The sequence below is a fragment of the Bradyrhizobium sp. AUGA SZCCT0105 genome (genome assembly GCF_018129565.1).
Classification (GTDB): Bacteria; Pseudomonadota; Alphaproteobacteria; order Rhizobiales; family Xanthobacteraceae; genus Bradyrhizobium.
In genome coordinates this window covers 57672-504663 of record NZ_JAFCMK010000003.1, presented here as the reverse complement: position 1 = coordinate 504663, position 446992 = coordinate 57672, and the positions used below count along the sequence as shown (strand labels likewise).

The following is a 446992-nucleotide window of genomic DNA, read 5'->3' as shown; positions in this document are numbered from 1 at the left end:
CGCGGCATAGGCGATCAGATTGCGCATCTCCGGCTGCTCGCCGGACCATGACAGCGCCAGGATCGCGTCGTCGGCGGTGATCATGCCGAGATCGCCGTGGCTGGCTTCGGCGGTGTGCACGAAGAACGCCGGCGTGCCGGTGGAGGCGAAGGTCGCGGCGATCTTGCGGCCGATATGGCCCGACTTGCCGAGCCCGGTCACGATCAGCCGCCCCTTGGCCTTGCGGATCAGCTCGGCCGCCGCCGTGAACGCCGCGCCGAGGTCGGACTTGAGTGCCGCAGAGAGCGCAGCGACGCCGCTTGCTTCGGCATCGAGGGTGCGGAGCGCCGACTGAATGGCGCCGTCATCGGGGCCGGATGATTTGGTCATCAGCGGTTTCGGTTTGGCCATTTCGTATTCCAGGGGAGGGGTTTTGCACCCGGGCGTCTCCCTTAGCACGTTCGATTCCGCGATGCGACGCGCGGCGTCGGATCCTCAACGGCTCATTAACCATAATTGTTTTAACTCCATTAACGACGTTTTTCGCCGCCAGGCGGGATGCGTACGTCAAGTGCATGGATTCGTTGGAGTATTTCCATCGTGTGGCGGCGGCCAGCAAGCGGCCCAAATCGGCGTGGACACTTCGTTCGCGTGGTTTTGCCATGCCTTTTGCTGACTTCTGCGCTGACAGCGACCACCGGGCTTGCCAACGCCCAGACCGTGACGCCGGATCTGTTCAGCCCGAACCGGCAGAGCCAGGTGATCACCCAGGATTCGCCGCTGCGCAGGACCGCGGCCGATGCCACGGATCCGCTCAACGGCTTGCGGCTGCCCGACGCCGATCCCGGCCGACGTGCCTCGTCGTCGTCGACATCAACCTCGGACCGTGTCGGACAGGTCCCGACCTACGGTCTTCCTGCCGCCAACGGCGCCGCGACATCGGGCTATGACTCGCTCAATCGGAAGCGCCTGAAGCCGAAATATTATCCGGGCCAGGCCAAGCCGAAGCCGCCGCCTGGACCCGGCTCGCCGGCGCCGACGCCTCAGCCGTTGACCGCGGCCGGGCAGTTGCGGCTGTCGATCCCGCCGTCGGAGACCGCCAGCAAGCCGCCGCTGCCGCCGGCGATGGCCGGCACCATCGTCGGCCAGCCGGCGCGCAGGCGGCTCAAGATCGACGACGATCCGTTCGGCGCGGTCGGCGACTACGCCGGCTCGTTCATGGTCAAGACCGCGGTCGAGGTGATGGCCGGCTACGACACCAATCCGGGCCGTTTGAATTCGCCGCAGGGCAAGGCGTTCTACATGGTCGCGCCGGAATTCGTCGCGATGTCGGACTGGGAGCGCCACGCCGTCGTCGCCGATTTGCGCGGCTCGTTCACCGGCTACGGCTCCCAGCTCACGCCGATTGACGGCACGCCGCTGTCGGCGCCGCTCGACGTCGACCGTCCGAGCTTCACCGGCCATATCGACGGCCGTCTCGATGTGTCGAGGGACACGCACCTGACGGCGCAGGCCCGCTTGCTGGTTTCGACCGACAATCCCGGCAGCCCGAACGTGCAGGCCGGCCTCGCCAAATATCCGCTCTACTCTACGGTCGGCGGCACCTTCGGCATCGACCAGCATTTCAACCGCATGCAGGTCTCGCTCGGCGCCACCGTCGACCGCACCGACTACCAATGGTCGAAGCTGACCGACGGCACCTCGTCGTCGAACGACGACCGCAACTTCTCCCAATACGGCGGCATCGGCCGCGTCAGCTATGAGCTCAATCCGGCGGTGAAGCCCTTCATCGAGGTGCAGGGCGACAGCCGCGTCCACGATCTCTTCCTCGACCGCGCCGGTTACGCGCGCGATTCATCCGGCGGCTATGCAAAGGCCGGCACCTCGTTCGAGTTCACGCGGCTGTTGTTCGGCGAGGTCTCGATCGGCTACGCGATGCGCGATTACGCCGACACGCGGCTCAACCGGCTCGAAGGGCTGCTCACCACGGCTTCGCTGACCTGGACCGCGACGCCGCTGACCACGGCGAAATTCTATTCCGACACCCAGCTCGGCGAGACCACGCTGCCCGGCACCTCCGGCGTGCTGTCGCGCACCTACACCGTCGAGGTCGATCACGACTTCCGCCGCTGGCTGACCGCGATCGGCAAATTCACCTACGGCACGCTCGAGTACAAGGGCGACAACCGCAACGACACCATCTACTCGGTGTCCGCCGACCTGATCTACAAGATGACCCGCAGCCTCTGGATAAAGGGCACGGTACGCCGCGACTGGCTGGATTCGAACCTCGCGGGACAGAACTCGGCATCGACGGTGGTGATGCTGGGCGTGCGGGTGCAGAACTAGCTGATTTCGCTTCCGGTGCAGTGTCACATCCAGCCGGCAGCGCGCAGCAGCTCGGGCACGTTATCGAGCGCGCTGGCCGTTGCGTTCGGCACATAGTCCGGCAGGGGCTGGCGCCCCGTGCCACGATCGATCCAGATGGTCCGAAAGCCGAGTTCGCGAGCTGCCGCGAGGTCGAGATGCGGGCTGGCGCAGATATGCAGGATCCCGTCCTTGCCGACACCGATGGCGTTCCAGGCGTGTTGGAAGATCCGTGCGGACGGCTTGTAGGCTTCGGCCTGCTCGGCGGTGATGACGCGATCGATATGGCCGCCGAGTTGCGCGACGTTGCCGGCGATGATCGCATCATCGGTGTTGGAGATGATCGCAAGCTTCAAGCCCGCTGCCTTGAGGCGGCCCAGCGTCTCGACCACCTCCGGGAAAGGAGGCATCGCACTGATCGACGATGTCAAAATCTCCGCGTGATTCGTTTCGAAGGGGAGCGCCAGCTCCGCCATCGTCAGGCGCAACGCTTCGGCACTGACGTCCTTGAAAGACATGTGCGGGCGCTGCTGCTCCAGCCGATGCTCATGGCGGTCGTGGATCGCGATGAGCTCATTCGGATCGACCGATCCTCCGCTGCGGGAAAGGATGCCGCGAACCGCAGCAGCCAGGCCTTCGTCCCATTGGATCAGCGTCCCGTAGCAATCGAAGGTCAGCCATTCCGGCCGCGGTCCTGCCAGCATCGTCCCAATTCCTCGCCATGCGCGGCGATCCTGACAGGTGGGACGGGCATGGTGAAATTAATTCAACCAATGATCTCGATTAAGAATGCAAATGGTATATCCAGCAGACGTCTCTGGGAATACTGGATCGCCCGCTTTCGCGGGCGATGACAGCTGAATTTGGTGAGATGCAGTCCGGCGTGACGGCCGAAACGCTTACCCCGGCAGGTCGGTCTTCCCCATCAGGAAGCTGTCGATCGAGCGCGCGCACTGGCGGCCTTCGCGGATCGCCCAGACCACGAGCGACTGGCCGCGGCGCATGTCGCCGGCGGAGAAGATTTTCGCGCGCGAGGTTTTATAGTCCTGCAGGGAGGCGCGGACGTTGCCGCGCTGGTCGAGCTCGATGCCGAGCGTCTTGAGCAGGCCCTCGTGCACCGGATGCACGAAGCCCATCGCCAGCAGCACCAGCTCGGCGTCGAGCGTGAACTCGGTGCCGGGTAGCGGCTTGAACTTGTCGTCGACCTTGACGCAATGCAGCTTGGTGACCTTGCCGTCCTTGCCCTCGAACTTCGTGGTCAGCACGGCGTATTCGCGCACTGCGCCTTCGGCCTGGCTCGACGAGGTCCGCATCTTCAGCGGCCAGTTCGGCCAGGTCACGCCCTTGTTCTCGTGCTCGGGCGGCGCCGGCATGATCTCGAGCTGGGTCACGGACTTCGCGCCTTGCCGGAACGAGGTGCCGATGCAGTCCGAACCGGTGTCGCCGCCGCCGATCACGACGACATGCTTGCCGCCGGCCAGGATGTCGGCGGTGCCGTTCAGCGGCTCGCCGGAAACGCGGCGGTTCTGCTGCGGCAGGAAATCCATCGCGAAGTGGATGCCGGCGAGGTCGCGGCCCGGGATCGGCAGGTCGCGCGGGGCTTCCGCGCCGCCGGTCAGCGCCACCGCGTCATACTGCTTGGCGAGCTCCTGCGGATCGATCGCGCCGGGCGTCGAGCCGCCCACCGCCTTGCCGTAGTGGAAGGTGACGCCCTCGGCTTCCATCTGCGCCACGCGGCGGTCGATGACGTCCTTCTCCATCTTGAAGTCGGGAATGCCGTAGCGCAGCAGGCCGCCGGCCTTGGCGAACTTCTCGTAGACATGCACCTCGTGGCCGGCGCGCGCGAGCTGCTGCGCGGCGGCCATGCCGGCGGGGCCCGAGCCGATCACGGCGACCTTCTTGCCGGTCTTCTGCGCAGCTATCTCCGGCTTCAGCCAGCCATTGTCCCAGGCGCGGTCGACGATCGCGCATTCGATGGTCTTGATGGTGACCGGGTTGTCGTCGATGTTGAGCGTGCAGGACGCCTCGCACGGCGCCGGGCAGATGCGGCCGGTGAACTCGGGGAAATTGTTGGTCGAGTGCAGGTTGCGCGAGGCCTCTTCCCAGTTGCCCTGATAGACGAGGTCGTTGAAATCGGGGATCTGGTTGTTGACCGGGCAGCCCGGCGTGCCCGGCGCGGTCGAGCCGGTGCCGTGGCAATAGGGGATGCCGCAATTCATGCAGCGCGCGGCCTGGTCGCGCGTGTCCTTCTCGCTCAGCGGAATGACGAACTCGTTGAAGTTCTTGAGCCGCTCGGCGACCGGCTCGTACTTGCGGTCATGCCGCTCGATCTCGAGAAAACCTGTAATCTTACCCATTGAAACCCGATGCCCCTGCATCTCAGTTGTCCGTCATTCCGGGCTGCGCCGCGAGGCGCAGACCCGGAGGCCTCGAAGCGGTCTGGCGAGATTCCGGGCCGTGCCAATGGCGCGCCCCGGAATGACGCCCGGTGATACTACGCGCCGATCGCGATCTTCGGCTCGGCGTCGGCGTTGGCCTTCATTTCCTTCAGCGCGCGGCGGTACTCCACCGGCATCACCTTGCGGAATTTCGGCAGCCAGCTCTTCCAGTCGGCGAGGATCTCGGCCGCTTTCTTCGAAGAGGTCAGCTTGGCGTGACGCGTGATCAGGACGTGCAGCCGCTCCACGTCGGAGTCGAGCAGGTTCTGGAACACGTCGACCCGGCCATGCGCCTCGAGATCGCCGGAGTGGTGGTAGGTGTCGGCGTTGATCATCTCCTCCGACAGCACCGGCTCCAGCTCGACCATCGAAAGATTGCAGAGCTTGTTGAAGTCGCCGCTCTCGTCCAGCACATAGGCGATGCCGCCGGACATGCCGGCCGCGAAGTTGCGCCCGGTCTTGCCGAGCACCACCACGATGCCGCCGGTCATGTATTCGCAGCAGTGATCGCCGGCGCCTTCGACGACCGCGACCGCGCCGGAGTTACGCACCGCGAAGCGCTCGCCGGCGATGCCGCGGAAGTAGCACTCGCCCGCGATCGCGCCGTACATCACGGTGTTGCCGACGATGATCGATTCCTCCGGCACGATGCCGGAGTTCTTCGGCGGCTTGACGATGATGCAGCCGCCCGAGAGGCCCTTGCCGACATAGTCGTTGCCTTCACCCTCGAGCTCGAAGGTGACGCCCTTAGCGAGCCAGGCGCCGAACGCCTGTCCAGCCGTGCCCTTCAGGCCGACATGGATGGTGTCGAGCGGCAGGCCGGCATGGCCGTAGATCTTGGCCACCGCGCCAGACAGCATCGCGCCGGCGGAGCGGTCGGTGTTGTTGATCTCTTCCTCGATCTTGACCGGCGCGCCGCGATCGAGCGCGGCCTGCGCCTGCTCGATCAGCCGGCGGTCGAGCACGGCTTCCAGATGGTGGTTCTGGCTTTCCGAGTGATAGATCGTCTGGCCCTTCTCCTCCTTCTGCCGCACGAACAGCTTGGAGAAATCGAGACCCTTGGCCTTCCAGTGCGAGACCAGCGCGGTCTGGTCCAGCATCTGGACCTGGCCGACCATCTCGTCGAACGTCTTGTAGCCGAGCTGCGCCATGATCTCGCGCACTTCCTCGGCGACGAAGAAGAAGTAGTTGATGACGTGCTCGGGTTGGCCGGTGAAGCGCTTGCGAAGCACCGGATCCTGGGTCGCAACGCCGACCGGGCAGGTGTTGAGATGGCACTTGCGCATCATGATGCAGCCCGCCGCGATCAACGGCGCGGTGGCGAAGCCGAACTCGTCGGACCCGAGCAGCGCGCCGATCACGACGTCACGGCCGGTGCGGAAACCGCCGTCGACCTGGACCGCGATACGGCTGCGCAGGCGCTGGCGCACCAGCGTCTGATGGGTTTCGGCAAGGCCGATCTCCCAGGGCGAGCCGGCATGCTTGATCGAGGTCAGGGGTGAGGCACCGGTGCCGCCCTCGAAGCCCGCGATGGTCACATGGTCGGCGCGCGCCTTGGCGACGCCGGCGGCAACCGTGCCGACACCGACCTCGGACACCAGCTTCACCGAGACATGGCCGTCGGGATTGACGTTCTTGAGATCGTAGATCAGCTGGGCGAGATCTTCGATCGAGTAGATGTCGTGGTGCGGCGGCGGCGAGATCAGGCCGACGCCCGGCGTCGAATGCCGCACGCGGGCGATCGTCGCGTCGACCTTGTGGCCGGGCAACTGGCCGCCTTCGCCGGGCTTGGCACCCTGCGCCATCTTGATCTGCATCATGTCGGAGTTGACGAGGTATTCCGTCGTCACGCCGAACCGGCCCGAGGCGACCTGCTTGATCGCCGAGCGCATTGAATCGCCATTGGGCAGCGGCTTGAAGCGGTCGGACTCCTCGCCGCCTTCGCCGGTGTTCGACTTGCCGCCGATCCGGTTCATCGCGATCGCCAGCGTGGTGTGCGCCTCGCGCGAGATCGAGCCGAACGACATCGCGCCGGTCGAGAACCGCTTGACGATGTCCTTGGCGGGCTCGACGTCCTCGAGCTTGATCGGCTTGCGCTTGTCGTCCTCGGCGCTCTTGATCCGGAACAGGCCGCGCAGCGTCAACAGACGCTCCGACTGCTCGTTGAGGATCTTGGCGAACGCCCGGTAGCGCTCCAGCGAGTTGCCGCGCACGGCATGCTGCAGCGTCGAGACCGATTCAGCGGTCCAGGCATGGTCCTCGCCGCGGGTGCGGTAGGCATACTCGCCGCCGACGTCGAGCGCGCTCTTGTAGATCTGGCCGTCACCGAACGCATCGGTGTGGCGCCGCACGGTCTCCTCGGCGATCTCGCCGAGGCCGACGCCCTCGATCCTTGTGTGCGTGCCGGCGAAATACTTGGCGACGAAGTCCGCCTTGAGGCCGACCGCGTCGAAGATCTGCGCGCCGCAATAGGACTGATAGGTCGAGATGCCCATCTTGGACATCACCTTGAGCAGGCCCTTGCCGATCGACTTGATGTAGCGCTTGACGATCTCGTAGTCGTCGAGCGCGCCGGGCAGCCGGTCCTTCATCGCGAGGATGGTTTCGAACGCGAGATAGGGGTTGATCGCTTCGGCGCCATAGCCGGCGAGGCAGGCGAAGTGATGCACTTCGCGCGGCTCACCGGATTCCACGACGAGGCCGACCGAGGTGCGCAGGCCGGTGCGGATCAGATGATGATGCACGGCTGCGCAGGCCAAGAGCGACGGGATCGGAATCCGGTCGGTGCCGGTCATGCGGTCCGACAGGATGATGATGTTGATGCCCTCGCGCACCGCGCCCTCGGCGCGGGCGCAGAGCTCGTCGAGCACCTGCTCCATGCCCGCCGCGCCGAAGCCGGCGTGGAAGGTGGTGTCGAGCGTGCGCGACTTGAAGTGGGTCTCGGGAACGTCGGAGATCGAGCGGATCTTCTCGAGATCGGCATCGGTCAGGATCGGCTGCCGCACTTCGAGGCGCTGGGTCGAGGCGACGCCCTGGAGGTCGAACAGGTTCGGCCGCGGCCCGATGATCGAGACGAGGCTCATCACGATCTCTTCGCGGATCGGGTCGATCGGCGGGTTGGTGACCTGCGCGAAGTTCTGCTTGAAGTAGGTGAACAGCTGCTTCGGCTTGTCCGACAGCGCCGAAATCGGCGTGTCGTTGCCCATCGAGCCGGCTGCCTCCTCACCGGTGGCCGCCATCGGCGTCATCAGGATCGTGATGTCTTCCTGGCTGTAGCCGAACGCCTGCTGGCGATCGAGCAGCGGCAGGTTGGAGCGCACGCCCTTGGCCGGCGCATCCGGCAGCTCCTCGAGCTGGATCTGGGTGCGGTGCAGCCAGTCATTGTAGGGATGGCTCTTGGCGAGGTCGGCCTTGATCTCGTCGTCGGGAATCAGGCGGCCCTGCTCGAGGTCGACGAGCAGCATCTTGCCGGGCTGCAGCCGCCACTTGGTGACGATCTGGTCCTCCGGAATCTTCAGCACGCCCATTTCGGACGCCATCACGATGCGGTCGTCCTTGGTGACGAGATAGCGCGCCGGGCGCAGGCCGTTGCGGTCGAGCGTGGCGCCGATCTTGCGGCCGTCGGTGAAGGCGATCGCGGCCGGGCCGTCCCACGGCTCCATCAGCGCGGCGTGATATTCGTAGAAGGCGCGGCGCTGCTCATCCATCAAGGGATTGCCGGCCCACGCTTCCGGAATCATCATCATCACGGCGTGCGGCAACGAGTAACCGCCCTGCACCAGGAATTCGAGCGCGTTGTCGAAGCAGGCGGTGTCGCTCTGGCCTTCATAGGAGATCGGCCACAGACGGCTGATGTCCTTGCCGTAGAGCTCCGAATGCACGGAGGCCTGCCGCGCCGCCATCCAGTTGACGTTGCCGCGCAGCGTGTTGATTTCGCCGTTATGGGCGATCATCCGGTAGGGATGCGCCAGCGACCAGGTCGGGAAGGTGTTGGTCGAGAAGCGCTGATGCACCAGCGCCAGCGCGCTGTCGAAATCCGCTTCATGCAGGTCGGGATAGTACTTGCCGAGCTGGTCGGCGAGGAACATGCCCTTGTAGATCACGGTGCGGCACGACAGCGAGCACGGATAATAGCCCGCCATGCCGCGGTCGCGGCGCTGATAGATCGCCTGCGAGATCGACTTGCGCAGGATGTAGAGCCGACGCTCGAAATCGTCCTCGGTCTTGACCGCATTGTTGCGGCCGATGAAGACCTGCATGTGATAGGGCTCGGTCGGCTTCACCGTGACGCCGAGCGACGAGTTGTCCGACGGCACGTCGCGCCAGCCGAGCAGCTTGAAGCCCTCGTTCTTGATCTCGTCGGCGATGATGCTCTTGATCACGTTCCGCCACGCGGCATCGCGCGGCATGAACAGCGCGCCGATGGCGTATTCGCCGGGCTTCGGCAGCTTGAAGCCGAGCTCGGAGGTCTTGCGCGCGAAGAAGGCGTGCGGAATCTGCACCAGGATGCCGGCGCCGTCACCGGCGCGCGGGTCGGCGCCGACGGCGCCGCGATGCTCGAGGTTGCACAGAATGCTCAGCGCATCGGAGACGATCTGATGCGACTTCTGGCCCTTGATGTTGGCGATGAAGCCGACGCCGCAGGAGTCCTTTTCCAGGCTCAGGTCGTACAGGCCTTCGGCCTGTGGGCGCCAGGTGTGAAGCTCGGGGGTGTGCGGTCCATAGGACGCATCATGCGCGGCATCGACGGCTTTCGAGTCCGCGGTCGCCGACAGCATGCCTGTCACGATGGTTTCGCGCTCGAATTCCGACCCGCTCATGTGTCCTCTCCCTCTCGTAAGGGGCCTCACCGTATTTGGCGCACCTTGGACGTTGCGGCACCCACCGGGCCACCGCTCGTCCGCCGCGAGCCGCATTTTCCTAAATTCAGGCGACGGGCGTTTCAACGTCCCCTAGAGGACGGCCCTGCCTGCAGCATTCTCGGAGCCCGGGGCGCCGAGGTTTCGTTGCAATCCCTATGCCGGAATGGCCTCGAAATTGAGACAGCTTTGCTGTCCTAACCTCGACCTTGCCAAATTTTTGTCTATCACACAAGCGCGAGGAAGTCCTCGCCCGCATGCTTGGATCGGAGAGCTCGGTGGGCCCGCCGCGCCCCTGATTCGAAGCAAACACGCCGTGATCTGGCCCAAGGAGGGACCAAGGACCGCCGGAATTCAAACCGAAATTTTGCCCGGCAAGCCGGCAAGAGAGCGGGAAGCTCCTCAAGGCGGGCCAGACAGGAGTTACGGCGATGAAGTTGTTCACAGGTTCGATTGCAGCCGCCGCGCTCGCATTCAGCGCAGCCTCGGCCCAGGCGCAGCTGGTGACGTCCGTCCGGATTGGCAGCCCGTCTTTCGTCAGGGTATCCGACATGGGCGGTCCCTACGCCGCCATGCCCGAGGTTCCGCCGCCGCCGCGCTTCGGCCGCGTCCCGAGCCTGCTGCCGCCGGTCGAAGTCTACACCGTGCTGCGCGAAAACGGCTACCTGCCGCTCGGCGCGCCCCAGCAGCGCGGCTTCGTCTACACGATCTCGGTGATCGACCAGGGCGGCGACGACGGCCGGCTGGTGATCGACGCCCGCGACGGGCACATCGTCCGCTTCACCCCGGCCTACCGGCTCGGCGACAACTTCGAGGAGGAGATGAGCGAGACCTACGGCCCGGTCGGTCCAATGCCGCGGGCGATCCAGGCGAGGGTGCCGCGGCCGCCGCTCCCGATCCCGCATGTCGCCAGCCGTGTGCCGGTGCCGAAGCGGAGCCCGCTCGCGGCCAGGGCAGCGCCCGGTCCGGCGCCGGCTTCTGCCCCGGCGGCGGCCCAGGCTCCCGCGCCGGCGGCTCAGGCGGCCGTCGCCCCGACGGCTGCGCCACAGCCTGCGCCGACCCAGGCAGCTGCACCCGAGCCGGCCGCTGCGGCGCCCAAGCCGGCCGAAGCCCAGGCGGCCGCGCCGCAGGCCGTTCAGCAAGCCGAAGCTCCGACCGTCGGTCAGGCCGCTCCACCGCCGCCGGCGCCCGCGATCCTGCCGACCCAGGCGATGCCGAAGGTGCAGGGTCTGGAGTGACGGCGTAGCCCGGATGGAGCGCAGCGTAATCCGGGAAGGTCCCGCCGCGGCGAACAACCCCGGATTTCGCTGCGCTTCATCCGGGCTACGGCTTATCCGGGTTACGGCACCGACAGAAAAAACGCCCCGGTTTCCCGGGGCGTTTTCGCGTTCAGCCAATATCTGCCGACGCGGGATCTGTCGCTTAGGCCGCGACCTTGCTGGCCGAGCCGTCAACCACCTGCGGGGCCTTCTCGCTGCCGCCGATCGGAATGCTGCGGGGCTTCTTGGCCTCGGGAATCTCGCGGACGAGATCGACGTGGAGCAGGCCGTTCTCGAGCGAAGCGTTCTTCACCTGCACGAAGTCGGCAAGTTGGAAGACGCGCTCGAAGGCGCGGGAGGCGATGCCGCGATAGAGCACTTCGGCGCTGTTGCCGGAATTCTCGTTGGCGGATTTTTCGCCCTTGATCGTCAGCGTGTTTTCCTTCGCGACGATCGAAAGCTCGGCCTGCGAGAAGCCGGAGACCGCAACGCTGATCCGGTAAGCATTCTCGCCGGTGCGCTCGATGTTGTAGGGGGGATAGCCGGGGCTGCCGTCCGAGGTCACCTGATCGAGCAGGCTGAAGAGGCGGTCGAAGCCGACGGTGGAACGATAGAACGGAGTGAGGTCGTAGCTACGCATAGGGTAGTCCTCCAATGAGCGACTGTTTCAGTTACCCGCCCGCCATCGGGCCGGGCTTAGATGTGTGCAGCCTGATGTTCCGGTTCCGAAACACTGGTAGCGGCCTGCACTGAGGTGATATGGGAGGGGTCACGTCGCGTTCAAGAGGCGGAAACCGCGTCGCTTTTCGGCGCTGGCGTCCTTGATCTCCACCCTGTCCCTCCACTCCGGTCTCCTGCATGACGCTCGTCTCGATCCCCGCCAATCCGGTTCCGGACGACGTTGTCAGTGGCACCATCAAGACACCTGACGGGGCCGAGCTGCGCTTTGCGCGCTGGGCGCCGCCGCCCGGCCGCAAGGGCACGGTCTGCGTGTTCGGCGGGCGCGGCGAGATGATCGAGAAATATTTCGAGACCGTGCGCGACCTGCGCGACCGCGGCTTTGCGGTGGCGATGATCGACTGGCGCGGGCAAGGGCATTCGTCGCGGCGGCTGCGTGATCCGCGCAAGGGTTACGTGCGCGACTTCGCCGACTACGAGGTCGACGTCGAGGCTTTCGTGCAGCAGGTGGTGCTGCCGGATTGCCCGCCGCCCTATTTCGCGCTGGCGCATTCGATGGGCGGCGCGGTCATGCTGCGGGTCGCGCATGCCGGCAAGCGCTGGTTCGACCGCATGGTGCTGTCGGCGCCGATGATCGACCTGCCGCGCCGGCGCGTGTCGTTGTTTCCGAGCGCGCTGCTCCGGATCATGCGGCTGGCCGGGCAGGGCGGCCGCTACATTCCGGGCGGGAGCGACGAACTGGTCGGCCTCGCGCCCTTCATTGGTAATCCCGTCACCAGCGACCCGGTGCGCCATGCCCGCAACGCGGCGATCCTGGAAGAAGACCCGACGCTCGGCATCGCGGCACCGACGATCGCCTGGGCCGACACTGCGTTCACCGCGATGCGCACCTTCCGCGGCATGTCGTACCCGACCGAAATCCGCCAGCCGATCCTGATGCTGGCGGCGAGCAATGACGAGGTGGTGTCGACGGCGGCGATCGAGGAGTTCGCCTACCATCTGCGCGCCGGCTCGCATCTCGTGATCGCCGGCTCCAAGCACGAGATCCTGCAGGAGCAGGATCGCTACCGCGGGCAATTCTGGGCGGCGTTCGACGCTTTCGTGCCCGGCACGCCGCTGTTCAAGTGAACCATAGCGTTTTCGAGCGAAGTGGATACCGGTTCGCGTGAAGAAAACGCGTCAAAAAGAAATCTAGCCCTGCAGCAGCGCGACGATCCGGTCGGGAAAGCGCTTTTCCACGAACAAGGTCCTGACCTCGGCGACGCTGAGATAGCGGTCCTTGCCTTCGCCCTTGCCCATGATGTCGAGCAGCACCGGCCACTCGCCGAGCATCAGCAGCGGATAGTAGCAGTGCAGGATCGCGTAGGACGGCGGATGCTCGTCCTTGGCGCGCTGGAAGTTTGCCGCCATGAAGGTCTTGATCTCGGAGGCCGACAGCCCGCGTTCGACGCTGCCGTCGGGGGCCTTGTGGTCCGTGCCGAAGGTGGCGAGCCGCGCGATCTCGTCCTCATGCACGACGGCATGCTGGTCGAGGATGCGCGAGCCGGCGCCGTGCTTGTCGAGCGGGCCATTGCGCAATTCGTCGAGGATGGCGCCCTGCAGCAGGCTGCGAATCTGGCTGAAGGGGCCGATGCCGTTGGCCATCTGCGCGACCATGAAGATCTTGGCGCCGGCGCTGAGCGCCGGAAGGCCGGTCTTGCCGGTGGCGCGGTCGATGGTTTCGGTCAGCTTCGGCAGCGGCACGATATGGCCGCCGACATAGTCGCCGGCGACCAGCGCACGCAGGAACGGGCAGGGATTGTCAGGAGAAACCTGCGGGGCGGGTGCCGCGCTTGCAGCCGTATCGGACATCAAACCACATCCTGAAAAGATTCAGCTTAAAAAGCATCCATTACCGGTGGATGAATTCGCTCAGGAATCAGCGGCGAATTTCGAATTGGATGCAACCAGAGCGAGTTTGCCGAACGGGAGCCCGGCTTTCAAGAGCCCATCGCGATAGAGCGCGATGTCGGCCGGGTTCTTCCAGTGGAAATTGCGCAAATGACGTTCGACCGTGAGATCGGGATGGCTGGCGAGCAGCGCCTCGGCCGCCTGCGCGGCTTCGTCGGCGCGGCCGAGCTGGGCGAGCGCGGCGCTGCGTACCGCGAGGCACTGCAGATGGTTCGGGTTGAGATACAGCCCTTCGCGCGACCATGACAGCGAGGCGTCATATTGCCCGAGCAGATAATGACTGAACGCGTTCAGCGCGGCCCATTGGTAGCGCGGGTCGCTGTTGCCGCGCTGAACCGCCGTCGAGAACAGATCGACCGCCTTGCGATGATCGCCGATCACCATATGGCAGATTCCAAGCACGCCGCGGGCGCCCATGTCGTAGGGATTGAGCTCGATCGCCCGCTTGATGGCGTCCATCGCGGCTTCGTAGTGGCCCTGCATCGCATGCAGATAGGCCAGCAGCGAAAATGCGAACGAGGAGCGCGGGTCGAGCCGGACGCTGCTCTCGGCCAGGCTGACCGACGAGGCCCACAATTCGCGCGTGCTCGGAATCCAGCCGAACTGGATACTCTGGATCTGGATCAGCGCGAGATAGGCGCGCGCGATCGACAGCGCGGGGTCGAGCTCGATCGCCTCCTTGAACAGCGCGATCGCGGTTTCGCAATCGTCCTTGGTCTGGTGATAGTAGTGCGAAAGACCTTTCAGGAAGCGGTCCCACGCGGTCAGCTCGGCGTTCGGCGAGCGCGCCGGCGCCGAGGCCTCGGCACGGTAGATCTCCTGGGCCACCGCGGCGGAGAGGTTCGCGGTGATCTCGTCCTGCATCGCGAACAGGTCGCCCATGTCGCGGTCGTAGCGGCCGGTCCACAGCTGCTCGCCCTTCTCGGGCGCGATCAGCTCGGCGGAAACGCGGATCTTGTTGCCGGCGCGGCGCACCGAGCCCTGGATCAGATAGGTCGCGTCGATTTCGCGCGCGATCAGGCGGGTCGAGACGTTCTTGCCCTTGTAGGCGAAGGTCGAGTTGCGGCTCAGCACGCGGTAGAAGGATTGCAGCGACAGCGCGTGGATCAGATCCTCGGTCAGGCCGTCAGAGAAATATTCGTCGGCGCCGCCGCTCAGATTGTCGAACGGCAGCACACCGACGATCGCGGTCCGGTATTGCCCCGGCAGATGCGGGCCGTCGTCGGGAACCTGCTCCTGCTTGTCGGAGCCGGCCGGCGCCCAGGTCCAGACATGGACCGGCTCGGTGATGTTCTTGAAGCGGTGCGGGCCGGCATCGACCAGGCTGACGGCAAGCCGCCGCCCTGACTCGGTGCGGGCCTTGTCCGACACCGCAATGCCGCCCGGCACGGCGACGGTCTCGAGGCGGACGGCGATGTTGACGTCGTCACCGAACACCTCGTCCTCGTCGGCCATGACGTCGCCCATGTGGACACCCATCCGGAAGTGCATGGCGCGGTCGGCCGGCAGATGTTCGTTGCGCTCGGCCATCAGGGTCTGCATCGCGACGGCAGCCTCGATCGCGCCGATGATGCTCGGAAATTCCAGCAGGAAGCCGTCGCCGGTGTTTTTGACGATTCGGCCGCCATGGTTGAGGATGATCGGGTAAATCGCGCTGCGGTGCGCCTTGAACGAGGCATGCGTCCCCGCCTCGTCGACACCCATCATGCGGGAATAGCCGGCGATATCAGCGCAAAGAATGGCAGCGAGCCGTCTTTCCATATCTCCTGTGCCCTGGAATTGGCCACTTAGCCGAGGTGACCGAATCCGATACTTACAAGACAGGCCGGGTCCGGCGGAAGCGCGGTTTACGGGCACCTATAATGCATCGTAGCAGGAATTGGCATGCGACCAACGGATCGTACAGTCCGTTTCTCTACTGAATTCGTGTGTCGCTGGGATGGCGCAGGTTGGCTGACTGTCCTTTCGGGTTCGTTACTTACAGAGGTTAATGTGGCCGAGATGCTGGGAATTCACGAGCTTTGGCTGTTTGTCCTGTCCGGGCTGCTGCTCAACGTCACGCCGGGGCCGGATACCGCTTATATCATAGGGCGCACGATTCAGCACGGATGGCGCGGCGGAGCCGCTGCGGCGATCGGTATCAGCTGCGGCTGCCTTGTCCATGTGCTGGGCGCGGCGATCGGGCTGTCGGCGCTGCTGATGGCGTCGTCGACCGCGTTCCTGGCCGTCAAGCTGATCGGCGCGGCCTATCTGGTGCTGACCGGCCTGCAGATGCTGCTGTCGCGCGCCAAGCCGATCGCTGACATCGCTGGACAGGGCGGCGAGACATCGATCTCGCGCGTGTTCTGGCAGGGGGCGCTGACCAACATCCTCAACCCCAAGGTGGCGCTGTTCTTCCTGGCATTCCTGCCGCAATTCGTGGCGGCGGACTCAGCCCACAAGACGCTCGCCTTCCTGGTGCTCGGGCTGATCTTCATCACCGGCGGCACGCTGTGGTGTCTTGGCCTCGCGGCCTTTGCGGCACGGGCTGCCAGCCGCATCCGGCAATCGACCGGCGTGATCGCCTGGATCAACCGCTCGCTCGGCGCGCTCTTCATCTATCTCGGCGTCCGCGTCGCCATGCTGGAGGCGCGCTAGCCGTCACTTGAGCGTTTTCGAGCGAAGTGGCTGCCGGTTCGCGTGAAGAAAACGCGTCAAACAAGAATCTCTAGCCGTGGATCTTGAGCAGCGCGCTGCCGGCCAGATAGATGCCGAGCAGGATCATCGAGATCAGGAACCAGCGGCGAAAGACGTCCGGCTGCATCCGTGTGCGGACCGCCTGGCCGATGAACATGCCGGTGAACGACGCCACCATCGCCACCGCGCCCGGCAGCGCGGTGGCCGCGGTCAGCAGGCCCGAAGCGGTGAGATTGAAGGCGAGTGCGATGGTCGCGGTGGTGAAGAAGACGCCGAGCGCCTGCACCAGCTCGTCCTTGTCCATGCCGATCGCCTGCATGAACGGCATCGAGGGAATGACCTGGACGCCGGTTGCCGCCGAGATCAGCCCGGTGATGACGCCGACGATGCCACCGACCCATTTCTCGTGGCGCCGCGCGACCTTGAAGTTGAATCTGCTCAGGCCGACGATCGCGTAGATCACCAGCAGTGCGCCGAGCACGACGGTGCCGTAGGCTGCGTACGGCCCGGTCAACAGTCCGGCATTGATCCAGATTCCAACGACGGTGCCGAGCATCAGCGGCCACAGCCGCTTGAGGATGTCGCGTAGATAGGGGCCGACGAAGGTCTGCCAGATGTTGGTGACGATCGCCGGCACGATCACGATCGCAATCGCCTGACCTGGTGCCATCGTGGTTGCCAGCAGTCCCATCGCGACCGTCGGCAGACCGAGGCCGAGTGTGCCCTTGACGAAGCCGGCGAGCAGGAAGGCGAAAGCGATGAAGATCAGGAGATGGTCGACCATGGCTGCACATTGACCGATCGACGCGACCGGCACAATCTGGAGGTTACGGAGTTAGCCTTCGGATCACCCGAAGGGCGGGGCGGGAAACGTCATGCGGTTCGACCTGATCGACTTGCAATTGTTCATCGCGGTTTCGGATGCACGCAGCATCACCCAGGGCGCGGCGCGAGCAAACCTTGCGCTAGCCTCGGCCAGCGAGCGGATCAAGGGGCTCGAGGAGGCGCTCGGCGTTGCGCTGCTCAAGCGCGGCCGCCGCGGCGTCGAACTGACGGCGGCGGGCGAGAGCCTGCTCGGTCACGCGCGGATCGTGATGCATAATGTCGAGGCCTTGCAGAGTGATCTCGCCGCCTATGCCAGCGGCGTCCGCGCCAACGTGCTGCTGCTCGCCAACACCTCGGGCCTGTCGGAGCATCTGCCGCGGGCGCTGGCAGCGTTCCTGCACGAACATCCCGATATCAGCGTCGACGTCGAGGAGCGCGAGAGCACCGACATCGCGACTGCGATCGCCAGCGGCGCCGCCGATCTCGGTTTCGCCGCCGAACACGCGCTGCCTGACAGCGTCGAGCGTTTCCTGTTCAGCGAGGACCGCCTGATGCTGGTTGCATCGCGCCGCAGTGATCTCGGCGGCCGCCGCCAGATCGACTTCCAGGAGGTGGTCGGCCGCGATTTCGTCGGCCTCACGGCGACGTCCGCGCTGCAGGTCCATATTTCGCGGCACGCGGCAAAACTTGGTGCGCGGCTGCGCTTCCGCGCCCGCCTGCGCGGCTTCGACGCCATCTGCCAGATGGTTGCCGCCGATGTCGGCATCGCGGTGATTCCGGAAACCGCGGCGCGGCGCTGCGCGGCGGCGATGCCGATCACAACGATCAGGATCCGCGACGCCTGGGCCAACCGCCGGCTGACGATCTGCGCACGCAGCTTCAAGGCGCTGCCGCGCGCGGCCAAGCAGCTGGTGGAATATTTGCGGGCCGAAGCGCAACGCTGACGAAGCCGAGGAGAGTGCAATGCTCAGGGTCTGGGGACGGCGCAGTTCGTTCAACGTGCAGAAGGTGATGTGGCTGATCGGCGAGCTCGATCTGGCGCACGAGCACATCGATGCCGGCGGCGCATTCGGCGGGCTCGATGCGCCGGCGTTCCGCGCGATGAACCCGCATGGCCGCGTGCCCGTCGTCCGGGATGACGACGCGATCGTCTGGGAGTCCCACGCCATCCTGCGCTACCTCGCCGCGCGCTATGGCAACGGCCGCTTCTGGTCCGACGATCCAATTGTCCGGGCGCGGGTCGATGGCTGGATGGACTGGTCGCAAACCGCGCTGCAGCCGGATTTTCTCGGCGGCGTGTTCTGGGGATTTTTCCGCACACCCGACAGCCAGCGCGACTGGTCAGCGATTCACAAGGCGCTCGCCCGCTGCGAGCAGCATTTTGCCAAGCTCGAACGCCTGCTCGAAGCCACGCCGTTCCTGCTCGGAGAGACGCTGTCGCTCGCGGACATCACCTCGGGAACCTCGCTCTATCGCTATTTCGAACTCGAGATCGCCCGCCCGCCGCTGCCAGCAGTCGAGCGCTGGTATCAGAGGCTGCAGCAGCGCCCGCCGTTTCGTAAGCACGTCATGCTTCCGTTCGAGGAACTGCGCGGCCGGCTCGACTATTAATCTACTTCGTCGTCACCACGCCGGCGTCCTGGATCACCTTTGCCCATCTCTTGATGTCGGCGGCGATGAAGTCGCGGAAATGCTCCGGCGTGTCGCCGACCAGCGTCAGGCCTTGCTCGGCGAGTTTTGCTTTGACCGTCGGATCGGCCATCGCTTCGGTGGCGATCTGGTTCAGCCTGATGACGATCGCCGGCGGCGTTCCGGCGGGGGCGACCATGCCGTACCAGTTCTCGATGATCAGGTCGGGCATGCCGGCTTCCGCCGTGGTCGGCACGTCCGGCGCGGTCGGGGCGCGCTCGCGGCCGCCGAGCGCGATCGGCCGCAGCGTGCCCGCCTTGATCTGCGGCAGGATCACCGGCAGGTCGAGGAAGGTCATCTGCACCTGCTGACCCAACAGATCGTTCACCGCCGGCGCCGCGCCGCGATAGGGCACGTGCACGATGTCGATCTTCGCCGTCAGCTTGAACAATTCGCACGCCAGATGCGGCAGGCTGCCGGGGCCGGAGGAGGCGAAGTTGAGCTTGCCCGGCTGCGTCTTGGCGAGCGCGACCAGTTCGCTCATGTTCTTTGCCGGTACGTCGGTGGCGACAACCAGCATCTCCGGCACGGTCGCGACCAGCGTGATTGGCGCAAGATCCGTCAGCGTGTCGTAGGCGACCTTCTCCATGCTCGGGCTGATCGCCAGCGCGCCGGCGCTCGCGATCGCAACCGTGTAGCCGTCGGGGGCGGCCTTCGCGACCGCATCGGTACCGAGCACGCCGCCCTGGCCGGCGCGGTTGTCGACGATGATCGGCTGCTTCGCCAGTTCCGAGATCTTCTGCCCGATCACCCGAGCGATGATGTCGTTCGGCCCGCCGGGCGGGAACGGCACGATCAGCCGGATCGGCTTGGTCGGGAATTGCAGGGCGCTGGCGGTGACGGGCGCGAGAAGCAGGAGAATGGCTGCCAGCAGCCTGCCGCACATCGTCATGTCGCCCGTCCCTGACTTTTCTCGTTGCCGTCAGGATGGGCGTAGATCAATCGCCCGGCAACTCAAGAAATCAGGCGGAGCAAGGATCAGGCGTTGAGCAGCTTCATCGCGGCTTCGTGCACGCGCGGGTCACCGGCTGCGATGATGCGGCCGCCGCCTTGTGCCGGCTTGCCGTCCCAGGTGGTGACGACGCCACCGGCGCCGGTGACGATCGGGATCAGGCCAGCAATGTCGTAGGGTTTCAGCTCGGTCTCGACCACGAGGTCGAGATGGCCGGCCGCGAGCATGCAATAGGAGTAACAGTCGCCGCCGTAGCGCGACAGGCGCGCCGCGTGCTCGACGCGGCCGAAGCGGGCGCGGTCATCCGGATTCATCAGCAGCGGGCTCGTGGTGAAGACGGTCGCTTCCTTCAGCGAGGCGCAGCGCCGCACCGAGAGCCGCCGCGCGCCCGACGGACCGGCGTAATTCGCCGAGCCGTTGTCGCCAGAGAAGCGCTCGCCGATATAGGGCTGGTGCATCATGCCGAATACCGGCGTACCTTTGTGCAGCAGCGCGATCAGCGTGCCCCAGATCGGAAAGCCGGCGATGAACGACTTGGTGCCGTCGATCGGATCGAGCACCCAGACATAGTCGGCGTCCTGGCGCTCATTGCCGAACTCCTCGCCGACGATGCCGTGCTGGGGGAAGTTCGCCTTGATCAGCCGCCGCATCACGGCTTCCGCGGCCCGGTCGGCCTCGGTGACCGGATCGAAATCGCTCGAGCTCTTGTTGTCGACCGAGAGCGAGGTGCGGAAGAAGGGCAGGATGGTTTCGCCGGATGCGGTCGCAAGGCGGCCGATGAAGGCGGTAAAGTCGATGACCGTCACGGCATGTCCCTGAAATGCGCAAACGACGCGATAGATACCGGATGTGCTCTTGCCTAGCTCAATCCCAGGCGGCGCGCACGATTAACGGAGTGTTATCCCAGCCTGGATGACCCGGTTCCGGACTTTCGATTTGGCTTCGATTCGAAAGTCTCCCTGGCTTTGGGCCGGATCACGAAGTTGCGAGTTCTGGTATACAAGCTATGCGCTGAACGCTGTCCGAACGCGATTTCTCGTGTAAACTATTGATATTCAACATCTTAATTTGGCCACCTGGTCGTGTTGCAGTTTCGCCAGACTTACCAACATTACAGAAGAAATGTTTCGAAAGTTCTTGCGTTTTGTGCAGCGCGGTCGCATATTGTTGCGGTGCGGTAGCGCCTCGCGCTATCGCTGCCCTCCTTGGGCGTTTCCTCCCTAGACTTGGGCCGCTTGTTCATTCAAGCGGCCCTTTTTTCTTTGGGCCGTCATTTCCGCGAGCGAACTGGGAATCCAATTCGGCGCCTACCGCGTCGCCAATTTGAATTCTTGGTTCATGACTTCATCGGTACCACGGGTGGCCGACGAAGGATTTACTCCGCTGCCGCCTGGAACGGGCCGAGATCCCCGAACGGAATTTTCGCGAGCGCATCCGCGAGCGACGCAAAGTCGGCCGTCACCTGGGCGAAGCGCGGTCCGCGCTCGCGTTGGCGCTCATCCATATAGACCGCGCGGTTGAGCTCGATCTGCACGGTGTGCAGGCCGCTCGCCGGGTTGCCGTAATGCTCGGTGATGAAGCCGCCGGCATAGGGCTTGTTGCGGCCGACCGAATAGCCGAGCGAGCCCATCATCTCCTCGACCAGGTCGGGCAGCAGCGGCGCGCAGCTCGTGCCGTAGCGGTCGCCGATCACGACGTCGGGCCGGCGCGGCTCGTCGCGCGATACCCCGACCGACGGCATCGAATGGCAATCGACCAAAATCACGGCACCGAACGCCTGGTGCGCCTTGTTGATCAGCCGGCGCAGTGCGCGGTGATAGGGCTTGTAGAGCACCTCGATCCGCCGCAGCGCCTCGTCGACGTCGAGCCGCTCGCGGTAGATCTCCTGCCCGTCGCCGACCACGCGCGGGATGGTGCCGAGGCCGCCGGCCACCCGCATCGAGCGCGTGTTGGCAAAGCTCGGCAGCCGCCCGGTGAACATGCGCGGGTCGAGCTCATAGGGCTCGCGGTTCACGTCGACATAGGAACGCGGGAAGTTGACCCGGATGATCGGAAAGCCGCGATCGCTCAATCCGGCGATCAACTCGTCCATGAAGGAGTCTTCAGAGCGGCGCAGCGACGCCACATCGATTCGCGACGCCTCGAGGAACTCGGCCGGGTAGACCGAGCCCGAATGTGGGGAATTGAAGATGATCGGCGCGCGCCAGGCCTGCGGCTCAACGATCTCGAACGGGGGCGACAACTCGCCAGCAAATTCGGTCATTCCCTTGGCGCCGTCCCTTGCGTCCGCCTCGCCCCGCAAGAACTGATTCTGCCGGAAAAGCGGAGATTTATGGGCGGGCATTGTCGGTAATCGCGATCATTCTGCCAAGTGAAAAGAGTGTGGCGCGGGCTGGAACGCGTCTTAAAGGCGGGAAATGCCACACGAGGTTGATTCGATGCGTGGTTCGGTCCACAAATGGCTGGCGCGCATTTGCCGCTGGCTTGACGCAAATTTCACCCGAAATTTACCGTCTGTCGGGCTTACTGTTCGGACTGCTCCTCAAGCCGGATTCGACGATCCCTGCCATGCCGAAAATTCTTCTCGCCGAAGACGACACCGATATGCGCCGCTTTCTGGTCAAGGCACTGGAAAATGCGGGTTTCAAGGTCTCGCCGCACGACAACGGCATGTCGGCCTATCAGCGGCTGCGTGAGGAGCCGTTCGAAATGCTGCTCACCGACATCGTGATGCCCGAGATGGACGGCATCGAGCTGGCGCGCCGTGCCTCGGAACTCGATCCCGATATCAAGATCATGTTCATCACCGGCTTTGCCGCGGTGGCCCTCAATTCCGATTCGGAGGCGCCGAAAAACGCCAAGGTGCTGTCCAAGCCCGTGCACCTCAGGGAATTGGTTAGCGAAGTGAATAAGTTGCTGGCGGCCTGATTCGCCAAAAAACCTTCACTTTGTATCCTTGCCTGCCCCGCCGCCGTCCGTTATAGGGACCCGATCCAAACACGGCTTTGGGTGCGTAGCTCAGCGGGAGAGCACTACCTTGACATGGTAGGGGTCACAGGTTCGATCCCTGTCGCACCCACCACGCTTCGCCCTGACGGGCTTCGCGTGGCACAGCCACGCGGAGACCTTCAGGTCGAAGCGTGTCCGGCGTAGCTTGAACGAAGTGAAAGCGAAGTCGGACTGTCACCGCGAGCAAGCTTATTCTATCGATGCGTAGCGAGAGAAGGATGCCGCGCCGAAGCCCAAAGGGCGAAGGCGGGCCTTTGGCCGCGAGCTACGGCTCGGCAAGCCACGCCATGATGGCGGGCTTCTGATTCAACCTGTCAAACAGCTCGTTCAGTGTCATGCCCGCGCATGCGCCGCCGTTAGGTCCGTCATCCTGAGGAGCCGCGAAGCGGCGTCTCGAAGGATCGACGGCCACCAGTGGGGCCGTGCATCCTTCGAGGCTCGCTGCGCTCGCACCTCAGGATGACGGGATAAGCGTCACGCGCAACAGCGTTTAGAATATGAGAACGCATTCTCGCGACATGATTTGCCCGAGCTTTGCATCTCGTCTCGCCATCTCTCTTGAAGAGGGCCTAGGGAAAGCCGGCTGCCGATCGCACCCACAAGACCGGTCAGTGCTGCAGGTTCCTGCCGCTCCAGGGTGAGGGCCGCGCCGGCGCGGCCGCGGCACCGACCAGCGGACGTCGATTCCAGTCCAGCACGGAGTCGCTGTGCAACTGCTCGACGACCCAGAGGAAATAAACCGAGGCGGGAATGCCGATCAGGTCGAACACGAGCATCGATCCGCTGCCGTGAGTCGTCGCGTCAATGAGATGGATCAGCGCGCAGGAGAAGAAGACGCCCGCCAATGCGGCCCCCGACAGCGACCACACACCGGTCGCCAGATAGCGGCGCACCTGATGGTCAGCCAGATACCAGCCGACCAGGCCGTAGGTCACGGTGACGAACACATTGGCGTAGAACGTCGCGGAGGCGACGTCGATCCAGGTGCTCGGCATCGTCGCGCGCGCGGCGAGATCGGCCGACGTGCAAAGGAACGGGATGTTTGCGCCGGGCTGGGCCATCGCCCAGGCCGCCAGCCAGCCTGCCGTGATGGCGAAGCCGCCGACCAGCAACATCGCGCGATGCGGCGAGAGGGCGATCAATCGCTCGCCCTGGCCACCCAATATCGTCTCGAACCGCAGGAACACAAATGTCAAACCTGCCGGCAGCCCGAGCAGGGTGACGGCGAGCATCGACCAGGACACGCTTTCGCCCTGCAGCACCTGGAAGCCATGCACCAGATGATGCGGGCCGCAGCTTGCCGCCATCATCGAAAATCCGATGCCGAAGCGGGACCAGCCCCGGTAACGATGCAGGCTGACCGTTTCCCAGGCCGACAATACGCCGAGGCCCGCGTAAGCCAGCCCGATCGCCAGATTGCTGAGACCGATGACGAGATACATCATCGCGAGACCGTCGCCTTGGTGCCCATGGGAGCCCCGATGTGATCAAGGAATTCGTCGATGAAATAATGATGGCCGCGCCGTACCGGTCCTTCCACGGGCTGCGCGGCGTGCAGCGCGCGTCCCGAACTTGGATGCCAGAGTGCCCTGGTCAGCATCGGCGCGATCTGTTCGGCGGCAACCGGCCGCGAAAAGAAATAGCCCTGGGCAACGTCGCAACCCATGCGGAGCAGCATTGCGGCCTGCTCACTCCGTTCGACGCCCTCGGCGATGGTGTGCTTGCCCATCGCGTAGGCCAGGCTCAGGATCGACGATACGATCGCCGTATCGCCGGGCTCGCTGCTGAGACCGTCGATGAAGCTGCGGTCGATCTTCAGGACCTCGGCCGGCATGTCGCGCAGGCGCGACAGCGACGAGTGCTCAGTGCCGAAATCGTCGATCGCGACGAACACGCCGAGCTGCCGGATCTGGTCGAGTACCTGGACGACCTCCTCCGGGGCGCTCATCATGACGCTTTCGGTGATTTCGAGACACAGGGCGGTCGGATCGACATTGGTGCTGGCGAGAACCTGGCGGAGCTCCTGGATGAAGGTCGGCTCCGCGATCTCGCGCGGCGACACGTTCACGGTCATGGCGAGCGGGCAGCCCGGCATCAGCCTCGTCCACTCGGCGAGCTGGCGACAGGATTCCTGCAACACCTGCCGTCCGATCTTGACGATGAGCCCGCATTCCTCGGCCACAGGGATGAAGTCGGCGGGCGAGATGATGCCACGCTCGGGATGTCGCCAGCGCACCAGCGCCTCGACGCCGACGACGCGTCCATCTTTCAGGCGGACCTGCGGCTGATACTCCACGAACAGCTGCGATTCCCGCAGCGCCGCCCGCAAATCGGATTCGATTTGAACACGCTTCTCGGCGCGGGCATGCAGCTCGTCGTTGAACTCGGCCAATCGCGCACGGCCACGGACCTTTGCCGCGTAGAGCGCGGTGTCCGCCTCGCCAAGCAATTGTTCGGCGGACTTCGTGCCGGGCTTGCAGTGCGCGAGCCCCACGCTTGCCGATACCACGACTTCCTTGCCAGAGAGCAGGATCGGCTCCGCCAGCGCTGCAAGAATCCGCCTGCCGAGTTCAGCTCCGGAAGAGGCCGAGGCGCGCGGATGGAGAACGACCATCTCGTCGCCGCCGAACCGGCTCGCAGTATCTTCCGGTCCGAGACAGCTTAGGATGCGCCGGGCCATTTCGGACAACACCTCGTCGCCGCTGCTATGGCCGAGTGAATCGTTGACGAGCTTGAAGTTGTCGAGATCGACGAACAGAACCGCGATCCGCGCGCCGTCATCGGCCTCGCGCGCCAGTTCAAGATCCAGCCGCTCGAGCAGCAGACTGCGCGTCGGAAGTCCGGTCAGCTGGTCATGCGCGGCCGTGTGCATCAGGCGTGCAATGACGCCGCGCAGGCGCTCGACTTCCGGGTTTGTTCCAACCGATGGAACGGCGGGATCACGCTCAACGCCCGAATGCTGTTCCCTGAATGCAGTCCCGAGTCGTATTGGGATATTCGGCCGCAGCCCAGCCATTCCCGTCCCCACTATCACTATAATATCCGGTGACGGTAGGCAGTTTGGAGTTTGCAAAAGGTTGCGTGAAGGCTGCCCGCGACTTTTGCCCGATAACGATTTGCAAGATGGTTACAAATCTACGACAGGCGCGCCGCCCATTTGTTGCGACTTTCGTCGAGGGCCAAATTACCGCCGTGCCGACCCATGGCTATTCGGAACGGGCGCCGGGGCGCGGCACGCCTCCCGGTGAGAACCCCTGTGCTGCCGCGGGCCATCGAAGGCGGCTTGGACGATAGACTTGTGCGGTCGGGCAAATCGGTGATCGGCATCTCGACGATCACGGCGCCCCGGGGCAATAAAGGGCGCGGAACACAGGTTGCACAGGGCTCCTGGCGCGATCACGGAAGGTCGAAGGAGGCATCGCAGTGCTCGATCATATCCTGAAGTTCATGACGCTCGGGACCATCATCGTCGGCATCACCGCGATCTACACGGCGCTGCACACCAACAACCGGCGGCTGGGAGCCGACATCTTCCTGAGATATTCCGAGCGCATATCCGATTTGCGGCGTCGCCTGCCGACGGCGGCGTTCCATGACGAGGGCGCCGGCGGCACCATTGAGATGACGCCGGACGAGCGCCGAATTGTGCACGAAGTCATCTTCTCGATCTTTGAGCTCTACGAGCTCAAGGTGCATGGCTTCGTTCCGCCGGGAATCTGGAAGATCAGGGAGCCCGACATCGAACGGGTGCTCTCGCTACCGGTCTTCCAGCAGGAGTTGGCGGTCGTGCAAGGCAGGTTTGCGAAGCATCCGCGCTTTGCGGCATGGCTCGACCGGATCGGGCAAGGCAACGCATAGCGGGGCGGCGCGCGATCGAGGAACGCAGGCTGCGTCGCTGGTGTTGCAGGTGCCGGCGATCAGGTTCGCTCCGCCGGCATCGCGGGCGTGTTCACCGACGAATATGATGAGCCATTGTTACTTTCGTCATCTCGACGTTCGTATGAAAATGCCGCAGCGTGCCGCAACATGTGCGCCTCGTGCGGCGCGCGTGTTCCGTTCCCATCGATCGCATTCGCGTCGCACGTGGTGGAATGCCGCATGATTAGGCAAGCGTCTTCAGGCGCGGTCGACGCGAATCCCGCGCGCGGCATTCGCGATGTGTCATGTACCGTGCTTAAGTTGCTGCGCTCTCGCGACGTTCATTTCGTCTCAGCGCGAAGATCGAGAATACTTTCTGAAGTCCCTGCGATGATGCGTTGCCCGATCGCATCGCACGAACGCAATTTTGGATTTCTTCAAGGCGCGCGTTGTCGCCGCTCTGGTTCTCGCACAAATTGTTCTTTAGACCAGTCAGGCCGAGTCGGTGACGGAGCTTCCGGGCCGGAATCCGGCAGCGAAGCGACAATGATGAACGCCATGTGTGAGCACGACTGCTGCAGGACCCATCGGCCCTATCAGGAGCGGCCGGTGTAAGCGGGTGATGTCCGCATCCAAAGATGCTGCTTCCTTGTCCGCCAGAAATTCGCCTGCCCGCCAGAGGCCGGCGACGCAACCTTGGGAATGCGCCCCCGTTGAGACGACGTTCGTCGTTTGCGACAACGGGGCACGGAATGACATGCCAGAAGACGACAATGCGCCGGCGAGTGCCGCCAAGCTCCTCGAACAAGTTCCCCTGCCACGCGAGCCCCGGAACATCAGGGACATAATCCCGTCGGTACCGCGGTTCTTCACGACACGGCTCTATCCGCCGTCGGAGCAGTTCGAGGTCTGGAAGACGCGCATGGCCTCGCTGGTCGATGTGGCGCCGTCGGAAGGCCATAGCCCTGCGCAGGGATTCGAGGTGGAGTATCTGACCTGCAACATGGCCGACGTCATCTTCACGTCAGGACGCGTTGCCGCTCAAACATTCGCGCGTGCCGTCGAGCCGTCGCAGGGCGCGCCGGTCGATATCTGGTGGCTGTTCCGGGTGCGCTCCGGCGAGGCCCGCTTCGAAACCGCAGAGCGGCGGGTTCACGCCGGGCCAGGCGCGATGTTCCTGATCTCGCTCGACGACGATTTCCGCGGCAGCATCACCGACTATGATGGCCTGGTGCTGGCTTTGCCGCGCCGGTCATTCGCGGATGTGGCCGATCAGCTTAACGACGCCTGCAACATTCTCCTCTCGGGCAATCTGATCGAACTGCTGTCCGACTATCTCGACAGACTCGAAACGCGCCTGGTCCTGATGTCGCCGGAGGAACTGCGGCAGGCCGGGCGAGCGACCGCGCAGATGATCGCCGCATGCATTCAGCTGTCTTCGGACCGGCTGGAGCAGGCACGCGGCGCAATCGAATCGGTGCTGTTCGAGCGTGCACGTCTTTATATAGAGACGCATCTCGGCGACTTCGATCTGACGCCGGATCGCATTGCGCAGCAATTGCGGATCTCGCGCTCTGCCCTCTACCGTGCATTCGAGAGCGTCGGCGGCGTCGCCGGATATATCCTGCGCAAGCGGCTGCGTGCAGCACACGCCGAACTGGTCGCATCGACCGACAGGCAGGTGCAGGAGATCGCCTATCGTCACGGCTTCAAGCTGGCATCGGATTTCACGCGCGCGTTTCGCCGCGAGTTCGGCGCCAGTCCGCGCGAGATGCGTGAACGCGTGCGCCGCAGATCAACTGCCGGTTGAAGATTTGCAGATTACCCCACGGTGCATCGAGCAAATCATTCAACTTGTGAGACGATCTGCGCGCTATTTGGACGGACTGCTGAGTGACGTTGTCAAATATGTGTCTATCATTTTTGATATGACGACTCGGGGCACATTGATGGGGCAGTCGAGCGGGCGCTGGGTGGCAAGATGCGCTCGTTGAGTTCGACACATCGTTGGCCAGGACGGGAAGGCAGGCGTGCGTTGCGCTGTCTTCATTTCGTCACATGCGGTCCCAAAGGACGCGCATGTCGGCACAGTCCGCGGCATGGCACCCCCGACGTCTGGACAAGATGTCACGAAGGGGTCGCACCATGGTTGTCGCACACAACTCGTCCGAATCGCTGAAGCGTCAAGGCCGCACCGGTTTCGTCCGGAGCTGGGTCGCATCGGGCGATGCGGGTAGCCGTTCGTTGCGGCGGCGGCTGTTGGCGGTGCTGCGTCAGGCGCATCGCAAGCTCGGCGTGAAGCGTGATCGGCTGGGGCTTGGTTCGCTCGGCGCTGGCGGGCTTACGTCAAGGATGGCAACAACGCTCGGTGCACTCGCGATCGCAATCGCCGCGACCTCGACCGCGAGCGCCCAGAACTACAACGCCGGCAGCGGCAGCGTCGCGACGGGCACCCAGGCGACGGCGATCGGCACGAACGCCTCTGCGGCTGCGGGGGCAGGGAATCCCACGGCCGTTGGGGCGGGCGCGAAGGCAAATGTTACGGGAGGGGGGTCTCCCATTGCCATCGGCACGAACGCGAATGCGAGCGGAACCGGGGGCGTCACGGCGCTTCCCGGTGGCGGCACGAGTTTTGAGGCGGTTGCCATCGGCAACGCGGCCGTTGCCACGGGGCAGGGTAGTTCGAGCCTTGGCCCCAGTGCGAGCGCGACTGGGAACTGGGCCACCTCCATCGGCTTGCTCGCCAATGCATCAGGGTATCAGGCGACGGCGGTCGGTGTTCAGGCTGCTGCGTCAGGACAATACACGGTCGCGCTCGGGCGGAGTGCGCAGGCGTCGGGCACTGGCGGCGCGATGGCGCTGGGCGCCGGCACGATCTCGAGCGGCGTCAATTCGGTCGCGCTCGGCGTCAACGCCAATGCCACCGCAGCCGGCTCAAGCGCCTTGGGCACCTTCGCCAGTGCCACCGGAGGCAACGCCAGTGCGGTCGGCGTCAGCTCCACGGCGAGCGGCAACTTTTCATGGGCCGGAGGCTGGTCGGCCGTTGCCTCGGCGGACAGCGCGACTGCCGTCGGCAAGCAGGCGGTCGCGTCGGGAATCAACTCATTCGCCGGAGGTAGCTCCGCCAACGCAGCCGGGGATTTCGCCGTGGCTGTGGGCAATCAGGCGCAGGCGCTGAGCACCGGGGGCTCGGTCGCAATTGGATCGGGCGCAATCGTCAACAGTGCAGCGACGGGCGGCATCGCGCTCGGCAACAATGCGGCATCCGCCGGCATCAGTTCGATCGCGACCGGCGTTGGGGCCAGTGCCGCCGGCACAAGTTCGCTGGCGATCGGCACTACCTCAAATGCGAGTGCCGCCGCCAGCACTGCGGTTGGCAACACAGCCGTTGCCAGCGGCCAAAACTCCTCCTCATTCGGATCTGCAGCGAACGCGACAGGAGACAATTCTCTCGCGGCCGGCGTCAGCGCCAGCGCCAGCGGAGTAACCAGTACCGCGCTCGGCATCGGCGCCAAGGCATCGGCCACGAGCGCCATCGCTGTCGGTAACAATGCCGCGGCCAGTTCCGCCAACGCGGTGGCCGTGGGCACCAATGCGGTGGCGACCGGCGGCCAGGCCGTCTCGATCGGCGCGAACAATACCGCCTTTGGCAACGGTGCGGTGGCGATCGGCGATCCCAGCTATGCGAGCGGCACCGGCGCCTTCACCGGCGGCGCGAACAACATCGCCAACAGTGACGGCACGGCGAGCGCCACCGCCGCCAACCAGGCCAACGGCGCGGTTGCGATCGGCAACAACAACAAGGCGATCGGGCAGGGCTCCGTGGCGCTCGGCAATGGCTCCACCGCGGGCGCCGCCGGTCTTGTCGGCAATGTCGCACTGGGCAACGGCGCAACCGCAGCGGCAAAATCCGGCGATGTCGCGCTCGGCTCCGGCAGCGTCACGGCTGCCGCGGTCGGCACCGCCAACACCGTGATCAACGGCACCACCTACAGCTTTGCCGGCACCACGCCGGCCTCGACGGTCAGCGTCGGCGCGGTCGGCGCGGAGCGCACCATCACCAATGTCGCGGCGGGGCGGCTCAGTAACTCTTCGACGGACGCGGTCAACGGCTCGCAGCTGTTTGCCACCAACCAGGCGATCGAAAGCATCAACACCGGCGGCGGCATCAAGTATTTCCACGCCAATTCGACGCTGGCCGATTCCTCCGCGGTGGGGACCAACTCGGTTGCGGTCGGCCCGGTGTCGACCGCGACCGGCACCAACGCGATCTCGGTTGGTAACGCCTCGGCCGCCAGCGCCGACAATGCGATCGCCGCCGGCTACCAATCTACTGCATCGGCGCTCGACTCAGTGGCGTTGGGATACATCTCCAAGGCGACAGGCCAGTTCAGCACCGCGATCGGACCCAATGCCCAGGCCTCGGCCACGTCCAGCACCGCGATCGGCCAGAACTCGGCGGCCGCCGGTGTTCAGGCATCCGCGCTCGGTGTCAATGCGAATGCCGGCGTCGCGAATGCCCTCGCGCTCGGCGCCAATGCCAATGCCTCGAACGCAAATGCGGTCGCGCTCGGCTCCGGCAGCGTCACGACCGCAGCAGTCGGTACACCCAACACCGTGATCAACGGCACCACCTACAGCTTCGCCGGCACGACGCCGGGCTCGACCGTCAGCGTCGGCGCGGTCGGCGCCGAGCGCACCATCACCAATGTCGCCGCCGGGCGGCTCAACAATGGGTCGACGGATGCGGTCAATGGGTCGCAGCTGTTTGCGACCAACCAGGCCGTCGACGGCCTCGCCAGCACCGTCAACAACATCAACACCGGCGGCGGCATCAAGTATTTCCATGCCAATTCGACATTGGCCGATTCGTCTCCGGTCGGGACCAATTCGGTTGCGATCGGCCCGGTGTCGACTGCCACCGGCGCCGGCTCGGTGTCGATCGGCAATGGCGCGACCGCCGCGAATGCCAACGATATCGCGCTCGGCTCGGGCAGCCAGACCACCACGGCTGTCGGTACGCCCAACACGGTGATCAACGGCACCACCTACAGCTTTGCCGGCACGACGCCGCTCTCAACCGTCAGCGTCGGCGCGGTTGGCGCCGAGCGCACCATCACCAATGTCGCCGCCGGGCGGCTCAACAACGGGTCGACGGATGCGGTCAATGGGTCGCAGCTGTTTGCGACCAACCAGGCCGTCGACGGCCTCGCCACCACCGTCAACAACATCAACACCGGCGGCGGCATCAAGTATTTCCACGCCAATTCGACGCTGGCCGACTCGTCGGCCGCCGGAACGAATTCGGTCGCGATCGGACCGGTGTCGACTGCGACCGGCAGCGGCTCGGTGTCGATCGGCAACGGCGCGACCGCTGCGAATGCCAACGATATCGCGCTCGGCTCGGGCAGCCAGACCACTACGGCGGTCGGCACGTCAGGCATCACCATCGGCACCACCGCCTACAGCTTCGCCGGCACGACGCCGCTCTCGACTGTCAGCGTCGGCTCGGTCGGCAGCGAACGCACCATCACCAACGTCGCGGCGGGACGGATCAGCAACGGATCGACCGATGCGATCAACGGTTCGCAGCTGTTTGCCGCCACCTCGGCGATCGACAGCCTGTCGACCATCGTCAGCAACGGCCTGACGCATTATTACAGCGTCAACGACGGTGGCACCCAGCTGGCGAACTACACCAACAACGGTGCGACCGGTGCGAATTCGATGGCCGCCGGCATCGCCGCGTCGGCAACCGCCGCCAATTCCACCGCGCTCGGCTTCAACACCCAGGCCACGGTCGCCGGCGGCGTCGCGATCGGCTCGGGTTCGATCTCCAACCGCGCGCTCGCGCCGGCTTCCGGCACGATCGGCGGCACCATCATCCCCTACAACACAACCGATCTCGCGCTGCTCGGCGCGGTGTCGGTCGGCAATGCGACGAGCTATCGCCAGATCACCAATGTGGCCGACGGCACCCAGTCGAGCGACGCCGTCACCGTGCGGCAGCTGACCGGTGCACTGTCGTCGTTCGCGACCACGACGACGAAATACTTCCACGCCAATTCGACGCTCGCCGACTCGCTCGCGGTCGGTAACAACTCGGTCGCGGTGGGGCCGCAGACCGTGGTCAATGGCGACAACGGCATCGGCATGGGGTTTGGCGCGACCGTGCAGCAGACTGCGCCCGGCGGCATCGCGATCGGCCAGAATTCGGTATCCAACTTCGCCGACTCGATCGCGTTCGGAACCAATGCGCAGGCCAGCGGCATCCAGTCCGTCTCGATCGGCGCCGGGTCCCAGACGACCAACCCGACCAGCGTCGCGCTCGGCCCGAATGCCAAGGCGACGGCACAGGCCGGCGACGTCGCGCTCGGCGCCAATTCGACCACACAGACGGTGGTCGCGACCAAGAACACCACGATCGGCGGTACGACCTACGCCTTCGCCGGCACGGCGCCGACCTCGACCGTCAGCGTCGGCAGCGCCGGGGCGGAACGCACCGTCACCAACGTCGCCGCGGGTCAGATCAGCGCGACCTCGACGGACGCGATCAACGGCTCGCAGCTCTGGGCCACCAACACCTCGCTCGACGCTCTCTATACGACGGTCAACAACATCTCGACCGGCAGCGGCGGCATCAAGTATTTCCACGCCAACTCCACCGCGGCGGATTCGTCCGCCACCGGCGCGGAGAGCGTCGCGATCGGACCGCAATCGGTCGCAAGCGGCGCGAACGCAGTGTCGATGGGCAACGGCTCGGCCGCATCGGGCGCTAACTCGGTGGCGATCGGCGCCGGCGCCAAGGCGACTTCGGCCAATTCGCTGGCGCTCGGCGCGAACTCGACCACAACGGCCAATCTGAGCGATGCGGCCTATACGCCCGTCGTCGGCAAGAGCGTCGCGGGGGTTGCGACCGGCGAAGTGTCGGTCGGCTCGGCCGGGGCTGAACGCCGCGTCACCAATGTTGCCGCGGGCTCGGCTGCGACCGATGCGGTCAATGTCAGCCAGTTGCAGGCGGTTTCCAGCGGCTCGATCCGCTACGACACCGATGCCTCCGGCAACACCACCAACAAGGTGACGCTGAACAGCGGCAGCAGCGGGCCGGTCACCATCAGCAACGTGGCGGCAGGTGTCGCCGGCACCGACGCGGTCAACGTCAACCAGCTCAACAGCGCATTCCAGCAGCTGAACGGCCAGATCGGCGAGGTGCGGCAGGACGCCTGGCGTGCGGCCGCGATCGGCATGGCCGCAGCATCGCTGCGCTATGACGACCGGCCCGGCAAGATCAGCGCATCGGCCGGCGGCGGCGTCTGGCGCAGCCAGGGCGCGCTCGCCTTCGGCATCGGCTACACCAGCGAGAACGGCCGGCTGCGCACCAACGCGGCGGCGACCACCGCCGGCAGCGAGTGGGGCGTCAGCGCCGGCGTGAGCCTGACGCTCAATTGACCCTGGCGTCGACGAGGCGGCTGGCGTGGCTGGCTTTGGCCATCTGGCTCGGCGCGGCGGCGGGCGCAAGCGCGCAGGGCGCGCCGCCACCCGCCTATGCCGTGAAGCCATCGGACGTCGTGGTGCCGGAAGGCGAGACGCTCGGCGAGTTCAGGCGGATGATCCAGCCGTTCAAGAACTGGACCTTGATCTGCGACGAGAGCCTGAAATCGAAGCGCCGCGTCTGCAACGTCACGCAATCGATCGTCAACGCGCAGGGCGCGGTTGCCTTCAACTGGTCGCTGATTGCGACCGCCGACGGCAAGCCGCTGATGGCGATGCGGATTCCCGCGGTCGCCGGGGTCGGCGCGCAGATCGAGCTCGCGATGGGCGACAGTCCGGACCGCATCGTTGCGCAGACCGATCGCTGCGACGCCAATTTCTGCTTTGCCACGATCGCTATCGGCAATGTGCTGAGGCGGCACATCCGCGCGGCGACGCCGTGCCTGGTGTCGTATCCGCTGCCGCAAGGCGGGCCGGTCGTGCTGGAGGCGCCGCTCGACGGCCTGTCCGGTGTGCTGGCGAAGCTGAAATGACCCGAGAGCGTTTTCGAGCGAAGTGGATGCCGGTTCGCGCGAGGAAAACGCGTCAAAACCAAAATCCGGAGCCCTGTTCCGATTCAATCGGAACGGAAGAGGCTCCCGGAGAGGCATGCGGACCCGGCATTCGGAGATCCGCATCGAGCTGCAGGACGAGAAGATGAAAACGCCGATGCGACTGAAGACCCCCATCCTGATTTCCGCGGCGGTCGTCGTGGCGGCGCTCAGTGCGGCCGGCGTCGTGGGATATGCCCAGCAGCCTACTCAGGCGCAGCCGATGCCGCTGCAGCAAGGGACATCAGCGCCGGCCAAGAAGCCTGCTGCCGCTGCGAAGCCGCAGCCGCACAAACAGCGTCCGCAGGAGGCGCAGACGCCATCGGCGGCGGCGGCATCCGTTCCGCCGCAGCAGGCGGGGCAGCAGCCGACGGTGTTCGACGAGCATGCGCGGCAGGGCAACGTCGCGACCTGCGCCAATCTGTTCGGGTTGCTCGGCCGCGGTCTCGCGACGAACTCCAACTACACCGCGCAGTCGCAGTGGGACGCCAAGGCCGGCAATTCGCATTCGGTGCAGTCGCTGGTTGCGCTCGCGCCAATCCAGGCGCCCCAGGGCAGCGCTGCCCAGCGTGCCGCCGGCATCGTGTTTGCCGCGCCGGTCGGGTCGTCCTGCGAAGGCAATCTGGTGCGGGTGACGCCAAGCGCGGAGAGCTGCCCGACGGTTGCCGCGGAGCTCGCCAAGCTCAACGGGCAGAACGGCACGCTTGGAGACCTCGCGACGATCGCGCTGCCGAACGGCGCGCAGGTGGTGCTGATTCCGTTCGGCAACGCCTGCGTCGCGGTAACTGCGCTCCGGGTCGCCGGATAACGCACCGCTCTCGCATACGCGGCCCGATCAGAGAACGTAGCCGCCGTCGATGGTGATGCTGGTGCCCGTGATCAGGCTGGCGCCGTTGCCTGCCAGAAAGCTGACCGCCGATGCGATGTCATCCGGACTGTTCAGGCGGCGCAACGGAATCCTCTCCTTCAGCCAATCGGCCATGCCGGCGGTCATGTCCGTGGCCGTCGGTCCCGGCTGCAGATTGTTGACCGTGATTTGCCGCGGGGCCAGGTCGAGTGCTGCGGTCTTCACGAGTGAAGCGACCGCCGCCTTCGTCATCGCATAGGCGCTGCCGCCGGCGGCGCCGGTCCTGATGGCCGTGTTGCTTCCGATCGTGATGATCCGCCCGCCGTCACGCATGGCGGCAGTGGAGGCCTGCATCGCCAGGAACACGCCACGAATGTTCACATTGAGCAGCAGATCGAGATCGTCGGGATTGAATGACTCGAGCGATCCGAGACGAAGCACGCCCGCATTGATGACCACGACATCAAGCAGTCCGAGTTGATCGGTGGCCTCCGCCACGGCGCGCCGGATCGCGGCGGGATCGCCGCTGTCGGCGTGGATCGCGACTGCCTTGCCTCCGGCCCCGGAAATCCCATCGCACACCTCGCGTGCCTTGTCGGGCCTGCTCACATAGGTGAGGGCGACCGAGAACCTCTCCTCTGCAAGGCGCTTGGCAATCGCGGCGCCGATCCCCCGCGAGCCACCGAATATGAGTGCGGTACGTGGTCTCTCCGATGCTGTGTAGGTCATTTCGGTATCTCCTGGTTATTGGAATGTTCATTCCAGAATAGGCCACAAAAATCATTCGAGTGCGCGCAGCGCCAACTGTCCGAGTGATCGCAATCGCCGGTGGCCGGCGCCGCCGCGGGCGGCGACCCTGATCCCCGCAAAGGATGCGTAGAGGAATTCGGTCGCGCTGGACGGGTCGATTTCGGCCGCCACGTCGCCCTGCGCCTGAGCCTCACGGATTCGCGCCACGATGGCCTTGGTCAGCGCGCGTCCAGAGCTCTCTCGAACCGCAGCAAGCTCCGGCTTACCGGTACCGAATTCGCAGATTGAATTGACGCCCAGACACGCCTCCGCCGCGGCATCCACCACGCGCTCGACCATGGCGCGAAGACCATCGAGCGCGCGCTGCTCGCTTGCCAGGGCTGACAAATGGGCCTCCGTCTCCCGGGCGGCATAGCGCTGCACCGCGGCGAGATACAGCTGCCACTTGTCGCCGAACGTGTCGTAAAGGCTTTGCCGGCCGATGCCGAGTGTCCGTACCAGCATCTCCGCCGACGTGCCCTCATAGCCGTGCTCGCGGAATACGCCGATCGCGGCATCAAGCGCCTGTTCCGCAATGAATTCCTTCGGTCTTGCCATTGCTTCGAAATGACGGATTTGGAATGATCAGTCAAGAATGGCTGACATCACGGTCGCGTGCGCCATCCTCCGGAGCTGCCCGCTAACATCTTGGCGATCAGCCATCAAAGGGCTGGATTTCCGGCTCCGGATCGTCAATTCTGATTTGGAACTTACCATCCGTGCCAAACGCGGAGGAGATGTCCCATGGAGGAAGCGCGTCCGGAGCGGTTTGTCCGCAAGGTCGGCGGTGAGCTGGTGTCGTCCGTCATCGCGCGGTCGGAGCCGATCAGGGTCGAGCTACTCAGCCGGACCTCGCGGCCCCGCATGAACTGGCACTTCCGCCAGCCCGAGCTGACGTTGTTCTGGTTCCGCAATGGCTGCTCGCGGTTGCAGGCCACGATCAACGGCCGTCCGGTCGAATATGAGTTCTCCAGGGCAGCCAATCTCGCGCTGTTTCCCGCCGGTACCGAGATCGAGGGGGAGTGGTCGGTCGGGCCGGCGTTCGACTATGTCGTCGTCTTCGTCGACCCGAAATTCGTGCAGAGCCGTCTCAATGGCCTGATCGAAACGCCGGCGATCGCGTTCGGCCATGACCAGCTCTGTCGCGGTCTCGCCGAACTTTGCCAGGAAGCGACCACGCCGGACAATCTGTTCGATCTGTTCGCCGAAGGCTGGGCCAGCCAGGCGCTGGCCCACATGGCGCGGCTGTCGCGCGGCGCGGAACCGGCGAAGGCGTTAAGCCGTGGCGGACTGCCGGCGCTCAAGCTGCGGAGGATCGAGGAATTCGTCCGGGCCAATCTTGGCGAGACGATCTCGTTGTCGGCACTGTCAGATGTTGCCGGCCTGAGCAAGCGGCATTTCCTGCGCGCGTTCCAGGAGAGCATGGGCACCAGCCCGCACCGCTATGTGCTCGGCCTGCGCATCGAGGTGGCCAAACGTCGCCTCAGCGACACCGATGAGAGCCTGACCAGCATCGCGCTGGCCTCGGGGTTCAGCCACGCCCAGCATTTCTCGTCGACGTTCAGGCAAGTCACGGGTGTCAGTCCGTCTGTGTTCCGGCAGCAGGGCCGGGCGTGAGTTTCGGCGCTTTTTTGCAAGTCGAGGCGCTTTCCCGCAAGCGCCGGCGCACGGTCCATCGTATGCCGAGGTTGCGCTCGGGATTTGGTCGCGTCCGCGCATTGGAGAAGGAAGCAAAGCATGCCAGGGCCATTGGCGGGAGTTCGCGTACTTGATCTGACCGGTGTCGTTTCGGGCCCGTTCGCGACGATGTTTCTGGCCGATCAGGGCGCGGACGTTCTGAAGGTTGAGCCGATCGGCGGCGACATCACCCGCCGCAGCCGAGCCAATGTCGACAAGACCGGCGAGTTCTCGGCGCTGTTCATCTCGTCGAACCGCGGCAAGCGTTCGCTCTCGATCGACATGAAGACCGATGCCGGCCGGGACGTGCTGGGCAAGCTGGTCCTGCAGTCCGACGTGCTGGTGCAGAATTTCAGGCCCGGCACGATGGAACGTCTCGGGCTCGGTCCGGACGAGGTGCGCAGGAAGAATCCGCGGCTGATCTATGTCTCGATCAGCGGCGTCGGCGAAGACGGGCCTTACGCCAAGAAGCGCGTCTATGATCCCATCGTGCAGGCCCTGTCGGGCTTCTGCGATATTCAGGCGCAGCCGGTGACCAACCGTCCGCAGATGATCCGGACCATCGTGGCCGACAAGACGACGGCGGTCTATGCCGCGCAGGCGATCACGGCGGCGCTCTACGCGCGGGAAAAATCCGGCAGCGGCCAGCATATCCAGGTGGCGATGCTCGACGCGATGATCGCCTATCTCTGGCCGGAAGGCATGATGCAATACACGGTGGTCGGCCGCGAGCAGGCGACGGCCGATCCGAACGATCGTCCCGATCTCGTGTTCCAGACCTCGGACGGCTACCTCACTTGCGGGACGATCTCCGACTCCGAGTGGCAGGGCTTCTGCAAGGCGACCGGCGATCCGGAGCTCGCCAACGATGCGCGCTTCGCCACGCCGGCTTCACGCTCGGTCAACGCGACGGCGCGCATCAACAAGATGCAGGACTATATCGGCAGGCACACCACCGCCGAATGGCTCGCCCGGCTCGATGCGGCCGATGTGCCCTGTGCGCCGATCCTCCGGCGCGGTGAAATCATTGCCAACGAGCAGGTGGTTGCCCGCGGGCTGATCGCCGAGCTCGAGCAGCCCGGGGTCGGCACGGTGCGGCAGCCCAAGCCCGCTGCGCGCTTCGAGGTCGATGCCGCCGCGATCGGCGGTCCTGCGCCGCGCATCGGCCAGCACACAAGGCAGGTGCTGTCCGACCTCGGCTACGGCGAGGCCGCCATCGCAGAGATGATCGAGCAGAAGGCCGTGCGCGCGGTCTGAGCGGCCGCGCCGCGCAACGTCACCATTGCTGAACCGAACAACCGCCGTCGGTGGGAGATGTCCTATGGCCGAGACAAACAAGACTGCCTTGCTGGTTGGCGCGGGCGATGCGATCGGCGCCGCGGTGGCGCGGCGCTTCGCCGCCGGCGGCTACACCGTCTGCATCGCGCGGCGCGATGCGGCGAAATCGAGTGCCCTGGTGGAGGAACTGACCGGCGCCGGAAGCCAGGTGCATGCGTTCAGCGTCGACGCGCGGCGCGAGACCGAGGTTCAGGAGCTGTGCGAGCGGGTCGAACGCGAGTTCGGGCCGATCGAGGTCTGCCTGTTCAATGCCGGATCGAACGTCAAGAAGGAGCTGCATGAGACCAGCGAAAAGCTGTTCTTCAAGGCCTGGGAACTCGCCTGCTTCGCCGGCTTCCTGGTCGGACGCGAGGCGACCCGGCACATGCTGCGGCATGGCCGCGGCACCATGCTGTTCACCGGCGCGACCGCGAGCGTGCGCGGCAGCAGCGGCTTTGCCGCATTCGCATCCGCCAAGTTCGGCCTGCGCGCGGTCGCCCAGGCGATGGCGCGCGAGCTCTCACCGAAGAACATCCATGTCGCACATCTGTTGATCGATGCCGGTGTCGACAGCCCAGCCATACACCAGCGGATGAAGGCCGCCACCGGCGTCGACGCATCAGAGATTCCGCCTGACACGTTGACGCGGACGTCCTCGATCGCGGAGGCCTACTGGTTCGTGCACCAGCAGAGCCGCGACGGATGGACCCATGAGCTGGATCTGCGTCCCTCCGTCGAAAAATGGTGACGTCATGCCTGAGATGCTGACGCTATGGGGGGTGGGGACATCGCGGACGATCCGGGCCCATTGGGCGTTGCACGAACTGGGGCTCGACTACCATTGCAAGCCGATCCTGCCGCGCTCCGGCGAGACCAAGACGCCGGAATACACGCTGCTCAATCCACGGCAGAAGATCCCGCTGCTGCAGGACGGCGACTTCACGATCGGGGAGAGCGCGGCGATCGTCGCCTATCTGGCGCGCCATTACTCCAACCCGAACATCTCGCTCGTTCCCGTCGAGGAGCACGATTTTGCGCGATGGCTGGAATGGTGCTTCTTCATCGTGGCCGAGCTCGACTCGACCAGCCTCTATGTGATGCGTCGCCATGACGTCCAGGGCCTTGCCCACATCTACGGCCATGCTCCTGACGTCGTCGTGAAAGCGGCCGAATATTTTCGCCAGCAGCTCCGCCATGTCGAAGTCGCCCTGTCGGACGGCCGGCAATATCTGATGGGCGATCAGTTCACCAGCGCGGATATCCTGCTGACGACCTGCCTGGTCTGGGCGATCGATTACGGTGTCGGGGTCTGCGAGGTCGCAACGCCCTATCTCGATCGCGTCACGGCACGGCCGGCCTACAAGGAAAGTGTCGCGATCAATACCGTGAAGAGCTGACCGGCCTCGCCATTCAGGGTTGGCGCTGCCGGGGATCGCCGATCTCGCATCCTGGCATCAGACCAAACCGGCCGTGCAGCCCGCGCCAGAGGCCGCCGCACAGTACGCTCAGAAGCTTGCGCATCGACTTCCCCTTCGACATCCGCCAGTTGCGATCCTGCTGCCGTCGTCGGCGGAATGACAGAGTCAATTCTGGGCAGGCCTGCGTAGTTTTTAAGCAGGGTGCGCTCGCGGCCGCGCGGCGCGCGCCGAAAAATCTCATCAGATTCAAACGCCCGTGGTGTGGCACGCCTCGTGCATCAATGGCGCTGAGTTGGCCGCTAGGGTTCCGATCTTGCGAAGCAAGGTGCTGGTCCGAGAGCAGCCGCTTGCGGGGGAGACATCCCCGCAGGTGCACGGCGGGATAAAAGCCCGGGAGACCTCGTTAGCCAAGGGATTGGCGGAGCGATGGTCTTTTCGCCAGTCCCTTTTTGTGAAGTTTCGCAAGAGGGATCGGCAATGAACAAGTTCTCTTTCTTCCTCCGCTCTGTTGTCACCGGCTGCGCGATCGTGCTCGCGGCCGCATCCGTCGCTGACGCCGCACCGAAGAAAAGCTTCAAGGTCGCCTGGTCGATCTATGTCGGGTGGATGCCGTGGGGCTATGCGGCCGACACTGGCATCGTCAAGAAGTGGGCCGACAAATACGGCATCACGATCGAGGTCAAGCAGTTCAACGATTACGTCGAATCGATCAACCAGTACACCGCCGGCGGCTATGATGCCGTCACCATCACCAACATGGACGCGCTTTCGATTCCGGCAGCAGGCGGTGTCGACACCACCGCGGTCGTGATGGGCGATTTCTCCAACGGCAACGACGCCGTGATCCTCAAGAACAAGTCGGATCTCGCCGCGATCAAGGGGCAGACGGTCAACCTGGTCGAGTTCTCGGTGTCGCATTATCTGCTGGCACGCGCGCTCGAGACCAGCAAGCTGAGCGAGAAGGACGTCAAGGTCGTCAATACCTCCGATGCCGATATCGCCGCCGCCTACAAGACATCAGACGTCAACGCGGTCGTGACCTGGAATCCGATCGTGACGGAAATCCTCGGCTCGCCCGACGCCAAGAAGGTGTTCGACTCTTCGCAGATTCCAGGCGAGATCATGGACCTGATGGTGGTCAACACCGCGGTCGCCAATGACAATCCGGATTTTGCCAAGGCGCTGGTCGGCATCTGGTATGAGACGCTGTCCAAGATGACGGCGAACGATCCCGCCGCGAAAGCCGCCAAGGAAGCGATGGCCAAGGCCTCCGGCACCGACCTCGCAGGTTTCGACAGCCAGCTCTCGACCACAAAACTGTTCGACAAGGCAACCGACGCCGAAGCGTTTACGCGCAGCCAGACCATCGGCGTGACCATGGACCGCGTCCGCAAGTTCCTGTTCGACAAAGATCTGCTCGGCAAGGGCGCGAAATCCGCCGATGCCGTCGGGATCGAGCTCGCCGACAAGTCGGTGCTGGGCGACAAGTCGAACGTCAAGCTGCGCTTCGACCCGACCTACATGGACGAAGCCGCCAAAGGCAAGCTTTGACGTCAAGCTCTGATGCGCATCGCGTCGCCTCAAGCAGGAGCCGGACATGCGACTTGTGAACATACGGCCGGGACGGCAGACGCGATTCTATCTGCTCGCGCTGCCGTTCGTATTGGTCGCAATCGCCTACTTCGCCGGCTCCAGCGCGCGGCTCACGCAAAACCCGAACGACAAGCTGCTGCCGGCGCTGCCCAGCATGGTGCAGGCCGTCAAGCAGATGGCGTTCGAGGTCGATCCGCGCACCGGCGGCTATCTGATGGCCTCCGACACCGTCGCCAGCCTGGGGCGACTGGGGTCGGCGCTGGCGATCTCGACGGTGGCGGCGCTCGTCCTCGGCATCGTGATCGGGCTGTTGCCGGGCGCCAATGCCCTGCTCGGGCCGTTCGTGTCGGTGACTTCGATGGTGCCGCCACTGGCATTGTTGCCGATCCTGTTCATCGTGATGGGGTTGGGTGAGAACTCGAAGATCGCGCTGATCGTGATCGGGACGCTGCCCTGCATGATCCGCGACCTCGCCATGAAGGTGCAGGAGCTGCCGCGCGAGCAGATCGTCAAGGCGCAGACGCTCGGCGCCTCGACCTGGCAGATCGCGCTGCGCGTCGCGATGCCGCAAACGCTGCCGCGGCTGATCGACGTGCTGCGGCTGCAACTTGGACCGGCGTGGCTGTTCCTGATCGCAGCAGAGGCGATCGCCTCGGATTCCGGGCTCGGCTACCGGATCTTCCTGGTGCGCCGCTATCTCGCGATGGACGTCATCATCCCCTACGTCGCCTGGATCACGCTGCTGGCGTTCCTGATCGATGTCGGCCTGCGCGTCACGCAGCGCAGGCTGTTTCCCTGGTTTGCCTCGGTGAGGGCGGAATGAGCGCGATCCGGTTCGACGACGTCTGGAAGGAATATGGCGATCACATTGTGCTCGAGCGCATCACGATGGAGGTCGAGCCGCGCGCCTTCATTGCGCTAGTCGGCCCGTCCGGCTGCGGCAAGACCACGCTGCTCCGGATGCTGCTCGGTGAGGAGCAGCCGAGCCGCGGCCAGATCATGGTCGACGGCAAGCCGTTGCGCGCCGAGCCGGATGCCGACCGCGGCGTGGTGTTCCAGCGCTACTCGGTGTTTCCGCATCTGACCGTGCTGCAAAACGTCATGCTGGGCCGCGAACTGCGCGACGCCAAATTCACCGCCCGGCTGTTCGGCGCCGCGCGCCGCGCCGCCACCGACGAGGCCGTGGCGTTGCTTGCCGAGGTCGGGCTCGCCGGTCAGGAGGGCAAATATCCGTCGGCGCTGTCGGGCGGCATGCAGCAGCGCCTCGCCCTCGCGCAGGCGATCATGCGCGGTCCAAAAATCCTGCTGCTCGACGAGCCGTTCGGCGCGCTCGATCCGGGGATTCGCGCCGACATCCATGTGTTGATGAAGCGGCTCTGGAACGAGACCCATCTGACTATCGTGATGGTGACGCATGACCTCAGCGAGGCGTTCGGGCTCGCGACGCGCGTGATCGCGCTGGAGCGGCAGCGCAACCGGCCGGAGGAGCGCGAGCGCTACGGCGCCACGGTGTCACGCGACCTCGAGATCTTCCCACGCCGCAGCGCGGAGCCGCGGTCATCCGTTCAACCAGCTCCGATCGGGACGGCCCGGTCAGACAAGGAGCATCAGCCGGGACGGCCCGGCGCTCTCGTCTTGAAGGAGCAACCATGATCCTCACAGAGGAACAGAAGGCCGAGATCGCGGCGCATACCCGACGTTACAACGAGCTGAAGGCGGCGGGGCAGGAGCACGCGCCGCGGGCGCTGCCGGCGCCAACCGCGCGCGACGCTGCGCCGATCGCCACCGATGCGATCATCCATCGCGAGACGATTCCGGCCGGCTGGTACTGGACCACACGGCTGAACCGCGGCGACACGCTGCGTATCGTCAACAGTTCGGGGACATCGACCGTCAGCCTTCTTGCCTGGAACAGCGCCGACACCACCGAGCGGCTCAACCACGCCGACACCATCAAGGTGCAGTGGGCGGCGCGGCTGCAGAAGGGCCGCGTGCTGCTCTCGGACATGGGGCGTGCGCTGCTCGGCATCACCGAGGACAGCAGCGCCGCGCATGATGCCGTGGTCGGCGGCTCGACCGCGGCGACCAACCTGCCGAAATACGGCGAAGGGAGTTTCCGCAACACGCGCGACAATTTCATCCTGGCCGCGGCCAAGCTCGGGCTCGATCGCCGCGACGTTCATCCCTGCGTCAGCTTCTTTGCACCGGTTGCGATCGACGCGGAAGGCGGGTTTGTCTGGTCCGACGCGCGCCGGCAAAAGGGCGATTTCGTCGATCTGCGTGCGGAGGTGGACCTGCTGATTGCGCTGTCGAACTGTCCGCATCCGCTCGATCCCGCGGAAAGCTATCCGCAGGCGAGCGTGGAGATCGTGCGCTACCGCTCGGCCAAGCCCGCCGCCGACGATTTGTGCCGCACCGCGACGGCCGAGGCGATCCGCGCCTATCAGAACAACGCGCTGTATCTCGGCGAGACGAGCGAAGGAGCCGTGCGATGACCACGCAATCCGCTCAGACCCGTGGCCGCGTCGTTCTCGACGTCGAAATTCCCGCGCGCAAGCCATGGTCGGCCATCATCCGCAAAGGGCAGACGCTGCGGATCACGGATACCCATGGCCAGCAGGCGGTCGATACGCTGTTCTATCGCGCCGACGATTTCGGCGAGCGCTACAGCGGTCAGGATACGCTGCGCGCGCAGGGCTCGGCCTATGTCGGGCTCGGCACCAGGATCATGTCCAATGAAGGCCGGGTGATGCTGCGCGTCACCGCTGATAGTTGCGGCCTGCACGATACCTCCGCCGGCGCCTGCTCCTGCGAAAGCAACACCGTGCGGTTCGGGCACCAGACCCGGTACCAGCACGCCTGCCGCGAGAATTTCGTGATCGAAGCCGCAAAGCACGGCATGTCGAAGCGCGACATCGTGCCGAACCTGAACTTCTTCATGAACGTACCGATCGATCCCGCCGGCAATTTCACCGTGGTCGACGGCGTCTCCAAACCCGGCGACGCCATCGAGCTGGTGGCGGAGATGGACGTGCTGTGCCTGATCTCGAACTGCCCGCAGATCAACAATCCCTGCAACGGCTTCTTCCCGACGCCGGTGCAGGTCACGATCTTCGAGCCGGAGGCGTGAGGCATGTTCAGCAAGGTCCTGATTGCCAACCGCGGCGAGATCGCCGGGCGGATCGGAAAGACATTGCACCGCATGGGCATCGGCTCGGTCGCGGTCTATTCCGACGCCGACCGCTTCACGCGGCCGGTGCTCGAGGCCGACGAGGCGGTGCGCATTGGTCCGGCACCGGCGGCCGAGAGCTATCTCAACGTCGATGCGATCATGGCTGCGTGTCTTGCGACCGGCGCGCAGGCGGTGCATCCCGGCTACGGCTTCCTGTCGGAGAACCGCCGCTTTGCCGAGCGGCTCGCCGAACACGGCATCAAATTCATCGGGCCGCGGCCGGAGCATCTTGACGCCTTCGGCCTCAAGCACCGTGCGCGCGAGATCGCCGAGCGCAGCGGCGTGCCGCTGCTGCCGGGCTCCGGCCTGCTGGAGACCATCGAGGAGGCGGTGCGCGAGGCTGACAGAATCGGCTTTCCGGTGATGCTGAAGAGTACGGCGGGCGGCGGCGGCATCGGCATGCAGCTCTGCCACGACATGGCAACGCTGCGCGAGCGGTTTGAATCGGTGCAGCGCACGGCGCGGGCGAGCTTCGGTGATGCCCGGGTCTATCTCGAGCGGTTCGTCGCCCAAGCCCGCCACATCGAGGTGCAGATCTTCGGTAACGGCAAGGGCGATGTGGTCGCGCTCGGCGAACGCGATTGCTCGCTGCAGCGGCGCAACCAGAAGGTCTTTGAGGAGACCCCCGCGCCCGGTCTCTCCGCCGAGATCAGGCAACGGCTGCACGCGGCCGCGGTGTCGCTCGGCAAGGCGGTCGCTTACGAATCCGCCGGTACGGTGGAGTTCATCTATGACGTCGCGCGCGAGGATTTCTACTTTCTCGAGGTGAACACCCGCCTGCAGGTCGAGCATCCCGTCACCGAGCAGGTCACTGGCGTCGACCTCGTGGAATGGATGATCCGGCAGGCGGCCGGCGAGGATGTGCTGGGCGAGGCCGGCGCGCTCGCACCGAGGGGCGCGGCGATCGAGGTGCGGCTCTACGCCGAGAACCCGGGCGCAGGCTTTCGCCCGAGCGCGGGCAGGCTGACGCAGGTCGCGTTTTCGCCGGATGCGCGGATCGACGGATGGATCGAGACCGGCACCGAGGTCTCGCCGTTCTACGATCCGATGCTGGCCAAGATCATCGTGTCGGCCGAGACGCGCGAGGCCGCGATCGCAAAGCTGGCGAAAGCGCTGGATGACACGGTCGTTGCCGGCATCGAGACCAATCTCGATTATCTCCGCGCGATCGCGGCGTCTGACGTGTTCCGCGGCGGCAAGGTGGCGACCAGCGTGCTCGGCGCATTCGCCTATCGCCCGCGCACCATCGACGTCGTCGCACCGGGTGCGCAGAGTGGGGTGCAGGAATTGCCCGGCCGGCTGCATCTCTGGCATGTCGGCGTGCCGCCGAGCGGGCCGATGGATGAGCGGTCGTTTCGTCTTGCCAACCGCGTGGTCGGCAATCCGGAGACCACGACCGCGCTGGAGCTGACGGTCAACGGGCCGACCCTGCGCTTCAATACCGATGCGATCGTCGCGCTCGCGGGTGCACGCATGAAGGCATCGCTCGACGGTACCGAGGTCGCTCATGACGAGCCGGTCGCGGTGTGCGCGGGCCAGACGCTTGTCATCGGCAGCATCAAGGGCCCGGGCCAGCGCAGCTATCTCGCCGTGCGCGGCGGCATCGCCGTGCCCGAGATTCTCGGCTCGCGGGCGGTGTTTGCGCTCGGCGCCTTCGGCGGCCATGCGACCGGCTCGCTGAAGGCCGGCGAGGTGCTGCACATCGGTGCCGAGCGATCTGGCCTTGCCTTGCCGCGCCGCGCAACCGAGGACGAACGGCCGCAGCTGACCTCGGCGTGGCAGATCGGCGTGGTCTACGGCCCGCATGGTGCGCCGGATTTCTTCCTCGACGAGGACATCGAGACGCTGTTCGCGGCGAGCTACGAGGTGCACTTCAACAGCGCCCGCACCGGCGTGCGGCTGATCGGGCCGAAGCCGCGCTGGGCCCGCGCCGACGGCGGCGAGGCCGGACTGCATCCGTCGAACATTCACGACAACGCCTATGCGGTCGGCTCGATCGATTTCACCGGCGACATGCCGATCATTCTGGGACCGGACGGACCGAGTCTCGGCGGCTTCGTCTGTCCGGCGGTCGTCGCGCGCGACGAGCTGTGGAAGGTCGGCCAGCTCAGGCCCGGCGACACCGTCCGCTTCGTTCCGGTGAAACGCGACGATCCCGTCGCCGGCCCCACGGTGCTCCAAGCGCCCGAGCTCGGCGCGGCCATCGTTGGCCGCAACGATGATGGTCCGATTCCGGTGGTGTACCGGCGCGCCGGCGACGACAATCTCCTGGTCGAATATGGCCCGATGGAGCTCGACATCGCGCTGCGGCTGCGCGTGCATGTGCTGGCGCAGGCGCTGGAAGAAGCAAAACTCGGCGGCCTGATCGACCTCACGCCCGGCATCCGCTCGCTGCAGATCCATTATGACGGCACGGCGCTGTCGCGAACGAAGCTGCTCGACGTACTGCGAAAGATCGAGCGCGAACTGCCGCCGGTCGATGCGATGCGGGTGCCGAGCCGCACCGTGCATCTGCCGTTGTCATGGCGGGATCCAGAGGCCGAGCTTGCGATGCGCAAATATCAGGAGCTGGTGCGCGCGGATGCGCCGTGGTGTCCGTCGAATGTCGAGTTCATCCGGCGCATCAACGGCCTCGGCAGCGAGGATGATGTTCGCCGCGTCGTGTTCGACGCCGATTATTTCGTGCTCGGCCTCGGCGACGTCTATCTCGGCGCGCCGGTGGCGACCCCGCTCGACCCGCGGCATCGGCTGGTGACCACCAAGTACAATCCGGCGCGGACCTGGACGCCGGAGAACGCGGTCGGCATCGGCGGCGCCTATATGTGCATCTACGGCATGGAAGGGCCGGGCGGCTACCAGCTGTTCGGCCGCACCATCCAGGTCTGGAACAGCTGGCGTACCACGCGGGTGTTCGAGCCGGGTCATCCCTGGCTGCTGCGGTTCTTCGACAAGATCCGCTTCTTCCCGGTCGACGCCGACGAACTGCTCGACGCCCGCGCCGCGTTCCCGCACGGGCAATACGACATCAGGATCGAGCAGGGCGAATTCTCCTACGCCGACTATGCGAAGTCGCTGGCCGATGCGCGGCCATCGATTGCCGCGTTCAAAGCGACGCAACAAGCGGCGTTCGATGCCGAGCGCCAGCGCTGGCGCGAGATGAAGCTCGACGAGGCGCCGGCGGAATCGATCGATGCGAGTGCCGTCGCAACCGGCATTCCCGACGGCCAGGTCGGCGCGTTCTCGGAGGTGCCCGGCAACATCTGGAAGATCCTGGTCGAGGAGGGCGCCGTGGTTGCCGCCGGCGACACACTCGCTATCATCGAGTCCATGAAGATGGAGATATCAGTGCATTCGCCGAGCGCGGGCCGCATTGCGTCGGTGCCGGTCAAGCCCGGCCAGACGTTGCGCGCCGGCGATGTCGTGGCGTTGATCCGGCCGGAGTAGATCGGCCGCGTCGATCTGCTGCGGTCCTGTCCCCATCATGGCGCTATGGGGGACGATCGGACGGAAGCCGACAGCGCCACGCCTCGTTGGCAAGGAGCCGGCGCTGTCGGTCGGCGATGGCAGGCCATCCGGAGCGTACCGCGCTGAGGACCGCAGCGTCGGCGGATGGACCTTCATCGCAGGCAAAATAGGCGCGAAGCCGTCCTTCGCAGTGGAAGCCGAGGCCGGTGTAGAGCTCGAGCGTACGCCGCAGGCGCCAATCCAGATGCACCTCGGCCCGCTCGACGGCGAGCACCTCGAAGGCATACCGCGTCATGAGATGCGCGACATGGCTGATGAGCAGGACCTCGTCCAATCGTCCGCTGCTCCAGATCGGCGCAAGCGTCGCCCGCTTCTCCTCCGGCTCGAGCGCCGCGAAAGCGGTAAGGCCGATGATGTCGCCTGACCCGGCGTCCTCGATCGCGAAGGTGGCCGTGACGTTCGCGCAGCTCAGCGTGGTTGCCATGCGCGCGGCCGCCGCCTGGCCGGAGCCGCCGCGATCGAGCTGCCGAAGCATGCCGGCGTCCCCGAGCGGCATTACCCGCGAGATCTCAGGACCGTAGATCCTGGTCAGCAGGATGCGGTCGGTGGCCAAGGCGGCATGGCTGTCTACGAATTGCATGCCCTATTGACGCATCGAACCAACATGCCGTCAAATGACCGGAATGGCAGTTCATATGCGGATTGGTCATGTCCCTGAATCCGAGACACGTTGACCTGTTTCGCGAGGTCGTGCGTCACAACGGAATCACCAAGGCGGCCCTGAGCCTGCGGATCGGGCAGCCTTTCGTCAGTCGCGCTATCGCGCGGCTGGAGCGCGAGATCGGCTTCGCGCTGTTCGAACGCGGGCGCGGCGGCGTCACGTTGACGCCGGAAGGCGAGATATTCCTGCATGAGGTGGAGCGCAACCAGGCCGGGCTGGAGTATCTGGCGCGTGCGGCGCGCGGCATTCGCGCGCGGGGCAGCGGGACGCTGAGGATCGCCTGCCTTCCAGCATTCACCTATTCGTTGATGCCGCGGATCGTCAGCAAGTTCTCCAGGAAGAACCCCGGCATCATGCTGTCGGTCGCCGTGCACAGCCCTGAACGGGTCTGGAGCCTGGTTGCTGCGGGCCAGTGCGATGTCGGGCTGGCGCGACCCCAGTCGGGTTTTGCAGCGGTCGACGACGAACTGCTGATGACCACCGACGCCATCTGCGTGCTGCCGCGTCAGCACCGGCTGCGGTCGAAGCGATTGATCATGCCAAAAGACCTGCACGGCGAGGCGATGATTGCGCCAGCCCCGGGCGCGCTGCATCGAACGCGCCTCGAACGCGCCTTCGAAGACGCCGGGGCCGAGGTCAGAACGGTAGCGGAGATTCAGTACAGCATGCAGCGCTGCGCTCTGGTTGCGCAAGGGCTGGGCTTCTCGATCGTCGATCCCGTCGTGGCGCGGGATTTTGCCAGCGCCCGGATCGTGCTCAAGCCGTTCACGCCGCGGCTGGAGATCACCACCGTGCTGCTGTTTCCGTCGCAACGGCCGCGCAGCCGTCTCGCGCTGGAATTCTGCGACCTGCTTCGCGCCGAGACCGCGGAATACAGGAAGCCCGCCCGCGCTCCGGCCTGACCCGATCCGTGCCGTTTTGCCCGGATGTGGTGTTGTCCCGTGATCCGCCGCCGTCGGTCACGAGCGGGGAACCCCCTCACACCTCGAGCCATTCCTCCCGAATGGCGGCATTCGCCTTGAGCTGGTCGGGGGTGCCTTCGAACACGACGCGGCCGTGGCCCATGATGTAGACCCGGTTCGAGATCTTCATCGCGATCGAGAGCTTCTGCTCGACCAGGAGGATGGCGACGCCGGCCTTGGCGATCCGCGCGATCAGCTCGCCGACCTGCTGCACGATCAGCGGTGCCAGCCCTTCGGTCGGTTCGTCGATCATCATCAATTCGGGATCGCCGAGCAGGGTGCGGCAGGTGGTCAGCATCTGCTTCTCGCCGCCCGACAGCACGCCGGCCGGCGTGTCGGCGCGGCGGGCGAGGTTGGGGAACATGTCGAGCATCTCCTGCAGCCGCCACTTGCCGGGGCGGCGCGGGTCCTTGATGCCGAGGATCAGGTTCTGACGCACCGTCAGGCTCGGGAAGATGTCGCGATGCTCCGGCACATAGCCGAGGCCGAGGCGGGCGATCTTGTGGCTCGGCAGGCCCGCGATGTCCTTGCCCTTGAAGCGGATGGTGCCTTGCGGCGGCACCTCGCCCATGATCGCCTTGACGGTGGTCGAGCGGCCGACGCCGTTGCGACCGAGCAGGCTCACCACCTCGCCGGCGGCGATGTCGAGATCGACGCCCTGAAGGATGTGGCTCTTGCCGTAATAGGCGTGGAGATTCCTGACTTCGAGCATCAGTCGACCTCCTCGCCGAGATAGGCTTCCTTGACCTTCGGATTGCCGCGGATCTCTTCCGGGGTGCCGGAGGCGATGATGTGGCCGTAGACCAGCACCGAGATGCGGTCGGCGAGGCCGAACACCACGCTCATGTCGTGCTCAACGATCACGAGCGTGCGTCCTTCGGTGAGGCGGCGGATCAGCGCGACGGCGCGCTCGGTCTCGGCATGGCTCATGCCCGCAGTCGGCTCGTCCAGCATGATGACGCTGGCGCCGCCGGCGATCGTGATGCCGATCTCGAGCTCGCGCTGCTCGGCATAGGTGAGCAAGCCCGCCGGCACGTCGCGGCGATGGCTGAGATGGATGTCGTCGAGGATCTGCGCGGTGCGCTGCTTCACCTCGGGGAGGTTGTCGACATTCTTCCAGAACGCGTAGCGGTGGCCGGTCGCCCACAGCACGGCGCAGCGGACGTTCTCCCACACCGTCATACGGGCGAACACGTTGGTGACCTGGAACGAGCGCGACAGCCCGCGCCGGTTGATCTCGAACGGCCGCAGGCCCGAGGTGACCTCGCCGTTGAGACGGATCTCGCCCGAGGTCGGCTTGATGTAGCCACTGATCAGGTTGAACGTCGTCGACTTGCCGGCGCCGTTCGGGCCGATGATGGCGTGACGCTCGCCCTTGGCGACGTTCAGGTTGAGGTCGCGGATGATCTGGACGTTGCCGAAGCTCTTCTCGACGGCGTTGACTTCGATGGCTGCGGTCATGCCAGATACCCCCGATCACGGGCCACCGTCGCGGCGCGATCCCAGGCTTCCGCAATGCGTCGCCAGGTGATGCGCGCGACCAGGAAGCCGCCGACCACCAGAACCGCGGCGGCCGCCCAGGTCGTCGGCGCCGTGGCGGCGAAGGGAATGCCGAGCAGATTGATGGCGTCGCCGCCCGAGAAGCGCGCGACCGTCTCGATGCTCAGGATGATGCCGAGCGCCAGCGCCAGCGTCGGGATCGCCGCGACCAGATAGGACGGGATCACGGCACCAAGCGTGCCGGCGCGGATCAGCGGACGGTGCTTCATCAAGATGCCGGCGATGCCGCCCGGCGCGAACATCACGATGGCGATGAAGATGATGCCGAAATAGAGCTGCCAGACCGAGGTGACGTTGGTCAGCCCGAGCTGCAGATAGGTCACCAGGATGGCGCCGAGGATCGGACCGAAGAAATAGGCGGTGCCGCCAATGAACGCCGAAAACAGCACGAGGCCCGATTGCGTCGCGCCGAGATAGGCGGAGTTGGCGATCTCGAAATTGATCGCGGCGAGGCCGCCGGCGATGCCGGCGAAGAAGCCGGCGAACATGTAGGCGAGATAGCGCACCACATGCGGATCGTAGCCGATGAACTCGACCCGTTCCGGATTGTCGCGCACCGCGTTGCAGATGCGCCCGAGCGGCGTGCGGGTCAGCGCGTACATCGCGATCGCGGAGATCAGCACCCAGAACGCGATCAAATAGTAGACCTGGATCTGCGGCCCGAAGGTCCAGCCGAACAGCGGCATCAGCGAGGTGCGGTCGGTGGTGATACCGGATTCGCCGCCGAACACGCTGCGCAGGATCAGCGACGACGAGGCGACCAATTCGCCGATGCCGAGCGAGATCATCGCGAACACCGTGCCGGCGCGCTTGGTCATGACCCAGCCGACCAGCAATGCGAAGGTCATGCCGCCGATGCCGCCCATCAGCGGGATCACCGGCAGCGGGATCGGCCAGTTGTGGCTCGCGACCGCATTCATGGCGTGCACGGCGAGGAAGCCGCCGAGGCCGTACTGCACGGCGTGGCCGAACGACAATAGCCCGGTCTGGCCGAGCAGGATGTTGTAGGACAGCGCGAAGATGATCGCGATGCCGATCAGGCTGAACGAGGTCAGCGAGCCGCCGGAGGAGAAGATCAGCGGCAGCACGACGAGTGCTACGGCTGCGATCAGCCAGATGCCATAGAAGCTCAGGGCGCTGGCGGACTCTTCTTTGGCCGCGGCGGAGGTGGGGATAGCGGCGTTGCTCATGACTCGCGCGTCCCCAGCAGGCCCATGGGGCGGAAGATCAGCACCAGCACCAGCAGCAGATAGGGCAGGATCGGCGCGATCTGCGCGATCGTGACGTTCCAGATGTCGGTCAGCGGCGAGGCACCGAGGCTCGGATCGAGCGGCCCGAACACGCTGGCGAGCGAACCGTTGAGCGCGACCGCAAAGGTCTGGATCAGCCCGATCAGGAGCGAGGCGATGAAGGCGCCGGGCAACGAACCGAGGCCACCGAACACGATGACGACGAACAGGATCGGCCCGAGCAGCGCGGCCATGTCGGACTGCGTCACCAGCGAGGGACCGGCGATCACGCCGGCAAGACCCGCCAGCGCGCTGCCGACGCCGAACACCAGCATGAACACGCGGCCGACATTGTGACCGAGATGGCCGACCATGCTCGGATGGGTCAGCGCGGCCTGCACGATGAGGCCGACCCGCGTCCGCTTCAGCGTGACCAGGAGCGCGATGAAGATCACGACCGAGACCACCAGCATGAAGATCTTGTAGGCGGGGTAGTTGGTGGAGAACACCGTGAAGGCCGGAAAGTCGAGCGCCGCCGGAACCCGATAGTCGACCGGGCTCTTGCCCCAGATCATCGAGACGATTTCCTCGATGGCGAAGGCCAGACCGAAGGTCAGCAGCAGCTCGGCGACGTGGCCGTGCTTGTGGGTGTTGCGCAGGCCGTAGCGCTCGACGCCCATGCCGACCACGCCGACCAGGAGCGGTGCGATCACCAGCGCCGGCCAGAAGCCGATCCAGCGGGTGAGCTGAAAGCCGAAGAACGCGCCCAGCATGTAGAAGCTCGCATGCGCGAAGTTGAGCACGCCCATCATGCTGAAGATGACGGTGAGTCCGCTGGACAGCAGAAACAACAGCATGCCGAACAGCACGCCGTTGAGTGTCGAGATGACGATGAGCTCAGCCACGGCGCACCCGCTTGAGACTGGAACGGTTCACGTGATCAATAACCTGTCGGTGAAATGAGCTACGGCACCACGACGCTGCCGGAAGGCGAACGCCTCCGCAACCCTGTGGTCGCGGAGGCGCCTTGCAGCGGCCGATCAGGGCCGCTTCATGTTGCAGGTGGTCGGAAGCACCGTCTGATCGGTGTCGATCCTGGAGACGATGTGCCAGCCCCAGCCGGTGTTCTCTTCGTCGAACGGCTCCTTGGCCTTGTCGGCCAGCGAGCCGAACGAGGAGATGATGATCGGCTGGAAGAACTGGTGGTCGTCCTTGCGCATGAAGCCGTCGCCGCCGTCGAATACGTCGAACTTCATGCCCTCGAGCGCGGCCGCGACTTTCACCGGATCGATCGAATTGGCTTTCTCGGCGGCGGCCTTGAACATCCGCATCTCATTGACGGCGCGCGGATACCACACGGAAATGCCGGTCTTGGCGCGGAAGTCCTTCTCGAAATCCATCGCCGCCTTGTTGCCGGAGTTCGGGACGCCTTCGCTGATCTGGAACACCTGGTTCTCGAGACCGGTCTGCTTGATCGCGGTCGGTCCACCGGCGCCGCCGGCATAATAGGTGTACCAGTTGACCTTGAGGCCGGCATCGGCCGCGGCCTTGAGCAGCAGCGCGAAGTCCTGTCCCCAGTTGCCGGTCACGACGGTGTCGGCGCCGGACGCCTTGATCTTGGCGATGTAGGGCGAGAAGTCGGTGACCTTGAGCATCGGGTGCAGCTCGTCGCCGACGATCTGGATGTCCGGACGCTTTTCGCCCAGCATCTTGCGCGCTTCCGATCGCACCGACTGGCCGAACGAGTAGTCCATGTTGATCAGATAGACCTTCTTGATCGACGGCTGGCCCTTCATGTAGTTGGTCAGCGCGGCCATCTTGATGTCCGAGTTCGCATCCCAGCGGAAATGCCAGTAGCTGCACTTCTCATTGGTCATGCTCGGATCGACCGCGGCGTAGTTGAAGTACAGCACTTCCTTGCCGGGGTTGCGCGAATTGTTCTTGGTGACGAAATCTTCCAGCGCCGCGCCGACCGACGAGCCGTTGCCCTGGGTGATGTAGTGGATGCCGGCGTCGACCGCCTTCTGCGCCTGCACCAGGCTTTCCTGCGGATTGGTCTTGTTGTCGAGCGGGACGATCTCGACCTTGTGGCCGAGGATGCCGCCCTTGGCGTTCAATTCGTCGGCGAGGTACTGAAACGTCTTCAGGCCGCCTTCGCCAACGCTGGCGCCGCCGCCGGAAAGCGGATCGATATAGCCGATCTTGATGGTTTCCTGCGCGGACGCCGCGCCTCCCAATACCGTCAGCGCTGCCGCGGCGGCAACGATCAGCCTATGCATCCTGCGTTCCTCCCTTGCTCATGTTCTGATTGATCTTAAGCGATCGAGGCCGTCTCATAACCCCAATTGCCGCGCCTTCGCAACTTTCGCCTTGAATATGGCGTCAAGTTTTAGCGGAAGGTAGTATGATGTTATAGGCTATATGTCCTCAGAATTGGTCGCTGTTTTGAATTAGCAGTAAACTTTCGGATGAGACCTGCGCCCGCCCGCCCGCCCAGCATTTTGGAACCGATGCTCAAGCCGGATGTCGCCGCGGCTTGAGTCCCGAGAGAAACAACCGCGCGAAATGATCGGCGATCTCGACTGGAGACCGGTCACGCCTGGTCTTGAACCAGATCGGATACCAGTGGCCCATTCCGGTCAGAATACGCTCGGCGAAGTAGGTATCGATGCGGCGGAAGCGGCCCTCGTCGATCCAGCGCTGATAGCTGTCCTGGTCCTGCCGGATCGTCGCCAGCACCTGGCCGACATAGGCTTTCCGGTCAATTTCGTTGAGATAGTTGATGTTGTGGTAGGTCGCCTTCGGGCCGCAGGGCGTGTCGTGCAGCATCAACAGCAAGCGGATTCTCTGCACGATGTGATCGAATGCCCCGAGGCGCTGGTCCTGCAGGTGCTCGCGAACGCTGATCTCGCCGGCGAGCCCGCGTCGCAGGCAGGCCAGCAGCAGGCTCTCCTTTTCGCTGAAGTGATAGTAGATGCCGGCGCGGGTCATGCCTGCATCCACGGCGATGCTCTCGAGCGACGTGCCTGACGCGCCCCTGCGGTTGAAGCTGTCGGAGGCAATCGAAAGCATCCTGTCGAACTTCGCGGCCCGCTTGTTCAACGCCGCGCGCGACTCCAGGAATGGGGCAAGGCTGAGCGGTTCGGGCATCTCGGGAACCGCGATCTCGCGCCGGTAAACCCCGTGCGTGATGATGTCATCGATGGCATCGATCGCCTGCTGGCGCGTGTAGTAGTCGCGTTCGGACAGCCAGAACGGAACCCAGTCCAGGATGGAGATGAGCGCCACCGCCGTGAGCAGCGGTTCGTCGCAGGCGATCGAGCCGTCCGCTACGCCCCGATCCAGAATCTCCGCAAGCCAGGCGGCATTCTGCCAGCGCTTGGCATGGACTTCGCTGCTGTAGGGCGCAGCCAGCGCATCGATATCGGTGAACAGGATCATGCGCTGGGCTTCGGACCGCAGCCGGCCGCGCACAAAGCGCCTGACGATCTCGAGCCCGTCGATACCGGGCTCGGCCGCCGCCTCCATCTCGCGCCTGTAGATCGCGAGGCCGCGCAGGTAGCAATGAAAGATCAGGTCTTCCTTGTCGCGGAAGTGATGATACAGCGCGCCCGGCACGGCCTGTACCGCCGCCGCAACCTGCTCCATCGTGACATTGGCATAGGAATGGCGGGCAAACAGCCGGGATGCAGCGACCAGAATCTCTTCAGCTCGACCTGTCAGCGCAGCGACTTGCAAGCTCCGATGCCCTTTCCGGTTGCCGGATGCCAATCCTGACGGGAGATAATCCTCTCGGCATGGGACTTTCAATCGCCGATTTGGTCCGACGAACCTCCTATCGCGTGATCCGAGCACGAGATCATGACGCGGCGGCGCGCATCATGATCCCGTCTCGTTGCGTGAGTCCGATCCCGGCACGGTCAGCTGCGTCGCCATCTACTCCTGCGCAAATGCCTTGTCGAAGAAGGCGGGCAGATCGTTGCGCAACTGCGTGAGCAGCACCTCGCGATCGAAGCCGGGCGGATCTGCCGCGGCGTCGCCATCCAGGGTCTGGATCGGTGTGCCTGGGCGATCCATGAAGGCGAAGTGCCACGCGTTGGGGATCATGTGAAATTCGGCGTGCGGCAGATTCTGTGCGATCCATTCGGCGTGGAAGCGCGGCACCAGCCAGCGGTCACGTTCGGCTGCGTAAACCGCGGTCGGTATCTTGATCGCGGCGAGCGATGCGGCGGTGAAGACCACGCCGGCCGGCGCCATCGCCACCACCGCGCGCACCCGCGGATCGGTCGCCGTCGGCAGCAATGTCACGGCGGGCGGTGACTTGGAGTCGCCCCCCATGCTGCAGAACAAGGGATCGTCCTTGCTATCGGTCTTGCAGTGCGCGCCGATGCGCGACAGCTCGACCTGGCCGCCGGCCAGCGCGATCACGGTGTAGCCGCCGGCGGAGTGTCCGGCCGCCCCGATGCGCGGACCCTGGGCATCGGTCGCGATCCTGTCCTTCCATTCGGGGTCGGCCAGCAGCGCATCGATCACCCGCGACGCTTGCCGCGGTCGTTCAGTGAAGAATGTCCCCGGCGGCTGCTGCCAGATCGAATGATCCTCCCAATTGTCGCCGGGATGCCGCAAGGCCGCGACCAAATAGCCGTGCCGGGCCAGCGCCTCCGCCAGGCTGGTATGCCCGAGCTCGGAGCCGCCCGTTCCGTGGCTGAGGATGATCAGGCCCTTGAATTTTGCATCGGGCGGCGCCCCGATCGCGACCCGGACCGTGAACGCGCCCATCGGGATGGCACGGGCCGGCGTTTGGGTCGGGTAATAAAGTGCGACGGGGATAGCCGCCGGATTGGTGGCGGAGACCGGGATCGTGATCTGGCGCCAGCCCGCCTCGGTCGCCTCGGCCGCGGTGGGCGGCACCAGGACCGGGAGGGCCAGCAAGCCAAGACAGGACCAGAGACAGGTGCAGAGCAGCCGGAGCCGAGCCGCCGGAACCATCGAAAATTTCATGAGCGCGTCCTCGAATGATCGACCGTCCGGCTGCTATAGGAAGGTGCGGTCTCGGGTCCACGTCCACTTCGCGAACGGCAATTCTTATTCGCCAATGACCATCACCGAACTCTTACGCCAGGATTCGATGGCCTTGCCGCGGCGCCACGCCGCGCTGGTGCTGCCGGTGGTGACCGGTGTCGGGCTCGCGATCGTGGGCGCGTTCGGCACCTATGTCGGGATGGGATTGCTGACGCGGCTGGTCCATTTCGTGGTCGGCGCGCTGCTGATCACCACCCTGGTCATTGGCGTGACGGCGCTGGTGCGGCGCTATCTGTTCTCCGGCGCCGAGCCGTTCTGGGCTGCGATCGGCGTCGCGGTGGCGGTTGCGCCGGTCGGCGGCTGGATCGTTCAACAATTGTTGTGGCTGCTGGCGCCCCAGGTGCTGCCCTATGTGACTTACCGCGACCTCGCCCTGCAGGTGCTGTCCATCAATCTGTTCCTCGGCCCGCTGATCTGGGCCCTCCGGCGGGTACCCGCTGAAGCTGCCGATCTCGCCATCGACCCGGCACAGCCGACGTCCCCGCCGGATGCATGCTGCTCGTTTCGTTCGAAATTGCCGTTTGCACTCCGCAGCGCGGCCATCCTGTCCCTGAGCGCGGAGGACCATTATGTCCGCGTGCGCACCGATCGCGGTGAGGCCCTGATCCTGATCAAGCTGGCCGATGCCGTTGCAGCCTTGGGACCGGAGACCGGGGTGCGGATCCATCGGTCACACTGGGTCGCCCACACCGCCGTCCGGGGGTTGACGCGTCAGTCCGGCCGGCTCGGCGTCCGGCTCGACGACAATCTCGTGCTGCCGGTGAGTCGCGCCGGACAGAAACTGCTGTGTAATCAGCAGGATAGGATGCCGCTCGGCGCCTGAGCCGACCAAGCCGCAGCAGCGCGCCAAGGCGCTTGGCCGGATCGCTGGAACATCGTAAGACAAGTATCTGGTATACCACGGACCGCCGGCACGAGGTCCGGGATTGGTCTTTGAGAGAGGAAACATGGCGCGCAACATTCTGATCCTTGGGGCTTCCTACGGCTCCCTGCTGGGGACCAAGCTTCTGATGGCGGGGCACAACGTGTCCCTGGTGTGCCGGAAGAACACTGCGGACCTGATCAACCGCGACGGCACCGAGGTGCGCGTCAAGCTGCGTGACGAGAAGGAGCACCGCTCGATCTTCTCGCGCGACCTGCCGGGCAAGCTCGACGCCGTCACGCCCGCCGATGTTGACGTGTCGCGCTACGACATGGTCGGCCTTGCGATGCAGGAGCCGCAATACACCAACCACACGGTTCGCGTCCTGATGATCAAGATCGCGGCGGCGAAGCTGCCCTGCCTGTCGATCATGAACATGCCGCCGCTGCCGTATCTGAAGCGGATCCCCGCGCTCGCCGGCATGGACCTCGAGGAGGCCTACACCAACGCCCAGGTGTGGGAGCGCTTCGAGCCGGGACTCGTGACGCTGTGCTCGCCGGATCCGCAGGCCTTCCGCCCGCCGGAGGAGAAGGCCAACGTCCTGCATGTCGGCCTGCCAACCAACTTCAAGGCCTCCGTCTTCGCCGACGACAAGCACAACAAGGTGCTGCGCGAGCTCGAAGCCGACATCGACGCGGTGACGCTCGACGGCCAGGACGTTCCGGTGAAGCTGAAGGTGTTCGATTCGTTGTTCGTGCCGCTGGCGAAGTGGTCGATGCTATTGACCGGCAATTATCGCTGCATCACGCCGACCGAACCGCAATCGATCCGCGACGCCGTCCACGGCGACCTCACGCGCTCACAGGCGATCTATGACCATGTCGACGGCATCGCGCGCAAGCTCGGCGCCGATCCTGCCGATCAGGTGCCGTTCGCGAAATACGCCAAGGCGGCGGAGAGCCTGCTCAAGCCGTCCTCGGCGGCCCGCGCGGTCGCCGCCGGCGCGCCGTTCATCGAGCGCGTTGATCTGCTGGTGAAGCTGATCTCGCATCAGCTCGGCACGCCGAGCGCCGAGATCGACCGCACCGTCGAGACCGTCGATCAGAAGCTGAACGAAAAGATCGTGCAGGGCGGCTCGGGCGCCGAGTAACCCAACGACGTGTTGGCGGGGGCGGCAAGCGCCCTCGCCATGCATCGGCGCTCGGCAAAGCGTGCAATCGCGGCTGCCGAACGCATGGCTCGACCTGTTCAGCTGAGGTAGGCTCGCACGAGATTTGCGGTTGGGAGCCACCGACATGCCGATCAAATCGCTTCCTCTTCTTGCCATCTACGGCGACCTCGATCGCGCGCGCGACATCATGCGCGCCTGGCAGCCGCTCGACCATCTTTCCCCCGACGATGCCGAGATCGTCGTGAAGGCGATCGCCGAGGGCATCGCGCGCGGGCGCCGGCACGGGCTGGAGATGGGGCAGTGCCATCTGGCGGCGTAGGCCGCTAGCTCTGCTGCTTCACGGCCAGAATCGTCACCGAGCGTGTCTGGTGGCTCGGCGTCTGGAAATCGATGGTCTGGCCGACCGACAATCCGATCAGCGCGGCGCCGACCGGCGTCAGCACCGAGATGCGCCGGAGCGCGATGTCGGCTTCGTGCGGGTACACCAGCACGACTTCCCTGACGTCGCCGGTTTCGTCGTCGCGGTAGCGCACGCGCGCGCCCATGCGGACCACGTCAGGCAGTTCGGAATCGTCGGCGACGACTTGGGCGCGGTCGGTCTCGCGGGCGAGGAACTGGGCCACGCGGGGAAACACCGCCATGCTGGAATCGGCCAGCGCGCTGAGGCGATGCGCCTCGCTCGCGGTGATCACGATCGGCGGCAATGCAGGAGCGGTAAAGTCGTTTTGAATGGTTCGGGTCATGTCGGATGATCTTTGCGGTTGATCGCAGGCGCGGCGCTGCCGGCGCGCAGATGTCTCGCGCGACGCGACAGGCCGAATGATTTGATGGTGTTATGAATTGACGACGACGAGAATCCGGACGGCGCGCGATCGCCGGCCGGCTAAGTGCCTGCGTGCAGACGTCCGGCGCGCAAACCAAGGCGCGCAATGCGGGTGTCGATGCTCAACATGTCGATCATGGCACCATCAACATAGCCGCTCATGACGTTGCATCCATTGCGGCGAAAGCGCGCACGCGCCACGCCATCGCCGTAACAGCATGGTGTCAGGGCTGGCCGATGCCGGTGAGGCCGAGCACCGCGCCGGCGGCGAGCGCGAGCAGCGGATGGATCCGGGTCGTGGTGGTGGCGATCGCGACCATGGCCGCGATCAGGATGGTGCCCCAGCTCGAGGTCGACGAATGGGTGATGACGATGGCGCTGGCGGTGACGAGGCCGGCGGTGACCGGAACCAGCCCGGCCTGCACCGTGCGGCGCCACGGCCGGTCCTTGAAGCGTTCCCAGAGCCGCAGCGCGAAGCCGGTGACGAGCGACGACGGCCCGAACTTGGCGAGCGAGGTCACCAATACGCCCGGGAAGCCGGCCACATGCCAGCCGACCAGCGGCACCACCATCATGTTCGGTCCCGGTGCGGCCTGGGCCAGCGCGAACAGCGCGCCGAACTCCTGCGCCGTCATCCAGTGATGGATGTCGACCACCTGACGCTGCATCTCCGGCAGGATGGTGTTGCCGCCGCCGAACGCGAGCAGCGACAGCTCGGCGAAAATCAGGGCGAGCGTAACGAGGGTTGCGGTCATGACGCCTGCCTCGATCGGAGGAATATGCTGAGCGGCGCGAGCGTCAATAGCGTCGGCAGCAGCGGCAATCTGAACACCGCGATCGCGAGCACGCAGAGCGCGCCGATGACAAGCCCGAGCACATCGCGCCGCAACGGCCAGGTGATCTTGATCGCGGTGGAGATCAGCAGCCCGGCCGCCGCTGCGGCGAGACCGCCGAACAGATGACGCACCACCGGGTGGTCGGCGAAGCGGCCATAGATCACGCCGAGGCCGATCACGACCGCGGTCGGCACCGCGATCAGGCCGAGGATCGAAGCAAGGGCGCCGGGAATGCCGCGAAACTTCAGCCCGACCGCCACCGACATGTTGATGATGTTGCCGCCGGGCAGGAACTGGCAGAGCCCGAGCAGGTCGGTGAACTCGGCGCCGGTCAGCCAGCCGCGTTTCTCCACCATCATGTGCCGTGCCAGCGGCAGCACGCCGCCGAAACCGGTCAGCCCGAGAATGAAGAAGCCCGTGAACAACTCGCCGACATCAGGTGCGTCATGCTTGGCGGTCTGTGCGGCGGGAATGGCGTCCATCGGCGGGGCGGCTCCGGTTCGTTCGTTGTTGAGCTCACTTTAGTTGGCCGCGTGCCAAATATCCAATATATGGATACGGGAATTTGCATATCTATTGCATATGGATCGCTCTGATGATCGAACTGCGCCATCTCCGCTATGCCGTCGCGGTCGCCGAGGAAGGCCATATCACCCGTGCCGCCGCGCGGCTCGGCATCCAGCAGCCGCCGCTGAGCCAGCAGATCCGCGCGCTGGAAACCGCGATCGGCGCGCCGCTGTTTCGCCGGCAGCCGCGCGGGGTGGAGCTGACCGCCGCCGGCCGGGCCTTCGTCGGCAAGGCGCGCGCGATCCTGCGCGACACCGAGCTTGCCGTGGAAGCCGCGCGCCGCGCGAGCCGCGGCCAGGAGGGGCAGCTTGCGATCGGCTTCACCTCGTCGGCCGCCTTCCATCCCTTCGTCACCGGCGTGATGCGCGAAATGCGCGAGCGCGCGCCGGCGATCACGCTGTCGCTCGAGGAGGCCTCGACCGGCGATCTGATCGAAGCCGTCGAGGCCGACCGGCTCGATGCCGCATTCGTGCGCTCGCCGAGCGAGCGGCTGGAGAACCTGACGATCACGCATCTGCTCGACGAGGAGATGCTGGTGGCGTTGCCCGATCATCATCCGCGCGCCCGCAAGGACACGCGCCGGCGGATCTCGCTGGCCTCGCTCGCCGACGAGCCGCTGATCCTCTACCGCCGTCCGACCGGACCGGGCCTCTACGACAGCATCATCGCCGCCTGCCGCGCGGCAGGCTTCAGCCCGAAAGTGGCGCAGGAGGCGACGCGGATGGTATCGACGCTGAGCCTGGTCGCGGCCGGGCTCGGGATTTCGATCGTGCCGGAATCGATGGCGCGGCTGGAGACCGCAGGCGTGTCCTATCTCCGCCTCGACCGCGCCACCGGCCTGGTCGCGCCGCTCGCACTGGCGCGCAAGAAGGGCCCCGCCGCCGGCACGCTCGGCCGCCTGCTCGGCATCGTGACGCGACGGGTGAAGGATCGGGCCGCCGTTTGACGGAGTGTCGCGCGACGTGGCTTCACGTCGACGCAGGCCCCGCGGATGGCGTGGAATGTGGGGAGTTTGGCGAACGCTCACGCCACCGCGCGGCTAGATAGCTCCCATCGAACCCTGATGCCGGCGCGTCGATCGCAACAGCTCGGTTGCGTCCGGCGGCCTCGGGTTCAATCACCACAGTGAAAGGCAGTTCAATGGCACGTTTTGCTGTCCATACGATCGACTCCGCCCCGGAAGCCTCGAAGGCGGCCCTGCGTGACGTCGAGGCGCGGTTTGGCATGATCCCGAACCTTGCGGCGACGATGGCGACGTCACCGGTGCTGATCCAGAGCTTCATCGGCATCTTCGACAAGGTTCACGGCGGCAGCTTCACCGAGCAGCAGATCCAGACCGTGCTGCTCACCGATGCGGTGACCAACGGCTGCACCTGGGCGGTCGCGCTGCATTCCGCGCTCGGTTTGCAGGCCGGGCTCGATCCTGAAGATGTCGACGCGATGCGTGCCGGCCGCTCGCCTGCCGACAAGACCCTCGGCGCGCTCTCGACGCTGGCGCGGTCGCTGATCGAAAAGCGCGGTCGGCTCGACGACGAGGAGATCGAACGATTCCTGGCGGCCGGGTTCTACAAGGACCTCGTGCTCGAAGTGATCACCATCGTGGCGGCATCGACCATCACGAATTACACGGGCAGCATCACCAATCCGCCGCTGGAGCCGGGATTGCAGGACCATGCCTGGAATGGTTGAGCCGATCTCAGCCGGCCGGTTGATCACAAGCGAGGCGCTCCACTTTACCTCGCCCCGCGTGCGGGGAGAGGTCGGAACGTATCGTTAGATGCGTTCCGGGTGAGGGGGAGCCTCCGCAAACGCAGCTATTGCGGTATATGCGGAGACAGCCCCTCACCCCAACCCTCTCCCCGTAAGAACGGGGTGAGGGAGCGCAGCAGCCGTCGCAATCGCCTTCGACCCAATCTCATCACGCTCTAGCTAACGCGCAAATCTGGCGCGGTAATCCTGCGGTGTGGTCGACAGCACGCGCAGGAAGCTGCGGCGCATCGTCTCCTCGGACCCGAAGCCGCAGCGCTGCGAGATTCGCTTGACCGGCAGGCGCGTCTCCGAGAGCAAATGCCGGGCGCCCTCGACCCGCAATCGCTCGATCGCGCGCGCCGGCGTCAGCCCGGTTGCATCGGCATAGTGCCGGCTGAAGCTGCGCTCGCTCATGCCGGCCTGCTTCGCCAGCGTCGAAAGCGAGAGGTCGTCGGCGAGATGGCCGCTGATCCAGTCATGCAGCGCGCCGAACCTGTCGTCAGTCGTTTGCAGCGACAGGATTTCGCTGAACTGCGCCTGGCCGCCCGGCCGCTTGAAGAACACCACGAGATAGCGGGCGACGGCAAGCGCCGCCGCGCGGCCGAGGTCTTCCTCCAACAGGGCCAGCGCGAGATCGATGCCGGACGTGACGCCGGCCGACGTCCAGAACGATCCGTCGCGGACGAAGATCGGATCGGACTCGACGCGAACATCGGGAAATCGCTCGGCGAGTTCCGAACAGAATTGCCAATGGGTCGCGGCACGACGGCCATCGAGAACGCCCGATGCGGCGAGCAGGAACGCGCCGGTGCAGACCGATGCGGTGCGGCGCGCTTGCGCGGCGCGTCCGCGTACCCAGTCCAGTAGGATGCTATCGGCCGCCGCTGCGTTGACGCCGTCGCCGCCCGGAATCACCAGCGTGTCGACTGCCGTGCTGACGGCGGGCAGCGGGTACACCGCGAGCCCGACGCCGGCCGATGCTTCGATCGTGGGCCCATCCTTGGCGACGACGCGGACCTCATAAGGCTCGGCGTTGCCTGCCCTGGCCGCCAGCGCGTTGGCGGATGCGAACACCTGCAATGGTCCGGTGACATCGAGCAATTGCACCGCCGGGTAAGCCAGCACTTCGATCAGGCGGCGGCCTTTTGGCGGGAAACGTGGGCTGGTTGGCGTCATCGCCGAAACGTGCCGCGCTAGATTCGCTTTGTCCATAGTGCAGGGAAAGTTCACGCGAAGTTTGAGGGAAGTTCGATGATTGCTCAAGATGTCCACTTGCGGATCGGATCACTGCTGTTCGAAGGCGTCGATCAAATCGATTTGACCGGGCCGTTCGAGGTGTTGTCGCGGATTCCGAATTCGACCTACCGCATCTACGGCAAGACCGCCGAGCCGGTCCGCGACATCAAGGGATTGCGGCTGACACCGGATGCGACGCTGACCGAGGCGCCGCCGCTCGATGTGCTGCATGTTCCGGGCGGCTTCGGTCAGCAGGCCCTGATGGAGGACGCGGAAGTGCTCGGCTGGATCAGCCGGCAGGCGGCGGGGGCATGCCGCATCTTCTCGGTCTGCACGGGCGCGCTGATCTGCGGAGCGGCGGGCCTTCTGAAGGGGCGCAGGGCGACGACGCATTGGGCCTCGTTTCATCTCCTGCCGTTCTTCGGCGCGACGCCGGTGAACGAACGCGTGGTGGTGGACGGAAGCTTTGTCTTTACCGCCGGAGTCACGGCCGGCATCGATGGCGCATTGCGGCTCGCGGCTGAATTGCGCGGCGACGACGCCGCGCGCGCGATCCAGCTCTATATGGTGTATGCGCCGGAGCCGCCGTTCGACAGCGGCACGCCGGAGACCGCGCCACCCGAGATCCTGCAGCAGTCGCGCCAGGCCGTACGCGCGATCACGGCGCAGCGGGAAGAAACCGCACGCCGCGTGGCCGCGAGGCTGGGCGTCGTGGTGGGAGATTGAACGCGGCGGCTAATTGCCCGGCTCGAAGCTGCAGTCGGCACCGCCGCCGGCCTTGTCCTTGATCACCGTGGGATCGAGCGTGCAGGACAGTTTCGACAGCGCCTCGTAGATCGTGCCTGCGGCGCCGTCGGGCGGCACGCCGGCGAGCGCCACGGTCGCGTAGATCGCGTTGGCCTCGCGGCCCTTTACGGTGCGGGTCCTGCTGCCGAAGGTCAGCGCGCAGGAGCGCGAGGTGATGTCGACATTGCTGGCGCGGCAGACGACCTTGTCGGCCGTGACGGTGATCTTCCCGGTGACGTGAACATTGCTGTTGCCGCCAAAGAATGCGGCGACCGCTTTCTTCTTCTTGGCCGGTAGCGACGAGTACGGCGCCACCACGCCTGCGAGCGCCAGCGCAACCGAGCCGGACGTGGTCGCAGGCGCGGCCGATGCGGCGGACGAGGCCAGCGACAATGAACATGCGAGGATCGTCAATCGGCCAAGCCTCATTCCAAGTCTCATTCTCGTCTCCTGTATCTGCGCTTTCCGTGGCGCGGAATCGCTAGCACGCCTAGTGACCTGAATGGGTGATGCCGTTCACATGCCATCCCGCAACTTCGCGTGAGGGCGGTGCGCGCACAGGGCAGGGCGGCCCCGCGTGGACCCGCTTGCACGATCGCGCCATCGGCGTCACAGTCCGCTCTGCGGCAGCGATGTCGCCAACAACCAAGACAAGAAGTTCAGTCCGAGGAACGGAACATCTAGGGAGCATCATGGCGGCCACGCGCATCGACTGCGACATCCATCCCGCGGTGGGGGGAACGCGCACTACGCTGCTGCCTTATCTGAGCGATCACTGGAAGGAACAGGTGGTCAGCCGCGCCATCGACGGGCTGGATCTCAACTCCTATCCGCCGTCGATGCCGCTGTCGGGCCGCGCCGACTGGCGGCCGGCCGACGGCCGCAAGCCCGGTAGCGATCTTGCCATGGTGCAGCGCGGCGCGTTCGACCAGCTCGGCGCCAGCCACGCCATCTGCAACGTCGTCTATGGCGCGCAGGCGGTGTTCGATCCCTACATGGCGGCGGACTTCTGCAAGGCGATCAACGACTGGATCGCGGCGGAGTGGCTTGCCAGGGACACGCGGCTGCGCGCCTCGATCGTGGTGCCGATCCAGGCACCGGATCTTGCAGTCGAGGAGATCGAGCGCCGCGCCGGCGATCATCGCTTTGTCTCCGTGCTGGTGCCCTCGCAGGGCGAGATGCTGCTCGGGCGGCGGCACTACTGGCCGATCTATCAGGCCGCGGAGAAACACAGACTGCCGATCGCGATCCACGCCGGCAGCGCCTACCGCGGCGCGCCGAGCTCGATCGGCTGGCCGTCCTATCGTTACGAATATTATCTGGCCGAAGCGCAGGCGTTCCAGGCGCAGACATTGAGCCTGATCTATGAGGGCGTGTTCGGGAAGTATCCGGGATTGACTGTCGTGTTGATGGAGTCGGGCGTCAGCTGGCTGCCGGCCTTCATGTGGCGCGCCAACAAGACCTGGCGCGGCGTCCGCGTCGAGGTGCCGTGGGTGCAGCGCGAACCGGGTGCGATCATCCGCGATCATTTCCGCGTGACGATGCAGCCGTTCGACGCGCCGATGGATGCAACCGGCGTCGCCGACATCATCGACCAGATCGGCTCCGACAAGATGTTCCTGTTCGCATCCGACTATCCGCACTGGCAGTTCGACGGCGACGATCCGATCCCGCCGCATCTGCCTGATAGCCTCGTCAAGCGGATGTGCGAAGACAACCCGATTGAAACGTTCCCGCGCCTGAAGCTCGACTCGTAATTCGCGCGCATGATCCGGAAAAGTGGGAACCGGTTTTCCGAACAGATCATGCGCCAAGCCAAATGGAGGATCGCATGAGTGACGTCATCGACCGCCCGATGCTCGACCAGGAGATCACCGCCGCGACGCGGCTCAAGATCATCGATTGTGACATCCATCCGAGCATTCATGCACACAGCGACCTCAACGAGTTCCTGCCAAAACGCTGGCAGCAGCATCTGAAGGAATATGGCAGCCATCTGCGCACGCCCTATATCGGCACCACGCCGTATCCGCGCTCCTCGCCGCTGATCGCGCGGCGCGACGCATGGCCTCCGACCGGCGGCGTGCCCGGCTCCGACCTCGATTTCATGCGCAAGCAGCATCTCGATCCGTTCAATGTCGAGTTCGGTATCCTGCAGGTGCTCGACCTCTTCATCTTCTCGCAGCAGAATCTGGAATTCGGCGCCGCGATCCAGCGCGCCATCAACGACTGGCAGCTCGCCTTCTGGGCGCACCGCGATCCCAGGCTGAAGGCCTCGATCCTGGTCGGGCAGGACGGCTCCGACCTCGGCCTCGCCGAGATCGACCGTTGCGCCAAAACCGGTGAGTACATCCAGATCAACGTCTCGCCGCGCGCCAACGAGCCGCTCGGCCGCCGCCGCTACTGGCCGATCTACGAGCGCGCGCAAGAGCTCGATCTTCCGCTCGGCATCCATGTCGGCGGCTATGGCGGGCATGCGCCGACCGGCGGCGGCTGGCCGTCCTATTATTGCGAGGAGCATCAGTCGAATGCGCATACGGTGGCCTCGAACCTCACCAGCCTCGTGCTGGAAGGCGTTCCCGAGCGCTTCCCGAAACTGAAGATCGTGTTCATCGAGGGCGGCTTCGGCTGGATCCCCGCCACGATGTGGCGGATGGACCAGCATTTCGAGCGCTTCCGCAGCGAGGTGCCGCATCTGAAGCGCAAGCCCAGCGAATATGTGAAGCAGCATTTCTGGTTCACGACCCAGCCGATCGACGAGCCGGATGAAGCGAAGCACCTGCGCCAGCTGATCGAATGGGTCGGGATCGACCGGCTGCTGTTCTCGTCGGACTATCCGCACTGGGACTATGACGACGCGCGCTTCGCCTTCAAGACGCCGCTGACGGACGCCGAGCGGCGCAAGATCTTCAACAGCAATGCCCGCGCGGTTTACAAGTTCTAGGACACCGATGGCCCGTCACATCGTCGCGCGCACCACTGAGATTCCTGCCGGCGGCAACAAGGTGTTCGGCCTCGAGGGCCGCGACATCGTCGTGTTCCACGTCAATGGCGAGTTCTTCGCGCTGCTCAATCGCTGTCCGCATGAGGGCGCGCCGTTGGAGAAGGCGGCCTGCGTGGCGCGCCTGACTTCGCCGGAGCCCGGCATCTATCAGCGCGACCGTGTCGGCGAGATGCTGCGTTGTCCGTGGCACGGCTGGGAATTCGACATGCGCAACGGCCAGTCCTGGTTCGATCCCAAGCGGTTCAGGATTCGCTCCTATCCGGTCGCGGTCGAGAGCGGCGCCGAATTACAGAAGGGGCCGTATGTCGCCGAGACGTTTCCGGTGCACATCGAGGACAATTACGTGATCGTCGAGGTGTAATGGGCTGCCCCGGATTTCGCCGTCATGCCCGGGCTTGTCCCGGGCATCCACGTCTTGCTTTGCTGCAGAAAAGACGTGGATGGCCGGGACAAGCCTGGCCATGACCGGAGAGTATTTATTGCGTAATATGCAATAATGAAGTGCTGCTGTCAGTGATTATAATGTGAGATGCAATGGGCCACCTTGAGGTCGCGGCCGGGATGAACCCGTCCACGACATCAGGAACGGCACCATGAAGCTCTATCACTTTGCTCTCTCCGGTCACGCGCATCGCGCGCGCCTGTTCATTTCCCTGCTCGGAATTCCGCACGAACTGGTCGACGTCGACCTCAAATCCGCGGCGCAGAAGACGCCGGAATTCCTCGCGCTCAATCCGTTCGGTCAGGTGCCGGTGCTCGACGATGACGGCACCATCATTGCCGATTCCAACGCGATCCTGGTCTATCTCGCGACCAAGCTCGGCCGCACCGACTGGCTATCACAGGATGCGAAGGGCGCCGCCATGGTGCAGCGCTGGCTGTCGGTTGCCGCCGGCGATCTCGCGTTCGGGCCTGCCGCGGCGCGGCTCATCACGGTGTTCGGCGCGAAGCACAATCCGGACGACGTGATCGCGCGCGCCCATGTGCTGCTGAAGCGGCTCGAAGCCCATCTCGCCGATCGTGACTGGCTGGTCGGCGCGCAGCCGACGATCGCTGATGTGGCGCTCTACAGCTATCTGTCGAGCGCGCCCGAAGGCAATGTCGATCTCTCTGCCTATGCGCGCGTTAACGCGTTCCTGCGCCGGATCGAGGCGCTGCCGGGCTTCGTGCCCTTTGCCAAGACGCGCGCCGGTTTGGCGGCGGCTGCGTGATATGTCGATCGGGCGTGCCCGCGGGCGCGTCCGTCCAACCCCGCAAGGGAGGGCGATGCGATGAGCGACAGGCGAACCAAGAGCAAGCTCGCGACCTGGCATGCCGGCGAAATCGCGATCCAGCAGAAGGTCGGCGTCGCCGAGAAGATGGCGGGTGTCGGCCAGCGCGCGGTGCGGGACTTCATGCCCGACCAGCATCGCGATTTCTTCGCGCAGATTCCCTTCATCGTGGTCGGCAGCGTGGACCGCAGCGGCGACGTCTGGGCCTCGCTGCTGGCCGGCCGGCCCGGCTTTATCTCGTCGCCGACGCCGCGCAGCCTCGAGATCGATGCGCGGCCTGAGCCCAGCGATCCCGCAAGCGAGGGCATGCTTGACGGCGATGCGATCGGACTGTTGGGGATCGAATTGCACACGCGGCGCCGCAACCGTGCCAACGGGCTGCTCCGTGCATCGTCGGGCAAGGTGCTCAGCTTCGAACTCGACCAGAGTTTTGGCAATTGTCCGCAATACATCCAGCTCCGCGATTTTGCCTTCGTGCGCGAGCCGGACGCAGCTTTCACCGGAGACGTCGAGCAAGGCACGACGCTCGATCAGGCGGCGCGCGACACGATCGCGGCGGCGGATACGTTCTTCGTGGCGTCCTATGCCGAGCGCGAGGACCGTCGCCAGGTCGATGTCTCGCATCGCGGCGGCAGAGCGGGTTTCGTTCGAGTTGGCGATGACGGCACGCTGACTGTCCCCGATTTCGCCGGCAATTTGTTCTTCAACACGCTCGGCAACATCCTCGTCAACGGCAAGGCCGGGCTGGTGTTCGTCGATTTCGAAACCGGCGACATGCTGCAACTGACGGGCGATGCGAAGGTGATCCTGGACTCGCCCGAGATCGCGGCGTTCCAGGGCGCCGAACGGCTCTGGAGTTTTCGCACCCGCCGCGTGGTGCGCAGGCGCGGCGCGCTGCCGCTGCGCTGGGCGTTCCAGAACGCGGGCTGGTCGCCGAATGCACTGATGACCGGCGACTGGGCGCAGGCCGCTGACCGGCTCCGCGCGTCCGAGCGCGCGACGCAGTGGCGCCCGTTCAAGGTCACCGGGATCGTCGACGAGAGCCGTTCGATCCGCTCGTTTCATCTGCAGCCGGACGATGGCGCGGGGCTGCTGCCGCATCAGGCCGGACAGCATCTGCCGATCCGCCTCACATTGCCCGGCTCCGGCAAGCCGGTCATTCGCACCTACACGCTGTCGGTCGCGCCGTCGGACGGCATGTACCGCATCAGCGTGAAGCGCGACGGCCTGGCGTCGCGACATCTCCACGACACGATCCATGTCGACGATATCATCGAGGCAAGGGCGCCGAGCGGCGGCTTCACGATCGATGCGCGCGAGAAGCGGCCCGCGGTGCTGCTTGCCGGCGGCGTCGGTATCACGCCGATGCTCGCGATGCTGCGCCATGTGGTCTATGAAGGGCTGCGGACCCGCGGCATCCGGCCGACCTTCCTGTTCCAGGCCGCGCATGCCAGGGCCGAGCGCGCGTTCGGCGACGAGTTGCAGCAATTGGCCGATGCCGCCGGCGGCGCAGTCCGGATCGTCCGCGTCCTCAGTGACGTCGATGGCGCCGAGCAGGGCACGGACTACGACGCCGCGGGACGGATCGACATGGCACTGCTGTCGCGCGTCCTGCCGTTCAACGATTACGATTTCTATCTGTGCGGACCGCCGCAGTTCACCCAATCACTCTATGACGCCCTGCGCGGCTACAACATCGCCGACGGCAGGATTCACGCCGAGGCGTTTGGTCCATCGTCGCTGGTACGGAAGCCGGACGTGGTCACAACAGTGCCGCCGCGCCGGCCGGCTGCGACCTCGCCAGTCGCGGTCGCCTTCACCGCATCGATGAAGGAAGCGCGCTGGACGCCGGAATCCGGAACGCTGCTCGAACTGGCGGAGGCGCGCGGTCTCAGCCCGGCCTTCAGTTGCCGGGAAGGTAATTGCGGAAGCTGTCGAACCCGATTGCTGGCAGGCGCCGTGACCTATCTGAAGGAGCCGACCGCCGAGGTGGCTGACGACGAGGTGCTGATCTGCTGCGCGGTCCCGGCGAAGCCGGATGGCGACGGCGTGGATCGGGTCCAGCTGGATCTTTGATCAGCCGAGTTTGCCGACGCGCGCGGCGTCTTCGGTGACATTCAGCCCATGCTGCCCGGCATGAAGCAGCGCGGCCGCGGGTGGCCATCGAGGTAATACGGCCAGACCATGGTGCGGCCGGCGCGGTTCGGTCCGGCGACGACGGCGTCCTCGGGAACGTCGACCCACTCACCCTCGAGGCGGACGCGATAGTGGCCGTCCTTGGTGTCCCAATCGGCATCGTCGACGCGCTGCGCGTCGCTGCCGTCGCAGCAGGGTCCCTTGCCGCTGTGCAGGCTCTCATACCAGCCGTTCAACTCGGGATGCTGGTGATCATGGGCTTGCACCGGGCCGATCGCCGGCAGCGCCAGCAGGCCGGTGATGGCAAAAAGCGTCGCACGCCAAAACGGTTTGTTCATCTGATCCCCAGATCCGGAAAGGCCCAGCAGCCAATCCGGACATGGTCATCACGCGCGCGACATCAATAACATGACGATCGTCATATATTTACATTCATGCGAGGCACTGTGTGCCGTCGGGCCAGGGCCGGGTGCCGGCAAAATCAGGCGAGCAGGCCCATCACCTGGTCGATCACGGCTTTCACCCGCTTCGAATCCGGCCTTTGGTGCGCGAGCGCCAGCAGTCCGGCATGCACCACCATGATGGTGTGCGCGGTGACGTCGGGATCAAAACCCTTCCTGAACTCGGCGCGGTCGGCGCGCAGCCGCGCGCGCAACAGCTCTTCGAGCCGCCGGTTGTAGCGTTCGATGCTCTTGCGAAGCTCGGCCTGATCGAGCGAGCCGTCGGTCGCGGAATTGATCGACAGGCAGCCGCGCTGTCCCTTCTCGCCCGAGCAGTAGGGGATGAAGCCGGTGAGCCACTGCCTGATCGCCTCACGGGCCGGCCCCGGCTGCGCCAGCACGCGCTCGGCCCAGCCCAGGATGCCGTCGTGATAGCGGTCCAGCACCTTGAGGAACAACGCGTTCTTGTCGCCGAACGCCGCATAGAGGCTGGGCTTCGCGACGCCGCTCGCCGCCGTGATCTCGTCGAGCGAGGTCGCCTGAAAACCCTTCTGCCAGAACACCTGACGGGCGATTTCCAGGACGTCGTCCGGATCGAAGCTGCGCGGCCTTGCCATACCGCCCTTTTATGTACTCCCGCGTCGGATGTGAAGCCTTCACCTTGCTGTGAAGGCGATCGGGGCCATTGACGTCATCCACATTCTGTACTTACTGGTACATAACGAAACCGGGAGATCGTGCCATGAAGGCTGTTCAGGTCGTTGCGTTCGGACGTGCTCAGGATGTGGTCAAGCTCAATGAGGTGCCCGACGTGGGCAGCCCCGGCCCCGACGAGGTCGTGGTCGCCGTCGAGGCTGCGCCGATCAACAACTCGGATTTCATGATCATCGCCGGGCGTTACGGCTATCTGCCGACGCCGCCGGCGACGCTCGGGATCGAGGGTGTCGGGCGGGTGGTCGCCGCGGGATCGCAGGTCAAGAACCTGAAGGTCGACGATCGCACGCTGATTCCGTTCACGGTCCCGACCTGGACCGAACGCGTCAAGTTCACGGCGTCGTGGCAGCGGCCGTTGCCTGAGAAAGCGGACGTCCAGCAACTCTCGATGATCGGGGTCAACCCGGCGACCGCCTATCTGCTGCTGACCGATTTCGTGAAGATCCCGCACGGCGGCTGGGTGATCCAGAACGGCGCCAATTCAGCGACGGCGCGGGCGGTGATCGCCGTCGCCAAATCGCTCGGACTCAAGACGGTCAACGTCGTCCGGCGCGAGGAGGTCGTCGACGAGGTCAAGTCGGTCGGCGGCGATGTCGTGCTGGTCGACGGACCGGATCTCGCCAAGCGTGTCGCCAAGGAGACCGGCGGGGCGCCGATCCTGCTGGCGCTCGACGTCGTCGGCGGCGCGTCCACGTTGAACCTGATGAACTGCCTGGCGCCGAAGGCGGTGCTCGTCATCTACAGCGCGATGAGCGGACAGCCGTTCTCCGGCTCGGCCTTGAGCGTGATTTTCAATGAGGTGTCCGTGCGCGGCTTCTGGCTCGGCCATTGGGGCAAGACTGCAACCGACGAAGCCCTGGCCAGGATGTACGATCATCTCGTGCCGATGGTCGCATCCGGCGCGATCAGCGCACCGGTGGTCGGGAGCTATGGCCTGGCGGATTTCTCGCAGGCGATCGCGCAGGCGTCGGCGTTCAAGGGCAAGGTCATCTTCACGCCAAGCTAGGCCGTGTGCCTGGGCAGCTCGTGGCGTGACACGGCAATGCCATGTCCGCCGCCGGATCGCGGCAGGTAGCTAGACGATGGTCGTGAGCACGAATGCGTGCCACGCGCCCCAATCGATGCCGTCGAACGCACGCACATACATCGGCTCGGCGCCGGTGGCGGCGCCACCGCGGACCCAGACGTCATCGACGGCCGCGGCGCTGACGTCGATGACGGTGCTGGCAGCCCAATGGGAATTCGCGGAGGTCCAGAAGTAGCCGCTGTTGGCGGTGTTGCCGCCGTCGAAGAACTGATACTCGGTCGCGGGATTTCCGTCGACATCAGAGTAGGACAACAGGTTGCTGACCTGGCTCCACTCATTGACGTGCAAGGTCTGATCGTTGATCGAGGCGACGGGCGCGTGGTTGGGCAGCGAGGTCAGGGTAAAGCTGTCCCAATTGCTCCAGGCGGTACCGTCGAAGGCCCGCACATACATGGTCTCGGAACCGCCGGCGGTGCCGCCTTGCACCCAGACACTGGCCAGATCGGACGCGGCAACGTCGATCACCGTGTTGGCTGCCCAATGTGAATTGGCGGGCGTCCAGAAATAGGCGCTGTTGGCGGCCGAGCCGCCGTCCCAGAACTGGTATTTGGTGATCGCATCGCCGTCGGCGTCGGATGCCGTCGTCCAGTTGACGAGCTGTGCCCACTGCGCGGCGTTCAGCGAATGATCGCTGATCGCAACCGTCGGGGCCGTGTTCGTCGACGTCAGGTTAAAGCTGTCCCAATTGCCCCAGGCGGTACCGTCGAACGCCCTGACCCACATGGTCTCGGAGCTGGTCGCCGAGCCGCCCTGAATCCAGAGATTGTCCAGATCGGACGCCGAAACGTCGATCACGGTGTTGGCATCCCAGTGCGAATTGGTCGGAGTCCAGAAGTAGGCGCTGGTCGCGGCCGTGCCGCTGTCCCAGAACTGATATTTCGTGATCGTATCGCCCTCGGCATCGCTGGTGCTGAGCCAGCCCTCGGGCTTGACCCATTGATTGACGTGAACCGACTGGTCGTTGATGGTCGCGACCGGCGGCGTGTTGACCGTCGACGTCAGCGTGAAAGTATCCCAATTGCTCCACGTGGTGCCGTCGAAGCCCCTGACCCACATCGTCTCCGAACCGGTCGCCGAGCCGCCCTGGATCCAGACATTGGCGAGATCAGCGGCCGAAACGTCGATCACGGTGTTGGCGTCCCAGTGGGAATTGGTCGGCGTCCAGAAATAGGCGCTGGTCGCGGCCGTGCCGCTGTCCCAGAACTGGTACTTCGTGATCGCATCGTTGTCGGCATCCGACGCCGTCAACCAGTTGCCGACGGTCACCCACTGGCCCACGTGGATGGAATGATCACCGGTCGTCACGACGGGGGCCGAATTCGTCGACGTCAACGTGAAGGTATCCCAGTTGCTCCAGTCCGTTCCGTCGAACGCCCTGACCCACATGGTCTCGGAGCCGGTCGTGGAGCCGCCCTGGACCCAGACATTGGCGAGATCAGCGGCCGAAACGTCGATCACGGTGTTGGCAGCCCAGTGGGAATTGGTGGGAGTCCAGAAATACGCGCTGGTGGCGGCTGTTCCGCTGTCCCAGAACTGGTACTTGGTCGCGGCATCGCCGTTGGCGTCGGAGTAGTTCAGCCAGTTCGTGACCTGCGCCCATGTGTTGGTGTGCAGCTGCTGGTCGTTGATCGTCGCGACGGGAGGCGTGTTTGGAATCGTCGTGAAGGTGAACGAGGTCCAGGTGCTCCAGTCCGTCCCGTCGAAGGCACGTGCCCAGAGTGTCTCGGAGCCGCCGACCGAACCGGCACGCAGCCAAACATCGGAGAGATCAGACGCTGCAACATCGATGGCGGTGCCGGCATCCCAATGGCTATTGCTGGGAGTCCAGAAATAGCCGCTGGTCGCGGCGGTGCCACCGTCGAAGAACTGAAAGCTCTGCGCGGGATTGCCGTCGGCGTCGAAATAAGTCAGCCATGGCTGCATCTTCTGCCACTGATTGTACAACAGGCTGTGGTTGCCAATCGTGACGACCGGTGCGGTATTGGCCATGGTTTGCGTCCTCGTGGTGCGCCGGTCGAAGCCGGCTAATGTCCAAGGTGCAAGGCAATCAATTTGTGCTCGCGAAACGGGCTGGTGCTGAACCAGCGTCATTGGGCCGAGAGCAGCGCGTCAAGAAAGCAGACAGTATCAAGATCAGGTTCGCAGAATATGCGCGCGGCATCTATGACGGGCGTCACACCCGCTGGCCAAACGAACTGCGGCAAAACGTCCTAGACCTCGCTTTGAACCACCTCACATCGAGGGGCTCCGTTCATGCAGTTCGCGACGGACTATCGACCGCGAACCGATCAATCGCGAGACGACGATCGCGACGCGCCAACCTGCCCGCACTCAGAGAACGATGTCCGGTGCGGGCAGAGGCTTGACGTTCACGCGTGCTCCCCCGCCCGCTGCGGCAGGATGAAGACCAGGGCGGCGATCGCAACGGCGAGAGCGATCGATGCCGTGTAGCGGCTGAGCGCAAGGCCGCCGTGATCCAGCGGCTTGTCAAGGAAATCGCCGACAGTCGCGCCGAGCGGCCTGGTCAGGACGAAAGCGATCCAGAACAGCACCGTGCGCGACACCCTGGTCCAGAGATAGGCGGCGGCAACGATGGCGATGCCGGCGGCGAACACGATGGCGCCGCCGCGATAGCCGAGCCCGGTGGAATCGGCCATCCAGTCGCCGAGCGCGGTGCCCAGCGTCTGCGAGAACAGGATCGTGATCCAGTAGAAGGTTTCGGCCGCCTTGTTGTCGATCGACGCGATCGAGACCGTTCCCATGGTACGATGCCACGCGGCAAGGGACACAACGAGCAGCCCGGCGAGCAGCGATGAGCCGCCGAGATATCCGATTCCGAGCGAGCGGTCGACGAAGTCGGCAAAGGTCGTGCCGACGGTCGTGGTCGCGATGATCACCGTCCAGTAGAGCAGCGGATGAAAGCGCTTCGCCGCCATCTGCGCCGCGACGGCAACAGCGAAGATGACCGCGAAGATCGCGGTGCCGACGAGATAGCCGAGATTCATCGACATCGTGACGGCGTCGCCGCCGGTCTCGCCGAGCGTCGTGGCGAGAATCTTGATGACCCAGAAGCCGAGCGTGACGGCGGGGACCTTTCCCGCGCGCTCGTCCGCGGCGGTGTCGTGCAACAATAATTCCATGGGTTCTTCGCTCCGGGAGGCCGGTCGCCGGCGGACGATGCCGCCGGCGGTGGTCGAAATGATGGATGGCGAGATCAGGCCTTCATCGAGTCCATGATCGACAGCAGTTCGGCGAGCGCCTTCTTGCATTTGGCGGCATCCGGATTGGTCTCACGCACCGCCTCGAGCGCGCGATCGATCGCCTTGTCGACCGTGTGCCAGTCCGCGGCCGCGCGTGGCTTCAATCCGGCTTCCGCTTCGTCCCATTTGGTCTCGAGATCCTTGATCCGCGTCTTGGCGCCGGCCAGGTCGCCCTTGTCGACCAGTGCCGCGACATCGGCGGCGATGCTGCGAAATGGCATCAGGTCGCCGAGCCTGGCGGCGGCCGTCTGCGTGTGCGGCAGCAGCTTGAGGCCTGCGTTGGCATCGGGGAGCGGCTGGATGACTGCGAGCGCAACGATCGCCGTCGCAAGGCCGAGTGTCGTCTTGTTCATGGGTGGTTCTCCTGTGTGAGGGGCTTCGATGGGTGTCCGTTGGGGCGCGTGTCGCATTCACGCGCCGGGCGACGCCTCGGGCTTTCCGCCGGCGTCGCCTTCGAACGACAGCCAGGCGACCAGCGCGACGATCACCGTCAGGAAGGCGAGGCTGGTGTAGATCGTGCCGAAGCCGAGGCCGCCATACTCGCGGGCCTGGGACAGCAGGTCGCCGAACGATGCTCCGAGCGGACGCGTCAGGATGTAGGCGAGCCAGAAGGTCAGCACCGCATTGGCGCCGAGTGCGTAAGCTGCGGCGATGACCGCGATCAGTGCCGTGAACGCGACCACCCCGACGTTGAAGCCAAGGCCCAGCGCTTCGGTCGCAAGATCGCCCGCAGCCGTGCCGAGCGCGAATGTGAAGAGGATCGCGGCCCAGTAGAACAATTCGCGCCGTTGGGTCACGATGCTGTGGATCGACAGCGTCCGCTCGACCGAAAACCAGATCGCAAAGGTCGCGGCCAGGGCGATCGCGAAGGCGGCCGTGCTGACGTAGAGGCTGATCTCGAGCTTGTCGGTCAGTGCATCGGTGATCTGCGTCCCGACGATGCTGACGAGTACGACCGTCAGCCAGTAGACCCACGGCACGTAACGGTCCATCCGCAGCTGGATGGCCAGCACTGCGGCAAGCAGCGTGATCATCAGCAGCCCGGTCACGCTGGTGCCAAGGCCGACATGGACGGCAAGGTAATCGGCGCCGGTCTCGCCGACCGTGGTCGACATGATCTTGATCAGCCAGAAGACGAGGGTGACTTCGGGGACCTTGTTCAGCATGCTGCGGCCGATGGGTCTGATATCCAGCACGGTGTGAAGCTCCGCTTTGACAGGGTCGGCGGTTCCGCCGAGTTCGAAACGGAGCGTGCCCTGCGAGACTTAGCCCCGGCTTAGGTGGGCGGAGCGGCCGCCATCTGGGCGCCGAAAGCCCCTAAGCCGCGGCTAAGTCGAAACTGATATGATCGCGCAGGCGTCGCGGGTTGTTCGGTGCGACGCAGTTTCGCCGGGCCTACTCCCGGCGCGGATCGGGATGGATTGCCAGGCGATGCGGGTGCTCGTGGTGGAGGACGACAGGATGATCGGCGCCGCCGTCGTCGAGGCGCTGAGGGATGCCGCCTATGCGGTCGACTGGGTGCGCAACGGTGATCTCGCCATCGAAGCCAGCCGCAGCGAGACCTACGACATTGCGCTGCTCGATCTCGGCCTGCCGTTGACTGACGGTCTCGACGTTCTCAAGGCGATCCGGGAGCGCGCCTCGCGGCTTCCCGTGATCATTCTCACCGCACGCGATGCGCTGAATGATCGCATCCGGGGGCTCGATCTCGGCGCCGACGATTACCTGGTCAAGCCGTTCGAGATCGCCGAGTTGCTGGCGCGCATGCGCGCGGTGCTGCGGCGCGAGGGCAGCGGAGCGCCGCCGGTGCTGACGAACGGTGAGCTTCATCTCGACCCGGCCACGCGGGAAGCCACCTTCTGCGGAGAAAAAGCCGTGCTCAGCGCACGCGAGTTCGCCCTGCTGCAGGCGCTGCTGGCGCGGCCGGGGACGATCCTGTCCCGTGCCGAGCTCGAACGCCAGATCTATGGCTGGCGCGAGGAGGTCGAGAGCAACGCGGTCGAGTTCCTGATCCACGCCGTGCGCAGAAAACTCGGCGCCGCGGCGATCAGGAACGTGCGCGGCGTCGGATGGATGGTGGATCGTTCGAGATGATGAGATCGCTGCGCGGACGCCTGTTCGTCGGCCTCACCGCGATCATCCTGTTGACGGGTGCCGTCGGCGGACTCCTGGCGTACAAATGGGCCTATAGCGAAGCGATCGAGATGCAGGACTCCGTCCTGATCCAGATCGGCAGCTTCGCGCTCAGCGCTCCGATCCGGCAAAGCCGCCCGGTCACCGGCGTCGACGCGGAAGCCGAGGTTGCCGTCGTCGAGCTCGGCGAGGTGCCGCGCGGCTCCGCCGACGATCGCCGGCTTTGGGGCCTGAAGGACGGGCTGCATAATGATGTCTATCACGGGCAGCCGGTCCGCGTGCTGCTTCGGACCCGGCCGGACGGCAGCCGCTTCGCGGTGACGCAGCAGACCGAGATCCGCACCGAGATCGCCGGCGATATGGCCGTGCGCACGCTGTTGCCGATTGCCGCGCTGGTGCCGTGTCTGCTGCTGATGACGGCATTCGTGATCGCCCGATCGTTCCGGCCGATGTTGCGCCTCGCCGGCGATCTCGATGCGAGCAGGGTGGATGACGTCGGTGCCTTGCCGGCGACGGGCGCGCCGAGCGAGCTGCAGCCGTTCCTTGGCTCGATCAACGGGTTGCTGCGACGGGTGCGCGTCATGATGGATCAGCAGCGGCGTTTCATCGCCGACGCGGCCCATGAACTTCGAACGCCGGTCACCGCGCTCAGCCTGCAGGCGGAAAATCTCGCCTCCCTCGACATGCCGGCGGAGACGCGCGACCGGCTCGATGCGCTGAAGAGCGGCATGCGGCGCACCAAGCATCTGCTCGAGCAACTCCTCGCGCTGGCGCGTCAGGACGCTGCGCCGGCCATCGCGCGTGGACCAGTGGAGCTGGACAAGATCGCAAAAGGCGTCGTCGCCGATCTGCTGCCTGAGGCGGCAGCGCGCAACATCGATCTCGGTTTCACGACGGTCGAGGAGGTCGCGGTGAACGCCGACGAGCTGTCCCTGATCTCGGCGGTCCGGAACCTGGTCGAGAACGCAATCAAGTTCACGCCCAACGGAGGGGCTGTCGATCTTGCCGTCGGTCGGGAGGACGGAATGGCCGTCATCCAGATCGAGGACACCGGGCCGGGGATTCCGCCGCAGGATTTGGCGCGGATCGGCGAGCCGTTCTTTCGCGGCGGTCAGCCGAGCGGCGAGGGCGCCGGGCTCGGGCTCTCGATCGTGAAGCGCATCGTCGATCATGCCGCCGGTTCGGTTCTGTTCGAAAATGTGACCGGTGCCGGACGTTCAGGCCTGCGCGTGACCGTCAAGCTGCCGGCGACCGACGGGTAAAGCCTGGCGGCCGGAAAATGGGCGGGGCGCGCGCGGCATCATTGCCATTGCATCCTGACCCCGGTCCGGCTTACCGCTATCAGTGCGGTTCGGATGCGGGCCGTTGCAATCGCCCTGTCGATGACGTCGGTTCTCAATTGAACAGCTTTAAGCTGATCATCAGTTGGAGCATACTTGCAACCAGCTGGCCGCTCCTTGTCCCCTCAAGCATTGGGATCGTTCGCATTGGGATAGAACAGCCGCTGGCCGTTGATCTTATAGCCGGCGATCGCATTCTGTCCCTCCGGTGAAATCAGAAAGTCGATGAAGCGCTGGCCGGCTTCCTTCTTCACCGTGGGATGCTTGACCGGATTTACCAGCATCACCCCGTACTGATTGAACAGCCGCTTGTCGCCTTCAACCAGGACGGTCAGGTCGCCGCGATTTTGGAACGCCAGCCATGTGCCGCGGTCGGACAGCACATAGGCGTTTGACGCCGAGGCCATGTTCAGCGCCGCACCCATGCCCTGGCCGATTTCCTTGTACCACGAGCCGCGGTCGTTCACGATGTCGATGCCGGCCTCCTTCCAAAGCTTCAGTTCGGCAATATGGGTGCCGGAATGATCGCCGCGGGAGACGAACGGCGCGGCTCTGGTCTTGATGGTCTGCAGCGCCGTGAGGACATCCTTGCCCTTGATGCCTGCCGGATCGTCCTTCGGACCGATGACGACGAAGTCGTTATACATCACGGGATAGCGCTTCACGCCAAATCCCTCCGCAAGGAATTTCTCCTCCGCGGATTTGGCGTGCACGAAGACCACATCGGCATCGCCACGGCGTGCCGTATCGAGTGCTTGGCCGGTGCCCTGTGCCAGTACCTTCACTTCGATGCCTGTCTTCTGCTTCACAACCGGCAGCAGGTAGTCAAACAGACCGGAGTCCTGCGTCGATGTCGTCGACGCAACAACGATCGATTGGTCTTGCGCCCAAGCCAGATGGGTGAAGGTCTGTGCACTGAGCGCGGCAACCGCGATGATTGCGAGGATGCGAAGTGAGCCGAACCAGTGCTTCATGTGAGCGATCTCCCTTGGAACAATCATATTATTTGGGGCTTCAGCGAGCGGTCAGGATGCGTCCGATCAAAAAGCTCAACGCGCTTACGGTCATCGAGAGGATGACGAGGATGATGCCGAGCGCAAGCGCGAGGCTTAACTCCCCCTTGCTCGTCTCCAATGCGATGGCAGTCGTCATGGTGCGCGTATAGCCGCGCACATTGCCGCCGACGATGATGATCGCGCCGACCTCGGCGATCGCCCGGCCGAACGCAGCGAGAAACGCGGTTAATAGCCCGTCGCGTCCGATAGCCATGAGCGGCCAGGTGGCACGCAAGCGCGAGGCGCCATCGACGAGAAGGGCATCGCCGTAGCGAGCCCAGACATCCACCATCATCCGGTGCACCAGCGCAATGACGATGGGAATGCCGAGAATGGCCTGCGCGATCACCATGGCGGTTGGCGTGAACAGAATCCCGAGCGCGCCGAATGGCCCCGATCGAGATAGGAGGAGGTAAACAGCAAGCCCCACCACGACCGGCGGCAACCCCAGGAGCGCATTGACGACAACGATCAACGCAACTCTGCCCCGGATCCGGTAGATGGCCAGCGCCGTACCCATCGGCGCCCCGATCGCGAAGGCAAGGAGGCTCGCCGTCAGGCTGACGCCGAGCGACAGGCCGACGATCTGGCGTAGCTCCGGATCAAAACGGCCGATCAGGCTGACGGCCATATCTAGCGCTTGGGTAAAATCGTTCATGGTCTCTTACTAAGCCAGACCTCGGAAAATAAGCAAAACAATCGAGGTCTTGAGACCGGCCCCGCTTACCGCTACCAGTGCAATCCGGAAGCAATGCCAGGCGCATTGGAGGAAGGACGTTTCTCATGACAAGCACGACGGCGGAGCTCGAGGCGCTCCTGATGCAGCGGTCGCTGACCGATCCGCAGCTCCTGGCGACGGCGGAGGCGGCATCGAGCTTCCGGATCCTGCCGGATGCCGCGGTGATCAAGATCGGCGGCCAGAGCGTCATCGACCGTGGCCGCGCCGCCGTCTATCCGCTGGTCGACGAGATCGTCGCCGCCCGCAAGGCGCACAAGCTGCTGATCGGGACCGGCGCGGGCACCCGCGCCCGCCATCTCTATTCGATCGCGGCCGGGCTTCGGCTGCCGGCCGGCGTGCTCTCGCAGCTCGGCGCCTCCGTCGCCGATCAGAACGCCGTGATGCTGGGCCAGCTTTTGGCCAAGCACGGCATCTCCGCGGTCAGCGGCGCCGGGCTTTCGGCGGTGCCGCTCTATCTCGCCGAGGTGAACGCGGTGATCTTCAGCGGCATGCCGCCTTACGGGCTGTGGATGCGGCCCGCAGCCGAGGGCATGATCCCGCCCTACCGCACCGACGCCGGATGCTTCCTGGTCGCCGAGCAGTTCGGCTGCAAGTCGATGATCTATGTGAAGGACGAAAACGGCCTCTACACCGCGAACCCGAAGACGTCGAAGGGCGCCACCTTCATTCCGAAGATCTCGGTCGCCGAGATGAAGGCGAAGGGATTGCAGGATTCGATCCTCGAATTTCCGGTGCTCGATCTGCTCGCCACCGCGCGCCATGTCCGCCAGGTGCAGGTCGTCAATGGCCTCGTCCCCGGCAATCTCACCCGCGCGCTCGCGGGCGAGCATGTCGGCACCATCATCACCGCGAACTGAGCAGGGACACGACCATGGATGACACCATCAAGCACGTCGCTTCGCCGCTCGCTCGCCAGACCCTGCTCGACAGCGATCTCACCCGTCCCGTTGCCGGCGGACGCCCGATCCCGCTGCTGCCCTGGGTGCAGGTGGTGAAGATCGGCGGCCGCTCCATCATGGATCGCGGCCATCAAGCGATCCTGCCGATCGTCGACGAGCTGCGCGCGCTGCTGCCAGAGCACCGCATGCTGATCCTGACCGGCGCCGGCATCCGCGCCCGCCATCTCTACAGCGTCGGCCTCGACCTCGGACTGCCGGTCGGCTCGCTCGCGCCGCTCGCCGCAAGCGAGGCCGGCCAGAATGGCCACATTCTGGGTTGCCTGCTCGCGCCGGAGGGCGTGTCCTATATCGAGCATCCGACCATCGCGAGCCAGCTCGCGATCCATCTCTCCGCGGCCCGCGCGGTGGTGGGCAGCGCCTTCCCGCCGTATCACCATCATGAATTCCCGGTCTCGCGCATCCCGTTGCACCGCGCCGACACTGGTGCGTTCCTGATCGCCGATGCGCTCGGCGCCGCCGGCCTCACCATCGTCGAGGACGTCGACGGCGTGTACAGCGACGATCCGAATGGTCCCGACGGCAAGAAGGCCCAGCTGCTGCGCGAGACCAGCTTCGCCGATCTTGCCAAGCTGAAGGGGACGCTGCCGTTCGATCCCGCGCTGCTCGAGGTGATGGCGAACGCACGGCACATCGAACGCGTGCAGGTCGTGAACGGCCTGGTTCCCGGCCGGCTCACCGCGGCGCTGCGCGGCCAGCACGTCGGATCGATCATCCGCACCGGCGCGCGGCCGGCCTGATCGAGCCGCGGACTCCACCTCGCCCCGCTTGCGGGGAGAGGCATAGGCCGCCCTTGGCGGCCGTCCCCAAGAACGCCGGAGCGGAGCTTCGGCTATGACGCATCGCTAGATGCGTTCCGGGTGAGGGGGAGTCTCTACGGACCCAGCTATCACCATATGTGCGGAGGCAGCCCCTCACCCCAACCCTCTCCCCGTAAGAACGGGGCGAGGGAGCACATCGCCGTTGCGATTACTTGATCGTGGCGCGCACGGTGATGACCGAGGTGCCGGAGGCCTTCGGTCCCTGACCTGTTGCCTTGATGGCAAACGTATCGCTGCCCTTGTACTTGGCCTTCGCCCTGTATTCGAAGGTCGATGCGTTGATCTTTTTCAATTTGCCATAAGCCGGCTTTTGCGAGATCGACGAGTCCGTCACCGTGCCGCGGATCCCGATCGGGATCTGGCAGCTTTCGCCTGCTGCGACGTCGATATCGCCGGTCGAATTCTCGCCCCAATCCGCCAACGTCACCGACATCGAGCATTCCGGCACGGCCGGCGCCGACGACGCCGGCGTGACACTTGATGCCGCAAGGATGAGCGCCAGGAAGGCTGCTCCCGACAATCGCGTCGTAACGATGCTCGTTCTCATGCAAGGCCCACTGCTGAAGGTTTTCGGCAACGGAATCCTGCAACGCCGGAGCAGGGGTGGCAAGGACTTCGGCTCGGATGTGTTGCACGGATTGAAATGGCCCGGGCACCTTGTTGCGCCGTTGCAGCGCGCCCATAGTCATCGCTCTGCGATGCGATCCGAACACAAGCGTTCGCGAGACGAGAAAGGGTTCCAATGGCTGAAGGCAACGAGGGGCAGTCGAACGCCCGGCAAGCCGGGTTTGCCGGCGTCACGCGCAAGACCCTCGAGCGACTGCAACTGCCCGGCGATCAGCGCGAGCTTGTCGTTGCCGAGGTGACCTATCCGCCCGGCGGGGTTGCTCCGCTGCACCGGCATCCTGTCGGCGGCGTGATCTTCATCGTCGAAGGTGTTGCCGAGTCCGCCTATGGCGACGAGGCGCCACGGCAATATCGGGCAGGCGAGACCTTGCAGGATCGGGCCGATGTTCCGCACACGCTGTTTCGCAATTGCGACCCGGAACGGCCGCTGCGCTTTCTGACGATCTACGCGCTCGAACCCGGGCGCGCCTACACGATGGAGCCGTAAAGACTAGGCGCTTCCGTCGGCTGTTCAGATCATCGCGAGCTTGATCCGGCCGCCTTCAATGGTTCCCGCCGCAAGGGCATCGCGAGCCATCTTTTCGAAGGTCGGCCAATTCGCGAGAAGATACTTGTGCGCCTGCATCTTCGTCGGGAATGTGGTTTGCAGGATGCAGTCCTGCCGCGCGTTTCCGTTCGCAATCTGAAAGGACACCGCTTGCGGTCCCTCATTGATCTCTTGTTCGGTGGGCTTGGGAAGCTTGCGCATGCTGCTCCTTCACGAAGATTCTCGCGCTCGTCGCGAATGGAATTCGGTCGCATCCCGGGCGGGCGATCCGGTCGCGTGGCGCGCGACTTAATCGACGTCGGCGGCCCCGGCCTCAGCCTTTTTGGCTTTTGCCGGGCGCGGCTTCGACGCCTGGTCCGGGCTCGGCGTGTTACGCACGGCCTCGGTCAGCATCTCGCGCAATTCGGCCTTGGTCTTGGGTGCTTCGCGCTTGCTCGGTTTTTGCCAGTTGGTCATTGACTCTATATGGGGATGCCCGAGGCAAAATGCTACCGCTCTCTCAAGCTTTCGGGTTTACCCCGGCCACCGGCGGCGGAACGGCCAGAAGGAAGCAGACCGATTCCACCAGGAGCTCATGTGCACGGTCGACGATGTCGTCCAGCGACGGCGTCTTCGCGAACATGGCCTGGGCTTCAGCCAACAACTGCTCGCGCGTTGGCATGCTGGGCAGATGCAAGTCGGCACGATGCTGCAACAGAAAAAGCGCGTCCCGCACCGACAATCCGGTTTCGTGGATTGAGGATTTGATCGCCTGCGCAATGTGTTCGGGGTTGAAACGGCCGGCAAGCTGCTCAGCCGTCCGCTTGATCACACGCGATCCCAGGCGCTGCTCGTTGCGGAGAACCTGCGCGGGCGGCGCCTTGAGATCCCAGACGACACCGAACCAGGACAAGGCCACCAGGACATAATAGGTCGCGTCGATCTCCCACCGGCGGAAGCCTTGCCGCGCGCTGCTTTGATAGGCGTGGTGATTGTTGTGCCAACCCTCACCCATCGTAACCAGCGCCAGCAGCCAATTGTTGCGGGAGTCATCGCCCGTCACGTATCGCTTGCGTCCGTGAACATGTGCGAGGGAGTTGATGCAAAACGTTGCGTGATACACCAGCACGGTGCTCCAGAAGAAACCGGCCAGGAGCCCCGGCCACCCGGCAATGAGGAAGCACAGGACTGCGACCACGACCGCCGGCAAAACCTCGAATTTGTGCAGCCACATCAACTCCGGATACGCGGCAAAATCCGCAACTTTCGTCAGATCAGTCGCATCGTGCTGTCGATAGAAGATCCAGCCGAGATGACTGTACACGAAGCCTTTGTGCCGGGGTGAATGCACATCCTGCTCGGTATCCGAATGAAGGTGGTGATGTCGATGTTTCGCAGCCCACCAAAGGATGCTTTTCTGGGCGCTGCTTTGGGCAAGGAATGCAAGGATGAATTGAAACGCCCGGCTGGTCGAATAAGCCCGGTGCGAGAAGTAGCGATGATACCCGGCCGTGATCGCAAACATGCGCAGCCAATACAGCGCGACGCAAATTGCAATCGCCGGCCATGAGACGCCCGACCAGATCGCCGCCAGACACCCCAAATGGACCAGCACGAACGGCAGGACCTGCGGGTACATGATGTCGTCGTGCTGCGGCGCCGGATCGATACTGGTGGACACGCTCGCGACCTCAGCTGCTTCGATGCGCAGGCCGGTTCGCCGGCAGACGGTTCAAGTCCTGATCCTGGCGGGCATTGCGCGCGGTGTTGATAAAAGAGAACCCCGCGGCCGGGTGACCAGTCGCGGGGTCGCGTAACCAGAGGCTCTGCCAGTTCATCCGTGGTCAAAGCAGCATGGCTAATTGCCGCAGCTTACACCGCGCGCAGATTGTCCGCAGCAGATTTGCCGGTCCGGCGGTCTGCAACGATTTCAAAAGACACCTTCTGACCCTCGTTGAGGGAGCTCATGCCGGCGCGTTCGACGGCGCTGATATGAACGAAAACGTCTTGGCCGCCGTCGTCCGGCTGAATGAAGCCGAAACCCTTCTGGCCGTTAAACCACTTCACAGTTCCCAAGCTCATGGAACATCGTCCTTTAGTATAGATGCGTGTTTGGAGCCGCACCCGAGGGCGCAGCAGGCTAATTCGAAGTTCAGGGGGTGAGGGTCGTCAGTCAGGCACGCTATCAGCGGCGAGGCCAAGTCGTTCGGCCGAAACTCGATCCGAGGAAGATAGCTACGGTCCGGTCATTCCGCAAGGGGTCTTCCCCCTTTCTGGCCTCTACCGCCGCGTCCCCATGAGGCCACGGCTGCGAGTGACGTCTCTCGGCGGCAAATCTGCCTGATCGCACGGCGATGACATCTCTAGCGTGTGTCGAAACAAAGGCTTGATCGTCCAAGTTCAGGCGCCGCGAACTAGAGTCTATGCCGCGTCTATTTCTTTCTTGTAGACATGTTTTTATCTTCGCCGGACGGTAGCCCGCTGAGTAGATCACGTTGAGAACCGTCAGCAGCGATCTTTCGCTTCAGTTCGATGTCCGCGGCGATGTACTTTTCCAAACTGTCAACACGTTTCGTGATTGCATCGAGAGACCTAGCTAAGAATGCTACCTGTTGCGTGCTTGACGCCGCCAGCTTTGCTCGTTGGCTCTCAGTAACGGTGAGACCTTGATCTTCTCTTCGATTTTGAGCGGACGTGTCTGACTTGATTTGATCTGCCCTTCCGATAGCGAATGGGCACGTAACTCCTAGATAAATCTCAACGCTCAAAGAGCGGGCTGCCATTCCACGCAACGGCAATTTGGAAGCAGTAACACCGTTGAGCCATCGAGATAACTCGTCATAAGATATGTCACACTGAGGCTTCTCTTCTAAGTCACTTTCCACCAGCAGCGCCTTCGCGATCAAGCGTCCTAGCCCCCCGTGGTCGGTGAGAGCGCGATTGGACGACCAGCAGCCCGCAAATGCTCCAAGCCACAGCGGCGCCATGGGGAACCTACCAGAGTACTTTCGCAGAAGATCGGGGAGCACACCCATTCCTGGATCGATCAAACTAGCCGCAAATCCGATCAAGGCATCGGCAGCGATGGCTTTTCCGTTGCGCGCTAACTCCTGAGCAAGTTGATCTAGTGCCCTGACTCTCTCAAGCTGAGGTCCTCGCGAGCAGTCAGCCAATTGAGGAACACGAAAGTGGTCCATCGCAATGGCAACCACATCCGCGATGCTGTCCGCGCTCAGACTATTCTGTCGAAGAATTTTATCGAAAAGAGCGACGAAGGGAGCGAGCGCTCTGCGTCGATCGATGTTCTTATCGAGAGGATCAACGTATCCCGTCAGCGCTTGCCAGATAGGCACTAGCTGTGCCGCCGAGATTGGCCGGTTCCCTTCTCTCAACTTTGCGCTTAGCTCATCGTGTCTAGCTGCAATCTCCTTCAAGTCGCACCGATCGCCCCAGACCGCCACGCCGCGAGCCGCAGCATACGTTGAGCTGGCTAACGCAGCCGTACCTGGAAGGTCCTTCAGATTGAGGCTCTGTCCAGCTTGTGCGCTGCACTCGGCCAATACCAGCCCAATCCATCCTCCCAGTCTCCCATCAAGTATCGGTCGTTCATTGCGAGTGGCCAGCTTCGCTACGTCGGACTGCGAGACTATCCTGCACCATTGCGAAATCGGCGATAGAGCCGAAAAGAACGACGAAAGCCAAGCATGCGTGTCAGATAGGTCGGCGTCGCGGACGATAAGGATATCAGGGAAAGGGTCACCGTCTCGGCGCCATTTGCCAACAACAGCCCCTCGATCAGGTATTCGAAGATCAATGAGCTCTGGCAACCGCAACTCGTCGAGCTCCAACCGACCTGCATTAACAAACTGGGTTGCCATGCCTTCTCGGTTAAGCATCTTGGCTTGGATTATCGTCGACATGGCTACCTCAGAACAGGTCATCTATTGAGGGAAGCTTCTCGCCCGCGGGCTTCATATGCCCCTTCAGCGACTTTGAGTGATGTAGTATCACCTCCGTCTTGGCGCGCGTGACAGCCGTGAACGCAAGTTCCCTGCGGTTAGTCCCGTAATCTTCGGCTCCAATCAGGTGTACCGCACGAAATTCGGAGCCCTTGGCCGATGCGACGGTCATGACGCGTATTAGGCTGTCTGGCCCGAAAGCTTGATATTCCTCCTGCCGTTGTCTGACCGATATGTTGACCAGTTCGCCGCGTTCAACCAAGCGGTCCCAAAACTTGTCGCGAGCCTCGCCCGAAATAGTCAACACCCCTATGGGCTCGTCGGTGATATATCGCCGTTGTTCTTTTAATTGGTCAATACATTCATCGATTTGCGCATCTAGATCAACCGACGGAATCGCAAACACGGACGACGGGCGCGCCTCTTCATCATAATTGCACCCTTCAGACAGGGACGGATCACCCAGCTTCGGTGGCAGTATTTGATCAGCAAAATCGCAAATCTTCACCCCAATACGATAGTGCTGCTCCAGAGCGACGGTTCTGTCCACCAATGCCTGAACGGTCGGTAGTCCCTCTCGGTGTCGCCAAATTCTTTGACGGGAATCGCCTGCAGCGTTGATGCGGTGGGCCAATCGACGAATTATGCGAAGTTCGATCTCCAAGAGGTCTTGCACTTCATCGACGAATATTACGTCATATAGCTTTCCGAGTGATTGGGTGTCGATCATTTCTACTACCGCTTCGGCGACAGCTAGGCGATCAGCTTCAAAGTCGCGAGCCGGTTCTGGAATCTCACCGCCATGGTCTCGAAGAAGCTGCTTCGCCCATCCCATAAACGTCTTAATTTCATCTTCGCGGATTTGATCGCCTCGTCCAATGTTAGGACCGGACTTGAGAAATTCGTTCAGCGTCCTCGTAAATGTGAGCAGTAGGATTCGTGATGCAACTGATCGGACATAGTTGGCGCGGAGGATTAGTAAGTTTGTCTTCCCGGAGCCCGGAGGGCCGACTATGAGAAGCTGCGTTTCTGGATTCTCCAGGAGAATCTGCTTCTGTGCATCGTCTAATTGATTGGGATCAAGCCACCAAGTTTCATTCATAATAAACTCATCGCTCTCTTGGCGTGAAGGTTAAATATCCAGGATATAAAGTATGTTGCTGGTCAGCTGTCTTAGTACTTCGTCAGATTCTATCTGAGGCCCGCTATCAAAGATTTCTAATACGGGGATCGTCAGTGGATCAGGGACGTTCGCAGACAAACTCAGGAGGAGGTGTGACCGATCAGCTGACGGCGTTAGTGTTGCGATCACTGATCGTTCACTGGATGAAAATGATAGCGTCCACGCAATTCCGGCGGGGTGATCTTGCTCCTTGAGCAGGTGAGGGCCTAATGTAGTCTTTTCGCGAAGTGCTGCCTCACGCAACCAATCCCGAACTGGTTTTTTCCATAGCAGAATCGATGGTGCGGTCTGGCTAGAACTCTTCGTTCGGCTTGCCGACAGCCGCCTACGAAGTTCGTCTGGGGTATCCTGCTTGGTACCCAACTGTGCCAACGAAACGGCTCGGATACGGACCGCGGGATCCTTCAATAATGATGCCTTGCACAGCGATATTAATCGTGGCGGAAGGTTTGGATTTACTACAAGAGGAAGCTTCGAAGTAATTGCCTTATGGAGAATGTACTTATTCTGTGTTCGGGCTTCTTCCTTAAAGATCGGAGATTTCATGATCAAGTCATGGAGAACTGCTCCAACTTGATAGATGTTGAGCGCTTCAAAACCATCGGCCCCAGGCGCCTCATCCCGTATCAGATATTCTGGTGGGCTGTATTGGGCAGTTGCAACAAATCGTTTTGTCTCAGTCTGATCGGTGCCGTTACCTTCAGTATGCTCAATTCGACGCAATACTCCTAGGTCAAGCAGCTTTAGCTTGGAAAAGGTGGGGTCAACGACAATGTTTGCAGGCTTTATATCCCTGTGAACCAGCCCCTTCGACTCTAGGAAGAGCACGGCCTCAACGAGTTGTCGCAACAATTCCTCGACGTGGTCGTCACGAATAGACCCGAGGGCCTTTTCGAGGTTTTGCCACGGGCATAACTCCATCACCAAATACCACGTGCCGTCTTCGCGTATTTGTCCGACCTCGAAAACGTCGATCAAATATGGGTTGCCGTGTGAGCGCAGTTGTTCCTGCAGGCGGACCCGATTCTCTTCAATTAGCGCGTTGTCACCCTTGAAATAGGCGGGATCGTAGATCTTGAGAGCGGCCAATCCGTGCACGGGATGAAGAATGCTGAAAACAGCGCCGGAATTGCCAGCGTCAATGAAGGAAAGATCACGCCAACCCTTAGCGTCGCAGAGGCGAATTGCAATTTGACGAGTGAGATCCTGGTCCATGTTCTTCGGTTTGTACAACTAAGAAGCGAATTCATACGACCCTCGGGTAGAATTTACAACTCGTGCGCGCCTAATCCTTCATCGCCGTCAGGCCGTCGACCATCGCGCGCGTCAAAGTGGAGATCTCGCTGCGCAGCGCGCCGATCGGCACGGCGATCAGCTTGTGCTCCAGCCCGAGCGCGACCATGCCGTGGACAGCTGAGAACAGGCTGCGCGCGGTGACGCCGAGCTGGGCCGGCGAGCGCTGCGGAAACAACGCGGCGAGCGGCTTGTAGATGTGGCGGAACAGTTCCATCTGCTCGGTGATCGCCCATTCCGGCACCGGCTTGCCGGGCTGCATCCGGTGCTCGAACAGCGCGCGCCACAGTTCGAGATTGTCGGCCGCGAAGTCGCAATAGGCGACCGCGATCCGGACCAGCATCTCGCGCGGCGCCGCCGCGCCGCGGATCTCGGCCAGCGACAGCGAAGCATCGAGCCGGGCCAGCGTGCGGGAGCCGACGCGCAGGATCAGCTCATCGACATCCTCGACCAGATTGTAGACGCCGCCATTGGCGACCCCGATTTCCTGGGCCAGTTCGCGGGTTTTCAGGCCGCCGAGACCCTTTGCCGCAATTGCCCGTTCCGCCGCCTCGATCAGCGCTTCGCGCAGTTTTGCACGTCGTTCCAATGCCTTGGACATGTTTCACCCGTCGTTAATCACAGTTGTGAGCGTTGCTCAAATAAATCTTGAGCAACGCTCATTATGTGGTACAAGAGATTCATGAGCGATGCTCATAACAGGGAGTGGCCAAATGTTCAAAACTGTTTTGACGATTTTCCGCGGCAGCGTGGCGGCAACCGAGGAGGAACTGCAAGATCGGACCGCGCTGGTCGTCCTCGACCAGCAGATGCGCGATGCCGCCGCCGCGGTCGACCGCTCGAAACGGACCCTGGCGCTCGCCATTGCCGGCGACCAGCAGGAGGGCCGGCGGCTCGAGGCGACCAATGCCCGGATCGCCGATCTCGAGGTGCGCGCCTCGGCGGCGCTCGAAGGCGGCCGGGACGATCTCGCCCGCGAAGCCGCGCAGGCGATCGCCAACCTGGAAGCCGAACGCGACGCCGCGATGACCGCGCGCACGCTGTTCGCCACCGAGATCACCCGGCTGAAGCGCCACGTCGCCAATGCCGAGGCGCGCATTGCCGAGCTCGATCGCGGCCGGCGCCTTGCCCGTGCCTCGGAAGCGGTGCGTTCGCTGCGCCGAAGCGGCATCGAGGCGGCGCGGCCCTACGAGTCGACGCTGCCGGAAGCGGAAGCCACGCTGAAGCGGTTGCGCGAGCGGCAGATGGAGACCCAGGCGGCCGACGACGCGCTGTTCGAGATCGACACCGCCTCGGGCCCGCTCGCCACCGCCGAGAAGCTCGCCGAGCAGGGCTTCGGCCCGCGGATGAAATCGACCGCCGACGACGTGCTGGCGCGCTTGAGAGCCAGGCGCCCGCCTGCCGCCTGAGAACTCAAGCCTGAAACCTCGAGCCTGAAACCAAGCCAACTTCAAATCACCCATTATCAAGGAGACGACCATGAACCAGACCATCCAACCCCACAGCGGCAGCTGGGTTACCTTCACCTACGCGTCCTTCGCAGCCTCTGCCTTCCTCGTCGCCGTCGGCGTGTTCTTTCTGCCGATCGACCTCTGGATGAAGGGCTATCTCACGATGGGCATCGTGATGCTGGTCCAGACCTGCGTCACGCTGACCAAGACGGTGCGCGACAATTACGAGAGCAGCAAGTTCGTGAACCGCATCGAGGACGCCAAGGCCGAGCGCCTGCTGATGGAAGTCTCCAAGGCGGCGTGAGCCGGAGTCAACGGGACCCGGCGGGTGCTTGCACCCGCCGCTTTTAGGACGCTTTGCGCCGATCGGGTCCCGTCATCCCCGCGCAAAGGCTTCGCCTTTGTCGCTGGAGGTGCGAGCCGCTTCGGCGAGCCTCGAAGGATGCACTGCCCGGCTGGTGGCCGTCGACCCTTCGAGGCTCGCTCCGCTCGCACCTCAGGGTGACGGAGAAGGAGCACGCACTCTGCCGCTACGAGCTGCGCTCGCAATGACGGTGGATAGGCCGCAGGCCGCTTACCACCAACTTGTTCCGTTTCCGGAAGGCCTTGTTTACCCTGCGGCAAACCGCGCCAGGTTGCACTCATGGCTCCTTAACAGGCCAAAGTGCAGAGATCGCGCCGAGGGACAGAGAAATGGGGTCCACGGACAATCGCACGCCCGCTTCGGGCGGCAGCAAGAGCCTAGCGAAGGCGCGCGCGGCCTTTGACGGCCTGCGTAGCCATGGCGGCTTCTGGCTGAAGGCGCTGTCGCAACCGACCATCGATCTCACCTTGCGCACCCAGGCCGGCCAGCGCACCCGCATCGTCGAGGCGCCCGGCCTGTCGCTGCCGAAGGACGAGCTCGACGCGCTGGTCGGGCAGCTCCGCGTCGTCGCCGCCAAGACGCTGCCCGAGGAGAGCCTGACTTATGGCATCTTCTCCGGTGAGCCCGAGCGGCTGTCGCGCGCCATCATCACGCTGATCTCCGAGGAAGACACCGGACGGCCGATCGCGTTCAACGCCCTGTCGGTGATGGACGTGCCGCTCGACGGCGAGCCCGCTGAAGTGACCCATCTCGGCCTCGTCATGGTCGATCCCGATGTGCGCGGGCAGGGGCTGTCCTGGGTGCTCTACGGCCTGACCGCGCTGGTGCTGTTCGCCCGCGATGGCTTGCGGCCGAAATGGATCTCCAATGTCACCCAGGTGCCGGCGGTGGTCGGCATGGTCAGCGACACCTTCTCGGACGTGTTTCCGTCGCCGCAGCCGGGGGCGCGGCAGAGCTTTGCGCATCTGCAGCTCGCGCGCGGCATCATGGCGCGGCATCGCGCGGTGTTCGGCGTCGGCGAGGAGGCCGGCTTCGACGAAGCGCGCTCGGTGATCACCAATGCCTATACCGGCGGCTCGGATGCGCTGAAGAAGACTTTCGAGATCGCGCCGAAGCATCGCGATGCCGTCTACAACGAATTTTGCGAGCGCGAGCTGGATTACGGCCGCGGCGACGATGTGCTGCAGATCGGCCGCGTCGATCTTGCCGGCGCGCGCCGCTATCTGATGAGCGAGGTGCCCTCGGGCTCGCTGCCGGCGCTGCTCGCGGCGTCCGCAATGCTGGCATTGCAGCGGCTGGTGCTGCCAGTGGTCTACTGGATGGACGACACCCGCGCCTTCGGCACCTTGCGGCCGCGCAAGCAGGAGAGCGGGACCGCGCGATGAATTTCGATTACTACTCCTTCACCGGCCGCAACATCGGCTTCATCGACGAGCACGAGCAGCAGCTCTTGCGCCAGGCGCGGGTGTTCGTGTGCGGCGTCGGCGGCATGGGCGGCGCGGCCTTCATGGCGCTGGCGCGCGCCGGCGTCGGCAAGTTCGTGATCGCCGACATCGATCGCTTCGAGGTCTCCAACCTCAATCGCCAGGTATTCGCCTTCGCCGACGAGGTCGGCCGCGAGAAGGCCGCCGTCGCCGCCGAAGCCGCCAAACGCATCAACCCGACCATCGAGGTCGAGGTGCTCGGCGAGAACTGGACCAGTGAGCTCGCCGGCATTGCCGAACGCTGCCCGGTGATCGTCAACGGCATGGACGATATCGCCGCCGGGGTGCATCTGTACCGGACCGCCAAGCGCGCCGGTTCAACCGTGATCGACGCCTATATGTCGCCGTTGCCGTCGGTGATCGTGGTGCGCCCGCACGATCCGCGGCCCGAGGAGCGCCTCGGCTTTCCCACGCTGGCCAAGGACTGGATTGATATCACCGAGGACGACCGTCGCGCCGCGATGCGTGCCGAGATCGAGCACGTCATGCTGCATTCCTCGTCGCGCAACTATGTCGACCTCGCGATCGCCGGTGAAGTCGCGGCCGGCCGCCGCAGCCGGATGTCGTTCGCGCCGATGGTGATCTCGACCGGCATGCTGATGGCCTATGAGGCGGTCGCGCTGATCCTCGGCCGCACCTCCGGCACCGACTGCCGCGGTTGGTTCCTCAATCCGCACCGGCCCGCGATCGAGAAGCCGCGCAATGCGCTGATCGCGGCCCTGATGCGCCCGCTGGTGCGGCGGGCGATCGATCAATTGACGGGCGTCGCATGACCTCGGGGGTGATCGCCGATTCCATCGTCAATCTCTGCGGCGCCATCGGGGTCGCGGTGGCGATGATGACGTTCTACCGGCGCGATCCCCGAAGCCCGCTGACGCGCCGCCTGCTGCTCGCGCTCGGCGTGATCGCGACCCTGTTCCTCGATCGTGGCCTCGCGTGGTGGAGCGGAAGCTGGCTGCTCGATCGTCTCTCGGTGATCCCGGCCGCGCTGATTCCGCTCGGCGCGCTGATCGTCACCGAAGGCATCCTGCGCCGCCATGCGCCGCGCGCGGTCAAGATCGCGGCGCTCGCAGGCGGCATCGTGCTCGGCCTCGGCGGCGCGTTCGGGCTGCAACGCCTGGTGATGCCCTATGCAATCACGCTGGCGCTGTTCCAGCTGGTTGGCTTTGCGACCTGCGCGCTGCTGCTGGCGACGCGCGACCGCGCCTCGCTGATGGCGTCGGAGAACCGCAGCATCGGCCGCATGGCGGTCGGCGCGCTGGTGGTGATCCCGTTCATCCTCACCGACTTCCGCACGCTGTTTCCCGACATTCCGGTCCGGCTCGGCGCGCTGGGTGCGCTGCTCACGGTCACCGTGATGCTGATCGCCGGTGGCGGCGCCGAGACACGGCGGCATGGGCTTGCGATGATGGCGCTGCGGCTGATTTCTTCGGGTCTGCTCGGCCTCGCCGCCGCCTTCATGGCGCCCGATGTCGATGCCGCGCAGATGATCCGGTTCGTCGCGGTCGCGATTGCCGGCGTGCTGACCATCGGGCTGATGACGGATGCTCTGCGGGCGCTGTTCGAATCGCAGGAGCCCGGCGTGCTCAACTCGGTCGCGGCGTCGCCGGCGCAGACGCGGGAGCAGCTGATCGCCGAGCTCGCACGGCATCCGATCTTTGAGAGCGCGCGGCGCTTCCGCGAAGACGAGCTTGCACCCTACGATCCGCCGCTGCTCCGCGACTTCCTGTCGACGAGGCGCGTGCTGCGCCGCTCCGAGGCGCCGTGGGGACTGGCGCCGACCGACCCCGCCGCCGAGCGCATGGCCTCGCTGATGACAGCGAACAGCGCCTCCCATGTCATCGTGCTCGCGCATGATCCGCTCGACCTGATCGTGCTCGCGGTGCCGGTCACCGCGGCCGATCCCGCCACCGAAACCGCGCTGGCGTTGGTGCGGCGGCTGCTGGCGCTGACCCCGGAGGCCAAATGACGCTGGAGATCCGGGAAGGCGACCGCAAGGCGGCCTTCGACGCCCCGCTCAATGCCTATGGGCCCGACAGCCTCTACGTGCCGCCGCTGTGGAGCGATTTCGACCGGATGTTCGATGCTGCGGAGAACCCGTTCATCACCGAAGGCCATGGCCGCTATGCGCTGTTCTCGGCGCATCGCGACGGCCGCCCGGTCGGCCGCATCGCCGCCTCGATCCACGACGCCTCCAACCGCAAGCACGGCACACGTCACGGCGCGTTCGGTTTCTTCGACTGTATCGACGAGCCTGATGTTGCCGATCTGTTGTTGCGCACTGCCGAGCAGTGGCTGTCCGCGCGCGGCATGACCCGTATCGCCGGCAATTTCAATCTGACGGCGATGCAGCAGATCGGCGTGATGACCGACGGCTTCGACCATGCGCCGTTCACCGACATGATGTGGTCGCCGCCGCATATCGCGCAGCACCTTGAACGCGCCGGCTATGCCGCGACCTTCCCGATGACGACGTTCGAGATCGCGCTCGACGGCGGCAAGCCGGGGCAGCTGCTCGGCGACAAGCAGCGCGCGGTGCTGGCCGACAAGGACTTTGTCTGGCAGCCGATCAAGCGCTCCGCCTTCAAGGTGCGGCTGGAGGATGCACGGCTGATCCTGAACGACGGCTTCGCCGACAACCCGATGTTCGTGCCGCCGACCGTGGCCGAATATCTGTTCCAGGCCGGCGACATGATGTGGATCATCGACAAGCGGATTTCGACCGTGGTCTATCACCGTGGCCGGCCCGCCGGCGCGATCATCGCGATCCCCGATCTCAACCCGCTGATCAAGGCGATCGGCGGCCGGATCGGGCTGACCGCGCCGTTCAAATTCGTGCAGCACCGCATGATGAACACCCGCGCCGTGCTGATCTATCAGTCGGTCTGCCGCGACCTGCACAATCGCGGCCTCAACGGCGCGATGCTCTACCGCACCGCGCTGGCGTTGCAGGAGGCCGGCTACCGCACGCTCGGCGGCACCTGGATCGCCGACATCAACGCGCCGTCGCTGCGCCAGGTCGAGAAGGCGGGCGCCACGCCGCTGCACCGGCTGCATCTGTTCACCAAGCGGCTGGCCGCGGCATGAGCGAGCTGACGCCGGACTTGCTGCGCGAGCTGGTCGCCGAGGCGCGGCTGGCGCCGAGCGTCCACAACATCCAGCCGACGCGCTGGCGTTTGCTCGGTGACGGGCGGTTGGCGCTGGTCGACGCGACCTGGGTCCGCGCGCCGGTCGCCGATCCCGCCGGACACGACGTGCTTGTCTCGCACGGCGCGGCGCTGGAGGGCATGAGCCTTGCGCTCAACCGCCGCGGCCTCACCATCACGGCGATGACCACGATCGAGCAGCCGCTGTCGCCGCAATTTACTGCGCTCTGCAGCTTTGCGATCAGGCAAGGTGTCGCGCCCGATCCGTTGGCCGGCCATGTGGCGCACCGGATGTCGTGGCGCGGCAAGTTCGCGGCGTCGCCGGATCAGCCCGCGCCGCTGGTGCAGCTCGCCGTCGCGCGTGACGATCTGATCAGCATCTGTCATCGCCGGGCCATTGCCGATATCGCCGGCTGGGCCGACCAGGCCGAATTCTCCTTCGTGCACGGTGACGACTATCGGGCCGAACTGCTCGAATGGATGCGGCTGTCGCCCGACCATCCGCACTATCTGCTCGACGGCCTCAATCGCGAAGCGCTTGCCATGAGCGCGGTCGAGGCCACCGCCGCCCGCTTCGTGCTCGGCAGCCTGTTCAAGCCGCTCGATCGTCTCGGCCTCGCCGCATCGCTGCTGTCAGACAGCGCCAAGACCGCCTCGGCCGCGGCGATCGTGCTGTTCTGTCGTCCGGTCGGTGAGGATCCACTCACGACGGGGCGGCATTTCTACCGGTGCTGGCTGGAGATCGATCGCGCCGGGCTCGTGGCATGCCCGATCTCGGCGCTGGCCGATCACCCTGATTTCAACGACCGGCTGCGCAAGCTCGGCGGGATCGGCACCGATCTGCGCCTCGTCAACGTGTTCCGCATAGGTCGGCCGGCAAAACCACTGGAACCGCGGCATTTCCGGCTGCCGGTCGATCGGCTCATCGTCTAGAGCGTTTTCGAGCGAAGTGGACACCGGTTCGCGTGAAGAAAACGCGTCAAAACAAGAATCTAGAGCTTCGGTTCTGATTCAATCAGAACCGAAAATGCTCTAGGCGCTGACAGATCAGGTGCGATATCCGCTGTCAAAGCTTCATGCGGTCGTGCTATGACGCCGCCCGCTAACCAAAGACCGGTGGAGATGATGTCGAAGCAATCGCTGCGCGAGGAGGCCGAGCGCCTGATCCGCGAGACCATGGAAAAGCGGAACCTGGTCATCAAGCAGGGCACGACCCGGATCGAGGCCGTTTGCGGCAAATGCGGCGCGCCGAACCGGGTGCAGGCGGAAAAGGGCCAGTCCCGCGTCAAGTTCACCTGCAAGAACTGCGACCACAAGCAGGAAACGCTGTAAGCGAGCCTCGCTTCCGTCATCCTGAGAGAATGCGAATGTATTCGGCGTCGTCCTGGCTTTCGCCAGGACGACGGCGTGGGAAGGCCGCTCGCTACAATTCTCACACCGTGATCCCCGCGCAAAGGTGAAGCCTTTGCGCGGGGATGACGGTGATGGTCCGCAGGTGGGGTGGCAGAGCGTTAGCCCACAAAGCGATCTACTTGAACGCCTCGCAGACCGTGGTGTGATTCGGCGCGATCCGGGCCGCGGTCCGCAGCGAGACGTTGCGCCACCAGGCGTCCAGCGCGTGGCGGTCGCAGGCGAGCTTCACGCTCATGCCGCCGGCGAACTTGATCCAGTCGGCAAAGCTCTGGCGCGACACCGCGATCACGACGGGAATGTCGGCGTCGAGCGCGCGCTCGATCACGAAGCCAAGGCCCTTGCCGTCGCGTTCCCGCTTGCCGAAGCGGTTGATGATGACGAGATCGGCGCCTTCAGCGAGCGCGTCGGCGACGCGGACGCCGGCGTCCTGCAGCCGCGACAGATCGAGCTTGCAGCCGGTCGCACCAGAACTTGTCGTACTCGGGGCCGGCGGCTGCGCCAGCAGCAGCGTCTCGCCGCTGTGGACCAGCACTGCCGACAGGCTGGAATCCGCGCATTGGCCTGATTGCACCATGCCGACGACGCGCGCGCCGAGCGCCTTCAGGTCGCCGGCGAAGTCGCGCAGGATGGCGTCGGGATCGTCCTTGTCGTCATAGACCAGGGCGGCAAGGTCGCATTGGGCATCGAACATGATGAGCTCTGTTCGTTGTGGAGGAGAGCGGCGGCCGCGGCGCCAAGGGGTGCCAAGGCGTCGCGGCCGCATGTCTTTCGGATCAGGCGGCCGGCGGGCCGTTGATGATCTGCAGCTGGGTGAATTCGGCGAGACCTTCCTCGGCGAATTCGGTGCCGATGCCCGACTGCTTGGCGCCGCCGAACGGGATGTTCGGGGCCATGTCGAGGTGCTTGTTGATCCACACCGTGCCGGCCTCGATCTGGGTCGCGATCTCGTGCGCCCGCTTGATGTCGGACGACCAGACCGACGCGCCGAGGCCGTAGGTGGTGGCGTTGGCGCGGCGGATCGCGTCATCCTTGTCGGAGTATTTGATCACGGGCAGCACCGGGCCGAACTGCTCCTCGTCGACCAGCTTGGAGCCTTCCTTGATGTCGCGCACGATGGTCGGCTCGATGAAGTAGCCGGGACGGTCCATCGCGGCGCCGCCGGCGATCACATTGCCGTTCTTGCGGGCGTCGTCGAGGAACGCCTTCACCTTCTCGTACTGCATCTTGTTCTGCAGCGGGCCGAGCTTGGTGCCCTGCTTGGAGCCGTCGTCGACGACGGTGTTCTTCGCAATCGCGACCAGCTCGTTGCAGATCTCGTCATAGACGGATTCGTGCACATAGAGCCGCTTGATGGCGAGGCAGACCTGGCCGGAGTTCTGGAACGCGCCCTCGAAGATGCCGGGCGCCACCTTCTTCGGATCGACGTCGTCGAGCACGATGCCGGCGTCGTTGCCGCCGAGCTCGAGCGTGATCCGCTTCAACGTCTGCGATGCGCTCGCCATCACCTTCTGGCCGGTCGCCGTCGAGCCGGTGAAGGAGATCTTGCGGATGTCAGGGTGCTTGGTCATGTGATCGCCGAGATCGTTGGCGTCGGCGATGAAGTTGAGCACGCCCTTCGGCAGGATGTCCTTGACCAGTTCGGCAAAGCGCAGCGAAGCCAGCGGCGTGGTGGGCGCAGGCTTCACCACCAGGGTGTTGCCGGCGAGCAGCGCCGACGGCAGCTTGAACGCCAGGATCAAGAGTGGATAGTTCCAGGGAATGATCGCGCCGACCACGCCGAGCGGGCGGCGATAGGCCTCGACCTTGCGGTCGCCGGAATTCTCGACCACGCGCATCGGCAGATCGAGCGAGCCGAGGTAGCGGAAGAAGCCCGCCATGCCCATGACTTCGCCGGTGGCATCCGCGAGCGGCTTGCCCTGTTCGCTGGTCAGGATGTGCGCGAGCTCGTTGGTGTTGGCCTCGATCGCCTCGGCCATCTTGATGATGAGCTTGCGGCGCTCTTCCATCGGCGTGGCGGCCCATGCCGGGTAGGCGGCCTTCGCGGCGGCGACGGCCTTGTCGAGCTGGTCCTTGGAGGCGCGGGGGCATTGCGCCACCACCTCTTCGGTCGCCGGATTGAGCACCGGCATGGTCTGGTCGCCGGGTACCATCTTGCCGTCGATGAGAAGCTTGTAATCACTCATAGGCTTTGCTCTCCCTGGTCAAACGGGCCCTTCGCGGGCCTCGCTATATCCCGTCATATATCACGATTGCAGCGGGCGGGCCACGGCCAAAGATGGTCCGCGAATAACGGCTGGACGGCGGCAGGCCGAGCGATATATCTTTACGAATATAACGAAGAAATGATCCGGAGTGCCGGTATGCAGATCGAAACCCAGGAGCTCACCACCTGCGAAGTTGCGGCCGACGGCTGCGCCATTTCGCTGGGATTCGTCGACGGCAAGGGTGAACCCGCAACCATCCGCCTGTCGATCAATCAGGTCGGCGCGCTGGTCATGACGCTGCCCGGGTTGATCAGCAAGGCGCTGCAGACGCGTTTCGGCGACCAGAGCTTGCGCTACGCCTATCCGCTGGATTCATGGGTGCTCGAGCAGTCGACCGATCCGAGCCATGGCATGATGACGCTCAAAACATCGGACGGCTTCAGCGTCTGCTTCTCGATCCCGCGCGCCCAGCAGAGCGAGCTCGGTGAGGCGCTGGTGGCGCAGCCGGCGACGCCGGTGCGGGTGCGGGCGAATTGAGAGTTCGTAGGATGGGTGGAGCGAAGCGATACCCATCAAACAGCGGGCCGCAGGAGAGATGATGGGTTTCGCTTCGCTCTACCCATCCTACGATTCTATTGTCCGCATATACTCCGCTGTCATGCCCCGCTTCATGCGGGGCATCCAGTACGCCGCGGCCCCTCGGTTTAGGCACTGAAGTCTCTGGAATACTGGATCGCCCGGTCAAGCCGGGCGATGACAGCACGAATGGGGATAGGGTGAGTTAGCCCATCCTACGAATTCACTTCCCCTTCACGAACGCGGCGAATGCGTCGCCGAAATCCGGATGCCAACGCGACAGCGGCGGGCGGTTCTCGACGATGTCGCCGGCGGCCCACGAGATGCGGCGCCGTCGATCGCACGCAGATGCCTTGTCAAACTCCGTCCAGAATAGCCAAGCTGCCGCGCGTGCTCTTGAGCCTAAGATCAATTATCTTCTGGTAAGCGGCCGAGTGGTACCAGCGTTCAGCGGATTCTCGCGACGGAAATTCAACGACCACTGTGCCGGGATGCTCCCACTGACCTTCCAGCACTGTCGCCTTGCCACCAGCAGCAAGAAACTGTCCCCCAAACGGCGCGGCCGTGTCCCCTACTTGGCTTCGATACTCTGCAAACATCGGTTCGTCGTGAACCGTCAACGTTACAATCAGGTAGGCTTTCATCTGAAACCCCTCATTGCTCAACTGGTCGCCAAGTAAACGCTCAACGTGCGAGCGTAGCCCCGGCCCGGTGCTGGGTTGAGTTCCGAAAGAGCTCGATATTTTCGGCAAGCCATTGCGGCAGCGTTCTCGGCGACTGGCCGGTCAATATCTCGACGGTCGAGGTGGTCTCTCCGAGTGCGGATTCGCGAAACATCTGGTCCAGCCCGACCAGCAAATCGGCGACCAGTGGCGGGAGGCCGTCAGCCAGCAGCGTGGCTCGCTGTTCCTCGGTCGATCGATGATTGTAGACGACCGGTTGGCCGAGCAGGTTCGACAGTTGCTCGGCAACCTGCAGCATGGTCCACGCCCGTGTCCCGGTCAGATGATAAGCGCGCTGCGACTCCGGGCTGAATTCCTCGAGCAATGCCACGCGTGCGACGTCGGCGACGTCACGGGTGTCGATAAAGTTCACGCGCCCCTCGCCAGCGGCGCCCGCCCAGGAGCCGGCAGCGATTTGACCAGCCGCGCGCTTGAGGATGTCGGGGTATGCCGAGGGCCGCAAGACGGTCGACGCCACCGGCTGCTGAGCCAGATGTGCCTCGATTTGCATATGCCAGGCAAAAGGATTGAGGCGAGACGCCGGCCCCAAGGCGGAGAGTTTGACGATATGGCGGACGCCGGCGGCTACGGCGGCGTCGATCAGCGCGATCTCGTTCGCCACCTGCTGTGGCGACGTACCATGCGAAACGAACAGCCGATCGGTATCACGAAGCGCGCTCTGAAGCGTATCCGGCCGATCGAAATCGACAGCGGCGATGCGGACACCCTTCGGCAGTTGCGGCGCGTCGGGCCGCCGGGTCAGCACCGTAATATCGACCGGATCGGAAGCAAGGAGGCCGGCTAGCGTCGAGCCGACGCGACCCGTGGCACCGGCTATGGCGATCCGCGGCTTGTGCGACACCGGTTGGATTTCCTTGGACATAGCGAAATCTCCCTTGTATCTTGGAACGGTCGGTCCAACATAAATGGAACGATCGGTCCAAGATGTCAAGCGGGGTGTTTATGAGCGGCAAGCCGCAATTCGATGAAGTTGCCGTGATCGCTGCGGCAATCGAGGTTTTCTGGCGCAACGGCTATGCGGCCGCTGCCATCAGCGATCTGACTGAGGCCACGGGCCTGTCGCGCTCCAGCCTCTATCAGCGATTCCAGGACAAAGACGGCCTGTTCCGGGAAGCCCTCGCAGCTTATACGCAGCGCGTCTTGCGGCGCATGACCTCTGCCAAGGCCGATACCGCGCGCGGGCGACTGCGCGCGTTGCTGCACGCGTTTTTGCCGGACAGATCCCGTCCCGTGGGCTGCCTAATCGGGCGAAGCTGTGCCGAGATCTCGGCACTGTCCAAAGCAGGACAGGTCGCCACACTGGCGGCAGCGGCACGTCAGCGTGACGTTTTGGCAGGCCTTCTGCGTGAAGGCGTGGTGGCGGGTGAGCTGGCCGAGGATACCGACATCGATGCAATGGCTTGGTATTATCTCGGTGTGCTGCAGGCCGTATTGAACTTCCCGCAAGCGGGTGGTGATCCGAGCATGCTCGATCGCATGATCGACGTCGCGATGTCGGTTTGGCCCGACACTCGTGTCAGCGGCTCATGACGTCAGTGCAAGCCAACGGGCCGCGCCAATGCGCGCCCGATGACAGGCTTCGTCGTTTCGCTCTTCGCAAATGATGGTGTAACTACTTCCCCTTCACGAACGCAGCGAATGCGTCGCCGAAATCCGGATGCCAGCGCGACAGCGGCGGGCGGTTCTCGACGATGTCGCCGGCGGCCCACAGGATGCGGCGTTCGTCGAGCGCGCGCGGCACGTCGTTGTCCGGGCAGAGGATGTAGAAATCGCCGGCTGTGAGGTGCTCGATCATGAAGTCGACGGTCTGCTCCGATGTCCAGGCGCCGGCCGGCTTCTCGGTGCGGCCGCGCGCGGTCAGCCCGGTGAAGACAAAACCCGGGATCAAAAGATGCGCCGTGATCTTGCAGCCGTCGGTGTTGCGCAGCTCGTGCTGCAGCGCCTCGGTGAACGCCTTCACGCCGGCCTTGGAGACGTTGTAGGCGGGATCGCCGGGTGGCATGGTGATGCCCTGCTTGGAGCCGGTGTTGATGATCAGCCCGGGCCGGCCGCGCTTGATCATGTTCGGCGCAAACGCCTGCGTGCCGTTGATCACGCCCCACAGATTGACGCCAAGGATGCGCTGCCAATTGTCCGCGGGCCCGAACATCGCGCTGCCGGGCTGGATGCCGGCATTGTTCATCAGGATGTCGGTGCCGCCGAACTTCTTCGCCACGGCGGCCTCAAGGCTTGCGACCTCATCGGCGCGGCTGACGTCGACCGCAGCCGTCATGATGTTGGCGGCGCCACCAGGTGCGGCAGATGACAGTTTTGCCGCAGCCGCCTTCAGCCTGTCATCGCCGAGATCGGCGATGCAGAGCTTCATGCCGGCTTCGGCAAACCGCGTCGCGGCGGCAAGCCCGATACCGGATGCGCCGCCGGTGATCACGGCAACATGATTGGGTAACATCACGGGATGGGGCATCGTCGCTCTCCGGACACATCTGTGGCTGAGGTTTCGATAGCGTTTTCAAGCGAAGTGGTTCCCGGTTCGCGTGAAGAAAACGCGTCAAACAACAAACTCCATTCTAGCATATCGCACCCGGCATGCACGCAGGTGCATGGGAGGTTTTCATGCGCGCCACCCTCGACAACGCTTGCATCGCTTTACGGTTTCGCGGCCGCGCTGTAGAATCACCGATATAACGCTTCCAAAACACCTCAGCCGACATTTTACAGGGAGTGCAACCATGGCTGTTTCGCAGGCTATTCCGATCACGCGCCATCCTTATGCCGATGGCTCCTACAAGAAGATGCTGATCGACGGCAAATGGGTCGACGCCGCCTCCGGCAAGAAATTCGAAACCCACAACCCCGCTACCGGCGAATTGCTCGCATCCGTCGCCGAGGGCGATGCCGAGGACATCAACCGTGCGGTTGCAGCAGCGCGCCGCGCCTTCGAAGGGCCGTGGAGCAAGGTGAAGCCGTTCGAGCGGCAGAACATGCTGCTCAAGCTCGCCGAGCTCGTCGAAGCCAATTTCGAGGAACTGTCCCAGCTCGACACGCTCGACATGGGCGCGCCGATCAGCCGCACCCGCGGCAACCGGCTGCGCGCGCTCGGCATGCTGCGCTACTATGCCGGTCAGGCGACCGCGATCCATGGTGAGACCATCGAGAATTCGCTGCCCGGCGAGATCTTCTCCTACACGCTGAAGGAGCCGATCGGCGTGGTCGGCGCCATCATCCCCTGGAACGGCCCGCTGACCGCATCGATCTGGAAGATCGGCCCGGCGATCGCGACCGGCTGCACCGTGGTGCTGAAGCCGGCCGAGGAATCGCCGCTGACCTCGCTGCGCATCGGCGAGCTCTGCATGGAGGCCGGCATTCCGCCCGGCGTCGTCAACGTCGTGCCGGGCTATGGCGAGACCGCGGGCGCGGCGCTCGCCTCGCATCCCGATGTCGACAAGGTCGCCTTCACCGGCTCGCACGTCACGGGCCAGTCGATCATCCGTGCGTCGGCCGGCAACCTCAAGCGCGTCTCGCTCGAGCTCGGCGGCAAGTCGCCGGACATCGTGTTCGCCGACGCCGACCTCGACGCCGCGGTCCCGGGCGCTGCGATGGCGGTGTTCGCCAATTCCGGCCAGATCTGCAGCGCCGGCACGCGGCTGTTCGTCGAGCAGCAGGTCTATGACGAATTCGTCGGCCGCGTCGCCGAGTTCGGCAAGAAGCTGCAGGTCGGCAACGGCCTCGACCCCAACACCCAGATCGGGCCGTTGGTATCACAGCAGCAGATGGACCGCGTCTCCGGCTATCTCGACATCGGTCAGAAGGAAGGCGCCAAGGCGCTGGCCGGCGGCGGCCGCCTCACCGAGGGTGCGTTGTCGAAGGGCTATTTCGTGCAGCCGACCGTGTTCGCCAATGTGCAGGACAACATGCGCATCGCGCAGGAGGAGATCTTCGGCCCGGTGATCTCGGCGATCTCGTTCAAGGATCCGGACGAGCTGATCAAGCGCGCCAATGCCACCACCTTCGGGCTCGGCTCGGGCGTCTGGACCACCAATGTCAGCAAGGCGCACCAGGTCGCCAAGGCGCTGCGCGCCGGCTCGGTCTGGGTCAATTGCTACCAGGCGATGGATCCGGCGGTGCCGTTCGGCGGCTACAAGATGAGCGGCTACGGCCGCGAGTCCGGCAAGCAGCACGTCGAGGAATACCTCAACGTCAAGGCGGTCTGGATCAAGACGGGTTAGCGCTTGCTTCTTCTCACCTCTCCCCGCTTGCGGGGAGAGGTCGGATTGCATCGACAGATGCAATCCGGGTGAGGGGGTACAGGTCTCAACGTTCGGCGCGCTCGCGGAGAGAAGCCCCTCACCCAACGCCAGCACGATTTCGGAATACTAGAAGAATATCCCTGATTTGCCCGACGCGTCAAGTTGCCTTGTCGAGCGCCGGCCGCCGCCGGCTACTGTGCATGGGGTTGTTTTCGATATTTTCGTAAGCGCCCCTGTAACGGCCGCCGGTTCCTGCGTTTACCGCCCCGCGGCCTTCTTCGGCTTGCCGATGTCGCTGCGCAGGGCCTCGAGATCCTTGCGCACGGCGGTCGCCGCATCGCGTTCGATCTTGCGGTAGCGTGCCACCAAAGAGAGGCCGAACGGGGTCAGCACCGCGCCGCCGCCATTCTTGCCGCCGGTCTGGCGTTCCACCGCCGCCTGCCGGCAGATGCGGTTGATCTCGTCGACCAGGTCCCAGGCGCGCTTGTAGCTCATGTCCATGGCGCGGCCGGCGGCGGAGATCGAGCCGCATTCCCTGATCTGCTCGAGCAGCAGGATCTTGCCCGGTCCGATGCGGTCTTCGGCATCGAGATCGATGCGGACGCTCAACGAGGGGAGCGATGTGGCGCTCGTTTTCGACATGGCAAGCCTGCTTGTCTGTTCGCTAGATTGCCACTACCTGCTTTTGCGAACAAGATGAACCCGTGACATAACGGGCATGGTCCGGAAAAGTGGTAACCGACTTTCACACTATAACGGAAACCACATAAGAATAATCGGGGTAGGCATGAGTTCTCCATCGCTGTTTTCGCCGCTCAAGGTCGGTCCCTATGAGCTGAAGCATCGCGTCGTGATGGCGCCGCTGACGCGGATGCGGGCGGCGCGGCCGAGCCTCGCGCCGCGGCCGATGAACGCGGAATATTACGCGCAGCGAGCCACGCCCGGCGGCCTGCTGATCGCGGAAGCCTCGCCGGTGGTCGCCACCGGCTTCGGCAATCCCGGCGTCCCCGGCATCTATAGCGATACCCAGATCGCGGGCTGGCGCGAGGTGGTGGATGCCGTGCACGCCAAGGGCGGCTTGATCTTCCTGCAGCTCTGGCACGTCGGCCGCGTCTCGCATTCCTCGTTCCAGCCGGATGGTGCGCTGCCGGTGGCGCCGTCGGCAGTCGCGATCCCGCCCGAGTTCAAGTGCATGACGGCGGACGGCAAGGTGGTCGACTACGAGACGCCACGCGCACTCGAGACCGCCGAGGTCGCCCTGATGGTCGATGCCTATCGGCAGGGCGCGAAGAACGCGCTCGCCGCCGGCTTCGACGGCGTCGAGATCCACGGCGCCAATGGCTATTTGATCGAGCAGTTCCTGCAATCGCGCAGCAATCTACGGACCGACCAATATGGCGGCTCGATCGAGAACCGCGTCCGCTTCCTGCTGGAAGTGACGCAGGCGGTGACCGAGGTCTGGGGCGCCAACCGCGTCGGCGTGCGGCTCTCGCCCTACGGCATTGCCAATGGTAGCGGCGAGGCCGACCCGATGCCGCTCTACAGCCATGCCATCAAGGCGCTGGACAAGTTCGGGCTCGCCTATCTGCATTTCATCGAGCCGCGCGCCTCGGGCACCGGCCGCGCCGAGGTCGACTGGCAGAACGTGCCGTCGGCGATGGTGCTGTACCGCCCGATGTGGAGCGGTGTCCTGATCACCGCCGGCAATTTCGTCGGCGACAGCGCGCAGAGCGCAGTCGCGGAAGGTCATGCCGATGCGATCGCGTTCGGCCGCTATTTCATCTCCAACCCGGACCTGCCGCGCCGCCTGCAGCGCGGCTATCCGCTGACCAAGTACAACCGCGCCACCTTCTATGCCGGCGAGGAGAAGGGCTACACGGATTATCCCGTCCACGACGAGATGGCGCAGGCCTAGACCCGCGTTGTTCTTGTAGCCCGGGTGAGCAAAGCGACATCCGGGGCCGAACGTGAGGCTGTTCCCGGATGTCGCTTCGCTCATCCGGGCTACGATGTTTCCTTTCTCGTCATTGCGAGGAGCGGAGCGACGAAGCAATCCATCGCTCCTCACGCACCGATAGATGGATTGCTTCGCTGCGCTCGCAATGACTGCGGGCAAAGCCGGAGAGCTCCCGATGTTTCCGGACGACGAGTTCGAGCCGACGAAAAAGCCCAAGCCGGTGGCGCTGGCAAAGCCTGCGGCCGGCCAATGCCTGTGCGGCAAGGTGCGGTTCGAGATCGACGTACCGGCGCGCTGGGCCTGGCACGATCACACCGCCGCGAGCCGCCGTGCCCATGGCGCGGTTTATGCGACCTATGTCGGCAGCTGGAAGAAGCGCTTCCGTATCACCCAAGGCGAAAGCGAGCTCTCGCGCTACGAGGACGCGAAAAGCAAGACCGCGCGCAGCTTCTGCGCCAATTGCGGCACGCCTATCATCTACGAGCGCGCACGGTCGCCGCACATGGTGAACATTCCGCGCGCACTGTTCTCGGGGCGCACCGGCCGGCAGCCACTCTACCATATCGCGATCGAGGAATTGCAGGAGTGGGCCTACACCGGCGAGCCGCTGGTGCCGCTGAAGGGCTATCCCGGCGTGGTCTGGCAACGTTCGAAAAAGAAGAAGCGCAGCGAGCGCGAGGGGATGTTCTAGGGCATTTTCGGTGCTGATTGAATCAGGACCGATGCTCTGGCTGCGTCAGCGCTTTGTGTAGATGACCTCTTCCGACCCTACGTATTCCTCGGTCCACCCTCTCTTGTCCACGAGGAACCGCTTCAGAGGTTCGTGCGCCTTCACCCAGAGCACCGTATCGATCTTGTACTTGGTGAGGACGGTGTCCCAGGCGGTCTCGTCGATCTCCCATTTGATCAGGCTGAAATAGTCGCGCAGCAGCTCATCGGGATAGGCGGTGGCCGATCGGCCGTCGACGAACACCGGCACCGCGCCACGTGTGTAGAAGATCAGGAGCCCGCCGACGTTCCAGTGGTTCAGCAGCCGTGCATGCGGAAAATGGGTTTGAAGATAGCGCGCATCCTGCTCCGAGAGCAGCTGCGGAAGCGCGAGAGCCGGTTTGACGTATATCAAGGTCAGCGGCAGCGCACACATTCCGACGATGCCGGCAACCAAGAGCGAGCTCTGGACCTTGAGGTCGTTCAGCTGCTTGGGCAGCACCCGGTCGATGTGAAGCGCCAGCGGCACCGTTGCGAACATGAAGAAGAACGACATGTACCGGTATTGGTAGAATCCCAGCAGCAGGAACAGCCAGGACAGCAGCCGCGACTCCAGAGGAGCCGGCGAAGCAGCCGGGTGGCGCAGCTCGAACGCGGCAAATATCGCGATATAGACGATGCCGGGAATGCTCCCGGGCACGGTGAAGTTCGCGGAGTAAGACCACCACTCGGTGATGTTCGCCTGCGCAAAATGGCCCAGCGTGGTGGTGACGCCGTCGTAGATGTGCCAGCCGAGCGGATTGATCAGGATCGCGACAAGGCAGCCGGCAGCCGCGAAACTGTAGATCTTAAGACCTGCCCAGTCCCGCCTGAGCACGGAGGTGGCGCCAAAGAGGCCGATGATGAAAAGCCCAAGCACAAAGCCGCCGTGCAGATTGGCCCAAAGCACCATCATCACCGGCAGCAGGAACCATCTGGTTCGCCTCAGGCACTCTGCGTAGAAGACGACGCAGAACAACATGGTGGGGGTGTTTGGCGAAGCGGCGAGATAGGAATTCGGCGCGGTCACGAACGCAGGGTAAAGCAGGCACGCGGCGAGAACGGAAATGCCAACCGCAAGTGTCGAGGCGCCGCTGCGCAGGCAGATCGATGCAAGATATCCGGTGATGACGGCGCCACATGCAACGACTGACAGTGTGAGACCGATATACCCCGTGTATTGAAACACCACGCTGGCAATCACGTCCCAGAGCCAGGACAGATTGTACCATTGCCTGTCGCCGAGGGTGAATGACCATGGATCCTGGAAGGGGACCTTGCCGCGCTCCCTGATCATATCTCCGGCGGCGAGGTGCCATCCGAGATCAAGGTGGCCGAGCAGGAGCGGCCCGTTCGACAGGTAGTACAGAGACGTGACTGCGATCAGGAAGACATAGAGACCCGGCTTCTCGAGCCCGATCGTTCCCGGTCCTCTACCGAGCCTGGTTCCGTTCCAGGCCGCCAGCGCGTCCATGACTTCAGCCCCGCGATCGAAGCGAGCCGTCTGCGGGCCCTGCATGCTTTTCTGTGTGCTTGATGAAGGCAAACCATCGTCGCTTTAGGGCACTCTGGCTAAAGTAGCGTTAAAGTCGGCCGCGCAATTCGATGGCTCCCGTTGAGGTTCACGTCTGCCCCAGCGCCGGCTTTCGCGGGACTGGCCGACGGAGTGAATGACGAGCGCGTGCCCTGGCGAGCCAGGCGCGCGCCAGCGGAATGCGGCCATGACCGGCCGCTCGATTGCTCCCCAGGCGCAAGTTTGGTCATCTCCTCCGGTGCCGTCGGCCAATGCGCCGGCAGGCCTGGAGGGAACATGAAGAATCGCATCACCGGCCGCTCCGCGTTCCTGGCGCTGCTGAAGGACGAGGGCGTCACGCATCTGTTCGGCAATCCCGGCACCACCGAATTGCCGATCATGCATGCGCTGAAGGACCATCCCGACCTCACCTATGTGATGGCGATGCAGGAGAGCCTGGTCGTCGCGATGGCCGACGGCTTCAGCCGCGCCTCCGGCAAGCTCGTCGCCTGCAACGTCCATGTCGCGCCCGGTCTCGGCAATGCGATGGGCTCGCTCTACAATGCGAGCTTCACCGGCACACCGCTGATCCTCACCGCCGGCCAGCAGGAACAGGGCCACGGCTTGACCGAGCCGGTGCTCTATGGCCCGCTGGTGCAGATGGCCACTCCTTTGGTGAAATGGGCCGTCGAGGTGACGCGGCTGGAGGACCTGCCGCGCATCGTGCGCCGCGCCGCCAAGATCGCGACCACGCCGCCCACGGGACCAGTGTTCATCTCGCTGCCCGGCGACATTCTCAACGCTGAGGCCGGCATCGAGCTCGGCCGCTCCACCCGGGTCGACACGCGCGTCCGGCCGTCGGAGGAGTCCTTGAAGGTGCTGGCCGCGCGGATCCTGAAAGCCGAGCGTCCGGTGATCGTCGTCGGCGACGAGATCGTCAAGAGCGACGCGTTGCGCGAGGCGGCCGACCTTGCCGAGGCGCTGGGCTGCCCGGCCTGGCAATCGCCGACGCCCTATGGTTCGCATTTCCTCTCCGAAAGCCCGAGCTTCATGGGCGCGATCGCCCGGCTGCAGAAGGTCGCCCGCGATGTGCTGGCGCCGCACGATCTGTTGATTGCGCTCGGCGGCGATCCGCTGCGGATGTCGGTCTATAGCGAGGTCGATCCGCTGCCGGATGGGCTCTCGATCGTGCAGGTCGGCCTGGTCGACAGCGATCTCGCCAGGAACTATGGCGCCGAGATTGTAGTGAAGGCCGACGTCAAGGAGACGCTGCGCGCATTGGTCCCGGCATTGAAGGAGCTCGGCGGCAGCGCGCTGGAGACGCGCGCGAAGCAGGGCCTCGCGGCGCTGTCGACGAAAAACTGGGCGGCGAAGCGCAAGGCGCTGGTCGAGCAGATCTCGAAGGCGAGCCTGAAATCGCCGATCGATCCGGACTGGCTGGCGCTGCAGGTCGTGGAGACGATGCCGGATAACGCGATCCTGGTCGACGAAGGCCTGACCTCGTCGCGGCAGATCCTCGGCTTACGCGCGCATCGCGACCGCTACGGCTATCACGCGCTCGCTTCCGGCGGCATCGGCTGGGGCCTGCCGGCCGCGGTCGGCGTCAGCCTCGCCAATCCGCAGCGCCCGGTGGTGTGCTATTCCGGCGACGGCTCGTCGATGTATTCGATCCAGTCGCTGTGGACCGCGGCCAATCACAAGCTGCCGCTGACCTTCGTCATCGTCAACAATGGCGGCTACCGTATCATCAAGCAGCGCCTGCTCGCCTTCCACGGCGACGACAATTATGTCGGCATGGACTTCATCGATCCGCCGGTTGATTTCACCGGCGTCGCGCGCTCGCTCGGGCTCGAGGCGATCAAGGTCACCGACCCGCAGGAGCTGAAGGGCGTGATGAAGTCGGCATTCAGCCGTCCCGGTGCGAAGCTGATCGAGGTGATGGTGAGCAATTCGGTGAATTGAGCGCACGGCGCGCGCTCCGTCCCGTCATCCTGAGGTGCGAGCGGAGCGAGCCTCGAAGGATGCACGGCCCGGCAGGTGGCCGTCGATCCTTCGAGACGCGCGCAAGAGCGCGCTCCTCAGGATGACGGGAAACGAATCGTAGGGTGGGTTAGCCGAAGGCGTAACCCACCACCGGCCTCTCATCAGCACCGGTGTTTGTTGGACCAAGATGGTGGGTTACGCTTTGCTAACCCACCCTACGCAGGTCACTCCGCCGCCGCGCTCTTCACCCGATACCGCCCCGCCGGATGCGTCGCGTCGAGCCTTGCGCGGCCCGCGCCGAACAGCTTCTCGCGCAAGGTGCCCTTGGCATACTCCCGCTTGTAGCGGCCGCGCTTGACGAGCTCCGGCACCAGCATGTCGGCGATATCCTCGAAATCGCCGGGCGAGATCGCAAAGGCGACGTTGAGGCCGTCGACGTCGGTGTCCTCGAACCATTGCTCGATCTTGTCGGCGACCTGCTCGGGCGAGCCGACCACCACGGGGCCAGCGCCGCCGATGCCGACATGCTCGGCGACCTCGCGCACGGTCCAGACCCGATTGGGGTCGGCGCGGGTGACGTTGTCCATCGCGGAGCGGCCGGCGTCGTTCTGCACGTGCCGCACTTCCTGGTCGAGCGAATAGGTCGAGAAGTCGACACCGGTCCAGCCCGACATCAGCGCCAGCGCGCCCTCGTGGCTGATATGGCTGCGATACTCGGCGTATTTCGCCTTGGCCTCGGCTTCGGTCGGTGCCACGACGACGCACATCATCGAGAACATCAGGATCTCGGCCGCGTTGCGGCCTTTCTCGGCGGCAAGCTCCCGGATTGCCGACACCCGCGGGCCGATCACCTTCGCCGACGGCCCCGACATGAACACGCATTCGGCATGCTCGGCGGCGAACTGCCGGCCGCGCGGCGAGGTGCCGGCCTGGTAGAGCACCGGCGTGCGCTGCGGCGACGGCTCCGACAGATGGATCGCGTTGAGCCGGTAGTTGCTGCCCTCGTGCTGCACACGATGCACCTTCTTTGGATCCGTGAAGATGCCGCGCGCGACGTCGCGGATCGCGGCGTCGTCCTCCCAGCTGCCTTCCCAGAGCTTGTAGACCAGCTCCATATATTCGTCGGCGAGCTCGTAGCGGTCGTCATGCGCGGTCTGCTTGTCCTTGCCGGCCCCGCGCGCCGCGGAATCGAGATAGCCGGTCACCACGTTCCAGCCGACCCGGCCGCCGGTGAGGTGATCGAGCGTCGACATCCGCCGCGCGAACGGGTAGGGCGGTTCAAAGGAGAGGTTGCTGGTGACGCCGAAGCCGAGATTTTCGGTCACCGCGGCCATCGCCGGGATCAGCATCAAGGGCTCATTGGCCGGGGTCTGCGCCGCGTTGCGCAGCGCCGCATCCGGATTGCCCGCATAGACGTCGTAGACGCCGAGCACGTCGGCAAGGAACAGCCCGTCGAACCGGCCGCGCTCCAGCGTCTTCGCCAGATCGGTCCAGTAGGACAGTCTGTTGTAGTCCTTGGTGCGGTCGCGCGGATGGGTCCACAGCCCCGGCGACTGATGCGCCACGCAGTTCATGGCAAAGGCGTTGAGCCGGATTTGTTTTGTCATTGTCGAAACCTTGGTCGAAACCTTGAGCGCCGCTTCGAATGCTGCCCGGTCGAATGCCGGGCGTCCCACGTCAACTTTGTTGCGACTTCCCACGTTTTGGCAAGGCCCCCTTCGCGATTCACACCCTTCCGGTGGCGCGCCGATCCCGATAGGTTGCCGGCCTCCAGAAGCATGATCCGGGCGCAAAGCGTCGCGTTCCGGCGGGGTCATGCCAAGACGCGACCGGACGAAGGAACAATCATGGCGACACGGGCCGACGCAATCGCAAATGTGCGAGAGCATTTTCAATCGGGACAGTTCTTGCAGGAGCTGGACCGCAGGGTCGGCTACCAGACCGAGAGCCTGAATGCCGACAAGGCCGATGCGCTGCGCGCCTATCTGGTCGAGAATCTGCAGCCGGCCTTCGCCGAGCTCGATTTCACGACCCGGCTGATCGAATCGCCGACCGGCCGCGGGCCCTATCTGATCGCCGACTACCAGGAGGATGCGGCGCGGCCGACCGTGCTGACTTATGGCCATGGCGACGTCGTCGACGGCATGGTCGGCGAATGGCGCGACGGGCTCAATCCCTGGCAGACCACGGTCAAGGGCGATCGCGTCTATGGCCGCGGCACCGCCGACAATAAGGGCCAGCATTCGATCAACATGGCCGCGCTGCGCGCGGTGAAGCAGGCGCGCGGCGGCAAGCTCGGCTTCAACGCCAAGTTCATCATCGAGACCGGTGAGGAGATCGGCTCGCCCGATCTGCGCGAGGTCTGCGAGGCGCATCGCGAGGAGCTGAAGGCCGATCTGTTCATTGCCTCGGACGGGCCGCGGCTGTCCGCGGAACGGCCGACCATCTTCCTCGGCTGCCGCGGCGGCAACCGCATCCATCTCGACGTCAATCTGCGCGACGGCGGCAACCATTCCGGCAATTGGGGCGGCGTGCTCGCCAATCCGGCGACGATTCTGGTCAACGCGATCGCGAGCCTGGTCGACGGCAAGGGCCGCATGAAGCTCGAGATCCTCAAACCACCGCCGATCTCCAACCGCGTCCGCGCCGCGCTCGCCGACGTCGAAATCAAGCCGACGGCGGACGAGCCGGCATTGGCGGAGGATTGGGGCGAGGAGGGCCTGACCGCGGCCGAGCGGCTCTATGCCTGGAACACGCTGGAAGTGCTGGCGATGTCGTCGGGCAATATCGACAAGCCCGCCAATGCGATCCCCGGCAAGGCGAACGCGGTGCTGCAGCTCCGCTTCGTGGTCGGCACCAGATATCTCGAAGTGATCGATGGGGTGCGCGATTATCTGCACAAGAACGGCTTTCCGATGGTCGAGGTCTCGGGCGCGCAGCGTTTTGGTGCCTCGCGCACCGACATGGACAGCCCGTGGATCGAGTGGGCGGCGAATTCGATCCGCACCACCACCGGCAAGGCGCCGGCGGTGCTGCCGAACTTCGGCGGCTCGCTGCCGAACGACGTGTTCTCCGAGGGCCTCGGCCTGCCGACGATCTGGGTGCCGCATTCCTATCCGGGCTGCTCGCAGCACGCGCCCGACGAGCACATCCTGCTGCCGGTGACCGAGGAGGCGCTGACCATCATGGCCGGGCTGTTCTGGGATCTCGGCGAGGCACAGCTTTAAGATAGAAGGACGGGCTCGCTTTTTCCCCGTCATCCTGAGGCGCGAGCGGAGCGAGCCTCGAAGGATGCACGGCCCCGCTGGTGGCCGTCGATCCTTCGAGGCTCGCCGAAGAGGCTCGCACCTCAGGATGACGGGGAAGATGCGGGTTGCCGGGACAAGCTCGGCCACCGACGCGTTGAGAGAAGAGTGCCGACACGGCCAAGGAAACCTGATGACACTATCGACAGCAACGCCGCTTACCTCCGAAGTCGACGCCACCACCAAGAAAAACATCACCCGCCTGATCGTCGCGACCTCGGTCGGCAATGCGCTCGAATGGTACGACATCTCGGTCTACGCCTATTTCGCGGTCTACCTCTCCAAGGCGTTCTTCCCGGCCAATGATCCGACCACCTCGCTGCTGCTGACCTTCGGCAGCTTCGGCCTGTCGTTCCTGATCCGACCGATCGGCGGCATCGTGCTCGGCGCCTATGCCGATCGTCACGGCCGTAAGGCTTCGCTGATGCTGTCGATCGTGCTGATGACGTTGGGCACGCTGGTGCTGGCCTTGATGCCGACCTATCAGACGATCGGCATCCTGGCGCCGATCGCGGTGATGCTGGCGCGGCTGGTGCAGGGCTTTTCCGCCGGCGGCGAGTTCGGCTCCTCGACCGCGTTCCTGGTCGAGCATATGCCGGAGCGGCGCGGCTTCGTGGCGAGCTGGCAGTTCGCGAGCCAGGGCGTCAGCGGCTTGCTCGGTGCAGGCTTCGGCGCGCTGTTGACCTCGCTGATGAGCCCCGAGGATTTGCAATCCTGGGGCTGGCGGCTGCCGTTCCTGTTCGGCGTGCTGATCGGCCCGGTCGGCATTTATATCCGCAACCATGTCGACGATGCGACGCCGCCGCCGGCGGCCGGGAAGCAGGACTCACCGGTCAAGGAGGTGTTCGCGCGGCAGATGCTCCCCACCATCCTCGCCATCGGTGCGCTCGCGGTGTCGACCGCGGTGAACTATCTGATCGTCTACATGCCGACCTATGTGGTGAAGACGCTGAACCTCGCGCCGTCGGTCGGCTTCATCGCCGCATTCGCGGCGCAGACGGCGGTCGCGCTGCTGGCGCCGATCGCGGGCCTCGTCTCCGACAAGATCGGGCGCACCACGCACATGATCCTGTTTGCGCTGCTGCTCCTGGTCTCGATCTTCCCGGCCTTCCTGCTGCTCACGGGCAGACCGACGCCGACCATCATCCTGATCGGCGTGCTGTGGCTCGGTGTCCTCAAGTCGCTGTATTACGGGCCGCTCGCCGCGCTGATGTCGGAGCTGTTTCCGGCGGCGACGCGTGCGACCGGGCTCGGCCTCAGCTACAATATCGGCGTCACATTGTTCGGCGGCATGGGCCCGGCGATCATGACCTGGATGGGCGGCTTCGCGCCGATCGGTGAGCTTGCACCGGGCTACTACCTCACCGGCGTCTGCCTGCTCAGCCTGTGGGCGCTGTTCACCATCCGCCGGCTGCGGCTGGCTTGATTTCGTGAAGCGAAATTCAAGCATCCTTGTTGCTGCAAAGCAGCGTAGATAGTCGCAATCAAAGTTTCATCTGACGAAAGTATACGATGTCCGGCGCGCGTCATCCGTTTTAGGATGATGTCCGCCGGCACATCCCTCGTCATGCGCGGCTCAGGATTTGCAATTGAAGGCAAGGAAGACCAGGGCATGAACGCCTCCACGACTGCGACCGCACGGACCAGCCGCAAGAGGCCACCGCCGGAGCCGGGCCAACCCGACAAGTTCAACGCGATCCAGAAGGTCTGCGCGATCCTGCGCGTGCTGGCGCAGCGCTCGCCGCTGCGGCTGACCGATATCGCCGACACCACCTCGCTGAACAAGGCGACCGCGCTGCGCATCCTCAACTCGCTGATCGAAGAGGGGTTCGTCAGCCGGGTCGCCGGCGCCAAGACCTATGAGCTCGGCCAGGAGGCGCGGGTGATGGCGGTCGGCGCGCGCCGCTCGGTCGACATCGCCGAACTGGCGCAGCCGAGCCTGTTGCGGCTCTCGGAGCGCTCCGCCGATACAGCATTGTTGTCGGTGCGCTCCGGCGTCGAGGCGCTGTATCTGGCGCGCTCGGTCGGCAGCCATCCGCTGCAGCCGAACTATCTGCAGATCGGCAGCCGCCGTCCGCTCGGCGTCGGCGCCGGTGCGCTGGCGCTTTTGGTCTGGCTGCCGGACGCCGAGATCGAGGCCGTGATCGAGGTGATCGTGCCGCGGCTGGCGAAATCGCCGCGCATCACGCCGAAATTCCTGCGCGAGCGGATCGCCGTGGCGCGCAAGGCCGGCCACACCGTGCTGCTCGACGCCGCATTCCCCGGCATGGGCGGCGTCGGCGTTCCCGTCCGCGACGATGCCGGCGAGGTGGTCGCCGCGCTCTCGATCGGCGCGGCCACCGACCGCATCCGCCGCCGCGAAAGCGAGCTCGCCGACATGCTGAAGAAGGAAGCCCAGGTGCTGGCCCGCGCGATGGCCCAGGCGCCGAAGAACGGGCGTCCGGCGAAGGCGGGGTGAAATGCTGCCGCGGTCTTCTTAGCCTCTCCCCGCGTGCGGGTGAGGGGGAGCCTCCGCGAACACAGCTATCACCGCTTCCGCGGAGACGGCCCCTCACCCCAACCCTCTCCCCGTAAGAACGGGGAGAGGGAGCGCAGCTTCGACGCGGCCGCAGCTCAACCTCGCCCAATCACCCACTAAGCCCCCTCGTCCAGCGCCACGAGCTCGCGCTTCCTGCGCAGCGACGGCAGTAGCGGGCCGACCAGCAGCACCAGCGCGAAGGCGAGGCAGATCGCCGAGATCGGCCGCTCCACGAAGGTCATGAGATCGCCCTGCGACAGGATCAGCGACTTGCGCAGATTGTTCTCCAGCATCGGCCCGAGCACAAAGGCCAGCACCAGCGGCGCCGGCTCGTAGCCGAGCTTGCGCATGAAATAGCCGATCACGCCGAACGCGATCATGACATGGACGTCGAACACGTTGTTGCTGGAGCAGTAGACGCCGATGATCGTGAACAGGATGATCAGCGGGAACAGCACGTTGTAGGGCAACCGCAGCAGCTGCACCCACATGCCGATCATCGGCAGATTGAGCACGAGCAGCATCAGATTGCCGATATACATGCTGGCGACGATGCCCCAGAACAGCGTCGGGTTCTGCGAGATCATCAGCGGTCCAGGCTGCAGGCCGTGGATCACGAAGGCGCCGAGCAGCAGCGCCATCACCACGTTCGGCGGGATGCCGAGCGTCATCAGCGGAATGAAGGCGCCGCCGGCCGCGGAATTGTTGGCCGATTCCGGCCCCGCGACGCCCTCGATCGCGCCGTGGCCGAACCGCTCCGGATGCTTCGAGAGCCGCTTCTCCAGCGCATAAGAGGCGAACGACGCCACCACGGCGCCGCCGCCGGGCAGGATGCCGAGGAAGAAGCCGAGCACGGTGCCGCGCGCCACCGGCCCGCTGCTGGCCTTCCAGTCCTCCTTGCTCGGCAGCAGCTGGGTGATCCTGGTCTTGATGATGTCGCGCTTGATCGCCTGCTCGGTGTTGAGCAGGACCTCGGCGACGCCGAACAGGCCCATCACCACGGGCACGAGGCCGATGCCGTCGATCAGCTCGATACGGCCGAAGGTCAGCCGCGGCTGCGCGGTGATGCTGTCGAGCCCGACCAGGCCGAGCACGACGCCGATACAGGCCATCAGCAGCGCCTTGGCCATCGAGCCCTGCGTCAGGAAGGTCAGCACGACGAGGCCGAGCACCATCAGGCTGAAATATTCGGCGGGTCCGAACGCGATCGCGACGCTGGCGAGCGAGGGCGCCACCAGCATCAGGGCGACCAGCGAGAAGGTGCCGGCGATGAACGAGCCGAACGCGGAGATGCCGAGCGCGGGGCCGGCGCGGCCCTGCTTGGCCATCTGGTGGCCGTCGATGCAGGTGACGACGGAGGCGGCTTCACCGGGAATGTTGACCAGGATCGAGGTGGTCGAGCCGCCATACATCGAGCCGTAATAGATGCCGGCCATCATGATGATGCCGGACTCCGGCGTGCCGGACAGCGTGACCGGCAGCAATAGCGACATCGCCGAGATCGGGCCGATGCCGGGCAGCACGCCGACCAGCGTGCCGATGAACACGCCGATGAAGCAATAGAGCAAATTGACCGGCAGCAGCGCGACGCCGAGGCCGTGGGCGACATTGACGAGAGTATCCATGGGCGCTCAACCGATCTCGAAGATGCCGCTCGGCAACTGGATCGCGAGCAGGTGCTTCAGCACCCACCACATCCCGAGCGGGGCAAGGATGGACAGCGGGATCGCCAGCGACCAGCGCACCGGATCGATCACGCGGAGCAGCAACAGCATCAGCGGGATCGCCGACGGCAGGAAGCCCAGCGGCTCCAGCGCAAAGGCGAACGCGGTGAGGCAGACGATGACGAGGAGCGGCTTGCCCCAGCGCGCATTCTCCCAGCGCGAGGCAAAGGTCGGACCGCCCTCGGTCACCGCCGCGACCATGATCGAGATCGCGAACACGCACATCAGGATGCCGGTGTAGAACAGCACGTAGCCGGAGCCGGGATCGTTGATGGTGCCGAGCTTGAGCTTGAGCCCCGACCAGATCACGAAGGCGCCGAGCCCGAGCCCGATCAGCCCGCCCCAGAGCTCGGAGTTGTTGAGACGGAGTTTGACGTTGGTCTGGTCGCTCATGAAGAATGCCCTTGGAGGTCGCCGATATCGTCATCTTGAGGTAGCGGCGCGGAGCGACGCCCTCGAAGGGTGACGGTGCCTTGGTCCATCCTTCGAGGCGAGCCGCAAGCGCGGCTCGCACCTCAGGATGACGCCGGCGTATGTGGCGGACTTAAACTTTACTTCTTCGCCAGCCCGAGGGTGTCGATCACCTTGCGTTCGGACTCGGTGACCTCGACGACGAACTTCCTGTAGTCCTCGGTGTTCTTGTAGTTCGGCACCATGTCGTATTTGGCCAGCGTCGCGATCACGGCGGGGTCCTCGATCGCCTTCTTGAAGGCGTCATGCAGTTTGGCGACGATCTTGGGATCCATGCCCTTGGGGCCGGCGATGCCGAACGGCGAGTCGTAGATCATGGGATAGCCGAGCTCCTTGAGCGTCGGCACGTCGGGATAGTTCGGCGAGCGTGCGCCGGTCCACACCATCAAGAGCCGGAGCTTGCCGGCGTCGACCAGCGGCCGCCAGCCGGTGGAATCGGCCTGCAGCATGGTGTGCTGGCCGAGCACCGCGGCGTTGGTCTCGGCGCCGCCCTTGAACGGCACCTGGGTCAGCTTGATCCCGCCGGCCATCAAGGCGATCTGCTCCATGCCGATATGCAGCGAGGTGCCGGTGCCCGGCGTCGCATAGGTCACCTTGCCGGGATTCTTCTTGGCGAAGGCGACCACGTCCTGCCAGGTCTTGAACTGCGACTCCGCATTGGTGGTGACGCCGAAGGTGTAGCCGGTGAGGTGGACGATGTAGGAGAAATCCTTCGCCGGATCCCACGACACGTCCTGCATCAAGGGCAGGCGGAACACGGTGATCGGAATCTGCGCGATGGTGTAGCCATCGGGCTTGGCGCCGGCCGCCATGGTCGCGGGGCCCACGGTGCCGCCGCCGCCCGCCTTGTTATCGACCGCGATCGGCTGGCCCAGCACCTTCGAGGCGCTCTCGGCGATCGCGCGCATCGAGATATCGGTCGAGCCGCCCGCCGGCCACGGCACGATCAGCGTGATCGGCTTGGTCGGATAATCCTGCGCCTGCGCCGCTGTCGACAGCAGCATGCCGGCGGCGGCGAGCAGGACCATCAAGGAATTGCGCTGCGACATCTCGATCTCTCCCCGTGTGGCCGCGTTCGCTCGCGGCCGCGTCTTGTTCGGTGTTGGCAATGATCGTCCCTGTCGTCGCAGGGACACGCTGCGCATTGGACAGAACAGGGCGGGCAACGGAAGAGCGAAGGCGCCGACTGCGACAATTGGCCTGCCGCGAGTTGTCGCGACCTGCCGAGCTGCGGAATTCAATCGGCCTTTGGTCTGACGGAGTGGCAGCTCCTGGCAGCATGCGGGGAGGGCGCGCCGCCCCGCGCCCTGACCGGCAAGCGGCGTTTGGTCAAGCGTATAATCCAGGGAACCCAAGGGCATCGGCGTCTTGCGGGATCGTGCCCTTCCGGTCATCATGGGGCGTCCGCCGCAGGAAAACTTCCCCGACAGATGACGCTATCGCCCGACGCCACCGACGACGCTGTGACGACGGCGTTTGCCGGCATTCCCGCATTGCTCGACCAGGCACCGCTCTTGGTCTCGCGCGGGCGGCTGCTCGATTGCGACTGCCTGCTCGGACCAATGGCGCGACCGTTTCACGCCGCGATCCGGGCCGGCCGCATCGTCGAGTTCGTGCCCTCGCCGGTCCTGATGCGCTCGTGGCGCTTTGCCTATCGCGCGACGCCGCAGGCCTGGGCCGCCTATTGGCAGGCCGAGCCGAGACCCGGCTGGCACGATCTGCTGGCGCTGACCAAGCGCGGCGAGGCGGTGCTGGAAGGCGATCTGCATCCCTTCATGGCGCACCTGCAATACTTCAAGGACCTGCTGGCGCTGCCGCGGCAGCATTTCGCGGCGGCCGTATCATGAGCGGCGCGATCATGAACGGCCATATCGAGCCGATGGTCGGCCGCTACGTTCACGTCGAGATCGGCGGCGAGCTGCACCGGATCTATTTCGAGGAGAACGGCAAGGGCATTCCGCTGGTCTGCCTGCACACCGCCGGATCAGACGCGCGGCAGTGGCGGCATCTGCTCGCAGATAGCGCGTTTGCCGAAAATTTCCGCGTCATTGCCTTCGATATGCCCTGGCATGGCAAGTCGAATCCGCCGAAAAGCTGGGCCGGCGATGAATACCAACTCACCACAGCGCGCTACACCGAAACCATCCGCGCCTTCTGCCGTGCATTGCGGCTGGAGAAGCCTGTCGTGATGGGCTGCTCGATCGGCGGCCGCATCGTGCTCAACCTTGCGATCGAATATGCCGCCGAGTTCCGCGCGCTGATCGGGCTCGAGGCTGCCGATTTCCAGGCGCCGTGGTATGACACCGATTGGCTCAATCGGGCGGACGTTCACGGCGGCGAGGTCTGCGCCGCGCTGGTGTCGGGGCTCATTGCGCCGCAGAGCCCGGCGCCTGCGCGGATGGAAACGCTGTGGGCCTACAAGCAGGGCGGCCCCGGCGTGTTCAAGGGCGACCTGTATTTCTACCGTGTCGACGGCGACCTGCGCGGCCGGGTCGCGTCAATCGATACTAAAGTATGCAGGCTCTATCTCCTCACGGGCGAGTATGATTTCTCCTGCACGCCTGAGGACACGAGGCGGACGGCAGCGGCAATAGGGGGCGCCAGCGTCACGATCATGGAAAAGCTCGGTCATTTTCCGATGAGCGAGAATCCGGACCAGTTTCGCCGCTACATCGCACCCGTCCTCGCCGACATTCTCACGCAGTAAATCGACGTTTCCACGAAGGAGTAGACGTATGACATCCAAATATCTGATCGGCCTCGCGCTCGCCGCCGCGCTCGGCGCGAGCCAGGCGCAGGCCGAGGAGCTGACGGGAACCCTGAAGAACATCAAGGACACCGGCGCGATCACGCTCGGCTACCGCGATTCCTCGATCCCGTTCTCCTATCTCGACGACAACCAGAAGCCCGTCGGTTATGCGATGGACATCTGCTACAAGATCGTCGATGCCATCAAGAAGGAGCTGAAGCTCGACAAGCTCGAGGTGAAGCTCAACCCGGTGACCTCGGCGACGCGTATTCCGCTGATGGCCAACGGCACCGTCGACCTCGAATGCGGCTCGACCACCAACAATGCCGAGCGCCAGAAGCAGGTCTCCTTCACCAACTCGCACTTCCTGACCGCGAGCCGCTACGTCACCAAGAAGGCGAGCAAGATTAATTCGATCGACGACCTGAAGGGCAAGACGGTGGTCTCGACCGCCGGCACCACCAACATCAAGCAGCTCACCGAGGCCAACCTCGCACGCGGGCTGAGCATCAACATCATCCCGGCCAAGGATCATGCCGAGGCCTTCCTGATGGTCGAGACCGACCGCGCGGTCGCCTTCGTGATGGACGACATCCTGCTCGCGAGCCTCGTCGCCGGCTCGAAGTCGCCGGACGATTACGTGATCTCCAAGGATGCGTTCTCCAAGCCCGAGCCCTACGGCATCATGCTGCGCAAGGATGACGCGCCGTTCAAGAAGGTCGTCGACGCCGCCACCGCGGCGCTCTACACCAGCCCTGAGGGCCAGAAGATCTACGACAAGTGGTTCAACCAGAAGATCCCGCCGAAGGGCCTGAACCTCAATGTGCCGCTCGGGCCGGAGATGAAGAAGCAGCTTGCCAAGCCGTCGGATTCACCCGATCCGGATGCCTATCTGGTGAACTGATTGCAGTGTTGCGCATGACCCGTCGCCGTTTGGCGGCGGGTCCTGAAAATGAACGTGTCCGGCCATTTTGGAGGAGAATGGCCGGACATTTGCATAGACGCCGCCCGTGATGTCGGCGTAATGCGTGATCGGTGCGATGGCGCGGGGGACCCGTGAACTACAATTGGAACTGGCACATCTTTCTTGAGCCGAACCCGATGGGGACCGGCACCTATCTCGACATGTTGCTGGCGGGACTGGTGGTCACCATCAAGGTGTCGGTGCTCGCCTGGATCATCGCGCTGGTCTCCGGCACGGTGATCGGCGTGCTGCGCACGCTGCCGTCGCGCACGGCGTCGTGGATCGGCTTCTGCTGGGTCGAGTTCTTCCGCAACATGCCGCTGCTAGTGCAGCTCTTCCTGTGGTTCTTCGTGCTGCCCGAGCTGCTGCCGAAATCCGCCGGGCTGTGGATGAAGCAGTTGCCGAACGCGCCGTTCTGGACCGCCGCGGTCGGCGTCGGCCTCTTCATGTCGGCGCGCGTCGCCGTGCAATTACAGGCCGGCATCGGCTCGCTGCCGCGTGGCCAGAAGCAGGCTTCGACCGCGCTCGGCCTCACCACGGTGCAGACCTATCGCTACGTGCTGCTGCCGATGGCGTTCCGCATCATCCTGCCGCCGCTGACCTCCGAATTCCTCAACACCATCAAGAACAGCGCCGTCGCCATCACCATCGGCCTGATCGAATTGACCGGCCAGGCCCGCTCGATGCAGGAGTTCTCGTTCCAGGTGTTCGAGGCGTTCACCGCGGCAACCGTGCTCTATCTTCTCCTCAATTTCGTCGTGGTCACCGCAATGCGCTTGCTCGAGCGCTATGTCGCGATCCCCGGCTACATCACGGGCAAATGACGATGCTCGGCAATCTCGATTTCGACGTCATCCGCCGCTCGCTGCCCTATCTGTTCTTCGAGGGTATGCGCTTCACGCTGACCTTGACGGCGCTCGCCGCGTTCGGCGGCCTCGTGTTCGGCACACTGATCGCCCTGATGCGGTTGTCGAGCTACAAGGTGCTCGGGCGCATCGCGGGCTTCTATGTCGACTTCATCCGCTCGCTGCCGCTGGTGCTGGTGATCTTCTGGTTCTACTTCCTGGTGCCTTACATCGGGCAGTGGGTGACCGGCGCGTCGCGGCCGATCTCGGTCGGCGCCTTCGCCTCCTCGCTGATCACCTTCGTCGCATTCGAGGCGGCGTATTTCTCCGAGATCATGCGCGCCGGCATCCAGTCGATCTCGCGCGGCCAGCCGGCTGCGGCCAGCGCGCTCGGCCTGACCTACGCACAGTCGATGCGCTACGTCGTGCTGCCGCAGGCGTTCCGCAACATGCTGCCGGTGCTGCTGACGCAGACCATCGTGCTGTTCCAGGACACCTCGCTGGTCTACGTGCTGTCGATCCCGGATTTCCTCGGCGCCGCCAGCAAGGTCGCACAACGCGACGGCCGCCTGGTCGAAATGTACCTGTTCGCCGCGCTGGTCTACTTCGTCATTTCCTGTGTCGCGTCCTTTGGCGTGCGCCGCCTGCAGGCGCGAATCGCCATTGTTCGCTGAACAACAAGCTGAGCCATCATGATCGAGATCAATCACGTCAACAAATGGTACGGGCCGAGCTTCCAGGCGCTGAAGGACTGCACCACCAGCGTCGCCAAGGGCGAGGTGGTCGTGGTCTGCGGCCCGTCCGGTTCGGGCAAGTCGACCCTGATCAAATGCGTCAACGCGCTGGAGCCGATCCAGGGCGGTGAAATCATCCTCGACGGCATCAAGGTCAACGATCCCAAGACCGATCTGCCGAAGCTGCGCTCCCGCGTCGGCATGGTGTTCCAGCACTTCGAATTGTTTCCGCATCTGCGGATCATCGACAATCTCTGCCTCGCGCAGGAGAAGGTGCTGGGCCGCAAGCATGACGATGCCGTGGTCACGGCCATGAAGCTGCTCGATCGCGTCGGGCTGACGGATCACGCCAAGAAATTCCCGGCCGAATTGTCGGGCGGCCAGCAGCAGCGCGTCGCGATTGCTCGCGCGCTCGCGATGAACCCGATCGCGATGCTGTTCGACGAGCCGACCTCGGCGCTCGACCCCGAGATGATCAGCGAGGTGCTCGACGTGATGGTCGACCTCGCCCGCGAGGGCATGACCATGATGGTGGTCACCCACGAGATGGGCTTTGCCAACAAGGTCGCCGACCGCGTCATCTTCATGGACCGCGGCGAGATCGTCGAGGACGCCAAGAAGGCCGACTTCTTCGGCACGCCGCGCAGCGACCGCGCGCAGAAGTTCCTGTCGAAGATCCTGCAGCATTGAGGCTGGGGCGTCTCTCGGCCTGTCATTCCCCGGTGCGCAATTGCGCACCTGAGGGCGCGCGCAGCGCGAGCCCGGTATCCATCAGGCCGCATCCTCCATGGTGAAATGGATTCCGGGCTCGCGCCAAGCGGCGCGCCCCGGAATGACGGCGGCTTTAGGGTTTTCCCCCGTTAACAATTTGCGTATACGAAGGCCTGAAACTCCCCTTCGTCCGCAGGAGAACTCGCGTGGAAAAGATCGCTTACGTCAACGGCTCGTTCGTGCCGCACTCCGAGGCCAAGGTCTCGGTGTTCGACCGCGGATTCCTGTTCGCCGACGGCATCTACGAGGTGGCGGCGGTGCTCGAGGGCAAGCTGATCGACAACGCTTCGCATCTGGCGCGGCTGAAGCGCTCGGTCGGCGAGATCCAGCTCGCGCTCCCCGAGACGCTGGAGCGGATCGAGGAGATCCAGAAGGAGCTGGTCAAGCGCAACGACCTCGTCAACGGCATGGTCTATCTCGAGGTTACCCGCGGTGCCGACAAGGGACGCGACTTCGCCTTCCCGAAGGCCGACGTCAAGCCGACCCTTGTGATGTTCACCTCGGAAAAGGACATCATCAACGCGCCGTCGGCCAAGACCGGCATCAACGTCATCACGGTGCCCGACATCCGCTGGGAGCGGCGCGACATCAAGAGCGTGGCGCTGCTGGCGCAGGTGCTGGCCAAGCAGGCCGCGGCCGCGGCCGGCGCCGGCGAAGCCTGGATGATCGAGGACGGCAAGGTCACCGAGGGCGGCTCGTCCTCGTCCTTCATCGTCACCCAGGACGACGTCATCGTAACCCGGCAGAACGGCAACGAGATCCTGCCCGGCTGCACCCGCAAGGCCGTCGTCAAACTCGCCGAGGAGCGTCAGCTTCGCATCGAGGAGCGCGCCTTCACGGTCGAGGAAGCGCTCGCCGCCAAGGAAGCCTTCATCACCAGCGCCTCGGTGTTCGTGCAGGGCGTGGTCGCGATCGACGGCAAGAAGGTCGGCAGCGGCAAGGTCGGCCCGATCACCGACCGCCTGCGCGAAATCTATGTCGAGTTCGCCCGCGCGACGGCGGTTTGACACTGCGTAGGGTGGGTTAGCGTAGCGTAACCCACCGACTTTGCTCGCCGCGGATAGAATGGTGGGTTGCGCCTTCGGCTAACCCACCCTACGGTCCGTCATCAAGCCGGGCGATCCAGTATTCCAGAGAGACTGCGGTGCTTGAGCCGAGAAGTCGCGGCGTACTGGATGCCCCGCATGAAGCGGGGCATGACAGCGGAGTATATGGCGGACAGTATCGCCCTCACGCCGCGACCTTCACCTTCACCGGATGCACCGCGCGGAAGCCGATCGCGATCCGGTTCCAGGCGTTGATGGCGCCGATCAGCGTGGTCAGGTTGACGAGCTCGCTGTCCGTGAACTGCGCGCGCACCGCCTCGTAGTCGGCGTCGGGCGCATGCGTCTGTGCAACTAGCGTCAGCGCTTCGGTCCAGGCCAGCGCCGCGCGCTCGCGCTCGCTGTACAGCGGTGACTCGCGCCAGGCGTTGAGCAGATAGAGCCGCTGCTCGGTCTCGCCATGCTTGCGGGCGTCCTCGGTGTGCATGTTGATGCAGTAGGCGCAGCCGTTGATCTGCGAGGCGCGGGTCTTGACCAGTTCGATCAGCGATTGCTCGAGGCCGCTCGCCGTGATCTGGCTTTCGACCGCAACCAGCGCTTTGATGGTCTCGGGGGCCGCCTGGTAGAAATTCATGCGGGGTTTCATGGTCGTTCTCCTTGGTTATGGGGTTAGTAGAAAGGGTTAGTGTGCACCGCCGCCGCCAGCGAGCTGGCCCGGCTTCTTCAGGAAGAGTGCCGCCACCAGCGCCACGATCAGCGCCACACCGAGCAGATAGAACGTGTCGCTGAAGGCGAGGATGTAGGCCTGCTTCTGCACGACCCTGCCGACCGCCGCGATCGCGCGGTGGGTGGCGTCGGCGTGATCGGCAACGCCGTGGTTCAGGAAATACTGGGTCAATCCCTCAATCCGCGTACGGGTCGCCTGTTCCAGCATGGAGACCGACTGCATCAGCACGTTGGAGTGATATTGCTCGCGCTTGGTCAGCAGTGTCTGCAGCGCGGCAATGCCGATGGCGCCGCCGAGGTTGCGCATCATGTTGAACAACGCTGACGCCGATCCGGCATTCTCCGCCTCAATTCCGGCCGTCGCAACTGCCGACAGCGGAGCGAATGCCAGCGCCTGACCGACGGCACGGACGACGTTCGGCCAAAGCAGTTGATCGGCCGCATAGTCGTTGGTCATGTAGATGTTCATGAAGTTGGAGCCGGCGAACAGCGCAAACCCGACGCCGATGACGATGCGGGGGTCGAAGCGCTGCATCAGCCGCGGCACCAACGGGATCAGCACGAGCTGCGGCAGGCCGGTCCAGGCCAGCACCATGCCGATCTGCTCGGCGTTGTAACCCTGAATGCGCGACAGATATTGCGGCAGGATGAACACCGAGCCGTACAGCGCGATGCCGAGCAGGAAGTTGGCCAGCATGCCGAAGCCGAAATTGCGGCGGGCGAGCAGGCGCAGATTGAGCAGCGGCTTCTCGACGGTGAATTCGACGATGAGGAAGGCGACCAGCGCCACGGCTGCGATCACCGACAGGCGGACGATGAAGGGCGAGCCGAACCAGTCGTCCTTGTTGCCTTCCTCCAGCACGGTCTGCAGCGCGGCCAGGCCGATCGCCATGGTGATGATGCCGAGCCAGTCGCCCTGGCGGATCAGCGACAGCTTCATCGGGCTCGGATCGAGCGAGATGTACAACATCGCGATCATCACGGCGCCCGGCACCAGATTGACATAGAAGATGTACTGCCAGCCCCAGTTCTCGGTGAGATAGCCGCCGATGGTCGGGCCGATCGCCGGCGCGAACGTCGCCGACAGCGCGAACAGCGCAAGTCCGATCGGCTGCTTCGCCTTCGGCAGCAGCGTGATGATCAGTGTGAATGCCATCGGGATCAGCACGCCGCCGGTGAAGCCTTGCACGGCGCGCAGCGCGATCATCTGCGGCAGGTCCTGCGCCAGCGCGCAGGCGCCAGAGAACACCAGGAACAGGAACGCGTTGGTGAGCAGATAGATGCGCACCGAGAACACCCGCGCGAGCCAGCCGGAGAGCGGGATCACCACGATCTCGGCGATCAAATAGGAGGTCGAGATCCAGCCGCCGTCATCGATGCCCGCGCCAATGCCGCCTTGAATGTCGGCAAGCGAGGCATTGACGATCTGGATGTTGAGCACCGCCATGAACGCGCCGAGCGTGGCGCCGATCACCGCGATCCAGGTCTTGGTCGGGATCGCAGGCGTGGCAGGTGCTGCGGGCGACGGGAGGGCGGCGGCGTTGGCTGTGGGCTGGAGTGCGGTCATCGGGGGGCGTCCTTGCTGCCCCACAACATGGATTAGGCGGCCGGTTTCGATAATCCGGGAAAGACTGGAAGGATTGTCCGGTCGTGGTTGATAATCGTCGCTGAGGACCACGACACGTTCACCGACGCCCGCGGAGAATCTCCGTTTGTACGGCGAGCAGGTCTCGTCGGCTGCGCGGGTAACAAGGATTGCGTCCGACGACCCGCAGTCCACATCATAGTGGACTACGTGACTGATTGCGCAGGAAGCGGAGCGTCGAAAGGCAAATCGATGAACTCGGCGGATTTCGGTAAACTGTCTTTGGCTGACCGCGCCAGATTGGGCATGGCTTACTTTTTTGGCGAATCCATTTTTTGGATTGGCCTTTTTCTGATCGCATGGGCCGCCAGCTACAATATCTACTTGGGAGGGGGCTTATGTTTGAGTTGGGTGCTCATTTTTGTCCTGATTGTACGACGAGCACTCCAACGAGACATCGAAGCCCTCAACGATCCTAACGATAATCCCCGTGCGAACCGATTGATACGCGGCGAGCGCTGGTCATACGACCATCGGAGCAACGGGAAAGCCCTTCGATTTACAGTCGAGTTTTTCACATCCGTCGCAATCATCATTGGTGTGACGCTGGCGCTAGGCCTATCGGCCGAATTCACCGCGTTCGCTCTATCTGATCGGGACGTGAACGGCGCATTTGGTTCAGGGGTCGCGGGATTTGTTGGCGGCATGCTTGGCTTGGTCATCGGCATCGTGATCGCGCTTAGGCGAATTGCCGATGGTGGCTCCGACTAACCGGCTTGTGGCATTTGCGCCAAATAGCGCGCGATCGACCTTTCGATCGATCGCGCCAGCCCCTGTCTCTAGCCGCCGCTTGCCTGCGTCGCCGACGCCAGCCGGCGCTTCTCCTCGCGTTCGGCCAGCACGGTCGCCTTGGTGTTGACGGTCGGGATCGCCGACATGCCCGGCCGCAGCAGGCCGGTGAGGCTGTGATCGTCGAGCACGATCTTCACCGGCACGCGCTGCACGATCTTGGTGAAGTTGCCGGTGGCGTTGTCGGGCGGCAGCAGCGCGAATTCGAGGCCGCTGGCCGGCGACAGGCTGTCGACATGGCCCTTCAACGTGGTGCCGTGAAAGCTGTCGACGGTGAGCTCGACCGGCTGGCCGTTGCGTACGTTGGTGAGCTGCGTCTCCTTGAAATTGGCGACCACATAGACCGCATCGAGCGGCACCACCGCCATCAGCTGGGTGCCGGCCTGCACATATTGGCCGACGCGGAGCGTGCGGGCGCCGACGGTGCCGTCGACCGGCGCGGTGATCCCTGCGTAGGACAGGTTCAGTTCGGCCTGCTGCTCGACCGCGCGGGCCCGGTCGGCCTGCGCGACAGCCTGGGCGCGCTGCGTGGTCAGCACGTTGACCTTGCGCTGCGCCGCCGACAACGCCGACTTCGCGTGCTGCAACTGCGCCGTATTGCTGCGCAGCGCCGCGTCGGTCTGCTGCGCGCGTTGAATGGTGCCGGAGCCGGACTTCATCAGCCCGTCGTAGCGGCTCTGCTCTTCCTGGGCGAATTTCAGATTGGCCTCGGCGGCTTCGACGTCGGCGGTGCTCTGGTCGATGATCGGCTGCTGCAGCTCGAGCTGGGCATCGAGGTTGCGCACCGAGGCGTCGGCGGCGTCGACATCGGCCTTGGCCTGGCTGAGCGCCGTGCGGTAGTCGCGGTCGTCGATCTCGGCCAGCAGCTGGCCGGCCTTCACCGGCTGGTTGTCGGTCACCAGCACGCGGGCGATGTAGCCCGACACTTTCGGGGCGATGATCGTGGAGTCCGCCTTCACATAGGCGTCGTCGGTGGATTCGAGGTAGCGGCCGGTGGTGAGGTAGTCGTAGCCAAAGTCGCTGGCCACGGCGATGCCGAGCAGGGCGGCGAGCCCGAGCGCCACCCGCTTGACCGTCCGCCGCGACGGGCGGAGGCCGATTTTTGCCGATTCTTCAGGGATATAGGTCGTGGTCGACATGATTGTCTCCTGGCCGAACATTCGCGTCCTTCCAGAAAGGGCGCCGGATACGGCCCTTAGATGCAATGTCCTCCCCGCTGTGATAATCCCGATAAAACTGGAAGCATTATCAAGCCAGCGCTGATAATCCGGACCTTGTTACATGGATCGCCTGACCAGTTTGACCGCCTTCGTCCGGGTCGTGGATTCCGGCGGCTTTTCCGCCGCCGGCCGAAAGCTCAACATGTCCACCACCATGGTGAGCAACCACGTCCAGTCGCTGGAGGACCGGCTCGGCGCCCGGCTGCTCAACCGCACCACGCGCAAGGTCAGCCTCACCGAGGTCGGCCAGGCCTATTACGAGCGCTGCATCCAGATCCTCGCCGACATCGAGCAGGCCGATGAGGTTGCGGGCGCGCAGCAATCGGTGCCGCGCGGCACGCTACGGATCTTCACCAACACCCATCTGGTCCAGTTCCTGTCGTCGACGGTCACCGAGTTCCTGGCGACCTATCCCGAAGTCAAGATTGATCTGATGATCGGCGAACGCTCGGCCGACCTGCTCGACGAAAATTTCGATCTCGCCGTGCAGATGATCCAGCCGCGCGATTCCGCGCTGATCGTGCGCCGCATCGCCACCTGGCGGCACGTGCTGTGCTGCTCGCACGACTACGTCGAGGCGCACGGCAAGCCGGAGCGGCTCGACGACCTCACGACCCTCAACTGCGTTCGCCATATCAACTACCCGTTCGGGGACGAGTGGCACTTCGTCGACCGCAAAGGCGCGCCGGCCGCGGTGAAGGTGGCCGGCAATCTCGTCTCCAACAGCGGCGAGACGCTGAAACTCGCCGCGCTCGCCGGCGTCGGCGTGTTTCTCGCGGCGGGCTTCCTGGTCCGGGACGAACTCGAATCGGGGAAGCTGGTGCGGCTGCTGCCCGAATACCGGCCGGTCGAGCTCACCATGAACGCGATCTACCCGCACCGTCATCACCTCTCGGCGAAGGTGCGCGTCTTCATCGATCTCCTGGTGCATCACGCCACCGAGCAGCAGAAGCTGATCAATCCGTATTCGTGAGGCAGTGCGCAGGATGCGCAATGGCGCGCATGCTTGCGCTCGGCTAACGCCACGCTCCCAATTCTATTCCCGTCATCCTGAGGTGCGAGCTCTCGCGAGCCTCGAAGGATGAATCGGCCCGGCTGCTGGCCGTCCATCCTTCGAGGCTCGCTCCGCTCGCGCCTCAGGATGACGGGACTGGCAGCCCGTAGCGCTTCTGCCACTTGTCATGACCGCCCGGCACTCCACGCATGGCGTTCGCGTGTATGAGAAGAACACCTCATCTGCCGGGGCCTGCCATGCCGCTTCGCGTCCTGACCTCCATCCTGTTCGCGATCGCCGCAAACGTGCTGCTGCACGCGCCGGCGCGCGCCGCCTATCCCGACCATATCGTGAAGATCGTGGTGCCGTTCGCGCCGGGCGGCGGCACCGATGTCGTCGCGCGCACGCTGGCGCAGGAGATGCAGAAGGATCTCGGCGTCACCGTCATCATCGAGAACAAGCCGGGGGCGGGCACCATCATCGGCACGCAGAGCGTCGCCGCCAGCCCGGCCGACGGCTACACGCTGCTGATGGCGACCTTCGCCAACGCCGTCAATCCGAGCCTCTACAGCAAGCTGCCCTACGACGCGCACAAGGATTTTGCCGCGGTGGCGCTGGTGGCGCGCTCGTTCAATGTCGTCGTGGTCAAACCCGCTTCGCCGATCAAGTCGATCGCCGATCTGATCGCGGCTGCGAAGGCCGATCCGGAAAAACTGTCCTACGGGACCTATGGCACCGGCACCTCGGCGCATCTGGCCGGCGAATTGTTCAAGCACATGGCTGGCGTCAATCTGACCACCGTGCCCTACAAAGGTGCCGCGCCCGCGATCACGGATCTGATGGGCGGCCAGATCCAGGTGATGTTCACGACGGTGGCAAGCTGCGCCTCGCTGGTCGAGGCCGGGCAGCTGCGCGCGATCGGGATGACCTCGGCCGAGCGTTCGGCGTCGTTCCCGCAATTGCCGACGGTGTCCGAAGCCGGTGTGCCGGGCTACGCCGCGGAATCCTGGTACGGCCTTTACGCACCTGCGAACACGCCGCCCGAGATCATCGACCGGCTCAACAAGTCCGCGGCCAAGGCCGTGCAGGCCGAGGCTTTCAGGAAGCTCAGCATCAATGAGGGCCTCGTGATGGTGGCCTCACCCCCGGCCGAACTCGACCGTTACTTCACGGCTGAGGAGGCTCGTTGGCGCAAGGTGGTCCAAGACGCTGGCATCAAGCCGGAGTAGGCTGCCCGCGCGGCACGGCGATCACATCTTTTTGCATCGCCATGCCGCAACCGTGATTCTAGACGCAACAAATGGTTCCTGGGGTCGTCGACGACGGGACGCCGGCAACACCGCCGGTTTTGATCGGACCCTGGGCTGGGGAGTGAGCCATGTGGATTCTGTTGCTGCTGCCGTTCATCGGCTTGCTGTGGGTGCCGTTCTACAATTTCGCCGAGCCCTCGCTGTTCGGCTTTCCCTTCTTCTACTGGTACCAGCTCGCGTGGGTGCCGATCTCCTCGCTGCTGATCTGGCTGGTCTATCGCAGCCGGCGGCCTGACGCCGACGAGCAGCGGTGAGGGGGCAGCCATGACCGACCATATCGCCTGGGTTGCGCTCTCCGTCTTCATCTTCTTCTTCGCCCTCGTCACCGTGATGGGCTTCTTCGCCGCGCGCTGGAAATCCGGCCCGGTCAGCGAGCATCTCGACGAGTGGGGTCTCGGCGGCCGTCAGTTCGGCACCTGGATCACCTGGTTCCTGGTCGGCGGCGATTTCTACACCGCCTACACCGTGATCGCGGTGCCGGCGCTGGTCTACGCGGTCGGCGCTTACGGCTTCTTCGCGCTGCCCTACACCATCATCGTCTATCCCTTCGTATTCGCCGTGATGCCGGTGCTGTGGAAGAAGGCGCATGCCAGCGGCTATGTCACCGCCGCGGACGTGGTTCACGGCGCCTATGGCTCGCGCAGTCTCGAACTCGCGGTGGCGCTGACCGGCCTGGTCGCGACCATGCCCTATATCGCGCTGCAGCTGATCGGCATGGAGGTAGTGATCAAGGCGATGGGCCTGACCGGCGAACTGCCGATCATCGCCGCCTTCGTGATCCTTGCGCTGTACACCTATAGCTCCGGCCTGCGCGCGCCGGCGCTGATCGCCTTCGTCAAGGACATCATGATCTACATCGTGGTGCTGACGGCCGTGGTCGTGGTGCCCTCGAAGCTCGGTGGCTATGGCGCGGTGTTCTCCGCCGCCAACGACGCGTTCACGGCGAAGGGCGGCGCCACCGGACTGACGCTGAAGCCCGCTCAGTATCTGCCCTATGCGACGCTGGCGCTCGGCTCGGCGCTCGCCGCCTTCATGTATCCGCACACGCTGACCGGCATCTTCGCCTCGAAGTCGGCGGATACCATTCGCAAGAATGCGATCCTGCTGCCGGCCTATACGCTCTTGCTCGGGCTGATCGCGCTGCTCGGCTACATGGCCTATGCCGCCGGCATCAAGGTGACGTCGCCGAATGACGTGGTGCCGCTGCTGTTCAAGACCTTGTTCCCGGAATGGTTCGCTGGCTTCGCGTTCTCGGCGATCGCAATCGGCGCGCTGGTGCCGGCCGCGGTGATGAGCATCGGCGCCGCCAATTTGTTCACCCGCAATGTCTGGAAGTCCTATGTCGATCCGGACATCTCGCATGCCGGCGAGGCGTCGGTCGCGAAGATCACCTCGCTGGTGGTCAAGGTCGGCGCGCTCGCCTTCATCCTGTTCCTGCCGACGCAATATGCGCTCGACCTGCAACTGCTCGGCGGCCTCTGGATCGTGCAGACGCTGCCGGCGCTGGTGTTCGGCCTGTTCACCGTCTGGTTCCGCGCCGAAGCGCTATTGCTCGGCTGGGCGGTCGGCATCGGCTGGGGCACCTACACGGCGTGGAGCAACGGGCTGAAGCCGCTCGCCAGCATCTCGCTCGGCGATGCCACCTACACCTTCTATGTCGGGCTCGGCGCGCTCCTGCTCAACATCGTGGTGGCCGTGATTGCGACCGTCGTGGTCGGCTTGATCTCACCCGCCAAGCGCGGCGCGGCGGCCTGAGCCGTCGCCTGAATCTGACGGGGCGGAGGTGAGAAGCGCGGTCAGCCGCGCCACCTCCGCCTTGGTCTTCTCGATCGCTTCATCCTTCACCGGGCCATAGCCGCGGATTTCCATCGGCGCCTTTGCAAGTGCGACGAGATCGGGCAGGTGCGTGGCATCGAGCTTGCCGAGCATGGTCTCGATCAGCGCCTCGTACCAGCCGATCAACTCGCGCTCGGCGAGACGCTCCGCGGTGTAGCCGAACACGTCGAACGGCGTGCCGCGCAGTCCCTTGAGCCGCGCCAGCAAGCGGAGTGGCGTCTGGATCCACTGGCCGAACGCGCGCTTGCGTGGCCGGCCGCGTGCATCCAGCCGTGCCGGCAACAGCGGCGGCGCGAGATGGTACTGCACCGTGAAGTCGCCATCGAATTCGTGCTTGAGGGTCTCAAGGAAGCCGGTCTGCATGTGCAACCGCGCCACCTCATACTCGTCCTTGTAGGCCATCAGCTTGAACAGTGAGCGGGCGACGGCGTCGGTCAACGTCTCGCTTCCGAGCGCGGCCTCGGCGCGACGGACGCGGTCGACCGTGGTCCGGTAGCGGGCTGCATAGGCCTCATCCTGATAATCCCGGAGGAAATCCGCGCGCCGCGCGATCATCTGCTCCAGCGTTTCCGGTGCATTGGCCGCTGCACCGTCGGCCTTCAAAAACTCCGGATCGGCGAACGCAATCCGCCCCCAGGCCAGCGCCTGCTTGTTGCGCTCGACCGCGACGCCGTTGAGCTCGATCGCGCGGGTCAATGCATCCAGCGACACCGGCACCAGGCCCTGCTGCCAGGCAAAGCCGAGCATCATGACGTTGGCATAGACGCTGTCGCCGAGCAGCCGCTCGGCCAGCGCGTTGGCGTCGATCGCGGTGAGGTTGCCTGATCCGATCACCCGCTCGATCGCGCGCAAGCGAACCGGCGAGGCGAGGTCGGCGTCGCGGAAGCGCACCACGTCGCCGGTCGGCATCTCAGCGATGTTGACCGCCGCGCGCATGCCCTTGCGGTAGGTGCCGGAGGCCTTGGCCGACGAGCTCACCACGAGGTCGCAGCCGATCAGCGCATCCGCTGCGCCCTGGTCGATCCGCACCTGGTGCAGCGCCTCGGGCGCTGCCGCCAGCCGCAGATAGCTCAGCACCGGGCCGAATTTCTGGGCGAAGCCGGTGAAGTCGAGCACCGAGACGCCGCGGCCCTCGAGATGCGCGGCCATCGCGATCAGCGCGCCGACCGTGATGACGCCGGTGCCGCCGACGCCGGTGACCAGCAGATCGTAGGGCTTGTCCAGTGCCGCAAGCTCCGGCGCCGGAAGCGCGGCGGCGCGTGCCAGCGGGTCGATCGCGCTCGCGCCCTTCGCCCGCCGCGTACCGCCCTCGATGGTGACGAAGCTTGGGCAGAAACCGTTGAGGCAGGAAAAATCCTTGTTGCAGGTCGAGAGGTTGATCTTGCGCTTGCGGCCGAACGGCGTCTCCTTCGGCTCGACGCTGAGGCAGTTCGATTCCACCGAGCAGTCGCCGCAGCCCTCGCAGACGAGGTCGTTGATGTAAGCAAAACGCGCGGGATCCTTGATCGTGCCGCGCTTGCGCCGCCGCCGCTTCTCGGTGGCGCAGGTCTGCTGATAGATCAGCACGGTGACGCCTGAAATCGTGCGCAGCTCGCGCTGCACGGCGTCCATCTCTTCGCGCGGGTGTATGGTGACGCCGGCGGGCAAATCCGTCGGCGAGAACTGCGCGGGATCATCCGACACCAGCGCGATCCGCGCGACGCCCTCGGCGCGGACAGAGTGCGCGATCGCCTGCACGCTGACCGGGCCGTCGACCGGCTGGCCGCCGGTCATCGCCACCGCGTCATTGAACAGGATCTTGTAGGTGATGTTGGCTTTTGCTGCGATCGCCTGGCGGATCGCCATCGAGCCGGAGTGATAATAGGTGCCTTCGCCGAGATTCTGGAACACATGGCTGTTGCCGGTGAATCTTGACGAGGCCGCCCAGTTGACGCCTTCGCCGCCCATCTGGATCAGCGACGAGGTCTCGCGGTCCATCCAGCTCGCCATGAAGTGGCAGCCGATGCCGGCCAGCGCCTTGGAGCCCTCGGGCACTTTGGTCGATGTGTTGTGCGGGCAGCCCGAGCAGAAATATGGCGTGCGTGTCGCGCCCGGCACCACGATCATGCGGTCCTGTTCCGGCCTGAGCGCGGCGACGCAGCGAGCGAGCTGCAATTCCGGAAACATCGGATCGAGCCGCCGGGCCAGCACGTCGGCCAGCATCAGCGGGGATAGTTCACCGGTCCACGAGATCAGCCGCGCGCCGGTTTCGTCGTGCTTGCCGACCATCCGTTCCGGCTTGGAGCCGGGATAGTCGTAGAAATACTCCTTGAACTGGCTCTCGATGATGCCGCGCTTCTCCTCGACCACCAGGATCTCGCGCTTGCCCTTCACGAACTCCATCGCGTCGTGCAGCGCGAGCGGCCACACCATGCCGACCTTGTAGATGTCGATGCCGAAGCGGCGGCATGCGGCCTCGTCGAGCCTTATCAGCCGCAGCGCCTCCATCAGATCGAGATGCGCTTTGCCCGTGGTGACGATGCCGTAGGTGGCGTCTTTGATGTCGTAGATGCGGCGGTCGATCGGATTGGCTTTTGCGAAAGCGTAGACCGCGTGCTTCTTGGCCTCCAGCCGCTCCTCGATCTGCGGGCCCGGCAGATCCGGCCAGCGATAATGCAGGCCGCCCGGCGGCGGCACGAAATCCGGCTGCGCGAAGATCCGCGGTGGCGCAAGCTCGACCGAGGCGCCGGATTCCACGATCTCCGAGATCGCCTTGAAGCCGACCCACATGCCGGAAAATCGACTGAGCGCGTAGCCATATTCGCCGAACGCGAGATATTCGCCGACATCGGCCGGATGCAGCGTCGGCATGAACCAGCTCATGAACGCGACGTCGGATTGGTGCGGCATCGAGGACGACACGCAGCCATGATCGTCGCCCGCCGCGACCAGCACGCCGCCATGCGGCGAGGAGCCATAGGCATTGCCGTGCTTCAGCGCATCGCCGGAGCGGTCGACGCCGGGGCCCTTGCCGTACCACAGCCCGAATACGCCATCGACCTTTCGATCCCTCTGCGTCTCGACCTGCTGCGAGCCGAGCACGGCGGTCGCCGCGAGGTCTTCGTTCACAGCGGGCAGGAATTCGATGCGGCTCTCCTTCAGCCGCTCGCCGATCTTCCACAATTCGAGATCGACGCCGCCGAGCGGCGAGCCGCGATAGCCGGAGATGAAGCCCGCGGTGTTGAGCCCGGCGGCGCGGTCGCGCCTGATCTGGTCGAGCGCGATGCGCACGATCGCCTGCGTGCCGGTGAGGAAGACGCGGCCACGTTCGCGGCTATAGCGCTCGGACAGCTGGTAGGCGTCGAGTTGCGGCATCTGGCCCATGACTGACCCCTCCCGGGAATCGCAATGTCTGATGGGGGCAAGGCTATGCCTGTGTGTCTGGTAGGTCCTACCTATCTGTTCTCCAGAGACCTAAATTTCGGTAGTTTTTTGCGTAAAATGTCGTATTTTGGCATAATCTGCCAGACTGGAGCTCTGCGATGATCGAAGAGCAAGACGAAAAAATCCTTGCCGAGCTGCAGAAGGACGGCCGCGCCACCAACCAGCAGCTGGCGGAAACCGTCGGGATGTCGACGTCGGCATGCTGGCGGCGGGTCCGCGCGCTGGAGGAGTCCGGCGTCATTTCAGGTTATTCGGCGCTGGTCGCGCGCGAGCGCGCCGGCTTTGCGACCTCGGCGATTCTGCACGTCTCGCTGGAGCGGCACGACACGAAATTCGTCGACGAGTTCGTCGCGCGGGTGATGCAGCGCCGCGAGGTGCTGGAATGTTTCGCGACGACGGGCGATGCCGACTATCATCTGCGCGTCGTCGTCCGCGACATGGACGCCTACAACAGATTCCTCGACGAGTTCATGTTCCGCATCCCCGGCATCCGCCACGTCCGCACCAACGTGATCCTGAAGGAGATCAAGACAGGCGTGGCGTTGCCGTTTTGATGGAAATGCCGCCGCGATGGCCGCGCGCTCAACTTCTTGTCCGTCACCCTGAGGAGGCCGCGGAGCGGCCGTCTCGAAGGGCGAACGGCCGCCAGCCGGGCCGTGCATCCTTCGAGGCTCGCTGCGCTCGCACCTCCAGCGACAAAGGCGAAGCCTTTGCGCGGGGATGACGGTCGAAGCAATCCGTAGGATGGGTAGAGCGCAGCGAAACCCATCAATTCATCTGCGGCACGATGATGGGTTTCGCTGCGCTCTACCCATCCTACGGTCACGATGTCGCTTCCGCCGACTTGGCCCGCATCAAGATCATGAACACCATGACATGGCTGACCAGCAGCAGCGGCACGTAGAGCGCCGGGATATAGATGCCGGCGCCGAACAGGCCGGGATCCGCGTTCTTTGTCGCGCCCATGAAGTAGGCGTTGAGAAGATCCAGCGCGCCCCAGATGTTGAAGAACCAGACGATCGGAATGGCCACCGGCCAGCGCCAAGACAGTGCCGCCATCGAGAGCAGCGCGAGAGCTGCGGCGATCAGATCGCCCCAGCCGACCGCGCTGGCAAACACCGGGTTCACCTCCGGCGACACGAAGCCTGTGACCATGAAGTTCATCCCGAGAAACCGGAAAGCATGGAACGCCGCAAGCAGCCGGAGCGCCTCATGGCGCGGCCAGGTGCGGAGCGCCGGCCAGACATAGGTCGCGGCCACCACGGCACTCGTCAGAAATGCTCCGGCGACGCTGAGCAAGAATGGAATGTTGAGACTTACTGGCACGGTCGACTCCCGTCTGACTGTCGATCCGGAGAGGCCGGACCCGGCGATCGGGTCCGGCCTCGGCGGGGTGCTCAGGGCCCGACGCTTAAGGCTTGCCGACCAGCAGGCGCAGCGGCAGCAGCGGGCCGACCGCGATGTAGTCGTGGTCCATGATATCCAGCTTGGAGAGCGGCAGCCCCTCCATGATCGCGTGCGCCTCGGATGTATCCCTGGCGTCGAGCAGGAGGATGACCCCGCGCCCGTCGGACCGCGAATACCATTCGCGAACCTTGCCGCTGAGATAGAGCTGCACGGTCTGCCGGATTTCATCCGGCATCACGGCCATCACTTGTTCGCGGGTGACGCCCGCCTTGACGGTCAGGATCACCATCACGCCGGTGGTGATGGTGGAGGCGGCTTGCGCCTGTGTTTGGCCTTGGGCCTGGGTTTGGGCGAGGGAGGGAGCGGTCATGGAGGTTAAGCCTGTCGAAGTGAGGGTGAGGGCAAGGAGGGTGTGACGGATTGCTTTCATCGGTCGCAGGTCTCCGTTCACGACTGATGTCGTGATGTCGCGTGGAGCAGCGCGCGTCGCGGTGCTGCTGCCTGTGGCTCCGATGTAGGGCGGCTTCCCGCGCGCGACTATTCGCGATAATGTTGACGGGCCATGAAGCAGAACTTCACAGTCAGGCAGGGGGCGCTCGACGGCGTGGAAGCGTTCCTCAGCGTCGCCCAGCACCGCAGCTTTCGTCGCGCGGCGACCGAGCTCGCGGTGACGCCGTCGGCGATCAGCCAGGCGGTGCGCGCGCTCGAGGCGCGCCTCGGCGCTGTGCTGTTCATCCGCACCACCCGCAGCGTCGGCCTCACCGAAGCCGGCGAACGATTCCTGGCGCGTGCCAGGCCCGCGTTCGAGGAGCTGGTCGCCGCAAGTGGCGCGGCGCGCGAGCTTGGGCAGAAGCCGGCGGGGCTGTTGCGTCTCACCGTGCCGCGCTCGGTGGTGCCGATCCTGCTGGAGCCGCTGATCGCCTCATTCTGCAAGGCCTATCCCGAGATCGAGGTCGAGCTCGCCGCCAGCGAGGAGCTGGTCGACCTCGCGGCCGGAGGTTTTGATGCAGGCATCCGGATGGGCCAGTTCATCAACCCGGACATGATCGCGGTGCGTCTGACCAAGCCGTTCCCTTTCGCTATCGTCGGCAGCCCGGACTATCTCGCGCGCCGCGGCCGGCCCAAGCGCCCGGACGATCTGCGCGAGCACACGTGCCTCAGGTTGCGGCGATCGAATGGCGGGCTGGCGCCGTGGTCGCTCAACGATAACGGCCGTTCGATCGAGCTTGCCGTCTCCGGCTCCTTCATCGGCCATGATTTCCCGACGCTGGTCGGCGCGGCCATCGAAGGCGTGGGCCTCGCGCAGGTGCCCGCGCCGCTGGTCGCCGGCGCGGTGAAGGAGAAGAAGCTGGTCCGCGTCCTGGAGCCATTCGCGACGACGACACCGGGCGTATTTCTCTACTATCCCGGCCACCGCCAGATCATGCCGAAGCTGCGCGCCTTCATCGACCATGTGAAGAGCAGGTCGGGGGCTGGGCGGTGACTCGTAGGATGGGTGGAGCGCAGCGATACCCATCATTCGGGCCGCGGATACGAGTTGATGGGTTTCGCTTCGCTCTACCCATCCTACGCCGCTAGACTTGACGCGGATTTGCGGCCTTCGATCAGGCGGCATCCTCGCGGGATTGCGAACCGCTTTCCCAGGGCGTCATTCCGGGGCGCGCGCAGCGCGAGCCCGGAATCCATTTCACCACTTGTCTTGTGGCCCAATGGATTCCGGGCTCAGCCCTTCGGGCTGCCCGCAGGTGCGCAATTGCGCACCGGGGAATGACGGCGAGGCCTACGCGCGCTTCTGCGGTTGCCAGTCCGGCACCGTCTTGACCATGTGCCAGACCAGCAGGTCGAGAGCGCGGGTCATGCCGTCCCGCGACCTGGTATTGGTGAACGCGGACCAGCAGAAGTCTCCATTGGTCCGGACCGAGATCGTCGTCGTTCCGTCCAGCAGGCCGCTGTGCCACCAATTGTTGTTGGCGGTGATGAACAGGCCCTTGGCATAGCGTGGGTTGACGGTGCTGGGCGTGCTCATGACGCGGAGGCTGTCGTCGGTGAGCAGCTGTTCGGTGTCCTTGAAGCCGTCGATATGGACGAACAGCCTTGTCAAATCGCTCGGCGTCGCAATCCAGCCGCCGTGCGAATCCATCCGGGCGACGTTCATCCGGTACGGATCGCCGCCGGTCTGGCTGTAATATTTCACCTCATTGCTGGCCCGCTCGCGCAGCGTATTGCCGGCAATCTGCATGTCGGTGATGCCGCATCGCTTCAGGACCACGTCCTTGATGTATTGCTCGTAGCTCCGGCCGCTGAGCTTCTCGATCACGCGCCCGATGATGCAATAGCCGAAGTTCGAATAGGCATAGGACTGGCCCGGCGGACTGGTGAGCGGCATGTGCTCCAGCGTCCAGTTGATCAGCTCGCGATGCTTCAAGTCCTGGTTCATGAACATCGGGTCGCGGGACTGGTTGCCCCAGGTCCCGGTGGTGTGGGTCAGCAGATGCTCGATCGTGATCTGCTCGACAGGCGAGCGAGATGAGCCTGATGGCATCAAGCTTTGCAAGGTTGGCGTCGTCGGGTAGTCCTTGCCGAGAATGGAGTTGGCGCCGAACACGTAATCGCCGAGCCGCAGTTTGCCCGCTTCGACCAGAGTGAAGATCCCGGTCGAGGTCACCGGCTTCGATATGCTCGCGATCCGGAAGCGGTGCTGCGGGGTCAATGCTTCGCCGCTCTCCCGATCCGCAACGCCGAACGCCTCCACATAAGCCGGCTTTCCCTTGATCGAAACCGCGATGGAAAGACCGGGGACGTCGTACTCCGTCATGAAGTCGGCGGCGAGGCCCGCCATCTGCTTGCGTTGCTCCGATGTCGGAAGCTCCGCCGGCGGCTCGGCAAGGGCCGGCCACGGCCTGTAGGCGATCCCGGCAGCGGTGAAGAGCGAACCCTGAAGCAACGTTCGGCGCGAAAGCGGCATGGCTGCCTTGCCTGTGTTGGAGCGAGCGGCCCGCACGGTATTGCGGTTCTCTTGTTTCTGTCACGTTACGAAGTGGTTGTGTGATGACGTCACGATGGCCCGATGGGCAATGTCGCGAGAATGCAGGAGTATGACTCGCAGTTCGCGCAACCTACTCCGCGTCGTCCTGGCGAAAGCCAGGACCCATTACCCCAAATCTCAATTGTTGCGCGACGCTGGGGCCGCGATCCCGTTCATCTCCGAATGCGGTGGTTATGGGTCCTGGCTTTCGCCAGGACGACGATTGGGGAGATCATCCCCTCGTGTCCATCACCGTCATGGTAAGGAGGCCGCGCAGCGGCCGTCTCGGAGCACGACGGCCCGACTGTGGCCGTGCATCCTTCGAGGCTCGCTTCGCTCGCACCTCCAGGATGACGGGTCTGGCAGTGTGCCAGCCCTCACACCCTCTCCTTCACGAACCTGTTCCGCAATGTCCCGATGCCGGTGATGTCGATCTCCACCACGTCACCGTCCTTCAGGTCCGGCGAGGCGCCGTCGGTGCCCATCCAGATCACGTCGCCGGGCGACAGCGTGAAGTATTTCGAAAGCTCGACCAGGAAGGGCACGATACCGAAGATCATCTCGTTGGTGCGGAAGCGGCCGGTTTCCTTGCCGTTGACGCGGATCGCGGTCTCCATGCGGTCGAGATCGACATCGGTCTCGATCCACGGGCCCATCGGCTTGAACGTATCGGCGTTCTTGGCGCGCCACAGCCCGCGGTCGGCCTTCTGCCAGCTGCGCTCGGAGACGTCGTTGCCGATCGTGTATCCGAACACGCAGTCCAGCGCATTGGCTTCGGTGAGGTGCTTGGCGGTCTTGCCGATCACGACGACCAGTTCGCCCTCGTAATGGATCTTCTCGGTCGCACTCGCCGGGATCACGACATCCTCGTCATGGGCGATCAGCGCGTTCTGCGCGCGGTAGCCGATCTCGGGACGATCAGGAACGTTCGGCACGGTGCCGGCCTTGTCGGCGGCCTCCTTGAGATGCTTCAGATAGTTCAGCCCGACGCAGTAGAAGGTGCGCGGGATCAGCGGCAGCTCGATCTTGACGTCCTTCAAGGCGTGGGTCTTCGCCGTCTTGCTCCATTCACCGAATGGATCGCCGTTCACGGTGGTGACGGTGTCGCCCTCGACGAGGCCCCAAGACGTAGTACCCGCGGCGGTGAATTTCAGCCAGCGCATGATGATGTCCCTCTATTCCGCGGCCTGCGCGCGGGTCTTCCAGGCACCCGCGGCGGGGCGCTTCAGCCCGAGATTCTCGCGCAGCGTGGTTCCAGTGTAGTCCTTGTGGAACAGGCCGCGCTTCTGCAACTCGGGTACCACGTGATCGACGAAGTCCGCGTAGGAGCCCGGCACATAGCTCGCCGCGATGACGAAGCCGTCGCAGCCGCGGCCTTCGAACATTTCCTCCAGCCGGTCGGCGATCTCCTTCGGGCCGCCGACCATCGCGTCCTGCACCTGGCCGCGGCCGGAGAAGGTGATGAAGTCGCGGGTCGAGGGATTGGTCTTGCCGGAGGTGCGCAGCACGCCGTCGCGGATGCCGAGCATGCCTTGCATGCCCTGCAGCTCTTCCGTGGTCAGCGGCTCGTCGATCGGTTTGGCGCCGAAATCGAAGTTGAGGCCTTCGGCGAGCAGCGACAGCGCGTCGATCTCGAGCGGCAGCTTCTGGATCACCGCCATCCGGTCCTCGGCCTCGGCCTTGGTCGCGCCGGTGACCGGCGTGATCAGATTGCAGAGGAACATCTGGTCGGGATCGCGGCCGGCCTTGGCGGCTTCGCCCCGGATCGCGTCATAGCCCTGCTTGGCATTGGCCAGGTTGCGCGCCGCGGTGAAGATCACCTCGCCCCAACGTCCCGCAAAGCGCTGGCCGCGCCCGGAGGCGCCGGCCTGGATCACGACGGGATGGCCCTGCGCCGAGCGCGGCACCGTGAACGGGCCGCGCGAGGTGAAGAACGCGCCCTTGTGATCGAGCCGTTTCACCTTGGCCGGATCGGCGAAGCGGCCGCTCTTCTTGTCGATCACCAGCGAGCCGTCTTCCCAGGCATCCCAGTGGCCGAGCACCACCTCCATGAACTCGTCGGCACGGTCGTAGCGGAGATCGTGCTCGAGATGCTGCGCGCGGCCCATATTGAGCGCCTCGCCGTCATTGACCGACGTCACCACGTTCCAGGCGGCGCGGCCACCCGTCATCAAGTCGAGCGTGGCGAAGCGGCGGGCGACGTCGAACGGCTCGAAATAGGTGGTGGACGCGGTCGAGGCGAGGCCGAGCCTGGTCGTGACCATACCCATCGTGGTCAGCACCACGATCGGGTCCATCTTCACGCAGCGGATGCCGTATTCGACGGTGTGGGCGTGATCGTTGCCGTAACGGTCGGGCATTGCGAGGCGATCGTCGAAGAACGCCATGTGGAACTTGCCGCGCTCCAGGATGCGCGCGATCTCCTGGTAGTAGTCCGCCGACATCGAATCGTCGCGCGACTCCGGGTGGCGCCAGGAGCTCGGCAGGTTGGTGCAGTTCTGCGCCTGCAAAAAGCCAACCAGCGCCATTTGCCGTGTCATGTCGTTCTCCTGTACCTGAATGCGTCAGCGAAGATCGAGGTCGTCGGTGAGCTTGTAGTCGGCTGCGAGCGCCTTCAGCTTGTCCCAAGTCGCATCCTCGATCTCGATGCCGTTCTTGCGCCGTTCGACTTCGCGCAGATGTTCGATCTCGCCGGGATAGAACACGCCGCGGCTCCCTTCCGAGGGCGGCGTCGATTTCAGGTAGCGGGCGAAGTCGGCGACTTCGCGTCTGAAGTCCTGCAAGGGACGGAACGCGGCGACGTTGAACACCGCCATGAAGCAGCCGTCGTTGTGACGACCGGTCGGCTCGACGCCGAAACCGAGGCCGGTCAGCAGGCCGCACAGCACCTCGACCATCGCGGCAAGGCCCGAGCCCTTGTAGCCTTCGCTGCCGCCGAGCGGCAGCAGCGCGCCGCCCTTGCGGTAGTCCTTTGGATCAGCGGTGTCGCGCCCTTCGGCGTCGATGATCCAGCCCTTCGGGATGCTTTCGCCACGCGCCACCGCGAGCTGGATCTTGCCGGCCGCGACCGCCGAGGTCGCCATATCAAGATAGAACGGCGCCTCGAGATCGGACGGCACCGCGATCGAGAGCGGATTGGTGCCGAGCCGGGCCTCGCGGCCGCCGAACGGCGCGACATGTTTCGGCGAGCGGCCGGAATCGGCCGCCGCAATCCCGATCATGCCTTCGCGCATCGCCATCAGCGGGTAATGCGCCAGCCGGCCGACATGGCTCTGCCGGAACACGGTGCAGGCCGCGACATTGGCGGTCTTCGCCTTGTTGATGGTCATCTCCATCGCCTTGGCGTTGACGTGGAAGCCGAACCCCCAATGACCGTCGATCACGGTCGTGGTCGGCGTCTCCTGCACCACGGTCCATTTCGCGCCGGGGACGATATGGCCGGCCTTGATGCGGTCGATATAGGTCGGGATCGCGATCACGCCGTGGGAGTCGTGGCCGGCGAGGTTGGCGTTGACGCAGCCGGAGGCGACCGCGTTGGCCTCCTCCTCCGATGCGCCGGCGCCCCGGAGCAGTGCCGCGCCGATGCGCGCGAGACGGTCGGCTTGGACGATCGGCATGGGATTTTCCTCGCGGTCCGCCCGCGTGATGCGCGGGTCTTGCTTGCTGTTGTCGGCGTCATGCTCTCAAAGCGCAGCCCGCCGAGCAAGGGGCGGAAAATCCGGTCCGCCATACCGCCAGCAGGGTGCTCCCGGCCGGGATTTCACTGAATGGAACGCGTGCGGTCGCGCTGCGGAATTTGGCTGCGCCAGTGGCGCAAGCCGGGCGGCTATCCGGGTGCCCCGGCCCTCCGCCTCAGCCTGGTACACTGGCGTCCGTAATATCCCGGAAAACGGCCTCCGGCATTCGTCAGCCGTTTACTTTGTCTCACAACTTGCCGGATACACTAACCATCACTTAGGCCTCTCGCGGGCAATGTTCCTCGGCAGATTGAAGGGGGTGGCCCTGGGGCCTTCAGGGATCGTGCAGTCGAGCATCGGGCGTACATTCGCGGCGTTGAATGCCACCAACGAAGCGATCCTGTACGCGAAATCACCAGAAGAATTGTACGGAAAGGTCTGCGAAGCCGCGTTCTCGAGCGGGAGCTTCCTGGCCACGACCGTCTTTTTGCTGGAGCCGGATACCGGCCGGCTGACATTCGCCGCCGGTTGCGGCGACGATGTCGCGCGTCTGCGCAGCATCAGCATCTCCACCCTCGCCAACATTCCGGAAGGCGACGGCGTCGCCGGGCGGGCGTTCCGCGATCAGAGCGCCAGCGTCAGCAACGACTATGTCAACGATGTCCGTTCGGCGGCCTGGCGCAGCGGCCTCGCGGCGGCCGGCGTCGGCGCGGCGGCGGCAATGCCGCTGGTCTGCAACGGGCGCAGCGTCGGCGTCTTCATGGTGACCCGGCGCGAGATCGACTCGCTCGGCGAGGAGATCGTGTCGCTGCTGGAGCGCATTGCGGCGAACGTGTCCTTTGCGCTCGACAATTTCGACCACGAGGCGTCGCGCAAGAGCGGCGAGCGGGCGATGCGCCGGCTCAACCGCATGTTCGGCGCCATCAGCGCAACCAACGAGGCGATCCTTCGCGCCAAGACCGAGCACGATCTCTATCAGCGGGTGTGCGACGCCGCGGTGTTCAGCGGCAAATCCTTCGCCACGGTGGTGCTGCTCGCCGAGCCCGACACGCACTGGCTCGAGCCCGTCGCCGGCACCGGCGAGGCGCTCGACCTGATCACGCAGACGCGCTTTTCGACCGACCCGGACAATCTCTACGGCAAGGGAATCTGCGGCGAGGCGTTCCGGACCAAACGGCCGTGCATCGAGCACGACATTCCGATATCGACGGGCGCGTCGCAGGCGCAAGCCGGTGAGAGCGGTCTGATGGCCTGCGTCGCGCTGCCGCTTACCCGGTTCGGCAGGAGCATCGGCGTCCTGATCTTCTTCATCGGCAATTCCTGGGCCCGCGACGAAGAGATCATCGCGCTGCTGGCAGGCATCGCCGAGAACGTCTCGGTTGCGCTCGATACGTTCGGCCGCGCCACCGAGAAGGCCAAGGCCGATGCCGAACGCGAGCGGCTGTCGCGGATGTTCGCGGCGCTGAGCGCGACCAACGAGGCGATCATGCGCGCGCGGTCGCGGCTCGAGATGTTCGAGCTGGTCTGCGCCGCGGCGGCGCATGGCGGCGGGTTCAACTCCACCAGCATCCTGATCGCGAAACCCGGCGACGATTTTCTGGAGATGATGGCGGTGGCGGGGCCGACCGCCGAGAATGCGCGCCGTCTCAACGTCTCGCGCAGCGAGGCGCGTCCCGAAGGGCGCGGCGTTTGCGGCAGGGCGTTCCGCTCCCGGCGCGCCTGCATCGACAACGATTTTCTCGGCGACGTCGCCAACAACCCGTTCCGCGATATCATCGACCGCGAGGACGCGCGATCGGGCGCGGCGTTTCCGTTGATCGTCGACGACGAGCCGGTCGGCGTGATGCTGTTCATCTCGGCCAAGCGCAACACCTTCTCGGCCGAGTTCGCCGAGCTGCTGCAGCGGCTCGCCGACAACGTCGCCTATGCGCTCGGCAGTTTCGATCGCGCCGACGAGAAGGCGCGCACCGAGGAGCAGAAGGAGCGGCTCAGGCGCATGTTCGCGGCGCTGAGCGCGACCAACGAGGCCATCATGCGGGCGAAGTCCCGTGGCGAGCTGTTCGATCTGGTCTGCGATGCCGCTGCGGTCGGCGGGCAGTTTATTTCGGCCACCATCAGGCTGGTGCGGCCGGGCGAGGCCTTCCTGGAGAACGTGGCTGCTTCCGGCCCCGACCGGGTACGGGCCCGCGAAGTCCAGTTGTCGGCCGATGCGACGCGTCCGGAAGGACAGACGCTGACCGGTGTTGCGATCCGCACCCGCAGACCCTGCATCAGCAACGATTATCTCAGCGACTTCGGCCCCGAGTCGCATGTCTATCCGGCCGTGCGCGACAGCGGCAGCAAGTCCGGCGCGGCCCTGCCGCTGCTCAAGAACGGCGAGGCGATCGGTGCGCTGGTTTTCCTCTCCGGCGAGTTCAACACCTTCAGTCCGGAGATGATGGCGCTGTTGCAGCGGCTCACCGAGAACGTATCGTTCGCGCTGGCCAATTTCGACCGCGCCGACGAGAAGGCCCGGGCCGACGCGCAGAAGGAGCGGCTGTCGCGGATGTTTGCGGCGCTGAGCGCGACCAACGAGGCGATCATGCGGGCGAAGTCCCGCGCCGAGCTCTACCAACTGGTCTGCGAGGCGGCAGCGACCGGCGGCAAGTTCACCTCGACCACCATCGCGCTGGCGCAGCCCGGCAGCGACTATCTCCGCATCGTCGCGATCGCAGGCCCGGCCGCCGACGGCGCGAGCCAGGTGACGCTCTCGACCAGCGAGGCGCACCCCGAGGGACGGGGCGCCTGCGGCAGGGCGTTCCGGTCGGGCAAGGCCTGCATCATCAACGACTATTTCGCCGATACCGGTACCGCGGCGTTCCATGAGCGCGCGCGCCGCGATGGAACGCAGTCCGGTGCCTCGTTTCCGCTGATTGTCAGCGGGGAGGTCGTCGGCGTCATGATCTTCGTCGCGATCGAGAAGGATACGTTCACGCCTGAGTTCGCCGAGCTGCTGCAGCGGCTCGCCGACAATCTTGCGTTCGCGCTCGAAAGCTTCGATCGCGCTGACGAGAAGCACAAGGCCGATGAGCGGATCGAATACCTTGCCTCGCATGACAGCCTGACCAATCTGCCGAACCGCGAAACCTTCAACGAGATGCTGCGTCACGCGATCTCGGCGGCGGACCGCCATTGCCGGCAGCTCGCGGTGCTGTTCATCGATCTCGACCGCTTCAAGGTGATCAACGATTCGCTCGGCCACGACGCCGGCGACATGCTGCTGGTGGCGATCGCCGAGCGGCTGCGCGGTTCGTTGCGGGCGAGCGACGTGGTGGCGCGGCTCGGCGGCGACGAGTTCGTGGTCATCCTGGAGAACACCGCCGAACGTCACGACGTCGAGCGCATCGCCGGCGAACTCCTGATCGCACTGAGCCAGCCGATGCAGCTCAGCGGGCACGAGTGCCACACCACGGCCTCGATCGGGATTGCGACCTATCCCACCGACGGCTCCGACGTGCAGACGCTCACCAAGAATGCCGACATGGCGATGTATCTCGCCAAGGAGGACGGCAAGAACGGCTTCCGCTTCTTCTCCAACGAGGTGAGGGCGCAGTCGATCGAGCGCCTGACGATGGAAAGCGCACTGCGCCGCGCGCTGGAGCGCGACCAGTTCTCGCTCGAGTATCAGCCCAAGGTCGACATGGCGAGCGGTCAGATCAGCGGCGTCGAGGCGCTGTTGCGCTGGACCCATCCCGAGCTCGGCAAGGTCTCGCCGGGGCAGTTCATTCCGCTCGCCGAGGAGATCGGTCTGATCGTGCCGATCGGCCGCTGGGTGCTGAAGGAAGCCTGCGCGCAGAACATGGCGTGGCAGCACCGCGGCCTCAAGGCGGTGACGATGGCGGTCAACCTCTCGCCGCGGCAGTTCGGCGATCCGAACCTGCTCGACGACATCGACGAGGCGCTGGCGGCGAGCGGCATGTCGCCGGCGCTGCTGCAGCTCGAGGTCACCGAGAGCATGGTGATGCGCAACGTGACGCGTGCGGTCCGCGTGCTCGACGCGATCCAGCACCGGGGCATTCGGCTGGCGATCGACGATTTCGGCACCGGCTATTCGTCGATGTCGCTGATGAAGCAGTTCCCGATCGACACCATCAAGATCGATCGCTCCTTCGTGCGCGATCTGCCTGATGATTCCGAGGACGTCGCGATTGCGCAGGCGATCATCAGCATGGGCAAGGCGCTCGGCATGACCATCGTGGCCGAGGGCGTCGAGACCTCCGAGCAGCAGGAGTTCCTGCGCGCCCATGCCTGCGACGAGATGCAGGGTTTCCTGTTCAGCCGGCCGCTGCCGCCGCGCGATCTCGCCGAATTGTTGAAGACGTCGCCGGTGCTGACGTCGCCACCGTTGCAGCCGTCGCTGGACGACGAGGCGATCGGTGAGGCCGGGCCGGATCTAGGGCGGAAACGCGCTGTCGTCTGACGGCTGCACGGGCAGGTCGCGGACATCGGAATCGGTGGATGCGATCACGCGCGAGAAATCATAGGGCCAGGACGGTGTCGCCTGGCCGGCCAAGGTCTGGCGCAGCGCCGCCGACGCCTCCGCAAAATTCGCCCCGTCGGGCAGGCGGAACCGGCGGCACCAATTGGACGGCAGCGGTTCGGCGGCATTGCGCATCTCGAATGCCGGTCCCCACCACCACGCCGGCGCCGGCGGCCGTTCCGGTTCGGCAATGGCGCGCCAGCGCGCGAACTCGTCGGCGATGCGGGCAAATTGCAGCTTGGCGGCGGGATGCATCGGAAGCCCTTCGTTGGGCCGTGATGATAGCATCGCCCCCACTTCGCGCAACGCGGCTACTTCCGTTCCACCTCGGTCGCGGTGGCCGGGCCTTCGCCCATGATCAGCAACACGGCGTCTTCGTCCTTGGCGCCGTCCCAATGCACCTGCTTGCCGAAATGGGTGACGAAGCTTCCGGCCGGCATTGCCACTGTGCCGTGATCGGGATCGAATTTCGGGCCCGAGCCGACCCACCAGGTGCCCTTCAGCACCACGATGTAGCGGTCGTTGGGATGGAAGTGCGGACGGCTGAAGTGATTGCCCTTGGTCCATTTGGTGTAGACCATGTAGAAGCCGGGCTTCGAGGGATCGCCGACCACCACGGCATTCTGCGCGCCGCGCGCGTCGACCGGGCTCCAGGGAATCTGGTCCGGCAGCTTGTAGGTGACGGCGGCCGGATTGAGTTCTGCCGCGGAGCTGACGCTCAGCGTGGCGGCAAGGGCCAGCGGCATCATCAGGTATCGCCAGGACCGGTTCGACGCCGTCATCATATCCTCCCAGGTCAATTCGTTCGGGCGACTGCCGCGCCCGTATGTCGCGTGATGCTAATCGCTCTCGCTTGCGCCGGACAAGACGCGCTCGCGCATGTCTGCTCTCAAGATTGCGGCATCGGGCCGTGACACAACGCAGTTGCAATATGAAAAACGCATTTACGACGCTGCAGACGATGATAGGTTGCGCGCCAACCAAAAGACGGGAGGATAACCTTGAAGAAGCAACTGTCGATACTGGCGGCGGGACTTGTGATCGGTGCGGCCGCGCTGCAATTTTCCACCGCCGCATCCGGCGATGACGGTTGGGTCACGCTGCTCGACAGCTCCAAGCAGGGCGATTGGGACGAGGTCGGCAAGGCCAATTGGGCGATGAAGGACGGCGCGCTGGTCGCCGACAAGCTCGACGGCAAGGATCTCTCCTATCTCGTCAGCAGGACCCAATACAAGGATTTCCAGATCAGGGCGGAGTTCTGGACCGACGAGGATGCCAACAGCGGCGTCTTCATCCGCTGCGAAGGCAACAAGGTGATCGACTCGAAGGTCTGCTACGAGGTCAACATCTTCGACAAGCGGCCCGATCCGACCTACGGCACCGGCGCGATCGTCGACGTCGGCAAGGTCGATCCGATGCCGAAGGCGGCCGGCAAGTGGAACGTCTACGAGATCACGGCGCAGGGACCGCATTTCGTCGTGACGTTGAACGGTCAGAAGACCGTCGACGCGCAGGATTCCAAGCACGCCAGCGGCTACGTCGCGCTCCAGTATGGTTCCGGCGTGGTCAAGTTCCGCAAGGTGCAGATCAAGCCGCTCTGACAGCGCATGCGGAGGAGAGCCCGGTCGCGGCGCGGCCGGGCTTGATCGCGTGTCATGTGCTATCCGCTGGAGGCCTTCAGATCGTGGCCTTGCGTGCGCAAATGATGACCGATCACGAGCCCGGTCAGACACAGCAACAGCCCGAGCGCCGGCGGCGCAAACAGCGCCTCCTCCTGGAAGATGCCGTTCACCAGCACGACCATCGTGCCGAACGCAGCGAGCCCCTGGATGAGGATTCCGGACGCGGCGTAAAGGCGCCAGGCCTTCAGCGCCACGGCAAAGAAGAAGCCGAGCGGCACCACTGCACCGATGCCCATCTGGTAGAGCAGGACGCCGACGGCGCTCTCCACCGCGCCGTCCATCGTGCCGGCCGCTTGCGCGGCGTTCCAGTCGATCGAGAAGTAACCTTCGGAGAGATTGCCGCCGACGCCGAGGCCGCGGCCGATCGGGTTGTGCAGGAATCCGTCCCAGCCGCCCATGAAGCCGATCACGTGAAAGTCGCCGATCTGGAGTCCGATGTAGATCGCCGCGATGGCATACAGCACGAGTCCGACGAGTGCGATGGCAAGGGTGATGGTGGCGCCGAGCAGCCAGGTTGCCGTCCAGGCCAGGGCCACGAAGATGACCAGGATGAGCGCGCCCTTCACGCTGCAGAGGATCAGCAGCGGGATCGCGGCCAGCGCGAGCCAGCGATACCCGACCGCGAACAGGAACAGGATGGAGAAGGCGATCCCGTAACCGAAGCTGATCGGGCTCATGTTCGGTCCGAAGATGCGCAAGATCGACGACAGTCCGAGATCCTCGAACAGCGGGCTGTTGAGAAAGCTGAAGCGGAAGCGGTCGATCAGGTCGACCGGGACATTGCCGGTTTGGCGCATCTCGGCTTCCCAGGCTCCGGAGCGGGTCGCCTTCAGCTCGTCGAAGTGCCAGAACGTGTAGCCATTGGTGATTTCGAGCCAGAAATCGCGAAACAGCAGTTCGACATAGCCGCAGACGATCAGCAGTGTGGCGACGGCCACCAGGAACGGCGTGATGCGGATCTCGAAGGTTGCGGCGGTCAGCAGCGACAGCTGAAACAGGAACAGCGGAAACGCGATGTTGCGCAGATAGACGAGGGCCGCATGCGCGTCCTGCGTGGCGCCGAGCAGAAAATACGCCCCCACGACTGCGAGGGTCATCAGCCCCCAATTCATGATCCGGTCGATCTCGGGTGAATGCTTGCGCTCGCGCAGCATGTACAGCGCCAGCGTGACCAGCCACATGACCGCGCAGATCAGGAAATTGTAGCCCTTGACGAAATCCATCTCCTGCTCGGTCGTGATGTAAGACGACAGGATCGAGACGAACAGATTCTGGAAGAAGATGATGAAGACGGCGATCGACGGCGCATAGGCCGGCGCCGCGAGCACGATGGCGCAGCCGATCAAGCCTTCGACGACGATCGCGAGCCCTGCATTGGCCGCCTGCATGATCGGCACGAAAGCGATCGATGCCACGGCGATGCCGAGCGCAGGAACGAGGTCGCCGGCCAACAGCGGCCGCGGGGCTATGTCTGCTCGCACAGGCTCTGACCTAAATGACCGGATGGGTGGCGTGCCACACCCGCATCGTCGATCTAGCCGCGCATTGTGTAAGAACCGGTTAACCAGATCGGTCAGCGCGTCCCGAGCAGCGCCCTCAGCACGTCGCGGTCGGCCTTGCCGGTGACGGCGTCGGCCAGGCCAAAGCCCTGCGACAGCTCCCAATGGGTCCAGCCCCAGCACTGCTGCCGGGCGTAGGCCGTGACGCCGGCGAGCCAGCGCAACCGGCTGTCGCGCGGTGCGCCGGCCTTGAGCACGCCAAACTCATTGATGATGATCGGACGGGAGTATTGCCGCTGCCAGGCAGCCGCGGGCTCCAGCCATTGGTCGATGCCGCGGTCGGGGATGGCGCGGTCGACCATCGCAAGCGCCTTGGACTTGTTCAGCGCGGTCAGCTGCTCCCGCAATTGTTGAACCTTCGGATCGTCGGCGCGGATCGGATAGGGCAATCCGACGACGTCGTGGAGCGACTCGTTCCGATCCCAATGGGCCTGATGGGTGAATACCATCGGATCGTAGAAGTGGATGGCATAGACGACATTCGGATCGTCGAGCGGCGTGAAGCCCGGCAGCGAGTCCGCGCGCTGCCAGTTGACCGGACCTGTGATCAGCGTGGTCTGCGGCAGCAATTGGCGAATGAAGCCGGCCAGTTCCCGGACCTCGCCTTGCCATTGCGCGGCATCGACCTCCGGCTCGTTCAGCAGTTCCGCAAACACCCGATCGGAGGGATAGCGCTGCATGACCCGCGCGAGCGCGGTCCAGGCGCTCTTCATTTCAGCCATCGCGCCGGGCGGATCGTCCTTGTGCAGCGCGTTGAAGTGCTGACCCGAATGCAGGTCGATCGATACCGCATAGCCGAGTGCGAGCAGGGTCCTCAGTGCGGCATCGACGGTCTGCAGCCGGCCGTCGATCTCCGCCTTCGTCGCGAAGCGCGGCATGACGAAGTCGGCAGGCACCGGCAGCCGGATGTGGGTCAGGCCGGCCTTGCGCAATTCGAGCAGCAGGCCGCGCGGCGGCGCCGATCGCGGATCGACAATCCAGCCATCGGCATTGACGCCGCGCGACAAGGCCTTGATCCGGTCCGCCGGGACGCCTTCGATCAGGGCAGGGCAGGCCCGCGCGGCGACGGACAGCAGAATGGATGCGGCGAAGACGATGGCGGGGATCGATAGCCGGGCCATCGGAAGATCAGCTCGCGATCGCTGCCGCAGCAGCGAGCCAAAACGCGGCGCGGCTGGCGCGCGGCTCACGCATACTGCCTGTCGTGCTGCTGACCTGCGACGGTGGACAGCAGTTCGTTGAGCACGACACCGGCAAGCTTGCGCTCAGCGCCACCGAGCGCGGTGATGATGTCTTCCATTGACGCGTTGATGTCGCGATCCACCGGCAGCGCCGCGATCAGCCTGTCGGCCATGTCGAACAGCCGCCGTTCGTCCGCGCCCCACGGCATTGGCGGGCCGTCGAGGATCACGAGATCGTGGCCGCCGGCGGAACGCGCCTGCGCGATCGCCTTCTGGATCGCCTCGCTGGCCTTGGCGGAACTGCCCTGGATCGCCGGCAGGATGGCAATGCCGTTTGCGGTGTTGATGGCGCGGGACGCCTTGCTGCCGATCGTGAGCCAGTCGAGCCGGCTCGGCCTGCTCTGGACGGGATGCGCGACCCTGTCGGTCAGAGCGTGGACGGCAGCGTCGGCGTCGATCAGCAGGACACGCGCGCCGTCGCGCGCGGCGACCAGCGCGATGTTGAGTGCGACAACGCTGCGATCGGGATCGTCGGCGGTGCCGATCACGGCCAGCACCGGAACGGCTTCCGGGGCGGCGCCCGTCGCCAGCGCCGCATGGATCTGCCGCATCGTGTTGGAGAACGGCCCCAGCGCCGAACTGGTCCGCAGCGTCGGCCAGCCGAACCGTGTGACGTCGGCGGGATTGTCGCCGGTCAGGATGCCACCAAGCGTGCGTATGACATCGGATTCCTGCAGCTCGGCGATCAGCGGCTTCTCGATCACGGGCTTGTCGATGAGAGCGGCTGCCGGCTGGATCGCAGGCGGTGCCTGCACCGGCGGCTTGGCCTTGGCGATGACGGGCTGCCGCTCCGGTGCGGCGTCCTGCTTCGGCTGGATCCGGGGACGGATCGGATCGGCGCCGGGCGCCAGCTGGCCGGCCGCAACGATCCAGGCCGCGGCGGCGAGCCCGCCGAACATGAACCCGATCATCGCGAGCAGGGTCATCGGCGGCGGGAAAGTGCGCTGCTGCGGGATCGTCGCATCGCCGATCACGCGCGCGCTCGAGGTGTTGAGGCTCTCCTGCTCCTCGGTCTCGCGCGAGCGCTTGAGGAAGGACTGATAGACGTCGCGGCTGGCATCGACCTCGCGCTCGAGCTCGCGCAGCCGCACCGACGCCTGGCTCATCTGCACGCTCTGGTGCTTCTGAACGTCGAGCGCCTTGTTGAGCGACGCCTCATAGTCGCGCGCCCGGGTCAGATCGTTCTTGGCGGATACCGCAAAGCGGTCGATCTCTTCCTTGATGGTCCGGCGCAGGTCCTCGACCTGCTGCTCGACCTGGCGCAGCGCCGGATGACGCGGCCCGAGCTCGCCCTGCAGTTCGGCCTGGCGCTTCTTGGCATCGGCATATTGCGAGCGCAGATTGGCGATGGTCGGCGACTGCAGCGCTTCGGCGGTCGCGCCCGCGTCCATCGACCCGCGGCGGCTGGCTTCGATCTGGTCATACTTGGCCTGCGCATCGAGCGTGAGCGCCCGCGCCGCCGCCAGCCGCTGGTTGCCGACCGAGAGCTGCTGGTCGGTGAGCAGATTGTCCTGCGAGCCGACGAAGTTGTTCTGCGCCTTGTAGGTCGCGAGCACCTCCTCGGCATTGCGCAGGCGCTGCTGCAGCTCCTTCAGCCGGCCCGACAGGTCGCGGGTGGCGCGCCGCGCGGCCTCGGCCTGCGACTGCTTGGACTCGGTGAGATAGGCCTTGGCGATCGCGTTGGCGAGCATCGCCGCCTTGACCGGATCATGCGACCACACGTCGATGTCGACGATGAAGGTGCGATCGGTCTTCTTGACGTTGATATGCCGGTTCAGCGTGTCGAGCGTCGTCATCTCGATCTGCTGTTGCTGCTCCGCCGTCGTGCGCGGCTCGATGCCGAACAGGCCGAGCAGCGGGGCGAGCAGGCCCGTGCTCGCGGCGCCACCGCCGAACTCGGGATCTTTCACCAGGCTGGTGTCGCGGATCACCTGCAGCAGCACATTGTTTGACGTGATCAGGCGCGACTGGCTCTCGACCACCATCGCGAGGCCGGAGACGTCCTGGGCGCGCGGGGTCAGCTCGCGTTCGACCAGCTGCAGCTCGCGCGGGTCGACATAGAGCTGGGCGCCGGCGGTATATTTCGGTGTCAGGCTCTTGCCGATCACGACCGCGATGCAGGCGCAGAGCAGCGCGACCGAGACGATCGCGACCTTGCGCACCCACAACAGCCGGACTAGCTCGAGCACGTTGAAGCCGGCCGGGATTGCGCCCCGGCGCGGCTCCGGCTTGGCCCGGTTGATCGGCTGGTCATAGCTAAGCATCGACCCCAGCTTCCGTCTGAATGGCCGCACGCATCGGCTGAGGAGCACTCTTTCGGGCCACGCAACGCGCACGAGGCGACGCGAAGGCGCAACACGAAAAATTAACCATATTCATTCGCCGACTATTCACCAGAAAGGCAAACAAAGGGTTTAAGCGCGGGCGCATCGGAACGCCTCCGCCATCGTCAGCACCGGGACATTGCGCCGCGCCGCTGCCTCCAGCGCGTAGGTCATCAGCTCAGGCGTGCAGCCATAAAGGCTCGGCGCGTCGGCGACGTCGTGGCTGTAGAAAATTAACCAGCCGTTGATGTTTGCCGTCTCGGCGAAGGCCATGTCGATCCGGTCGCGGGACATCTGGCGGTCGATCAGCGGCATGGCGCGGAGGAATTGCAGGTCGACGTCGCCGCTGTTCACGCCGGGCACGATGCTGCGGCAGGTGCGGAATTCGGACCTCAACTGGTGCTTCCGCGCGTAGGAGCCGTAGCCGAACGGGTAGGCGAAGGTCTCGACCGGCATGGTCGGATCGAGCGAATGGAAATAGGTCCGGTTGCGCGCGATCTCCGCGGCCAGCGAGGTCTCGTCGAGATCGCAGGCGCGGCGGTGCGAGAACGTGTGGCAGCCGACCTCATGGCCACGGCGATGCAGCGAGATGACGTCGTCGGCGCTTCCGGTGGTCCAGTCCGGTGCGTCCAGTCCAACCAGTCCGCCCGACACGTAGAACGTACCGCGGGCGCCGTAGGATTCCAGGATGTCGGCGCCGAATGTCGCCGCGCTCTTCGGCAGATCGTCAAAGGTGAAGGACACCATCGGCGTGGCATTGTTCAGGCGAAAACGCTCGACCTGCACATGCATCGCCAGCCGGTGGCTGACCTTGACCCTGGCTTCCGACCACAATGCGTTCATGAGCCAAGCTTCCGCAAGATCACGTGGTAGTCGCCGTGCCGGACGTCGATCTTGCCCGGCAGCAACGCGTTCATCGCCTTTGCGCCCGCGTCGATTATCGCGGCCAGCAGCGGCTTGCGCCGGCGCATCTCGGGATAGCGCGGGCTCTCGTACTTCTTCCGGTAGATGACCTGCAGTCCGCGGCCGGCCGCGAACGCCTCGAGGTTGCCAAGGGTCACCAGCGGATGGAAATGGGTCGGGAACGGCGCCTCGCCCGGCAGTCCGGCGTGCTTCTCGCCGCGCACATGGCGGTAGAACCAGACGTGGAACCAGTGCGGGGAGTATTTCGTGACGATGCCCGACAGCGACTTCGGGTTCGGTGCGCCGATCAGCAACAGCCCGTTCGGCTTGAGCGCCTCGCAGAACCCGCTCAGCACGGCCTCCACATCGGGGATGTGCTCGATGACGTTGTAGCAGATGATCAGGTCGAAACGCTGCGGCGGGAAGCGATGGGTCTGGATGTCGCCGAGGATGGCTTCCTGCGCATAGCTGTTGTTGCGGATCTGATCGGCGTCGATGTCGACGACGGTCACATGCGAACGGCGCAGCACGTCGAGCGGCAGATAGCTGGTCGAGCCGCCGCCGGCCTCGTAAATCGAGAGCGGACCGGCCGGCAGCCGGGCCTCGAGGATGCTGTGAACCGTGAGCAGGCTCTGCTTGGCTTCGCCGGGCGGCAAGGCCAGCAGCGATTCCGGATGGATTTCAGCGGGGATGGGCATCGAGAGTTCGGTGAGCGGGGCGGGACGCGTAGCAAGCGCGAGGGATCTGTTCATCGGCTCATCCAACGTTGCTGTTTGCGGATCTGGTGTGGAACATGATGAGGCCCCGCTTCAGCCGGCCGCGCAGGCGCGCGACGTCGAACAGCCAGCAGAGCGCGGCGTAGACGGCCAACCCCGCTCCAGTCAGCACGATGCTGGCGGGGAGATCGGCGAGGTCGAGAGCGCGGTCGAGCGCGCCGACGGTGAGCGCCATCGCGAGCGCGGCGATCGCGATCAGAGCGAGCCGGCCGAGCGGGATCGGAATCCGGAAAGCGAAGCGGCTCAGGACCAGGGCGCAGACAAAACCCGTGATGTCGGCGCCGAGCCGCGCCCATGCCGCGCCGATCGTGCCATCAAGGCTGACCAGCAGGTAGGACAAGATCACATTCGCGGCGATGATCGAGGCGGTGTTGATCAGGTAGAAGGAATTGCGTCCCGACAGCAGGAAGCTCGCATGCAGATATTGCTGCGTCAGCACCTGGAACAGCACGGCGATCGCGATGATCGGCATGATCTCGCTGGCAACCGCGCGGAAGTCCGCGCCGAGGACGATGTTGGCGACGTGCGGGGCGATCAGCGCGAAGCCGAGGCAGGCCGGCAGCGTGACGCCGGCAAGCAGCTCGAGGCAATCGGCGAGATGGCTCGTGACCGCGGCGTCGCCTTGCCGGGCATGGATCTGCACGGCCATCGGAAAGAACGCCGCGGCCATGCTCATCGCCGGCATCATCAGGGTCTGCCGCACCAGGTCGAGCGCCGCGACATATTTGCCGGCATCGGCCGCGCCGACCAGGTTCGCGATCATGAAACGGTCGGTCACGCTCGAGATCGCGAGCAGCGTCAGCGACAAGGTCAGCGGCAGGCCGGTGCGGGCGAGCGACCGCAAGTCGGCCCGGTCGAAATTGACGATGGTGCCGCGCCATGCGCTGCGCGATTGCACGAGCACGGCGACGAGATACGCCGTGGCGGCCGCGAGCAGCAGCAGCACACCGGTCGGGCTGGCCAGCGCAACCACGACGCCAAGGCCGAGCAGGGCGGCCGCGCGGACCAGCGTTGCCTTCATGACCGAGAGCGCCTTCAGCCGTGCACGCAGCAGATCCTGCGTCAGCTCGAACAGGCCGATTGCAATGGCGAGAACCACCGCCGCGAGCGCGGCGGCCGCGTCGAGGCCGACGAGCCGGGCCAGCAGATAGGCGATCGGCGCGGTGAGGCAGCAGATCAGGTAACCCGACGCCACCAGGCCGCGGACGTCGGTGCCGTCGTTGCGGGCGTGGCCGCTCAGGATCAGGTTGCGAAACCAACCGACCAGGAAGACCGATATGACCGAGGCGAAACCAACGCCGAGCAGAAAGATGCCATAGTCATGCGGCGCGAACAGCCGCGTGAAAATGAACACGCTGAAGAGTCCAAGCAGCGCCGAGAGCACGTTGGCGGTCAGGTTGATGCTGGCCTGTCCGATCAGCATGATGCGGCGAGCTCCGAGAGCCTTGTGGCCGCCGACGACGCCAGGATGGCGTCGCTCTCGGCCACGACCTCACGAATCGTCGCGACCGGCGTCCCCGAGAACGATGCGATCGAGAACGCGACGTCATCCCTGTTGGCGCGCAGCAGCAGCCGGGTGAGTTCGTCCTTGCTCAGGGTCGGATCGTCCCAGTAGCTGACGCATTGCGTTTTCGGCACGTCGGAGTGACGCAATGCGGCGGGCTCGTCGTTCTCGACGAAGAAGCCGTACAGCAAATATTCGGAGAACTCGCGGGTCCGGCACAGCGCCTCGATCCAGCTCATCCCGGTGACGGCCTCGATGCGTTCGGCGAGCGCGCGGGTGGTCTGCTTGTCCCAGAAGATGATGTGTCCGATGAAGTCCGGCGCCGGGAAGGGCGGCGTCGGCAGCCCGATCAGCTGATGGCTGGTCTTGAGCCAGCGTGAATGGCGCGGCTGGTCGGCGGTGACGGCATCGGCCATTTTCAGCAGCGGGATCGTGTTCGGGTACTGGAAGCGCGAAAGGTCGAAATCGCGGAAGAACACGATGTCGGAATCCAGGATGCAGAACCGCTCATAGGGCAACGCGATCGTCGCCGCGATCTTCAGGATCTGTTGCACATGCCAGCCGTTCACCGGCTTGGCGCGCAGCGACCACCAGAACTGGCGGCGCTTGCGCTGGATCATGCGCGGCAGCGGCCGCAGCCAGTCGGGCAGGAAGGAGGAGGCCGGAATGATGATGCGGCGTTCGCTTGCCAGCGGCGCGAACAGCGGCAGGTCGCAATCCGGGACCAGCAGATAATGCCTGGAGAACGACGTGACGTGACGATCCACGCTCTCGCAGAGCAGCGTGCAAATTTCCAGATCGCGCCCATAGGTCGGGGTCAGCAACGCGACAGGGTTCATCTCGTAACTCTCTCCGGCGACACCGTGTCAGGGCGGAACATCGTGGCCGCCAGACTTGTCCTGAACCTCAGTTCAGCAAGATCGGTGCCGAAGCGTTTTGACGGCCCTGCCGGCGGCGGCAATGGTTAAGCATTTGGTAAAACAACGGCCCGCCGCGGCCGTTAACGGATCGCAAATCATCGTTCGGCCGCGCGATTTTGATGCTGGACCGGGATGTTGCCCGGATATTGCAGTGCTGGCGTCTCGAATGCCGATGTAGTCGGCGCAGGCGAGTGCACATGCAGATTCGATGGTATTTCCGGCGGGTAAGCGGCGCGGCTGAACGGCGAGCCGCACCATCAGCCCATTTCGAGACATCCGCACTGTCGGCGCTGTGTGCTTTTGGCACGCGCGCTTTGAGCGAGCCGGCCGGAGCGCACGATGCCGACTGATCGCGGAATCACGCGGCGCGGTGCCCTCGTAGTCGCGGCGCTTGCCCTGAGCGGATTGTCGACCGCGCGAGCCGTGCCGTCAGCCCGATCGCAACTGGGTGCGGATTCGGCGCGGTTTGCCGGCGCCTTCGTCAACTGGGGCGAGACCGGCCGCGAGCAAGTGCTGCAGACCTGGGAGAAATGGCTCAATCGGCCGCGGTCGTCGGTGCTCGGCGTCGACTTCTATGGCCAGAACAGCTGGGACGACTTTCACAAGCTCGATTGGGTGCCGGGGCTCTGGAAGAAGCTCAATCCGGCGCGCAATCTGGTGTGGTCGGTGCCGCTCACCATCGCCGGCACGCCGCTCGCCGATGTCGCGGGTGGCGTGCACGATGCCGAGTTCGAGGCGGCCGCGCGCGCGATTGCAGGAGCACATCCGAAGGCGATCATCCGCCTCGGCTGGGAGATGAACATTTCCAACTCGGGCTGGTTCGCCAAGGGCAATGAGGCCGATTACGTCAAGGCGTTCCGTCGCGTGGTTGGAATCTTCCGTCGCCATTCCCGCGGTTTCAAATTCGACTGGTGTCCAGGCTGGGGAGCTCAGGACATGCCGGCCGACGCCGCCTATCCCGGCGACGACGTGGTCGATTTCATCGGCCTCGACGTCTACGACTTCAAATCGGACGGCAGCGCCGCGGAGCGCTGGACCAATTCCTGTTTGAAGGCGCCCTTCGGTCTCGAATGGCAGCGCACGTTTGCAGCGAAGCACGGCAAGCTGATGAGCTATCCGGAATGGGGCGTCGGCCAGTCCGGCGACAACGCGTTTTTCGTGCAGCAGATGCACGACTGGTTCGCCGCAAATCAGGCCGCGATCGCCTATGCAGCCTATTTCGATGTCGACGGCCTGTGGCCGACGCAGATCGATAACGGCCAGTTTCCGGAGTCCACGAGCCTGTTCCGCAAGTTGTTCGCGGGCTGAGCCCAACGCGATCAAGCAAAAGCCCGATCGATCCCGCGGACCGATCGGGCTTTGCTGTTCCTCTCTTGCTGCGTCAGGCGGCCTTGGTGTTGGTCAACAGCGTCAGGCCCATCTTCAGCTTGTCCTGCAGCGTGCGCTGGGCGAGGCAGGTGAACAGGCAGAGCTTGTCGCAGGCGATGGTCTCCTTGCGGCGGGCCTGCGCTTCCTCGCTGTACCAGATCTCGCGTGCGGTCTGGGTGCGCACGTTGCCGATCGGCTTGAAGAACCAGCACACTTCGAGGCGGCCGTCGGAGCGGATGAAATAATTCCGCATGCCGACGCGGCAGGGCATCACTTCCTTCGGCGCCTTCTCACGGCGGAAATGGTTCGGCCAGGCCCGCAGCACGGCCTCGCCGTTGAGGATCGGCGCGCCCTCGCGCTTCAGCCGCAGCAACTCGTCGCGGACCTTGATGAGATCGTCCAGCTCGTTCTCGCCGATCCACAGCTCGTCCTCGACCTCCTGCGTGCCCTGCTCGACCGGCTGGAAGCTCAGCGCGGTGGCGCCGATCTGCTGGATCCAGTCGACCATTTCGGGCAGGCGGCGGAAGTTCAGTCTGTGCACGACCGGCTTGATGATGATCGGGAAATCCAGACCTTCGGCACGGCGCTGCTCGGCGACGTTGCGGATGCCCTGGACGATGTCGCTCAGCGAGTTCTCAACGCCGCGCGAGTAGTTGTGAATCTTGGGATCGGTGGAATCGATAGAGATGTTGATGTTGAACGGGTGCGCCTCGACGGTTTGCGCCACGATCTTCTTGTTGAGATAGGCGCCGCCGTTGGTGGTGACGCCCCAGTGGATGTCGTTGTCGCGGCAGAACCGCAACAGGTCGAGAAAGCCCTTCTTGATGTAGGGCTCGCCGCCCGCGAATTCGACGTGATAGGCGCCGATGAATTCCTTCAGGCTCGCGAGCGCGCGCTGCCATTCGACGATCGACATCTCGTCGCGATAGTTCGGGCGGCGCCAGTAGTCGCAGTAGCGGCACTTGTAATTGCAGCGTTCGACCACCTCGGCGAAGATCGCGGCCGGGCGGGTGACGTCGCGTCCGGTGCGCAAATAGAGCTCTTCCGAGAGGGCGTTGCGGACGTGTTTGGTGCCGAGCGAGACGAGGTCGAGCGCTTTCAAGGTGAACCTCAGGCAGTGTTTTGCGTTGTTGCGATCGGATCGATCGAGGATTTATGGGTTGATCAGCAAATTGAATGCCAACTGCAACGCAAGACGCACAGCACGCGCGCGTGACGGCTCTTAACCCTAAGGATCGGCTAACAGCGTGGCGCCGATCGTGAGGCCGCGCCCCACGCGGCCGTCAATTCCTGCAAATCGCTTTGTTCGACTTCGAATTAACCTTGCGGCGAAGTTGCGGTAACGCGCGGCGCGTCTGGAGCGGATTTTGCCATGAGGTCGCCGTAACGTGTGTTTCGCGTCCGTATTGCCGCCTGTGCCGGTCACTTTGGGACGGCCATGTCCCATTCCGATCCGTGCCGGGATGATGCGTCGCGGATCGCGATTGCCAGGAGGGCATGGAGATGTCGACCGAGCTTGCTGTAGCGGACCGCGCCTGGGTAACCATCTCGCCCGCGCTGGATTGCTCCGTCGAGACCGTCATCTGCATTCCGAGCTTCCGCCGGCCCCAACACTTGCGGCTGACGTTGGAGTCGGTGGCGGCTCAGCGCACCGAGCGCAGCTTTGCGATCGTCGTGGTCGAGAACGATGCCGCGCGCTGCGAGAGCGCGCCGGTCGCGGCCGAGTTTCTCAATTCCGGCAAGCTTCGCGGGATCTGCATCGTCGAGCCGCGGCAGGGCAATTGCCAGGCGATCAACGCGGCGTTCGAGACCGCGCTCGAGACCTTTCCGAACGCGCAGAACTTCCTGATGATCGACGACGACGAGGTCGCCTCGCCGGACTGGCTGGAGCGGATGGTGCAGGCGGCGGAGAGCTCCGGCGCCGAGATCGTCGGCGGCCCGGTGTGGCCGAATTTCGATGACAAGCACAAAGGCAGCCTCAGGCGCCATCCGGCGTTCGCACCGGCCTATCATGCCAGCGGTCCCGTCCCGGTGATCTATGGTTGCGGCAACTGCCTGATCCGGCGCGCGGTGTTCGACAAGCTTGGACAGCCCGCCTTCGACCTGCGCTTCAACTTCCTCGGCGGCGGCGACCACGACTTCTTCGCGCGGGCGCGCCGCGCCGGCTTTCGCTTCTTCTGGGTTACGGACGCCGTCATCAGCGAGACCGTTCCCTCGACCCGGACCAATCTCGGCTGGATCGTGCGGCGCGGATTGCGGATCGGCGCGATCAACTATCACATCGAGCGCAAGGCGGCGCAGACAATGTGGTCGCGCGCGGTCGTCAAGGCCAAGATGTTCGGCTTGGTGCCGTTCTCACTGTATCGCTTCACGCGCATCGTGCTGCGCGAACATCAGGCGGTGATTGCGATGCACCCGATGGTGGTCGCGGTCGGCAGCGCGCTTGCCGTGCTCGGTATCGAGCCGCAGCCCTACGCAGCTTCCAAGATCGCGTCGTGAGTGAGTTGTCCGTCACCGCGGAAAGCCGGGCGCTGATCGCCGACATTGCGCGCCGGCCGGTGATGGATATCGTCCGCGGCGCATTCTTTGTCGGCATTCTCCTGCTGGTCTGGATATCGCTGCGTCCGTTCGCGGATCTGAGCGGCTTCTATGTCGGTGACGTGGTCACCGGCAAGGATGCGGTGCTTTACGCCCTGTTCGGCGTGTTGACGGTCGCGATGCTGGCGCTGACCTTGCGCGACAATCTGCCGGCGCTGAAATCATTGCTGACGCCAGCTTTCCTGCTGTTCGCGGGCTGGATCTGCGTCACCGTCGTGCTGTCGACCGATCCCGCCACCTCGCTGCGCCGCCTGGCGCTGTCGGTGTTCGTGATCGTGGTGACCGCGACGCTGCTGCTGCTGCCGAAATCGCAGGGCGAATTGATGCGCTGGTTCGGCATCGCCGCGCTGGTCCTGCTGGTGACGTGTTACCTCGGCGTCTTCCTGGCGCCGCATCTGTCGATCCACCAGGCCACTGATCCGCAGGAACCGGCGCTTGCCGGCAACTGGCGCGGCGCGTTCGGCCACAAGAACGTCGCGGCCGCGATGATGGCGATGCTGATCTTCCTGGGCATCTATCTGATGCGCGCCGGTGGCTGGCTGTCGGGCATCGCCGTGACCGGGCTTGCTGCGGTGTTCCTGTTCTTTACCGCCGGCAAGAGCGCGATCGTGCTCTGCGTCGCCGTGCTGATGCTGACCGCGCTGATGCCGGTGGTCTGCTCGCTGTGGGGCCGCGCGCTGCTGCTGCTGACACCGCTGGTGCTGCTCAATCTGTTCAGCGTCGGCACCGTGATGAGCGATACGCTTGCCGCGATCGCCGACCGGATGCCGATCGACACCTCCTTCACCGGCCGCGCCGACATCTGGGCCTTCGCCCTCGAATCGCTGCATCAGCGGCTATGGACCGGCTACGGCTTCGAGTCGTTCTGGGGCACCAGCGCGATCCAGAACCTGCAGGAAGGCAAGGAGTGGGCGGGCTACGCCTCGCACAGCCACAATGGCTATCTCGACACCGCGCTTGGGACCGGTCTGCCCGGTCTCGTGCTGTTGATCGCGGCTGTTGTCGTCAAGCCGTTGCGCGACTTCCAGGCCGCGGATCGCGGCGGCAATGATGCGCCGCTGACGATACTGTTCCTGCGGATCTGGCTGTTCGGCCTCTATCTGTCGTCGATGGAGAGCTTCTTCCTGGATCGCGCCGACACGATCTGGGTGACGTTCCTGATCGCGGTACTCGGGCTGCATTATCTGGCCCGGTTCCGGATGCGCAGCGAGATCTAGAGCTGTGCGCGGACCGCGTTGGCAACGTCCGTCCACCAGCCGTCGAAATCGAACGGCACGGGCACGGTCGGCCGCTTCAGCGCCGTGACGATCCGGTCGGCATAGGCCGCACTGTCGGCGTCGCGCGGCACCAGCAGGATGGCGCCGCGATCGATCAATTCCTTGAAGCGCGGATGGTGGTCGAATTCATCCGGCAGCGCCGGGCCGGTGACGATCAGCGGGCGGCCTGACTGCACGCAGGCCAGGATGCTGGAGCGCCGCGCGGTCAGGCCCTCGGCCAGCGAGTAGCAGAACACGTCGATCTCGCCGAGCAGGCCGAACACCTCGTGATCGGAGGCGACATAGCCGGAAACGATCACATCGCCCTTCAGCCCTAGCTCGGCGACGCGGGCATAGAACTTCTGCTCGATGTTGTCGGTGCCGCGGATGAAGGAGCCGACATAGACGATCAAGGGCTCCAGGCCCCGCTGCTTCAGGATCGCGCCGATCTCGAGCAGTCCGTTCGGCTGCTTGCCCGGATAGATCGAGCCGAAATGCCCGACGATGAGCTGGCCGTTGCTGCGTGCCGCGACGAGCCGCTGCAACAGCATCGAATCCGAAAAGCCGGCCGGCGCCGCGATGTTCGGCGGCAGCGGCGCCAGCACGCATTTCCGGACCATGCCGCGCATGATGCGGTCATCGGCGAGTTCGCGGCGCACCAGCGGCGAGAACATCACGATGGTATTGGCGAGCCACAAAGCGGGGATGTAGGTGAGCCGGCGGATGCCGTTGAGGCCGGCCCATTCGTGCTGAATCAGCACAACCTTGCGGCCTCGCAGCCGGGCGAACAGCAGCGCGAGCAGCGGGCGCGCGATCACGCGCTTCCAGGCCACGATCGGGAAGTTGCAGACCACGCTGTCCGCGCTGCCGACCGCGCGCCAGATCTCGCCGATCGTGCCGTCGGTCTGGGTCAGGGTTAACGCCGTGCTGGCGCCGGGCTCGAGCTTGTCGATCGTCTCCTGCAGCAGGCGGGTGAATTGCCCGACGCCGCAGTGCATCCGCGGCCCGGCGCCGAGAAACAGCGCGCGATATCGGGGTGGTTCAGTCATTCAGTCCTGTCGGCCACGGCGGCCGGCTCCGGAAACGTCGCGGTTAGCCATATCGGCGAGACATTAGCTTTGCGTAACCCCGCGCGCATACGCGACGGCACCGTTCTTGCCAATCCCTGCCCAAGAGCTGCCAGCTCGTCCCGGAACGGGACATCGGATGAAGCGAAACGGCGCAGCCAGGAGCGCGACCATGACGACGGGCAAGATCTTTGCGAATTGGGATGACAACCATTCCAGGCTCTGGAGCCGTCAGCCGATCCGGCTCGAGCACACCATGCACAAGCAGCCGGCGTTCTCGATGGACGATCTCGCCAAGCTGATCGAGCACTATCCGCGCGAGCATTACAGCCTGGTCAAGACCGGCGCCAAGGGGTCGAGCCGGGTTTGGCGCGAGGGCGAGATCGGCAGGCTGCGCGGCCATCAGGTGATCGAGGCGATTTCGCGCGGCGGCCTGTGGCTGAACCTGCGCAACGTCACCGCGATCGATCGCCGCTACCGCGACATGATCGAGCGGATGTTCGGCGAGATCGCCACCAAGGTTCCCGGTTTCGATGCGCCGGCCCATCAGGCCGGCATCCTGATTTCGTCGCCCGATGCACAGGTCTATTACCACGCCGATCTGCCGGGGCAGGGCTTGGTCCAGATCGCCGGCCGCAAGCGGGTCTACATCTATCCCAGCACGCAGCCGTTCATCCGGCCCGAGCATCTGGAGAACATCGCGCTGTTCGACGTCGAGGTCGATATCCCCTACGAGCCCTGGTACGACTGGCATGCGCAGGTGATCGATCTCGAACCCGGCCAGATGCTGAACTGGCCGCTCAATGCGCCGCACCGCGTCGAGAACCTCGACACCGTCAACATCTCGATGACGATCTCCTATGTGAACGACGACATCCGCCGCGCCCAGATCCTGCATCTCGCCAACGGCATGCTGCGTCATCGCTTCGGCTACACGCCGCGTAGCCGCAGTATCCGCGGCCCGACCTTCTTCGCCAAGCAGGTGATGCAGAAGCTGCTGCGCGACGGCAAATGGGTGAAGCGCGAACGCGCCGTGCGGCGCGCGATCGACTTCCGCCTCGACGAGAGCGATCTCGGCAAGATCGTCGACCTGCCCAAGGACCCGCCCAAGGCGGCGTTGGAGGCGGCCTAAGCGGGCTTGCCGGTAGCAGGTGCTGGAATGGCGGTCTTGACGACAGCGGTTGAGAAATTCGGGGCGCGGGTCGCTTCCTATGCGGTAGGCTATCGCGTCGAATTGGTTTCCGATTGGGCGTATGCCGCCGCCCGCTGGGGCGCGTTCGAGCCGCTCACGGCGTTCCAGCATCCGCAATGGTATGCGTCATGGTACCGGGCCTTCGCGTCGACCGACGGTGTCGAGCCGCTGATCGCAATCGTCAGCGATGCCGCGACCGGCGAGCGGGCTGCACTGTTGCCGCTGATCTGTCACCGGCAAGGCAGCCTCCGCGTTGTCGAATTCGCCGACCTCAACCTCACCGACTTCAACGCGCCGATCCTCGGCCCCGCCGCACCGCGCGACGACGTCGCCGCATGGCAGTTTTGGCGTGATTTGCAGGCCGCGCTGCGCAAAGCGCCCGGCGGAGCCGATCTGATCCGTTTTCGCAAGATGCCGGTCAAGCTCGCGACGCGATCCAACCCGCTGGCGCTGCTCGATGGCATCGGACCATCGGTCGTCAACGGCAATCTGCTGACCATCGGTGACGACCACAACGCCTGGCGCTACGAGCTGAACCGGAAGGTTCGCAAGGAATTGGGACGGAGCTGGCGCGTGTTCACGCGTGAGCCGTCCGCGGCGTTCAGGGTCGCCACAGATACCGGCGAGGCGCTGGACCTTCTGTCCATCACGGAAGTGCAGCAGGGCGCGCGGCTGAACGGTCTTGGGCTCAACTACGTACTCGACAATGCGGACTGCGCCGCCTTCTATCGCGACCTGGTGCGCGAAGGCACCGCGCGCGGCTATGCGGTCATGACCGCACTTGCGACCAGCGACGAAGTGGTGGCGACGCTGCTCGGCGTCCGCACCGGCTCGCGCTACGTCATGATCCGCATCAGCCATGCGGGCGAGAAATGGTCGGCCTGTTCGCCGGGCCGGCTGATCATCGATCGCACCATCGAAGCGCTGCACAAGGACGGTGTGCGGGAGTTCGATTTCTCGATCGGCAATTACACCTACAAGCGGCGGTTCAGACCGCAGCGCACGCCGCTGGTCGATCTCAGCGCACCCTTGAGCTGGCGCGGGCAGCCCTACGCGCTGCGGGACCGCGCCGTGCTGGCGCTGCGTTACTATCCGGAGCTCACCGCGCGGCTGAAGCAGGCGCTCGGCAAGTCGATGCCCTCGCGCGAGGACGACTGAGCGAAGGGCGGCATTCCCGAATGAGAATGCCGCCCCGATCGCATTTGCCTCGTAGCAAGCCGCGAAGCTTAGCCGTGCAGCTTTCTGGCAGCCTCCGCGATTGCGCGGCCCTGATAGCGCGCGCCGGCGAGCTCGTTCTCGCTGGGCTGGCGGCTGCCGTCGCCGCCGGTGATCGTGGTGGCGCCGTAGGGCGCGCCGCCGGTGACCTCGTCGAGCTTCATCTGTCCGGCAAAGCCGTAGTTCAGTCCGATCACCGTCATGCCGAAATGCAACAGGTTCGTGATGATCGAGAACAGCGTGGTCTCCTGGCCGCCATGCTGGGTCGCGCTCGAGGTGAAGGCGCCGCCGACCTTGCCGTTCAGCGCGCCACGGGCCCAGAGCCCGCCGGCCTGGTCGAGGAAGTTGGCCATCTGCGAAGCCATGCGGCCGAACCGGGTGCCGGTGCCGACGATGATCGCGTCGTAATTGGGGAGGTCGTTGATCTCTGCGATCGGCGCGGGCTGGTCGAGCTTGTAGTACGAGGCTTTCGCGACTTCGGCCGGCACGAGCTCGGGCACGCGCTTGATATCGACGGTTGCGCCGGCTTCGCGCGCGCCTTCCGCAACGGCATTCGCCATCGCTTCGATGTGACCGTAGGCGGAGTAATAGAGAACGAGAACCTTGGCCATGATGGCCTCCTTTGGGGGTTGAGGTAGGGGAAGATGATTTGGGGGAGGAGCATGCGCGGACGTTCGTCCGCGCATGCAGGGTGAGTGGTGATCAGGCGGCGTCGACGAGCACGAGCTCGGCATCCTCGAGCGCGGTGATCTTCAGCTTGGCTTCATCGCGGATCGCGGCGCCGTCGCGCGCATTGAGGCGCACGCCGTTGACCTCGATGCTGCCGGCCGCCGGCACCAGATAGAGGTGGCGGGCCTTGTCGGCGGCGTATTCCGCGCTCTCGCCGGCCCTCAGCGTGGTGGCGAGCACCCGCGCATCGGCGCGGATCGGCAGCGCGTCGTTGTCGCCGTCGATGCCGGAGGCGATGGTGACGAGCTTGCCCGAGCGGTCCGCCTTCGGGAACGGCTTCGAGCCCCAGGTCGGGTGGCCGCCCTTCGTCGTCGGCTCGATCCAGATCTGGAAGATCTTGGTCTTGGACGGTTCCAGATTGTACTCGGAGTGACGGATGCCGCTACCGGCGCTCATCACCTGCACGTCGCCGGCTTCGGTGCGTCCCTTGTTGCCGAGCGAGTCCTGGTGCGTGATCGCGCCTTCGCGAACATAGGTGATGATCTCCATGTTGGCATGCGGATGCGCCGGGAAGCCGGAGTTGGGCGCGATCTCGTCGTCGTTCCACACGCGCAGCGCGCCATGGCTGACATTGGCGGGATCGTAGTAGCTCGCGAACGAGAAGTGGTGCTTCGCCTTGAGCCAGCCGTGGTCGGCGCCGCCAAGCTCTGCGAATGGTCTGAGTTCGATCATGTGTTACTCCGCTTGATAGGTTGATTTCGATCTCGTTGACCCTTGGATATGCCTCCGGCTGTGGTATAGAAATAGAAACTATTGAAACTCATTGTTTCCAAATTGAACGATCAGGACAGCGGCCCATGTCGAAACTGCCGGACTTCGAGGCGCTCGCGATCTTCGCAAAAGTCATGGAATTACGGTCGTTTGCGGCGGCCGCGACCGAGCTCTCGCTGTCCAAGGCGACGGTCTCGAAGGCGGTCAGCCGGCTCGAGGAGCGGCTCGGCGCGCGGCTGTTCAACCGCACCTCGCGGCGGCTGGCGCTGACCGATGCCGGCCAGAAATTGTCGGAGCGCGCCGCGCGGCTGCTGGCCGACGGCGAGGCCGCCGAAAGCGAGGCGCTGGCGCAATCGACCACGCCACGTGGCCTGGTGCGGTTCGCGGTGCCCATGACCTTCGGCGTCAAGACGGTGGCGCCGCTGCTGCCGGAATTCATGGAGGCCTATCCGGAGGTCGCGATCGATCTGCATCTGAGCGACGCGACGGTCGATCTGATCGGCGAAGGCTTTGATGCCGGCCTGCGCATCGCGCGGCTGCCGGATTCCTCGCTGATCGCGCGGCGGCTGTGCGGCATGCCGCGCTACACGGTGGCGGCGCCGTCCTATTTGAAGCGCCACGGCCGGCCGACCCATCCGATGCATCTCGCCGAGCACAAATGCTTCGGCTACGCCTACCTCTCGACCCAGGGCGTCTGGCACTACACCAATGCGTCTGGCGAACAGGCGAGCGTGCGTCCCGCCGGCCAGTTGCGGGTCAACAATGGCGAGGCCGTGATGCCCGCGCTGCTCGCCGGCCTCGGCATCGCCGATCTGCCCGACTTCATCGTCGGCGACGCGATCGCACGCGGCGAGGTCGAGGTGATCCTGAAAGGCTGGAAGCAGCCCGAAGGCGCGGTGCATCTCGTCACCCCGCCCGGCGGCCCGCGTCCCGCCCGCGTCGAGGTGCTGGCGGATTTCCTCGCCAGCCATTTCGCCAAAGGCCGCGCCCAGCGGAAGTAAAAGGCCGCGCCCTGCGGAAATAGAGAGCCGCGCTCACCGGAAGTAGTCGGCACCGCACACGCGGCTGAAGGCCGCGCGACCCGTCACATTCGTGTCATCCCTTTTAAATTGTATAAGTTGTGTGAACTAACCCATGATCGTGGGCCGCCGCGATCGTCTATTTCTGCGTCCTGAACCTGTTGCCGCAAAGCGCATTTTCGGAGGAACCAGATGATTGACCTGACCAAGCACGATTTCACGTCATTGTCGGTGAAGGATCTGCTCGATGCCCGCGAGGCCTATCACGTGCATCTGGCCCATCTGCAATCGGTCTACGCCACGGCGATCGGCCGTTATCTGATCCGCGACAGCGACCGCAACGCGACCGAACGGCGGCACCATTCCAAGCCGCAGGCGCTCGGACCGCGCACGCTGTTCAATTCGTCGGTCAAGGACTGGTCGTGGCCCTGCATCCTCGTCTTTGTCCGGGACTGGATGAAGCGCTCCGAGCTGAAGAACCATCCGGAGAAGCAGGACCAGCTGGTGCCTCCGTTCCTGTATCTGCCTGACGGGCGCGTCGTGCCCACCTGCGTCGTCAAGGTCGATCCGAACGAGGACAGCCCCGGCGTCGTCGATCCGCCGGTGTTCAAGAGCGATCTGGTTGGCGGCGGCTTTCCGGTCCAGACCATGATCCAGGGCAAGATCCATCGCGGCTCGATCGGCTGTCTCGTCACCAATGGCGAGACCGTGTTTGCGCTCTCCAACCGCCACGTGGTCGGCGCGGCCGGGCGCGAGATCTTCGCCGGCTTCAAGAACACGGAACGGCGTCTCGGCGTCAGCGATGCGCTGCAACTCGGCAAGCGCGCCTTCAGCGACGTCTATCCCGGCTGGCCCGGCGCGCGGGTGGTGGCCAATCTCGATGCCGGATTGATCCGCGTCGATGACGTCAAGGGCTGGACCGCGCAGGTCTACGGCGTCGGACAGGTCGGCGACGTCGTCGATCTCAATGTCGGTACCTTCCGCCTCGAGATCATCGACCAGCCGCTGATCGCCTTCGGTGCGACCAGCGGATTGATGAAGGGCAAGATCATCGGCCTGTTCTATCGCTACAAGACCGTCGGCGGCATGGAATATGTCAGCGATTTCGTGATCGGTCCGCGCGACAGCGATACGCCGCTCAACAACTACCCCGGCGATTCCGGCACGATCTGGTTTCTCGACGATCCGGATGCGAAGAAGAACGCCAGCGGCGCGCGCATCCTAAGTCCCCTGGCGCTGGAATGGGGCGGCCAGGAATTGTTCGGATCGGGCGGCAAGATTCCGATGCAGGTCGCGCTCGGCATCTGCATGGCGACGCTGTGCCGCGAGCTCGATGTCGAGCTGATCGGCGACTGGAATGCCGGCCACACCGAGTATTGGGGCGAATGGGGACACGTCAAGATCGGCGCCTATGCGACCGGCCTGATCGATGCGAAGCTTCCCAAGCTCTCGAGCATGATGGACGCCAATTCCGACAATATCGGCCTCGACGACAAGCTGCTTGCCGACCTCAAGCCATATCAGCGCGGCGCATTCGCGCCGCTGGCCGACGTCGCCGACCTGGTCTGGCGCTTCACCCGGCACACCGACGAGAGCAACCATTTCGCCGACATGGACAAGCCGGGCAAGGACGGCAAGACGCTGCTGGATCTTTGCGCCGAGTCCACGCGCAACGTCGATCCGAAAGTCTGGAATGACTATTACGAAGGGATCGGCGAGGACCGCCGCGGCGCGTTGCCGTTCCGGGTCTGGCAGATCTTCGACGAGATGGTCGAATATGCCGCCGCCAACAAGAAGCTCGAGTTCGTCTGCTCCGCGGGAATCGTCGCCCATTACATCGGCGATGCCTGCCAGCCACTGCACATCTCGCAATTCCACCATGGCCTCGATCTGAACGACAAGGCGCACGCCAAGGTGCACAGCGTGTACGAGACCACGATGATCGGCCGCCACGGCAAGGATCTCATCAAGATGATCCCCGACGCCCGGACCAGCGACGTCGCGGAGATCGTTGCGGGCGGCACGCCGACCGGCCGCGACGCTGCGGTCGCCGTGGTCGCGCTGATGCAGCGAACCGTGAAGCGGCTGCCGCCGATGACGATCGTGAATCTGTTCAACTCGCATATGGGCAACGGCCAGGTCGACGTGATGTGGTCGAAGCTGAAGGATGCTACGGCGGCCTGCATGCAGGACGGCGCCAAGACGCTGGCCCGGGTCTGGGAAGCGGCCTGGCGCGCCGGTGCGGGTGAAGATCGCGGGCAGGGCGGCAAGTTCGATCAGGGCAGTCTGAGCAAGCTCTACAACGATCCGAGTTTCCTTCCTGCGTATCCGCTCCAGCAGCTCACACTCGATGCGGACGACCACATCGTTCCCGTCGGGGGAGGCGGAGCGCGGCGCCGGAGTGTGTCGACGGCGCGGCGCGCGCGCCCGCAAGCCGCGAAGAAGGCAGCCAAGAAAGCGGCCAAGAGTTCGGCGAGGAAGGCGGTCAAGAAGGCCGTGCCGCGCAAGCGTCCCGCAGCCGCCGCCCCGGTCCGCCGCGCAGCCGCCAGCAAGAAGACCGCGACCAAGCGCGGCGCGGCCAGGAAGCGGTCGGTCGGAAAGACGCGTAAGGCGGCGCGCAAGCACTAAAGCATACCGAGATTAGGTCGACCGCGCCGGCACTGCGCTCCCTCTCTCCGCACGCGGGGCGAGGTAAAGCGCATCGGCTGCGACACGCGGGAGCTAGAGTTCAGCATCCCGCTCCTGCATCATGCGGACGGGAACTTGGGCTTATTGGCCTTCACATTTTGTTGTCTGCGCGAACGATCCTTGGCCGCATTCATTTGCCATTTTTGAAGCAAGTCGCCGCGCGGAACCCATGCGCGCGGACGAAATCGAACTCAACGAATCGAACTCAACGAACAAGGGCACTGGGCATGCAGACGGAGCGAATTGTCCTGAGCTTAGCGATCGCGATCAGCGGCCTCGGCACTGCCGCGCCTGCGTTGTCGCAGGAGTATCGCGGCACCTGGGAACAGCAGATGGCATGTACGCCGGACGTGATGCGACTGTGCAGCGATCAAATACCCGACACCAACCGGATCGTCGCCTGCCTGCGGCAGAACACGGCGCTGCTTGGCAGTTCCTGCCGTGCGGTGTTCGAGTCGAATGCGCAACAACAGGCACAGACGCAGGGGCGCGCACCGCAGCCGCAGACGATGCAGCGGCCGCACGCGCCGCAGCAGATGCAGCCGGCCCCGGTTGCGCCACTGCGGCCCGACAATGATGAGGATTAGTGTCTACGCACTGACTTCTGTCCGAGACCTGACTTCGCAGACATCGACCCATTCGGCCGCGGTCAGTTCGGCCATCCGCTCGGGCGTGATGCGGACCGCGCTGTGGGTCGAGCCCGCGGCCGGCACCACGACGTCGAATGCTTTCAGCGACACATCGCAATACACCGGCAGCGGCGTCTTCAGCCCGAACGGGCAGACGCCGCCGACCTCGTGGCCGGTGATGTCGGCAACCTCGTCGAGGCCGAGCATCTTCGGCTTGCCGCCGAACGCCGCCTTCACCTTCTTGTTGTCCATCCGCGACGTGCCGGCGGCGACGATCAGCACCACGCGGTCGCCGACCCGCAGGCTCAGCGTCTTGGCGATCCGCGCCGGCTCGACGCCATAGGCCTCCGCCGCCAAGGCGACGGTCGCGGAGCTGACGGCGGATTCGATCACGGTGATGTCGGGCGCCTTCTCGGCGAAGAAGGCGCGGACGGAGGCGAGGCTCATACTATTCAGGACCTTGCTAGTCAGGATCTGGCAGACACCAGGGCAGGAAGTTCGGACAGACCGTGGATCCGGTGATCGGGCACCACGCCGAGCTCGTCCATCTGGGTACGCAGGGCCTTGAACATCGTCAATGGGGCGACCGTCTCGCTCTCAACGCAGGCGAGCGCCATCGCTTCCGGCGTCACCCGCTCGATCCAGGCGACATTGAGTCCGAACGCCTTGGCGCCGCAGGCGTCCCACGGATTGGAGGAGATGAACAGGACCTCCGCGGGCGGCACGTTCAGCACCTCCTCGATCAGCGTGTAGGCCTCGGGCGCCGGCTTGAACACCTTGTGGGCATCGACGCTGATGGTCGCATCGAGCAGGCGGTCGAGGCCGGAATTGCGCACCAGCGCGTTCAGCATGGCAGGGCTGCCGTTGGAGAGGATCGCGAGCTTCTTGCCCTTCATCGCCTCGAGCGCGGCGACGGCATCCGGATACAGCGCAAGATGCTCATACTTGTCGATGATGCGCCCAAAGGTCGCTTCGTCATATTGCAGGCCGAGGCAGCGCAGCGTGTAGGCGAGGGAATCGCGGGTCGCTGTGGCGAAATCCTGGTAGCGCCGCATCAGCGTGCGCAGCCAGGAGTATTCGAGCTGCTTGATGCGCCAAACCTGCGTGATGATGTCGCCATAGCCGGGGAACGCATCCTCGGTGACATCGGCCACCGACTGGACGTCGTAAAGCGTGCCATAGGCGTCGAAGACGATCGCTTTGATGGTCATTGAGTTTTCTCTTGTCCGCCAATGGTCGCATACAGGAATTTCCTGAGAGCGTCGATGGACTGATCGCGGACGTGCTCGTTGAATTCGAGGTGATGACCGAGCAGCCGCCCCGGTATGCGATATTGCGGCTCGTCAAAATCGTGATGGGCGCCGGGATAGACGATCAGCTCGATCGGATAGCCAAGGCCCTGCTGCCGCGAGATGCCGTCATCATCGCGGCCTTCCGCCAGGTTCCGGCACTCTTGCGCAGGCGTCCAGTCGTCGAGTTCGCCGACCATGATCAAGGTCGGCACGGTCATGTTGCCCTTGATGCCGAGGCAGCGCGGATAGAAGGCGACGGCGGCGCGGAATTTTTCCGTTGCGTTGACCTCGATCGCGCCGCGCTCGACCGAGAGCAATGCGAGCCATCCGCCTTGCGAAAAGCCGATCACGGCAATGCGTGTTGGATCGACCAGGGATTGCCGGCTCAGGAAGCTCAGCGCGCGATAGGCGTCGTGAACTGTTGCGGCCGGGGCATCGCCGGTGCAGGTGTTGCTGATGCCGCGCGGACCGAACCGGTCCACTGTGAGCGTGACATAGCCCCAGGCCGAGAGCCGTTTGCCCCAACGCTCGTCGAGTTCTCGCCACTGCCCGCTGCAGCCGTGCAGCAACACCACCGCGGGCAGAAGGCCCGGTCGCTCCGGCCGGCGCAACAGGCCCTGCAACGGCTGCGCGTTGTTGAGCGGGCTTTCGAACTCGACCAGCACGGAAGCTGCTTCGGCTGCCGCCGCAGGCTTGCCGCCCGCGCTCCCGACCAGGAGCACGGCGAGGAGGGTGGCAAGTCCGGCCCGGTTCGTCATCGGCCGCCCCGCAAGCGTGCGGCCGACGATACTCCCTTAAATCATGATGCGCTTCCACGGAATCGCATCATGATCTCATCTCCTTGTTTGAGCATGATCTTTTCGGAAAACCGCTTCGCACTTTTCCGGATCATGCTCTAAATCCCCAAAATCTTGCGCGCGTTGGCCTTCAGGACTTTGGGCCGGATCTCCTCGCGGATGTCGAGCTTGGCGAAGTCGGCGAGCCAGCGGTCCGGCGTGATGACAGGCCAGTCCGAGCCGAACAGCATCTTGTCCTGCAAAATCGAGTTGATGTAGCGCACCAGGATCGGCGGGAAATATTTCGGCGACCAGCCGGACAGGTCGATATAGACGTTCGGCTTGTGGGTCGCGACTGAGAGCGCCTCTTCCTGCCAGGGGAAGGAGGGATGCGCGAGGATGATCTTGAGGTCCGGAAAGTCGGCCGCGACGTCGTCCATGTACATCGGGTTGGAATATTTCAGCCGCATCCCCATGCCGCCGGGCATGCCCGAGCCGACGCCGGTCTGGCCGGTGTGGAACAGCGCGATCGCACCGCCCTCGTTGATCGCCTCATAGAGCGGATAGGCCATGCGGTCGTTGGCGTAGAAGCCCTGCATGGTCGGATGGAATTTGAAGCCGCGCACGCCGTAGTCCTCGATCAGCTTGCGCGCCTCGCGGACGCCGAGCTTGCCCTTGTGCGGGTCGATCGAGACGAACGGGATCAGCACGTCGAGATGATCGGAGGCGATCTCCAGCATCTCCTCATTTTTGTAGCGGCGGAAACCGGTCTCGCGTTCGGCGTCGACCGGGAAGATCACCGCGGCGATGTTCTTGGCGCGGTAATAGGCCGCGGTCTCCGGCACGGTCGGCGGATGCTTGTGCGGCGACTTGAAATAGTCGGCCATCTGCGCCTGGAAATCGTCGTAGCCGTCGTCGCCATGCATGCCGCACGGCTCCTCGGCATGGGTGTGGATGTCGATCGCTGTGACCTTTTCGATGTCGGGCAGTTTGAGCTTGGGCATTCGGCTTCCCCGGGGGCGTGTTTGTTGGTGATGGAAAATGATTATATGATATAACAATTTTCGCAAGCGGTCTGAGTTGATCGAAGGCGATGGCGGTGCGGGCTCAGTGCGGCCGTGAAGTCGTCCTTCGGTGGGGCGAGCCTACTGCGCGCGAGCACGATTCGGCGGCCGTGAGGCCACCGTCGGGGCGTTGTGGCCGGACGGTGCCTTGGCGCGGATATCGCGGCGGTGGCCGTTTCTGATGTGATCTCAATGGCGTGGCGGGATGACCGACACGGGTTTCACGTCGGGATATGGCCGAAAATCGGCCCATCTCGGTTGACATTTAACGGTCTGATGGCTTAGAACCCGGCCGTCCCGCGCGGTAGGCCGCTTGTCGGGATAATCCCATTTTGCCATCTATTGGCATTGATCAGGTACGGCCTCCAACACGGGCCTTTCGAAGTAACAGGATTGTCCCATGAAGGTCCGTAACTCGCTGAAGTCGCTGCGCGGCCGCCATCGCAACAACCGTCTGGTCCGCCGCAAGGGCCGCGTCTACGTGATCAACAAGGTCCAGCGCCGCTTCAAGGCGCGCCAGGGTTGATCCGGCGCGGGTCGGCCGATTGCGCCGATCCCAACACATCTCTTTCACAGGTCTTTGACGCCGTGCTGCTTTGCAGCGCGGCGTTGTGCGTCTAGACTTCGGGCCATGGGATTCAACTTCCTTGGGCCTACCAACCGCCGCCGGCTGGCGATCCTGATCGCCGCGCTGCTTGCCGTGCCGGTCCTGGCCATGCCTGTCGCGGCCGCCGCGCAGGACGATCCGCGGGTGGTCCCGCCGCCGAAGGCCCAGAAGAAACTGCCCGAAGCCCCGACCAAGCTGCCGAAGGTTCCGGCCGACCGTACCCGAGGGCTGGATTTCCTGTTCGGTGCGCTGAAGGCTGCGCCCGATGAGGACAGCGCCCGCCACGTCGAGGCGCGGATCTGGGCGCTGTGGCTGCAAACCCCGAGCGATACCGCGGCGCTGTTGATGGTGCGCGCCAAGGCCGCGCTCGATGCCCAGAATATCGATGTGGCGCTGAAGCTTCTGGACGCGGTGATCAAGCTCCGGCCCGACTATGTCGAGGCCTGGAACCGGCGCGCGACGATCTATTATCTCAAGAACGACTATGTCCGTTCGCTGGGAGACCTGCAGCAGGTGTTGACCCGTGAGCCCCGCCATTTCGGCGCGCTGGCGGGTGTCGGCATGATCATGCAGGACATGGGCGACGACAAGCGCGCGCTGGACGCCTTCCGCAAGGCGCTGGCTGTCGATCCCTACCTCGAGAAGGTGCCGCAGATCGTCAAGCAGCTGACCGAGAAGGTCGAAGGCCGCGACATCTGATTGCGTGCGATTGACGCGAGGGGACGCGTTGCTCGCGAGCTCGATGCTTGCTCGCGATACGGTCCGGCGCAGGAGACTAGTGCAGGAACTTGCCGCGGGATGCGCTGTCCTGGGCGACAGCCGCATAGAATTGCTGAAGCTCCGCCTCCAGGTGCTCATTCACGAGCAACAGTGCCTTCAAGGCGCCGCGCAGGTCGCCATTGCAGCTTGCCACGATCTGATCGATGGCCGCATCGTTAGGGTCGGAAATCATGGTACTCCTCCGATTACTTCCCGTTGAACTCGTCGTGCGGACGCAGGTTCCTGTGGATACAGTGCACAAGCCAAGAAGGATCCCGGTAGCGTCCCGGTTTCGATGAAGCCTCGCCTCTGATGGCGAAATTGCCACCGGCAATCTATGGAATTACTAATGACGGTGGGATGAACCCGCTATCCACAGGCTGGGCGGATTGTGGACAACTGCGCCTTGGGCGCGAACCGGACAACCGAAAATTGGCTTTCCGAACAAGGGCATCCCAGGGCTGCGGGCAAATCGACGCGAAACCTGACTTCGGCTTCGTCGTAATTTTCAGGTGCCCAAGACGCTCCAATTACCCAAGATCTTCCGGATCCCCTCGATGTTAACCGCGATCATCGCGCTGGTGGCCGCCGGGCTGGCGCTGGCCCTGGCGACGCAAATCGGCGCCATCCTCATTCAGGGGGCCTTTCCGCCTCGGGGCCGCATGATCGAGGTATCCGGCGCGCGGCTGCATGTGGTCGAACTCGGCCCGCGCGATGCCGCGGGGCCGCCGGTCGTGATGCTGCACGGCGCAAGCTCCAATCTCCGCGCAATGCAGCCGCTCGGCGAGCGCATTGCCAAAACACGCCGGGTGATCCTGATCGACCGGCCGGGCCATGGCTGGAGCACGCGCGCGCGCGTCGCGGATTCGACGCCGGCAATCCAGAGCCGGATGATCGCGGAGGCGCTGACGAGGCTCGGTGTCATCAGGGCGATCGTGGTGGCGCATTCCTGGGCCGGCGCGCTCGCCCTGCGCATCGTGCTGGATCATCCGGACCGCGTCGCGGGCCTCGTGCTGCTCGCCCCCGTCGCCTATCCCTGGCGCGGCGGTGCCGGCCGCTACAATGATGTGATCTCGACGCCGCTGATCGGGCCGTTGCTGGCGCACACAATCACGCTGCCGCTCGGCTATCTCGTCACGACATCAGGCGTGCGCGGCGTGTTCGCGCCGCAGCCGATGCCGGCCGACTTCGTCCGCGACAGCGAGACATTGCTCCTGCTGCGCCCGCGCGAATTCATCGCCAATGCGCGCGACCTCGTCACGCTGAAGGCCGCCGTCGTCGAGCAGGCGCCGCGCTATGCGGAGATCAAGGCGCCGCTGTCAATCATTTCGGGCGACGTCGACAAGACGGTCTCGACCGGAATCCATTCGCGGCCGCTCGCTGCGTCAGCGCCGAACGCGAAGCTCATCGTGCTGCCGGGTGTCGGCCACATGGTGCAGTACGCGGCGCCCGATCTCGTCGCATCCGAGATCGAGGCGATGGCCGACCGGTTGGTCCAACCGGCAGCAACAGCGGACAAGACTGTCCCCGCGAATCTGTGATCCGGTGAGGCTTGCGCGGTTGCAGCCTGCCGAACATCATGCGGCTGCGCGGCTCGACAGATATCACCCAAAGGACAAGCCCCATGCGGATCGACAACATCGCCGACCTCATCGCTGAAACCCTCGCCCAGGCGGGCGTGAAGCGCATCTACGGTGTCGTCGGCGACAGTCTCAACGGCTTGACCGAGGCGCTGCGCAAGCGCGGTACGATCGACTGGCTGCATGTGCGCCATGAGGAGGTCGCGGCCCTCGCGGCCGCGGCCGAATCCCAGATCACGGGCGACCTTGCGGTGTGCGCGGGCTCCTGCGGCCCGGGCAATCTCCATCTCATCAACGGCCTGTTCGACGCGCATCGCAGCCGCACGCCGGTGCTGGCGATCGCGGCACAGATTCCATCGGCCGAGATCGGCGGCGGCTATTTCCAGGAGACCCATCCGCAGGACCTCTTCCGCGAATGCAGCCATTATTGCGAGCTGGTGTCGGATCCGGCGCAGCTGCCCTACATGCTGGAGAATGCGATCCGCGCCGCGGTCGGCAAGCGCGGCGTTGCCGTCCTGGTGCTGCCGGGCGACGTTGCGATGCGGCCGGCGCCGAAGCGCGACATCGCGCCGAACGCCGGCCTGCTGCCGCCTGTGCCGGTGGTGCGCCCGGCCGAGGCTGAATTGCACGCGCTGGCCGCGCTGCTCAATGGCGCAAAGCGCATCACGTTGTTCTGCGGCCGCGGCTGCGCCGGGGCGCATGACGGCCTGATCGAGCTCGCCGAGACGCTGAAGAGCCCGATCGTGCATGCGCTCGGCGGCAAGGAATATGTCGAGTACGACAATCCCTACGATGTCGGCATGACCGGCTTTATCGGCTTTTCCTCCGGCTATGCCGCGATGCACGGTTGCGACGTGCTGCTGATACTAGGCACCGATTTTCCCTACAAGCAGTTCTTCCCGACCGGCATCAGCATCGCCCAGGTCGATCTCCGTCCGGAAAATCTCGGCCGCCGCTGCAAGCTCGATCTCGGCATCGTCGGCGACGTCGGCGAGACCATCGCCGCGCTGTTGCCGAAGCTCACGGTCAAGACCGAGCGCAAGTTTCTCGACGCCAGCCTCGCGCACTACAAGGACGCCCGCGCCGGCCTCGACGATCTTGCCCGTGGCAAGCCCGGGCAAAAGCCGATCCATCCGCAATATCTGGCGCGCCTGCTCAGCGAGCAGGCCACCGAGGAGGCGGTGTTCACCGCCGACGTCGGCACGCCGACGATCTGGGCCGCGCGTTATCTGAAAATGAATGGCCGCCGCCGACTGGTCGGCTCCTGGGTGCACGGCTCGATGGCCAATGCGATGGCGCATGCGATCGGCGCGCAAGCGGCGCAGCCGGGACGACAGGTGGTGTCGATGTCCGGCGACGGCGGCTTTGCGATGCTGATGGGCGATTTGATCACGCTGACGCAGGCGAAGCTGCCGGTGAAGGTCGTGATCTTCAACAACAGCGTACTCGGCTTCGTCGCGCTGGAGATGAAGGCCGCCGGCTTCATCGAGACCGGCGTCGATCTGAAGAATCCCGATTTCGCGGCGATGGCCCGCGCCATGGGCATTCACGGCGTCAGGGTGGAAGATCCCGGCGAGCTCGAGGGCGCGATCCGCAACGTCTTCGCGCATGACGGCCCGGCCGTGCTCGACGTCGTGACCGCGACACAGGAATTGTCGATGCCGCCGACCATTACGCTCGAGCAGGTGAAGGGCTTCAGCCTGTGGGTGCTGCGCGCCGTGATGAGCGGCCGCGGCGACGAGGTGGTCGATCTCGCCAAGACCAATCTGTTGCCGCGCTGATCGCGGTAGCAGAGCATGATCCGGAAAAGTGCGCAGCGGTTTTCCGAAAAGATCATGCTCAAATCAGACAGCCAGAAGGGGATGGCGATTCGAAGAAAGCCATCCCCGTCCGCCCTGGCATTTGGTGCAGGGCGGACGACGTCCGATACCGCCGATTACTTCTGCTTGCCGTCCTTGTCGAACGACGACACGTAGGCCCACAGATTGTTGGCCTCGGTCTCGTTCTTGATGCCGGCGAATGCCATCTTGGTGCCGGGAATCTTGGCCTTCGGATCCTTGATGTATTCGAGGAAGGTTTCCTTGTTCCAGGTGATGCCGGAATTCTTGTTGGCATCGGAATAACTGTAGTCCGGCGCGGTGCCGGAATGGCGGCCGTCGAGGCCGTTGAGCTCGGGGCCGACCTTGTTCTTGGCGCCTTCGCCGATCGCGTGGCAGGCGAGGCATTTGTTGAACGAGGTCTTGCCGGCGGCGGCATCCTGCGCCAGCGCGGAGGATGCGGTGGCCAGCGATGTGACGACCGCCAGCGCGCTCAAGGTCTTTAGGTTCATGGGGTTCTCTTCGTTTCGTCCCGGGGGGTAGCGTTTGGTTTGTGGCATGTCCGGCTTGGACAGGACAAGCCACGAAACTTTGACAGGTTTCATGGCCGTCCGCTTGTCCGAGAGAGAACTCGGCAATGCGGGGCGGGGCAATCCGACCTTCGGCCGGGTGACTGAAACAGGGCGGCTGAAACAGGATGCAGACGTGCTTGATTTGTCGTAACAAATCCGCAAAGCGCCGAGCGCGCCGAGGGAACACCGATGTCCATCATGATGCCGGCGGCCGATCAGGCCGTCCTTGCCCGCCGCGCCGAAATCGTCGCCGCCTTGCGCGCAATCGTCCCGGGCGAGGGCGTGATCGACAGTGCCGCCGAAATGCTGGCCTATGAATCCGACGGCCTGACCGCCTACCGGCAGCCGCCGATGGTCGTGGTGCTGCCAGATACCACCGAGCAGGTCGCAAAGGTCCTCAAATATTGCCAGGAGCAGGGCATCAAGGTGGTGCCGCGCGGCTCCGGCACCTCGCTGTCCGGCGGCGCGCTGCCGCTGGCTGACGGCGTATTGCTCGGGCTCGGCAAGTTCAAGCGCATTCGCGAGATTGACTTCGACAACCGCGTGGTGGTCACCGAGCCCGGCGTCACCAACCTTGCGATCAGCCAGGCGGTCGCCCATGCCGGCTTCTACTACGCGCCCGATCCGTCGTCGCAGATCGCCTGTTCGATCGGCGGCAATGTCGCGGAGAATTCCGGCGGCGTGCACTGCCTGAAATACGGCATGACCACCAACAACGTGCTGGGCTGCGAGATCGTGCTGATGAGTGGCGAGATCCTGCGCATCGGCGGCAAGTCGGCCGAGAATGCCGGCTACGATCTGATGGGGATCATCACCGGCTCGGAGGGGCTGCTCGGCGTCATCACCGAGATCACGGTGCGCATTTTGCAGAAGCCCGAGACGGCGCGCGCGCTGATGGTCGGTTTCGCCGAGGTCGAGGCGGCCGGCGAATGCGTGGCTGCCATCATCGGCGCCGGCATCATCCCGGGCGGCATGGAGATGATGGATAAGCCGGCGATCCACGCCGCGGAAGCCTTCGTCCATGCCGGCTATCCGCTCGACGTCGAGGCGCTCCTGATCATCGAGCTCGACGGTCCCCAGGTCGAGGTCGACGAGCTGATCAAGCGGGTCGAGGCGATCGCGCAAGGCTGCGGCTCGACCTCCTGCCAGATCTCGACCTCGGAGGCCGAGCGCAATCTGTTCTGGGCCGGCCGCAAGGCGGCATTCCCCGCGGTCGGGCGGATCTCGCCGGACTATCTCTGCATGGACGGCACCATCCCGCGCGGCGCGTTGCCGAAGGCGTTGGCACGGATCCGCGAACTCTCGGAGAAATATGGCCTCGGCGTCGCCAACGTGTTCCACGCCGGCGACGGCAATCTGCACCCGTTGATCCTCTACGACGCCAACAAGCCGGGCGAGATCGAGAAGGCGGAGGCGTTCGGTGCCGATATCCTGCGTTGCTGCGTCGAGCTCGGCGGCGTGCTCACCGGCGAGCATGGCGTCGGCATCGAGAAGCGCGACCTGATGCCGGAAATGTTCACCGAGATCGACCTCAACCAGCAGCAGCGGCTGAAATGCGCCTTCGATGCCCAGGGCCTGCTCAACCCCGGCAAGGTGTTTCCCACCCTGCACCGCTGCGCCGAGCTCGGCCGCGTCCATGTCCATGCCGGCAAGCTGGCTTTCCCGGATATCCCGCGGTTTTAGGGCGATCGATACATTTCGATCGATCGCGCTAGCCAGCCGATAACCTTAACCGATGCTTGCCGCGATGGCTGTGGCAGGTCGTCACGGCTGCCGTTGCGCGTAGCTGCAATTGCGGGCGGCCACCGTTTACACGACCTTCAACTGTTCCTCGGTATTTTCCCAAGATGCATGTCTTCGGGACCACATCGATGCCCAGCCTGGCCGATCAGCTGGCGGTTTCGCGGAATCGGCCCGCAGGTTTCGACTACATGCGGATTGCGCTGGCGGTATCGATCATCTGCCTGCACGGCCTGAACGTGACGCTCGGGCTTGGCCGGGCGCTGGAAATATTGGGCTCGTTCCGCATCGGCATCGCGATGATCCTCGCGCTGTTCTTTGCGCTCAGCGGCTTCCTGGTGACGGCGAGCCTGCAGCGGTGCAAGAGTCTGATCTCCTTCCTCGGCCTGCGCGTGCTTCGGATCGGGCCCGCGCTCGCGGTCGAGACGACGCTGTCGGCCGTCATCATCGGCTCGGTGTTCACCGAACTGCCGTTGGCGCAGTATGTCGCCGACCCGACATTCCACGCCTATTTTCTCAACATGGTCGGCGACATCCATTACGAGCTGCCGGGCGTCTTCCAGCACAATCCGCTGCCGGACGTGGTGAATGCCCAGCTGTGGACGGTGCCGTACGAATTGTGGTGCTACGTCATCCTGGCGCTGCTCGCGGTGACCACGATCTGCTTCAACAGGGTGGCGTACCTTGTGTTCCTGGTGATCGTTCAGGTCGGGCTGGCCAGCTACGACATCTACCGCTGGGAAGAGGTGCCGATCCAGCTTCGCCCGCATCTTCTGGTGTTCTGCTTCCTTGCCGGTGTCGGCTTCTACCTGTGGCGCGACAAGGTGCCGTTCAACCGCACGGCGTGCCTGGTTGCGCTGTTGCTGTGCGCCGCCGGCATGGCCACGGGACGCGGCGACGCGCTGGCTCCGGTGCCGGCCGCCTATGTCGCGTGCTATCTCGGCCTGATGAACCCGCGACGGAGCTGGATCGTGTCGTCAGGCGATTACTCCTACGGGCTCTATCTCTATGGGTTCGTCATCCAGCAGTGCGTTGCCGCGATCGGCCCGCCGGTTCAGCACTGGTATCTGAACATCCTGATCAGCCTGCCGCTTGCCTTCGGCGTCGCCGTCGCGTCCTGGCATCTCGTCGAGAAACATGCGCTGCGGCTCAGAGATGCCGTCGAACGGTTGGAAGCAGCGATGCTCTCCAGGATTTCGATCCTCGGATTCGGGCGCCAGGCCGAGCAGGCCGAACGAGAGGCTGTCGTCCAGCCGGGGCCGATCAATCCGGCTCGACCGATCGTCCTTTCCGGCCGATAACCCTTAACCATTGCTTGCTGCGAATTCGGAGACGCGACGCCTAGATTGCGTCCGTTCCGACATACACGCTATGCGTTCATATCTTGTTAGTTTGTTGCTGGATAGTTTCTGATGATGTAGTTGTCTCGGAAGCGCAATGCAACCTATGTTCAGCCTGGCCGATCAGTTGGCTCTTTCGCGCCATCGGCCCACAGGCTTCGACTATCTGCGGCTCGCGCTGGCGGCCACCATCATCTGCCTGCACAGTGTGAACGTCGTCTTTGGGATCGACCGGGCGATGGAGGTCTTGGGCCACATCCGCATCGGGTGCGCAATGGTCCTTGCGCTCTTCTTCGCCTTGAGCGGGTTTCTGGTGACGGCGAGTTTGCTGAGGTGCAAGAGCCTGATTTCATTTCTCGGCCTGCGCGTGCTTCGCATTGTGCCCGCGCTTGCGGTCGAGACGACACTCTCGGCCATCATCATCGGCCCGATCTTCACTGCGCTTCCCCTCGCGCAGTATTTCGCGGACCCGAAATTTTACGCCTATTTCCACAATATCGTCGGCGACATCCACTATGAGCTTCCGGGCGTGTTTCTCCACAATCCGGTACCTTTTGCGGTGAATGCGCAGCTTTGGACGGTCCTATATGAGCTGTGGTGCTACGTGATCCTGGCGCTGCTTGCCGTGACCACGATCTGCTTCAACAGGGTGCTGTATCTGGCGTTTCTGGTGTTCGCCCAGATCGGTTTCGCCTGGCACGATATCTACCATTCGGACCTACAATTTCTTCACCTTCGTCCGCCGCTGCTCGTGTTCTGCTTCCTTGCAGGTGTCGGCTTCTATCTCTGGCGCGACAAGGTCCCGTTCAACCGTACCGCGTTCCTGCTCGCGCTGATGCTTTGCGCGGCCGGGATGGCCACTGGATACACCGATGCGTTTATTGTTGGGCCCGCCGCGTATGTCGCGAGCTATCTGGGGCTCATGAACCAGCCGCGAAGCTGGATCGTGTCATCCGGCGACTACTCGTACGGGATGTATCTCTACGGAGTGGTCGTCCAGCAGTGCGTTGCGGCGTTGGGCCCCCCGGTTCAGCATTGGTATCTGAACATCCTGATCAGCCTGCCGATTGCCTTCGGCGTCGCGTTCGTGTCCTGGCATCTCGTCGAGAAGCATGCGCTTCGGCTCAGGGCGCAGGTCGAACAGATCGAGGCGGCGGTGCTCTCCCGGATTTCGATCGCAGCCTTCTGGCGCAAATCGCCCGAGCGGATCGAGTTGGGTGCGACGCTCGACGGCAGCCGCGCGTCGGTCTGATATTGCATCGGAGGGGGAGGACCTGCATCGCAAGCCCTCCCGCGGCACCGTCTTACAGCAGCACGTATTGCGTCCGTTCGCGCTTGGCGAGCAGCGGCAGCGCCTGCTCCGCGATGTAGGTCTTGAAGTAGGCGCTCTCCGCATGCGCCTTGAACGCCGCTTCGTCCTGGAACAATTCGTAGAACAGGAATTGCGCCGGATTGTCCTTGCCGCGGCCGATCAGGAACAGCTTGGTGCCGGGGTCCTTCTGCGCCTCGGGCAGGAAGCCGTCGAGGATTGCCGCGACCTTGTCCGCCTGGCCTTCCTTGGCTTCCCATTGCGCCACCACCAGCAGGCCTGATGTGTTGATCGCATCGCTGATGGTTCTCGTGCTCATAGCATAGTGCTTCATTTGCATTCCTCCGTTGCTTTGCTCCGATCGCGCTTGCGATCCGGTCCATGGCGAGACGCCGGCGATCGTCATGATCGCGGCGAGCGAGCCGATGGCCGATCGTCGGGTGAGCATCATCGTCGTGGTCGTGACGTCCGAACGTTTCATGATCGCCTCCAGATGAAGTGCGCCAACCGTCTTGCCGGCCGAACCGCAATGCGACGGATAGGGGATCGCGTTGCGCACTCGGTTAGGTGACGGTCGAAATGTCGATGTCGTGAAAATGGTTCGACGTCGGTCGAAGTGTTACGTCTCCGCCAGCGCAGGAGGCGCGATGTGGCCAAAACCTCGAGCAGGGTGGCCCGACCGCCGTTCCCACCATTGTCGGGCGGCAAGCCCCGCTCCCGGGCCATTCCGTCGGCATTGCGACGGTGGGGTTCGTCGCATTTGATTTCGGCGCCGAATTTCGTTACCGCCTAGCGGGTGGAAACGCTGAAAGTCAGAGACGTCCAGGACGTCGAAGAGGTGGTGCGCGCCGCTGTCGCCAGCGAGCAGCCGCTTGAGGTCATTGGTCATGGATCGAAACGCGCCGTCGGCCATCCGATGGCGACCAATGCGGTGCTCGACGTCTCGGTGCTGAACGCGGTCAGCTCCTATGAGCCGAACGAGCTGATCATCACCGTGCAGGCCGGCGCGCCGCTCGCCGACGTGCAATCCCTGATCGACGCCAAGAACCAGCAATTCGCCTTCGAGCCGATGGACATGTCCGTGCTGCTCGGCAGCGCGGGAGCCGGCACGATCGGCGGCATGATCGGCGCCGGCCTTGCCGGTCCGCGCCGTATCAAGGCCGGCGGCGCCCGGGATCACCTGCTCGGGGCGCACGCGGTGTCCGGATTCGGCGACAGTTTCAAGACCGGCGGGCGGGTGGTGAAGAACGTCACCGGCTACGATCTCTGCAAGCTGCTCACCGGTTCCTGGGGCACGCTGGCGGTCATGACCGAAGTGACACTCAAGGTCATGCCGAAGCCGGAAGCCGAGCGGACGCTGGTGCTACGCGGGCTCGACGACGTCACCGCCAACAAGGCGATGACGGCAGCGCTGGGTTCGCCCTTCGACGTATCGGGCGCCGCGCACCTGCCCGGTTCGGCGCTGCGGTCGGGGACCGGCGCGCTCGCCGGCCTGGCAGCCTCCGGCCAGCCGGTCACGCTGGTGCGGCTTGAGGGCATTTCGGCGTCGGCGGCGCACCGGGCGGCCTCGCTGAGCCAGACACTGTCGTCCTATGGAACGGTCGACAGCCTCGCTGACGACGCCTCAGCTGCGATCTGGAGCGCGCTGCGCGACGTGCTGCCGTTCGCGGCGAACGGCGCGCTCGGGGCCTGGCCGGTGTGGCGCATCGTTTGCCCGCCGGCTTCAGGCGGCGCGCTGGGCCAGGCGCTGTCGCGCGCCACCGGCGGTGATGTGATCTACGATTGGGGCGGCGGGTTGATCTGGGCCGCGGTGCCGCCCAATGGCGACGCGCAGGCCGCGCTGGTCCGCGGCCAGGTCGAGGCGGTCGCCGGGCACGCGACCCTGATCCGCGCCGTCGAGGATGTGCGCCGTGCGGTCGACGTGTTCCAGCCGCAGCCGGCCGGGCTTGCCGCACTCGGCGAGCGGGTCCGGGCGAGTTTCGATCCGAGATCGGTCCTCAACCGCGGCCGGATGATTCGAGGCGGGGGGGCATGAAGACCGAGTTTACCCTGGCGCAGCTCGCCGATCCCGACATCAAGGAAGCCGACAAGATCCTGCGCGCCTGCGTGCATTGCGGCTTCTGCACCGCGACCTGTCCGACCTATGTGCTGCTCGGCGACGAGCTCGATAGCCCGCGCGGCCGCATCTACCTGATCAAGGAGATGCTGGAGAAGGACAAGCCGCCGACGGCGGACGTGGTCAAGCATATCGACCGCTGCCTGTCGTGCCTCGCCTGCATGACCACCTGTCCCTCGGGCGTGAACTACATGCACCTCGTCGACCAGGCCCGGGTCAGGATCGAGCGGGATTACGAGCGGCCGCTGACCGAGCGGCTGCTGCGGTCGGTACTCGCCTTCGTGCTGCCGCGGCCGGGCCTGTTCCGGATCAGCATGATCCTGGCCGGGCTCGCCCGTCCGTTCACAGCGCTGCTGCCAACGCCTTCGGTTGGCGCGGCGAGCCCGGGTCTGCTGCGGCGGATCAAGGCTATGCTGGCGCTCGCGCCGCGCAGCCTGCCGCCGCCGGGTCCGGCTGCGGGAACCGTGTTTGCGGCGACCGGCCGTCGGCGTGGGCGGGTCGCGCTGCTGCAGGGCTGCGCCCAGCAGGTGCTGGCGCCACGCATCAATCAGGCTGCGATCAACGTACTGACCCGGCACGGCGTCGAGGTGGTGCTGGTCAAGGACGAGCAATGCTGCGGCGCGTTGACCCATCACATGGGACAGGACGCTGACGCGCTGGCGCGCGCGCGGGCCAACGTCACGGTGTGGCAAAGGGAAGCGGACCAGAACGGGCTCGACGCCATTCTGGTGACGACCTCGGGCTGTGGGACAGTCGTCAAGGACTACGGCTACCTGCTGCGCGAGGACAAAACATTCGCCGAGCCGGCCGAGCGAATCTCGGCGCTGGCAAAGGATATCACCGAGTATCTCGCTGGCCTCGAGCTCGCGCCTTCAACGCAGAAAGGCGACATCACCGTCGCCTATCACTCGGCTTGTTCGTTGCAGCATGGACAGAAAATCACTCAACTTCCGAAAGAATTGCTTTCCAAGAATGGATTCGTGGTGAAAGATGTGCCTGAGAGCCATTTGTGTTGCGGTTCGGCGGGGACCTACAACATTCTCCAGCCCGACATTGCGAGCAGATTGCGCGATCGCAAGGTCGCCAATATTGCGCTTGTCAAACCGGACATGATCGCTGCGGGCAATATTGGTTGCATGGTTCAGATTGCCGGCGGTACGTCAGTTCCTGTGGTGCACACGATTGAGCTTCTCGATTGGGCGACAGGAGGTCCCCGGCCAGGATTGAATTGATCGACTGCCATTCGAGCATGATCCGGACCCCAGCCTTGCCCTGACGCAAACTGAAGGACCGGCGCTTCCCTGCCACAGACGCGAAGCGATCGCGCGGCCATCATGCCCGACAAGCGAAGTGGAAGGTGCCTCTCCTCGAGGTGCAACTGCTGACCGGCAAGCGATCACTTCAATACGCGGTGGACTCAAATCAGCGGCAACAGGAGGACCACGATGGCGAAGTCGAAGAAGGCGAAGAAAAGCAAGAAGGCCAAAAAGGCCAAGAAGGCGGTAGCGGCGAAGAAGAAGTCCGCGAAGAAGTCGGCCAAGAAGACTGCGAAGAAGTCTGCGAAGAAATCGGCGAAGAAGTCAGCCAAGAAGAGCGCCAAGAAGACAGCTAAGAAAGCTGCGAAGAAGGCTGCTCCGAAGAAGGCCGCGCCCGCGAAGCCGGCTGCGAAGAAGGCCGCCAAGAAGAGCGCTCCGAAGAAGGCCGCCGCGCCGAAGCCGGCTGCCCCGGTTGCAGCGTCCCCGGCGCCCGAACCCGCGCCGCAACCGGCCGCGAGCTGGGCCACGCCGAGCCACGAGCCGGCGCCGAGCTGGGGCACCGACAGCGAGCACCACTAGCCGAACCTGCACCGGTTCACCTGATCGAAGCCGCAGCGGACGCCGCTGCGGCTTTTTCCGTATCGGCCGTCCGTAGTTTTGCGGGGGCGCGATTCGCGTCGATACCGACCGCAGCATGTCGAACTGTTGCTCGAATCCGATTTTGCGTGCCGCTCAAACCGGGGCGGGAGCCTTGAGTCTTGTGGTGCAAATGCAACACCCGCCAACCAACGTGTGGCGAGGAGGCCAGAACGCCTAAAAAGTCGGCAGATGCATGTCTTTTCGCCTTCACGGTACCGTGCACCGGCCTCAGATTGATCCCACGCGATTGAGTTGCAGTCCGTTATCGCGCGCCCTGGGGGCCACCGGAGCTGGGCTGTCTTGAAAAGTAGATGGGGATCGTCATGAAGAAACTGGCTTTGTTAGCAACGGCGCTAGCAATGATTTCGAGCTCGGCAATGGCAGCTGACATGGCGGTGAAGGCCGTCAAGGCGCCGCCGCCGGCTCCCTTCGATCCCTGGGACGTCGCCTTCGGCGCCGGCATCATGAGCGACTACATCTTCCGCGGCGTCACCCAGTCCAACCACAATCCGTCGGTCACCGCCTATTTCGAGCCGCGCTACAACGTCAACAAGGACCTGCAGCTCTACATCGGCACCTCGACCGAAAGCATCTCCTTCGCCAACCGCGCTGCGGCCGAAGTCGACGTCTACGGCGGTATCCGCCCGACCTTCGGCGCCTTCGCCTTCGACATCGGTGTCTGGGGTTACCTGTATCCGGGTGGAACCTGCTACTTCGGCGCACCGACCGACACCGCCGGCAAGCTGCTCAGCCCGGAGTGCGCAGCCAACGCCCTGCTGAACGGCAACGTGATGAAGAAGGACGTCTCGTTCTTCGAAGTCTACGGCAAGGCGACCTGGACCATCAACGACAACTGGGCGTTCACCATCAACGAGTACTACTCGCCGAACTTCCTCAACACCGGCGCCTGGGGCAACTACTCCTCGATCATCGGCAAGTACACCGCGCCGAGCACCGTGTTCGGCACCAGCGGCGTCGGCATGTATGTGTCGGGTGAGTTCGGCCGGCAGTGGCTCGGCACCTCGGACAGCTTCTACGGCGTTCCGGCGTTCCCGAACGGCATCAAGTATGCCGACTACAACACCTGGAACATCGGCATCGGCTTCACCTACAAGGTGTTCACGCTCGATCTGCGCTACTCCGACACCGACCTGTCGAAGGGCAATTGCAGCGCCTTCACCAGCGATTTCACCGCGGGCGGAACCACCAACGTCACCCCGATCAATCCGGGCGGCACGGGCTCCAACTGGTGCGGCGCGGCTGGTATCGCCAAGCTCTCGGTCGACCTGACCGCGATGTCCAACCTGAAGTAATTTCCTCTTCCGAGGATCGCGGGGGCGGCAGAGCAATCTGCCGCCCCCTTTTGTTTTGCGGACTCGGTGATGACGAGGCTGGAGCGGCGGACTGGCTCATCTCTCCCGCTTGCGGGAAGAGGGAGCCGAGTGCCCGCAGCTTGATTCGCTCGCCTACGACGCGGCGGCCTCGACCTTGTCACGCAAGGTGAAGCGGTCGCCGTCGCGGATCAGCGACACGTTGCGCTGGTGGAAGGCGTCGAGCGTCGCGCGGTGGCCGATCGAGACCACCGTGGTGTCGGGCAGCTTCTCGGCGATCAGCCTGTAGAGCGCGGCTTCCGACGGCTCGTCGAGCGAGGCCGTCGCCTCGTCCAGGAACAGGAATTGCGGCGCATGCAACAACGCGCGGGCGATGCCGAGCCGCTGCTGCTCGCCGAGCGACAGCATCCGGTTCCAGTGCGCTTCTTCCTCGAGCCGCGTCGCGAGCTGCGGCAGTCCGACAGCAGCGAGGACCTCGCGGACCCGAGCCGCATCGTAGCTCGCAGCCTGGCCCGGATAGACCACCGCGTCATGCAGCGAGCCGATCGGCAGATAGGGACGTTGCGGCAGCATCATCAGGCTGGCGTTGGCGGGGACCTGGACTGCGCCGCGGCCGAACGGCCAGATGCCGGCCATCGCGCGGAACAGCGTGGACTTGCCGGCGCCCGAGGGACCGGTGACAAGGGTGCGCTCATTGTCGCGAAGGCTGAAGCCGTCCGCGGCGAGTAGCGGCTTGCCGTCGGGCAGCGTGACCAGGAGATCGTCGAGATCGATCGTGTCGCCGGCTGTGGGCTTGACGTGGATGATGTCCTGCCTCTGCGCGAGCGCATCGCCACCGCGGATCGAGTTCTCGAAGCCATCGAGACGCGCGACCACCGATTGCCATTCAGCCAGCGTCCGGTAGGCCGAGATGAAGAACGACAGTGAATCCTGCACGCTGCTGAAGGCGGACGCGGTCTGCATCATGCCACCGAGCTGGATCTTGTTGGCGAAATAGGCCGGTGCGATCAGCACGTAGGGGAAGATCACGGCGGCCTGCGAATAGGTCGCGGTGAACGCGGTCAGCTTCTTGGTTCGTTGCATGATGTCGAGCCAGTTCCCGACCACGAAGCCGAAGCGATCGAGCAATCGCGTGCGCTCGGCCGGTTCGCCGTGGAGCAGTGCAATCTGCTCGGCGTTCTCGCGGGTCCGCACCAGGTTGAAGCGAAAATCGGCCTCGAACCGTTGCTGCCGGAAGTTGAGGTCGACCAGCGGCCTGCCGATCAGGTGGGTCAAGAGCGTTCCGAGGATCGCGTACACCAGCGCGCCCAGCACCAGATAGCCGGGAATCGCGAGGTCCTGGCCGAACAGATGCAGCGGCGCCTGATTGGAAAGGCCCCACAGGATGAAGACGAAGGAGGCAAGCGTCACGACGGCGCTCAGCAATCCGATCCCGAGCGTCAGGGTCTGTTCGACGAAGCGCTGGGTGTCGTCGGCGATACGCTGGTCCGGGTTATCAGCGGCGTCGCCGAGCAACTGCATGCGGTAGTGGTTGGCATCCTGCAGCCAGCCGCCGAGATAACGCGTGGTCATCCAGCGCCGCCAGCGGATCTGCAGCCATTGATTGAGATAGAGCTGGTAGACTTTCAGGCCGATCCAGAAAGCTGCGAGCACGCAGAAATAGCCGATCTGATAGGTGAAGACCGCTTGATCGCGCTCCTGCAGCGCGTTGTAGAAGACATTGTTCCAGCGGTTGAACAACACGGTCAGAAAGACGGCGGCGAGCTCGAGTATCACCACCGCGGCCAACAGCCCGCGGCCTGCCCATTTGTCGTCGGAGTTGAAATAGGGCGAGGCGATGCGCCACACCGTCGCGAGCGTCGAGCGAATGTTGTTCACAGATTATCGTCTCCGGGGAAGCGGCCGCAACGGCCTGAAGAATCGGGACAATCGCAGTGCACCTCGACTAAAGTCGTAGGTCTGGCATGCAAGCGTTGGCTTGTCCCGGCGATCGAGTCAACCCTAGCATGACGACAACGGCGAGGGGCGGGGGACCTTCGATTTTTCGCGAGGATGTGAGCGATCCTTACCGATCGTTCATTCGCGAGCCGGGGCTGCAATTCTTCCGACGGACTCCCGCAATCGCACCAGCGCGCCTGCCTGCACCGAGGCCGGGGCGCTGCATAAGAATGTGGGAAGGACCCCGAGATGAGCACTTGGAATCAAATCTACAATCCGCTGGGCAATGCGGGGCTGTCGACGCTGGCGGCCGCCATTCCCGTGGTCACGCTGCTGGTGCTGATCGCCAGCGGCAAGGTGAAGGCACATATCGCCGCCATCGTCGCCGTGATCGTGACCAACCTGATCACGATCTTCGTCTTCACGATGCCGGCCGGCATGTCGATCCGCGCATCGATCCTCGGCATCGTCACCGGGTTCTTTCCGATCGGCTGGATCGTGCTCAACGTCATCTTCCTCTACCAGGTCACGGTGAGGTGCGGGAAGTTCGAGCTGCTCAAGCGCGCGGTCGGCGGCGTCACCGAGGATCGCCGCCTGCAGTTGCTCCTGATCGCGTTCTCGTTCGGCGCCTTCTTCGAGGGCGCCTCGGGCTTCGGCACGCCGGTCGCCATCACCGGTGCGGTGCTGATCGGGCTCGGCTTCTCGCCGCTCGCAGCCTCCGGCCTGTCGCTGATCGCCAACACCGCCCCGGTCGCCTTCGGCGCGCTGGGCACGCCGATCCAGGGCCTTGCCTCGGTCACCGGGCTCGATCCCTACCTCCTCGGCGCCATGGTCGGCCGGCAGCTGCCGCTGTTCTCGCTGATCGTGCCGTTCTGGGTGGTATGGGCATTCGCGGGCTGGCGCGGCATGAAGGAAGTGTGGCCAGCGATCCTGGTCACCGGCGTGTCGTTTGCGGTCCCGCAATTCGTGATCTCGAACTACATCAATCCCTGGATCGTCGATATCGGCGCCTCGCTGATCTCGATGGGCGCGCTGATCCTGTTCCTCAAGGTCTGGCAGCCGCGTCAGCTCTGGCTGTCGCCCGCGCTGCGCGGCCGCGATGAATCGGCGGCGACGATGGCGGCCGCCAAGCCGCTCGACAAGACGCCGCTGACCCAGGGCGAATTGTGGAGCGCGCTGCTGCCATGGATCATCGTCTGCATCCTGATGCTGATCTGGGGCAACGGCGCCTTCAAGGCCTGGGCGAATGCCAACTTCGTCTGGAACTATCCGGTGCCCGACCTCGACAAGCTGATCTTCAAGGTGCCGCCGGTGGTGGCCAAGCCGACGCCGGAAGCAGCGGTGTTCGGCTTCACCTATTTGTCGTTCACCGGCACCGGATTGCTGATCGCCGCGATCATCTCGGGTCTCCTGATGGGCTTCTCGCCGCTCAAGCTGATCGCCGAATATGGCCGCACCATCCGTCTGTGCGCGATCTCGCTGATCACGATCTCGGCGATGCTGGCGATCGGCACGCTGACCCGGCTCTCCGGCGTCGACGCCACCCTCGGCCTCGCCTTCGCCGCGACCGGCGTGCTCTACCCGTTCTTCGGCACGCTGCTTGGCTGGCTCGGCGTGGCGCTGACCGGATCGGACACCTCGTCCAACATCCTGTTCGGCAATCTGCAGAAGATCACCTCCGAGCAGCTCGGCCTGCCGCCGATCCTGATGGCGGCCGCGAACTCCTCGGGCGGCGTGATGGGCAAGATGATCGACGCGCAATCGATCGTGGTCGCCTCCACCGCGACCAACTGGTACGGCCACGAGGGTTCGATCCTGCGCTACGTGTTCCTGCACTCGATCGTGCTGGCGTGCCTGGTCGGTCTGTTCGTGACCCTGCAGGCCTATGTCTACCCGTTCACGGCGATGGTTCTGAAATAAAGAGGCGAGGCGTCGCCCAAACGAAGATCCCCGCGGGTGCGAGCCCGCGGGGATTTTGCTTTTCAAGCGCTTTTTCTCGCGCCGCCATTCTGGCCAATCGCAGCCTCGTCCCATACAAGGGCGGCGTCGCAATTCCTGGGAATGGCATGATCTCGATGAAGCGGATTCTGAACGGCGGCATGGCCGCGTTGGTGGTCGTTGCAGCGGCGCTTAGCGCGGGGCCAGTGCAGGCCCAGGAAGAATTCCCGTTCGGCTTCGTGATGACGCTCGATGCCGCGCGCATGCCGGGCTCCAAGCGGATTCCCTCGATCGAGGTCGGCGACAATGGCGAGGTGATCCTCGAGCTGTGGTGCGACGGCGGCAAGGGCCAGTTCTCGGTTGCCGGCAACACCATCGTGTTCGTTCCCGGCACGATGGAGAACCGCAACTGCACGCCGGACCGGGCGCAGGCCGACAAGGATTTGCTCACCGCGCTCGGCGACACGACGAGCTGGCGGCGGCAGGGTGATCAGGTCACGTTCATCGGAAGCAAGTCGCTGCGTTTCGTGATCAACAGCAACTAGGGCATGATCCGGAAAAGTGCGAAGCGGTTTTCCGAAAAGATCATGCCCAAGCAAAAAGTGACGAACTCATCGCGCTGCTGCGTCGAACGCGGGCTCAGGGCGTTGCGACCAATCCGCTTGCGGTGGCAACGATCCAGCGATTGCCCCAGCGCACGATGGAATCGACCCGGCCGAGGCCTGGGACGACGTCGCCGCGTGCGGCCATCTTGACGCCCTCCGGCCCCTCGAGCACGGCGGTGCCGTCGCGGACTTCGACCACCGACCATCCGGGAATGGTGCTCGGCCGGGTCTCAGCCGCCGCTGCGACGGGCGGCTTCGTTCCGAGCGCCGCGGCCTGCGCGTTCAGGGTGGTGGGCGCGGCGCCCAGTGCGAGCGGGCGCGGGCTGGCAGGGGTGTTCTTCGGAATGCTGCCGGTGACAACGGGGTCGGCGTTGGACGCGGTCCGGCGCTCGCCCCTCGATTCGCTTCTTGGGCTCGGCCGCGTCTCGGCAACATGCGGGACAGGCGCTTCCTTCTGGGCCACCGGGACCGGGGCGGGAGTCGCAAAATCGTGCCAGTTGGCGCCGCCGGTCCATCCCAGCACGAAGCTTGCGGCCAGTGCGGTGGCTGCCAGCAGCGCGGTGCCGATGCGGTCGGCGAACGGCTCCCGCAGCAGCAGGGCGGCGTCGTGGTTTTCGCCTGAGACGTCCCAGAGGTCCGCCGTCTGCGCCGGCGAATGACCCTCCGTCACATCCGTTGGCCAGATGCTCCCAGGACTGATCGGCTCGCGGTCTTGCATGGCGTGACCCGTGTTCGGTGACGCAAAGGATGATCCTCGAAACTAAATCGAGCCTTAATTTTCGGTGACCGAACTGCGGCAGCACGAAGTCTTTTGGTCGCAGGGCTCCGTAAATTGACGGGACGGCGAGGGCGGCCGACAATCGCGACGACGACCCTGCATTGGCCGGAGATGCACACGCCTGACATCAGCATCGCCCCCGAAGACCCGCGGCAGCCCGACGTGCGGCAGCTGATCGATCTGTCGGACGCCCACATGCAGGCGCTGTATCCGCCTGATAGCAATCACCTCGCCCCCGTCGAGACGCTGGCCGCCCCGGATACGGTCTTCCTCGTCGCGCGGCGCCATGGCGAGGTGCTCGGGTCGATCGCCTTCCGCCTTATCGCGCCCGGTCATGCCGAGATGAAGCGGATGTTCGTGCGCGCCGACGCGCGCGGAGACGGGCTCGGCCGCCGGCTGCTCGACGCGCTGGAGGACGCCGCGCGCGACCGGCGGATCGCGCGCGTCAGCCTGGAGACCGGAATCCGGCAGCCGGAGGCGATCGTGCTCTATCGCGCCGCAGGCTATCAGGAGTGCCCGCCGTTCGGCGGCTACGCACCCGATCCGCTCAGCCTGTTCATGACCAAGCGTCTTTAGCTCCAAGCGGTCGTTTCCGGACGCCGTCACCGCAAAGCGGGTCGTCGCGGCGCTTAGGCGTCGCTATAGCGATGGCATGCTCGATTTCGCCGCCCAATATGCAGCCTTCCAGCGCCGCGATCCGGCCTGGGACGGCATCGTGTTCGTCGCGGTCAGGACGACGGGCGTGTATTGCCGTCCGGTGTGCCGGGCGCGCACGCCGCTCGCCCGCAATGTGCGGTTCTACGGCAGCGCCGCGTCGGCCGAGCGCGCCGGCTTCCGGCCCTGCCTGCGCTGCCGTCCCGAGGCGGCGCCGTTCTGCCCGGCATGGAAGGGCACCAGGACCACGGTCGAGCGCGCGCTGGCGCTGATCGAAGCGGGCGCACTCGACCGCGGCAATGTCGCTGCGCTGGCCGATCGGCTCGGCATCGGGGCGCGGCATCTGTCGCGGCTGTTCGCCGAACATCTCGATGCCTCGCCGCTGCAGGTCGCGCTCTCGCTGCGCGTGCAGCGCGCCAAGCGCCTGATCGACGAGAGCGATATTCCGCTCTCCTTGGTGGCGCAGCAAGCCGGCTTCTCCAGCGCAAGGCGCATGAACGCCGCATTCGCAAAACTCTATGGCCGTTCGCCCGTCTCGCTGCGACGGAATCGGCTGCCAAACATCACGATGCAATAATGGAGATCAGCAATGCCCAAGAGCTACGGCACCGTCAGTGCCGAACAGAAACTCAGGATGAGCGGCCTCGAATTCGTGCAAGGGCTCGCCTCGGGCGCCTTGCCGCTCAACACCATCGCGCGGACCCTCGGCTATGACGTCACTGAAGCCGAGCATGGCCGCGTCGTCGTCACGCTGCTGCCGACGGATGCGCATCTCAATCCGGCAGGCACCGTGCATGGCGGGCTCACCGCCACGCTGCTCGACAGCTGCATGGGGCTTGCGGTGCAGTCGACGCTCGATGCCGGAACCAGCCAGACCACGCTCGAATTCAAGATCTCGCTGGTGCGGCCGATCACGCCCGACACCGGCCCGATCCGGGCCGAAGGCCAGGTGCTCAATTGCGGTCGCCGCATCGGGACCGCGGAAGGCAGGGTCACCGACGAGAAAGGGCGGCTGCTCGCGCATGGCACGACGACGTGCCTGATCTTTCCGGCTTGATGAAGAGCCGCTGCGGAGAGACTGCGCCGGCACTGCATCAGGCGATGCGATGCCGGCGCGGTAACATTGGAACACGTCCAGCGAGCCTGCGGATTAGAGCGCTTCGATTTCACCGAGCCGATCGATTGGTCTAACCCGAACGCACGGAAAGTGCGTTCGGGTAGCTGCGATGCGATCGTCGATGAAGCGCCGGTTCACCCGGCGTAGCCACTCTGTTCAGGCAAGCGAATGAGGCCGAGCTGCAGCATGGCGGTGAGCGCATCCTCCTGTCCGAGCTCCTCGGCGATCCGTCCGTCCCGCACGCGCAGCACGGTCGTGCCGGCGAACGTCATCTTGCGGCCGGAGGCCGCAGGTAGCGAGCCGAGGCGGAAGTCGCTGAAGGCAGGCCCAGTGTGCGTGCCGCCACCTTCCCAGCGGCCGACGACGAGATCACCTTCCGCGACGAGATCGCCGACGCCCCAGAACTTGAGATCCGGAAACGCTTCACGAAACTCGGTGATGAATTGCGTGACCGCAGCGCGGCCCATCTTCGCTTCGTGCATCGGGTAGTGCACGACAATGTCCGGTGTCGCGAGCTCATCGATGATGCGCGGATTCCATGGGTTTCCCCAAAAACCCTCGAACCACCGGCCTACGACGCTCTTGTTTTCCTCTGACATCGGATCGTCTCCATTTGCATGTTGCCGGTATCGCGACCGGCGCTGTGTCGATGCACGCATTAGGCATTTTGAGGCGGGTGTCGTGCCACCCGATTCCGGATCGGGCGTGCTGCCGGTGCTCAGGCGAGATTCCGCTTTGTCGATATGGCGCTTAGCGCCGCTTCTCGAACGTCATCGCGCAAACGGGAAGCGGGTGGTTCGCGCAACATCAGCACGAAATCGTTTGCGTCAACACACAGGAGAAAACATCGTGCGCAACTTCGATGCGATCGCCGCGCTGCGCGGCGACGGACTTCGCCTCGAGCTGCGGGCGCTGCTCGATCGCGCTGCGGTCGAGCCTCGTTCCGAATTGTTCGCCAGAAACGACGGGATGCTTCAATCCGGCCCGGACGCAGCTCCCGAGATGGCGCGCGACAACGTCGTGCCGTTGAAGCGCAGGACAGCCTGAATCAGGAGAGCGCCGGCTTCAGCGCCACACCGACTTGTCGGCGTCCCAGCGCTGGCCTTTGAGCTCCTTGACCAGCGCGTCGATCGCGCCGTTGTCGTCCTTGGCCTCGCTGCCTTCCTCGTCGCTGCTGGAATCGTCGGAGAGATTGAGCTTGGCGCCGGCGCTGTCATCCGACGTCGAGACGGTGGGGCTCGAGACCCACAGCATCAGTTTGTCGGAGCTGCCGGGCTTGTCGGGCGCGACGAGGGCGGTGACCTCGTAATTCTGGGTGAGGCCGAGCGCAGGGTAGATCGCGCTCGGCCGCTTCAGCACCAGCTTGAGCTTGCCGGTGTTCGCGTTCCAAGTCGCCGAGGCGGGCTTTGCCGAAAGCGTCTTCGCCAGCACGCCCGCGATCGCGGTTGCGAGCTTGTCCTTGTTGATCTTGTCGCCGCTGGTCCAGTCCGCGGCGGCGAAGCGGATGGTGCGGTCCATCTCGACCACGCCGCTGGTCCAGCCGGCCGCCGTCACGCCGGGCGCTGATTTCGCCTTGGCAAGCAGCGCGCTGGCGTGCTCGGGATCGACGGTGAGGTTGATGGTCTGCTCGCCGGAGCGCATCGCATCGCAGGTCACCGCGAGGCTGGAGGTGCCGATCTCGGCGGCCTCGCCCTTCAGGCTCTTGAGGAATTCGGCCGCCGCATCGAGCTTCACCCGCACCCCGATCGATTCCGGCGAGACGTCGGTGAAGTCCTTTGGCTGCGGCGTGATGCCGTCCTCGGTGGCCTGGTTGTCCTGGAATTCCTTCTCGCTGAGATCGGAATTGTCCGTCGAGGCGACCTCGGTCACGGTCTGGCCGATCGTGATCTGGCCGCGGAACTCAAAGCTGTCGCCGGTCTGCTTGCGGTTCAGCTTGACCGTGATCGGCTGCTTGTCGGCGACGCTCTGGGTGGTGCCGGACAGCGTCTGGCCGTTGACGGCGAGGTTGGCGACGAAGCGGTCCTTGCGGTCGGAGCTCTTGTCGGCGGGATAGCAGACGTCGAGCACGGCCGCGGTCACGGTCTTGCCCTGGCGGGTTTCCTTCAGCACGACGTCGGCATTGCCGTCCATCAGGCCGTCGATCGAGGTGAAATAGCGCGTCTCGGGGCCATTCGACGGTGCCGGCTTCGTTTGCAGCTTCATCTGGGCGAGGGCAGGTGCCGACACGACGGCAAGACCGAGCAGCAGGAGCGGGAGCGCGCGCATACGATGAGTCCTCGAAGGGTAGAATCGGTTCCGTCGTAACTAGCAAACCTCCGTCTCATTGGCCAAAAAAGAAGGCCGCCTAACGGCGGCCGGCTATCGCATACGAGATGATCGGACCTTTTTGGCACCGTCATGGCCGGGCTCGTCCCGGCCATCCACGTCTTTCTTTACGTGGGACCGAAGGCGTGGATGCCCGGGACAAGCCCGGGCATGACGAATGCGGAGACGGCACCGCTTCGATTATGCGTTTTGCGACGAACTTACGCCTGCTCGCGTCATGCGCGGTCGTCGGGTTCCTGTCCGCTCTCCAGCCTGGCGCGCAGCGTGCTGACGACGCGACTCACGGTTTCGATGTCCTTCATCGACAATCCGTCGGAAAGGCGGTTCACCCAAGGTAGCTGCAGGCGCATGGCCGCCTCGAAGGCGTGCCGTCCCTTCTCGGTCAGCACGACGAGCTGGGCCCGGCGATGATGCGGATTGGTCTCGAATGTGACGAGCCCGTCCCGTTGCAGGTCATTGACGATCCGCTGCACGTTCTGTCTGGCAGCGCCGAGGTCGCGCGCCAGCCACGCGACCGGTTGCGGGCGTTCGGCGGTGACGATGGCGCCGAGAATCTGCCAGCGTGCGCTGGTCAGGCCAAGTCCAGCCACCATCCGGTCGCCGGCGGTGAACAGCAGGCTGTTGAGCCTGAACAGGTCGAGAATCAAGTCGCTCAGGGCCTCGCCGGCCGGAGTTCGCTTGGTGTGCGGCATTTGTCACCATAAGTTGATATTGACATCATGATGTCAAATACGTATGTATCCATCTGATCGAAATGACATCATAGCACCATATCAACGGAGCCAGCCATGCCGCAGATGCGCCCCCTCGACCCCGCATTCCCGATCGACCGCCAGCTCGCGGTCGATGCCAGCAACATCGTGCTCGTCAATCTCTTCACGCTCGACAAGGCGGACGAGGAGATCTTTCTGAAAGCCTGGCAGGGCGACGCCGCCATCATGAAGCGGCAGCCCGGCTTCATCTCGACCCAGCTGCACCGCGCGCTCGGCGACAGCCCGGCCTATCTGAATTATGCGGTGTGGGAGTCGACCGCGGCTTTCCGGGCGGCGTTCGCCAATCCCGAGTTCAGGGTCAAGCTCGCGGCCTATCCGGCCTCGGCGGTGGCGTCGCCGCATCTGTTCCAGAAGGTCGCGGTAGCTGACATCTGCGTCGCGTAGGCAGCCGGTACGGCGGATTAGCCGACTACGTCCGCCGTAGCTCAACGAGCGAAGGCGGAAGGCGAAATCCGTCGATCACGCGCGAGATATCGGCGGATTGCGCTTCGCTAATCCGCCCTACGATCTGCTGGACGTTGGACATCGCGTCAAACGCTCAACTGTGCACCAGCATGCCAACACCGAGCGTGGCAGCGGCAGCCAGAAAGGCAATGTCCAGAAACCGCAGCGGCGCTGTTGGACGGCGGCCGGCCGAACCGGACATGACGTAATAGATGCAATAACCTGCGCCGAGGACCACAAACGTCAACGTCTGCTTGATCCAGAACGTCAGGACGACCGCAAGATCATCGGTGCTGTCCAGGGCATAGGCGCCCAGCGCGAGCACCGCGCCGATCGCGTAGAACAGCGCCAGCGTTGACGTCAGGGATTTGGCGTCGCGGGACATGCGATGATCCTTACAGCTCCATCGTCATCAAATCGCAAAAAAGAAGGCCGCCCGGAGGCGGCCTTCGATTTCGATGCGAATGTGGCGGGGCTTAGAAGCCGCCCATGCCGCCCATTCCACCCATGCCACCGCCGCCCGGCATCGCCGGCGCCGCGTCCTTCGGCAGTTCGGCGACCATGGCTTCGGTGGTCACCAAGAGGCCGGCCACGGAGGAGGCGTCCTGCAGCGCGGTGCGCACCACCTTGGCGGGGTCGATGATGCCCTTGTCGACCATGTCGACATACTCCTCGGTCTGGGCGTCGAAGCCGAAGGTCTCCGATTTGTTCTCGAGGATCTTGCCGACCACGATCGAGCCCTCGACACCGGCGTTCTCCGAGATCTGGCGAACCGGAGCTTCGAGCGCCTTGAGCACGATGTTGATGCCGGCCTGGACGTCGGCATTCGGGTTGGTGAGACGGCCGACCGCCTTCTTGGCGCGGAGCAGCGCGACGCCGCCACCGGGCACGATGCCTTCCTGCACCGCGGCGCGGGTCGCGTTCAGTGCGTCCTCGACACGGTCCTTCTTCTCCTTGACCTCGACCTCGGTCGCGCCGCCGACCTTGATCACCGCAACGCCGCCGGCGAGCTTGGCAAGGCGCTCCTGCAGTTTCTCACGGTCGTAGTCCGAGGTGGTCTCCTCGATCTGCGCCTTGATCTGGCCAACGCGGGCGTCGATGTCCTTTTTCTTGCCCGCGCCCTTGACGATCGTGGTGTTCTCCTTGTCGATCACGATCTTGCCGGCGCGGCCGAGCATGTTGACCGTGACGTTCTCGAGCTTCATGCCGAGGTCGTCGGAGATCAGCTGACCGCCGGTCAGGATCGCGATGTCCTCCAGCATCGCCTTGCGGCGATCGCCGAAGCCCGGCGCCTTGACGGCGGCGACCTTGAGGCCGCCGCGCAGGCGGTTGACCACCAGCGTCGCCAGCGCCTCGCCCTCGACGTCCTCGGCGAGGATCAAGAGCGGACGGCCCGACTGCACCACCGCTTCCAGCACCGGCAGCATGGACTGCAGGCCGGTCAGCTTCTTCTCGTGCAGCAGGATGTAGGCATCCTCGAGCTCGGCGGTCATCTTCTCGGCGTTGGTGATGAAGTAGGGGCTGAGATAGCCGCGGTCGAACTTCATGCCCTCGACGATGTCGACCTCGGTATCGAGCGACTTGTTCTCCTCGACGGTGATGACGCCCTCGTTGCCGACCTTCTGCATCGCCTGCGCGATCATCTTGCCGATGGCGGCATCGCCATTGGCCGAGATGGTGCCGACCTGGGCGACTTCCGAAGAGGAGGCGACCGGCTTGGCGCGCTTCTCGATGTCCTTGATGACGGCGGCGACCGCGGTGTCGATGCCGCGCTTGAGGTCCATCGGGTTCATGCCGGCGGCGACCGCCTTGGCGCCCTCGCGGACGATGGCCTGCGCCAGCACGGTCGCGGTGGTGGTGCCGTCACCGGCGGTGTCGTTGGTCTTGGAAGCGACCTCGCGCAGCATCTGCGCGCCCATGTTCTCGAACTTGTCCTCGAGCTCGATCTCCTTGGCGACGGTGACGCCGTCCTTGGTGATGCGGGGAGCGCCGAAGCTCTTCTCGATGACGACGTTGCGGCCCTTCGGGCCGAGCGTCACCTTCACGGCATTGGCGAGCACGTCGACACCGCGCAACATGCGGTCGCGGGCGTCTCCGGCGAATTTTACGTCCTTGGCAGCCATTGATTTGAACTCCTGGAATGTCTGTGAATTGCTTGCCGCTCGCTTCGCGCGTCATTGCCGGGCAAAAGCACGAAGTGCGTCTTCGTGCTGGGTGACCCGGCAATCCATCGCCCTAGTAAGAGTCTTGGGAAGCGTGATGGATGCCCGGATCAAGTCCGGGCATGACAGCGGAGCGAGCGCCGCGTTTCTCGAATTGGGTCGTGGCCTTACGCCAGCACGCCCATGATGTCGGACTCCTTCATGATCAGGAGCTCCTGGTTGTCGAGCTTGACCTCGGTGCCCGACCACTTGCCGAACAGCACGCGGTCGCCGACCTTGAGGTCGATCGGGATCAGCTTGCCGGCCTCGTCGCGGCCACCCGGGCCGACGGCGACGATCTCGCCCTGGGACGGCTTTTCCTTGGCCGAGTCCGGAATGATGATGCCGCCCTTGGACTTCTCCTCGGCATCGATACGCTTGACCACGACGCGGTCATGCAGTGGGCGGAAGGTGGATTTAGCCATGACGTTCCCTCTTGGAGGCTCGGTTTCAGGTCCGGTTCATCGAGACCGGCGTTGAATGCCGGTCCGGTCGGCGCCAGGCAGGACGCCCGGCGGATTTAGCAATCGTGGTGCGAGAGTGCTAATTGTGCGCCGGGAAATATGGCTTGGCGCAGTTTCTGTCAAGCAAACGGGTTAAGGCCTTGGTGAGGCCAATATAGGATGGTGGACCGGAAACCAAATCGTAGCGATGACGTAATTTTGTCAGACGTCATTGCTCCGCCTTAAGTTTTACGCTTGGCTGCATGACGGGTGCGGCCGGGAGATAGTTCGGGGGATGCATATGATCAGGTCACTCAACGCGCGATTGGTCGCACGGTTCGCGGCTGTCTCGGCGCTGACGACACTTTTGGGGGCATGCGGCAGCATGAGCCTGCCGTCGTTGTCGTCGAACCCCGAGCCGGGGCCGGTCGAACCGGGAGTGGCTCCGGAGATGCCGGCGAGCATCCGCCCCGACGAGATCGTCGGCCGCTGGGGCCTCGCCTCGTTCCAGAATCCCGCCGACCGCGCCCGCACTGAGGCCGCCGCGCGCGGCCAGTGCAAGCAGCCTTACGTGATCGGTGCCGGCCAGAGCGGCGGTGTCATCATGCATCTCGCCGACCAGGCCACCCCGCAGGAACTGCGGCTGAAGGGTTCCCCGAGCGGCAAGAACTATATCGGCCCGCCCGGACCTGTGCCCGGCGAGCAGGACCGCGAGATCATCTCGTTCGACGGCCGGGTCTTGATCACCCGTTTCGTCGACAAGGACGCCGCCACCCGCTACGGCAACATGGTCTACGTCCGCTGCGCCCCGAGGGCGTGACGCGGCTGGCACGTCATTCGGGGTCGATGCGACGCATCGAACCTCAGGTGCGCAACTGCGCACCGGGGAATCTCGACGTCATGGCCTCGCCGTAGGTCAAAACAAAACCGCCGGCCCCGAGGGCCGGCGTTTTTCGTCTGTCCATGAACGAACCGCTGGGAGCACGAACCTTGCCGTGTCGCCCTGGGTTGTGACTTGCAAAGACCTGCTTTATCGCCGGACCCCAACCCGATTGACGCCACCATTCAGGTTGCCGCCCGCGTGATGACGAACCGTAGCCCGCGCCACCGGACGAGGCCTTAGCACGACGCCTGCCCTCGCTACGCAACCGTTCGGATAGCCGACATACTGGCAGTAGACGACCGCCTTGGCCGGTGCCGGATTGAGCGCAACACCTGCTGCCCCCAACAGGAGGCTCGCCACGATCCCGGTAACCGTAACCGACCTGGTCGAAAAAAAGTTCGTCCGATGCATGGTGATCCTCTCCATCGCAAGCGAACCGACGATGATTGCGGCGGTTCAGGCGCGGCTGAAGATTTGGCTGGCAAAGGATAGGCGATGTTGACGTAGATCAACGCTGGGCGCGGCCCGCCACGATGTGCATCGATCTCTTCACATGAAAGAGGGCGGCTCACTGAGCCCGCCCTCTTGTCGTGTGTCGTTGCGCGGATCTCACTGACAGATGTAACTGTGGCCGTCGGCCATCTTCGTCATCGTGCCAGGTTCGCAGGTAATTCCATTGGCTGCCTTGTAGTCTGCCCATCCGGCATAACCGTAATACGGGCTGCCACCATAGTAGGCTCGTGCCGGATAGTAGGGCTGGCCAAAGTGGGGATCCGTCTGGGCGGCGTATGCATCGGTCCAGTTATTTGTGCCCCAGCCAGCATAGACCGGCGCAGTGGCGGCTGCCGTGGCGACCGCGGCCGTGGCGGCGATTCCCGCGCCGACTCCGTACCCGTACGCAGCGCGCCGGGTGTGACGACGTGCAACGCCCGCGACGCTCACGGGCGTCAGCGGTCGGCCCACGCGCGCCTGGGCGCTTTCGACTGACGCCGAAATGCCGCCCTGCTCAGACCATGTGATGGAGAACAGTGTCGCACAAGCGAAAGTCGAGAGCGCAATTGCAGTATTCCTGACATTTCTTCGCGTCATGTTCGATCTCCAGTGTTGAGTAGTCCAGTGGCTCCCCCCAATCAGTGATTCCTCAACAAGCCGCAGGTATCAGCGCCCAAGAAACCCGCCGTGCATCGTCATGGTTTCAATGACGGCCGCGCCCAGGCGAAGCCTGTTCGCCCTTGGATGCGCGCAACGAGTGGCCGGCAAAGCTGTACTGTGTGTTGTGTGAAAGTGCGAAGCCCCGCTCGGGGCGACCGGATTCACTCCGGAAGTCCGATGCAACCGGCACCCAATGTTGGCTCCCGGCACACGCATGACAATTTCCTCACGTACAGTATGCGCCTGCGACAGCGGACCTGCCAGTAAATTTGCAGGTGTCACAATTGGCACAAACTGCATGCGGTCGAGACAGAGGTTCTGACCGATGTGTCACTTGACGTGCATGCAAGGAAAGCTGCCGTACAGAATTACTCACGCCTTGCAACGCGGCGAGCGATGATCTGGCAACTTTGTCTGGTGATCCCTCTCGGGCTCGACCACCGCTCAAACAAAAACGCCGGCCCGAGGGGCCGGCGCTTTTCGTTTTGATCCGACAAATCTCAGTTGAACGTCGCGTCAGTTGAACATAGCGTCGATGTCGTCCTGCGAGGCGTGGCCCGCGTCGCCGTCGAGCTTCGGGCCGTTGAGCAGGCGGGCATCGCCCTCGCGGGTGTCGACGATCGGCGGGACGTGGGTCTTGATGGCGTCGACGCCGCCCCAGATGTTCATCATCTCGTTGATGTGCTGTTCGATGAACTTCATCGTCTGCATCACCTTGCTGATGCGCTGGCCGGTGAGGTCCTGGAAGTTGCAGGCCTCGAAGATCGAGACCACGCGCTCCTGAATATCTTCGCTGAGCCGTTTCTGCTGGTCGGGCGTCACGTTGTTCGCGAGCGCGGTCGCGGCCTGGTCGATCGCTTCCACCGCCTCGAGGATCTGCTGGGTGGCCTGTTCGGTGCCGCCGACCACGGCGCCGAGCTCGCCATTGACCTTGGCCATCTCCTCGCCGTTGAAGCTCTTGCCGTGCAGCACGGCGATCTCGCGCTTGGTGCGGCTGATCGCGTCGTGGATCAGGTCGAGCTCGACCTTGAGCTTCTCGCACTGTTCGACCTGCGCGCGGTAGGTCTCGAGCAGCGCTTGCGTCTCGGCGACTTCGCGGGCGACGGCGGCATCGACGCTGTCGCCGGTGCGCTGCGCCGGTGCCGCGGCCATCTGGGCGCGGATCGAGCGAAGCTCTGCCATGATTTCCCGATGCATCGGACCGAGCTCGCCGCTGCCGGCAACTTCCGGCTCCGGCATCACGACTTCACCCATGGCCTGCTCGACACGAAAACGCTTACGCTTCACTGACATGATTTCATTCCCGCCCCTTCACTGCAGTTCGTTCTAGCGAAAGGTGATTTAACGTCAGGTTCACGCGGGAACAGTTTGCGCCGAGTGCGCGCAACCGCTGCGATACCGGCGATTAACCATGTCGCCGCGGCATTCACGCAAAATAAACGCTGTCAGGCAAAACCGCGCTGCATTGTCGAGATGGTGAATCCAAACCGCGATTCCGTTTACCAAACCGATGCGGTTTTCATTGCTTATTGACCACGTGCAACGGGGCTTGTGCGCTCCGTCCACGTCACACGTCACGACGAAACCAGTACAGAGTACGTCGATGTTCAGGAAAACCACGCTTGCGCTGCTCGCCGGCGCCTCTTCGCTTATCGCCGTTCCCCATCATGCGATGGCGATCGACGCGTCGGCTCAGCCCGAGCCCACCGTGATCTACGCCAACCAGGGCGCACCGCAGCCGCCGATGCGCACCGCTTATGTGCAGCCGCAACGCTCCAACATGGGCGGCGGCTTCATCGAATTCCTGTTCGGCGATGCGCCGTCGTCGCAGGGGTATTCGCCGCAGCCGATGTATCAGCAGCAGCCTGGCTATTACGGCAACCGCCAGGGGCTGCCGCCGATGGATCCGCAGCAGCAGATGATCCGCCAGCAGGAAGAGGCGGCGGGCGATCCAACGCAGCGTCCGTTCGATTCCAGATATGAAAAGCAGCTGGTCGATTACAGCGGCAAGGAAGGCGTCGGCACCATCGTCGTCGATACGCCGAACAAGTTCCTCTATCTGGTGCAGGGCGACGGCCGCGCGCTGCGCTACGGCATCGGCGTCGGACGGCCCGGCTTCACCTGGGCCGGCGTCAAGACGATCTCGGCGAAGAAGGAATGGCCGGCCTGGACGCCGCCGCCGGAAATGCTGGCGCGCCGTCCCGACCTGCCGCGGCACATGGAAGGCGGCCCGGAGAATCCGCTCGGCGCCCGCGCGATGTATCTCGGCTCCTCGCTCTATCGTATCCATGGCTCCAACGAGCCCTGGACGATCGGCACCAACGTCTCGTCCGGCTGCATCCGGATGCGCAACGAGGACGTGATCGACCTCTACGGCCGCGTCAATGTCGGCGCCAAGGTTGTCGTGATGTAAGTGTGGTTTTGAAGCAGCTGCTCTAAAGATGGTGTCGTCCCGGCTTTCGCCGGGACGACGGAATCAAAACGGCCGCTCGATTGGAGCGGCCGTTGTCGTTTCAGCGATCGCGCTTACGCGTAATCGCTGTTGTCGTCGCCGCCGTTGTCGTCGAAATCGTCGGCGTCTTGATCATCGTCGCTGTCCTGGTCGGCCTGCGCCTGGTCGAACGCGCCGGCGCGCGAGCCGGAATCACTGTCGCGACCGGACGAACTGACATCGTTGATCCCGGCGTCACGGGCAAGGTTGCTCGACGACTGGTCGCCGCCCCAGGGACGCGAACCACCGCCGAGGCCGCCGGCGTCGGCCAGCGATTGATGGCTTCCGCCACCCATCATGCCGCGAATGCTGGAGAGCAGCAGTCCGCCGCCGACCACGCCGGCCGCGGCCGCAGCCGCAGTGCCGAGGAACGAGCCGCCACCGCCGCCGGGCGCGCCGCCGCCGAAGGGCGGGGGCTGCTGGCCGCCGTAGGGCTGGCCGTATTGGGGCTGGCCGTATTGCTGCGGCGGTTGGCCATAGCCGCCCGCCTGCTGCATCGCCTGGCCCGAGTTCCAGACCGGGCGGCTGCCGCCGACATCCGGCGGGCGCACCGGCGGCACCGAGCCGTGCGGCTGCTGCTGGCCCTGTCCGAAGATCGCATCGCGCATCGAATCGAGGAAGCCGCCGCCCTGCTGCTGTGCCGGCTGTTGCTGGCCGACCGCGGCCTCGAGCTCCTGGATCCGGTCATGGGCGCGCTTCAGCGCCTCGTCCTGCACCAGCGCGGTCTGCACCAGCGTGTAAACCGCATTCGGCGCGCTGCGCAGGCCCTGCATGATCGCGGACATGGCCTCGCCGTCGCGCGGGGCATTCTCCAGCTTGGCGAGCCGGTCGAAGAGATCGTCAATCAGTTGGCGTTCTTGCGGTGTCATGGCGTTCTCCATCGCGTCGATCGAATCGGCGCGCGGCTGATGTAGGACGGGCTTTGTGGCGCAAGGAGTGGGGGCCAGAATTAAATTTCTGTATGCGACAATACGACCGGCGGCTTTTCGTGAACCCAAAGCGTTTTCGAGCGAGGCCTGCCCCGCACTTGATGCGGGGTGGGTCCCGGTTCGCGTGAAGAAAGCGCGTCAAAACAAGGGTCAGCCGAGTGTAACTTTATTCAGGGCCAGCAGCGCGGGGAAATGCTCGCCTGCGAGATAGGCATGCTCGGTCTCGCGCTGCGTCGTCAGCGGGTCGAGGTTCTGTAGTGTTTCATCGACGAAACCGGGATGGCACATCACGAGCCCGTCCTCGGGCAGGCCGTCGAGGAAGCCCTGCATCAGCGCTCCGAATTCGCTGCCACGCGTAAAATCGTAGGCGCCGGCGAAAGCCGGATTGAAGCGCAGGCCCGATCGCTGGGCCTTGATCCGGAATTGGGTGCTGAGCACGTTCAGCACTAAAGCCTTCGGCGCCGTCAGTTGGCGTGCCAGCGGACCTTCGCGTCCGCACTGCCGCACCCAGGCGCCTGGCGCGCGCTCCTTCACGGCGCGCAGGAAGCCGTCGCGGACCTGCGGGAACAGCTGCGCGTGCTGATGGCCGTCGACGAAATCGGGCGCGCGGCCGAACAGATCGTGGAAGGCATCGAGCTGCGCCAGCACCTCGGCATGGACCAGATCGGCGTCGAGCCGGTGCATCAGTCCGGCGCGAAGCAGCCGCGGGAACGGCAGGAACATGTCGCCGTCGAGTGGACGGAAATGCATCGTCAGCGGTCGGAACGGCGCAGTCAGCGTCACATGCAGCCCGATCGCGCAGCGCGGGCTTTTCGCTACCGAAGCCTGCAGCGCGGCCGCAGCCTCGCGGCCGATCGCCGGCGTCACCATCATCACCGACGTCGCATTGAGGCGGCCGCGCTCGATCAGGTCGCGGATCGCGCGGTTGACGCCATCGCTCAAGCCATAATCGTCAGCACACAGCCAGATCCGGCGCGGCAAAACTTCGCTCATTCGGCGGCGGTCCGCTCGGTGGCGCTCTGCGCCGTTCCGCCGTCGGCGTGCTTCTCGGTATGCTCGGCGACGAAGTAGATCGGCCGTGCCTTCAATTCGGAGAGGATCTTGCCGATATATTCGCCGACGATGCCGATCATGATCAGCTGCACGCCGCCGATCGTCATCACGCCGATCATCAGCGAGGGATAGCCGGGGACCTGCTTGCCGGTGGTCAGCACTTCCCACAGGATCGAGAGGCCGAACAGGAAGGCCGCGCCTGCGAGCAGCGCGCCGAGCAGGCTGGCGAAGCGCAGCGGCGCCACCGAGAACGAGGTCAGGCCCTCGATCGACAGGCCGATCAGCCGGCCGGCATTGAAGGTGGTGACGCCATGCGCGCGCGGCGCCGGCTCGTAGTCGACGCGGATCTGCCTGAAGCCGATCCAGCTGGCGAGGCCCTTGAAGAAGCGGTTGCGTTCCGGCAATTGCCGCAGCGCCAGCGCCGCGCGCGGCGACAGCAGGCGGAAGTCGCCGGCATCCTCGGGGATCTTCTGCCGCGCGCCCCAGTTGATCAGCGCGTAGAAGCCGCGCACGGAAAGCCGCCGCAACGCCGATTCATTGTCGCGGTGCGCCTTCGCCGTGTAGACCACGTCGTAGCCGTCATCGATCCAGTGCGCGACCAGTTGCTCGACCAGGGTCGGCGGATGCTGGCCGTCGCCGTCCATGAACAGCACCGCGCCGCGGCGGGCGTGGTCGAGGCCGGCCATCAGCGCCGCCTCCTTGCCGAAATTGCGCGACAGCGACACCACCTGGAGGTCGAGCCCGTCGGCGGGCAGGCCGCGCGCGATGGCCAGTGTGTTGTCGGCGCTGCCGTCGTCGACATAGACCACTTCGCAGTTAAGGCCGTAACGGGCGCGCAGTGAGCTGGCGAGGTCGATCAGCCGTTGGTGCAGCGCCGCAAGCCCGTCGGCCTCGTTGTAGACGGGCACGACGATGGACAGACCCTGCGCGGCGGCGGTCTTGGCGGTTGTGGTCAGGCTGGAAACGTCAGAGCCCAGCATCATCGGTCAGGTTCCAGAACTGAGCGTTTTCCACCGAAATCGGGTTCCGGTTCGCGTGAAAGAAAACGCGTCGCAAACGAGAGATCATGAACACAATATGGTACCGACGGCCGGCTGTCGCCAACATGAACGGCCCCGCCTGCTCATTGTCGCAGGAACGCCTCGAGCTTGGCGAACAGCGGGTTCTCGCGGTCGAACACGTAGTCCAGCGACACCACCGACACGGTTTCGGCGCCGTGCTCGCGCAGGAAGCTGCCGAGCGCGTAGAGCTTGCCCGGTGGGCAGTGCAGCGTCAGCATGCCCGACGAGGTCGGGCTGCCGAACGGGGCGACCACGCCGAAGCGGGTATGCGCTTCGGACAGCAGCGCGTCGTTGCAGCCGGCGAACCGGGTTCGCACCTCGCGGTACTTGCTGGCGCGGGCGCGCGCTGCGATGTGGTCGAGGATGACGCGCGCGGTCTCGCGGGCGCCGGTCGACCAGTCGGCATCGCGGGAGGCGACGAGGTTGGCCTGGCTGCGCAGCATCACGCCGTCGTCGAGCACCTTGAGGCCGTTGGCCGCGAGCGTCGCGCCGGTCGTCGTGATGTCGACGATCAGCTCGGCGGTGCCGGCCGCGGGTGCGCCTTCGGTGGCGCCGGCGCTCTCCACGATGCGGTAGTCGCCGACGCCGTGCTTGGCAAAGAAGCCGCGTGTCAGGTTGATGTATTTGGTCGCAACCCGCATGCGGTGATTGTGCTGCTCGCGGAAGCCGCTTGCGACGTCGTCGAGATCGGCCATGGTGCGAACGTCGATCCAGGCCTGCGGCACCGCGACCACGACATTGGCATAGCCGAAGCCGAGGCCTTCGATCATCAGCACGCGCTTGTCGGCATCCGGAATGCTCTCGCGCACCAGATCCTCGCCGGTGACGCCGAGATGCACCGAGCCGCGCGCCAGGTTGGCCGCGATCTCGCTGGCCGACAGATAGGCGATCTCGACATTGTCGACGCCGGCGATGGTGCCGCGATAGTCGCGCGCGCCGCCGGCTTTCGACAAGGTCAGCCCGGCGCGGGCGAAGAAGCTCTCCGCGTTTTCCTGCAAGCGCCCCTTGGAGGGAACGGCAACGACGAACGGCGTGCTCATCGGGCGCCTCCGTTGGCGCCGGCCTTGCCATGCCGGGTCATCGCCTCGATCCAGACCGAGAAGCCGACCGCCGGGATCGGACTGGCCGAGCCGAGCTGCGTCATCAGCCCGTCATAGCGGCCGCCCGCGACCAGCGGCTCGGCGCCGTTGCCCTTCGCGTGCAGCTCGAACTCGAAGCCGGTGTAATAGTCGAGGCCGCGGCCGAACGCGGTCGAGAACCGCGTCTTCCTTATGTCGATGCCGCGCGCGGCCATGAAGCCGACCCGGCTTTCGAACTGGTCGATTGCCGCGGCAAGGTCGAGCCTGGCGTCGGACGCCAGCGCGCGCAGCTGCGCGATTGCGTCGTCGGGATCGCCCGATATGGCGAGGAAGCGCTTAATGGTGGCGAGCGCATCGCGCGGCAGCGCGCCGCCCTTCAGCGTCGATTGCTCGAGGAAGCGGTCGGCGATCTCGGCGACGGTGCGGCCGCCGACATTGGTGGTGCCGGCGATCGACATCAAATCGGTGACCAGCGCCAGCGCCGCCTTGCGGTCGGATCCGGCCAGCGCTGCGAGCACGCCTTCGTATTCGTTGCGGCCCGGCGCGGTCGCCAAGGTCAGCTGCTCGATGTCGTCGGTCAGCGAAACCTTGCGGTTGAAATCCTTGATCAGCCGGCGCCGCCACACCGGATAGAGCTCGAGAGCATCGATCAGCGCGTTGAACAGCGCGACGTCGCCCGTGCGGATCTCGACATCGGTCAACCCGAAGGCCGTGGTTGCCTCCAACGCCAGCGCCAGCATCTCGGCGTCGGCCGCGGCGCGATCCTGCCGCCCGAAGGATTCGATGCCGGCCTGCAGGAACTGGCTCGGCTGGCCGTCGCGATAGCGGAACACCGGGCCGAGATAGCTGAAGCCGGCCGGCTGGCCGGCGCGGGGCGAGGCGAGGTAGTCGCGCGCCACCGGGATCGTGAGATCCGGCCGCAGGCAGAGTTCCTCGCCGCTCGGGTCGGTCGTCAGATACAGGCTCTTGCGGATGTCCTCGCCGGACAGGTCGAGGAACGGCTCGGCCGGCTGCAGGATCGCGGGTTCGGACCTGAGATAACCGGCCTGCGCGAACGAGGCCAGCAGCGCATCCGCCCAGGAAGCCGCTCCTGGGGCGGATCCGGCGGCGGGTCGTGGTGCGGCAGCTTCGCTCATCTCGACGTCCAAAGGTCCGGATTCGGGTACCGGCACTGGTTCCAAGGGTGGTTCGGGGCAGCCCTTACCATGGCCGTATCACGGTTTCGACAGCGATCGACCAAGTGGCTTAATGATTGCGTGCGTTAACGATTTTACGACGGCTTGGCTAGGTGGAACCGGAACGTTCGATGGCTTATGGCAAACATTGCTAAAGCCTGTGGTCGCTCCCATAATTGGGGAGAGGGTCCCATCATGAATATGAACGTGTCGTTGACCGACGAGTTGAGCGAGTTCGTCAAAACCAAGGTTGCGAGCGGCCGTTACACCTCGGCAAGCGAGGTCGTGCGAGAGGCGCTGCGGATCATGGAGCAGACCGAAGAGGCGCGATTGGCATTCCTCCGCAATGCCTGGGCGGCGGGACAGGCGAGCGGCGACGCGGGTCCGGCTGACTTCGCTGAAATCAAGGCGCAGGGACGAGCCCGGTTGAAGGCAGCGGGCAAGTAAATTGGGAAAGGTTCGCCTTTCTCGGCTCGCGCAAAGCGACCTCGCCGAAATCTGGTTTCTCATCGCATCCGACAAAGGACCCGCGACGGCAGACCATTGGATCGATCGCATTGAAGCGCGCTGCGGCCAGTTGGCGCAATTCCCTGAATCGGGCCCGGCGCGTCCCGACGTTGCCGATGGTGCGAGGATGCTGGTGATTTCGCGGTGGCTGGCGCTTTACGAGATTATCCCAGGCGGCGTGCGCATCATGCGCGTCATCGATGCCGCGCGCTCTCTTGGAGAGCTGGATTTGTCAGGCGAATAGACCGCCGGCCCGCGGGCCGTCATTCCGGCTAGCCCTTTGCTCCCCAATCCCCCAGCGCCGCCTGCACCAGCGCCAGCGCCGCGACGGCGGCGGTGTCGGCCCGCAGGATGCGCGGCCCGAGTGCGAGACGGAGGATGTTGGGCTGGCGCAGCAGCAGCGCGCGCTCCTCCTCGGCAAAGCCGCCCTCGGGGCCGATCAGCACGTCGATCCCGCCGTTTGCGGCGGTCGTTGCCTGCAGCGCCTGCATCGGGTTCGCCACTTCGGCCGCCTCGTCGCAGAACACCAGGAGCCGTGCCGGATCGCGCCCCGCCAGGAAACGTTCGAGCGGAAGGGGATCGGCGACCTCGGCAAGCGAGATGATCCCGCATTGCTCGGCGGCTTCAACCACATTGGCGCGCATCCGCTCGCTGTTGACCCGCGATACCTGGGTGAAGCGTGTCAGCACCGGCACGAGCCGTGCGGCGCCCATCTCGACCGCCTTCTGCACCATGTAGTCGAGCCGCGCATGTTTCAGCGGCGCGAATACGTAGGTGACATCGGGCAGGCGGTCCTGCGGGCGGGTTTGCGCCGTGATCGTCAGCGTGTCGGCCCGCTTGCGGCCGGAAATCTCGGCGCGCCATTCGCCGTCGCGGCCGTTGAACACCAGCACGGTGTCGCCGGCGCCAAGCCGCAGCACGTTGCCGAGATAGTTGCTCTGGTCGCGTTCGAGCGAAACGGTCGCGCCGGCTCCGAGCGGGGCATCGACAAACAGGCGGGGGCTACGAAAATCGAGTTCAGGCATGTCCTAGGTTCCTGAGCCGCGTTCTAGCCCAAAGGTGCTGCCAAGTATTGCCCGCTGCCGTTGATTGCGATCGGAGAGGATCGGCAGACACCGTAATAGGCGTCGGGCGCCGGCGCTAAGGCCGCTTCCATGCGGCGAGGCAAGTTAACCAAGCCGGGCGACACCGTAGTCCCGCGGACTCGTCAGGACCGCTCCGGCCAACTACTACAGGGGTGTCGATATATTGCTTCTGTCACCAAGTCATTTTTGAAGTCCGAGGGGTCGCTTGCACGCGGCCCCTTTTGCGTTTCGGTCGGTGTGGGCCCGCAAATTCGAGCTGAGGCATGACCGAAAATCTCGTTCAGGCACATTTGATGGCCCGGATTTACCGCCGTTCGCGGCCTAAAGGCTTAAAATCGGGGAACAATTTAATGTGGCCGGTGTGGCCCTACGCCGCGCTGTCGCCCAAATCCACGGGTTGTTAAGGGCTCACAGGAATCGTAAAACGCCCCCAAATTTCGTTGCTTCGTTTTGTTGCGCTGGGGTTGCCTGGACCTTTTGCCGGAGAAACACCCTCGATGATCCGCCGACTGATCGTGCTGACCGTTGCCGCGACCGCCCTGTCCGCGGGGTACGCCGCTGCCCAGAGCGCCTTTCCGGCACCGCTGCCCAATCAACAAGGGAAGGCCGGCACCGCCTCGGATCCCGCTTTCCCGCCTGTCAATGGCATGCGTCCAAGCCAGGCCGGCAGCGCTTCGGATCCTGCGTTCCCGCCGGTCAACGGCGCGCCGGCGGCCAGGGTCGGCGCCACGCCGTCGGCATTTCCAACCAATGGTGCGGCTCCCATCGCCGGTGGCGGCCTGTCGTCTCCGCCGCCCCCGCCCGGCGCCGGTGGCGGCGCCGCCGGTGACGCCTGCATGAAGGATTTCGTTCCGCTGCGCGAGGAGACCGAGAAGCGCGGCAAGGCGATCAAGGCGGCGAGCGACCGGCACGCCAGCCCCCAGGAGGCCTGCAAGCTGATCGGCAATTATAGCCAGGCCGAAGTCAGGATGATCAAATACGTCGACACCAACGCGGCGAAGTGCGGGATCCCGCCGCAGATCTCCGATCAGCTCAAGAACGGCCACAAGAATACCGAAGCGCTGCTGAAGAAGGTCTGCAACGTCGCGGAGCAGGCGGCGGCGCAGCCGCGCGGGCCCGCGGGGCCGTCGCTGAGCGACGTGCTCGGCTCGTCCGCCTCGCTGCCGGAAGCGACGCCGACCAAGAAGGGCGGCAGCACCTTCGACACGCTGAACGGCAACGTTCTCACCCGATGATCGAGCGCCCGATGATTGACCGCGCATGAGTGACGTCTCCGCCCGCGTTGCCGACTCCACAGGCAACTGGGTGGATACCCATGCGCCGGTCTGGTCGCGGCCCTATCTGCGGCTTGCGCGCTACGACCGGCCCATCGGCTCCTGGCTGTTGCTGATGCCGTGCTGGTGGTCGGCGGCGCTGGCCGCCGGCGTCGCACATGATGTTCGCTCGCTCCCGCTCGTCGTCCTGCTGTTCTTCATCGGCGCCTTCGTGATGCGCGGCGCGGGCTGCACCTGGAACGACATCACCGATCGCGATCTCGACGCCAGGGTCGAGCGCACGCGGTCGCGGCCGATCCCCGCCGGGCAGGTCACGGTGACGCAGGCGGTGATCTTCATGGTCCTGCAGGCGCTGATCGGGCTCGCGGTGCTTTTGCAGTTCAACCGCTTTGCGATCATGACCGGCATCGCCTCGCTCGTGATCGTCGCGATCTACCCGTTCATGAAGCGGATCACCTGGTGGCCGCAGGTCGTGCTCGGTCTCGCCTTTTCCTACGGCGCCCTGATGGGATTTGCGGTGACGCTCGAGCGCATCGATGCGGCTGCGATCGCGCTTTACGCCGGATCGATCGCCTGGGTGATCGCCTACGACACCATCTACGCCCATCAGGATGCCGAGGATGATGCGCTGATCGGCGTCAAATCCACCGCGCGCCTGTTCGGCGCACGCACCCATCGCGCGCTGGTGATTTTCTATGGTCTCGCCGTGCTGCTGATCGGCGCGGCGTTCGCGCTTGCGGGCGCACGCTGGCCGGCGTGGATCGGCCTTGCGGCGTTCGCGCTGCATCTCGCCTGGCAGGTCCGCCGGCTCGACACCAGCGATCCCGCGCTCTGCCTGCGCATCTTCAAGTCCAACCGCGACGCCGGCCTCGTCCTGTTCGCGAGCTTGGTCGTGGATGCAGTGCTGCGCGCGGCTTAGGTCGCGAGAATGCGAAGCTGCGTCCCCATCCTCAGCTGTCATCGCCCGGCTCGACCGGGCGATCCAGTACGCCGCGGCCTCTCGGCTCAAGCACTGCCGTCTCTGGAATACTGGATCACCCGCATGCGCGGGTGATGACACCGCGTGGTGTGGCAACTTGAATCGCGACCCATCCTCATCGTCGTCCTGGCGAAAGCCAGGACCCATAACCACCGCATTCGGTGATGAACGGGATCTGGCCCCAGCGTCGCACAACAATTGAGAGTTGGTGGGGTAATGGGTCCTGGCTTTCGCCAGGACGACGGCGATGGAGGGAGCGTTGAGTATGGCGTACTCAATCCCGCGCGATGATCTCGCGCTCGTCGCGATGCACGCTGGTGCCGTTGAGGCTGACGCCGGTGCGGCGGCGGACCAGGAATTTCGGGCGGCGCGCGCGGATTGCGTTGCGGCGGCGGCGGCGCGGGGCAGGCTGCCGCGGAGCCGGCTCGGTCAGTTGCGGAAGATGGAAGATGTCGCTCCACATCTGCCAGGCGGAGCTGATCTCTTCGGCATCCGAACTGGTGCCGAGCGGAATGGAGAGCGCGGGATCGCGGTGAACCAGCACCAGCATCTGCGCGTCGTCGATGCCGCGCAGCGCGACACCGAGGAAATCGCTGACGCGAACATTGACCGCCATCCGCATCCCGAGAACGGCACGGCGCAGCACGACATGTTCGCGATGAAGCTCGACCTGCCGCATGCCGCCATCCGCGCGCGCATCCTGCGCGTGGAAGCTGAGCGGAAGGGAAAGTGGGTCGAGCCGCAGTGCGCGGCTCGACCCGGCGGAATTGATTCCGCTTGTTGGTGTTTGACGCCTCAAAGCCTTAGTCTCCCCGCCGGGATTATGTTCCCGGTCGATGTGTGAGAGCCTAGCCGAGCGATGGCCGTTTCGGCTTAAAAAGCCTGGTTAACCGCTCCTCACCTGGCGCCATGATTGACAAGAGGTTGGCCCGCATGATTGACGAAGCCTTGCGCCGATCACTCAAATCTTTGTTGCCCGCCGGTGCAAAGTGCTTGAATTCCCTGTGAAACCGGCACATCTGGTTAGGTCTGTCGACGCCATTCCGGGCCCCCCTCAATCCGCAGGAATTCGTTCGTGAACTCTTCACCATCTGCATCGCGACACGGCGATACCTCCGATCTGTTCGATCAGTCCGGCCTGAGCGACCTTGCGCAGCGTCTGGTCGAGGCCGCAAAGCGCGCCGGCGCCGATGCGGCCGATGCCATAGCGGTGCGGGGCGTCTCGCAAGGCGTCGAAGTCCGCGACGGCCGCGTCGAGGAAACCGAGCGCTCCGAAGGCGATGATGTCGGCCTTCGGGTGTTCGTCGGCCAGCGCCAAGCGGTGGTCTCGACCAATGACGTCAGCGGCGACGGGATCGCAAAGCTCGCCGAGCGTGCGGTCGCGATGGCGCGCGTCGCGCCCGACGACAAATATGTCGGCCTGGCCGATCCCGCGCTCCATGCGCATGATTTCCCCGATCTCGATCTGCTCGACCGCACCGTCCCGACCACGGCCGAGCTCGAGCAGCGCGCCATCGAAGCGGAGGCCGCGGCACTCGCGGTCAAGGGTGTCACCAAGTCCGGCGGTGCATCGGCCTCGACCGGGATCGGCGGCATGGTGCTGGTGACGTCGACCGGCTTCCACGGTTCTTATCTGCGCTCCAGCCACGGCATCTCGACGACGGCGATTTCCGGTGAGGGCACCGGCATGGAGCGCGACTATGATTTCACCAGCGCGCCGCACGCGTCCGATCTCGATTCACCGACGGCCGTTGGCCGCAAGGCCGGCGAGCGCGCGGTGGCGCGGTCGAATCCGCGCAAGGTCGAGACCTGCAAGGTGCCTGTGGTGTTCGATCCGCGGGTTGCGGGCTCGATCGTCGGCCATCTGGTCGGCGCCATCAACGGCGCCTCGATCGCGCGCAAGACCAGCTTCCTGAAGGACAAGCTCGGCGAGCAGCTGTTCTCCAGGGATATCCGCATCATCGACGATCCCTTGCGCGTGCGCGGCCTGCGTTCGCAGACCTTCGACGCCGAGGGCGTCAAGGTGAAGAAGATCGCGCTGATCGACGAAGGCGTGCTGACCACCTGGGTGCTGGACTCCGCGACCGCGCGCGAGCTCGGCCTGGTCACGACCGGGCATGCGCATCGCGGCGTGTCGTCCTCGCCGTCGCCCGGAACATATAATCTGCATCTCGAGCCGGGTGCGGTGACGCCGAAGGAGCTGATCTCCGACATCAAGCAGGGCTTCTATGTCACCGACCTGATCGGCTCCGGCGTCAACGGCGTGACCGGCGATTACAGCCGCGGCGCGTCCGGCTTCTGGATCGAGAATGGCGAGATCACCTATCCGGTCAGCGAAGTGACCATCGCCGGACACCTGCTGCCGATGTTCAAGTCGCTGGTTGCCGCCAACGATCTGGAATTCCGCTACGGCGTCAATTCACCGACGCTGCGCATCGAGGGGCTGACGCTTGGCGGACGCTGATACGGACGACTGGACCAAGGCGCGCGACGCCGCCTTGCTGACCAGATCGGTGCAGGAGGCGGGCCGGCTCGCATCGTCGCTGTTCCGCACCGAATTGAAGAACTGGATCAAGGGCGCGTCCTCACCGGTCTCCGAGGCCGACATCGCGGTCAACGACCTGCTGGAGCAGCAGCTGCGTTCGGCGACGCCGGGTTACGGCTGGCTGTCGGAGGAAAGCGCCGACAACGCGACCCGGCTCGACAGGCGCTTCACCTGGATCGTCGATCCGATCGACGGCACCCGCGCCTATCTCGCCGGCCGCGAGGACTGGTGCGTCAGTGTGGCGCTGGTTGAAAATGCATCTCCGGTGCTCGCGGCGGTGTATGCGCCGGTGACCGAGGAATTCTTCTTTGCCGCGCGCGGCCAGGGCGCGACCCTGAACGACAGCGGCGTGCACGCGACCGCGGGTACCGAGTTCGATTTTCCCCGCATGGCCGGACCGAAGCCACTGGTGCAGCGGCTCAGCCCGACATCGGACGAGATCACGCTGTTTCCGCGGATCGGATCGCTGGCCCTGCGGTTGTGCCGCGTAGCACAAGGTCGACTTGACGCCGCCTTTGCGGGCGGGCAAAGCCGCGACTGGGATCTTGCCGCCGCGAATTTGATCGTGCAGGAAGCGGGTGGTAGGATGACCGCGCTCTCGGGGGATGCGATTGCGTACAATCGCCGGGAGGTGACGCATGGGGTGCTGGTGGCAGCAGGACGCGAACGTCATGCACGCATTGTCGAGCATTTTCGCAACCGTCCATTGCCGTGAGGCCCCGCCGATCCGATCCGCGCCGCGTTTCCGATTGTGACGACCAGACCTGTGACGACCACGACTTCATTTGCTTGCCGGGCATCTCGTTAGGAAAACCATCATGTCAGACAATGCCCAGCCACAGCTGCTTCACCTCGTGATCGGCGGCGAGTTGACCGATCTCGAGCACAACACCTTCAAGAACCTGGACGAAGTCGAGATCGTCGGCGTCTACCCGAACTATGCGACCGCCTATGCGGCCTGGAAGGCGAAGGCGCAAGCGACCGTGGACAACGCCCAGATGCGCTATTTCGTCGTCCATCTCCACCGGTTGCTCGATCCTGAGCAGGACACGAAGCACTCCCATTGAAACGACTTCTTCGCGATCTGCTGCGCAGCGGCTTCGTGCAGCGCGCGCTGGGTGTGCTTGCGGCCGAGTACCTGCGGCTGGTGTGGTACACCAACCGCTTCATCTATCAGCCGCATGACGTATACGGGATCGTCGAGCCCTTGATGCCGGCGATCTTCGTGTTCTGGCACGGCCAGCACTTCATGACGCCGTTCATCAAGACCAAGGACAGCTACCGCGCCAAGGTCCTGATCTCCCGCCACCGCGACGGCGAGTTCAACGCGCTGGCGGTCGAGCGGCTCGGCATCGGCACGATCAGGGGTTCCGGCGACCATTCCGGCGCGTTCCATCGCAAGGGCGGCGTCGGCGCCTTCCTGGAGATGGTTCGGACGCTGGAAGACGGCTGCAACATGGCTACGACGGCCGACGTGCCGAAGCGGGCGCGGGTGGCGGGTCTCGGGGCCATCATGCTGGCGCGGGAAACCGGCCGGCCGATCATCCCCTTTGCGATGGTCACCAGCCGATTCATCCGGTTGAAAAACTGGGATTCCACGACCATCAATTTGCCATTCGGGCGCGGCGCAGTGGTAGGTATTGAGCCGGTCTATGTGCCGCCCGATGCCGATGCCGCGACGATGGAAAAGCTTCGGCAGCACGTGGAGAATCTTCTCAACGAAGCGACCCGGCGCGCCTATGCAGCCGTCGGGCGGCCGGAGGCAACGCTTGGCTAGCTCGCTACCGATGACGTTGCGTGTCTACCGCAAGCTGTCGTCCGCGATAGTGCCGCTCGCGCCTGCGCTGATCAAGCGGCGGCTCAAGTTCGGCAAGGAAGATCCCGAACGCGTCGGCGAGCGGCGCGGCGTCAGCGCCGATACCAGGCCGCAGGGACCGCTGGTGTGGATCCACGGCGCGAGCGTCGGCGAGGTGCTGGCGGCGGTCGGGCTGATCGAGCGGCTGCGCGCGCTCAATCTGCGCATCCTGCTCACCTCGGGCACGGTGACCTCGGCCGCGATCGTGGCCAAGCGCTTTCCACCCGACGTGATCCATCAATACGTGCCGTATGACTCGCCGCGCTATGTCGCGCGCTTCCTCGATCATTGGCGTCCGTCGCTGGCGCTGTTCATCGAATCCGATCTGTGGCCGAACCTGATCCTGTCGAGCGCCGCGCGGCGGCTGCCGATGGTGCTGATCAACGGGCGGATGTCGCAGCGCTCGTTTCCGCGCTGGCGCCGGGTCTCCAACACCATCGGCGCGCTGCTCGGACGGTTCGACATCTGCCTCGCGCAGTCGAAGACCGACGCCGAACGCTTTGCCGCGCTCGGCAGCCCCAACGTCATGGTCACCGGCAACCTCAAGCTCGACGTCGCGGCGCCGCCGGCCGATCCAGCCAAGCTGGAGCGGCTGATGTCGGTGACGCGCGGCCGCGCGATCGTGGTTGCCGCGTCCACCCATCCCGGCGAGGAAGAGCTCCTGATCGAGGCGCACAAATCGCTCGCCGGCTTCTTCCCCGGGCTGCTCACGGTGATCGTGCCGCGGCATGCCGCGCGCGGCGAGGCAGTGGCGCGGCTGGTGACGGAAGCGGGCCTGCGCCCCGGGCTGCGCTCGCATGAGGACCTGCCGGTGGCGACCACCGATATCTATGTCGCCGATACGATGGGCGAGCTCGGCCTGTTCTACCGGCTGGCGCCGATCGTGTTCATGGGCGGCTCGCTGGTCGCGCATGGCGGCCAGAACCCGATCGAGGCGATCAAGCTCGGCGCTGCGATCGTGCACGGCCCGCACGTCTTCAATTTCACCGAAGTCTATGACACGCTCGATCGCGCCGGCGGCGCGCGGCGCGCCGACGATCTGGAAGCGCTGGTCAAGCAGCTCGGCCAGTTCCTCGCCGATCCCGCGGCACGCGATACGTCGCTTGCGGCCTCCGAGCGCGTCGTCGAGCAGCTCGGTGGCGCGCTCCAGCGCACGATGACCGCTCTCGAGCCTTATCTGTTGCAGTTGCAGCTCGAGATGGGAGCCGCCAATGCGTGAGCCGGCCTTCTGGCACCGGCCATCGTCTTGGACATCGCAATTGTTGAGACCGCTTGCCGCGCTGTACGGTGCAGTGGCCGCGCGGCGGATGCAGGGCTCCGGCGTCGATGCCGGCATTCCCGTGATCTGCGTCGGCAACTACCACGTCGGCGGCGCCGGCAAGACGCCGACCGTGCTGGCGCTGGCAAAGCTGCTACGTCAGCTCGAGGAGCGGCCGGTGGTGCTCAGCCGCGGCTATGGCGGCAGGCTTGCCGGGCCGGTCAAGGTCGATCGTGACCACCACACGGCGGCCGATATCGGCGACGAGCCGCTGATGATGGCGGCGACCTTGCCGGTCGTGGTCTCGCGCGACCGTGCCGCTGGCCTGGCGCTGGCGCGCGCGCAGGACGCAAGCGTGATCCTGATGGATGACGGCTTCCAGAATCCGAGCGTGATCAAGGACACCTGCCTGATCGTGATCGACGGCACGCGTGGCGTCGGCAATGGCCGCGTCATTCCGGCCGGACCGTTACGCGCGCCGCTGTTGCCGCAGCTGGAACGCACCGACGCGCTGATCGTGGTCGGCGAGGGGAGTGCAGCGAAAACGATTGCGGCCGATCTCGCGTCCCGTGGCAAGCCGGTATTGTCGGCGCATCTGAAGCCGGATGAGGCCTCGTTGAGTGCGTTGCGCGGTCAGCGCGTACTCGCCTTCGCCGGCATCGGCGATCCCGCGCGCTTCTTCAACACGCTGCGCGCAAGTGGCGTCGACGTCGTGCGCAACACGGCCTTCGCCGATCATCATGCCTTCACCAAGGACGAGATCGCGCAGCTCGTTGCCGATGCGAGAGCTGACGCCTTGACGCTGGTGACGACGGAAAAGGATCTGGCGCGGTTGCGCGGACCGGCCGGGATGCCGGCCTGGGCACAGGCGATCGTGCCGTTCGCGGTGACGCTGCAATTCGAGGATGCTGCCGCGCTGCGGCGCCTGGTGAGCGATCAGCTGTTCAAGGCACGGAACAGGAGGCTGCGCGCGTGAGCCCCGTCTTGAGCTTAAGCCTGCGACTTGAGCACGCCGGGATGGTGGCGCTGCAGCACGGCGGTCGGGGTGGCGTAGGCCTCCTGCAGATCGACGCTCCAGTACTTCAGCTCGTCGAGCGGAATCCGGACGTCGGTGATGGCACAACGCACAAACGTGCCGGGCGAGATCACGCGGAAATCGCCGTCGAGATATTGCACCTGCGCTTCGCCATGGCCCGAGGGACCGAACTTGTTCAGCACGTTTGAGCTCTCCGCCTTGCTTCGTACGAGGCCACCTGGATATTTATCAAGCCATCTATCACAGATAGGGGGTCATGTCCGCCCGTTAAACCACCGACTTGTGATGATTTGGCGGCAGACGTGCATGGTAGCGTTGCAGCTGTGGTCCGCTGTGTTTGCGGCGCCATAACGAGCCGGCCGGATCGGATGCGCCTCAAGTCAGTTTTCATGTGCCTCGCGATGCTTGCCGTGCCGGCCGCGGCCGCGGCGCCGCTTCCGGCGCCGCATCAGGTCGAAATTCCCGAAGGCAATATCACGCTGCACGCGCAGCTCTACCGGCCCGACGGCGATGGCCCGTTCCCGACGGTCATCGCGCTGCACGGCTGCGGCGGTCTCGCCGGCCGTTCCGAGGCGGTGCTGCCGCGCTATCGCGACTGGGCCGAGCAACTGCTCACATCAGGCCATGCGGTGCTGCTGCCGGACAGCTACGGCTCGCGCGAGCTCGGGCCGCAGTGCCGCACAAGGGAGCATCAGGTCCAGACCCGCCGTGCGCGGGTCGCCGATATCAACGCCGCCCGGCAATGGCTGGTGCAGCAGAAATGGGTTGCGAAGAGCCGCATCAGCCTGATCGGCTGGGGCAATGGCGCGGCCGCCTTGCTGTGGGCGGTGCGGCCGCAGATGTGGTCGCGCAACGTCGAGCCGGACTTCCGCTCGGCGGTCGCGTTCTATCCGGATTGCCGCACCTCGTCAGGCCTTGGCTGGAGCGCGCGGGTGCCGACGCTGGTCCTGATCGGCGCGCGCGACGATGTGACGTCATCGTCGGCCTGCCACCAGATGGTCGACGGCGCGCGCGGCCGCAGCGCGCTGGCGCGGATCGTGGTCTATCCCGAGGCCTATCACGATTTCGACCGCGCCAACCTGCCGCTGCACGCGGTCGCGGCCTCGTCCGATGTCGACATCACGGAGCCCGGTCACATCGGCACCGATGCGAGCGCACGCAAGGACGCGCAAAAGCAAGTCGCCGAGTGGCTGGCGCGCTAGAAGAGGCTGCCCTGATCGACCGGCTTGGTGACGCGCTTCGGCGCCGCCGGCTTCGCCTCACGCGGCTTCGGCGGGCTCTCCGGCGTCGCCGTCGCCGCGGGCTGATCGGCATTCGTCGTGGCCGCGACGCGGCCGTCGGCGAACTCGATCGACAAATTGGCGTTCGGGCCGACCGCCGCGGCTGAATGCAGGGCGTGTCCCTGCGCGTCGCGCACCAGTGCAAAGCCGCGCGCCAGCACGCCGCGATAGGACAGCGCCGACAGCAACTGGCTGCGATGGGCGACCCGCGCCTCGAGCCGCTGCAGCGTCGTCAACAGCGCGCGGCGGGCACGCTCGGCGAGGCGGTGGGTGCGCTCGAGATCGCGCGCGATCGCGTTGCGCTGGGCCTTGGCGTTGGCGAGCTTCGAGGCCTTGAGCCGGATCTCGAGCCCGCTGAAGCGTTCGCGCCGGCGATGCAGCAGCGAGCGCGCCGACAGCGTGATGCGTTCGCCCGAGACGGTCAGCCGCTGCCTTGCATGCGCGACCTGGCCGCGCAGCACACCGATGGTGAGGCGCGAGCTCGACGCGGCAAAGCGGCGGAAATGCGCGTGCGTATTGGCCTTCAGCCCGCGCGGCAGCCCGGCTGCGAGATGATCGAGCCGCTGCCGCGGGATCGCCAGCAGTTCGTTCGCCGCCGGCAGCGCGCGCGTCGCGGCACGCAGTTCGTTGCGGCGGGCCTCCTGGCCGCGCTGCCAGCACACCATGGTGCGGCGGGCGAGCGCTGCGACCTCGACGAACAGCTCGCTGCGCACCGGCACCGCCATCTCGGCGGCCGCGGTCGGCGTCGGCGCGCGCTTGTCGGCGACGAAGTCGATCAGCGTGATGTCGGTCTCGTGGCCCACCGCCGAGATCAGCGGGATATGGCTCTCGGCCGCAGCGCGGACCACGATCTCCTCGTTGAACGACCACAGGTCCTCCAGCGAGCCGCCGCCGCGTGCGACGATCAACAGATCGGGCCGCGGGATCCTGCCGCCCTCCGGCAGCGCGTTGAAGCCGCGGATCGCGGCCGCGACCTGCTCGGCCGAGCCGTCGCCCTGCACCTTGACCGGCCAGACCAGCACCCGGCGGGGGAAGCGGTCCTCCAGCCGATGCAGGATGTCGCGGATCACGGCGCCGGTCGGCGAGGTGACGACGCCGATCACCTCGGGCAGCCAAGGCAAGAGCTGCTTGCGGGCCTCGTCGAACAGGCCCTCGGCCGCGAGCTTCTTCTTGCGCTCCTCCATCAGCGCCATCAGCGCGCCGACGCCGGCCGGCTCCAGCGAGTCGATGACGATCTGGTACTTCGAGGAGTTCGGATAGGTGGTCAGCTTGCCGGTGGCGATGACCTCGAGGCCCTCCTGGGGCTTGAAGCGCATCCGGGCGTGGGCGAACTTCCAGATCACCGCCTCGATCTTGGCGCTCTCGTCCTTCAGGGCGAAATAGCAGTGGCCGGAGGAGTGCGGGCCGCGGAAGCCGGAGATCTCGCCGCGGACGCGGACATGGCCGAAGCGGTCCTCCACCGTCCGCTTCAGCGCGGAGGAGAGTTCCGAGACGGTGAATTCAGGCGCGTTGACGAGATTTGGCGCGGCAGCAGTCATTTGCAGGTGATTCGGCTGTTTGTGAGCTTCAGCGCAACGTAGGGACTTTTGCCCGCCATCGCCAATGCGCGGGCTTGTTTGTCCATATACTCTGTAGTACAGAGTTCTCTGTATTGAGGGTGATGGTGACCTGGCTGGAGGGCTGACCGATGATCCCGCAGTTGACGTTGGCAGGTTTCGTCCATTCCGCGGCAGGCGCTGTTCATGCCGTCGTGGCGGTGCTGTGCATCGGTGTCGGGCTGATCCAGTTCCTGCGTCCAAAGCGCGGCGCGGGCCACCGGGCGCGTGGCTATTTCTACGTCTACGCCATGCTGGTCGCCGACGGGACCGCGATGCTGGTCTATCGGTTCACCGGCACTCTCAACCTGTTCCATGTCGGCGCGATCGTGAACTTCGCCTGCATCGTGGCCGCGATTGTTCCGCTGCTGCGTAGCCCGCGCCCGGCGAACTGGCGACTGAAGCACTACTACTTCATCTCCTGGTCCTACGTGTCGCTGACGTCAGCGGCGGCAACGGAAATCATGGCGCGTCTGCTGCCGCTGACGACGCGCGGGCAGGTCGGGCTGGTGGCATTGGTGCTGTCGATCATGACCATGACGGTCGCCTACGTCCTGATCGCCAAATATCGTCCGCCGGCGGAGGCGCCACCGGTGTCCGCCAAGCTCGCGGAGCAGAGTGGGGTGCCGTCATGATCGACAGCCAGCAGGCCAGCGCGGCGCTGAACGACATCAACCACGTCGTGCAGCGCGTCCGCCAATCGCAGATCTATCAGACGGCCAGCCTCATCATCATCATGTGGGGCGTGTTGGTGTTCCTGGGCTACATCGCCAACTACACATGGCCGCCTCAGGGCTACGCGATCTGGGCCGTCGTCGATCTCATCGGGATCGCAGGCTCGATCGGGATTGCTGCGTTCAGCGGTGTCGGTCCGGGGGCGGGCGCCTTCGCCATCCGATTGCTGATGGCGTTCCTGCTGTTCATCGCATTCGGCATTTTCTGCTCGGTCGTGCTGGGCCATTTTGGACCGCGCCAGATGCTGGTGTTCTGGCCGCTCTTCACGATGCTGTTCTACGCGCTCGCCGGCTTGTGGTTCGGCTATACCTTCATCGTGATCGCGCTCGGCACCAGTGCCCTGATCGCGATCGGCTATTTCCACGCCGGCCCGGCACTGCTGCTGTGGATGGCGGTCGTGCATGGCGGCGCGCTGGTGCTCGGCGGCCTCTGGATGCGCCGGATCTGATCGATGGCGGAGCTCGACGAGATCATCCACCAGCCGTTGCGGCTGCGGATCATGGCGGCGCTCAATGCGCTGCCGGTTTCGACCGGGCTCGAATTCGCCCGGCTGAAGAAGCTGACGGGCGCCACCGACGGCAATCTCGGCGCCCATATCGAGACGCTGGCGCGGGCCGGCTATGTGGCGGTCGACAAGGCCTTCGTCGGCAAGAAGCCGCAGACCACCGTGACCGCGACCGCGGCCGGCCGCGGCGCCTTCGCCCGCCATGTCGCGACCTTGCAGGAGATCATCGCCGGCAAGCAGCCGTGAGCCGGAATGACGGGGGAATCGGCCCCGTCGCCCCTTGCAGGCCGGCCGGGATTCGTGCGACCGACACAGCTCTTGCACCCTTTTGGGCCTGTGTCTGATGAACATCCTCCTGCTCGGTTCCGGCGGCCGCGAACATGCGCTGGCGTGGAAGATCGCCGCATCTCCGCTGGTGACGAAACTCTGGTGCGCGCCGGGCAATGCCGGGATCGCGCGCGAGGCCGAATGCGTCGCGCTCAATGTCGCCGACCATGCCGCGGTGATCGAATTCTGCCGGCGCGGCGCGGTCGATCTGGTGGTGGTCGGGCCGGAGACGCCGCTCGCAGCCGGCATCGTCGATGATCTCGCCGCCGTCGGCATCAAGGCGTTCGGGCCGAGCAAGCAGGCTGCGCAGCTCGAGGGCTCCAAGGGCTTTACGAAGGACCTCTGCAGCGAGTTCAACATTCCGACCGGTGCCTATCGCCGCTTCGACAATGCGAAGGACGCGGTGGCCTATGTCCGCGCCCAGGGCGCCCCGATCGTGGTCAAGGCCGATGGGCTCGCTGCCGGCAAGGGCGTCGTGGTGGCGCAGACCTTGCTCGAGGCGGAAGCCGCTGTTGCGATGATGTTCGAGGGCGCATTCGGCTCGGCCGGCGCCGAGGTCGTGATCGAGGAGTTCTTGTCGGGCCGCGAGATCAGCTTCTTCGCGCTGTGCGATGGCGAGACCGCTATTCCGCTGGCGTCCGCGCAGGACCACAAGCGGGTGTTCGATCACGACAAGGGGCCGAACACCGGCGGCATGGGCGCCTATTCGCCGACGCCGTTCGTGACGCCTGAGGTGCACGACCAGATCATGGCGCGGATCATCCTGCCGACGGTGGCCGGGATGAAGCGCCGCGGCACGGCGTTCAAGGGCGTGCTCTATGCCGGCGTGATGCTGACCGCGCAGGGCCCAAAGCTGTTCGAATACAACGTCCGTTTCGGCGATCCCGAGTGCCAGGTGCTGATGCTGCGGATGATGTCGGACATCGTGCCGGCGTTTCTCGCCTCCATCGATGGGCAGTTGAAGAATTTCGATCTGCGCTGGTATCCGGACCCGGCGCTGACGGTGGTGATGGCAGCCAAGGGTTATCCCGGCGACTACATCAAGGGCACGCCGATCCACGGTCTCGATGACGCCGCCAAGGTCGAGGGCGTCGAGATCTTCCACGCCGGCACGGTGGCGAAGGATGGCGCCATCCTCGCCAATGGCGGCCGTGTGCTGAACGTCTGCGCGATGGGCAAGACGGTCACCGAAGCGCGCGACCGCGCCTATCAGGCGGTCGATCGCATCAAATGGCCGGAGGGCTTCTGCCGCCGCGACATCGCCTGGCAGGCGGTGGAGGCGGAAAAGGGCTAGCGCGCTCCACTCGCTTCGCTCGTCATGCGCGGGCCTGACCCGCGCATCCGTCGCCTTCGAGAGAGTCGCTTCGTGAGATGGATTGCCGGGTCAAGCCCGGCAATGACCGAGTGGTGTGGGGCGGCGCTGCCCCGGAATGACGAAGCGGATCAGAGCAAATCCCCGCCCGCCGCGCTCGCGGTGGTGCCGTGCTCGCGGAACGCCTTGATGACGTTCTTGCCGATCTTCCACTTGTGCACCTCGTCGGGACCGTCGACCAGCCGCTGCGAGCGCACCTGGGTGTACCATTTCGCCAGCGGCGTATCCTGGCTGAAGCCGAGCGCGCCGTGCAGCTGGATCGCGGTGTCGATCACCTTGTGCACCATGTGGGCGTGGAAGATCTTGGCGATCGAGTTCTCCTGGCGGATGTCCAGGCCCTTCTCCGCCTTGTAGGCGATGTGCAGCAGCATCAGCCGGCCGATATAGAGCTCGCTCGCGCAGTCGGCGAGCATGAACTGAACCGCCTGGCGGTCGGCCAGCAGCTGGCCGAAGGTCGAGCGCTTGGTGACGTGGGCGGCCGCCATGTCGAGCGCGCGCTGCGCCTTGGCGACGTTGTGCATGCCGTGGCGTAGCCGACCGTAGGCGAGGCGGTGCTGGCCCATGTTGAAGCCATTGCCCTCGCCGCCGAGCAGATTGTCGGCGGGCACCTTCAGGTCCTTGATCTCGATCTCGGAGTGGCCGCCGTGGATCACGTCATCGTGCGGGCCCTCGATCGCCATGTTGGCGACGTTGCGCTTGATGCGGTAGCCCGGGTTTGGCAGCTCGACGATGAAGGTCGAATATTGCTTGTGGCGCGGCGCGTTCGGATCGGTCTTCGCCATGACAAGCGCGAGGTCGGCGACGCTCGCCGACGAGGAGAACCATTTCTCGCCGTTGAGGATGTAGTTCTCATTGCCGTCCTTGACCGCGGTGGTCTGCATGCCTGTTGCGTCGGCGCCGGCGGCCTTCTCGGTCATCGAGAAGCAGATCCGCTTCTCGCCGTTCAGCAGGGGCTTGAGGAATTTCTCCTTCTGGTACTCGGTGCCGTGCGCCAGGATCGTCATCATCGAGGCGTCGTCCGGCCCCTGCGTGTTCATCGAGAGCGCGCCGAGCATGCTCTCGCCGAGCTCCATCTGCACCAGCGCGTTGGCGAGCGGGCCGAGGCCCATACCGCCATACTCCTTCGGCACGAAGGGGCACCACAGGCCCTGTGCGCGGGCTTTCTTGCGCAGCGGTCCCAGCACCTCGGCAAGCGGCTTGGTGTCGAGTTCCTTTTCCGCCGGAATGCACTCGTCGTGCACGAATTTGCGGACCTTCTCGCGGATTGCTTTGGCTTCGGCGGGAATCTCGAAATCGATCGACATGGCACTTCCTCGTTTCGTGTTGTTGTTGCTTGGGCTTGAGAATGGCATAAACCTCGCTTGGACCAGCGGCAACGCCGAACAAAGTTTGAAGCACGGCGCACGCGACCGGGGGAGCCACCGATGCCTGATCTCGCTGATCTTTTTCCCGGCTATGAGTCGAAATGGATCAACACCTCGCAGGGCCGCATCTTCGCCCGCGTCGGCGGCAAGGGCCCGCCGCTGCTGTTGCTGCACGGGTTTTCCTCAACGCATGTGATGTGGCACACGGTCGCGCCGAAGCTTGATGACAAGTTCACGCTGATCATCGCCGATCTGCCGGGCTACGGCTGGTCCGACATGCCCGACAGCGATAAGGATCATACGCCCTACACCAAGCGGGTCTGGGCAAAGACCATGGTCGAGGCGATGGAGCAGCTCGGGCATGTGCATTTCGCACTCGCCGGCCACGACCGCGGCGGCCGCGTCTCATACCGGCTCGCGCTCGATCATCCCGGCCGGCTGTCGAAGCTCGCGGTGCTCGATATCGCGCCGACCTATGATTACTGGCAGAAGCTCAATCGCCTCTCGGCGCTGAAGATCTACCACTGGGCGTTCCTGGCCCAGCCCTATCCGCTGCCGGAGACGCTGATCACGAGCAATGGCGAATTCTTCCTCAAGGAGAAGATGGCGAGCCAGACCAGGACCAAGACGCTGGACGCCATCGATCCGCGTGCGCTCGCGCATTACCTTGCGCCGTTCCGCGATCCCGCCCGCATCCACGCGATGTGCGAGGATTATCGCGCTGGCGCCTATGCCGACTTTGAGATCGACAAGGCCGACGTCGACGCCGGCAACAAGATCACGATCCCGATGCTGGCGTTGTGGGGCGATGCCGGGGTTGCCAGCGCCGCAACGACGCCGCTCGACACCTGGAAGAACTGGGCGACCAATGTCGTCGGCGCGCCGGTGGCGTCGGGGCATTTCCTGCCCGAGGAAAATCCGGACGCGACGGCGAAGCTGCTGCGGGGGTTTTTCCTGGCGGAGTGACTCCGCTCTCGCACCGTCATCCTGAGGCGCGAGCCTCTTCGGCGAGCCTCGAAGGATGAATCAGCCCGGCCGGTGGCCGTCGATCCTTCGAGGCTCGCTCCGCTCGCGCCTCTGGATGACGGGATCAACAGCGGAGAACTTAGTAGCCCGGATGAAGCGAAGCGAAATCCGGGATGGTCTCCGCGGAGAAAGCTCCCCGGATTGCGCTGCGCTTCATCCGGGCTACGGAAGCGTCAGCGCCGCTCCCTGAAGAACTCGCGCAGGAGGCGCGCGGACTCGGTCTCGCCGACTGCGCCGTAGACCTCCGGCACGTGGTGGCAGGTCGGCTGTGCGAAGAACCGCACGCCTGACTCGACCGCGCCGCCCTTGGGGTCGGCGGCGCCGTAATACAGCCGGCGGATACGGGCCAAGGAGATCGCGCCGGCGCACATGGTGCAGGGCTCCAGCGTCACGTAGAGGTCGCAATCGACCAGCCGCTCGGTGCCGATGGCCTCGGCGGCCTGCCGGATCGCCAGGACTTCCGCATGGGCGGTCGGATCGCGGTCGGTGAGGGTGCGATTGCTGGCGGTGGCGATGATCTCGTAACCCCGGACAATCACGCATCCGATCGGAACTTCGCCGGCTTTTCCGGCGTTTTCGGCCGTTTTCAGCGCCAAATCCATGAAAGAAGGGGCTGACATGCCTCGTATCATCGGAAGAAACCTGCTAGTAGCTTCGCCTTCAGCAAAAGTGGATGCCGGTTTTGCGTCAAATGCGCTGCCAACAGGGCGCGTACGCCCGGCTGCCCTTGCACCCCAATTGAACGTCCAGCGAGATTATTCATGCCCCGCGACAGCGACAAAAACAACGATTCCCGCGGCCGGCGTGATCGGCCCGGCGGTGGCCAGGGCCGCGCCGGCGACGGAAGGGGCCGCGCCGGCGGTGGCAAGGGCCGCTCCGGCGCCGCCCGTGGACCGGACAAGAAATTTGCCAAGCGCAGCTTTGGCGACAAGAAGTTTGCCGGCAAGGGCGATGGCGAGAAGCGGCCCTATCGCGGCGATCGCGAGGACCGTCCGCCGCGCCGCGAGTTCGGCGACAAGCCGAGGTTCAACCGCGATGACGCCCGTGGCGATCGGCCATTCCGCGATCGCCCGGCCCGCGACGGCGATGGCGAGAAGCGCACGTTCAAGCCGCGCGGCGACCGGCCGAGATTTGATCGCGGCGGCGATGGCGAAAAGCGTTCGTTCAAGCCGCGCGAAGATCGCGGCGGCGAAAAGCGGCCCTACACGCCCCGCGGCGACCGTCCGAACTTCAATCGCGACGATCGCCCGCCGCGGCGTGATCGCGATGATGCGCGCCCGGCGGGGCGGTCTTCTGATCGGAAGTTCGGCGACCGGAAGCCTTACGCGCCGCGCGAGCGTGACGGCGAGAAGCGGCCCTATACGCCGCGTGGCGAGCGATCGTTCGGCGACCGTCCTTCGCGCGATGGCGACCGGCCCGCGCGGAAATTCGGCGGCGACAGCAAGTTCAAGCGCGGCGGCGATCGTGATCGCGGGGGCGATCGCGGCCCGCGCAAGGACTTTGGCGACCGGCCGCCGCGCGGCGAATCCAAGCCGTGGCAGAAGCGCGAAGGCGGTTCCGATCGTCCAGAGCGTGGTTCGCGTCCGTTCCGCGACGGCCCGCGCAATTTCGACAGGCCGCGCGATGATCGCGGCGGCGGCGAGCGGCCGCGGTTCTCGCGCTCCCGCGACGATCGCGAGCAGGGCGATCGCCACGAGCGGCCGAAGTTCAGCCGGCCGCGCTGGGAGCGCGACGAGGCTGGTGGCGACAACCGCCGGCGCGAGCGCCCCGAAGGCCGCACCGACTGGCAGGAGCATCCGCGCAGCGAAGGCCGTTTCGGCGATCGGCCGCGCCGCGAGAATGAGGACGACAGCAAGGTCTTTGCCAAGCGCCCGGCCTTCGGCGGCCGCGGTGCCTATCGCGAACGTGCCTTTGATGATCGCCGCGAGCGTCCCGAGCCGAAGCCGAAGAAGGCGGGCGAGCGCATCGCCAAGGTGCTGGCGCGCGCCGGCCTCGCCTCGCGCCGCGATGCCGAGGAGATCGTCACCCAGGGCCGGGTCACCGTCAACGGACGCGTGATCAACTCGCCGGCGCTCGACATCACCGAGAACGATGTCGTGGCGGTCGACGGCAAGCCGTTGCCGCCGCGCGAGCGGACGCGGCTGTTCATGTATCACAAGCCGCGCGGGCTGATGACGACGCATGCCGATCCCGAGGGACGGCCGACCGTGTTCGACAATCTGCCCGAGGGCCTGCCGCGGCTGATCTCGATCGGCCGGCTCGATTTCAACACCGAGGGCCTGCTGCTCCTGACCAATGACGGCGGGCTGGCGCGGACGCTGGAGCATCCCGACACCGGATGGCTGCGCCGCTACCGCGTGCGTGCGCATGGCGAGGTGACGCAGGGCCAGCTCGACCAGCTCAAGGACGGCGTCGAGGTCGACGGCGTCAAATACGGGCCGATCGATGCGACGCTGGAGCGCGACCAGAGCGCCAACGTCTGGGTGGTGTTCGCGATCCGCGAGGGCAAGAACCGCGAAGTGCGCAACGTGATGGCGCATCTCGGGCTCGAGGTGAACCGGCTGATCCGGATCTCCTACGGCCCGTTCCAGCTCGGCGAGCTCGAGGAGGGCAAGGTCGAGGAGGTCAAGACGCGGGTGCTGCGCGAGCAGCTCGGCGAGAAGATCGCCAAGGTCGCAGGTGCGGACTTCACGCGGCCGGAGCAGCGCGAAGCTGACGCCGGCGACGATGCGCCCGCCAGGAAGCCGAAGCTCAGCAAGCGCGAAACGATCAACGATCGCAAGGGCCGCCGCGTGCTGGTGCAACGCACCGGCAGCGAGGAAGCGCGCGCCCGTAACGAGGACGAGGCCAACGGCTACGGCCCGCCGCGCCGTCCCAAACGCGGTTATCACGGCAAGCGTGATCTCACGCCGAAGGACGAGTAAGGGTCGATGCGCGTCGTCGGGGGCAGGCTGAAAGGCCGCAATCTCGCGTCGCCGTCGGGCCGCGACATCCGTCCGACCGCGGACCGCCTGCGCGAGTCCGTGTTCAATATCCTGATCCACGCCTACGACAATCCGATCGAGGATGCCCGTGTGCTCGATCTGTTTGCCGGCACCGGTGCGCTCGGTATCGAGGCGGTTTCGCGCGGCGCGAAGTTCACACTGTTCGTCGACAATGGCGCCGAGGCGCGGGCGCTGCTGCGCAACAATGTCGAGTCGCTCGGCCTTGGCGGGACGACCAAGGTCTATCGCCGCGATGCCACCGATCTCGGACCTGCGCATCCGGTCGAGCCGTTCTCGCTGGTGTTCCTTGATCCGCCCTACGGCAAGGGGCTCGCCGACAAGGCGCTCGCCTCGCTGCGCGACGGCGGTTGGCTGACGCCGGGCGCGCTGCTCGTCGTCGAGGAGGCGAAGGCCGCGGCGTTCGCGGCGCCCGAAGGGTTCGAGGAGCTCGAGCGGCGCGCCTATGACTACACGGAGTTCGTGTTCCTTCGCGAAAAAGTGTAGGGCGCATGGGTGTCCGCGTCATCCGCTGACTCTATGGTGGTTGCGCCTTCTCCACCCCGAGACTGATTCAACGCCGTTTGCGGAGCGCGAACCATGGCCGACACTCTTGCCGGACTGGCCGGTCAGTTGGAGACGCAGGTCAAGGCGTTGCGCGGCGGGGGTGATGACGCAGCGCTGCTCGCAGCCGCACGCGACGCCGCCGACCAGATCGAGCGCCATCGCGGCGCGCAGGATGGTGACGCGCGTGAAGCGCTCATGATGGTTCAGCGGTGGACGTTCAACGCGGCGGCCGATTGCTGGCCGGGCTGGAGTGTTTCCGACAAGCCGGTCAATCAGGACAATCTGCTCGCCGCGCGCGAACTCGCGGAGCGCTCGCTGCGCCTTGTCGAGAAGCTCGAGCTAGGGCCTCTGCGCGTGGCAACGGGCATCTGGCTGGTCGGGGCCTTTGACCTGGCGCTTGGTCGGTACGACGACGCGTCCCAGCTGTTTGGTGATGCGCGCGGACAGTATGGCGCGGCGAACGCGCCCGGTCTCGTGCTGCTGGTGGACGGCTATGCCGCGATCGTGCGGCAGGTCGGCAAGCGCGCTGCCGAAGGCGATGATCTCGATCAGGTCTGTACGCGGATCGCGGCAGGTGGCTTCAAGGATGGCGACGAATGGATCGCGCAGCTTCGGACGGCGCAGGACGTGTTCGCCCGCAAGTATTCGTAGGATGGGTAGAGCGAAGCGAAACCCATCCTGCGGCTATGGCGACACCGAGTTCGTGTTCCGTCGCGATGCGTGACATTGCCACTTGTTCTGCTGTCATCACCCGCGCATGCGGGTGATCCAGTACGCCGAGGCCTCTCGTTCGATCACAACAGCCGCGGCGTACTGGATCGCCCGGTCAAGCCGGGCGATGACAGTTGCCTCACCTCCGCCCGAACAGCTTCTCGATATCGCTCAGCTTCAATTCCACATAGGTCGGCCGGCCGTGGTTGCACTGGCCGGAGTTCGGCGTGTCTTCCATCTCGCGCAGCAGCGCGTTCATCTCTTCCGGCTTGAGGCGTCTGCCGGCGCGGACCGAGCCGTGGCAGGCCATGGTGGCGGCGACGTGCATCAGCCGGCGCTCCAGCGGCAGCGCCTCGTCCCACTCGGCCATGTGTTCTGCGAGGTCGCGGAGCAGCCCGGCCGCATTGGCCTTGCCGAGCAGCGAGGGCGTCTCGCGCACGGCAACCGCGCCGGGACCGAACGATTCGATCGCGAGCCCGAACGACGCCAGCTCCTCGGCGCGATCGAGCAGCTTCTCGACGGTCGCCTCATCGAGCTCGACGATCTCCGGGATCAAGAGGATCTGCCGCTGCACACCGTTCTTCGCCAGCGAGGCCTTCAGTCTCTCATAGACGATGCGCTCATGCGCCGCGTGCTGGTCCACCACGATCAGGCCGTCGCGGGTCTGCGAGACGATATATGTCTCGTGGATCTGGGTCCGCGCGGCGCCGAGCGGCCGGTCGAGCAGATCGGGCGCGGCCGCGGCCTCGAAGCGGACATCGGCGGTCGGCGTGCCGACGTCGAAGGCGGCCTGTCCGGGCTCGGCGAAAGCGGGCGCCGCCGCGCCGTCGAATGCGCGCATCGGATTGACCGGATAGGACGGCGAAGCACGCCAGTCCCAATTGCCCGGGCGCGGTGGCGTGAAGGCGGGGCGGAACGCCTGTAACGTCGCGCCGTCGGCGGTGTTGGCGGCGGTGCGTCTGCCCTCGCGCGCCAGGCCGTCCTTCAACGCGTGCACGATCAGCGCGCGCACCAGGCCGGCGTTGCGGAAGCGCACCTCGGTCTTGGCCGGATGCACATTGGCGTCGACCTCCTGCGGGTCACAGGTGACGAACAGCGCCACGACGGGATGGCGGTCGCGCGGCAGATAGTCGGAATAGGCCGCACGCACCGCGCCGAGGATCAGCTTGTCGCGCACCGGGCGGCCGTTGACGAACAGATATTGCCCGAGCGCATTGGCGCGGGTCAGCGACGGCGCGGCGGCAAAGCCCTCGACCACGACGCCCTCGCGCTCGGCGCGCACCTCGATCGCGCTGGCGCGGAAGTCTGCGCCCAGGATATCGCCGAGCCGCGTCAGCCGGCCGGCCGCGCCGGGCAGTGCGGCGGCCCAGGTCACCGGCGCGCGCTCTTCGCCGGCCAGCGTGAAGGCGATGTCGGGCCGCGCCATGCCGAGGCGCCGCACCACCTCGCGGATCGCCTCCGCCTCGGTGCGATCGGTCTTGAGGAACTTCAGCCGCGCCGGCGTCGCGTAGAAGAGTTCGTTGACCTCGACGCGGGTGCCCTGGCCGAGCGCGGCCGGCATGACCTCCGACTTCTCGCCGCCCTCGACCGACAGTGACCAGGCATGCGGTTCGCTGGCATGGCGCGTCGTGATGCCGAGCTTTGCCACCGCGCCGATCGACGGCAGCGCCTCGCCGCGGAACCCGAGTGTGCGGATGCGCAAGAGGTCTTCGTCGTCGAGCTTCGAGGTGGCGTGGCGATCGACCGCAAGCGCAAGGTCTGACCGCGTCATGCCGCCGCCGTCGTCGGTGATGCCGATCCGCCGCCGCCCGCCGCCATCGGTGAAAACGTCGATCCGGCTGGCGCCGGCGTCGATCGCGTTCTCGACCAGTTCCTTGACCACGCTCGCAGGGCGTTCGACCACTTCGCCGGCGGCGATGCGGTTGACGAGCTGTTCGGGAAGCTGGCGGACGGGCATGGATTGAACGTCGGAAAAAGCGATTCGAGGCTTGCCGTTACTATAAGTCACCGCCCCGGCAAATGCATGGGAGCGCTGGGGCCATCAGCTGCGCGTTGGGGATGATTCCGGCCTATCGCCTTGAAGACGCTCGTCTTCGGCGCCCGGCCCGTTACGTCCTACGTCGCGATTGTGGGGCCGCACACACAGGTATATCGTTTAGAAAAATTATAAGTTCTCGCCGGAGGAACGCCATGTGCCATCTTTTCGCGCACCAGCCGCAGCGTGACTATGAATCGCAGACCAGATCGCTGCGGATCGACGGCCACTGCACCTCGATCCGGCTGGAAATGTCGTTCTGGGACACGCTCGAGGAGATCGCGGCCAAGGAAGGCATGAGCCTGGCCAAGTTCCTCACCACCTTGCACAACGAGGTGCTCGACCATCACGGTGAGGTGAACAATTTCGCGTCGCTGTTGCGCTGCTCCTGCCTGATCTACCGCGCCAGGGCGAATGCGCCGGCGGTCGTTTCGGATTATCGCGAGACGACGGCGATCATGGACGCGGCGGAATAGCGTCGCGCCGACCCATCACACAGGAAGAAAAAGCGGCCTTGTCCTGTTGGGCAAGGCCGCTTCAGTGAGAGGGGAACTGGATTTTCTTGCTAGACCGAGATGAGTTTACTTCGAATCGAGCAGCGCACTCCGTTTCACCTCGCCCCGCGTGCGGGAGAGGCATAGGCCGCCTTCGGCGGCCGTTCTCAAGAACGCCGAAGCGGAGCTCCGGCTATGACGCATCGTTAGATGCGTTCCGGGTGAGAGGGAGCCTCCGCAAACGCAGCCATCGCCGAGTGCGCGGAGATAGCCCCTCACCCCAACCCTCTCCCCGTAAGAACGGGGCGAGGGAGCGCAGCACCGTCGCGGCCGCTATTCGACCTGATCTCATCACGCTCTAGATCTCCTTGCGCTGCATCGCGCCGGCGATGTGGTCGGCCTGCCGGATTGCCAGCGACACGATCGTCAGCGTCGGGTTGCACGCCGCTCCGCTGGTGAACTGGCTGCCGTCGGAGACGAACAGGTTCTTGATGTCGTGGGTCTGGCCGAACTTGTTGACCACGCCATCGCGCGGCTTCTCGCTCATCCGGTTGGTGCCCATGTTGTGGGTCGAGGGATAGGGCGGCGTCGGGTAGGTCACGGTGGCGCCGACCGCTTCATAGACCGCGGAGCCCTGCTTGTAGGCGTGATCGCGCATCGCGACGTCGTTCGGATGATCGTCGAAATGCACGCTGGCGACCGGCAGACCGAACTTGTCCTTGATCTTTGGATCCAGCGTGACGCGGTTGGTCTCCTGCGGCATGTCCTCGCCGACCAGCCACATGCCGGCCATCCGCGGATAGCCCTCGATCGCGCTGGTGAAGCTGCGTCCCCAGGCGCCGGGATTGAGGAACGCCGCCATGAAGGGCAGGCCGAGCGACAGCGTCTCCATCTCGTAGCCGCCGACGAAGCCGCGGCTCGGATTGTTCTTGGCCTCGTCACGGATGATGCCGGCCATCGTGGTGCCGCGATACATGTGCACCGACTTCTCGAAGCTCGCATACACGCTGCCGGTCATGTGCCGCATGTAGTTGCGACCGACCTGGCCCGATGAATTGGCGAGGCCGTCCGGGAACATGCTGGAGGCGCTGTTGAGCAACAGACGCGGGCTCTCGATCGAGTTGCCGGCGACCGCGACCACGCGGGCCTTCTGACGCTGCATCGCGCCGGTCGCATCGGCATAGACCACGCCGGTGACCTTGCCGGACTGGTCGTGCTCGATCTTGATCACCATGCTGCCGGGACGCACTTCGAGATTGCCGGTGGCTTCGCCCTTCGGGATCTCGGTATAGAGCGTCGACCATTTGGCGCCCGACTTGCAGCCCTGGAAGCAGAAGCCGATCTGCTGGCAGGAGCCGCGGCCGTCGCGCGGCTCGCTGTTGATCGCCATCCGCCCGGTGTGCACTTCCTTGTAGCCGAGCTTCTTGGCGCCGGCTTCCATCACCTTGAAGTTGTTGTTGCCGGGCAGCCCGGGGATGCCGTTGGTGCGGGTGACGCCCATCTTGTCCTCGGCCTTGGCGTACCACGGCTCCATCTCGGCGAGCGTGATGGGCCAGTCCAGCAGGTTGGCGCCGGGGATGCCGCCATAGGCCGACTTGATCTTGAACTCATGCTCGTCGAAACGCAGCGAGGCTCCGGCCCAATGCGTGGTCGAGCCGCCGACCGCCTTCACGATCCAGGCCGGCAGGCCCGGAAAATCCTGGTGGACGCGCCAGCTTCCCGACGTCGAGCGCGCGTCGGACCACGCGAGCTGCGTGAAGCTGTCCCATTCATCGTTGATGAAGTCCTGGTTCTCGATGCGCGGTCCGGCTTCCAGGATCACGACCTTGACGCCCTTCTGCGCCAGTTCATTGCCGAGCGTTCCGCCGCCGGCACCGGAGCCGACGATCACGACAACGCCGCTGTCATTCAGATCAAATTTTGCCATTGTTTCCTCCTGGGCGTTATCAGTTCAAGCCTTCGGCAGCCAGTCGATGTCAGCGAAGCCGCGCTTGATGTAACCGCCATGCTCGGCCGAGGAGCCCTCGTAGCCGAACCGCGGCCATACCTCCTTGTTGTTGTAGAGCGAGACGATGAGGTCGCCGCGGATCTTCTGGAAGAACGCGCTCTGTTCGATCTGCTGCAGCAGCGCGACGCGATCGTTCTCCCAGGCGATCTGGGCATAAGGCATCTTGTGGCGGTCGTTGGCTGCCTGATCCAGCCTTGCGACACCGTCATTGATCAGCGATTTGACAGCCGGATCCTTGGCGGCCTTGTCATCCCACGGCTTGACCGCGGTGATGTAGTAGCTGTCGCCGAGGAAATCGTGCGGATAGATGTCGCGCGCCACCTTCAGCAATGTCTTCATCGTGGCCGGCGTCAGCGTGCCCGCCTCGTCGGCCCACGCATCGGTGATGCCAAGCCCGGTGGACGTCGCGATCGCGACTGCGGGTGCGGTGGCAGCCGCGCCCTTGAGAAACACACGCCGGTCATATTTGCTGCGTCGATCGATTTCTCTCATGGGTTTCCTCCGTCATTTTATCTTGCAATTGGATTAGCCGAAGCGCCCGCCGCGCTGGATCACCTCGATCTTGTAGCCGTCGGGATCCGAGACGAAGAAGAAGCGCGCCAGCGTCTTGCCGTCATGCTTGAAGTCGCGCAGCGGCCCGGGCGACAGCTTCTCTTTATCGAAGCGCGCGTGCTCGGCATCGACGTCATCGACGACGACGGCGAGATGGCCGTAGCCGTCGCCGAGCGCATAGGGTTCCTTGCGGTCGAAATTGACCGTGAGCTCGACCTCGAAAGGCGAGGACGGATGGCGCAGGTAGATCAGCGCGAAATCGCCAAATCGCAGATTGTCCGCGATCTCGAGCCCGAACGCGCGCTTGTAGAAGTCGAGCGCTTTAGCCTCGTCGAACACGCGGATCATCGAATGCACGAGTTTCGCCATTCAATTCTGCTCCTTCAGATAGGCGATGATCATGGCGCGGGTTTCCGGCTTGGCCTGTCGGTAGGCCATCACGGTGCCTGGGATCACCTCTTGTGGATTGGTCAGCCAGGCATCGAGCCTGGAGTCGTCCCAGACGAAGTCAGCCTTGGCGAAGCCCGCGGAATATTTGAATCCGTCAGCCTTGCCGGCATGGCGGCCGACGATCTTGTAGAGCGACGGTCCTTGCCGGACGGGATCCGACATGTTGGTAGCGTGGCAGGTCGCGCATTGCTGCTTGAACAGAGTCGCCCCGTCGGGCGGCTTGGCGGCAGGCAACGGCATTTGCGCTGCCGCCATTTGCACTGCAAACATCGCGCTGCAACATCCCAGCGCCAACGTCCACCTCGCACGCAGCTTTGTCATATACATCACCACCTCTGTGCGGTGACTGTAGGAGGCTGAATTCGGCCGTTGGTAGTAGCGGGCTGTTTCACGGCAGAACAAAGCTGGGCGCTGATCTGGCGCGGAACCGATGGTTGCCGCATATGCGGACGACAAATCCGCAAAATGACCGCGAAATCCCTGCACGATCACCACACGCCGCCGCTTGCATTGCGCGTGCGCCGTTTGCGGAAAATTCAGTCTCGCACGATGGGGTTCAGGGTCGGCGTTGCAAACGGCGCACACCCGCGCCGCTCCGTCCATCGTCAATCAAAGTCCTGGAGAAATAGATGACGTTTGCAAGAACCAGCGTGCTCGCCCTTGCCATCACGGCCGCGATGGCCGGTCCCGTCCTGGCACAGGGCGCGACGACGCCGGACACCCAGCTTCGCGGCGGTGCACAGGGCAGAGGTACCATGCAGCAGGGCGGCGGCATGTCCGGCAGCGGCGATGAGGAAATGGCGGCGCAACCGACTTCGCCGACGCAAAAGAGCGGCACCAGCGCCAAGTCGGGCAACAAGGGAACGGTCGGCAGCGGCCACGCCACACCGAAGTCTGGCGGTTCCGAGATGGCGCCTGCAACCAAGAAGTATTGATCCCGCGATGATCGGATTCCGGATGCAGCGCCGCGCCTGCGCTGCGTCCGGTGCTCCCTAGAGCCTTTTCCGTTCCGATTGAATCGGAACGGGGCTCTGGATTCTAGTTTTGACGCGTTTTCTTCACGCGAACCGGGTATCCACTTCGCTCGAAAACGCTCCAAAGCGCGATGAGATCAGGTTGAATCGTCATCGCGCTTTAGCTCCTTGTTTGAGCATGATCTTTTCGGAAAACCGCTTCGCACTTTTCCGGACCATGCTTCAATCGTCGAGCCGTTGACTGCCGCGGCCGGCCTTGATGTCGCTGCGGCGCTTCTTGCCTTCGAGCCGGCGCTTCTTTGAGCCGAGCGTCGGCCTGGTCGGCCGCCGTGGTGTCGGCCGCACCATCGCTTCCTTCAGCATCTCGAACAGCCGCTCGATCGCGTCGGCGCGATTGCGCTCCTGGGTGCGGAAACGGAACGCCTGGATCACGATCACACCGTCCTTGGTCATGCGGCTGCCGGCGAGCCGCGCCAGCCGCTGTGCCGCGTCCGGCGGCAGCGCGATCTTGTGCGTGTCGAAGCGGAGCTGGGCTGCGGTCGAGACCTTGTTGACATTCTGTCCGCCCGGACCGGAGGCACGGACAAAGACGATCTCAATGTCGTTCTCGTCGATCGTAAGGTCGCGGGACAGCCGCAGCATGACATCACCCGTGGAGGGAAGAATCGGCGGCCGCAGGATAGCGGGTTTGCGCTGGGCGTGCTTGGGCGGTGTTGATGCAGCGTTCGCTACGTCAGCGGTCGGAGCGCGGGGCCACCCCTCTCCCCCAACCCTCCCCCGCAAGGGGGGAGGGAGCCCATCCGCCTGCGCGTCCCTAACGATCGAAGCGTCAATCGAAGCATCGGCGACAATGTTGGCACGATGTAAGGTGAGCACGCCTCTCAGGCTCCCTCCCCCTTGCGAGGGAGGGGCGGGGAGAGGGGTGGCCACAACGGTGGTGAGTACGAAGACGCGGGTGCGCGCCGAACCGCGTCAGTTCGCTTTCGGCGGCGCCGATGCCGGCTGCGCTGCGGCTTGCGGGGCGCGGCCGACGATCACGGTGAGCAAGCCGTTGCCCCACAGCCTCTTGGAGACCCGCTTGACGTCGTCGAGCGTCACCGCATCGACGATGGCGCTGCGCTTCTCGATGTAATCGATCGGCAGCTTGTCGAGCTGGTATTGCAGCATTGCCTGCGCGAGCTTGGAGGAGGTGTCGAGCGCCAGCATCTGCGAGCCCTTCAGATAGGACTTCGCCTCGTCGAGCTCCTGCTGCGTCGGACCTTGCTCGGCGATGCGGCGGATCTCCGCCTCGATCGCATCGACGGTCTCGCCGGCGCGGTCGGCCCGGGTGCCGGTGTTGCCGATGAACAGCGCGGAGTGATCCATCCAGAGCAGCGCTTCATAGATCGAATAGGCCAGGCCGCGCTTCTCGCGCACTTCCTTGTAGAGCCGCGACGACAGCCCGCCGCCGCCGAGAATGTGGTTCACCACATAGGCGGCCATGAAGTCCGGGTCGTGCCTGTTGATGCCGGGACCGCCGAAGGTGACGACGGTCTGCGGCACGTCGAGCGGGACGAAGGCGCGCTGCGGCGGCTTGGTCGCCACGACGTCGGGAATCGCCGTCAACTCGGCCTTGGCCGGCAAGCCGCCAAAGGTGTTGTCCAGGAGCTTGCCGAGCGTATCGGGATCGACGTCGCCGACCACGGCGATCCGCAGCGTATCCTTGGCGATGATGCGGCGGACATAGTCCTTCAGATCGGCGATCTCGATGGTCGGCACGCTCTCGAGCGTGCCGGTCGCCGTCCTCCCATAAGGATGATCGCCGAAGGCGAGCTCGAGGAACTTGCGGCCGGACAGTGAGGACGGATTGGTCGATTCGCGGCGCAGGTTCGAGATCACCTGGGCGCGGATGCGTTCGACGTCCTTGGGCTCGAACCGCGGCGAGGTCAGCGCCATCCGCAACAGGTCGTAGGCTTCGTCCTTGTTGTCCTTGAGCATGCGCAGCGAGCCGCGGAACTGATCGCGGTTGGACTGGAAGCTGAGCTCGATGGCGCGGCGCTCGAGCCGCTCGTGATAGGTCTTGGAATCGAGATCGCCGGAGCCCTCGTCGAGCAGGTCGGCGACCAGATTGCCGACGCCGGGCTTGCCGGGCGGATCCTGGCTGGCGCCGCCGCCGAAGGAATATTCCATCGCGATCAGCGGCACGGTGGCGTCCTGCACGAACCATGCTTCGATGCCGCCGGGCGACACCAGCCGCTGGATCTTGGCCGCGGCCTGCGAGGGCGCCGAGGTCAGCGTCAGCATCGCGGCACAGGCGCCGCCGATCAGCGCCGCGCGGCGGGTGATGGAATAGGTCACGAGCGCTTCTCCTCGCGTTTCGGCGCAGTATCCTTGATCAGATAGCCGGTCACCGACCGCTTCTTGTCGAGCCAGGTGGCTGCCGCTGCGCGCACCTGCTCGGCGGTGACGGCGCGAATGCGATCCGGCCAGCTCCTGATGTCGTCGATGCTGAGCCCGGTGGTCAGCGCGCCGCCATACCAGCGCGCCAGCGTCGCCTGGTTGTCCTGGGCGTAGATCGCCTCCGCGATCAGCTGGGTCTTGACCCGTTCGAGATCCTCGGCGCGCGCGGGGTTCTGCGCGAGATCGGCGATCACCTTGTCGATCGCGTCCTCGATCTGCGCGAACTCGACGCCGGCCTTGGGCGTTACCGCAATCGAGAATTGCGACGGATCGAGCGCGGTGCCCTGATAGCCGGCGCCGGCCGAGATCGCGAGGCCCTTGTCGATCACCAGAGAGCGATAGAGGTAGGAGTTGGCGCCGCCGCCCATCAATTGCGCCAGCACATCGAGCGCCTGGCTCTCGCCGGCCGCCGCCGTGGTCGCCGAGGGCACCAGATAGTAGCGGCGCAGATTCGGTTGTTCGACGCGGGGATCCGACAAGGTCACGGTGCGCGGTGCAGCCGGCGTCGGCTCCTGCGGCCGGACACGCTTCTCGGGGATCGCACGCTGCGCCGGGATCGGGCCGAAATTCTTCTCGACCAGCGGGCGGATGTCCTTGACGTCGACGTCGCCGGCGATGACCAGGATCGCGTTGTTCGGCGCATAGAAGCGGCGGTAGAAGGCGAGCGCATCCTCGCGGTCGAGCTTCTCGATCTCCTGGTGCCAGCCGATCACCGGCCGGCCGTAGGGATGGTTGAGATAGAGCGCGGCCATGATCTGCTCGGTGAGCCGGGCATCCGGGTTGTTGGCAACCCGCATGTTGAACTCCTCGAGCACGACGTCACGCTCGGGCAGCACATTCTCGTCCTTCAGGATCAGGCCGGTCATGCGGTCGGCCTCGAACTCCATCATGGTGGGCAGCTGCTCGCGCGGCACGCGCTGGAAGTAGCCGGTGTAGTCGTTGGAGGTGAAGGCGTTCTCGTTGCCGCCGACGCGCAGCACGGTCTGCGAGAACTCGCCGGCCGGGTGCTTGGCGGTGCCCTTGAACATCAGATGCTCGAGGAAATGCGCGAGGCCCGATTTGCCCGGCGTCTCGTCGGCGGAGCCGACCTTGTACCAGATCATCTGCGTGACGACCGGCGTGCGGTGATCGGGGATCACCACGACCTGCAGGCCGTTGTCGAGCGTGAAGCTCGCAGGGCGTTCCGAGGTGACGGTGGTCTGGGCGCGGAGGCTGGTGCCCGATAGCGGGACGGTTGAAACGAAGGCAGCAGCGAACAGGGCAATCGATCGGCGTGAGGGCATCATGGTCCTTATGGAAGCCTGAACAGATGGCCGGGCATGAAAGACGCCATCGTACACGGTGCAGTCCGTGCCAGTCGTCACGAAGCGGAGAGACGGATGTCCCTCCGCATTAAGCTTTGCTCATGTCAGCCTTCGCCCAAACAGGCCAAGCGTCACTGGATCGGTTTTCCGGTCATGACGTCGTACTGGCCCTCGTTCACCTTCGGCTTCATCGGGCCTGTGCCATAGGCAAAGCCTGAAGACGGCGTCTGGTAGCCCGGAGGGGGCTCGGTCAGGGATTCGCGCGTCGGCTCGCCCGGGAACGGCTTGGACTCGCTGCTGTTCCCCTTGAACATGCCGAGCAGACCGCCGGTGTAGCCGAGCTGGCTCGGCATCAGCGACGGATTGGTGTTGGTGCCCGGCTCGAGCGGCTCCTTGCGGCCCTCGGTGGCCGTCTGCTGCTTGCGGCCTGCCTCGATCTCGGCCGGCGTCAACGCCACCGCTGACTGCCACGGCTCCTTCTTGACTTCCTTCTTGCGCGCCGCGATCGCAGCCTTGCGCGCCGCGATATCGGGGTCCTTCGGCCAGTTCGGCGCGTTGACCTGGGCGGCTGTGGCAGGCGGCGGCAGGTCGAGCTTCGGCGGCACCACCAGCGGCGAGCGCTCGCGATAATCGATGCCCTTGCTGGCGGCGCTCTTGGCGCCGAGCCCGGTCATCAGATTGTCGATGATCCGCTCTTCGAAGGTCAGGCCGTCATCGCCGTCATCTTCATCGTCACCGGCACGCACCGGGCCGGCCGTCATCGCAAGGCCGATCCCGGCCGCAACGAACGCCAGACGCAGGCCGCGCATCAGCGGCAGCCGGGACGTCTCGATCAGGTAACCGCGGACTTTGGTGTTGCGCATCGCGCTATTCCCATCTCAAAATTCACCAAGGCGATCACTGGCTTAGCGCACAGTTTCGCTGGGTGCAGGTCGGCCGCCGACCGGTTCGTATCGGCCGGGATCAGGGCGCTTTTACGGCGGGGGTCCCCATGACGGAATCATACAATAGGGCCGCCACGCCAGCAACGATCGCCACATCGGCAAGGTTGAATACGTACCAATTGAAGGTTTTTCCGCCGATCTCGACATGAAACAGGGCAAAATCGACCACGGCGCCATAGGCGAAGCGGTCGATCCCGTTCCCGATCGCACCACCGATGATCAGGCCGAGCGACACCGTCGCGAGCCAGGTCCTCGACCGTGCCATCCAGATCGCGAGCGCGATCACGGCGGCGGCCTTGATTACGATCAGCAGGATCTGGGCCGCCGGGGTCTCGCTCTGAAACCAGCCAAAGCTGATGCCGGGATTCCAGGCCAGCACCAGGTCGAAGAACGGCGTCACCTCGACCGCGCCGCGGTGGGCAATGCCGAAGACGTAAAGCAGCCAGAGCTTGGAGGCCTGGTCGGCGATCAGGGTGATGACCGCCGCCAGCACACCGGCGCGAACCGGCGAGCTCAAGCCGTGACCCCCAGCGCCTTCCATTCGCGCAGCGCTTGCGCGTCGCGCGGCGAGACGTCGGGATACTCGGGATCCTCGCCGATATCAGGCAGGATCTTCCACGAGCGTGCGCATTTGGTGCCGACCGCCTTCTCGACCACCACGGCGACGCCGGGCACGGCATCGAGGCGGAAGGCATTGGCCGGCGCCTCGCCCTCGCGCACCTCGTAGTTCGAGGTGATGCAGACCTCGGCGAGATCGATGTCGAACAACGTGGCCAGCATCTCGCGGTCGGCGATGTAGATCACCGGCGAGGCCTCGAGCGACGAGCCGATCCGCTTGGCGGCGCGCTCGAGCTCGAGCGCACCGGTGACGACGCGGCGGACGTTGCGGATCGTCTCCCACTTCGCGGCGAGGGCGTCGTCGCGGAACTGTTCGAGACCTTCGGGGAACAGCGTGAGGTGCACCGAGGGCTCGGAGTTCGGCCGGTACATCCGCCAGGCTTCGTCGGTGGTGAAGCTCAGGATCGGCGCCAGCCATTTCAGGATCGCGTCGCAGAGCAGGTCGATCGTGGTCAGTGCCGCCTTGCGCGCCACCGAGGACGGCGGGTCGCAATACAGCGTGTCCTTGCGGATGTCGAAGTAGAACGCCGACAGGTCGGAGTTCATGAAGGCCGCGAGAGTTGCGACCACGGTCTTGTAGTCGAACGCGGCATAGGCCTTGCGGATGGTCTCGGTGTGGCCGGCCAGTTCGTGCAGCATCAGCCGCTCGAGCTCGGGCATCTCGGCGAAGGAAACCTTCTCGCTCGGCTTGAAATGATGCAGCGTGCCGAGCATCCAGCGGATCGAGTTGCGCAGCTTGCGATAGGTCTCGATGGTGTTCTTCAGGATTTCCGGGCCGATGCGCTGGTCGTCGGCATAGTCGGTGGCACACACCCACAGGCGCAGGATGTCCGCGCCGGAATCCTTGATCACCTTCTGTGGCTCGACCGTGTTGCCGAGCGACTTCGACATCTTGCGGCCGTTCTCGTCGAGCGTGAAGCCGTGGGTCAGCACGATGTCGTAAGGCGCGCGCCCGCGCGTGCCGGCGCTCTCCAGCAGCGACGAGTGGAACCAGCCGCGATGCTGGTCGCTTCCTTCCAGGTACATCACGGTGTCGTTGCCGCCGTCGATCTTGCGGACGATGTTGCCGAGCTGCGGGAAGTTCTGGCGGTCTTCCAGCACGAAGGCGTGCGTGGAGCCGGAATCGAACCAGACGTCGCAGATGTCGTCGACCTTCTTCCAGTTTTCCGACGCGCGGCTCCCGAGGAAGCGTTCGCGGGCGCCGTCCATGTACCAGGCGTCGGCGCCTTCCTCCATGAACGCCTCGGTGATGCGCTGATTGACCACCTCGTCCTGCAGGATCTCGGCCGAGCCGTCGCTGTTCTCGCGCACGAACACGGCGATCGGCACGCCCCAGGCGCGCTGCCGCGAGATCACCCAGTCCGGCCGGTTGGCGATCATGCCGTTGATGCGGTTCTCGCCGGCCGGCGGCACCCATTGCGTGACCGAGATCGCGTGCAGCGCGCGGGCGCGCAGCGTGTCGCCCTTTTTGGCATGGCCATTCTCCGCGATGTCCATAGCCCCGGGCTTGCCCGGGGCGTCCACGATGGGTTTGTCCATCGCGATGAACCATTGCGGCGTGTTGCGGAAGATCACCGGCTTCTTGGAACGCCAGGAATGCGGGTACTGGTGCTTGAGGCGGCCGCGCGCCAGCAGCTTGCCGGCCTCGATCAGCGCCTTGATCACCGCCTCGTTGGCATCGCCCTTCTCGCCCTTGTCGTTGAGCACGCGCTTGCCGGTGAAGCCCGGCGCCTGCGCGGTGTAGGCGCCGTTCTCGTCGACCGTGTAGGGGATCGCCGTCGGGATGCCGCGGGCATCGAGCTCGCGGGTGTTGGCGGTCCAGACGTCGAAGTCCTCGCGGCCGTGGCTCGGAGCGGTGTGCACGAAGCCGGTGCCGGTGTCGTCGGTGACATGCTCGCCGGCGAGCAGCGGCACGGTGAATTCGTAGCCGCCACCGAAGCCGCGCAGCGGATGGGCGCATTCTACCGCGTCCAGCGTGTCGCCGGGAATATCGCGGACCTTCTCATAGGACGTGACGCGCGCCTGCTTGAACACTTCCGCGGCGAGCGCATCGGCCAGGATGAGGAGATCGCCGGTCTTCGCCCAATTGTCCGCGGGTGCATCGGTCACCTTGTAAAGGCCGTAGGCGATCTTCGGCGAGAACGAGATGGCGCGGTTGCCGGGCAGCGTCCACGGCGTGGTGGTCCAGATCACGACCGAGGCACTGGCCAGCGCGCCATGCGCCGGCGAGGTGACCGGGAATTTCACCCACACCATGTCGGAGGTATAGTCCTCGTATTCGACCTCGGCTTCGGCAAGTGCGGTCTTCTCGACCACGCTCCACATCACCGGCTTGGAGCCGCGATACAGCGTGCCGTTGGCGGCAAACTTCATCAGCTCGCGGGCGATCTGCGCCTCGGCCGGATAGCTCATGGTCTGATAGGGATGGTCCCAGTCGCCGATGATGCCGAGCCGCTTGAACTCCTCGCGCTGCACGTTGATCCAGTGCGTCGCATAGGCGCGGCATTCCCTGCGGAACGCGACCATCGCGGCGGAGTCGCGGAAGTCGGGCTTCTGCTTGCCCTTGGAGCGGTAGTTCTCCTCCTCGATCTTCCATTCGATCGGCAGGCCGTGGCAATCCCAGCCCGGCACGTAGTTGGAGTCGAAGCCGAGCATCTGCTGGCTCTTGGTCACGACGTCCTTGAGGATCTTGTTCAGCGCGTGGCCGATATGGATGTTGCCGTTGGCGTAGGGCGGCCCGTCATGCAGCACGAATTTGGCGCGGCCCTCGGCTTCCCGGCGGAGCTTGTCGTAGAGGCCGATGTCGTTCCAGTATTTCAGGATTTCCGGCTCGCGCTGGGGCAGGCCGGCGCGCATCGGGAATTCCGTCTGCGGCAGGTAAAGGGTCTTGGAATAGTCCCTAACGTTAGTCTTTTGGGCGTCGGTCTTTTGCGGCTTGTCGGACATAAAAGCTCTGATTTGGCAGGTGCGGGCGCGGAAACGCGATCAATCGCGGGTGAAACGACGAAGTCCCGGTCTTGCGCCGAGCCTTCAAGCTCAGGCGGAAGCCGGGCCGCTAATCCGTATGATGCGCCGCGAAAACATGGGGTTTCCATAGCAGCCGGACGGGGAAATCGCAAAGCCCCCGCCGTCGGCAAATCCAGCCCCGCCGGGCCGCCCTAAGCCTGCCGCGGCCGGGCCGGATTTCCCGCCACAGTGGCGCCGGGGGCGACGTCCCGCGTTACCACGCTGCCGGCCCCGACCAGGGCGCCGTCGCCTATCGTGACGCCGGGCAGGATGATGGCACCGCCGCCAATCCAGACGTCGCTGCCGATCCGGATCGGGCGGCCGAACTCGAGCCCGGCGCGCCGGGTCGCAGCGTCGCGCGGGTGGTCGGGGGTATAGATCTGCACCGCGGGTCCGATCTGGGTACGATCGCCGATCGTGACCTCGACGACGTCGAGGATCACGCAATTGAAGTTGAGGAACACGCCGTCGCCGAGGCTGATATTGCTGCCGTAGTCGCAGAAGAACGGCGGCCGGATCACGGCGTCCTTGCCGACCTTTCGGAAGCGCGCGGAAAGCAGCGCGTGCAACTCGGCTGCGGACGATGCGCCTGAGGCGTTGTAGCGCGCCATCCAATGTTCCGCCGCGGTATGGTCGGCGGCGAGCTCTGCATCCGGGCGATAGAGCTCGCCCGCCAGCATTTTCTCTTTCTCTGTCTTCAATCAATCACTCCGAGCTGCGGGAACGCGTCCGGCGCTGCGGCCAATGCCGCGCGCGCCCTGGCGCTGTCGTCATCCATCTGGCGTATCAACGCCTCGATGGTGTCGAATTTCAGCTCTTCGCGAATGAAACTGATGAAGGCGACATCGAGCACCGTGTCGTAGAGATCGCCCTTGAAGTCGAACAGGAACACTTCGAGCAGCGGCGCGCCGTTGTCGAAGGTCGGCCGGCGTCCGAAGCTTGCGACGCCATCGAACCGCACCTTGTCGTTTCCTTTGTCCTTGCTCTGGGCCTTGCCGACCCGCACCGCGTAGATGCCGTGCTTCAAGCCGCAATGCTTGTCGAGGCGGATGTTGGCCGTGGGGTAACCGAGGTCGCGGCCGCGCTTCTCGCCATGGATCACCTTGCCGGTCGCAAACCACGGCCCGCCCAGCATCGTGGTGGCGTCGTCGACCTGGCCTTCGGCGAGCGCCATGCGGATGGCGCTGGAGGAGACCGGGCGCTCCTCGATGTCGACATGGGCCTGCACATCGACCTCGATGCCGAGCCGCGGCGCTTCGCTGACGAGCAGGCTCGGCGAGCCGACCCGGCCCTTGCCGAAATGGAAGTCGTAGCCGACCGCGATCCCGCTGATGCCGAGCCGGCCGATCAGGTCATGGTGAATGAAGTCCTGCGCCGTGGTCCCGGCGCGCGACTTGTCGAAGGTCATCACGACGGCGCCGGCGAGCCCGGTGGCCGCGAGCAGCCGCAGCTTGTTGGTCTCGTCCGTGAGACGGAATTGCGGGGTGTTCGGGCTGAAGAAACTGCGCGGATGCGGTTCGAAGGTCACGGCGAGCGCGGGCACGCCGTGCGTCTTGCCCATCGCCAGCGCCGCGCCGATCACGGCGCGGTGACCGAGATGGACGCCGTCGAAATTTCCCATCGCGACCACGGCGCCCTTCGGAATGGCGCTTTCGGGCGTGTTGTCGCGGATAACGGTAAAGCCGGTGCTCATGTCAGGTATTCTTCAAGGATTCTTAAGCATGATTGGTGCGGGCCGGACCGTGACGCGGCGGCGGCGTGGAAGTCAAGCATAGCGAAAATCGCGTCAAATCCGTAACAATCCGGATTCAGCCGGTTAACGCGCTGTTTAACGCCTGCTGTTAGTCGTTGGCGGAAAGCTGCGTTTGTGCAGAAGCCAAGTTGCGTTAGTGGTTTTGGGGGGAAAGATGGCGGTTGATTTGTCCATGCCGGTTCTGGTGGTTGATGATTACAGCACCATGATCCGCATCATCCGGAATCTTCTCAAGCAGCTTGGATTCGAGAATATCGACGACGCCTCCGATGGCTCTGCGGCGCTCAACAAGATGCGCGGCAAGAAGTATGGCCTGGTGATTTCCGACTGGAACATGGAGCCGATGACCGGCTACGACTTGCTCAAGGAAGTCCGCGCCGATCCCAATCTCGCGACCACGCCCTTCATCATGATCACGGCGGAATCCAAGACCGAGAACGTGATCGCGGCCAAGAAGGCCGGCGTGAACAACTACATCGTCAAGCCGTTCAACGCGGCGACGCTGAAGACCAAGATCGAGGCGGTCTTCCCGGACATGGCGACGGCGTAAGACGCCCGTCCGTCGCATCACAATTCATCCTCATCTCATTGCGCGTCAGCGAATGCCCAGCGCCGCCTCACCGTCACCCCCGCGCAACGGCTTTGCCGTTGTCGCTGGAGGAGCCGCGAAGCGGCGTCTCGAAGGGTCGACGGCCCGGCTGGCGGCCGTGCATCCTTCGAGACGCGCGCAAGAGCGCGCTCCTCAGGATGACGGGACTAAAGCATTGCATAATTTCTGAATATTAGAAGAATATCCCTGAGTTGCCCGACGAGTCAAGTCGGCTGGTCGAACGTCGGCCGCTGCCGGCTACTTTGCATGGGGTTGTTTTCGATATTTTGGCAGCGCGCCCCTGCGGGGCTCGCCCGCTACCACTTCAGCTCGCGCATCAGCGCGCGGGGCGGATGGCCGAACAATTCCTTCACCGAGGCGGGGTCGAGCTGCTCGATGCCCTCGAACTGCTCAGAATGGATGCCGCGGGTGACGAACAGGAGATCGATGCCGAAGCCGTGGGCGCCGGTGAGATCGGTGCGCACGGAATCGCCGATCGCGAGCACGCGGCTGAGTTCGGTCGGACGCCCGCGACGTTCCGCGGCCAGCGCCATGGCGCGCTCGTAGATCGGCCGGTGCGGCTTGCCGTAGAACACCGACTCGCCGCCGAGTTCGCGATAGAGTTCGGCAATCGCGCCGGCGCAATAGATCAGCCGATCGCCGCGCTCAACCACGATGTCCGGATTGGCGCAGACCAGCGTGAGCTTGCGCTCGAGCGCCTTCAGCAGCGTGTCGCGATAATCTTCGGCGGATTCGGTCTCGTCGTCGAACAGGCCGGTGCAGATGATGTAGTCGGCCTGCTCCAGCGGCACCAATGTGGCGTCGAGGCCGCGATGGATCGAGCTGTCGCGCTCCGGGCCGATCCAGAATATTTTCTGACCGGGATGATCGGCCACGAAGTGGCGCGTCAGGTCGCCCGAGGAGACGATCGCATCATAGGTCTCGTCGGCGACGCCGAGCTTGCGCAGCTGGCGCTGTACTGAGTCAGCTGGACGCGGCGCGTTGGTGATCAGGATGACGGTGCCGCCCTGCTGGCGGAACGTGTGCAGCGCTTCACAGGCCTCGGGAAAGGATTCGAGCCCGTTGTGCACGACGCCCCAGATGTCCGACAGCACGACGTCGACGTCGCCAGTGAGGTCGCGCAGCCGCTCCACGAAACGCAGCGATGTCATGATGCGAACTGCCGGTCAGTTGGGCCCGAGCGCGCGGCGCGCCAGCGCGGCGCTGCCGGTTGCGCGCGGTGGCGCTGCGGGGCTGGAGACGGGTGCGGAAGTGCCGGCGCCATTGAGGTCCTGGGGCTTGGTCTGCGGTGCCTCGGCGGTAGCAGATGCCCCTTCCGGCCGCAACGGTCGCGGGGGGGCGAACAGGAAGCCCTGGCCGAACCGAACATCGTAGTCGAGCAGGTCGACCACCGAGCGCTCGCCCTCGATCCGTTCGGCGATCAGGTCGATGCCGAAGCGGCCGAGCAGGTCGGACAGATCGGAGGGATCGATATCGGTGGTTGCGCTCGGCCTGGCGTCGAGCAGCAGCGCGGCCGGCACCTTGATGAAGCGGACACCGCGATCGGCGAGCTCGCGCGGCTCGAGGCGGAGGTCGCTGACGTGGTCGATCGAGAACCGGTAGCCGCGCTGCGACAGCGCCGCGAGATTCTCGCTTTCGACCGGGCCGAGATTGCGGAAGGTCGCCTGCTTGAACTCGAGCACGAAGGAGGGTGCCAGCGCGCGGTTGGCCTCGAGGAAGTCGAGACACTGGGTGAAGTGCTGCGGGCTGGACAGCGTCGCCGCCGAGACGTTGCAGAACACGCCGACATCCTTGCTGCGGATCATCAGGCGGCGCAGCACCTGGACGCAGCGAAGCATCACCATGTGGTCGATGCGGCCGATCAGGCCGCCGACCTCGGCCGCCTCGATGAAATCGTCGGCGGCAAGCACCTGGTCGCGCTCGTCGCGCAGCCGCGTCACCGCCTCGTAGTAGCGCACCTTGCGCTGCGGCAGCGTCACCATCGGCTGCAGGTAGATGTCGAGGCGGTTCTCGTCGATGGCGTGCCTGACCGCGGCAATGAGCTGGGTCTGGCTGCGTGAGATCGGCGATGGGGGCGCAACCGGCGGCGCGGGCGCAAACACGACGGTCGGAGCCGGCGGGACCGGTTGCAGCAGATCGTCGCGCGGCGCGGCGACCGGCGGCGCTACGGGAGCTGCCGCCAGCACGTCCTCATGATGGGCGACGGACGCAGCAAGCTGCCGGACCAGGCCGCCAAGTTCGTTGATCTCGCCGGCCATGCCCTGGATCCGGTCGGCGCCGGTGGAGTTCGCCGAGGCGACGCGGCCTTCGACTGCGGCCAGCCGGCGGCCGAATTCGGCGACCTGGCGGGCGAGGTCGGCGGTGCCGCGCGACAGATCCGCAATCTGGCCGCCGACGTCGCTGCGGTCGCGGAGCCGCATCGAGACGGCGTTGTAGAGGATCAGGCAGGTGAGGGCGGTGAGCGCCACGATCGCCGATTCCGATCCGCTGATGCCCGCCACCGAATACAGCACGAAGCCGAGCGAGGCTGCGACCAGCACCATGCAGATGGCGATGAAGATCGTCGAAATGCGAATCATGTCGCGCGCCCGCGCCCTCTCTCCGAACGTCCCCGGAGCGCAAGTTTAGCACCATTGTTGATTCGACGGGCCAGCGATCTTCCGAACCGGCTGGAACTGCACACGATTTTCGCTTCGTCTTGGTCGGCCTCGAAGTCGGGCTCCGTAATAGACCGGAGCCGGCCGCGGCGTGCCGGTCAGAGGTCGGCGGCCGCGATCCAGAACACCTCGCCCTCGGAGTCCTCGGTGTCGAGCCAGAGCAGCGGCAGGTTGGGATAGGCGGCCTCGAGATTGTCGCGGCCGCGGCCGATCTCGCAGAGCAGCCCGCCTTGCGGGGTCAGATGCTGCTTGGCCTCATCGAGCAGGCGGCGGACGATGTCGAGCCCGTCAGCACCGCCGTCGAACGCGATCTTCGGCTCGGCGCGGCACTCGCGCGGCAGCGCGGCCATGCCCTCGGCATCGACATAGGGCGGGTTCGAAATGATGAGATCGTAGCTGACGTCGCCGAGCGGCTTGAACAGGTCGCCGCGATGGAGTGTGAGGCGGTCGTCGAGGCCGTAGTCGGCGACATTGCGCGCGGCGACTTCGAGCGCATCCTTTGAGATATCCACCGCGTCGACAGCGGCGTTGGCGAAATGCCGGGCGGCGAGGATCGCAAGGCAGCCGGAGCCGGTGCAGAGATCGAGCACGCCCTCGACCTGCTCGGGATCGCCGATCAGCGAGGTGCCGTCCTCGTCGCCGCCGAAATGCGAATCCAGCAATTCGCCGATGAAGGAGCGCGGCACGATGGTGCGCTCGTCGACATAGAACGGCAGGCCGCGCATATAGACCTTGTTGACGAGATAGGCGGCCGGCTTTCGCGTCGCGATCCGTCGTTCGATCAGGTCGAGGATCTGCTTGCCTTCGGCGACGGTGACGCGCGCGGTCGCGAAGGTCTCGAACTGGTCGGGATGCAAATGCAGCGTCTCGCAGATCAGGAACGCGGCTTCGGCCACCGGATCGGTGGTGCCGTGCGCGAACACGAGTTTTGCCGCGTTGAAGCGGCTGACCGCGTAGCGCAGGAAATCGAACAGGGTGTGAAGCTCGCCGGCGCCGACCTTGGGCGCTTTCGGCACGGCGGGGCTGCGCCTGGCCGGCACTTTGCTGCGCTTCGCCATCAGGATTTGGTCCAGCGCGCGGCCGCCGCGTCGTCATGGCCCTGCGCCTCGATCCAGCTCGCGCCGCGCGCGCTCTCCTCACGCTTCCAGAACGGTGCGTTGGTCTTGAGATAGTCCATCAGGAACTCGGCTGCCTCGAACGCGGCCTGCCGGTGCGCCGAGGCGGTCACGACCAGCACGATGTTCTCGCCCGGCGCGATGCGGCCGAAGCGGTGGATGATGGTGAGGCCCTGCAACGGCCAGCGCGCCAGCGCCTCGTCGGCGTGGCGTGCAATCTCGGCTTCCGCCATGCCGGGGTAATGTTCGAGCGTCAGCGCGGCGATCGGCTCGCCCTGCTCGCTGCCGCGGCAAATGCCACTGAAGCTGACGACCGCGCCGACATCGGTGCGGCCCTTGCTTAAGGCGGCAATCTCCTGCGCGACGTCGAAGTCGGCTTGCTGGATGCGGATGGTCGCTGCGATAGCCATGAGAAGATTCAGCCGCCGGTCATCGGCGGAAAAAACGCGATCTCGCGGGCGCCGGAAATCGCGGCGTCCGGTTTGACATGGGCGTGGTCGATCGCGGCGCGGATCACCGTGGGCTTCTCGAAGGCGTGGGCGTAGCCGTCGTCGCGCGCGGCAAGCCAGCCGATCAGCTCGCCAACGGTACGCACCTCGGCCGGCGGCTCGACGATCTCTTCGGTCTTGCCGATGCGTTCACGCACCCAGGCGAAATATTTCAGCTTCATCCCTCATCCTCCTTGATGAGGTGATGGATGCCGGCACGGAAGTAATCCCAGCCGGTGTAGATCGTGAAGATCGCCGACATCCAGAGCAGCACGATGCCGATCAGGGTAGTGGCCGGAAACACCTGCTCGCCGGCTTCGCCGGCGATCAAGAAGCCGATCGCCACCAGCTGGATCGTGGTCTTCCATTTCGCAAGCTTGGTGACGGGAACGCTGACCCGCAGTCCCGCGAGATATTCGCGCAGGCCCGAGACCAGGATCTCGCGGCACAGGATCACGATCGCCGCCCACAGCGTCCAGCCATGGATCGAATTGTCGGCGGCCAGCATCAGCAGGCTGGAGGCCACCAAGAGCTTGTCGGCGATCGGATCGAGCATCCGGCCGAAGGCGGACTGCTGGTCCCACATCCGGGCGTAATAGCCGTCGAGATAGTCGGTGATCCCGGCCGCAATGAACACGGCCAGTGCCACCCAGCGCAGCCACAACGGGCCGTCCAGGATCGACTGCCAGTAGACGCAGCCGATCACCACCGGGATCGCGGCGATCCGGGCGTAGGTCAGGATATTCGGGAGGGACATGGTCTTGGTCTGTCCCCGGGTCGTCGCGATGTTCATCCGTTCTACCAATACCGCTGAAGCCAGAAGGTCAACCGTGCGGGCGCCAAAGCACGGCGAGATTAGGCTGAATCGTCATGGCACCTTAGCCCCTTGTTTATGCATGTTCTTTTCGGAACGTTGCTTGCCACTTTTCCGCATCATGCCCTAGATGCCCTGTCGCAGGCGACGCCCTGATGACTCGCCTTTGGTTTAACCCGGCTGGGCGTGGAAAAACTCGAAAATCTTGCGGGCACTCTCGGCGCTGACGCCGGGAACCTTGCCGAGGTCGGCGATCGAGGCCCGCTCGATCTCCTTGAGCGTTCCGAAGTGGTGCAGCAAGGCACGTTTGCGCGACGGGCCGATGCCCGGGATCTCCTGCAACCCGGCCTCGCGGATGTCCTTTTTGCGCAGCTTGCGGTGCGAGCCGATCACGAAGCGGTGGGCCTCGTCGCGCAGCCGCTGGATGAAATAGAGCACCGGGTCGCGCGGCTCCAGCTTGATGGCCTCGCGGTCCGGCATGAACAGGGTTTCCCGCCCCGCATCGCGCTCCGGCCCCTTCGCCACCGCCATCAGCGAGACCTGGGTCAGCCCGAGATTCTCGAAAATCTCCCGGACCGCGTTGAGCTGGCCGCGGCCGCCGTCGATGATGACGAGATCGGGCCATTGCGGGAACGACTCGTCGTCCGCCTTGTCTTTTGGCTTTGCAGTGTCCTTGGCAGCCTCGCCCTCCGGCGGCTTCAGCAGCCGCTTGAAGCGGCGCTCCAGCACCTCGCGCATCATCCCGTAATCGTCGCCGGGCGTCAGCCCTTCGGACTTGATGTTGAACTTGCGGTACTGGTTCTTCATGAATCCGTCGGGTCCCGCCACGATCATCGCGCCGACTGCGTTGGTGCCCTGGATGTGGCTATTGTCGTAGACCTCGATGCGCTTGGGCGTATGCGGCAGGCCGAGCGTCGTGACCATGCCGTCCAGCAGCCGGCTTTGCGTCGCGGTATCGGCGAGCTTGCGGCCGAGCGCCTCGCGCGCGTTGGTGAGCGCGTGGCCGATCAATTCCTTCTTCTCGCCGCGCTTGGGCACGGAGACCTCGACCTTGGATCCGGCCTTCACCGACAGCGCGTCGGCGAGCAAAGCGCTTTCCTCGATCTCGTGCGACAGCAGGATCAGCTTCGGCGGCGGCTTGTCGTCGTAGAATTGCGCGAGGAATGAGGATAGCACCTCCTCGGGCGTGAAGCTCTTTTCCGCGCGCGGGAAATAGGCGCGGTTGCCCCAGTTCTGGCCGGTGCGGAAGAAGAACACCTCGACGCAGGAATAGCCGCCTTCCTGGTGGATCGCGAACACATCGGCCTCTTCGACCGTGCGCGGGTTGATGCCCTGCTGCGACTGGATCGCCGACAGTGCCGCGAGGCGGTCGCGGTACAGCGCCGCGGTCTCGAACTCGAGCTCGCCGGAGGCCTTCTCCATCTCGGCCGCGAGCAATTGCTTCACGGCGTGGCTGCGGCCGGAAAGGAATTCGGTCGCCTCGCGCACCAGTTCGGTATAGCCGGGAAAATCGATCTCGCGCGTGCAGGGGCCGGCGCAGCGCTTGATCTGATAGAGCAGGCAGGGCCGGCTGCGGCTTTCGAAGAAGCCGTCGGTGCAGGAGCGGATCAGGAACGCGCGCTGCAGCGCCGTGATGGTGCGGTTGACCGCGCCTGCGTTGGCGAACGGGCCGAAATAGCGTCCGGGCCGGGACTGCGCGCCGCGATGCTTGAGAATCTGCGGCGCCCAATGGTCGCCTGATATCAGGATATAGGGAAACGACTTGTCGTCGCGCAGCTGCACATTGAAGCGCGGCCGGAGCTGCTTGATCAGATTGGCTTCGAGCAGCAGCGCCTCGGTCTCGGTCGTGGTCGAGACGATCTCGACATGTGTGGTCGTCGCGATCATGCGCAGGATGCGCGCCGGCAGCGGCGCGTTGGCCCGCGCATAGGACGACAGCCGCTTTTTGACGTTCTTCGCCTTGCCGACATAGAGCACGTCGTTGGCGGCGTTGAGCATGCGGTAGACGCCGGGCGAGGTCGGGGCGAGGCGCACTGCGTTCTCGATCGCCTCATGCCCGATCGAGAGCGTCCCCTCGGCGATTGTCTCGGTGGCGTCCTCCGATGCCTCGGGGAGACGTGCGTCATCCTCCTCCTCGGTGGCGGAGGTTTCCGGATCGACGTCGCTCGTGTCGAGCGTCAGGTCGTCCTGAGGCAGATCGGACTTTGCACTGCGCCGCGCCTTGGGGGCAGCCTTGGGATCAGCCTTGGGATCAGCCTTGGGGTCGGTCTTGGGGGCCGGCGTCGGTCGCTCGGGAGAATCGTGAACCATGGGCCGTAAATTAAGCGCTTGGGCGACCGGTCGCCAGCGCTGGCGGCGCAGGAAAACAACCCCGATTGCAGGGCGTTACTGGCCCAGCGCGCCGGCCGGGCCGGGTCGGTAACACATTGTTAAGACTGATGAGCGGGCCGCTAACCGGGCTTAACAACCCTTTAACTTAAAACTCTCGATAAACCTTAGCGAAAAAATTGGAATTCCGTAACCACGCCGGCCCTGGGCCTGCGGGCTGCGGCAGTTGTGTGTGGAGAGTACCCATGACCCGGTTTGTTGCGCGTGCGCTGGCACTGATCGTCGCAGGCTGGACGACTTCGGCGGCGTCGGCCGACCTCAACTACGGCTCGCCCTATACCGTCTATCAGCCGCTCAATGCCTACAGCTGGGCCGGCCCCTATCTCGGCGGCAACGTCGGCTACGGCTGGGGTTCGGTCGAGAACAACCCGACCAAGCCGTCCGGTTTCGTCGGCGGCGTGCAGGCCGGCTACAATTTCCAGAACGGCTCGCCTTGGGTGTTCGGCATCGAGGCCGATATCCAGGGCACCACCGCCGACGATCGGTTCGCGCCCTGGAAGTTCTCCAACCCGTGGTTCGGCACCGTACGCGGCCGCGCCGGCTATGCGGTCAACAATGTGCTGTTCTACGCGACCGGTGGTCTCGCCTTCGGTGAACTGCGCGGCGAGACGTTTGGCATATCGGAGTCGCATACCAATGCGGGCTTCACCGTCGGCGCCGGCGCCGAAATGGGCTTTGCCCCGAACTGGAGTGCCAAGATCGAATATCTCTACGTCGATCTCGCCAACAGCAACTTCACGATCACCGGCGGCGCGCCGAACGGCTACAGCTTCAGCCTGGTTCGCGCCGGCATCAACTATCACTTCTGAACAAGAAAACGTCTGACATCAACTCCCGGCTGCGCCTCGCGCGGCCGGGTTTTTCTTTGTGCTGAGCACGCCGACATCACGCGCAACTGCATGAACGCCGCGGCGTCCGCGAAACCAGTCGGACGGCCGCACGCACCGGATATGCGGGCACCGTCAATCGCGTCCGCATCATGCAGGTGGTCGTGCAGCGAGCGCGAGCCACGCGCCCGGCAGTCAACTCACACGCAACGCTTCATTCGCCGTTCACGACGAGTCGCGCACCGCGCGCTCATCATGAAACCACCAGGTTGACCGCCTTCGGGCCCTTGCCCTTCTTGTCGGGTTCAACCTCGAACGTAATGCGCTGTCCTTCAGTCAGGTCCTTCAATCCTGCACGCTCGACAGCTGTGATGTGAACGAACACATCGCGGCCGCCATCATCAGGCTTGATGAAGCCGTAGCCACGCTCTCCGTTGAAGAACTTGACTGTCCCAGTCATGGCCATCGGGAAACTCCTCCCCCGTATTGCTCCACCGCTACGCGCACGCCGCGTAGCGGTTGACCGACATTCGCTTGTCGGAAGCTTGGCCACCTGAACAGGCCGGCGTCACGCCACCGGTCTGCCTGGATTTATTTCGGCCTTGTCACTCCGCCGCAACCATTCGCGGAAGCGGAACGTAAAGCCAGTCGTAACAGGATGAGCATAATACGGTTCCGCGCGCGTTGCCTATGCTCAAATAGAACTTTTCAGTGGGTGCTACCGATCAAGGTTTAGGCGTTTCGAGTCTGAAGCGTCCGGCGCCGCCTTGACCAAGCGGTCTCTCGAGTTCGGGCAAGATGATCTTCAGCTCGCCCGCCAGCGTCCACGGCGGATTCACTATCAAAAGGCCGGTGGAAACGAGGCCTGCGCCGGTTTCTTGCGGCGCCACACTGAATTCCAAACGCAAGCATTTGCCCGCGGGCCGACTGCTCGCTGTTGCTGCAGCCACGCTGCGCGCGAGCTCGTCGGTAGCTCTCCGGGTTTTTACGGGGTACCACAAAAGATACGTGCCGGTCGGCCACTTCGCAAACGCTTCGGTGAAGGCACTCGCCAGCCGCTCGAACTCGTCCTTCGCTTCGAAAGGCGGATCGATCAGCACCAGGCCGCGCCGTTCGTTCGGCGGCACGAATGCGGGCAGCGCCACCCAGCCGTCGAGATCGACGACGCGCGCCTGCACATCGCGTCGCAATGCATCGATCAATTGCTTGCGCGCAACGGGCTCGATCTCGCAGGCCGTCATACGGTCTTGCGGACGCAGCAGCGCCCGCGCGATCAACGGCGAGCCGGGATAGGCTTTCAGCTCGCCTCGCGGGTTGAATGCTCTGACGATGTCGAGATAGGGCGCGATCAGCGGCAACGCCTTGTCGGACAGCCGCGCCTGCATCAGTCGCGCGATGCCGGTCAGCCATTCGCCGCCGCGCTGCGCTTCGCTCGACGTCAAATCATACAGGCCGGCGCCGGCATGGGTGTCGATGACGCGGAACGGCGCCTGCTTCTCCTGCAGGTAGGTGAGCATGCGCACCAGCACGATGTGCTTGATGACGTCGGCAAAGCTGCCGGCATGAAAGGCGTGACGATAGTTCATGCGATGACGCTGCGCTCCAGAGGGTGCGCATGTTGTACTGCGTCATGCCCGGCCTGTCCCGGGCATCTATGCCTTATCTCGTTAGTTTCGTGATGGCGTCCATGGCCGGGACACTCGGCGCGACAACGCGCGTTTGCCCGGCCGTGACGCGGACGAGACTTCAGCCGCCGCGAACCGGCGGCATCAGCACCTGATCGCGGCGGCAGGCGCGGCGATCGATTTCCTCGCAGGAACGGAATTGCAGATCCTTGCTGAGGCAGATCCGCACCTCGCTGAGCCGCTTGCTGTCGCAGGTCACCGAGATCGCGGAGTTGCTGAGCCCCGGATTGGCCTTGATGAACGCCGTCTCCAGCTCGTCGGGCGCGATCGTCTTCGGCTCCGTCAATTGCAGGAATTCCTCGGGGATCTTCACCGCGGCGCGGGCCTTGCGGATGGCTTCGAAATAGGCCCGTTCGCCGAGGCCGGAGCAGGTGCCGTGCTTGTCCCACTCGTTGTAGATCAGCCCGGGCGCCGGCATCAGGTCGAGCATCGAGGTCATGATGTTGCGGGCGAGGCGGGGCGAAGGGCGCTGGCAGTATTCCGGAAAGCCCCGCTCATATTGTGGCCACAGCCCGTGCACCACGAATGAGTATGGCCGTCCGCCGCATTGCGCCTGCGTGCCGCGGCCGTTGTTGCCGCGCTCGCTCGCCGCCTCGCAGAACGAGGGCGACCACGACAGCGACAGCACATAGAAATCGAACTCGCCGGGCGCATTCTGCCGGCGATCCTGGGCCGAGGCCCCCATCGCACCACACAGAACAAAGGCAACTGAAATCAGAAATCGGGAAATTGTGACCAACCGAGGCATCAAACGCTCCCCTCACGCGACCATTCAAAGCCTAGCAGGCCTCCAGAACATTTCAAGAACAAAAGCCGCCGGCTGGATGGCGGCGGCTTCCGTTTTGACCGAACTGGTCGGAGATCAGGGCCGGGCGGCCTTGCAGGACGGGTTATAGGCCCAGTTGCGGTCCAGCCCGGCGACGCACCAGTCGACGCCCTGGTTGGTGCCGGCAAAGCCGCCGTCCTCGATGATCGAATAGTGCACCTTGCGCACCTTGCCGTCGCTCAATACCGCGTCACCCGAGCAATAGCGGCGCGGAATATTGTCGGACTGCCAGGGGCGGAACGCAGTTTCGTGGATCCGGCTGAAGCCGGTGATCACGAGCGGCGAATTCCAGAAGGTGGCTTCTTTCTCATGGAATTGATCGCTGATGGTCGCCAGGGCCTTCTCGCACGGCGCCACATGGCCGTCATAGCGCGGGCCGGACAGCCAGAAATTCAATTCGAACGGATTGGCGGCCTGAGCCGTGCCCCCGAACGCCAGAAGGCCGACCACGAGCGCGGCGCCGAGGCCGAGCTTATGGTTGAGTTTATTGCGGGAGTTGAACAGGTTGCGCATGGGAATCCACCCGATGATCAGATGCGGCGGACGGTGCCGTGAAGCCCCGGCAAGGTCAAGTGCAGCGCGGCAACACCTGCGGAGAAGTCCACCTCCAGCAGCCGGCTCGTTCTTTCCATGGTCGCCGGCGCACTCTATGTTGGTCGCCAGCGAAATGGAGTCTGCGATGCGAAGGAAATTGGCCGCGTGCCTGGTTGCCGTTAGCGGGATGCTGGCCGTTGGTCCGGCGCAAGCCGACTGGATGCAGCCGGTGCCGCCGTTCAAGGGCAATGATACCGGCGGTATCATCGCCTATTCGCTGGCGGCCCAGACCGACGCGCGGCAGCTCGCCGTCGATCACTGCGCTTCCTACGGCAAGGTGGTCAAGTTCCTTGCGATGCAGCGCTATCCGGGCGGCTACATCTCGTTTGCCTGCCGCTGGGTACCCTATGGTTCGGCCCAGAGGCCGGTGCGCACGCTCTACTGAGCGCGCTCCAAATCCTTCGATCGTTCAGCCGGGAGCTCACCGCATGACCCGACAGCTTGCCTTGCTTGGTTCTGCTGTTTGCCTTGTCCTGTCCACCGGTGCTGCGAGCGCCCTCGACCTGCCGACCCGCAAGGCGGGTCTGTGGGAGATGAAGATGGTGCGCACCGGCGGGCCGATGCCCGAAATCACCATGCAGCACTGCACCGACGAGACCACTGACAAGGAGATGAGCGCGGCGGCCTCGCCGATGGCCAAGGAAGTCTGCTCCAAGCAGGACATCCAGAAGACCGCGACCGGCTATGTCAGCGACAGCGTGTGCAGCGTCGCCGGCATGTCGATGAAGAGCCATGCCGAGATCGTCGGCGATTTCAATTCCGCCTACACGGTCAAGAGCAGCTCGCACGCGGAGGGCGGCGCGGCCGGCTCCCGCGACACCACGATGACCATCGAGGCGAAATGGCTCGGCGCCTGCAAGAGCGACCAGAAGCCCGGTGACATCATCATGCCCGGCGGCATGAAGATGAACGTCAAGGATATGGAAAAGCTGAAGGGCCTCCTGCCCAAGCAGAAGTAGGCGCAGCGCCTTCGATTGCCGCCGCGCGCCCTGAGTACGTCCTCTTTCATGTTGAGAGGACGTGCCGTTTTGCACCACCATCATTGCGAGCAGCCCGTGACAAGATTGCCAAGCGGTTTTGCGCTGCCTGTCATCGGGCGTGCGTTCGGGCGACCTTTCTTGCAATGATGCCGTTGGACCGTGTGCGCCAACTCCGTCACGCCGGCGTATTCGCTTAACCATTGTCGCCGAACGCGCGTCTCGACGCACGGCGGTCGCCGGCCTCTCACCTTCGATAGAATGGATGTCAAACATGATGTCCGGTGTTGCTCGCGGCCGCGCGCAATGCACGACGGCATTGCGGGGCGACATCAACATCATTGAATGATCGCTGCGTGCCTCGCACGCGAGACTCTCTGAGAGAGCGACGACGTGCAGCGAATTCCTCGCGCTGAAAAGCTTGCTGCGACAACATGTCTTTTTGAATCGCTCCAGTGTCGCGCATCTTGAATCGTTCCAGTGTCGTGCATCGCGCGCTTCAATGGATTCTATTTTGCGCGTGTGGAATTTCGCGCATCCCGTCGATAGAAGTCCGCCCCAATCGAGCCCGCTCAATGACGAGCACGCGGCTCGATCAAGATCGGCCTTGCGGAAGTGTGGGGATTGCTTGGTGGGAATGGCTTCGTCGCGGAGCAAGCGCAGCTTGCTTGCATCAACGGCTGCGATCAACGCAGCGTTTCTCGGTTCGGTCGTGCTTGTGCCGATGGATGCAAACGTCGCCAGCGCTCAGGCACAAGCGAGCTCTCCGCAGAACAATGTCAGCGTGCTTCCAGCTGTAACCGTGGATGAACCTGGCGCTGCAAGGAAGCGTAGCGCCGTCGCTTCAAGTCGGAACACCAGGTCTTCGCGCACCACCGTGGTGAGCCGACGCCGCACTACTGCGGCGCCCGCTCAGAACCAGGCTCCGCGGTCGCAAGGCGCGGCCGGCACGATCGGTACGACGACCGGCTACGTTGCGACCGGCAGCACGGCCGGCACCAAGACCAACACCGCGCTGATCGAGACGCCGCAGTCGCTTTCGGTGGTCACGCAAAAGGAGCTCAGGGATCGTAACGTTCAGACGCTTAAGGACGCCGTCAATTACACGCCCGGCGTCACGACCACCGCGTTCGGCTATGATCCCCGGTTCGATAGTTTCTACATCCGCGGCTTCGATGCGACCTATACTGGGATCTATCGCGACGGCCTGCGCCAGGGCGGCGGCAACTTCGCCATTCCCAAGATCGAACCTTACGGTCTCGACAGCGTGTCGATCCTCCGTGGCCCGGCCTCGGGTCTTTACGGCCTTGGCTCTCCGGGCGGCATCGTGGACGTCACCACCAAGCGGCCGCCGTTGACCACATTCGGTGAGATACAGCTGCAGGGTGGCACCTACGACCGTTACCAGGGCAGCTTCGATGTCGGTGGTCCGGTGCCCGGCAGCGATCAGCTGTACTACCGGCTGACGGGTTTGCTCCGTGACGCGAAGACCTGGTATCCCGGCAACGACGACGATCGCGCCTATATCGCGCCTGCGCTGACCTGGCGGCCGGACGTCGATACGTCCTTCACGATCCTCAGCGAGTATCAAAGCAGCCGAACCGCCGCGAGCATCGGCAACTTCCGCGCGCCCGACGGACAATTGACCAACATCTACTCGAATGATCCGGCCTTCAGCGCCATGGATCAGAAGCAATATCGCATCGGTTACGCGTTCGAGCACAATGTCGACGACGTCTGGACGGTGCGGCAGAACTTCCGCTTCTATCAGGTCGACACCGACGCGAAATACACCCAGATCGACTCCATCGACAGCAGCACCAATCTCGCGTCGCGCTCCGCCTGGCGGATCCTGGATAGCTTCAATACCGTGACGCTCGACAATCAGGCCGAAGCCAAGTTCATGCTCGGCGCGATCAAGAACACGGCGCTGTTCGGCGTCGACTACGGCCACTCCTACTACAACGACAAGATCGGCTACGGGCCGGCTCCCGATCTCAATCTCCTGACGATGAACTACGGTGCCCAGGCGATCGCGTCGCCGGCATTCTCGATCTTCAACAAGCAGTCGACCGACGAGGTCGGGGTCTATGCGCAGGAGCAGGCCAGGCTCGGCGGCTTCATCCTGACGCTCAATGGGCGCCAGAGCTGGGTCTCGCAGACGACGACCGCAGGCCTGGACGGCATGCCGTCAACGCAGAAGGCGACCGCCTTCACGGGCCGCGCGGGCCTCGCTTACGTCTTCGACAATGGCGTTGCGCCTTATGTCAGCTACGCGACGGCATTCGCCCCGCAGGTCGGCGTCGACGCATCGAGATCGCCGTTCAAGCCGACCACCGGCGAGCAGAAGGAAATCGGCATCAAGTACCAGATGCCGCAGGTGCCGGTGCTGTTGACCGCCGCGGTGTTCGACATCACGCAGGACAATGTGCTGCGCACCGATCCGAGCAACATGGCGTTCCAAGCGGCAACCGGGCAGGTCGAATCGAAGGGCGTGGAGCTCGAGGCGAAGCTGGCGCTCAAGCAGGGATTTGATCTCACTGCCGCCTACACCCATCTCAACGTCCTGATCACGCAGGGCAACCCCGATACGACCGGCAACGAGCTCTCCGGCATTCCGAGGAATTCCTTCGCCGCCTTCGGCAAATACACCTTCCAGTCCGGCGTCCCCGTCGAAGGGCTCGGGCTTGGCCTCGGTGTCCGTTATATCGGGACCAACTTCGGCAACGACCAGAATACGTTCCAGAATGCGGCGAGAACGTTGTTCGATGCCGTGATCGACTACGATCTCGGCAAGCTGGATCGGCGATTGCTCGGCGCCACCGCGCGCTTGAACGCGACCAATCTGTTCGACACGCGCTACCAGACCTGCCAGTCCGGCTACTGCTATGCCGGCGAACGGCGTCAGGTGATCGGCACCCTGTCTTACCGCTGGTAGCTATACCGGTATCCGCACCGCCGCGCGCAGGCCGCCCATCGGGCTTTCGCCGAGCATGATGTCGCCGCCATGCGAGCGGGCGATGTCGCGCGCGATCGCAAGTCCGAGGCCGCTGCCGCCTTCGTCCTGGTTGCGGGCGTCGTCGAGCCGCAGGAAGGGCTTGAACACTTCCTCGCGCATGTCGGCGGGGATGCCGGGGCCGTCGTCGTCGACCGTGATGTTGAGATAGCGATGGTCGCGCTGGCCGGTGATCGAGATCGTGTTGGCGTGGCGCGCCGCGTTGGAAACGAGGTTGGCGAGGCAGCGCTTGAACGAGGCCGGCTTCACCGTGACGACGGGCAGGCCGTGGAATGCGACGGTCGCGGTGTGGCCGTGACGTTCGGCGTCACTGCGCAATTCCTCCAGCGCCATCGCCATGTCGGTCGGCTGCGCGACCTCGCCGGAATCGCCGCGCGCGAAGGCAAGGTAGTCCTCCAGCATCATCGACATCTCGTCGACGTCCTTGCGCATCGCGTCGATCTCGGGGCCTTCGCCGATCAAGGCGAGTTCGAGCTTGAAGCGGGTCAGGATGGTGCGCAAATCATGCGACACGCCGGCGAGCATCGCGGTGCGCTGCTCGATCGAACGCTCGACGCGCGCCTTCATCTCGATGAAGGCCTGTGCCGCGCGTCGCACCTCGCGCGCGCCGCGCGGCCGGAAGTTTGGCGCCTCGCGGCCCTTGCCGAAGCTTTCGGCGGCGTCGGCGAGCCGCAGGATCGGCTTGATCTGATTGCGCAGGAACAGCACGGCGACGATCAGCAGGATCGACGAGGTGCCGACCATCCAGAAGATGAAGATCTCCGAGTTGGAGGCGTAGGCCGCGCTGCGCTGGGCGAAGATCCGCATCACCGAATCGTCGAGCGAAACGCGGATCTCGACCAGGTTGGACTTGCCGACGGTGTCGATCCAGAACGGACGGCTGATCTGGCGGCCGAGCTGCACCGACAGGGTCTGGTCGAGCAGCGAGAAGAACGGCTTCGGCCCCGGCGGCGGCATGTCGCCGGCGGGCAGGAAGTCGACCACGAGCTGCAGCTTCTGGGCGATGCGGCGCAGCTGCGCGCGGTCCTTGTCCTGCGGATAATTCTTGTAGACGTCGATCAGCGCGGCGATGTCGGAGACCACCGCGGCCGACAGGCGCCGCGTCACCGTGTTCCAGTGCCGCTCCATGAACACGAACGCGACCACGGTCTGCAGAATCACCATCGGCACGATCATGATCAGCAGTGCGCGGGCGTAGAGGCCGGTCGGCATCCAGCTCTTGAACGCATTGCCCATCCAGCCGTTCGCCTTCGAGACGCGCTGCGAAGCGTTCTTGATCAGGGTCAGGCCGGTGTCGAGCGTGCTCATGGCTGCATCTTACGGCGAGGCGACCAGGCGATAGCCGATGCCGCGTACCGCCTGCAGGAACAGCGGATTGGCGGGATCGTGCTCGATCTTGCGGCGCAGGCGGTTGATCTGCACGTCGACCGCGCGCTCGTTGACGGTGCCGCCGCTGGTCAGCTCGCCGCGCGGCACGGTCTCGCCGGGGGCACTTGCGAGGATACGCAGCATCTCGCGCTCGCGGTCGGTGAGATGGATGATCTCCTCGCCCTGGCGCAGCTCGCTGCGTTCGATGTGGAAGATGTAGGGGCCGAACGCGATCTGCTCGACCACCGTGACTTGCGGCGGCGCGGTGCGCTTGAGGATATTGCCGATGCGCAGCACCAGCTCGCGCGGCTCGAACGGCTTGGCGACATAGTCGTCGGCGCCGATCTGCAGGCCCTCGATGCGGGCTTCCGCCTCATGACGGGCGGTCAGCATGATGATCGGCACCGTCGAGGAGGTGCGGATGAAGCGGGCGAGGTCGAAGCCGTTCTCGCCGGGCATCATCACGTCGAGGATGAGCAGGTCGAAATGCAGCCCGAGCAGCTTGGCGCGCGCATCGGTGGCGCTCATGGCCGTCGTGACGCGATAGCCTTCGCCGGAGAGAAAGCGCGACAACAGGTCGCGAATGCGCCGGTCGTCGTCGACCAGCAGGAGATGCGGCGCATCGTCGGCCGGCTCGACCGGCGTGCGCACCAGGGTTGCAGCCTGCACCAGGTTCACTCCCTTGTTTTTCTGCCGCCGCCGAAGATCGCTTCGAGCACCTTGTCGGGATCGTCGCGGTCGATCATCGCGCGCAGGAATTGGCGAACCGTCTCGACGCCGGCCGGATCGATGCCGGCGATGGCGCGGTTGATGCGGTCGGTCTGCAGCCCTGCGAGCTTGGCGACCAGCGCCTCGCCCTTCGGCGTTGCGTAGAGCAGGCGTTGCCGGCGGTCGTTGTTGCCGGTCTTCTGCACGATGTAGCCTTCATCCAGCAGTTGCTTGAGCACGCGTCCGAGCGACTGCTTGGTAATGCGCAGGACGTCGAGCAGGTCGGCGACCTTCAGGCCGGGATAGCGGGTGACGAAGTGGATGACGCGGTGGTGGGCGCGGCCGAAGCCGAACGCCTCCAGTTCCTGGTCGGCGTCGCCGACAAAGTCGCGGTAGGCGAAGAACAAGAGCTCGATGATGTCCCAGCGCAGGTCGCGGCCGCCTGCCGCAGGAGCGTGATCATCTCCCTGCGAATCGGGCTTGGCAGCCATGCCTGAGATATTTATGTCAGTCATATTGACGTATCTTGGGTTCAATGTTACAAAACTGCCTGTCACGACGAAACATTAGATCGTTTCGTCCTCGACAGCGTTTGAGGCGGCCTGAAAAAGCCTGTGAGGCGGTTTGGGCCGCAAATTGGACTACCGTGCGATTGTCGAGCGGCATTTCGGCAAACATACTGGACTTCAGCACTCCGCAAAAGCATGTCTAAACGGCATGTTGGCGATGGAAACCGGCCGGGTTGCCGGCGGTGGTGAAGTTCGCACCAGCCGAGCCTGATGGCTCCGGGGGAAACAGGCCGTCGCCCGGGTATGGCGCCGGTTCCGACAGCGGAAAGCAAGAAAAATGACTTTGAAATTCGACATCCAGCCTTCGCCGAATCCTACGTCCGACAAGGATCGCGCGGCGAAGCTCGTGGACCCGGGCTTCGGCCGCGTCTTTACCGACCACATGGCGATCGTCCGCTACAGCCAGGGCAAGGGGTGGCACAGCGCCCGCGTCGAAGCACGCGCAAATTTTCCGCTCGATCCGGCCGGCGCGGTGCTGCACTACGCCCAGGAGATTTTCGAAGGTCTCAAGGCCTACAGGCGCGACGATGGCGGTGTGAACCTGTTCCGTCCCGACGCCAATGCCCGGCGCTTCCACGATTCGGCCGAGCGCATGGCGATGGCGCCGCTGCCCGAGGACGTCTTCATCGAGGCGGTCGAGCAGTTGGTGCGGATCGATCGCGCCTGGATCCCGGGCGGCGAGGGCAGCCTCTATCTGCGGCCGTTCATGATCGCGAGCGAGGTCTTCCTCGGCGTGAAGCCGTCGGCGGAATACATCTTCTCCGTCATCGCATCGCCGGTCGGCTCCTATTTCAAGGGCGGTCCCGCACCGGTGTCGATCTGGGTGTCGGAGAATTACACGCGCGCCGCGATCGGCGGCACCGGCGCCGTCAAGTGCGGCGGCAACTATGCCGCAAGCCTGCGCGCGCAGGCCGAAGCGATCGAGCGCGGCTGCGACCAGGTCGTGTTCCTTGATGCGGTCGAGCGCCGCTACATCGAAGAGCTCGGCGGCATGAACATCTTCTTCGCGTTCGACGACGGCTCGCTCTCGACGCCGCCGCTCGGCACCATCCTGCCCGGCATCACCCGCGACTCGATCATCGCGCTTGCCAAGGATACCGGCACGCGCGTGCGCGAGGAGCCCTACACGATCCAGCAGTGGCGTGCCGACGCCGCCAGCGGCAAGCTGAAGGAAGCCTTCGCCTGCGGCACCGCGGCCGTGATCTCGCCGATCGGCAAGGTGTGCTCGGCGAGCGGCGACTTCCAGATCAGCGGCGGCGCGGCCGGCCCGGTCGCGATGGGCCTGCGCAAGAAGCTGGTCGACATCCAGTACGGTCGCACCAACGACCCGCATAACTGGATCAGGAACGTCGCCTGACACCGCGGTTCCACCGCTGACCTGCTTCGATCTCGCGCCTCTTCCTGTGCAAGGGAGAGGCGCTCTCGCTTTGGAATACGGCAAGCCGACGCTTCGCCTCGGTCGTCATTTTTCCGTGTTGTCGGCCGTCTCCGCATGAACGGCCTGCTGCGAGCGCGCGACCAAGTCTCGCCTTCCGCTTCAATCAATCCCCATTTGCGTGATGACATGACCAAAACTCCCGTAACACGTCTGACCTGTGCCGTGCTGATTGCGGCTGCGTTCGCGCTCACCGGAACCGACTCGGTGCGCGCCGAGGACCGCTCGCCGGTGATCGATGTCCGTACGGCTGACCCGGAGATGAACGCCGCGATCAGCCATGCGCGCGAGACGCTTCCGGCGTTCTGGGCCTCCTATGAGGCGCCCAAGCCGTCGGAGACCCAGCACTCGCTCAAGGTCCGCTTTCCGACCCATCGCAACGAGGGCGAGCACATCTGGATGCGCGAGGTGAAGAAGCTGCCGAGCGGCGGCTATTCCGGCCGGTTCGCCAACCAGCCGCGCGACCTGCCGGGCAAGCGGGCCGGCGACCTCGCCGAGTTCAAGCAGGCCGATATCTCCGACTGGATGTTCATGCGCAACGGCAAGATCGTCGGCGGCGAGACCATCAAGCCGCTGCTGAAATCGATGTCGAAGGCCGACGCCGACGCGCTTCGCGCGCGGATGGAGCAGCCCTGAGGACCGCTGTTCGGCGGCGCCGGAGGCGCAGAGCCGGGTTGCCGCCTTGCGCGTCCGCTGGTAAACGCCGCCAATGGCCGAGAAACCCAAAAAACCCCAGAAACTGAAGGCGCGCCTGCCGCGCGGGCTGGAAGATCGTGGCCCGGCCGCGATCAATGCCACGCGGGCGATGGTCGAGAAGATCCGCGCCGTCTACGAGCTCTACGGCTTCGAGCCGGTGGAGACGCCGGCGATGGAATATACCGATGCGCTCGGCAAATTCCTGCCCGACCAGGACCGCCCCAACGAGGGCGTGTTCTCGTTCCAGGACGATGACGAGCAGTGGATCTCGCTGCGCTACGACCTGACCGCGCCGCTCGCGCGCTATGTCGCGGAAAACTTCGACGCGCTGCCGAAGCCGTACCGGTCCTATCGGTTCGGATATGTCTTCCGCAACGAGAAGCCGGGTCCCGGCCGCTTCCGCCAGTTCATGCAGTTCGATGCCGACACGGTCGGCTCGGCGACGCCGGCGGCCGACGCCGAGATCTGCATGATGGCGGCCGACACTATGGAAGCGCTCGGCATTCCGCGCGGCTCCTATGTCGTGAAGGTGAACAACCGCAAGGTGCTCGACGGCGTGCTCGAGGCGATCGGCCTCGGCGGCGACGACAATGCAGGCCGCAGGCTCACGGTGCTGCGCGCGATCGACAAGCTCGACAAGTTTCCTGCCGACGAGGTTCGCAAGCTGCTCGGTCCCGGGCGATGGGATGGCGGCGAAGAGGGCAAGGGCGACTTTACCAAGGGCGCCGAGCTGAGCCCGGCGGATGCCGATATCGTTCTGGCCGTCACGCAGAAGCGCGACGATTGGAAAGACGCCATCGCTGCGGCCGAGACCTACCTTGCGAAGAGTGAAGTCGGTCAGGCTGGCGTGAGCGAGCTCGAAGAGATCGCGAAACTGGTCGCGGCGTCTGGCTATGGCGCAGATCGCATCCGCATCGATCCCACCGTCGTTCGCGGCCTCGAATACTACACCGGCCCGGTCTACGAGGTTGAGCTGCTGCTCGATACCAAGGACGAGAAGGGCCGCCCGGTGCGGTTCGGCTCGGTTGGTGGCGGCGGCCGCTACGACGGTCTCGTCTCGCGCTTCCGCGGCGAGCCGGTGCCGGCGACCGGCTTCTCGATCGGTGTCTCGCGCCTGCAGGCCGCGCTGACGATGCTCGGCCAGCTCGACACGCAGGCCGAGTTCGGGCCCGTCGTCGTCACCGTTTTCGATCGCGACCGCGTCGCCGACTACCAGAAGATGGTCGCAGAGCTGCGCCAGGCCGGCATCCGCGCCGAACTCTACCTCGGCAACCCGAAGAACATGGGCAACCAGCTCAAATATGCCGACCGCCGCCACTCGCCCTGCGTGATCATCCAGGGCTCGGATGAGAAGGCGCGCGGCGAGGTGCAGATCAAGGATTTGATCGAGGGCGCCAAGGCGGCGGCCGCGATCGCGTCCAATCAGGAATGGCGCGAAACGCGCCCCGCGCAGTTTTCGTGCTCCGAGGCCGACCTGGTTGCCAAGGTCCGCGACGTGCTCGCGCGCCACGGCGTGAACTGGGGATAGCTGGTTTGTCATGCGCGGACTTGACCCGCGCATCCATCTTCAAAAAGATGGCGCGCCAGCCAGACCGGCGGACGACCGGTTTGCGCGTCAACAACAACAAGGGAGTTATTCCGATGCCCGAGATCACTGTCAGCATGGCCGCCGGCCGTACCGACGAGCAGAAGGCCGGCATGATGCGCGACATCACCCAGGCGCTGGTGAAGAACCTCGGCGTCGATGCCGATGCCGTCGTGATCCAGATCAACGAAGCGCCGCTGCATCACAAGATGAAGGGTGGCAAGACCTTCGTCGAGCGCGCCGCCGCCGCGAAGAAGTAATCACATTCACTTCGTCGTCCCTGCGAAAGCAGGGACCCATAACCACCGATGCCGGTGATTGGCAAAGGCTGCGGCCCCAGCCATCGACCAACTGAAATTCGTGGTTATGGGTCCCGGGTCGCGCTTCGCTTGCCCGGGACGACGTCTGTTTTGAGGCACCGATGGACGCACGCGACTTCATCAGGATCGGCATGAGCGCCGAGCGCATGCTCGTGGTGCCGCCGGAGCGCACGGTCGGGCATTTCGTGCCCGGCATGCCGATGGTCTATGCGACGCCGATGATGATCCTCGAAATGGAGATGGCGTCGGGTGATGCCATTCGTGCAGCGCTGCAGCCCGGCTGGGTCACCGTCGGTACCGAGGTCGATATCCGCCATCTCGCCGCAGCGCTCGTCGGCGCCACGGTGCGGACCACCGCAAAAGTGATCGCGGTCGAGCGCCGCGTGATCCGCTTCGAGGTCGAGGCCTTTGAGGGCACGCGCAGGCTCGGCGAAGGCCGCCACGCCCGCGGCTTGATCAATGTCGAGAGCTTCAACAGGCGGCTCGGCGCGGCGTAGGCCGCACATTCAGACGTCATCCTGAGGAGCGCGTAGCGCGTCTCGAAGGATGGGGCACGGGCCGTGCACCCTTCGAGGCTCGCTTCGCGAGCACCTCAGGGTGACGGGATCAGCAGGCGGCTACTTCGCCAATTCCTTCGAGCGTCGCGTCGCCGCGGCGATCGCGCGGGTCATCAGCGGCTGCATGCCGTCGCTTGCCATCAGCACCTCGAGCGCGGCAGCGGTGGTGCCGCCGGGCGAAGTGACATTCTGCCGCAGCGTCGCCGACGGCAGATCCGAGCGATGCAGCAACTCACCGGAGCCGGCGACGGTCGCGCGCGCCAGCGTGGTCGCGAGCTGCTCGGGCAGGCCGGCTGCGACGGCGGCGCGGGCGAGCTCCTCGGCGAGAAGGAAGACATAGGCCGGCCCTGAGCCGGAGACCGCGGTCACCGCGTCCATCAGGCCTTCATCGTCGACCCATTCGACCAGCCCGGTCGCCTTCAGCAGCGCATCCGTCATGGCGCGCTGCGCGGCGGTGACGCGCTTTGACGGCACCGCGACCGTGATGCCGCGGCCGATCGCCGCCGGTGTGTTCGGCATCGCGCGCACCACTGCGCCGCCGACCACGTCTTCCAGCGCTGACATCGTCGTGCCGGCCATGATCGAGACCACGAGTGTCGACGGACCGACCAGTGCCTTGAGCGCGGTGCCGGCCTCGCGGAACGATTGCGGCTTCACCGCGACGACCAGCGTGTCGACCGTGCCGAGCTCCGTCGCCTGCGGATTGAGCCTTACACCCTTCGCGGCAAGCGCGGAGATCTCAGGCGAAAGATGCGGATCGATCACCGCGACCTGCTTGGGCGAGAGGCCCTGCGCGAGCCAGCCGGTCAGCATTGCACCGCCCATCTTGCCCGCGCCCGCAAGCGCGATGGTGCCGGTGGTATTTTTCAGTGCGCTGCTTGTGTTCACAGGTGTCACCGCTCGTCGTCCCGGCGAAGGCCGGGACCCATAACCACAGGTGGTTCTAGTGAAGCGGGGGAGGAGCCACAAGCAGTTTGCTTAAGCACAGGCGCCGCGGGGTATGGGTCCCTGCTTTCGCAGGGACGACACCTAGCTTGGGAAGCGTTGCGCTTCAGCCGTTTACGCCTCGCCCTCGGTATCGAACATCGCGGCGGCCATCGCCTCGGCGGTCGACTTGCCGGCCCACACCACAAACTGGAACGCAGGATAGTAGCGCTCGCAGGCATGGATCGCGTTGACCACCATGGCCTCGCATTGCGCGGTGGACGCGGTGAGGCCGCCGGGCAGCACCAGCGCCTGACGATGCATGACCATGCCGGTGTGGGTCCACAGGTCGAAATGGCCGACCCATAATTGCTCGTTGATCGCGGCGACCAGCCGCTGCACCTCGGCGCGGCGCGCCTGCGGCATCTTCATATCGAAGGCGCAGGCGAGATGCAGCGCCTCGATCTCTCCCATCCAGGTGAAGGAGAGCTGATAGTCGATCCAGTCTCCCTTGGAGACGATCGTCACCTCGTCTTCGCCGGAACGCTCGAACGCCCAGTTGTTGTCGGTGGCGATATCCTCGACCACCGCAAGCGGGTTGTTCCGGGAATCGATAATGCTTTCGAGGAGGGACATGCCGTCTCGGACCTTGTTCTTATGATCGCTTGATACGCACACGGAAGCCGGCACTTGCGACATACTGCGTCGTGGCCGAGTGCAGTTCCTTGACCGGGCTTCCGGATGCCCCTGGACCTGACGCCGATGAAGTGATGTGATTTGCGGAATCCGCGCAACCGCACGCCGAGTCCGTCCACAGCCAAAGCGCGCATCGTCCACAGCTGATCTCCGCCACACTTGTGATTTTGCGAACAAATCGGAATCTAGGCGTTCGCGTAACGATTTATTAACCATTGGCAGGCGCTTCGCCGCACGCGTGAATCAGCCTTTCGGGCACTCACATCACTCTGCAAGGGCCGCAGCGCGCTCATGGGGACATGCCGTTTCCCCATGCCAAAGGTGCTTGCCCCGCTGTCGCGGTTTGGTCATATTTCGCCTCAGGCACGTCCATCCCGGGCGTGCCGATGTTCTCAGGGCGGGGTGAAAATCCCCACCGGCGGTAAAGGGTGACGAGCCCAAGCCCGCGAGCGCCTTCTTCCGCGAAGCCGGAGGAAGGGTCAGCAGATTCGGTGCAATTCCGAAGCCGACGGTTACAGTCCGGATGAAAGAGAACGGTTGCGGCAGCCAACGCGATTTTCGCGTGGGCTTGTGTCGTTGTCCGTGTGCCCTGATTCTGGTCCTGAAAGAGGAAAGCCATGAATCAGATGTTGCAAGACCAAGACGTTCAAGCTTCTCAAGTCCAGACCTCCCAAGCAGAAAGCCTTCCCGATACGCCGGCTAGTCCGCCGGCGCCGGAGCATCCGCACTTCGCAAAGCCGCAGCGCGTTGCCTTCGTGCAGTCGTCCTGGCATCGCGATGTGGTGGAAGAGTGCCGCATCTCCTTCCTGAAGGAGATCGAGGCGCGCCACATCACCAATGTCGATGTGTTCGAAGTGCCGGGCTCGTTCGAGATCCCGCTGCATGCGCAACTGCTGGCGAAGACCCGCCGCTACACCGCGATCGTCGCGGCCGGGCTCGTTGTCGATGGCGGCATCTACCGCCACGAATTCGTCGCCGATACCGTGATCAAGGCGCTGATGGATGTGCAGTTGCGCACCGAGGTGCCGGTGTTCTCGGCGGTGCTGACGCCGCAGCAATTCCACGAGACCGAGGTGCATTACGACTTCTTCCGCAAGCACTTCGTGATCAAGGGGATCGAGGTCGCGGAGGCCTGCGCCAACACGCTGCTCAGCCTCGAACGGCTGCGCGGCCAGGTCGCGGCGGGAATACCTGGCTAGTTCAAGGCCCGGCGCAAAAGCGATTCCGGCATGCGTGCCGGGATCGCGCTCGCAGCCAGCGCGTTCGGTTATGCTTGCCGGCATAATCAGAACGCGCGGGAGGCGCCCATGACCGAACAACAATCTTCCGACTGGCTCGGCCTGTCGGGCCGCGTTGCCGTCGTCACCGGCGGAGGCGGCGGCATCGGCCGCGCCACCGCGGTCAGTTTCGCGCGCGCCGGCGTCAGGGTCGCCGCGCTCGATCGCGACGAGCGTGGGTTGGCCGAGACCAAGGCAAAGCTTCGCGAGTTCGGCGACGGTCATCTCGTCGCGAGCTGCGACACGACCAGCGAGGACAACGTCGCGGCTGCCGCCGATGCGGTCGCGCGCACGCTTGGTTCTTGCGACATCCTCGTCAACACCGCGGCGGTGCTGCGCCCCGGCGGGCTCGATACGCTGCCGCTCGCCGAATGGAATGCGGTGCTGGCGATCAATCTCACCGGCTACTTCATCTGCGCGCAGGCGTTCGGCCGCCAGATGCGCAAGACCGGACGCGGCAGCCTCATCCACGTCGCCTCGATCGCCGCCAGCAATGCGCAGGGGCAGAGCGGCGCCTACAGCGTCAGCAAGGCCGCCGTCGTGATGCTCTCGCAGCAACTCGCCGCCGAATGGGGGCCGCACGGCATCCGCAGCAATGTGGTCAGCCCGGGCCTCGTCGTCACGCCGATGAGCCAGGCCTTCTATGATACGCCAGGGGTCACCGAGCGGCGCACCGCCGTGGTGCCGATGCGCCGGATCGGCGCGCCGCAGGACATGGCCGACGCGACCCTGTTCCTGGCGAGCGACCGCGCGTCCTACGTCAATGGTGAGGAGATCATCGTCGACGGCGGCTATGCGAGGACGCTGATGAGCCACGTGCCGCGGCCGGGGTTTTGAGGTGGTGGGGCCGCATATTCAGTGTCGTCCCGGCCTTGAGCCGGGACCCATAACCACGATGTTTGTTATTGCGAAGGGCTGTGGCTACAGGTTTGCTCCGTAACGGAGTCCTGTGGTTATGGGTCCCGGCTTTCGCCGGGACGACGGTGGGCCTCAATCGAACAGGCTGGAAACCGACTCTTCCGCCGCGGTGCGGCCGATCGCTTCGGCGATCAGGCCGGCGATCGAGATCTGGCGGATGTTCGGCGCCTTGTTGACGGCTTCGGTCGGCAGGATCGAGTCGGTGATGACCAGTTCCTTCAGCCGCGACGAGGCGATTCGCGCGGCGGCGCCGCCGGACAGCACGCCGTGGGTGATGTAGGCCGAGACTTCCTTGGCGCCGTGCGCGATCAGGGCCTCGGCCGCGTTCACCAGCGTGCCGCCGGAGTCCACGATGTCGTCGACCAGGATGCAATTGTAGCCGGCGACGTCGCCGATCACGTTCATCACCTCGGACTCACCGGGGCGCTCACGGCGCTTGTCGACGATCGCAAGCGGGGTGTTGATGCGCTTGGCGAGGCCGCGGGCGCGCGCCACGCCGCCGACGTCGGGCGACACCACCATCACCTTGGCGAGGTCGAACTTCTCGCGGATATCGCGCACCATCAGGGGCGCCGCGAACAGGTTGTCGGTCGGGATGTCGAAGAAGCCCTGGATCTGGCCGGCGTGCAGATCGAGCGTCATGACGCGGTCGACGCCGGAGTGCGAGATCAGGTTGGCGACGAGCTTGGCCGAGATCGGCGTACGCGAGCCGGACCTGCGATCCTGCCTGGCGTAGCCGAAATAGGGCACCACCGCCGTGATGCGGCGCGCCGAGGAACGGCGCAACGCGTCGGTGATGATCAAAAGCTCCATCAGATTGTCGTTGGCCGGATACGACGTCGACTGAATGATGAACATGTCCGAACCGCGGACGTTCTCCTGGATCTCGACGAAGATCTCCATGTCGGCGAAGCGCCGGACCACGGCCTTGGTCAGTTCGATGCCAAGTCCCTTGGCAATGTCCTGCGCCAGCGCAGGATTGGAGTTGCCGGCGACGAGCTTGATTGATCCGTTCTTTGCCGACATCGATGCTTCCCCCCGCGCCTTGCTGGATACGACGTTCAGCATCTCAAGTCCTTACAGAACCGGCGGGTTTTCGGTGCGCGAGGGAATATCAGGCAGGCGGCTCCGATGGCAACCCATTAGGCGCTTCGGCCCACGTTTTCCTGGGCAAAAAGCGCCTTTCCCCGGGAGATTCCGGGGGTTAGTTGGCGGAATAGCTGAGTGCCACGGTTTCGGGCGCGGCGGGGGCCGGGGCACTGACCATCGCTGGCCCACGGAGCTCCGGTGCCGGGCCGGGCGCCGGGCCGCCATTGATCATGCCGGAGAGGCCGCTGAGGCCGGCCTGGGCGATCTTGCGCAGCACCAGATCGTCGGCGGCGGCCCAGGCGTCGCGGCCGGCCTTGCCGGCGGGCTCTTCGCCGGACAGCCGGAGCGCCCGTTGCTGGTTGCTGTCGTAGACGTCCCACACCCACGCGATCATGGTGCGGCCGCGCACCACCTGCGCCGAGAGATAGCTGCGCACGCGATAGGCCGCCGTGGCCTGGCGCGACACGATCGACAGGCTGCGCAGCTTGGATTCGCTGTCGAGCACGCCCACCATGCGGTCGAATACCTGGGGCGGCGGACCGTCGATCGATTCGAAGGCGACGGTTGCGCCGCCGCTCGCGGGCGTCGCCATCGCGTAGGAGTCGGCCACGTTGCCGCCGGCCGCGCATCCGCCGAGCGCGGACCCAATCGCCAGCCATGTGGCTGCGATCGCGGCACGCACGACTGTCCCAGTTTGAAACTGGTGGTTTGACGCTTCCCTCATTGCGTCCTGCGATATCGTTAAAACGGCTTAACGTCTAGGGCAGGACGGCCACAGCACTTAACGATCCGGGGAGAGGACCGAATTCCTTTCTCGATATTTCCAGCTCAGTCGGCCAGATGATGCCGCATGGCTTCGGTGATCCAAGCCCACTCGCGGTTCGGGCTTGCGTCCGGCGACTGCCCGCGCATGATGGCGACGAGTTCCCAGTAGCGGGCCGCACGGGCGTCGTGCAGCGCGTACTTGCCGCGAATCCAGTTGCGGAATTCGAGGTCGGCTTCTCGCTTCAGCAATCGCGCCGACGTCGCCAGCCAGTCGCGTGCCAGCACCTGGCCCGCCTCCGACGCCGGCCCGAGGTCGCGCGCGATGATCTCCTTGGCCTTGGCCAGCACGGTTTCGTTGGCCGCTTGCCAGGCAGCGAGATCCAGCACGTGGTGATTCCAGACATCCTCCGCGTTGGAGCGGAGGTTGGCGACGAGGGAGGGATCATTGAGCATCTCCGAAAGCTCGATCCACGCATCGCATTGCTCTGGCGTCGGCTCGTCGGGCAATTCGGGTACGCTGGTCTCGATCATCTGCCGGATCCACGTCCGGTCGATGTTGATGCCGTCGGACACTCTCTCGAAAAAGCGTTCGACGACGTTGCGGCGCTCAGTGCGGGACAGCTGCGTCATGGTCAGGAATCTCCTCAGATCTGCTTCGGTGAGTTGCGGTGAACGCAACGCAGCCCGCAGGGCCGAGGCGACGCGGCGCTGTGCCGCGATCTCCGCTTCCAGCGTCTCGAGGCGAAGCTTCAGCGCCTCGACCAGCGAGAGTTCCTTGCTCAGGACCTCACTGATCGCGTTGAGACCGAGCCCCGCATCGCGCAGGCAACGGATCAGGTCGAGGCGAACCAGTTCATCGTCGGTGAAGACGCGATAGCCGCTCGCGGTGCGGCCGGCCGGCCGCAGCAACCCCTGGTCCGAATAGAAGCGGATCTTGCGGACGGAAATTCCGCTGAGCCGCGCCGCCTCGCCGATGCTGTAGGTGCGTTGTGTCATGCGCCGCTTGTCCGGTCTCCAGCAGGTGGAGAGTCAAGACGCTTGTCGCACAAAAATGATGAGGACGCCCGGCGTCAGCCTTCCAGCGTGATGGCGTGAACGTGCCGGCCGTAATCGGCTTCCTTGCGGTGCACGGAGCGGCGGTAGCTGAAACAGCGCTCGTCGGAATAGGTGTCGATGCCGAGATCGTCGATCATCAGCACGTCGGCATTTTCCAGCCGCATCCGGATGAAGCCGGCGAGATCGAACATCGCGTGGCCGTCGCGTTCGGCGGGCATGAAGAACATGCCGTTCTCGGCATCGGCCTCGATGAAGCGTTCGATGAATTCGTTTCCGACCTCGTAGGATTCCTTGCGGATCAGCGGACCGATGGCGGCGACGATGCCGCCGCGCTCGGCGCCGAGTTTCTCCATCGCATCGATGGTCGATTCCAGCACGCCGGTCAGCGCGCCCTTCCAGCCGGCATGCGCCGCGCCGATCACCCGCGCATGGGGATCGACGAACAGGATCGGGCCGCAGTCGGCCGTCGTGACCGAGATCGCGAGGCCTTCGGTGCGCGTGACGAGCGCGTCCGCCTTCGGGCGCGCAGCGCCATTCCATGGACCAGTCACGGTCACGACGTCAGGCGAGTGCACCTGATGCACGCTGATGAAGTGATCGAGCGGCACGCCGAGCTGCTCCGCCATCCGCCGCCGATTCTCGGCGACCTTGGCCGGATCGTCGTGCGAGCCGAGCCCGCCATTGAGGCCGGCATAGATACCCTCGGAGACGCCGCCCTCGCGCGAGAAGAAGGCGTGGCGCAGGCCCGGAATGGCCGACAGCAGCGGTGATCCCAATGTCATTGTTCGGTCTCGTCAGGCTGATCGCTGAGGCCAGCGATCGAGGTGAGGTGCGGATCGGAGATGGCCATGACCTTGAACATCGAGCCCATCCCGCCGCGTCCGGAATCGGTCAGGCGTTTCAGCGCACCGGCAATATCGGCGGAGACCTCGGGTGAAGCTTTCGCCATCAGTCCGGCGGCACGGGCCTCGACGCCGAGGCGCTTGAGGAAGTCGCCCTGCGTCGCCGGCCCGTGGACGCGCGCGCCGACATCCTCGGCGGCCCGCGCCAGAGCCTGAAAATCGACATGCGCCGTCACGTCGGCCTGTCCCGGGTTCTTCAGCGGGTCGGCGAAGCTGTGGCGCGCGATCGCCTGGAAGGTGTCGCCGGCGTCGCTGCGTAGATGGCCGTAATCGATGATCAGCGCGGCGCCGTCCTGGTCGCGCAGGCGCGTTGCGAGCTTCATGATCTCGCTGTCAGGCCGCCATTCGAACACCGCGCCGAGCGGGGCGGCGCGCACCAGCGGCGGCAGCAGCACCTCGAAATGCGGTGTCGGCTCGGCGGCGGGCGCGAAATACAGGTTGCCATTGGCATCCATCCCGACCGTGCGCTCGTGCCAGCCGGTCTCGCGGCGGACCATCTGGTGGATCGGCAGCACGTCGAAATATTCGTTGGCGAGGATCACCGCCGGTCCCTCCGGCACGTCGTCGATACTGTCGTGCCAGGTGATGTTGCGCACGCCGGTCAGCGTGGCGTGCTGCTTTTCGCGCAGCACCGGATTGACCTCGACGAGGTGGATGCTGAGCGACTGGTACAGCGGCGGCAGCACGCGCAACGCGCGCAGCGCATCCGACATCATGGTGCCGCGGCCGGGCCCGAGTTCGATCAGGCGGAGCGTGTCCGGCGAGCCGATCGCGCGCCAGATCGAGGCGCTCCACAGCCCGAGCAGTTCGCCGAACATCTGGCTGACCTCGGGCGCCGTGGTGAAATCGCCCTCGCGGCCGAGCGGATCGCGCGACAAATAGTAGCCGTAGCGCGGATGCATCAGGCACAATTCCATGTAGCGCCAGACCGGCATCGGCCCGGACAGCTTGATCAGCTTCCTGATCTCATCCAGCAGTGGGGTGGGTTCGCTCACAGCCTTCCTTGGATTGCACTTGCTTTATGTTGAACTCGGCGCCGGCCCGTTCGCCCTGCGGCGAATGGCGGCCGTGATGATGATAGCGCCCACAATGATCATTGGCACCGACAGCAGCATGCCCATGGTTAATCCGCCCCACAGGAATCCGAGCTGCGGATCGGGCTCCCTGAAATGCTCGCCGATAATCCGGGCGATGCCGTAGATCGCAATGAAGCTGCCGAGGATCAGGCCGGGCCGCTTGAGCGCGCCCATCCGGATCATGATCGCCAGCGCCGTGAACAGCACGATGCCCTCGAGCCCGGCTTCGTAGAGCTGGCTCGGATGGCGCGGCAGCGGTCCGCCATTGGGGAAGATCATGGCCCAGGGCAGGCTTGGATCGGCGTGACGGCCCCACAATTCGCTGTTGATGAAATTGGCAAGCCGGCCGAGGAACAGCCCGATCGGCGCGACCGCGGTGGTGATGTCGCCGAGCGACAGGATCGGGATGTTGTTGCGGCGGGCAAACAGCATCACCGCGGCGACGCAGCCGAGGAAGCCGCCGTGGAACGACATGCCGCCCTTCCACAATTCCAGGATCTCGGACGGGTGCGCGATGAAGAAGGGCAGGTTGTAGAACAGCACGTAACCGGTGCGGCCGCCGACGATGATACCGATGGTGACCCAAAGGATGAAATCGTCGAGCTGCGGCAGCGTGATCGGCGCCGGGCCGCCCCACAGCCGCTGCTTCTTGATCAGCGAGCGCGCATAGATCCAGCCCAGCACGATGCCGACGATATAGGCTAGCGCATACCAGCGGATCACGATCGGCCCGAGCGCGAGCGCGACGGGGTTGAACACCGGAAAGTCGATCAGCAGGAACGGCATCGGGATCAGAGCGCTTTCGTGTAGACGGCGTAGGGCACGCCATGAATGGGCGGAGCGTCATGCACCTTGCTGAAGCCCATCCTGAGATACATCGGTAAGGCGACCGTCATGATGGGGCTCGTGTGAAGCGCAATGGTCCGGCACCGGTCGCGCCGCGCCCTGGCGAGGCATTCCGACGTCAACGCATGCCCGAGTCCCTTGCCCCTGTCGACCGGGTCCACCACCAGCATACGAATGATCGGCCATGCCTGATCGAAGAATGCGGCCTTTTTGACGCCGGGCCCAAAATAGCCGACCGCGCCGGTCAGCCGGTTACCGAGCTCGGCGACGATGATCTCGCCGCCGGAACTCAATTCAGAAGTTTTTGACAGGCCGGCTCGCATCGCCGGCCAGTCGTCGAAGGCGTCGCGGAATTGCTCGAAGGCTGTCACCGCAAGCCGGTTCACCTCGTCGGCGTCGGAGCTACGGTAGTCTCGAATGCGCGCGGCCTCCGCCATCCGTTTTCTTTGGGCCTCAGACCAGGTTGCGGCGATAGAGCGCGAGCAGCCGCTCCCAATGGCGTTCGGCGGCGTCGCGGTCGTAGACCGGGCGCTTGGGGAAGGCGAAGCCATGATGGGTGCCGGGATAGATCTCGACCTCGTTGTTCGAGCCCTTCATGCCCGTCTTCACCTGCTCGATGATCTCCGCCGGCGCGTAGATGTCGGTCTCGGCGCAGGCGAAATAGAGCTCGGCCTTGGTCTTCTGCGCCGCGAGATGCGGGCTGTCGGGCTGGTCGGTCGCCAGATGCGTGCCGTAGACCGAGGCGGCGGCCTTGACGCGATCGCTGAAATGCGTCGCCGCGTTCACCGCATAGCGGCCGCTCATGCAGTAGCCGACGGTGCCGATGATCCTGGTGTTGGCGGCCTTCTGCGTCCCGGCGTAGGCGAGCAGGCCCTTGGTATCTTCCATGACCAGCGGAATGTTGAGCGAGTGCATCAGCTCGAACATGCGCTTTCGCTCGGGCGATTCCGGATCGGGATTGATCGGGCCGAGCTCCATCGCGCCGGCGCGGTAATACATGTTGGGCAGCATCACATAGTAGCCTGACGTGCCGAGCCGGCGCGCCATGTCGCGCAGCTCCTCGCGGATCGCAGGCGCATCCATATAGAAGATGACGACAGGGAAGGGGCCGCCGCGCTCGGGATGGGCGATGAAGGTGGTGGTCTTGCCGTCCTTGGTCGGGATCTCGACGGTTTGCTCGATCATGGCGCTTCTGCTCGCGTTATGTGTGCGATTTCTGTTGTGAGTTCATACGATTGCAAGGAAACCGGAGCATGACAAGGCAAGCGCCCGTAAGGTCTGCCATTCGCGGCGGACTTGAACCGGATGGCGGGGATCGCCATTGTCTTCTGGCGATTCAGTGAACGCGGAGAGTTTTGCCAGATGACCCAGACCAGCAACCGGTTTTTCGATGAGATCGGCCGTCTGATGAACGACGCCGCGGGCGCAGCCCAAGGCGTCAAGCGCGAGGTCGACACGGTCATGCGCAACCAGGCCGAACGGATCCTGCGCGACCTCGATGTGGTCAAGCGCGAGGAATTCGACGCGGTCAAGGACATGGCCCGCCTGGCGCGCGAGGAGAACGAGGCGCTGAAGGCGAGGATCGCCGCGCTGGAAGCCAAGCTGGGCGGTTCAGCCGGTTGACGGACTCGCGTAGCCCGGATGGAGTGAAGCGCAATCCGGGGGGCTGGCCCCGTTGAGGCGGTAGCCCCGGATTTCGCTTCGCTCTATCCGGGCTACGATCCTCCCTCGGTAACCCAAGAAAAATCCCTTCATTTCCTTGTCATTTCGGCCCTTTGGGGCTAAAAGCCCGCCACGTCCGCGGCCCCCGCACCCCTGGAGGCTTGCTGTGGACCTGAGCATGGGCCGCGCTGCGGCCTTTAACTTTTTAAATACAAGGACTTAACGCTATGGCGACCGTCAAGGAATTGAAGGCGACCGCGCGTCCGAAGAGCGGCAAGGGGGCCGCCCGGGCAGAGCGTCGCGCCGGGAGAGTTCCCGGAGTGATCTACGGAGACAATCAGCCCCCCGTCACCATCTCGGTCGACGATCGTGAACTGCGCCAGCGCATCCTGGCGGGCCGGTTCCTGACCACGATCTATGACATCGACCTCGAGGGCAAGAAGCACCGCGTGATTCCGCGCGACTTCCACCTCGACCCGGTGAAGGACTTCCCGCTCCATGTCGACTTCATGCGGCTCGGCGAAGGCGCGACCATCCGCGTCAGCGTGCCGCTGCACGTCGTGAACGCGGAAACCGCCCCCGGCATCAAGCGCGGCGGCACCGTGAACATCGTCACCCACGCGCTCGACCTTGAGTGCGCGGTCGACAACATTCCGCAATACATCGAAGTCGACGTCGGCAGCCTCGAGATCAGCTACTCGCTGCATCTCTCCGAGGTCACGCTGCCCAAGGGCGTGAAGTCGCTGACCCGCGAGGACGCGACGCTGGTCACCATCGTGCCGCCGTCCGGCTACGCCGAAGAGCAGAAGGCCGCAGCTGCGGCGGCTGCTGGTGGCGCGGCTCCGGCCGCGGGTGCTGCAGCTCCGGCCGCTGCGGCGGCTCCGGCTGCGGGTGCTGCGGCTCCGGCCGCGGGTGCCAAGGCTCCCGCCGGCGGTGGCGACAAGAAGAAGTAATCGATCATGTCGGCGCGCGATCGTGTGATGGCGCGCCGACGCGGGATGCCGCGCCATGCGCCTTTTTGTCGGTCTCGGTAATCCTGGCGCGAAATACGCCAGCAACCGGCACAATATCGGTTTTCTGGCGGTCGACGAGATTGCACGGCGTCATGGTTTCGCACCATGGCGCCGTCGCTTTCAGGGCGAGACCTCCGAAGGCGTGGTCGATCGTGAGAAGGTCGTGCTGCTGAAGCCGACCACCTATATGAACGAGTCCGGGCGCGCGGTGCAGGAAGCGGCGAACTTCTTCAAGCTTGCCTCCGCCGACATCACCGTGTTCCAGGACGAGCTCGAACTGCCGCCCGCCAAGGTGCGGGTCAAGATCGGCGGCGGCATCGCCGGCCATAACGGGCTGCGCTCGATCTCCGCGCATATCGGCAACGAATATCGCCGGGTGCGGCTCGGGATCGGTCATCCCGGCGTCAAGGAGCTCGTGCACAGCCACGTGCTGTCGGACTTCGCCAAGAGCGACCGGGCGTGGGTGGAGGCCTTGTGCCAGGCCGTCGCCGACAATGCCGGCCTGCTGGCTGCGGGGCATGACGCCTCGTTCGCCAACAAGGTGCATCTGACGATGCAGGCCAAGGGATTTTTCGACACCAAGGACGAGGAGCCGTAGACCCTCGTCGTCGCCGGGCGCCTGTCCCCGACCTGATCGGGGATGACCCGGCGATCCACTCTTTCCAGTGGGATGGATACGCGGGTCAAGCCCGCGTATGACGACCCCACTCAGTTTCAGCCGCGCAACGTGAGCGCGAGAGATCGGGACGAACATGGGATTCAAATGCGGGATCGTCGGGCTGCCTAACGTCGGCAAGTCGACGCTGTTCAATGCGCTGACCGAGACGGCGGCCGCCCAGGCGGCGAACTATCCGTTCTGCACTATCGAGCCGAATGTCGGCGAAGTGGCGGTGCCCGATCCGCGGCTTGAGAAGCTGTCGGCAATCGCGAAGTCCGCGCAGATCATCCCGACCCGGCTGACCTTCGTCGATATCGCAGGTCTGGTGCGCGGCGCGTCGCAGGGCGAAGGCCTCGGCAACCAGTTCCTCGCCAACATCCGCGAGGTCGATGCGATCGCCCATGTGGTGCGCTGCTTCGAGGACTCCGACATCACCCATGTCGAGGGCAAGATCGCGCCGCTCGCCGACATCGAGACCATCGAGACCGAGCTGATGCTGTCCGACCTCGACAGCCTGGAGAAGCGCGTCGACAACCTCTCGAAGAAGGCCAAGGGCAACGACAAGGAAGCCAAGGAGCAGCTCGAGCTCGTCAACCGTGCGCTGGTGCTGCTGCGCGACGGCAAGCCGGCGCGTGCGCTCGAGCGCAAGCCGGAGGAGGAACGTGCGTTCCGCATGCTCGGGCTCCTGACCTCGAAGCCCGTGCTCTATGTCTGCAATGTCGAGGAAGGCTCGGCCAAGGACGGCAACAATTTCTCCAAGGCGGTGTTCGAGCGCGCGAAGGAAGAGGGCGCGGTCGCGGTCGTGATCTCGGCCAAGATCGAATCCGAGATCGCAACGCTGTCGCGCGAGGAGCGTGTCGACTTCCTGGAGACGCTGGGCCTTGAAGAGGCCGGGCTCGACCGGCTGATCCGCGCCGGCTACCAGCTGCTCGACCTCATCACCTATTTCACGGTCGGCCCGAAGGAAGCGCGCGCCTGGACCATCGATCGCGGCACCAAGGCGCCCGCCGCCGCCGGCGTGATCCACACCGATTTCGAGAAGGGCTTCATCCGCGCCGAGACCATCGCGTATGAGGATTACATCGCCGGCAACGGCGAAGCCGGCGCACGCGATGCCGGCAAGCTGCGGCTCGAAGGCAAGGACTACGTCGTCGCCGACGGCGACGTCATGCATTTCAGGTTCAATACCTGATCGCGGTCTAGCGTCGGTTTCTCCATTCGTCGTCCCGGGCAAGCGAAGCGCGACCCGGGACCCATAACCACAGGGCACCGTTGTTGCGCGATGCTGTGGCCCCAGCTCGCTTCATCCCCACGTCCTGTGGTTATGGGTCCCTGCCTTCGCAGGGACGACACCGAGTGTGCGGCGGGCAAAGCCAAAGAGCGCTCACCGGTCCGCGCGGCCGATCACATCCATCAGCTCGGCGATCTTGCGCCGCTGGTCGGCCTTGTCGCCGGACGAGATCGCATGCTCGACGCAATGGGCGACATGATCGCGCAGGACCTCTTCCTCGACGCGGCGCAGCGCCGCGCGCGCGGCAGCGATCTGCGTCACCACGTCGATGCAATAGCGGTCTTCCTCGACCATGGCGGCCAACCCGCGGATCTGACCCTCGATCCGTTTGAGCCGTTTTAAACAGGATGTCTTGACCTCGTCTCTCATAGGTCTCATATACCCCCCCAGGGTATATAAATCAAGAGGCCGGAATAGCGGCCGGGAAGAGTCTCGTGGCACACGCAGAGCACGATCATTCGCACGCGGATCATCACCATCATCGCGCGGCCGCGCATTCCTGCTGCGGCGGCAAGCACGATCACCACATGACGCCGGCCGAGGCGACGTTCGCGATCGATCCGGTCTGCGGCATGAAGGTCAACCCGGCGACCGCCAAGCATCGTTTCAGCTACAAGGGCGAGGAGTACCTGTTCTGCAGCGGGCGTTGCCGCGAGCGTTTCGAGGCCGAGCCGGACAAGTACCTCAAGCCGCGCGAGGCGGAGCCGCCGATGCCGGCCGGCACGATCTACACCTGCCCGATGCATCCCGAGGTGCGCCAGGTCGGTCCCGGGAGCTGCCCGATCTGCGGTATGGCGCTCGAGCCGGAGCAGATCTCGCTCGACGATGGGCCGGATCCCGAATTGATCGACATGACGAGGCGGTTCTGGATCGCGCTGGCGCTGACGCTGCCTGTGTTCGTGCTCGAGATGGGCAGCCATCTCGGGCTAATGCATCTGGTGCCGCAGACCTGGTCGAACTGGATTTCGTTCGTGCTGGCGACGCCGGTCGTGCTGTGGGCCGGCGCGCCGTTCTTCGTGCGCGGCTGGCAGTCGGTGGTCACGCGTAACCTCAACATGTTCACGCTGATCGCCATGGGCGTCGGCGTCGCCTATCTCTACAGCGTGGTCGCGACGCTGGCGCCGCAGCTGTTCCCACCGGCGTTCCGCGACATGCATGGTGCGGTCGCGGTCTATTTCGAGGCGGCGGCCGTGATCACGGTGCTGGTGCTGCTCGGCCAGGTGCTGGAATTGCGCGCCCGCGCGCAGACCTCGGGCGCGATCCGCGCGTTGCTTGGTCTCGCGCCCAAGACCGCGCGGCGCATTACCGATCATGGCGACGAGGACATTGACATCGACGCGATCAAGGTCGGCGACCGCCTGCGCGTGCGCCCGGGCGAGAAGGTGCCGGTCGACGGCGTCGTCATCGAGGGCAGCGCGGTCATCGACGAATCCATGGTCACGGGTGAATCGATGCCGGTCACGAAGGCGGAAGGCGAGAGGGTGATCGGCGGCACCGTCAACCAGAGCGGTGGCCTCGTGATGCGTGCCGAGAAGGTCGGCCGCGACACCATGCTGTCGCGGATCGTCGACATGGTGGCGAAGGCGCAGCGCTCGCGCGCGCCGATTCAGCGGCTCGCCGACCGTGTCGCCGGCTGGTTCGTGCCGGCGGTGATCGCAGCTGCCGTGCTCGCCTTCATCGCCTGGACGGTATTCGGCCCCGAGCCGCGCCTGACCTTCGCGCTGGTCGCCGCGGTGACGGTGCTGATCATCGCCTGTCCCTGCGCGCTGGGGCTGGCAACGCCGATGTCGATCATGGTTGGTGTCGGCCGCGGCGCGCATTCCGGCATCCTGATCCGCGACGCGCAGGCGCTGGAGCGGATGGAAGCGATCGACACGCTTGTCATCGACAAGACCGGCACGCTCACCGAGGGCAAGCCGAAGGTCGTGCGCATCATCGCCGCCGAAGGGTTCGACGAGAATGACGTGCTCCGTCTTGCCGCCAGTGTCGAGCAGGGCAGCGAGCATCCACTGGCGCGGGCCATCATCGCTTCTGCCGGGGAACGCAAGCTGGCATCGGCGACCGTCAGCAATTTTTCCTCGCCCTCCGGCAAGGGCGCGACCGGTACGGTCGAGGGCAGGCAGGTTGCGCTCGGCAATGCGGTGCTGATGGGTGAGTTGAAGATCATAACGTCAACGCTGGACCAGGCTGCCGAGGCCGCGCGGCGCGATGGCGCGACGGCGATCTATGTCGCGGTCGATGGGCGCGTCGCCGGCGTGATCGCGATCGCCGATCCGGTCAAGCCGTCGGCGGCGAATGCGCTGCAGGCGCTGCGTGCCGAAGGCCTGCGCATCGTGATGCTGACCGGCGACAATGAGACCACCGCGCGCGCGGTGGCGAAAACGCTCGGCATCGACGAGGTCGAGGCCGGCGTGCTGCCGGAGCGCAAGAGCGAGGTCGTGCAGCGGCTGCGCGGCGAGGGCCGCACCGTCGCGATGGCGGGCGATGGCGTCAACGATGCGCCGGCGCTCGCCGCGGCCGATGTCGGCATCGCGATGGGCGGCGGCACCGATGTCGCGATCGAGAGCGCCGGCATCACGCTGCTCACCGGCGACCTGATGGGCCTGGTCCGGGCGCGGCGATTGTCGGTCGCAACCATGCGCAACATCCGCCAGAACCTGGCGTTCGCCTTCGTCTACAACGCCGCCGGCGTGCCGATCGCGGCCGGCGTGTTGTATCCGCTGTTCGGCATCCTGCTGTCGCCGATGGTCGGCGCCGCCGCGATGGCGCTGTCCTCGGTCAGCGTGATCGGCAACGCGCTGCGGCTGTCGAGGGTGCAGCTGGACTAGGCGTCTCTTACCTCGCCCCGCCTGCGGGGAGAGGTCGGATCGCATCGTAAGATGCGATCCGGGTGAGGGGGACTCTCAGCGAATCCATCTCCCTCCGATATTGCGGAAGCGGCCCCTCACCCCAACCCTCTCCCCGCAAGAGCGCGGCGAGGGAGCAGAGTGTGGCCGCGGCCTTCACGCCGGCAGCAGAAGCTGTGCGCGCCGCTCCATCTCGGCATCGAGCCAGGTTGCGAGATCCTCGCTGACTTCGACCATCGGCAGCCGCACCTCGGGGCTGTCGATTAGCCCCTGCCGCCACAACCAGTGCTTGGCCGGCGCGGGGCTTGGTTCCGCGAACAGCAGCCGGGTCAGGCCGACGACGCTCTGCCAGGCCGCCAGCGCCGCGTCGCGCTTACCCTGCCGCAGCAGCGTGCGGATCGAAGCGAAGGTGTTGGTTTCCAGGTGCGCGGACAGCAGGATCGCGCCGTCGGCGCCGTCCGAGAGCGCATCGAATGTCTGCGCGTCCTCACCGGTCAGCACGCGGAAGCCGGCGGGCCGGCGGTTGAGGAAGTCGATCGACTGCGCGCGGTCGGCACAGCAATCCTTCATGCCGACGATGTTGGGATGTTCCGCGAGCGTCAGCAGCGTCTCGTTCGTCAGGTTCACCGCTGTGCGATACGGAATGTTGTAGAGCACGACCGGCCACGACGCGTGATCGGCCAGCGCGTTGAAGTGCTGCACGAGCCCGCGTTGCGAGGGCCTGATGTAATAGGGGCTCGCGATCAGGTAGCCGTTGATCGGCCAGTCGGCCGTATCATCCAGCGCATCCTTCATCCTGGCCGTAGAGGCGCCGGAGAGCCCGAGGCAGACCGGCAAATGGCGGGAGTTGGCACTGAGCTCGTCGAGCACGACGCTGACCAGGCCCTCCAGCTCATCGGTGCTGAGCGCCATGCCTTCACCGGAGGTTGCACCGAGGATGAAGCCGTCGACGGGGCCGTCGGCATAGTGCCGCACGAGGCGGCGCAGCGAGGTGACGTCGAGTTCGCCGTCGCGGAACGGCGTGATCAGGGGCAGCCAGAGGCCCTGCAATTGCTGGTGTAGTTCGGTCATGTTCCATCTCCTCAGGGGGCAAAGCCGGAGAGGGGACCAACAAAAAAACCCCGTCCAGGCGGCGGGGTTTCGGGATCGGTTGAATGCGAAGGTGATCTTATCGCGCGCGATCTCGTGTCCCCGGGAGGGGAGCTTTTTTCGACGACAGAACGGCGCACGAAGTCGTGATCATTGGACAATGATGCTGCGCTGCGAGGTTGTTGTCAATCCGCTGACCGTGACGTGCGGCACGTTCGAGCATGACATCAAGGCGAAAGACGTAGAGGTGAAAGACATGCAGGTGAAAGACTTGCAGGTGAAAGACTTGGAGATGAAAAAAAGCCGGGCTCGCGTGAGCCCGGCTTAAGGTATTGGCCACGTGAGGCCGACACAATCACCTTCCAAGAGGGATTACTGAACTTCCGCGCCACTGGAGGAGGGGGACATATGCGCGACGCGACCGCTCAGCGTGTAAGCACTATGATCCCCATCGACGCCCTGCAGCAACTATCCAGGTCGCATGTCAGTCATGCGGAGATTCAGGGGCCTCTTGGGGCAGCGCGGAAGGCCTATAAACCAGCCCTATAAGGGCGGCTTAATCAGGACGGCCAGCGCTGCGCCTTGCTGACCACGAAATCGCGGAACACCTGCACCCGGGCCACTGTCTTCAGCTCTTCCGGATAGACGAAGTAGGTGTCGAGCGCGATCGAGTCGGACTCGCCGAACAGCTGTACGAGGTTGTTCTGTTCGACCAGATAGTCCGGCAACGCTGCGATGCCGAGGCCCTGCTGGCAGGCGCGCACCAGGCCAAGGATGTTGTTGACCTTGAAGTAGGGTTCGCGCGGACCGGAGCCGTTGCGGCCGGCATCGATCAGCCAGCTGCGGTTCTGCAGATGCGGCGGCACCTGCGAGTCGCCGAGCATGATGATGCGGTGCGAGTCGAGATCATCCAGCGTCCGCGGCGTGCCGAAGCGCTTGATGTATTCCGGCGAGCAATAGGCATGGAAGCCGATCGAGAACAGCTTGCGCTGGATCAGGTCCGGCTGGGTCGGCTTGCGGGTGCGGATCGCAACGTCGGCCTCGCGCATCGACAGGTCGAGATCCTCGTCGGTGACGATCAGCGAGATCCGGATGTCCGGATAGAGCGCGACGAACTCGTCGAGCCGCGGGATCAGCCAGTTGATGCCGAGCGCCGGCGGCGTCGTGATCTTGAGGTCGCCGCTCGGCCGCTCGCGGCTGTCGGTGAGCTTTGCGCGCGCCGCCTGCAGCTGCATGAACACGTCATGCGCGGTGCGGAACAGCAGGTCGCCCTGCTCGGTGAGGATCAGGCCGCGGGCATGGCGGTGAAACAGCGAGACCGAGAGCTCCTGCTCCAGTGCGCTGACCTGGCGGGAGACCGCCGATTGCGACAGGCCGAGCTGCTCGCCGGCATGCGTGAAGCTGCCAGCCTCCGCCGCCGCGTGAAAGACCTTCAGCTTGTCCCAATCCATATCTGTAAACCCGTCGCGAGATCGTGCCATGATTATTCCGCCGCTGCGCGATCGCTCGCGCGAAGAGCAATGAAGCGTTCCGCCTCGAGCGCCGCCATGCAGCCGAGGCCGGCGGCGGTGACCGCCTGCCGAAAGGTTTCATCCGCCACGTCGCCGGCGGCGAACAGGCCGGGCACCGAAGTCGCCGTGGAGTTCGGCGCCACCTCGACATAGCCCGACGGTTTCAGCTTGATCTGGCCTTTGACGAGCTCCGTCGCTGGCGCATGGCCGATCGCGACGAAGACGCCGTCGGTCTTGAGGTCGGTCAGTGCGCCGGTCTTGACGTTCTTCAGCCGCACATGGGTGACCTTGTTCGGGTTCTCCGATCCGCAGATCTCGTCGATCGCGGAGTCCCACACCACCTTGATCTTGGGATGCTTGAACAGCCGCTCCTGCAGGATGCGCTCGGCGCGGAAATGATCGCGGCGATGTACGATGGTGACCTGCGAGGCATGATTGGTCAGGTACAGCGCTTCCTCGACCGCGGTGTTGCCGCCGCCGACCACCACGACGTCCTTGCCGCGGTAGAAGAAGCCGTCGCAGGTCGCGCAGGCCGACACGCCGCCGCCCTGAAACTTCTCTTCCGAGGGCAGCCCGAGCCAGCGCGCCTGGGCGCCGGTGGCGAGGATGACCGTCTCGGCGAGATAGACGTCGCCGGAATCGCAAGTCAGACGAAACGGGCGGTGGCCGAGCTCCAGCTTGTTGACGAGATCGGTGACGATCTTGGTGCCGACGTGGGCCGCCTGCTTCTCCATCTGCTCCATCAGCCAAGGGCCCTGGATCACATCGGCGAAGCCGGGGTAGTTCTCGACGTCGGTGGTGATGGTGAGCTGCCCGCCCGGCTGAATGCCCTGGATCAGGATCGGTTCGAGCATCGCGCGCGCCGCGTAGATCGCTGCGGTGTAACCGGCGGGGCCGGACCCGATGATGACGACCTTGGCATGGGTAGGCGCGGGCATTGTGAGATCCCTCTGTTTTGGGGATTTTGATCAAGGACTTGTGCGGGAAGCGCCCCGGAAACGCGTCACGGCGGCGCCAAAAGTGTCAAATCCAAGTCTAGGATATCTGGGAAGCTATGCAAGATTTGCAATCCATGGCAGCGATTTTTCCCCGGAACTGAAGTCACATTCGCGAAATCGTGCGCTGCACGCGCAATAAAATTGCGCAATGCCGGCTGCCTGCGCTATGAGAGTTGCCGGCAGACCTGCCAAACCTTCCGAACCCTGAGGGAACCCAAGTCGCGTGTCGAAGAACCTTGACGAGATCGACCTCAAAATCCTCGCCGAGATCCAGGCCGATGGCCGAATCACCAATGTGGAACTCGCCAAACGCGTCGGGATCTCGCCGCCGCCCTGCCTGCGCAGGGTCCGGGTGCTGGAGGAGGAGGGCTACATCCAGGGCTACCGCGGCCTGCTCGATCCGCGCCGCCTCGGCTACGACGTCACTGTGTTCGCTTCTGTGCATCTGTCGAGCCAGGCCGACGCCGACCTCCGCGCGTTCGAGAATTTCGTGCGCGCCGAGCCGTTGGTGCGGGAATGCTGGATGCTGTCGGGCGAAGTCGATTTCATCCTCAAATGCGTCGCTCCCGACATGGCGACCTTCCAGGATTTCGTCACCCACCTGACGGCCGCGCCGCATGTGCGCAACGTCAGGACGTCGCTGGTGCTGCACAATTCGAAATACGAAGCGGCGGTGCCGTTGGGGCTGAAGGCGGCGGGGTAGCGCGCCGTGGCGCGTCATTTCGGGCGATGCGCTGGCATCCGATGTTTGAGCTGGGGTGAAGAGGCTCCTCGTCAACTTCGGGCAGTCATCGCCGAACCGTCTGCCTCGAATAGTTCAACTGCCCCGGATGGTGAGGTCGCGACGTCGAACTCGAGCGGCCCGCAAGTAATCATGCAATAGTCGTAAACCGAGCGCTGATCGTTCCCCATCAAGAACTGATAGTGGATCTGCATGAAGTCGAATCGATGACGTCTGAAGCGGATCGGACTTATCATCGAGTGTATTTGGACGCGCCGAATCTTGGGGTGCACTCCTGAGTAGTCCCGGCTGGTACGTTTCAGCGTGACGGGGTCGAAGCGATAGAAGCTGATCGCGTCATCTCGTGCCTGGTATTCGACCCAGTCGATGGCAGACGTTCCGGCCACAAGTTGTGCCGCTTCCCGAATTTGGCCGCCCATCGGATGCAATGCGAATTTGGGAATAGTGGCGCCCACTGTGAGAACGCACAGCTTCGGTCCGCGCGTTTCAAGCAGGGGATCCAATTTTAGCGCGCGCGCGACCGCCGCTATTGTGAGTGCGGCGCCAAGAGAATGGCCAACAACGAGAATTTCATCAACTTTTGCAGCCTGAGCTGTCTTTGCGATCAGCTCCGCAAAGTCGTCGAGTCGCGCATCAAGTTCGCTTCTGCGCCCGTAAAGGAACTCGTGGGAGAAAATGGCATCATCGAGAATGTGGTTTATGCGACCCTTCGGTCCGATCCAGAGTACAGCGCTGACGAAGATGGCAAGCGACAAAAAACTGCCAAGCAGCAGTTCCACCCAAAGTGTAGCGTGTAAGGGCCCGATCACCAGATACGATAGCCCAGCGCTGCACAATGCGATCAGCAGCAAACAACAATATGGAAAGACGAAAAAGAGGGCGTACTTCCAACTCGCCATCGCATATCTGAACAGTGTTCCCGTTATCATGAAGTCGAACAGCGCTTTCGCGGACTGTACAAGACGAGGCACGAGCCCGACTTTCGAATCGCACCGAATGAGATCATCCCAGCGCAGCATCTCGAAGGTAATGCTGGTTTTCCAGTTTGGACCCCACGCCTCCACGTTGCATGAAGCATCGATTGCAGATGTGTTCGAGGTTTCCGACAGCCGTGAAGAAGCGCCCCAAATCCTATCGAAGCTCGATAGCGAGCGGCGCAGGCGTTCGACCTGCTGTTCCGGAGTGACGGGATCGTAACCGCCAACGTGGAAGACGTGCCGTCGTCGAATCATCTAGCAACTCGAAATCTGCATGGACTGGTTGCCACTCATTCTGGGAAATCGAATAGACACTGTACTAGGGAACTCGGACCACGTTGATCCCGAATCCTTGGTGGACCTGACATGGATGAGGCCGATATACCTTATTAAATTACCACTCTGCCGTGATGGTCGCACTCATTGAGATTGGCTTTGATCAACAAAATGCGGAGGACAGGTCCAGGGCTCTGGGCTGCGCCTTGGGGCCCGGTGTCCGTGTTATTCTTGTTCGCACTTCAGTCCGGAGGGCGCTGGTGACGACGTTTAGAAAATTCTCAATCACTATAGCGATGTGTATCTTTGCGACCGTGTGCGCCGCCTTTACAAAGCCGATTCATATCGTCGCGGTCGGCGCAAGCAACACGCAAGGTTGGTACGTTGGGAAGCAAGGCGCTTACCCAGCTAAGTTGGAAGTCCTGTTGAGAGAGAAGGGCGTCAATGCGAACGTCGTCAACGCCGGCGTTCCCTTCGATACCACGGCCGGCATGCTCAAGCGCATTGATAGCGACGTGCCAAAGGGAACCGACATCGTGATCTTGCAGCCTGGAGGCAATGATAGGCGTTTCTTTGTGACGAAGGAGCAGCGGGCGGCCAACATCGCGGCGATGGAGCGGCGGTTGCGTGACCGCGCCATCAAAAGCATCGTGTACGACGAAGAGATTCCTCCGCGCTATTACGCTTTTGACTTCATTCACCTCACGGCTGACGGTCATGCTTTCATAGCGTCGCAGTTACTCCCGCGAGTGTTGGCGATGATAGACCAGAGAGCCATCGTGACTTCGCCGCGTGCGAGATAGAAAAAGCCTTGCTATGGCAACCGGTCGGCGCTCGCAATCCTGTCGATCGCAGACTATGGCCGGACACGGGGAAGAATGTCTCGTCAATGTCTTTCTCAGCGGGTGCTATTTGAGACAGTTCCAGCAAGAGTACGGCCAATGCGATTACACCCGCCCACGCGTTGTGCTATCCTCTCACAAGAGCGCCCAGCCACGCAGCCACCTTGGATTCTGCCGGTCGCACTGCCAATTTATCAGTGGAAACGATCCGCACGCCTTGTATCATTGATTCATGCTGATCTGTGGATCAGTCTAGTCTCTAACGCTCGCTAAGGTTGGCGCTCTTTCAATGTTCGGCAAAGATGACGCGCCAGCGAAACTAGCGTTTGGCCCACGATGACACCTGACATTGCCAAGTTCGTATTTGTCATGATGGCGGTCGGTTGGTACCTCATCCGCTACCGATACGCACGTCGTGCTCGCCGTGAAAAGGTCTTGAGGAGCGCGCGAGGTCCTCGCGAAAACACCCTGCTGCTAATATCGCTCACGGGTCTCGGTGTTGTGCCATTCATCTACATTGTAACGACCCTGCCTCATTTCGCATCGTACGTGTTCCGGCCGGTTCAAGCCTGGCTGGGCGTTTTCGTGGCGGTTGCGGCGCTGGTCATGTTCCGGCTAACCCATCGGGCCCTGGGTCGGAATTGGTCGTTAAGTCTCGACGTGCGGGAAAATCACCGCCTGATCACGGATGGAATCTATCAAAAAATCCGGCACCCCATGTATTCCGCATTCTGGCTTTGGGCTGTCGCTCAAGCATTGCTCTTGCCGAATTTGGTAGCCGGTTTCGCTGGACTGATCGGATTTGGAACGTTGTTTTTCGGCCGGGTTGCCAGAGAAGAACAGATGATGCTGGAAACGTTCGGCGACGAGTATCGCGAATATATGGCGCGGACCGGACGCATTATACCGGGGCCGTTCTGAGCCGGCTGTACGAGATCGGTCTCGCCGTCCATATCCAACACCACGCAAAGCAATCGCTCCGTGTCGTTTTTGTCACATCCGGCAAAGAAACGATGGCAGGAGCACCAGCTTAGATACAGCGTTAATTGCGTCGCAGCCATTAGAGGGTAAGCTGTTCGTGCTCAGCTACCCATATCGGAGATCACTATGTTGAAGTTTCTGGTTGTTGGAGTTGCGACTTTCGGGTTCATGGCCGCTGCCAGCGCCGCCGACCTTCCTCATCCGCAGCCGGTCGCTGAAACTGCTCCGATTGGCAAGATGCCAATCGGCAAGTATCCGGTTGGCAAGTACCCGGTCGGCAAGTACCCGGTTGGAAAGGCGCCTGCTCCGATCGTAACGAAGGGTTAGCTCAAGGATCGCCTAGAGCGCGCCCCCTTCAGTTTTCGCTGAAGGCGCTGCTTGGGGCTGACGTCTTGCCCTGGTGAGGGTTTGAAGGTGCCTGAAGTGAATCGGAAACGGAGCGGCCTGAGGCTGCTTGCCGGAGTTGGTGTTATTGTGGCTTCCGTGACTCTGGAAGCCGGCATCAGTCATGCGCAGCAATTGGCTGCGCAGACCGATCAAGCCCCGCTGCAACAGGATAAGCCGCTTAAGCCGTCGTCAAGGTCGGTTATGGCAGCGGCCGCTGCTGGACCGAGCGCTTCCGCTTCTGGAGCAGACGTGAAACCGGTTCGAAGGTCCATGGCCAAAGGGCCGTATTACGTGGACTTTCGTGCCCGCACAGCAGCTTCTTATGGGCATGCGTTTGTCTGGTACGGCAAGTCAAGCCAGAAGCAGGTCGAAGTTGCGGGGTTGCACCCGGCAGGCGACGTCCTGCCTTACGTGCTTGGCCATCTTACGTGGGTACCTTCCGAGACGGGCGCCAGCTACGGCGATCTTGACGAGCAGTACTTAACGGCCAGCTATCGCGTGTACTTGAGCGAGGCCGACGCGAAGAAGGTCTTTGCATATATCAAGGAGCTTCAGGCGAGTTCACCTGTTTGGAACGCGGAAACGACCAATTGTACGGCTTTTATTGGTCGTATTGCCAACTTCATGGGTTTGAAAGCTCCGTTCCATTTGCTGAAGCCTGAGGAATACGTAAATCAGTTGAGAGACATGAACGGCGGGCGCCAAACGGTGCAACTCGCTTCGGATCGTTAGTTTTCCCACCAAGGACCACCTAGCGGCTGCACTTGGGCAAAGCCGCTATCGGGAACGCTTCCGAGATTTCTTCAGATGAAGGGGCAGATGGTTGCATTGGCATCCAATGCGAACAGGTACGGAATACAAGTTCGAGCCCACCAAAACGTATTTAAACTGGGCTGATGCTGGACTTTCTCGCAAAGCAGCCAGAAACTGCGAGCAGCAACTGACCTTCAGTATGTAGCGGGCTTCAGATGCCTTTTTTGGACCGCTAGGAAGATCGTCCACCGGACCCGCGCCTCTTCCATCTTTGCAACGCTCTTCGGGTTTGTCCCATCGCGCTCGGACAGCGTCCCCATGCTCTCCGACTATCCTCCCGGTTGAACGGGACGGGCTCAGCGTTGTTACTTCTTGCCCATCGCCGCGTCGACGCTGATCGGGCCGGGGCCCGAGGTCGCGAGGTAGAGGCAGGCGAAGCAGAACAGGATCGCTGCGGTGCCGTTGTTGAGCAGCGGCAGCAACACCGGCTCGGCCGGGTTCTTCAGCATGTGGCCGAGGAAATAGGCGAACGCCATCTCGCCCGACAGGATGAACGCGGCCAGCCGCGAGAACAGGCCGAGCATCAGGAGCGCGCCGAGCACCAGTTCAAGCCAGCCTGCAGCCTGGATCAACGGCGGGATATTGGCGAAGTAGGCGAGCACAGGAAACTTGAAGATCTTGGCGACGCCGTACTGAAACAGCAGCAGTCCGGTGATGAACCGGAACAGGCTCAGCGCCGTCGGCTGCCATTTGGAAAACATCTGGTCCATTGTCATTTACCCCCTGTTTGACACGCTGGAACATTGCACGATGCAGAAACACACGGTGTCCGCCACCCGAGTGTGATGTCAACACCTTGCACCTGGAATCATTCCTCGCTCCACGGAAGTTGCGAGAGAACGTACCAGTGACACGGTGACACGCCGCGATCCGTGTTGCGACGCAATCATCGGCTCCGCCCCAGTCCCCGACATGATTATACTGCATAAACATGTCACGGCCTCACTAGTATGCCGCCTACCCGCTCTCCACTCACATTGCTGTCAGACGGGGGGAAACGCGGGCACAAAAAAAGCCGCGTGCAACACGCGGCCTTTTTGCACCAGTCACGTCAAGGTAACTACCGCCACTCGACCTTGGTGATCTCGTAGGCCTTGGCGCCGCCCGGTGCCATCACTTCGACGGTGGCGCCTTTCTTCTTGCCGATCAGCGCGCGCGCAAGCGGCGAGGTGATGGAGATGCGGCCCTTCTTGGCATCGGCTTCGACCTCGCCGACGAGCTGCCACACCGCCTTCTTCTCGGTGTCCTCGTCGATCAGCGTGACGGTGGCGCCGAACTTGATGGTGTCGCCGGACAGTTTCGAGATGTCGATGATGTCGGCGCGCGCGAGCTTGTCTTCGAGCTCGGCAATGCGGCCTTCGTTGTGCGACTGCTCTTCCTTGGCGGCGTGATACTCGGCGTTCTCAGAGAGGTCGCCGTGCGAGCGCGCTTCCGCAATGTGTTCGATGATGCGCGGACGATCCACCGATTGGCGATGCTTCAACTCGTTCGTCAGCGCGGCGTATCCGCCCGCGGTCATCGGAACCTTATCCATCATCTTCGTCCTTCATCGTGCGCGCCCGGCGGCCGTGCACGAATATCCAGTTCAGCTAACGCAGGAATCAGGACGCGAACGCGCCCGGAAGCCCAGTGATTTTCGGCCCCGCTAAGGGCCGTGACAACATCCAATCGCGCGGTGAGTTCCAGCCATTCGGCTAATTGACCGCTTCGGGCCGTCAGCCCGGGCAGCGGTCAGCTTTCGGAAAAGTAACTCTGAAGCGTGCGGACCTCAAGGTCCCCGTCCCGATAGGCCCGGATCCCCCGCGCGGCCGCCACCGCGCCTGAAAGAGTGGTGTAATATGGCACTTTATGCAAGAGGGCAGCCCGCCGCAGCGAGCGGCTGTCCGCCAGGGCCTGCGGACCTTCGGTGGTATTGAAGACCAGCTGGACGTCGCCATTGGTGATGGCGTCGACGATGTGTGGACGCCCTTCGAGCACCTTGTTCACCTTTTCCGTCGGCACGCCGTGATCGCTGAGATAGCGTTGCGTGCCCGAGGTTGCCATCACCTTGAAGCCGAGCGAGTGCAACAGCCGCACCGCATCCGCAATGCGCATCTTGTCGTCGCCACGCACCGAGACGAACACCGTGCCCTGCCGCGGCACACGCGTGCCGCCGCCGAGCTGGCTCTTCGCGAATGCCACCTCGAACGAGCGGTCGATGCCCATCACTTCGCCGGTCGAACGCATCTCCGGTCCGAGCACGGTGTCGACGCCGGGGAAGCGCGCGAACGGGAACACCGATTCCTTCACGCCGACATGGTCGAGCTTCTTCTTCTTCAGCTTGAAGTCGGCGAGCTTCTCGCCGGCCATGATCCGCGCCGCGATCTTGGCGACCGGCATGCCGATCACCTTGGCGACGAACGGCACGGTGCGGGACGCGCGCGGGTTGACCTCAAGCACGTAGATCTCGCCGTCCTTGATGGCGTATTGCACGTTCATCAGGCCGACCACGTCGAGGCCGAGCGCGAGCTCGCGGGTCTGCCGCTCCAGCTCCTCGATGGTGTTCGCATCGAGCGAATGCGGCGGCAGCGAGCAGGCGGAGTCGCCGGAATGGATGCCGGCTTCCTCGATGTGCTCCATGATGCCGACGATGAAGGTGTCCTTGCCGTCGCAGAGGCAGTCGACGTCGACTTCGGTCGCATCGGACAGATAGCGGTCGAACAGCAGCGGGTTCTTGCCGAGCACGGTGTTGATCTGCCCGGTCTTGTCGTTCGGGTAGCGTGCCTTGACGTCGGCGGGAACCAGCTCGGGCAGGGTGCCGAGCAGGTAATCGTTGAGCTGGGTCTCCTCGCGGATGATCTGCATCGCGCGGCCGCCGAGCACGTAGGACGGGCGCACCACCAGCGGCAGATCGAGATCGGCGGCCACCAGGCGTGCCTGCTCGACCGAATAGGCGATGCCGTTCTTCGGCTGCTTGAGGCGCAGCTTGTCGAGCACGCGCTTGAAGCGGTCGCGGTCCTCGGCGAGGTCGATCGCATCCGGCGAGGTGCCGAGGATCGGCACTTCGGCGGCTTCGAGCGCGCGGGCGAGCTTCAGCGGGGTCTGGCCGCCGAACTGCACGATCACGCCGTGCAGTGTGCCGTTCTTGCGCTCGGTCGCGACGATCTCCAGCACGTCTTCGGCGGTGAGCGGCTCGAAATACAGCCGGTTCGCAGTGTCGTAGTCGGTCGACACCGTTTCCGGATTGCAGTTGACCATGATGGTCTCGTAGCCGGCGTCCTCGAGCGCGAAGCAGGCGTGGCAGCAGCAATAGTCGAACTCGATGCCCTGGCCGATGCGGTTCGGCCCGCCGCCGAGAATGATCACCTTCTTGCGGTCGGACGGCGCGCTCTCGTCGGCAAGCTCGCCCGCGAACGGCCGCTCATAGGTCGAATACATGTAGGCGGTGGGCGAAGCGAACTCGGCCGCGCAGGTGTCGATGCGCTTGAACACCGGGCGCACCCCGAGCGCGTGGCGCTTGGCGGTGACGTCGGCTTCGGTGGTTTCCGTGAGCACGGCGAGCCGCGCATCGGAGAAGCCCATTGCTTTCAGGGTTCGCATTGCGAACGCGTTCGGCGGCAGGCCGTTGCGGCGGACCTTGTCCTCCATCTCGACGATGGCGCGCATCTCCGCCAGGAACCAGGGGTCGATCTTGCAGGAGTTGAAGATCTCCTCGTCGGTCCAGCCGAGCCGCATCGCTTGCGCGACCTGCAGGATGCGGTTCGGCGTCGGGGTGCCGAGCGCGGCGCGGATCGCGTTCTTGTCGTCGCCGCGGCCGAGCCCGTCGATCTCGATTTCGTCGAGGCCGGTCAGGCCGGTCTCGAGCCCGCGCAGGGCCTTCTGCAGGCTCTCCTGGAAGGTGCGGCCGATCGCCATCACCTCGCCGACCGACTTCATCGACGTGGTCAGCGTCGAGGATGCGCCGGGGAATTTCTCGAACGCAAAGCGCGGAATTTTCGTGACGACGTAGTCGATCGTCGGCTCGAACGAGGCGGGGGTGGCGCCGCCGGTGATGTCGTTGGCGATTTCGTCGAGCGTGTAGCCGACCGCGAGCTTGGCTGCGACCTTTGCGATCGGGAAGCCGGTGGCTTTGGAAGCCAGCGCCGACGAGCGCGACACGCGCGGATTCATCTCGATCACGACCATGCGGCCGTCGACGGGGTTGATGCCGAACTGGACGTTGGAGCCGCCGGTCTCGACCCCGATCTCGCGCAGCACCGCCAGCGAGGCGTCGCGCATGACCTGGTATTCCTTGTCGGTCAACGTCAGGGCGGGCGCGATGGTGATGGAATCGCCGGTATGCACGCCCATCGGATCGAGGTTCTCGATCGAGCAGATGATGATGCAATTGTCCTTTTTATCGCGCACCACCTCCATCTCGTACTCTTTCCAGCCGAGCACGCTTTCCTCGATCAGCACCTCGTTGGTCGGCGAGGCGTCGAGCCCGCGCTCAATGATGTCGAGGAATTCTTCCTTGTTGTAGGCAATGCCGCCGCCGGTGCCGCCCATGGTGAAGGAGGGCCGGATGATCGCGGGCAAGCCGATTTCCGACAGCGCCATCAAGGCCTCGCCGAACGCGTGCTCCTGATAGCGTTTGCGGCGTTCGTTCTCGCCAAGCGTCCACTGCCGCTCGAGTTCTTCCAGCGCCTCGCCGGACAGCTTCTCCCGCTCGGCAAGGTATTTGTCGCGGTAGGACTTCTTCAGCGCCGAGGCGTTGGCGAGCCGCGATTTTGGCGTCTCCAGCCCGATCTTGGTCATGGCCTCGCGGAACAGCTGGCGGTCCTCGGCCTTGTCGATGGCGTCAGCGGTGGCGCCGATCATCTCGACGTCGAACTTGTCGAGCGTGCCCTGCCGGCGCAACGAGAGTGCGCAGTTCAGCGCGGTCTGGCCGCCCATGGTCGGCAACAGCGCGAAGCCGCCCGGGATGACGTTGCGCTCCTTCTCGATGATCTTGCCGACGATCTCGGGGGTGATCGGTTCGATATAGGTCGCGTCCGCCAGTTCCGGATCGGTCATGATGGTGGCCGGATTGGAATTGACGAGGACGACGCGGTAACCCTCTTCCTTCAGAGCCTTCACCGCCTGCGTGCCGGAATAGTCGAATTCGCAGGCTTGGCCGATCACGATGGGACCGGCGCCGATGATCAGGATGGTGGAGATGTCGGTTCTTTTGGGCATCAGCTCTCGCGGACTGGAATTTGGGCACAAAAAAAGGGCGCGCGTCCCGCGCGTCCCTCGAGCCATGCGCCACATCTTGTAGCGCCGGAAGCGCGATCCCTCGCGCGCGGGTGGTCTTTAGACCAGTTTCCGCACCTGCGAAACCCCCAAAAATGCCCAATCAACTGCGATTCTGGGGGAAATTCCGTATTCGACCCATACCCGGCTGGGGTGCTCAGGACGCGGGGGGCCAACTGCCCAGTCCGTCTACGCTTTCGCTACGCTCAAGCTACGCCGGACACGCTTTGCCCCGCCGGTCCTGCGTGGCTGCGCCACGCGTAGCCCGTCAGGGCGAAGCGTGGAGGCCCGGCCTGGAGTTGAACCAGGATAAACAGTGTTGCACCACTGCCGCGTCGACGCTTCCGCCACCGGGCCGAGTGGATCATTGCTGATTATTTCAGCGGCCGCTACGTTTACTTTTGGTTAACCCTAATATGTTGTTCAACCTCTGATCAGTGGTGGGCCACGAACGTCATCCGCCACGGATTGTGCCCGATGTTGCGCGGCGCGCGCGTGGCGTCAAAGCCCGCGGCGCCGAGCTTCGCGATCATCTCGTCCTCGCGGTAGCGCTGCAGCCCGATCCTGGTGCGCAGCTGCCGGTAATCGGACAGTGCGGTCGAGGCGAGCCCGACCAGGGCATCGCGCAGGAAGCCATGGGTCGCCGCGAAGCGCAGCAGCGCGATGACGTCCCTGGCCATGCCGACTTCGGGCCGCAGGATATCGCCGAGCACGAAACGGCCCGAGGGTTTCAGCAGGCGGTGGATCACGTCGAACGCGGAGTCGAGCTCCTGCGGCGTCATGTATTGCGCCACCGAGTTCATCACCACGAGGTCGATCGAATCCGCCGCCATGTTCTTCAGCTCATCGAGCGAGCGGACGCGGATCCTGGTGTCGTATGCGAAGCGCGCGACCAGGCGGCCGCGCACGCCGGGCGCCGGCTCCGCCAGATAGAGCTGGGCGCAGGCATTGGCGACCTTGGCCGCCGACAGCGCCTCACCGCAGGCATAGTCCAGCACCACGGCGTCGGGCGAGGTGATGTAGCCGATGATGTCGTTGGCGATGACCTGGAAATGCAGGTCGCGGTGCAGTCGGCTGGCATAGATCGTATGCGTGGAATCGTAATAGTCGATCCATTCATCCATCGCGTTTGGTATCCGGCAGAACGGGTTCCTGACTTCCAGGAACAGGTGGGCTGATGATGCGTTAGCGGTCCGGCGGCCAATGTTCAATGCGCCGAAATACGGGGGTTCCTAACAGGAAGGTCCAACGTGAGCAAAGCCAAGAGTGACGCTAAGACTGACAAGATCTCGCCCGATCTCGACACGCCGAACGATCTCCCGCAAGCCGCGGTGGATACGATCTCGGCCTCGCTCAACACGCTTCTGGCGGACGCCTTCGCGCTCTACCTGAAGACCAAGAATTTTCACTGGCACGTCAGCGGCCGGCATTTCCATGATTACCATTTGTTGCTGGACGAGCAGTCGGACGCGATCTTCGCGACCACCGACCAGCTCGCCGAGCGGGTACGCAAGCTCGGCGGTGCGACGCTGAGATCGATCGGCGATATCGCCAAGCATCAGACCATCAAGGACAATGACGAGAACTTTGTCCCGCCGCGCGAAATGCTGCGCGAGTTGATGGAAGACAACAAGCACATGGCGGCAGCGATGCGCAAGGCGCACAAGCTCGCCGACGACCATGAGGATTCCGGCACCGCCGGCCTGCTCGAAACCTTCATCGACGAGACCGAGCGCCGCACCTGGTTCCTGTTCGAGGCAAGCCGCCAGGAAGGGAGCAACGCAGCCTGAGTTTCACCCTCTCCCCTTGTGGGAGAGGGTGGCGCAATCGAGCGGAGCGAGATGAAGCCGGGTGAGGGGTCTCTATCCGCGGATGCAGACCCCTCATCCGTCGCGGATTTCATCCGCGCCACCTTCTCCCACTTGGGGAGAAGGGAAGGGAGCAGCGCTCGCTGGAAGCATCACCGCCTCCACAGCCGCACCAGCGGCCCGTTCCTGCCCATCACCGGATCGGTCGTGGGGATCGCCACCAGCGGGATCGTCTTCAGCGCCCGGGCGTGGTTCTCCGGCGTCGGCCGTTGCAGGTCCATCGGCGGGCCCGGCGGATAGGCGCCGACCACGCTGAAGTCGCTGCTCGCCGACAGGCATTGATGCCCGGTGCCGGCCGGCAGGATCGCGACGTCGCCGGCCGCAATCTCGAGCGCGCGCCCGTGCTCGCCGCCGAACCGCACGCGCGCGCTGCCACGGGCGACGCCCAGTACCTCGTGCACGGTGGCGTGGTAATGCGCGAAGTCGTAGACGCCATTCCGCCACATCGCGCCCCAGCCATTGTCGCTGAACAGCTGCTCGATCGTGGCCTCGGGATTTTTGCCAACGTTGACCGCGGCCTTGTAGACCAGGAACGGCATCGGATTGTTCGGCACCAGGCCGTCGTCTTGAAAGACGAAGGTCTGGGGTTCGGCATCCTTACTCACCACCGGCATGGCGGCTCTCCAGCGTTGCGAGGGGCGGTGATATCAAACCGTCGGTCCGGAAACCGTTCCCGCTAGATCTTGAACTTCAGCACCTCGTCCTTGAATTTGAGCCCATGCCCCGGCCGCTCCGGCGCGGTGATCATGCCATTGGCAATCTCCGGCGGATCGACCCAGAGGTCGTCGATCAGGGCCATGTTCTCGCACCAGATGCCGTTCGGGATCGAAGCCAAGAGGTGCACATTGAGTTCGGGGAACAGATGCGGCGCGATAGTGATGCCGAACGTGTCCGCAAGCGCCGCGATCTTGCGCAGGTCGGTCATGCCGCCGCGCATCGGGTCGGGCTGCAGGATCGGCAGGCAGGGATTGAGGAAGAACGGCCGCAGATCGTAGCGCGTGAAATGCGTCTCGCCGCCGACGACGCGCATGTCGAGCGCCGCCGCGATGCGCTGATAGCCGGCGAAATCATCGGCCGGCACCGGCTCCTCCAGCCAGTAGATATCGTATTTCTCGAACTTGCGGCCCATCTCGATGGCGACATCTGCGCTCCAGCCCATGTTGACATCGATCATGATGTCGATGTCGGGCCCGAGCGCCTCGCGCATGCGGCGCACATTGTCGAGGTCCTGCGCAGGCGTGTGAACATGCGCGACCTGCATCTTGATCGCCTTGTAGCCCTGCTTCACGAAATGCAGCGCCTTCTCGATCATCCCGTCACCGCCGGCGCCGCGGAAGCAGCCCGAACCATAGATCGGGATCTCCGAGCGATAGTGTCCCCACAGCCGGTGCAGCGGCAGGCCGGCGCGTTTTCCCACCGCATCCCACAGCGCGATGTCGAGCGCCGACATCGCCATCGCGGCGATGCCGCCGCGGCCATAGGTCATCGTCGCCGTCCACAGATCGCGCCAGATCGCCTCGATCGCGGTGGCATCCTTGTCGATCACGCGCGGGATGATGCACTCGTCGAGACAGGCCGCGATCGACTGCATCGCCGGGCGGAACACGAACAGATAGCCCATGCCGGTGATGCCGCCGGACGTCTCGACGTCGCAGATCAGGATGTCGCGCGTCGCGCCCAGCGCTGCGCCCTTCAGCCAGCGATCGTCGGCCCAGGGCAGCCGCAGCATTGTGACGCGGATGTCGCGGATGGTCATGTCCGGATTGGTTGAGGTCATCGGGCGTTTCCTTCCTTCCAGGCCGGATCATGTGGCCTGATCTCGGTCAGGGAAACTCAATCACAGAGCACTGCCGCCAATCCAGCGCGCTTCGTCATGCCTCCATTGCGCCAGGACCTTACGCCAAGACGCGATTGCCTTCAGGCGTTTTTGGGAAGCTCGAACACCATGCAGGTCGTGGTGGCGTGCGCGATCAGCTTGCCGTTCTGATCGGTGATGCGGCCTTCGGCGGTCGCGGCGCGCCGGCCGGCGTTGAGCACCCGGCCCTCGGTGCGGATCTTGCCGGTGTCCTGGCTCATGCCGCGGACGAAGGAGATCTTGAACTCCAGCGTGGTGTAGCCCGAACCCTTCGGCAATGTTGTCTGCACCGCGAGCGCCATGGCGGAATCGAGCAGGATCGCCACATAGCCGCCATGCACCGAGCCGATCGGGTTGTAGTGGCGCAGCCCGGGGATGCTGTGGATCACCACATGACCCGGCTCGGCGGTGCAGTCGAACGGCTCGACATTCTCCATGATCGGCGGCTCCGGCAGGGTGCGGGCGAAGATGCCGCGCACGAAGTCGAGCCCCGGCATCGACGCCATCAGCTCGATCGAGGTCACGCCATATGCGGGCTTTGGGGTGGCGCTATCGGTCATGTCGGGCAATCCTGCTGCTCGATGATCGTCATCATATGACGAGTAGCTTGGCAGAGACCGCTCACGCAAGGCGTGACAAAAGATCATGCCCGGACCAGGTGGTCCGGGCATCCAACTTTCTTTAAGGGATGGATTGCCGGGTCAAGCCCGGCAATGACGATCGAACTCTAGGCAGCGCTCTTCTTCTTCCGCATCAAATCGGCAAACCGCTGGAACAGATAGTGCGAGTCGCGCGGGCCGGGCGAGGCCTCGGGGTGGTACTGCACCGAGAACACCGGCTTGCCCTCGAGCGCGATGCCGCAATTGGAGCCGTCGAACAGCGAGATATGGGTCTGGGTCGCGCCTTTGGGCAGCGTCGCCTGGTCCACCGCGAAGCCGTGGTTCATCGAGGTGATCTCGACCTTGCCGGTGGTCTCGTCCTTGACCGGATGGTTGGCGCCGTGATGGCCCTGGTGCATCTTCATGGTCTTGGCGCCGACGGCGAGGCCGAGCATCTGATGGCCGAGGCAGATGCCGAAGGTCGGCGTCCCCGAAGCGATCACCTTCTGGATGACCGGCACGGCATATTTGCCGGTCGCGGCGGGATCGCCGGGGCCGTTCGACAGGAACACGCCGTCCGGCTTCATCGCCAGGATATCCTCGGCCGCCGTCGTCGCCGGCACCACGGTCACCTTGGCGCCGACACCGGCGAGCAGGCGCAGGATGTTGCGCTTGATGCCGTAGTCGATCGCAACCACGTTGAACTCCGGCGCGGTCTGCTGGCCAAAACCCTTGCCCCACTCCCAGGGGGTCTCATCCCAGGTGAAGCGCTGGCCGGAGGTGACCATCGGCACCAGGTCCATGCCCTCGAGGCCCGGCCATTCGCGGGCCTCTTCCTTCAGGCCGTGCAGGTCGAACTCGCCGTTCCTGGCGTGCGCGATCACGGCGTTGGGCATGCCCTTGGAGCGGATCAGCGCGGTCAGCGCCCTCGTGTCGATGCCGGAGAGGCCGATGATGCCGCGCGCCTTCAACCACTGATCGAGATGCTTGGTGGCGCGGTAGTTCGAGGGATCCGTGATCGCCGAGCGCAGGATCACGCCGCGCGCGCCGGGTGTCGCGGCCATGTTCACCGTCTCGATGTCTTCCTCATTGGTGCCGACATTGCCGATATGCGGGAAGGTGAAGGTGATGATCTGCCCGGCATAGGACGGATCGGTGAGGATCTCCTCATAGCCGGTCATCGCGGTGTTGAAGCAGACCTCGCCGACGGCGTGGCCTTCCGCGCCGAGACCGAAGCCTTCCAGCACGGTACCATCGGCGAGCACAAGGAGCGCGGTCGGTTTGTGGTCCGGCCAGGCGGGAGCGTTTTCGGGGGTTGTCATGAGCCCTTTAAATAGTCGCCGCACCCTGCGGCGTCAAAGCGAAAGGGCACGGATTCACACGGCAATACCCGCCGATTTGACAGGCCTGAACGGCCTTTTAATCTAAAGTTCCTTGAAGCGGCCGTTTGCTTGCCGAAAATGACCCGGTCCGGAGCTCCCGCATGGACAATACGATGCCGATCCTGCTCGTCCCGGGCCTCATCTGCTCACCGCGGATCTTTGCCCCGGTCATCCCGGCGCTGTGGCGGTGCGGGCCGGTCACGGTCGCCAACCATGTCAGGGACGACAATATGGGCGCGATCGCCCGCCGGATCCTGGCCGAGGCACCGCCGCGCTTTGCGCTCGCCGGGCATTCGATGGGCGGCTACATCGCCTTCGAGATCATGCGCCAGGCGCCCGAGCGGGTGGCGAAACTGGCGCTGATGAGCACCCAGGCGAGGGCTGACACGCCGGAAGCAACCGCACGCCGCCGCGGCATGATCGAGCGTGCCAAAACCGGTCAGTACCGGAGCGTGGTCGACGAGCTGTTTCCGGGCTTCGTGCATCCGTCGCGGCAGGGCGATGCAAACCTGCGCCGAATCGTCGAGGACATGAGCGAGGATGTCGGCGCGGAAGCCTTCATCCGCCAGCAGAACGCGGTGCTCAGCCGGCCGGATTCGCGGCCGAGCATGGCCTGGATCAAGTGCCCGACCCTGGTGCTGACGTCGGATACCGACAACACCGTTCCGAACTTATTGTCGGACGAGATGGCCAATGGCATTCCCGGGGCAAAGCTCGTGGTGCTCGCCAATTGCGGTCACCTGCCGCAGCTGGAACAGCCGCAGGCCTGCGCGGACGCGCTGGTTGAGTGGTTGCGGAACTAGGTTGTCCAGTCGCTGCAAACTGCCTACATGAGGGGATTGCTAGTTTAAGGACACCAGGATGCTGCGCGACGATATCAACACTGCGGTCAAGGAAGCGATGAAGGCTAAGGATGAGCGCAAGCTCTCCACGCTGCGCATGGTCAATTCGACCATCAAGAACGCGGACATCGACGCGCGCGGGCAGGGCAAGCCGCCACTGTCCGATGCCGACCTTCTGAGCGTCCTGCAGAAGATGATCAAGCAGCGCCAGGAATCGGTCGAGCTCTACGACAAGGGCGGCCGCGCCGAGCTCGCCGCCCAGGAGCGCGAGGAGATCGCCGTGATCTCCGCCTACCTGCCGAAGCAGATGTCCGATGACGACGTGAAGGCCGCGATCGCGGCTGTTATCGCCGAGACCAATGCGGCCGGCATCAAGGACATGGGCAAGGTGATCGGGGCGCTGAAGGCGAAATACGCCGGCCAGATGGATTTCGGCAAGGCCAGCGGCCTGGTGAAGGCGGCGCTCGCGGGATAGCGGCGGAGGCTTCCGATGTTTCGTGTCGCGGCGGACAGCCTGGAAGCCTACCTCGCCTTTGATCCCGGCCGGACCGCGGATCTCGAACAACTGCATGCGGTGATGCGAAAGGCCGCGCCTTCGCTCAAGCGGCACTTTCATGCGGGCACGCCGGCCGGTGAGGCCGGCATGCGCATGAACATGATCGGCTACGGTCAGTTTCGCTATGCGATCAAGTCCGGCAAGACGGCTGTCTGGCCGGTGATCGGGGTGGCGCTGCAGAAGAACTACATCAGCGTCTATGTCGCCGTGACCCGCGGCGGCAAGCCGCTGGTGTCCTGCTACGCCGGCAAGCTCGGCGAATTACGGGCGGGTGGCAACAATTTCAGTTTCGAGGCGTTTGTTGATCTGAAGGCGGCTGCCGTTGCGGCGCTGTTCGCCGAGGCCGCCGAGATCTTCAAGGCGGATCAGGAGAACCCGGTCCGCTACATGCAGGGAAGCTGAGATCGGCTTGCCGCAAAGGGGCACCAAGGCCCGGTGAAGGCGGCGCCCTCGAGGTGAGGTTCTGGAAAAACTGGAGACAGGCCATGGCCGATCAGCAAGCTCCTTCCGGTCCGGATCTGACACAAGGCGTCGCACTTCCCGAATTCTCGGGCACGATGTTGCTCGGCCATGTCGGCGACGAGGACGTGCTGCTGGTGCGTTCGGGGGCGGATATCTTCGCCATCGATGCGCATTGCAGCCATTACCACGGCCCGCTCGCTGAAGGCCTGGTGGAGGGCGAGACCATCCATTGCCCCTGGCATCACGCCTGCTTTGATGTTCGCACCGGTGAAGCGACCGAAGCACCCGCCTTCAACGCGCTCGCGGTCTGGAAGGTCGAGCATGAGGGCGATCGCATCATCGTGCGCGAGAAGCGCGAGCAGCCGAAACCCCGCGTCAAGGGACCGGTCGATGCGCCCGGTAGGATCGTGATCGTCGGTGGAGGCGCGGCGGGGTTTGCCGCCGCCGAGATGCTGCGACGGCAGGACTATCGCGGCAGCATCGTCATGCTGAGCGGCGAGGCTGCGCCGCCGGTGGATCGGCCGAACCTGTCGAAGGACTTCCTCGCCGGCAGCGCGCCGGAAGACTGGCTGCCGCTGAAGCCGGACAATTTCTACGCCGACGCGGCGATCGATCTCAGGCTCAGGACCGAGGTCCAGTCGATCGACGCCGGCCGCCGCAACGTCGTGCTCGCCGGCGGCGAAACAATTCCCTATGACGGGCTGCTGCTGGCGACCGGCGCGGAGCCGGTGCGGCTGCCGATCCCGGGCGCGGACCAGCCCCACGTTCATGTGTTGCGCACCCTCGACGATTGCCGGGCGATCATCGCCTCGGCCAGCGGAGCGCGCCGCGCGGTTGTGATCGGCGCAAGCTTCATCGGGCTCGAGGTTGCGGCCTCGTTGCGCGCGCGGGATATCGAAGTTCACGTGGTCGGGCTGGAACAGCGGCCGCTGGAGCGCGTGCTCGGGCCTGAGATGGGCGATTTCGTCCGCGCGCTGCACGAGGAGCATGGCGTCGTCTTCCACCTCGGCGACACCGTGACCGCGATCGACGGCAAGCGCGCGCGCCTGAAGAGCGGGCCGGTGCTCGATGCCGACCTCGTCGTGCTCGGTGTCGGCGTGAAGCCGCGGCTGGCGCTGGCGGAGGGAGCCGGGCTCGCGATCGATCGCGGCGTGACAGTGGACGCCTGTCTCGAGACCAGCGTCCCCGGCATCTACGCGGCCGGCGATATCGCGCGCTGGCCCGATCCGCATAGCGGCGAGAACATCCGGGTCGAGCACTGGGTGGTGGCTGAGCGCCAGGGCCAGACCGCCGCGCGGAATATGCTTGGGCAGCGCGAGGTGTTCGATGCGGTGCCGTTCTTCTGGAGCCAGCATTACGACGTGCCGATCAACTATGTCGGCCACGCCGAGCAGTGGGACGAGATCGCGGTGAACGGCAGCATCGCCGGCAGGGATTGCATGCTCCGCTACAAGCGCGGCGGGCGCGTGCTCGCGGTCGCGTCGATCTATCGCGACCGCGAAAGCCTTGAGGCCGAGATCACAATGGAGCGGGCGGCAGCCTGACCGCTTTCCCCGCAAGGAGGGGTTTGTGGTCCGACGGCGATGGTCTACTCTGTAGCCATGCTTCAGGAAGCCAAAACCTACGACGAGCTCTATCGCAACTTCCGCTGGGATGTCCCCGCGCGCTTCAACATGGCGACCGCCTGCTGCGACCGCCATGCCGACGGCACGGGCCGGCTTGCGCTGATCTATGTTGACGAGGATGGCGGCACCACGCGCACCTCGTTCGATGAGGTCGCGGACGCCTCGCGCCGCTTCGCCAATGTCCTGAACGCCGACGGCCTGGTGCGCGGCGACCGCGTCGCGGTGTTCCTGTCGCAATCGCTCGAATTGCCGGTCGCGCATCTTGCGGCGTTCCGCGCGGCGCTGATCTCGATCCCGCTGTTTGCGCTGTTCGGCGAGGATGCGCTCGAATTCCGCCTGTCGAACTCGGCGGCGAAGGCCGTCCTCACCGATGAGGCCGGCTGGGAGAAGATCGCAAAGATCCGCGATCGCCTGCCCGAGCTGAAGAGCGTCTACATCGTCGGCGATAAGACGCCGGCCGGTACGAAGTCATTCTGGAACGCGATCAAGTCGGCATCACCGGAATTTGCCACCGTCGACACCTCGGCCGACGATCCCGCATTGATCATCTACACGTCCGGCACCACGGGCAATCCGAAGGGCGCGCTGCATGCGCACCGCGTCGTGCTCGGCCATCTGCCCAATGTCGAGATGTGCCACAACTTCCTCCCCAAGCCCGGCGACCTGATGTGGACGCCGGCCGACTGGGCGTGGATCGGCGGCCTGATCAACGGCCTGTTCGCGTTCTGGTACCATGGCATTCCGATGGTCGGTCACCGCGCCCGCAAGTTCGAGCCGCAGGCCGCGATGCAGATGATGGCCGAGCTCGGCATCCGCAACGTGTTCCTGCCGCCGACCGCGCTGAAGCTGATGCGGCAGGCCAATGTGAAAAATTCCGGCGTCAGGCTGCGCAGCATCTTCACCGGCGGCGAGTCGCTCGGCGGCGAGCTTCTGGGCTGGGTGCGCGAGACCTTCGGCATCGATGCCCATGAGGTGTTCGGGCAGACCGAATGCAATCTCGTGATCGGCAGCAACTCCAACCTGTTTCCGATCCGGCCGGGCTCGATGGGCCGCGCCACGCCGGGCTTCGACGTCCGCATCGTCAACGACAGGGGCGAGGAGCTGCCGCGGGGACAGCGCGGCATCATCGGTGTGCGCCAGCCTTGCCCCTGCACCATGATCGAGTACTGGCGCAATCCGGAAGCGACAGCGAAGAAGTATGCCGGCGAATTCCTGCTGACCGGCGATCTCGGCGTGCAGGATGAGGACGGCTATTTCTGGTACGTCAGCCGCGAGGACGACGTCATCACCACGGCCGGCTATCGCGTCGGCCCGTCCGAGATCGAGCACACGCTGATGAAGCATCCGGCGGTCGCGATGTCGGCGGTGGTCGGCATTCCCGATCCGATCCGCACCGAATCGATCAAGGCCTGGATTGTGCTGCGGCCCGGCCATGCGCCGAGCGATGCGCTGGCGCGCGAGATCCAGGAATTCGTCAAGGTCCAGCTCGCCGCCCACGAATATCCGCGCTTCGTGCAGTTCGCCGACAGCCTGCCGATGACCGCGACGGGCAAGGTGCTGCGGCGGGAGTTGCGGGCGCTGGGGTAGGCCGCGACACAATATTGATCGGCGTCAATGCAGTTCTCGCCGTCGCCTGCATCGATGCCCGCTCAATCATTCGCGGCAAGGCTGATGTCGATATCTGGCAAGCTCGATCCGGTGGTGCGCAAGATCCGCGTGGCTGACATCGCGGAGGCGCTCGGGCAGGGGCTGCGCGATTTCCAGGCCGTGCCGCTCTACGGACTGATGTTCGGTGCGATCTACATGATTGGAGGCAACGCGATCCTGCTGTGCCTGACCGCGCTCGGCATGGTCTATCTGGCCTATCCGCTCGCGGCGGGGTTTGCGCTGATCGGCCCGTTCGTTGCGATCGGTCTGTACGAGATCAGCAGGCGCCGCGAAACGGGCGAGCCGATTTCGCTCAGCGTGATCTGGTCGAAGCTGCGCTCGCGTGGCGAAATCGGCTGGATGGCGTTCGTCACGCTGTTTGTGTTCGTGATCTGGATGTATCAGGTGAGGCTGTTGCTCGCGCTCCTGCTCGGGCTCAACGTTTCCTTTTCCAGCTTCCGCGAATTCCTGACGGTGGTGCTCACCACCAATGAGGGCCTGTTGTTCCTTGTCATCGGCAATGCCGACGGGGCGGCGCTGTCGCTGATCCTGTTCTCGCTGACCGTAATATCGTTCCCGCTGCTGCTGGATCGCGAAGTCGATTTCGTGACCGCGATGATCACGAGCGTGCGTGCGGTCGTGACGAGCCCGCTGCCCATGATTGGGTGGGCGGCGGTGATCGTCGTGCTGCTGATCGTCTCGGCGATTCCGTATTTCCTGGGCCTGCTCGTGACGATTCCGGTGCTCGGGCACACCACATGGCATCTCTACCGCCGCGTCGTCGTTCCCATAGGTTCCTTTGCCGACCCGATCCTGCGGCGGGAGTGAGTTACGACGGCATCGGAACCCCCAGTTCCTTCAGCGCGGCCAGCATGCGCTGCGGCGGCTGCATCGGGATCACCATGGCCTTGCCGGTCTCCACGAGGCTCTTCAGGCTGGAGAGGATCGCCGGCCAGCCGGTGCGGCCGCCGGACAGGATGTCGTCGCTGATCGGGCGGTCATGCGATTGCAGCAAGGTCAGCTTCACGCCGTCGCCGGCTGGCTCGATCTCGTAGGTGACGAGCGTCGGCCCGAGTTTTTCGACGAGCAGCGGCCAGTTGACGTTGAAGGTGACGGTCAGCCGCTTCAGCGGATCGCACTCGATCACCTCGCCGGAGATATGCAGCGCGCCGTCGGGCGTGCGCACGATGTAGGCGCCGCCGACCCGAAGATCGACCTCGACCGCGTTGCCGGAGAAATATTGCCGGCTCAACTCGGCCTGGGTCAATGCCTGCCATACCTTCTCGGGTGTGGCTGCGATGTAGATCGCATAGACGATCGCCGGCTTGAATTTCCCGATGTTCATGTCTGTACGCACCCGTCGATAGATTTTCATCGTCATTCGAAGCCGTCGATCCCGAGCGCGGCAGGCGGGATTGTGACCGCCTTGCCGGTCTCGAGCAGGCTCTTGAGCGCGGACAGGATCGCCGGCCAGCCCCTGGAAATGCCGTCGAGCAGCTTGCTGCCGGCGCCGAAGCCCTCATGGGTCACGGTCAGCTTTACGATCTTGCCATGGGGTTCGAGCGTGAAGACCACTTTGGTCGCCGGCTCCTTGCGCATGTCCTCGTCGAGCACGTGCTTGAAGGTGTAGGCGAGACGCCGCGGCGGATCGGCCTCGAGGATCTCGCCGGTGTCGGTGGTCTTGCCGTCCATCACCAGCGCGAGCGGCGAGCCGACCTTCCAGTCCGATTTCAGCTCGGTGTCGAACCAGTACTGCCGCGTGAATCTGCTGTTGGTCAGCGCGTCCCACAATCTGTCCGGCGTGGTTTCGATATAGGTGACGTAGACGAATTCGGGCTTAGGCATGGTAGGCCTCCCTGGCGCCGCTCGTGAGCAGGTCGGCCGGCAATTCGCGTCCGGTCTCCAGGAAGCTCTTCAGGCTTGCAATCACCATCGGCCAGCCGCCTGAGATGTCGCGCAGCGTCTTCGGACCGAGATTGTCGTGCGTCACGGTCAGCTTGACCACGCTGCCGTGCGGCTCGATGTCGAAGGTCACGCGCGAGGCCTGTTCGCGTGCGGCGCCCTCCTTCACCACGTCCCAGCTATAGGCGAGCTTGTTCGGCGGATCGGCGATCAGCACCTCGCCCTGCACGGCGCGGCGGCTATCCTTGGTTAGATGGTAGAGCGAGCCGACTTTCCAGTCCGAGCTGACCCGATAGCCGAACCAGAACTGTTCGGTGAAGTCGCTCGATGTCAGCGCGTGCCACAGCTTCTCGGCGGTGGTCTCGATATAGGTGACGTAGACGTAATCCGACTTACTCATCACGCTTCTCCAATTGCCGTTTCAATTCGCTGAGCGCGGCGAGCTTCCCGCGCTCGAACTTCCTGATCCACCGCTCGCCGATCTGATGGATCGGAACCGGGTTGAGGTAGTGCAGCTTCTCGCGGCCATGCCTGATCGTGGTGACGAGGTTGGCCTCCTCGAGAATCACAAGGTGCTTGGTGACGGCCTGACGCGTCATGTCGAGGCCGTCGCAGAGCTCGCCGAGCGTCTGCCCGTTCTGATCGTGAAGTCGGTCAAGCAGCGTCCGCCGTGAGGCATCCGCGAGGGCTTTGAAGACTTCGTCCATGGGTCAGATAATAGGCAACCAAATGGTTGCATGTCAAGAGCGTGTGTTTGGGCGTTGGTATCGCCGTGCTAGCGTTCCGCGCAGCCAACGCAGATTGGCGTGGAACTCGGGGTGATGCGCATGGGTGGTCGCGTTACGGCAGTTTGCTGCACGTCTCTTCTTGTCCTGCTCGCGAATGCTGCGAGCGCCCAGCAGAAGATCGGCGACCCGCCCGAAGCCTCCAACATGCGGCTGGTTGGAACCAGCGACCTGCAGGCACGCGGCGCCTATCAGCCGACCATCCATCGCCAGGGCGACAGATGGATCGCCTATATCGGCCATCACGGCGGCACCGACGACGTTCCCGATCCAATCAATCCGATGACCGGCAAGGCCGAGCCGAACGGCACCTCGATCGTCGACGTCACCGATCCTGCGCATCCGAAATATCTGCGGCACATTCCGGGACAGGAAGGCAAATACGAATCCGGCGGCGCGCAGATGGTGCGGATCTGCGACGGCAAGGATCTGCCGAAGGGTGATCGCAGCGCGGTCTACATGCTGCGCACCTTCGGCAGCGAGGCGCATGAGATCTGGAACGTCGCCGATCCCGCCAATCCCGTGCTCGTCACCCGGATCGGAGGGCTCAAGGACACGCACAAGAATTTCTGGGAATGCGAGACAGGCATCGCGTTCCTGGTGTCGGGCGCGCCGGACTGGCGTACCCGGCGCATGACGCAAATCTACGACCTCTCCGATCCCGCGCAGCCAAAGAAGATCAGGGATTTCGGCCTGCCGGGGCAGGAGCCGGGCGCGACCGGCGCGGTGCCGACCGAACTGCACGGGCCGATCTCGACCGGGCCGCAGGGCAATCGCGTCTATTTCGGCTACGGCACCGACAAGGGCGGCTTCCTGCAGATCGTCGATCGCGAGAAGCTGTTGAACGGGCCGAAGCAGCCGACGCTGGACAATCTGAAATTCCCGGAGATCGCGCGGATGCCGCTGTCGGCGTTGAACGGCGCGCACACGGTGTTTCCGATGCCGGACATGCCGATCGCGGAATTCGCCCATGACAAGGACGGCAAGAGCCGCGACATCGTGATGATCGTCGATGAGGCGATCCAGAACGAGTGCGGCGAGGCGCGGCAGATGGTGTGGTTCGCCGACGTCACCACGGAAGCGCGGCCGATGATGATCTCGAGCTACACCGTGCCCGAGGCCTCCGGCGCATTCTGCGAGCGCGGCGGCCGGTTCGGTTCGCATTCTTCGAACGAGAGCATGGCGCCGGTCTATTACAAGAAGCTGGCCTTCATCGCCTTCTTCAACGCCGGCGTCCGCGCGCTCGATATCCACGATCCTTATCATCCGAGGGAAGTTGGATACTTCATTCCGGCCATCACAGCGGCGACCGACAAGCGCTGCGTCACGATCGACGGCAAGGACCGCTGCAAGGTCGCGATCCAGACCAACAATGTCGAGACGGACGAGCGCGGCTATATCTACGCGGTCGACCGCGCCAACACCGGCCTGCACATTCTCGAACTGACCGGCGCGGCGCGGGCCGTCGCCGGTCTGCCGTGAGCGGGCGATGATACGCTCGTGGCCGGTCATCGCGGCGATGTTCCTGGCGCTCGGCGGCCTGTCGGCCGTGGCCGGCTACGAGATGGCGCCGCCGCACCCCGCGCAATGGCGCGAGATCGCCTGGCCGTTTCCGCGTGACGGCTGGCCCGCTGGCCGCGCCTTTCGGTGCGGCGCGGCCGAGTGCGGCACTGAGGTCGAGGTCTATCTCCGGCCGAAGCTCGGCTTCTGCAACTGCGACAGCGGCGTCGCCGATGACGACGAGGTCGATCGCGTTTCCGATGTCGACATGATCAGCCCGCTCTTTGTGCCGCTGAAGGCCGGCGATGTCGTCGATGTCGCCGATATGCCCGGACGGATCAGGGCGTATGATATCGAGATGCTCGAGGGGAAGCGTACCGCGATCGGCATCGCGGCCTCGCATCGCTGCGATCTCATGGCGGTGGCGGCGCAGGGCGGGGGAGATACGGCGCGCGTACAGGGCGCGACGTTAAAGTTTCTGGAGTCGCGAGAGATCAGAGCGTGGATGATTGGGGCCATGGAGGGGCGTTGAGTTAGAACTGGCTCTTCACCTCTCCCCGCCTGCGGGGAGAGGTCGGATCGCGCTTGCGATCCGGGTGAGGGGGTACAGGTCTAACGACTCGCACCGCCTGGCGGAGAGAGCCCCTCACCCCGACCCTCTCCCCGCAAGAGCGGGGCGAGGGAGCAGACCGCTTCCATGTTCGGCTCTTGCATGCATAATGACGCAAGCAACAAACGGGCCCCCAATGTCCCTGCAAGCCTATTTCGCCTTCGTCGCCGCCTGCATTGCGCTGGCGCTGTTGCCCGGTCCGATCGTCACGATGGTGATCGCCAACGGGCTGCGCTACGGCACGCGCGCCGCGCTCACCAATGTGCTGGGCGCGCAGGTCGGGCTCGCGATCGTGATCGGCATCGTCGCGGTCGGGCTGACCTCGCTGATGGCGACGATGGGCTACTGGTTCGACTGGGTGCGCTTTGCCGGCGCCGCCTATCTGGTCTGGCTCGGCATCAAGCTGATCCGTTCGCCGGTCGAGGGCGTCGGCACCGACGATCGGCCGCCGCCGCCACGCGGCGGCTTCTTCCTGCAGGGCTTTCTGGTGCTGCTCTCGAACCCGAAGGTCTTGGTGTTCTTCGGCGCCTTCATCCCGCAGTTCATGGACATGGACAAGCCGCACATTCCGCAGGTGGCGCTGCTCGGCGTCACCTTCATGGCGACCGCCGTGCTGACCGACGCCGCCTACGCCCTGGCGGCCGGCCGCGCCCGAAAGTTCTTCTCCAAGGAGCGGACGCGGCTGATGTCGCGGATATCCGGCGGCTTCATGATCGGCGGCGGCATCTGGCTGGCGCTCACCCGCGCGCGCTGAGCCCGCGCGCTACGCCACAATTCGCTCGATCACGTCGCGCACCAGGCCCGTCAGCAGATCGAGCTTGTATCCCGTCATCGTCAGCGGCTTGGCGCCCGCTGTTGCCAGTTCGGCGGCTTGCGCCGCACTGGCTGCGTTGGCCGGCTTTCCCTGCAGCGCCGCAGCGCTTGCCGCAAGACGCACCGGGACCGGGGCGATGCCGCCGGCGGTGATGTGGACCTGCTGGAATGCGCCGCCGGATATCACGGCCCGCACGCAGATCTCGACCAGCGGCCATTCCGCATATGAGCGGCTGATCGCGCGCTTGTAGAGCGCGCGCTCGCCGGCGAGCGGAGCAGGGAGCTCGATCCGCTCGATCCGTTCGCCCGGTGCGAGCAGATTGTCGGCCGCCCCGTTGCTGCCGTCGCCGAGCAGGTCGGTGATCGACAATCCGCTGCGCCGGTCGGTGACGATCTTCGCGTCATAGGCCAGCAGCGCCATCGCCATGGTCGATGGATGCGGCGCCACGCAAGGGCCGAGATCGAACGCGACGTGATAGAGATGGTTGCCCGCTCGCGCCGGACAGCCGGAGCCGCCCTTCTTGAGACAGGCGATCTGCGGATTGCGGAAGTACCAGCAGCGTGAGCGCTGGGCGAGGTTGCCGCCGAGCGTCGCCATGTGCCGGATCTGCGGCGTGGCAAGACCCTGCGCGGCCGCGGCGATGCCGGGATAGGCCTGCGCGAGCCGCGCGTCGGATGCGATCGCCGCGATCGCGGTCAGCGCGCCGATGCGCGCCGCGCCGTCCGCACCCCATGCGATACCGATCGTGTCGGGGCTGGCGGTGAGATCGATGATCGTTCCGCACGACAGGCCGCTGCGGCGGCGCTCCGACAGATCAGTGCCGGCGGCGCGGAATTCGGGCGCGGATATTACTTCTGCGCTTGCGACGCTCATGCGGCATCCCTCCCTTTCAGTGCGGCGACGATGCGGTCGGGCCGGATCGGAATCTCGGTGAGGCGGACGCCGATCGCGTCGTGGATCGCGTTGGCGACCGCGGCCGAGGTCGGCACCGTCGACGCCTCACCGATGCCGACGCTGTTGCCGAGCACATGGTCGAAGCCGGCTTCGTCGAAATGGACGTCGATCTCGGGCGTGTCGGCGATACCAGGGATGCGATAGTCCTCCATCCCCGCGGTCAGCACGTCGCCGCTGGTCGGATCAAGCTCGCGCGCTTCGTAGAGTGCGTAACCGAGCCCCTGGATCACCGCGCCGCAGGCCTGGCTGCGCGCCAGCGCGGGCGCTGCGATCTTGCCGACCGCGATGCCGGTATGCACGTTGAGCACGCGGACATGGCCGAGCCAGGTGTCGACCTCCACCTCGATCACCTGCACCGAGCTCGGCACACCGGCGCCGACCGCGATGTTCGAGAAGCGGCGCATCATCCAACCGAACACCATGCCCATCAGGCCGACTTCGCGCAGCGGCGAGCGGATGCCGGGCGCCGTGTTCTTGCCGTCCTCGCCGCGCGTCTCCGTCACGGCGATGTCGGGCGAGCGCGCGATCAGCTCGCGCCAGGGCGCGTTCGAGCCAGGCACGGGCTTTCGTGTCGCCTGCTCGAGGATCGCGGCCTTCAGTTTCCGCACCGCCTGCAGCGTCGGCGGCATCACCGAGGCGGTGACGCGGCTGCCGCCGGAGCCCGGCCCTTCGGGCAGCGATGAATCGCCGATCCGCACGTCGATGTCAGCCGGTTCGAGATCGAACTCGCGCGCGATCGTGTCGGCAAGCACGCTGCGGGTGCCGGTGCCGATGTCCTGCGTCGCGGTGCTGGCGACAATCCGGCCGGCCTTGACCGCGACCTCGACCTTCACGTTGGGCTGCCAGAGATAGAGCCAGTAGCCGGTCGCCATCCCGATGCCACGGCGATAGCGTCCGTTCTGCGCGGGCTTCCGGTTGCGCCAGATCTCGAGCCCGGATGCCCAGTCGTAGAGTCGCTGGCGGTTGGGATCGGGATCCCAGCGCTTGCGCAGGGCGATCGGGTCGACGTTGAGCCGCAGCGCGGCCTCGTCGATCGCCTGCTCCACCGCGAATGCCATCGGCGGGCCGCCGGGGCCGCGGAAGGCCGCGCCGGGCGGCAGATTGCTGATGACGTCGAAATCCGAAAGGTCCTTCGCCTCGGCCGGATAGATCAGCCGCGCCAGGCCCGCGATCGTCGAATTGGTCGCAGCGCCCGTATCGGCATGCGCGGTGACCGAGAGGGCCTTCAGGCCGCCCTGCTCGGACGGGAGCAGCGCGACCTTCAGCTCCGCGGCCGGACGATAGCCGGCGACGGAGAGCTCTTCCTGCCGATCGTAGGCGACTCTAACAGGCGCCTTCGCTTCGCGCGCCAGCTCGATGGCGGCGATCGTCTCCACGCCGAGGCTCGCCTTCGATCCGAAGCCGCCGCCGACGTGATCGGCGATCACGCGGACCTTGTCGTGATCGAGCTTGTAGCGCTTTGCGATCTGCTCCTTCAGATGAAACACCTGCTGGGTCGAGGCGTGCAGGGTCAGGCGGTCGCCGTCGAAGCGCGCCACCGCGGCATGCGGCTCGAGGCATGCATGCTGCTGCGTGGCAGTGCGGAAGGTCGCTTCGACGAGCAGGCGGTTATTGGCCTGGCGCGCCTCCTCGACCCAGTTGCGGGCCTTCTTGGCGCGCGTCGAGAACACCGCGGTCGGCCCGCGGATGTTCTGCTTCCATGGCGCCGGCCCGCCGGCCGCCTCCGAGACGTTGCCGGCCCGCTTGCGGCTCGCTTTGTCGAACACCACAGGCGCGCCGTCCTTGCGCCCGGCGTCGAGCCCGACCACAGCGGGCAGCCGTTCGCTGGTCAGCTTGATCGCAGCGAGCGCGGCCAGCGCGGTCTTGCGGTCCCGCGCTGCGACCGCCGCAATCGGCTCGCCGACATAGCGCACGATGCGATCGTCGCCGATCAGCGATACCGCGGCGACGCCGGCGATCGCGCGCGCCGGAGCCAGATCGAGCGCGGTGATGCGGGCATGCGCCTCGCGCGAGCGCAGGATCAGGCCTTCGAGCTGGCCGTCATGATTGATGTCGACGGTGTACTTTGCCGCGCCCGTCACCTTGTCGCGCGCCTCGATGCGGGGCGCCGTGACATTGTCGCCGTCGAAACGGCCGGCGCAGGCATCCGCCACCGCACGGAAGATCCCGTCATAGGCGCCGCAACGGCAGAGATGGCCCGACAGCGCCGCGCCGATCTCCTCGCGTGACGGCACAGCCGTTCCCTTGGTCGCGCGCCAGCGGTCGCAGAACGCGGTCGCCTCCACGATGAAGCCCGGCGTGCAGAAGCCGCACTGCAGGGCATCATGCGCCATGAACGCCTTCTGCACCGGATGCAGCCCGGCGGCGCCGATGGCCTCCACCGTCGTCACCGCTTTGCCGGCCGCGGCGTGCGCCGGCATCAGGCAGCTTGCCACCGGCGCGCCATCGACCAGCACCGTGCAGGCGCCGCAGACACCGGCGCCGCAGACGAGCTTGGTGCCGGTGAGTTTGAGCTGGTCGCGCACGATGTCGATCAAGAGCGAATCGGGATCATCGGGCAGCGATTCAACGCGGCCGTTGATGGTCGTCGTGCTCATGGACATCCTCCTGTCTTGCGGCGTGTCGGCTTTGCCCTGATCGCCGCCTTCCTGACGGGCGGCTTCCCGGATTTCGGCAAAGATCTTGGCAAGGATTTCGGCACCGCGCCCGCGCAGAGCGTTCGTACCATCATGGCCATGTCCTTCAGGAACGCATCCGCCGGCTGCATCGCCGGATACTGCGACTTCGATGCGTACACCGACATTTCGACCAGCCGAGCGAATTCGGCCGGCGAGAGCTCCTGCGGCAGCGCAAGCTGACGCTTGCGCACGGTCCGCGAGATGGTGGCCACCATGCGCTCCGCATAGCGTGCGGCATAGGTCTGGTAGAGGTCGCGCGCGTGCACGAGATGCTCCGAATACAATTCCTCGAGATGCGGCGAGCCGTCCAGCGACGCGATCATGGTCGACATCCGCGCGGTCATGCCTGCGGCAAGGATGTCGCCGAGACTGCCGCCCGCCGTCTCTGTCTCGGCAACGGCAACCTCCTCGGCCGCGATCGCGGACTCGTGCACGCGCTCGATCACGGCGCGGAACAGCGCTTCCTTGGATTCGAAATGATGATAGAGCGCCTGCCGCGTCAGGCCGGCCGCTTCGGCGACCTGCTCGATCGAGGAGCGGCGAAAGCCGTGCCGGCGGAAAACCAGCATGGTGGCGTCGAGAATGCGGGTTTTCGGTCCCATTTGACGATTTTGACAAATATAGGAGAACTGTCAAATCGCGATTTGGTGAGGGCGGCGCGGCCGCCTGGCGGCCGTCCCGAGCCTGTGTGAGCCGCATCACTGATCGTCGCGCGCCGGCTGCGTAAAGTTTCGTCGTGCAAGGGCGAGCCCGATCGCCCGGAGCTTGCGAGGATACGGACATGACGCAGGTCTATTTCCACTGCTCGAACACGCGCGGCGTGTTGATGGATCGCCGCGGCACCTCGGTGACGAGCCTCGCCGAGGCCTGCGAGGCGGCGACCCGCATGATGCGCTCGCTGGTCGCAACGGTCAGTCTGGAAGACTGGCGCGACTGGGCCGTGCATGTCAGCGACGAGGACGGCGAGGAGATCGTCATCCTGCCCTTCGCATTCGTTCTCGGCAAACCGCACTGAGAGCGAGCCATGCTGTCGCTGCAGTCATCATTGACGTCTCTGCGCCGCGGCCTGAACGCGATCACGACCGGCTGGCAGAACTTGATCGAGCGTATGCGCGATCCCTACCGGCCCGAGCTGCACTACATGCGCGGGCCGGGCCCCAGATGGCGTGCGAAGCATCCCGTCCGCGCGGCGTCGGCCGGTTGAACGCCGCGATCCAATTTAGAACGATCCCAGGAAATCGCGCTGACAGCCGGGACGCATCGTCGCAGGTCCCGGACGCGCTCGTTGCGAGAGCGCAACACGATCAACGATAAGTCCAACACTGGACGGGTTCTAATCGCCGCGCGACGGCGTGCACCTTTCATCGTGTTAGTGACGACAAGAATGGAGACTGGAATAGGTAGCGAAGTTGACTGCGACGACCAAATCCCTGCGGCGATGGGGCGCCGTCCACAAATGGACCAGCCTGATCTGCACCTTGTTCATGCTGCTGTTGTGCATCACCGGCCTGCCGCTGATCTTCCATGACGAGATCGACGATCTCCTGCACAGCCAGGTCAAGCCGGCCGAGGCGGCGGCGGGCACGCCGCCGGCCAATCTGGATCATCTGCTCGCCAACGCGCTCGCGCAGGCGCCGGGCAAGGTGCCCCATTTCCTGATCTGGGATCGCGACGAGCCCGGCGCGATCTGGGTCAGCGTCGGCCCGACGATCGACGCCGATCCGACCAACAACCTCCTGGTCCGGATGGACACGCATACCGGCGCCTATCTCGATTCCCCCGACGTGACCGGCCGCTTCACCTACATCATGCTGAAGCTGCACACCGACATGTTCGCGGGCCTGCCCGGAAAACTGTTCCTTGGATTGATGGGGATCCTGTTCTGCGTCGCGATCATTTCCGGTATCGTCGTCTACGCGCCGTCGATGCGAAAGCTGCGCTTCGGCGCCTACCGCGCGCAGCGGAGGCGCGTCGTGCGCTGGCTCGACATCCATAATCTCGCCGGCATCCTGCTGGTCGCCTGGACGCTGGTCGTCGGCTTCACCGGGGTCATCAACACCTGGGCCGACCTCGTGCTCAAGATGTGGCAGTTCGGCCAGCTCGCTGAAATGACCGCGCAGTATCGCGACCGTCCGGTGCCGTCGAAGCTGACCTCGCTGAATGGGGCCGTCGAGGTTGCCAGGCATGCGGTGCCGGGAATGACGCCGAGCTTCGTCGCGTTCCCGGGAACCCTGTTCAGCAGCAAGAGCCACTACGCGGTGTTCCTGCACGGCGATACGCCACTGACCTCGCGGCTGCTAAAGCCCGCGCTGATCGATGCGGAAACCGGTGATCTGACCGACAGCCGCGACATGCCCTGGTATGTGTCGACGCTTTACGTCTCACAGCCGCTGCATTTCGGCGACTACGGCGGCATGCCGCTCAAGATCGTCTGGGCGCTGCTCGACATCCTCACCATCTTCATCCTCGTCACCGGCGTGTATCTGTGGCTGCGCCGGCGCAAGGCCGGCGTGAGCCAGGACCGCGCCATCGCCAACGCCGCCTCCATCGATCACCCCGCGTTCACGTCGTGACATCAGCATGGTCGCACATCGTTCGTTGAGCCAGATCTTCGCGGCTCCGCTCATCATTGCGATCGTGAGCACGGTGGGATTGATCAGCGCGCTGGTCGGCGACGGCTGGTGGGATGCCGTCTCCTGGGTGGCGCTCGGCCTGCCTGTGCTGCTCTATCTGCTGTTCATCTGGCGGCGCCGGCCGAATTGATCGGAATATGCGCATCCCTGCGGTGTCTCAACCGCGGAGATGCGCGGCAAGTCGACCAGGAAATCGAGCAGGCAATCGCCGCCACGCAAATGCCTAGCGTGCGGCATCGCGCCGGTGCGAGCACCGCAGATCATCTGCCACGGCTGCGTCGGCTCGGCGACGGCGATCGAGGTCGTTCGCAAATCCAGAGTCGCGCCAGCGCCGGTCAAGAAGCGCGAGGCGGCATCGATCCGACGCTCGCCGAAGAAGCGGCGGCTTCGTCCCCGCCGTCCGAGCGACTAGGGCGAGAAGCGCGGGCGGCCTTCGCGATCAACTACGACGAAAACCCCGGCCGAGACGTTCGACCAGCGTGACCAGCATTACAATTGTAGCGGGTGCAATCCTGGTAAATGCCCCGACACTCGGAGGATGGTATTTGCTTCAAAGACAGGCAGTCGCGATATCGCGCACGACAGGTATTTGTGCATTGCCGTTTAGCGGTCTGCGCCGCAGCGAAGGTGAGTGAGGTGAGATCGGCGTCGCGCGCGTTGAGTGTTCTCGTACTCGATGACAGAAACACTGCGAAGAGTACACAGACGAAGGCAACCGACCGCTTGGTACATTTCATGGCCCAGCACCCTTTAGGTCGAAAAACACAGGAGTTTGGAGTGACGCCGCAGTTCGTCATTGAAGTACAGGCTTCATTCATCCGCAACAGCTTCTAACGGTATCTCACCCGGTCTGCTGTAGCGGCGGTTGCATCCACTTGCCTTCCGTTGCTGCTTCTTTCGGCCAGTAGAGACGCATTATCATGGAGAAGGGCCCCTTTGGCGCGGGCAGCCAGTTGGCTTCCTTGTCCTTGCCGGGGGATTGGTTTTGGACAATCAGCGTCAACCCGCCATCGGCGTCGCGTTTGAGCTGCGGCAGCATCGGTGAATTAATCAGATAGCGATTGAGCGGATTGGCGACGAGCAGGCTCTGAGGTTCATCATACATCGTCAGCGACCAAAACGCGTTGACGGGTGGCAACTGGCCCGGCGCAAAGCGCAAGGTGTAACGATTGGCACCGTTCAGCTTCTGCTTCGCTGCATCCACGTAATAGGTCGGATACATCGCCTCCTGCTTCGAATTGCCGTAGATGCCGAGTGCGGCCGCCCCCATGCGGTAGAGATAATTCCCTTTCAGATACTGCCGCGTACCGAAGACATCGCCGGAGGACACCTTCCCTTCCTCAACATCTTGCTTCAGGCCAGCGAGGGCAGCCCAGGCGTCGGCCATGCCCTGCTCGATGGCCGTCTTGATCTCGGGCGAGAGCTTGCTCGCGTCAAAGGTCTTGCCCGCGCCGACGCCGATCTTGGCGAAGCGCGCCATGAGTTCCTCCTCGGACGGGACCGTCGGGCAGAACTGCAGGACGAAGTTCAGGATATTGAAGAACTTTGGCGAGGTCTTCTCTTCTGCGGGCGTGAGCGGCTTGATGAAATCAATTGCCGGCGCCGCCTTGGGTGCCGGTTGCCCGAGAAACGCGGAGAGCGTCTGTACCTTGTAGCCGGCCTGGACCTTCTTCACGTTCTCGATATCGGCCGGATCGAAGAGCTGTGTGCGATACGTTGGGAACGCCAGTTCGGTCTCGCAGTGAAAGACCTTCTCGACGCCCTTGGGCGCATCACCCTTCCATCCCGGTCCTGCGAGCAGGAAGCTGCCGCCTCCGTTGCCGCTCGTTCGGGTTCCGATGTAGTCGAAGTTGAAGGTGTAGTAATCGATGAGCTGGACGCTGAAATAGCGCTCCTTTCCCATCGCCGGCACGGTAAGTACGAGAGGTTCGGAACGCAGGTCCGCGCCGACAAAGGAGTAAGGCGTGTCCGAGTTGGGTGTCTGGATCGCCGTGTCAGCGGGCGTGAAGACACGAGCGCTGTTCCAGATCTGATTCCAGGGCCCCTTGTATTCCGGGGTCGTCTTATCGACCCAATAGGCATGCTGGATTCGGTAGTTGTCAACGATCGGGAAGCCGTAAACGTAGGCTTCCTTGGCAATGGCACGCGCCTCCGCAGGATTGACGCTAACTTGTGCGTTGGCTGCCGTGAAGTGGACCACCGGGAGCACGGCAACCGCGCCCATAAAGCCTCTTCGAGTAATGGCTTTCATGTCTGCCCCCTCCATCTCGCTGTTCGGCGCTGGATGCGCCTAGTTGGCTGCCACCGCGATTGCCGGCGGCTTCCAGGTGCCGTTACCGGGAGGCAGAACCGACGGGGCTTCGGTCTTCGGCCAGTACAGGCGCATGACAAGATAGATGTCCCCGTTCGGCGCGGGTAGCCAATTGGATTCCTTGTCGGCGCCGGGCGATTTGTTCTGGATGTATAGCGTCAACGAACCGTCGGCATTCTTCTTCATGCCCGGCAGCATCGGCGAATTGATCAGGTACCGGTTGATCGGATTCTCGATCAGCAATTGCGTCTTGCCGTCGTACATGGTCACCGACCAGAAGGCGTCCACTGGCGGCAACTGCCCGGCGGGGAAAGTGAGTGTGTATTGGTGCTTTGATCCGTCGAGGACCTCGCCGTCAGCAAGCGTCTTCGCCATTGGATAGACGGCCTCGGCCGCGTCGTTGCCATAGATGCCGCCCTTGGCGGCGGCAGCGCGTTTCAGCCAGTCGCCGCTGTAGAATTGTCTGTCTCCGAACAGCGACCCGATTTTCCATCCGTTGACGTCCTTCTCACCGCTGGCGAGATACTTCTCGACCCTCTCTTCGCCGTCCTTCATCCCTAGTCCGATTTCGATCTTGTGGGTCAGCGGAAGGTCCTTGAAGTCAAAGGTCTTGCCGGCCCCGACCCCAATGCGCGCGAGCTTGGCGCGGATTTCTTTTTCTTCCGGTCCCGCCGGCGCGAATTGGAGAGCAAAGTCGAGATACTCAAAGAAATTTTTCTTCACCATCTCCTTGTCGATCTTGGGAAAGTCCACTGCGGCTGCGGCGACCGTAGCCGGTTGCTTCAAATAGGCCGACAGCCGCTGCACCTTGTAGCCGGCCTGGACCTTCTCGACATTCGGCATGTCTGCAGCATTGAAAAGCTGCGTACGGTAGGCAGCGGCAGAAAACTGCGTCGTGGACCGGAATACCTTCTTGATACCGGGGGGCGTTGCACCCTGCCAGTCTGGTCCAACAACCATGTAGTCACCGGCCTCGCTGCCGGTCGCGCGGCTGCCGATATATCCGTAATTGAACGTGTTGCCGTCGCACAGCATCACTGAATAATAGCGCGTCGTCTCGACGGCCGGGACGGACAACACGATCGGCTCGGCACGCAAATCCATGAATAACAAGGAATACGGCGTATCGCTATTGGGAGTGACGACCGCCGTGTCCTTGTATGTATAGACACGCGCCTCGTTTTTGATCTGATTGAACGGCGCCTTGTATTGCCCCGAGTTCTTGTCGACGGAATACTCGTACATCACCGCGTAGTTCATCACGATGGGTAGCCCGTAGATGAAACCTTCCTCGGCGATGGCCTTGGCCTCACGGATGTCAGGCCATTGCGCCAGCGACACGTTCGGCGTCAATGTGCATATCGAGCCCGTCAGGGCGGCCACCAACACTCTCAGGGCGCGGGCGAATTTGTTCATGAACTCCCTCCCTTGTTATCCGACGTTGCCATGTGACCAAGGATCGGCGTGAACGATAGCGATCACTCCCAGAAAAGCAGCTTCTATTGATTATCGATCGTCCGAACGCTTGGCTGCCAACGTGATACGCAGCCGCCAAAAACCAGGGGCAGTTTGCCGCTTTGGAGCTTCAGGTTACATCGGAGTTTTAGGTTACATCGCGGTACACGCCTCTACAAGGGGTTGCGGCGGGCTCCGGTTGCGGCAGCGTATCTGAAACGGGTCAAAGGCCGTCGATGGCGGCCGAGCCGAGTAGCATCCGCTTCACCCTCAGAAGCGGGCCTTTATGAATACACACCCTAGCTGCCCGTTCGACGCCTAGATCAGCGCTTCCGCACGCAACGTCGTCTCGATCTCGCCGAGAATGCGCGCCAGCCGTTCGGCCCATGCGGTCTCTCCGGCCTGGTCGGAGATCAGGTCCTGGCGGATCTCGATGCCGGAATTCATCAGGCCGCGCTTCTCGCCATGCACGGGGATCGTGTAGTCGGTCTCGTCGCTGACTGCATAGGGCTCGTTGTCGCCGACCACGAGATCGCCCTCGCTGCGCAGATGCTTCAGCAGCAGCGGCGGCAGCGCCTTGTCGCGGTGATAGAGCGTGCCGATGTGCCAGGGACGTGCGATGCCGGCGTAGACCGGTGTGAAGCTGTGCAGCGACACCAGCACCGTCGGAATGCCCTGACGCGCACGTTCGTCGATGATCTCGTCGATGCGCTTGTGATAGGGATCGAAGATCTGCGCGCGGCGCATCTCGGCGGCTTCGCGCGACAGGCCTTCATTGCCAGGAACGGTGGTGGCTTCGCTGATCAGCGGGACCGCGCTTGCGACATGCGGCGGACGATTGCAGTCGATCACGAGCCGCGAGTAGCGCTGCGCGATCAGGTGAGCGCCAAGCAGGTCGGAGAGCTGGGTCGCAACGCCGGCGATGCCGATATCCCAGGCGATGTGCCGGACGAGCTCGCTTTCAGGCAGGCCGAGGTCGCCGAGCGGGGAGGGAATCAGCCTGCCATAATGATCGCAAGTCAGAAGGAACGGCGAGCGGCCGCCAGGATTATGTTCAAGAACCGGTGAAACATCGGTGTTTGTCAGCAGAAAGAACGGGCCACCGGCGTGATTCACGGGCTTTTTCCTCAACTTTGCCTATTCAAGGGGCATGCTGGTTTGGAATCGAGCAGCATTCTCTATAGATTTAGCGGCCCAAATCACGATGATTGTTTGAAGATGCCGCTCCTGACTATCCATCACAAGACCGTTTATCGCTATGCGCGCCCGGTGGCGTTCGGCGAACACCGCATCATGCTGCGCCCGCGCGACGGCCACGATCTGCGCGTGCTCGACAGCGCACTTGTGATCGACCCGCAACCGATGTCGCTGCGCTGGATCCACGACGTGTTCGGCAACAGCGTCGCGATCGCCACCTTCGACGAGCGCGCCGACACGCTGTCGTTTGTCTCGACCGCGACGGTAGATCACAATCCGGCCGACAGGTTCGCGCTGACACCGGACGACGCCGCCTACTTCTATCCGTTCCTCTACGACGATGAGGAATTCCCCGACCTGCAGCAGTTCATCACGCCGCAATATGGCGACCCCAACGGCGAGCTGTCGGCCTGGGCGCGGCGCTTCCTCGATGTCGAGGCGCCGACCCTGACGTTCAAGATTTTGAGCGACATGACGCATGGCATTCGCGAGGCGTTCAGCTATCGCAAGCGCTACGAGCAGGGCACCCAGCATCCGCTCGATACGCTGCGGACGAAGTCCGGCACCTGCCGCGACTATGCGCTGTTCATGATCGAGGCGCTGCGCCGGCTCGGCATCGCCGCGCGGTTCGTCTCCGGCTATCTCGCAATGCCCCCGGGCAGCGCGCATGGCTATGTCGGCGGCGGCTCGACCCACGCCTGGGTGCAGGTCTATCTGCCGAGCGCCGGCTGGATCGAGTTCGATCCGACCAACGGCATCGTCGGCACGCGCGACCTGATCCGCGTCGCGGTGGCGCGCGATCCGCGCCAGGCGGTGCCGCTGCATGGCGTCTATCTCGGCGCCGCGGATGCCTTTCTCGGCCTGGACGTCGACATCAAGGTCGTCTCGGTCGGTGAGAATGCGGCGGAGCGGGAGACGGCCTGACGATGCAGATCAAGGTCGGCTTCGAGATCACGTACACGGCTCCGCAGCCGACCCCGATGGTGATCATGCTGTCGATCCATCCATCGCGCTACGCCGACATCGTCGGCACCGAGAGCATTGCGACAGAGCCGGATGTCCCGATCGGTCTCTATCGCGACGGCTTCGGCAATGTCTGCGGCCGGCTGGTCGCCCCTGGCGGTGGCGTCACCTTCCGCGGCAGCGCGCTGGTGCGGGATTCCGGGCTGGCTGACATCGTCAATCCGGCGGCACAGCAGGTTCCGATCGAGCAATTGCCTGACGACATGCTGCTCTATCTGATGCCGAGCCGCTATTGCGAGACCGACAAGCTGACCGATGTCGCCTGGTCGCTGTTCGGCAACACGCCGCAGGGCTGGGCGCGGGTGCAGGCGATCACCGATTTCGTGCACCACCATGTGACGTTCGGCTACGAGCACGCCCATCACATGAAGTCGGCGCATGACGTCTACGAAGGCCGCGCCGGCGTCTGCCGCGACTTCGCGCATCTGGCGCTCACCTTCTGCCGCTGCATGGGCATTCCGGCGCGCTACTGCACCGGTTATCTCGGCGACATCGGCGTGCCGCCTGATCCGGCGCCGATGGATTTTTCCGGCTGGTTCGAGGTCTATCTGTCCGGCCAGTGGTACACTTTCGATGCCCGCCACAACACGCCGCGGATCGGCCGCATCCTGATGGCGACCGGCCGCGACGCCGCCGACGTCGCGCTCACCACGAGCTTCGGCCGCATGACGCTGACGAAGTTCGTCGTGGTGACCGACGAGGTGGTGGCCTAGCGTCCCTCGGGTTTTTCTGTCATTCCGGGATCGTGCGTTAGCACCAGACTCGGAATCTCGAGATTCCGGGTTCGATATTTCGTATCGCCCCGGAATGACCGAGTAGCCATGATCTCCGACCTTCTCTTCGTCTACGGCACGCTGATGCGCGGCTTCGACCATCCGATGGCCAAGCTGCTCGCCGGAAATGCCGAATTCCTCGGGCCGGCGCAGTGCCGCGGCCGGCTCTATCTGGTGAAGCATTATCCGGGCCTCGTCGTATCGGACGATCCCGCCGACATCGTGCACGGTGAACTGTTCCGCCTGCGCGAGCGCGAGGCCATGCTGCGCGAATTCGACATGTACGAAGCCTGCGGTGAAGGCTTTCCACCGCCGACCGAATATGTCCGCGAGATGCTTGCTGTCACGCGCGCCGACGGCAGCGTGAGCGAGGCGTGGACCTATTTCTACAACTGGCCGGTCACCGAGCTGCCGCGGATCGCGTCAGGAAAGTTTCTGGAGCATTAGCGCTCAGGCGTAATCCGCGTACGTCGTCATGCCCGGGCTTGTCCCGGGCATCCATCTCACTTCGCAAGTGTCCTTCCTTGATGGATTGCCGGGTCAAGCCCGGCAATGACCGAAGGGGGAAGTCACACTTCCCGCTCGACGCGGATGTCGACCTCGCGCTCGACATAGCTCCATTCCTCGGTCGCGCGCAGCATGCCCACCAACTCGTCGAACAGGCTCGCGTGCTCAGGCGCGAATTCGAACCAGGTCAGAAAGTCGAAGGGCATGCCGAGGTCGCGGGCGTGAAACAGCTGGCGGGCGATGGCGGGGAGGAATTTCAAGGTGCCGGCGATGTGGTGCGACTTGTCCTCAAAGATCTCGCGGCGCTCCGGCTGCGTCAGCTCCCACCACGCCGCGGATTTCCTGATCGGGATCAGCGCCGCGTGCGTCGCCTCGCTGCGGCCGAGCCCGGCCTGCACGGCGGCGAGCTTCTCGCGCTCTTCCTTCTCGGTGTAGCGCAAATAGCTGGCGACGCCGGCGAGCCGCCAGGAGGTCTGCGCCGGCAACAGCGGCAGCGCGATCGAGTCGCTCGCAACGATCGAAAGCGCCGGGACCTTCGGCAGCGTCTCGCCCTTCACCCGCGTGATGGACGTGACCTGCCAGCCGCCGCTCTGTCCGCCTCTGAATGTCGTGAACATGGCCTATCCAATCCCGGAAGCGGGGAGGGGGCAAGCTTGCCGTGCAAGCTCTCCACCGTGGATTCGGGGGTAGCCCGCTCGACGGAGCCGTGACAGACCAGGCCTGTGAATAGCCCGGAAAAGCCCCACATTGTTCGGCATGCCCGATCGTGCCGCTATATGGCTAACCGGTTGTCCGCGATTCGTCGCCCGAGCCCAGAATCACCCTGATGCGTTTCACGCCCGAATTCCTCGATGAGCTGCGCGCCCGGCTTCCGGTTTCGGAAGTCGTGGGCAGGCGCGTCAAGCTCAAGAAGGCTGGGCGGGAGTGGAAGGGGCTGTCGCCGTTCCAGCAGGAGAAGACGCCCTCGTTCTTCGTCAACGACCAGAAGCAGGCCTGGTTCGACTTCTCGTCCGGGCTGAACGGCAACATCTTCGATTTCCTGATGAAGACGGAGGGCGTGACTTTCCCCGAGGCGGTGGAACGTCTCGCCGCGATGGCGGGTGTCCCGCTGCCGGCCGTGACGCCCGATGCGGCGCGGCACGAGCAGCACCGCCGCACCCTGCACGACGTGATGGAACTGGCGACAAAGTTCTTTGCCGACACGCTGGCCTCACGCAACGGTGCCAAGGCGCGCGGCTATCTCGCCGACCGCAGCATCTCGCCGGCGACCCAGCTCCAGTTCCGGATGGGCTATGCGCCGCCGGATCGTTTTGCGCTGAAGGAGCATCTCGGCGCGCAGGGTATCTCGACCGAGGACATGGTGGAGGCCGGGCTGCTGGTGTCCGGCGAGGACAAGCCGGTGCCGTTCGATCGCTTCCGCGACCGCGTCATGTTCCCGATCACGGATGCCCGCGGCCGCGTCATCGCATTCGGCGGCCGCGCGCTGGAGAAGGACGTTCCGGCAAAGTACCTGAACTCGCCGGAAACCCCGCTGTTTCACAAGGGTGACAATCTCTACAATCTGTTCACCGCGCGCCAGGCCGCGCACGATGGCGCGCAGCTGATCGTCGTCGAGGGCTATGTCGACGTCATCGCGATGGTCACCTCGGGCTTTCCCGGCGCCGTCGCGCCGCTCGGCACCGCGCTGACCGAGAACCAGCTGGCGATGCTCTGGAAGATGGTGGACGAGCCGATCCTCTGCTTCGATGGCGACCGCGCCGGCCAGAAGGCTGCCTATCGCGCCGCCGACCTTGCCTTGCCCCAGCTCAGGCCGGGAAAGAGCCTGCGTATTGCGCTGCTGCCGGAAGGGCAGGACCCCGACGATCTCGCGCGCTCGGGCGGCCGCGGCGCGATCGAGGATGTGATCGGCGCCGCGAGGCCGCTCGCCGAAATGATCTGGTCGCGCGAGATCGAGGGCGGCAATTTCGACACGCCCGAGCGCCGCGCAGCACTCGAGGCACGGATCGGCGAGCTCACCAATGGCATCCGCGACGAGGTCGTGCGCCGCTATTACCGGCAGGATTTGCAGGAGCGGCTGCAACGCAACTTTGCTCCGGAGGGGGGACGCGGTGGTTATGGCCGCGGCGGCTACGGCAACAGGGGCAATTTCGGCGGTGGCCGCGGCGGCGAATCACCCCGCCAGTTTGCCCCCCGCGGCCCGGGTCAGGGCGGCCGGTTCGGCGCCAAGGGCGGCGGCGCCCCCGGGTTTTCACGGGGCCCCTATCAGGCCGCGAGCCAGCAACTGGCCAACAGCCCGATCATGCGCGGCCAGCGCAGCGCGATCTCGAGCCGCGAGGCCCTGATCCTGCAATCCCTGATCAATCACCCTTGGCTGCTGCACGACCATCTCGAGGAGGTGGCGGCCCTCGAGCTCGCCCATCCCGAGGCCCACAAGCTGCGGGCCGCGATTATCGCCGCCTTTGCCCACGACCATCACCACTCTCCGGACGTCGAGGAGCAGGCCGAGAAGATGCGCTCCGACCTCGAGGCAGGCGGATTATCGCAGATTCTTCAAAGGGTTGAGCGGGCGATCACAACCCAGGCGGTGTGGGCGGCGCAGATCGGCGCCGCGCGCGAGGATGTTTTATCGACCTGGCGTCAACTCGTTGCCTTGCATCAGAAAACCCACGCCTTACTTAGGGAAAGAAAAGATGCGGAAGCCGCCTTGGCTGAAGACTCCAGCGAGGCCAATCTGGCATGGTTGCAGGATATCCAGGCCCGGATGGCAGAAGCCGATGGGACCGAAGCCCTGATTGAAGGGTTCGGCGAATTATCGGGCCGGTTCCAGCGTAATGTCTGATAACAAAAATGCTGCGGACGGCGCTGGCCGCACCCGCAAAAAGACTCGCCAAATCCATGGTTTGGCTGCAAAAACAGGGTTAAGCGAAACTTAATAGCCTCGCGGCTATTTCAAGATGGAAACCGTCGAGACGGATCAGAGGGGTGGCGAGATTATGCGCCGCCCTTTGTGCGTCGAGAGAGTAAATCTAGATTTCGTGCGGATGCGCGTGCGTGGCGCCATTTTGCATGACCGCGTTTCGGGAGCTTAGTGAATGGCCACCAAGGCAAAGACGCTGCAGGTTAAGGACAAGGAAAAAGACGACAAGGCAGCGGATGCTCCTGAGAAGGATGCCGCTGACGCGCCGTCGCCGTTGCTCGACCTGTCGGATGCCGCGGTGAAGAAGATGATCAAGCAGGCCAAGAAGCGCGGCTTCGTGACCTTCGATCAGCTCAACGAAGTGCTGCCCTCCGACACGACCTCGCCCGAACAGATCGAAGACATCATGTCGATGCTCTCGGACATGGGCATCAACGTCACCGAGGCGGATGATAGCGAGGGCGAGGACGAGAAGGACGACGGCGACGACGAGACCGACAACGAGCTCGTCGAGGTCACGCAGAAGGCCGTCACCGAGGTCAAGAAGTCGGAGCCCGGCGAGCGCACCGACGATCCCGTGCGCATGTATCTGCGCGAGATGGGCACGGTGGAATTGCTCTCCCGCGAGGGCGAAATCGCCATTGCAAAACGCATCGAGGCCGGCCGCGAGGCGATGATCGCGGGCCTCTGCGAAAGCCCGCTGACCTTCCAGGCCATCATCATCTGGCGCGACGAGCTCAACGAAGGAAAGATCTTCCTTCGCGACATCATCGATCTCGAAGCCACCTATGCGGGCCCTGAGTCGAAGGGCGGCATCAATCCGAACCTGATCGGCAACAACGGTGCCGAGGGCGCCGCCGCTGAAGGCAATGGCGGCGACGTGCAGGCCGGCGCGCCGGCCCATGTCGCGCCGCCCGCAGCGCCGCCGGCGCCGACCCCGTTCCGCGCCGCGCCCGCCGGTGGCGAAGCCGGCGTTGAGGAGAAGGATCCGGCCGAAGCCGCCGCCGAGTCCGACATGGACGACGACGAGTTCGAGAACCAGATGTCGCTCGCCGCCATCGAGGCCGAGCTGAAGCCGAAGGTGGTCGAGACCTTCGACAAGATCGCATCCGAATACAAGAAGCTGCGCCGCCTGCAGGAGCAGGACATCGCCAACCAGCTGCAGAGCGAGTCGCTGTCGCCCTCGCAGGAGCGCAAGTACAAGAAGCTGAAGGACGAGATCATCGTCGAGGTGAAGTCGCTGCGCCTCAACCAGGCCCGCATCGATTCACTGGTCGAGCAGCTCTACGACATCAACAAGAAGCTGGTCTCGTTCGAGGGCCGCCTGCTGCGCCTCGGCGACAGCCACGGCGTCGCGCGCGAGGACTTCTTGCGCAACTACCAGGGCTCGGAGCTCGATCCGCGCTGGCTCAACCGTGTCTCCAAGCTGTCGGCCAAGGGCTGGAAGAACTTCGTTCATCACGAGAAGGACCGCATCAAGGACCTGCGCCACGAGATCCAGTCGCTGGCGGCGCTCACCGGGCTCGAGATCGGCGAATTCCGCAAGATCGTGCACGGCGTGCAGAAGGGCGAGCGCGAGGCCCGTCAGGCCAAGAAGGAGATGGTGGAAGCCAACCTCCGTCTCGTGATCTCGATCGCCAAGAAGTACACCAACCGCGGCCTGCAGTTCCTCGACCTGATCCAGGAAGGCAATATCGGCCTGATGAAGGCGGTCGATAAGTTCGAATATCGCCGCGGCTACAAGTTCTCGACCTACGCCACCTGGTGGATCCGGCAGGCGATCACCCGCTCGATCGCCGACCAGGCCCGCACCATCCGCATTCCCGTGCACATGATCGAGACGATCAACAAGATCGTCCGCACCTCGCGCCAGATGCTGAACGAGATCGGCCGCGAGCCGACCCCGGAAGAGCTCGCCGAGAAGCTCGGCATGCCCTTGGAGAAGGTCCGCAAGGTCCTCAAGATCGCCAAGGAGCCGCTGTCGCTCGAAACCCCGGTCGGTGACGAAGAGGATTCGCATCTCGGCGATTTCATCGAGGACAAGAACGCGATCCTGCCGATCGACGCCGCGATCCAGTCGAACCTGCGCGAAACCACGACGCGCGTGCTGGCCTCGCTCACCCCGCGCGAGGAGCGCGTGCTGCGCATGCGCTTCGGCATCGGCATGAACACCGACCACACGCTGGAAGAAGTCGGCCAGCAGTTCTCGGTGACGAGAGAGCGCATCCGCCAGATCGAAGCCAAGGCGTTGCGCAAGCTGAAGCACCCGTCGCGGTCGCGGAAGCTGCGGTCGTTCCTCGACAACTAATTCGGGTCGTCATGCCCGGGCTTGACCCGGGCATCCATCGAAACAAGAACGGCGGGCCCAGGCCCGCCGTTTTTTGTTTGTCCGGTCACCAACACCGTCGTCATTCCGGGGCGGCGCGTAGCGCCGAGCCCGGAATCCATCGGGCCGCAGGTTTCGTGGTGAAATGGATTCCGGGCTCGCGCTTCGCGCGCCTCAGGTACGCAATTGCGCACCGGTGAATGACGAGGGAGAGATGCGGCGTGGCGTCTGTCGCAAACGGCGGGACCCGCGCCGCTATTTCTTCTTCGCGCCGACGCGCTCGATGGTCTTGATCTCGAGCTGCGGGCGGCCGCCCTTTTCGGCGATCTCGCGGTCCTGCTCGCGCAGGAAGGCGCGCACCGGCTCGTCGCCGTCCAGCCCGCCCAGCAGCTCCGATGGCACGCGGCGGTTGGAGCGCTGCGAGCCGTCTTCATAGAAGACGTTGAAGAAGGCGAATTCGCCTTTGGGATTGGTCCCGGGTTTTTTCGGCATGGGCGGCTTGTCCCCGATCAGGCCGCCGCTGTCAAAGCAAATTACCGGCCCCCCGTGCCGATCTGCCCTGCGCGATTCGGCGGCATAGGGCCCTTGCGCCGTAAATATGAGGCCTGCGCCTCAGCCCTCGAACAGCACGAACGCCGCCCACACGCTCGCGTCCCTGGCGCCCGCGACCTTGCCGTCGCGCGCATCGCGCCGGGTCTGGCGCAGCGCATCCGAATAGGTCAGGCCCTCCGCCAGGTGCTCATAAAAGCGCACGGTGAAATTCGCGGTGCCCTCGTCGGCGACCGGCCACAGCGTCAGGAGCGCACGCCGTGCGCCGGCGATGCCGAGCGCGGTCGGCAGGCCGCGCAGGCCGCTCACAAAACTCTCGTCGCCGCGGCCGGTCTCGCAGGCCGAGAGCACCAGCAGGTCAAGGCCGGACAGGTCCCAGTCCATCACTTCGAAGGCATAGAGATAGCCGTCCTTCTCGTCGCGCAGCGGCCACCGGCTGTCGCCGGCGCCGGACAGCACGATGCCGCTCTGCCAGAGCGTATCGAGGCCGGACGCCGTGCTGTCGTGATAGAAGCCGTGCGTCGCCAGATGTGCGATACGGGCCTTGCTGATCGCCGCGCGCAGCGCGGCTTCGCTGACGCCGCGCCCGGTCAGAATCTCGACCGGCGCGCCGCGCGCGCGGGCGAGTTTTGCGATCGCATCGATCTCGGTCTTCGTGCCGGGCAGCGGCATCGGCCCCGGCTGGCCGTATTCGATGCCGCCGGCGAGCAGCATCGCGCCCGTCCGGTCGAGCGTCTCGCGCGCATGGATCGCGATCAGCGCGTCGGGGCTGGTCAGCATCCGGATCGTGGTACGGTCCTCCAGCAGGCCGCCGTCGGCGCCGGGCAGCAGGGAGAACGGCACGGCAAACAGGAAGCCGTCCGGCACCACATAGAGCGTGGTCTTGTCCTTCAGGGCAGGCTCCAGCGGCGCGAACAGCCGCGCGCGCAGGGTCTGGAAGCGGCCTTTGTTGTCGAGCGCCTTGTCGTCGGGCGCCCTGGTGTCTGCTGTCTTGTCGTCCGCTGTCTTGGCGTCGTGATCCGGCGCGACGGCTTGCGTCGTACGCAACCGCGCGATCTCGGTGCGCACGCCGGTGTCGACCATGCGGCCGGGATCGCCGAGATCGACCACGCGCGGCTCGCTCGTTGCGGTCTCGACGATGGCGTAGAGAACGGTCGCGGCAAGCGGCTCCTTGGACTGGCGATCCGCCTTCCATTGCCGCGTGATGAAATAGTTGATGACCGCTTCCTGCGGCGCGAGCAGCTGTGACGGACGGATCGGGTCTTGCGGCAGCTTCACGCCGATCGCGTCGAGCCGCTTGTTCAGCGCCTTCTCGGCGGCGTCCTGCCGCTGCCACACGGACCTCGCCCAGTCGTCGATATTGCCCGACGAGAACAGCTCCTGCTTCTCGCCGTTGAGCCGCAGCGCCGCGCGCAGCAGCGCCGCGGTCTCCTCGTCCTTGCCCGCCATTTGCGTCTCGAGCTGGCGCAGCGCCGTGGCATCGCCGCCGCCGAGCGTTTTCCAGCGCAGCACGGCGGCGGCAAAGGCCGGCTGTGCCACCGACGATCCGGCGGAGGTGGCGAAGCGGCCGAACGCGAACAGCAGATGGTCGGCATGGGCGCGGATCGCCTCCGCGACGGCGCGATCGCCTGATGTGCCGACCTCGCGCTTCATCCAGTCGAACATCTCGCGGTCGAGCGCGGTGAACGCGCGCACGGCGCGGTTCGGATCGGTCGGGATCAGGGCAACCGCGATGCCGAGCTTGATCTCGAAGCTGAGCGGATGCTGCGCGGTGAAGGCGCGGGTCGAGATCGCCAGCGCGGCCTCGCGCAGCCGCATGCCCGCATCTCGTTCACCGCGCTGCTCGCGCTTGCCGGCCGCCAGCACAGCGGCCTTGATGCGCAGGAAATCCGCGAAATTCGCCTCATTGGCGACGATCGCCTCCAGTCGCTCCAGGTCGGCTGGCGACATCGCGGCGTCGCCGGTGGCGAGCATGTCGGTGTAGAACAGCCACGCATCGGCCTGGCCGGCGAAGCTCGGATCCTTCGGCGCGAGCACGGTCGCGATCGCGCGATGGCGGCGGAAATAGCGGCGGGCGTCGTCAAAGCGTCCGAGATTGAGGAAATCCTGTCCGGCGTTGTTGACCGTCACCAGCGTGTTGAGATGGTTCTCGCCGTAATGCTTGGCGCGCTTCTCGATCGCGAACAGATCGAGCTCGAGCGCTTTCGCCGGCGCGCCGATCTCGCGCAGCATGTCGGCATAGTTGTTGGCGAGCTTCCAGGTGGTGCGATGGTCGGGCCCCAGCGTCTTCTCGGAGAGCTCGAAATTGTGCCGGCCCAAATTGGTCGCCGACGCCGCCGAGCCGTTGGCCGAAAGCGCGACCGCGAGCTTGTCGTTGGCGATCAGCGATTCCTCGGAGCCCTCGCCCCAATAGGCGTTGAACGCGGCGACCGCCTTCATGTAGAGCGGTACCGCCTCCGCGATCCTGGCGTGGTCGGATAGGAGAATGGCGTACATCAGGAGCACGTCGGCATTGCCGGGCGGCGATTGCGCGGCCGCCTTGCCCTGGAACGCCCGCACGAACAGCTTCTCGGCGAGGTCGTCGCGTTTCACCGCGCGCAGCGTGGCCGTCGCGTCGAAATATTGCTCCATGACGAACTGCGCGTCGTCGAGCCCGTCGGCGGCGTCGAGCGCGGCAAGCAGTTGCGCGTAGCCCGCGTCGAACTTGCCGCCGCGCGCCAGCGCGATCGCGTTCTTCATCTGCACGGCGATTGCCTGCGTGCTCCCGGTGCCTTGCGCCGGCGCTCGCTTGGCGCGGGCATCCTGCGCGGTGGCAGTGCCGACTGTTCCGGTCAGTGCCGCGCCGAGCGCGAAGATGATACTAAGCGATGCGGCAGCCCTGCACGCGCGTACGAAACCCCCGGTGATCGTCATCGATGGCGCATCCTCATCGTGCCGTCCGTCATCCGATCGCATTCCCCGCAAATGATGGCCTCGTCGCATCAGGCTCACGACGCTTTAGCGGCGCGCCTTTGCATGAACAAGACACGGCGGCCGGTCGCGCGTGGCGCGGAACCGGCGAGCCGAATTCGTGCTTCTTGGTCGCCGCCAGCGCCTCCGGCGTTCACGCATCGCGCCTCGAATTGCTCCAGCGCAGGCGCCGCCGGATGCCGTGCGCCGCCGCTTGCATGCCACCGGCATGGTCAAGCCATCGGATGATGTTACCGCTGGCATGCCGGCTGGTTATGCCGTACGCATCGGCTGGCTTCGGGAGCGGCAGCCCTGCACGCAAGTCATCGCACTTTCCCGGCAACCGCCTTTCGCTTCGGAATTGAAACGCGCGCCGGTCGAAAGCGGCGGTTTTTTCTGACCATCGTCACTTGCACCGTCCGGTCCGATTCGCGTATGAGGCGCATCCTTCCTTTTCTGCAACTTTTCCATTGATCGAAGGCGCCCCGCCGATGTCCAACGCCACCCTCGACGCCAACAAGGCGCTGGTGCTCGCGCATTACGACGCCGTGACCAATCGGCTCGATCCCGATGCGATCCGCGCGCAGCTGGCGTCCGACTTCTTCGACCATGCCGCCGGCAAGCGGATGAGCGCGGAGGAGGTGATCGCGCATGCGACGGCCATGCACGAGACCTTTGCCGATCTGTCGGCGGTGGCGGAATGCCTGGTGGCCGAGCGCGACATCGTCGCCGGCCGCTTCGTCTGGCGCGGCCGGCACCGCAGCCCGTGGCGCGGCATTGCCCCGACCGGCCGCCATGTCGAATTCCGCGGCATGACGTTCTGGCGGATTCACGACGGCAAGATCTCCGAGCGCTGGGCGGAGATCGACTTCGTCGATCTGGAGCGGCAGCTCAAGGACTGAGCTTCCACCGCAATCCCTTTGTGCTGTTCCGATACACCGTGGCGCTTTCGACCGCCGCGGGCCGCCGATCGGTGTCTTCCGCGCGCCAGGATTTCGTGCTCCGGTTGTCTTGACCAAAGGTTGTTATTGGATGAGAATGATCTTTTGAATTGTTCGACGATATTTGGAAACGAGCATGGATATCGATTATTCCAAGACCTGTTTTGTGATCATGCTGCTGGAGCCGATGCTGTCCTGAAATAAATTTGCGCGTTGCTCGAGGATATTTGCGATGGCCATATTGGAAACGATTGCGAACCGCCAGGCGCAGTGGTCAGAGACCGCAAACCAGCTTAAATCGACCATCGACCGGGCGCGCTGGTCGGTGTTCGGGCTGTCGTCGCTCGGTGCGGTCCTGGCCGCGGTGGCCAGCCAGCTGCCGGACAACACGACGGCGCCGCGCACCACGGTTGCGATCGCAGGCGCCGTGAGCCTTGCCATCGCGACCTTCTTCACCCAGCGGCTGCTCGGCGCCGATCGTATCTCGTCCTGGGTGCGTGCGCGCGCGATCTCGGAGCGTCTGAAGCGGGAGGCCTATCGCTTTGCCGCCAGCGCAGCCCCCTATGACGACGCAGCCAAGGCGGACGCCTTGCTTGACGATGAGGGTCGAAAGATCGAGGCCGATGGCGAGGACCTGCTGCCGCAGCTGGTCCAGGCCGCGGGGCAGGGGTCGCTGCCCCGCCAGGGCCTGCAACAGCAGCAATACATCACGCAGCGCGTGCAGGGGCACATCGGCTGGTTCACGAAGCGGGCCGCCCGCTATCAGGTCATTGCATCGCGCCTGCGGCACGTCGAATTCGCGCTCGCCGCACTGGCAACCCTGCTTACCGCGGTTGCCGGCGTGGAAGCCAAGCCTGTGATAGCCGGTGTTCCGTTCGACATGGTCGCCTTCACGGCCGTGCTGACCACGCTCGGCGGTGCCGTGCTCGCCCATGTCGAAGCTTCGCGCTACGATTTCCTGGTCACCACCTATCGTGCCACGGCGCGGCGGCTCGAGGACTGCACCAATCGGCCGCGCTCGTCATGGTCGGACTTCGTCAACGAATGCGAGAACATCCTCGCGACCGAGAACATGTCCTGGATCGCCAAGTTCACCGGCAAGCCCGGGGCGACGTCGAGCCCGTGAGAGGTCAAGTGGCGGTGCCGACGCTTTGACTGCTTCGTTTGCTCCGTGGCATGATCGGCCATTCGAAGCAGGAGGGATTGTTGCATGCTGAGGTGTCGTTTGGCGGTTGTGTTCGGCGCCTTGCTGCTTGCCACCCCCTCCTATGCCGCCCGCTGCGGCGGCAGTTTCCCCACCTTCGTCCAGTCGTTCTCGCAGGAGGCGGCCGCGGCTGGCATCCAGCAGGACGTGATCGCGCAGGCGCTTGGCGGCGTGCAGCAGGATGGCGGGGTGCTCGCCTTCGACCGGCGGCAGCGCTACACCTTCAACAAGACCTTTGAGCAGTATGTCGCGACCCGTGTCGGCTCCGGGCGCATCAATGGCGGCCGCGCCATGTTGCAGCGGCATGCCGCGCTGCTCTCGAAGATCGAGCAGCAATACGGCGTGCCGCGCCAGATCCTGGTCGCGATCTGGGGACTGGAGACCGATTTCGGCAAGGGCGACATGGGCAAGCTGCCGGTGTTCCGCGTGCTCACCACGCTGGCGCATGATTGCCGCCGCACCGAGCTGTTCCAGGGCGAGCTGCTTGCCGCGCTCAAGATCCTGCAGCGCGGCGACCTCAGGCTCAACGACATGATCGGCGCCTATGCCGGCGAGATCGGCCAGACGCAATTCCTGCCGTCGTCCTACATCAAGTATGGCGTCGATTTCGACGGCGACGGCCATGTCGATCTGCGCCACTCGGTGCCGGACGTGCTGGCCTCGACCGCGAACCTGCTGCATACGAGCGGCTTCAAGATGGGCGCGCCCTACGGCGAAGGCAGCGCCAATTTCGAGGCGATGCGCGAGTGGAACAGGGCGGTGATCTATCGCAAGACCATCGGGTACTTTGCCGATCAGCTCATTGGGCGGTGAGGGCTCTTGCAGGGCGGATTAGCGTAGCGTAATCCGCCGCCATCCCACGCGCGATCGGCGGATTACGCCTTCGGCTAATCCGCCCTACGTTCTGACCGCTTGATGCGGAGCCCCCATGGAAACGATCGGCAGCCAAAAAATCTGGTCGTTCTTCGACCGCCGTGGCTGCCAGATCGCGAAGAACGCGGCGGTGCGGGAGGGGCCGGGCCATCGCGTCGCCTCCTATCTCGAGCTCGCGACCAAGATCGCCGAGCTGCAATTCCTCAACCGCGACCATGTGCTGCTGTTTCGCGGCCAGGGCGCCGACTTCAGGAACGTCAAGCGCAACTCGTCGCTGAAGCCGACGCTGTTCCGCGCCGGCCGTGGCAATCCGGACCGCGAGACGCTGGCGGCGCGGTTCGCGGCGCTGGCCCGCGCCGAGCAGATCCTGATTGCGGACTACGCGAAAGCAAAGCTGCTCGGGCTGGAGCGGCTGAAGCGGCATCGCATCCTGCGCTGGTCGATCCTGCAGCATTACGAGGTCTGCACCACGCCGCTGCTCGACGTCACCCATTCGATCCGGATCGCGGCGTCGTTCGCTTCGCTGGCGGAGACCGGCACCGCCTTCCTCTATGTGCTCGGTGTGCCGAACCTCAGCGGCGCGATCACCGCGAGCGCCGAGGCCGGCCTGCAGATCGTGCGGCTCTCCAGCGTCTGCCCGCCGGCGGCGGTGCGGCCGCATATCCAGGAGGGTTATCTGCTCGGCGAATATCCTGAAGTATCCGGCACCGACGAGAGGGAAAACTATTTCCCCTACGAGATGGATTTCGGCCGGCGGCTGGTCGCAAAATTCTCGTTCGCGCCGGCCTCGTTCTGGAAGAACGACAATTTTCCGCAGGTGACGCGAAGCGCGCTCTATCCGTCGGAGCGGAGCGATCCGCTGTTCCGGCTGGCGCTTGGGGTCAAGAAGCAGTTGGGGTGATCCGGTTTCGCAGGGCGGATTGCGCCGAGCTTGTTCTCAATCACAGCTGTCATCGCCCGGCTCGACCGGGCGATCCAGTACGCCGCGGCCCTTCGATTCACGCACAGACGCCTCTGGAATACTGGATCGCCCGCTTTCGCGGGCGATGACACCCGATTACCCCGCGACGCCGCACATTCAACCGGCCCTCGCCGCCTCGCGCGCCAGCCGCCGCGCCGCCGTCTTCTCCATCAGCCGCTGCATCACCTTCCAGTAAGTCGCAGGACGGAAGCGTTGCAGCAGGTCCATGAAGCGGGCGTCCTTGCCGATCAGGATGCGCGGCTGGTTCTTCTCGATGCCGGCGATGATGCGCTGCGCGGCTGTGGTCGGCGTGGTCCTGGCCAGCGCGTCGAAACGCTCGATCGCTTCGGAGCGGCGGGCATTGTCAGTGATGCCGGTGCCGGTGCGTGAGTTGCGCGCGATGTTGGTGGCGACGCCGCCGGGATGCACGACGGAGAGCCGCACCGGGCTATTCGCCACCGCAAGCTCGTGGCGCAGGCTCTCCGAGAAGCCGCGCACCGCGAACTTGGCCGCGCAGTAAGCGCTCTGGCCGGGCGGCGCGAGGATGCCGAAGATCGAGGAGATGTTGACGATATGCGCCTCGCGCTGCCGCGAAAGCAGCGGCAGGAAGGCGCGGCTGCCGTGCACTACGGCCCAGAAATTGATGTTGAACAGCCACTCCATCTGCGCCTGCTCGATCTCGTCGAACTGGCCGAGCAGCGCGACGCCGGCATTGTTGACGACGATGTTGAGCCCGGGATGGGCGGCGCCGGCGGCCTCGGCAAACGCCGTGATCTGCCCGGGCTCGCTGACATCGAGGCGATGCACCGTGACCTTGCGCGGGCTCGCCTTGGCGATCTCGGCGGCGGCGGCCTGCAGGCCGGCCTCGTCGCGGTCGGCGATCGCCAGATCGCAACCGCGCAGCGCCAGTTCATGCGCGAGCGCGCGGCCGATGCCGCTGGCGGCCCCGGTTACGGCGGCGGCAGATCCAGAGATCGCGGTCATGTCAGGTCAGCTCCATCTCAACGAGGGGTGGCGGGAGCCGTGAGGAACACGGCCGGTTTCCCCAATTTTCTCAGATTGGAACCGAACTATCCAGCGCCCAGGTGTTTGACCTTCGTCACACTTCTCAAACCGAGGCATTCAATCCAAGGGAGGCCCAGCCATGGGACAATCGAGACCCTGTCGTGCGAAGGCCCTGGTTGTCGAAGACGACCCGATGCAGCGCGAGATGATCGAATTGCTGCTTGCGGAGAGCGAGTTCGAGGTCATCTCCTGCGAGAGCGCGGAGGCCGCAGAATTGGTGCTGCGGAGCAACGGCGACAGCGTCGTGCTGATGTTGACCGATGTCGAGCTGGCCGGAAACATGACCGGCGTCGAGCTCGCCTATGTCGCGAAGAAATACAGCCCCGATCTCGATGTGATCGTGACCTCCGGCAAGCCGCTGCGGCAGCGCCTGCCTGACGGCACCCTGTTCTGGCCCAAGCCCTGGGCGCCGCTGGACGTCATCCGCGTCGCCGAGATGAAGGCGTCGGAGCTGTCGGGTCGCGGGTCGCGCAGGTCCTGACACGGCAGGGGCTCGCGTAACTGAGCTGTCAGCGCGGCCGAAACGCGGACCGCCGGCGGCTGCTTCCGCCGGCCCGGGCACGGCTTCCGCCGACCCGGGCACCGTGATATTGGCGGCTTATGCCCCGCCCGTGGTCGGCCATCGGATTGGTCTGGTTCACGCTCGCGACCGCAATGGCGGGCGCGGCCGCGGTGCCTGCCGCGGCGGAGACGTTGGTCAATTTCCCCTCGCTCGATGGGACGACTGACCTGATCGGTCATCTCGACCGTCGCGAGGGCGACGCGCCGCGGCCGGCGGTGGTGCTGATGCACGGCTGCTCCGGTCTCAACGACAACAAGGGCCGTATGTTCGGCCTCTATCGCGCCTGGGCGCGGGCGCTGGCGGTGCAGGGCTATGTCACGCTGATCGTCGACAGCGCGACGCCGCGCGGGTTCGGCCAGACCTGCTCGAGCGGCCCCGACAGACTCCGGATGTGGCGCGAGCGGCCGAAGGATGCCTACGGCGCGCTGCAGTATTTGCAGGCGCAGCCGTTCGTGAGGCCCGATCGGATCGCGCTGATGGGGTGGTCGCAGGGCGGCGGGGTGGCGCTGCTTTCCATCAATGACAAGAGCATCGGGCGGCCGGCCGCGCTGGCGCAGGATTTCGCCGTCGCGGTGTCGTTCTATCCCGGCGCCTGCGCCGAGATCTACCAATCGAGGCCCTTTACCAATGTGGAGCCGAACAGCTGGACCACCAGGGTGCCGCTGCTGGTGCTGATCGGCGAGGCCGACGTCTGGACGCCGTTCAAGCCCTGCGATGCCTTCATCGCGGCGGCCAAGGCGCGCGGCAATCCGGTCCAGCTGAAGAGCTATCCCGGCGCGGTGCACGCCTTCGACGCGCCCAATCTGCCGCGCACCGAGCTGCCGGCCTATACGATGCGGGACAGCGCCATTCCCGTGATCGGGACCGATCCCGAAGCGCGCAAGGATGCATTTCCGCGCGTGCTGGACTATCTGAAGCAGCATCTGCAATGACGCGCCCCCAATGGACGTGCCCCATGACGTGCTCCCCTCCGAGGATTTGAAATGACCTGGTCCTTCCTGCTGACCACCCTGATCGTGGTCGCCTCGCCCGGCACCGGCGTGCTTTATACCCTGGCGGTGGCGCTGACCCGGGGCTCTCGCGCGAGCGTGGCGGCGGCGTTCGGCTGCACGCTCGGGATCGTGCCGCAGATGATCGCGGCGATGCTCGGCCTTGCCGCCATCCTGCACACCAGCGCCATGGCGTTTGCGGCGCTGAAATGGGGCGGCGTGGTCTATCTGCTCTATATGGCCTGGCAGGCGCTGCGCGAGCGCGGCGCGCTCGCCGTCGACACCGAGATCAAGCCGCGCTCGAGCGGGCGGGTGATCGTGACCGCCATCCTGATCAACATCCTCAATCCAAAGCTGTCGATCTTCTTCCTGGCCTTCCTGCCGCAGTTCATCGCCGTCGACGAACCCCACCCGCTGGCGCGGATGGTCGAACTTAGCGGTGTGTTCATGGCGATGACCTTTGCGGTGTTCGCGGTCTACGGGCTGTTCGCGGCGTCGGTGCGCGACCGCGTCATCACCCGGCCGAAGGTGATGGCCTGGCTGCGGCGAAGCTTTGCCGCGGGCTTTGCCCTGCTCGGCGCCAAGCTCGCCTTCGCGGAGCGCTGACGTCGCATTCCTTCGCGCCTTGCGGCAGGCAATAAAAAAGCAGGCCTTGCGCCTGCTGCCTTGCGTCCCTGCCTGGATGGTCCGGATCGGGTGCCCGGGCAGGGCAGGAGCCGCTACCCGGGCGAGAAAATTGGTTACTTCTTGGCGGCCTTCTTCTTGGTGGCCTTTTTCGCCTTCGCCTTCTTCGCCTTCTTCGCTTTCTTAGCCATAGTATCCTCTCAGGGTTTAATGGATTGAACGCGACTCCGAGGCATGCTTGGCGGAGGGCCAGCCTCGCAACATCCTCAGTATCAAACTCAGCAGATTCGGAGGCTGCTGCCGCGTGCTGTCACTGCGCTGTCATCGTGTTATCCACAGCTGTTACGTGTTTTCGCCAGTTTTTCGCCAGTGCGCGCGCGTCACGCGTCGCGGCGGCGTCGCATCCGTCATGCTTAACGACGCGCAAACGGCCGGTGCGCGGATCTTCATCAATTCAAAACCACAGCGCGGATTGGCGCGTGGCGGGTGAGAGTCCGTTAAGCGGCGCGGCCGCATCCTGTCCCGCAAGGCAACGGGGATTGCCATTGGGAGAAACGCCCCAGGGGCGGACGGTCATTTCAGGAGAGGCGAGGCCGATACGGGTCTCGAACAGGGGCGATGTTGAGCGTTCCGACGCTTTGGACGGTATTCGTTATCAATTTTCTCGCGCTCGGCCTGATCTGGGCCTATGTCGCGCGCAGCTATCCAGCTTTCGGTGCGGCGCGGTTCTGGACCGCGTCCACCTTCGTCGCGTCCGCCGGCGCCGCCTGCGCGATGCTCCGTGTGATGATGACGGACTCGCTGCTGCCGCTGCTTGCGGCAGGGACGCTGATGGTGTTCGCCGCCGGCCTTGCCGCGATGGGCATCGAGCGCTTCTACGGCAAGCCGGTCGGCTGGCGCAGCACCGCGCTGTCCACCGCATTCGCCTGCGTCGGCCTCGGCGTCTTCATCTTTGCCTACGACAGCATGCCGATGCGCATCCTGGTCTACACCATAGCCCAGGTCACGCCGCTTGCGTTGACGCTGAAGCTGCTGCTGTCGCCCGAGAACGGCCGCGTCAACCCCGGCGCGCGGCTTGCCGGCATCGTCGCCTCCGTGCTGATCGGCATTTATGGGCTGCGCCTCGTCGGCGCCTTGCTGCAGCCCGGCGAGTTCTCGTTCGTTCGCTTCAACGCGGGCCAATCGCTGGTGATCCTGCTGATGATATTCCTGTCGATGGCGCTCAATTTCGGCTTCCTGCTGATGGCGATCGACCGGCTGCGCAACGAGGTCGCCGACCTCGCGCTGCTCGACGATCTCACCGGCGTTGGCAACCGCCGCCATCTGTTGCAGCGGCTGACCGAGGAATGCGCGCGCTCCGAGCGCAACGGCGAGGCCTTCGCGCTGCTGGTGATCGACCTCGACGGCTTCAAGGGCATCAACGACACCCATGGCCACGCCGCCGGCGACGCCTGCCTGCAGCACTTCACGCTGATGGCGCAGACAAGGCTCCGCCCGGGCGATATGCTGGCCCGCACCGGCGGCGACGAGTTCTGCATCGTGCTGCCGTCCTCGACGCTGCGCGAGGGCGCCATGATTGCCCGCCGCGTGCTGGAAGTCTGCCGCGCCGACGCCGAGCAGTGTACCGGCAACGACATTCCGATCGCGGTCTCGATCGGCGTCGCGCAATGGACCCGCGAGATCGGCCAGCATCCCGACCGCCTCGTCGCCGCCGCCGACCATGCGCTCTACGACGCCAAGAAGGGCGGCAAGAACGGCTATGCGACCTATGAGCCGAAGCTGCCGCCCGAGATGGTCGAACTCGTAGACGAGACCCTGCGCAAGCGCGCCTGAGCGTGGTAACGCGGGACGTGCTAACGAGGGGCGACACTGGATCTTCCGTGATGAAGCCTCGCCTGCTCACCATACTCCTTGCGCTCGTGCTGTCCTCCGCCGTATCAGCCGAAACCGATCTTGCAGCGATCGCGCGATCGCAGGGCACGCCCGAGATTCCCGGGTTGAAGATGGTGTGGCTGTCGCCTTGGGGCGATGTCGCCAAATCCCACCCGTGGCGCAACATCATCGTGCACCAGACCGAAGGCCCGGCCGGCTCGGCACGAAATGGGGCCGCCGAGCAGCACAAGAACCCGACCCGCCGCGGCGTGATGGTCTGGGTTGAGACCGACGGCACGGTCTATTGGGCGGTCGCCGACAATCTGATCCCAACCCATACCGACGGTGCCGACCGCAACGACAACAAGTACATCAACAACAGCAAGACCTATCGGCAGGTGAACAAGGACACCTCGATCGGCGTCGAGTTCGCCGGCAACTATCCCGACGTCACTAAGGGACCGACCGATGCGCAGATCGCCGCCTGGCGCGTTCTGGTGAAGCTGCTGCGCGCGCGTTACGGCATCCCGCTGGAGCGGGTCTATGCGCACAACTGGATCGACTTCAAGGACGCCCGCTATTGCGAAGGCTGCGCGCTCGCGACCATGGCGCGAGAGTGGGGTGAGTAGGGCGGGTAGTCGTCATGCTTGGACGAGGACGCTCGGCCCAGCAGACAGCTGTCATCGCCCGGCTTGACGCCGCCGCGTACTGGGTTCCCCGCTTTCGCTGAGCCTTTCCAGAACCAGCGCCGGCGTTAACGACGCTTGGCGATTTCCGGCCTGAACGAAATCGCTTCGAAGCTTGTTAAAATTTGCTGGGTACCTGTTCGAAGCACAGGGATCGGGGGAAGACATGGCAAAGCGGGCCAAACGTAGGAAGACTGAAGCGCTCGCGCTACCGGTGGCGGGAAGAGTTGCAATTGGCGCCGTGGCGGCTGTCGCATTGGGGTACGGCTTGCTGTGGCGGCCGGCGAGCGTTCAACCGATACGGAAGCAAGCCGCGCACCAGGTCCCGGCGCCATCTAGTCCTACGCCGTCGACTCCCGCACCATCGACTCCTATTCACGTATCGGCGCCAGTGCAGGCACCAGCGCCAGCTCCGGTTCCAATTCCGGTTCCAGCGCCCGCGCCCCGGATCGAAACACCAAAAGCCGCTGACGCTCCCGGAAGATTTGTTCGGCAGGTGGTTGATTACGCCAGCCACCAGACGCCGGGCACCGTCGTCATCGATACCGGAAACACATTCCTTTATCTCGTTCTGAACGACGGGCAGGCGATGCGCTACGGCATCGGCGTTGGCCGCGAAGGTTTCACATGGTCCGGTGAACAGACCGTGGCCCGCAAGACAGAATGGCCGGACTGGCGTCCGCCGGCAGAGATGATTTCGCGCCAGCCTTATCTGCCGCGGTTCATGGCAGGGGGCCCCGGCAATCCGCTCGGCGCCCGGGCGATGTATCTGGGCGATACCGAATATCGAATTCACGGCACCAACAAGCCCGATACGATCGGGAAGCGGGTTTCGTCCGGCTGTATCCGGCTGACCAATGAGGACGTCGTGGACCTCTACGATCGGGTGAAGGTCGGAGCGAAGGTGATCGTGCTTCCGGCACAAGCTGCCCCCATGTTGGCCGAGAAATGAAACGTTCGGCTCTCCGGCTTGGACTGGAAGTCCCCCGGTTCGGTCGCTATGAGCGGCTTTTGACCCGACGCCGACATTCGTTGCTCTATCGCGTTCGATCAGGCTATGGGTGGTCATCGAACTTGGCGGCGCTCGATGCTTCGATGGTTTTGGATTTGTGCCGCGATACTGTGCGCTTTGGCTTTCCCTGCGTGGTCGGCGGGGTCGTCCGTGCCGTTTGCCGACGGTGGCTACATTCCGGACTTCTTGAAGATCGTTCGTCAATACAACGCGAGCGGCGATGAATTTCGCATCGAAGGGATTTGCAAATCAGCTTGCACGCTGTTCCTTGGCATCCGGAATGTCTGTGTTCAGCGCGATGCTCAACTGATGTTTCACGCTGGCCACGACCTCGCGGAAAACCGCACCGGTCCCGATACGCTTGCGAGCCGTGCGCTACTTTCCCAGTATGACGAAGGATTGCGGCGCTATCTGCTCGAAGGCCATCATATGGATAGCGATGCATTCCATATGCTGGAAGGTCACGTGCTGATTGAGCGCTTCGGCTATCGGGAGTGTCCACCGAGCGAGGGGACGCCCTCAACCCGATAGGCAGAGCGGGCATGCGTGCGGCTGCTTCTGGCCCTTGGCCGACATGGCCAGGAGCGCATCGGGCGAGCGGCGAGGGTGGGCCGAAGCACGCCTGAATCCGCCCACGGCTCCCCACTTTCGTCAATTTTGATCGCCATGTCAGATGTGGAATTTTTGCCGAAGCGTGGCGATCGGAGCCACGTGATCAATGTTTTCATTCCAAATGATTTGCAGGACGGGTTATGAAGAACGCAACACTGTTTGCCATTGGTTTGTTGGCGGCGGGAGTTTGGTCACAAGACGGCGCGAGATGTCAGACCTCGCTTTCTCCTCCGCTTTCGATTGCGCCGCCGCCGTCGAATGAGGGAACGGCATCTACGGCCGCAACCAACAGCGTCTGGCCATCGCCGGCGACCGCCAAGAATTCGGCGCCCCGTGCCGCTAAAGATTTGCCGCCACGCGCGACTGCCCCACGATCTGCCACTGTCGAGCACACGCCGTTAGAGCCCGACAGCGTTTCGCAGGCACAAGTGATCGACAGGTCGCGGCCGTCGGCTAGACCTGTCCCCGATTACGATGGTTTTAGCGTCGGCATCGAGGACGACACGTCAAGCCGGCCGACGCGACCCGCCAAGTCGCACCGGGCAAAGCATCCCGCGCTCGATCAAGAAGCTGATCGAGTCTCTGGAAACCAATCGCTCGATCCCGGCGACGATGACAAGCTAAAGAGCAAGCTTACGATTTGCCGCGGCTGCAAGTAACAGGTGACACTCCGGGCGGACGTTTTGATCGGCCCTTCATTCTTCTGGAAGTCTTGCGGCGCGAGAACTATCGCCCGCAGCAGATTTCTGAAGCTGCCACCGGGCGTCGCCTGTTGACCCAAAGGAGATCCGTTGATTCCTCGATAGGGAACAAGTTGCCAAGAAACCACAGCTATCGAGGGAATGCCAGCTGATCGCATTTCTCGTGGCGACGCTCTCGCTCGCGGCCTATTAGTGAAGGACTGCAATTTATGATTTTGAGTCGAGCATTTTGGTTCTGACGTACTGATTGATCACGGCGGGAAATGGCGGTGGAGCCAATTCCTAGAGCTGCGGGGCAAATCGCGAAATGAATTTTAGCGATCAAGCGCAATCCAATCGTTCGAATCCTGCGCATTCCATACCGGTACCCTCCGTCGATCAAACGAGTGGGAGCCGTTGCATCGAGACGCGCTTTGGATTCAAGGCAACCGATCTGATCGTGTACCCGGCTCACGGCGTCGGGCAGATTGTCGCGATCGAGGAACAGGCGGTGGCAGGAGCTCAGCTTGAGTTCTTTGTCGTCTATTTTGCGAAAAGCAAAATGACGCTGCGAGTTCCGACAAGAAAGGCGGCAAGTGTCGGGATGCGTGAGCTTTCCGATCCGGCGGCCATCCAGCAAGCGCGAAGTATCCTGAGTCAAGCGCCTCGCAGAGCGCGTGGTAATTGGTCCCGGCTTGCTCAGGAATATGAGAGCAAGATCAAGTCGGGAGATATTCTCGCCATCGCAGAAGCGATGCGCGATCTCTATCGGCCGGAGTTCAATTCCAGCCAAAGCTACAGCGAACGACAGCTCTATACGGCTGCACTCGAACGCCTTTCGGGAGAGGTTGCCGTTGTCGACGGCGTCACCGAAGAAGCGGCCGTCAGAGAGCTTGAAAGTCTGATGATGACTACGGCAAGGCGAGGCGCTTAGAGCAGTCTGTGGAGATCGGGACGCTTCTGGCGAATCCAGCGAGACGGTCCGCCGGGGCTTGGGAGTGCGCTGGAGCTTAGCGGCGAGGCGGCTCATGGCTCTGCGATACTTCCGGCGTGCACGCGCTCCTCACACGCGACAAGCTTCGCGATGCTGATCGCTTCTCACTTGTCGAGCCTTGTCTCGACCGGTCCATCTTGCCGCGCACCGGTTACGACCAGGGCACAACGCCGCCCGCTTAAAATACACACGGGCAGCGTTGGCTCTAGCCCCAGGATGTAAAGTGCAAAATCCTGACGAATAGAAAACTGCGTTGTCCTGCAAACGTTGCTTACCCAGAAGGGGTAGCGGGGCGATCGTGAGATGCGACCAGTGCTGCCTTCGAAGCGCCAGCGCGCCGGCACCACCTGCATGTCAGCATTTGCCCCCTAGCCGACATGGCCAAGAGCGCGGCAGGATGCCGGGTATCGCTGCGCGCCACCCATCCTGCAGACAAAAACAAAAAAGCCGGCGTTGCCGCCGGCTTTCGTGTCTGTGGCTCGCCACCGCGCGATCAGTGCGCGGCTTCGAGTGCGGCTTCCTGCCGGGCGATCGTGCCCTTGACGGCCGACTGCACCTTCTCGAACGCGCGGACCTCGATCTGCCGCACGCGCTCGCGCGACACGCCGAACTCGGCGGCGAGGTCTTCCAGCGTCATCGGCTCATCGGCCAGACGCCGCGCCTCGAAGATGCGGCGTTCGCGCGGGTTGAGCACGCCGATCGCACCGTTCAGGGCCTGGCGGCGATGATCGAATTCCTCGCTCTCGGCCATCAAGGCTTCGGCGTTGGGCGAGTTGTCGACCAGCCAGTCCTGCCATTCGCCGGCTTCGCCGTCGTCGCGGATCGGGGCGTTGAGCGACGCGTCGCCACCGAGGCGGCGATTCATGTCAACCACGTCCTGATCGGTCACGCCGAGGCGCTTGGCAATCAACTTCACCTGGTCGGGGTGGAGATCACCCTCTTCCAGAGCGGAGATCTTGCTCTTCGCCTTGCGCAGGTTGAAGAACAGCTTCTTCTGGTTCGCGGTGGTGCCCATCTTCACGAGCGACCAGGAACGCAGAATGTACTCTTGTATTGACGCCTTGATCCACCACATGGCGTATGTGGCGAGACGGAAGCCCTTCTCGGGCTCGAATCGCTTCACCGCCTGCATCAGGCCGACATTGCCTTCCGAGACGACCTCGGAAATCGGCAAGCCGTAGCCGCGATAGCCCATGGCGATCTTGGCCACGAGCCTGAGATGGCTGGTGACAAGCTTATGCGCCGCGTCGCGATCGTCATGCTCGCGCCAACGCTTAGCGAGCATGTACTCCTGCTGGGGCTCCAGCATGGGGAACTTGCGGATCTCGGCGAGGTAACGTGAAAGGCCGGATTCTCCATTGAGGACCGGCAACGTAGCTGTACGGGCCATTACTTGCGCCCTCCAGTGGTTCAGGCCCCCGATAGCGGCGGGCCCGGCAGGTGGCCGCTGGGTTAAAGCCGGCCATGCTGCGATGTTCCGCGTTGGATATTCAACGCAGGTGCAACATACACCAAACTGTCCGTGATAGGGAAGGATTGCTGACGTCACGTCCCCGTGTGGCAGGTATAACCTGTTGTCATAACGGAGCTTTTCCGGGAGGGGTGCGTCATACCGCCGCTGCCAGCGCCCGCTGCAGGAGAAGCAAATCCTCCGGCAAGGCCGACTCCCAGTGTAAAAGTTCCCCGGTGCGGGGGTGTTCCAAAGTCAGCAGATAGGCGTGCAGGGCCTGCCGGTCGAGCGCGGTAAGTGCGTGCTTACCTTCCACACTCAGCTGTCCGGCCTTGGTCTTGAAGTGGGCGCCGTAAACGCTGTCGCCCATCAGGGGATGGCCGAGATGGGCGAGGTGCACCCGGATCTGATGGGTTCGCCCGGTCTCGAGCCGGCAGGCCAACAGCGAAGCGACCGGCTTGCCGTCGCGGTCGGCAAAGCTCTCTCGCACCTCGAAATGGGTGATCGCCTCGCGGCCGCCCTGGCGCACGGCCATCTTCTCGCGGGCATGCGGGTGGCGGTCGATCGGCGCGTCGATGGTGCCGTGGGGCCGGTTCGGCACGCCCCAGGCGAACGCCATGTAGCCGCGCTCCATCGGGCCGGTGCGGCCGTGGTCGGCGAATTGCGCGGTCAGCGACTGATGCGCCTGGTCGTTCTTGGCAATCACCATCAGCCCCGTGGTGTCCTTGTCGAGGCGGTGCACGATGCCCGGCCGCTTGACCCCGCCGATACCCGACAGGCTCGAGCCGCAATGCGCGATCAGCGCGTTGACGAGCGTTCCCGTAGCATGGCCGGCCGCGGGATGCACGACGAGGCCCCTCGGCTTGTTGATGACGATGATGTCGTCGTCCTCGAACACGATATCGAGCGCGATGTCCTCGCCCTGAGGCTCGGCGGGCACGGCCTCCGGCACGTCGATTATGATCGTATCGCCCTTGGCGACATGATAAGCGGGGTCGCGCACGATGGCGTCCTTGACGGCCACGGAACCGGCGAGGATCAGCGCCTTCAGCCGGGACCGCGACAGCTCCGGCGTGCGCTGTGCGAGCACGCGGTCAAGCCGGGCCGAGCCCTCGTCGCCTGCGACGATGACCTCCAGCTTCCGACCGCCATTCGAAGAAACCTGATTCAAATCGACCTGTTGCAAAGATAGAGCCTTGTGATGACCGACACCGCTGTGACCGAACCGACCCCCGACCAGGCCGCGCTGATCGCGCGGGTGCGGCGCATGATGCTGATCGCGGGCCTGACCTCGGCCTTGGCCGTGGCCGTCGTGTTGATTGCCATCGGCTACCGCCTTTATCGCAGCGAGGGAAGCCCCGTTTCCGTCTCCGACGTCACTGCTGCGCTGCCGAAGGGCGCCCGTATCGTCGCAACCGGCACAGCCGGCGAACGGCTGGTCCTCACGCTCGATATAGGCGGTGCAACAGAGATCCGCACATTTGATGCAAAGACACTGAAACCTGTCGGCAGGCTGAGCTTCGTCAACGAGCCCTGATCGAAGCAATCGCGAAGCGGTGCGGTCGATCAACCAAAAGCTGCAGCGTATTTTTTGCGCATGCGTTCGCGCATCGAGAATGTGTGCCGCCATCTTTTCGGCTGAGTTGCACGCTCAGCTTGCGCCATGTCGGAGTCCAACCCCAGCGCTTCCGTCGAACAGAGAGTTGAAACCGATGCATCGGGTTCGTTCGCGGACCCGACGCGTCGCGCGGTGTTGACCGCGCTTGCGGGCTGCGCCTGTCTCGCCGCGATCGAACCCGCAGCCGCCGACGATGAAGACCAGCCCGGCGCCAGTGAGCGACCGCAAAAAGCCGACGTGCTGGTGCGCGCCGAAGGCGACAAGGCCGGCCAGGTCATCAAGTCGGATGATCTGAAACTCGGCGGACCGCCCATTCGCGCCTGGCCGCAGGACCCGAAGACCTCGGTCGTCCGCAAGGGCTCGCGGCTCAACGAGGTCGTGATCGTCAAGCTCGATCCGAGCGAACTCGACGATGCCACGCGCGCCCGCGCGCCTGACGGCATCGTCTGCTACTCGGTCATCTGCACGCATGCCGGATGTCCGATCACTGCCTGGTTGAAGGAAGAGCAGGGCGACAAGAACGTTCTGAAATGCCTCTGTCACAACTCCGAATACGATCCGCGGCAGAATGCGCAGGTCGTGTTCGGGCCGGCGCCACGTCGCCTCGCGGCATTGCCGCTGACGGTTGCCGACGGCGCGATCACGGTCGCAGCGCCATTCGTCGGGAAGGTGGGTGCTCAGCAAGGAGGATGAGGCCACACCGGGATTTCTGCATGACCTAAACTGAAAAAATCAAAACAGAGCAGGGAGGTAGCATCTCATGACAAGCAAGCAGTGGTTACTGTCGAGTTGTGTCGCATTCACATGCCTCATTTCGACCTATGCCGTCGGGGGGCCGATCGAAAACTACAGTTCGGTGACCTCAGCGCGTCTCGAAAATCCCGAACCCGGCAACTGGATGCTGTATCGCCGGACCTATGACGGACAGGGGTACAGTCCGCTCAACCAGATCAACACCTCCAACGTCAAGGACCTCAAGCCGGTCTGGACTTTTTCGACCGGCGTCATCGAGGGCCATGAGGCGCCGCCGATCGTCAACAATGGCGTGATGTTCGCCGCGACCCCGATGGGGCAGGTGATCGCGCTCAACGCCAAGACCGGCGAGGAATACTGGCGCTACAAGCGGCAGCTTCCCGACGATCTGTTCCAGCTGCATCCGACCAGCCGTGGCGTCGGCCTGTGGCAGGACAAGGTCTACTTCGCTACCACCGACGACCATGTCGTCGCGCTCGACGCCAAGACCGGCAAGGTGGTCTGGGACACCAAGGTCCAGGACTACAAGAAGGGTCAGTATCTGACGCTGATGCCGCTGGTGGTCGACGGCAAGGTGATCGTCGGCGGCTCCGGCGGTGAGTTCGGCGTGCGCGGCTATGTCGTCGCCTATGATGCCGAGAGCGGCAAAGAGCTCTGGCGCACCTTCACCATCCCCGGCGAAGGCGAGCCCGGGCACGAGACCTGGAGCGGCGACGACTGGAAGTCGGGCGGTGGATCGGCCTGGATGACCGGCACCTACGACAAGGACAACAAGACGATCCTTTGGGGCGTCGGCAACGCTGCGCCGTGGCCGGGCTCGGCTCACGCCGGCGACAACCTCTACACCAGCTCGGTGATCGGCCTCGATCCCGAGACGGGCAAGATCAAGAAGCACTTCCAGTATCACCAGAACGATTCCTGGGACTGGGACGAGGTCGATGCGCCGATGCTGGTCGACCTGCAGCGTGACGGACGCTCGTTCAAGAGCCTGATCCACCCGGGACGCGACGCGATCTTCTGGGTGCTCGAGAACAAGCCCGACAAGATCAACTACGTGTCCGGCTGGCCGTTCGTGAAGACCAATGTCTGGAAGGGCATCGAGGCCGAGACCGGCCGGCCGATCGTCGATCCCGAGCACAAGCCGGTGATCGGCAAGCGGGTCGAGTTCTGCCCGTCGCTGTGGGGCGGCAAGGATTGGCCGTCGGCGGCGTACAGCCAGAGCACCAAGCTCGTCTACGTTCCCGCCAACGAGAACTTCTGCGGCGGCTTCACGGGCGAGAAGCAGCCCTTGGTTCCCGGCCAACTCTGGCTCGGCACCAAGCCGGAGGACATCGGGCTAACGCCGGCACCGAACGCCGATCATTTCGGCGAGTTGCAGGCGTGGGATCCGGCCACCGGCAAGAAGGTCTGGCAGCACGACTTCAAGACTTCGCAGCTGTTCGGCTCGGTGACGGCGACCGCGGGCGACCTGGTTCTCGCTGGCGGCACCAATGACCGGATGTTCCGCATCTTCAACGCCAAGACCGGCGAGCTGTTGTGGGAGCAGAAGACCAACTCCGGCATCATGGCGATGCCGATGTCCTATGAGGTCGACGGGACGCAGTACATCGCGGTCCAGTCCGGCTGGGGCGTCGACGCGCAGCGCATCCAGGACGCGCTCGCCGGCAAGGTTGCGGGCTTCGAGAACAACGTCCCGCAAGGCGGCGTGATCTGGGTGTTCGCGCTCGACAAGAAGTAGGGCGCACGATCAGAGCTTCGGTTCCATTGAAGCAGAACCGAAGCTTTAGAAAACGCGCCAACCGATAGGGGGCGATGCGATCGGGAAGCGGCGGTTGGGGAGACCGCCGCTTCCCGGTCCGCCTTGGCTTTCAGCATGATCCTTCCGGATCATGCGCTATTTGCCCTTGGTGTCGACCTTCTGCTTCTCGTCCTCGTTCATCTTCTTGATCGTGGGATCACGGGTGGCCTCGCCTGTGGTTTGGCCCGTGGTCGAAGGTGGGCCGCTGCTCGGAACCGAGGTCTGGTCGGGCAGCACTTTCGCTGGACGCGTCGCGGTCGTGCTCGGCGGCGAGGCGGTCTGCGCAAACGCTGCCTGCGTCGCAAAAAGCAAGACGCCCGCGGACAAGATCGCCGCGGGCGTCTGGAATTTTCGAGGTGGGGTTCTCATCGATCTGCTCCTCTAAAGCGCGATCTAGATCGCGCTTTAGCTGATTTGCTGGGGCATGATCTTCTCGGAAAACCGCTTCGCACTTTTCCGGATCATGCCTCGGATCGATGAGAACGGCCCGCTTCAGCTAACGTTCCTGTCTCACGTCTCCAGCTGCTTGCCGATCGGAAGGGCGCGGATGCGCTTTCCGGTGGCGGCAAAGATCGCGTTGCTCAGGGCCGGTGCGAACGGCGGCACGCCGGGTTCGCCGACGCCGCTGGGCGGGGTGTCCGCCCCGGGCGGCACGATGTAGACGTTGGTGATCACAGGCGACTCGTCGATCCGGATCACCGGGAAGTCGTCGAAATTGCTCTGCTGCACCTTGCCGTCCTTGAAGCTGATCTCGCCATATTTGGCGAGGCTCAGCCCCATGATCGCAGCGCCTTCGATCTGCGAGGCGATCCGCTCCGGGTTGACGTAAGTGCCGCAATCGATCGCGGTGTCGACCCGCGGCACCGTGAGCTTGCCCTTGTCGTCGATCGCCACCTCGACGATGGTCGCGATGTAGCTGACGAAGGAACGGTGCACGGCGATGCCGAGACCATGGCCTTTCGGCACGGTACGGCCCCACTCGCCCTTCTCGGCGACCAGTTCGACCACCTTGCGCAGCCGCGCGGTGTCGATCGGATAGCTGTCATAGGGCTCGCCGTAGTTCCAGGGATCCTTCACCGAGGACAGGTTGACGATCCGCGGGCTTCCGATCAGCTCCAGCAGCATGTCCTTCTGGTCGCGACCCGTCGCATGCGCGATTTCCCCGACCATGGATTGCACCGCGAAGGCGCGCGGGATGTTGGAGACCGAGCGGAACCAGCCGATCCGCGTGAACGCGGCCGCTTCCGGATTCTCGCACTGCAGATTGGCGATCTCGAACGGGTTGTCGATCAGGCCCATGCCGAGCTCGAACGGCGCTTCGTGGTTGGCGCCGGCGGCGAAGGTCGAGGCGATGGTCGGCGCCACGCTGCGGTGCCGCCACGCGATGACTTTGCCGCTCTTGTCGAGACCGGCCTCGATCCGTTCCACGGAGACCGTGTGCAGGAAGTCGTGATGCACGTCGTCCTCACGGGTCCATTGCACCTTGACCGGCGCGCCGAGTTCCTTCGACAGCAATGCCGCCTCGAGCGCGAAATCGCATTTCGACTTGCGGCCGAAGCCGCCGCCGAGCAGCGTCACGTTGACGGTGACATTGTCCTCGGGGATGCCGAGCGTCTTGGCGACATCCTCGCGGGTGCCGCCGGGGCTCTGCACCGGAGCCCAGATCTGGGCCTTGTCGCCCTTGACGTCGGCAACCGCGACCGGCGGCTCCATGCTGACATGGGCGAGATGCGGCAGATAATATTCGCCCACGATCACCTTGTCGGCGCTCTTCAGCGCCGCATCGACGTCGCCTTCCTTGCGCACCACGAGGCCAGGCTTGCGCGCGGCCTCTTCCAGCGAAGCACGATAGGTGACGGAGTCGTACTTGCCGTTGGCGCCGTCATCCCAGACGATCTTCAGCGCGTCGCGGCCCTTGATCGCAGCACCGGTGTTGCGCGCGATCACGGCCACGCCGCCGAGCGGCTGGAACTTGGACGGCCAGGGCCAGCCCTTGACCTCCATCACCTTCTCGACGCCGGGCACTTTCATCGCCGCGCTGTCATCGAATGACTTGACCTTGCCGCCGGTGACCGGCGGACGCGCGATCACAGCATATTTCAGGCCGGGCAGGCGGGTATCGGCGCCGTAATGCGCCTTGCCAGTCGTGATGTCGTGCAGGTCGACGATCGAGACCTGGCCCTTGCCGAGATAGCGGAAGTCCTTCGGGTCCTTGAGCTTGAGGCCTTCAATGCTCGGCACCGACTCCTTGGCGGCATCGCCGGCGAGATCGCCGAAGCCGATCTTGCGTCCACTTGAGCTGTGCACAACCTCATGGTTCTGCGCCTTCACCTCGGTCACCGGCACGCCCCATTTCTTGGCGGCGGCGGCTTCCAGCATTGAACGCGCGGAGGCGCCGATCTGGCGCATCGGGATCAGATAGTGCCGCGTGCTGCGCGACCCGTCGGTGTCCTGGTTGCCGAACTTGACCTCGTCGCCATGCGCCTGCTGGACATGGACGCGCGACCAGTCGGCCTCCATTTCCTCGGCGACGATCAAGGGCAGGCTGGTGCGGACGCCGGTGCCCATCTCGGCGCGGTGCGCCAGGATAGTGACGACGCCATCGGGGGCGATCGCGACGAACACGCGCGGGTCGACCACGACGCCGTGCGGCATCTTGCCGGCGCCGGTCTCATAGGCGAACGCCTGGCGCGTCATCACGGGCGCGGCGAGCACGAAAGAGCCGGCGATGCCGAGACCCTTGAGGATGCTGCGGCGCGAAAGGTTCTCGACCTTCACGTGCTTCTCGAAGCCGCGGAGCTTGCGAGAATTGGTGGGTATGTTGGTGCGGATGTTCATGTCACACTCCCGTCGATGCGAGATGGACGGCATTCTCGATCCGCTGGTAGCAGCCGCAGCGGCAGATGTTGCCCGACATGGCTTCGCGGATCTGGTCGTGGTTGGGCTTCGGGTTCTGGTCCAGCAGCGCCGCGGCCTGCATGATCTGGCCGGCCTGGCAATAGCCGCACTGCGGAACATTGACCTGGCGCCACGCCTTCTGCACCGGATGGTCGCCGGTCGGGTGCAGCCCCTCGATGGTGGTGACCTCGCGGCCGGCGACGTCGGAGACCGAGGTGATGCAGGCGCGCACCGCCTCCTTGTCGATGATCACGGTGCAGGCGCCGCACAGCGCCTGGCCGCAGCCGAACTTGGTGCCCGTGAGCCCTGCTTCGTCACGGAGATACCAGAGCAGCGAAAGATCCGGGTCGCCGTCCCAATTCTGTTCCTGGCCGTTGATTTTTAGTTTGATCATGGTCTGTCCTCGCTCTGCTTAAGCTATTGACCGGTGCGGGCAGGGCGGAACGTCTTCCATGGCCTGCGGCCGCGTTGATGTTTGTTTTTGCCAAGATATTCGTGAGCCAAATTATCGTGCCTGCGGGCTTGCGCTTTGTTCCAAGCACTCCTCTCGCGTCTCGAGCGCCTTGCCCGGCGCAGCATGGTGAAGAGCTGCGATGTTAGCAGAGGCAGGCCGTCGGGTGACTTCACAGCCAGGTGTTTTGCATTTCCGTTTGGCGAAAGCAGGGCCGTGCACGATGCAGACATGACATCCGCAGGTGGCCATCATGCGCACGGCGCGGCCGCATCGCTGGTCCGTGCGCTGAAGCCCCGCAGGGCGCAGGGGGCGTTCCGGGGCCGCTCCGGTGCCGAAATCGCCGGCACGGCATGGTAAGCATGGATGACAAAATCCCTGCCGCAGCGCACAAGCCATCTTGCGGCAGGCCGATTTCAAGGCTATTGCCTTCCCCTCAACGCTCCCTTCGTCTAGCGGTTAGGACGCGGCCCTCTCAAGGCTGAAACAGGGGTTCGATTCCCCTAGGGAGCGCCAATCGGGAAATTACGGCATTGTTTTTCCCTGATTTTTTCCTCCTTTCCCAAATCATCAGATGCGGTTTGGGAAACCCTGTTCAACCTATGTTCGTTGAGGCGTGTCACCACACGCTTGCCGCCACGACGCCGATCAGCCTCGCGGGTGTAGCGCTCGGCTTCCGCCAACGTGGTGTGGCCGAGTGCGGCCATGATGTCATGCGCCCTGGCGAGATCGCCTACTTGCTCGCCATGCGTCGGCGGGAGGAGTGCTTCGAAATTGTGAATGACGCTGTACCGGGTAGGTTCGCGTTGAACCGGCTTGCAAACGAATCTCAGCTCCTCAATCGCAATATAAGATGCCATCGCACACGGCAGCGTAGCCGCATTCATGGTGCTGCCGCCTAACGGCGCGATAGCGCTGGATCAGAGCAAATTCATCCGTTTGAAATGGCATGATGCGGCGCAAAAAGAACATTGCAGCCAAGATGGTCGCTTAGGGGCGAATGCTCCTTGCGACCATAGGATGTCATCTGAGTGAATCTGTAATCGTCTTTAACCGCCGGTCAGATCGAAGCCGGTCTGATTGTTCGACCGTGGAATCCGCATTCCTCTCTTCTTCTTGTCACACAGGGTGACGTACATCATCGCGGTCATTAAGGCGTCGTTGAACGCTTCATGTTGAGGAAGCGAAGGGAGTTCGAGGTCCGCGAGAATTGCGGAGAACGAAAGATCGATCGAGATGTTAGGGGGTGCATCGCCGTACTTCCGCTCGTAGTAGAGGCTGGAGATTTCGATGCGCGGATTTGGCAGTTCGATTCCAATAAACGGAAGAATATATTTGTCCAGCATCGCGATGTCGAAATCGACGTAGTACCCGACAAGCGGCCGCCCGCCGACGAAATACAGGAAGTCAGGCAACAGCTTCCGGATCGGAACTTGATGCTCAACATCGACCTGACGCAGGCGGTGTATCTTGATCGCATCCGTTCGTATGCTTGCATCGGGGCGTACGAACCCCTCGAAGCGCTCACTTGTCAGAATGCGGTTGCCTCTGATCTTGATGGCGCCGATGCTGATGATGTCGTCCGTACGTACGTTTAGCCCCGTGGTCTCGCAATCGATGGCGACAACTTCGTCCGCGGGACCGTGCTTGAACATGAATCGATATGACTGGTCGCCGATCGAAGCTTGGTGAAACAGGCGTTTGATCGCGCGCGGAATCACGTCAGAAGACACCGAGATTGAAGTGATGGCGAATGAACTCGCGGAACTTCTTGACGACATAGAATGCGTCACGCAGGAGGTCACGCTCCATGCTCGACAATGATGATGGTCGCACCAGTGTGCCTGTGGCACCGGCTGACTCCGCCAGTTGTCCGTCGAGCCGCAGCATCAGCATGAAATTGAAAGCTTGGTGAAGCTCGCGGGCGAATTCGGCGTGCAAGACGCCCATGCCGCATAGACGATCGATCCGCTTGTCAGTCGCGGTTTCCATCAACCCATGCTCGAGAGCAAGGCTGCGAACGCCATGCACAATCGGAAATAGACCGCCTTTCTTCAGGTCGATGGCGTCGCCATTGCCCGCAGAGGTGATCAAGTTCTTGAATAGGCCAATCGGCGTCGCGAAGAGGTCTATGGCCCGCGCGAAATGCGCGAGGAACGCTTGTTCGCCGCGTGCCGTCTCGATCAGCATAGTCTTCGCTTCGGCCAGGAGCATCGCGTCGCCGGCAACGCACCGTGCGTCGAAAAGTATGGCGACGTTCAGATGAGCGGCATCGTCGGGCAATGCGAGCCAATTGCGAATGTCGGCGATGTAATCGGGCAGTGGTTTAGACCATGCTGGATTGTTCACCATCACGTGTCCGGGGCAGGGAGGAAAGCCAAAGTCGGACAGCGCGCCGGAGAATGCAGTGCGAAACTTATCAAGCTCCGCTTGTTCGATTGCCTCTGACAGAATGAGGCCGTTGTCTTGATCCGTGCGGGCGGTCTGCTCGCCCCGACCCTCGCTTCCCATGACCATCAGGCACCCGCCTGTGCGAATCTCGCTCGGCGCCACGAGATCGAACAATCTGGAAAGCAGACGCTGATTCAAATCGGAGACGATTTCGCCGATCAGCTCGACGCCGATCCCTTGGCGCCGCAGGGTCCGCACCTGGGCCGCCGTTTGGCGGGCGGCAGCCGCCAGGTCGTCTTGGTTCGCAGCGCGCTCAATACGTCCGGCGATGACCTGAGCGCTACCGGCGAGGAAGCCCAGGACATCGATGTCCTCCAGGATGCCGACGAAACGCTCGTCGTCGCGAATGGCCACGCGGCGCTTGTTGAGCTTGGTCATGAGCACAAGCGCTGACGACACGAAATCGTCGGGCCGCAGCGTAACCAGGTCGAAGTGCGCCAGATTGCGAACGGATGTTTGAATAGACTGGCGCCGTAACACAACGGCTTTTGACAGGTTCATGCCCGTGATGATGCCGGTCCGTTGGCCGTCCCGGACAAACAATGCGTTGCTGTTGATCTCTTGCATCTTGCGGCCTGCCGTTTCCACGGTGTCGTCGGCTTCGACGGAGGCGGCAGGGTGCAGAAAAAGCTCGGAAATGCGAGCGCGCATCATCGATCCGTGCCGCTGTTCATCCTGGTCCCTGACGAACTCATCCAGTTTGCGCGCGATATCGTGGTAGAAGAACGAGGCAAATCTCGGATTATTCTGGATCAGGTCGAGCACCGTAGATCGCGGAGCGGAGTAGCATAGCGTTTCGTCGCGGGCGCGGAAGGCATGTCCGCTTTTGCCGTGCACGAGGGCACGGCTGTCGAAGCTGTCCTTCGGGCCGAGCAGGGCCAGCAGATCGGTCCCGTCGCGCTCCTCTATCGTGCCTTTGATGACGACGAAGAGGGCCTGCGAGGGGCTGCCTTGGTCGATGACCGATTCACCGGGTCGAAAGTAGACGACGTCCAGCGCCGCACGAAGCATCTCCACTTCATGCGGCGTCAGACGATCGAACGGTGGATTTGTGGCATCAAAAGCCTTGGGCATTCGCCGTTGTGCCTATTGGTTCCACAAAGCGCAAGTTTCAATGACTGGTGGCGCTTGCTGCTCCGATGCCGGTCTGGCTCCGCACGAACTGCGCGTCGAAGCCGTCGCGGTCCTTGGCGGCACGCGCGCTCCGGTCCAGGACCGAGATCAGCCAGATGGACACGAATGCGATTGTCATCGAGAACAGGGCAGGGTTGTCCAGTTTGATGGGGGCCGATCCCTTTGCAAAGCCGAGGGTCACCTCCCATACTGCCGGCGACAGAATGACGCCGACGACGGCGCTGATCAGGCCGAGCAGGCCACCAATCAAGGCGCCTCTCGTGGTAAGGTTCTTCCAGAAGATCGACATCACCAGCACCGGGAAGTTGCAGGACGCTGCGATGGCGAAGGCAAGACCAACCATGAAAGCGACGTTTTGGTTTTCGAAGATAATACCAAGTATGATCGCGAGCACACCCAGGAACAGAGTCGCGATCTTCGAGACACGAACTTCGTCCTGTTCATTGGCATGTCCTCCCTTGATTACCATGGCGTAGATATCGTGGCTGATGGAGGACGCTCCCGCGAGCGCCAAGCCAGAAACGACGGCCAGGATCGTGGCAAACGCGACGGCCGAAATGAAGCCGAGGAACAGATTGCCACCTACTGCGTCGGCCAGATGGATCGCGGCCATGTTCGACCCGCCTTTGATCGCGGCGATCCCGCTTTTGGTCTTCTCGAGAATCCCTGCGTCGAGGAACGCCAGATCGGTCGAGACGAGCGTGATGGCGCCGAATCCGATGATGAAGGTCAAGATGTAGAAGTAGCCAATGAAGCCTGTTGCATAGAATACGGACTTGCGTGCGGCCTGCGCGTCTTTCACGGTGAAGAAACGCATGAGGATGTGTGGCAGACCGGCGGTGCCGAACATAAGGGCCAAGCCGAGCGAAATGGCCGATAGCGGATTTGAGATCAGGCTGCCGGGCTCCATGATCGCGAGCTTTTTGGGGTGTACTTCGGTCGCCTTGGCGAACAGTGCTTCCGGGCTGAACCCGAATTTGTAAAGCACGGCGCCTGCCATGAACGTCGCGCCGAACAGCAACAGCACAGCCTTAATGATTTGCACCCAGGTCGTGGCTTTCATGCCGCCAAAGGTCACGTAGACCATCATAAGGCCACCCACCAGGATGACGGCAATCCAATAGTCCAAGCCGAAAAGCAGTTGGATCAGCTTGCCGGCGCCGACCATCTGCGCGATCAGATAGAAAGCGACAGTCACCAGCGAGCCGCACGCGGCCAGGATGCGTATCCGCGTCTGGCCGAGCCGGAATGAAGCGACATCGGCGAATGTGAACTTGCCGAGATTGCGGAGTTGCTCGGCAATCAGGAATGTGACAACGGGCCAGCCAACAAGCCAGCCGACCGAGTAGATCAGGCCATCATACCCTGAGGTGTAGACAAGACCGGAGATGCCCAGGAACGATGCTGCCGACATGTAGTCGCCGGCGATCGCAAGTCCATTCTGGCCGGCCGAGATGCCTCCACCTGCCGAGTAGAAATCCGCGGCCGATACCGTCCGTTTCGATGCCCAGTAGGTTATCACAAGCGTCAGAGATACAAACCCGATGAACATGCCAATAGCGGACCAATTGACCGCTTGCTTGGTGCCGCCATCGATCGTCCCGGCCGCAAGTGCGACCGAAGGAATGCAAATGAACAGCGTCACCAACAGGTGGGGTATCTTCTTCATTGGCGGCGCGCTCCAACAATCTTGCGGATCAGAGGGTCGTATTTTGAGTTCGCTTTGCTGACGTAGATGCCCGTCAGCAGGAATGCCGAAACGATGACCAATAGCCCGATCGGAATGCCAATGGTTGTGACGCCTGTCCCCATCGGTGTGCCAAGGAAGTGTGGCGCGTAGGCGACGAGCAGGATGAAGCCGAAATATACGATCAGCATGATCGCCGATAGCGTCCAGCCCAGCGACGAACGCCGGCGAACTAGTTCTTGATAGTTTGGGTCCTGCTCAATTTTTTCGTAGGTGCTCAATGTTTGGGTTCCCTCAGCAATAAGTGGAAGAACGTCTGGCCGCGCGGAGCGGCGTTCATTTCCAGCGTATTCAACGTCAGGCACGTGCGGGCCTGAGGCGGGCGGACGCACAACAGTCGCTGTTGAAGCAATGTGAATATGTACGATCGAAAAAGAGGGGTCTTGATGCAGATCAAATGTCGCGTACGTGCATTGATCTGCCGGCCTTGAGCGCGAAGATATCTCTGATGCGGTGTCTGGAAAGCAAGCTGCAGAGAGGCGTTTCTTGATGGAGATCAACCCGGCATCAATCACATGATCATATATGGCGTAGGAGTGGGAGTTGGACAAAGCAACCAGTTGGCCGCGTGCGGACCGCAGCGCCTCCGAGAAGAGAGAGCCAACTTCCCTGGTGTTGTGGGTAATGGCGTCACACAGAAGAAAATCTCGGAGGAATTGCTATGGATGCGAAGTTCGTAAATGCTGGTTCGCCGAAAGCGAGTTATGACGTGTCGGCCGACTGGGCCAAGCGCGCCTATATCGATGACGCCAAATATCGCGAGATGTACGCGCGCTCGGTCAAGGACCCCAACGGCTTCTGGGGCGAGCACGGCAAGCGGATCGACTGGATCAAGCCCTTCACCAAGGTCGAGAACGTCTCCTTTGCGCCCGGCAACATCTCGATCAAATGGTTCGAGGATGGCGTGCTGAACGTCGCCTGGAATTGCATCGACCGCCATCTCGAGAAGCGCGGCGACCAGACCGCGATCATCTGGGAGGGCGACAACCCTTCCGAATCCAAGCACATCACCTACCGCCAGCTGCACGACGAAGTCTGCAAGATGGCCAACATCCTGCGCACGCGGAACGTCAAGAAGGGTGACCGCGTCACGATCTATCTGCCGATGATTCCGGAAGCGGCCTACGCCATGCTGGCGTGCGCGCGGATCGGCGCGATCCACTCGGTGGTGTTCGGCGGCTTCTCGCCGGACAGCCTCGCCCAGCGCATCAAGGACTGCGACTCGAAGGTGGTCATCACCGCCGACGAAGGCCTGCGCGGCGGCAAGAAGGTGCCGCTGAAGGCCAATGTCGATGCCGCGATCGCCAAAACCGGCGGCGTCGATTGGGTCGTGGTGGTGAAGCGGACCGGTGGTGCGATCGACATGAACCCGACGCGCGACCTCTGGTATCACGAGGCGGCCGAGATGGTGACGACGGAATGCCCGGCCGAGCACATGCATGCCGAGGACCCGCTGTTCATCCTCTACACCTCGGGTTCGACCGGCACGCCGAAGGGTGTGCTGCACACCTCGGGCGGCTATCTCGTGTTCGCGTCGATGACGCATCAATACGTCTTCGACTATCACGACGGCGACATCTACTGGTGCACCGCCGACGTCGGCTGGGTCACCGGCCACAGCTACATCCTCTACGGACCGCTCGCCAACGGCGCGACCACGCTGATGTTCGAGGGTGTGCCGAACTACCCGGACAATTCGCGTTTCTGGAACGTGGTCGACAAGCACAAGGTCAACATCTTCTACACCGCGCCGACCGCGATCCGCGCGCTGATGCAGGGCGGCGACGAGCCGGTGAAGAAGACCTCGCGCAAATCGCTGCGCCTGCTCGGCTCGGTCGGCGAGCCGATCAATCCCGAAGCCTGGGAGTGGTACTACCGCGTGGTCGGCGACGATCGCTGCCCGATCGTCGACACCTGGTGGCAGACCGAGACCGGCGGCATCCTGATCACGCCGCTGCCCGGCGCGACCAAGCTGAAGCCGGGATCGGCGACGCGGCCGTTCTTCGGCGTGGTACCGGAGATCGTCGATGCCGACGGCAAGACGCTGGACGGCGAGACCTCGGGCAATCTCTGCCTGACCAAATCATGGCCGGGCCAGATGCGCACGGTCTATGGCGACCATGCGCGGTTCGAGCAGACCTATTTCTCGACCTACAAGAACAAGTACTTCACCGGCGACGGCTGCCGGCGCGATGCCGACGGCTATTACTGGATCACCGGCCGCGTCGACGACGTCATCAACGTCTCCGGCCACCGCATGGGCACCGCCGAGGTCGAGAGCTCGCTGGTCGCGCATGAGGCGGTGTCGGAAGCCGCCGTGGTCGGCTACCCGCACGACATCAAGGGCCAGGGCATCTACGCCTATGTCACGCTGATGAAGGGCACCGAGCCGACCGAGGCCCTGCGCAAGGAACTCGTCGCCTGGGTCCGCAAGGACATCGGCCCGATCGCGTCGCCGGACCTCATCCAATTCGCGCCCGGCCTGCCGAAGACGCGCTCCGGCAAGATCATGCGCCGCATCCTGCGCAAGATCGCCGAGGACGAACCGTCGAGCCTCGGCGACACCTCGACCTTGGCCGATCCGGCCGTCGTCGACGACCTCGTGCAGAACCGGCAGAACAAGAAGGGCGCGTAGGCGTAAGAAAGCGACCGTATCGTACCAACGGCACGCCCGATGCTTTAACCTATGGAGACAACGCTGTGAGATTAGTTCTGTTGGGGGCTCCTGGATCCGGGAAAGGGACTCAGGCGGCCCGTCTTGCCAAGCGCCTGGACATTCCTCAACTGTCGACCGGCGATATGTTGCGAGCGGCCGTATCCGAAGGAACGCCAATCGGGACAAAGGTAAAGGCGACAATGGAGCGCGGCGAACTTGTTCCCGATGATCTTGTCGTGGCCATCGTTGCCGAGCGCATATCGCGGCCTGATGCGAAATCCGGGTTTATCTTGGACGGCTTTCCCCGGACCATTGCTCAGGCAGCAGCGCTCGACGATATTTTGCGGGCGGCCGATCTTCGAATTGACCGCGTGCTGGAATTGGACGTCGACGAAGCCGCTCTGCTGAGCCGCATCCTCAACCGCGCGAACGAAGCAAGGTCCAACGGCTATGCGCGCTCGGATGATACCGAAGCTGCACTGAGAGTGCGCCTAGCGGAGTATCGCGGGCAAACCAGACCGCTCGCTGACTATTACCGTGAGCAAGGACTTCTGAAGAGCGTCAATGGTCTGCAATCGATTGACAAGGTAGCAAGCTCGCTCTTGGAAGCGCTCGATGCTTGAGAGAGCGAGAGTTAGCGGTTAGCCAAGGTCCGAGCTCAAACCCGACGCCTCCACCATATCGAAGCTACCTTGCCGCTTCCGGCTGAGCGTGGGGATAGAGGTGGAGAGTCTATGTTTGTTTGGTCTGGCCCGAGCGGCACCGCGCCGTTAGACTGGGAGGGCGCGATGCATCGACTCGCGTCGTACCGAGGGCAAACCAACACTGCTAAATGAGCTTATCCGAAAACGGGGGCACGATATGATTATATGTGGCCTGAAGTCTTTCATGATTGCCGGTCTGACCGCCGGTTTCGCCGCGGCCGCTTACGCTGAAGATGCCGATGTTGGTAAGGCGGAATTTCAAGCGTCGTGCGCAAGTTGTCATGGCGTAGATGGAAAGGGTAAGGGACCTGTTGCTGAGCAGCTGAAGGTGCCGCCTGCCGATTTGACGGCCTTGGCCAAGAACAACAACGGGGTCTTTCCTATATCCGCTGTTTATGAAGCCGTAGATGGGCGGAGAACAATTTCCGCGCACGGCACTCATGAAATGCCGATCTGGGGGGAACGATTCAATCCCGTCAAGAGCGTGCCTCACACTATTGATCCGACCTACGACGCGCTCGATCCGTCGCGGGACTTGCGGGAAGTCGTCGTGCGAACACGCATCCTCGCCGTTATCGATTACCTGAACCGCATCCAGCAGAAGTAACGGCCACGATGGCGTTCGGGACGACCATGCCGCTGTCGCGCCTCGGTCGCGGCGACGTGATCTGCCGTAATGAATGAGCGCAGCCTGCGCGCATGAAAGCGACCGGCTCCAACATTGATCCTCGTCAAAGGCCGCTGCGAGCAAAGTCGCTAGTGGTCATATGGAAAGTGGAGGATCAACGATGACCAGCATAATGCTTGATGCCGAGCAAATTCGGAGCGCACCGGCCCCCGTTCGCCTCTGGCTTGAGCAGCAGATATCGGCGGCTCTCGGTCCAAGGCCGACACCCGGAGCGTCGCCGCCTCGCCTGGTTGCTTGCACGGAAGCTCAGGCAGCTAACCTTCTCAATCGAATTAGGCAGGCGCCATCTGCTGTCGAAGTGTTCTTCGGGCTCGCCCATCCAGAGATCTCCTTCGGCGAGCCGCCGGTCGTGACGTTTCGTCTCCTCGATCTTCAGCGTCGTGCTGGTTTGGAGAACATCGGCAAGCTCCTCGAATGCCTCGACCTCATCAATCGAGCTTTCGCCGAGATGTGCGACAAGCCTGCTGCGCGATTCTGTGATTTTGATGCCGCAGGGCATTGCTCGATTCTGCCAACCACCCAGAGCAGTATCGCTGCATTGTGGAGGGCTATCATCGCGGCGGAGCGGCCCGGCGTGCTGCCGATCGCCGCAGCCGAATAGGCGGGGCGGGCGCGAGATGAACCCGAAAAGACCCTGCCGCAAGTCGACGCGGAAGTGGTCCGACCGCCTGTCGTCATCTATGACCGTCATCGCGTGGATGCTCTTGCTCTGGGCCGGACCGGTGCAAGCAGGAGAAATCCGGGATGTGCAAACACTTGCGCCTCTGGTCGGGAAGGTCATCCAAAGTGTCGTCGGCATAAAGGCCAGCACGGAGACTTCGGCAGCCCCCCGGTCAATGGACTCTGCTCCCGAGCTTCCCAATGAACCGCCTCGCACTATGAAGGATGCGTATGGCGCGGGCGTCATCATCAGGGCGGAATCCGGATTGATCGTGACGAGCAATCATCTGGTCAGCGGCGCCAAGACACTTGCGGTTCGATTGCCGGACGGGCGGCAGCTTGACGCCAGGTTCGTGGTGGCCGACGAGCGATACGACCTGGCGATGCTGAGGATTTCGGCCTCCGGCCTGACCGCGGCCCGCATCGGTCGATCGATCGACGCAGAGCCCGGGGATTTCGTCCTTGCGGTCGGCGGCTCCTCGGGGCTCACTCAAAGCATTAGCTTCGGCATCGTCAGCGCTCTGCATCGTTCGTGGCCTGGCATCCCTTGCCAGGATCTCATTCAGACCGACGCCCTGCTGGATCGCGGCAGTTCAGGCGGGCCGCTGTTCAATCTGCGGGGCGAAGTGATCGGCATTGTTGCCGCCAGCACCGGTGAGACTGAATCCGAGCGCGCCTTTGGTCTGGCGATTCCTTCGGATGCCATCGATCGTCTCTACATCAGAATGAACTAGGCGTTCCGCGGGATCGCGGATCGTCTTGAGGCGCGACCGATTTGATTAGCAGGCTGAATGGTGGCCGCTCAATGATCGTGCACCGGGATCAGTAAACCATGATCGGCGTTTCCAGGAGATGATCGTTCACAGCAACGACACCGGGGATTGCTTCGGCGGCAATCCGGATCGCCACGCGCTCTGCGGCGGATGGTGCATATCCCCACAGGTCGACGACGCCGTTCTGCACCGTCGCGGTCAGATTGAAGGTGTGTGCCCATGGTTGCTCGCGAAGCTCGCCGAGCAATTTCTTCCTGATGGCGGAATCGGCCGGTGATATCTCCAGCTTCGGCCGGGCGCTCGCAACAGCCTGGAGCAGGTTGGCCCGGCTGACGATGCCGAGGAGGCGGCCGGCTTCATCGACGATGGGGACACGCTTGATGCCATGTTTCTCGAGCAGCATCGCAATTTCATGCAGAGGCGTGTCCGGCGTCGCGGTCACGACCTTTCGGGTCATGATGTCTGCGATCTTGACAGCATGGGATTTCACGTAGTCGGACGCCATTTGCGCGTCCCCGACCAGAAGCCGCAGCCACCACGAATACGGGCGCTCGGTGCCTGCTTCAGTCCGGTGCATCAAGTCGCCTTCCGTGACGATTCCGACGAGTTCGCTGTCTTTGCCCACAACGGGAACGGCGCTGATGCGGTGCTGGAGCAGCAGAGAAGCAACCCGCTGCACCGTTGCGTTGGAGTCCACTGTGATGACGGGGGACACCATGACGTCGCGCGCTTGCATGATCGTGCTCTCCGTAGACGGGGAAGATGTCACATCCTGCGGGATCGCGCGCATGCGTGATTTGACCCCGATCAATCGATCTGGAGTTCCCTGGCCCTAGAGAGGACCCGTTGAAGCGGAGGATGTCGAGATGGCGGGAATTCCAGTGAACGCGCTCGTGTTTTTCGGAGACGGGCGCAAGGCGTTGTTGCTCCGCAACGAAGGCGACGATCGGTTCCCAAACCTGAAGGCGGAGGCTGTCTTCGAAGATCAGAACCCGGCGGCGCATCTGCAAGGCACGGACCCCCCGGGACACTTCGTCAAGGGGATCGTCTCCAGTCAGCGAGGAGCCGTCGAACCGACGGACTGGCACGACTCGAGGAGTATCGGTTCACAAGGCGGGTTGCGCGGGCTGCGGAGACCATGGTCCGGAGTGGAAGAGCGACTGTGCTTGTCATCGTCGCTGCACCGCGTACTCTGGCACAGCTTCGAGCGACACTCGCTCCCGATGTCAGACGCCACATCATTGCGGAGATTTCCAAGGATCTGACCAAGCGTCCCGTCGGGGAAATTGAAAAGCATATTGTGGAAGCGCTTGCGTCGCCCACACGATAGGCCCTGCGCGGCCGACAGTGTCCCAAGGGCGAGTTCGAGACTAAGTCCGTCTCGTCGTATAGAACAGCCAGATTGCGACAGCGGCCAGCAATACCGACATTATCCGCCTGATGAGCATTGTGTTTGCCCGTTTTTCGATGCTTGGCCGGATAGCGTTTGCTGAAATCACGACAGCCGAATGAATTATGGTCGCTATGGTAACGTACGCCGTCAGCAAAATCGCAGTCTGCGGAAGCAATGGCCGTGCTTCATCGATGAAGGTTGGAAAAATCGATAGATAGAAAACACCGGCCTTGGGATTGAGTAGATTGGTAATCAAGCCCCTGAGAAAGAATTTGGTGTTCGCCGTCGCTTCGATAGGTTTGGCGATCTCTTGCGGCGCATCGCGCCATCCTTGCCAGGCAAGCCAAAGCAGGTAGAGCGCGCCACCCCAGCGAAGGGCTTCGTAAAGCGGGTTGGAGGCAGCCACGATAGCTGCAAGACCGAGCGACGATGCGATCCCAGTTCCTAACAAGCCGAAGGCGACACCGGCTGTTGCGGCAAGACCGGCTCTGCGACCAGCCGACGCGGCCAGCACCGCGAGATAGCCCATGTTAGGTCCCGGTGTCAGTTCGATGAGCGTGACCGTGAGAACGAAAGCAAATAGAGAGTTTTCGCTCATGGCTCGATCCGTGTGCTCCCGAGGCGGGATTGGCCTAGATCTTGGTCTAATAGCTTGATCTGGGTCAAATTCTCCGTGACATGCCGCCCTCTCTCCCGATTTCGAGCTTACATGGCTGCAGTCGGCAGAGGGCGCAACGGCCGCGAGCTTTTGCGAGTAGCTTTCGATGTGGGCAATCAGGGGTAGAGGCCCCATCCTCGACGGCGATTCCCATATCAGCTGACAGAATGATCCTGCGGCGAAACCAGCGGTTACAAAAGCTGCACGGCTTATTGATCCAGATCAGCCTGGCCTTCTATTTTTGATCGATGCTGGCAGATCATCGCGTACACCAAGCTCTGAGGAGTTTGCCATGTTGGCTTTGGATGTCATGAGCACGTCCTTCGCGACGATCAAACCCGGCGCGCCATTGCTCGATGCCGTTCGTCTATTGCTGGAAACTGGCCAGCGCGGCTTGCCCGTGCTCGATGGCTCAGGGGCGCTGGTCGGTGTTATCTCCGAAGGGGACTTCCTTCACCGTCGCGAACTCGGCGTGCATTGGCCAGAGGGCTTCTGGCTCGAATGGCTGCTGAGCAGAGAGGAGGGGCGGCTGCTCCGCGAGCGGACTCGGGCCCTGAGCGTCGACGCTGTGATGAGCCACAAGCCCGTTTGCGTCGATGAATGCGCGACTGTGGACGAGATCGTTTCCGAAATGGACAAGCATCAGATATCGCAAGTCATGGTTCTCCGGGATGCGCGGGTCGTCGGCATCGTTGGACGTGTGCAGCTGATCACCGCGCTTGAGCGAATACTCGCGCGATCCGAGGGCGACTGACGCGGAAGCCGCGGCGGGCAATTGTAGAGCGTGCGATTGATCCGAGCGCGCGCCTCTGATCGAGTGCAACAACAGCGAGAAAGTGGCTCAATTCCGCGCCTTACCATCAAAGAAAGCTACCGCTGAATTGACCTTGCTCAAGGCATCCGTGCAGTCGATCGCGGATAGTAGGCAATAGCCATCGAATGCTGACGAGGTTCGCCATGACTGACCGAATGACGTTGCCGGCCGTCGAGCAACCTGTGAAATATGGACCAGATATTGGTTGCGGGAAGCCGGCCGATCGCCGCTGGCTACTGGATGCGTTGGAAGACGACGAGGTTCGTGAGGCCCTGAAGTTCGATGCGGCGCTCACATCCTCCGAGGCGGACGGCATGCCGGCGCATGGCTGACGATCTGCCATCGATTCGTCCGGGCACGAAACCGGCTCACCGTGTCGACAGGGCTGCGGTGCTTCCGGGTGGGCAGCCCAAGGGCGCCGAAGAGGACAGCCGCGCGCCTGGCATTCTGCGCAGCATCCTGCAATCGCCAAGCTATCAGGAGGCGGATCAGGACGAAGATTTCCTGCAGAGTGAAGCCACGCGCGGCGTTCGCCTCCAACTTGATTTCCTCAAGACGGAGACCCTGCTCCGGGAGCATCAGATCGCTCATACGATCGTTGTCTTTGGCAGCACTCGCATTTGCGAAGCACAGGCGGCGCGCCGGGCCGTCGCCTCGATAGCTGATGCGCTCGCGTTGAATCCCGACGATGACGGCTTGCAGCGCCGTCTCAAGACGGCACGGAGCCTTGCGGCGAAGAGCAAGTATTACAGAATCGCGCGCGAGTTCGGACAAATCGTCGGTGCCTCAAGTGAAAAGGCCATCGGCGGCCGCCTCATGATCATGACCGGCGGCGGCCCGGGCATCATGGAAGCCGCGAACCGGGGGGCGCACGACGTCGGGGCCCAGTCGATTGGACTGAACATCACCCTTCCGAAGGAGCAGTGCCCTAACCCGTATGTCACGCCCGAGCTCTGCTTCAGGTTCCACTATTTTGCGATGCGGAAGTTGCATCTCCTGATGCGTGCGCGGGCGCTGGTGGCATTCCCGGGTGGCTTTGGCACGATGGACGAGCTGTTCGAAGTGTTGTCGTTGGCGCAAACCCGAAAGATTGCGCCGGTGCCGGTCGTGCTGGTTGGCGAGTCGTATTGGCGTCGCGCGTTTGATCCGGACTTCCTTGTCGAGGAGGGGGTCATCGATCCGGAAGACAGGAACCTGTTTTGGTTTGCAGAGACCGCCGAGCAAGCCTGGCAGAGTATCCTGCGGTGGTACGAGGTGGCCGGCCAGCCGCTGCTTCCGGTTGGAGAAGTCGCCTCACGGGGCAAGTCGATCAGTCAAGAGGTCGGATCGTGAAGTTATCCTTTCATGGCGCCGATCGAGCGGTGACCGGATCCTGTCACCTGATCGAATGCCTGAACCGACGCATTCTGATCGATTGCGGTCTTTTTCAGGGAGGCCGCGATCCAGCAGAAGAGAATATTGCCGCCTTCGGGTTCGATCCCGCGACCATCGACTATCTTCTGCTAACCCATGCTCATCTCGATCACTGCGGCAGGATTCCATTGCTCGCCAAGCGAGGGTTCAGGGGTGAAGTGATCACGACTGCGGCCAGTCGCGAGCTGGCCCGCCTCGTGCTGGTCGATGCCGCGCATCTTCAGGAGGAAGACGCACAGCGGAGAGCCCGTCAATGGCGCAGGCGCGGCGAAGAGGATATACCGTCGCCGCTCTACACCGTTGTCGATGCACTCGATTGCTTCGACCGGTTTGGAAGGACGGCTGAATATGGACAACCGCTGCAGCTCGCAGAGGGACTTCGAGCGACCTTCTTCGATGCCGGCCATATCCTGGGCTCTGCGAGCATCCTGATCGAGGCCGCCGAGTACGGCCGCGCGCGTTCGGTCCTGTTCTCGGGCGATCTTGGCAACGCCGGTCGCCCGCTGCTGCGGCTCCCCAGTCCCCCCGCTAGCGCCGACATTGTCGTCATGGAATCGACGTACGGAGACAGGCGCCATCGGTCGCTGAAAGACTCCATCGAGGAACTTTACGGCGCGATCAGCAGCACGCTGGCGCGTGGCGGTAACGTCATCATCCCGACTTTCGCGCTCGAGCGCGCCCAGGAGATCCTCTATGTGCTGCGCCAGGGGGTGGAGCGCAGCAGGCTGCCGCCGGCGATGCAAATCTTCCTGGATTCGCCGATGGCGATCTCGGCGACCGAGATATTCAAGCGGCATTCCGAATGTCTCAGCTCCGAGGCCGCTTCCATGTTTCGGGATGGGCGGGATCCACTGCAACCGGCAAACCTGCATCTCGTCCGCGAGAGCGCCGATTCAGTCGCCATCAACAGGGTAACCGGCGGTGCCGTCATCATGGCCGGGTCCGGCATGTGCACGGGCGGCAGAATTCGCCATCATCTCCGGCACAATATCTGGCGCAAGGAATCGGCGGTCGTATTTGTCGGATACGCCGCCTCGGGAACGATTGCGCGGCAGATCATCGATGGGGCCAAGTCCGTGCGGCTGTTCGGCGAAGACATTGCGGTTCGCAGCACGATCTACACGATCAACGGATTTTCGGCTCATGCGGACCAGCAGGAGCTGCTCGCATGGCGAAGCGCGGTCGAGGGATGCGAGGCAACGTTCCTGGTCCATGGCGAAGAGCCCGTAATGCAGGCGCTCGCTACGCTTTTGCCGGGCCAGCGGGTCGAGCTGCCGGGTCTGGGTGACGTGTTCGATCTCTAGGCGGCCCGCGAAAGAGAGCCAGACGATCCGGTCGCTTCAGCTCGCAGCCTTCATGTCCTCGGGAGATTCGACGTAGAAGCCGGTATAGGTATCCACGAAGCAGAGGTGATCGTGGTTCCCGAAGCACATGAGACGTTCCTCGCCGAGTCGCTTTCAGCGAGTCTGCTTCTCCTCAAGCTCCTGATCTTCAGGAGATTTCAAATAGTAGCCCGAGAAACTATCGCCCCAGCAGAGATGATCATGCACCTGGAGGACCCCGGGGACGTTCTCGGCGGCGACGATCGCGGCCTTGCGAAATCTGCTTTCGGTGATCACGCCGCTCAAGTGAACGATGCCGTCTCGGACGATGACGCTCAGTCCCAACGGGCACCAGGCGTTCCGTTCGATCTCGTCCAGAATGTGCCGCCGGATCTGGTCGTCGTTCTCCGTCGGAGCGGGTACGTCGCGTGCAAGGCTCGCCACCGTTCGCAGCAAGTTGCTGCGGGTGATGATGCCGACAAGCTTGCCGCTGCGAACCACCGGCAGTCGCTTGACGTTGTTCTTCTCCATCAGTTCGACGACCGCTGTCAGGGGTGCATCCTCGGCTACGGTGACCGGCGTGCGTGTCATGATCTCCGAGACCTTGCGTCCATGCTCGAATACGTAGTCCTCGGCCCATTTTCCTGGTCCGAGGACGAAAGTCGTCAACCAGTTACGCTTCCGTTCGGTGCCGATCTCGCTGCGATGAAGGAAATCGCCTTCGGTGATAATGCCGACGAGCGTGCCGTCGCGATCGATCACGGGAAGCCCGCTGACACGGTGCTGAAGCATGATGTTTGCCGCATCGAGGATGGTGCTGTCCGGCGTTGTCGAAAGCACCCTGCGGGCCATGATCTGGTGCGCGTACATCTGAATATCTCCGATCGGTCTGGAACGTGGTGTTCAGATTAGTTTCTGATGGTTGGGACGTGTCGATCTGACGCAAGCGGCAAACTGCGCGGTTTGATCTGGCGCAATGTCACGCGTGATTGCTGCGTTACAAAGTGCGGGTCCTTGCAGGCCGAACACGCACGTCCTTCAGAGAGGCCAGATCGTGTTGCCGGGCTGCGTTGGATGAAGGGCGGCGTTCGCCGGTGCACCCCCGTCGGTAGAGCCGCCCTTCCCTGGACCGTTCCAATCTCGAAGACCGAGGGTCGTATGCAAAAGGACTATGCCGACGTCTGCAAGCACATCTCCAGCAATCTGGACCAGCTCCGCAAGGGTATTCCGGAGACCATGCGAGCGTTCTCGGCCATGGCGCAGGCGGCAACCAGAAATGGCGCGCTTGATGCACGGACAAAGGAACTGATCGCGCTCGCGCTGGGCGTTGCCGCTCACTGCGACGGCTGCATCGGCTTCCACGCCGAGGCCCTGGTCAAGCTTGGGGTCAGCCGCAAGGAGCTCGAGGAGACGCTCGGATTGGCGATCTACATGGGCGGTGGACCATCTCTGATGTACGCCGCTGACGCGCTCGGGGCTTACGACCAGTTTCAGGAGCGCGCCGTGGTTGCCGAGCCGGCGATGGATTGATCCGATCGGCGCCGCGAGGCGGTTGGCGAACTGTCGGAAGGGACCGGAACTGTCGTGCTTCGATAACTGGGAGATTTGTATGATGTGCTCTGGATATGCCAAGCAGCGGCCGTCGCAGCAACACGGGACCGAAGCGCAGCGGCCACGTCAGGCGGCGAAGAATGCCGTTGAGGTCGCGCAGAAGAAGCCGCGTGCCGGAAAGCCTCAGGACGACGCTTCATATTGGGCGTCCCGCGCCGAGCGGACGAAGCGCCAGGCTGCACGACATCAGGACCAGGCAACTCGCGATCACTTCATGAAGATTGCGGCCGGATATGAGGCGCTGGCGCGCTCGGCTCGCAGCGTCGGGCGGGATCCAGATTAGGCAGGCGACCGACGAATAGTTTCGGGGATCGAGGCAAGCTTGAGCTGGCTCAACGTTGGCAGCGCCGACATGCCCAACAATAGACGATCATTTCACCTTGGTGGAGCAGGCACATGTATTTGGCCAATGTCATGGTTTACGTTGACCCTCAGCAGCAGGACGAGGGACAGGTTCGTGTCGCCGAAGGCATTGCGGACAAGTTTCATGCATCGATGATCGGTGTTTCAGCGTCCGCCATCGATCCGCCCTTTGTCGCCGAAGGCGTGATCATCGAGCAGACCACCGAGGATGATATCAAGCGGATGCGGGCCGATCTCGCGGCGAAGGGCGAGTGGTTCAGGAGGATCGCCGGGCGGGAGCGCCATAAAGTGGAATGGCGATGGGCGCTGGAATCCCCGACTGCGTTCCTGGCGGAGCAGGCCAGGGTGGCAGATCTGGTTGTCTTCAAGCGCCGGAAAGCCCAGTCCGACAATTTCCATTACCTCGACTCGGCTGAGGCCATCCTGCGGATGGGACGTCCCACGCTGTCGGTGCCGGAAGGCGTGACTGGCTTGTCGGCCGACCGCATTGTCGTCGGCTGGAAGGACACCCGCGAGGCCCGTCTGTCGGTCCGCGACGCACTGCCCTTCCTGACCCGGGCTTCGAAGGTGACTGTCGCCGAAATCTGCACGTCTGACGAGCAGGACGCAGCGACCCGCCGCTTGCGAGATGTCGCGAGCTATCTCGAGCGGCACAGCGTCAATTGCCAGTTCGACGTTCGGGTCCACACGGCCGAGCCGGACGCAGAATACCTTGTCAGGCTGGCAAGGAACGAAGGCGCCGACCTCATCGTCACCGGAGGCTATGGGCATAGCCGGCTCGGTGAATGGATGTTCGGCGGCATGACGCGCGGCTTGCTGCAGCACGCCCCAATCTGCCTGCTGATGTCGCATTAGATCGGCTGTGTCCCCCCCGGTCTGGCGCTGCTTGGTGGTCTGCACCGTGTGAATTGATCACGATCAAGGGCCGTGTGCCGGAATGCGTTCAAAAATGGAGCTGCATCAAAGGAGGCGCATTGCCATGACACGCAACGTTGGACTCATTGATCAGTACGCCCGGATCATCATCGGCTTGGCTGTGATCGCATATACGCTGAAGGACGGCTCGCTTGGAGCAGGATGGCTGGTCGCCGGGACTCTCGGATTCGTCCTGATCGCGACGGCATTCTTCTCGTACTGCCCGCTCTACACGTTGCTGGGAATCAACACGCGGCAGAAGTCCAGCTCGATCTAGAGATCTGATAACAATAATGAATGAAAACCTCACTCTTGCCGAGTTGCGGTCCCGACTCGATCGTCTCGGCGCGGGCGCTGTCTTGAGAATTTCCGATCGTGATTATGAGCGGTTATTTGGGATCAACGAGGTCGCTGCCGCCAAGGTCGCACAATTTTCCAGGAAGCATCATTGTGTGAGCGTTCCGGGAGAGGGCTCGGTGTACTTCCGAAAGTCGGACTCTGACGCGTATGGTTCAGTCGAGTTGGTGCAGGACGCGCCCCCGATGTCCCGCTGAGCCCGAAATCCGTTCAACGAACCTTCAGTCGAGAGTGATGATAGTCAGAAGCAGCTGGAAGATCTGCCAGCCGGCGGCGACCAGCAATGCTCCGACGATCAGCAGACGGCCGTACCATGAGACGGTCGGGCCGTTTCGACGCTGGCGGCGTCGGACCAGCTGGTTGAATGTTGGGGCCGGTGTAGAGGCTATAGCGGCCCGAGCATTGCTATCGCTCGTGTCGTCAAGTCTCTGTGCGTTCCGTTGCCGTGATCGATCCATTTGTGGTCAAAGCCATATCGTACCAGTGCAAGGATCGCATTCGGGGGAAGAATGGCTTTGATGCGGATCAACTCTGATCCGCGCTCCCGCTAATGGGTAGTGTCTGTGGGTCATCCATTCAGTGCGGCATCGCTGGCGGGATGCTGTCGCGCCAGCGTAGCGCGATTTGGCTGTGCGGCGGCTGGGAGCGCAAGATGCTTTCCAGCCTCGGCCATGGCGAGGTAGCTGATCGTTATCAAAGCAATCGCGCCGAGGAGCACAGGCGGCAGGTCCGCAAAACCGAACAAGGTACCGAACGGTCCCAGCGCCAGGAAAATGCCTGAAGCAAGCGCGCCCAGCGAGCCCAATGCCAGGATGCGATGCGGGCGGCTGGCGCGCCACGGCGGCCGCCGCGAGCGGATCAGAAAGATCACGAGGATCTGTGTAGCGATCGATTCCAGGAACCAGCCGGTTCAGGAGAATGGTGAAAGTCGCAATGTCGAATAGCGATGAAATCGAGCCCATGACGAACGTGAACCGCAGGATATCCGCCATATTCCGTGATTGGGGTCTCTCGGCATCCTCCTCGTCGATTGGGCCGCTCGTGCCTGCATCAGCAATGGAGCGGGACAGATCGCGTCTCAAGACGCGACAGAAGATCGCAATTCGGATTGATGCAGATCAAGTCCGACGCCTCAGCATTCCGCTTTGCTTGGGCCCGCGCAGATCCCCCAACTGCGCACAGCAGCCCACTGAAGCTGCCGACTGCCGCAAGCTGGCAGCTTCTTTGGGCGGGCGCTTTTCAATCGGATACGTGTAGATCCTGATGAGAACTTACTATTTCGACACGAAGGATGGTGTTCCGGTCCGTGATCGGATCGGACTTGAATTCGCGAACGTCGCCGCCGCGATCACGCACAGCAACGTGGTGGTCATCGACGAGTCGGGCGAGGAAATCACGGGGAGGCGATCGATCCTACCTGAAAACCGAACTGACGCCTGATCTGGCGACGCCCAGGCGCCGTCGGCACGATCATCGGGGCCTCTCGCCAGCCTAAAAGGGCTGATCGTCTTCCGTCGAAGGCTCTTCCTCCAACGAGACAAAGTCGCCGCCGCCATAGTCCTCCTCCGGCGGCGGGTAGTTGATTTTCACCAATTGGTCGTCGACCCGCTTCACGCCTGCAACGTTCTCCACCGCAACGGTCGTGGCCTTGCGCGCATTGTCGTTCCGGATGTTGCCGCGCAAGCTGACGATCCCGTCGTGCACGCTCACGTTCAGCGCAGCGGGTCGCCACGGCGCGTGGGCCAGCGCCGCAATGACCGATGCGCAAATCTGGTCGTCGTCGCCGGAAGAGGAGGATAGGTCGAGGCGAAGGTTTGCGATGGCGGTCATGAAATCCGTGCGTGTGACCATCCCAACCAGCTTCTTATCGCGCATGACCGGAAATCGCGTCACGCCGTGCGATTCCATGAGTTGAACGACCTGCTCGAGCGGGGTGTCCTCCTCGATAGTGATCGGGTTGGGCGACATGATCTGATTGACCTTGCGGCCGTGTTGACGGGCGAAGTCGAGTGCGACCTGGCTCGAGCCTGTGAGCATCGCAAGCCAGCGGCCGCGGCGCTTCTCCGTTCCAACTTCCACGCGGCGGATGAAATCTCCGTCCGACAGAATCCCGACGAGCGCGCCATCCCGATCGACGACAGGAAGGCCACTGATGTGATGGGACAGCATCGTCCTGATGGCATCGATCGCCGATGCATCAGCATCGATTGTGATGACGTTCCGTGACATGATCTCCCGTACGCGCACGGCGTAGATCCTCCGACATGAACTGACAAGCCCCAGCTAACTCCTGGAAGGCGCAACGTGTGTTGATCCCTATCAACCGGACGATCGTGTAACTGCGCTGAACATGCTCGGTATTGGGCAGGCAACCGACTTGGGCAAGCCGCCCACAGTTGGTGACGATCCATGCTTTCTGATTGTTCGACCCCCGCCATGGTCGCAATCTAGACCGCTCGGCTATGCCGGGCCGTGGCGCGACCAAGGTGAGCGTCGAACGCCGAGGCGACGCTTCGGGCCAGGAATTCCGCGTCATCGTTGATCGAGAGGCGATCGCCCATCATCGTCACGGCACCGTCCGCGATCAGCCTGTCGAGCCGGGAACGATCGACGACGGCCGAACTCGGATCCCAGCGGTGTCGGCGGCACACTCCCGGCAGGTCCACGGCCATGTCGCACATGATGCGCTCGATGATGTCGGCACGGAAACGGTCCTCCGCGGTCAGCATGTAGCCCTTGACGGTGGCAAGCCGGTCCTCGGCGACGCGCGCAAGGTAGTCGCGTATCGCGACCGCATTCTGCACGAAGCCCTGCGGCATGCGGCCGATTGCGCTGGCGCCCAGACCAATCAGGATCTCGGCAGAATCGTCCGTATAACCTTGGAAGTTACGCCGCAGCCGGCCCTCGCGCTTTGCCATGGCCAGATTGTCGCCGGGGAGCGCGAAATGGTCGAGGCCGATGCGGATGTATCCGGCATCGGTCAGCGCCTGCGCGATTGCTTCGGACTGACGATGCCGCTCGAGACTATCCGGCAGCGACGCTTCGTCGATGATGCGCTGATGCTTCTTGAAGGAGGGAATATGGGCATATCCGAACACGGAAAACCGGTCGGGCCGCAGCGCGACGCATCTGTCGACAGTATCCAGGCAGGAAGCGACAGTCTGAGAAGGCAGGCCGTAGAGCAGGTCGAAGTTGATGCGACTGACGCCAGCACGGCGCAGCCGCTCGACCGCTTCCGCGGTCTGCTCAAGGCTCTGCGAACGATTGATGGCGTGCTGAACGACAGGATCGAAGCTCTGGACGCCAAGGCTCGCGCGGTTGACGCCGCTGTAGCCCAATGCCTCCGCCATCGGCTCGGTCAGGGTGCGCGGATCGATCTCGACGGCGATCTCGGCGTCGGGCTGCACGAAGAACGAGTAGCGTAGCGCGCTGACGAGATCGGCGAAGGTTTCGGGCGTCATGATCGTCGGGGTGCCGCCACCGAAATGGATGTGGGAGACGGGCATCCGCTGACCGACCGCTTCCGCAACGAGGTGCGCCTCGGTGCGAAGGCCGGCGGCGTAAATGGCGACCGGTTCGTCGCGATTGGCGATGGAGGTGTGGCACCCGCAGTACCAGCACATCGACCGGCAAAACGGCACATGCAGGTAGATCGAGGCCGGCCGGCGGGCTGGAACCGACCTCAGCCACGTCCGGTAATCAGCCTCGCCGACCTCCGCAGAAAAATGCGGAGCCGTGGGATAGCTGGTATAGCGCGGCAGCCTGTCCTGCCCATAGGTGATCGCCAGGCCCGACCGCATTGGATTCCTCGCCTCTCACTCGCCGTCGATCATCGGAGCTTGGCTCGCCCTCTCACGCCGCCATGATCCGGTTCGACATCGCACGGTTGCGCAGTTCCACCCGGCGCGAGGTCGGAAGCGAGATCACGCCGTTCTGCTCAAGCTGGGTAAAGGTGCGTGACACCGTTTCGATCGTCAGACCGAGATAGTCGGCGATATCCTGGCGCGACATCGGAAGCTCGATAGTGGCATTCTTGACGGCGCGGCGCGCCATGTCATGAAGGAAGCCGACGACACGATCTTCGGCGCTGCAGATCAGGAGCATCAGATGCTCCTGGAAACGGCGCAGCTCCTGGGCCGTAGCGTCCCACAGCTGGCGTGCCAGATCCTTTTCGTGGCCGGCTCGGACCAGGAGCGCGGCGCGCTTGACCACGATGACCCGGGCCTCGGAGACGGCTTCAGCCGAGGAGATATGGGTCTCGCCGGCCTCGAAGCCGAAGATATCGCCGGGCAGATAAAAAGCACCGATCTGGCGACGTCCGTCTTCCAGAATCTTGTAGGTTCGGACGGCGCCGGAGACGACCTGATAGAGGTATTCCGCGGCCTCATCCTCGCCGTAAATCTCGCTGTTGCGTGCGAACCGCATCGGCGTCCCAATCATGCCGAAGGGCCCCTCAACGCGCGCCTGTCGGCTGAGGATGCTGGTCGGGTGACGGCTGTTCTCGATAGAAATGGCGTTCTGGGTCTGCATGGCGGCACTCCATGGATGGGAAGATCGATGGAGGCAGATTGATCGCATCCCCTGGATCGGGAAATTTGGATATTTCCCCTAAGTAGAAGCCACTTACGTATTTATACGTAGGTGCCGGCCAAAGTAGCCGCGCGCCGAGACATCGGTCGCGCGGCACGTCGCTCAAGAGGAGAGGCTAGTGGCCGTTCTTGTCGGGATAGGCAGCGCGCGTGCTGGCTCCATTCCCGTCCTCTTCCCGAAGCCAGCGCGTCGTGCTGCGATCGGTCACGGCGAGCACGAGCGCAAAGAGCGAGAAGATGAGACAGACGGCCGTGACCACAAGCAGTGTGCTCATTGCCATGTTGGGCTCCTCGATTGATCAGCCGGCCGCCTTGATGTCTTCCGGAGATTCCACATAGTAGCCGGAATAACCGTCGACGAAGCAGAGGTGATCATGAACCTCCTTGACGCCCGAGGTGTTCTCGGCCAGCACGATCGCGGCCTGGCGCGCGCGGTCATCGAAGATCAGGCCGTTCAGATGCACGACGCCGTTGCGTACCCAGACCTGGAAGCCGGCGGGGCGCCAGCCGGTGGCGTTGATTTCGCGCAGGATCCGTTCGCGGATATGGCCGTCGTCGGCGGTCGGGTCGGGAACTTCGCGCGCCAGCGAAGCGACAGCCTGCAGGATGTCCGCCCGGGTGACGATCCCGACCATGGTCTTGCCGTTCACGACCGGAACCCGCTTCACGCCATGCTTGTGCATCAGATGCACGATCTCCTCGAGCGGCGTCTGCTCCTCGACGGTGATAGGGTTCGCCGTCATGACATCTTCGACCTTGCGGCCGCGCTCATGCACGAAATCGGTCGCGGCACGACCCACGCCGGTGAACAGCTCCAGCCATGCTGAGCGCTTGTGTCCTGTGCCGATCTCGCTGCGTTCCAGGAAATCTCCCTCGGACACCATGCCCCTGAGCGTGCCGTCTTCGTCCATCACCGGCAGACCGCTGAGGTGACATCGCAGCATGATGTTGGCCGCATCCAGGATCTTCGTGTGCGGACTGACGGCGATGATATGCTTGGTCATGATCTGATGCGCACGCATGTCGGACCTCCGTGTTGAGAGAAATAGAATAAAGCTCCGTGCACTCCGCACATTGACCTGGCTCAACGGTCTGCTTGCCCGCGCTCCAGCGATTTCAAGAACAGCATGAAGTCGCCCACTTGGTCCGGCTCGAAGCTGAACTGGGGCATGGTTGGATGGCCGGTGACGATCCCTTCCGCCAGCGCTTCCTGCAGCATCTCGACCGGATAGCGTTCGTGCAATGTCCGGAACGGTGGTGCTATCTTCAGCGGGCTCGGGCTTACCCGGTCGATTGAATGGCAGCGAGCGCAGTAGAGCTGCGCAAGGCGGCGACCTTGTTCCTGGTCGGCAGCGGCCGGAGTCAGCGCGGCGCAGATCGTGCCGATGATAGCGAGGCCGCGAGCGACATGACACTGAAATGTCCTGACAGGATGTTTCACGAGACGGCTCGCGCTTAGTGGGACATCAGGACGGGGACGGTCATCGCACGCAACATGTCGCGCGTCACGCCGCCGAGCAGGGTTTCCTGCAGGCGGGAGTGGCCGTATCCGCCCATCACCAGAAGGTCGAGGCTCTCATCCGCCGCGATCGACAGCAGGATCGACTGAACTTCCGACCTTGACGCCGGCAACGACGTGATCTTGGCCGGAAGCCCTTCCTTCGCAAGATAGCGCACCAGATGATCGGTGGAGCTTTCTGAGGGGATCGGATCGGCCCCATCGATGGTGATGATGGCGAGAGCATCAGCTGCGCGCAGCAGCGGCATTGCGTCGTGGAGGGCGCGGGCAGCAAGCCGGCTGCCGTCCCAGCAGATCCCGATTCGTTTCGCCGAGAATGCGCCATGGAACGTGTAGGGCATGAACAGGACGGGGCCACCGGCCTGGAACAATAGTTCCCGTGGAATCACGTTGTCGTAGCTGTTGTACTCGCCCCGCGGCTGCACCACCACCGTCAGGTCATGCAGCCGCGCGCTGGCGCAGATCATCTCGCGCGCATCGATGGGGAGCGCGCCCACGGCGCGGGTTGCGTAGGATATATTTGCATTTCGTGCCTCGATATCGAAGACGCGCAGCGCAGCCTCGGCGCGTTCCAGGGCCTGTGCATGTTCAGCCTCGAACAGCGAGGCGACCGCCACGCTCCCTTCAACGACGAGCGGTACGCTGGCAGTTTCGTAGCCGATCGCCATTGCGTCGAGATGCGCGCCCGTGCCAAGCGCGAGCGAGACCGATCCGTCGACTGCGGGACGTGGCGACAGCTCCGTCGGAATGTGGACGAGGATGTTCTTGAACATGACCGTTCTCCAAAGGGGTAGAAAAGCATGTGCCATCAGAGCACGGGTCGAGGCTGGCCAATTTGATCTGCCTCATGCGCGTTCGTGGATTCTGATTGAGCGAGATCAATTCATCGCACGTGTACTTCGCGCAAATGTTGCGTCCAGTTTGGAGGAGCCGGCATGGCGCGCGTCGCATTGGCTACGGGGGGGAGCAGGGGAATTGGCGTGGCGATCTCGCGCGCCTTCGCTGCTGCCGGATGTCGGGTTGCGGCCTGCTATGCCGGAAATGCGGACGCTGCGCGCCGATTTGGCGAGCAGACCGGAATTCGCACCTTCCGGTGGGATGTTGCCGATTTCGATGCCTGTGCAGCCGGTGTCCGCGAGGTCGAAGCCGCGCTTGGCCCAATCGACATCCTGGTCAACAACGCCGGTATCGTGCGCGACGCCACCCTGCACCGAATGACCAAGCCGCAATGGGACGCGGTGATCCGACCCGATCTCGATTCGTTGTTCAACATGTGCCGGCCCCTCATCGAGGGCATGCGGGCGCGCAAGTTCGGGCGGATCATCAACATCTCGTCGATCAATGGGCAGAAGGGCCAGATCGGCCAGACGAACTATGCCGCGGCGAAGGCCGCCGAGCTTGGCTTCACCCGCGCGCTCGCGCTTGAAAGCGCGCGGTTCTGGATCACAGTCAATGCGATCTGCCCGGGTTACATCAACACCGAGATGCTGGCCGCGGTGCCGGCTGATGTCATGCAGAACTCCATTCTGCCGCAGGTCCCGGTCGGGCGGCTCGCCTGCGCCGTCGCATTTCTTGCTGCCGACGAAGCAGGGTTCATCACCGGGTCGACGCTCTCGATCAATGGCGGTCAACACATGTGCTGAATGGGAGAATTACCATGCTCGCAACCGATGTGATGCGCAGTTCGTTCGCGACGATCAAGCCGACTGCCACAGTACTCAATGCCGTCGAGCTGTTGCTTGAAACCGATCAGCGCGGCCTGCCGGTGATCGACGACGCCGGTGACCTCGTCGGCATGGTTTCGGAGGGCGATTTCCTCCACCGCGATGAGCTTGGTATCAGCCCGCCGTCAGGAAACTGGCTGGAGTCCCTGCTTGGCATTGCGGAGAATACACCCGAACGCGAGCGTATGCGCACCTTGCGGGTCGGCTCGCTCATGAGTGGCGCGCCGATCACCGTCGATATCGAGGCATCGATCGAGGACGTCGTCGCGCAGATGGATATCTACAATGTCGCCCAGATTCCAGTGCTCGGCGCCGGAACCGTCGTCGGTATTGTCAGTCGCAGGGAGCTGCTTGCGGCATTGGCGCGCCGATTGAGAGAAGCAGAGAAAGCAAGCACCGGAGTTAATTCATGAGCGAGATTGCCCTGCAATCACATGCGCACGCTGTCGTTTGGATCGACCACCTTGTTGCGAAGGTTTTCGGGATCGGGTTGACAGGCGTCAGCGCGACGGCCGTCCATGCGCATTTGGCGTCGCAGCATCTGCATCACAAGGCGAATACGATTGGCGATGGTCGCGTCGAGGCCGATGCGACATTTCTTGCCAGGGTGGGAGAGGCCGTAAGCGGCTGCCGCGATCTGCTCGTCATCGGACCAGGTACCGAGAAGACCGAGCTGATGCAGTATCTCAAGGCGGAGCGGCCCGACCTCAATTTGCATGTCGAGCCGAGCGATCATCCCACCGACGCGGAGATCGTGGCGCTGGGTCGGAAGCGATTCCGCCTCGGCTGAGCGGCAAAGGCCCGCGTCTGAGCAGCTGCCAGACCGAAAGATAGATTGCGCCCGAGCCCATCCGGCTCGAGCAAGGAGACGAGCGATGACAGTCCAAGCAGTTCTCGACCAGCCCACAACTCCTGCCAATGACGATGTGACGGGTGCCGGAACGCCCGCTTTAGTACAGCCCGAGGTCGGGCCATTGACGGGTACCGAATCGCTCGACCAACTCGTTCACGCGGCGATGGCGCGATGGACCGGGGGGCTTTCACCGGCCGGCCTCGCGCTCGCTTTCGCCGATTGGCAACTCCACCTTGTGGCCTCACCCGGTAAACGGCTTCAACTGGCGCTGAATGCGCTAGCTGACGGCGCGCGCTTCGCGCACATGGTGTCGACGCCGCATGCGGCCTGGCAGCCCTGGTTCATGGTCAAGCCTCAACCGGGTGACAGCCGATTTGCCGGCCAGGACTGGACATTGCCGGCCTTCAACGTCATGGCGCAGGCTTTCCTGCTGGGTGAGCAATGGTGGCATTCGGCGACCAGCGGCCTGCACGGCGTCTCAAGAGCAGATGCAGCGGTCGTGGATTTTACCGTCCGGCAATGCCTCGATGTTGTTGCGCCGTCCAACTTTGCGTTCAGCAATCCCGAGGTGCTGCGGCGGGCAATGGATTCAGGCGGCGGCAACTTCGTGTCGGGGTGGCATAACTGGTTGGAAGATTGCAGGGACTTGTTGCGCGCCAAGCCGTCCGGACCGGCCCCATTTGTGATCGGCAAGGATGTCGCCGCGACCAAGGGCAAGGTTGTCTACCGGAATGAGCTGATCGAGCTCATCCAATACGCGCCCGCAACAGCCGACGTTTGCCCCGAGCCGGTGCTGATCGTGCCGGCCTGGATCATGAAGTATTACATCCTCGATCTCTCGCCGCAGAATTCGCTCGTACGGTTCCTGGTCGAGCGCGGCTTCACCGTGTTCATGATCTCGTGGCGAAATCCAGAGCCAGCCGATCGCGAACTTGGTCTCGATCAATATCGCAAGCTTGGGATCGACGCCGCGATCGACGTGATCAATCAGCTTGTTCCCGAACGTCAGATCCATGCCGCTGGCTACTGCCTCGGTGGGACGCTGCTAGCAATTGCAGCAGCTCGGCTGCAGAAGGAGCGGCCCGGCTGCCTGCGCTCGGTAACGCTCTTGGCAGCCCAGGTCGATTTCACCGATGCCGGCGAACTGACGCTCTTCATCAATGAAAGCCAGGTCGCGTTCCTCGAGGATATGATGCGGCAGCGCGGCGTGCTCGAGACGGCGCAGATGGCCGGTGCGTTCCAGCTGCTGCGGTCGAACGACATGATCTGGTCGCGCCTGGTCCGCGATTATCTCATGGGCGAGCGTGCCGCGCCGAGTGACCTGATGTCATGGAACGCGGACGCGACCCGCATGCCCTACCGGATGCATTCGGACTATCTGCGCAAGCTGTTTCTCAACAACGACCTTGCCGAGGGCCGCTATTTGGTCGACGGACAGCCGGTGGCGCTTTCCGATCTTCGTGTCCCCATGTTCGCGGTTGGCACTGTCCGCGATCACGTCGCGCCCTGGCGGTCGGTTCACAAGATTCACCTGTTGGCCGATGCCGATATTGCCTTCGTGCTGGCGAGCGGCGGTCACAACGCCGGCATCGTTGCTCCACCGTCGGAGGAGGGGCACAGCTATCAGTTGTTGGAGAAGAAGGCGGATCAACCCTATGTCGGCCCCGACGAGTGGCTGCGGAAGGCGGTGAATCGCGACGGATCATGGTGGCTGGAGTGGGTTCGTTTCCTCACGGCACATTCCGGTGCGTGGGTGCCGGCGCAGTCGGCGCTTTACGCGCCCGAGGGTGTATCGTCGCTTGGTGATGCGCCGGGCCAGTATGTGCTCCAGCATTGAACGTCGCACCGGCTTGATCTGTCGCAAATCCTCACCGCCGCGAGCCGTTACGATAGAAACGGTCGCACCAGGTTGCAGCGAGGAAGCCATGAGTCTGATCCTTCGCGTTTTCTTCATACTTGCGGGATCCATTACCGCGCTGTTCGTCGCGCGCGATTCTCTGAACTTTGACGTCATGCAAATGTTCATGGCCATCCTGCTCGTGATCGGGCTCCTGTTGGCCGGCAGTCTCTGGAGCCTGTGGCGGCAAACGTGACAGCTCGAGCTCGGTCGATGGCCTTGGGATTGAGGCGTCCGTTATGGTTCGCTGGTATCGGCGCCATTCGCCCATAATATTTGCTGTTGCACGTCACGTACGCGCTGCATCGTTGGTGCCGTAGGGCTCGAAGCAACTGAGCGCGCGGCGCCGGATCCTAATCGGAGGGGATGTCGAAAAGGGCTTCGCTGGATTGGCGCAGATCGTTTCCGCCCAGTTCGGAACGGTACTGCCACGGGGTGATCCACCCGCCGAGGGCCGGCTATTGAGGCCGGCCCTCGGAAAGCAGATGGCGGATGTCGTCGACGCGTCCGGAATGGAAACGTCTATCGTCCTTCGAGCCCGGAAGAGTCCTTGGTGATGTTCATGAACATCAGGGCTATTGCCGATGCGGCAGCAACAAATGCCGCGGTCCATCTGACGGTGGAGACGGCAAAGGCGGCGTCAAGCCGCCAGCTTGTGGATACCGGCTCGGTCGAGGCGAGCGGTACCACATCCGGAAAGTACCAATTGCAGAATAGAGCGAGCACGACCGCGAGGATCGCACTACCGACAAAGATGAAGGTTAATCGCCGTTTCATGGAACTCCTCCTGTCAATGGGGAGAATGTTGCCAGACCTGACGGCATCGACCAATTCAGGAGTTTCCCTTAGGCGATGTATCGCTCGCCCGTTCCGTCGGGGACGCCAGCAGGCGGGAAGTACTGCGTTCAAGCGTGGTGGAGGGCGTACCGGAAGCGTCTACAATATCCCAATCGACCATTCCGGTTTCAATGTTGTCTTGGATCAGGACTACATCGGACGTCGCGTCCGACGCGTCGTTCTGCCGCGATGCCACGCGGTGCAGCAGTGTGGCGCGCCCGGCGGTCAAGAAAATGCCGCGAAAGCCAACTTTTGCGTCGCGAGCAGCGGCTTCAGCGGCACCACGCGCCACCGGCTTCAGGAAGACCGCATCGAGTATTACCGAAACTCCCTGGCCTAATGTGTGCGCGGCATGCTTGAGCATGGCCTGGTAGACGCGGTCGGATGCTTCGGGCGTATAGGTTTCCGGCGATAATGTCGCGTGCTCGGCGACGTGATGGAGCTGCTTGCGAATGACATCCGATCGCAGAACCAAGGCGCCCGGGGGCGGCGCGATCAGATGCGCCATGTCGCGCGCCAGCACGCTCTTGCCGGTACCGGACTTCCCGCCAACTGCAATTAGGCGGGGCGGCTCCGGTTCAATGAGCCGGCGTGCAAGCTCGAAATAGCGCTTCGCTTGGGCGTCGATCGCTTGATCGAACTGGTGTTGCCGTGCCTTGGTGAAGAGCACGTTGGCCCGGATCGCTGCGCGCATTGATAGGAACAGTGGCAGCAGACACAACGCACCCGATTGCGAGTCCCAGGCGGTCTGCACGTAGCTATTGAACAGCCTGTTGGCCACGGTCTCCCGTCTGAAGTACAGCAGGTCCATCAGTGGAAATGCGAGGTCGTAGAGGACGTCGGTCGTCGCGATATTGGGGTCAAACTCGATCGCATCGAACAGAATGGGATCGCCGTCGAGCAGGACGATGTTGCCGAGATGTGCATCGCCGTGACAGTGCCGGACCTGCCCAGCGGCGGCGCGGCGGCGCAACAGTTCGAGGTTGCGCGCGAGGGCTTGATGGCTCAGTTCGTGCAATCGATCGATTTCCTCCCGGGACAGAGCTGGCGCGGCGCAAAACTGCTCCGTATTTCGGTCGATGATGACCGGGAGCGAGGCAAGCCATGAGGATCCTCCGCGTCCGGTTGCGGTTCGATGGGATTCGAGCAGGATGGCGGCCAGTCTCTCGCCAAGCTCCGGGCGGATTACATCCCGCTCGGCGAGATGATCGAGTGTCTTGTTCTCGTCGAAACGAGCCATTTCGACGGCCCATTCGACAACCGGACCGGTCCCCTCGACCGCAAGCCCATCGCGCCCGCGCGTGATCGGAATCACCCTGCGATAGATGGAAGGGGCGTGGCGCTTGTTGATGGCGATCTCATCTTCGCAGGCGCGCCGCCGCTTCTCCAATGTCGAGAAGTCGAGATAGGGCAGCTTGACCGCTCGCTTGATCTTCAGGACGCGCGAAGGTTCGAGAAAGACGATCGAACAATGGGTGTCGATCCGCTTTACCGGCGCGTTCGGCTGGCCAGATCTGGCCAGGAACGACAATACGGCTGCCTGGTCGGTCTCGCCTGTGGCCGCGTCGGGTGTTGGTGCCGGCGTCGTCATGGCTTCAACACGGCCGCGCCGATGAGCTTGCCGTCCCGCAGGCGCCCGAGTGCTTCATTCGCCTGATCCAAGGGAAAGACGGTGACGTGCGTCCGGATTCCAGCCTTTGCCGCTGTCTTGAGAAAGTCGACGCCATCTTGTCGCGTCAGGTTGGCAACGGAGACGATCTGCCGTTCACCCCAAAGGATGTCGTAGGGAAAGCTCGGGATATCCGACATGTGAATGCCGGCACAGACCACCCGTCCGCCCTTTCGTAGCGTGCGCAGCGCAAGCGGCACAAGCGGCCCGGTCGGGGCATAGATGATCGCGGCATCAAGCTCAGCCGGCGGCCGATCTTCTGAAGCTCCCGCCCAGCACGCGCCGAGCGATAATGCCAAGTGCTGGGCCTCGGTGTCGCCCGCGCGGGTGAAAGCGTAGACATCCCGCCCTTGCCAGCGCGCCACTTGCGCCACGATATGTCCGGCCGCGCCGAAACCGTAGATGCCGAGTTTGCGGCCGTCGCCAGCCATCACCAGGGAGCGCCAGCCGATCAGGCCGGCGCAGAGCAGCGGTGCCAGCTCCGCATCCTCGCCGTCTTCGCCGAGCGGAAAGCAGTAACGCGCGTCTGCCACCAGGTGCGTGGCAAAGCCGCCGTCCCGCGTATAGCCGGTAAACAGGGGGGCGTCGCAGAGGTTTTCCTTGCCCTCCCGGCAGTAGGGGCAATGCCCGCAGGTCGATCCAAGCCAGGGAACGCCGACGCGTGTGCCGAGATGCGCATGGTCGACGCCGTCGCCAATCGCGTCGATACGGCCAACCACCTCATGGCCGGGAACGATCGGGTAGGCGATGTCGGGCAGTTCTCCGTCGACGACATGCAGGTCGGTGCGGCAAACGCCACAGGCATTGATCTTGACGCGCACCTCGCCCGGCCGGGGAATCGGATCGGGCCGCTCGGTATATTGCAGTCGCGCGCCGCGCGCGGGAAGGATCATGGCGTGCATGACGGAACTCACTTGGGTCTGTGCCTCTCCTTTGATCACATGACATTGGTCCGGTTTTGATCCTGGTCAACGGCCGGGCGGCTGTTCCTGACTAGCTTTGCTTCGCGAGCGACACTCAAGCAGGAGGTACTGATGGCTAACGACGTGATCCCCGTTCGAACCGAGCGCGCCATGGCGCGGCGGGAAAACAACCCCTTCACGTTCCTGCAGCAGGAGATCGACCGGCTGTTTGACGGATTCGGCCGCAATTTCCCGGCGTTCACCGCGCCGCAGGCGATGATGCCGCGCATGGACGTCAGCGAGACCGACAAGACCGTCGAGATCTCCGCCGAGCTACCCGGCCTCGAGACCAAGGACGTTCAGCTCAACCTCGCCGACAACGTGCTCACGATCCGGGGCGAGAAGAAGAGCGAGCGCGAGGAGCAGGACAAGGACTATCACCTGATCGAGCGCAGCTTCGGCGCATTCTCGCGGTCCGTTGCATTGCCCGAGGGCGTCAAGGCGGAAGACGTCAGCGCCGAGATCGCCAAGGGCGTGCTCAAGGTCACCGTCAAGAAGCCGGCTCCCAAGCAGAGCAGGCAGATCGACATCAAGACGGCGGCGTAGCCGCCTTGCGGGGCGCGTCGCTCGTCAGGCAGCGACGCGTCCGCGAAATAGCCATCCATCCAAGGGGATCTGCCATGTACGAATTTCTCCAGGAAACCGTCGCGAGCAACATGACGAGGTCGGTACGAAGTGTCGCCCCCGAGATGACCGTCGGCGACTTGTACCGATTGTTCGCAAAAGACGACTATGACGCCTATCCCGTGCTCCGCGACGATGTCGTGGTAGGGTTCGTCACGAAACTCGACGCCCTGAAGGTGTTCGCCTGTCCGACAGATCACATCTTGCCACGTTACGACGATCAGATGGGAACGACGGTCGATGAGATCATGTCGTCCGATGTGATCGCGGTTGAGCCGGACACAAATTTGCAGCGTGTTCTGCAACTGATGGTCGCACATCGGCTCAAGAGCCTGCCTGTGATTGACAAGTATCACCACCTGGTCGGGATTATTGCTCGCGAGGATGTCATGCGGGTGCTGGCACGCTGCACGAAGCGGCAGGCGCCTTCGCTCGTTCCCTGCGAGACCGTCCGATGTCTACGTTTGGTCTAGAACGGGTTCTTTCGCCTCGAACGGTCGCGCTTGTCGGCGGCAGTTCGCGTCCATCTTCGCTCGGCCTGGCGGTGCTCATGAATCTCAAGGCGTGCGGCTTTTCCGGCCGCATCGCCGTGGTCAATCCAAACTATGCTGCGATCGACAGCGAGACTACGTCCCCGGATCTCAAGTCACTTCCATTCGTTCCGGATCTCCTCGCGATCACGGCGCCGGCGGCCGCGATTCCCGGGATCATCTCGGACGCTGCTGCGGTCGGTGTCGCCGGTGCGGTGATCCTGTCGGCCGGTCTCGGGCACGGCGCCGGCTCGCTGGCCGAGACGGTCGCGCGGACCGCGCGCATGCACGGCATGCGCCTGATCGGGCCGAACTGTCTCGGCGTCATGGTGCCGCGCGCGAAGCTCAACGCGAGCTTTGCCGCGCATCAGCCCGCCGACGGGCGTCTTGCCCTGATCTCGCAGTCCGGCGCCGTTGCTGCCGCGATGATCGAATGGGCGGCAGAGCGGCGGCTCGGCTTCTCCGGCATCGTATCGATCGGAGACCAGCTCGACGTCGATGTAGCTGATTTGCTCGACTATTTCGCGCAGGACGATCACACCAACGCGATCCTGCTCTACATCGAGGCCGTCAAGGATGCGCGCAAGTTCATGTCGGCCGCCCGCGCCGCGGCGCGGCTCAAACCGCTGATTGTCGTGAAAGCAGGCCGGATGGCGCAGGGCGCCAAGGCCGCAGCCACCCATACCGGCGCGCTGGCCGGTTCGGACGCGGTCTATGACGCGGCGTTCCGCCGGGCCGGCATGCTGCGCGTGTACGACCTTCGGGAATTGTTCGACTGCGCCGAATTGCTTGGCCGCGGCTTCGTTCCGCGCGGCAACCGGCTGTCGATCCTGACCAATGGCGGTGGGCTCGGCATCCTCGCGATCGACCGGCTCGTTGAGCTCGGGGGCGTTCCGGCGAGCTTGTCGGCGGAGACGATTGCGGCGCTCGATCGGGTTCTGCCACAAGGCTGGTCTCGCGCCAACCCCGTCGATATCTCCGGCGACGCCGATGCTGCCCGCTACGTGTCTGCGCTCGACGCATTGCTCGAGGACACGAACAGCGACGCCGTGCTGGTCATGAACGTGGAAACGGCGGTCGCGCCGACCGAAGGAATCGCCGAAGCGGTCGCACAATGTGTTCGTGACCGTCGGACCAGGAAGAGTGACGTTGCCGCGCTGGTGCTTGCATCGTGGGACGGTGCCGACGAGCGCACCGCGGCAACCTTCGAAGCTGCCCGCGTCCCGCATTTTCCCACCGAAGATGACGCGGTGCGCGCTTTCATGTATTTGGTGAGATATCGCGAGGCCTCCATCGCGCTGGCCGCAACTCCGCCCAGTATCGCCGCGACGTTTGCGCCGGAGACGGAGGCGGCGCGGCGCGTGATTGCGAAAGCGCTGTCCGAGGGGCGAGGATGGCTTGACCCAGTTGAAATCGTGGCCCTGTTCAAGGCGTACGATATTCCGATCGTTCCGACCGTTGTGGCCCGTGATGCCGATGAAGCCGTGGACAAGGCCGCGCCCTTTCTTGCGCAAGGGCTTGCCGTAGCGGTGAAGCTGTTCTCTCGCGACATCAGGCACAAGTCGGACATCGGCGGTGTCATTCTCGGCTTGCGGACTAGCGAAAGCGTCGTACAGGCGGCCAGGACGGTGCTCGCGCGCGCCCGGGCAGCGCGGCCGGATGCCGTCCTGCAAGGCGTGACGATCCAGCCGATGATCGAACGACGGGCGGCACGCGAATTGCTCCTCGGTATTGCCGACGATCCGACCTTCGGTCCCGTGATCGTGTTTGGCCGCGGCGGCACCGCCGTCGAAGTAATCAACGACAAGGCGCTGGCGCTGCCCCCGCTCGACATGAACCTCGCTCGCGACCTGGTCGGGCGTACCCGGGTCTCGCGGCTGCTTGCGGCCTACCGCGACGTGTCCGCCGTGCCGGCCGAAGCCGTGCCGCTTACCCTCGTCAAGCTGGCACAGATGGCGGCCGATATTCCGGAGGTCGCCGAGCTCGACATCAATCCGCTGCTCGCTGACGAGACCGGTGTGCTGGCGCTCGACGCGCGCGTGGCGATCCGCAAGCCCGCGCGGCTGTTTGCCGGTCAGACGCGGCTCGCGGTGCGGCCATACCCGTCACAATGGGAGGGAGAGCTTGTCCTCAAGGACGGCTCGCGCGTCGTTGTGCGGCCGTTGCGGCCGGAAGATGAGCCCATGGTCGATAGCTTCTTCAGGCGTGTAACGGCCGAGGATCTCAGACTTCGTTTCTTCCAGGCAATGAAGAATTTTTCGCATGCGTTCATTGCGCGGCTGACCCAGCTCGACTACGCGCGCGCGATGGCCTTTGCGGCACTGGATCCGAGCACCGGCGCCATGGTGGGAGCAGTCCAGCTTCATTCGGACTCGCTCTACGAGAATGCCGAGTACGCTATCCTGTTGCAGTCCGACCTCAAGGGCAGAGGATTTGGGTGGGCGCTGATGCAGCTTCTGATTCAGTATGCGCGGTCGGAAGGGCTGAAGCGGCTGTCAGGTGAAGTGCTGGCCGAGAACACCACCATGCTGAACATGTGCCATGAACTCGGGTTCACCGCCGTGACAGAGCCGACCGACCACCGGATCGTCAATGTCGTCCTCGACCTCTCCCTTCCGATGGTGGATGCCTTGGGGGCCGACATTCTGATCCGGCGCAGTCGCGATCAAAGCGGCGTGACGGCAACGACCCGATAGGGGTGCATGCCGTCCGCCTCGCGGACGGAGACATATTCGCCGAGCCGAAAGCGCTCGTTGCCGAAATGATATCCGGCTTCATCGGCTGTCGAACCGGTCACGTCGTAATGGAAGCGCCAGCTGCCGCCCGGACCGTGAACGAGGTGACCGAGCTGATCGTCTTCCGCGGGGCGCTGACGAACGACGCGGCAGGCCTCGCGATGGGCTTTCCAGGTTTCGACATCGATCTGCGATGCCGTATCGAGCGGGGCGACGATGATATAGCCGATCGCGGACGCGCCCTCGGGGTGATCATGCTCGCGCGCGCGTTCGAGCCGAACCTGCCTGAACGAGTGCGGCAACGCAGTGTTTTGCAGAGGCGTGAAGGCGGCGCGATTCATCAGAAATCTCCCTGAACATGCCCGAGCTGCCGGGCGACCTGCTCAATTCTAGAGCCGCGGCGCGCCAAGCCGTTGATTTGGGTCAAGCGCATGTCTGGGGCACGGTGAAGTCGATTGCGCTGGGTCAAACACAGCCGTCTCCAGTAGCCTAACGTGAACCGCAAATTGGAGTCAGAATCTTGCCCAACGCCCCGGCCCTGACAGCGAATGCGGACGATCCGCGCGTGCTTACCGCATGTGGGGCCTGGAACGTTGCCAACGTCGAAGCGCTGGAGCGGCTGTGTGCGAACGCCGCGCGTACCGATATCGGCTCGATCGATGTACGTCGCGTCACCGCGCTCGACACCGTCGGGGCCTGGCTTCTTGAAAGGCTCGCCCGCGGTGGCGCTGCCAGAGCAGCCCTCACAGGTGCTGACGGTCCATATGGCGACCTGCTGGAAGAGGTGCGAGGACTGAACCGTGGCGGCCCAACCGAACGCAGATCAGTCAACCCCGTGCTGCAGAGACTCGATCAGCTCGGCCGCGGCAGCAGGCGGTTGGCGTCCGATTCGGCGGCATTCCTGCATATGCTCGGCGCCTTCAGCGCAGCGCTGCTCGGCATTCTCAGGCATCCGCGATCGTTCCGACTGACGTCGACGGTCTATCAGCTCGGCCGGGTGGGCTGGCAAGCGGTGCCGATCATGGTGCTGATTACGTTCCTGATCGGCGCCATCATTGCTCAGCAAGGCATCTTCCATTTCCGCCGCTTCGGCGCGGAATCCTATGTCGTCGACATGGTGGGCATCCTCGTGCTGCGCGAGATTGGCGTGCTGATCGTGGCCATCATGGTGGCCGGACGCTCGGGCAGTGCCTATACCGCCGAGATCGGTGCGATGAAGATGCGTGAGGAGATCGACGCGCTCAGCACCATGGGGCTCGATCCTGTCGCAGTCCTGATCCTGCCGCGGATCCTGGCACTGGTGGTGGCGCTGCCGATTCTCACCTTTCTCGGCTCGCTCGCGGCGCTCTACGGCGGTGGGCTCATCGCCTGGCTTTATGGCGGCATGAGCCCGGCGATCTTCATCGCACGCCTTCACGACGCGGTTTCAGTCACTCATTTCGAGGTCGGCATCATCAAAGCGCCATTCATGGCACTCGTGATCGGGCTTGTCGCGGCGGTAGAAGGATTGAGCGTCAAGGGCAGCGCGGAGTCGTTGGGGCAGCAGACGACGGCGTCGGTCGTGAAATCGATCTTCCTTGTGATCGTGCTCGACGGGTTGTTCGCAGTTTTCTTCGCTTCGATCGGGATGTAGCCATGGCCGACACGCCAGCGATCCATATCCGCGACCTCGTGGTCGGCTTCGGCGAGAAGATCATTCTTGATCATCTCGATCTCGACGTGAACGACGGCGAAATTCTCGGCCTCGTGGGCGCATCCGGCGGCGGAAAGTCGGTGCTGATGCGGACATTGGTCGGTTTACTTCCGAAGCGGAGCGGGCAGGTCGATTTCGCAGACGACGGCGATGACGAACGCCGCTGGGGCGTGCTGTTCCAGCAGGGGGCGCTGTTCTCGGCCTTGACGGCTCGCCAGAACATCCAGTTTCCGCTGCGCGAGCGCGCGCGGCTGTCGCCAGGGCTGCTGGACGAAATTGCGGATGCGAAGCTCGAGATGGTCGGCCTTACGCGCGAAGACGGGGACAAGTATCCGTCCGAACTCTCGGGCGGCATGACCAAGCGGGTTGCGCTCGCGCGGGCACTGGCGCTCGACCCCTCGCTGTTGTTTCTCGATGAGCCAACGTCCGGGCTCGATCCTATCGCTGCGGGCGAATTCGATACCCTGATCCGGACGTTACATCGGACGTTGCGTTTCACTGTGTTCATGGTGACGCACGACTTGAACAGCCTGCAAGCCATCTGCGACCGCGTCGCCGCACTCGCCGACGGTAGGATCGCAGCCATCGGGCGGCTGTCATCGGTGCTCAAGTCTGATCACCCTTGGGTCCAGGCTTACTTTCACGGAGCCCGGGCGCAGAAGCTTGGCCTCGGCAATTAGGCAGAAAGAGACGCATATGGAAATCCGCGCGCCCTACATTGTCATTGGTGCATTCGTACTGTCGGCAATCGTCGCCGTGTTCGGCTTCGTCTACTGGCTGAACAATTTCGGTGGAATCGGAAAGCGGGAGACATATCAGCTCGTCTTTACCGATCCCGTGCCGGGTCTGCTCGTCGGGGCAGGCGTTCTCTTCAACGGTATCCGCGTCGGCGAGGTCACAGCCCTTGAACTGGTTCCGGAACGCCCGCGCGAGGTTCGCGCCAGGATCGCAGTCGCCGAGCGGACGCCGGTGCATACCGATACGCGTGTCGGCCTCGACTTCCAGGGATTGACCGGCGTTCCGGTGATCGCGCTGGAAGGCGGTGATGATCCCCAGGCGCCGCCGGCGCGCGAACCGCTGGTGGCCGAAAAGGGGGCCGGGCGGAGCATGACGCAGGCCGCCCGGGATGCGCTCCGCCGGGTCGATGCCGTCCTGTCCGACAACGCCGCGCCGCTGCACAGCACGATCGACAATCTCAGCACGTTCGCCGAAGGCCTCGCGCGCAACACGCCGAAGCTCGATGGAATCGTGGCCGGACTTGAGCGCATGACCGGCGGTGCGTCCGCGCCGCGCAAGGTGGCGTACGACCTTCACGCGGTGGACAGCTTCGGCGCGCAACGCCATGCGAATCTGCCCGAGCAGTTGGTCATGGCGGAGCCGACCGCGATCGCCCGCCTCCAGACTCAGCGCTTTTTGTTCACGCCCGATGAGGAAACCCAGGGATTCGAAGGTGCGCAGTGGAGCGACAGTCTCCCGGTGCTGGTGCAGGCGCGGTTGCTGCAGAGCTTCGAGAATTATGATGTCGAGCATGCGCCACTGCGCGCCGACAGCGGCGTAGAAGGTGCGCCGCGTCTGCTGATCGACCTTCGCCGGTTCGAAATTGTGCAGGGACCTCAACCGCGCGCGACGATCTCCTTGTCCGCGAAGATCGTGGATCGAAATGGTCAAGTAAAGGCTGCAAAGCTTCTCGAGGGATCCGAAGGAATTAGCTCGCTGACACCGTCGGAGGCGGCCGCTGCCTTCGATAAGGCTTTCGGCACCCTCGCAAGGGAGCTCGTGATGTGGGTTGCGGCGACGGCCTGAACCAGATCGTTGCAGCGTCTCACAACGAACGTCCTGGATCAGAGTTGCTCGGCGGCTGCCGCCAAGCCAAGGTCGTCGCGACCTAGCGACCTGTGACCAGCAGGCTGCGGCAGTGCCGCGCAATACTGACTTCCTCATTGGTCGGAATGATCAGTACGTCGACCGGGCTGCCCTTCGCGGCGATACGCTGCGCGCTCTGAGCATTTGCGGCTGCATCGACGCTGACGCCGAGCCAGGAGAGGCGATCGCAGATGCGCTGTCGGATTTCCGAGGCATGCTCGCCGATACCGCCGGTGAACACCAGGCCATCGAGGCCGGCGAGGGTATTTGCCATCACGGCGACTTCTGCGGCGACACGAAATGTGAAGAGATCGACGGCTTCGCGAGCCGCAGGATCGTGGCTCGCCAGCAGGGCGCGCATGTCGGCTGACACCCCTGAGACGCCGAGCAGACCCGAACGTTCGTAGAGCAGGTGCTGCACGTCGTCGACCGACATTTTCTCTTGCTGCATGAGATAAAGCAGCACGCCGGGGTCGATCGTTCCACAGCGTGTCCCCATCACGAGACCGTCGAGTGGGGTCAATCCCATTGTGGTGTCGACGCTGTCGCCCTTTCGCAAGGCACAGAGGCTCGCGCCGTTGCCGAGATGCGCCACGACGACGCGCTTGTCGGCCCATTGCGGCGCGATCGCGGCGAGTTGGCTCGCGACGTATTCGAAGGAGAGGCCATGGAAGCCGTAGCGGCGGATGCCGCGCTCCTCAAATTGCCGCGGAATGGCAAAGCGGCTCACCGGCGGCGCGAGGCCGTGATGAAAGGCCGTGTCGAAGCAGGCGATCTGCGTCAGCTCCGGCTGCAGTGACTGCACGGCCCGGACCGGCGCCAGACAGCGCGGCTGGTGCAGCGGCGCCAGCGGCGTCAACGCCTCCAGCGCAGCGAGAGTCTGCCCTGTGATGACGACCGGCCGATAGAACGCACGCCCGCCATGGACGATGCGGTGGCCGGCGGCGGCGAGCCTGCTGCCGTCGAGATAATCCTCGATCCAGGCAAATATATCGCTGAACAGGCCGTTGTCCTCCAACGTGCCGCTCGCGCGGCGCTTCTCGAACAGCTGCTTGCCCGAGGCATCGCTTACCACGATGCGCGGGGTCTTCGCCTGCTCGTCAAGCAGGCCCTTGCATTGCAGCTTTGGTTCGGCCGGCGCGATGTCGAAAAGGCCGAACTTGATGCTGGACGAGCCGGCGTTGAGCACCAGGACACTGTCGGACATAGACCGTCTCTCTCGCGTGTTCGCTGCCTCAGTCAGCGGATTTGTGGTCTGTCGTGCCGTAGGGCCAGATCCAGTCACGGATCTGCGGCATGTCCTCGCCATGCTCGCGCACGTAGCGCGTATGCTCAATCAGGGCGTTACGGAACTGCTGCTTGACGTGGGCGGCCGCGATGTCGAGCCCCGGCACGCGTTCGATTGCTTCGATGGCGAGATGGAAGCGGTCGAGGCCGTTCAACACCACCATGTCGAACGGCGTCGTCGTGGTGCCTTCCTCCGCAAATCCCCGCACGTGCATTCCATCATGATTGGTGCGGCTGTAGGTCAGGCGATGGATCAGATAGGGATAGCCGTGATAGGCGAAGATGACCGGCTTGTCGCGGGTGAACAGGCTGTCGAAGTTGCGTTCGGACAGGCCGTGCGGATGCTGCTCCGTCGGCTGCAGCGTCATCAGGTCGACCACGTTGACGACGCGGATCTTCAACTGCGGCAGCGCCTTGCGGAGCAGATCGACGGCGGCGAGCGTCTCGAGCGTTGGAACGTCGCCGGCGCAGGCCATCACCACGTCGGGCTCAGCGTCGACTGCTTCGGTGCCGGCCCAATTCCATATCCCGATGCCGGCTTCGCAATGGGTGATTGCCTCACGCATCGAAAGCCATTGTGGGGCAGGCTGCTTGCCCGCCACAATCACATTGATACGATCATAGGTACGCAGGCAGTGATCGGCGACCCAGAGCAGGGTGTTGGCATCGGGCGGGAAGTAGACGCGGACGATATCGGCCTTCTTGTTGGTGACGAGATCGACGAAGCCGGGATCCTGATGACTGAATCCGTTGTGGTCCTGGCGCCAGACATGCGAGGTGAGGAGATAGTTCAGCGACGCGATCGGCCGCCGCCAGGGCAGCGCCCGCGAGACCTTCAGCCATTTGGCATGCTGGTTGAACATCGAATCCACGATGTGGATGAAGGCCTCATAGCAGGAGAAGAAGCCGTGGCGACCGGTGAGCAGATAGCCTTCGAGCCAGCCCTGGCAGAGATGCTCGCTCAGGACTTCCATCACGCGGCCGTCATGGGCGAGATGGACGTCATAAGGCTCGATGCCCTCCATCCAGACCCGGTCGGTGGCCTCGAAGACCGCGTCGAGCCGGTTGGATGCGGTTTCGTCCGGACCCATGATGCGGAAATTGCGGGCCTCCGCATTCAGCTCCACGACCTCGCGCAGGAACTTGCCGAGTTCTCGCGTGGCTTCGGCGACGGCGTCACCCGGAGCGGTGACTTCGACCGCATGCGCACGGAAATCCGGCAGCTTCAGTTCCCGCTTCAGGAGGCCCCCGTTGGCGTGCGGGTTCGCCCCCATCCGACGGTCGCCTGCGGGCGCAAGGGCTTGCAGTTCAGGTACAAGCCGGCCGTTCGAATCGAACAGCTTGTCGGGGTCGTAGGTGCTCATCCAATGTTCGAGCAGTTTCAGATGCTCGGGGTTGCCACGCGGATTGGCGATCGGCACCTGGTGTGCACGCCAGAAGCCTTCGACCTTCAGTCCGTCGACTTCCTTCGGTCCGGTCCAGCCCTTCGGGCTGCGCAGCACGATCATCGGCCATCGCGGTCGCTTAAGGCCGCCGGTCTGCTGGCGCGCGGCTTGCTGGATCGAGCGGATGCAGGCGAGCGCGGTATCGAGCGTGTCGGCCATCAACCGATGCATAGCACGCGGATCGTCGCCTTCGACGAATAGCGGCTCGTAACCGTAACCGATGAAGAGGCTGCGGACTTCCTCGTCATCCATCCGCCCAAGCACGGTGGGATTGGCAATCTTGTAGCCATTGAGGTGCAGGATTGGCAGCACTGCGCCGTCCTGCACCGGGTTCAAGAACTTGTTGGAATGCCAGGATGCCGCGAGCGGGCCGGTCTCGGCCTCGCCGTCGCCGACGACGCAAACGGCAATCAAATCGGGGTTGTCGAACACTGCGCCATACGCGTGAATCAGTGCATAGCCGAGCTCACCACCTTCGTGGATCGAGCCGGGCGTCTCCGGCGCCGCGTGGCTCGGAATACCGCCGGGGAAGGAGAACTGACGGAACAGCTTGCGCAAGCCGTCCGCGTCGCGCGTCACCTCCGGGTAAATTTCCGTGTATGTGCCTTCGAGATAGGTGTTCGCGACCATGCCGGGACCGCCGTGGCCGGGACCGCAGATGTAGATGACGTTGAGGTCGGAAGCGCGGATTGCGCGATTGAGGTGGGCATAAATGAAATTGAGCCCCGGCGTGGTGCCCCAATGTCCAAGTAGGCGCGGCTTGATGTGCTCGGGCTTCAGCGGCTCTTTCAGGAGAGGATTCGCCAGCAGATAGATCTGTCCAACGGAGAGATAATTGGCTGCTCGCCAATAGCGATCGAGCAGCTCAAGATCATCCGTGCGTGCTTGCTCGTTTGGAGTGGTCGCTGATTGCATGTCGCTCTCCCGTAATTCGAAGATGACCTTGGACGCCGCTATCGGTTCCACGTTAGAGGGCGAATATGACGGGAATGGCTTGAGCCAGCTCAAAGATGCACGCCAATTCGGACCAGATCGTCAACGTTCCCGGTGACGTGCATCGACCACGGGACGTTCAAGGAACGGAAAGCTCGATCTCGCAAACGGAACCGGACGTCCACGAGGTCAGTTTCGCTCGCGCTCCAGGAGTTCCGGTGATGCGTCGCTTCGTGAGCATGCCTGCTTTGGCGTGGCGCTACGCGGTCGAGGTCAACATCCGTCATCTGCCTGCGCTCTGTCGTCAGCTCACCCGGCGGGACAAAAAGATGCCCGGCAAAAGCGAGCCGGGCATTAAATATCGAGACAACCTCACGGGAGTATGGGGTGCTCGTCCTAGTAACTTTATGTAATCATGCGGCGGCCCGCGGCGATTTGAGCCAGCGCAAGGAATCGCAGATTGCTCCTCACCGCAAATGGGGGGCGGATTGCTCTTGCTCCAGGTCGTTTGGCACCATTCCATATGTCCTCAGCACGGTGGTTCTCGTCTCCGGATAGCCGGTACAGACGATAGCTGCGGCACCAGCATGGCCGAATGTCTTCCATAAGTGCTTGGCATGCTCTATCGCCGCTGCAGGGCTGCCGCACTTGGCCTGCTGGCCCGGAACGAGCCCGCCATCGGTCCGGTCGTACGGCAGGGCAATGAAATGCGTGATCCCGTCCATTGATGCCCCTTTCTCGTTCGCTCGACGTCACTCAGCAAAGCATTGTGCGGTGACAGCTATTTTGATCTGCCTCAGCTCATTTCGTTTGATCCGGATCAAGGCGGAATAGGCACATCTCGTTGCTGTTGAGGGTTCGAAAGGGAGCTTGCGTGCCTTTGAGCTCCCCTCTCTGGAAGATGGGCTGGTCAGCGTCATGGGAAACCTCGTGTATTTTCCGCAATCGCGTCGGGCGAACCACGAAGAGGTGGCGTCGAGAGCGGACATTCGACATTCCTTCCGTCAAGTGTTGTTGATGCTCGAACTGCAACTGCTCCAGATCAGCGGCTTGGTCGCCGGGTGTCCGGCCGGAGAGGCCAGGACGAAGCTGCAGCAGCAGCACGACCAACTAGTCGGTCGCCTTGCGGCCACGCGGCAGCATGCGCGAGCGCTCATCGGCGATTGATGCCGGCTCACATCGCGGGCGATCGATCGCCCTGTTCGTCGCTATCCGAAAAATGAGCTCTGCTGCAGAATTCCGATAGAGGATTTTACGTGAGTTAAATCTCGCGGCTCAATAGTCCGCACCGGCGCAGGTGAGCCCATATTGACTTGCGCGTGCCTAGGTCAGATCGGGCAACCCATTTGCGGTAAATCAGTTGGTGAAAAGCGATGAATTTCAGAATTTCTTTGGCGCACCGCATCTACGCAATCGTCGGGTTGAGCTTTTGCGGGCTCACCGGCTTGGCCGCTATCCAAACAAGCAATTTGGCGGACGCTTTGCGCGGGCAGCGGCAGAGCGAGCTGAAGCACCTCACTCAGTTGGCTCTGAGCATTGCGCAGGAAGAGCATGACGCCGTCGCAGGCCGCGGCGCAGATGGAGACGTTGCCCGTCGCAACGCTGCAGCCAGAATCGGCGCACTAAGGTTCGGGAACGGAGATTACTTCTGGATCAACGATCTCGGCCCCACGATGATCAAGCATCCGATCAAGCCGGAACTCGATGGCAAAGACTTGCGTGACATCAAGGATCCGACCGGCAAGCGGCTCTTTGTCGAGTTTGCCGAGATCGTGAAGCGGAAGGGCGAAGGGTTCGTCGACTATCAGTGGCCGAAGCCGGGGTTGGATGCACCTCAGCCGAAGCTATCGTTTGTCGCGGGCTTTCAACCGTGGAATTGGGTCATTGGGACAGGAGTGTATGTCGACGATCTCCAGGCTCAGGTTTGGGAACGGGCACAACGCATCATCACGATTGCTGCAGCGATCGTACTTTCCGTGGGGCTGGTAACACTGCTGCTTGCCCGACGGGTATCCAAGGCTCTCGTCACAATGACGGACGCCCTTAACCGGTTAAGCGGCGGTGATTTCGACATGAAGCTCCCAGGGCTCGAGCGGCCCGATGAGCTGGGCGACATGGCGCGTTCAATCGAACAGTTCAGGGTCAGGGCTGCTGAAAAGGTTCGTGACGAGGCGAGGCAGGACGAGGAGAGGCGCCGCGCGACCGAGGAAGTCCGGGCGTCAGCATTGCAGCAGATGGCCGCAAATGTCGAGAACGCCACAAAAGTCGCTGTCGGCGAGGTTGCCTCCGGTACGGATCGGATGGCAAGGAACGCTTCCATGATGAGGGATACGGCACTTACGCTGGAGAGAAACAGCAGCAGTGTCGCTGCGGCTGCCGAAGAGGCACTTGCAAATGCGCAGACCGTCGCAAGAGCATCCTCGCAGCTCGCCGCGTCAATATCGCAGATCGCCGATCAGGTAGGGACGTCGCGTTCCTTGACGCTGGAGGCCGTGACGGCATCGACGGAAGCCCAGGCCACAATCGCCAAGCTGTCGGAAGCCGCGTCAAAGGTAGGAACTGTGACGAGCCTGATCAGCGAAATCGCCGGCCAGACGAACCTCCTGGCATTGAATGCCACAATCGAAGCAGCGCGAGCCGGGATCGCTGGCCGCGGTTTCGCGGTTGTCGCGGCCGAAGTGAAGTCGCTGGCCGAGCAGACTGCGAAAGCAACAAATGAGATCGCGCAGCAAATCACCGAAATCCAGGAGGCGACGCATGCATCGGTTGCATCCATCACGACCATTGGTGAGGTCATCCGCAGCGTCGAATCTGTGTCGGCCGCAATCTCAGCCGCGGTCGAGGAGCAAAACGCTGTCACGGCCGATATCTCGCGGACGGTCGAAGAGACCTCACACGCCGCCCGCGAGGTAGCATCCCAAATTGCCTCAGTGTCGACCGAAGCGGTCGAAACCGGCCGACGCGCCTCGGAAATGCACGACGGATCGACGGCTATTGCGGAGAATGTCGCCGAACTGCGCACGACGCTCATTCGTGTCATCCGTACGTCGACAACCGATGTTGATCGCCGGCTGTCTTCGCGCGTGCCTTTTCGGCGGTCTGGAGCATTGTTATGGCGCAGCGAGACGAAGCCTATCGAGGTCCGTGACGTGTCGCTCGGCGCGGTCTTGGTCGAGTGCAACTTGCCGGACGCAGCGATGGGCGAGTCGGTCGAGCTGACGATCGAGGGGCTTTCATTCCGGCTTGGCGGTGTTGTCGGGCGTATGGACCGCGGCTCGGTGTTGATCAATCTGAAGCTGACGGCAGAGAGCGAGAAAAAACTGTCTGAGATACTTTCAACCGAGCGCGCGCGGGCCGCAGTGGCTTAGGAACGGCTTCTCGGGGGTGATTTTGCTCGCAAGGTTGCCGGCTTGCCTTGCGCTTCGACAAGCGTCCTGGACGGCACTTCTCCAAAGGCAGATCGATACATCCTTGAGAACTCGCCCATGTGCCAAAAGCCGTGGGCCAGTGCGCTCGCCTTGACTGTGAGGCCGGGGTAGCCCATGCGCATATGCTGTCGAACAAGCCAAAGCTGACGTAGCCTTCGGTATTGATGAATGCCGGTGCCACAGATCGATTGTGCCGCGGCATGAAGCGTGCGAACTGAGATCCCGAGTTCGTTCGCTAGCTCATCGCATGTCTTGTTGGAGGCGGGGTTCGAAAAGATTGCATCGTCTATGCGATCAATGATCCGCTTATTGCGTTCCGCAATATTGGCTTTACCTCCTTCAAATGCCCCGCGACGAAGCACTTCATCGAGCGTCGAGAATAATGTTCCTTGTATTGCCAACAACTGGTGGCCGTTGACCGGCTTCGACTGGCGGGCCGCGAACCTCAACGTCGATTGTATAAGGGTCTGGAGATATGCCAACGAATCTTGTGGCAATCCAAGCAACAGGTAGCCGGCGCTCAACTCTGTCCATTTCGGAGCAAGAAGTTCCGGCCGCATGGAAAGAATGGCAACCAGCCGCGGCTCCGGTTCGAACACCGTACAGTTTGCGCTCTTGTTGATAACGATGATCGAATGACGGACTGCTTGTCCATTGAGACGCGCGGACGCGATTCGGTCCATCGGGACAACGAAGACGAGCCGCCCGGACAACTCGTAGCCGTTGATGATCCGTGGGAACGTTCGTACGAGAGAGAGCGTAGCCGAGGGCAAAGACAGACTGGCCCGCAGGACCGAAAACGGCTTTGCCGTGAGCGGAATGCTCGAAGCCTGCACATAACGCTCACTTTCGCGAAAATGATCGATGTCGGCATAGGCCTGCAGGTCGAGCGCGGGCGATGCAGAGAGGCCGTCGAAGAGCATTTGCTGTAACTCGATTGGGCGATCCGCGGACTATTGTACCGGCGGCGCCCAATTGAAATTACGTACAATTACTTATGCCTCGGGGAGCGGTGGCCCCTCGGCTAGAGCCCGGCAGCGATCGCGATCCGCATCAGCTCCGACATGCTGCGGACATTGGTCTTGGCCATCAGGTTCGCCCTGTAGACCTCGACCGTGCGCGGGCTGATGCCAAGGTCGTGGGCGATCACCTTGTTGATCTTGCCTGCCACGAGGCCCCGCAGAACGTCACGCTCGCGCGGCGAGAGGTCCACCAGGCGAGCTTCGGCTTCGCGCTTGACCGTATCGTCGGCCGGTGCCGCCGACTGTGTTTGCAAGGCTTCGCCGATTGCACGCAACAGCGCCTCGTCCTCGAACGGCTTTTCGATGAAGTCAACAGCTCCGGCCTTCATGGCCTCGACCGCGAGCGAGACGTCTCCGTGGCCAGTCATCAGAATGACCGGACATGCTACCGCGTCGGCCTTCAGTTTGCGGACCAGTTCGAGGCCGCTCATGCCGGGCATGCGAATATCAGATACGATGCAGTCGACCGTGCTGCTCTTGAACTGATCGAGAAAATCGGTCGCCGTCTCGTGCGTCGTTACGGCAAACCCGTTGACGTCGAGGAGAAAGGCCAGTGAATCCCGCATCGCTGGATCATCGTCGATCACGAGAATTGTGCGCCGCGTCATCATGCTTATTCTCCGTCCTCCGCGAAGGGAAGGATGAACTGAAAAACCGTGCCGCCACCGGTGTTTGGCATCACGTCGATGCGTCCGCCATGGGATTCGATGATGGTCCGGCAGATCGAGAGGCCGACGCCCATGCCATGCTCCTTGGTCGTGATGAAAGGCTGAAACAGGCGGTCGGCGATGTCAGGGCTGATGCCCGGACCGGTATCGGCAATGGTGAACGTCGCAACACCGTTAGTCTTGGCGACGCCGACGGTCAATTCGCGGCGCGGGCTGGAGGCCATAGCCTCGATCGCATTGCGAACCAGGTTGAGCACGACCTGCTGAATCTGGATCTTGTCGACGATGATCGAGGGCATGTCCCGGTCGCTGCGGATCGCCACCCGAACGCCCTGCTCCTTGGCGCCGAGCAGCGCGAGCGCGACGGCCTCTTCAAGCAGGGTGGCGGGGCTCTCCAGGGAGTGTTGCGTTTCGCCCTTGGCGACGAATTCGCGCAGGCGCTTGATGATGTCGCCGGCCCGCAGTGCTTGCTGCGCGGCCCGCTCGAGCGCGTCCCGGATGCGGGCAGCTTCCGGCGTTTCCGGCGCCAGCAGCGCCCTCGCACCGCGCATGTAGTTCGTGATGGCCGAGAGCGGCTGGTTGATCTCATGCGCGATCGAGGACGCCATCTCCCCCATGGCAGTCAGTCGCGATACATGGACCAGCTCGGACTGCAGCTCCTGAAGCCGCCGTTCCTGCGCGCGGCGCTCGGTGAGATCGCGGATAAAGCCGGTGAAAAAGCGCTCTCCGCGTACCTTGGCCTCGCCGACCGCGAGCTCCATCGGAAAGGTCGAGCCATCGCTCCGTTCTCCGACCACGATGCGGCCAATGCCGATGATGCGCCGCTCGCCGGTCGAAAGGTAGCGTTCGAGGTACCGGTCGTGCTCGCCGCGATAGGGCTGTGGCATCAGGCTCGAAACGTTCTTACCGACGACCTGGTCCGGTTTCCAGCCAAACAGTCGCTCGGCTGCCGCGCTGAAGGAACGAATCATGCCGTGGTCGTCGATGACGATCATCGCGTCAGGGACCGTGTCGAGGATCGACTGCAGATGGGCTTGGCGATTTCGAGCCTGGTCGCTTTCCCTCAACAGCCGGTCGCCTATGAAGCCAAGGATCGGGCCGAGGATCGCAAAGCAGACGATATCGATCAGATTCGCGGGCTCAGTGACCAGGCTCCAGCCGAGGAATTTGGCGCTGACGACGAGGCAGAGCAGGGTGGTGGCGATCGCCGGACCACGGCCGCCGGCGAAAGCGGCAAACAGCACGGCGGGCACGTAGATGATCGTAAAGGTCCGGTCCTCGAAATAATTATCAAGCCCCGCGCGCACCACGAATACAAGCGCGGCCGCTGCCGCGGCAGTGCCATAGCGGTACCAGATGCGGTCAGTCATATTTCCCCGGCAAGACCCTCAGCGTGTTCAATCCTACAACGTTCGGACGCTTTATGCCACCAGCCACTCTATCCGGGGTAGTTGCGAGCTGGCCTATTTGACCCAGGCACGCCAATGTGTGGGCTGCACCAGGATGCGTTCGGCAGTCTTCGCCTTCACCCAGCCACCCAGGATGCGGCGGCATGGAAAGACGAGCTTGTGAATGGCGTTGCCCTCGATCACGGCGAGTTCAAGATCTCGACCGAAGGGGGCCGTCGCGACCCCCTCCCATGTCGCGCTGACGCCCGCTTCTGGGCGCTCTGGAGCGTCGCGTGTTGGCACGTCAGGCTGCCTCCTGAATAGCCTCGTCGACGCCGCTGGTCTTTCGTGCAAACAGGTTCAGCTCGATCGTGCCCAGCGAACGCGCGGTCTCGATCGCGTACGTCGCGTCGTTCGCGCTACGCGCGGCGACGCCCTTGGCCCAGTCCTGCAGAGCCGTGATCTTCTCGGCCGCCGAGGCGGTGGAGTTGAACCTGCGGAAAAGCTCCCAGGCTTCGTTCGATTCGATCTGGATCTGCTCGAACCAGTGCTGGTTTGCCTCGATCAGTTTCTCCGAGAATTCCGACTGCACCGCCATCGCCCGCTTCGCGTAGCTCTGGATGGCGTCGGAGACGGGACGGGCTTCGCTATGGTCTGTCATGTCCAACATCCTTCGTTGTAGGGAGCATTGCTTCTCATGCGGGCGGCCCCTGCGCGTTGACGCGTGTCAACTCGATAGCTTCTGGCCCGCGTGATTCTCGCGACCAGGCTAGCTGCGCTTGGGACTGACGACGGCACCGGTTCGCAGATTGATGAAGTGGACGCCGTCGCAGGCAGCGCAGGAGATCGAGTGCAGATCGTCAGCCAGGGGCTCGGACGCGTCGGCCGGTAGCAGGCCTTGAACTCGATCGCCGGTATTTGGACACGAGAAGATGATGGGGCGCCAAGCCCTTAGGTCTGCCATTTGCACGATCCTGACGGACGAGCATCCTTAACGGTGGCGCGGCGCTCCGTTTTGATGCAGATCAAAATTCCGGTCGGATGGTCGGATCGGGGCAGGCGGCGGCCTAGAACGGTCGGCGCCGACGGAGCTGGCGGGTGCTTGACCTGGCGGGTTGCCTGACCGGCCGCTTTGGCGGCAAGCGCATCCTGGCGAACGTCACGACGGCAATCGCCAGTACCCCCATCGAGGCAAGCAGGTTCTGCAACATGATTTTGGTCTCCTGACAGGGCGTCAGCATCGTCGATCATCGGTCGCGTCGCCTTGATTTCCGTCAAGCGCAGGCGTTGAGGGAGATCAAGGCAGACGAGCCTGTTGCGTGTGACCTTGGTGGCAGGCGATGGAAGGAGATCAGAAATGCGCGCACATCAGATCATGGCAAGACACGTCATCACTGTCGGAGCCGAGACATCCATTCTCGACGCCGCCAAACTGATGATGGATCACCATATCAGCGGCCTGCCGGTGGTCGATGCGGCCGGAACACTGGTCGGAATCCTGTCGGAGAGCGATTTTCTGCGGCGAAGCGAGATCGGCACGCAACGCCGGCGTGGCCGCTGGTTTCAGTTCCTTCTCGGCTCCGGCTATGCAGCCGCGGACTTCGTCCACGAGCGCGGGCGGAAGGTCGGAGAGATCATGTCGTGCGATCCCGTCACCGTGACGGAAGAAACGCCTCTGCCTGATCTGGTCGATCTCATGGAGAAGAAGGGCGTCAAGCGGCTGCCGGTGATGAACGACGGGCGCCTCGTTGGCCTCGTGACACGCGCGGATCTGCTGCGGGCAGTCGCGTCCATCGCGCACCAGATTCCAGATCCCACGGCGGATGACGAGCACATCCACGATCGCATCGTACGGGCACTCGACGGTGCAAACTGGTGTCCGCTCGGGCTGCAAGTCTCGGTGCGCAACGGCGTGGTGCACCTCCGCGGGGTCATCATGGATGAGCGGGCGAGACAGGCGGCGATTGTCGCCGCGGAGAATGCCGCCGGCGTCAAGGAGGTGCACGATCATCTGTGCTACGTCGACACCTATTCCGGCTTCTATATCCAGTCCGTGGAAGACGAACGAGCGGCTGCCGCCGAAGCGGTGAGGGAGACGGCAGGATGATCGTTCGCCCCGCAATCATACTGATCCCGTTGATCGCGATCGCAGTGATCAGCGCCGATGTCGTGGGATTCGCCGCAACGCTGCTTGCGATCTGCGCGATCGTGGGCTTCGCGATCGCTGCCGCCGGATGGACCGCTAGCCGAAAGGCGACATCAATACCGTCAGTCCGGCCGGGATCCGCAGACTGGAAATCTCGCTACGAATAGTACCTCGTCCGGTCCGGTTGTCGTTCCTGATCACGTGAGCCGCACGAAATGCGCGTGGTCCGCGCGATCGAGATCGTTCAAGGCTCTGCTCGCCTTCGATATTCGCCGCAGCAAGACATCTGCTCCTTGCACGACATTCTTGCGAAAGATCAATACCGGCATCGCGCAATCATGGCAGCGTAAACAACAACCAACCAGCCCATGCGAGGATGCCATGCCATCATTTGACGTTCGTTTCATCAAGACCGTTTGCGACGACACCGGCCACGAACATCGCGCCTGTCAGGCAACGTTCAAGGTCGACGCCGCCTCGCTTTCCACGGCTGCACAGCTTGCCGAGGCCGACTTCTGCAGACAGAAGGGTGTCCGAGACTGGACGATCTTTGCCGACTCCATGGAGCTTCGAACACCGCCGGCATTGCCATCAGCCTGGGGCGGCTAACGATTTTGGCAGCGGTCACGATCGGTTGCCGCGACATCGCGCGTTTGACCAAGATCAAATCGGGAATCGGATCTCTCCGCTAGAGGTGGAGAACCAGAACGGGGCTTGAGAAATGACCGACCGATCAGCTGGCAATAGCTCGCCGCAATTCGAGAATCTACTCGGCCGCTTGCGAGCATTTCTTGCTCGGCGACACGAATTCGATCTCATGACGCCTCGAGAGGTCGACGAGATCGCTCACGAGCTCAACCTCTCGACGTCGGACCTTCGTGCGCTAGCCCGCGAGCAAGGCTCGCCGGAATTGCTGAGCAAGCGTCTCGAGCATGCAGGCTTGTCCGAGCAGATGCTCGCCTCTTCCCATTGCGATGTGTTGCGTGATCTGCAGCGAGTGTGCGGCCTGTGCCGTGAGAAGGCACGTTGCGCCGCGGATCTGGCGCGGGAGCGGCGGGCCAGTCCGGCAAAATACTGTCCGAACGAACTGACTCTGACCGCGCTGAGCCGCGGCGCCAGCGGCTCGCGGCATGGCGCAGGAATTGATGCCGATCAAGCGACGACCGGCCAGATTGTGGTTTCCATGACGTCATCGCACCCAAAGAAAGCCTCCACATGACAGGTCCATCTTCCGTTTCAAAGTCGATGACGATGGGCGAAGCCGGCTTGGCGTCGGCACTCGCAGTTTTTGCCTTCGTTAGCTTTCTCGGCGCTGCGATGGGCCATGATGCGGCGTTCAGTTTTCACGCGTCGCTTGCTTGCGCCGCCAGCCTGATCTCCGTGATCATGATCGGCAATCGGTACCTTGATCGTCCGGCCGAGCTGCCTCCGGCGGAGATCGGCGGCCGCCCCAATTACAATCTCGGCCCGATCAAGTTCGCTTCCGCCATGGCGATGTTCTGGGGCATCGCGGGTTTCGCCGTGGGTCTGATCATCGCCTCGCAACTGGCGTGGCCGGCGCTCAATTTCGATCTGCCCTGGACGACATTTGGCCGCCTGCGGCCGCTGCATACGTCGGCCGTGATCTTCGCGTTCGGCGGCAACGTCCTGATCGCAACGTCGTTCTATGTCGTGCAAAAGACCTGCCGGACGCGCCTTGCAGGCGACCTGTCGCCCTGGTTCGTCGTGGTCGGCTACAACTTCTTCATCCTGATCGCCGGCACGGGCTATCTGCTCGGCGTGACTCAGTCGAAGGAATACGCCGAGCCGGAATGGTACGCCGATCTCTGGCTGACGATCGTCTGGGTGACGTATCTGCTCGTGTTCCTGATGACGCTCGTGAAGCGCAAGGAGCCGCATATCTTCGTCGCCAACTGGTTCTACCTGGCGTTCATCATCACGATCGCGGTGCTCCATCTCGGCAACAACCCCGCGCTGCCGGTCTCCTTCCTCGGCTCGAAGTCCTATATCGCCTGGGGCGGTGTGCAGGATGCGATGTTCCAGTGGTGGTACGGCCACAACGCGGTCGGCTTCTTCCTGACCGCCGGCTTCCTGGCGATCATGTACTACTTCATTCCGAAGCGGGCGGAGCGTCCGGTTTACTCCTACCGGCTGTCGATCATCCATTTCTGGGCGCTGATCTTCCTCTACATCTGGGCCGGGCCGCATCATCTGCACTACACGGCGCTGCCGGACTGGGCGCAGACGCTCGGCATGACGTTCTCGATCATGCTCTGGATGCCGTCCTGGGGCGGCATGATCAACGGCCTGATGACGCTGTCGGGAGCTTGGGACAAGCTGCGGACCGATCCCGTGCTGCGCATGATGGTGGTGTCGGTCGCTTTCTACGGCATGTCGACCTTTGAAGGCCCGATGATGTCGATCAAGGTTGTCAACTCGCTGAGCCACTACACCGACTGGACCATCGGCCATGTGCATTCCGGTGCATTGGGCTGGGTCGGCTTCGTCTCGTTCGGCGCGCTGTATTGCCTCGTCCCGTGGCTCTGGAATCGCCAGCTCTACAGCCTGAAGCTCGTCAACTGGCACTTCTGGATCTCGACGATCGGCATCGTGCTCTACATTTCCGCGATGTGGGTGTCGGGAATCCTGCAGGGCCTGATGTGGCGTGCCTACACTTCGCTCGGCTTCCTCGAATACTCCTTCATCGAGTCCGTCGAGGCCATGCATCCCTTCTACATCATCCGCGCGGCCGGCGGCGCGCTGTTCCTGGTCGGCGCCCTGATCATGGCCTTCAATCTCTGGATGACGGTCAATGCCGGCCAAGCCAGCGAAACCGAGGGCGCCGGTGCTCTCCAGCCTGCCGAATAGGTCACGATATGTCTCTCTGGAATCGACACAAGATCTTTGAGAAGAACTCGATCATTTTGATCGTCGGCATTCTCGTCGTCATCGCCATCGGCGGACTGGTCGAGATCACGCCGCTGTTCTACCTGAAGAGCACGATCGAGGCGGTCGACGGCGTGCGGCCCTATACGCCGCTCGAGCTCGCCGGCCGCAACATCTATGTCCGCGAGGGCTGCTATCTCTGCCATTCGCAGATGATCCGGCCGCTGCGCGACGAGGTCGAGCGCTACGGCCACTATTCGCTGGCCGCCGAGAGCATGTACGACCACCCGTTCCAGTGGGGTTCCAAGCGCACCGGACCGGACCTGGCGCGCGTCGGCGGCAAGTACTCCGACGACTGGCACGTCACGCACCTGATCAATCCACGCTCAATCGTCCCGCAATCGGTGATGCCCGGATACCCGGCGCTCGCCAGGACAGAGCTCGACCCGTCCGACGCCATGGCCCATCTGCGGACCAACCGCGCGGTCGGCGTGCCCTATACCGACGAGCAGATCGCCAACGCGGCCGCCGATCTGAAAGCACAGGTCGACCCCGACAGCCCCGGCTCCGATGCGTTCCAGAAGCGCTATCCGAAGGCGGTGGTCCGTAACTTCGACGGCAAGGCCGGTAATCCGACCGAGCTCGACGCGCTGATCGCCTACCTGCAGATGCTCGGCACGCTCGTCGACTTCAAGCTCTACAACGAAAAAGCCAATCTGCGCTGAGGGCACGAGATGAAAGCAATCATTCAAGTCGAGAATTTTGCGTCGAGCCTGGTCGGCACTCTCTGGACGCCCATCTTCGTTGGAATCTTCATCGCCATCGTCGCCTACGCGCTGTGGCCCCGCAACAAATCTCTCTTCGACGCCGCGGCCCGGATGCCGCTGCGGGAGGACTGACCGATCATGAGCGAGCACAATGAGATCGACCGCGTTTCCGGCCGCAGCACGACCGGTCATGAGTGGGACGGCATCAAGGAGCTGAACACGCCGCTGCCGCGGTGGTGGGTCCTGACATTCTATGCCACGATCATCTGGGCGATCGGCTATTGGGTCGTCTATCCGGCCTGGCCGCTGGTCTCGGGCTACACCACCGGTCTGTTCCAGTATTCCACCCGCGCAAGTGTCGCGACCGACCTTGCCGATCTCGAGAAGCTGCGCGGCGAGAAGATGGCGGTGCTCGGCAATGCGTCGCTGGCCGACATCGAGAAGGATCCCGCTCTGCTGGCGCTGGCTCGTGCCCGCGGCAGGACCGTGTTCGCCGACAATTGCGCGCCCTGCCACGGCAGCGGCGGCGCGGGTGCAAAGGGCTATCCGAATCTGAACGACGACGACTGGCTGTGGGGCGGCTCGCTTGACCAGATCATGCAGACCATCCAGTTCGGCGCACGTTCCGGGCACGCAAAGACCCATGAAGGGCAGATGCTGGCGTTCGGCCGCGACGGCGTCCTCAAGAAGGACGAGATCGTGACCGTCGCGAACTATGTGCGCTCCCTTTCCGGCCTTTCCACCGCGCCGAAGTTCGACCCCGCCGCCGGGAAGAAGCTCTTCACCGAGAATTGCACCAGCTGCCACGGTGACAACGGCAAGGGCAACCCGGAGCTCGGTGCGCCGAACCTGACCGACCAGATCTGGCTCTATGGCTCCGATGAGGAGACGCTGGTCGAGACCATCACCAACGGCCGCGCCGGCGTCATGCCGGCCTGGGTCGGCCGCCTGGACCCTGTCACCGTCAAGGCGCTGGCGGTCTATGTGCACTCGTTGGGTGGCGGCAAGTAGCCGCCACCGCGAGGGGCCGGGATCATTGACCGAGGTCAAACCCGGACACGGTGCAGGGATGTAGGTTTCAACCAGAGCCTCACTCGAGCAACCCATGAACAAGCCCGTGTCGCCTGATGAACTCATAACCGACGAAGACGGGCCGCTTTATGCGCCTCGCAAGAAGGTTTTTCCCCAAAGCGTCTCAGGCCGATTCCGCTCGATCAAATGGCGGCTGATGGCCGTCTGTCTCGGCGTCTACTATCTGCTGCCGTTCGTGCGCTGGCATCGGGGCCTCGGCGCGCCCGACCAGGCGGTCCTGATCGATTTTCCAAACCGACGCTTCTATTTCTTCTTCATCGAGCTGTGGCCGCAGGAAATCTACTATTTCACCGGCCTTCTGGTGCTGGCGGCGCTCGCCTTGTTCCTGATGAATGCGCTGGGTGGGCGGATCTGGTGCGGCTATCTCTGCCCGCAGACGGTCTGGACCGATCTGTTCTATGCGGTCGAGCGGCTGGTCGAAGGTGACCGCCGCGCGCAGATGAAGGCCGACGCTGGCCCAATGACCGCAAAGCGAGCCGGTCGCCGTGCGTTGAAGCACGCAATCTGGCTGATGATCGCCTGGTGGACGGGTGGCGCCTGGGTGCTCTACTTCGCCGATGCGCCGACCCTGGTGCGCGACCTTGCGACCTTTCAGGCGCCGGCGATCGCCTATGTCTGGATCGCGATGCTGACCGCATCGACCTATCTGCTGGCCGGCTACATGCGCGAGCAGGTCTGCGTCTATATGTGCCCGTGGCCGCGGATACAGGCCGCGCTGACCGACGAGTGGGCGCTCAACGTCACATACAAATACGATCGCGGTGAGCCGCGTTGTTCGGTCAAGAAGGCGTTCGACATTCGCTCGCTCGGCGAGAAGGCCGGCGATTGCATCGATTGCAACCAGTGCGTTGCCGTGTGCCCGACCGGAATCGACATCCGTGATGGCGCGCAACTCGGCTGCATCCAGTGCGGCCTGTGCATCGATGCCTGTGATGCCGTCATGACAAAGGTCAGCCGCGAGACCGGCCTGATCGGATACGACAACGATATCAACGTTCAGCGGCGCGTTGCCGGCAAGCAGGAGATTTTCAAGCCCGTTCGCGCCCGTACCGTCGTCTACGCCAGCCTGATCACCGTCGTCTGCGCTGTGATGCTTTACGCGTTGATGTCGCGAACCCTGCTCGACGTCAATGTGCTCCATGACCGCAACCCAATTGCGGTGCGTCTCAGTGACGGCGCGATCCGCAACGGATACACGCTGCGTTTCCTCAACAAGCGCGGCTTTGATCGCGTGATCGCGATCGATGTCGATGGGCCAGCCGACGCGAAGCTGCACGTCATCGGTGCGGACTCCGTGACGCCAGACCGTCCGATGATCGTCCTTGGCCGCGACACCACCACCGAGCTTCGCGTGTTGGTGACGGCGCCGTTCGATGAAAAGGCGGAAAAGTCGGTGCCGGTCACGTTCCGCGTCACCGACATCGGCCTCGGAGAGATCGCCTCCGCGACCGACCACTTCGTCCTTCCCTAACCACGGAAATCTCGCCATGGCAGCCTCTCGTCCAGCCGCGCGACCCATCACCGGACGTTTCGTCCTGGTCACGACGATCGCATTCTTCTCCGTCGTCATCAGCGTGAATATGGTCATGATGCGCCTTGCCATTTCGACTCTTCCGGGCACAGAGGTCGACAGCGCCTATAGTGCGAGCCTCGCCTACCAACACGAGATCGATGCGGCCAGGCAGCAGAACGAGCGCGATTGGCGGGTCCAGGCCCATATCGATCGGCGGCCTGACGGCAGCGCCGCAATAGCACTCGAGGCGCGCGACCACGCCGGCGTGCCTCTGACCGGATTGAGCTTCCTCGCTCGACTCGAACGACCGATCGATCGTCGCGCCGATCGGGCAATCGAGATTGGCGAGGCCGGGGGTGGGAGCTATAGCGGCCGCGCCGAAGGCGTCGCGGCAGGGCAGTGGGACCTCGTGATCGAGGGCGACGCCGATGGCCGGCGCATGTTCCTGTCGAAGAACCGAATCCTGCTGAACTGAAGGTGCATCCCATGCAGCCGGATATCGATTTCTCTCACTATCTGAAGAGCGCGGGTACCGGGCTCATCCATCTCGATCTCGCAGTCGAGGGCATCAATTGCGCGGGCTGCATGGCCAAGATCGAGCGTAATCTGTCGACCATACCGGACGTCACCTCGGCCCGCGTGAACCTGACCGACAGCCGCCTGGCCCTGGAATGGAAGGCGGGTGCACTTGATCCGGCGCTGTTTGTAAGCCGGCTCGCCGAGCTCGGCTACAAGGCCTATCCGTTCGAGCGGAATGATGCCGAAACGCTGGAAGCGCAGCGAGCGCAAGGCTTGTTGCGACGACTGGGCGTCGCGGCCTTTGCCGCGATGAACGTCATGATGCTGTCAGTCCCGGTATGGTCCGGCAACGTCTCCGACATGCTGCCGGAACAGCGCGACTTCTTTCACTGGCTGTCGGCGCTGATCGTGCTGCCGGCCGCCGCCTATTCGGCGCAGCCCTTCTTTTCGTCGGCGCTGTCAGCGCTGCGGGCACGCGGCGTCAACATGGACGTGCCGATCAGCATCGGCATCGTGCTTGCGCTGGCGACCTCGGTGATCGAGACCCTCAACCACGCCGAACACGCCTATTTCGATGCCGCTATCATGCTGATCGCATTCCTGCTCGCTGGCCGCTACCTCGACCAGAACATGCGGCGGCGTACCCGTGCCTTTGCCGGCAACCTGGCTGCCCTCAAGGCGGAGACCGCGACGAAGTTCATCAGTCCGACTGAGATCAGAACGGTCCCGGTAGCTGCGATCCGGCCCGGCGACATCGTGCTGCTGCGGCCCGGCGAGCGCTGTTCGGTCGATGGCAACGTGATCGAGGGCCGCTCGGAGGTCGACCAGAGCCTGATCACGGGCGAAACCTTGCCGGCGATAGCGACGCCTGGCAGCGCTGTGTTCGCGGGCACGCTGATCCGTACCGGAACATTGCGCGTCCGCGCATCGGCCGCCTCGGGTGGTACGTTGCTGGATGAGATATCTCAGCTGCTCGATCGCGCGCTGCAGGCGCGCTCGCGCTATCTTCGATTGGCGGAGCGGGCCTCGAGGCTCTATGCCCCGGTGGTGCACGCGACCGCGTTGCTCACGATGCTGGGCTGGCTGGCCTATGGCGCAAGCTTTCATGATTCGATCGTGACAGCGATTGCAGTCCTGATCATCACCTGTCCCTGCGCACTGGGTCTTGCCATTCCGGCGGTGCAGACCGTCGCGTCCGGCGCGCTGTTCGGCTCGGGCGTGCTGCTCAACGCCGGCGATGCGATCGAGCGGCTTGCCGAGATCGACCGGGTGATCTTCGACAAGACAGGTACATTGACGCTGCCCGAGCTCGATGTCGCCAATGTCGCGGAAATCCCGGACGATGTCGTGAGGCTTGCAGGCCGGCTGGCGCTCTCGAGTCGTCATCCGGTCGCTGCCGCGGTCGCGCGCAAGGCGGGTACGGCCTCACCGTTGCCCGATATCCAGGAAGAGCCGGGGCAGGGTGTCTACGGCCTTTACGAGGGGCGTCCGATCCGGCTGGGTCGCCCGTCATTCTGCGGCGCTGATGACCTCGCCAACGAGATCCTGTGCCACGATACGGAAGCATCCGTCGTCGCATTCAGCTATGGCGAGAGCAGATATGCCTTCGCCGTTCGGCAACGGCTGCGGCCGGACGCGGCCGAGGTGGTGGCAGGGCTGGCGCGTATGGGCATCGCCGTCGAGATCGTGTCCGGAGATCGCGAACCCGCGGTCCGCCTCGCGGCCGAGGTGCTCGGCGTGCATGAATGGCGTGCGGAAGTGTCTCCGGTCGACAAGATCGACCGGATCGAGGAGCTGGCGCGCCAAGGCTGCAAGGTGCTGATGGTCGGCGACGGCCTGAACGATGCGCCAGCGCTGGCTGCCGCGCACGCCTCAATGTCGCCCGTTACGGCGACCCACATGAGCCAGGCGGTCGCCGATGCGGTCTTTCTCGGCGAACGTCTCGTGCCAGTGCTGACAGCGGTCAAGGTGTCCCGCAAGGCGTTGCGGTTGATGCGGCAGAATCTCTGGCTTGCCGTCGTTTACAATGTGCTGGCGGTACCGATCGCGGTTGCCGGCCTGGTCACACCGCTGATCGCCGCGGCGGCGATGTCGGGTTCATCGGTGATCGTGATGCTGAACGCGCTGAGAGCACGAACGACGGAGACGGGCTGATGGAAGTTCTGGTTATTCTGGTGCCGCTGGCGCTCGCGCTTGGCTTTGCCGGGCTACTCGGCTTTCTATGGTCGCTCAAGAGCGGCCAATATGACGACCTCGATGGCGCGGCATGGCGCGCCATCGCCGACGACGAGCCCGTCAGCGGTCAGGGTCAGTCCAAATAATGAAAATACACGAGTGAAACCGCCGATGCGATCGTCAACGCGGTGCAGGCGAGCGCCAGCAGGAGTGTCCAGTCCGTCCGCCGCGATTGCGACACCCGAGACCGCAGGAGCAGGACCGAGACCAGCCGGTTGATGGTACCAAACCGTGCCATTATCAGCAGCAGCACATCGGCAGCACGTCAGGCCGCCAATAGCGCCAGTGTGTCGCGGACACCATGACGGGTTGCATCGTGGTGGCATCGAACCATCCGTCAGCGCGCCGGACACAGGGGAAACCGAGCGGATGTTGATCGTCATCGATTACAGCAAGCTGGATCGCGCAGCCGAACGGGGCGGACGCGATGTCCCGCCATCCCAACAAAGTCAGCGCTCGAATCGTCGAGGTCAAAAGCCGACGCATATCGTAAGTTACTCCGCTGAAGCATTTATCGTGACACGCTCACTCGCTTGAACGGTTGACGTAGCGCAATCGCAGAGCTGGAAACTGACACTCTCGATGAAATGATTGGGGCGTTGATCGCATGCCTCGGCCGCGATGGTGCTGCAACAGCTTACGTGGCCCAGGAGTTCGCCTCGCAATATCGCCGATCTCAGAGGCCGCCGAGCCTTGAGCTAGGTCAATGCGTCCCCATCGATCCGCTATAGATTGAAGCTCTGGTCCGACTGGTTCCCGTTCTATCGCTGGAAGTTGCCGCCTCAAATACCGGGGCCTGTCAGGCACGTCGAGGTGGTAATGATACGGTTAGCTGATGCCGAAGCAATACTCGACGAAGTTGAGCGCGACGCCGCCGAGTTGCTATCCGAGGAGCTTCGGAAACTAGTGCAGCAGTACGTTGAGGAGCAACGCGTGGCCCTCAAAGTGCTTCGCAAGCTCTATCATCAATAGGAGTTAGCCCGACAAAGCGGAGGTACCACACGGCGTCGCGCCGGAGGGGATTGCAATTTGTCGCGCGGACAAGCGCGCAAAGGAACAGGTTGAAAGAGCTGTCGAGCAACAACATCTTTCTACAGCTATCCGATCAGAACCTGAAGGATTAGTATTCTGCCATGAGCGTGCGACACATTGGCTCGCCATCTTCGGATGCATGCGTTCTGCTGGGCGTACTGGCGCTAATCGCTTTCTTCGCACTTTAGCTTGATGTTGTGCGCCATAATGCCGCGCGCGACCGTGCGTGCCGCAACTCGCGCGGTCGTTAGGCTTCATTCGATGCGGGCGGTTACGGCCGGTCAGCATATTTGGATCACTGGCCCTGTGCTGCGGGGGCGTCTTCGTGAACGACGCGGGTCGCGCGTTGTGAGATAGCGACAAGTCTCGTTTCGCCGTTTGCGCCGGCTTCGACGAATTCTCGGTTTGACGCCCAGGAGCGATACGTATGGTCGCAGCATGCATGGCAGCCCGGCAGGAAGTTTCCTGCCGGGCTGCGTCATCGGCGTTCCCGAGGGCAGGTCGGGCCGCTCGATGACCGGTGATCGCAGTTGCCTTCGTTAGCAGCGCGTTGGACGCTCGACGCCCATCGGGATGTCGAGCTTTCTTTTGGATGCCCAATGATCGCCAGCATCGCGGTAGCAATCGGATGCAGGGGAGTGCGACGCCCTCCGCCGAACCCGGCGACCAGTGATCAGATATCGCCGAGTCGGCACCAGGCGAGATCGATCAACGTACCGATCCGCGCGGATTGAGCTTGTAGTTGCTTGCGGTTCTCCGGATTTTCGATCCTTTCGATCACAATGGATGTTTGTGCATGAGTGATCTGAAGGGCAAAAACCGCCTCTTGTAGCGCCTCGCGCGCCTTCTGCCGGTGAGCACTCCAAGGCTCCGACGAATCGATCGGCGCTGCCCGGCATGCCAGCGACAGCGCGGGGCGGTGGCGCCTACGTCGATCGAGGTTGGCGATGTCCGGCATGGTGCTTCTCCCTTCGCGTGCGCTCGGTGTTGATGTCGTGTCGAGGGATATTGAGGGCACCGACTTAATTGCTTGATCAATCTGATTATCGGAATCCGGCAAATTGTGGGAATTTTGTGATTAACCATTTGAAAACGGCATATGCCGATAAATTATCGGTATATGCATATAACGCAGGTGCTCGATGAAGCAGGTTGTGTCGCCAATGCCCGAGGAACTGGCCGTGGTGGGTAGTTGCTGCGCCGCCTTCAATGTCCGGAAGGCAAGCCGCGTGATCACCCGGCTCTATGCCGAGGCTCTCGCACCCGTCGGGGTGGAGCCAACGCAATTCATGCTGCTCGTTGCCTGTGCGCGGCAAGGGACTGTGACCATGGGGGCACTTGCGGTGAGGATGTCGATGGACCCAAGCGCGCTCGCGCGCAACGTCTCAATTCTTGCGCGCCGCGGTCTGGTGAGAATCGCGCCCGGAGCGGACCGTCGCGTGCGCGACATCTCTATCTCCGCCAGCGGCAGGCAGGTCTTGTCTCGCGCGCTACCGCGCTGGAGAGAAGTACAGGCGAAGCTGGCCCAACGGTTCGGCGAAGACAGTTTCCGGTCGGCGGTCGAACTGATGAAGGGAATTGCGCGCACGGGTGAGGCCCTGCTGGATCATCCGCTTTCCTAGGAGGTCACGATGCCTGTCCGTTGGCTCGATCCATCGCCGGTCCTGCGCATCGAGCGTTTCAACAGTTTCGACGAATTTCGTCCGAACGATGTTATCGGCGGAATGAGAAGCACGCCGCTGGATTCCTCGCCCATCTCGGTCTCGCGGAGCATTCTGGCGCTTCCTGATTGCCTTCTCGTGCTGCAGCGATCTTTCGCCCGGCGAATGGAGGGGGATCTCGGAGCCAATCGCGGGGTTGGAGTCGTTGTTCCTCTGGCCTTCCACGCGACGATGAACGGGAACGCGGTCGGCGATTCTACGATCGGAGTCATCCGCGGCCGGGCGCCCGTCGATGTCGTCGAACGACATGCAAATACCTACCTCATGCTGCGCTTCGGCTCCGACATGCGCAATCGCGGATGGGCCGACTTCGAGAGCGGAATAGAGCTGTTCAGGCTGACACCGGCGAAGATGTTGGCGATACGATCGGCGATTCTGGACATGTTTTGCCTGGCGTCCAGCTGTAGGGAACTCAAGGAGTTCGAGCTATTGAGCGGGCAGCTGCAGGAGACGCTTATAGCCGGGCTCGACAGCGCCTTGGTCGAGGACAGCGTCAAGCGGGCACTGCCCGGCTCGTTCGACCGGCATCGGAAGCTGGTCGAGCACCTGGATGAACTGGTGGCCGCGATCGGCGAGGCCGACCCTTACAGTGCTAGTCTCGCGCAGACGCTAGGCGTTTCCGTTCGTACGCTCCAAACCGCGGTACAGCAGGTCTGCGGCGTTAGCCTGCATCAACATTTGCGATCGAAACGCATGTGGTCGGTCCGCAAGCTCCTCGTCAAAGGAGGCCCGCTCCTTACGGTGACCGCGGCAGCGCGGGCCAACGGCTTCTGGCACATGAGCGATTTCGCCAGATGTTATGGCCACGCATTTGGCGAGATGCCTTCGGAAACCCTCGCACGGGCGCGAGGGGCCCAATCCACTGTGCGCCCGTCGAGCCCGTGTACCAACTAAAGCGGCGGCGGTGTGCCGAAGACTGCGTCCGCTTTGCCCTTCAACCAAGTTATCGCCGCAGTGCAATATGTCGCCATGGGCTAGAAGCAGCGATGAACTGGAAGCATTGACACGCGCCTGCTTGCGACGGCTTCCAAAACTCGATTGCGAGAAGTCAAATCGGCGAACGTCTATCGAGACGCCGAAAGGTTCAAACCACAAGCTCAAAAATGTCTCGTTGCTGGTTGGCCGACAGCATCCGAAGATAAGCGACAGTCGCTGGCGGAAATCCCAAGCCCAATGTTTAACCGGCAAAAGTCGAATTGCGTTAACTGAATTTTCAGCGGAATCCAACTGAAGAGGAGGCGCGTCCATCTGGAGATAACGCCGCGATCTTTGGGAGGAATGTTAGAGCAAAGGGGGGCGATCTTACCATGCTCGATTTTGTGGTTCTCTCCCATCGTCACTCCGATCACATGGCGGGATTGAGCTACGTGCTGAGTGTGAACCCGAAGGTGAAGATCTACGCACCCAAGGAAGGATTCGGCATCTACGGTTCGTCGCTTCCATTTTCGCAAGGACGAGTCCCTGCCTGAGGAGATGCGATACTGCGGCGGCAGACCGCCGAAAATCATGGAGTTCGGTGCCGCCTGGCCCAATGCAAATTTCGAACTGGTTGATCAGACGACGGAGATTGCGCCTGGCATCAACCTAATTAGTCTGGTTTCTGATCTTCCCGGCACTAAGGAACTCAAAGAACTCTCTCTCGCTGTGAATACGCCAGATGGCCTCATTCTTGTTGTCGGCTGTTCGCATCCGGGAATCGAGCGTATTGTTGAGGCCGCAACAGCGATCAACCCCAAAATCCATCTCGTTGCCGGAGGCTTCCACCTTGTTGTGGCCGCCGACGACGCTATTGAGAAGATCGTGATCGCCCTCAAGGACAAATTCAAGGTTGAGAACATTGCTCCCGGTCACTGCACGGGCGAACCGACGTTTGCTGCGCTAAAGAAGGCGTTTGGCACGCGATACATCTATGCTGGGCTCGGCACTTCTCTGGCCCTTCGGCCCGACATCAACTCCAATGTTCGGCACGGCGAAGCGCCTGCCTTTGACGATCTAGCGGTTTACCGCAGGCTTGCCAGTCGCGAAGACTGATTTTCCCGCCAGTCGGGAGGCGAGGTCATGGCGGACGTCTCCCATATGGGCGGCTGCCATGACCGCAGTGGGCCATTTTCGACGGATTTAGTGGGGGGGGGGTAAGTTAATGTCCGGTTCTGCTCGTAGGGGCGTCCAACCAGGGCCCGTCCGGAAGCGTTACGTCGGGCCAGCGGCGCAAGAGCGCTCCGGCCAAGCTCAGCGAGGAACAAAGCGGACGAACTTGGAGGTTTGCCGAGATCCTGGTCAAATGTGTTCGGCTCGCAGGAAGAGGCCGGGCAATGGCTCAAGCGTCCGGCCGTCGGTCCTGATCGGCGCTGTCCGACCTGCTCGCCACGCCGGTTGGCATCGAACTCATCGAACAGCACCTTAGTCGCCTCGCATACGGCGTTTGTGCATAGGGGCTTGGATTGCCGAACTCGAAGCCGGGTATCGGCCGGCGATGCACCGACGACTACTCGAACGAGGGCCAGCAGCCGTCCTCTATGTGGCGGCCGGTCCGTTGGGGGCAGGAATTATCCAGCAGGCGCTGGCCGACGTCCTTCTAGACGGCCTGCGGACCAGCCAGTCGGGATGGCATCGATGTTCTGGATCTCGACGGTCCGGCCGCAGCGCCTGCAGGCGACCCGCAACAAGTGCAGAAGATGTCGGCCAGCCGCAGCATCCGCTGGCCAGATTGACCCAGATCAATTCAGAGTTCGCGACGACGCGATTAACTTGCATCGTGTATCGCGTCAGACCCCCCGCTGACAGCCGTTGAACAGGGAAGACACCCATGGCGACGATGCAGAGGTTAAGGGGCTACCGGGGCTTGCCACTGTTCTCTTACGGCTTTCGGCCGTTCTTTCTGTTCGGCGTCATTTGCGCCGGCGCGATCGTTCCCCCGTGGCTCGCGACCTTCGCGGGAGATGTCAGCCTCTCAGCCGCGTTCGCGCCACGGGACTGGCACGTGCATGCGATGCTGTTCGGCTATGTGGGTGCGGTGATAGCAGGCTTCCTCCTGACCGCCGTTCCGAACTGGACAGGACGCCTCCCGATACAGGGCGGTCCGCACGTCGCTCTGTTCGGCACCTGGCGTGCCGGAAGACTGGCAGCGACATTCTCAGGCATCATTGGCTGGCAGCTCGCGCTTGCGATCGACGCCGCGTTCTTGCTGTTGCTCGCCGCCGCAGCCGCGCGCGAGATCATCGCTGGCCGGAAGTGGGGTAATCTGAAACCAGTGGGCATCGTGTCGCTGCTTGCGGCCACCAACATCGCTTTCCATGTGGAGGCACATTTCAATGGTGTCGCTGACTATTCAGCGCGGGCGGGTATTGCGCTCGTCGTTACGCTGGTCTGTGTGATCGGAGGGCGGATCGTTCCGAGTTTCACGCGCAACTGGCTCTCGCGCCAGAAGCCAGGTCGGCTGCCTGTTCCCTTCGGCCGATTCGACGCGGCGACGATAGTTGTCGGTGCGTGCGCCATGGGTGCATGGGCAGTGGTTCCGTCCGGTCGCGCGGTCGCGGGTGCCTTGGGAATTGCTGGAGTGCTCCACGTCATCCGCCTAGTTCGCTGGGCCGGTCATCGAACAATATCGGACCGGCTCGTCCTGATCCTTCACGTTGCCTACGCGTTCGTGCCTGCCGGTTTTTTCCTGGCGGCGCTATCTGCGCTAGACTTCGTCGCTCCCAGCGCAGGGATACATGCCTGGACCGGCGGTGCGATCGGTTCGATGACGATCGCTGTGATGACACGGGCTTCGCTCGGCCGTACGGGGCAGGCGCTCGCGGCATCCCCTGCCACTCAGGCCGTTTACGCCTCGATCATTGTCGCAGCGCTGGCCCGGATATGCGCGGCTGTCGATCCCACCTATTCGATCCCGCTGTTGATGATCGCGGGCATCGCATGGACGGGTGCGTTTCTGGGATTCGCGCTCGCTTACACCCCGCTGCTGTGCAGTGCTCGAAAGCCCTGAGAGCGACGTGCTGGACGTGCTCAAGGCGAATCTGAGGTTGCGCGCTCAACCATCTTGATCGTTCTTACCGCCGATAGACAAGGCAGCCGTGCCTACCCGGTTGCAATAGGATCAATGCTGGGCTTGGCGTCGTTCTGCTTCAGCCTCTAGCTCTAGTCGCAGAATGTGCGCTCTTGAGGCATCGAAGGTCTCTTCCGCGGCGTCGCCAAATAGCGGATCTTTGTGATCGGTTAGGGTCGAAGCGACCTCCGCCCAATCCTGGGGCAATAGAGCCTTGAGGGCGGCCGGGAAGAAATCGCGCTCTTCAACCATCATATGTTGGCGTTCGTTCACCATGAAATCTCGTATGATGCGGCCGACCTCCTGTCGAGGAATCTCGCGGTCCGCGAGAACGCCATCAATCGCTTCAGCGAAGCGGCGCAAGCGATCGGCTCCGTCTGCGTGCTCACGTGCGAGATCACCGACGGTTGCAGCCGCACCGGGATCGCGAAGCGTCAGCTTGGAGAGGATCAAGTCTTCCTAGGGATGATGGTATATACCTCCGGGTAGACCTCGAAATAGCTGATAATCGCCCGAATCACTTCATAGTCGGGGCGACGGCCGCGCTCAAAGAGATTCAGTTCTCGCTCAAGGATGGTGAGAATCAATATTGCGATGCTCACGGGGAATCACTGCAGCGCCCTCCTCAGAGGATTTACCCCAAACAGCAAGGTAGACCGAAGCCAGTGTCGCTTTTTGCGCCAAATCAAACCTCCTCATCGCCAAGGCGATGGAGTGCAACGTTACCGTCGTGATCGGTGTTCCCCAGAACAATTTGTCCGCATGGCGCGGTTTTGCCGGCGATCTCGGAATGGAGCTGTCTGCCGACATCGGCGAGATCGATAGATGGGTGGAGTGCCTGCGCTAGGTATCGCGGGCGAGGGTATTTCCGTTTCATATAGTCATCCTCCCTTCACAGCGGGATCCATTTCTGATTTTCCGAATTGATGAAGGCCCTCCGTCCTTCGAGTGCGGCGCGTAGCTCGGCGGGCAGGGTGGTCATGGCCGTGCCCTCCACTTGGGAATCGATCCTGAAACATATTGCAAAAGAATGCCGGGACAGATTCCCAAACTCTTCAAGTTATGCCCGTCGTTATTGGCTTTCCTCACTCCCCTAGGGAGCGCCAAGTGTTCGCTTTTCCTCGACATTGTTCGACGCGACTCCGTTCGCGAGCGTCCTCCAGCTCGATAGCTGATTGATCGTGCCGGCCTGTATCAGCTGAGTTTGGCGCTTGTGCTCATTCGCGGTCCCGGCGACGGAGCTTTGAGCATCCGCGTCACCCGCCTTGGCGGGCAGTTCGGCCCGTAAATCAAGCTGCGGGCGTCCCTCATTTCCGCTATGATCAAGCCATGACGATCGGGATTACCGGACCCGGCCGGAAGGTACCACGGCAAAGTGGCGTGGTCAGGCTGATCGTTGCGGCCGTCGTCATCACGATTTGCCTGATCCTGCTCTCGTTCGCGAGCGACTTCCTGGTCGATTGGCTTTGGTTCTCCTCGATCGGTTATCTCGAGGTTTTCCTGACGGCGATCGGCGCCAAGGCAATCGTCTTTTCCGCGGTCTTGACGGCGACCGCCGTCGTCCTCTGGCTGAACGGAGTGCTGGCGGCGCGGTTTGCCATGCAGCAGCCGCGACGGATTCCGGCTGCCCCGTGGAAGGTGGCCGGTGTTACGCCGCCGCCCGATCTGTCCGCAATGCTGCGCGATCGACTAACACGGCCGTGGTTTGTCGCGCTCGGTGCGGGTTTGCTCGGTGTGCTGGTTGCCGCAGGCGAAGCCGGCAACTGGGGCATCTTCCTGCAGTTTCTCTACCATGTGCCCTATGGCGCGGAGGATCCGCTCTACAACAGGGACATCGGCTTCTATCTCTTTGCACTACCCGCCTATCTCGCGATCAAGAACTGGATGCTGCTCGCAATCGTCCTGAGCGCGCTGTTTGCCGGAGCGATTTACTGGGCGCGCGGCGACATCGAGTACGATGTTCACAACCGATCAATCTCGCCGACGGTCATCGCACATGGCTCGGCGCTGGTTGGCCTTC

General features: G+C 64.1%; 433 protein-coding genes, 3 tRNA genes, 5 pseudogenes and 2 riboswitches (2 of these 443 only partly in view). Of the genes and pseudogenes, 231 read left to right on the top strand and 210 right to left on the bottom strand.

The annotated features are described in order from the left end of the window. Nucleotides 1–390, bottom strand: the 5' portion of a protein-coding gene (locus tag JQ573_RS18210; protein WP_212313895.1) for an SIS domain-containing protein. The gene continues 621 nt to the left of window position 1, outside the view; only the first 390 of its 1011 coding nucleotides appear in the window; its start codon is at nt 388–390; the stop codon falls past the left edge of the window. 147 nt (nt 391–537) lie between these two features. On the opposite strand from JQ573_RS18210, the gene JQ573_RS18205 reads away from it, so the two are divergent. Beyond that, nucleotides 538–2328 (top strand): outer membrane beta-barrel protein, encoded by a 1791-nt coding sequence (locus JQ573_RS18205; protein WP_212313894.1) that lies wholly within the window; start codon nt 538–540, stop codon nt 2326–2328. A gap of 23 nt (nt 2329–2351) precedes the next feature. Here JQ573_RS18205 and JQ573_RS18200 read toward each other — a convergent pair whose 3' ends face one another. From JQ573_RS18200 to gltB, 3 genes are all read right to left on the bottom strand, one after another. Then, nucleotides 2352–3050 carry a haloacid dehalogenase type II gene (locus JQ573_RS18200; protein WP_212313893.1) on the bottom strand — a complete coding sequence of 233 codons (699 nt, stop codon included), beginning with the start codon at nt 3048–3050 and terminating at the stop codon, nt 2352–2354. Nucleotides 3051–3245: 195 nt separating this feature from the next. Then, entirely contained in the window at nt 3246–4703 is a 1458-nt protein-coding gene (locus tag JQ573_RS18195) for a glutamate synthase subunit beta (RefSeq protein ID WP_212313892.1), read from the bottom strand. Nucleotides 4704–4840: 137 nt separating this feature from the next. Continuing rightward, on the bottom strand, nt 4841–9604 hold the full coding sequence (gltB, locus tag JQ573_RS18190) for a glutamate synthase large subunit (protein WP_212313891.1): 4764 nt from the start codon (nt 9602–9604) through the stop codon (nt 4841–4843). A 470-nt stretch (nt 9605–10074) separates the two neighbouring features. Here gltB and JQ573_RS18185 point away from each other — a divergent pair, with 470 nt between their 5' ends. After that, nucleotides 10075–10881, top strand: coding sequence for a hypothetical protein (locus tag JQ573_RS18185; RefSeq protein WP_212313889.1), 807 nt, complete (start codon nt 10075–10077; stop codon nt 10879–10881). A 184-nt stretch (nt 10882–11065) separates the two neighbouring features. Here JQ573_RS18185 and JQ573_RS18180 read toward each other — a convergent pair whose 3' ends face one another. Further along, nucleotides 11066–11542: an Hsp20 family protein gene (locus JQ573_RS18180; RefSeq protein ID WP_212313887.1), complete on the bottom strand. Its 477-nt coding sequence runs from the start codon at nt 11540–11542 to the stop codon at nt 11066–11068. Nucleotides 11543–11760: 218 nt separating this feature from the next. Between JQ573_RS18180 and JQ573_RS18175 the strand changes: the two genes are divergently transcribed. Then, nucleotides 11761–12708 (top strand): alpha/beta fold hydrolase, encoded by a 948-nt coding sequence (locus JQ573_RS18175; protein ID WP_212313885.1) that lies wholly within the window; start codon nt 11761–11763, stop codon nt 12706–12708. Between the two features lie 63 nt (nt 12709–12771). Here JQ573_RS18175 and JQ573_RS18170 read toward each other — a convergent pair whose 3' ends face one another. Then, a complete protein-coding gene (locus tag JQ573_RS18170; RefSeq protein WP_212313883.1) occupies nt 12772–13431 on the bottom strand; it encodes a hypothetical protein in 660 nt (219 codons plus the stop codon). Between the two features lie 60 nt (nt 13432–13491). After that, on the bottom strand, nt 13492–15291 hold the full coding sequence (locus JQ573_RS18165) for an adenylate/guanylate cyclase domain-containing protein (protein ID WP_212313881.1): 1800 nt from the start codon (nt 15289–15291) through the stop codon (nt 13492–13494). Nucleotides 15292–15531: 240 nt separating this feature from the next. On the opposite strand from JQ573_RS18165, the gene JQ573_RS18160 reads away from it, so the two are divergent. Next, nucleotides 15532–16167: a LysE family translocator gene (locus JQ573_RS18160; protein ID WP_212314338.1), complete on the top strand. Its 636-nt coding sequence runs from the start codon at nt 15532–15534 to the stop codon at nt 16165–16167. Between the two features lie 70 nt (nt 16168–16237). On the opposite strand, the gene JQ573_RS18155 is transcribed toward JQ573_RS18160, so the two are convergent. Continuing rightward, nucleotides 16238–16990: a sulfite exporter TauE/SafE family protein gene (locus JQ573_RS18155; RefSeq protein WP_212313876.1), complete on the bottom strand. Its 753-nt coding sequence runs from the start codon at nt 16988–16990 to the stop codon at nt 16238–16240. A 91-nt stretch (nt 16991–17081) separates the two neighbouring features. Here JQ573_RS18155 and JQ573_RS18150 point away from each other — a divergent pair, with 91 nt between their 5' ends. Together JQ573_RS18150 and JQ573_RS18145 are read left to right on the top strand one after the other, a co-directional pair. Beyond that, nucleotides 17082–17975 carry a LysR family transcriptional regulator gene (locus JQ573_RS18150; protein ID WP_176529113.1) on the top strand — a complete coding sequence of 298 codons (894 nt, stop codon included), beginning with the start codon at nt 17082–17084 and terminating at the stop codon, nt 17973–17975. A 19-nt stretch (nt 17976–17994) separates the two neighbouring features. Next, nucleotides 17995–18642, top strand: coding sequence for a glutathione S-transferase family protein (locus tag JQ573_RS18145; protein WP_212313875.1), 648 nt, complete (start codon nt 17995–17997; stop codon nt 18640–18642). Nucleotide 18643: 1 nt separating this feature from the next. Here JQ573_RS18145 and JQ573_RS18140 read toward each other — a convergent pair whose 3' ends face one another. The 3 genes from JQ573_RS18140 to JQ573_RS18130 form a co-directional block, all read right to left on the bottom strand. After that, nucleotides 18644–19612, bottom strand: coding sequence for a tripartite tricarboxylate transporter substrate binding protein (locus tag JQ573_RS18140; protein WP_212313874.1), 969 nt, complete (start codon nt 19610–19612; stop codon nt 18644–18646). 86 nt (nt 19613–19698) lie between these two features. After that, on the bottom strand, nt 19699–20478 hold the full coding sequence (gene hisN, locus JQ573_RS18135) for a histidinol-phosphatase (RefSeq protein WP_212313866.1): 780 nt from the start codon (nt 20476–20478) through the stop codon (nt 19699–19701). Between the two features lie 569 nt (nt 20479–21047). Then, nucleotides 21048–21935 carry an N-formylglutamate amidohydrolase gene (locus JQ573_RS18130; protein WP_212313858.1) on the bottom strand — a complete coding sequence of 296 codons (888 nt, stop codon included), beginning with the start codon at nt 21933–21935 and terminating at the stop codon, nt 21048–21050. A gap of 305 nt (nt 21936–22240) precedes the next feature. On the opposite strand from JQ573_RS18130, the gene cpdR reads away from it, so the two are divergent. Both cpdR and JQ573_RS18120 read left to right on the top strand, forming a co-directional pair. Continuing rightward, on the top strand, nt 22241–22600 hold the full coding sequence (cpdR, locus tag JQ573_RS18125; RefSeq protein WP_092123795.1) for a cell cycle two-component system response regulator CpdR: 360 nt from the start codon (nt 22241–22243) through the stop codon (nt 22598–22600). A 79-nt stretch (nt 22601–22679) separates the two neighbouring features. Then, nucleotides 22680–22754: transfer RNA gene (locus tag JQ573_RS18120), tRNA-Val, on the top strand. 535 nt (nt 22755–23289) lie between these two features. Here the strand turns inward: JQ573_RS18120 and JQ573_RS18115 are convergent. Both JQ573_RS18115 and JQ573_RS18110 read right to left on the bottom strand, forming a co-directional pair. Beyond that, nucleotides 23290–24126 carry a hypothetical protein gene (locus JQ573_RS18115; RefSeq protein WP_212313857.1) on the bottom strand — a complete coding sequence of 279 codons (837 nt, stop codon included), beginning with the start codon at nt 24124–24126 and terminating at the stop codon, nt 23290–23292. After that, complete coding sequence (locus tag JQ573_RS18110; RefSeq protein WP_212313853.1) at nt 24123–25553, bottom strand: bifunctional diguanylate cyclase/phosphodiesterase; 1431 nt, start codon at nt 25551–25553, stop codon at nt 24123–24125. Before JQ573_RS18110 ends, JQ573_RS18115 begins: the two co-directional genes overlap by 4 nt. Before the next feature lie 551 nt (nt 25554–26104). Between JQ573_RS18110 and JQ573_RS18105 the strand changes: the two genes are divergently transcribed. From JQ573_RS18105 to JQ573_RS18085, 5 genes are all read left to right on the top strand, one after another. After that, nucleotides 26105–26539 carry a hypothetical protein gene (locus JQ573_RS18105; protein ID WP_212313851.1) on the top strand — a complete coding sequence of 145 codons (435 nt, stop codon included), beginning with the start codon at nt 26105–26107 and terminating at the stop codon, nt 26537–26539. Between the two features lie 757 nt (nt 26540–27296). Then, nucleotides 27297–28349 carry a helix-turn-helix domain-containing protein gene (locus JQ573_RS18100; protein ID WP_212313849.1) on the top strand — a complete coding sequence of 351 codons (1053 nt, stop codon included), beginning with the start codon at nt 27297–27299 and terminating at the stop codon, nt 28347–28349. A 335-nt stretch (nt 28350–28684) separates the two neighbouring features. Continuing rightward, the gene (locus JQ573_RS18095; RefSeq protein ID WP_212313847.1) at nt 28685–33988 is read left to right on the top strand and encodes an S-layer family protein; all 5304 of its coding nucleotides are present in this window, start codon (nt 28685–28687) and stop codon (nt 33986–33988) included. Beyond that, nucleotides 33985–34563, top strand: coding sequence for an invasion associated locus B family protein (locus JQ573_RS18090; RefSeq protein ID WP_212313845.1), 579 nt, complete (start codon nt 33985–33987; stop codon nt 34561–34563). The genes JQ573_RS18095 and JQ573_RS18090 overlap by 4 nt, the downstream gene beginning before the upstream one ends. Before the next feature lie 115 nt (nt 34564–34678). Next, a complete protein-coding gene (locus JQ573_RS18085) occupies nt 34679–35428 on the top strand; it encodes a hypothetical protein (protein WP_212313843.1) in 750 nt (249 codons plus the stop codon). A 27-nt stretch (nt 35429–35455) separates the two neighbouring features. On the opposite strand, the gene JQ573_RS18080 is transcribed toward JQ573_RS18085, so the two are convergent. Both JQ573_RS18080 and JQ573_RS18075 read right to left on the bottom strand, forming a co-directional pair. Further along, a complete protein-coding gene (locus tag JQ573_RS18080; RefSeq protein WP_212313841.1) occupies nt 35456–36196 on the bottom strand; it encodes an SDR family oxidoreductase in 741 nt (246 codons plus the stop codon). Nucleotides 36197–36247: 51 nt separating this feature from the next. Then, complete coding sequence (locus JQ573_RS18075) at nt 36248–36814, bottom strand: TetR/AcrR family transcriptional regulator (protein WP_212313839.1); 567 nt, start codon at nt 36812–36814, stop codon at nt 36248–36250. Nucleotides 36815–37000: 186 nt separating this feature from the next. On the opposite strand from JQ573_RS18075, the gene JQ573_RS18070 reads away from it, so the two are divergent. The 10 genes and pseudogenes from JQ573_RS18070 to uca all read left to right on the top strand — a co-directional run bounded on the left by JQ573_RS18070 (nt 37001) and on the right by uca (nt 48937). Continuing rightward, on the top strand, nt 37001–37873 hold the full coding sequence (locus JQ573_RS18070; RefSeq protein WP_212313837.1) for an AraC family transcriptional regulator: 873 nt from the start codon (nt 37001–37003) through the stop codon (nt 37871–37873). Nucleotides 37874–37993: 120 nt separating this feature from the next. Continuing rightward, nucleotides 37994–39190: a CaiB/BaiF CoA-transferase family protein gene (locus JQ573_RS18065; protein ID WP_212313835.1), complete on the top strand. Its 1197-nt coding sequence runs from the start codon at nt 37994–37996 to the stop codon at nt 39188–39190. A gap of 64 nt (nt 39191–39254) precedes the next feature. After that, the gene (locus tag JQ573_RS18060; protein ID WP_212313834.1) at nt 39255–39998 is read left to right on the top strand and encodes an SDR family NAD(P)-dependent oxidoreductase; all 744 of its coding nucleotides are present in this window, start codon (nt 39255–39257) and stop codon (nt 39996–39998) included. 4 nt (nt 39999–40002) lie between these two features. Beyond that, on the top strand, nt 40003–40647 hold the full coding sequence (locus JQ573_RS18055; protein WP_212313832.1) for a glutathione S-transferase family protein: 645 nt from the start codon (nt 40003–40005) through the stop codon (nt 40645–40647). Nucleotides 40648–40956: 309 nt separating this feature from the next. Next, nucleotides 40957–41067, top strand: a riboswitch (guanidine-I (ykkC/yxkD leader). 78 nt (nt 41068–41145) lie between these two features. Next, nucleotides 41146–42219: a putative urea ABC transporter substrate-binding protein gene (locus tag JQ573_RS18050; RefSeq protein WP_212313830.1), complete on the top strand. Its 1074-nt coding sequence runs from the start codon at nt 41146–41148 to the stop codon at nt 42217–42219. Between the two features lie 46 nt (nt 42220–42265). Beyond that, on the top strand, nt 42266–43084 hold the full coding sequence (locus tag JQ573_RS18045; RefSeq protein ID WP_176529135.1) for an ABC transporter permease: 819 nt from the start codon (nt 42266–42268) through the stop codon (nt 43082–43084). After that, nucleotides 43081–43868, top strand: a pseudogene (locus JQ573_RS18040) (ABC transporter ATP-binding protein); the annotation flags it as partial. The gene JQ573_RS18045 and the pseudogene JQ573_RS18040, both read left to right, overlap by 4 nt. A gap of 42 nt (nt 43869–43910) precedes the next feature. Beyond that, entirely contained in the window at nt 43911–44756 is an 846-nt protein-coding gene (locus tag JQ573_RS18035) for an urea amidolyase associated protein UAAP1 (protein ID WP_212313828.1), read from the top strand. After that, nucleotides 44753–45391, top strand: coding sequence for an urea amidolyase associated protein UAAP2 (locus tag JQ573_RS18030; protein ID WP_212313827.1), 639 nt, complete (start codon nt 44753–44755; stop codon nt 45389–45391). Before JQ573_RS18035 ends, JQ573_RS18030 begins: the two co-directional genes overlap by 4 nt. 3 nt (nt 45392–45394) lie before the next feature. Continuing rightward, nucleotides 45395–48937, top strand: a complete 3543-nt coding sequence (gene uca, locus JQ573_RS18025) for an urea carboxylase (protein WP_212313826.1) — start codon at nt 45395–45397, stop codon at nt 48935–48937. Between the two features lie 43 nt (nt 48938–48980). Here the strand turns inward: uca and JQ573_RS18020 are convergent, their stop codons facing one another. Then, entirely contained in the window at nt 48981–49598 is a 618-nt protein-coding gene (locus JQ573_RS18020; protein ID WP_212313825.1) for a GNAT family N-acetyltransferase, read from the bottom strand. A gap of 68 nt (nt 49599–49666) precedes the next feature. On the opposite strand from JQ573_RS18020, the gene JQ573_RS18015 reads away from it, so the two are divergent. Then, a complete protein-coding gene (locus JQ573_RS18015) occupies nt 49667–50581 on the top strand; it encodes a LysR family transcriptional regulator (RefSeq protein ID WP_212313823.1) in 915 nt (304 codons plus the stop codon). A 76-nt stretch (nt 50582–50657) separates the two neighbouring features. Here JQ573_RS18015 and JQ573_RS18010 read toward each other — a convergent pair whose 3' ends face one another. From JQ573_RS18010 to JQ573_RS17980, 7 genes are all read right to left on the bottom strand, one after another. Continuing rightward, on the bottom strand, nt 50658–51353 hold the full coding sequence (locus tag JQ573_RS18010) for an ABC transporter ATP-binding protein (protein WP_176529142.1): 696 nt from the start codon (nt 51351–51353) through the stop codon (nt 50658–50660). After that, nucleotides 51353–52102, bottom strand: coding sequence for an ABC transporter ATP-binding protein (locus JQ573_RS18005; protein WP_212313821.1), 750 nt, complete (start codon nt 52100–52102; stop codon nt 51353–51355). Before JQ573_RS18005 ends, JQ573_RS18010 begins: the two co-directional genes overlap by 1 nt. Further along, nucleotides 52099–53391 carry a branched-chain amino acid ABC transporter permease gene (locus JQ573_RS18000; protein ID WP_212313819.1) on the bottom strand — a complete coding sequence of 431 codons (1293 nt, stop codon included), beginning with the start codon at nt 53389–53391 and terminating at the stop codon, nt 52099–52101. Before JQ573_RS18000 ends, JQ573_RS18005 begins: the two co-directional genes overlap by 4 nt. Next, a complete protein-coding gene (locus JQ573_RS17995; protein ID WP_173638683.1) occupies nt 53388–54335 on the bottom strand; it encodes a branched-chain amino acid ABC transporter permease in 948 nt (315 codons plus the stop codon). The genes JQ573_RS18000 and JQ573_RS17995 overlap by 4 nt, the downstream gene beginning before the upstream one ends. A gap of 135 nt (nt 54336–54470) precedes the next feature. Then, nucleotides 54471–55709, bottom strand: coding sequence for a branched-chain amino acid ABC transporter substrate-binding protein (locus JQ573_RS17990; protein WP_212313818.1), 1239 nt, complete (start codon nt 55707–55709; stop codon nt 54471–54473). Between the two features lie 235 nt (nt 55710–55944). Then, entirely contained in the window at nt 55945–57168 is a 1224-nt protein-coding gene (locus JQ573_RS17985; RefSeq protein WP_249131920.1) for a TetR/AcrR family transcriptional regulator, read from the bottom strand. Between the two features lie 198 nt (nt 57169–57366). Continuing rightward, nucleotides 57367–58431 (bottom strand): dienelactone hydrolase, encoded by a 1065-nt coding sequence (locus JQ573_RS17980; RefSeq protein ID WP_212313817.1) that lies wholly within the window; start codon nt 58429–58431, stop codon nt 57367–57369. Nucleotides 58432–58525: 94 nt separating this feature from the next. On the opposite strand from JQ573_RS17980, the gene JQ573_RS17975 reads away from it, so the two are divergent. The 3 genes from JQ573_RS17975 to JQ573_RS17965 all read left to right on the top strand — a co-directional run bounded on the left by JQ573_RS17975 (nt 58526) and on the right by JQ573_RS17965 (nt 60864). After that, nucleotides 58526–59335 carry a LytTR family DNA-binding domain-containing protein gene (locus JQ573_RS17975; RefSeq protein WP_212313816.1) on the top strand — a complete coding sequence of 270 codons (810 nt, stop codon included), beginning with the start codon at nt 58526–58528 and terminating at the stop codon, nt 59333–59335. A 124-nt stretch (nt 59336–59459) separates the two neighbouring features. After that, nucleotides 59460–60524 (top strand): ketopantoate reductase family protein, encoded by a 1065-nt coding sequence (locus tag JQ573_RS17970; protein WP_212313815.1) that lies wholly within the window; start codon nt 59460–59462, stop codon nt 60522–60524. Nucleotides 60525–60669: 145 nt separating this feature from the next. Continuing rightward, the gene (locus JQ573_RS17965; RefSeq protein WP_163162778.1) at nt 60670–60864 is read left to right on the top strand and encodes a hypothetical protein; all 195 of its coding nucleotides are present in this window, start codon (nt 60670–60672) and stop codon (nt 60862–60864) included. A gap of 4 nt (nt 60865–60868) precedes the next feature. On the opposite strand, the gene rnk is transcribed toward JQ573_RS17965, so the two are convergent. From rnk to JQ573_RS17950, 3 genes are all read right to left on the bottom strand, one after another. Next, entirely contained in the window at nt 60869–61288 is a 420-nt protein-coding gene (gene rnk / locus JQ573_RS17960) for a nucleoside diphosphate kinase regulator (RefSeq protein ID WP_249131919.1), read from the bottom strand. Nucleotides 61289–61592: 304 nt separating this feature from the next. Beyond that, nucleotides 61593–62123, bottom strand: a complete 531-nt coding sequence (locus JQ573_RS17955; RefSeq protein ID WP_212313814.1) for a chromate transporter — start codon at nt 62121–62123, stop codon at nt 61593–61595. Next, nucleotides 62120–62686 (bottom strand): chromate transporter, encoded by a 567-nt coding sequence (locus JQ573_RS17950; RefSeq protein ID WP_212313809.1) that lies wholly within the window; start codon nt 62684–62686, stop codon nt 62120–62122. Before JQ573_RS17950 ends, JQ573_RS17955 begins: the two co-directional genes overlap by 4 nt. Before the next feature lie 116 nt (nt 62687–62802). Here JQ573_RS17950 and JQ573_RS17945 point away from each other — a divergent pair, with 116 nt between their 5' ends. Continuing rightward, nucleotides 62803–63717 carry a LysR family transcriptional regulator gene (locus JQ573_RS17945; RefSeq protein WP_212314334.1) on the top strand — a complete coding sequence of 305 codons (915 nt, stop codon included), beginning with the start codon at nt 62803–62805 and terminating at the stop codon, nt 63715–63717. 194 nt (nt 63718–63911) lie between these two features. Continuing rightward, the gene (locus JQ573_RS17940) at nt 63912–64460 is read left to right on the top strand and encodes a carboxymuconolactone decarboxylase family protein (protein ID WP_212313808.1); all 549 of its coding nucleotides are present in this window, start codon (nt 63912–63914) and stop codon (nt 64458–64460) included. Between the two features lie 240 nt (nt 64461–64700). On the opposite strand, the gene JQ573_RS17935 is transcribed toward JQ573_RS17940, so the two are convergent. Beyond that, nucleotides 64701–65696, bottom strand: coding sequence for a GlxA family transcriptional regulator (locus JQ573_RS17935; protein WP_212313802.1), 996 nt, complete (start codon nt 65694–65696; stop codon nt 64701–64703). A 75-nt stretch (nt 65697–65771) separates the two neighbouring features. Here JQ573_RS17935 and JQ573_RS17930 point away from each other — a divergent pair, with 75 nt between their 5' ends. Next, nucleotides 65772–66482, top strand: coding sequence for a DJ-1/PfpI family protein (locus JQ573_RS17930; protein WP_212313800.1), 711 nt, complete (start codon nt 65772–65774; stop codon nt 66480–66482). A 9-nt stretch (nt 66483–66491) separates the two neighbouring features. Here the strand turns inward: JQ573_RS17930 and JQ573_RS17925 are convergent, their stop codons facing one another. Continuing rightward, nucleotides 66492–66983, bottom strand: coding sequence for a hypothetical protein (locus JQ573_RS17925; RefSeq protein ID WP_409334652.1), 492 nt, complete (start codon nt 66981–66983; stop codon nt 66492–66494). Nucleotides 66984–67234: 251 nt separating this feature from the next. On the opposite strand from JQ573_RS17925, the gene JQ573_RS17920 reads away from it, so the two are divergent. The 5 genes from JQ573_RS17920 to JQ573_RS17900 all read left to right on the top strand — a co-directional run bounded on the left by JQ573_RS17920 (nt 67235) and on the right by JQ573_RS17900 (nt 72893). Beyond that, complete coding sequence (locus JQ573_RS17920; RefSeq protein ID WP_212313798.1) at nt 67235–68299, top strand: amidohydrolase family protein; 1065 nt, start codon at nt 67235–67237, stop codon at nt 68297–68299. 74 nt (nt 68300–68373) lie between these two features. Continuing rightward, nucleotides 68374–69486 (top strand): amidohydrolase family protein, encoded by a 1113-nt coding sequence (locus JQ573_RS17915; protein WP_212313796.1) that lies wholly within the window; start codon nt 68374–68376, stop codon nt 69484–69486. A 7-nt stretch (nt 69487–69493) separates the two neighbouring features. Beyond that, nucleotides 69494–69907 (top strand): Rieske (2Fe-2S) protein, encoded by a 414-nt coding sequence (locus tag JQ573_RS17910; RefSeq protein WP_212313794.1) that lies wholly within the window; start codon nt 69494–69496, stop codon nt 69905–69907. Nucleotides 69908–70139: 232 nt separating this feature from the next. After that, nucleotides 70140–70757, top strand: coding sequence for a glutathione S-transferase family protein (locus JQ573_RS17905; protein WP_212313792.1), 618 nt, complete (start codon nt 70140–70142; stop codon nt 70755–70757). Nucleotides 70758–70817: 60 nt separating this feature from the next. Next, nucleotides 70818–72893, top strand: coding sequence for a pyridoxamine 5'-phosphate oxidase family protein (locus tag JQ573_RS17900; protein ID WP_212313790.1), 2076 nt, complete (start codon nt 70818–70820; stop codon nt 72891–72893). 41 nt (nt 72894–72934) lie between these two features. On the opposite strand, the gene JQ573_RS17895 is transcribed toward JQ573_RS17900, so the two are convergent. Then, nucleotides 72935–73291, bottom strand: coding sequence for a hypothetical protein (locus JQ573_RS17895; protein ID WP_092123892.1), 357 nt, complete (start codon nt 73289–73291; stop codon nt 72935–72937). 143 nt (nt 73292–73434) lie between these two features. Next, nucleotides 73435–74010, bottom strand: coding sequence for a TetR/AcrR family transcriptional regulator (locus tag JQ573_RS17890; RefSeq protein ID WP_212313788.1), 576 nt, complete (start codon nt 74008–74010; stop codon nt 73435–73437). A gap of 125 nt (nt 74011–74135) precedes the next feature. Here JQ573_RS17890 and JQ573_RS17885 point away from each other — a divergent pair, with 125 nt between their 5' ends. Beyond that, nucleotides 74136–75113 (top strand): 2-enoyl thioester reductase domain-containing protein, encoded by a 978-nt coding sequence (locus JQ573_RS17885; protein ID WP_212313786.1) that lies wholly within the window; start codon nt 74136–74138, stop codon nt 75111–75113. 69 nt (nt 75114–75182) lie between these two features. Here JQ573_RS17885 and JQ573_RS17880 read toward each other — a convergent pair whose 3' ends face one another. The 4 genes from JQ573_RS17880 to JQ573_RS17865 form a co-directional block, all read right to left on the bottom strand. Beyond that, nucleotides 75183–77183, bottom strand: coding sequence for a hypothetical protein (locus JQ573_RS17880; protein WP_249131916.1), 2001 nt, complete (start codon nt 77181–77183; stop codon nt 75183–75185). A 380-nt stretch (nt 77184–77563) separates the two neighbouring features. Further along, nucleotides 77564–78334, bottom strand: a complete 771-nt coding sequence (locus JQ573_RS17875) for a hypothetical protein (protein WP_212313784.1) — start codon at nt 78332–78334, stop codon at nt 77564–77566. A gap of 74 nt (nt 78335–78408) precedes the next feature. Beyond that, nucleotides 78409–78807 carry a hypothetical protein gene (locus JQ573_RS17870; protein ID WP_212313782.1) on the bottom strand — a complete coding sequence of 133 codons (399 nt, stop codon included), beginning with the start codon at nt 78805–78807 and terminating at the stop codon, nt 78409–78411. Between the two features lie 57 nt (nt 78808–78864). Next, nucleotides 78865–79620, bottom strand: a complete 756-nt coding sequence (locus JQ573_RS17865) for a hypothetical protein (protein WP_249131980.1) — start codon at nt 79618–79620, stop codon at nt 78865–78867. 265 nt (nt 79621–79885) lie between these two features. Here JQ573_RS17865 and JQ573_RS17860 point away from each other — a divergent pair, with 265 nt between their 5' ends. Both JQ573_RS17860 and JQ573_RS17855 read left to right on the top strand, forming a co-directional pair. Further along, on the top strand, nt 79886–80548 hold the full coding sequence (locus JQ573_RS17860) for a response regulator transcription factor (protein ID WP_212313780.1): 663 nt from the start codon (nt 79886–79888) through the stop codon (nt 80546–80548). Beyond that, nucleotides 80545–81849: an ATP-binding protein gene (locus tag JQ573_RS17855; protein ID WP_212313778.1), complete on the top strand. Its 1305-nt coding sequence runs from the start codon at nt 80545–80547 to the stop codon at nt 81847–81849. The genes JQ573_RS17860 and JQ573_RS17855 overlap by 4 nt, the downstream gene beginning before the upstream one ends. Nucleotides 81850–82052: 203 nt before the next feature. On the opposite strand, the gene JQ573_RS17850 is transcribed toward JQ573_RS17855, so the two are convergent. Together JQ573_RS17850 and JQ573_RS17845 are read right to left on the bottom strand one after the other, a co-directional pair. Further along, complete coding sequence (locus JQ573_RS17850; protein ID WP_212313776.1) at nt 82053–82901, bottom strand: substrate-binding domain-containing protein; 849 nt, start codon at nt 82899–82901, stop codon at nt 82053–82055. Nucleotides 82902–82941: 40 nt separating this feature from the next. Continuing rightward, entirely contained in the window at nt 82942–83640 is a 699-nt protein-coding gene (locus tag JQ573_RS17845) for an ABC transporter permease (protein ID WP_212313774.1), read from the bottom strand. Between the two features lie 125 nt (nt 83641–83765). On the opposite strand from JQ573_RS17845, the gene JQ573_RS17840 reads away from it, so the two are divergent. Both JQ573_RS17840 and JQ573_RS17835 read left to right on the top strand, forming a co-directional pair. Next, the gene (locus tag JQ573_RS17840) at nt 83766–84578 is read left to right on the top strand and encodes a uridine kinase (protein ID WP_212313772.1); all 813 of its coding nucleotides are present in this window, start codon (nt 83766–83768) and stop codon (nt 84576–84578) included. A 14-nt stretch (nt 84579–84592) separates the two neighbouring features. Beyond that, nucleotides 84593–85417, top strand: coding sequence for a molybdenum storage protein subunit alpha (locus JQ573_RS17835; RefSeq protein WP_212313770.1), 825 nt, complete (start codon nt 84593–84595; stop codon nt 85415–85417). A gap of 229 nt (nt 85418–85646) precedes the next feature. Here the strand turns inward: JQ573_RS17835 and JQ573_RS17830 are convergent, their stop codons facing one another. Then, entirely contained in the window at nt 85647–86045 is a 399-nt protein-coding gene (locus JQ573_RS17830; protein WP_249131914.1) for a hypothetical protein, read from the bottom strand. Nucleotides 86046–86240: 195 nt separating this feature from the next. On the opposite strand from JQ573_RS17830, the gene JQ573_RS17825 reads away from it, so the two are divergent. After that, nucleotides 86241–86612: a cupin domain-containing protein gene (locus JQ573_RS17825; RefSeq protein ID WP_212313762.1), complete on the top strand. Its 372-nt coding sequence runs from the start codon at nt 86241–86243 to the stop codon at nt 86610–86612. 24 nt (nt 86613–86636) lie between these two features. Here the strand turns inward: JQ573_RS17825 and JQ573_RS17820 are convergent, their stop codons facing one another. The 8 genes from JQ573_RS17820 to JQ573_RS17785 all read right to left on the bottom strand — a co-directional run bounded on the left by JQ573_RS17820 (nt 86637) and on the right by JQ573_RS17785 (nt 93687). Further along, nucleotides 86637–86873: a hypothetical protein gene (locus JQ573_RS17820; protein ID WP_176529167.1), complete on the bottom strand. Its 237-nt coding sequence runs from the start codon at nt 86871–86873 to the stop codon at nt 86637–86639. A gap of 87 nt (nt 86874–86960) precedes the next feature. Further along, a complete protein-coding gene (locus JQ573_RS17815; RefSeq protein WP_212313761.1) occupies nt 86961–87128 on the bottom strand; it encodes a hypothetical protein in 168 nt (55 codons plus the stop codon). Nucleotides 87129–87171: 43 nt separating this feature from the next. After that, nucleotides 87172–88290: an acyl-CoA desaturase gene (locus tag JQ573_RS17810; protein ID WP_212314325.1), complete on the bottom strand. Its 1119-nt coding sequence runs from the start codon at nt 88288–88290 to the stop codon at nt 87172–87174. Nucleotides 88291–88523: 233 nt separating this feature from the next. Further along, nucleotides 88524–88733 carry a cold-shock protein gene (locus JQ573_RS17805; RefSeq protein ID WP_092123914.1) on the bottom strand — a complete coding sequence of 70 codons (210 nt, stop codon included), beginning with the start codon at nt 88731–88733 and terminating at the stop codon, nt 88524–88526. Between the two features lie 350 nt (nt 88734–89083). Further along, nucleotides 89084–90571 carry a hypothetical protein gene (locus tag JQ573_RS17800; RefSeq protein WP_212313759.1) on the bottom strand — a complete coding sequence of 496 codons (1488 nt, stop codon included), beginning with the start codon at nt 90569–90571 and terminating at the stop codon, nt 89084–89086. 7 nt (nt 90572–90578) lie between these two features. After that, complete coding sequence (locus JQ573_RS17795; protein ID WP_212313757.1) at nt 90579–91712, bottom strand: UvrD-helicase domain-containing protein; 1134 nt, start codon at nt 91710–91712, stop codon at nt 90579–90581. Nucleotides 91713–91742: 30 nt separating this feature from the next. Further along, nucleotides 91743–93008: a protein kinase domain-containing protein gene (locus JQ573_RS17790; RefSeq protein ID WP_212313755.1), complete on the bottom strand. Its 1266-nt coding sequence runs from the start codon at nt 93006–93008 to the stop codon at nt 91743–91745. Between the two features lie 70 nt (nt 93009–93078). Then, a complete protein-coding gene (locus JQ573_RS17785) occupies nt 93079–93687 on the bottom strand; it encodes a TetR/AcrR family transcriptional regulator (RefSeq protein WP_212313753.1) in 609 nt (202 codons plus the stop codon). A 112-nt stretch (nt 93688–93799) separates the two neighbouring features. Here JQ573_RS17785 and JQ573_RS17780 point away from each other — a divergent pair, with 112 nt between their 5' ends. From JQ573_RS17780 to JQ573_RS17745, 8 genes are all read left to right on the top strand, one after another. Continuing rightward, nucleotides 93800–94495 (top strand): PspA/IM30 family protein, encoded by a 696-nt coding sequence (locus JQ573_RS17780; RefSeq protein WP_212313751.1) that lies wholly within the window; start codon nt 93800–93802, stop codon nt 94493–94495. A 70-nt stretch (nt 94496–94565) separates the two neighbouring features. Next, nucleotides 94566–94841, top strand: coding sequence for a YiaA/YiaB family inner membrane protein (locus JQ573_RS17775; protein ID WP_016846457.1), 276 nt, complete (start codon nt 94566–94568; stop codon nt 94839–94841). 389 nt (nt 94842–95230) lie between these two features. Further along, nucleotides 95231–96286, top strand: coding sequence for a hypothetical protein (locus tag JQ573_RS17770; protein WP_212313749.1), 1056 nt, complete (start codon nt 95231–95233; stop codon nt 96284–96286). Beyond that, a complete protein-coding gene (locus tag JQ573_RS17765; RefSeq protein ID WP_212313747.1) occupies nt 96283–97158 on the top strand; it encodes a ThiF family adenylyltransferase in 876 nt (291 codons plus the stop codon). The genes JQ573_RS17770 and JQ573_RS17765 overlap by 4 nt, the downstream gene beginning before the upstream one ends. Then, on the top strand, nt 97155–98354 hold the full coding sequence (locus JQ573_RS17760; RefSeq protein ID WP_212313745.1) for a hypothetical protein: 1200 nt from the start codon (nt 97155–97157) through the stop codon (nt 98352–98354). Before JQ573_RS17765 ends, JQ573_RS17760 begins: the two co-directional genes overlap by 4 nt. Next, complete coding sequence (locus JQ573_RS17755; protein WP_212313743.1) at nt 98351–99472, top strand: GNAT family N-acetyltransferase; 1122 nt, start codon at nt 98351–98353, stop codon at nt 99470–99472. Before JQ573_RS17760 ends, JQ573_RS17755 begins: the two co-directional genes overlap by 4 nt. After that, entirely contained in the window at nt 99469–100464 is a 996-nt protein-coding gene (locus JQ573_RS17750) for a hypothetical protein (RefSeq protein WP_212313741.1), read from the top strand. The genes JQ573_RS17755 and JQ573_RS17750 overlap by 4 nt, the downstream gene beginning before the upstream one ends. 192 nt (nt 100465–100656) lie before the next feature. Next, nucleotides 100657–100863, top strand: a complete 207-nt coding sequence (locus JQ573_RS17745; RefSeq protein WP_024581255.1) for a hypothetical protein — start codon at nt 100657–100659, stop codon at nt 100861–100863. A 196-nt stretch (nt 100864–101059) separates the two neighbouring features. Here JQ573_RS17745 and JQ573_RS17740 read toward each other — a convergent pair whose 3' ends face one another. Together JQ573_RS17740 and JQ573_RS17735 are read right to left on the bottom strand one after the other, a co-directional pair. Beyond that, the gene (locus tag JQ573_RS17740) at nt 101060–101635 is read right to left on the bottom strand and encodes a DUF2478 domain-containing protein (protein WP_212313739.1); all 576 of its coding nucleotides are present in this window, start codon (nt 101633–101635) and stop codon (nt 101060–101062) included. Between the two features lie 82 nt (nt 101636–101717). Further along, entirely contained in the window at nt 101718–103127 is a 1410-nt protein-coding gene (locus JQ573_RS17735; RefSeq protein ID WP_212313737.1) for an aldehyde dehydrogenase family protein, read from the bottom strand. Between the two features lie 177 nt (nt 103128–103304). Here JQ573_RS17735 and JQ573_RS17730 point away from each other — a divergent pair, with 177 nt between their 5' ends. Then, complete coding sequence (locus tag JQ573_RS17730; protein ID WP_212313734.1) at nt 103305–103685, top strand: hypothetical protein; 381 nt, start codon at nt 103305–103307, stop codon at nt 103683–103685. Between the two features lie 262 nt (nt 103686–103947). Here the strand turns inward: JQ573_RS17730 and JQ573_RS40235 are convergent. The 3 genes and pseudogenes from JQ573_RS40235 to JQ573_RS17720 all read right to left on the bottom strand — a co-directional run. Next, a pseudogene (locus tag JQ573_RS40235) lies at nt 103948–104043 on the bottom strand (short-chain dehydrogenase); the annotation flags it as partial. 37 nt (nt 104044–104080) lie between these two features. Further along, a complete protein-coding gene (locus tag JQ573_RS17725; RefSeq protein WP_212313732.1) occupies nt 104081–104368 on the bottom strand; it encodes a DUF1330 domain-containing protein in 288 nt (95 codons plus the stop codon). 40 nt (nt 104369–104408) lie between these two features. Continuing rightward, nucleotides 104409–105329, bottom strand: a complete 921-nt coding sequence (locus tag JQ573_RS17720; RefSeq protein ID WP_212313730.1) for an NAD(P)H-binding protein — start codon at nt 105327–105329, stop codon at nt 104409–104411. Between the two features lie 80 nt (nt 105330–105409). Here JQ573_RS17720 and JQ573_RS17715 point away from each other — a divergent pair, with 80 nt between their 5' ends. After that, nucleotides 105410–105997, top strand: coding sequence for a TetR/AcrR family transcriptional regulator (locus JQ573_RS17715; RefSeq protein WP_212313728.1), 588 nt, complete (start codon nt 105410–105412; stop codon nt 105995–105997). Nucleotides 105998–106079: 82 nt separating this feature from the next. On the opposite strand, the gene JQ573_RS17710 is transcribed toward JQ573_RS17715, so the two are convergent. Further along, entirely contained in the window at nt 106080–106931 is an 852-nt protein-coding gene (locus JQ573_RS17710; protein ID WP_212313726.1) for an SDR family oxidoreductase, read from the bottom strand. A 265-nt stretch (nt 106932–107196) separates the two neighbouring features. Here JQ573_RS17710 and JQ573_RS17705 point away from each other — a divergent pair, with 265 nt between their 5' ends. Next, nucleotides 107197–108693, top strand: a complete 1497-nt coding sequence (locus tag JQ573_RS17705; RefSeq protein WP_212313724.1) for an aldehyde dehydrogenase family protein — start codon at nt 107197–107199, stop codon at nt 108691–108693. Between the two features lie 279 nt (nt 108694–108972). On the opposite strand, the gene JQ573_RS17700 is transcribed toward JQ573_RS17705, so the two are convergent. Further along, nucleotides 108973–109356: a winged helix-turn-helix domain-containing protein gene (locus tag JQ573_RS17700; protein ID WP_097671715.1), complete on the bottom strand. Its 384-nt coding sequence runs from the start codon at nt 109354–109356 to the stop codon at nt 108973–108975. 145 nt (nt 109357–109501) lie between these two features. Here JQ573_RS17700 and JQ573_RS17695 point away from each other — a divergent pair, with 145 nt between their 5' ends. Continuing rightward, nucleotides 109502–110629 (top strand): alkene reductase, encoded by a 1128-nt coding sequence (locus JQ573_RS17695; RefSeq protein WP_212313722.1) that lies wholly within the window; start codon nt 109502–109504, stop codon nt 110627–110629. Between the two features lie 217 nt (nt 110630–110846). Next, a complete protein-coding gene (locus tag JQ573_RS17690; protein ID WP_246667498.1) occupies nt 110847–111362 on the top strand; it encodes a GFA family protein in 516 nt (171 codons plus the stop codon). A 45-nt stretch (nt 111363–111407) separates the two neighbouring features. Here the strand turns inward: JQ573_RS17690 and JQ573_RS17685 are convergent, their stop codons facing one another. After that, complete coding sequence (locus JQ573_RS17685; RefSeq protein WP_249131912.1) at nt 111408–112937, bottom strand: hypothetical protein; 1530 nt, start codon at nt 112935–112937, stop codon at nt 111408–111410. Nucleotides 112938–113228: 291 nt separating this feature from the next. Here JQ573_RS17685 and JQ573_RS17680 point away from each other — a divergent pair, with 291 nt between their 5' ends. Next, entirely contained in the window at nt 113229–114893 is a 1665-nt protein-coding gene (locus tag JQ573_RS17680; RefSeq protein WP_212313720.1) for a thiamine pyrophosphate-binding protein, read from the top strand. Nucleotides 114894–115138: 245 nt separating this feature from the next. On the opposite strand, the gene JQ573_RS17675 is transcribed toward JQ573_RS17680, so the two are convergent. Then, nucleotides 115139–116521: an LLM class flavin-dependent oxidoreductase gene (locus tag JQ573_RS17675; protein WP_212313718.1), complete on the bottom strand. Its 1383-nt coding sequence runs from the start codon at nt 116519–116521 to the stop codon at nt 115139–115141. Nucleotides 116522–116761: 240 nt separating this feature from the next. Here JQ573_RS17675 and JQ573_RS17670 point away from each other — a divergent pair, with 240 nt between their 5' ends. From JQ573_RS17670 to JQ573_RS17660, 3 genes are all read left to right on the top strand, one after another. Next, nucleotides 116762–118141 carry a M20 family metallopeptidase gene (locus tag JQ573_RS17670; RefSeq protein ID WP_212313716.1) on the top strand — a complete coding sequence of 460 codons (1380 nt, stop codon included), beginning with the start codon at nt 116762–116764 and terminating at the stop codon, nt 118139–118141. 211 nt (nt 118142–118352) lie between these two features. Beyond that, the gene (locus JQ573_RS17665) at nt 118353–119645 is read left to right on the top strand and encodes an MFS transporter (protein WP_212313714.1); all 1293 of its coding nucleotides are present in this window, start codon (nt 118353–118355) and stop codon (nt 119643–119645) included. 186 nt (nt 119646–119831) lie between these two features. Next, nucleotides 119832–120677, top strand: a complete 846-nt coding sequence (locus JQ573_RS17660) for an IclR family transcriptional regulator (protein WP_212313712.1) — start codon at nt 119832–119834, stop codon at nt 120675–120677. Nucleotides 120678–120853: 176 nt separating this feature from the next. Here JQ573_RS17660 and JQ573_RS17655 read toward each other — a convergent pair whose 3' ends face one another. The 3 genes from JQ573_RS17655 to JQ573_RS17645 all read right to left on the bottom strand — a co-directional run bounded on the left by JQ573_RS17655 (nt 120854) and on the right by JQ573_RS17645 (nt 123981). Next, nucleotides 120854–122362: a tripartite tricarboxylate transporter permease gene (locus JQ573_RS17655; protein WP_212313710.1), complete on the bottom strand. Its 1509-nt coding sequence runs from the start codon at nt 122360–122362 to the stop codon at nt 120854–120856. A gap of 6 nt (nt 122363–122368) precedes the next feature. After that, nucleotides 122369–122854 carry a tripartite tricarboxylate transporter TctB family protein gene (locus JQ573_RS17650; protein ID WP_212313708.1) on the bottom strand — a complete coding sequence of 162 codons (486 nt, stop codon included), beginning with the start codon at nt 122852–122854 and terminating at the stop codon, nt 122369–122371. Nucleotides 122855–123012: 158 nt separating this feature from the next. Further along, a complete protein-coding gene (locus tag JQ573_RS17645; protein WP_212313706.1) occupies nt 123013–123981 on the bottom strand; it encodes a tripartite tricarboxylate transporter substrate binding protein in 969 nt (322 codons plus the stop codon). A 381-nt stretch (nt 123982–124362) separates the two neighbouring features. Here JQ573_RS17645 and JQ573_RS17640 point away from each other — a divergent pair, with 381 nt between their 5' ends. The 7 genes from JQ573_RS17640 to JQ573_RS17610 all read left to right on the top strand — a co-directional run bounded on the left by JQ573_RS17640 (nt 124363) and on the right by JQ573_RS17610 (nt 130002). Then, complete coding sequence (locus tag JQ573_RS17640) at nt 124363–124779, top strand: hypothetical protein (RefSeq protein WP_212313704.1); 417 nt, start codon at nt 124363–124365, stop codon at nt 124777–124779. Next, nucleotides 124776–125639, top strand: a complete 864-nt coding sequence (locus JQ573_RS17635; protein WP_212313702.1) for an alpha/beta fold hydrolase — start codon at nt 124776–124778, stop codon at nt 125637–125639. The genes JQ573_RS17640 and JQ573_RS17635 overlap by 4 nt, the downstream gene beginning before the upstream one ends. Before the next feature lie 28 nt (nt 125640–125667). Then, complete coding sequence (locus JQ573_RS17630) at nt 125668–126585, top strand: amino acid ABC transporter substrate-binding protein (RefSeq protein ID WP_212313700.1); 918 nt, start codon at nt 125668–125670, stop codon at nt 126583–126585. A 152-nt stretch (nt 126586–126737) separates the two neighbouring features. Then, the gene (locus JQ573_RS17625) at nt 126738–127469 is read left to right on the top strand and encodes an amino acid ABC transporter permease (protein WP_092123970.1); all 732 of its coding nucleotides are present in this window, start codon (nt 126738–126740) and stop codon (nt 127467–127469) included. A 2-nt stretch (nt 127470–127471) separates the two neighbouring features. Then, nucleotides 127472–128164: an amino acid ABC transporter permease gene (locus tag JQ573_RS17620; RefSeq protein ID WP_212313693.1), complete on the top strand. Its 693-nt coding sequence runs from the start codon at nt 127472–127474 to the stop codon at nt 128162–128164. Nucleotides 128165–128182: 18 nt separating this feature from the next. Beyond that, on the top strand, nt 128183–128914 hold the full coding sequence (locus JQ573_RS17615) for an amino acid ABC transporter ATP-binding protein (RefSeq protein WP_212313691.1): 732 nt from the start codon (nt 128183–128185) through the stop codon (nt 128912–128914). A 227-nt stretch (nt 128915–129141) separates the two neighbouring features. Further along, the gene (locus tag JQ573_RS17610; RefSeq protein ID WP_097671702.1) at nt 129142–130002 is read left to right on the top strand and encodes a D-amino-acid transaminase; all 861 of its coding nucleotides are present in this window, start codon (nt 129142–129144) and stop codon (nt 130000–130002) included. Between the two features lie 223 nt (nt 130003–130225). Here JQ573_RS17610 and JQ573_RS17605 read toward each other — a convergent pair whose 3' ends face one another. Further along, nucleotides 130226–130684: a carboxymuconolactone decarboxylase family protein gene (locus JQ573_RS17605; protein WP_212313689.1), complete on the bottom strand. Its 459-nt coding sequence runs from the start codon at nt 130682–130684 to the stop codon at nt 130226–130228. A gap of 36 nt (nt 130685–130720) precedes the next feature. Continuing rightward, on the bottom strand, nt 130721–132331 hold the full coding sequence (locus JQ573_RS17600; RefSeq protein ID WP_212313687.1) for an MDR family MFS transporter: 1611 nt from the start codon (nt 132329–132331) through the stop codon (nt 130721–130723). A 270-nt stretch (nt 132332–132601) separates the two neighbouring features. On the opposite strand from JQ573_RS17600, the gene JQ573_RS17595 reads away from it, so the two are divergent. Beyond that, nucleotides 132602–133120, top strand: a complete 519-nt coding sequence (locus JQ573_RS17595; RefSeq protein ID WP_212313685.1) for a hypothetical protein — start codon at nt 132602–132604, stop codon at nt 133118–133120. A 68-nt stretch (nt 133121–133188) separates the two neighbouring features. Here the strand turns inward: JQ573_RS17595 and JQ573_RS17590 are convergent, their stop codons facing one another. Continuing rightward, nucleotides 133189–134337 (bottom strand): HlyD family secretion protein, encoded by a 1149-nt coding sequence (locus tag JQ573_RS17590; RefSeq protein ID WP_212313683.1) that lies wholly within the window; start codon nt 134335–134337, stop codon nt 133189–133191. A 142-nt stretch (nt 134338–134479) separates the two neighbouring features. Between JQ573_RS17590 and JQ573_RS17585 the strand changes: the two genes are divergently transcribed. From JQ573_RS17585 to mctP, 4 genes are all read left to right on the top strand, one after another. Next, nucleotides 134480–135391: a LysR family transcriptional regulator gene (locus tag JQ573_RS17585; protein WP_212313681.1), complete on the top strand. Its 912-nt coding sequence runs from the start codon at nt 134480–134482 to the stop codon at nt 135389–135391. Nucleotides 135392–135669: 278 nt separating this feature from the next. Next, entirely contained in the window at nt 135670–136641 is a 972-nt protein-coding gene (locus JQ573_RS17580) for a tripartite tricarboxylate transporter substrate binding protein (protein ID WP_212313679.1), read from the top strand. Nucleotides 136642–136790: 149 nt separating this feature from the next. After that, nucleotides 136791–136976, top strand: a complete 186-nt coding sequence (locus tag JQ573_RS17575) for a DUF3311 domain-containing protein (RefSeq protein WP_050628491.1) — start codon at nt 136791–136793, stop codon at nt 136974–136976. Between the two features lie 10 nt (nt 136977–136986). Then, a complete protein-coding gene (gene mctP, locus JQ573_RS17570) occupies nt 136987–138477 on the top strand; it encodes a monocarboxylate uptake permease MctP (RefSeq protein ID WP_212313677.1) in 1491 nt (496 codons plus the stop codon). Here mctP and JQ573_RS17565 read toward each other — a convergent pair. After that, nucleotides 138448–141921: an indolepyruvate ferredoxin oxidoreductase family protein gene (locus JQ573_RS17565; RefSeq protein WP_212313675.1), complete on the bottom strand. Its 3474-nt coding sequence runs from the start codon at nt 141919–141921 to the stop codon at nt 138448–138450. The two genes, mctP and JQ573_RS17565, sit on opposite strands and share 30 nt — an antisense overlap. A gap of 158 nt (nt 141922–142079) precedes the next feature. On the opposite strand from JQ573_RS17565, the gene JQ573_RS17560 reads away from it, so the two are divergent. Continuing rightward, nucleotides 142080–142535, top strand: coding sequence for an Lrp/AsnC family transcriptional regulator (locus tag JQ573_RS17560; protein ID WP_176529195.1), 456 nt, complete (start codon nt 142080–142082; stop codon nt 142533–142535). Nucleotides 142536–142803: 268 nt separating this feature from the next. Here JQ573_RS17560 and JQ573_RS17555 read toward each other — a convergent pair whose 3' ends face one another. Both JQ573_RS17555 and JQ573_RS17550 read right to left on the bottom strand, forming a co-directional pair. Next, nucleotides 142804–143307, bottom strand: a complete 504-nt coding sequence (locus JQ573_RS17555) for a hypothetical protein (RefSeq protein ID WP_212313673.1) — start codon at nt 143305–143307, stop codon at nt 142804–142806. Between the two features lie 85 nt (nt 143308–143392). After that, a complete protein-coding gene (locus JQ573_RS17550) occupies nt 143393–143758 on the bottom strand; it encodes a muconolactone Delta-isomerase family protein (RefSeq protein WP_249131910.1) in 366 nt (121 codons plus the stop codon). A 192-nt stretch (nt 143759–143950) separates the two neighbouring features. On the opposite strand from JQ573_RS17550, the gene JQ573_RS17545 reads away from it, so the two are divergent. Then, complete coding sequence (locus tag JQ573_RS17545; protein WP_212313671.1) at nt 143951–144871, top strand: LysR family transcriptional regulator; 921 nt, start codon at nt 143951–143953, stop codon at nt 144869–144871. Nucleotides 144872–145168: 297 nt separating this feature from the next. Here the strand turns inward: JQ573_RS17545 and JQ573_RS17540 are convergent, their stop codons facing one another. From JQ573_RS17540 to JQ573_RS17525, 4 genes are all read right to left on the bottom strand, one after another. After that, entirely contained in the window at nt 145169–146353 is a 1185-nt protein-coding gene (locus JQ573_RS17540; RefSeq protein ID WP_212313669.1) for a serine hydrolase, read from the bottom strand. A gap of 437 nt (nt 146354–146790) precedes the next feature. Continuing rightward, nucleotides 146791–147576: a fumarylacetoacetate hydrolase family protein gene (locus JQ573_RS17535; RefSeq protein WP_212313666.1), complete on the bottom strand. Its 786-nt coding sequence runs from the start codon at nt 147574–147576 to the stop codon at nt 146791–146793. 12 nt (nt 147577–147588) lie between these two features. Beyond that, complete coding sequence (locus JQ573_RS17530) at nt 147589–148953, bottom strand: LLM class flavin-dependent oxidoreductase (RefSeq protein WP_092123998.1); 1365 nt, start codon at nt 148951–148953, stop codon at nt 147589–147591. A 24-nt stretch (nt 148954–148977) separates the two neighbouring features. Beyond that, on the bottom strand, nt 148978–150030 hold the full coding sequence (locus JQ573_RS17525; RefSeq protein WP_212313665.1) for an Ldh family oxidoreductase: 1053 nt from the start codon (nt 150028–150030) through the stop codon (nt 148978–148980). A gap of 403 nt (nt 150031–150433) precedes the next feature. Between JQ573_RS17525 and JQ573_RS17520 the strand changes: the two genes are divergently transcribed. Then, on the top strand, nt 150434–154549 hold the full coding sequence (locus JQ573_RS17520) for a GAF domain-containing protein (protein ID WP_212313664.1): 4116 nt from the start codon (nt 150434–150436) through the stop codon (nt 154547–154549). On the opposite strand, the gene JQ573_RS17515 is transcribed toward JQ573_RS17520, so the two are convergent. Continuing rightward, nucleotides 154523–154897: a hypothetical protein gene (locus JQ573_RS17515; RefSeq protein ID WP_249131907.1), complete on the bottom strand. Its 375-nt coding sequence runs from the start codon at nt 154895–154897 to the stop codon at nt 154523–154525. The genes JQ573_RS17520 and JQ573_RS17515 overlap by 27 nt on opposite strands. Before the next feature lie 23 nt (nt 154898–154920). Continuing rightward, on the bottom strand, nt 154921–155391 hold the full coding sequence (locus JQ573_RS17510) for a cupin domain-containing protein (RefSeq protein ID WP_249131904.1): 471 nt from the start codon (nt 155389–155391) through the stop codon (nt 154921–154923). Between the two features lie 219 nt (nt 155392–155610). Between JQ573_RS17510 and JQ573_RS17505 the strand changes: the two genes are divergently transcribed. Further along, a complete protein-coding gene (locus JQ573_RS17505; RefSeq protein WP_212313663.1) occupies nt 155611–156210 on the top strand; it encodes a DUF1080 domain-containing protein in 600 nt (199 codons plus the stop codon). Nucleotides 156211–156269: 59 nt separating this feature from the next. Here the strand turns inward: JQ573_RS17505 and JQ573_RS17500 are convergent, their stop codons facing one another. The 7 genes from JQ573_RS17500 to JQ573_RS17470 all read right to left on the bottom strand — a co-directional run bounded on the left by JQ573_RS17500 (nt 156270) and on the right by JQ573_RS17470 (nt 165437). Next, nucleotides 156270–157772 (bottom strand): hypothetical protein, encoded by a 1503-nt coding sequence (locus JQ573_RS17500; protein ID WP_312011536.1) that lies wholly within the window; start codon nt 157770–157772, stop codon nt 156270–156272. 92 nt (nt 157773–157864) lie between these two features. Beyond that, nucleotides 157865–158971 carry a glycoside hydrolase family 5 protein gene (locus JQ573_RS17495; RefSeq protein WP_212313662.1) on the bottom strand — a complete coding sequence of 369 codons (1107 nt, stop codon included), beginning with the start codon at nt 158969–158971 and terminating at the stop codon, nt 157865–157867. Nucleotides 158972–159036: 65 nt separating this feature from the next. Then, nucleotides 159037–161355, bottom strand: coding sequence for an exopolysaccharide transport family protein (locus tag JQ573_RS17490; RefSeq protein ID WP_212313661.1), 2319 nt, complete (start codon nt 161353–161355; stop codon nt 159037–159039). Nucleotides 161356–161505: 150 nt separating this feature from the next. Continuing rightward, nucleotides 161506–162258 (bottom strand): polysaccharide deacetylase family protein, encoded by a 753-nt coding sequence (locus JQ573_RS17485; RefSeq protein WP_212313660.1) that lies wholly within the window; start codon nt 162256–162258, stop codon nt 161506–161508. Then, complete coding sequence (locus JQ573_RS17480; RefSeq protein ID WP_212313659.1) at nt 162255–163070, bottom strand: bifunctional 2-polyprenyl-6-hydroxyphenol methylase/3-demethylubiquinol 3-O-methyltransferase UbiG; 816 nt, start codon at nt 163068–163070, stop codon at nt 162255–162257. The genes JQ573_RS17485 and JQ573_RS17480 overlap by 4 nt, the downstream gene beginning before the upstream one ends. A gap of 4 nt (nt 163071–163074) precedes the next feature. After that, a complete protein-coding gene (locus JQ573_RS17475) occupies nt 163075–164517 on the bottom strand; it encodes a lipopolysaccharide biosynthesis protein (RefSeq protein ID WP_212313658.1) in 1443 nt (480 codons plus the stop codon). Next, complete coding sequence (locus JQ573_RS17470; RefSeq protein WP_212313657.1) at nt 164511–165437, bottom strand: DUF6492 family protein; 927 nt, start codon at nt 165435–165437, stop codon at nt 164511–164513. Before JQ573_RS17470 ends, JQ573_RS17475 begins: the two co-directional genes overlap by 7 nt. A 420-nt stretch (nt 165438–165857) precedes the next feature. On the opposite strand from JQ573_RS17470, the gene JQ573_RS17465 reads away from it, so the two are divergent. Then, nucleotides 165858–166826 carry a hypothetical protein gene (locus tag JQ573_RS17465; RefSeq protein ID WP_212313656.1) on the top strand — a complete coding sequence of 323 codons (969 nt, stop codon included), beginning with the start codon at nt 165858–165860 and terminating at the stop codon, nt 166824–166826. Between the two features lie 73 nt (nt 166827–166899). Here the strand turns inward: JQ573_RS17465 and JQ573_RS17460 are convergent, their stop codons facing one another. Continuing rightward, nucleotides 166900–167988, bottom strand: a complete 1089-nt coding sequence (locus tag JQ573_RS17460; protein WP_212313655.1) for a radical SAM protein — start codon at nt 167986–167988, stop codon at nt 166900–166902. Nucleotides 167989–168389: 401 nt separating this feature from the next. Here JQ573_RS17460 and JQ573_RS17455 point away from each other — a divergent pair, with 401 nt between their 5' ends. Together JQ573_RS17455 and JQ573_RS17450 are read left to right on the top strand one after the other, a co-directional pair. Continuing rightward, nucleotides 168390–169385, top strand: coding sequence for a glycosyltransferase family 2 protein (locus JQ573_RS17455; protein WP_249131902.1), 996 nt, complete (start codon nt 168390–168392; stop codon nt 169383–169385). After that, nucleotides 169382–170701: an O-antigen ligase gene (locus tag JQ573_RS17450; protein ID WP_212313652.1), complete on the top strand. Its 1320-nt coding sequence runs from the start codon at nt 169382–169384 to the stop codon at nt 170699–170701. The genes JQ573_RS17455 and JQ573_RS17450 overlap by 4 nt, the downstream gene beginning before the upstream one ends. Here JQ573_RS17450 and JQ573_RS17445 read toward each other — a convergent pair. Next, entirely contained in the window at nt 170698–171789 is a 1092-nt protein-coding gene (locus JQ573_RS17445; RefSeq protein WP_212313651.1) for a glycosyltransferase, read from the bottom strand. The genes JQ573_RS17450 and JQ573_RS17445 overlap by 4 nt on opposite strands. Nucleotides 171790–171979: 190 nt before the next feature. Here JQ573_RS17445 and JQ573_RS17440 point away from each other — a divergent pair, with 190 nt between their 5' ends. After that, nucleotides 171980–172939, top strand: coding sequence for a cupin-like domain-containing protein (locus JQ573_RS17440; protein WP_212313649.1), 960 nt, complete (start codon nt 171980–171982; stop codon nt 172937–172939). Between the two features lie 36 nt (nt 172940–172975). After that, on the top strand, nt 172976–174157 hold the full coding sequence (locus JQ573_RS17435) for a GNAT family N-acetyltransferase (protein ID WP_249131901.1): 1182 nt from the start codon (nt 172976–172978) through the stop codon (nt 174155–174157). A gap of 68 nt (nt 174158–174225) precedes the next feature. Here the strand turns inward: JQ573_RS17435 and wrbA are convergent, their stop codons facing one another. Both wrbA and JQ573_RS17425 read right to left on the bottom strand, forming a co-directional pair. After that, nucleotides 174226–174825, bottom strand: a complete 600-nt coding sequence (gene wrbA, locus JQ573_RS17430) for an NAD(P)H:quinone oxidoreductase (protein ID WP_212313645.1) — start codon at nt 174823–174825, stop codon at nt 174226–174228. A 91-nt stretch (nt 174826–174916) separates the two neighbouring features. Continuing rightward, nucleotides 174917–175615: a pirin family protein gene (locus JQ573_RS17425; protein WP_212313643.1), complete on the bottom strand. Its 699-nt coding sequence runs from the start codon at nt 175613–175615 to the stop codon at nt 174917–174919. Nucleotides 175616–175740: 125 nt separating this feature from the next. Between JQ573_RS17425 and JQ573_RS17420 the strand changes: the two genes are divergently transcribed. The 3 genes from JQ573_RS17420 to JQ573_RS17410 all read left to right on the top strand — a co-directional run bounded on the left by JQ573_RS17420 (nt 175741) and on the right by JQ573_RS17410 (nt 179948). Beyond that, nucleotides 175741–176655 (top strand): LysR family transcriptional regulator, encoded by a 915-nt coding sequence (locus JQ573_RS17420; protein WP_212313641.1) that lies wholly within the window; start codon nt 175741–175743, stop codon nt 176653–176655. 210 nt (nt 176656–176865) lie between these two features. Then, the gene (locus JQ573_RS17415) at nt 176866–179301 is read left to right on the top strand and encodes a hypothetical protein (protein WP_212313633.1); all 2436 of its coding nucleotides are present in this window, start codon (nt 176866–176868) and stop codon (nt 179299–179301) included. 287 nt (nt 179302–179588) lie between these two features. Then, nucleotides 179589–179948 (top strand): hypothetical protein, encoded by a 360-nt coding sequence (locus JQ573_RS17410; RefSeq protein ID WP_212313631.1) that lies wholly within the window; start codon nt 179589–179591, stop codon nt 179946–179948. A gap of 3 nt (nt 179949–179951) precedes the next feature. Here the strand turns inward: JQ573_RS17410 and JQ573_RS17405 are convergent, their stop codons facing one another. The 4 genes from JQ573_RS17405 to JQ573_RS17390 form a co-directional block, all read right to left on the bottom strand. After that, complete coding sequence (locus JQ573_RS17405; protein ID WP_212313629.1) at nt 179952–180437, bottom strand: YbaK/EbsC family protein; 486 nt, start codon at nt 180435–180437, stop codon at nt 179952–179954. A 20-nt stretch (nt 180438–180457) separates the two neighbouring features. Then, a complete protein-coding gene (locus JQ573_RS17400; RefSeq protein ID WP_212313627.1) occupies nt 180458–181201 on the bottom strand; it encodes a haloacid dehalogenase type II in 744 nt (247 codons plus the stop codon). Next, on the bottom strand, nt 181198–182040 hold the full coding sequence (locus JQ573_RS17395; RefSeq protein ID WP_212313625.1) for a dienelactone hydrolase family protein: 843 nt from the start codon (nt 182038–182040) through the stop codon (nt 181198–181200). The genes JQ573_RS17400 and JQ573_RS17395 overlap by 4 nt, the downstream gene beginning before the upstream one ends. A 137-nt stretch (nt 182041–182177) precedes the next feature. Continuing rightward, a complete protein-coding gene (locus JQ573_RS17390) occupies nt 182178–183062 on the bottom strand; it encodes an amidohydrolase family protein (RefSeq protein WP_097671664.1) in 885 nt (294 codons plus the stop codon). A gap of 460 nt (nt 183063–183522) precedes the next feature. Between JQ573_RS17390 and ykgO the strand changes: the two genes are divergently transcribed. Together ykgO and JQ573_RS17380 are read left to right on the top strand one after the other, a co-directional pair. After that, nucleotides 183523–183648 carry a type B 50S ribosomal protein L36 gene (gene ykgO, locus JQ573_RS17385; RefSeq protein WP_002718645.1) on the top strand — a complete coding sequence of 42 codons (126 nt, stop codon included), beginning with the start codon at nt 183523–183525 and terminating at the stop codon, nt 183646–183648. Nucleotides 183649–183753: 105 nt separating this feature from the next. Then, entirely contained in the window at nt 183754–184428 is a 675-nt protein-coding gene (locus JQ573_RS17380) for a tetratricopeptide repeat protein (RefSeq protein ID WP_212313623.1), read from the top strand. Between the two features lie 76 nt (nt 184429–184504). Here the strand turns inward: JQ573_RS17380 and JQ573_RS17375 are convergent, their stop codons facing one another. Beyond that, nucleotides 184505–184681, bottom strand: coding sequence for a hypothetical protein (locus tag JQ573_RS17375; protein ID WP_212313616.1), 177 nt, complete (start codon nt 184679–184681; stop codon nt 184505–184507). Between the two features lie 364 nt (nt 184682–185045). Between JQ573_RS17375 and JQ573_RS17370 the strand changes: the two genes are divergently transcribed. Together JQ573_RS17370 and poxB are read left to right on the top strand one after the other, a co-directional pair. Continuing rightward, nucleotides 185046–186029 (top strand): alpha/beta fold hydrolase, encoded by a 984-nt coding sequence (locus JQ573_RS17370; protein ID WP_212313614.1) that lies wholly within the window; start codon nt 185046–185048, stop codon nt 186027–186029. An 83-nt stretch (nt 186030–186112) separates the two neighbouring features. Further along, entirely contained in the window at nt 186113–187849 is a 1737-nt protein-coding gene (gene poxB / locus JQ573_RS17365) for a ubiquinone-dependent pyruvate dehydrogenase (protein ID WP_212313612.1), read from the top strand. A gap of 155 nt (nt 187850–188004) precedes the next feature. Here the strand turns inward: poxB and cycA are convergent, their stop codons facing one another. Next, the gene (gene cycA / locus JQ573_RS17360; protein ID WP_092124037.1) at nt 188005–188397 is read right to left on the bottom strand and encodes a cytochrome c-550 CycA; all 393 of its coding nucleotides are present in this window, start codon (nt 188395–188397) and stop codon (nt 188005–188007) included. A 249-nt stretch (nt 188398–188646) separates the two neighbouring features. On the opposite strand from cycA, the gene JQ573_RS17355 reads away from it, so the two are divergent. From JQ573_RS17355 to JQ573_RS17345, 3 genes are all read left to right on the top strand, one after another. Next, nucleotides 188647–190140 carry an FAD-linked oxidase C-terminal domain-containing protein gene (locus tag JQ573_RS17355; RefSeq protein WP_212313603.1) on the top strand — a complete coding sequence of 498 codons (1494 nt, stop codon included), beginning with the start codon at nt 188647–188649 and terminating at the stop codon, nt 190138–190140. A gap of 188 nt (nt 190141–190328) precedes the next feature. Next, complete coding sequence (locus JQ573_RS17350) at nt 190329–191498, top strand: acyltransferase (protein ID WP_249131899.1); 1170 nt, start codon at nt 190329–190331, stop codon at nt 191496–191498. A gap of 145 nt (nt 191499–191643) precedes the next feature. Beyond that, nucleotides 191644–192789 carry an acyltransferase gene (locus JQ573_RS17345; protein ID WP_212313594.1) on the top strand — a complete coding sequence of 382 codons (1146 nt, stop codon included), beginning with the start codon at nt 191644–191646 and terminating at the stop codon, nt 192787–192789. A gap of 52 nt (nt 192790–192841) precedes the next feature. Here JQ573_RS17345 and JQ573_RS17340 read toward each other — a convergent pair whose 3' ends face one another. Further along, nucleotides 192842–193327: a putative quinol monooxygenase gene (locus tag JQ573_RS17340; RefSeq protein WP_249131897.1), complete on the bottom strand. Its 486-nt coding sequence runs from the start codon at nt 193325–193327 to the stop codon at nt 192842–192844. A 315-nt stretch (nt 193328–193642) separates the two neighbouring features. Here JQ573_RS17340 and JQ573_RS17335 point away from each other — a divergent pair, with 315 nt between their 5' ends. The 4 genes from JQ573_RS17335 to JQ573_RS17320 all read left to right on the top strand — a co-directional run bounded on the left by JQ573_RS17335 (nt 193643) and on the right by JQ573_RS17320 (nt 198170). Continuing rightward, on the top strand, nt 193643–194881 hold the full coding sequence (locus JQ573_RS17335) for an FAD-binding protein (protein ID WP_212313592.1): 1239 nt from the start codon (nt 193643–193645) through the stop codon (nt 194879–194881). Continuing rightward, the gene (gene glcF / locus JQ573_RS17330) at nt 194878–196194 is read left to right on the top strand and encodes a glycolate oxidase subunit GlcF (RefSeq protein WP_212313590.1); all 1317 of its coding nucleotides are present in this window, start codon (nt 194878–194880) and stop codon (nt 196192–196194) included. The genes JQ573_RS17335 and glcF overlap by 4 nt, the downstream gene beginning before the upstream one ends. Before the next feature lie 213 nt (nt 196195–196407). After that, nucleotides 196408–196797 carry a histone gene (locus tag JQ573_RS17325; RefSeq protein ID WP_212313588.1) on the top strand — a complete coding sequence of 130 codons (390 nt, stop codon included), beginning with the start codon at nt 196408–196410 and terminating at the stop codon, nt 196795–196797. A gap of 383 nt (nt 196798–197180) precedes the next feature. Then, nucleotides 197181–198170, top strand: coding sequence for a TorF family putative porin (locus JQ573_RS17320; protein ID WP_092124043.1), 990 nt, complete (start codon nt 197181–197183; stop codon nt 198168–198170). 153 nt (nt 198171–198323) lie between these two features. On the opposite strand, the gene JQ573_RS17315 is transcribed toward JQ573_RS17320, so the two are convergent. Next, nucleotides 198324–200066 (bottom strand): ABC transporter ATP-binding protein/permease, encoded by a 1743-nt coding sequence (locus JQ573_RS17315; RefSeq protein ID WP_212313586.1) that lies wholly within the window; start codon nt 200064–200066, stop codon nt 198324–198326. 309 nt (nt 200067–200375) lie between these two features. On the opposite strand from JQ573_RS17315, the gene JQ573_RS17310 reads away from it, so the two are divergent. Both JQ573_RS17310 and JQ573_RS17305 read left to right on the top strand, forming a co-directional pair. Next, the gene (locus JQ573_RS17310) at nt 200376–202046 is read left to right on the top strand and encodes an L-lactate permease (protein WP_212313584.1); all 1671 of its coding nucleotides are present in this window, start codon (nt 200376–200378) and stop codon (nt 202044–202046) included. Nucleotides 202047–202225: 179 nt separating this feature from the next. Continuing rightward, on the top strand, nt 202226–202609 hold the full coding sequence (locus JQ573_RS17305) for an META domain-containing protein (protein ID WP_249131969.1): 384 nt from the start codon (nt 202226–202228) through the stop codon (nt 202607–202609). A gap of 94 nt (nt 202610–202703) precedes the next feature. Here the strand turns inward: JQ573_RS17305 and JQ573_RS17300 are convergent, their stop codons facing one another. Beyond that, nucleotides 202704–203339: a hypothetical protein gene (locus JQ573_RS17300; RefSeq protein ID WP_212313580.1), complete on the bottom strand. Its 636-nt coding sequence runs from the start codon at nt 203337–203339 to the stop codon at nt 202704–202706. 219 nt (nt 203340–203558) lie between these two features. Between JQ573_RS17300 and JQ573_RS17295 the strand changes: the two genes are divergently transcribed. From JQ573_RS17295 to JQ573_RS17285, 3 genes are all read left to right on the top strand, one after another. Then, complete coding sequence (locus JQ573_RS17295; RefSeq protein ID WP_212313578.1) at nt 203559–204023, top strand: GNAT family N-acetyltransferase; 465 nt, start codon at nt 203559–203561, stop codon at nt 204021–204023. Nucleotides 204024–204099: 76 nt separating this feature from the next. Continuing rightward, the gene (locus JQ573_RS17290; protein ID WP_212313576.1) at nt 204100–204678 is read left to right on the top strand and encodes a bifunctional transcriptional activator/DNA repair enzyme AdaA; all 579 of its coding nucleotides are present in this window, start codon (nt 204100–204102) and stop codon (nt 204676–204678) included. Between the two features lie 12 nt (nt 204679–204690). Continuing rightward, the gene (locus tag JQ573_RS17285; RefSeq protein WP_212313574.1) at nt 204691–205158 is read left to right on the top strand and encodes a PaaI family thioesterase; all 468 of its coding nucleotides are present in this window, start codon (nt 204691–204693) and stop codon (nt 205156–205158) included. 194 nt (nt 205159–205352) lie between these two features. Here the strand turns inward: JQ573_RS17285 and JQ573_RS17280 are convergent, their stop codons facing one another. Continuing rightward, nucleotides 205353–205817 carry an ester cyclase gene (locus JQ573_RS17280; RefSeq protein WP_212313572.1) on the bottom strand — a complete coding sequence of 155 codons (465 nt, stop codon included), beginning with the start codon at nt 205815–205817 and terminating at the stop codon, nt 205353–205355. Between the two features lie 82 nt (nt 205818–205899). On the opposite strand from JQ573_RS17280, the gene JQ573_RS17275 reads away from it, so the two are divergent. Next, nucleotides 205900–206265 (top strand): hypothetical protein, encoded by a 366-nt coding sequence (locus tag JQ573_RS17275; protein ID WP_212313570.1) that lies wholly within the window; start codon nt 205900–205902, stop codon nt 206263–206265. 18 nt (nt 206266–206283) lie between these two features. Here the strand turns inward: JQ573_RS17275 and JQ573_RS17270 are convergent, their stop codons facing one another. After that, nucleotides 206284–207483, bottom strand: coding sequence for a hypothetical protein (locus tag JQ573_RS17270; protein WP_212313568.1), 1200 nt, complete (start codon nt 207481–207483; stop codon nt 206284–206286). Nucleotides 207484–207758: 275 nt separating this feature from the next. After that, a complete protein-coding gene (locus tag JQ573_RS17265) occupies nt 207759–208235 on the bottom strand; it encodes a MarR family winged helix-turn-helix transcriptional regulator (protein WP_212313566.1) in 477 nt (158 codons plus the stop codon). Between the two features lie 96 nt (nt 208236–208331). On the opposite strand from JQ573_RS17265, the gene JQ573_RS17260 reads away from it, so the two are divergent. Further along, nucleotides 208332–208700, top strand: a complete 369-nt coding sequence (locus JQ573_RS17260; RefSeq protein WP_212313564.1) for an antibiotic biosynthesis monooxygenase — start codon at nt 208332–208334, stop codon at nt 208698–208700. A 154-nt stretch (nt 208701–208854) separates the two neighbouring features. Here JQ573_RS17260 and JQ573_RS17255 read toward each other — a convergent pair whose 3' ends face one another. The 3 genes from JQ573_RS17255 to JQ573_RS17245 form a co-directional block, all read right to left on the bottom strand. Next, on the bottom strand, nt 208855–209145 hold the full coding sequence (locus tag JQ573_RS17255; protein ID WP_212313562.1) for a hypothetical protein: 291 nt from the start codon (nt 209143–209145) through the stop codon (nt 208855–208857). 91 nt (nt 209146–209236) lie between these two features. Next, nucleotides 209237–210883: a chaperonin GroEL gene (groL, locus tag JQ573_RS17250; RefSeq protein ID WP_092126735.1), complete on the bottom strand. Its 1647-nt coding sequence runs from the start codon at nt 210881–210883 to the stop codon at nt 209237–209239. Between the two features lie 206 nt (nt 210884–211089). Further along, a complete protein-coding gene (locus JQ573_RS17245) occupies nt 211090–211386 on the bottom strand; it encodes a co-chaperone GroES (protein WP_018269780.1) in 297 nt (98 codons plus the stop codon). Between the two features lie 319 nt (nt 211387–211705). Between JQ573_RS17245 and JQ573_RS17240 the strand changes: the two genes are divergently transcribed. Then, nucleotides 211706–212224 (top strand): hypothetical protein, encoded by a 519-nt coding sequence (locus JQ573_RS17240; RefSeq protein ID WP_212313560.1) that lies wholly within the window; start codon nt 211706–211708, stop codon nt 212222–212224. A gap of 210 nt (nt 212225–212434) precedes the next feature. On the opposite strand, the gene JQ573_RS40230 is transcribed toward JQ573_RS17240, so the two are convergent. The 3 genes from JQ573_RS40230 to JQ573_RS17230 all read right to left on the bottom strand — a co-directional run bounded on the left by JQ573_RS40230 (nt 212435) and on the right by JQ573_RS17230 (nt 214732). Then, on the bottom strand, nt 212435–212713 hold the full coding sequence (locus JQ573_RS40230; RefSeq protein WP_249131895.1) for a hypothetical protein: 279 nt from the start codon (nt 212711–212713) through the stop codon (nt 212435–212437). A 183-nt stretch (nt 212714–212896) separates the two neighbouring features. Continuing rightward, on the bottom strand, nt 212897–213376 hold the full coding sequence (locus JQ573_RS40225; RefSeq protein ID WP_249131893.1) for a hypothetical protein: 480 nt from the start codon (nt 213374–213376) through the stop codon (nt 212897–212899). A gap of 579 nt (nt 213377–213955) precedes the next feature. Then, a complete protein-coding gene (locus JQ573_RS17230; RefSeq protein ID WP_212313558.1) occupies nt 213956–214732 on the bottom strand; it encodes a protein phosphatase CheZ in 777 nt (258 codons plus the stop codon). Between the two features lie 310 nt (nt 214733–215042). Here JQ573_RS17230 and JQ573_RS17225 point away from each other — a divergent pair, with 310 nt between their 5' ends. Continuing rightward, entirely contained in the window at nt 215043–215852 is an 810-nt protein-coding gene (locus JQ573_RS17225; RefSeq protein ID WP_212313556.1) for a L,D-transpeptidase, read from the top strand. A 113-nt stretch (nt 215853–215965) separates the two neighbouring features. On the opposite strand, the gene JQ573_RS17220 is transcribed toward JQ573_RS17225, so the two are convergent. From JQ573_RS17220 to JQ573_RS17200, 5 genes are all read right to left on the bottom strand, one after another. After that, complete coding sequence (locus JQ573_RS17220; protein WP_212313554.1) at nt 215966–216799, bottom strand: DUF2076 domain-containing protein; 834 nt, start codon at nt 216797–216799, stop codon at nt 215966–215968. 210 nt (nt 216800–217009) lie between these two features. Continuing rightward, on the bottom strand, nt 217010–217852 hold the full coding sequence (locus JQ573_RS17215; RefSeq protein WP_212313552.1) for a ChbG/HpnK family deacetylase: 843 nt from the start codon (nt 217850–217852) through the stop codon (nt 217010–217012). Further along, nucleotides 217849–218895 (bottom strand): glycosyltransferase family 2 protein, encoded by a 1047-nt coding sequence (locus tag JQ573_RS17210; protein WP_212313550.1) that lies wholly within the window; start codon nt 218893–218895, stop codon nt 217849–217851. The genes JQ573_RS17215 and JQ573_RS17210 overlap by 4 nt, the downstream gene beginning before the upstream one ends. Nucleotides 218896–219035: 140 nt before the next feature. Continuing rightward, entirely contained in the window at nt 219036–220013 is a 978-nt protein-coding gene (hisG, locus tag JQ573_RS17205; RefSeq protein WP_092124061.1) for an ATP phosphoribosyltransferase, read from the bottom strand. Beyond that, the gene (locus tag JQ573_RS17200; RefSeq protein ID WP_212313548.1) at nt 220010–221188 is read right to left on the bottom strand and encodes an ATP phosphoribosyltransferase regulatory subunit; all 1179 of its coding nucleotides are present in this window, start codon (nt 221186–221188) and stop codon (nt 220010–220012) included. Before JQ573_RS17200 ends, hisG begins: the two co-directional genes overlap by 4 nt. Before the next feature lie 234 nt (nt 221189–221422). On the opposite strand from JQ573_RS17200, the gene JQ573_RS17195 reads away from it, so the two are divergent. Both JQ573_RS17195 and JQ573_RS17190 read left to right on the top strand, forming a co-directional pair. Then, nucleotides 221423–221674, top strand: a complete 252-nt coding sequence (locus JQ573_RS17195) for a type II toxin-antitoxin system ParD family antitoxin (protein WP_028333037.1) — start codon at nt 221423–221425, stop codon at nt 221672–221674. Between the two features lies 1 nt (nt 221675). Further along, the gene (locus tag JQ573_RS17190) at nt 221676–221978 is read left to right on the top strand and encodes a type II toxin-antitoxin system RelE/ParE family toxin (RefSeq protein ID WP_212313546.1); all 303 of its coding nucleotides are present in this window, start codon (nt 221676–221678) and stop codon (nt 221976–221978) included. A gap of 28 nt (nt 221979–222006) precedes the next feature. On the opposite strand, the gene JQ573_RS17185 is transcribed toward JQ573_RS17190, so the two are convergent. Next, complete coding sequence (locus JQ573_RS17185) at nt 222007–222759, bottom strand: 16S rRNA (uracil(1498)-N(3))-methyltransferase (RefSeq protein ID WP_212313544.1); 753 nt, start codon at nt 222757–222759, stop codon at nt 222007–222009. Between the two features lie 557 nt (nt 222760–223316). Here JQ573_RS17185 and JQ573_RS17180 point away from each other — a divergent pair. Together JQ573_RS17180 and ubiA are read left to right on the top strand one after the other, a co-directional pair. Next, a complete protein-coding gene (locus JQ573_RS17180) occupies nt 223317–224054 on the top strand; it encodes a hypothetical protein (RefSeq protein WP_212313543.1) in 738 nt (245 codons plus the stop codon). 25 nt (nt 224055–224079) lie between these two features. Next, a complete protein-coding gene (gene ubiA / locus JQ573_RS17175) occupies nt 224080–225012 on the top strand; it encodes a 4-hydroxybenzoate octaprenyltransferase (protein ID WP_212313541.1) in 933 nt (310 codons plus the stop codon). Nucleotides 225013–225346: 334 nt separating this feature from the next. Here the strand turns inward: ubiA and JQ573_RS17170 are convergent, their stop codons facing one another. Further along, a complete protein-coding gene (locus JQ573_RS17170; protein ID WP_212313539.1) occupies nt 225347–225871 on the bottom strand; it encodes a DUF6101 family protein in 525 nt (174 codons plus the stop codon). A 276-nt stretch (nt 225872–226147) separates the two neighbouring features. On the opposite strand from JQ573_RS17170, the gene JQ573_RS17165 reads away from it, so the two are divergent. The 6 genes from JQ573_RS17165 to lpxK all read left to right on the top strand — a co-directional run bounded on the left by JQ573_RS17165 (nt 226148) and on the right by lpxK (nt 231706). Further along, entirely contained in the window at nt 226148–227536 is a 1389-nt protein-coding gene (locus JQ573_RS17165; RefSeq protein ID WP_212313537.1) for a TldD/PmbA family protein, read from the top strand. Further along, the gene (locus JQ573_RS17160) at nt 227523–228332 is read left to right on the top strand and encodes a 3'(2'),5'-bisphosphate nucleotidase CysQ (protein WP_212313535.1); all 810 of its coding nucleotides are present in this window, start codon (nt 227523–227525) and stop codon (nt 228330–228332) included. Before JQ573_RS17165 ends, JQ573_RS17160 begins: the two co-directional genes overlap by 14 nt. A 103-nt stretch (nt 228333–228435) precedes the next feature. Next, nucleotides 228436–228684 carry a DUF4170 domain-containing protein gene (locus JQ573_RS17155; protein WP_050628541.1) on the top strand — a complete coding sequence of 83 codons (249 nt, stop codon included), beginning with the start codon at nt 228436–228438 and terminating at the stop codon, nt 228682–228684. Next, nucleotides 228681–229394 (top strand): lysophospholipid acyltransferase family protein, encoded by a 714-nt coding sequence (locus tag JQ573_RS17150; protein ID WP_212313533.1) that lies wholly within the window; start codon nt 228681–228683, stop codon nt 229392–229394. Before JQ573_RS17155 ends, JQ573_RS17150 begins: the two co-directional genes overlap by 4 nt. Beyond that, complete coding sequence (locus tag JQ573_RS17145; protein WP_212313531.1) at nt 229357–230691, top strand: 3-deoxy-D-manno-octulosonic acid transferase; 1335 nt, start codon at nt 229357–229359, stop codon at nt 230689–230691. The genes JQ573_RS17150 and JQ573_RS17145 overlap by 38 nt, the downstream gene beginning before the upstream one ends. Beyond that, nucleotides 230684–231706: a tetraacyldisaccharide 4'-kinase gene (lpxK, locus tag JQ573_RS17140; RefSeq protein WP_212313529.1), complete on the top strand. Its 1023-nt coding sequence runs from the start codon at nt 230684–230686 to the stop codon at nt 231704–231706. The genes JQ573_RS17145 and lpxK overlap by 8 nt, the downstream gene beginning before the upstream one ends. 14 nt (nt 231707–231720) lie before the next feature. Here the strand turns inward: lpxK and JQ573_RS17135 are convergent, their stop codons facing one another. Beyond that, nucleotides 231721–231948: a DUF2093 domain-containing protein gene (locus JQ573_RS17135; RefSeq protein WP_029079217.1), complete on the bottom strand. Its 228-nt coding sequence runs from the start codon at nt 231946–231948 to the stop codon at nt 231721–231723. A 186-nt stretch (nt 231949–232134) separates the two neighbouring features. Between JQ573_RS17135 and JQ573_RS17130 the strand changes: the two genes are divergently transcribed. Next, nucleotides 232135–232968, top strand: a complete 834-nt coding sequence (locus JQ573_RS17130) for a dienelactone hydrolase family protein (protein WP_212313527.1) — start codon at nt 232135–232137, stop codon at nt 232966–232968. Here the strand turns inward: JQ573_RS17130 and xseA are convergent. Then, a complete protein-coding gene (gene xseA, locus JQ573_RS17125; protein WP_212313525.1) occupies nt 232965–234584 on the bottom strand; it encodes an exodeoxyribonuclease VII large subunit in 1620 nt (539 codons plus the stop codon). The genes JQ573_RS17130 and xseA overlap by 4 nt on opposite strands. A 149-nt stretch (nt 234585–234733) precedes the next feature. Between xseA and JQ573_RS17120 the strand changes: the two genes are divergently transcribed. The 4 genes from JQ573_RS17120 to purD all read left to right on the top strand — a co-directional run bounded on the left by JQ573_RS17120 (nt 234734) and on the right by purD (nt 237502). After that, complete coding sequence (locus JQ573_RS17120) at nt 234734–235276, top strand: DUF2306 domain-containing protein (protein ID WP_212313522.1); 543 nt, start codon at nt 234734–234736, stop codon at nt 235274–235276. Next, nucleotides 235273–235824 carry a hypothetical protein gene (locus JQ573_RS17115; RefSeq protein ID WP_212313515.1) on the top strand — a complete coding sequence of 184 codons (552 nt, stop codon included), beginning with the start codon at nt 235273–235275 and terminating at the stop codon, nt 235822–235824. Before JQ573_RS17120 ends, JQ573_RS17115 begins: the two co-directional genes overlap by 4 nt. Before the next feature lie 3 nt (nt 235825–235827). After that, nucleotides 235828–236127: a transcriptional regulator gene (locus tag JQ573_RS17110; RefSeq protein WP_021077293.1), complete on the top strand. Its 300-nt coding sequence runs from the start codon at nt 235828–235830 to the stop codon at nt 236125–236127. Nucleotides 236128–236224: 97 nt separating this feature from the next. Beyond that, nucleotides 236225–237502: a phosphoribosylamine--glycine ligase gene (purD, locus tag JQ573_RS17105; protein ID WP_212313513.1), complete on the top strand. Its 1278-nt coding sequence runs from the start codon at nt 236225–236227 to the stop codon at nt 237500–237502. A gap of 149 nt (nt 237503–237651) precedes the next feature. On the opposite strand, the gene JQ573_RS17100 is transcribed toward purD, so the two are convergent. Beyond that, the gene (locus JQ573_RS17100) at nt 237652–238884 is read right to left on the bottom strand and encodes an acyl-CoA dehydrogenase family protein (protein ID WP_038388024.1); all 1233 of its coding nucleotides are present in this window, start codon (nt 238882–238884) and stop codon (nt 237652–237654) included. Between the two features lie 120 nt (nt 238885–239004). Here JQ573_RS17100 and JQ573_RS17095 point away from each other — a divergent pair, with 120 nt between their 5' ends. Next, nucleotides 239005–239910, top strand: a complete 906-nt coding sequence (locus tag JQ573_RS17095) for an alpha/beta fold hydrolase (protein WP_212313511.1) — start codon at nt 239005–239007, stop codon at nt 239908–239910. 233 nt (nt 239911–240143) lie between these two features. On the opposite strand, the gene JQ573_RS17090 is transcribed toward JQ573_RS17095, so the two are convergent. Then, nucleotides 240144–240590: a nucleoside deaminase gene (locus tag JQ573_RS17090; protein WP_224943568.1), complete on the bottom strand. Its 447-nt coding sequence runs from the start codon at nt 240588–240590 to the stop codon at nt 240144–240146. A 141-nt stretch (nt 240591–240731) separates the two neighbouring features. Between JQ573_RS17090 and JQ573_RS17085 the strand changes: the two genes are divergently transcribed. The 3 genes from JQ573_RS17085 to JQ573_RS17075 all read left to right on the top strand — a co-directional run bounded on the left by JQ573_RS17085 (nt 240732) and on the right by JQ573_RS17075 (nt 244169). Continuing rightward, nucleotides 240732–242894 (top strand): pseudouridine synthase, encoded by a 2163-nt coding sequence (locus tag JQ573_RS17085; RefSeq protein ID WP_212313509.1) that lies wholly within the window; start codon nt 240732–240734, stop codon nt 242892–242894. A gap of 6 nt (nt 242895–242900) precedes the next feature. Further along, nucleotides 242901–243458 carry a 16S rRNA (guanine(966)-N(2))-methyltransferase RsmD gene (gene rsmD / locus JQ573_RS17080; protein ID WP_212313507.1) on the top strand — a complete coding sequence of 186 codons (558 nt, stop codon included), beginning with the start codon at nt 242901–242903 and terminating at the stop codon, nt 243456–243458. A 93-nt stretch (nt 243459–243551) separates the two neighbouring features. Continuing rightward, complete coding sequence (locus JQ573_RS17075; RefSeq protein WP_212313499.1) at nt 243552–244169, top strand: hypothetical protein; 618 nt, start codon at nt 243552–243554, stop codon at nt 244167–244169. A 199-nt stretch (nt 244170–244368) separates the two neighbouring features. Here the strand turns inward: JQ573_RS17075 and mutL are convergent, their stop codons facing one another. Then, a complete protein-coding gene (gene mutL / locus JQ573_RS17070; protein ID WP_212313497.1) occupies nt 244369–246186 on the bottom strand; it encodes a DNA mismatch repair endonuclease MutL in 1818 nt (605 codons plus the stop codon). Nucleotides 246187–246419: 233 nt separating this feature from the next. Here mutL and JQ573_RS17065 point away from each other — a divergent pair, with 233 nt between their 5' ends. Then, complete coding sequence (locus JQ573_RS17065; protein ID WP_212313495.1) at nt 246420–246740, top strand: ribbon-helix-helix domain-containing protein; 321 nt, start codon at nt 246420–246422, stop codon at nt 246738–246740. Between the two features lie 376 nt (nt 246741–247116). On the opposite strand, the gene JQ573_RS17060 is transcribed toward JQ573_RS17065, so the two are convergent. From JQ573_RS17060 to JQ573_RS17045, 4 genes are read right to left on the bottom strand one after another with little or no spacing between them, the layout of a single operon-like run. Then, the gene (locus JQ573_RS17060; RefSeq protein ID WP_212313493.1) at nt 247117–248685 is read right to left on the bottom strand and encodes a GMC family oxidoreductase; all 1569 of its coding nucleotides are present in this window, start codon (nt 248683–248685) and stop codon (nt 247117–247119) included. A gap of 24 nt (nt 248686–248709) precedes the next feature. Further along, the gene (locus JQ573_RS17055; protein WP_212313491.1) at nt 248710–249258 is read right to left on the bottom strand and encodes a gluconate 2-dehydrogenase subunit 3 family protein; all 549 of its coding nucleotides are present in this window, start codon (nt 249256–249258) and stop codon (nt 248710–248712) included. A 33-nt stretch (nt 249259–249291) separates the two neighbouring features. Next, the gene (locus JQ573_RS17050; RefSeq protein ID WP_212313489.1) at nt 249292–249687 is read right to left on the bottom strand and encodes a VOC family protein; all 396 of its coding nucleotides are present in this window, start codon (nt 249685–249687) and stop codon (nt 249292–249294) included. Beyond that, nucleotides 249688–250008: a cytochrome c family protein gene (locus JQ573_RS17045; RefSeq protein ID WP_249131963.1), complete on the bottom strand. Its 321-nt coding sequence runs from the start codon at nt 250006–250008 to the stop codon at nt 249688–249690. A gap of 389 nt (nt 250009–250397) precedes the next feature. Here JQ573_RS17045 and JQ573_RS17040 point away from each other — a divergent pair, with 389 nt between their 5' ends. Continuing rightward, nucleotides 250398–250703 carry a hypothetical protein gene (locus JQ573_RS17040; protein ID WP_212313488.1) on the top strand — a complete coding sequence of 102 codons (306 nt, stop codon included), beginning with the start codon at nt 250398–250400 and terminating at the stop codon, nt 250701–250703. 261 nt (nt 250704–250964) lie between these two features. Here JQ573_RS17040 and arfB read toward each other — a convergent pair whose 3' ends face one another. The 8 genes from arfB to JQ573_RS17000 form a co-directional block, all read right to left on the bottom strand. Next, nucleotides 250965–251384, bottom strand: a complete 420-nt coding sequence (gene arfB / locus JQ573_RS17035) for an alternative ribosome rescue aminoacyl-tRNA hydrolase ArfB (RefSeq protein WP_212313486.1) — start codon at nt 251382–251384, stop codon at nt 250965–250967. A gap of 330 nt (nt 251385–251714) precedes the next feature. Further along, nucleotides 251715–253079: a M16 family metallopeptidase gene (locus JQ573_RS17030; RefSeq protein WP_409334649.1), complete on the bottom strand. Its 1365-nt coding sequence runs from the start codon at nt 253077–253079 to the stop codon at nt 251715–251717. After that, complete coding sequence (locus JQ573_RS17025; protein ID WP_212313477.1) at nt 253076–254467, bottom strand: pitrilysin family protein; 1392 nt, start codon at nt 254465–254467, stop codon at nt 253076–253078. Before JQ573_RS17025 ends, JQ573_RS17030 begins: the two co-directional genes overlap by 4 nt. Before the next feature lie 149 nt (nt 254468–254616). Next, entirely contained in the window at nt 254617–255348 is a 732-nt protein-coding gene (locus JQ573_RS17020; RefSeq protein WP_212313475.1) for a hypothetical protein, read from the bottom strand. 100 nt (nt 255349–255448) lie between these two features. Next, nucleotides 255449–255970 (bottom strand): signal peptidase II, encoded by a 522-nt coding sequence (lspA, locus tag JQ573_RS17015; RefSeq protein WP_212313474.1) that lies wholly within the window; start codon nt 255968–255970, stop codon nt 255449–255451. Next, nucleotides 255943–258993 (bottom strand): isoleucine--tRNA ligase, encoded by a 3051-nt coding sequence (gene ileS / locus JQ573_RS17010; protein ID WP_212313472.1) that lies wholly within the window; start codon nt 258991–258993, stop codon nt 255943–255945. The genes lspA and ileS overlap by 28 nt, the downstream gene beginning before the upstream one ends. A 212-nt stretch (nt 258994–259205) precedes the next feature. Next, the gene (locus JQ573_RS17005; RefSeq protein ID WP_212314313.1) at nt 259206–259733 is read right to left on the bottom strand and encodes a sugar O-acetyltransferase; all 528 of its coding nucleotides are present in this window, start codon (nt 259731–259733) and stop codon (nt 259206–259208) included. A 17-nt stretch (nt 259734–259750) separates the two neighbouring features. Continuing rightward, nucleotides 259751–260746, bottom strand: a complete 996-nt coding sequence (locus JQ573_RS17000; RefSeq protein WP_212313470.1) for a bifunctional riboflavin kinase/FAD synthetase — start codon at nt 260744–260746, stop codon at nt 259751–259753. Between the two features lie 214 nt (nt 260747–260960). On the opposite strand from JQ573_RS17000, the gene JQ573_RS16995 reads away from it, so the two are divergent. Beyond that, entirely contained in the window at nt 260961–261356 is a 396-nt protein-coding gene (locus JQ573_RS16995; RefSeq protein ID WP_016844467.1) for a response regulator, read from the top strand. Between the two features lie 356 nt (nt 261357–261712). On the opposite strand, the gene JQ573_RS16990 is transcribed toward JQ573_RS16995, so the two are convergent. The 7 genes from JQ573_RS16990 to uvrC form a co-directional block, all read right to left on the bottom strand. Next, the gene (locus JQ573_RS16990) at nt 261713–262567 is read right to left on the bottom strand and encodes a TIGR01459 family HAD-type hydrolase (RefSeq protein ID WP_212313463.1); all 855 of its coding nucleotides are present in this window, start codon (nt 262565–262567) and stop codon (nt 261713–261715) included. 15 nt (nt 262568–262582) lie between these two features. Beyond that, nucleotides 262583–263995 (bottom strand): EAL domain-containing protein, encoded by a 1413-nt coding sequence (locus JQ573_RS16985; RefSeq protein WP_212313461.1) that lies wholly within the window; start codon nt 263993–263995, stop codon nt 262583–262585. Nucleotides 263996–264171: 176 nt separating this feature from the next. Then, a complete protein-coding gene (gene prmB, locus JQ573_RS16980; protein WP_212313459.1) occupies nt 264172–265131 on the bottom strand; it encodes a 50S ribosomal protein L3 N(5)-glutamine methyltransferase in 960 nt (319 codons plus the stop codon). Next, on the bottom strand, nt 265131–265598 hold the full coding sequence (locus tag JQ573_RS16975) for a molybdenum cofactor biosynthesis protein MoaE (RefSeq protein ID WP_212313452.1): 468 nt from the start codon (nt 265596–265598) through the stop codon (nt 265131–265133). Before JQ573_RS16975 ends, prmB begins: the two co-directional genes overlap by 1 nt. An 8-nt stretch (nt 265599–265606) precedes the next feature. Then, nucleotides 265607–265858 (bottom strand): molybdopterin converting factor subunit 1, encoded by a 252-nt coding sequence (gene moaD, locus JQ573_RS16970; protein WP_212313445.1) that lies wholly within the window; start codon nt 265856–265858, stop codon nt 265607–265609. Then, nucleotides 265855–266469, bottom strand: a complete 615-nt coding sequence (gene pgsA, locus JQ573_RS16965) for a CDP-diacylglycerol--glycerol-3-phosphate 3-phosphatidyltransferase (RefSeq protein ID WP_016844474.1) — start codon at nt 266467–266469, stop codon at nt 265855–265857. The genes moaD and pgsA overlap by 4 nt, the downstream gene beginning before the upstream one ends. A gap of 192 nt (nt 266470–266661) precedes the next feature. Beyond that, on the bottom strand, nt 266662–268800 hold the full coding sequence (uvrC, locus tag JQ573_RS16960) for an excinuclease ABC subunit UvrC (protein ID WP_212313443.1): 2139 nt from the start codon (nt 268798–268800) through the stop codon (nt 266662–266664). 263 nt (nt 268801–269063) lie between these two features. Between uvrC and JQ573_RS16955 the strand changes: the two genes are divergently transcribed. Continuing rightward, nucleotides 269064–269687: an outer membrane protein gene (locus JQ573_RS16955; RefSeq protein WP_212313441.1), complete on the top strand. Its 624-nt coding sequence runs from the start codon at nt 269064–269066 to the stop codon at nt 269685–269687. A gap of 271 nt (nt 269688–269958) precedes the next feature. On the opposite strand, the gene JQ573_RS16950 is transcribed toward JQ573_RS16955, so the two are convergent. The 4 genes from JQ573_RS16950 to JQ573_RS16935 form a co-directional block, all read right to left on the bottom strand. Beyond that, nucleotides 269959–270171 (bottom strand): cold-shock protein, encoded by a 213-nt coding sequence (locus JQ573_RS16950; protein WP_016844477.1) that lies wholly within the window; start codon nt 270169–270171, stop codon nt 269959–269961. Between the two features lie 259 nt (nt 270172–270430). Beyond that, complete coding sequence (locus JQ573_RS16945; protein WP_212313439.1) at nt 270431–271291, bottom strand: 23S rRNA (adenine(2030)-N(6))-methyltransferase RlmJ; 861 nt, start codon at nt 271289–271291, stop codon at nt 270431–270433. 160 nt (nt 271292–271451) lie between these two features. Next, entirely contained in the window at nt 271452–272075 is a 624-nt protein-coding gene (locus tag JQ573_RS16940; RefSeq protein ID WP_229170475.1) for a ribonuclease T2, read from the bottom strand. A 177-nt stretch (nt 272076–272252) separates the two neighbouring features. Continuing rightward, nucleotides 272253–272729: a hypothetical protein gene (locus JQ573_RS16935; protein ID WP_212313435.1), complete on the bottom strand. Its 477-nt coding sequence runs from the start codon at nt 272727–272729 to the stop codon at nt 272253–272255. 166 nt (nt 272730–272895) lie between these two features. Here JQ573_RS16935 and JQ573_RS16930 point away from each other — a divergent pair, with 166 nt between their 5' ends. From JQ573_RS16930 to JQ573_RS16920, 3 genes are all read left to right on the top strand, one after another. Next, complete coding sequence (locus tag JQ573_RS16930; protein WP_212313433.1) at nt 272896–273195, top strand: hypothetical protein; 300 nt, start codon at nt 272896–272898, stop codon at nt 273193–273195. 43 nt (nt 273196–273238) lie between these two features. Next, the gene (locus JQ573_RS16925; protein WP_212313426.1) at nt 273239–273769 is read left to right on the top strand and encodes a DUF3617 family protein; all 531 of its coding nucleotides are present in this window, start codon (nt 273239–273241) and stop codon (nt 273767–273769) included. Nucleotides 273770–274664: 895 nt separating this feature from the next. Further along, complete coding sequence (locus JQ573_RS16920) at nt 274665–276725, top strand: TonB-dependent siderophore receptor (RefSeq protein WP_312011507.1); 2061 nt, start codon at nt 274665–274667, stop codon at nt 276723–276725. Here the strand turns inward: JQ573_RS16920 and JQ573_RS16915 are convergent, their stop codons facing one another. From JQ573_RS16915 to JQ573_RS16905, 3 genes are read right to left on the bottom strand one after another with little or no spacing between them, the layout of a single operon-like run. Then, nucleotides 276726–278111, bottom strand: a complete 1386-nt coding sequence (locus JQ573_RS16915; RefSeq protein ID WP_212313422.1) for an ATP-binding protein — start codon at nt 278109–278111, stop codon at nt 276726–276728. Between the two features lie 9 nt (nt 278112–278120). Then, nucleotides 278121–278843: a response regulator gene (locus tag JQ573_RS16910; protein ID WP_171948219.1), complete on the bottom strand. Its 723-nt coding sequence runs from the start codon at nt 278841–278843 to the stop codon at nt 278121–278123. Between the two features lie 2 nt (nt 278844–278845). Further along, complete coding sequence (locus JQ573_RS16905) at nt 278846–279394, bottom strand: MarR family winged helix-turn-helix transcriptional regulator (RefSeq protein WP_409334648.1); 549 nt, start codon at nt 279392–279394, stop codon at nt 278846–278848. A gap of 331 nt (nt 279395–279725) precedes the next feature. Here JQ573_RS16905 and JQ573_RS16900 point away from each other — a divergent pair, with 331 nt between their 5' ends. The 5 genes from JQ573_RS16900 (at nt 279726) to JQ573_RS16880 (ending at nt 283981) form a co-directional block, all read left to right on the top strand. Next, complete coding sequence (locus JQ573_RS16900; RefSeq protein ID WP_212313420.1) at nt 279726–280805, top strand: branched-chain amino acid aminotransferase; 1080 nt, start codon at nt 279726–279728, stop codon at nt 280803–280805. 207 nt (nt 280806–281012) lie between these two features. After that, nucleotides 281013–281519: a YegJ family protein gene (locus tag JQ573_RS16895; RefSeq protein ID WP_212313418.1), complete on the top strand. Its 507-nt coding sequence runs from the start codon at nt 281013–281015 to the stop codon at nt 281517–281519. Nucleotides 281520–281592: 73 nt separating this feature from the next. Continuing rightward, nucleotides 281593–283107 carry a histidine--tRNA ligase gene (hisS, locus tag JQ573_RS16890; protein ID WP_212313416.1) on the top strand — a complete coding sequence of 505 codons (1515 nt, stop codon included), beginning with the start codon at nt 281593–281595 and terminating at the stop codon, nt 283105–283107. 113 nt (nt 283108–283220) lie between these two features. Further along, nucleotides 283221–283424, top strand: coding sequence for a tautomerase family protein (locus tag JQ573_RS16885; RefSeq protein WP_044538952.1), 204 nt, complete (start codon nt 283221–283223; stop codon nt 283422–283424). 161 nt (nt 283425–283585) lie between these two features. Beyond that, nucleotides 283586–283981, top strand: coding sequence for a thioesterase family protein (locus tag JQ573_RS16880; RefSeq protein ID WP_212313415.1), 396 nt, complete (start codon nt 283586–283588; stop codon nt 283979–283981). Nucleotides 283982–284101: 120 nt separating this feature from the next. On the opposite strand, the gene proC is transcribed toward JQ573_RS16880, so the two are convergent. Together proC and JQ573_RS16870 are read right to left on the bottom strand one after the other, a co-directional pair. Continuing rightward, complete coding sequence (gene proC, locus JQ573_RS16875; protein ID WP_249131962.1) at nt 284102–284866, bottom strand: pyrroline-5-carboxylate reductase; 765 nt, start codon at nt 284864–284866, stop codon at nt 284102–284104. A 234-nt stretch (nt 284867–285100) separates the two neighbouring features. Continuing rightward, nucleotides 285101–285601: a YbjN domain-containing protein gene (locus JQ573_RS16870; protein ID WP_016844492.1), complete on the bottom strand. Its 501-nt coding sequence runs from the start codon at nt 285599–285601 to the stop codon at nt 285101–285103. Between the two features lie 444 nt (nt 285602–286045). Further along, nucleotides 286046–286200, top strand: a riboswitch (FMN riboswitch). Nucleotides 286201–286278: 78 nt separating this feature from the next. On the opposite strand from JQ573_RS16870, the gene JQ573_RS16865 reads away from it, so the two are divergent. After that, entirely contained in the window at nt 286279–286860 is a 582-nt protein-coding gene (locus JQ573_RS16865; RefSeq protein WP_212313411.1) for a 6,7-dimethyl-8-ribityllumazine synthase, read from the top strand. Between the two features lie 108 nt (nt 286861–286968). Further along, nucleotides 286969–287775 (top strand): SDR family NAD(P)-dependent oxidoreductase, encoded by an 807-nt coding sequence (locus JQ573_RS16860; protein WP_212313409.1) that lies wholly within the window; start codon nt 286969–286971, stop codon nt 287773–287775. A 153-nt stretch (nt 287776–287928) separates the two neighbouring features. On the opposite strand, the gene JQ573_RS16855 is transcribed toward JQ573_RS16860, so the two are convergent. From JQ573_RS16855 to JQ573_RS16820, 8 genes are all read right to left on the bottom strand, one after another. Beyond that, a complete protein-coding gene (locus tag JQ573_RS16855) occupies nt 287929–288882 on the bottom strand; it encodes a ribose-phosphate pyrophosphokinase (protein WP_171948021.1) in 954 nt (317 codons plus the stop codon). A gap of 178 nt (nt 288883–289060) precedes the next feature. Continuing rightward, entirely contained in the window at nt 289061–289669 is a 609-nt protein-coding gene (locus JQ573_RS16850; protein WP_212313407.1) for a hypothetical protein, read from the bottom strand. A gap of 104 nt (nt 289670–289773) precedes the next feature. Next, nucleotides 289774–290706 carry a MerR family transcriptional regulator gene (locus JQ573_RS16845; RefSeq protein WP_212313405.1) on the bottom strand — a complete coding sequence of 311 codons (933 nt, stop codon included), beginning with the start codon at nt 290704–290706 and terminating at the stop codon, nt 289774–289776. Nucleotides 290707–290780: 74 nt separating this feature from the next. Next, a complete protein-coding gene (pgeF, locus tag JQ573_RS16840) occupies nt 290781–291548 on the bottom strand; it encodes a peptidoglycan editing factor PgeF (protein WP_212313403.1) in 768 nt (255 codons plus the stop codon). After that, on the bottom strand, nt 291545–292603 hold the full coding sequence (locus JQ573_RS16835; RefSeq protein ID WP_212314312.1) for a class I SAM-dependent methyltransferase: 1059 nt from the start codon (nt 292601–292603) through the stop codon (nt 291545–291547). Before JQ573_RS16835 ends, pgeF begins: the two co-directional genes overlap by 4 nt. Before the next feature lie 84 nt (nt 292604–292687). Beyond that, the gene (gene lgt / locus JQ573_RS16830; protein WP_212313401.1) at nt 292688–293530 is read right to left on the bottom strand and encodes a prolipoprotein diacylglyceryl transferase; all 843 of its coding nucleotides are present in this window, start codon (nt 293528–293530) and stop codon (nt 292688–292690) included. A gap of 5 nt (nt 293531–293535) precedes the next feature. Further along, nucleotides 293536–294027: a GNAT family N-acetyltransferase gene (locus JQ573_RS16825; protein ID WP_212313399.1), complete on the bottom strand. Its 492-nt coding sequence runs from the start codon at nt 294025–294027 to the stop codon at nt 293536–293538. Between the two features lie 16 nt (nt 294028–294043). Further along, nucleotides 294044–294775 (bottom strand): dienelactone hydrolase family protein, encoded by a 732-nt coding sequence (locus tag JQ573_RS16820; RefSeq protein WP_212313397.1) that lies wholly within the window; start codon nt 294773–294775, stop codon nt 294044–294046. A 177-nt stretch (nt 294776–294952) separates the two neighbouring features. On the opposite strand from JQ573_RS16820, the gene JQ573_RS16815 reads away from it, so the two are divergent. The 4 genes from JQ573_RS16815 to ychF all read left to right on the top strand — a co-directional run bounded on the left by JQ573_RS16815 (nt 294953) and on the right by ychF (nt 298115). Further along, on the top strand, nt 294953–295213 hold the full coding sequence (locus JQ573_RS16815; RefSeq protein WP_038388183.1) for an accessory factor UbiK family protein: 261 nt from the start codon (nt 294953–294955) through the stop codon (nt 295211–295213). Nucleotides 295214–295479: 266 nt separating this feature from the next. After that, nucleotides 295480–296205, top strand: a complete 726-nt coding sequence (locus JQ573_RS16810) for a 50S ribosomal protein L25/general stress protein Ctc (RefSeq protein ID WP_176529303.1) — start codon at nt 295480–295482, stop codon at nt 296203–296205. A 55-nt stretch (nt 296206–296260) separates the two neighbouring features. Beyond that, on the top strand, nt 296261–296863 hold the full coding sequence (gene pth / locus JQ573_RS16805) for an aminoacyl-tRNA hydrolase (protein ID WP_212313395.1): 603 nt from the start codon (nt 296261–296263) through the stop codon (nt 296861–296863). 154 nt (nt 296864–297017) lie between these two features. Continuing rightward, on the top strand, nt 297018–298115 hold the full coding sequence (ychF, locus tag JQ573_RS16800; protein ID WP_212313393.1) for a redox-regulated ATPase YchF: 1098 nt from the start codon (nt 297018–297020) through the stop codon (nt 298113–298115). A gap of 192 nt (nt 298116–298307) precedes the next feature. Here the strand turns inward: ychF and JQ573_RS16795 are convergent, their stop codons facing one another. Next, nucleotides 298308–298583, bottom strand: coding sequence for a metal-sensitive transcriptional regulator (locus JQ573_RS16795; RefSeq protein ID WP_092124125.1), 276 nt, complete (start codon nt 298581–298583; stop codon nt 298308–298310). 65 nt (nt 298584–298648) lie between these two features. Between JQ573_RS16795 and JQ573_RS16790 the strand changes: the two genes are divergently transcribed. Next, nucleotides 298649–301042, top strand: coding sequence for a heavy metal translocating P-type ATPase (locus tag JQ573_RS16790; RefSeq protein WP_212313386.1), 2394 nt, complete (start codon nt 298649–298651; stop codon nt 301040–301042). A gap of 174 nt (nt 301043–301216) precedes the next feature. Here the strand turns inward: JQ573_RS16790 and JQ573_RS16785 are convergent, their stop codons facing one another. Continuing rightward, nucleotides 301217–302131, bottom strand: a complete 915-nt coding sequence (locus JQ573_RS16785; RefSeq protein WP_212313384.1) for a 4-hydroxy-tetrahydrodipicolinate synthase — start codon at nt 302129–302131, stop codon at nt 301217–301219. 178 nt (nt 302132–302309) lie between these two features. On the opposite strand from JQ573_RS16785, the gene JQ573_RS16780 reads away from it, so the two are divergent. After that, nucleotides 302310–302477 carry a hypothetical protein gene (locus JQ573_RS16780; protein ID WP_212313382.1) on the top strand — a complete coding sequence of 56 codons (168 nt, stop codon included), beginning with the start codon at nt 302310–302312 and terminating at the stop codon, nt 302475–302477. Nucleotides 302478–302709: 232 nt separating this feature from the next. Here the strand turns inward: JQ573_RS16780 and JQ573_RS16775 are convergent, their stop codons facing one another. Then, nucleotides 302710–303630 carry a LysR family transcriptional regulator gene (locus JQ573_RS16775; RefSeq protein ID WP_029081982.1) on the bottom strand — a complete coding sequence of 307 codons (921 nt, stop codon included), beginning with the start codon at nt 303628–303630 and terminating at the stop codon, nt 302710–302712. A 2-nt stretch (nt 303631–303632) separates the two neighbouring features. Next, the gene (gene trxB, locus JQ573_RS16770; protein ID WP_212313380.1) at nt 303633–304598 is read right to left on the bottom strand and encodes a thioredoxin-disulfide reductase; all 966 of its coding nucleotides are present in this window, start codon (nt 304596–304598) and stop codon (nt 303633–303635) included. Between the two features lie 283 nt (nt 304599–304881). Between trxB and JQ573_RS16765 the strand changes: the two genes are divergently transcribed. Then, nucleotides 304882–305361 carry an Lrp/AsnC family transcriptional regulator gene (locus JQ573_RS16765; RefSeq protein WP_212313378.1) on the top strand — a complete coding sequence of 160 codons (480 nt, stop codon included), beginning with the start codon at nt 304882–304884 and terminating at the stop codon, nt 305359–305361. Between the two features lie 71 nt (nt 305362–305432). Here JQ573_RS16765 and JQ573_RS16760 read toward each other — a convergent pair whose 3' ends face one another. Beyond that, entirely contained in the window at nt 305433–306632 is a 1200-nt protein-coding gene (locus JQ573_RS16760) for an alpha/beta hydrolase (protein WP_212313376.1), read from the bottom strand. Nucleotides 306633–306913: 281 nt separating this feature from the next. On the opposite strand from JQ573_RS16760, the gene JQ573_RS16755 reads away from it, so the two are divergent. From JQ573_RS16755 to JQ573_RS16740, 4 genes are all read left to right on the top strand, one after another. Further along, nucleotides 306914–307456, top strand: coding sequence for a GDSL-type esterase/lipase family protein (locus JQ573_RS16755; RefSeq protein WP_312011497.1), 543 nt, complete (start codon nt 306914–306916; stop codon nt 307454–307456). Nucleotides 307457–307831: 375 nt separating this feature from the next. Next, complete coding sequence (locus tag JQ573_RS16750) at nt 307832–308416, top strand: protein-S-isoprenylcysteine O-methyltransferase (RefSeq protein WP_212313374.1); 585 nt, start codon at nt 307832–307834, stop codon at nt 308414–308416. 186 nt (nt 308417–308602) lie between these two features. Continuing rightward, a complete protein-coding gene (locus JQ573_RS16745) occupies nt 308603–308803 on the top strand; it encodes a hypothetical protein (protein ID WP_212313372.1) in 201 nt (66 codons plus the stop codon). Nucleotides 308804–308884: 81 nt separating this feature from the next. Further along, entirely contained in the window at nt 308885–309595 is a 711-nt protein-coding gene (locus JQ573_RS16740) for a hypothetical protein (protein WP_249131892.1), read from the top strand. Between the two features lie 386 nt (nt 309596–309981). Here JQ573_RS16740 and JQ573_RS16735 read toward each other — a convergent pair whose 3' ends face one another. The 5 genes from JQ573_RS16735 to JQ573_RS16715 form a co-directional block, all read right to left on the bottom strand. Continuing rightward, the gene (locus JQ573_RS16735) at nt 309982–310386 is read right to left on the bottom strand and encodes a DoxX family protein (protein ID WP_212313370.1); all 405 of its coding nucleotides are present in this window, start codon (nt 310384–310386) and stop codon (nt 309982–309984) included. Between the two features lie 350 nt (nt 310387–310736). Then, on the bottom strand, nt 310737–311210 hold the full coding sequence (gene greA, locus JQ573_RS16730; protein WP_092124135.1) for a transcription elongation factor GreA: 474 nt from the start codon (nt 311208–311210) through the stop codon (nt 310737–310739). A 197-nt stretch (nt 311211–311407) separates the two neighbouring features. Then, nucleotides 311408–314872 carry a carbamoyl-phosphate synthase large subunit gene (gene carB / locus JQ573_RS16725; RefSeq protein WP_212313368.1) on the bottom strand — a complete coding sequence of 1155 codons (3465 nt, stop codon included), beginning with the start codon at nt 314870–314872 and terminating at the stop codon, nt 311408–311410. A gap of 338 nt (nt 314873–315210) precedes the next feature. Next, nucleotides 315211–315286, bottom strand: a tRNA-OTHER gene (locus JQ573_RS16720). A 77-nt stretch (nt 315287–315363) separates the two neighbouring features. Next, the gene (locus JQ573_RS16715) at nt 315364–316053 is read right to left on the bottom strand and encodes a class I SAM-dependent methyltransferase (RefSeq protein ID WP_212313361.1); all 690 of its coding nucleotides are present in this window, start codon (nt 316051–316053) and stop codon (nt 315364–315366) included. A 126-nt stretch (nt 316054–316179) separates the two neighbouring features. On the opposite strand from JQ573_RS16715, the gene JQ573_RS16710 reads away from it, so the two are divergent. After that, entirely contained in the window at nt 316180–316719 is a 540-nt protein-coding gene (locus JQ573_RS16710; protein WP_212313359.1) for a Dps family protein, read from the top strand. Between the two features lie 170 nt (nt 316720–316889). Here JQ573_RS16710 and JQ573_RS16705 read toward each other — a convergent pair whose 3' ends face one another. From JQ573_RS16705 to carA, 4 genes are all read right to left on the bottom strand, one after another. Continuing rightward, a complete protein-coding gene (locus JQ573_RS16705) occupies nt 316890–317411 on the bottom strand; it encodes a hypothetical protein (RefSeq protein WP_212313357.1) in 522 nt (173 codons plus the stop codon). Between the two features lie 62 nt (nt 317412–317473). Next, the gene (locus tag JQ573_RS16700; RefSeq protein WP_212313355.1) at nt 317474–318574 is read right to left on the bottom strand and encodes a mandelate racemase/muconate lactonizing enzyme family protein; all 1101 of its coding nucleotides are present in this window, start codon (nt 318572–318574) and stop codon (nt 317474–317476) included. Nucleotides 318575–318714: 140 nt separating this feature from the next. After that, nucleotides 318715–319212 (bottom strand): PaaI family thioesterase, encoded by a 498-nt coding sequence (locus JQ573_RS16695; protein ID WP_212313353.1) that lies wholly within the window; start codon nt 319210–319212, stop codon nt 318715–318717. Nucleotides 319213–319379: 167 nt separating this feature from the next. Further along, on the bottom strand, nt 319380–320573 hold the full coding sequence (gene carA, locus JQ573_RS16690) for a glutamine-hydrolyzing carbamoyl-phosphate synthase small subunit (RefSeq protein WP_212313351.1): 1194 nt from the start codon (nt 320571–320573) through the stop codon (nt 319380–319382). A gap of 161 nt (nt 320574–320734) precedes the next feature. On the opposite strand from carA, the gene JQ573_RS16685 reads away from it, so the two are divergent. From JQ573_RS16685 to JQ573_RS16660, 6 genes are all read left to right on the top strand, one after another. Further along, nucleotides 320735–321436 carry an alpha/beta fold hydrolase gene (locus JQ573_RS16685; protein WP_212313349.1) on the top strand — a complete coding sequence of 234 codons (702 nt, stop codon included), beginning with the start codon at nt 320735–320737 and terminating at the stop codon, nt 321434–321436. A 58-nt stretch (nt 321437–321494) separates the two neighbouring features. Then, nucleotides 321495–321950, top strand: a complete 456-nt coding sequence (locus tag JQ573_RS16680) for a GatB/YqeY domain-containing protein (RefSeq protein ID WP_092124143.1) — start codon at nt 321495–321497, stop codon at nt 321948–321950. A 15-nt stretch (nt 321951–321965) separates the two neighbouring features. Continuing rightward, nucleotides 321966–322433, top strand: a complete 468-nt coding sequence (locus JQ573_RS16675) for a hypothetical protein (protein WP_212313347.1) — start codon at nt 321966–321968, stop codon at nt 322431–322433. Between the two features lie 83 nt (nt 322434–322516). After that, nucleotides 322517–324037 (top strand): FAD-dependent oxidoreductase, encoded by a 1521-nt coding sequence (locus JQ573_RS16670; protein ID WP_212313345.1) that lies wholly within the window; start codon nt 322517–322519, stop codon nt 324035–324037. Between the two features lie 57 nt (nt 324038–324094). After that, nucleotides 324095–325705: an acyl-CoA synthetase gene (locus JQ573_RS16665; RefSeq protein WP_212314307.1), complete on the top strand. Its 1611-nt coding sequence runs from the start codon at nt 324095–324097 to the stop codon at nt 325703–325705. An 84-nt stretch (nt 325706–325789) separates the two neighbouring features. Further along, nucleotides 325790–326593, top strand: a complete 804-nt coding sequence (locus tag JQ573_RS16660; protein ID WP_212313337.1) for a DUF2189 domain-containing protein — start codon at nt 325790–325792, stop codon at nt 326591–326593. A gap of 1 nt (nt 326594) precedes the next feature. Here JQ573_RS16660 and JQ573_RS16655 read toward each other — a convergent pair whose 3' ends face one another. Genes JQ573_RS16655 through JQ573_RS16640 form a run of 4 tightly spaced genes read right to left on the bottom strand, consistent with a single transcriptional unit; the run spans nt 326595 to nt 328374 of the window. Beyond that, nucleotides 326595–327110 (bottom strand): SRPBCC family protein, encoded by a 516-nt coding sequence (locus JQ573_RS16655; protein ID WP_212313335.1) that lies wholly within the window; start codon nt 327108–327110, stop codon nt 326595–326597. A 32-nt stretch (nt 327111–327142) separates the two neighbouring features. Further along, nucleotides 327143–327610, bottom strand: a complete 468-nt coding sequence (locus JQ573_RS16650) for an SRPBCC family protein (RefSeq protein ID WP_212313333.1) — start codon at nt 327608–327610, stop codon at nt 327143–327145. Beyond that, nucleotides 327603–328067 (bottom strand): SRPBCC family protein, encoded by a 465-nt coding sequence (locus tag JQ573_RS16645; RefSeq protein WP_212313332.1) that lies wholly within the window; start codon nt 328065–328067, stop codon nt 327603–327605. Before JQ573_RS16645 ends, JQ573_RS16650 begins: the two co-directional genes overlap by 8 nt. Continuing rightward, nucleotides 328060–328374, bottom strand: coding sequence for a helix-turn-helix transcriptional regulator (locus tag JQ573_RS16640; protein ID WP_028333124.1), 315 nt, complete (start codon nt 328372–328374; stop codon nt 328060–328062). The genes JQ573_RS16645 and JQ573_RS16640 overlap by 8 nt, the downstream gene beginning before the upstream one ends. A 120-nt stretch (nt 328375–328494) precedes the next feature. Here JQ573_RS16640 and JQ573_RS16635 point away from each other — a divergent pair, with 120 nt between their 5' ends. The 3 genes from JQ573_RS16635 (at nt 328495) to JQ573_RS16625 (ending at nt 331316) form a co-directional block, all read left to right on the top strand. Next, nucleotides 328495–329934: an LVIVD repeat-containing protein gene (locus JQ573_RS16635; protein WP_212313330.1), complete on the top strand. Its 1440-nt coding sequence runs from the start codon at nt 328495–328497 to the stop codon at nt 329932–329934. 7 nt (nt 329935–329941) lie between these two features. Beyond that, the gene (locus JQ573_RS16630; RefSeq protein WP_212313328.1) at nt 329942–330484 is read left to right on the top strand and encodes a hypothetical protein; all 543 of its coding nucleotides are present in this window, start codon (nt 329942–329944) and stop codon (nt 330482–330484) included. Nucleotides 330485–330698: 214 nt separating this feature from the next. Continuing rightward, nucleotides 330699–331316: a LysE family translocator gene (locus tag JQ573_RS16625; RefSeq protein ID WP_092126760.1), complete on the top strand. Its 618-nt coding sequence runs from the start codon at nt 330699–330701 to the stop codon at nt 331314–331316. A 9-nt stretch (nt 331317–331325) separates the two neighbouring features. Here JQ573_RS16625 and JQ573_RS16620 read toward each other — a convergent pair whose 3' ends face one another. From JQ573_RS16620 to JQ573_RS16610, 3 genes are read right to left on the bottom strand one after another with little or no spacing between them, the layout of a single operon-like run. Continuing rightward, nucleotides 331326–332249: a xanthine dehydrogenase family protein subunit M gene (locus tag JQ573_RS16620; protein WP_212313325.1), complete on the bottom strand. Its 924-nt coding sequence runs from the start codon at nt 332247–332249 to the stop codon at nt 331326–331328. Then, nucleotides 332246–334927 carry a molybdopterin-dependent oxidoreductase gene (locus JQ573_RS16615; protein ID WP_212313323.1) on the bottom strand — a complete coding sequence of 894 codons (2682 nt, stop codon included), beginning with the start codon at nt 334925–334927 and terminating at the stop codon, nt 332246–332248. Before JQ573_RS16615 ends, JQ573_RS16620 begins: the two co-directional genes overlap by 4 nt. Then, nucleotides 334924–335610: a TetR/AcrR family transcriptional regulator gene (locus tag JQ573_RS16610; RefSeq protein ID WP_212313321.1), complete on the bottom strand. Its 687-nt coding sequence runs from the start codon at nt 335608–335610 to the stop codon at nt 334924–334926. Before JQ573_RS16610 ends, JQ573_RS16615 begins: the two co-directional genes overlap by 4 nt. A 179-nt stretch (nt 335611–335789) precedes the next feature. On the opposite strand from JQ573_RS16610, the gene JQ573_RS16605 reads away from it, so the two are divergent. The 4 genes from JQ573_RS16605 (at nt 335790) to JQ573_RS16590 (ending at nt 337771) form a co-directional block, all read left to right on the top strand. Next, nucleotides 335790–336023, top strand: a complete 234-nt coding sequence (locus tag JQ573_RS16605) for a DUF6894 family protein (RefSeq protein ID WP_097671814.1) — start codon at nt 335790–335792, stop codon at nt 336021–336023. A gap of 9 nt (nt 336024–336032) precedes the next feature. Then, entirely contained in the window at nt 336033–336212 is a 180-nt protein-coding gene (locus JQ573_RS16600) for a hypothetical protein (RefSeq protein ID WP_212313319.1), read from the top strand. A 280-nt stretch (nt 336213–336492) separates the two neighbouring features. Continuing rightward, nucleotides 336493–337581 carry a PepSY domain-containing protein gene (locus JQ573_RS16595; protein WP_249131956.1) on the top strand — a complete coding sequence of 363 codons (1089 nt, stop codon included), beginning with the start codon at nt 336493–336495 and terminating at the stop codon, nt 337579–337581. Nucleotides 337582–337588: 7 nt separating this feature from the next. Next, on the top strand, nt 337589–337771 hold the full coding sequence (locus tag JQ573_RS16590) for a hypothetical protein (protein ID WP_212313315.1): 183 nt from the start codon (nt 337589–337591) through the stop codon (nt 337769–337771). Nucleotides 337772–338482: 711 nt separating this feature from the next. Here JQ573_RS16590 and JQ573_RS16585 read toward each other — a convergent pair. The 3 genes from JQ573_RS16585 to JQ573_RS16575 all read right to left on the bottom strand — a co-directional run bounded on the left by JQ573_RS16585 (nt 338483) and on the right by JQ573_RS16575 (nt 342523). Further along, entirely contained in the window at nt 338483–339907 is a 1425-nt protein-coding gene (locus tag JQ573_RS16585) for a DUF1254 domain-containing protein (protein WP_409334647.1), read from the bottom strand. Nucleotides 339908–339931: 24 nt separating this feature from the next. Then, entirely contained in the window at nt 339932–341368 is a 1437-nt protein-coding gene (locus JQ573_RS16580; protein ID WP_212313311.1) for a DUF1254 domain-containing protein, read from the bottom strand. A gap of 357 nt (nt 341369–341725) precedes the next feature. Continuing rightward, nucleotides 341726–342523, bottom strand: coding sequence for an N-formylglutamate amidohydrolase (locus JQ573_RS16575; RefSeq protein WP_212313309.1), 798 nt, complete (start codon nt 342521–342523; stop codon nt 341726–341728). 102 nt (nt 342524–342625) lie between these two features. Here JQ573_RS16575 and JQ573_RS16570 point away from each other — a divergent pair, with 102 nt between their 5' ends. The 3 genes from JQ573_RS16570 (at nt 342626) to JQ573_RS16560 (ending at nt 344847) form a co-directional block, all read left to right on the top strand. Next, nucleotides 342626–343528 (top strand): transglutaminase family protein, encoded by a 903-nt coding sequence (locus JQ573_RS16570; RefSeq protein WP_212313307.1) that lies wholly within the window; start codon nt 342626–342628, stop codon nt 343526–343528. A 2-nt stretch (nt 343529–343530) separates the two neighbouring features. Further along, on the top strand, nt 343531–344340 hold the full coding sequence (locus tag JQ573_RS16565) for a transglutaminase family protein (protein WP_212313305.1): 810 nt from the start codon (nt 343531–343533) through the stop codon (nt 344338–344340). Nucleotides 344341–344448: 108 nt separating this feature from the next. Next, nucleotides 344449–344847, top strand: coding sequence for a gamma-glutamylcyclotransferase (locus JQ573_RS16560; protein ID WP_212313304.1), 399 nt, complete (start codon nt 344449–344451; stop codon nt 344845–344847). 122 nt (nt 344848–344969) lie between these two features. Here the strand turns inward: JQ573_RS16560 and JQ573_RS16555 are convergent, their stop codons facing one another. Continuing rightward, complete coding sequence (locus JQ573_RS16555; RefSeq protein WP_212313302.1) at nt 344970–345524, bottom strand: chlorite dismutase family protein; 555 nt, start codon at nt 345522–345524, stop codon at nt 344970–344972. A 209-nt stretch (nt 345525–345733) separates the two neighbouring features. Here JQ573_RS16555 and dnaG point away from each other — a divergent pair, with 209 nt between their 5' ends. Together dnaG and rpoD are read left to right on the top strand one after the other, a co-directional pair. Continuing rightward, on the top strand, nt 345734–347746 hold the full coding sequence (dnaG, locus tag JQ573_RS16550; RefSeq protein ID WP_212313300.1) for a DNA primase: 2013 nt from the start codon (nt 345734–345736) through the stop codon (nt 347744–347746). Nucleotides 347747–347999: 253 nt separating this feature from the next. After that, a complete protein-coding gene (gene rpoD / locus JQ573_RS16545; protein ID WP_092124161.1) occupies nt 348000–350132 on the top strand; it encodes an RNA polymerase sigma factor RpoD in 2133 nt (710 codons plus the stop codon). A gap of 273 nt (nt 350133–350405) precedes the next feature. Here rpoD and JQ573_RS16540 read toward each other — a convergent pair whose 3' ends face one another. Both JQ573_RS16540 and JQ573_RS16535 read right to left on the bottom strand, forming a co-directional pair. After that, nucleotides 350406–350642 carry a hypothetical protein gene (locus JQ573_RS16540; RefSeq protein WP_212313298.1) on the bottom strand — a complete coding sequence of 79 codons (237 nt, stop codon included), beginning with the start codon at nt 350640–350642 and terminating at the stop codon, nt 350406–350408. Nucleotides 350643–350762: 120 nt separating this feature from the next. Further along, nucleotides 350763–353612, bottom strand: coding sequence for a CHAT domain-containing tetratricopeptide repeat protein (locus tag JQ573_RS16535; RefSeq protein ID WP_212313296.1), 2850 nt, complete (start codon nt 353610–353612; stop codon nt 350763–350765). A 157-nt stretch (nt 353613–353769) separates the two neighbouring features. On the opposite strand from JQ573_RS16535, the gene JQ573_RS16530 reads away from it, so the two are divergent. From JQ573_RS16530 to JQ573_RS16510, 5 genes are all read left to right on the top strand, one after another. Next, complete coding sequence (locus JQ573_RS16530) at nt 353770–354048, top strand: hypothetical protein (protein WP_212313294.1); 279 nt, start codon at nt 353770–353772, stop codon at nt 354046–354048. Between the two features lie 91 nt (nt 354049–354139). Beyond that, entirely contained in the window at nt 354140–354550 is a 411-nt protein-coding gene (locus tag JQ573_RS16525) for an ester cyclase (RefSeq protein WP_212313292.1), read from the top strand. Nucleotides 354551–354821: 271 nt separating this feature from the next. Beyond that, nucleotides 354822–355715 carry a DUF4231 domain-containing protein gene (locus JQ573_RS16520; protein ID WP_212313290.1) on the top strand — a complete coding sequence of 298 codons (894 nt, stop codon included), beginning with the start codon at nt 354822–354824 and terminating at the stop codon, nt 355713–355715. A gap of 84 nt (nt 355716–355799) precedes the next feature. Further along, on the top strand, nt 355800–356606 hold the full coding sequence (locus JQ573_RS16515; RefSeq protein WP_212313288.1) for a lytic transglycosylase domain-containing protein: 807 nt from the start codon (nt 355800–355802) through the stop codon (nt 356604–356606). A 115-nt stretch (nt 356607–356721) separates the two neighbouring features. Continuing rightward, the gene (locus JQ573_RS16510; RefSeq protein WP_212313286.1) at nt 356722–357567 is read left to right on the top strand and encodes an FRG domain-containing protein; all 846 of its coding nucleotides are present in this window, start codon (nt 356722–356724) and stop codon (nt 357565–357567) included. A 177-nt stretch (nt 357568–357744) separates the two neighbouring features. On the opposite strand, the gene JQ573_RS16505 is transcribed toward JQ573_RS16510, so the two are convergent. Then, nucleotides 357745–358611: an SDR family oxidoreductase gene (locus tag JQ573_RS16505; RefSeq protein WP_212313284.1), complete on the bottom strand. Its 867-nt coding sequence runs from the start codon at nt 358609–358611 to the stop codon at nt 357745–357747. A gap of 160 nt (nt 358612–358771) precedes the next feature. Between JQ573_RS16505 and JQ573_RS16500 the strand changes: the two genes are divergently transcribed. The 9 genes from JQ573_RS16500 (at nt 358772) to JQ573_RS16460 (ending at nt 366663) form a co-directional block, all read left to right on the top strand. Further along, nucleotides 358772–359173 (top strand): response regulator, encoded by a 402-nt coding sequence (locus JQ573_RS16500; protein WP_212313282.1) that lies wholly within the window; start codon nt 358772–358774, stop codon nt 359171–359173. A gap of 119 nt (nt 359174–359292) precedes the next feature. Next, complete coding sequence (locus tag JQ573_RS16495; RefSeq protein WP_212313280.1) at nt 359293–360186, top strand: dienelactone hydrolase family protein; 894 nt, start codon at nt 359293–359295, stop codon at nt 360184–360186. A gap of 51 nt (nt 360187–360237) precedes the next feature. After that, nucleotides 360238–360849, top strand: coding sequence for a LysE family translocator (locus JQ573_RS16490; RefSeq protein ID WP_212313278.1), 612 nt, complete (start codon nt 360238–360240; stop codon nt 360847–360849). A gap of 636 nt (nt 360850–361485) precedes the next feature. Continuing rightward, nucleotides 361486–362700, top strand: a complete 1215-nt coding sequence (locus JQ573_RS16485) for a GGDEF domain-containing protein (protein ID WP_212313277.1) — start codon at nt 361486–361488, stop codon at nt 362698–362700. 50 nt (nt 362701–362750) lie between these two features. Beyond that, nucleotides 362751–363368, top strand: a complete 618-nt coding sequence (locus tag JQ573_RS16480; protein WP_212313275.1) for a peptidoglycan recognition family protein — start codon at nt 362751–362753, stop codon at nt 363366–363368. A gap of 223 nt (nt 363369–363591) precedes the next feature. Then, nucleotides 363592–364377: a L,D-transpeptidase gene (locus JQ573_RS40220; RefSeq protein WP_249131887.1), complete on the top strand. Its 786-nt coding sequence runs from the start codon at nt 363592–363594 to the stop codon at nt 364375–364377. A gap of 210 nt (nt 364378–364587) precedes the next feature. Then, nucleotides 364588–364968, top strand: coding sequence for a hypothetical protein (locus JQ573_RS16470; protein WP_212313261.1), 381 nt, complete (start codon nt 364588–364590; stop codon nt 364966–364968). Between the two features lie 221 nt (nt 364969–365189). Then, entirely contained in the window at nt 365190–365708 is a 519-nt protein-coding gene (locus JQ573_RS16465) for a hypothetical protein (protein ID WP_212313259.1), read from the top strand. 349 nt (nt 365709–366057) lie between these two features. Further along, nucleotides 366058–366663 (top strand): CarD family transcriptional regulator, encoded by a 606-nt coding sequence (locus JQ573_RS16460; protein ID WP_212313257.1) that lies wholly within the window; start codon nt 366058–366060, stop codon nt 366661–366663. Nucleotides 366664–367216: 553 nt separating this feature from the next. On the opposite strand, the gene rpoH is transcribed toward JQ573_RS16460, so the two are convergent. Both rpoH and JQ573_RS16450 read right to left on the bottom strand, forming a co-directional pair. Continuing rightward, nucleotides 367217–368113 (bottom strand): RNA polymerase sigma factor RpoH, encoded by an 897-nt coding sequence (gene rpoH / locus JQ573_RS16455; protein WP_021077401.1) that lies wholly within the window; start codon nt 368111–368113, stop codon nt 367217–367219. Between the two features lie 217 nt (nt 368114–368330). Next, entirely contained in the window at nt 368331–369311 is a 981-nt protein-coding gene (locus tag JQ573_RS16450; protein ID WP_212314305.1) for an RluA family pseudouridine synthase, read from the bottom strand. Nucleotides 369312–369374: 63 nt separating this feature from the next. Between JQ573_RS16450 and JQ573_RS16445 the strand changes: the two genes are divergently transcribed. The 3 genes from JQ573_RS16445 (at nt 369375) to JQ573_RS16435 (ending at nt 372282) form a co-directional block, all read left to right on the top strand. Beyond that, nucleotides 369375–369710, top strand: a complete 336-nt coding sequence (locus JQ573_RS16445) for a hypothetical protein (protein WP_212313255.1) — start codon at nt 369375–369377, stop codon at nt 369708–369710. Nucleotides 369711–369836: 126 nt separating this feature from the next. Next, a complete protein-coding gene (locus JQ573_RS16440) occupies nt 369837–370484 on the top strand; it encodes a ubiquinol-cytochrome c reductase iron-sulfur subunit (RefSeq protein WP_212313253.1) in 648 nt (215 codons plus the stop codon). A gap of 67 nt (nt 370485–370551) precedes the next feature. Next, nucleotides 370552–372282 carry a methanol/ethanol family PQQ-dependent dehydrogenase gene (locus JQ573_RS16435; protein WP_212313251.1) on the top strand — a complete coding sequence of 577 codons (1731 nt, stop codon included), beginning with the start codon at nt 370552–370554 and terminating at the stop codon, nt 372280–372282. Between the two features lie 156 nt (nt 372283–372438). Here the strand turns inward: JQ573_RS16435 and JQ573_RS16430 are convergent, their stop codons facing one another. From JQ573_RS16430 to JQ573_RS16420, 3 genes are all read right to left on the bottom strand, one after another. Then, complete coding sequence (locus JQ573_RS16430; RefSeq protein ID WP_212313249.1) at nt 372439–372711, bottom strand: hypothetical protein; 273 nt, start codon at nt 372709–372711, stop codon at nt 372439–372441. A 141-nt stretch (nt 372712–372852) separates the two neighbouring features. After that, nucleotides 372853–375180, bottom strand: coding sequence for a molybdopterin cofactor-binding domain-containing protein (locus JQ573_RS16425; RefSeq protein ID WP_212313247.1), 2328 nt, complete (start codon nt 375178–375180; stop codon nt 372853–372855). Nucleotide 375181: 1 nt separating this feature from the next. Next, on the bottom strand, nt 375182–375634 hold the full coding sequence (locus JQ573_RS16420) for a (2Fe-2S)-binding protein (RefSeq protein WP_092124185.1): 453 nt from the start codon (nt 375632–375634) through the stop codon (nt 375182–375184). Between the two features lie 498 nt (nt 375635–376132). Here JQ573_RS16420 and JQ573_RS16415 point away from each other — a divergent pair. Continuing rightward, nucleotides 376133–376207, top strand: a tRNA-Glu gene (locus tag JQ573_RS16415). Here the strand turns inward: JQ573_RS16415 and JQ573_RS16410 are convergent. The 5 genes from JQ573_RS16410 to JQ573_RS16390 form a co-directional block, all read right to left on the bottom strand. Further along, entirely contained in the window at nt 376195–376578 is a 384-nt protein-coding gene (locus JQ573_RS16410) for a hypothetical protein (RefSeq protein WP_212313245.1), read from the bottom strand. The genes JQ573_RS16415 and JQ573_RS16410 overlap by 13 nt on opposite strands. A gap of 162 nt (nt 376579–376740) precedes the next feature. Further along, complete coding sequence (locus JQ573_RS16405; protein ID WP_212313244.1) at nt 376741–377412, bottom strand: 3'-5' exonuclease; 672 nt, start codon at nt 377410–377412, stop codon at nt 376741–376743. Nucleotide 377413: 1 nt separating this feature from the next. Then, nucleotides 377414–379216 (bottom strand): putative nucleotidyltransferase substrate binding domain-containing protein, encoded by a 1803-nt coding sequence (locus tag JQ573_RS16400; protein WP_249131885.1) that lies wholly within the window; start codon nt 379214–379216, stop codon nt 377414–377416. Nucleotides 379217–379253: 37 nt separating this feature from the next. After that, entirely contained in the window at nt 379254–380945 is a 1692-nt protein-coding gene (locus tag JQ573_RS16395) for a cation acetate symporter (RefSeq protein ID WP_212313242.1), read from the bottom strand. After that, nucleotides 380942–381244, bottom strand: coding sequence for a DUF485 domain-containing protein (locus JQ573_RS16390; RefSeq protein WP_097677094.1), 303 nt, complete (start codon nt 381242–381244; stop codon nt 380942–380944). Before JQ573_RS16390 ends, JQ573_RS16395 begins: the two co-directional genes overlap by 4 nt. Nucleotides 381245–381684: 440 nt before the next feature. Between JQ573_RS16390 and acs the strand changes: the two genes are divergently transcribed. From acs to JQ573_RS16365, 5 genes are all read left to right on the top strand, one after another. Next, nucleotides 381685–383658 (top strand): acetate--CoA ligase, encoded by a 1974-nt coding sequence (acs, locus tag JQ573_RS16385; protein ID WP_212313240.1) that lies wholly within the window; start codon nt 381685–381687, stop codon nt 383656–383658. Nucleotides 383659–383723: 65 nt separating this feature from the next. Further along, entirely contained in the window at nt 383724–384302 is a 579-nt protein-coding gene (locus JQ573_RS16380) for an adenylate kinase (protein ID WP_212313238.1), read from the top strand. A 265-nt stretch (nt 384303–384567) separates the two neighbouring features. Then, nucleotides 384568–384990 carry a cytochrome c gene (locus JQ573_RS16375; RefSeq protein WP_249131883.1) on the top strand — a complete coding sequence of 141 codons (423 nt, stop codon included), beginning with the start codon at nt 384568–384570 and terminating at the stop codon, nt 384988–384990. A 181-nt stretch (nt 384991–385171) separates the two neighbouring features. Continuing rightward, the gene (locus JQ573_RS16370) at nt 385172–385672 is read left to right on the top strand and encodes a hypothetical protein (protein WP_212313234.1); all 501 of its coding nucleotides are present in this window, start codon (nt 385172–385174) and stop codon (nt 385670–385672) included. Nucleotides 385673–385751: 79 nt separating this feature from the next. After that, the gene (locus JQ573_RS16365) at nt 385752–386465 is read left to right on the top strand and encodes a S1C family serine protease (protein ID WP_249131880.1); all 714 of its coding nucleotides are present in this window, start codon (nt 385752–385754) and stop codon (nt 386463–386465) included. An 88-nt stretch (nt 386466–386553) separates the two neighbouring features. Here JQ573_RS16365 and JQ573_RS16360 read toward each other — a convergent pair whose 3' ends face one another. Next, on the bottom strand, nt 386554–387240 hold the full coding sequence (locus tag JQ573_RS16360) for a CBS domain-containing protein (protein ID WP_249131878.1): 687 nt from the start codon (nt 387238–387240) through the stop codon (nt 386554–386556). A gap of 130 nt (nt 387241–387370) precedes the next feature. Between JQ573_RS16360 and JQ573_RS16355 the strand changes: the two are divergent. After that, nucleotides 387371–387834: pseudogene (locus tag JQ573_RS16355) on the top strand (host attachment protein). Between the two features lie 40 nt (nt 387835–387874). On the opposite strand, the gene JQ573_RS16350 reads toward JQ573_RS16355, so the two are convergent. After that, the gene (locus JQ573_RS16350; RefSeq protein WP_212313232.1) at nt 387875–388495 is read right to left on the bottom strand and encodes a LysE family translocator; all 621 of its coding nucleotides are present in this window, start codon (nt 388493–388495) and stop codon (nt 387875–387877) included. A gap of 352 nt (nt 388496–388847) precedes the next feature. Between JQ573_RS16350 and JQ573_RS16345 the strand changes: the two genes are divergently transcribed. The 4 genes from JQ573_RS16345 (at nt 388848) to JQ573_RS16330 (ending at nt 392086) form a co-directional block, all read left to right on the top strand. Further along, complete coding sequence (locus JQ573_RS16345) at nt 388848–389309, top strand: CBS domain-containing protein (protein WP_212313230.1); 462 nt, start codon at nt 388848–388850, stop codon at nt 389307–389309. A gap of 215 nt (nt 389310–389524) precedes the next feature. Beyond that, on the top strand, nt 389525–389701 hold the full coding sequence (locus tag JQ573_RS16340; protein ID WP_212313223.1) for a hypothetical protein: 177 nt from the start codon (nt 389525–389527) through the stop codon (nt 389699–389701). Then, nucleotides 389694–390701 carry an LOG family protein gene (locus JQ573_RS16335; protein WP_249131876.1) on the top strand — a complete coding sequence of 336 codons (1008 nt, stop codon included), beginning with the start codon at nt 389694–389696 and terminating at the stop codon, nt 390699–390701. The genes JQ573_RS16340 and JQ573_RS16335 overlap by 8 nt, the downstream gene beginning before the upstream one ends. Further along, nucleotides 390698–392086 (top strand): MBL fold metallo-hydrolase, encoded by a 1389-nt coding sequence (locus JQ573_RS16330; protein WP_212313221.1) that lies wholly within the window; start codon nt 390698–390700, stop codon nt 392084–392086. The genes JQ573_RS16335 and JQ573_RS16330 overlap by 4 nt, the downstream gene beginning before the upstream one ends. A gap of 153 nt (nt 392087–392239) precedes the next feature. Here JQ573_RS16330 and JQ573_RS16325 read toward each other — a convergent pair whose 3' ends face one another. Next, nucleotides 392240–392974, bottom strand: coding sequence for a CBS domain-containing protein (locus tag JQ573_RS16325; RefSeq protein ID WP_212313219.1), 735 nt, complete (start codon nt 392972–392974; stop codon nt 392240–392242). 288 nt (nt 392975–393262) lie between these two features. Here JQ573_RS16325 and JQ573_RS16320 point away from each other — a divergent pair, with 288 nt between their 5' ends. The 3 genes from JQ573_RS16320 (at nt 393263) to JQ573_RS16310 (ending at nt 395270) form a co-directional block, all read left to right on the top strand. After that, the gene (locus JQ573_RS16320; protein ID WP_212313212.1) at nt 393263–393634 is read left to right on the top strand and encodes a carboxymuconolactone decarboxylase family protein; all 372 of its coding nucleotides are present in this window, start codon (nt 393263–393265) and stop codon (nt 393632–393634) included. A gap of 477 nt (nt 393635–394111) precedes the next feature. Further along, nucleotides 394112–394933 (top strand): universal stress protein, encoded by an 822-nt coding sequence (locus tag JQ573_RS16315; protein WP_212313210.1) that lies wholly within the window; start codon nt 394112–394114, stop codon nt 394931–394933. 124 nt (nt 394934–395057) lie between these two features. Continuing rightward, nucleotides 395058–395270: a DUF2892 domain-containing protein gene (locus JQ573_RS16310; RefSeq protein WP_249131875.1), complete on the top strand. Its 213-nt coding sequence runs from the start codon at nt 395058–395060 to the stop codon at nt 395268–395270. 648 nt (nt 395271–395918) lie between these two features. Here JQ573_RS16310 and JQ573_RS16305 read toward each other — a convergent pair. Continuing rightward, entirely contained in the window at nt 395919–396221 is a 303-nt protein-coding gene (locus JQ573_RS16305) for a hypothetical protein (protein WP_249131874.1), read from the bottom strand. Between the two features lie 392 nt (nt 396222–396613). Here JQ573_RS16305 and JQ573_RS16300 point away from each other — a divergent pair, with 392 nt between their 5' ends. Further along, nucleotides 396614–396790, top strand: coding sequence for a DUF6894 family protein (locus JQ573_RS16300; RefSeq protein ID WP_212313207.1), 177 nt, complete (start codon nt 396614–396616; stop codon nt 396788–396790). A 51-nt stretch (nt 396791–396841) separates the two neighbouring features. On the opposite strand, the gene JQ573_RS16295 is transcribed toward JQ573_RS16300, so the two are convergent. From JQ573_RS16295 to JQ573_RS16265, 7 genes are all read right to left on the bottom strand, one after another. Then, the gene (locus JQ573_RS16295; RefSeq protein ID WP_212313205.1) at nt 396842–397579 is read right to left on the bottom strand and encodes a CBS domain-containing protein; all 738 of its coding nucleotides are present in this window, start codon (nt 397577–397579) and stop codon (nt 396842–396844) included. A gap of 218 nt (nt 397580–397797) precedes the next feature. Further along, the gene (gene hemN, locus JQ573_RS16290) at nt 397798–399150 is read right to left on the bottom strand and encodes an oxygen-independent coproporphyrinogen III oxidase (protein ID WP_212313203.1); all 1353 of its coding nucleotides are present in this window, start codon (nt 399148–399150) and stop codon (nt 397798–397800) included. A gap of 52 nt (nt 399151–399202) precedes the next feature. Continuing rightward, on the bottom strand, nt 399203–399880 hold the full coding sequence (locus tag JQ573_RS16285) for a helix-turn-helix domain-containing protein (RefSeq protein ID WP_212313201.1): 678 nt from the start codon (nt 399878–399880) through the stop codon (nt 399203–399205). A 175-nt stretch (nt 399881–400055) separates the two neighbouring features. Next, entirely contained in the window at nt 400056–400220 is a 165-nt protein-coding gene (locus JQ573_RS16280; RefSeq protein ID WP_212313199.1) for a hypothetical protein, read from the bottom strand. A gap of 18 nt (nt 400221–400238) precedes the next feature. Then, the gene (locus JQ573_RS16275) at nt 400239–400961 is read right to left on the bottom strand and encodes a CBS domain-containing protein (protein ID WP_212313197.1); all 723 of its coding nucleotides are present in this window, start codon (nt 400959–400961) and stop codon (nt 400239–400241) included. Nucleotides 400962–401023: 62 nt separating this feature from the next. Beyond that, nucleotides 401024–401317: a c-type cytochrome gene (locus tag JQ573_RS16270; RefSeq protein ID WP_409334721.1), complete on the bottom strand. Its 294-nt coding sequence runs from the start codon at nt 401315–401317 to the stop codon at nt 401024–401026. 77 nt (nt 401318–401394) lie between these two features. Further along, nucleotides 401395–402231 (bottom strand): universal stress protein, encoded by an 837-nt coding sequence (locus JQ573_RS16265; protein WP_212313195.1) that lies wholly within the window; start codon nt 402229–402231, stop codon nt 401395–401397. 162 nt (nt 402232–402393) lie between these two features. Between JQ573_RS16265 and phbB the strand changes: the two genes are divergently transcribed. The 5 genes from phbB to JQ573_RS16240 all read left to right on the top strand — a co-directional run bounded on the left by phbB (nt 402394) and on the right by JQ573_RS16240 (nt 406128). Then, on the top strand, nt 402394–403101 hold the full coding sequence (phbB, locus tag JQ573_RS16260) for an acetoacetyl-CoA reductase (protein WP_212313193.1): 708 nt from the start codon (nt 402394–402396) through the stop codon (nt 403099–403101). A 14-nt stretch (nt 403102–403115) separates the two neighbouring features. Next, nucleotides 403116–403595: a CBS domain-containing protein gene (locus tag JQ573_RS16255; RefSeq protein ID WP_249131872.1), complete on the top strand. Its 480-nt coding sequence runs from the start codon at nt 403116–403118 to the stop codon at nt 403593–403595. Continuing rightward, entirely contained in the window at nt 403592–403972 is a 381-nt protein-coding gene (locus JQ573_RS16250) for a hypothetical protein (RefSeq protein WP_212313191.1), read from the top strand. Before JQ573_RS16255 ends, JQ573_RS16250 begins: the two co-directional genes overlap by 4 nt. Nucleotides 403973–404057: 85 nt before the next feature. Continuing rightward, on the top strand, nt 404058–405872 hold the full coding sequence (locus tag JQ573_RS16245) for a PHA/PHB synthase family protein (protein ID WP_409334722.1): 1815 nt from the start codon (nt 404058–404060) through the stop codon (nt 405870–405872). An 88-nt stretch (nt 405873–405960) separates the two neighbouring features. After that, nucleotides 405961–406128: a hypothetical protein gene (locus tag JQ573_RS16240; protein ID WP_212313183.1), complete on the top strand. Its 168-nt coding sequence runs from the start codon at nt 405961–405963 to the stop codon at nt 406126–406128. 326 nt (nt 406129–406454) lie between these two features. Here JQ573_RS16240 and JQ573_RS16235 read toward each other — a convergent pair whose 3' ends face one another. Genes JQ573_RS16235 through JQ573_RS16225 form a run of 3 tightly spaced genes read right to left on the bottom strand, consistent with a single transcriptional unit; the run spans nt 406455 to nt 409340 of the window. Next, nucleotides 406455–406709 carry a hypothetical protein gene (locus tag JQ573_RS16235; protein ID WP_212313180.1) on the bottom strand — a complete coding sequence of 85 codons (255 nt, stop codon included), beginning with the start codon at nt 406707–406709 and terminating at the stop codon, nt 406455–406457. A gap of 55 nt (nt 406710–406764) precedes the next feature. Continuing rightward, complete coding sequence (locus JQ573_RS16230; protein ID WP_212313178.1) at nt 406765–408360, bottom strand: AAA family ATPase; 1596 nt, start codon at nt 408358–408360, stop codon at nt 406765–406767. Beyond that, on the bottom strand, nt 408357–409340 hold the full coding sequence (locus JQ573_RS16225) for a zinc-dependent alcohol dehydrogenase family protein (protein ID WP_212313177.1): 984 nt from the start codon (nt 409338–409340) through the stop codon (nt 408357–408359). Before JQ573_RS16225 ends, JQ573_RS16230 begins: the two co-directional genes overlap by 4 nt. Before the next feature lie 132 nt (nt 409341–409472). Between JQ573_RS16225 and JQ573_RS16220 the strand changes: the two genes are divergently transcribed. The 3 genes from JQ573_RS16220 (at nt 409473) to JQ573_RS16210 (ending at nt 413250) form a co-directional block, all read left to right on the top strand. Then, entirely contained in the window at nt 409473–409946 is a 474-nt protein-coding gene (locus tag JQ573_RS16220; protein WP_212313175.1) for an Hsp20/alpha crystallin family protein, read from the top strand. Nucleotides 409947–410020: 74 nt separating this feature from the next. After that, nucleotides 410021–410497: an HPP family protein gene (locus tag JQ573_RS16215; RefSeq protein ID WP_212313173.1), complete on the top strand. Its 477-nt coding sequence runs from the start codon at nt 410021–410023 to the stop codon at nt 410495–410497. Further along, nucleotides 410479–413250: a bifunctional acetate--CoA ligase family protein/GNAT family N-acetyltransferase gene (locus tag JQ573_RS16210; RefSeq protein ID WP_212313165.1), complete on the top strand. Its 2772-nt coding sequence runs from the start codon at nt 410479–410481 to the stop codon at nt 413248–413250. The genes JQ573_RS16215 and JQ573_RS16210 overlap by 19 nt, the downstream gene beginning before the upstream one ends. Here JQ573_RS16210 and JQ573_RS16205 read toward each other — a convergent pair. Beyond that, nucleotides 413220–413630, bottom strand: coding sequence for a hypothetical protein (locus JQ573_RS16205; protein ID WP_212313157.1), 411 nt, complete (start codon nt 413628–413630; stop codon nt 413220–413222). The two genes, JQ573_RS16210 and JQ573_RS16205, sit on opposite strands and share 31 nt — an antisense overlap. 179 nt (nt 413631–413809) lie before the next feature. On the opposite strand from JQ573_RS16205, the gene JQ573_RS16200 reads away from it, so the two are divergent. From JQ573_RS16200 to JQ573_RS16190, 3 genes are read left to right on the top strand one after another with little or no spacing between them, the layout of a single operon-like run. Further along, nucleotides 413810–414922 (top strand): MlaE family ABC transporter permease, encoded by a 1113-nt coding sequence (locus tag JQ573_RS16200; protein ID WP_409334720.1) that lies wholly within the window; start codon nt 413810–413812, stop codon nt 414920–414922. Between the two features lie 2 nt (nt 414923–414924). Then, nucleotides 414925–415662: an ABC transporter ATP-binding protein gene (locus JQ573_RS16195; RefSeq protein ID WP_212313156.1), complete on the top strand. Its 738-nt coding sequence runs from the start codon at nt 414925–414927 to the stop codon at nt 415660–415662. 16 nt (nt 415663–415678) lie between these two features. Next, nucleotides 415679–416785, top strand: coding sequence for an ABC-type transport auxiliary lipoprotein family protein (locus JQ573_RS16190; RefSeq protein WP_212313154.1), 1107 nt, complete (start codon nt 415679–415681; stop codon nt 416783–416785). A gap of 82 nt (nt 416786–416867) precedes the next feature. On the opposite strand, the gene JQ573_RS16185 is transcribed toward JQ573_RS16190, so the two are convergent. Next, nucleotides 416868–418052 (bottom strand): acetate/propionate family kinase, encoded by a 1185-nt coding sequence (locus tag JQ573_RS16185; protein ID WP_212313152.1) that lies wholly within the window; start codon nt 418050–418052, stop codon nt 416868–416870. 28 nt (nt 418053–418080) lie between these two features. Next, nucleotides 418081–420492 carry a phosphoketolase gene (locus tag JQ573_RS16180; RefSeq protein ID WP_212313150.1) on the bottom strand — a complete coding sequence of 804 codons (2412 nt, stop codon included), beginning with the start codon at nt 420490–420492 and terminating at the stop codon, nt 418081–418083. A gap of 95 nt (nt 420493–420587) precedes the next feature. On the opposite strand from JQ573_RS16180, the gene JQ573_RS16175 reads away from it, so the two are divergent. Then, nucleotides 420588–420923, top strand: coding sequence for a hypothetical protein (locus tag JQ573_RS16175; RefSeq protein ID WP_212313148.1), 336 nt, complete (start codon nt 420588–420590; stop codon nt 420921–420923). A 54-nt stretch (nt 420924–420977) separates the two neighbouring features. Here the strand turns inward: JQ573_RS16175 and JQ573_RS16170 are convergent, their stop codons facing one another. Continuing rightward, nucleotides 420978–421235, bottom strand: a complete 258-nt coding sequence (locus JQ573_RS16170) for a hypothetical protein (RefSeq protein WP_212313146.1) — start codon at nt 421233–421235, stop codon at nt 420978–420980. Between the two features lie 145 nt (nt 421236–421380). Here JQ573_RS16170 and JQ573_RS16165 point away from each other — a divergent pair, with 145 nt between their 5' ends. After that, nucleotides 421381–421677, top strand: a complete 297-nt coding sequence (locus tag JQ573_RS16165; RefSeq protein ID WP_249131868.1) for a hypothetical protein — start codon at nt 421381–421383, stop codon at nt 421675–421677. A 206-nt stretch (nt 421678–421883) separates the two neighbouring features. Next, complete coding sequence (locus tag JQ573_RS16160) at nt 421884–423878, top strand: methyl-accepting chemotaxis protein (protein WP_212313144.1); 1995 nt, start codon at nt 421884–421886, stop codon at nt 423876–423878. On the opposite strand, the gene JQ573_RS16155 is transcribed toward JQ573_RS16160, so the two are convergent. From JQ573_RS16155 to JQ573_RS16135, 5 genes are all read right to left on the bottom strand, one after another. Then, nucleotides 423875–424861, bottom strand: coding sequence for an AraC family transcriptional regulator (locus JQ573_RS16155; RefSeq protein ID WP_212313142.1), 987 nt, complete (start codon nt 424859–424861; stop codon nt 423875–423877). The genes JQ573_RS16160 and JQ573_RS16155 overlap by 4 nt on opposite strands. Before the next feature lie 101 nt (nt 424862–424962). Beyond that, the gene (fixJ, locus tag JQ573_RS16150) at nt 424963–425571 is read right to left on the bottom strand and encodes a response regulator FixJ (RefSeq protein WP_212313140.1); all 609 of its coding nucleotides are present in this window, start codon (nt 425569–425571) and stop codon (nt 424963–424965) included. Between the two features lie 2 nt (nt 425572–425573). Then, complete coding sequence (locus JQ573_RS16145; RefSeq protein WP_212313138.1) at nt 425574–426998, bottom strand: PAS domain S-box protein; 1425 nt, start codon at nt 426996–426998, stop codon at nt 425574–425576. A 93-nt stretch (nt 426999–427091) separates the two neighbouring features. Then, nucleotides 427092–427319: a hypothetical protein gene (locus JQ573_RS16140; protein ID WP_212314375.1), complete on the bottom strand. Its 228-nt coding sequence runs from the start codon at nt 427317–427319 to the stop codon at nt 427092–427094. A 1-nt stretch (nt 427320) separates the two neighbouring features. Then, nucleotides 427321–427677: a hypothetical protein gene (locus JQ573_RS16135; protein WP_212313130.1), complete on the bottom strand. Its 357-nt coding sequence runs from the start codon at nt 427675–427677 to the stop codon at nt 427321–427323. Nucleotides 427678–428114: 437 nt separating this feature from the next. On the opposite strand from JQ573_RS16135, the gene JQ573_RS40620 reads away from it, so the two are divergent. From JQ573_RS40620 to ccoS, 12 genes are all read left to right on the top strand, one after another. Next, on the top strand, nt 428115–428243 hold the full coding sequence (locus JQ573_RS40620; protein WP_283815085.1) for a hypothetical protein: 129 nt from the start codon (nt 428115–428117) through the stop codon (nt 428241–428243). A 130-nt stretch (nt 428244–428373) separates the two neighbouring features. Continuing rightward, nucleotides 428374–429123 carry a CBS domain-containing protein gene (locus JQ573_RS16130; RefSeq protein ID WP_212314286.1) on the top strand — a complete coding sequence of 250 codons (750 nt, stop codon included), beginning with the start codon at nt 428374–428376 and terminating at the stop codon, nt 429121–429123. A 240-nt stretch (nt 429124–429363) separates the two neighbouring features. Continuing rightward, a complete protein-coding gene (locus JQ573_RS40215) occupies nt 429364–429771 on the top strand; it encodes a hypothetical protein (protein ID WP_249131866.1) in 408 nt (135 codons plus the stop codon). 112 nt (nt 429772–429883) lie between these two features. Beyond that, nucleotides 429884–430381, top strand: a complete 498-nt coding sequence (locus JQ573_RS16120; protein WP_212313128.1) for a hypothetical protein — start codon at nt 429884–429886, stop codon at nt 430379–430381. Between the two features lie 26 nt (nt 430382–430407). Beyond that, a complete protein-coding gene (gene ccoN / locus JQ573_RS16115; RefSeq protein WP_409334723.1) occupies nt 430408–432030 on the top strand; it encodes a cytochrome-c oxidase, cbb3-type subunit I in 1623 nt (540 codons plus the stop codon). A gap of 8 nt (nt 432031–432038) precedes the next feature. Further along, nucleotides 432039–432773, top strand: coding sequence for a cytochrome-c oxidase, cbb3-type subunit II (gene ccoO / locus JQ573_RS16110; protein ID WP_212313124.1), 735 nt, complete (start codon nt 432039–432041; stop codon nt 432771–432773). Between the two features lie 9 nt (nt 432774–432782). Further along, nucleotides 432783–432947 (top strand): cbb3-type cytochrome c oxidase subunit 3, encoded by a 165-nt coding sequence (locus tag JQ573_RS16105; protein WP_097673061.1) that lies wholly within the window; start codon nt 432783–432785, stop codon nt 432945–432947. Between the two features lie 6 nt (nt 432948–432953). Then, a complete protein-coding gene (gene ccoP, locus JQ573_RS16100; protein WP_212313122.1) occupies nt 432954–433826 on the top strand; it encodes a cytochrome-c oxidase, cbb3-type subunit III in 873 nt (290 codons plus the stop codon). A gap of 94 nt (nt 433827–433920) precedes the next feature. Further along, a complete protein-coding gene (gene ccoG, locus JQ573_RS16095; RefSeq protein WP_212313120.1) occupies nt 433921–435378 on the top strand; it encodes a cytochrome c oxidase accessory protein CcoG in 1458 nt (485 codons plus the stop codon). Between the two features lie 16 nt (nt 435379–435394). Next, on the top strand, nt 435395–435895 hold the full coding sequence (locus JQ573_RS16090; RefSeq protein WP_212313118.1) for a FixH family protein: 501 nt from the start codon (nt 435395–435397) through the stop codon (nt 435893–435895). 11 nt (nt 435896–435906) lie between these two features. Further along, nucleotides 435907–438093, top strand: a complete 2187-nt coding sequence (locus JQ573_RS16085; RefSeq protein WP_212313116.1) for a heavy metal translocating P-type ATPase — start codon at nt 435907–435909, stop codon at nt 438091–438093. Further along, nucleotides 438093–438260, top strand: coding sequence for a cbb3-type cytochrome oxidase assembly protein CcoS (ccoS, locus tag JQ573_RS16080; protein ID WP_212313114.1), 168 nt, complete (start codon nt 438093–438095; stop codon nt 438258–438260). Before JQ573_RS16085 ends, ccoS begins: the two co-directional genes overlap by 1 nt. A 1619-nt stretch (nt 438261–439879) precedes the next feature. Here ccoS and JQ573_RS16075 read toward each other — a convergent pair. Continuing rightward, nucleotides 439880–440164 (bottom strand): hypothetical protein, encoded by a 285-nt coding sequence (locus JQ573_RS16075; RefSeq protein WP_212313113.1) that lies wholly within the window; start codon nt 440162–440164, stop codon nt 439880–439882. Between the two features lie 184 nt (nt 440165–440348). Here JQ573_RS16075 and JQ573_RS16070 point away from each other — a divergent pair, with 184 nt between their 5' ends. The 5 genes and pseudogenes from JQ573_RS16070 to JQ573_RS40200 form a co-directional block, all read left to right on the top strand. Further along, on the top strand, nt 440349–440828 hold the full coding sequence (locus JQ573_RS16070; protein WP_212313111.1) for a MarR family winged helix-turn-helix transcriptional regulator: 480 nt from the start codon (nt 440349–440351) through the stop codon (nt 440826–440828). A 9-nt stretch (nt 440829–440837) separates the two neighbouring features. Next, the gene (locus JQ573_RS16065) at nt 440838–441821 is read left to right on the top strand and encodes a helix-turn-helix domain-containing protein (protein WP_212313109.1); all 984 of its coding nucleotides are present in this window, start codon (nt 440838–440840) and stop codon (nt 441819–441821) included. Nucleotides 441822–442234: 413 nt separating this feature from the next. Further along, a complete protein-coding gene (locus tag JQ573_RS40205; protein WP_249131863.1) occupies nt 442235–442396 on the top strand; it encodes an MBL fold metallo-hydrolase in 162 nt (53 codons plus the stop codon). Between the two features lie 37 nt (nt 442397–442433). Continuing rightward, nucleotides 442434–442958, top strand: a complete 525-nt coding sequence (locus JQ573_RS16060) for an MBL fold metallo-hydrolase (protein ID WP_249131862.1) — start codon at nt 442434–442436, stop codon at nt 442956–442958. Nucleotides 442959–443113: 155 nt separating this feature from the next. Beyond that, nucleotides 443114–443359 (top strand): annotated as a pseudogene (locus tag JQ573_RS40200) (antitoxin Xre/MbcA/ParS toxin-binding domain-containing protein); the annotation flags it as partial. 53 nt (nt 443360–443412) lie between these two features. On the opposite strand, the pseudogene JQ573_RS40195 reads toward JQ573_RS40200, so the two are convergent. Continuing rightward, a pseudogene (locus tag JQ573_RS40195) lies at nt 443413–443596 on the bottom strand (hypothetical protein); the annotation flags it as partial. Between the two features lie 137 nt (nt 443597–443733). Here JQ573_RS40195 and JQ573_RS16055 point away from each other — a divergent pair. Then, nucleotides 443734–444912 carry an NnrS family protein gene (locus tag JQ573_RS16055; RefSeq protein ID WP_212313107.1) on the top strand — a complete coding sequence of 393 codons (1179 nt, stop codon included), beginning with the start codon at nt 443734–443736 and terminating at the stop codon, nt 444910–444912. Nucleotides 444913–445023: 111 nt separating this feature from the next. Here the strand turns inward: JQ573_RS16055 and JQ573_RS40190 are convergent, their stop codons facing one another. Further along, entirely contained in the window at nt 445024–445425 is a 402-nt protein-coding gene (locus tag JQ573_RS40190) for a hemerythrin domain-containing protein (RefSeq protein WP_249131861.1), read from the bottom strand. A gap of 256 nt (nt 445426–445681) precedes the next feature. On the opposite strand from JQ573_RS40190, the gene JQ573_RS16045 reads away from it, so the two are divergent. Together JQ573_RS16045 and JQ573_RS16040 are read left to right on the top strand one after the other, a co-directional pair. Continuing rightward, nucleotides 445682–445819, top strand: a complete 138-nt coding sequence (locus JQ573_RS16045; protein ID WP_249131859.1) for a DUF2478 domain-containing protein — start codon at nt 445682–445684, stop codon at nt 445817–445819. Nucleotides 445820–446301: 482 nt separating this feature from the next. Beyond that, nucleotides 446302–446992, top strand: partial view of a UPF0182 family protein gene (locus JQ573_RS16040; RefSeq protein ID WP_212313105.1) — the 5' end (the start) only. The gene runs 2093 nt beyond the window's last position; 691 of the gene's 2784 nt are visible here — the first part of the coding sequence; the start codon lies at nt 446302–446304; the stop codon falls past the right edge of the window.

Bases quoted from the DNA above. Each gene is read 5' to 3' on its own strand.
- JQ573_RS16990 (WP_212313463.1), bottom strand. From the start codon at position 262,567: ATGACATCGCTGCGTTTCGTGGAGCGGCTGCGCGACCTCACTGGCGAC.
- JQ573_RS40230 (WP_249131895.1), bottom strand. From the start codon at position 212,713: ATGGAGAGGATCACCATGCATCGGACGAACTTTTTTTCGACCAGGTCG.
- JQ573_RS16325 (WP_212313219.1), bottom strand. From the start codon at position 392,974: ATGTACGCGCACCAGATCATGGCCCGCAGGGTGCTTTCGACAACGCCG.
- JQ573_RS18015 (WP_212313823.1), top strand. From the start codon at position 49,667: ATGTCCCTGAATCCGAGACACGTTGACCTGTTTCGCGAGGTCGTGCGT.
- JQ573_RS17280 (WP_212313572.1), bottom strand. From the start codon at position 205,817: ATGTCAGAGGAAAACAAGAGCGTCGTAGGCCGGTGGTTCGAGGGTTTT.
- cpdR (WP_092123795.1), top strand. From the start codon at position 22,241: ATGCCGAAAATTCTTCTCGCCGAAGACGACACCGATATGCGCCGCTTT.
- JQ573_RS16945 (WP_212313439.1), bottom strand. From the start codon at position 271,291: ATGAACTATCGTCACGCCTTTCATGCCGGCAGCTTTGCCGACGTCATC.
- JQ573_RS17100 (WP_038388024.1), bottom strand. From the start codon at position 238,884: ATGTCGATCGATTTCGAGATTCCCGCCGAAGCCAAAGCAATCCGCGAG.
- JQ573_RS16160 (WP_212313144.1), top strand. From the start codon at position 421,884: ATGAATTTCAGAATTTCTTTGGCGCACCGCATCTACGCAATCGTCGGG.
- JQ573_RS16170 (WP_212313146.1), bottom strand. From the start codon at position 421,235: ATGGACGGGATCACGCATTTCATTGCCCTGCCGTACGACCGGACCGAT.
- JQ573_RS16985 (WP_212313461.1), bottom strand. From the start codon at position 263,995: ATGATTCGCATTTCGACGATCTTCATCGCCATCTGCATGGTGCTGGTC.
- JQ573_RS16440 (WP_212313253.1), top strand. From the start codon at position 369,837: ATGTCGGAGTCCAACCCCAGCGCTTCCGTCGAACAGAGAGTTGAAACC.
- JQ573_RS16090 (WP_212313118.1), top strand. From the start codon at position 435,395: ATGGCAGCCTCTCGTCCAGCCGCGCGACCCATCACCGGACGTTTCGTC.
- JQ573_RS17655 (WP_212313710.1), bottom strand. From the start codon at position 122,362: ATGGATACTCTCGTCAATGTCGCCCACGGCCTCGGCGTCGCGCTGCTG.
- JQ573_RS16810 (WP_176529303.1), top strand. From the start codon at position 295,480: ATGGCGACCGTCAAGGAATTGAAGGCGACCGCGCGTCCGAAGAGCGGC.
- JQ573_RS17890 (WP_212313788.1), bottom strand. From the start codon at position 74,010: ATGGCAAGGCCGCGCAGCTTCGATCCGGACGACGTCCTGGAAATCGCC.
- JQ573_RS16925 (WP_212313426.1), top strand. From the start codon at position 273,239: ATGACCCGACAGCTTGCCTTGCTTGGTTCTGCTGTTTGCCTTGTCCTG.
- JQ573_RS16480 (WP_212313275.1), top strand. From the start codon at position 362,751: ATGAAGCCTCGCCTGCTCACCATACTCCTTGCGCTCGTGCTGTCCTCC.
- JQ573_RS17560 (WP_176529195.1), top strand. From the start codon at position 142,080: ATGATCGAAGAGCAAGACGAAAAAATCCTTGCCGAGCTGCAGAAGGAC.
- JQ573_RS17990 (WP_212313818.1), bottom strand. From the start codon at position 55,709: ATGCATAGGCTGATCGTTGCCGCCGCGGCAGCGCTGACGGTATTGGGA.
- JQ573_RS17475 (WP_212313658.1), bottom strand. From the start codon at position 164,517: ATGCTGATCGGACAGGCCAGCATCAACCTGACCGCCAACGTGCTCTCG.
- JQ573_RS18175 (WP_212313885.1), top strand. From the start codon at position 11,761: ATGACGCTCGTCTCGATCCCCGCCAATCCGGTTCCGGACGACGTTGTC.
- JQ573_RS16130 (WP_212314286.1), top strand. From the start codon at position 428,374: ATGCGCGCACATCAGATCATGGCAAGACACGTCATCACTGTCGGAGCC.
- JQ573_RS18160 (WP_212314338.1), top strand. From the start codon at position 15,532: ATGCTGGGAATTCACGAGCTTTGGCTGTTTGTCCTGTCCGGGCTGCTG.
- JQ573_RS16205 (WP_212313157.1), bottom strand. From the start codon at position 413,630: ATGAATCGCGCCGCCTTCACGCCTCTGCAAAACACTGCGTTGCCGCAC.
- JQ573_RS16120 (WP_212313128.1), top strand. From the start codon at position 429,884: ATGACCGACCGATCAGCTGGCAATAGCTCGCCGCAATTCGAGAATCTA.
- JQ573_RS17240 (WP_212313560.1), top strand. From the start codon at position 211,706: ATGATCAGGTCACTCAACGCGCGATTGGTCGCACGGTTCGCGGCTGTC.
- JQ573_RS17355 (WP_212313603.1), top strand. From the start codon at position 188,647: ATGTCCATCATGATGCCGGCGGCCGATCAGGCCGTCCTTGCCCGCCGC.
- JQ573_RS18165 (WP_212313881.1), bottom strand. From the start codon at position 15,291: ATGGAAAGACGGCTCGCTGCCATTCTTTGCGCTGATATCGCCGGCTAT.
- JQ573_RS17155 (WP_050628541.1), top strand. From the start codon at position 228,436: ATGTCAGACAATGCCCAGCCACAGCTGCTTCACCTCGTGATCGGCGGC.
- JQ573_RS16625 (WP_092126760.1), top strand. From the start codon at position 330,699: ATGTCCCTGCAAGCCTATTTCGCCTTCGTCGCCGCCTGCATTGCGCTG.
- JQ573_RS16640 (WP_028333124.1), bottom strand. From the start codon at position 328,374: ATGGACGAAGTCTTCAAAGCCCTCGCGGATGCCTCACGGCGGACGCTG.
- JQ573_RS17755 (WP_212313743.1), top strand. From the start codon at position 98,351: ATGACGCTGGAGATCCGGGAAGGCGACCGCAAGGCGGCCTTCGACGCC.
- JQ573_RS18030 (WP_212313827.1), top strand. From the start codon at position 44,753: ATGACCACGCAATCCGCTCAGACCCGTGGCCGCGTCGTTCTCGACGTC.
- pgeF (WP_212313403.1), bottom strand. From the start codon at position 291,548: ATGACATTGGGATCACCGCTGCTGTCGGCCATTCCGGGCCTGCGCCAC.
- JQ573_RS18140 (WP_212313874.1), bottom strand. From the start codon at position 19,612: ATGACGATGTGCGGCAGGCTGCTGGCAGCCATTCTCCTGCTTCTCGCG.
- JQ573_RS16195 (WP_212313156.1), top strand. From the start codon at position 414,925: ATGGCCGACACGCCAGCGATCCATATCCGCGACCTCGTGGTCGGCTTC.
- JQ573_RS16630 (WP_212313328.1), top strand. From the start codon at position 329,942: ATGATACGCTCGTGGCCGGTCATCGCGGCGATGTTCCTGGCGCTCGGC.
- JQ573_RS17185 (WP_212313544.1), bottom strand. From the start codon at position 222,759: ATGCCTGAACTCGATTTTCGTAGCCCCCGCCTGTTTGTCGATGCCCCG.
- JQ573_RS17840 (WP_212313772.1), top strand. From the start codon at position 83,766: ATGACAAGCACGACGGCGGAGCTCGAGGCGCTCCTGATGCAGCGGTCG.
- JQ573_RS16670 (WP_212313345.1), top strand. From the start codon at position 322,517: ATGGCCGATCAGCAAGCTCCTTCCGGTCCGGATCTGACACAAGGCGTC.
- JQ573_RS17055 (WP_212313491.1), bottom strand. From the start codon at position 249,258: ATGAGAGAAATCGATCGACGCAGCAAATATGACCGGCGTGTGTTTCTC.
- JQ573_RS17900 (WP_212313790.1), top strand. From the start codon at position 70,818: ATGAGCGACAGGCGAACCAAGAGCAAGCTCGCGACCTGGCATGCCGGC.
- JQ573_RS16275 (WP_212313197.1), bottom strand. From the start codon at position 400,961: ATGCGTGCGCATCAGATCATGACCAAGCATATCATCGCCGTCAGTCCG.
- JQ573_RS16775 (WP_029081982.1), bottom strand. From the start codon at position 303,630: ATGGCACGATCTCGCGACGGGTTTACAGATATGGATTGGGACAAGCTG.
- JQ573_RS17215 (WP_212313552.1), bottom strand. From the start codon at position 217,852: ATGAGCGAAGTTTTGCCGCGCCGGATCTGGCTGTGTGCTGACGATTAT.
- JQ573_RS17310 (WP_212313584.1), top strand. From the start codon at position 200,376: ATGAGCACTTGGAATCAAATCTACAATCCGCTGGGCAATGCGGGGCTG.
- pth (WP_212313395.1), top strand. From the start codon at position 296,261: ATGCGCCTTTTTGTCGGTCTCGGTAATCCTGGCGCGAAATACGCCAGC.
- JQ573_RS17795 (WP_212313757.1), bottom strand. From the start codon at position 91,712: ATGAATGAAACTTGGTGGCTTGATCCCAATCAATTAGACGATGCACAG.
- JQ573_RS17710 (WP_212313726.1), bottom strand. From the start codon at position 106,931: ATGCCCCATCCCGTGATGTTACCCAATCATGTTGCCGTGATCACCGGC.
- JQ573_RS17585 (WP_212313681.1), top strand. From the start codon at position 134,480: ATGGATCGCCTGACCAGTTTGACCGCCTTCGTCCGGGTCGTGGATTCC.
- JQ573_RS16595 (WP_249131956.1), top strand. From the start codon at position 336,493: ATGCTGCTGTTGTGCATCACCGGCCTGCCGCTGATCTTCCATGACGAG.
- JQ573_RS16705 (WP_212313357.1), bottom strand. From the start codon at position 317,411: ATGCCGGTGGTGAGTAAGGATGCCGAACCCCAGACCTTCGTCTTTCAA.
- JQ573_RS16430 (WP_212313249.1), bottom strand. From the start codon at position 372,711: ATGAGAACCCCACCTCGAAAATTCCAGACGCCCGCGGCGATCTTGTCC.
- JQ573_RS17225 (WP_212313556.1), top strand. From the start codon at position 215,043: ATGTTCAGGAAAACCACGCTTGCGCTGCTCGCCGGCGCCTCTTCGCTT.
- JQ573_RS18050 (WP_212313830.1), top strand. From the start codon at position 41,146: ATGAACAAGTTCTCTTTCTTCCTCCGCTCTGTTGTCACCGGCTGCGCG.
- JQ573_RS17885 (WP_212313786.1), top strand. From the start codon at position 74,136: ATGAAGGCTGTTCAGGTCGTTGCGTTCGGACGTGCTCAGGATGTGGTC.
- JQ573_RS17060 (WP_212313493.1), bottom strand. From the start codon at position 248,685: ATGGCAAAATTTGATCTGAATGACAGCGGCGTTGTCGTGATCGTCGGC.
- JQ573_RS16735 (WP_212313370.1), bottom strand. From the start codon at position 310,386: ATGGACCAGATGTTTTCCAAATGGCAGCCGACGGCGCTGAGCCTGTTC.
- JQ573_RS17075 (WP_212313499.1), top strand. From the start codon at position 243,552: ATGGCCGACACTCTTGCCGGACTGGCCGGTCAGTTGGAGACGCAGGTC.
- lgt (WP_212313401.1), bottom strand. From the start codon at position 293,530: ATGCCGTTCCTGCTGATCGACTTTCCGGTGTTCAACCCCGTCGCGCTC.
- JQ573_RS17320 (WP_092124043.1), top strand. From the start codon at position 197,181: ATGAAGAAACTGGCTTTGTTAGCAACGGCGCTAGCAATGATTTCGAGC.
- JQ573_RS17635 (WP_212313702.1), top strand. From the start codon at position 124,776: ATGAGCGGCGCGATCATGAACGGCCATATCGAGCCGATGGTCGGCCGC.
- wrbA (WP_212313645.1), bottom strand. From the start codon at position 174,825: ATGGCCAAGGTTCTCGTTCTCTATTACTCCGCCTACGGTCACATCGAA.
- JQ573_RS17980 (WP_212313817.1), bottom strand. From the start codon at position 58,431: ATGAAATTTTCGATGGTTCCGGCGGCTCGGCTCCGGCTGCTCTGCACC.
- JQ573_RS17420 (WP_212313641.1), top strand. From the start codon at position 175,741: ATGTCGAAACTGCCGGACTTCGAGGCGCTCGCGATCTTCGCAAAAGTC.
- JQ573_RS16410 (WP_212313245.1), bottom strand. From the start codon at position 376,578: ATGAATGCGGCTACGCTGCCGTGTGCGATGGCATCTTATATTGCGATT.
- JQ573_RS17940 (WP_212313808.1), top strand. From the start codon at position 63,912: ATGGCACGTTTTGCTGTCCATACGATCGACTCCGCCCCGGAAGCCTCG.
- JQ573_RS16505 (WP_212313284.1), bottom strand. From the start codon at position 358,611: ATGACCGCGATCTCTGGATCTGCCGCCGCCGTAACCGGGGCCGCCAGC.
- ileS (WP_212313472.1), bottom strand. From the start codon at position 258,993: ATGTCCGACAAGCCGCAAAAGACCGACGCCCAAAAGACTAACGTTAGG.
- JQ573_RS16540 (WP_212313298.1), bottom strand. From the start codon at position 350,642: ATGCCGAAAAAACCCGGGACCAATCCCAAAGGCGAATTCGCCTTCTTC.
- groL (WP_092126735.1), bottom strand. From the start codon at position 210,883: ATGGCTGCCAAGGACGTAAAATTCGCCGGAGACGCCCGCGACCGCATG.
- moaD (WP_212313445.1), bottom strand. From the start codon at position 265,858: ATGAAGCTGAAATATTTCGCCTGGGTGCGTGAACGCATCGGCAAGACC.
- JQ573_RS16340 (WP_212313223.1), top strand. From the start codon at position 389,525: ATGACGTTGCCGGCCGTCGAGCAACCTGTGAAATATGGACCAGATATT.
- JQ573_RS16400 (WP_249131885.1), bottom strand. From the start codon at position 379,216: ATGCCCAAGGCTTTTGATGCCACAAATCCACCGTTCGATCGTCTGACG.
- JQ573_RS16900 (WP_212313420.1), top strand. From the start codon at position 279,726: ATGACTTTGAAATTCGACATCCAGCCTTCGCCGAATCCTACGTCCGAC.
- JQ573_RS17550 (WP_249131910.1), bottom strand. From the start codon at position 143,758: ATGACCGCTCCCTCCCTCGCCCAAACCCAGGCCCAAGGCCAAACACAG.
- JQ573_RS18130 (WP_212313858.1), bottom strand. From the start codon at position 21,935: ATGACCGAATTTGCTGGCGAGTTGTCGCCCCCGTTCGAGATCGTTGAG.
- JQ573_RS17745 (WP_024581255.1), top strand. From the start codon at position 100,657: ATGTCGAAGCAATCGCTGCGCGAGGAGGCCGAGCGCCTGATCCGCGAG.
- JQ573_RS17510 (WP_249131904.1), bottom strand. From the start codon at position 155,391: ATGACGGCGTCGAACCGGTCCTGGCGATACCTGATGATGCCGCTGGCC.
- JQ573_RS17370 (WP_212313614.1), top strand. From the start codon at position 185,046: ATGTTAACCGCGATCATCGCGCTGGTGGCCGCCGGGCTGGCGCTGGCC.
- hisS (WP_212313416.1), top strand. From the start codon at position 281,593: ATGGCCGAGAAACCCAAAAAACCCCAGAAACTGAAGGCGCGCCTGCCG.
- JQ573_RS18205 (WP_212313894.1), top strand. From the start codon at position 538: ATGCGTACGTCAAGTGCATGGATTCGTTGGAGTATTTCCATCGTGTGG.
- acs (WP_212313240.1), top strand. From the start codon at position 381,685: ATGGATGCGAAGTTCGTAAATGCTGGTTCGCCGAAAGCGAGTTATGAC.
- JQ573_RS18195 (WP_212313892.1), bottom strand. From the start codon at position 4,703: ATGGGTAAGATTACAGGTTTTCTCGAGATCGAGCGGCATGACCGCAAG.
- JQ573_RS16320 (WP_212313212.1), top strand. From the start codon at position 393,263: ATGCAAAAGGACTATGCCGACGTCTGCAAGCACATCTCCAGCAATCTG.
- JQ573_RS18000 (WP_212313819.1), bottom strand. From the start codon at position 53,391: ATGAGCAACGCCGCTATCCCCACCTCCGCCGCGGCCAAAGAAGAGTCC.
- JQ573_RS17245 (WP_018269780.1), bottom strand. From the start codon at position 211,386: ATGGCTAAATCCACCTTCCGCCCACTGCATGACCGCGTCGTGGTCAAG.
- JQ573_RS16660 (WP_212313337.1), top strand. From the start codon at position 325,790: ATGTCGATATCTGGCAAGCTCGATCCGGTGGTGCGCAAGATCCGCGTG.
- JQ573_RS16420 (WP_092124185.1), bottom strand. From the start codon at position 375,634: ATGATCAAACTAAAAATCAACGGCCAGGAACAGAATTGGGACGGCGAC.
- ykgO (WP_002718645.1), top strand. From the start codon at position 183,523: ATGAAGGTCCGTAACTCGCTGAAGTCGCTGCGCGGCCGCCATCGCAAC.
- JQ573_RS18150 (WP_176529113.1), top strand. From the start codon at position 17,082: ATGCGGTTCGACCTGATCGACTTGCAATTGTTCATCGCGGTTTCGGAT.
- JQ573_RS17380 (WP_212313623.1), top strand. From the start codon at position 183,754: ATGGGATTCAACTTCCTTGGGCCTACCAACCGCCGCCGGCTGGCGATC.
- uca (WP_212313826.1), top strand. From the start codon at position 45,395: ATGTTCAGCAAGGTCCTGATTGCCAACCGCGGCGAGATCGCCGGGCGG.
- JQ573_RS17970 (WP_212313815.1), top strand. From the start codon at position 59,460: ATGGCGCGCAACATTCTGATCCTTGGGGCTTCCTACGGCTCCCTGCTG.
- JQ573_RS17815 (WP_212313761.1), bottom strand. From the start codon at position 87,128: ATGACCAACTGGCAAAAACCGAGCAAGCGCGAAGCACCCAAGACCAAG.
- JQ573_RS16930 (WP_212313433.1), top strand. From the start codon at position 272,896: ATGCGAAGGAAATTGGCCGCGTGCCTGGTTGCCGTTAGCGGGATGCTG.
- JQ573_RS17765 (WP_212313747.1), top strand. From the start codon at position 96,283: ATGAATTTCGATTACTACTCCTTCACCGGCCGCAACATCGGCTTCATC.
- JQ573_RS18155 (WP_212313876.1), bottom strand. From the start codon at position 16,990: ATGGTCGACCATCTCCTGATCTTCATCGCTTTCGCCTTCCTGCTCGCC.
- fixJ (WP_212313140.1), bottom strand. From the start codon at position 425,571: ATGATGACGCGGCGCACAATTCTCGTGATCGACGATGATCCAGCGATG.
- JQ573_RS16580 (WP_212313311.1), bottom strand. From the start codon at position 341,368: ATGAACAAATTCGCCCGCGCCCTGAGAGTGTTGGTGGCCGCCCTGACG.
- JQ573_RS17855 (WP_212313778.1), top strand. From the start codon at position 80,545: ATGATGAGATCGCTGCGCGGACGCCTGTTCGTCGGCCTCACCGCGATC.
- JQ573_RS16485 (WP_212313277.1), top strand. From the start codon at position 361,486: ATGTTGAGCGTTCCGACGCTTTGGACGGTATTCGTTATCAATTTTCTC.
- JQ573_RS16560 (WP_212313304.1), top strand. From the start codon at position 344,449: ATGATCTCCGACCTTCTCTTCGTCTACGGCACGCTGATGCGCGGCTTC.
- JQ573_RS16185 (WP_212313152.1), bottom strand. From the start codon at position 418,052: ATGTCCGACAGTGTCCTGGTGCTCAACGCCGGCTCGTCCAGCATCAAG.
- JQ573_RS16375 (WP_249131883.1), top strand. From the start codon at position 384,568: ATGATTGCCGGTCTGACCGCCGGTTTCGCCGCGGCCGCTTACGCTGAA.
- JQ573_RS16335 (WP_249131876.1), top strand. From the start codon at position 389,694: ATGGCTGACGATCTGCCATCGATTCGTCCGGGCACGAAACCGGCTCAC.
- JQ573_RS18145 (WP_212313875.1), top strand. From the start codon at position 17,995: ATGCTCAGGGTCTGGGGACGGCGCAGTTCGTTCAACGTGCAGAAGGTG.
- JQ573_RS16490 (WP_212313278.1), top strand. From the start codon at position 360,238: ATGACCTGGTCCTTCCTGCTGACCACCCTGATCGTGGTCGCCTCGCCC.
- JQ573_RS16995 (WP_016844467.1), top strand. From the start codon at position 260,961: ATGGCGGTTGATTTGTCCATGCCGGTTCTGGTGGTTGATGATTACAGC.
- JQ573_RS17735 (WP_212313737.1), bottom strand. From the start codon at position 103,127: ATGAGTGATTACAAGCTTCTCATCGACGGCAAGATGGTACCCGGCGAC.
- JQ573_RS16465 (WP_212313259.1), top strand. From the start codon at position 365,190: ATGAAGAACGCAACACTGTTTGCCATTGGTTTGTTGGCGGCGGGAGTT.
- greA (WP_092124135.1), bottom strand. From the start codon at position 311,210: ATGGATAAGGTTCCGATGACCGCGGGCGGATACGCCGCGCTGACGAAC.
- JQ573_RS17775 (WP_016846457.1), top strand. From the start codon at position 94,566: ATGAACCAGACCATCCAACCCCACAGCGGCAGCTGGGTTACCTTCACC.
- JQ573_RS17860 (WP_212313780.1), top strand. From the start codon at position 79,886: ATGCGGGTGCTCGTGGTGGAGGACGACAGGATGATCGGCGCCGCCGTC.
- JQ573_RS17295 (WP_212313578.1), top strand. From the start codon at position 203,559: ATGCACACGCCTGACATCAGCATCGCCCCCGAAGACCCGCGGCAGCCC.
- cycA (WP_092124037.1), bottom strand. From the start codon at position 188,397: ATGAACCTAAAGACCTTGAGCGCGCTGGCGGTCGTCACATCGCTGGCC.
- JQ573_RS17600 (WP_212313687.1), bottom strand. From the start codon at position 132,331: ATGACCGCACTCCAGCCCACAGCCAACGCCGCCGCCCTCCCGTCGCCC.
- JQ573_RS17895 (WP_092123892.1), bottom strand. From the start codon at position 73,291: ATGAACAAACCGTTTTGGCGTGCGACGCTTTTTGCCATCACCGGCCTG.
- JQ573_RS17065 (WP_212313495.1), top strand. From the start codon at position 246,420: ATGTGCCATCTTTTCGCGCACCAGCCGCAGCGTGACTATGAATCGCAG.
- JQ573_RS17410 (WP_212313631.1), top strand. From the start codon at position 179,589: ATGCAGACGGAGCGAATTGTCCTGAGCTTAGCGATCGCGATCAGCGGC.
- JQ573_RS17690 (WP_246667498.1), top strand. From the start codon at position 110,847: ATGTTTCCGGACGACGAGTTCGAGCCGACGAAAAAGCCCAAGCCGGTG.
- JQ573_RS17265 (WP_212313566.1), bottom strand. From the start codon at position 208,235: ATGCCGCACACCAAGCGAACTCCGGCCGGCGAGGCCCTGAGCGACTTG.
- JQ573_RS17290 (WP_212313576.1), top strand. From the start codon at position 204,100: ATGCTCGATTTCGCCGCCCAATATGCAGCCTTCCAGCGCCGCGATCCG.
- JQ573_RS18100 (WP_212313849.1), top strand. From the start codon at position 27,297: ATGCCAGAAGACGACAATGCGCCGGCGAGTGCCGCCAAGCTCCTCGAA.
- JQ573_RS17715 (WP_212313728.1), top strand. From the start codon at position 105,410: ATGAGCGGCAAGCCGCAATTCGATGAAGTTGCCGTGATCGCTGCGGCA.
- JQ573_RS16685 (WP_212313349.1), top strand. From the start codon at position 320,735: ATGGACAATACGATGCCGATCCTGCTCGTCCCGGGCCTCATCTGCTCA.
- ubiA (WP_212313541.1), top strand. From the start codon at position 224,080: ATGAGTGACGTCTCCGCCCGCGTTGCCGACTCCACAGGCAACTGGGTG.
- JQ573_RS16750 (WP_212313374.1), top strand. From the start codon at position 307,832: ATGACACCTGACATTGCCAAGTTCGTATTTGTCATGATGGCGGTCGGT.
- JQ573_RS16880 (WP_212313415.1), top strand. From the start codon at position 283,586: ATGGACGCACGCGACTTCATCAGGATCGGCATGAGCGCCGAGCGCATG.
- JQ573_RS16955 (WP_212313441.1), top strand. From the start codon at position 269,064: ATGACCCGGTTTGTTGCGCGTGCGCTGGCACTGATCGTCGCAGGCTGG.
- JQ573_RS17670 (WP_212313716.1), top strand. From the start codon at position 116,762: ATGGCGACACGGGCCGACGCAATCGCAAATGTGCGAGAGCATTTTCAA.
- JQ573_RS16135 (WP_212313130.1), bottom strand. From the start codon at position 427,677: ATGACAGACCATAGCGAAGCCCGTCCCGTCTCCGACGCCATCCAGAGC.
- JQ573_RS16645 (WP_212313332.1), bottom strand. From the start codon at position 328,067: ATGAGTAAGTCGGATTACGTCTACGTCACCTATATCGAGACCACCGCC.
- JQ573_RS16255 (WP_249131872.1), top strand. From the start codon at position 403,116: ATGCTCGCAACCGATGTGATGCGCAGTTCGTTCGCGACGATCAAGCCG.
- JQ573_RS16435 (WP_212313251.1), top strand. From the start codon at position 370,552: ATGACAAGCAAGCAGTGGTTACTGTCGAGTTGTGTCGCATTCACATGC.
- JQ573_RS16975 (WP_212313452.1), bottom strand. From the start codon at position 265,598: ATGGCTATCGCAGCGACCATCCGCATCCAGCAAGCCGACTTCGACGTC.
- JQ573_RS18110 (WP_212313853.1), bottom strand. From the start codon at position 25,553: ATGCACACGGCCGCGCATGACCAGCTGACCGGACTTCCGACGCGCAGT.
- JQ573_RS17595 (WP_212313685.1), top strand. From the start codon at position 132,602: ATGAACTCGGCGGATTTCGGTAAACTGTCTTTGGCTGACCGCGCCAGA.
- ychF (WP_212313393.1), top strand. From the start codon at position 297,018: ATGGGATTCAAATGCGGGATCGTCGGGCTGCCTAACGTCGGCAAGTCG.
- rsmD (WP_212313507.1), top strand. From the start codon at position 242,901: ATGCGCGTCGTCGGGGGCAGGCTGAAAGGCCGCAATCTCGCGTCGCCG.
- JQ573_RS16820 (WP_212313397.1), bottom strand. From the start codon at position 294,775: ATGATCGAGCAAACCGTCGAGATCCCGACCAAGGACGGCAAGACCACC.
- JQ573_RS17395 (WP_212313625.1), bottom strand. From the start codon at position 182,040: ATGACGAACCGGGCCGGACTTGCCACCCTCCTCGCCGTGCTCCTGGTC.
- JQ573_RS17810 (WP_212314325.1), bottom strand. From the start codon at position 88,290: ATGTACCCGCAGGTCCTGCCGTTCGTGCTGGTCCATTTGGGGTGTCTG.
- JQ573_RS16445 (WP_212313255.1), top strand. From the start codon at position 369,375: ATGACCGACACCGCTGTGACCGAACCGACCCCCGACCAGGCCGCGCTG.
- JQ573_RS16145 (WP_212313138.1), bottom strand. From the start codon at position 426,998: ATGACTGACCGCATCTGGTACCGCTATGGCACTGCCGCGGCAGCGGCC.
- JQ573_RS17880 (WP_249131916.1), bottom strand. From the start codon at position 77,183: ATGGCCAATACCGCACCGGTCGTCACGATTGGCAACCACAGCCTGTTG.
- prmB (WP_212313459.1), bottom strand. From the start codon at position 265,131: ATGGCGAAGCGCAGCAAAGTGCCGGCCAGGCGCAGCCCCGCCGTGCCG.
- JQ573_RS17130 (WP_212313527.1), top strand. From the start codon at position 232,135: ATGCGCCTCAAGTCAGTTTTCATGTGCCTCGCGATGCTTGCCGTGCCG.
- JQ573_RS17470 (WP_212313657.1), bottom strand. From the start codon at position 165,437: ATGAACCCTGTCGCGTTGCTGACCCCGACCTATGGGCGCGATCTGGAA.
- JQ573_RS16190 (WP_212313154.1), top strand. From the start codon at position 415,679: ATGGAAATCCGCGCGCCCTACATTGTCATTGGTGCATTCGTACTGTCG.
- JQ573_RS16235 (WP_212313180.1), bottom strand. From the start codon at position 406,709: ATGAAACGGCGATTAACCTTCATCTTTGTCGGTAGTGCGATCCTCGCG.
- JQ573_RS17270 (WP_212313568.1), bottom strand. From the start codon at position 207,483: ATGCGCGCGCTCCCGCTCCTGCTGCTCGGTCTTGCCGTCGTGTCGGCA.
- JQ573_RS17730 (WP_212313734.1), top strand. From the start codon at position 103,305: ATGCAGATCGAAACCCAGGAGCTCACCACCTGCGAAGTTGCGGCCGAC.
- JQ573_RS18200 (WP_212313893.1), bottom strand. From the start codon at position 3,050: ATGCTGGCAGGACCGCGGCCGGAATGGCTGACCTTCGATTGCTACGGG.
- carA (WP_212313351.1), bottom strand. From the start codon at position 320,573: ATGACAACCCCCGAAAACGCTCCCGCCTGGCCGGACCACAAACCGACC.
- JQ573_RS17340 (WP_249131897.1), bottom strand. From the start codon at position 193,327: ATGAAACGTTCGGACGTCACGACCACGACGATGATGCTCACCCGACGA.
- JQ573_RS40220 (WP_249131887.1), top strand. From the start codon at position 363,592: ATGGCAAAGCGGGCCAAACGTAGGAAGACTGAAGCGCTCGCGCTACCG.
- JQ573_RS40205 (WP_249131863.1), top strand. From the start codon at position 442,235: ATGCTCGATTTTGTGGTTCTCTCCCATCGTCACTCCGATCACATGGCG.
- JQ573_RS16650 (WP_212313333.1), bottom strand. From the start codon at position 327,610: ATGCCTAAGCCCGAATTCGTCTACGTCACCTATATCGAAACCACGCCG.
- JQ573_RS16570 (WP_212313307.1), top strand. From the start codon at position 342,626: ATGCCGCTCCTGACTATCCATCACAAGACCGTTTATCGCTATGCGCGC.
- JQ573_RS16895 (WP_212313418.1), top strand. From the start codon at position 281,013: ATGACCAAAACTCCCGTAACACGTCTGACCTGTGCCGTGCTGATTGCG.
- JQ573_RS17200 (WP_212313548.1), bottom strand. From the start codon at position 221,188: ATGAGCGAAGCTGCCGCACCACGACCCGCCGCCGGATCCGCCCCAGGA.
- JQ573_RS17800 (WP_212313759.1), bottom strand. From the start codon at position 90,571: ATGTCGACGATAATCCAAGCCAAGATGCTTAACCGAGAAGGCATGGCA.
- JQ573_RS17865 (WP_249131980.1), bottom strand. From the start codon at position 79,620: ATGCTGAACAAGGTCCCCGAAGTCACCCTCGTCTTCTGGCTGATCAAG.
- JQ573_RS17285 (WP_212313574.1), top strand. From the start codon at position 204,691: ATGCCCAAGAGCTACGGCACCGTCAGTGCCGAACAGAAACTCAGGATG.
- JQ573_RS16780 (WP_212313382.1), top strand. From the start codon at position 302,310: ATGATGCTGCGCTGCGAGGTTGTTGTCAATCCGCTGACCGTGACGTGC.
- JQ573_RS16350 (WP_212313232.1), bottom strand. From the start codon at position 388,495: ATGAGCGAAAACTCTCTATTTGCTTTCGTTCTCACGGTCACGCTCATC.
- JQ573_RS16565 (WP_212313305.1), top strand. From the start codon at position 343,531: ATGCAGATCAAGGTCGGCTTCGAGATCACGTACACGGCTCCGCAGCCG.
- JQ573_RS16370 (WP_212313234.1), top strand. From the start codon at position 385,172: ATGACCAGCATAATGCTTGATGCCGAGCAAATTCGGAGCGCACCGGCC.
- JQ573_RS16045 (WP_249131859.1), top strand. From the start codon at position 445,682: ATGGAGTGCAACGTTACCGTCGTGATCGGTGTTCCCCAGAACAATTTG.
- JQ573_RS16950 (WP_016844477.1), bottom strand. From the start codon at position 270,171: ATGGCCATGACTGGGACAGTCAAGTTCTTCAACGGAGAGCGTGGCTAC.
- JQ573_RS17645 (WP_212313706.1), bottom strand. From the start codon at position 123,981: ATGTCGCAGCGCAATTCCTTGATGGTCCTGCTCGCCGCCGCCGGCATG.
- JQ573_RS16310 (WP_249131875.1), top strand. From the start codon at position 395,058: ATGACACGCAACGTTGGACTCATTGATCAGTACGCCCGGATCATCATC.
- JQ573_RS17120 (WP_212313522.1), top strand. From the start codon at position 234,734: ATGATCCCGCAGTTGACGTTGGCAGGTTTCGTCCATTCCGCGGCAGGC.
- JQ573_RS17675 (WP_212313718.1), bottom strand. From the start codon at position 116,521: ATGACAAAACAAATCCGGCTCAACGCCTTTGCCATGAACTGCGTGGCG.
- JQ573_RS16605 (WP_097671814.1), top strand. From the start codon at position 335,790: ATGACGCAGGTCTATTTCCACTGCTCGAACACGCGCGGCGTGTTGATG.
- JQ573_RS17515 (WP_249131907.1), bottom strand. From the start codon at position 154,897: ATGCTATCATCACGGCCCAACGAAGGGCTTCCGATGCATCCCGCCGCC.
- JQ573_RS18005 (WP_212313821.1), bottom strand. From the start codon at position 52,102: ATGACCGCAGCCATCGAAGTCAACGCCGTCGAGAAGAGCTTCGGCAAC.
- JQ573_RS17005 (WP_212314313.1), bottom strand. From the start codon at position 259,733: ATGCTGGCGGGCGAGCTCTATCGCCCGGATGCAGAGCTCGCCGCCGAC.
- JQ573_RS17630 (WP_212313700.1), top strand. From the start codon at position 125,668: ATGACATCCAAATATCTGATCGGCCTCGCGCTCGCCGCCGCGCTCGGC.
- JQ573_RS17210 (WP_212313550.1), bottom strand. From the start codon at position 218,895: ATGATGCTGGGCTCTGACGTTTCCAGCCTGACCACAACCGCCAAGACC.
- JQ573_RS18095 (WP_212313847.1), top strand. From the start codon at position 28,685: ATGGTTGTCGCACACAACTCGTCCGAATCGCTGAAGCGTCAAGGCCGC.
- JQ573_RS17590 (WP_212313683.1), bottom strand. From the start codon at position 134,337: ATGTCGACCACGACCTATATCCCTGAAGAATCGGCAAAAATCGGCCTC.
- JQ573_RS16425 (WP_212313247.1), bottom strand. From the start codon at position 375,180: ATGAACATCCGCACCAACATACCCACCAATTCTCGCAAGCTCCGCGGC.
- pgsA (WP_016844474.1), bottom strand. From the start codon at position 266,469: ATGAACATCGCGACGACCCGGGGACAGACCAAGACCATGTCCCTCCCG.
- JQ573_RS17785 (WP_212313753.1), bottom strand. From the start codon at position 93,687: ATGTCCAAGGCATTGGAACGACGTGCAAAACTGCGCGAAGCGCTGATC.
- JQ573_RS17110 (WP_021077293.1), top strand. From the start codon at position 235,828: ATGGCGGAGCTCGACGAGATCATCCACCAGCCGTTGCGGCTGCGGATC.
- JQ573_RS16155 (WP_212313142.1), bottom strand. From the start codon at position 424,861: ATGCTCTTCGACGGCCTCTCTGCATCGCCCGCGCTCGACCTGCAGGCC.
- JQ573_RS18085 (WP_212313843.1), top strand. From the start codon at position 34,679: ATGCGGACCCGGCATTCGGAGATCCGCATCGAGCTGCAGGACGAGAAG.
- ccoG (WP_212313120.1), top strand. From the start codon at position 433,921: ATGAACAAGCCCGTGTCGCCTGATGAACTCATAACCGACGAAGACGGG.
- JQ573_RS16250 (WP_212313191.1), top strand. From the start codon at position 403,592: ATGAGCGAGATTGCCCTGCAATCACATGCGCACGCTGTCGTTTGGATC.
- lspA (WP_212313474.1), bottom strand. From the start codon at position 255,970: ATGGAAGGCGCTGGGGGTCACGGCTTGAGCTCGCCGGTTCGCGCCGGT.
- JQ573_RS17020 (WP_212313475.1), bottom strand. From the start codon at position 255,348: ATGCGCAACACCAAAGTCCGCGGTTACCTGATCGAGACGTCCCGGCTG.
- JQ573_RS16215 (WP_212313173.1), top strand. From the start codon at position 410,021: ATGTACGAATTTCTCCAGGAAACCGTCGCGAGCAACATGACGAGGTCG.
- JQ573_RS16600 (WP_212313319.1), top strand. From the start codon at position 336,033: ATGCTGTCGCTGCAGTCATCATTGACGTCTCTGCGCCGCGGCCTGAAC.
- JQ573_RS16240 (WP_212313183.1), top strand. From the start codon at position 405,961: ATGAGTCTGATCCTTCGCGTTTTCTTCATACTTGCGGGATCCATTACC.
- carB (WP_212313368.1), bottom strand. From the start codon at position 314,872: ATGCCCAAAAGAACCGACATCTCCACCATCCTGATCATCGGCGCCGGT.
- JQ573_RS16855 (WP_171948021.1), bottom strand. From the start codon at position 288,882: ATGTCGGCAAAGAACGGATCAATCAAGCTCGTCGCCGGCAACTCCAAT.
- JQ573_RS16055 (WP_212313107.1), top strand. From the start codon at position 443,734: ATGGCGACGATGCAGAGGTTAAGGGGCTACCGGGGCTTGCCACTGTTC.
- JQ573_RS16745 (WP_212313372.1), top strand. From the start codon at position 308,603: ATGTTGAAGTTTCTGGTTGTTGGAGTTGCGACTTTCGGGTTCATGGCC.
- ccoP (WP_212313122.1), top strand. From the start codon at position 432,954: ATGAGCGAGCACAATGAGATCGACCGCGTTTCCGGCCGCAGCACGACC.
- JQ573_RS18180 (WP_212313887.1), bottom strand. From the start codon at position 11,542: ATGCGTAGCTACGACCTCACTCCGTTCTATCGTTCCACCGTCGGCTTC.
- JQ573_RS16865 (WP_212313411.1), top strand. From the start codon at position 286,279: ATGAATCAGATGTTGCAAGACCAAGACGTTCAAGCTTCTCAAGTCCAG.
- JQ573_RS17525 (WP_212313665.1), bottom strand. From the start codon at position 150,030: ATGCCGATCGTCCAAGCCGACCGTCTCGCGCGCATCGGCGCGGCACTG.
- JQ573_RS17650 (WP_212313708.1), bottom strand. From the start codon at position 122,854: ATGAGCGACCAGACCAACGTCAAACTCCGTCTCAACAACTCCGAGCTC.
- JQ573_RS16940 (WP_229170475.1), bottom strand. From the start codon at position 272,075: ATGGGGGCCTCGGCCCAGGATCGCCGGCAGAATGCGCCCGGCGAGTTC.
- JQ573_RS16285 (WP_212313201.1), bottom strand. From the start codon at position 399,880: ATGCAGACCCAGAACGCCATTTCTATCGAGAACAGCCGTCACCCGACC.
- JQ573_RS16210 (WP_212313165.1), top strand. From the start codon at position 410,479: ATGTCTACGTTTGGTCTAGAACGGGTTCTTTCGCCTCGAACGGTCGCG.
- JQ573_RS17045 (WP_249131963.1), bottom strand. From the start codon at position 250,008: ATGCCGTTGCCTGCCGCCAAGCCGCCCGACGGGGCGACTCTGTTCAAG.
- JQ573_RS17400 (WP_212313627.1), bottom strand. From the start codon at position 181,201: ATGACCATCAAAGCGATCGTCTTCGACGCCTATGGCACGCTTTACGAC.
- JQ573_RS16870 (WP_016844492.1), bottom strand. From the start codon at position 285,601: ATGTCCCTCCTCGAAAGCATTATCGATTCCCGGAACAACCCGCTTGCG.
- JQ573_RS16395 (WP_212313242.1), bottom strand. From the start codon at position 380,945: ATGAAGAAGATACCCCACCTGTTGGTGACGCTGTTCATTTGCATTCCT.
- lpxK (WP_212313529.1), top strand. From the start codon at position 230,684: ATGCGTGAGCCGGCCTTCTGGCACCGGCCATCGTCTTGGACATCGCAA.
- JQ573_RS16665 (WP_212314307.1), top strand. From the start codon at position 324,095: ATGCTTCAGGAAGCCAAAACCTACGACGAGCTCTATCGCAACTTCCGC.
- JQ573_RS17540 (WP_212313669.1), bottom strand. From the start codon at position 146,353: ATGCCGCTTTCGCGCCGAACGTTGCTTCAGGGTTCGCTCTTCACCGCT.
- JQ573_RS16075 (WP_212313113.1), bottom strand. From the start codon at position 440,164: ATGCCGGACATCGCCAACCTCGATCGACGTAGGCGCCACCGCCCCGCG.
- JQ573_RS17565 (WP_212313675.1), bottom strand. From the start codon at position 141,921: ATGGGCCAGATGCCGCAACTCGACGCCTACCAGCTGTCCGAGCGCTAT.
- JQ573_RS16905 (WP_409334648.1), bottom strand. From the start codon at position 279,394: ATGACTGACATAAATATCTCAGGCATGGCTGCCAAGCCCGATTCGCAG.
- JQ573_RS16180 (WP_212313150.1), bottom strand. From the start codon at position 420,492: ATGCAATCAGCGACCACTCCAAACGAGCAAGCACGCACGGATGATCTT.
- JQ573_RS17545 (WP_212313671.1), top strand. From the start codon at position 143,951: ATGAAGCAGAACTTCACAGTCAGGCAGGGGGCGCTCGACGGCGTGGAA.
- JQ573_RS16680 (WP_092124143.1), top strand. From the start codon at position 321,495: ATGCTGCGCGACGATATCAACACTGCGGTCAAGGAAGCGATGAAGGCT.
- JQ573_RS17870 (WP_212313782.1), bottom strand. From the start codon at position 78,807: ATGAACAAGACGACACTCGGCCTTGCGACGGCGATCGTTGCGCTCGCA.
- JQ573_RS17680 (WP_212313720.1), top strand. From the start codon at position 113,229: ATGAAGAATCGCATCACCGGCCGCTCCGCGTTCCTGGCGCTGCTGAAG.
- JQ573_RS16510 (WP_212313286.1), top strand. From the start codon at position 356,722: ATGGAAACGATCGGCAGCCAAAAAATCTGGTCGTTCTTCGACCGCCGT.
- JQ573_RS17695 (WP_212313722.1), top strand. From the start codon at position 109,502: ATGAGTTCTCCATCGCTGTTTTCGCCGCTCAAGGTCGGTCCCTATGAG.
- JQ573_RS17180 (WP_212313543.1), top strand. From the start codon at position 223,317: ATGATCCGCCGACTGATCGTGCTGACCGTTGCCGCGACCGCCCTGTCC.
- proC (WP_249131962.1), bottom strand. From the start codon at position 284,866: ATGGGCGGTGCAATGCTGACCGGCTGGCTCGCGCAGGGCCTCTCGCCC.
- JQ573_RS17025 (WP_212313477.1), bottom strand. From the start codon at position 254,467: ATGATGCCCTCACGCCGATCGATTGCCCTGTTCGCTGCTGCCTTCGTT.
- ccoO (WP_212313124.1), top strand. From the start codon at position 432,039: ATGTCTCTCTGGAATCGACACAAGATCTTTGAGAAGAACTCGATCATT.
- JQ573_RS17750 (WP_212313741.1), top strand. From the start codon at position 99,469: ATGAGCGAGCTGACGCCGGACTTGCTGCGCGAGCTGGTCGCCGAGGCG.
- JQ573_RS17805 (WP_092123914.1), bottom strand. From the start codon at position 88,733: ATGAGCTTGGGAACTGTGAAGTGGTTTAACGGCCAGAAGGGTTTCGGC.
- JQ573_RS16500 (WP_212313282.1), top strand. From the start codon at position 358,772: ATGGGACAATCGAGACCCTGTCGTGCGAAGGCCCTGGTTGTCGAAGAC.
- JQ573_RS17770 (WP_212313749.1), top strand. From the start codon at position 95,231: ATGGGGTCCACGGACAATCGCACGCCCGCTTCGGGCGGCAGCAAGAGC.
- JQ573_RS16535 (WP_212313296.1), bottom strand. From the start codon at position 353,612: ATGACGATCACCGGGGGTTTCGTACGCGCGTGCAGGGCTGCCGCATCG.
- JQ573_RS18055 (WP_212313832.1), top strand. From the start codon at position 40,003: ATGCCTGAGATGCTGACGCTATGGGGGGTGGGGACATCGCGGACGATC.
- JQ573_RS16300 (WP_212313207.1), top strand. From the start codon at position 396,614: ATGAGAACTTACTATTTCGACACGAAGGATGGTGTTCCGGTCCGTGAT.
- JQ573_RS16520 (WP_212313290.1), top strand. From the start codon at position 354,822: ATGGCCATATTGGAAACGATTGCGAACCGCCAGGCGCAGTGGTCAGAG.
- JQ573_RS17955 (WP_212313814.1), bottom strand. From the start codon at position 62,123: ATGACCGCAACCCTCGTTACGCTCGCCCTGATTTTCGCCGAGCTGTCG.
- JQ573_RS16655 (WP_212313335.1), bottom strand. From the start codon at position 327,110: ATGAACATCGGGAAATTCAAGCCGGCGATCGTCTATGCGATCTACATC.
- JQ573_RS17725 (WP_212313732.1), bottom strand. From the start codon at position 104,368: ATGAAAGCCTACCTGATTGTAACGTTGACGGTTCACGACGAACCGATG.
- JQ573_RS17780 (WP_212313751.1), top strand. From the start codon at position 93,800: ATGTTCAAAACTGTTTTGACGATTTTCCGCGGCAGCGTGGCGGCAACC.
- JQ573_RS17440 (WP_212313649.1), top strand. From the start codon at position 171,980: ATGACGACGGGCAAGATCTTTGCGAATTGGGATGACAACCATTCCAGG.
- JQ573_RS17375 (WP_212313616.1), bottom strand. From the start codon at position 184,681: ATGATTTCCGACCCTAACGATGCGGCCATCGATCAGATCGTGGCAAGC.
- JQ573_RS17850 (WP_212313776.1), bottom strand. From the start codon at position 82,901: ATGAAGCACTGGTTCGGCTCACTTCGCATCCTCGCAATCATCGCGGTT.
- JQ573_RS16700 (WP_212313355.1), bottom strand. From the start codon at position 318,574: ATGACCTCAACCAATCCGGACATGACCATCCGCGACATCCGCGTCACA.
- JQ573_RS17445 (WP_212313651.1), bottom strand. From the start codon at position 171,789: ATGACTGAACCACCCCGATATCGCGCGCTGTTTCTCGGCGCCGGGCCG.
- JQ573_RS16860 (WP_212313409.1), top strand. From the start codon at position 286,969: ATGACCGAACAACAATCTTCCGACTGGCTCGGCCTGTCGGGCCGCGTT.
- JQ573_RS18075 (WP_212313839.1), bottom strand. From the start codon at position 36,814: ATGGCAAGACCGAAGGAATTCATTGCGGAACAGGCGCTTGATGCCGCG.
- JQ573_RS18070 (WP_212313837.1), top strand. From the start codon at position 37,001: ATGGAGGAAGCGCGTCCGGAGCGGTTTGTCCGCAAGGTCGGCGGTGAG.
- JQ573_RS17090 (WP_224943568.1), bottom strand. From the start codon at position 240,590: ATGTCAGCCCCTTCTTTCATGGATTTGGCGCTGAAAACGGCCGAAAAC.
- JQ573_RS17830 (WP_249131914.1), bottom strand. From the start codon at position 86,045: ATGAGAACGAGCATCGTTACGACGCGATTGTCGGGAGCAGCCTTCCTG.
- JQ573_RS17040 (WP_212313488.1), top strand. From the start codon at position 250,398: ATGACGTTTGCAAGAACCAGCGTGCTCGCCCTTGCCATCACGGCCGCG.
- JQ573_RS17490 (WP_212313661.1), bottom strand. From the start codon at position 161,355: ATGCTTAGCTATGACCAGCCGATCAACCGGGCCAAGCCGGAGCCGCGC.
- JQ573_RS17760 (WP_212313745.1), top strand. From the start codon at position 97,155: ATGACCTCGGGGGTGATCGCCGATTCCATCGTCAATCTCTGCGGCGCC.
- JQ573_RS17305 (WP_249131969.1), top strand. From the start codon at position 202,226: ATGGCCGCGTTGGTGGTCGTTGCAGCGGCGCTTAGCGCGGGGCCAGTG.
- JQ573_RS16245 (WP_409334722.1), top strand. From the start codon at position 404,058: ATGACAGTCCAAGCAGTTCTCGACCAGCCCACAACTCCTGCCAATGAC.
- JQ573_RS17905 (WP_212313792.1), top strand. From the start codon at position 70,140: ATGAAGCTCTATCACTTTGCTCTCTCCGGTCACGCGCATCGCGCGCGC.
- JQ573_RS17930 (WP_212313800.1), top strand. From the start codon at position 65,772: ATGATTGCTCAAGATGTCCACTTGCGGATCGGATCACTGCTGTTCGAA.
- JQ573_RS16845 (WP_212313405.1), bottom strand. From the start codon at position 290,706: ATGACACAACGCACCTACAGCATCGGCGAGGCGGCGCGGCTCAGCGGA.
- JQ573_RS16315 (WP_212313210.1), top strand. From the start codon at position 394,112: ATGTATTTGGCCAATGTCATGGTTTACGTTGACCCTCAGCAGCAGGAC.
- JQ573_RS16085 (WP_212313116.1), top strand. From the start codon at position 435,907: ATGCAGCCGGATATCGATTTCTCTCACTATCTGAAGAGCGCGGGTACC.
- JQ573_RS16815 (WP_038388183.1), top strand. From the start codon at position 294,953: ATGACCCAGACCAGCAACCGGTTTTTCGATGAGATCGGCCGTCTGATG.
- JQ573_RS17875 (WP_212313784.1), bottom strand. From the start codon at position 78,334: ATGGAATTATTGTTGCACGACACCGCCGCGGACGAGCGCGCGGGAAAG.
- JQ573_RS40225 (WP_249131893.1), bottom strand. From the start codon at position 213,376: ATGACGCGAAGAAATGTCAGGAATACTGCAATTGCGCTCTCGACTTTC.
- JQ573_RS16785 (WP_212313384.1), bottom strand. From the start codon at position 302,131: ATGACCGAACTACACCAGCAATTGCAGGGCCTCTGGCTGCCCCTGATC.
- JQ573_RS16695 (WP_212313353.1), bottom strand. From the start codon at position 319,212: ATGACCGATAGCGCCACCCCAAAGCCCGCATATGGCGTGACCTCGATC.
- JQ573_RS17530 (WP_092123998.1), bottom strand. From the start codon at position 148,953: ATGACACGGCAAATGGCGCTGGTTGGCTTTTTGCAGGCGCAGAACTGC.
- JQ573_RS18080 (WP_212313841.1), bottom strand. From the start codon at position 36,196: ATGACCTACACAGCATCGGAGAGACCACGTACCGCACTCATATTCGGT.
- mctP (WP_212313677.1), top strand. From the start codon at position 136,987: ATGACCGACCATATCGCCTGGGTTGCGCTCTCCGTCTTCATCTTCTTC.
- JQ573_RS16635 (WP_212313330.1), top strand. From the start codon at position 328,495: ATGGGTGGTCGCGTTACGGCAGTTTGCTGCACGTCTCTTCTTGTCCTG.
- JQ573_RS16220 (WP_212313175.1), top strand. From the start codon at position 409,473: ATGGCTAACGACGTGATCCCCGTTCGAACCGAGCGCGCCATGGCGCGG.
- JQ573_RS16070 (WP_212313111.1), top strand. From the start codon at position 440,349: ATGAAGCAGGTTGTGTCGCCAATGCCCGAGGAACTGGCCGTGGTGGGT.
- gltB (WP_212313891.1), bottom strand. From the start codon at position 9,604: ATGAGCGGGTCGGAATTCGAGCGCGAAACCATCGTGACAGGCATGCTG.
- rpoH (WP_021077401.1), bottom strand. From the start codon at position 368,113: ATGGCCCGTACAGCTACGTTGCCGGTCCTCAATGGAGAATCCGGCCTT.
- JQ573_RS16105 (WP_097673061.1), top strand. From the start codon at position 432,783: ATGAAAGCAATCATTCAAGTCGAGAATTTTGCGTCGAGCCTGGTCGGC.
- JQ573_RS18035 (WP_212313828.1), top strand. From the start codon at position 43,911: ATGATCCTCACAGAGGAACAGAAGGCCGAGATCGCGGCGCATACCCGA.
- JQ573_RS16675 (WP_212313347.1), top strand. From the start codon at position 321,966: ATGTTTCGTGTCGCGGCGGACAGCCTGGAAGCCTACCTCGCCTTTGAT.
- phbB (WP_212313193.1), top strand. From the start codon at position 402,394: ATGGCGCGCGTCGCATTGGCTACGGGGGGGAGCAGGGGAATTGGCGTG.
- JQ573_RS18185 (WP_212313889.1), top strand. From the start codon at position 10,075: ATGAAGTTGTTCACAGGTTCGATTGCAGCCGCCGCGCTCGCATTCAGC.
- JQ573_RS17465 (WP_212313656.1), top strand. From the start codon at position 165,858: ATGCCGACTGATCGCGGAATCACGCGGCGCGGTGCCCTCGTAGTCGCG.
- JQ573_RS16850 (WP_212313407.1), bottom strand. From the start codon at position 289,669: ATGAGGGAAGCGTCAAACCACCAGTTTCAAACTGGGACAGTCGTGCGT.
- JQ573_RS16525 (WP_212313292.1), top strand. From the start codon at position 354,140: ATGTCCAACGCCACCCTCGACGCCAACAAGGCGCTGGTGCTCGCGCAT.
- JQ573_RS18045 (WP_176529135.1), top strand. From the start codon at position 42,266: ATGCGACTTGTGAACATACGGCCGGGACGGCAGACGCGATTCTATCTG.
- ccoN (WP_409334723.1), top strand. From the start codon at position 430,408: ATGACGATGGGCGAAGCCGGCTTGGCGTCGGCACTCGCAGTTTTTGCC.
- JQ573_RS17345 (WP_212313594.1), top strand. From the start codon at position 191,644: ATGTTCAGCCTGGCCGATCAGTTGGCTCTTTCGCGCCATCGGCCCACA.
- JQ573_RS17425 (WP_212313643.1), bottom strand. From the start codon at position 175,615: ATGATCGAACTCAGACCATTCGCAGAGCTTGGCGGCGCCGACCACGGC.
- JQ573_RS17195 (WP_028333037.1), top strand. From the start codon at position 221,423: ATGAATATGAACGTGTCGTTGACCGACGAGTTGAGCGAGTTCGTCAAA.
- JQ573_RS17615 (WP_212313691.1), top strand. From the start codon at position 128,183: ATGATCGAGATCAATCACGTCAACAAATGGTACGGGCCGAGCTTCCAG.
- JQ573_RS17415 (WP_212313633.1), top strand. From the start codon at position 176,866: ATGATTGACCTGACCAAGCACGATTTCACGTCATTGTCGGTGAAGGAT.
- JQ573_RS16280 (WP_212313199.1), bottom strand. From the start codon at position 400,220: ATGGCAATGAGCACACTGCTTGTGGTCACGGCCGTCTGTCTCATCTTC.
- JQ573_RS16620 (WP_212313325.1), bottom strand. From the start codon at position 332,249: ATGAGCGTCGCAAGCGCAGAAGTAATATCCGCGCCCGAATTCCGCGCC.
- xseA (WP_212313525.1), bottom strand. From the start codon at position 234,584: ATGACTGCTGCCGCGCCAAATCTCGTCAACGCGCCTGAATTCACCGTC.
- JQ573_RS16585 (WP_409334647.1), bottom strand. From the start codon at position 339,907: ATGGAGGGGGCAGACATGAAAGCCATTACTCGAAGAGGCTTTATGGGC.
- mutL (WP_212313497.1), bottom strand. From the start codon at position 246,186: ATGCCCGTCCGCCAGCTTCCCGAACAGCTCGTCAACCGCATCGCCGCC.
- trxB (WP_212313380.1), bottom strand. From the start codon at position 304,598: ATGCCCGCGCCTACCCATGCCAAGGTCGTCATCATCGGGTCCGGCCCC.
- JQ573_RS17095 (WP_212313511.1), top strand. From the start codon at position 239,005: ATGCCTGATCTCGCTGATCTTTTTCCCGGCTATGAGTCGAAATGGATC.
- JQ573_RS17620 (WP_212313693.1), top strand. From the start codon at position 127,472: ATGCTCGGCAATCTCGATTTCGACGTCATCCGCCGCTCGCTGCCCTAT.
- JQ573_RS16555 (WP_212313302.1), bottom strand. From the start codon at position 345,524: ATGTTCACGACATTCAGAGGCGGACAGAGCGGCGGCTGGCAGGTCACG.
- hemN (WP_212313203.1), bottom strand. From the start codon at position 399,150: ATGCGGTCGGGCCTGGCGATCACCTATGGGCAGGACAGGCTGCCGCGC.
- JQ573_RS16265 (WP_212313195.1), bottom strand. From the start codon at position 402,231: ATGTTCAAGAACATCCTCGTCCACATTCCGACGGAGCTGTCGCCACGT.
- JQ573_RS17920 (WP_212313798.1), top strand. From the start codon at position 67,235: ATGGCGGCCACGCGCATCGACTGCGACATCCATCCCGCGGTGGGGGGA.
- JQ573_RS17325 (WP_212313588.1), top strand. From the start codon at position 196,408: ATGGCGAAGTCGAAGAAGGCGAAGAAAAGCAAGAAGGCCAAAAAGGCC.
- JQ573_RS17535 (WP_212313666.1), bottom strand. From the start codon at position 147,576: ATGCGCTGGCTGAAATTCACCGCCGCGGGTACTACGTCTTGGGGCCTC.
- JQ573_RS17580 (WP_212313679.1), top strand. From the start codon at position 135,670: ATGCCGCTTCGCGTCCTGACCTCCATCCTGTTCGCGATCGCCGCAAAC.
- purD (WP_212313513.1), top strand. From the start codon at position 236,225: ATGAACATCCTCCTGCTCGGTTCCGGCGGCCGCGAACATGCGCTGGCG.
- JQ573_RS18170 (WP_212313883.1), bottom strand. From the start codon at position 13,431: ATGTCCGATACGGCTGCAAGCGCGGCACCCGCCCCGCAGGTTTCTCCT.
- JQ573_RS17575 (WP_050628491.1), top strand. From the start codon at position 136,791: ATGTGGATTCTGTTGCTGCTGCCGTTCATCGGCTTGCTGTGGGTGCCG.
- JQ573_RS16225 (WP_212313177.1), bottom strand. From the start codon at position 409,340: ATGCACGCCATGATCCTTCCCGCGCGCGGCGCGCGACTGCAATATACC.
- poxB (WP_212313612.1), top strand. From the start codon at position 186,113: ATGCGGATCGACAACATCGCCGACCTCATCGCTGAAACCCTCGCCCAG.
- JQ573_RS17740 (WP_212313739.1), bottom strand. From the start codon at position 101,635: ATGTTCGATGCCCAATGCGACCTTGCCGCCCTGGTCTATGACGACAAG.
- JQ573_RS17255 (WP_212313562.1), bottom strand. From the start codon at position 209,145: ATGTCCCGCGACGCCAAATCCCTGACGTCAACGCTGGCGCTGTTCTAC.
- uvrC (WP_212313443.1), bottom strand. From the start codon at position 268,800: ATGGTTCACGATTCTCCCGAGCGACCGACGCCGGCCCCCAAGACCGAC.
- JQ573_RS17230 (WP_212313558.1), bottom strand. From the start codon at position 214,732: ATGTCAGTGAAGCGTAAGCGTTTTCGTGTCGAGCAGGCCATGGGTGAA.
- JQ573_RS16345 (WP_212313230.1), top strand. From the start codon at position 388,848: ATGTTGGCTTTGGATGTCATGAGCACGTCCTTCGCGACGATCAAACCC.
- glcF (WP_212313590.1), top strand. From the start codon at position 194,878: ATGAAGACCGAGTTTACCCTGGCGCAGCTCGCCGATCCCGACATCAAG.
- JQ573_RS17085 (WP_212313509.1), top strand. From the start codon at position 240,732: ATGCCCCGCGACAGCGACAAAAACAACGATTCCCGCGGCCGGCGTGAT.
- hisG (WP_092124061.1), bottom strand. From the start codon at position 220,013: ATGAGCACGCCGTTCGTCGTTGCCGTTCCCTCCAAGGGGCGCTTGCAG.
- JQ573_RS16760 (WP_212313376.1), bottom strand. From the start codon at position 306,632: ATGATTCGACGACGGCACGTCTTCCACGTTGGCGGTTACGATCCCGTC.
- JQ573_RS17350 (WP_249131899.1), top strand. From the start codon at position 190,329: ATGCCCAGCCTGGCCGATCAGCTGGCGGTTTCGCGGAATCGGCCCGCA.
- JQ573_RS16495 (WP_212313280.1), top strand. From the start codon at position 359,293: ATGCCCCGCCCGTGGTCGGCCATCGGATTGGTCTGGTTCACGCTCGCG.
- JQ573_RS16365 (WP_249131880.1), top strand. From the start codon at position 385,752: ATGACCGTCATCGCGTGGATGCTCTTGCTCTGGGCCGGACCGGTGCAA.
- JQ573_RS17935 (WP_212313802.1), bottom strand. From the start codon at position 65,696: ATGACGCCAACCAGCCCACGTTTCCCGCCAAAAGGCCGCCGCCTGATC.
- JQ573_RS17455 (WP_249131902.1), top strand. From the start codon at position 168,390: ATGTCGACCGAGCTTGCTGTAGCGGACCGCGCCTGGGTAACCATCTCG.
- JQ573_RS17480 (WP_212313659.1), bottom strand. From the start codon at position 163,070: ATGAACAGATCCCTCGCGCTTGCTACGCGTCCCGCCCCGCTCACCGAA.
- JQ573_RS18060 (WP_212313834.1), top strand. From the start codon at position 39,255: ATGGCCGAGACAAACAAGACTGCCTTGCTGGTTGGCGCGGGCGATGCG.
- JQ573_RS17660 (WP_212313712.1), top strand. From the start codon at position 119,832: ATGAACGCCTCCACGACTGCGACCGCACGGACCAGCCGCAAGAGGCCA.
- JQ573_RS16835 (WP_212314312.1), bottom strand. From the start codon at position 292,603: ATGCCGGTCTGGCGCTACATGGAATTGTGCCTGATGCATCCGCGCTAC.
- JQ573_RS17975 (WP_212313816.1), top strand. From the start codon at position 58,526: ATGACCATCACCGAACTCTTACGCCAGGATTCGATGGCCTTGCCGCGG.
- JQ573_RS17605 (WP_212313689.1), bottom strand. From the start codon at position 130,684: ATGAAACCCCGCATGAATTTCTACCAGGCGGCCCCCGAGACCATCAAA.
- JQ573_RS17790 (WP_212313755.1), bottom strand. From the start codon at position 93,008: ATGGACCAGGATCTCACTCGTCAAATTGCAATTCGCCTCTGCGACGCT.
- JQ573_RS16885 (WP_044538952.1), top strand. From the start codon at position 283,221: ATGCCCGAGATCACTGTCAGCATGGCCGCCGGCCGTACCGACGAGCAG.
- rnk (WP_249131919.1), bottom strand. From the start codon at position 61,288: ATGACCCGAACCATTCAAAACGACTTTACCGCTCCTGCATTGCCGCCG.
- dnaG (WP_212313300.1), top strand. From the start codon at position 345,734: ATGCGTTTCACGCCCGAATTCCTCGATGAGCTGCGCGCCCGGCTTCCG.
- JQ573_RS17910 (WP_212313794.1), top strand. From the start codon at position 69,494: ATGGCCCGTCACATCGTCGCGCGCACCACTGAGATTCCTGCCGGCGGC.
- JQ573_RS16935 (WP_212313435.1), bottom strand. From the start codon at position 272,729: ATGCGCAACCTGTTCAACTCCCGCAATAAACTCAACCATAAGCTCGGC.
- JQ573_RS17665 (WP_212313714.1), top strand. From the start codon at position 118,353: ATGACACTATCGACAGCAACGCCGCTTACCTCCGAAGTCGACGCCACC.
- JQ573_RS16175 (WP_212313148.1), top strand. From the start codon at position 420,588: ATGCACGCCAATTCGGACCAGATCGTCAACGTTCCCGGTGACGTGCAT.
- JQ573_RS17405 (WP_212313629.1), bottom strand. From the start codon at position 180,437: ATGAGCCTCGCCTCCGTCCGCGCCTTCTTCGCCGAGAAGGCGCCCGAC.
- JQ573_RS16915 (WP_212313422.1), bottom strand. From the start codon at position 278,111: ATGAGCACGCTCGACACCGGCCTGACCCTGATCAAGAACGCTTCGCAG.
- JQ573_RS17495 (WP_212313662.1), bottom strand. From the start codon at position 158,971: ATGGCCCGGCTATCGATCCCCGCCATCGTCTTCGCCGCATCCATTCTG.
- JQ573_RS17705 (WP_212313724.1), top strand. From the start codon at position 107,197: ATGGCTGTTTCGCAGGCTATTCCGATCACGCGCCATCCTTATGCCGAT.
- JQ573_RS16065 (WP_212313109.1), top strand. From the start codon at position 440,838: ATGCCTGTCCGTTGGCTCGATCCATCGCCGGTCCTGCGCATCGAGCGT.
- JQ573_RS17700 (WP_097671715.1), bottom strand. From the start codon at position 109,356: ATGTCGAAAACGAGCGCCACATCGCTCCCCTCGTTGAGCGTCCGCATC.
- JQ573_RS17145 (WP_212313531.1), top strand. From the start codon at position 229,357: ATGCAGCCGTCGGGCGGCCGGAGGCAACGCTTGGCTAGCTCGCTACCG.
- JQ573_RS17820 (WP_176529167.1), bottom strand. From the start codon at position 86,873: ATGCGCAAGCTTCCCAAGCCCACCGAACAAGAGATCAATGAGGGACCG.
- JQ573_RS16610 (WP_212313321.1), bottom strand. From the start codon at position 335,610: ATGGGACCGAAAACCCGCATTCTCGACGCCACCATGCTGGTTTTCCGC.
- JQ573_RS17835 (WP_212313770.1), top strand. From the start codon at position 84,593: ATGGATGACACCATCAAGCACGTCGCTTCGCCGCTCGCTCGCCAGACC.
- JQ573_RS17220 (WP_212313554.1), bottom strand. From the start codon at position 216,799: ATGACACCGCAAGAACGCCAACTGATTGACGATCTCTTCGACCGGCTC.
- JQ573_RS17390 (WP_097671664.1), bottom strand. From the start codon at position 183,062: ATGCCCAAGCTCAAACTGCCCGACATCGAAAAGGTCACAGCGATCGAC.
- JQ573_RS17485 (WP_212313660.1), bottom strand. From the start codon at position 162,258: ATGAACGCATTGTGGTCGGAAGCCAGGGTCAAGGTCAGCCACCGGCTG.
- JQ573_RS17965 (WP_163162778.1), top strand. From the start codon at position 60,670: ATGCCGATCAAATCGCTTCCTCTTCTTGCCATCTACGGCGACCTCGAT.
- JQ573_RS16715 (WP_212313361.1), bottom strand. From the start codon at position 316,053: ATGGATGAATGGATCGACTATTACGATTCCACGCATACGATCTATGCC.
- JQ573_RS17050 (WP_212313489.1), bottom strand. From the start codon at position 249,687: ATGGCGAAACTCGTGCATTCGATGATCCGCGTGTTCGACGAGGCTAAA.
- JQ573_RS18065 (WP_212313835.1), top strand. From the start codon at position 37,994: ATGCCAGGGCCATTGGCGGGAGTTCGCGTACTTGATCTGACCGGTGTC.
- JQ573_RS17000 (WP_212313470.1), bottom strand. From the start codon at position 260,746: ATGAGCACCGGCTTTACCGTTATCCGCGACAACACGCCCGAAAGCGCC.
- JQ573_RS17915 (WP_212313796.1), top strand. From the start codon at position 68,374: ATGAGTGACGTCATCGACCGCCCGATGCTCGACCAGGAGATCACCGCC.
- JQ573_RS16825 (WP_212313399.1), bottom strand. From the start codon at position 294,027: ATGGCGGAGGCCGCGCGCATTCGAGACTACCGTAGCTCCGACGCCGAC.
- JQ573_RS17260 (WP_212313564.1), top strand. From the start codon at position 208,332: ATGCCGCAGATGCGCCCCCTCGACCCCGCATTCCCGATCGACCGCCAG.
- JQ573_RS17115 (WP_212313515.1), top strand. From the start codon at position 235,273: ATGATCGACAGCCAGCAGGCCAGCGCGGCGCTGAACGACATCAACCAC.
- JQ573_RS16360 (WP_249131878.1), bottom strand. From the start codon at position 387,240: ATGCAAGCGCGCGACGTCATGGTGTCCCCCGTCATCACAGTGGACTCC.
- JQ573_RS18115 (WP_212313857.1), bottom strand. From the start codon at position 24,126: ATGATGTATCTCGTCATCGGTCTCAGCAATCTGGCGATCGGGCTGGCT.
- JQ573_RS16515 (WP_212313288.1), top strand. From the start codon at position 355,800: ATGCTGAGGTGTCGTTTGGCGGTTGTGTTCGGCGCCTTGCTGCTTGCC.
- JQ573_RS16795 (WP_092124125.1), bottom strand. From the start codon at position 298,583: ATGAGAGACGAGGTCAAGACATCCTGTTTAAAACGGCTCAAACGGATC.
- JQ573_RS16060 (WP_249131862.1), top strand. From the start codon at position 442,434: ATGGAGTTCGGTGCCGCCTGGCCCAATGCAAATTTCGAACTGGTTGAT.
- rpoD (WP_092124161.1), top strand. From the start codon at position 348,000: ATGGCCACCAAGGCAAAGACGCTGCAGGTTAAGGACAAGGAAAAAGAC.
- JQ573_RS17950 (WP_212313809.1), bottom strand. From the start codon at position 62,686: ATGGACGCCATTCCCGCCGCACAGACCGCCAAGCATGACGCACCTGAT.
- ccoS (WP_212313114.1), top strand. From the start codon at position 438,093: ATGGAAGTTCTGGTTATTCTGGTGCCGCTGGCGCTCGCGCTTGGCTTT.
- JQ573_RS17640 (WP_212313704.1), top strand. From the start codon at position 124,363: ATGACGCTATCGCCCGACGCCACCGACGACGCTGTGACGACGGCGTTT.
- JQ573_RS16295 (WP_212313205.1), bottom strand. From the start codon at position 397,579: ATGTCACGGAACGTCATCACAATCGATGCTGATGCATCGGCGATCGAT.
- JQ573_RS16615 (WP_212313323.1), bottom strand. From the start codon at position 334,927: ATGAGCACGACGACCATCAACGGCCGCGTTGAATCGCTGCCCGATGAT.
- JQ573_RS17825 (WP_212313762.1), top strand. From the start codon at position 86,241: ATGGCTGAAGGCAACGAGGGGCAGTCGAACGCCCGGCAAGCCGGGTTT.
- JQ573_RS17845 (WP_212313774.1), bottom strand. From the start codon at position 83,640: ATGAACGATTTTACCCAAGCGCTAGATATGGCCGTCAGCCTGATCGGC.
- JQ573_RS18010 (WP_176529142.1), bottom strand. From the start codon at position 51,353: ATGCTCGAAGTCAGGAATCTCCACGCCTATTACGGCAAGAGCCACATC.
- arfB (WP_212313486.1), bottom strand. From the start codon at position 251,384: ATGCTGCGGCTGTCCCGCGACCTTACGATCGACGAGAACGACATTGAG.
- JQ573_RS16230 (WP_212313178.1), bottom strand. From the start codon at position 408,360: ATGACGACGCCGGCACCAACACCCGACGCGGCCACAGGCGAGACCGAC.
- JQ573_RS16590 (WP_212313315.1), top strand. From the start codon at position 337,589: ATGGTCGCACATCGTTCGTTGAGCCAGATCTTCGCGGCTCCGCTCATC.
- JQ573_RS17720 (WP_212313730.1), bottom strand. From the start codon at position 105,329: ATGTCCAAGGAAATCCAACCGGTGTCGCACAAGCCGCGGATCGCCATA.
- JQ573_RS18020 (WP_212313825.1), bottom strand. From the start codon at position 49,598: ATGCAATTCGTAGACAGCCATGCCGCCTTGGCCACCGACCGCATCCTG.
- JQ573_RS17685 (WP_249131912.1), bottom strand. From the start codon at position 112,937: ATGCAGGGCCCGCAGACGGCTCGCTTCGATCGCGGGGCTGAAGTCATG.
- JQ573_RS16460 (WP_212313257.1), top strand. From the start codon at position 366,058: ATGAATTTTAGCGATCAAGCGCAATCCAATCGTTCGAATCCTGCGCAT.
- JQ573_RS17925 (WP_409334652.1), bottom strand. From the start codon at position 66,983: ATGAGACTTGGAATGAGGCTTGGCCGATTGACGATCCTCGCATGTTCA.